The 461,373-nt window shown below is 45.4% G+C and carries 468 protein-coding genes, 1 tRNA gene, 1 other RNA gene, 10 pseudogenes, 4 riboswitches and 1 other annotated feature (2 of these 485 running past the window's edge); of the genes and pseudogenes, 390 read left to right on the top strand and 90 right to left on the bottom strand.

The genetic code is table 11. The annotated features are described in order from the left end of the window. Positions 1–345, top strand: the end of a protein-coding gene (locus R5H20_RS15865) for an NAD(P)/FAD-dependent oxidoreductase (RefSeq protein WP_006637699.1). Its footprint begins 705 nt before the window's first position; the window shows 345 of its 1,050 coding nt (coding positions 706–1,050); its start codon lies beyond the left edge, outside the window; it ends in the stop codon at positions 343–345. 429 nt (positions 346–774) lie between these two features. Here the strand turns inward: R5H20_RS15865 and brnQ are convergent, their stop codons facing one another. Beyond that, on the bottom strand, positions 775–2,124 hold the full coding sequence (brnQ, locus tag R5H20_RS15860) for a branched-chain amino acid transport system II carrier protein (protein WP_029419298.1): 1,350 nt from the start codon (positions 2,122–2,124) through the stop codon (positions 775–777). A gap of 101 nt (positions 2,125–2,225) precedes the next feature. Between brnQ and csn the strand changes: the two genes are divergently transcribed. After that, positions 2,226–3,062: a chitosanase gene (csn, locus tag R5H20_RS15855; protein WP_006637697.1), complete on the top strand. Its 837-nt coding sequence runs from the start codon at positions 2,226–2,228 to the stop codon at positions 3,060–3,062. Positions 3,063–3,296: 234 nt separating this feature from the next. Here csn and erm read toward each other — a convergent pair. From erm to R5H20_RS15840, 3 genes and pseudogenes are all read right to left on the bottom strand, one after another. After that, positions 3,297–4,168 (bottom strand): annotated as a pseudogene (gene erm / locus R5H20_RS15850) (23S ribosomal RNA methyltransferase Erm). Positions 4,169–4,681: 513 nt separating this feature from the next. Next, positions 4,682–5,014: a helix-turn-helix domain-containing protein gene (locus R5H20_RS15845; RefSeq protein WP_236835319.1), complete on the bottom strand. Its 333-nt coding sequence runs from the start codon at positions 5,012–5,014 to the stop codon at positions 4,682–4,684. Positions 5,015–5,052: 38 nt separating this feature from the next. Next, a complete protein-coding gene (locus tag R5H20_RS15840) occupies positions 5,053–5,154 on the bottom strand; it encodes a recombinase family protein (RefSeq protein WP_254726493.1) in 102 nt (33 codons plus the stop codon). Positions 5,155–5,244: 90 nt separating this feature from the next. On the opposite strand from R5H20_RS15840, the pseudogene R5H20_RS15835 reads away from it, so the two are divergent. After that, a pseudogene (locus tag R5H20_RS15835) lies at positions 5,245–5,562 on the top strand (GrpB family protein); the annotation flags it as partial. 275 nt (positions 5,563–5,837) lie between these two features. Here R5H20_RS15835 and desR read toward each other — a convergent pair. The 3 genes from desR to desE form a co-directional block, all read right to left on the bottom strand. Continuing rightward, positions 5,838–6,437, bottom strand: a complete 600-nt coding sequence (gene desR, locus R5H20_RS15830) for a two-component system response regulator DesR (RefSeq protein WP_006637695.1) — start codon at positions 6,435–6,437, stop codon at positions 5,838–5,840. 18 nt (positions 6,438–6,455) lie between these two features. Next, complete coding sequence (locus R5H20_RS15825; RefSeq protein WP_006637694.1) at positions 6,456–7,568, bottom strand: two-component sensor histidine kinase DesK; 1,113 nt, start codon at positions 7,566–7,568, stop codon at positions 6,456–6,458. Between the two features lie 120 nt (positions 7,569–7,688). Then, positions 7,689–8,747 carry a Delta(5) desaturase DesA gene (gene desE, locus R5H20_RS15820; RefSeq protein WP_006637693.1) on the bottom strand — a complete coding sequence of 353 codons (1,059 nt, stop codon included), beginning with the start codon at positions 8,745–8,747 and terminating at the stop codon, positions 7,689–7,691. Between the two features lie 288 nt (positions 8,748–9,035). Here desE and R5H20_RS15815 point away from each other — a divergent pair, with 288 nt between their 5' ends. The 5 genes from R5H20_RS15815 to R5H20_RS15795 all read left to right on the top strand — a co-directional run bounded on the left by R5H20_RS15815 (position 9,036) and on the right by R5H20_RS15795 (position 12,792). Next, entirely contained in the window at positions 9,036–9,383 is a 348-nt protein-coding gene (locus R5H20_RS15815) for a winged helix-turn-helix transcriptional regulator (protein ID WP_006637692.1), read from the top strand. A gap of 184 nt (positions 9,384–9,567) precedes the next feature. Continuing rightward, positions 9,568–10,200, top strand: coding sequence for a 3-hexulose-6-phosphate synthase (gene hxlA, locus R5H20_RS15810; protein ID WP_006637691.1), 633 nt, complete (start codon positions 9,568–9,570; stop codon positions 10,198–10,200). Then, the gene (hxlB, locus tag R5H20_RS15805) at positions 10,197–10,754 is read left to right on the top strand and encodes a 6-phospho-3-hexuloisomerase (protein WP_006637690.1); all 558 of its coding nucleotides are present in this window, start codon (positions 10,197–10,199) and stop codon (positions 10,752–10,754) included. Before hxlA ends, hxlB begins: the two co-directional genes overlap by 4 nt. Positions 10,755–11,443: 689 nt before the next feature. Continuing rightward, positions 11,444–12,151 (top strand): DNA alkylation repair protein, encoded by a 708-nt coding sequence (locus tag R5H20_RS15800; RefSeq protein ID WP_006637689.1) that lies wholly within the window; start codon positions 11,444–11,446, stop codon positions 12,149–12,151. Between the two features lie 44 nt (positions 12,152–12,195). Next, positions 12,196–12,792: a class I SAM-dependent methyltransferase gene (locus tag R5H20_RS15795; RefSeq protein WP_006637688.1), complete on the top strand. Its 597-nt coding sequence runs from the start codon at positions 12,196–12,198 to the stop codon at positions 12,790–12,792. Between the two features lie 11 nt (positions 12,793–12,803). Here R5H20_RS15795 and R5H20_RS15790 read toward each other — a convergent pair. Further along, a pseudogene (locus tag R5H20_RS15790) lies at positions 12,804–13,105 on the bottom strand (hypothetical protein); the annotation flags it as partial. Between the two features lie 105 nt (positions 13,106–13,210). Here R5H20_RS15790 and R5H20_RS15785 point away from each other — a divergent pair. After that, positions 13,211–13,951, top strand: coding sequence for a hypothetical protein (locus R5H20_RS15785; protein ID WP_224254424.1), 741 nt, complete (start codon positions 13,211–13,213; stop codon positions 13,949–13,951). 448 nt (positions 13,952–14,399) lie between these two features. Here R5H20_RS15785 and R5H20_RS15780 read toward each other — a convergent pair. Continuing rightward, positions 14,400–14,510, bottom strand: a pseudogene (locus R5H20_RS15780) (sigma factor-like helix-turn-helix DNA-binding protein); the annotation flags it as partial. A gap of 399 nt (positions 14,511–14,909) precedes the next feature. Here R5H20_RS15780 and R5H20_RS15775 point away from each other — a divergent pair. The 3 genes from R5H20_RS15775 to R5H20_RS15765 all read left to right on the top strand — a co-directional run bounded on the left by R5H20_RS15775 (position 14,910) and on the right by R5H20_RS15765 (position 16,893). After that, entirely contained in the window at positions 14,910–15,755 is an 846-nt protein-coding gene (locus R5H20_RS15775; RefSeq protein WP_040348239.1) for a MerR family transcriptional regulator, read from the top strand. A gap of 255 nt (positions 15,756–16,010) precedes the next feature. Next, positions 16,011–16,565 carry a flavin reductase family protein gene (locus tag R5H20_RS15770; RefSeq protein WP_006637684.1) on the top strand — a complete coding sequence of 185 codons (555 nt, stop codon included), beginning with the start codon at positions 16,011–16,013 and terminating at the stop codon, positions 16,563–16,565. 112 nt (positions 16,566–16,677) lie between these two features. Further along, positions 16,678–16,893, top strand: coding sequence for a MarR family winged helix-turn-helix transcriptional regulator (locus R5H20_RS15765; protein ID WP_006637683.1), 216 nt, complete (start codon positions 16,678–16,680; stop codon positions 16,891–16,893). Positions 16,894–17,205: 312 nt separating this feature from the next. Here the strand turns inward: R5H20_RS15765 and R5H20_RS15760 are convergent, their stop codons facing one another. Then, positions 17,206–17,448 (bottom strand): type 2 periplasmic-binding domain-containing protein, encoded by a 243-nt coding sequence (locus R5H20_RS15760; protein ID WP_224254548.1) that lies wholly within the window; start codon positions 17,446–17,448, stop codon positions 17,206–17,208. A gap of 752 nt (positions 17,449–18,200) precedes the next feature. On the opposite strand from R5H20_RS15760, the gene R5H20_RS15755 reads away from it, so the two are divergent. The 11 genes from R5H20_RS15755 to isdG all read left to right on the top strand — a co-directional run bounded on the left by R5H20_RS15755 (position 18,201) and on the right by isdG (position 27,771). Next, complete coding sequence (locus R5H20_RS15755; protein WP_006637682.1) at positions 18,201–18,659, top strand: NEAT domain-containing protein; 459 nt, start codon at positions 18,201–18,203, stop codon at positions 18,657–18,659. A 20-nt stretch (positions 18,660–18,679) separates the two neighbouring features. Continuing rightward, positions 18,680–19,351, top strand: coding sequence for a heme uptake protein IsdC (gene isdC / locus R5H20_RS15750; RefSeq protein ID WP_006637681.1), 672 nt, complete (start codon positions 18,680–18,682; stop codon positions 19,349–19,351). A gap of 21 nt (positions 19,352–19,372) precedes the next feature. Beyond that, positions 19,373–21,130 (top strand): NEAT domain-containing protein, encoded by a 1,758-nt coding sequence (locus R5H20_RS15745; RefSeq protein WP_006637680.1) that lies wholly within the window; start codon positions 19,373–19,375, stop codon positions 21,128–21,130. A 73-nt stretch (positions 21,131–21,203) separates the two neighbouring features. Continuing rightward, the gene (gene isdE, locus R5H20_RS15740; RefSeq protein WP_006637679.1) at positions 21,204–22,088 is read left to right on the top strand and encodes a heme ABC transporter substrate-binding protein IsdE; all 885 of its coding nucleotides are present in this window, start codon (positions 21,204–21,206) and stop codon (positions 22,086–22,088) included. Positions 22,089–22,125: 37 nt separating this feature from the next. Then, positions 22,126–23,112, top strand: coding sequence for a FecCD family ABC transporter permease (locus R5H20_RS15735; protein WP_006637678.1), 987 nt, complete (start codon positions 22,126–22,128; stop codon positions 23,110–23,112). Further along, positions 23,099–23,872: an ABC transporter ATP-binding protein gene (locus tag R5H20_RS15730; RefSeq protein WP_006637677.1), complete on the top strand. Its 774-nt coding sequence runs from the start codon at positions 23,099–23,101 to the stop codon at positions 23,870–23,872. Before R5H20_RS15735 ends, R5H20_RS15730 begins: the two co-directional genes overlap by 14 nt. Before the next feature lie 16 nt (positions 23,873–23,888). Further along, entirely contained in the window at positions 23,889–24,656 is a 768-nt protein-coding gene (gene srtB, locus R5H20_RS15725) for a class B sortase (RefSeq protein ID WP_006637676.1), read from the top strand. A gap of 74 nt (positions 24,657–24,730) precedes the next feature. After that, positions 24,731–25,642: an ABC transporter substrate-binding protein gene (locus R5H20_RS15720; RefSeq protein WP_034326494.1), complete on the top strand. Its 912-nt coding sequence runs from the start codon at positions 24,731–24,733 to the stop codon at positions 25,640–25,642. Continuing rightward, a complete protein-coding gene (locus tag R5H20_RS15715) occupies positions 25,639–26,652 on the top strand; it encodes a FecCD family ABC transporter permease (protein WP_006637674.1) in 1,014 nt (337 codons plus the stop codon). Before R5H20_RS15720 ends, R5H20_RS15715 begins: the two co-directional genes overlap by 4 nt. A 1-nt stretch (position 26,653) precedes the next feature. Beyond that, positions 26,654–27,451, top strand: a complete 798-nt coding sequence (locus R5H20_RS15710) for an ABC transporter ATP-binding protein (protein ID WP_006637673.1) — start codon at positions 26,654–26,656, stop codon at positions 27,449–27,451. Beyond that, positions 27,448–27,771 carry a heme oxygenase gene (gene isdG / locus R5H20_RS15705; RefSeq protein ID WP_006637672.1) on the top strand — a complete coding sequence of 108 codons (324 nt, stop codon included), beginning with the start codon at positions 27,448–27,450 and terminating at the stop codon, positions 27,769–27,771. The genes R5H20_RS15710 and isdG overlap by 4 nt, the downstream gene beginning before the upstream one ends. A gap of 266 nt (positions 27,772–28,037) precedes the next feature. Here the strand turns inward: isdG and R5H20_RS15700 are convergent. Then, positions 28,038–28,271 (bottom strand): annotated as a pseudogene (locus R5H20_RS15700) (RNA polymerase subunit sigma-70); the annotation flags it as partial. Positions 28,272–28,477: 206 nt separating this feature from the next. On the opposite strand from R5H20_RS15700, the gene R5H20_RS15695 reads away from it, so the two are divergent. The 3 genes from R5H20_RS15695 (at position 28,478) to R5H20_RS15685 (ending at position 29,366) form a co-directional block, all read left to right on the top strand. Then, positions 28,478–28,816 carry an SMI1/KNR4 family protein gene (locus R5H20_RS15695; protein WP_224254547.1) on the top strand — a complete coding sequence of 113 codons (339 nt, stop codon included), beginning with the start codon at positions 28,478–28,480 and terminating at the stop codon, positions 28,814–28,816. A 23-nt stretch (positions 28,817–28,839) separates the two neighbouring features. Further along, the gene (locus R5H20_RS15690) at positions 28,840–29,034 is read left to right on the top strand and encodes a bacteriocin immunity protein (RefSeq protein ID WP_034326497.1); all 195 of its coding nucleotides are present in this window, start codon (positions 28,840–28,842) and stop codon (positions 29,032–29,034) included. 140 nt (positions 29,035–29,174) lie between these two features. Next, a complete protein-coding gene (locus R5H20_RS15685) occupies positions 29,175–29,366 on the top strand; it encodes a hypothetical protein (RefSeq protein WP_152419320.1) in 192 nt (63 codons plus the stop codon). A 57-nt stretch (positions 29,367–29,423) separates the two neighbouring features. On the opposite strand, the gene R5H20_RS15680 is transcribed toward R5H20_RS15685, so the two are convergent. Further along, positions 29,424–30,410, bottom strand: coding sequence for a sugar-binding transcriptional regulator (locus R5H20_RS15680; RefSeq protein WP_006637668.1), 987 nt, complete (start codon positions 30,408–30,410; stop codon positions 29,424–29,426). A gap of 286 nt (positions 30,411–30,696) precedes the next feature. On the opposite strand from R5H20_RS15680, the gene trpB (R5H20_RS15675) reads away from it, so the two are divergent. The 7 genes from trpB (R5H20_RS15675) (at position 30,697) to R5H20_RS15645 (ending at position 37,204) form a co-directional block, all read left to right on the top strand. Further along, positions 30,697–31,887 carry a tryptophan synthase subunit beta gene (gene trpB / locus R5H20_RS15675; RefSeq protein WP_006637667.1) on the top strand — a complete coding sequence of 397 codons (1,191 nt, stop codon included), beginning with the start codon at positions 30,697–30,699 and terminating at the stop codon, positions 31,885–31,887. Further along, on the top strand, positions 31,884–32,693 hold the full coding sequence (gene trpA / locus R5H20_RS15670) for a tryptophan synthase subunit alpha (protein WP_006637666.1): 810 nt from the start codon (positions 31,884–31,886) through the stop codon (positions 32,691–32,693). Before trpB (R5H20_RS15675) ends, trpA (R5H20_RS15670) begins: the two co-directional genes overlap by 4 nt. 115 nt (positions 32,694–32,808) lie before the next feature. Further along, entirely contained in the window at positions 32,809–34,161 is a 1,353-nt protein-coding gene (locus R5H20_RS15665) for a radical SAM protein (protein ID WP_006637665.1), read from the top strand. Between the two features lie 527 nt (positions 34,162–34,688). Next, on the top strand, positions 34,689–35,009 hold the full coding sequence (locus R5H20_RS15660; protein WP_006637664.1) for a PadR family transcriptional regulator: 321 nt from the start codon (positions 34,689–34,691) through the stop codon (positions 35,007–35,009). 72 nt (positions 35,010–35,081) lie between these two features. Further along, on the top strand, positions 35,082–35,423 hold the full coding sequence (locus R5H20_RS15655; RefSeq protein WP_006637663.1) for a DUF1048 domain-containing protein: 342 nt from the start codon (positions 35,082–35,084) through the stop codon (positions 35,421–35,423). Positions 35,424–35,692: 269 nt separating this feature from the next. Then, on the top strand, positions 35,693–36,454 hold the full coding sequence (locus R5H20_RS15650; protein WP_006637662.1) for an ABC transporter ATP-binding protein: 762 nt from the start codon (positions 35,693–35,695) through the stop codon (positions 36,452–36,454). Further along, the gene (locus R5H20_RS15645; protein ID WP_006637661.1) at positions 36,455–37,204 is read left to right on the top strand and encodes an ABC transporter permease; all 750 of its coding nucleotides are present in this window, start codon (positions 36,455–36,457) and stop codon (positions 37,202–37,204) included. A 100-nt stretch (positions 37,205–37,304) separates the two neighbouring features. Here R5H20_RS15645 and R5H20_RS15640 read toward each other — a convergent pair whose 3' ends face one another. The 3 genes and pseudogenes from R5H20_RS15640 to R5H20_RS15630 form a co-directional block, all read right to left on the bottom strand. Then, the gene (locus R5H20_RS15640) at positions 37,305–38,348 is read right to left on the bottom strand and encodes a nitronate monooxygenase (RefSeq protein ID WP_006637660.1); all 1,044 of its coding nucleotides are present in this window, start codon (positions 38,346–38,348) and stop codon (positions 37,305–37,307) included. Between the two features lie 84 nt (positions 38,349–38,432). Next, a pseudogene (locus R5H20_RS15635) lies at positions 38,433–38,689 on the bottom strand (LysR substrate-binding domain-containing protein); the annotation flags it as partial. A 4-nt stretch (positions 38,690–38,693) separates the two neighbouring features. After that, a pseudogene (locus R5H20_RS15630) lies at positions 38,694–38,804 on the bottom strand (RNA polymerase subunit sigma-70); the annotation flags it as partial. Positions 38,805–38,989: 185 nt separating this feature from the next. Here R5H20_RS15630 and R5H20_RS15625 point away from each other — a divergent pair. Both R5H20_RS15625 and R5H20_RS15620 read left to right on the top strand, forming a co-directional pair. Continuing rightward, entirely contained in the window at positions 38,990–39,682 is a 693-nt protein-coding gene (locus tag R5H20_RS15625; protein ID WP_006637658.1) for a FadR/GntR family transcriptional regulator, read from the top strand. Further along, complete coding sequence (locus tag R5H20_RS15620; protein ID WP_006637657.1) at positions 39,679–40,887, top strand: CynX/NimT family MFS transporter; 1,209 nt, start codon at positions 39,679–39,681, stop codon at positions 40,885–40,887. Before R5H20_RS15625 ends, R5H20_RS15620 begins: the two co-directional genes overlap by 4 nt. A 177-nt stretch (positions 40,888–41,064) precedes the next feature. Here R5H20_RS15620 and R5H20_RS15615 read toward each other — a convergent pair. After that, positions 41,065–41,358, bottom strand: a pseudogene (locus R5H20_RS15615) (aspartate phosphatase); the annotation flags it as partial. 207 nt (positions 41,359–41,565) lie between these two features. Between R5H20_RS15615 and R5H20_RS15610 the strand changes: the two are divergent. Continuing rightward, a pseudogene (locus tag R5H20_RS15610) lies at positions 41,566–41,851 on the top strand (ArsR/SmtB family transcription factor). Positions 41,852–42,224: 373 nt separating this feature from the next. After that, positions 42,225–43,385, top strand: coding sequence for a 2-methylaconitate cis-trans isomerase PrpF (gene prpF, locus R5H20_RS15605; RefSeq protein WP_006637654.1), 1,161 nt, complete (start codon positions 42,225–42,227; stop codon positions 43,383–43,385). Positions 43,386–43,434: 49 nt separating this feature from the next. On the opposite strand, the gene R5H20_RS15600 is transcribed toward prpF, so the two are convergent. Continuing rightward, entirely contained in the window at positions 43,435–44,052 is a 618-nt protein-coding gene (locus tag R5H20_RS15600) for an RraA family protein (protein ID WP_006637653.1), read from the bottom strand. A gap of 127 nt (positions 44,053–44,179) precedes the next feature. Between R5H20_RS15600 and R5H20_RS15595 the strand changes: the two genes are divergently transcribed. Further along, the gene (locus R5H20_RS15595; RefSeq protein WP_006637652.1) at positions 44,180–45,043 is read left to right on the top strand and encodes a LysR family transcriptional regulator; all 864 of its coding nucleotides are present in this window, start codon (positions 44,180–44,182) and stop codon (positions 45,041–45,043) included. 195 nt (positions 45,044–45,238) lie between these two features. Here R5H20_RS15595 and R5H20_RS15590 read toward each other — a convergent pair. Then, positions 45,239–45,395: pseudogene (locus R5H20_RS15590) on the bottom strand (RNA polymerase subunit sigma-70); the annotation flags it as partial. A 140-nt stretch (positions 45,396–45,535) separates the two neighbouring features. Here R5H20_RS15590 and R5H20_RS15585 point away from each other — a divergent pair. Further along, a complete protein-coding gene (locus R5H20_RS15585; RefSeq protein ID WP_006637650.1) occupies positions 45,536–46,066 on the top strand; it encodes a GNAT family N-acetyltransferase in 531 nt (176 codons plus the stop codon). Positions 46,067–46,236: 170 nt separating this feature from the next. Here R5H20_RS15585 and sigK read toward each other — a convergent pair whose 3' ends face one another. Next, entirely contained in the window at positions 46,237–46,962 is a 726-nt protein-coding gene (sigK, locus tag R5H20_RS15580; RefSeq protein WP_006637649.1) for an RNA polymerase sporulation sigma factor SigK, read from the bottom strand. 256 nt (positions 46,963–47,218) lie between these two features. On the opposite strand from sigK, the gene R5H20_RS15575 reads away from it, so the two are divergent. Beyond that, positions 47,219–47,389 carry a hypothetical protein gene (locus R5H20_RS15575; RefSeq protein WP_006637648.1) on the top strand — a complete coding sequence of 57 codons (171 nt, stop codon included), beginning with the start codon at positions 47,219–47,221 and terminating at the stop codon, positions 47,387–47,389. Between the two features lie 60 nt (positions 47,390–47,449). On the opposite strand, the gene R5H20_RS15570 is transcribed toward R5H20_RS15575, so the two are convergent. Both R5H20_RS15570 and fdhF read right to left on the bottom strand, forming a co-directional pair. Beyond that, the gene (locus R5H20_RS15570) at positions 47,450–47,929 is read right to left on the bottom strand and encodes a helical membrane plugin domain-containing protein (RefSeq protein ID WP_006637647.1); all 480 of its coding nucleotides are present in this window, start codon (positions 47,927–47,929) and stop codon (positions 47,450–47,452) included. Between the two features lie 15 nt (positions 47,930–47,944). Continuing rightward, complete coding sequence (fdhF, locus tag R5H20_RS15565; protein WP_087962504.1) at positions 47,945–50,890, bottom strand: formate dehydrogenase subunit alpha; 2,946 nt, start codon at positions 50,888–50,890, stop codon at positions 47,945–47,947. A 303-nt stretch (positions 50,891–51,193) separates the two neighbouring features. Here fdhF and R5H20_RS15560 point away from each other — a divergent pair, with 303 nt between their 5' ends. The 6 genes from R5H20_RS15560 to R5H20_RS15535 all read left to right on the top strand — a co-directional run bounded on the left by R5H20_RS15560 (position 51,194) and on the right by R5H20_RS15535 (position 53,497). After that, entirely contained in the window at positions 51,194–51,562 is a 369-nt protein-coding gene (locus R5H20_RS15560) for a Na-translocating system protein MpsC family protein (protein WP_006637645.1), read from the top strand. 88 nt (positions 51,563–51,650) lie between these two features. Next, positions 51,651–51,938, top strand: a complete 288-nt coding sequence (locus tag R5H20_RS15555) for a hypothetical protein (protein ID WP_224254421.1) — start codon at positions 51,651–51,653, stop codon at positions 51,936–51,938. Between the two features lie 72 nt (positions 51,939–52,010). Further along, positions 52,011–52,277 carry a GNAT family N-acetyltransferase gene (locus tag R5H20_RS15550; RefSeq protein WP_238548697.1) on the top strand — a complete coding sequence of 89 codons (267 nt, stop codon included), beginning with the start codon at positions 52,011–52,013 and terminating at the stop codon, positions 52,275–52,277. Continuing rightward, positions 52,234–52,434: a GNAT family N-acetyltransferase gene (locus tag R5H20_RS15545; protein WP_238548696.1), complete on the top strand. Its 201-nt coding sequence runs from the start codon at positions 52,234–52,236 to the stop codon at positions 52,432–52,434. Before R5H20_RS15550 ends, R5H20_RS15545 begins: the two co-directional genes overlap by 44 nt. A 112-nt stretch (positions 52,435–52,546) precedes the next feature. Next, on the top strand, positions 52,547–53,278 hold the full coding sequence (locus tag R5H20_RS15540; protein WP_006637644.1) for an SGNH/GDSL hydrolase family protein: 732 nt from the start codon (positions 52,547–52,549) through the stop codon (positions 53,276–53,278). 78 nt (positions 53,279–53,356) lie between these two features. Next, positions 53,357–53,497, top strand: coding sequence for a hypothetical protein (locus tag R5H20_RS15535; RefSeq protein ID WP_006637643.1), 141 nt, complete (start codon positions 53,357–53,359; stop codon positions 53,495–53,497). A 110-nt stretch (positions 53,498–53,607) separates the two neighbouring features. Here R5H20_RS15535 and R5H20_RS15530 read toward each other — a convergent pair whose 3' ends face one another. Then, entirely contained in the window at positions 53,608–53,748 is a 141-nt protein-coding gene (locus R5H20_RS15530) for a sporulation histidine kinase inhibitor Sda (RefSeq protein WP_006637642.1), read from the bottom strand. A gap of 366 nt (positions 53,749–54,114) precedes the next feature. On the opposite strand from R5H20_RS15530, the gene R5H20_RS15525 reads away from it, so the two are divergent. Genes R5H20_RS15525 through R5H20_RS15490 form a run of 8 tightly spaced genes read left to right on the top strand, consistent with a single transcriptional unit; the run spans position 54,115 to position 59,137 of the window. After that, the gene (locus tag R5H20_RS15525) at positions 54,115–54,633 is read left to right on the top strand and encodes a YqeG family HAD IIIA-type phosphatase (RefSeq protein WP_006637641.1); all 519 of its coding nucleotides are present in this window, start codon (positions 54,115–54,117) and stop codon (positions 54,631–54,633) included. A gap of 3 nt (positions 54,634–54,636) precedes the next feature. Further along, positions 54,637–55,737 (top strand): ribosome biogenesis GTPase YqeH, encoded by a 1,101-nt coding sequence (yqeH, locus tag R5H20_RS15520; protein WP_006637640.1) that lies wholly within the window; start codon positions 54,637–54,639, stop codon positions 55,735–55,737. Between the two features lie 16 nt (positions 55,738–55,753). Then, entirely contained in the window at positions 55,754–56,590 is an 837-nt protein-coding gene (gene aroE, locus R5H20_RS15515) for a shikimate dehydrogenase (RefSeq protein ID WP_006637639.1), read from the top strand. Next, positions 56,584–56,874, top strand: coding sequence for a ribosome assembly RNA-binding protein YhbY (gene yhbY / locus R5H20_RS15510; RefSeq protein WP_006637638.1), 291 nt, complete (start codon positions 56,584–56,586; stop codon positions 56,872–56,874). Before aroE ends, yhbY begins: the two co-directional genes overlap by 7 nt. Before the next feature lie 18 nt (positions 56,875–56,892). After that, on the top strand, positions 56,893–57,462 hold the full coding sequence (locus R5H20_RS15505; RefSeq protein WP_006637637.1) for a nicotinate-nucleotide adenylyltransferase: 570 nt from the start codon (positions 56,893–56,895) through the stop codon (positions 57,460–57,462). Continuing rightward, complete coding sequence (gene yqeK, locus R5H20_RS15500) at positions 57,452–58,015, top strand: bis(5'-nucleosyl)-tetraphosphatase (symmetrical) YqeK (protein ID WP_006637636.1); 564 nt, start codon at positions 57,452–57,454, stop codon at positions 58,013–58,015. Before R5H20_RS15505 ends, yqeK begins: the two co-directional genes overlap by 11 nt. 13 nt (positions 58,016–58,028) lie before the next feature. Next, complete coding sequence (rsfS, locus tag R5H20_RS15495) at positions 58,029–58,382, top strand: ribosome silencing factor (protein WP_006637635.1); 354 nt, start codon at positions 58,029–58,031, stop codon at positions 58,380–58,382. After that, entirely contained in the window at positions 58,382–59,137 is a 756-nt protein-coding gene (locus tag R5H20_RS15490) for a class I SAM-dependent DNA methyltransferase (protein WP_006637634.1), read from the top strand. The genes rsfS and R5H20_RS15490 overlap by 1 nt, the downstream gene beginning before the upstream one ends. A gap of 67 nt (positions 59,138–59,204) precedes the next feature. Here the strand turns inward: R5H20_RS15490 and comER are convergent, their stop codons facing one another. Then, on the bottom strand, positions 59,205–60,026 hold the full coding sequence (gene comER, locus R5H20_RS15485; RefSeq protein ID WP_006637633.1) for a late competence protein ComER: 822 nt from the start codon (positions 60,024–60,026) through the stop codon (positions 59,205–59,207). 86 nt (positions 60,027–60,112) lie between these two features. Between comER and R5H20_RS15480 the strand changes: the two genes are divergently transcribed. The 3 genes from R5H20_RS15480 to R5H20_RS15470 all read left to right on the top strand — a co-directional run bounded on the left by R5H20_RS15480 (position 60,113) and on the right by R5H20_RS15470 (position 63,710). After that, on the top strand, positions 60,113–60,736 hold the full coding sequence (locus R5H20_RS15480; protein ID WP_373926326.1) for a helix-hairpin-helix domain-containing protein: 624 nt from the start codon (positions 60,113–60,115) through the stop codon (positions 60,734–60,736). Between the two features lie 67 nt (positions 60,737–60,803). Further along, positions 60,804–61,373, top strand: a complete 570-nt coding sequence (locus R5H20_RS15475; RefSeq protein WP_006637631.1) for a ComE operon protein 2 — start codon at positions 60,804–60,806, stop codon at positions 61,371–61,373. A gap of 6 nt (positions 61,374–61,379) precedes the next feature. Continuing rightward, a complete protein-coding gene (locus tag R5H20_RS15470) occupies positions 61,380–63,710 on the top strand; it encodes a DNA internalization-related competence protein ComEC/Rec2 (RefSeq protein WP_006637630.1) in 2,331 nt (776 codons plus the stop codon). Positions 63,711–63,800: 90 nt separating this feature from the next. Here R5H20_RS15470 and R5H20_RS15465 read toward each other — a convergent pair whose 3' ends face one another. Then, positions 63,801–63,932 (bottom strand): YqzM family protein, encoded by a 132-nt coding sequence (locus R5H20_RS15465; RefSeq protein WP_006637629.1) that lies wholly within the window; start codon positions 63,930–63,932, stop codon positions 63,801–63,803. Between the two features lie 232 nt (positions 63,933–64,164). On the opposite strand from R5H20_RS15465, the gene holA reads away from it, so the two are divergent. Continuing rightward, on the top strand, positions 64,165–65,205 hold the full coding sequence (gene holA / locus R5H20_RS15460; RefSeq protein ID WP_006637628.1) for a DNA polymerase III subunit delta: 1,041 nt from the start codon (positions 64,165–64,167) through the stop codon (positions 65,203–65,205). A gap of 47 nt (positions 65,206–65,252) precedes the next feature. Here the strand turns inward: holA and rpsT are convergent, their stop codons facing one another. Then, complete coding sequence (gene rpsT / locus R5H20_RS15455) at positions 65,253–65,519, bottom strand: 30S ribosomal protein S20 (RefSeq protein WP_006637627.1); 267 nt, start codon at positions 65,517–65,519, stop codon at positions 65,253–65,255. A 205-nt stretch (positions 65,520–65,724) separates the two neighbouring features. On the opposite strand from rpsT, the gene gpr reads away from it, so the two are divergent. From gpr to mtaB, 12 genes are all read left to right on the top strand, one after another. Continuing rightward, on the top strand, positions 65,725–66,831 hold the full coding sequence (gene gpr / locus R5H20_RS15450) for a GPR endopeptidase (RefSeq protein WP_006637626.1): 1,107 nt from the start codon (positions 65,725–65,727) through the stop codon (positions 66,829–66,831). Positions 66,832–66,965: 134 nt separating this feature from the next. After that, positions 66,966–68,168, top strand: coding sequence for a stage II sporulation protein P (gene spoIIP, locus R5H20_RS15445; protein ID WP_006637625.1), 1,203 nt, complete (start codon positions 66,966–66,968; stop codon positions 68,166–68,168). A 17-nt stretch (positions 68,169–68,185) separates the two neighbouring features. Continuing rightward, positions 68,186–68,509: a YqxA family protein gene (locus R5H20_RS15440; protein WP_006637624.1), complete on the top strand. Its 324-nt coding sequence runs from the start codon at positions 68,186–68,188 to the stop codon at positions 68,507–68,509. Positions 68,510–68,679: 170 nt separating this feature from the next. Next, a complete protein-coding gene (lepA, locus tag R5H20_RS15435; RefSeq protein ID WP_006637623.1) occupies positions 68,680–70,518 on the top strand; it encodes a translation elongation factor 4 in 1,839 nt (612 codons plus the stop codon). Between the two features lie 60 nt (positions 70,519–70,578). Further along, complete coding sequence (gene hemW, locus R5H20_RS15430; RefSeq protein WP_006637622.1) at positions 70,579–71,718, top strand: radical SAM family heme chaperone HemW; 1,140 nt, start codon at positions 70,579–70,581, stop codon at positions 71,716–71,718. An 80-nt stretch (positions 71,719–71,798) separates the two neighbouring features. Further along, a complete protein-coding gene (hrcA, locus tag R5H20_RS15425) occupies positions 71,799–72,830 on the top strand; it encodes a heat-inducible transcriptional repressor HrcA (protein ID WP_006637621.1) in 1,032 nt (343 codons plus the stop codon). 78 nt (positions 72,831–72,908) lie between these two features. Beyond that, positions 72,909–73,502: a nucleotide exchange factor GrpE gene (gene grpE / locus R5H20_RS15420; RefSeq protein WP_006637620.1), complete on the top strand. Its 594-nt coding sequence runs from the start codon at positions 72,909–72,911 to the stop codon at positions 73,500–73,502. A 23-nt stretch (positions 73,503–73,525) separates the two neighbouring features. Beyond that, positions 73,526–75,361 (top strand): molecular chaperone DnaK, encoded by a 1,836-nt coding sequence (gene dnaK / locus R5H20_RS15415; protein WP_006637619.1) that lies wholly within the window; start codon positions 73,526–73,528, stop codon positions 75,359–75,361. A gap of 178 nt (positions 75,362–75,539) precedes the next feature. Further along, positions 75,540–76,667, top strand: coding sequence for a molecular chaperone DnaJ (dnaJ, locus tag R5H20_RS15410; RefSeq protein WP_006637618.1), 1,128 nt, complete (start codon positions 75,540–75,542; stop codon positions 76,665–76,667). 23 nt (positions 76,668–76,690) lie between these two features. Further along, the gene (gene prmA, locus R5H20_RS15405) at positions 76,691–77,626 is read left to right on the top strand and encodes a 50S ribosomal protein L11 methyltransferase (protein ID WP_006637617.1); all 936 of its coding nucleotides are present in this window, start codon (positions 76,691–76,693) and stop codon (positions 77,624–77,626) included. Between the two features lie 24 nt (positions 77,627–77,650). After that, complete coding sequence (locus R5H20_RS15400; RefSeq protein ID WP_006637616.1) at positions 77,651–78,418, top strand: 16S rRNA (uracil(1498)-N(3))-methyltransferase; 768 nt, start codon at positions 77,651–77,653, stop codon at positions 78,416–78,418. 2 nt (positions 78,419–78,420) lie between these two features. Continuing rightward, positions 78,421–79,776, top strand: coding sequence for a tRNA (N(6)-L-threonylcarbamoyladenosine(37)-C(2))-methylthiotransferase MtaB (gene mtaB, locus R5H20_RS15395; protein WP_006637615.1), 1,356 nt, complete (start codon positions 78,421–78,423; stop codon positions 79,774–79,776). A gap of 72 nt (positions 79,777–79,848) precedes the next feature. On the opposite strand, the gene R5H20_RS15390 is transcribed toward mtaB, so the two are convergent. Together R5H20_RS15390 and R5H20_RS15385 are read right to left on the bottom strand one after the other, a co-directional pair. Further along, positions 79,849–80,370: a GNAT family N-acetyltransferase gene (locus R5H20_RS15390; RefSeq protein WP_006637614.1), complete on the bottom strand. Its 522-nt coding sequence runs from the start codon at positions 80,368–80,370 to the stop codon at positions 79,849–79,851. Positions 80,371–80,405: 35 nt separating this feature from the next. Continuing rightward, a complete protein-coding gene (locus R5H20_RS15385) occupies positions 80,406–81,335 on the bottom strand; it encodes a Na/Pi symporter (protein ID WP_006637613.1) in 930 nt (309 codons plus the stop codon). Positions 81,336–81,520: 185 nt separating this feature from the next. Here R5H20_RS15385 and rpsU point away from each other — a divergent pair, with 185 nt between their 5' ends. From rpsU to R5H20_RS15240, 29 genes are all read left to right on the top strand, one after another. Then, positions 81,521–81,694 (top strand): 30S ribosomal protein S21, encoded by a 174-nt coding sequence (gene rpsU / locus R5H20_RS15380; RefSeq protein WP_003183654.1) that lies wholly within the window; start codon positions 81,521–81,523, stop codon positions 81,692–81,694. Between the two features lie 14 nt (positions 81,695–81,708). After that, positions 81,709–82,155 (top strand): GatB/YqeY domain-containing protein, encoded by a 447-nt coding sequence (locus R5H20_RS15375; RefSeq protein WP_006637612.1) that lies wholly within the window; start codon positions 81,709–81,711, stop codon positions 82,153–82,155. 143 nt (positions 82,156–82,298) lie between these two features. Further along, positions 82,299–83,618, top strand: coding sequence for an NfeD family protein (locus R5H20_RS15370; protein ID WP_006637611.1), 1,320 nt, complete (start codon positions 82,299–82,301; stop codon positions 83,616–83,618). A gap of 23 nt (positions 83,619–83,641) precedes the next feature. Then, entirely contained in the window at positions 83,642–84,634 is a 993-nt protein-coding gene (gene floA, locus R5H20_RS15365; RefSeq protein WP_006637610.1) for a flotillin-like protein FloA, read from the top strand. Positions 84,635–84,665: 31 nt separating this feature from the next. Next, positions 84,666–85,100, top strand: coding sequence for a hypothetical protein (locus R5H20_RS15360; protein WP_006637609.1), 435 nt, complete (start codon positions 84,666–84,668; stop codon positions 85,098–85,100). A gap of 63 nt (positions 85,101–85,163) precedes the next feature. Continuing rightward, positions 85,164–85,445 (top strand): sporulation protein YqfC, encoded by a 282-nt coding sequence (gene yqfC, locus R5H20_RS15355; protein ID WP_006637608.1) that lies wholly within the window; start codon positions 85,164–85,166, stop codon positions 85,443–85,445. Between the two features lie 16 nt (positions 85,446–85,461). Further along, positions 85,462–86,658 (top strand): sporulation protein YqfD, encoded by a 1,197-nt coding sequence (yqfD, locus tag R5H20_RS15350; RefSeq protein ID WP_006637607.1) that lies wholly within the window; start codon positions 85,462–85,464, stop codon positions 86,656–86,658. Beyond that, positions 86,655–87,614, top strand: coding sequence for a PhoH family protein (locus R5H20_RS15345; RefSeq protein ID WP_006637606.1), 960 nt, complete (start codon positions 86,655–86,657; stop codon positions 87,612–87,614). Before yqfD ends, R5H20_RS15345 begins: the two co-directional genes overlap by 4 nt. A 109-nt stretch (positions 87,615–87,723) precedes the next feature. Then, complete coding sequence (locus R5H20_RS15340) at positions 87,724–89,814, top strand: HD family phosphohydrolase (protein WP_051056678.1); 2,091 nt, start codon at positions 87,724–87,726, stop codon at positions 89,812–89,814. Beyond that, entirely contained in the window at positions 89,811–90,287 is a 477-nt protein-coding gene (gene ybeY / locus R5H20_RS15335) for an rRNA maturation RNase YbeY (RefSeq protein ID WP_006637604.1), read from the top strand. Before R5H20_RS15340 ends, ybeY begins: the two co-directional genes overlap by 4 nt. Further along, positions 90,265–90,645 carry a diacylglycerol kinase family protein gene (locus R5H20_RS15330; protein ID WP_006637603.1) on the top strand — a complete coding sequence of 127 codons (381 nt, stop codon included), beginning with the start codon at positions 90,265–90,267 and terminating at the stop codon, positions 90,643–90,645. Before ybeY ends, R5H20_RS15330 begins: the two co-directional genes overlap by 23 nt. 97 nt (positions 90,646–90,742) lie before the next feature. Then, positions 90,743–91,195 (top strand): cytidine deaminase, encoded by a 453-nt coding sequence (locus R5H20_RS15325; protein WP_236835380.1) that lies wholly within the window; start codon positions 90,743–90,745, stop codon positions 91,193–91,195. Next, positions 91,176–92,081, top strand: coding sequence for a GTPase Era (gene era / locus R5H20_RS15320; protein WP_006637601.1), 906 nt, complete (start codon positions 91,176–91,178; stop codon positions 92,079–92,081). The genes R5H20_RS15325 and era overlap by 20 nt, the downstream gene beginning before the upstream one ends. 160 nt (positions 92,082–92,241) lie before the next feature. Then, positions 92,242–92,385 carry a YqzL family protein gene (locus R5H20_RS15315; RefSeq protein ID WP_006637600.1) on the top strand — a complete coding sequence of 48 codons (144 nt, stop codon included), beginning with the start codon at positions 92,242–92,244 and terminating at the stop codon, positions 92,383–92,385. A 38-nt stretch (positions 92,386–92,423) separates the two neighbouring features. Further along, on the top strand, positions 92,424–93,194 hold the full coding sequence (gene recO / locus R5H20_RS15310; RefSeq protein ID WP_006637599.1) for a DNA repair protein RecO: 771 nt from the start codon (positions 92,424–92,426) through the stop codon (positions 93,192–93,194). A 336-nt stretch (positions 93,195–93,530) separates the two neighbouring features. Beyond that, positions 93,531–94,418 (top strand): glycine--tRNA ligase subunit alpha, encoded by an 888-nt coding sequence (gene glyQ / locus R5H20_RS15305; RefSeq protein WP_006637598.1) that lies wholly within the window; start codon positions 93,531–93,533, stop codon positions 94,416–94,418. After that, entirely contained in the window at positions 94,411–96,450 is a 2,040-nt protein-coding gene (gene glyS / locus R5H20_RS15300) for a glycine--tRNA ligase subunit beta (protein WP_006637597.1), read from the top strand. Before glyQ ends, glyS begins: the two co-directional genes overlap by 8 nt. Positions 96,451–96,656: 206 nt before the next feature. Next, positions 96,657–97,295, top strand: coding sequence for a transcriptional regulator CcpN (locus tag R5H20_RS15295; RefSeq protein ID WP_006637596.1), 639 nt, complete (start codon positions 96,657–96,659; stop codon positions 97,293–97,295). A 23-nt stretch (positions 97,296–97,318) separates the two neighbouring features. Then, positions 97,319–98,131, top strand: a complete 813-nt coding sequence (locus R5H20_RS15290; protein ID WP_006637595.1) for a pyruvate, water dikinase regulatory protein — start codon at positions 97,319–97,321, stop codon at positions 98,129–98,131. Positions 98,132–98,392: 261 nt separating this feature from the next. Then, entirely contained in the window at positions 98,393–98,884 is a 492-nt protein-coding gene (locus R5H20_RS15285; protein WP_006637594.1) for a YaiI/YqxD family protein, read from the top strand. Positions 98,885–98,916: 32 nt separating this feature from the next. Then, positions 98,917–100,740 (top strand): DNA primase, encoded by a 1,824-nt coding sequence (gene dnaG / locus R5H20_RS15280; protein ID WP_006637593.1) that lies wholly within the window; start codon positions 98,917–98,919, stop codon positions 100,738–100,740. Between the two features lie 199 nt (positions 100,741–100,939). Further along, entirely contained in the window at positions 100,940–102,061 is a 1,122-nt protein-coding gene (gene rpoD, locus R5H20_RS15275) for an RNA polymerase sigma factor RpoD (protein ID WP_006637592.1), read from the top strand. A gap of 361 nt (positions 102,062–102,422) precedes the next feature. Beyond that, positions 102,423–102,782 (top strand): cytochrome c550, encoded by a 360-nt coding sequence (gene cccA, locus R5H20_RS15270; protein ID WP_006637591.1) that lies wholly within the window; start codon positions 102,423–102,425, stop codon positions 102,780–102,782. Positions 102,783–103,252: 470 nt separating this feature from the next. Further along, positions 103,253–103,915: a hypothetical protein gene (locus tag R5H20_RS15265; RefSeq protein WP_236835534.1), complete on the top strand. Its 663-nt coding sequence runs from the start codon at positions 103,253–103,255 to the stop codon at positions 103,913–103,915. Between the two features lie 202 nt (positions 103,916–104,117). Further along, positions 104,118–105,017, top strand: coding sequence for a hypothetical protein (locus tag R5H20_RS15260; protein WP_006637589.1), 900 nt, complete (start codon positions 104,118–104,120; stop codon positions 105,015–105,017). 118 nt (positions 105,018–105,135) lie between these two features. Continuing rightward, complete coding sequence (locus tag R5H20_RS15255; protein ID WP_006637588.1) at positions 105,136–105,528, top strand: immunity 50 family protein; 393 nt, start codon at positions 105,136–105,138, stop codon at positions 105,526–105,528. Positions 105,529–105,692: 164 nt separating this feature from the next. Then, entirely contained in the window at positions 105,693–106,418 is a 726-nt protein-coding gene (locus R5H20_RS15250) for an endonuclease V (RefSeq protein WP_006637587.1), read from the top strand. A 152-nt stretch (positions 106,419–106,570) separates the two neighbouring features. After that, entirely contained in the window at positions 106,571–107,221 is a 651-nt protein-coding gene (locus R5H20_RS15245) for a tRNA (adenine(22)-N(1))-methyltransferase (protein ID WP_236835382.1), read from the top strand. Continuing rightward, the gene (locus R5H20_RS15240; RefSeq protein ID WP_006637585.1) at positions 107,214–108,335 is read left to right on the top strand and encodes a Nif3-like dinuclear metal center hexameric protein; all 1,122 of its coding nucleotides are present in this window, start codon (positions 107,214–107,216) and stop codon (positions 108,333–108,335) included. The genes R5H20_RS15245 and R5H20_RS15240 overlap by 8 nt, the downstream gene beginning before the upstream one ends. 29 nt (positions 108,336–108,364) lie before the next feature. Here R5H20_RS15240 and R5H20_RS15235 read toward each other — a convergent pair whose 3' ends face one another. Both R5H20_RS15235 and vrrA read right to left on the bottom strand, forming a co-directional pair. Beyond that, complete coding sequence (locus R5H20_RS15235) at positions 108,365–109,309, bottom strand: 4-hydroxy-3-methylbut-2-enyl diphosphate reductase (protein ID WP_006637584.1); 945 nt, start codon at positions 109,307–109,309, stop codon at positions 108,365–108,367. A gap of 123 nt (positions 109,310–109,432) precedes the next feature. After that, on the bottom strand, positions 109,433–110,080 hold the full coding sequence (gene vrrA, locus R5H20_RS15230) for a VrrA/YqfQ family protein (protein ID WP_006637583.1): 648 nt from the start codon (positions 110,078–110,080) through the stop codon (positions 109,433–109,435). 259 nt (positions 110,081–110,339) lie between these two features. On the opposite strand from vrrA, the gene R5H20_RS15225 reads away from it, so the two are divergent. Beyond that, the gene (locus R5H20_RS15225) at positions 110,340–111,659 is read left to right on the top strand and encodes a DEAD/DEAH box helicase (protein ID WP_006637582.1); all 1,320 of its coding nucleotides are present in this window, start codon (positions 110,340–110,342) and stop codon (positions 111,657–111,659) included. 11 nt (positions 111,660–111,670) lie between these two features. After that, positions 111,671–112,564, top strand: a complete 894-nt coding sequence (locus R5H20_RS15220; RefSeq protein ID WP_006637581.1) for a deoxyribonuclease IV — start codon at positions 111,671–111,673, stop codon at positions 112,562–112,564. A gap of 13 nt (positions 112,565–112,577) precedes the next feature. Here the strand turns inward: R5H20_RS15220 and R5H20_RS15215 are convergent, their stop codons facing one another. After that, positions 112,578–112,838, bottom strand: coding sequence for a DUF2624 domain-containing protein (locus R5H20_RS15215; RefSeq protein WP_006637580.1), 261 nt, complete (start codon positions 112,836–112,838; stop codon positions 112,578–112,580). 132 nt (positions 112,839–112,970) lie between these two features. On the opposite strand from R5H20_RS15215, the gene R5H20_RS15210 reads away from it, so the two are divergent. The 4 genes from R5H20_RS15210 (at position 112,971) to R5H20_RS15195 (ending at position 116,036) form a co-directional block, all read left to right on the top strand. Further along, positions 112,971–113,852: a YitT family protein gene (locus tag R5H20_RS15210; RefSeq protein WP_006637579.1), complete on the top strand. Its 882-nt coding sequence runs from the start codon at positions 112,971–112,973 to the stop codon at positions 113,850–113,852. A 144-nt stretch (positions 113,853–113,996) separates the two neighbouring features. Further along, on the top strand, positions 113,997–114,770 hold the full coding sequence (locus R5H20_RS15205) for a metal ABC transporter ATP-binding protein (protein ID WP_029419366.1): 774 nt from the start codon (positions 113,997–113,999) through the stop codon (positions 114,768–114,770). Then, positions 114,770–115,630, top strand: a complete 861-nt coding sequence (locus R5H20_RS15200) for a metal ABC transporter permease (protein ID WP_006637577.1) — start codon at positions 114,770–114,772, stop codon at positions 115,628–115,630. The genes R5H20_RS15205 and R5H20_RS15200 overlap by 1 nt, the downstream gene beginning before the upstream one ends. Beyond that, complete coding sequence (locus R5H20_RS15195; RefSeq protein WP_006637576.1) at positions 115,608–116,036, top strand: zinc uptake transcriptional repressor Zur; 429 nt, start codon at positions 115,608–115,610, stop codon at positions 116,034–116,036. Before R5H20_RS15200 ends, R5H20_RS15195 begins: the two co-directional genes overlap by 23 nt. Positions 116,037–116,083: 47 nt before the next feature. Here R5H20_RS15195 and R5H20_RS15190 read toward each other — a convergent pair whose 3' ends face one another. Further along, positions 116,084–116,668 (bottom strand): 5' nucleotidase, NT5C type, encoded by a 585-nt coding sequence (locus tag R5H20_RS15190; protein ID WP_006637575.1) that lies wholly within the window; start codon positions 116,666–116,668, stop codon positions 116,084–116,086. Positions 116,669–116,806: 138 nt separating this feature from the next. Between R5H20_RS15190 and R5H20_RS15185 the strand changes: the two genes are divergently transcribed. Then, on the top strand, positions 116,807–117,181 hold the full coding sequence (locus R5H20_RS15185) for an MFS transporter (protein ID WP_006637574.1): 375 nt from the start codon (positions 116,807–116,809) through the stop codon (positions 117,179–117,181). Between the two features lie 42 nt (positions 117,182–117,223). Here R5H20_RS15185 and ispG read toward each other — a convergent pair whose 3' ends face one another. From ispG to R5H20_RS15170, 3 genes are all read right to left on the bottom strand, one after another. Then, complete coding sequence (gene ispG / locus R5H20_RS15180; RefSeq protein WP_087962503.1) at positions 117,224–118,342, bottom strand: flavodoxin-dependent (E)-4-hydroxy-3-methylbut-2-enyl-diphosphate synthase; 1,119 nt, start codon at positions 118,340–118,342, stop codon at positions 117,224–117,226. Between the two features lie 105 nt (positions 118,343–118,447). After that, the gene (locus R5H20_RS15175; RefSeq protein WP_006637572.1) at positions 118,448–118,753 is read right to left on the bottom strand and encodes a LysM peptidoglycan-binding domain-containing protein; all 306 of its coding nucleotides are present in this window, start codon (positions 118,751–118,753) and stop codon (positions 118,448–118,450) included. A 79-nt stretch (positions 118,754–118,832) separates the two neighbouring features. Further along, on the bottom strand, positions 118,833–119,591 hold the full coding sequence (locus R5H20_RS15170) for a DUF1189 domain-containing protein (RefSeq protein ID WP_006637571.1): 759 nt from the start codon (positions 119,589–119,591) through the stop codon (positions 118,833–118,835). A gap of 142 nt (positions 119,592–119,733) precedes the next feature. Between R5H20_RS15170 and R5H20_RS15165 the strand changes: the two genes are divergently transcribed. The 9 genes from R5H20_RS15165 to pstB (R5H20_RS15125) all read left to right on the top strand — a co-directional run bounded on the left by R5H20_RS15165 (position 119,734) and on the right by pstB (R5H20_RS15125) (position 129,291). Continuing rightward, on the top strand, positions 119,734–120,219 hold the full coding sequence (locus R5H20_RS15165) for a DUF456 domain-containing protein (RefSeq protein WP_006637570.1): 486 nt from the start codon (positions 119,734–119,736) through the stop codon (positions 120,217–120,219). A gap of 188 nt (positions 120,220–120,407) precedes the next feature. Beyond that, on the top strand, positions 120,408–121,016 hold the full coding sequence (gene sodA / locus R5H20_RS15160) for a superoxide dismutase SodA (protein ID WP_006637569.1): 609 nt from the start codon (positions 120,408–120,410) through the stop codon (positions 121,014–121,016). Between the two features lie 127 nt (positions 121,017–121,143). Continuing rightward, complete coding sequence (locus R5H20_RS15155) at positions 121,144–122,430, top strand: MFS transporter (protein WP_006637568.1); 1,287 nt, start codon at positions 121,144–121,146, stop codon at positions 122,428–122,430. Positions 122,431–122,524: 94 nt separating this feature from the next. Then, entirely contained in the window at positions 122,525–124,648 is a 2,124-nt protein-coding gene (locus R5H20_RS15150) for a peptidoglycan D,D-transpeptidase FtsI family protein (protein WP_029419368.1), read from the top strand. Between the two features lie 228 nt (positions 124,649–124,876). Continuing rightward, complete coding sequence (locus R5H20_RS15145; protein ID WP_040348228.1) at positions 124,877–125,767, top strand: phosphate ABC transporter substrate-binding protein; 891 nt, start codon at positions 124,877–124,879, stop codon at positions 125,765–125,767. A gap of 73 nt (positions 125,768–125,840) precedes the next feature. After that, entirely contained in the window at positions 125,841–126,770 is a 930-nt protein-coding gene (gene pstC / locus R5H20_RS15140; protein ID WP_006637565.1) for a phosphate ABC transporter permease subunit PstC, read from the top strand. Then, the gene (gene pstA / locus R5H20_RS15135) at positions 126,770–127,657 is read left to right on the top strand and encodes a phosphate ABC transporter permease PstA (protein ID WP_006637564.1); all 888 of its coding nucleotides are present in this window, start codon (positions 126,770–126,772) and stop codon (positions 127,655–127,657) included. Before pstC ends, pstA begins: the two co-directional genes overlap by 1 nt. 19 nt (positions 127,658–127,676) lie before the next feature. Then, entirely contained in the window at positions 127,677–128,498 is an 822-nt protein-coding gene (pstB, locus tag R5H20_RS15130; RefSeq protein ID WP_006637563.1) for a phosphate ABC transporter ATP-binding protein PstB, read from the top strand. A 13-nt stretch (positions 128,499–128,511) separates the two neighbouring features. Then, positions 128,512–129,291, top strand: a complete 780-nt coding sequence (gene pstB, locus R5H20_RS15125; protein WP_006637562.1) for a phosphate ABC transporter ATP-binding protein PstB — start codon at positions 128,512–128,514, stop codon at positions 129,289–129,291. A gap of 83 nt (positions 129,292–129,374) precedes the next feature. Here the strand turns inward: pstB (R5H20_RS15125) and R5H20_RS15120 are convergent, their stop codons facing one another. Continuing rightward, positions 129,375–129,857, bottom strand: a complete 483-nt coding sequence (locus R5H20_RS15120) for an endolytic transglycosylase MltG (RefSeq protein ID WP_006637561.1) — start codon at positions 129,855–129,857, stop codon at positions 129,375–129,377. Next, positions 129,854–130,204: a hypothetical protein gene (locus tag R5H20_RS15115; protein WP_006637560.1), complete on the bottom strand. Its 351-nt coding sequence runs from the start codon at positions 130,202–130,204 to the stop codon at positions 129,854–129,856. Before R5H20_RS15115 ends, R5H20_RS15120 begins: the two co-directional genes overlap by 4 nt. Positions 130,205–130,752: 548 nt before the next feature. On the opposite strand from R5H20_RS15115, the gene rpmG (R5H20_RS15110) reads away from it, so the two are divergent. The 12 genes from rpmG (R5H20_RS15110) to R5H20_RS15055 all read left to right on the top strand — a co-directional run bounded on the left by rpmG (R5H20_RS15110) (position 130,753) and on the right by R5H20_RS15055 (position 142,093). Next, entirely contained in the window at positions 130,753–130,902 is a 150-nt protein-coding gene (rpmG, locus tag R5H20_RS15110) for a 50S ribosomal protein L33 (RefSeq protein ID WP_006637557.1), read from the top strand. Positions 130,903–130,952: 50 nt separating this feature from the next. Then, a complete protein-coding gene (locus tag R5H20_RS15105; protein ID WP_006637556.1) occupies positions 130,953–131,513 on the top strand; it encodes a 5-formyltetrahydrofolate cyclo-ligase in 561 nt (186 codons plus the stop codon). Positions 131,514–131,559: 46 nt separating this feature from the next. Next, positions 131,560–131,733, top strand: a complete 174-nt coding sequence (locus tag R5H20_RS15100) for a hypothetical protein (protein ID WP_006637555.1) — start codon at positions 131,560–131,562, stop codon at positions 131,731–131,733. A gap of 103 nt (positions 131,734–131,836) precedes the next feature. Next, on the top strand, positions 131,837–133,375 hold the full coding sequence (locus R5H20_RS15095) for a rhomboid family intramembrane serine protease (RefSeq protein WP_006637554.1): 1,539 nt from the start codon (positions 131,837–131,839) through the stop codon (positions 133,373–133,375). A gap of 72 nt (positions 133,376–133,447) precedes the next feature. Continuing rightward, positions 133,448–134,902, top strand: a complete 1,455-nt coding sequence (locus tag R5H20_RS15090; protein WP_006637553.1) for a spore germination protein — start codon at positions 133,448–133,450, stop codon at positions 134,900–134,902. 97 nt (positions 134,903–134,999) lie between these two features. After that, positions 135,000–135,197 (top strand): YqgQ family protein, encoded by a 198-nt coding sequence (locus R5H20_RS15085; RefSeq protein ID WP_006637552.1) that lies wholly within the window; start codon positions 135,000–135,002, stop codon positions 135,195–135,197. A gap of 29 nt (positions 135,198–135,226) precedes the next feature. Then, the gene (locus R5H20_RS15080) at positions 135,227–136,198 is read left to right on the top strand and encodes an ROK family glucokinase (RefSeq protein ID WP_006637551.1); all 972 of its coding nucleotides are present in this window, start codon (positions 135,227–135,229) and stop codon (positions 136,196–136,198) included. A 140-nt stretch (positions 136,199–136,338) separates the two neighbouring features. After that, positions 136,339–138,249: an LTA synthase family protein gene (locus R5H20_RS15075; protein WP_006637550.1), complete on the top strand. Its 1,911-nt coding sequence runs from the start codon at positions 136,339–136,341 to the stop codon at positions 138,247–138,249. Between the two features lie 158 nt (positions 138,250–138,407). Continuing rightward, the gene (locus tag R5H20_RS15070) at positions 138,408–139,352 is read left to right on the top strand and encodes an iron-hydroxamate ABC transporter substrate-binding protein (RefSeq protein ID WP_006637549.1); all 945 of its coding nucleotides are present in this window, start codon (positions 138,408–138,410) and stop codon (positions 139,350–139,352) included. A gap of 118 nt (positions 139,353–139,470) precedes the next feature. Continuing rightward, complete coding sequence (locus R5H20_RS15065; protein WP_006637548.1) at positions 139,471–140,598, top strand: M14 family metallopeptidase; 1,128 nt, start codon at positions 139,471–139,473, stop codon at positions 140,596–140,598. Positions 140,599–140,654: 56 nt separating this feature from the next. After that, on the top strand, positions 140,655–141,764 hold the full coding sequence (locus R5H20_RS15060) for a YqgU-like beta propeller domain-containing protein (RefSeq protein ID WP_029419374.1): 1,110 nt from the start codon (positions 140,655–140,657) through the stop codon (positions 141,762–141,764). A 14-nt stretch (positions 141,765–141,778) separates the two neighbouring features. Beyond that, the gene (locus R5H20_RS15055) at positions 141,779–142,093 is read left to right on the top strand and encodes an MTH1187 family thiamine-binding protein (protein ID WP_006637546.1); all 315 of its coding nucleotides are present in this window, start codon (positions 141,779–141,781) and stop codon (positions 142,091–142,093) included. Between the two features lie 57 nt (positions 142,094–142,150). Here the strand turns inward: R5H20_RS15055 and R5H20_RS15050 are convergent, their stop codons facing one another. Continuing rightward, positions 142,151–142,324 (bottom strand): DUF2759 domain-containing protein, encoded by a 174-nt coding sequence (locus R5H20_RS15050; RefSeq protein ID WP_006637545.1) that lies wholly within the window; start codon positions 142,322–142,324, stop codon positions 142,151–142,153. A gap of 140 nt (positions 142,325–142,464) precedes the next feature. Between R5H20_RS15050 and R5H20_RS15045 the strand changes: the two genes are divergently transcribed. Continuing rightward, on the top strand, positions 142,465–143,103 hold the full coding sequence (locus R5H20_RS15045; RefSeq protein WP_006637544.1) for an MBL fold metallo-hydrolase: 639 nt from the start codon (positions 142,465–142,467) through the stop codon (positions 143,101–143,103). A gap of 49 nt (positions 143,104–143,152) precedes the next feature. Here R5H20_RS15045 and R5H20_RS15040 read toward each other — a convergent pair whose 3' ends face one another. Next, entirely contained in the window at positions 143,153–143,398 is a 246-nt protein-coding gene (locus R5H20_RS15040; protein ID WP_006637543.1) for a DUF2626 domain-containing protein, read from the bottom strand. Positions 143,399–143,610: 212 nt separating this feature from the next. On the opposite strand from R5H20_RS15040, the gene R5H20_RS15035 reads away from it, so the two are divergent. Then, on the top strand, positions 143,611–143,991 hold the full coding sequence (locus tag R5H20_RS15035) for a Spx/MgsR family RNA polymerase-binding regulatory protein (RefSeq protein WP_006637542.1): 381 nt from the start codon (positions 143,611–143,613) through the stop codon (positions 143,989–143,991). 63 nt (positions 143,992–144,054) lie between these two features. Here R5H20_RS15035 and R5H20_RS15030 read toward each other — a convergent pair. Further along, positions 144,055–144,126 (bottom strand) — tRNA-Gln (locus R5H20_RS15030). A gap of 83 nt (positions 144,127–144,209) precedes the next feature. Here R5H20_RS15030 and R5H20_RS15025 point away from each other — a divergent pair. From R5H20_RS15025 to R5H20_RS14985, 9 genes are all read left to right on the top strand, one after another. Next, on the top strand, positions 144,210–145,067 hold the full coding sequence (locus tag R5H20_RS15025; RefSeq protein ID WP_006637541.1) for an STAS domain-containing protein: 858 nt from the start codon (positions 144,210–144,212) through the stop codon (positions 145,065–145,067). Positions 145,068–145,205: 138 nt separating this feature from the next. Next, positions 145,206–146,273, top strand: coding sequence for a competence type IV pilus ATPase ComGA (gene comGA / locus R5H20_RS15020; RefSeq protein ID WP_006637540.1), 1,068 nt, complete (start codon positions 145,206–145,208; stop codon positions 146,271–146,273). Continuing rightward, positions 146,260–147,297, top strand: coding sequence for a competence type IV pilus assembly protein ComGB (gene comGB, locus R5H20_RS15015; RefSeq protein ID WP_006637539.1), 1,038 nt, complete (start codon positions 146,260–146,262; stop codon positions 147,295–147,297). Before comGA ends, comGB begins: the two co-directional genes overlap by 14 nt. A 14-nt stretch (positions 147,298–147,311) precedes the next feature. Next, the gene (gene comGC, locus R5H20_RS15010; protein WP_006637538.1) at positions 147,312–147,605 is read left to right on the top strand and encodes a competence type IV pilus major pilin ComGC; all 294 of its coding nucleotides are present in this window, start codon (positions 147,312–147,314) and stop codon (positions 147,603–147,605) included. Then, a complete protein-coding gene (gene comGD / locus R5H20_RS15005) occupies positions 147,605–148,048 on the top strand; it encodes a competence type IV pilus minor pilin ComGD (RefSeq protein ID WP_006637537.1) in 444 nt (147 codons plus the stop codon). Before comGC ends, comGD begins: the two co-directional genes overlap by 1 nt. Continuing rightward, entirely contained in the window at positions 148,032–148,379 is a 348-nt protein-coding gene (gene comGE / locus R5H20_RS15000) for a competence type IV pilus minor pilin ComGE (protein ID WP_006637536.1), read from the top strand. The genes comGD and comGE overlap by 17 nt, the downstream gene beginning before the upstream one ends. Then, positions 148,288–148,779 carry a competence type IV pilus minor pilin ComGF gene (gene comGF, locus R5H20_RS14995; protein ID WP_224254419.1) on the top strand — a complete coding sequence of 164 codons (492 nt, stop codon included), beginning with the start codon at positions 148,288–148,290 and terminating at the stop codon, positions 148,777–148,779. The genes comGE and comGF overlap by 92 nt, the downstream gene beginning before the upstream one ends. Before the next feature lie 54 nt (positions 148,780–148,833). Continuing rightward, entirely contained in the window at positions 148,834–149,157 is a 324-nt protein-coding gene (gene comGG / locus R5H20_RS14990) for a competence type IV pilus minor pilin ComGG (protein WP_224254418.1), read from the top strand. A gap of 79 nt (positions 149,158–149,236) precedes the next feature. Beyond that, positions 149,237–149,422, top strand: coding sequence for a YqzE family protein (locus R5H20_RS14985; protein ID WP_006637533.1), 186 nt, complete (start codon positions 149,237–149,239; stop codon positions 149,420–149,422). A 93-nt stretch (positions 149,423–149,515) separates the two neighbouring features. Here the strand turns inward: R5H20_RS14985 and R5H20_RS14980 are convergent, their stop codons facing one another. Further along, positions 149,516–149,836 (bottom strand): DUF3889 domain-containing protein, encoded by a 321-nt coding sequence (locus R5H20_RS14980; protein WP_006637532.1) that lies wholly within the window; start codon positions 149,834–149,836, stop codon positions 149,516–149,518. A 262-nt stretch (positions 149,837–150,098) separates the two neighbouring features. Between R5H20_RS14980 and tapA the strand changes: the two genes are divergently transcribed. The 3 genes from tapA to tasA all read left to right on the top strand — a co-directional run bounded on the left by tapA (position 150,099) and on the right by tasA (position 152,287). Further along, complete coding sequence (tapA, locus tag R5H20_RS14975; protein WP_006637531.1) at positions 150,099–150,845, top strand: amyloid fiber anchoring/assembly protein TapA; 747 nt, start codon at positions 150,099–150,101, stop codon at positions 150,843–150,845. Then, positions 150,842–151,423, top strand: a complete 582-nt coding sequence (sipW, locus tag R5H20_RS14970; RefSeq protein ID WP_006637530.1) for a signal peptidase I SipW — start codon at positions 150,842–150,844, stop codon at positions 151,421–151,423. The genes tapA and sipW overlap by 4 nt, the downstream gene beginning before the upstream one ends. Before the next feature lie 69 nt (positions 151,424–151,492). Then, positions 151,493–152,287 (top strand): biofilm matrix protein TasA, encoded by a 795-nt coding sequence (gene tasA / locus R5H20_RS14965; RefSeq protein WP_006637529.1) that lies wholly within the window; start codon positions 151,493–151,495, stop codon positions 152,285–152,287. Positions 152,288–152,394: 107 nt separating this feature from the next. Here tasA and sinR read toward each other — a convergent pair whose 3' ends face one another. From sinR to R5H20_RS14945, 4 genes are all read right to left on the bottom strand, one after another. Next, the gene (sinR, locus tag R5H20_RS14960) at positions 152,395–152,730 is read right to left on the bottom strand and encodes a transcriptional regulator SinR (protein ID WP_006637528.1); all 336 of its coding nucleotides are present in this window, start codon (positions 152,728–152,730) and stop codon (positions 152,395–152,397) included. A gap of 33 nt (positions 152,731–152,763) precedes the next feature. Next, positions 152,764–152,937 (bottom strand): anti-repressor SinI, encoded by a 174-nt coding sequence (gene sinI, locus R5H20_RS14955; RefSeq protein WP_006637527.1) that lies wholly within the window; start codon positions 152,935–152,937, stop codon positions 152,764–152,766. A 189-nt stretch (positions 152,938–153,126) separates the two neighbouring features. Then, a complete protein-coding gene (locus tag R5H20_RS14950; protein WP_006637526.1) occupies positions 153,127–153,921 on the bottom strand; it encodes a YqhG family protein in 795 nt (264 codons plus the stop codon). A gap of 3 nt (positions 153,922–153,924) precedes the next feature. Then, positions 153,925–155,604, bottom strand: a complete 1,680-nt coding sequence (locus R5H20_RS14945) for a DEAD/DEAH box helicase (RefSeq protein WP_006637525.1) — start codon at positions 155,602–155,604, stop codon at positions 153,925–153,927. Positions 155,605–155,852: 248 nt separating this feature from the next. Further along, positions 155,853–155,955, top strand: a riboswitch (glycine riboswitch). Between the two features lie 235 nt (positions 155,956–156,190). Here R5H20_RS14945 and gcvT point away from each other — a divergent pair. Genes gcvT through gcvPB form a run of 3 tightly spaced genes read left to right on the top strand, consistent with a single transcriptional unit; the run spans position 156,191 to position 160,115 of the window. Next, positions 156,191–157,285 (top strand): glycine cleavage system aminomethyltransferase GcvT, encoded by a 1,095-nt coding sequence (gcvT, locus tag R5H20_RS14940; RefSeq protein ID WP_006637524.1) that lies wholly within the window; start codon positions 156,191–156,193, stop codon positions 157,283–157,285. Between the two features lie 30 nt (positions 157,286–157,315). Beyond that, positions 157,316–158,662, top strand: a complete 1,347-nt coding sequence (gene gcvPA, locus R5H20_RS14935) for an aminomethyl-transferring glycine dehydrogenase subunit GcvPA (RefSeq protein WP_006637523.1) — start codon at positions 157,316–157,318, stop codon at positions 158,660–158,662. Continuing rightward, entirely contained in the window at positions 158,655–160,115 is a 1,461-nt protein-coding gene (gene gcvPB, locus R5H20_RS14930; RefSeq protein ID WP_006637522.1) for an aminomethyl-transferring glycine dehydrogenase subunit GcvPB, read from the top strand. The genes gcvPA and gcvPB overlap by 8 nt, the downstream gene beginning before the upstream one ends. A gap of 80 nt (positions 160,116–160,195) precedes the next feature. On the opposite strand, the gene R5H20_RS14925 is transcribed toward gcvPB, so the two are convergent. After that, entirely contained in the window at positions 160,196–160,582 is a 387-nt protein-coding gene (locus tag R5H20_RS14925; protein WP_006637521.1) for a rhodanese-like domain-containing protein, read from the bottom strand. Positions 160,583–160,760: 178 nt separating this feature from the next. Between R5H20_RS14925 and R5H20_RS14920 the strand changes: the two genes are divergently transcribed. The 3 genes from R5H20_RS14920 to R5H20_RS14910 all read left to right on the top strand — a co-directional run bounded on the left by R5H20_RS14920 (position 160,761) and on the right by R5H20_RS14910 (position 163,116). Further along, positions 160,761–161,597, top strand: coding sequence for a lipoate--protein ligase family protein (locus R5H20_RS14920; protein WP_006637520.1), 837 nt, complete (start codon positions 160,761–160,763; stop codon positions 161,595–161,597). A gap of 94 nt (positions 161,598–161,691) precedes the next feature. Next, complete coding sequence (gene mntR / locus R5H20_RS14915; RefSeq protein WP_006637519.1) at positions 161,692–162,120, top strand: transcriptional regulator MntR; 429 nt, start codon at positions 161,692–161,694, stop codon at positions 162,118–162,120. Between the two features lie 120 nt (positions 162,121–162,240). Continuing rightward, a complete protein-coding gene (locus R5H20_RS14910) occupies positions 162,241–163,116 on the top strand; it encodes a patatin-like phospholipase family protein (RefSeq protein WP_006637518.1) in 876 nt (291 codons plus the stop codon). On the opposite strand, the gene R5H20_RS14905 is transcribed toward R5H20_RS14910, so the two are convergent. Beyond that, complete coding sequence (locus R5H20_RS14905; RefSeq protein ID WP_317907647.1) at positions 163,113–163,484, bottom strand: SA1362 family protein; 372 nt, start codon at positions 163,482–163,484, stop codon at positions 163,113–163,115. The two genes, R5H20_RS14910 and R5H20_RS14905, sit on opposite strands and share 4 nt — an antisense overlap. Positions 163,485–163,524: 40 nt before the next feature. Beyond that, on the bottom strand, positions 163,525–164,475 hold the full coding sequence (locus R5H20_RS14900) for a DUF1385 domain-containing protein (protein WP_006637516.1): 951 nt from the start codon (positions 164,473–164,475) through the stop codon (positions 163,525–163,527). 248 nt (positions 164,476–164,723) lie between these two features. Between R5H20_RS14900 and R5H20_RS14895 the strand changes: the two genes are divergently transcribed. The 27 genes from R5H20_RS14895 to spo0A all read left to right on the top strand — a co-directional run bounded on the left by R5H20_RS14895 (position 164,724) and on the right by spo0A (position 187,728). Then, positions 164,724–165,260, top strand: coding sequence for a YqhR family membrane protein (locus R5H20_RS14895; protein WP_006637515.1), 537 nt, complete (start codon positions 164,724–164,726; stop codon positions 165,258–165,260). A 103-nt stretch (positions 165,261–165,363) separates the two neighbouring features. Further along, positions 165,364–165,795 (top strand): type II 3-dehydroquinate dehydratase, encoded by a 432-nt coding sequence (gene aroQ / locus R5H20_RS14890; RefSeq protein WP_006637514.1) that lies wholly within the window; start codon positions 165,364–165,366, stop codon positions 165,793–165,795. 21 nt (positions 165,796–165,816) lie between these two features. After that, the gene (locus tag R5H20_RS14885) at positions 165,817–166,878 is read left to right on the top strand and encodes a M24 family metallopeptidase (RefSeq protein ID WP_006637513.1); all 1,062 of its coding nucleotides are present in this window, start codon (positions 165,817–165,819) and stop codon (positions 166,876–166,878) included. Between the two features lie 31 nt (positions 166,879–166,909). Next, on the top strand, positions 166,910–167,467 hold the full coding sequence (gene efp / locus R5H20_RS14880; RefSeq protein WP_006637512.1) for an elongation factor P: 558 nt from the start codon (positions 166,910–166,912) through the stop codon (positions 167,465–167,467). A gap of 142 nt (positions 167,468–167,609) precedes the next feature. Next, on the top strand, positions 167,610–167,891 hold the full coding sequence (locus R5H20_RS14875) for a YqhV family protein (protein WP_006637511.1): 282 nt from the start codon (positions 167,610–167,612) through the stop codon (positions 167,889–167,891). Between the two features lie 90 nt (positions 167,892–167,981). Next, the gene (gene spoIIIAA, locus R5H20_RS14870) at positions 167,982–168,905 is read left to right on the top strand and encodes a stage III sporulation protein AA (RefSeq protein WP_006637510.1); all 924 of its coding nucleotides are present in this window, start codon (positions 167,982–167,984) and stop codon (positions 168,903–168,905) included. Then, positions 168,899–169,414, top strand: a complete 516-nt coding sequence (spoIIIAB, locus tag R5H20_RS14865) for a stage III sporulation protein SpoIIIAB (protein WP_006637509.1) — start codon at positions 168,899–168,901, stop codon at positions 169,412–169,414. Before spoIIIAA ends, spoIIIAB begins: the two co-directional genes overlap by 7 nt. Positions 169,415–169,436: 22 nt before the next feature. Continuing rightward, the gene (gene spoIIIAC / locus R5H20_RS14860) at positions 169,437–169,643 is read left to right on the top strand and encodes a stage III sporulation protein AC (RefSeq protein ID WP_003183409.1); all 207 of its coding nucleotides are present in this window, start codon (positions 169,437–169,439) and stop codon (positions 169,641–169,643) included. A gap of 42 nt (positions 169,644–169,685) precedes the next feature. Beyond that, positions 169,686–170,051: a stage III sporulation protein AD gene (gene spoIIIAD, locus R5H20_RS14855; RefSeq protein ID WP_006637508.1), complete on the top strand. Its 366-nt coding sequence runs from the start codon at positions 169,686–169,688 to the stop codon at positions 170,049–170,051. Positions 170,052–170,087: 36 nt separating this feature from the next. Beyond that, complete coding sequence (gene spoIIIAE / locus R5H20_RS14850) at positions 170,088–171,284, top strand: stage III sporulation protein AE (protein WP_087962509.1); 1,197 nt, start codon at positions 170,088–170,090, stop codon at positions 171,282–171,284. A gap of 13 nt (positions 171,285–171,297) precedes the next feature. Beyond that, positions 171,298–171,927 (top strand): stage III sporulation protein AF, encoded by a 630-nt coding sequence (spoIIIAF, locus tag R5H20_RS14845; protein WP_006637506.1) that lies wholly within the window; start codon positions 171,298–171,300, stop codon positions 171,925–171,927. Then, positions 171,920–172,609, top strand: coding sequence for a stage III sporulation protein AG (spoIIIAG, locus tag R5H20_RS14840; protein ID WP_006637505.1), 690 nt, complete (start codon positions 171,920–171,922; stop codon positions 172,607–172,609). The genes spoIIIAF and spoIIIAG overlap by 8 nt, the downstream gene beginning before the upstream one ends. Positions 172,610–172,612: 3 nt before the next feature. Continuing rightward, on the top strand, positions 172,613–173,263 hold the full coding sequence (locus tag R5H20_RS14835) for a SpoIIIAH-like family protein (protein ID WP_006637504.1): 651 nt from the start codon (positions 172,613–172,615) through the stop codon (positions 173,261–173,263). A gap of 175 nt (positions 173,264–173,438) precedes the next feature. Then, positions 173,439–173,924 (top strand): acetyl-CoA carboxylase biotin carboxyl carrier protein, encoded by a 486-nt coding sequence (gene accB, locus R5H20_RS14830; RefSeq protein ID WP_006637503.1) that lies wholly within the window; start codon positions 173,439–173,441, stop codon positions 173,922–173,924. Between the two features lie 11 nt (positions 173,925–173,935). Beyond that, a complete protein-coding gene (gene accC / locus R5H20_RS14825; RefSeq protein WP_006637502.1) occupies positions 173,936–175,288 on the top strand; it encodes an acetyl-CoA carboxylase biotin carboxylase subunit in 1,353 nt (450 codons plus the stop codon). Positions 175,289–175,335: 47 nt separating this feature from the next. Beyond that, positions 175,336–175,719, top strand: a complete 384-nt coding sequence (locus R5H20_RS14820) for an Asp23/Gls24 family envelope stress response protein (RefSeq protein WP_034326529.1) — start codon at positions 175,336–175,338, stop codon at positions 175,717–175,719. A 297-nt stretch (positions 175,720–176,016) separates the two neighbouring features. Further along, positions 176,017–176,406, top strand: coding sequence for a transcription antitermination factor NusB (gene nusB / locus R5H20_RS14815; RefSeq protein WP_006637500.1), 390 nt, complete (start codon positions 176,017–176,019; stop codon positions 176,404–176,406). A 16-nt stretch (positions 176,407–176,422) separates the two neighbouring features. Next, a complete protein-coding gene (gene folD, locus R5H20_RS14810; protein WP_006637499.1) occupies positions 176,423–177,271 on the top strand; it encodes a bifunctional methylenetetrahydrofolate dehydrogenase/methenyltetrahydrofolate cyclohydrolase FolD in 849 nt (282 codons plus the stop codon). A gap of 73 nt (positions 177,272–177,344) precedes the next feature. Then, entirely contained in the window at positions 177,345–178,694 is a 1,350-nt protein-coding gene (gene xseA, locus R5H20_RS14805; RefSeq protein WP_006637498.1) for an exodeoxyribonuclease VII large subunit, read from the top strand. After that, positions 178,687–178,947 carry an exodeoxyribonuclease VII small subunit gene (locus tag R5H20_RS14800; protein ID WP_006637497.1) on the top strand — a complete coding sequence of 87 codons (261 nt, stop codon included), beginning with the start codon at positions 178,687–178,689 and terminating at the stop codon, positions 178,945–178,947. Before xseA ends, R5H20_RS14800 begins: the two co-directional genes overlap by 8 nt. After that, positions 178,937–179,827: a polyprenyl synthetase family protein gene (locus R5H20_RS14795; RefSeq protein WP_006637496.1), complete on the top strand. Its 891-nt coding sequence runs from the start codon at positions 178,937–178,939 to the stop codon at positions 179,825–179,827. The genes R5H20_RS14800 and R5H20_RS14795 overlap by 11 nt, the downstream gene beginning before the upstream one ends. Positions 179,828–180,081: 254 nt before the next feature. Beyond that, positions 180,082–181,983, top strand: coding sequence for a 1-deoxy-D-xylulose-5-phosphate synthase (gene dxs, locus R5H20_RS14790; RefSeq protein ID WP_006637495.1), 1,902 nt, complete (start codon positions 180,082–180,084; stop codon positions 181,981–181,983). After that, on the top strand, positions 181,980–182,825 hold the full coding sequence (locus R5H20_RS14785; RefSeq protein ID WP_006637494.1) for a TlyA family RNA methyltransferase: 846 nt from the start codon (positions 181,980–181,982) through the stop codon (positions 182,823–182,825). Before dxs ends, R5H20_RS14785 begins: the two co-directional genes overlap by 4 nt. A 106-nt stretch (positions 182,826–182,931) precedes the next feature. Further along, a complete protein-coding gene (ahrC, locus tag R5H20_RS14780; protein ID WP_006637493.1) occupies positions 182,932–183,381 on the top strand; it encodes a transcriptional regulator AhrC/ArgR in 450 nt (149 codons plus the stop codon). 29 nt (positions 183,382–183,410) lie between these two features. Further along, positions 183,411–185,141 carry a DNA repair protein RecN gene (gene recN, locus R5H20_RS14775; protein ID WP_006637492.1) on the top strand — a complete coding sequence of 577 codons (1,731 nt, stop codon included), beginning with the start codon at positions 183,411–183,413 and terminating at the stop codon, positions 185,139–185,141. A 180-nt stretch (positions 185,142–185,321) separates the two neighbouring features. Continuing rightward, positions 185,322–186,638 carry a SpoIVB peptidase gene (spoIVB, locus tag R5H20_RS14770; protein ID WP_051056677.1) on the top strand — a complete coding sequence of 439 codons (1,317 nt, stop codon included), beginning with the start codon at positions 185,322–185,324 and terminating at the stop codon, positions 186,636–186,638. Positions 186,639–186,927: 289 nt separating this feature from the next. Beyond that, positions 186,928–187,728 carry a sporulation transcription factor Spo0A gene (gene spo0A / locus R5H20_RS14765; protein WP_006637490.1) on the top strand — a complete coding sequence of 267 codons (801 nt, stop codon included), beginning with the start codon at positions 186,928–186,930 and terminating at the stop codon, positions 187,726–187,728. Positions 187,729–187,811: 83 nt separating this feature from the next. Here spo0A and R5H20_RS14760 read toward each other — a convergent pair whose 3' ends face one another. Continuing rightward, complete coding sequence (locus R5H20_RS14760) at positions 187,812–188,123, bottom strand: hypothetical protein (protein WP_006637489.1); 312 nt, start codon at positions 188,121–188,123, stop codon at positions 187,812–187,814. A gap of 11 nt (positions 188,124–188,134) precedes the next feature. Beyond that, positions 188,135–189,574: a hypothetical protein gene (locus R5H20_RS14755; RefSeq protein WP_006637488.1), complete on the bottom strand. Its 1,440-nt coding sequence runs from the start codon at positions 189,572–189,574 to the stop codon at positions 188,135–188,137. 50 nt (positions 189,575–189,624) lie between these two features. Here R5H20_RS14755 and R5H20_RS14750 point away from each other — a divergent pair, with 50 nt between their 5' ends. The 6 genes from R5H20_RS14750 to R5H20_RS14725 all read left to right on the top strand — a co-directional run bounded on the left by R5H20_RS14750 (position 189,625) and on the right by R5H20_RS14725 (position 193,740). After that, positions 189,625–189,969, top strand: coding sequence for a DUF1433 domain-containing protein (locus tag R5H20_RS14750; protein ID WP_006637487.1), 345 nt, complete (start codon positions 189,625–189,627; stop codon positions 189,967–189,969). Between the two features lie 470 nt (positions 189,970–190,439). Next, positions 190,440–191,453 (top strand): S66 family peptidase, encoded by a 1,014-nt coding sequence (locus R5H20_RS14745; protein WP_006637486.1) that lies wholly within the window; start codon positions 190,440–190,442, stop codon positions 191,451–191,453. Between the two features lie 230 nt (positions 191,454–191,683). Then, on the top strand, positions 191,684–191,881 hold the full coding sequence (locus R5H20_RS14740) for a hypothetical protein (protein ID WP_006637485.1): 198 nt from the start codon (positions 191,684–191,686) through the stop codon (positions 191,879–191,881). Positions 191,882–191,908: 27 nt separating this feature from the next. Then, positions 191,909–192,232, top strand: a complete 324-nt coding sequence (locus R5H20_RS14735) for a membrane lipoprotein lipid attachment site-containing protein (protein ID WP_006637484.1) — start codon at positions 191,909–191,911, stop codon at positions 192,230–192,232. A gap of 27 nt (positions 192,233–192,259) precedes the next feature. Then, positions 192,260–192,880, top strand: coding sequence for an N-acetylmuramoyl-L-alanine amidase family protein (locus tag R5H20_RS14730; protein ID WP_006637483.1), 621 nt, complete (start codon positions 192,260–192,262; stop codon positions 192,878–192,880). Between the two features lie 131 nt (positions 192,881–193,011). Next, entirely contained in the window at positions 193,012–193,740 is a 729-nt protein-coding gene (locus R5H20_RS14725; RefSeq protein ID WP_006637482.1) for a glycerophosphodiester phosphodiesterase, read from the top strand. 55 nt (positions 193,741–193,795) lie between these two features. Here the strand turns inward: R5H20_RS14725 and R5H20_RS14720 are convergent, their stop codons facing one another. After that, entirely contained in the window at positions 193,796–194,050 is a 255-nt protein-coding gene (locus R5H20_RS14720; protein WP_006637481.1) for a DUF2627 domain-containing protein, read from the bottom strand. A 150-nt stretch (positions 194,051–194,200) separates the two neighbouring features. On the opposite strand from R5H20_RS14720, the gene R5H20_RS14715 reads away from it, so the two are divergent. The 8 genes from R5H20_RS14715 (at position 194,201) to R5H20_RS14680 (ending at position 204,263) form a co-directional block, all read left to right on the top strand. Then, the gene (locus R5H20_RS14715; protein WP_006637480.1) at positions 194,201–196,270 is read left to right on the top strand and encodes a sigma-54 interaction domain-containing protein; all 2,070 of its coding nucleotides are present in this window, start codon (positions 194,201–194,203) and stop codon (positions 196,268–196,270) included. A gap of 124 nt (positions 196,271–196,394) precedes the next feature. After that, the gene (gene yqiS / locus R5H20_RS14710; protein WP_006637479.1) at positions 196,395–197,306 is read left to right on the top strand and encodes a phosphate butyryltransferase; all 912 of its coding nucleotides are present in this window, start codon (positions 196,395–196,397) and stop codon (positions 197,304–197,306) included. A 3-nt stretch (positions 197,307–197,309) separates the two neighbouring features. Beyond that, the gene (bcd, locus tag R5H20_RS14705) at positions 197,310–198,404 is read left to right on the top strand and encodes a branched-chain amino acid dehydrogenase (RefSeq protein ID WP_006637478.1); all 1,095 of its coding nucleotides are present in this window, start codon (positions 197,310–197,312) and stop codon (positions 198,402–198,404) included. Between the two features lie 36 nt (positions 198,405–198,440). Further along, positions 198,441–199,532 carry a butyrate kinase gene (gene buk / locus R5H20_RS14700; protein WP_006637477.1) on the top strand — a complete coding sequence of 364 codons (1,092 nt, stop codon included), beginning with the start codon at positions 198,441–198,443 and terminating at the stop codon, positions 199,530–199,532. 12 nt (positions 199,533–199,544) lie between these two features. Continuing rightward, on the top strand, positions 199,545–200,966 hold the full coding sequence (gene lpdA / locus R5H20_RS14695) for a dihydrolipoyl dehydrogenase (RefSeq protein WP_006637476.1): 1,422 nt from the start codon (positions 199,545–199,547) through the stop codon (positions 200,964–200,966). A gap of 22 nt (positions 200,967–200,988) precedes the next feature. Beyond that, entirely contained in the window at positions 200,989–201,981 is a 993-nt protein-coding gene (locus tag R5H20_RS14690; RefSeq protein ID WP_006637475.1) for a thiamine pyrophosphate-dependent dehydrogenase E1 component subunit alpha, read from the top strand. Between the two features lie 12 nt (positions 201,982–201,993). After that, a complete protein-coding gene (locus R5H20_RS14685; RefSeq protein WP_006637474.1) occupies positions 201,994–202,977 on the top strand; it encodes an alpha-ketoacid dehydrogenase subunit beta in 984 nt (327 codons plus the stop codon). A 23-nt stretch (positions 202,978–203,000) separates the two neighbouring features. Further along, positions 203,001–204,263 (top strand): dihydrolipoamide acetyltransferase family protein, encoded by a 1,263-nt coding sequence (locus R5H20_RS14680; protein ID WP_006637473.1) that lies wholly within the window; start codon positions 203,001–203,003, stop codon positions 204,261–204,263. A 26-nt stretch (positions 204,264–204,289) separates the two neighbouring features. On the opposite strand, the gene R5H20_RS14675 is transcribed toward R5H20_RS14680, so the two are convergent. Beyond that, positions 204,290–205,192 (bottom strand): YegS/Rv2252/BmrU family lipid kinase, encoded by a 903-nt coding sequence (locus R5H20_RS14675; RefSeq protein WP_006637472.1) that lies wholly within the window; start codon positions 205,190–205,192, stop codon positions 204,290–204,292. 138 nt (positions 205,193–205,330) lie between these two features. On the opposite strand from R5H20_RS14675, the gene R5H20_RS14670 reads away from it, so the two are divergent. The 5 genes from R5H20_RS14670 to R5H20_RS14650 all read left to right on the top strand — a co-directional run bounded on the left by R5H20_RS14670 (position 205,331) and on the right by R5H20_RS14650 (position 209,256). After that, positions 205,331–205,768, top strand: coding sequence for a BrxA/BrxB family bacilliredoxin (locus tag R5H20_RS14670; protein ID WP_006637471.1), 438 nt, complete (start codon positions 205,331–205,333; stop codon positions 205,766–205,768). Positions 205,769–205,987: 219 nt separating this feature from the next. Beyond that, the gene (locus R5H20_RS14665; RefSeq protein WP_006637470.1) at positions 205,988–206,752 is read left to right on the top strand and encodes an arginine ABC transporter substrate-binding protein ArtP; all 765 of its coding nucleotides are present in this window, start codon (positions 205,988–205,990) and stop codon (positions 206,750–206,752) included. 87 nt (positions 206,753–206,839) lie between these two features. Continuing rightward, positions 206,840–207,502, top strand: a complete 663-nt coding sequence (locus R5H20_RS14660; protein ID WP_006637469.1) for an arginine ABC transporter permease ArtQ — start codon at positions 206,840–206,842, stop codon at positions 207,500–207,502. Beyond that, complete coding sequence (locus R5H20_RS14655; RefSeq protein ID WP_006637468.1) at positions 207,495–208,217, top strand: arginine ABC transporter ATP-binding protein ArtM; 723 nt, start codon at positions 207,495–207,497, stop codon at positions 208,215–208,217. Before R5H20_RS14660 ends, R5H20_RS14655 begins: the two co-directional genes overlap by 8 nt. Positions 208,218–208,296: 79 nt before the next feature. After that, positions 208,297–209,256, top strand: coding sequence for an aromatic acid exporter family protein (locus R5H20_RS14650; protein WP_006637467.1), 960 nt, complete (start codon positions 208,297–208,299; stop codon positions 209,254–209,256). Positions 209,257–209,416: 160 nt separating this feature from the next. Here R5H20_RS14650 and prli42 read toward each other — a convergent pair whose 3' ends face one another. Further along, on the bottom strand, positions 209,417–209,509 hold the full coding sequence (prli42, locus tag R5H20_RS14645; protein ID WP_152419319.1) for a stressosome-associated protein Prli42: 93 nt from the start codon (positions 209,507–209,509) through the stop codon (positions 209,417–209,419). A gap of 102 nt (positions 209,510–209,611) precedes the next feature. Here prli42 and R5H20_RS14640 point away from each other — a divergent pair, with 102 nt between their 5' ends. Genes R5H20_RS14640 through R5H20_RS14630 form a run of 3 tightly spaced genes read left to right on the top strand, consistent with a single transcriptional unit; the run spans position 209,612 to position 212,751 of the window. Next, positions 209,612–211,129 carry an acyl-CoA carboxylase subunit beta gene (locus R5H20_RS14640; RefSeq protein WP_006637466.1) on the top strand — a complete coding sequence of 506 codons (1,518 nt, stop codon included), beginning with the start codon at positions 209,612–209,614 and terminating at the stop codon, positions 211,127–211,129. Positions 211,130–211,149: 20 nt separating this feature from the next. Beyond that, entirely contained in the window at positions 211,150–212,268 is a 1,119-nt protein-coding gene (locus R5H20_RS14635; RefSeq protein WP_006637465.1) for a tripeptidase T, read from the top strand. An 18-nt stretch (positions 212,269–212,286) separates the two neighbouring features. After that, complete coding sequence (locus tag R5H20_RS14630) at positions 212,287–212,751, top strand: chemotaxis protein CheW (protein ID WP_006637464.1); 465 nt, start codon at positions 212,287–212,289, stop codon at positions 212,749–212,751. A gap of 41 nt (positions 212,752–212,792) precedes the next feature. Here the strand turns inward: R5H20_RS14630 and R5H20_RS14625 are convergent, their stop codons facing one another. Then, positions 212,793–213,593, bottom strand: a complete 801-nt coding sequence (locus R5H20_RS14625) for a membrane protein insertase YidC (protein WP_034326532.1) — start codon at positions 213,591–213,593, stop codon at positions 212,793–212,795. A 72-nt stretch (positions 213,594–213,665) separates the two neighbouring features. Continuing rightward, positions 213,666–213,953, bottom strand: coding sequence for a hypothetical protein (locus R5H20_RS14620; RefSeq protein WP_006637462.1), 288 nt, complete (start codon positions 213,951–213,953; stop codon positions 213,666–213,668). Positions 213,954–214,077: 124 nt separating this feature from the next. Here R5H20_RS14620 and R5H20_RS14615 point away from each other — a divergent pair, with 124 nt between their 5' ends. The 12 genes from R5H20_RS14615 to R5H20_RS14560 all read left to right on the top strand — a co-directional run bounded on the left by R5H20_RS14615 (position 214,078) and on the right by R5H20_RS14560 (position 227,779). Continuing rightward, complete coding sequence (locus R5H20_RS14615) at positions 214,078–215,289, top strand: DNA polymerase IV (RefSeq protein ID WP_236835538.1); 1,212 nt, start codon at positions 214,078–214,080, stop codon at positions 215,287–215,289. An 86-nt stretch (positions 215,290–215,375) separates the two neighbouring features. After that, on the top strand, positions 215,376–216,785 hold the full coding sequence (gene gndA, locus R5H20_RS14610; RefSeq protein ID WP_006637460.1) for an NADP-dependent phosphogluconate dehydrogenase: 1,410 nt from the start codon (positions 215,376–215,378) through the stop codon (positions 216,783–216,785). A 123-nt stretch (positions 216,786–216,908) separates the two neighbouring features. Beyond that, the gene (locus R5H20_RS14605; RefSeq protein WP_006637459.1) at positions 216,909–217,694 is read left to right on the top strand and encodes a glucose 1-dehydrogenase; all 786 of its coding nucleotides are present in this window, start codon (positions 216,909–216,911) and stop codon (positions 217,692–217,694) included. Positions 217,695–217,834: 140 nt separating this feature from the next. Then, the gene (locus R5H20_RS14600; RefSeq protein WP_006637458.1) at positions 217,835–219,496 is read left to right on the top strand and encodes an alkaline phosphatase; all 1,662 of its coding nucleotides are present in this window, start codon (positions 217,835–217,837) and stop codon (positions 219,494–219,496) included. Between the two features lie 158 nt (positions 219,497–219,654). Next, positions 219,655–219,963, top strand: a complete 309-nt coding sequence (locus tag R5H20_RS14595) for a PTS sugar transporter subunit IIB (protein ID WP_006637457.1) — start codon at positions 219,655–219,657, stop codon at positions 219,961–219,963. Between the two features lie 5 nt (positions 219,964–219,968). Next, complete coding sequence (locus R5H20_RS14590; RefSeq protein ID WP_006637456.1) at positions 219,969–220,328, top strand: PTS sugar transporter subunit IIA; 360 nt, start codon at positions 219,969–219,971, stop codon at positions 220,326–220,328. A gap of 4 nt (positions 220,329–220,332) precedes the next feature. Beyond that, a complete protein-coding gene (gene celB, locus R5H20_RS14585) occupies positions 220,333–221,646 on the top strand; it encodes a PTS cellobiose transporter subunit IIC (RefSeq protein WP_006637455.1) in 1,314 nt (437 codons plus the stop codon). Positions 221,647–221,661: 15 nt separating this feature from the next. Next, complete coding sequence (locus R5H20_RS14580; RefSeq protein WP_006637454.1) at positions 221,662–223,077, top strand: glycoside hydrolase family 1 protein; 1,416 nt, start codon at positions 221,662–221,664, stop codon at positions 223,075–223,077. A gap of 142 nt (positions 223,078–223,219) precedes the next feature. Next, positions 223,220–223,933 (top strand): GntR family transcriptional regulator, encoded by a 714-nt coding sequence (locus R5H20_RS14575; protein ID WP_006637453.1) that lies wholly within the window; start codon positions 223,220–223,222, stop codon positions 223,931–223,933. Positions 223,934–224,197: 264 nt separating this feature from the next. Then, positions 224,198–225,187 carry a TAXI family TRAP transporter solute-binding subunit gene (locus R5H20_RS14570; RefSeq protein WP_006637452.1) on the top strand — a complete coding sequence of 330 codons (990 nt, stop codon included), beginning with the start codon at positions 224,198–224,200 and terminating at the stop codon, positions 225,185–225,187. Between the two features lie 98 nt (positions 225,188–225,285). Continuing rightward, entirely contained in the window at positions 225,286–225,804 is a 519-nt protein-coding gene (locus R5H20_RS14565) for a DUF1850 domain-containing protein (protein ID WP_006637451.1), read from the top strand. Then, on the top strand, positions 225,797–227,779 hold the full coding sequence (locus R5H20_RS14560) for a TRAP transporter permease (RefSeq protein WP_006637450.1): 1,983 nt from the start codon (positions 225,797–225,799) through the stop codon (positions 227,777–227,779). The genes R5H20_RS14565 and R5H20_RS14560 overlap by 8 nt, the downstream gene beginning before the upstream one ends. Positions 227,780–228,021: 242 nt before the next feature. Here R5H20_RS14560 and zwf read toward each other — a convergent pair whose 3' ends face one another. Continuing rightward, positions 228,022–229,500 carry a glucose-6-phosphate dehydrogenase gene (zwf, locus tag R5H20_RS14555; RefSeq protein ID WP_006637449.1) on the bottom strand — a complete coding sequence of 493 codons (1,479 nt, stop codon included), beginning with the start codon at positions 229,498–229,500 and terminating at the stop codon, positions 228,022–228,024. A 229-nt stretch (positions 229,501–229,729) separates the two neighbouring features. Here zwf and rnz point away from each other — a divergent pair, with 229 nt between their 5' ends. Then, complete coding sequence (gene rnz / locus R5H20_RS14550) at positions 229,730–230,653, top strand: ribonuclease Z (protein WP_006637448.1); 924 nt, start codon at positions 229,730–229,732, stop codon at positions 230,651–230,653. A 103-nt stretch (positions 230,654–230,756) separates the two neighbouring features. Further along, a complete protein-coding gene (rpmG, locus tag R5H20_RS14545; RefSeq protein WP_006637447.1) occupies positions 230,757–230,906 on the top strand; it encodes a 50S ribosomal protein L33 in 150 nt (49 codons plus the stop codon). Between the two features lie 33 nt (positions 230,907–230,939). Here rpmG (R5H20_RS14545) and R5H20_RS14540 read toward each other — a convergent pair whose 3' ends face one another. Together R5H20_RS14540 and namA are read right to left on the bottom strand one after the other, a co-directional pair. Continuing rightward, complete coding sequence (locus R5H20_RS14540; protein ID WP_006637446.1) at positions 230,940–231,710, bottom strand: alpha/beta fold hydrolase; 771 nt, start codon at positions 231,708–231,710, stop codon at positions 230,940–230,942. A gap of 127 nt (positions 231,711–231,837) precedes the next feature. After that, positions 231,838–232,857 carry an NADPH dehydrogenase NamA gene (gene namA / locus R5H20_RS14535; RefSeq protein WP_006637445.1) on the bottom strand — a complete coding sequence of 340 codons (1,020 nt, stop codon included), beginning with the start codon at positions 232,855–232,857 and terminating at the stop codon, positions 231,838–231,840. A gap of 179 nt (positions 232,858–233,036) precedes the next feature. Between namA and R5H20_RS14530 the strand changes: the two genes are divergently transcribed. Next, complete coding sequence (locus R5H20_RS14530; protein ID WP_006637444.1) at positions 233,037–234,644, top strand: M20/M25/M40 family metallo-hydrolase; 1,608 nt, start codon at positions 233,037–233,039, stop codon at positions 234,642–234,644. A 91-nt stretch (positions 234,645–234,735) separates the two neighbouring features. Here R5H20_RS14530 and proC read toward each other — a convergent pair whose 3' ends face one another. Next, entirely contained in the window at positions 234,736–235,557 is an 822-nt protein-coding gene (gene proC / locus R5H20_RS14525; protein ID WP_006637443.1) for a pyrroline-5-carboxylate reductase, read from the bottom strand. A 46-nt stretch (positions 235,558–235,603) separates the two neighbouring features. Continuing rightward, positions 235,604–235,808, bottom strand: a binding site (T-box leader). Positions 235,809–235,961: 153 nt separating this feature from the next. Between proC and R5H20_RS14520 the strand changes: the two genes are divergently transcribed. The 14 genes from R5H20_RS14520 to R5H20_RS14455 all read left to right on the top strand — a co-directional run bounded on the left by R5H20_RS14520 (position 235,962) and on the right by R5H20_RS14455 (position 289,705). After that, on the top strand, positions 235,962–236,924 hold the full coding sequence (locus tag R5H20_RS14520) for an MBL fold metallo-hydrolase (protein ID WP_006637442.1): 963 nt from the start codon (positions 235,962–235,964) through the stop codon (positions 236,922–236,924). Continuing rightward, the gene (locus tag R5H20_RS14515; protein ID WP_006637441.1) at positions 236,921–237,703 is read left to right on the top strand and encodes an SDR family NAD(P)-dependent oxidoreductase; all 783 of its coding nucleotides are present in this window, start codon (positions 236,921–236,923) and stop codon (positions 237,701–237,703) included. The genes R5H20_RS14520 and R5H20_RS14515 overlap by 4 nt, the downstream gene beginning before the upstream one ends. Positions 237,704–238,163: 460 nt before the next feature. After that, positions 238,164–238,889, top strand: a complete 726-nt coding sequence (locus tag R5H20_RS14510; protein WP_006637440.1) for a poly-gamma-glutamate hydrolase family protein — start codon at positions 238,164–238,166, stop codon at positions 238,887–238,889. A gap of 54 nt (positions 238,890–238,943) precedes the next feature. Beyond that, complete coding sequence (locus tag R5H20_RS14505; RefSeq protein WP_006637439.1) at positions 238,944–239,450, top strand: DUF3189 family protein; 507 nt, start codon at positions 238,944–238,946, stop codon at positions 239,448–239,450. 483 nt (positions 239,451–239,933) lie between these two features. Continuing rightward, entirely contained in the window at positions 239,934–241,199 is a 1,266-nt protein-coding gene (locus R5H20_RS14500; protein ID WP_006637437.1) for an MFS transporter, read from the top strand. Between the two features lie 56 nt (positions 241,200–241,255). Next, entirely contained in the window at positions 241,256–241,972 is a 717-nt protein-coding gene (locus tag R5H20_RS14495; RefSeq protein WP_029419407.1) for a thioesterase II family protein, read from the top strand. A 319-nt stretch (positions 241,973–242,291) separates the two neighbouring features. Then, on the top strand, positions 242,292–258,059 hold the full coding sequence (locus tag R5H20_RS14490; protein WP_224254417.1) for a non-ribosomal peptide synthetase: 15,768 nt from the start codon (positions 242,292–242,294) through the stop codon (positions 258,057–258,059). 193 nt (positions 258,060–258,252) lie between these two features. Next, on the top strand, positions 258,253–266,073 hold the full coding sequence (gene bacB, locus R5H20_RS14485) for a bacitracin non-ribosomal peptide synthetase BacB (protein WP_224254416.1): 7,821 nt from the start codon (positions 258,253–258,255) through the stop codon (positions 266,071–266,073). A 144-nt stretch (positions 266,074–266,217) separates the two neighbouring features. After that, the gene (locus R5H20_RS14480; protein ID WP_317907646.1) at positions 266,218–285,309 is read left to right on the top strand and encodes a non-ribosomal peptide synthetase; all 19,092 of its coding nucleotides are present in this window, start codon (positions 266,218–266,220) and stop codon (positions 285,307–285,309) included. Positions 285,310–285,474: 165 nt separating this feature from the next. Then, positions 285,475–286,188 (top strand): response regulator transcription factor, encoded by a 714-nt coding sequence (locus R5H20_RS14475; RefSeq protein WP_006636542.1) that lies wholly within the window; start codon positions 285,475–285,477, stop codon positions 286,186–286,188. Continuing rightward, positions 286,178–287,212: a sensor histidine kinase gene (locus R5H20_RS14470; RefSeq protein WP_006636541.1), complete on the top strand. Its 1,035-nt coding sequence runs from the start codon at positions 286,178–286,180 to the stop codon at positions 287,210–287,212. The genes R5H20_RS14475 and R5H20_RS14470 overlap by 11 nt, the downstream gene beginning before the upstream one ends. Before the next feature lie 78 nt (positions 287,213–287,290). Next, positions 287,291–288,211, top strand: a complete 921-nt coding sequence (gene bcrA, locus R5H20_RS14465; RefSeq protein ID WP_081605345.1) for a bacitracin resistance ABC transporter ATP-binding subunit BcrA — start codon at positions 287,291–287,293, stop codon at positions 288,209–288,211. A gap of 40 nt (positions 288,212–288,251) precedes the next feature. Continuing rightward, on the top strand, positions 288,252–288,938 hold the full coding sequence (gene bcrB / locus R5H20_RS14460) for a bacitracin resistance ABC transporter permease subunit BcrB (protein WP_236835540.1): 687 nt from the start codon (positions 288,252–288,254) through the stop codon (positions 288,936–288,938). A gap of 155 nt (positions 288,939–289,093) precedes the next feature. Further along, entirely contained in the window at positions 289,094–289,705 is a 612-nt protein-coding gene (locus tag R5H20_RS14455; protein ID WP_006636538.1) for an undecaprenyl-diphosphatase, read from the top strand. Positions 289,706–289,767: 62 nt separating this feature from the next. Here R5H20_RS14455 and R5H20_RS14450 read toward each other — a convergent pair whose 3' ends face one another. Further along, positions 289,768–289,902, bottom strand: a complete 135-nt coding sequence (locus R5H20_RS14450; RefSeq protein WP_255130980.1) for a hypothetical protein — start codon at positions 289,900–289,902, stop codon at positions 289,768–289,770. A 12-nt stretch (positions 289,903–289,914) separates the two neighbouring features. Then, positions 289,915–290,082 (bottom strand): hypothetical protein, encoded by a 168-nt coding sequence (locus tag R5H20_RS14445; RefSeq protein ID WP_186819964.1) that lies wholly within the window; start codon positions 290,080–290,082, stop codon positions 289,915–289,917. Between the two features lie 334 nt (positions 290,083–290,416). Here R5H20_RS14445 and R5H20_RS14440 point away from each other — a divergent pair, with 334 nt between their 5' ends. The 5 genes from R5H20_RS14440 to R5H20_RS14420 all read left to right on the top strand — a co-directional run bounded on the left by R5H20_RS14440 (position 290,417) and on the right by R5H20_RS14420 (position 294,299). Then, a complete protein-coding gene (locus tag R5H20_RS14440) occupies positions 290,417–290,905 on the top strand; it encodes a hypothetical protein (protein ID WP_006636537.1) in 489 nt (162 codons plus the stop codon). 115 nt (positions 290,906–291,020) lie between these two features. Further along, positions 291,021–291,683 carry an ATP-binding cassette domain-containing protein gene (locus R5H20_RS14435; RefSeq protein WP_040347864.1) on the top strand — a complete coding sequence of 221 codons (663 nt, stop codon included), beginning with the start codon at positions 291,021–291,023 and terminating at the stop codon, positions 291,681–291,683. Further along, the gene (locus R5H20_RS14430) at positions 291,661–292,626 is read left to right on the top strand and encodes an ABC transporter permease (RefSeq protein ID WP_006636535.1); all 966 of its coding nucleotides are present in this window, start codon (positions 291,661–291,663) and stop codon (positions 292,624–292,626) included. Before R5H20_RS14435 ends, R5H20_RS14430 begins: the two co-directional genes overlap by 23 nt. 296 nt (positions 292,627–292,922) lie before the next feature. Then, positions 292,923–293,882: a type I pantothenate kinase gene (gene coaA / locus R5H20_RS14425; RefSeq protein ID WP_006636534.1), complete on the top strand. Its 960-nt coding sequence runs from the start codon at positions 292,923–292,925 to the stop codon at positions 293,880–293,882. A 24-nt stretch (positions 293,883–293,906) separates the two neighbouring features. After that, positions 293,907–294,299: a VOC family protein gene (locus tag R5H20_RS14420; protein WP_006636533.1), complete on the top strand. Its 393-nt coding sequence runs from the start codon at positions 293,907–293,909 to the stop codon at positions 294,297–294,299. A gap of 61 nt (positions 294,300–294,360) precedes the next feature. On the opposite strand, the gene R5H20_RS14415 is transcribed toward R5H20_RS14420, so the two are convergent. After that, positions 294,361–295,593 carry an MDR family MFS transporter gene (locus R5H20_RS14415; RefSeq protein WP_006636532.1) on the bottom strand — a complete coding sequence of 411 codons (1,233 nt, stop codon included), beginning with the start codon at positions 295,591–295,593 and terminating at the stop codon, positions 294,361–294,363. Between the two features lie 137 nt (positions 295,594–295,730). Then, positions 295,731–295,940, bottom strand: coding sequence for a YqzH family protein (locus R5H20_RS14410; RefSeq protein ID WP_006636531.1), 210 nt, complete (start codon positions 295,938–295,940; stop codon positions 295,731–295,733). A 585-nt stretch (positions 295,941–296,525) separates the two neighbouring features. Here R5H20_RS14410 and R5H20_RS14405 point away from each other — a divergent pair. The 4 genes from R5H20_RS14405 to R5H20_RS14390 all read left to right on the top strand — a co-directional run bounded on the left by R5H20_RS14405 (position 296,526) and on the right by R5H20_RS14390 (position 299,693). Beyond that, positions 296,526–296,972, top strand: coding sequence for a DUF6376 family protein (locus tag R5H20_RS14405; protein WP_006636529.1), 447 nt, complete (start codon positions 296,526–296,528; stop codon positions 296,970–296,972). A gap of 236 nt (positions 296,973–297,208) precedes the next feature. Further along, positions 297,209–298,474 carry a Y-family DNA polymerase gene (locus R5H20_RS14400; protein ID WP_029418306.1) on the top strand — a complete coding sequence of 422 codons (1,266 nt, stop codon included), beginning with the start codon at positions 297,209–297,211 and terminating at the stop codon, positions 298,472–298,474. Positions 298,475–298,489: 15 nt separating this feature from the next. After that, positions 298,490–298,828, top strand: coding sequence for a YolD-like family protein (locus R5H20_RS14395; RefSeq protein ID WP_006636527.1), 339 nt, complete (start codon positions 298,490–298,492; stop codon positions 298,826–298,828). A 202-nt stretch (positions 298,829–299,030) separates the two neighbouring features. Further along, positions 299,031–299,693, top strand: a complete 663-nt coding sequence (locus R5H20_RS14390) for a FusB/FusC family EF-G-binding protein (RefSeq protein WP_224254414.1) — start codon at positions 299,031–299,033, stop codon at positions 299,691–299,693. 20 nt (positions 299,694–299,713) lie between these two features. Here R5H20_RS14390 and R5H20_RS14385 read toward each other — a convergent pair whose 3' ends face one another. From R5H20_RS14385 to nikA, 6 genes are read right to left on the bottom strand one after another with little or no spacing between them, the layout of a single operon-like run. Continuing rightward, positions 299,714–301,066 (bottom strand): MATE family efflux transporter, encoded by a 1,353-nt coding sequence (locus R5H20_RS14385; protein WP_006636524.1) that lies wholly within the window; start codon positions 301,064–301,066, stop codon positions 299,714–299,716. A 12-nt stretch (positions 301,067–301,078) separates the two neighbouring features. Then, positions 301,079–301,864: an ABC transporter ATP-binding protein gene (locus R5H20_RS14380; RefSeq protein WP_006636523.1), complete on the bottom strand. Its 786-nt coding sequence runs from the start codon at positions 301,862–301,864 to the stop codon at positions 301,079–301,081. Then, complete coding sequence (locus R5H20_RS14375) at positions 301,861–302,694, bottom strand: ATP-binding cassette domain-containing protein (RefSeq protein WP_029418310.1); 834 nt, start codon at positions 302,692–302,694, stop codon at positions 301,861–301,863. Before R5H20_RS14375 ends, R5H20_RS14380 begins: the two co-directional genes overlap by 4 nt. Position 302,695: 1 nt before the next feature. Then, the gene (gene nikC / locus R5H20_RS14370; protein ID WP_051056656.1) at positions 302,696–303,511 is read right to left on the bottom strand and encodes a nickel transporter permease; all 816 of its coding nucleotides are present in this window, start codon (positions 303,509–303,511) and stop codon (positions 302,696–302,698) included. A gap of 17 nt (positions 303,512–303,528) precedes the next feature. After that, positions 303,529–304,470 carry a nickel ABC transporter permease gene (gene nikB, locus R5H20_RS14365; protein WP_006636520.1) on the bottom strand — a complete coding sequence of 314 codons (942 nt, stop codon included), beginning with the start codon at positions 304,468–304,470 and terminating at the stop codon, positions 303,529–303,531. After that, positions 304,467–306,005 (bottom strand): nickel ABC transporter substrate-binding protein, encoded by a 1,539-nt coding sequence (gene nikA / locus R5H20_RS14360; RefSeq protein WP_006636519.1) that lies wholly within the window; start codon positions 306,003–306,005, stop codon positions 304,467–304,469. Before nikA ends, nikB begins: the two co-directional genes overlap by 4 nt. 270 nt (positions 306,006–306,275) lie before the next feature. Here nikA and R5H20_RS14355 point away from each other — a divergent pair, with 270 nt between their 5' ends. Further along, positions 306,276–306,488, top strand: a complete 213-nt coding sequence (locus tag R5H20_RS14355) for a hypothetical protein (RefSeq protein WP_006636518.1) — start codon at positions 306,276–306,278, stop codon at positions 306,486–306,488. A 162-nt stretch (positions 306,489–306,650) separates the two neighbouring features. On the opposite strand, the gene R5H20_RS14350 is transcribed toward R5H20_RS14355, so the two are convergent. After that, complete coding sequence (locus R5H20_RS14350; protein ID WP_006636517.1) at positions 306,651–307,280, bottom strand: esterase/lipase family protein; 630 nt, start codon at positions 307,278–307,280, stop codon at positions 306,651–306,653. Positions 307,281–307,684: 404 nt separating this feature from the next. Between R5H20_RS14350 and bla the strand changes: the two genes are divergently transcribed. The 4 genes from bla (at position 307,685) to R5H20_RS14330 (ending at position 310,529) form a co-directional block, all read left to right on the top strand. After that, complete coding sequence (gene bla, locus R5H20_RS14345) at positions 307,685–308,617, top strand: class A beta-lactamase (protein ID WP_006636516.1); 933 nt, start codon at positions 307,685–307,687, stop codon at positions 308,615–308,617. A 104-nt stretch (positions 308,618–308,721) separates the two neighbouring features. Then, positions 308,722–309,192 carry a GNAT family N-acetyltransferase gene (locus R5H20_RS14340; RefSeq protein WP_006636515.1) on the top strand — a complete coding sequence of 157 codons (471 nt, stop codon included), beginning with the start codon at positions 308,722–308,724 and terminating at the stop codon, positions 309,190–309,192. Next, positions 309,193–309,558, top strand: a complete 366-nt coding sequence (locus tag R5H20_RS14335; protein WP_006636514.1) for an antibiotic biosynthesis monooxygenase family protein — start codon at positions 309,193–309,195, stop codon at positions 309,556–309,558. Further along, positions 309,558–310,529 carry a bifunctional GNAT family N-acetyltransferase/GrpB family protein gene (locus R5H20_RS14330; RefSeq protein WP_006636513.1) on the top strand — a complete coding sequence of 324 codons (972 nt, stop codon included), beginning with the start codon at positions 309,558–309,560 and terminating at the stop codon, positions 310,527–310,529. Before R5H20_RS14335 ends, R5H20_RS14330 begins: the two co-directional genes overlap by 1 nt. A gap of 13 nt (positions 310,530–310,542) precedes the next feature. On the opposite strand, the gene R5H20_RS14325 is transcribed toward R5H20_RS14330, so the two are convergent. Beyond that, on the bottom strand, positions 310,543–310,713 hold the full coding sequence (locus tag R5H20_RS14325; protein WP_034325574.1) for a CDGSH iron-sulfur domain-containing protein: 171 nt from the start codon (positions 310,711–310,713) through the stop codon (positions 310,543–310,545). A gap of 140 nt (positions 310,714–310,853) precedes the next feature. Here R5H20_RS14325 and R5H20_RS14320 point away from each other — a divergent pair, with 140 nt between their 5' ends. After that, on the top strand, positions 310,854–311,177 hold the full coding sequence (locus tag R5H20_RS14320; RefSeq protein ID WP_006636511.1) for an iron-sulfur cluster biosynthesis family protein: 324 nt from the start codon (positions 310,854–310,856) through the stop codon (positions 311,175–311,177). A gap of 13 nt (positions 311,178–311,190) precedes the next feature. After that, the gene (locus R5H20_RS14315) at positions 311,191–311,430 is read left to right on the top strand and encodes a DUF2552 family protein (protein ID WP_006636510.1); all 240 of its coding nucleotides are present in this window, start codon (positions 311,191–311,193) and stop codon (positions 311,428–311,430) included. A gap of 20 nt (positions 311,431–311,450) precedes the next feature. Here R5H20_RS14315 and R5H20_RS14310 read toward each other — a convergent pair whose 3' ends face one another. Continuing rightward, positions 311,451–312,386: an alpha/beta hydrolase gene (locus tag R5H20_RS14310; protein ID WP_006636509.1), complete on the bottom strand. Its 936-nt coding sequence runs from the start codon at positions 312,384–312,386 to the stop codon at positions 311,451–311,453. Positions 312,387–312,555: 169 nt separating this feature from the next. Here R5H20_RS14310 and R5H20_RS14305 point away from each other — a divergent pair, with 169 nt between their 5' ends. After that, the gene (locus R5H20_RS14305) at positions 312,556–312,786 is read left to right on the top strand and encodes a YqkE family protein (protein ID WP_006636508.1); all 231 of its coding nucleotides are present in this window, start codon (positions 312,556–312,558) and stop codon (positions 312,784–312,786) included. Between the two features lie 42 nt (positions 312,787–312,828). Here the strand turns inward: R5H20_RS14305 and R5H20_RS14300 are convergent, their stop codons facing one another. The 4 genes from R5H20_RS14300 to mciZ form a co-directional block, all read right to left on the bottom strand. Next, positions 312,829–313,749 carry an aldo/keto reductase gene (locus R5H20_RS14300; RefSeq protein ID WP_006636507.1) on the bottom strand — a complete coding sequence of 307 codons (921 nt, stop codon included), beginning with the start codon at positions 313,747–313,749 and terminating at the stop codon, positions 312,829–312,831. Between the two features lie 109 nt (positions 313,750–313,858). Continuing rightward, positions 313,859–314,185: a DoxX family protein gene (locus R5H20_RS14295; protein WP_040347859.1), complete on the bottom strand. Its 327-nt coding sequence runs from the start codon at positions 314,183–314,185 to the stop codon at positions 313,859–313,861. A gap of 5 nt (positions 314,186–314,190) precedes the next feature. After that, positions 314,191–314,808 carry a TetR/AcrR family transcriptional regulator gene (locus R5H20_RS14290; protein ID WP_006636505.1) on the bottom strand — a complete coding sequence of 206 codons (618 nt, stop codon included), beginning with the start codon at positions 314,806–314,808 and terminating at the stop codon, positions 314,191–314,193. 126 nt (positions 314,809–314,934) lie between these two features. Then, complete coding sequence (mciZ, locus tag R5H20_RS14285) at positions 314,935–315,063, bottom strand: Z-ring formation inhibitor MciZ (RefSeq protein WP_006636504.1); 129 nt, start codon at positions 315,061–315,063, stop codon at positions 314,935–314,937. Positions 315,064–315,140: 77 nt separating this feature from the next. Between mciZ and R5H20_RS14280 the strand changes: the two genes are divergently transcribed. The 4 genes from R5H20_RS14280 (at position 315,141) to R5H20_RS14265 (ending at position 318,345) form a co-directional block, all read left to right on the top strand. Continuing rightward, on the top strand, positions 315,141–315,698 hold the full coding sequence (locus R5H20_RS14280) for an NUDIX hydrolase (protein ID WP_087962486.1): 558 nt from the start codon (positions 315,141–315,143) through the stop codon (positions 315,696–315,698). Beyond that, on the top strand, positions 315,695–316,861 hold the full coding sequence (locus R5H20_RS14275) for a TIGR00375 family protein (RefSeq protein WP_006636502.1): 1,167 nt from the start codon (positions 315,695–315,697) through the stop codon (positions 316,859–316,861). Before R5H20_RS14280 ends, R5H20_RS14275 begins: the two co-directional genes overlap by 4 nt. A 4-nt stretch (positions 316,862–316,865) precedes the next feature. Continuing rightward, the gene (locus tag R5H20_RS14270) at positions 316,866–317,309 is read left to right on the top strand and encodes a GNAT family N-acetyltransferase (RefSeq protein WP_006636501.1); all 444 of its coding nucleotides are present in this window, start codon (positions 316,866–316,868) and stop codon (positions 317,307–317,309) included. Between the two features lie 223 nt (positions 317,310–317,532). Continuing rightward, positions 317,533–318,345: a TylF/MycF family methyltransferase gene (locus R5H20_RS14265; RefSeq protein WP_029418319.1), complete on the top strand. Its 813-nt coding sequence runs from the start codon at positions 317,533–317,535 to the stop codon at positions 318,343–318,345. A gap of 65 nt (positions 318,346–318,410) precedes the next feature. Here R5H20_RS14265 and R5H20_RS14260 read toward each other — a convergent pair whose 3' ends face one another. Then, positions 318,411–318,971, bottom strand: a complete 561-nt coding sequence (locus R5H20_RS14260; RefSeq protein WP_006636499.1) for a GNAT family N-acetyltransferase — start codon at positions 318,969–318,971, stop codon at positions 318,411–318,413. A 76-nt stretch (positions 318,972–319,047) separates the two neighbouring features. Next, positions 319,048–320,508: an NCS1 family nucleobase:cation symporter-1 gene (locus R5H20_RS14255; RefSeq protein WP_006636498.1), complete on the bottom strand. Its 1,461-nt coding sequence runs from the start codon at positions 320,506–320,508 to the stop codon at positions 319,048–319,050. A 268-nt stretch (positions 320,509–320,776) separates the two neighbouring features. On the opposite strand from R5H20_RS14255, the gene R5H20_RS14250 reads away from it, so the two are divergent. From R5H20_RS14250 to R5H20_RS14160, 19 genes are all read left to right on the top strand, one after another. Continuing rightward, positions 320,777–321,076 (top strand): PTS sugar transporter subunit IIB, encoded by a 300-nt coding sequence (locus tag R5H20_RS14250; RefSeq protein WP_006636497.1) that lies wholly within the window; start codon positions 320,777–320,779, stop codon positions 321,074–321,076. A gap of 28 nt (positions 321,077–321,104) precedes the next feature. Further along, positions 321,105–322,418, top strand: coding sequence for a PTS sugar transporter subunit IIC (locus R5H20_RS14245; RefSeq protein WP_034325580.1), 1,314 nt, complete (start codon positions 321,105–321,107; stop codon positions 322,416–322,418). Between the two features lie 158 nt (positions 322,419–322,576). Then, positions 322,577–323,233: a stage II sporulation protein M gene (gene spoIIM / locus R5H20_RS14240; protein WP_006636495.1), complete on the top strand. Its 657-nt coding sequence runs from the start codon at positions 322,577–322,579 to the stop codon at positions 323,231–323,233. A gap of 118 nt (positions 323,234–323,351) precedes the next feature. Beyond that, complete coding sequence (locus R5H20_RS14235) at positions 323,352–323,801, top strand: ferric iron uptake transcriptional regulator (protein WP_006636494.1); 450 nt, start codon at positions 323,352–323,354, stop codon at positions 323,799–323,801. Between the two features lie 121 nt (positions 323,802–323,922). Beyond that, the gene (locus R5H20_RS14230) at positions 323,923–324,150 is read left to right on the top strand and encodes a YqzK family protein (protein ID WP_029418322.1); all 228 of its coding nucleotides are present in this window, start codon (positions 323,923–323,925) and stop codon (positions 324,148–324,150) included. 6 nt (positions 324,151–324,156) lie between these two features. Continuing rightward, positions 324,157–325,047 carry a site-specific tyrosine recombinase XerD gene (gene xerD, locus R5H20_RS14225; protein WP_006636492.1) on the top strand — a complete coding sequence of 297 codons (891 nt, stop codon included), beginning with the start codon at positions 324,157–324,159 and terminating at the stop codon, positions 325,045–325,047. A 194-nt stretch (positions 325,048–325,241) separates the two neighbouring features. Continuing rightward, the gene (gene deoB / locus R5H20_RS14220) at positions 325,242–326,426 is read left to right on the top strand and encodes a phosphopentomutase (RefSeq protein ID WP_006636491.1); all 1,185 of its coding nucleotides are present in this window, start codon (positions 325,242–325,244) and stop codon (positions 326,424–326,426) included. A 22-nt stretch (positions 326,427–326,448) separates the two neighbouring features. Then, positions 326,449–327,264 carry a purine-nucleoside phosphorylase gene (locus R5H20_RS14215; protein WP_081605344.1) on the top strand — a complete coding sequence of 272 codons (816 nt, stop codon included), beginning with the start codon at positions 326,449–326,451 and terminating at the stop codon, positions 327,262–327,264. 149 nt (positions 327,265–327,413) lie between these two features. Beyond that, positions 327,414–328,586, top strand: a complete 1,173-nt coding sequence (locus R5H20_RS14210) for a D-alanyl-D-alanine carboxypeptidase family protein (protein WP_006636489.1) — start codon at positions 327,414–327,416, stop codon at positions 328,584–328,586. A gap of 93 nt (positions 328,587–328,679) precedes the next feature. After that, positions 328,680–329,033, top strand: coding sequence for an anti-sigma F factor antagonist (gene spoIIAA / locus R5H20_RS14205; RefSeq protein ID WP_006636488.1), 354 nt, complete (start codon positions 328,680–328,682; stop codon positions 329,031–329,033). Continuing rightward, positions 329,030–329,470, top strand: coding sequence for an anti-sigma F factor (gene spoIIAB / locus R5H20_RS14200; RefSeq protein ID WP_006636487.1), 441 nt, complete (start codon positions 329,030–329,032; stop codon positions 329,468–329,470). The genes spoIIAA and spoIIAB overlap by 4 nt, the downstream gene beginning before the upstream one ends. Before the next feature lie 12 nt (positions 329,471–329,482). Then, entirely contained in the window at positions 329,483–330,250 is a 768-nt protein-coding gene (sigF, locus tag R5H20_RS14195; protein ID WP_006636486.1) for an RNA polymerase sporulation sigma factor SigF, read from the top strand. Positions 330,251–330,406: 156 nt separating this feature from the next. Beyond that, positions 330,407–331,027 carry a stage V sporulation protein AA gene (locus tag R5H20_RS14190; RefSeq protein WP_006636485.1) on the top strand — a complete coding sequence of 207 codons (621 nt, stop codon included), beginning with the start codon at positions 330,407–330,409 and terminating at the stop codon, positions 331,025–331,027. Next, entirely contained in the window at positions 331,017–331,442 is a 426-nt protein-coding gene (locus tag R5H20_RS14185) for a stage V sporulation protein AB (RefSeq protein ID WP_006636484.1), read from the top strand. Before R5H20_RS14190 ends, R5H20_RS14185 begins: the two co-directional genes overlap by 11 nt. Positions 331,443–331,455: 13 nt before the next feature. Continuing rightward, positions 331,456–331,905, top strand: a complete 450-nt coding sequence (spoVAC, locus tag R5H20_RS14180) for a stage V sporulation protein AC (protein ID WP_006636483.1) — start codon at positions 331,456–331,458, stop codon at positions 331,903–331,905. Between the two features lie 12 nt (positions 331,906–331,917). Beyond that, positions 331,918–332,937 (top strand): stage V sporulation protein AD, encoded by a 1,020-nt coding sequence (spoVAD, locus tag R5H20_RS14175; RefSeq protein ID WP_006636482.1) that lies wholly within the window; start codon positions 331,918–331,920, stop codon positions 332,935–332,937. Then, positions 332,937–333,287 (top strand): stage V sporulation protein AE, encoded by a 351-nt coding sequence (gene spoVAE, locus R5H20_RS14170; protein WP_006636481.1) that lies wholly within the window; start codon positions 332,937–332,939, stop codon positions 333,285–333,287. The genes spoVAD and spoVAE overlap by 1 nt, the downstream gene beginning before the upstream one ends. 6 nt (positions 333,288–333,293) lie before the next feature. Continuing rightward, complete coding sequence (locus tag R5H20_RS14165) at positions 333,294–333,902, top strand: stage V sporulation protein SpoVABEA (protein ID WP_006636480.1); 609 nt, start codon at positions 333,294–333,296, stop codon at positions 333,900–333,902. Then, positions 333,856–335,331 (top strand): spore germination protein, encoded by a 1,476-nt coding sequence (locus R5H20_RS14160; RefSeq protein ID WP_006636479.1) that lies wholly within the window; start codon positions 333,856–333,858, stop codon positions 335,329–335,331. The genes R5H20_RS14165 and R5H20_RS14160 overlap by 47 nt, the downstream gene beginning before the upstream one ends. 43 nt (positions 335,332–335,374) lie before the next feature. Here the strand turns inward: R5H20_RS14160 and R5H20_RS14155 are convergent, their stop codons facing one another. Beyond that, on the bottom strand, positions 335,375–335,707 hold the full coding sequence (locus tag R5H20_RS14155) for a hypothetical protein (protein ID WP_006636478.1): 333 nt from the start codon (positions 335,705–335,707) through the stop codon (positions 335,375–335,377). Positions 335,708–336,104: 397 nt separating this feature from the next. Between R5H20_RS14155 and lysA the strand changes: the two genes are divergently transcribed. Both lysA and R5H20_RS14145 read left to right on the top strand, forming a co-directional pair. After that, positions 336,105–337,427 (top strand): diaminopimelate decarboxylase, encoded by a 1,323-nt coding sequence (gene lysA, locus R5H20_RS14150; protein WP_006636476.1) that lies wholly within the window; start codon positions 336,105–336,107, stop codon positions 337,425–337,427. Positions 337,428–337,663: 236 nt separating this feature from the next. Then, positions 337,664–338,455, top strand: a complete 792-nt coding sequence (locus R5H20_RS14145) for a poly-gamma-glutamate hydrolase family protein (RefSeq protein ID WP_006636475.1) — start codon at positions 337,664–337,666, stop codon at positions 338,453–338,455. A gap of 40 nt (positions 338,456–338,495) precedes the next feature. Here the strand turns inward: R5H20_RS14145 and R5H20_RS14140 are convergent, their stop codons facing one another. After that, positions 338,496–339,344, bottom strand: a complete 849-nt coding sequence (locus R5H20_RS14140; RefSeq protein WP_373870209.1) for a DUF1002 domain-containing protein — start codon at positions 339,342–339,344, stop codon at positions 338,496–338,498. A gap of 441 nt (positions 339,345–339,785) precedes the next feature. Between R5H20_RS14140 and R5H20_RS14135 the strand changes: the two genes are divergently transcribed. From R5H20_RS14135 to R5H20_RS14090, 10 genes are all read left to right on the top strand, one after another. Then, complete coding sequence (locus tag R5H20_RS14135; protein ID WP_006636473.1) at positions 339,786–340,223, top strand: peptidylprolyl isomerase; 438 nt, start codon at positions 339,786–339,788, stop codon at positions 340,221–340,223. Between the two features lie 223 nt (positions 340,224–340,446). Then, positions 340,447–341,577 (top strand): Rap family tetratricopeptide repeat protein, encoded by a 1,131-nt coding sequence (locus R5H20_RS14130; RefSeq protein WP_006636472.1) that lies wholly within the window; start codon positions 340,447–340,449, stop codon positions 341,575–341,577. Beyond that, positions 341,567–341,773, top strand: a complete 207-nt coding sequence (locus R5H20_RS14125; protein WP_006636471.1) for a hypothetical protein — start codon at positions 341,567–341,569, stop codon at positions 341,771–341,773. The genes R5H20_RS14130 and R5H20_RS14125 overlap by 11 nt, the downstream gene beginning before the upstream one ends. Positions 341,774–341,967: 194 nt before the next feature. Continuing rightward, positions 341,968–342,405 carry an Hsp20/alpha crystallin family protein gene (locus tag R5H20_RS14120; RefSeq protein WP_006636470.1) on the top strand — a complete coding sequence of 146 codons (438 nt, stop codon included), beginning with the start codon at positions 341,968–341,970 and terminating at the stop codon, positions 342,403–342,405. 572 nt (positions 342,406–342,977) lie between these two features. After that, positions 342,978–343,322, top strand: a complete 345-nt coding sequence (locus R5H20_RS14115; protein ID WP_006636469.1) for a hypothetical protein — start codon at positions 342,978–342,980, stop codon at positions 343,320–343,322. A gap of 97 nt (positions 343,323–343,419) precedes the next feature. Further along, a riboswitch (FMN riboswitch) is annotated at positions 343,420–343,567 on the top strand. 118 nt (positions 343,568–343,685) lie between these two features. After that, positions 343,686–344,774, top strand: a complete 1,089-nt coding sequence (ribD, locus tag R5H20_RS14110) for a bifunctional diaminohydroxyphosphoribosylaminopyrimidine deaminase/5-amino-6-(5-phosphoribosylamino)uracil reductase RibD (RefSeq protein WP_006636468.1) — start codon at positions 343,686–343,688, stop codon at positions 344,772–344,774. 11 nt (positions 344,775–344,785) lie between these two features. Continuing rightward, a complete protein-coding gene (gene ribE, locus R5H20_RS14105; RefSeq protein ID WP_006636467.1) occupies positions 344,786–345,433 on the top strand; it encodes a riboflavin synthase in 648 nt (215 codons plus the stop codon). 19 nt (positions 345,434–345,452) lie between these two features. Continuing rightward, on the top strand, positions 345,453–346,649 hold the full coding sequence (locus R5H20_RS14100; protein WP_006636466.1) for a bifunctional 3,4-dihydroxy-2-butanone-4-phosphate synthase/GTP cyclohydrolase II: 1,197 nt from the start codon (positions 345,453–345,455) through the stop codon (positions 346,647–346,649). A 34-nt stretch (positions 346,650–346,683) separates the two neighbouring features. Continuing rightward, positions 346,684–347,148, top strand: a complete 465-nt coding sequence (gene ribE / locus R5H20_RS14095) for a 6,7-dimethyl-8-ribityllumazine synthase (protein WP_006636465.1) — start codon at positions 346,684–346,686, stop codon at positions 347,146–347,148. 102 nt (positions 347,149–347,250) lie between these two features. Further along, the gene (locus R5H20_RS14090) at positions 347,251–347,625 is read left to right on the top strand and encodes a GNAT family N-acetyltransferase (protein WP_006636464.1); all 375 of its coding nucleotides are present in this window, start codon (positions 347,251–347,253) and stop codon (positions 347,623–347,625) included. Positions 347,626–347,636: 11 nt separating this feature from the next. On the opposite strand, the gene R5H20_RS14085 is transcribed toward R5H20_RS14090, so the two are convergent. Together R5H20_RS14085 and R5H20_RS14080 are read right to left on the bottom strand one after the other, a co-directional pair. Next, positions 347,637–348,161 (bottom strand): DUF309 domain-containing protein, encoded by a 525-nt coding sequence (locus tag R5H20_RS14085; protein ID WP_006636463.1) that lies wholly within the window; start codon positions 348,159–348,161, stop codon positions 347,637–347,639. A gap of 133 nt (positions 348,162–348,294) precedes the next feature. Next, a complete protein-coding gene (locus R5H20_RS14080; protein WP_081605343.1) occupies positions 348,295–348,390 on the bottom strand; it encodes a YjcZ family sporulation protein in 96 nt (31 codons plus the stop codon). A 183-nt stretch (positions 348,391–348,573) separates the two neighbouring features. Between R5H20_RS14080 and R5H20_RS14075 the strand changes: the two genes are divergently transcribed. The 20 genes from R5H20_RS14075 to R5H20_RS13980 all read left to right on the top strand — a co-directional run bounded on the left by R5H20_RS14075 (position 348,574) and on the right by R5H20_RS13980 (position 369,029). Next, a complete protein-coding gene (locus R5H20_RS14075) occupies positions 348,574–349,332 on the top strand; it encodes a segregation/condensation protein A (protein WP_029418329.1) in 759 nt (252 codons plus the stop codon). Next, the gene (gene scpB / locus R5H20_RS14070) at positions 349,322–349,915 is read left to right on the top strand and encodes an SMC-Scp complex subunit ScpB (RefSeq protein ID WP_006636461.1); all 594 of its coding nucleotides are present in this window, start codon (positions 349,322–349,324) and stop codon (positions 349,913–349,915) included. The genes R5H20_RS14075 and scpB overlap by 11 nt, the downstream gene beginning before the upstream one ends. Before the next feature lie 115 nt (positions 349,916–350,030). Next, entirely contained in the window at positions 350,031–350,519 is a 489-nt protein-coding gene (locus R5H20_RS14065) for a YpuI family protein (RefSeq protein ID WP_006636460.1), read from the top strand. Positions 350,520–350,678: 159 nt separating this feature from the next. Beyond that, entirely contained in the window at positions 350,679–351,830 is a 1,152-nt protein-coding gene (locus R5H20_RS14060) for a D-alanyl-D-alanine carboxypeptidase family protein (RefSeq protein ID WP_006636459.1), read from the top strand. Next, the gene (locus tag R5H20_RS14055) at positions 351,818–352,408 is read left to right on the top strand and encodes a nucleoside recognition domain-containing protein (RefSeq protein ID WP_006636458.1); all 591 of its coding nucleotides are present in this window, start codon (positions 351,818–351,820) and stop codon (positions 352,406–352,408) included. The genes R5H20_RS14060 and R5H20_RS14055 overlap by 13 nt, the downstream gene beginning before the upstream one ends. A 4-nt stretch (positions 352,409–352,412) precedes the next feature. Next, the gene (locus tag R5H20_RS14050; RefSeq protein ID WP_006636457.1) at positions 352,413–352,949 is read left to right on the top strand and encodes a spore maturation protein; all 537 of its coding nucleotides are present in this window, start codon (positions 352,413–352,415) and stop codon (positions 352,947–352,949) included. Positions 352,950–353,112: 163 nt separating this feature from the next. Then, positions 353,113–353,847, top strand: a complete 735-nt coding sequence (gene rluB / locus R5H20_RS14045) for a 23S rRNA pseudouridine(2605) synthase RluB (RefSeq protein ID WP_006636456.1) — start codon at positions 353,113–353,115, stop codon at positions 353,845–353,847. A gap of 75 nt (positions 353,848–353,922) precedes the next feature. Further along, positions 353,923–354,459, top strand: a complete 537-nt coding sequence (gene resA, locus R5H20_RS14040) for a thiol-disulfide oxidoreductase ResA (protein WP_029418331.1) — start codon at positions 353,923–353,925, stop codon at positions 354,457–354,459. After that, entirely contained in the window at positions 354,459–356,099 is a 1,641-nt protein-coding gene (locus tag R5H20_RS14035; RefSeq protein ID WP_006636454.1) for a cytochrome c biogenesis protein ResB, read from the top strand. The genes resA and R5H20_RS14035 overlap by 1 nt, the downstream gene beginning before the upstream one ends. 12 nt (positions 356,100–356,111) lie before the next feature. After that, positions 356,112–357,287, top strand: a complete 1,176-nt coding sequence (gene ccsB, locus R5H20_RS14030; protein WP_006636453.1) for a c-type cytochrome biogenesis protein CcsB — start codon at positions 356,112–356,114, stop codon at positions 357,285–357,287. 145 nt (positions 357,288–357,432) lie between these two features. Further along, positions 357,433–358,155: a response regulator transcription factor gene (locus R5H20_RS14025; RefSeq protein WP_006636452.1), complete on the top strand. Its 723-nt coding sequence runs from the start codon at positions 357,433–357,435 to the stop codon at positions 358,153–358,155. Next, complete coding sequence (locus R5H20_RS14020) at positions 358,152–359,933, top strand: ATP-binding protein (protein WP_006636451.1); 1,782 nt, start codon at positions 358,152–358,154, stop codon at positions 359,931–359,933. Before R5H20_RS14025 ends, R5H20_RS14020 begins: the two co-directional genes overlap by 4 nt. 662 nt (positions 359,934–360,595) lie before the next feature. Then, positions 360,596–361,297, top strand: a complete 702-nt coding sequence (locus R5H20_RS14015) for a response regulator transcription factor (protein WP_006636449.1) — start codon at positions 360,596–360,598, stop codon at positions 361,295–361,297. Between the two features lie 3 nt (positions 361,298–361,300). Beyond that, positions 361,301–362,758 (top strand): sensor histidine kinase, encoded by a 1,458-nt coding sequence (locus R5H20_RS14010; protein WP_006636448.1) that lies wholly within the window; start codon positions 361,301–361,303, stop codon positions 362,756–362,758. Next, complete coding sequence (locus tag R5H20_RS14005) at positions 362,755–363,888, top strand: PD40 domain-containing protein (RefSeq protein WP_006636447.1); 1,134 nt, start codon at positions 362,755–362,757, stop codon at positions 363,886–363,888. The genes R5H20_RS14010 and R5H20_RS14005 overlap by 4 nt, the downstream gene beginning before the upstream one ends. A 361-nt stretch (positions 363,889–364,249) precedes the next feature. Beyond that, positions 364,250–365,092, top strand: coding sequence for a polysaccharide deacetylase family protein (locus R5H20_RS14000; protein ID WP_006636446.1), 843 nt, complete (start codon positions 364,250–364,252; stop codon positions 365,090–365,092). A 56-nt stretch (positions 365,093–365,148) separates the two neighbouring features. Continuing rightward, positions 365,149–366,066, top strand: a complete 918-nt coding sequence (locus R5H20_RS13995; RefSeq protein ID WP_029418335.1) for an LCP family glycopolymer transferase — start codon at positions 365,149–365,151, stop codon at positions 366,064–366,066. 300 nt (positions 366,067–366,366) lie between these two features. Beyond that, a complete protein-coding gene (sigX, locus tag R5H20_RS13990) occupies positions 366,367–366,951 on the top strand; it encodes an RNA polymerase sigma factor SigX (protein WP_006636444.1) in 585 nt (194 codons plus the stop codon). After that, a complete protein-coding gene (locus R5H20_RS13985; protein ID WP_006636443.1) occupies positions 366,887–368,017 on the top strand; it encodes a GerMN domain-containing protein in 1,131 nt (376 codons plus the stop codon). The genes sigX and R5H20_RS13985 overlap by 65 nt, the downstream gene beginning before the upstream one ends. Before the next feature lie 166 nt (positions 368,018–368,183). Further along, complete coding sequence (locus R5H20_RS13980) at positions 368,184–369,029, top strand: M23 family metallopeptidase (RefSeq protein ID WP_006636442.1); 846 nt, start codon at positions 368,184–368,186, stop codon at positions 369,027–369,029. A 57-nt stretch (positions 369,030–369,086) separates the two neighbouring features. Here the strand turns inward: R5H20_RS13980 and serA are convergent, their stop codons facing one another. Next, entirely contained in the window at positions 369,087–370,664 is a 1,578-nt protein-coding gene (gene serA / locus R5H20_RS13975) for a phosphoglycerate dehydrogenase (protein WP_006636441.1), read from the bottom strand. A gap of 232 nt (positions 370,665–370,896) precedes the next feature. Next, a riboswitch (FMN riboswitch) is annotated at positions 370,897–371,029 on the top strand. Positions 371,030–371,183: 154 nt separating this feature from the next. On the opposite strand from serA, the gene R5H20_RS13970 reads away from it, so the two are divergent. Then, a complete protein-coding gene (locus tag R5H20_RS13970) occupies positions 371,184–371,768 on the top strand; it encodes an ECF transporter S component (RefSeq protein WP_006636440.1) in 585 nt (194 codons plus the stop codon). An 86-nt stretch (positions 371,769–371,854) separates the two neighbouring features. Here R5H20_RS13970 and R5H20_RS13965 read toward each other — a convergent pair whose 3' ends face one another. Further along, positions 371,855–372,103, bottom strand: coding sequence for a ferredoxin (locus tag R5H20_RS13965; protein ID WP_003183064.1), 249 nt, complete (start codon positions 372,101–372,103; stop codon positions 371,855–371,857). Positions 372,104–372,368: 265 nt separating this feature from the next. On the opposite strand from R5H20_RS13965, the gene R5H20_RS13960 reads away from it, so the two are divergent. From R5H20_RS13960 to fni, 17 genes are all read left to right on the top strand, one after another. Further along, positions 372,369–373,427, top strand: a complete 1,059-nt coding sequence (locus R5H20_RS13960; protein ID WP_006636439.1) for a YpbB family protein — start codon at positions 372,369–372,371, stop codon at positions 373,425–373,427. Further along, the gene (locus tag R5H20_RS13955) at positions 373,420–374,907 is read left to right on the top strand and encodes a RecQ family ATP-dependent DNA helicase (RefSeq protein ID WP_006636438.1); all 1,488 of its coding nucleotides are present in this window, start codon (positions 373,420–373,422) and stop codon (positions 374,905–374,907) included. The genes R5H20_RS13960 and R5H20_RS13955 overlap by 8 nt, the downstream gene beginning before the upstream one ends. After that, positions 374,901–375,545 carry a CPBP family intramembrane glutamic endopeptidase gene (locus tag R5H20_RS13950; protein WP_006636437.1) on the top strand — a complete coding sequence of 215 codons (645 nt, stop codon included), beginning with the start codon at positions 374,901–374,903 and terminating at the stop codon, positions 375,543–375,545. Before R5H20_RS13955 ends, R5H20_RS13950 begins: the two co-directional genes overlap by 7 nt. Then, complete coding sequence (locus R5H20_RS13945) at positions 375,487–376,248, top strand: LysM peptidoglycan-binding domain-containing protein (RefSeq protein ID WP_006636436.1); 762 nt, start codon at positions 375,487–375,489, stop codon at positions 376,246–376,248. Before R5H20_RS13950 ends, R5H20_RS13945 begins: the two co-directional genes overlap by 59 nt. 67 nt (positions 376,249–376,315) lie before the next feature. Beyond that, entirely contained in the window at positions 376,316–376,759 is a 444-nt protein-coding gene (locus R5H20_RS13940) for a YpbF family protein (protein WP_006636435.1), read from the top strand. A gap of 81 nt (positions 376,760–376,840) precedes the next feature. Next, complete coding sequence (locus R5H20_RS13935) at positions 376,841–377,620, top strand: metallophosphoesterase (protein WP_006636434.1); 780 nt, start codon at positions 376,841–376,843, stop codon at positions 377,618–377,620. 175 nt (positions 377,621–377,795) lie between these two features. Beyond that, the gene (locus tag R5H20_RS13930) at positions 377,796–378,380 is read left to right on the top strand and encodes a genetic competence negative regulator (RefSeq protein WP_006636433.1); all 585 of its coding nucleotides are present in this window, start codon (positions 377,796–377,798) and stop codon (positions 378,378–378,380) included. A 193-nt stretch (positions 378,381–378,573) separates the two neighbouring features. Then, on the top strand, positions 378,574–379,848 hold the full coding sequence (locus R5H20_RS13925) for a Glu/Leu/Phe/Val family dehydrogenase (RefSeq protein ID WP_006636432.1): 1,275 nt from the start codon (positions 378,574–378,576) through the stop codon (positions 379,846–379,848). A gap of 87 nt (positions 379,849–379,935) precedes the next feature. Beyond that, complete coding sequence (locus tag R5H20_RS13920; protein ID WP_006636431.1) at positions 379,936–380,904, top strand: YpdA family putative bacillithiol disulfide reductase; 969 nt, start codon at positions 379,936–379,938, stop codon at positions 380,902–380,904. A gap of 110 nt (positions 380,905–381,014) precedes the next feature. Further along, entirely contained in the window at positions 381,015–381,983 is a 969-nt protein-coding gene (locus R5H20_RS13915; protein ID WP_006636430.1) for an asparaginase, read from the top strand. Positions 381,984–382,068: 85 nt separating this feature from the next. Next, the gene (gene prsW, locus R5H20_RS13910) at positions 382,069–382,737 is read left to right on the top strand and encodes a glutamic-type intramembrane protease PrsW (protein ID WP_029418342.1); all 669 of its coding nucleotides are present in this window, start codon (positions 382,069–382,071) and stop codon (positions 382,735–382,737) included. A gap of 156 nt (positions 382,738–382,893) precedes the next feature. Beyond that, positions 382,894–383,862, top strand: coding sequence for a spore cortex-lytic enzyme (sleB, locus tag R5H20_RS13905; protein WP_006636428.1), 969 nt, complete (start codon positions 382,894–382,896; stop codon positions 383,860–383,862). A 16-nt stretch (positions 383,863–383,878) separates the two neighbouring features. Continuing rightward, positions 383,879–385,231 carry a germination protein YpeB gene (gene ypeB, locus R5H20_RS13900; protein ID WP_006636427.1) on the top strand — a complete coding sequence of 451 codons (1,353 nt, stop codon included), beginning with the start codon at positions 383,879–383,881 and terminating at the stop codon, positions 385,229–385,231. 162 nt (positions 385,232–385,393) lie between these two features. Continuing rightward, on the top strand, positions 385,394–385,570 hold the full coding sequence (locus R5H20_RS13895) for a YpfB family protein (protein WP_006636426.1): 177 nt from the start codon (positions 385,394–385,396) through the stop codon (positions 385,568–385,570). An 80-nt stretch (positions 385,571–385,650) separates the two neighbouring features. Next, a complete protein-coding gene (gene cmk, locus R5H20_RS13890; RefSeq protein ID WP_006636425.1) occupies positions 385,651–386,331 on the top strand; it encodes a (d)CMP kinase in 681 nt (226 codons plus the stop codon). A gap of 219 nt (positions 386,332–386,550) precedes the next feature. Next, the gene (gene rpsA / locus R5H20_RS13885; protein ID WP_006636424.1) at positions 386,551–387,696 is read left to right on the top strand and encodes a 30S ribosomal protein S1; all 1,146 of its coding nucleotides are present in this window, start codon (positions 386,551–386,553) and stop codon (positions 387,694–387,696) included. A gap of 13 nt (positions 387,697–387,709) precedes the next feature. Next, a complete protein-coding gene (fni, locus tag R5H20_RS13880; RefSeq protein WP_006636423.1) occupies positions 387,710–388,762 on the top strand; it encodes a type 2 isopentenyl-diphosphate Delta-isomerase in 1,053 nt (350 codons plus the stop codon). Between the two features lie 64 nt (positions 388,763–388,826). On the opposite strand, the gene R5H20_RS13875 is transcribed toward fni, so the two are convergent. Continuing rightward, complete coding sequence (locus R5H20_RS13875; protein WP_006636422.1) at positions 388,827–388,958, bottom strand: YpzI family protein; 132 nt, start codon at positions 388,956–388,958, stop codon at positions 388,827–388,829. A gap of 73 nt (positions 388,959–389,031) precedes the next feature. Here R5H20_RS13875 and R5H20_RS13870 point away from each other — a divergent pair, with 73 nt between their 5' ends. The 36 genes from R5H20_RS13870 to ypjB all read left to right on the top strand — a co-directional run bounded on the left by R5H20_RS13870 (position 389,032) and on the right by ypjB (position 420,869). Next, complete coding sequence (locus R5H20_RS13870) at positions 389,032–389,634, top strand: YphA family membrane protein (RefSeq protein ID WP_006636421.1); 603 nt, start codon at positions 389,032–389,034, stop codon at positions 389,632–389,634. Then, positions 389,631–390,530 carry a YIEGIA family protein gene (locus R5H20_RS13865; protein ID WP_006636420.1) on the top strand — a complete coding sequence of 300 codons (900 nt, stop codon included), beginning with the start codon at positions 389,631–389,633 and terminating at the stop codon, positions 390,528–390,530. Before R5H20_RS13870 ends, R5H20_RS13865 begins: the two co-directional genes overlap by 4 nt. Beyond that, complete coding sequence (locus tag R5H20_RS13860; RefSeq protein WP_006636419.1) at positions 390,527–390,727, top strand: capping complex subunit for YIEGIA; 201 nt, start codon at positions 390,527–390,529, stop codon at positions 390,725–390,727. The genes R5H20_RS13865 and R5H20_RS13860 overlap by 4 nt, the downstream gene beginning before the upstream one ends. Before the next feature lie 154 nt (positions 390,728–390,881). Continuing rightward, a complete protein-coding gene (der, locus tag R5H20_RS13855) occupies positions 390,882–392,192 on the top strand; it encodes a ribosome biogenesis GTPase Der (RefSeq protein ID WP_006636418.1) in 1,311 nt (436 codons plus the stop codon). A gap of 14 nt (positions 392,193–392,206) precedes the next feature. Then, entirely contained in the window at positions 392,207–393,247 is a 1,041-nt protein-coding gene (locus R5H20_RS13850; protein WP_006636417.1) for an NAD(P)H-dependent glycerol-3-phosphate dehydrogenase, read from the top strand. 342 nt (positions 393,248–393,589) lie between these two features. After that, positions 393,590–393,781 (top strand): DUF2768 domain-containing protein, encoded by a 192-nt coding sequence (locus tag R5H20_RS13845; protein ID WP_206702775.1) that lies wholly within the window; start codon positions 393,590–393,592, stop codon positions 393,779–393,781. 20 nt (positions 393,782–393,801) lie between these two features. Then, positions 393,802–394,518: a hypothetical protein gene (locus R5H20_RS13840; protein WP_006636415.1), complete on the top strand. Its 717-nt coding sequence runs from the start codon at positions 393,802–393,804 to the stop codon at positions 394,516–394,518. A 195-nt stretch (positions 394,519–394,713) separates the two neighbouring features. Beyond that, positions 394,714–396,192 carry a stage IV sporulation protein A gene (spoIVA, locus tag R5H20_RS13835; protein WP_006636414.1) on the top strand — a complete coding sequence of 493 codons (1,479 nt, stop codon included), beginning with the start codon at positions 394,714–394,716 and terminating at the stop codon, positions 396,190–396,192. 381 nt (positions 396,193–396,573) lie between these two features. Beyond that, positions 396,574–396,852, top strand: coding sequence for a non-specific DNA-binding protein Hbs (gene hbs, locus R5H20_RS13830; RefSeq protein ID WP_003183006.1), 279 nt, complete (start codon positions 396,574–396,576; stop codon positions 396,850–396,852). Between the two features lie 206 nt (positions 396,853–397,058). Further along, the gene (gene folE, locus R5H20_RS13825) at positions 397,059–397,631 is read left to right on the top strand and encodes a GTP cyclohydrolase I FolE (protein ID WP_006636413.1); all 573 of its coding nucleotides are present in this window, start codon (positions 397,059–397,061) and stop codon (positions 397,629–397,631) included. A gap of 23 nt (positions 397,632–397,654) precedes the next feature. Then, positions 397,655–397,885, top strand: a complete 231-nt coding sequence (gene mtrB / locus R5H20_RS13820) for a trp RNA-binding attenuation protein MtrB (RefSeq protein ID WP_006636412.1) — start codon at positions 397,655–397,657, stop codon at positions 397,883–397,885. A 133-nt stretch (positions 397,886–398,018) separates the two neighbouring features. After that, entirely contained in the window at positions 398,019–398,795 is a 777-nt protein-coding gene (locus R5H20_RS13815; protein WP_006636411.1) for a heptaprenyl diphosphate synthase component 1, read from the top strand. A 5-nt stretch (positions 398,796–398,800) separates the two neighbouring features. Beyond that, on the top strand, positions 398,801–399,499 hold the full coding sequence (locus R5H20_RS13810) for a demethylmenaquinone methyltransferase (protein WP_006636410.1): 699 nt from the start codon (positions 398,801–398,803) through the stop codon (positions 399,497–399,499). Positions 399,500–399,528: 29 nt separating this feature from the next. Further along, positions 399,529–400,491, top strand: a complete 963-nt coding sequence (hepT, locus tag R5H20_RS13805; RefSeq protein ID WP_006636409.1) for a heptaprenyl diphosphate synthase component II — start codon at positions 399,529–399,531, stop codon at positions 400,489–400,491. A gap of 115 nt (positions 400,492–400,606) precedes the next feature. Continuing rightward, the gene (gene ndk, locus R5H20_RS13800; protein WP_173400952.1) at positions 400,607–401,056 is read left to right on the top strand and encodes a nucleoside-diphosphate kinase; all 450 of its coding nucleotides are present in this window, start codon (positions 400,607–400,609) and stop codon (positions 401,054–401,056) included. Between the two features lie 151 nt (positions 401,057–401,207). Beyond that, positions 401,208–401,975: a CheR family methyltransferase gene (locus R5H20_RS13795; RefSeq protein ID WP_006636407.1), complete on the top strand. Its 768-nt coding sequence runs from the start codon at positions 401,208–401,210 to the stop codon at positions 401,973–401,975. 71 nt (positions 401,976–402,046) lie between these two features. Continuing rightward, positions 402,047–403,219: a chorismate synthase gene (gene aroC / locus R5H20_RS13790; protein ID WP_006636406.1), complete on the top strand. Its 1,173-nt coding sequence runs from the start codon at positions 402,047–402,049 to the stop codon at positions 403,217–403,219. Then, on the top strand, positions 403,219–404,307 hold the full coding sequence (gene aroB / locus R5H20_RS13785) for a 3-dehydroquinate synthase (protein ID WP_029418346.1): 1,089 nt from the start codon (positions 403,219–403,221) through the stop codon (positions 404,305–404,307). The genes aroC and aroB overlap by 1 nt, the downstream gene beginning before the upstream one ends. Beyond that, positions 404,304–404,687, top strand: a complete 384-nt coding sequence (aroH, locus tag R5H20_RS13780; RefSeq protein WP_006636404.1) for a chorismate mutase — start codon at positions 404,304–404,306, stop codon at positions 404,685–404,687. The genes aroB and aroH overlap by 4 nt, the downstream gene beginning before the upstream one ends. Positions 404,688–404,933: 246 nt before the next feature. Further along, positions 404,934–406,481 (top strand): anthranilate synthase component I, encoded by a 1,548-nt coding sequence (trpE, locus tag R5H20_RS13775; protein ID WP_006636403.1) that lies wholly within the window; start codon positions 404,934–404,936, stop codon positions 406,479–406,481. Then, on the top strand, positions 406,453–407,481 hold the full coding sequence (gene trpD / locus R5H20_RS13770) for an anthranilate phosphoribosyltransferase (RefSeq protein WP_006636402.1): 1,029 nt from the start codon (positions 406,453–406,455) through the stop codon (positions 407,479–407,481). Before trpE ends, trpD begins: the two co-directional genes overlap by 29 nt. Beyond that, on the top strand, positions 407,462–408,226 hold the full coding sequence (gene trpC, locus R5H20_RS13765) for an indole-3-glycerol phosphate synthase TrpC (RefSeq protein WP_006636401.1): 765 nt from the start codon (positions 407,462–407,464) through the stop codon (positions 408,224–408,226). The genes trpD and trpC overlap by 20 nt, the downstream gene beginning before the upstream one ends. Next, positions 408,219–408,875 carry a phosphoribosylanthranilate isomerase gene (locus tag R5H20_RS13760; protein ID WP_006636400.1) on the top strand — a complete coding sequence of 219 codons (657 nt, stop codon included), beginning with the start codon at positions 408,219–408,221 and terminating at the stop codon, positions 408,873–408,875. The genes trpC and R5H20_RS13760 overlap by 8 nt, the downstream gene beginning before the upstream one ends. Next, positions 408,856–410,082 carry a tryptophan synthase subunit beta gene (trpB, locus tag R5H20_RS13755; protein WP_006636399.1) on the top strand — a complete coding sequence of 409 codons (1,227 nt, stop codon included), beginning with the start codon at positions 408,856–408,858 and terminating at the stop codon, positions 410,080–410,082. Before R5H20_RS13760 ends, trpB (R5H20_RS13755) begins: the two co-directional genes overlap by 20 nt. Beyond that, the gene (gene trpA, locus R5H20_RS13750; protein ID WP_006636398.1) at positions 410,051–410,854 is read left to right on the top strand and encodes a tryptophan synthase subunit alpha; all 804 of its coding nucleotides are present in this window, start codon (positions 410,051–410,053) and stop codon (positions 410,852–410,854) included. The genes trpB (R5H20_RS13755) and trpA (R5H20_RS13750) overlap by 32 nt, the downstream gene beginning before the upstream one ends. 12 nt (positions 410,855–410,866) lie before the next feature. Then, the gene (gene hisC / locus R5H20_RS13745; RefSeq protein WP_006636397.1) at positions 410,867–411,949 is read left to right on the top strand and encodes a histidinol-phosphate transaminase; all 1,083 of its coding nucleotides are present in this window, start codon (positions 410,867–410,869) and stop codon (positions 411,947–411,949) included. Between the two features lie 47 nt (positions 411,950–411,996). Then, positions 411,997–413,112 carry a prephenate dehydrogenase gene (locus R5H20_RS13740; RefSeq protein WP_006636396.1) on the top strand — a complete coding sequence of 372 codons (1,116 nt, stop codon included), beginning with the start codon at positions 411,997–411,999 and terminating at the stop codon, positions 413,110–413,112. Positions 413,113–413,122: 10 nt separating this feature from the next. Beyond that, positions 413,123–414,409, top strand: a complete 1,287-nt coding sequence (gene aroA, locus R5H20_RS13735; RefSeq protein ID WP_006636395.1) for a 3-phosphoshikimate 1-carboxyvinyltransferase — start codon at positions 413,123–413,125, stop codon at positions 414,407–414,409. A 227-nt stretch (positions 414,410–414,636) separates the two neighbouring features. After that, entirely contained in the window at positions 414,637–415,911 is a 1,275-nt protein-coding gene (locus tag R5H20_RS13730) for a tetratricopeptide repeat protein (protein ID WP_006636394.1), read from the top strand. 68 nt (positions 415,912–415,979) lie between these two features. Then, positions 415,980–416,519 carry a ReoY family proteolytic degradation factor gene (locus R5H20_RS13725; protein ID WP_006636393.1) on the top strand — a complete coding sequence of 180 codons (540 nt, stop codon included), beginning with the start codon at positions 415,980–415,982 and terminating at the stop codon, positions 416,517–416,519. 76 nt (positions 416,520–416,595) lie between these two features. After that, positions 416,596–417,042 carry a YpiF family protein gene (locus tag R5H20_RS13720; RefSeq protein ID WP_006636392.1) on the top strand — a complete coding sequence of 149 codons (447 nt, stop codon included), beginning with the start codon at positions 416,596–416,598 and terminating at the stop codon, positions 417,040–417,042. Positions 417,043–417,185: 143 nt separating this feature from the next. After that, the gene (locus R5H20_RS13715) at positions 417,186–417,692 is read left to right on the top strand and encodes a QcrA and Rieske domain-containing protein (RefSeq protein ID WP_006636391.1); all 507 of its coding nucleotides are present in this window, start codon (positions 417,186–417,188) and stop codon (positions 417,690–417,692) included. Positions 417,693–417,694: 2 nt separating this feature from the next. Next, positions 417,695–418,369 (top strand): menaquinol-cytochrome c reductase cytochrome b subunit, encoded by a 675-nt coding sequence (qcrB, locus tag R5H20_RS13710; RefSeq protein WP_006636390.1) that lies wholly within the window; start codon positions 417,695–417,697, stop codon positions 418,367–418,369. 31 nt (positions 418,370–418,400) lie between these two features. After that, positions 418,401–419,168: a menaquinol-cytochrome c reductase cytochrome b/c subunit gene (locus R5H20_RS13705; protein WP_006636389.1), complete on the top strand. Its 768-nt coding sequence runs from the start codon at positions 418,401–418,403 to the stop codon at positions 419,166–419,168. Between the two features lie 236 nt (positions 419,169–419,404). Then, a complete protein-coding gene (locus R5H20_RS13700) occupies positions 419,405–419,989 on the top strand; it encodes a lipoprotein heptaprenylglyceryl N-acetyltransferase LhaT (protein ID WP_006636388.1) in 585 nt (194 codons plus the stop codon). 76 nt (positions 419,990–420,065) lie between these two features. Next, positions 420,066–420,869, top strand: a complete 804-nt coding sequence (gene ypjB, locus R5H20_RS13695) for a sporulation protein YpjB (RefSeq protein WP_006636387.1) — start codon at positions 420,066–420,068, stop codon at positions 420,867–420,869. A gap of 41 nt (positions 420,870–420,910) precedes the next feature. Here the strand turns inward: ypjB and R5H20_RS13690 are convergent, their stop codons facing one another. Beyond that, positions 420,911–421,783, bottom strand: a complete 873-nt coding sequence (locus R5H20_RS13690; RefSeq protein WP_006636386.1) for a YitT family protein — start codon at positions 421,781–421,783, stop codon at positions 420,911–420,913. A 136-nt stretch (positions 421,784–421,919) separates the two neighbouring features. Here R5H20_RS13690 and R5H20_RS13685 point away from each other — a divergent pair, with 136 nt between their 5' ends. The 18 genes from R5H20_RS13685 to R5H20_RS13600 all read left to right on the top strand — a co-directional run bounded on the left by R5H20_RS13685 (position 421,920) and on the right by R5H20_RS13600 (position 438,179). Continuing rightward, positions 421,920–422,258 (top strand): nucleotide pyrophosphohydrolase, encoded by a 339-nt coding sequence (locus tag R5H20_RS13685; RefSeq protein WP_006636385.1) that lies wholly within the window; start codon positions 421,920–421,922, stop codon positions 422,256–422,258. A gap of 11 nt (positions 422,259–422,269) precedes the next feature. Next, positions 422,270–423,073 (top strand): 4-hydroxy-tetrahydrodipicolinate reductase, encoded by an 804-nt coding sequence (gene dapB, locus R5H20_RS13680; RefSeq protein ID WP_006636384.1) that lies wholly within the window; start codon positions 422,270–422,272, stop codon positions 423,071–423,073. Between the two features lie 21 nt (positions 423,074–423,094). Continuing rightward, positions 423,095–423,508, top strand: a complete 414-nt coding sequence (gene mgsA / locus R5H20_RS13675) for a methylglyoxal synthase (RefSeq protein WP_006636383.1) — start codon at positions 423,095–423,097, stop codon at positions 423,506–423,508. Further along, positions 423,501–424,199 carry a bacillithiol biosynthesis deacetylase BshB1 gene (gene bshB1, locus R5H20_RS13670; protein WP_006636382.1) on the top strand — a complete coding sequence of 233 codons (699 nt, stop codon included), beginning with the start codon at positions 423,501–423,503 and terminating at the stop codon, positions 424,197–424,199. Before mgsA ends, bshB1 begins: the two co-directional genes overlap by 8 nt. Positions 424,200–424,201: 2 nt before the next feature. Beyond that, a complete protein-coding gene (gene bshA, locus R5H20_RS13665; protein ID WP_006636381.1) occupies positions 424,202–425,338 on the top strand; it encodes an N-acetyl-alpha-D-glucosaminyl L-malate synthase BshA in 1,137 nt (378 codons plus the stop codon). 2 nt (positions 425,339–425,340) lie between these two features. Then, entirely contained in the window at positions 425,341–426,534 is a 1,194-nt protein-coding gene (locus R5H20_RS13660; protein WP_006636380.1) for a CCA tRNA nucleotidyltransferase, read from the top strand. Next, positions 426,519–427,502 carry a bifunctional biotin--[acetyl-CoA-carboxylase] synthetase/biotin operon repressor gene (locus tag R5H20_RS13655; protein WP_006636379.1) on the top strand — a complete coding sequence of 328 codons (984 nt, stop codon included), beginning with the start codon at positions 426,519–426,521 and terminating at the stop codon, positions 427,500–427,502. Before R5H20_RS13660 ends, R5H20_RS13655 begins: the two co-directional genes overlap by 16 nt. A 234-nt stretch (positions 427,503–427,736) precedes the next feature. Next, positions 427,737–428,570: a 3-methyl-2-oxobutanoate hydroxymethyltransferase gene (gene panB / locus R5H20_RS13650; RefSeq protein ID WP_006636378.1), complete on the top strand. Its 834-nt coding sequence runs from the start codon at positions 427,737–427,739 to the stop codon at positions 428,568–428,570. Positions 428,571–428,572: 2 nt separating this feature from the next. After that, entirely contained in the window at positions 428,573–429,439 is an 867-nt protein-coding gene (gene panC, locus R5H20_RS13645; protein ID WP_006636377.1) for a pantoate--beta-alanine ligase, read from the top strand. Then, positions 429,439–429,822 (top strand): aspartate 1-decarboxylase, encoded by a 384-nt coding sequence (panD, locus tag R5H20_RS13640; RefSeq protein WP_006636376.1) that lies wholly within the window; start codon positions 429,439–429,441, stop codon positions 429,820–429,822. Before panC ends, panD begins: the two co-directional genes overlap by 1 nt. 141 nt (positions 429,823–429,963) lie before the next feature. Continuing rightward, positions 429,964–432,756: an ATP-dependent DNA helicase DinG gene (gene dinG, locus R5H20_RS13635; protein WP_006636375.1), complete on the top strand. Its 2,793-nt coding sequence runs from the start codon at positions 429,964–429,966 to the stop codon at positions 432,754–432,756. 152 nt (positions 432,757–432,908) lie between these two features. Then, positions 432,909–433,079, top strand: coding sequence for a YpmA family protein (locus R5H20_RS13630; protein WP_006636374.1), 171 nt, complete (start codon positions 432,909–432,911; stop codon positions 433,077–433,079). A 9-nt stretch (positions 433,080–433,088) separates the two neighbouring features. Next, positions 433,089–433,574, top strand: a complete 486-nt coding sequence (gene tseB / locus R5H20_RS13625) for a cell wall elongation/penicillin-binding protein regulator TseB (RefSeq protein WP_006636373.1) — start codon at positions 433,089–433,091, stop codon at positions 433,572–433,574. A 21-nt stretch (positions 433,575–433,595) separates the two neighbouring features. After that, positions 433,596–434,780, top strand: a complete 1,185-nt coding sequence (locus tag R5H20_RS13620) for a pyridoxal phosphate-dependent aminotransferase (RefSeq protein ID WP_006636372.1) — start codon at positions 433,596–433,598, stop codon at positions 434,778–434,780. Between the two features lie 171 nt (positions 434,781–434,951). Continuing rightward, positions 434,952–436,244 carry an asparagine--tRNA ligase gene (gene asnS, locus R5H20_RS13615; protein WP_006636371.1) on the top strand — a complete coding sequence of 431 codons (1,293 nt, stop codon included), beginning with the start codon at positions 434,952–434,954 and terminating at the stop codon, positions 436,242–436,244. Between the two features lie 74 nt (positions 436,245–436,318). Next, positions 436,319–437,014, top strand: a complete 696-nt coding sequence (locus R5H20_RS13610; protein ID WP_006636370.1) for a DnaD domain-containing protein — start codon at positions 436,319–436,321, stop codon at positions 437,012–437,014. A 17-nt stretch (positions 437,015–437,031) separates the two neighbouring features. Next, positions 437,032–437,694 carry an endonuclease III gene (gene nth, locus R5H20_RS13605; protein WP_006636369.1) on the top strand — a complete coding sequence of 221 codons (663 nt, stop codon included), beginning with the start codon at positions 437,032–437,034 and terminating at the stop codon, positions 437,692–437,694. Continuing rightward, complete coding sequence (locus R5H20_RS13600; protein ID WP_006636368.1) at positions 437,691–438,179, top strand: YpoC family protein; 489 nt, start codon at positions 437,691–437,693, stop codon at positions 438,177–438,179. The genes nth and R5H20_RS13600 overlap by 4 nt, the downstream gene beginning before the upstream one ends. A gap of 33 nt (positions 438,180–438,212) precedes the next feature. Here R5H20_RS13600 and R5H20_RS13595 read toward each other — a convergent pair whose 3' ends face one another. After that, positions 438,213–440,885, bottom strand: coding sequence for a PBP1A family penicillin-binding protein (locus R5H20_RS13595; RefSeq protein WP_029418358.1), 2,673 nt, complete (start codon positions 440,883–440,885; stop codon positions 438,213–438,215). A gap of 57 nt (positions 440,886–440,942) precedes the next feature. Further along, positions 440,943–441,539 carry a Holliday junction resolvase RecU gene (recU, locus tag R5H20_RS13590; protein WP_006636366.1) on the bottom strand — a complete coding sequence of 199 codons (597 nt, stop codon included), beginning with the start codon at positions 441,537–441,539 and terminating at the stop codon, positions 440,943–440,945. Positions 441,540–441,592: 53 nt separating this feature from the next. On the opposite strand from recU, the gene R5H20_RS13585 reads away from it, so the two are divergent. Then, positions 441,593–442,558, top strand: a complete 966-nt coding sequence (locus R5H20_RS13585) for a DUF2515 domain-containing protein (protein WP_006636365.1) — start codon at positions 441,593–441,595, stop codon at positions 442,556–442,558. Positions 442,559–442,582: 24 nt separating this feature from the next. On the opposite strand, the gene sspM is transcribed toward R5H20_RS13585, so the two are convergent. Further along, positions 442,583–442,687 (bottom strand): acid-soluble spore protein SspM, encoded by a 105-nt coding sequence (gene sspM / locus R5H20_RS13580; RefSeq protein WP_006636364.1) that lies wholly within the window; start codon positions 442,685–442,687, stop codon positions 442,583–442,585. Positions 442,688–442,884: 197 nt separating this feature from the next. Between sspM and R5H20_RS13575 the strand changes: the two genes are divergently transcribed. Together R5H20_RS13575 and R5H20_RS13570 are read left to right on the top strand one after the other, a co-directional pair. Then, a complete protein-coding gene (locus R5H20_RS13575) occupies positions 442,885–443,112 on the top strand; it encodes a DUF5446 family protein (RefSeq protein WP_006636363.1) in 228 nt (75 codons plus the stop codon). Positions 443,113–443,176: 64 nt separating this feature from the next. Continuing rightward, positions 443,177–443,551, top strand: coding sequence for a YppE family protein (locus tag R5H20_RS13570; RefSeq protein WP_006636362.1), 375 nt, complete (start codon positions 443,177–443,179; stop codon positions 443,549–443,551). Positions 443,552–443,568: 17 nt separating this feature from the next. Here the strand turns inward: R5H20_RS13570 and R5H20_RS13565 are convergent, their stop codons facing one another. Continuing rightward, positions 443,569–443,769, bottom strand: a complete 201-nt coding sequence (locus R5H20_RS13565; RefSeq protein WP_006636361.1) for a YppF family protein — start codon at positions 443,767–443,769, stop codon at positions 443,569–443,571. Between the two features lie 181 nt (positions 443,770–443,950). Between R5H20_RS13565 and R5H20_RS13560 the strand changes: the two genes are divergently transcribed. After that, the gene (locus R5H20_RS13560) at positions 443,951–444,394 is read left to right on the top strand and encodes a YppG family protein (RefSeq protein WP_006636360.1); all 444 of its coding nucleotides are present in this window, start codon (positions 443,951–443,953) and stop codon (positions 444,392–444,394) included. An 18-nt stretch (positions 444,395–444,412) separates the two neighbouring features. Here the strand turns inward: R5H20_RS13560 and R5H20_RS13555 are convergent, their stop codons facing one another. Further along, a complete protein-coding gene (locus R5H20_RS13555) occupies positions 444,413–444,832 on the bottom strand; it encodes an Hsp20/alpha crystallin family protein (protein ID WP_006636359.1) in 420 nt (139 codons plus the stop codon). A 173-nt stretch (positions 444,833–445,005) separates the two neighbouring features. On the opposite strand from R5H20_RS13555, the gene R5H20_RS13550 reads away from it, so the two are divergent. From R5H20_RS13550 to R5H20_RS13470, 17 genes are all read left to right on the top strand, one after another. Beyond that, positions 445,006–445,512, top strand: a complete 507-nt coding sequence (locus tag R5H20_RS13550; RefSeq protein WP_006636358.1) for a PTS sugar transporter subunit IIA — start codon at positions 445,006–445,008, stop codon at positions 445,510–445,512. A 126-nt stretch (positions 445,513–445,638) separates the two neighbouring features. Further along, the gene (locus tag R5H20_RS13545) at positions 445,639–447,882 is read left to right on the top strand and encodes a DEAD/DEAH box helicase (protein ID WP_051056655.1); all 2,244 of its coding nucleotides are present in this window, start codon (positions 445,639–445,641) and stop codon (positions 447,880–447,882) included. 6 nt (positions 447,883–447,888) lie between these two features. Further along, a complete protein-coding gene (locus tag R5H20_RS13540) occupies positions 447,889–449,178 on the top strand; it encodes a ribonuclease H-like domain-containing protein (protein WP_006636356.1) in 1,290 nt (429 codons plus the stop codon). A 267-nt stretch (positions 449,179–449,445) separates the two neighbouring features. Further along, complete coding sequence (locus R5H20_RS13535) at positions 449,446–449,691, top strand: CotD family spore coat protein (protein WP_006636354.1); 246 nt, start codon at positions 449,446–449,448, stop codon at positions 449,689–449,691. A 109-nt stretch (positions 449,692–449,800) separates the two neighbouring features. Further along, positions 449,801–450,352: an SLOG family protein gene (locus tag R5H20_RS13530; RefSeq protein WP_006636353.1), complete on the top strand. Its 552-nt coding sequence runs from the start codon at positions 449,801–449,803 to the stop codon at positions 450,350–450,352. A gap of 79 nt (positions 450,353–450,431) precedes the next feature. Then, a complete protein-coding gene (gpsB, locus tag R5H20_RS13525; protein ID WP_006636352.1) occupies positions 450,432–450,728 on the top strand; it encodes a cell division regulator GpsB in 297 nt (98 codons plus the stop codon). Positions 450,729–450,780: 52 nt separating this feature from the next. Further along, positions 450,781–451,166, top strand: an RNA gene (rnpB, locus tag R5H20_RS13520) — RNase P RNA component class B. 96 nt (positions 451,167–451,262) lie between these two features. Then, positions 451,263–452,411 (top strand): THUMP domain-containing class I SAM-dependent RNA methyltransferase, encoded by a 1,149-nt coding sequence (locus tag R5H20_RS13515; protein WP_006636351.1) that lies wholly within the window; start codon positions 451,263–451,265, stop codon positions 452,409–452,411. 118 nt (positions 452,412–452,529) lie between these two features. After that, complete coding sequence (locus tag R5H20_RS13510) at positions 452,530–453,111, top strand: hypothetical protein (protein ID WP_040347836.1); 582 nt, start codon at positions 452,530–452,532, stop codon at positions 453,109–453,111. 274 nt (positions 453,112–453,385) lie between these two features. After that, positions 453,386–453,562, top strand: a complete 177-nt coding sequence (locus tag R5H20_RS13505; RefSeq protein WP_006636349.1) for a hypothetical protein — start codon at positions 453,386–453,388, stop codon at positions 453,560–453,562. A 111-nt stretch (positions 453,563–453,673) separates the two neighbouring features. Continuing rightward, positions 453,674–455,593 (top strand): ATP-dependent DNA helicase, encoded by a 1,920-nt coding sequence (locus R5H20_RS13500; RefSeq protein ID WP_006636348.1) that lies wholly within the window; start codon positions 453,674–453,676, stop codon positions 455,591–455,593. A 125-nt stretch (positions 455,594–455,718) separates the two neighbouring features. Further along, complete coding sequence (locus R5H20_RS13495) at positions 455,719–457,221, top strand: carboxypeptidase M32 (protein ID WP_006636347.1); 1,503 nt, start codon at positions 455,719–455,721, stop codon at positions 457,219–457,221. Positions 457,222–457,360: 139 nt separating this feature from the next. Then, positions 457,361–457,460: riboswitch (purine riboswitch) on the top strand. A 126-nt stretch (positions 457,461–457,586) separates the two neighbouring features. Next, complete coding sequence (gene xpt, locus R5H20_RS13490; RefSeq protein ID WP_006636346.1) at positions 457,587–458,171, top strand: xanthine phosphoribosyltransferase; 585 nt, start codon at positions 457,587–457,589, stop codon at positions 458,169–458,171. Then, positions 458,168–459,490 carry a nucleobase:cation symporter-2 family protein gene (locus R5H20_RS13485; protein ID WP_006636345.1) on the top strand — a complete coding sequence of 441 codons (1,323 nt, stop codon included), beginning with the start codon at positions 458,168–458,170 and terminating at the stop codon, positions 459,488–459,490. Before xpt ends, R5H20_RS13485 begins: the two co-directional genes overlap by 4 nt. 89 nt (positions 459,491–459,579) lie before the next feature. Further along, on the top strand, positions 459,580–460,131 hold the full coding sequence (locus R5H20_RS13480) for a GNAT family N-acetyltransferase (protein ID WP_006636344.1): 552 nt from the start codon (positions 459,580–459,582) through the stop codon (positions 460,129–460,131). Between the two features lie 34 nt (positions 460,132–460,165). Next, a complete protein-coding gene (locus R5H20_RS13475; RefSeq protein ID WP_006636343.1) occupies positions 460,166–461,269 on the top strand; it encodes a type III polyketide synthase in 1,104 nt (367 codons plus the stop codon). 1 nt (position 461,270) lies between these two features. Then, positions 461,271–461,373, top strand: partial view of an isoprenylcysteine carboxyl methyltransferase family protein gene (locus tag R5H20_RS13470; protein ID WP_006636342.1) — the beginning only. It continues 407 nt past the right edge of the window; only the first 103 of its 510 coding nucleotides appear in the window; it begins with the start codon at positions 461,271–461,273; its stop codon lies beyond the right edge, outside the window.

The raw sequence follows: 461,373 nt of genomic DNA, 5'->3' as shown, positions 1-461,373 counted from the left end.
GTGATGGAGCTGCCTGTGGATGAGGTCATTATTAACCACGGATATGAACGTGACATATCGCTGCTGGAGAACAGCCGGCTGGATATTGCCCGGGTTGACGACTATTTTATCGCGGGTACCGCCAACTGCCAATCTTCCGTGCCAGGGCTGTATGCGGCGGGAGATATCCTGCATTACGAAGGCAAGCTGCACCTGATCGCCGGAGCGTTTCAGGATGCCGCAAACGCGGTGAACAGCGCCAAGCGCTTTATTGATCCCGAAGCGCACAAAAGCGCGATGGTGTCATCGCATAACGAGGTTTTCAAAGAACGCAACCGCGAGCTTGTGAAGAAGATGTTCGGGTAGCTAAAAAGAAACATTCAAATAAAAAACGCAAATCGAAAGGGCGTTCCCGGCTCTGATATTTCAGGCTGCGGAACGCTTTTTGTTGATAAGAAAATTCATTCAGCATTTAATATCCCGGATAATCTGTAAATAGAAAGAACATGGAACAGATGAAAAGCAGGCGGGGAAGTATGCCGTGCGAACTCGATGCCGTATCCTCATGAATGAGATGCGAAGAGGAAAGAAGTTTCATTTATCAGTGTAAAAATAAAAGACTTGCTATACTTGCTTATGTAACAAGTCTTTTTAAAGATTTAGTTTCAGTTCTGTGTAGTCTAAATGCATAAATTGCCCCAATAAAAAATGCTTATGAACTTGAACCTTCACGGGCTATTCACCTTGGAGACCCTATGATTGGTGTTTCTTCAAATACAAAACCCGGAGTGCTGCTTACATTTTATTGATCTCTTGTTCCGGCTTAATCAAAATGGCAGGTTCTCTTCTAACTTTAGCTGCCAGTAAACCTATTAAAAATCCAATTAAACCTGTAGTAATCCATCCTGCTCCATTTTCAAATAACGGGATAAACCTAAAAATGCTATTGATTGCTTTTGTTAAAACGTTCACTTCCTTCAGGGCATCGGGGATTGCGGCAAATCCTACACCAATTACGGTTGCTATATAAACTGATCTATGACCGTTAAACAAATTATTTATGAAGATTAATACAATCAAGGCAATCGCTATAGGATAGAGTAATAAAAGGATTGGAAATGTAAATGTCAGTATTGTATTGAGGCCAAAGTTTGTAATTACAACACCTATAATAGAAAATATGATCAGCCATTTCTTATACGAGACCGAAGGGACAACCCTTTCGAAATATTCAGATGCAGCTGCTAAACAGGCAACATTGGTTGTAATCCCCGTTAAAAAAATAACGGTTCCAATCATGTAGATTCCAAACGGACCAAATAGAGTAATCGCGCTTTGCGCTAACACTTCGCCGCCATTTTCTTTAAAACCAATCGCATCCACACTAGAAGCTCCTATCCATGCCATCGAGATTTGCAAAGCGACTAAACCAGTAATTGTAATCATCCCCGCCTTAATAAATAGCCTGGACACTTCCTTTTCACAACGAATACCTAAGGAATTGATACTTTTAATGAATATCCCTCCAAAAACAAAAGCTGCGAGAACATCCATTGTATAATATCCTTCAGTTACTCCTTTTAAAAATACTCCACTCATATATTCCTTTTGAGGATCACCAATATTCCCCAAGGGGGTCATGATCGATTTTGCAATTAAAATGATTAACAATGTTGAAAAAATGGGCGTGATAATCTTGCCTAGCCGGTCTACAAACTTTGTTGTATTCCACGAGAGAATAATGGTTAAAAAAATAAATACGAAAGAGAAAATAAACAAATAAATACTTGTATTCGTTTGTATTAACGGATTTATAGCGATTTCATATAAGACAGAGGTTGTCCGCGGAATCACGTAAATAGGACCAAGCATAAGGAAGAGCATGAATACGAATATTGATGCAAAAAGCGGATGTACTCTTCCTGCAAGTTTTTCGACGGTTCCTCCTGCACGGGTTAAAGCAATAATTGCCAGCAGAACCAGCCCAACCCCGGTGATTAAAAATCCACCCATTGCAATCCAGGTATTTGTTCCTGCCTGTTGACCTAACATCGGAGCAAATATGACATTTCCCGCACCTAAAAACATGGAAAAAAGCATCAACCCGATTGCAAGAACCTGTGAAAAAGGCAGGTTTTTCTTCATTTTAGATTCAAAATATTGACAAAATGATGTATTTTCAACAATAGGGCGCCCCTTCATGTATACTGAGTTCATAATGACAATATTTTGAAAGGGGTAATAAAATGAAAATCAGTTTGAAGAAAAATGCAGGTGGCTGGAAGAAGGCAGCGTTTTCATCACTTATTTTCACCATGTTTTTTACCCTGATGATGAGCGAAACGGTTCTTGCGGCGGGACTGAATAAGGAGCAAAAACGCCGGGCGGAACAGCTGACCAGCATCTTTGAAAACGGAACAACGGAAATCCAATACGGATATGTGGAACCATTGGATGATGGAAGAGGCTATACATGCGGACGGGCAGGTTTTACAACGGCTACAGGGGATGCATTGGAAGTAGTGGAAGTATACACAAAGGCAGTCCCGAATAACAAACTGAAAAAATACCTGCCTGAACTGCGCCGTCTGGCCAAAGAAGAAAGCGACGACATCAGCAACCTCAAGGGGTTTGCTTCCGCCTGGAAGTCGCTTGGAAATGATAAGGACTTCCGCGCTGCTCAAGACGCGGTAAATGACAGGCTGTATTATCAGCCTGCCATGAAACGATCCGATACTGCCGGACTGAAAACGGCACTGGCAAGAGCTGTGATGTACGATACAGTGATTCAGCATGGCGACGGTGATGATCCTGATTCCTTTTATTCCTTGATCAAACGCACGAACAAAAAAGCGGGCGGCTCACCTAAAGACGGAATAGATGAGAAGAAATGGTTAAATAAATTCTTGGACGTGCGCTATGATGACCTGATGAATCCGGCAGATCCCGACACCCGAGATGTGTGGAGAGAATCGGTTGCCCGTGTGGATGTGTTTCGCTCTATCGTCAAATCAAACAACTACAATCTAAACGGACCGATTCAAGTTCATTCAAAAGAATACGGTAATTTCGTCATCAAATAAGCAGCAAGTGAAAAGAAACCGGCTTCACCCTTTGCCGCTTTCAGCCGGAATACACTTAAACCCCGCCATGTTATTTTGGCGGGGTTTAAGGGCGTATGAACCGATGGAGCCTTCCATTTCGAATTTATTCAGCCTGTTGAACTTTAAAGGAGAGGTAATCAGTTGATTTTTTCTCTGTCATTTGTAAATGTGCGCGATCTCTATAGGCCGAATGTGAGATCAGGCCTTTCCCGCTCACTTCCCCTTTGCCCGCTTTCGCTTCCCCTTCTTTGCTCTTGGCCAGTTGTGACGCATAACATGTTGGGTCATTGTTTTAAAAATGACCGCCCATTGGTTTTCGTTGAGTGTTCCAATAGGTTTTTCATTGTTGATTTTTAGATTTTTTCTTAAATGCTTCATTTGAAGCGGAGTAAAAATCCCTCGCAAAGCAAAATCGAAGGGGGCTTGCGGCTTCTTTAGCGCATATTCGGCAAGCCCAAAAAAAGTAATGTAATGTTTATGTGATATAGGAGCTTCTTTTTTCCGTGTAATTCTGACCATTGCCGAATCCACTTTTGGAGGGGGAGAAAAATTATCTTTCGATATTTCTCTGACAATGCTAATATCAAACCACATTCTCCAAGCTAAAATAGGAGTTTTTAATAAATTTTGATGTGAATCGTTTTGCAGCCCCTTTTTCCATTACGATGATCCCTTTTTGAAATCCGCTTGCAGGATTGTTTAAGAGCATTTTCATTATGGGGGTTGTTATGGCATAAGGAATATTAGAGATAACAACAAATTTTTCGTTTGGTAAATGAATTTTCATAATATCTTGATGAATAATTTTAGTATTTGAATTCTGTGCTGTTTTACGTTTGAGTATCTCAACAAATGTAGAATCGTTTTCTACTGCCAATACCTTTCCAGCTTTTTGACTTAACGCGGTTGTCAAAGCACCTTATTCCAGCTCCTAACTCTAAAACCGTATCTTTAATATCTATATTTGCTTGATACACAATTTCACGAATCAACTTTTTATTATACATCAAATGTTGCCCGGAAAAATTGGGGGATTCCCCGCAGCTTAACTTTTTTCCACGGCACTTATAAACTTTTTTCGCCATGTTTTCTCTTCCTCCCAAAATAAAAAATCACAGGCGGCAGGCGGATCTGCCTGTGATTCAGAGTAAAGGGAAGAAGGTCCATCCTTAAGGAATACCCGGGGTATTTTCCATAACCAAATAAACCTTCCTTAGCCGTGAAAGGTAAATGATCAAATAAAAAAAGAAAGGCAGAACGATCCGCCTTTCTACAAGTTGCATACTCTTTCTATGCAAAAATGAAGATTATTAAAAAAGGACAGACTGATCCCGTTTACTCTGTATACACAAACAGAGCCTTTGAACGTATTGAATTACTGGTTCAAAGTTGGGAAACGAAGTCTCATCGAGTGTGTCATTTTTTAATAATCCTCCTGAAAAGTTCAAAATATAATATTAATATTAGGGTGTTATATGGAAAAAGTCAACGATTGCTTCTTCCTTGCTTTATTTTTAACAAAAAAGCTTGTCGATGAAGCCGTTTTTTACGGCTAATCGACAAGCAGAGAACAAGAACTGTTCAGGGCCCTGTTCTTTTTATGCTTTATCATCATCCATCCTATCCTCCAAATAACGATATAACGTTGTTTTGCTGATTCCTGTCTCTGCAGTAATTTGGGCAATGCTGTATTTTTTGCTTTGATACATGTCCAAGGCACGTCTGACATTATGATCCGGTTTTCTCGGCCTGCCCCCGGTCTTTCCCTTCAGTTTTGCTTCGTAGATCCCTGTTTTGGTACTTTCACTTAATACATCATGCTGGAAATCCCCAACCTTCTCCATTAGTTTAAAAAATATTTTTCCTTTGTCGGTTGAAGTATCTACCTGATCAATGATTGAGATAAAATCAACATTTTTTTGCTGCATCATCTGAACCAAGTCAATTAAATGCCGGGTTGAGTCAGCGATCACAGCTTGTAAACAATTACTTGATCTCCGCTGCGAAGGGTATGGAATAAATGTTCTAGTTCCGAGCGGTTTTTTGCTGAACTTGTCTGTTCTCTATAGATTTTGTCACATCCGTATTTTTCAAGGATATTTAATTGCAGTTTTAGGTCTCAAAGAAATGTGCTGTAAGTCATTATACTTAGAGGAAGCCGGGTTACACGCTGCGTATTCGAAAACCAGAGTGATTTGAACACCTCATGTTTAAGGGACCCGATACAGACATCAATCTGCACGTATTCAGTATGGGGGCGTCTGAGATTGATCGCATGTTACGCTTCCGTGATTGGCTACGGAACAACAATTCCGACCGGGATAACTACGCACGCGTCAAATGTGACTTGGCCAAGCGTAAATGGCGACACGTTCAACACTATGCAGATGCCAAAGACTCGATAGTCCGGGAAATCATGAAACGAGCAAACACAGAGAGTAAAAGCTTTAATTTACCGATTCGTATAATCAGGCTTTAAGCAAATAAAATAATTTAATAGAATAAAGGTCACGGAAATGATCAAACTTTTTCAGGGGACTTTTCAAGAATTGATCCATTTAGATGTACGCTATTTTCAATATCAATCAGAGATTTAAGCATTGAGCATGCTTTCGAATATGTCGAACTTTGGATCGAACAAGAGTGAAATCATTCATTTTGTCAGAGCCCTTATTCATAAATAGGGGGGAAGGGTAAGCCGATTAAAAAACAAACGAAGAAGAAAGAGGCCAGAATGCAGATCCGGCCCCTTTTTTATTTAAACCAGCCTTTTTCCTTTGAACGGGTAATGGCTTCTATTCGATTTTTCACTTCAAGCTTTTCAAGAATCATTGAGATATAATTTCGCACAGTCCCGCTTTTGATGCTGAGTTCCTGGGCGATTTCTTTTGTGTTTTTTCCGTCAGCCACAAGTTCGAGCACTTCTTTTTCTCTATCTGTGAGAGGGTTGGCCTCGCTGTACATATCCTCCATCAACTCAGGTGCGTAGATGCGCTTTCCGTTCATGACACTGCGGATGGCGCTTGCGAGCTCTTCGCTCGGGCTGTCCTTTAACAAATAGCCTTTAACGCCGGCTTTAATAGCTCGCTGAAAGTAGCCAGGGCGGGCAAAAGTGGTTAAGATGATGATGTTACAGCCTGTATCCTTTAATTCCTCAGCAGCTTCAAGCCCCGTCTTTCCCGGCATTTCAATATCCATAATGCATACATCAGGCTGATGTTTTTTTGTAAAATCAACGGCATCCTGTCCGGTTGTTCCTTTGCCGACGACTTCCATATCATCTTCTAAATTCAGAAGCGATCCTAAAGCGCCCAAGAGCATCTGCTGATCTTCCGCAATAAATATTCTAATCATGTAAGCCATCCTTTTTGTTTATTTTGAGTTATTAGGGATTGTCATGGTAAGTCTGGTGCCGTTTTTGGTATCGATGTGAAGGCTCCCGTTTGCAAATTCAAGCCGTTCTCTCATACCGAGCAAGCCATGTCCTTTTGAAAAGTACTTTTCTTCACCTTGAAACGTTCCATCGTCAGTCACTGTAATGACAACTTCCTTCCAAAGCTGCTGAATGTCAACACGGCAGGTTTTAGCCTGACTGTGTTTAACGACATTTGTAACAGCTTCCTTTAAGCACATGCTCAAAATGTTTTCATTAAGCAATGAGATATTTTCCGGCAATTTTTCTTCTTCATAGATAAACGCAATGTCAGCTGCTTCGAGAATTTGTTTGATGTTTATGATTTCATCCTTGAGCCGGATGCCTTTCATGGAGGATACGATTTTTCTGACTTCATTTAAAGAAGTTCTCGCAGTTTGCTGAACGCTTTTCAACTCACGCGCTGCTTGATCGGGATCTTTATAAATTAATTTTCTCGCCAAATCGCTTTTTAAACCGATAAGAGACAGCTTTTGCCCAAGTGTATCGTGGAGGTCGCGGGCAATCCGCTGCCGTTCTTCCAATTTCACCAAATTGGCAATCCGTTCATTTGCATACTCGAGTTTTTCTTCCAGCCGTTCGCGCTCTTTACGGCTTCTGATACTGAACGGCAATAAAATCGCGCTGATGAGCGTAATGACCACAAAAGGAATTTGTGTCAGAAAAAATTCTTTTTTTAATACGAGACTGAAATTCGCTGCGAGGGCTGCGCTTATTAAATGAACGTAATATAAAATGTGAAAAGGAACGCGTTCTCTAATGTTTCCTATAAAATATGCGATAAAAAAAGCAAAATAAATATAACTGAACAGCATAATCGAGGCGGTTGAAATGCCGATTAAAGTAAACGCCCACAAATAAACGGCCCAGCCTTTTGAGACAAAAGCAAATCTGTATACCGCAAAAAATAAAAGCGTCAAAATGATGCCGACGACGATGACAAGTGTAGATGATGATTGCATGATAAAGTAGAAGGGAAGGATGAAAAATATCGTCCATATATACGGCGAGATCCCGTTCAGTTTTTGAAATGTAAAATGTTTTTTGAGCATGATATAACCTCATTTTCAGCGTTTCATCTTTAGAGTAACTTTACCATTGCCGGAGCGGGATTGCATCATCGAACAACAAAAAGAAAGTCTTCTTGTTGATATAAGAAGACCTCCTCATCGTCAGGCGTTCTTCCGCAGCTTCTGTTTTTCTGTTAAATCAGGCGGAAGGTGGGCAGATATTTGTTTGATATCCCGAAATGTCACAAATTTCTTTTTTTCTTCATCCCAAAGGCGGAATGCAAGTGATTGCAGGCTTGTTTTTAAGGTGATGGTCGGGACGTTTTTTAATGGTTCGTGCTGCTCATGTGCGATTTCAAGCTTATAGTTAGGCACCTTTGGGCTCAGATGGTGAACGTGGTGGTACCCGATATTGCCTGTCAGCCATTGAAGCAGTTTCGGGAGTTTATAAAATGAACTTCCTTCCACTGCGGCCTGCACGTAGCTCCAGTTTTCATCCGCTTCAAAATAAGAATCTTCAAATGTATGCTGAACATAAAACAGCCAAACGCCCATTGAACCGGAGATCAGAAAGATCGGACCCTGTACAAGCAAAAACGATTGCCAGCCAAAGATCAGACAGCAGACAGCAGCCAATGCCGCGATTGCAATGTTGGTGAGGTATGTGTTCACACGCTCCTTCCGTCCTGCGCCTTTTTTGTTAAAGCGGTTTGTGATCAGAAAAACATAAATCGGGCCGAGAATAAACATGATAAACGGATTTCTGTAAAGTCTGTATACGATTTTTGTGCGTAGAGGTGCGGCTTTATATTCGTTTACCGTTAACAGCCAGATGTCGCCCGTTCCGCGTTTATCCAGGTTGCTGCTAGTCGCGTGATGAATCGAATGGCTGTGCTGCCATTGCAGGTAAGGGAATAAAGTCAGAACGCCTGTCAGAAAACCGAGAATATGGTTAAAGCGCTTTTGTTTGAAAAAAGATTGATGGCAGCAGTCGTGAAAAATAATGAAAATTCTCGTCAAAAACCCTGCGGCAATCACCGTTATTCCTAAAGTAAGGAGATAGGAGACATTGAGGCTGAAATAGGCAAGAAACCACAGTCCGAAAAAAGGAATAAACGTATTGAAGAGCTGAATCAGACTGTTTTTGGTATCAGGCTGGGCAAACGCAGCAACCTGTTTTGTCAACTGTTTTTGTTTATGTGCGATGGTTTGTTCAGTCATAGTAAAGTTATCCTCTCATAAATGGGTCTTAAGTTAAGTTTACGCCACAGAGAGATGTCTTTGTAGTAGCACACATCATGCTTCATATATGACACTTGTCATGTTTCCTTAACTCGAATTGATTGATCAAGCATAAGTGACAATGTCATGATGGGGCAAATCCGCATGATAAGATGGTAAAGAAGGGAAGTTGTAAAAGTACGATGATTGATTAATGAAACAAAGTTCTTTTACAATGATGTAATTGATTATTTATATTTTAGTCAATTAGATAAGGAGTGAATTCATATGTCACGAATGGAAAATAAAACATTTAATTGTGAAAAGGAGTTGACGCTCAACATTATCGGAGGAAAGTGGAAAATGCTGATTTTATGGTTTTTGGGAAAAGAAGGCACGAAAAGGTTCGGAGAATTAAAAGCCCTGATGCCCGGCATTACGCAAAGAATGCTGGTGAATCAGCTCCGTGAATTAGAAGAAGATCATATTGTACATAGGGAAGTATATCCGGTTGTTCCTCCCAAAGTTGAATATTCCCTTACAAAACAAGGAGAAAGTTTAATGCCTATATTAGAGGCGATGTATGAGTGGGGTAAAAATTATATAGAAACCAATTTTTCAAAAGATGATAAATAGAATGATTGACTTTGAGATACTGTTTTGGAGACAGTATCTTTTTCTATACCATATGAGGAAAAGTATAGTATGTAAAAAAAAAGTGCGTACTATTAAAGGCATTTTCCCCTTGTTATACTTTTGGTGTAACGAAATATCAAGAGAATAATCCGCGGAATTCTTAATTTAACAGGGGTGACTTTAAGTGGAATTACAGTTAGCATTAGATTTAGTAAATATACCGGAAGCCATCAAGGTGGTAAAAGAAGTAGAAGAATACATTGACATTGTAGAAATCGGTACGCCGGTTGTGATAAATGAAGGCCTCTGTGCAGTAAAAGAGATGAAAGATGCTTTCCCGAATTTAAAAGTGCTGGCAGACCTTAAAATTATGGATGCGGCCGGGTATGAAGTAATGAAAGCCTCAGAGGCAGGAGCCGATATCATCACCATTTTAGGAGCTGCTGAAGACATGTCTATTAAAGGCGCTGTAGAAGAGGCAAAAGCTCAAGGGAAAAAAATCCTGGTGGATATGATCGGGATTAAAGACATCAAATCACGCGCTACGGAATTGGATGAACTTGGTGTCGATTATATTTGTGTGCATACGGGTTATGATCTTCAAGCCATTGGCCAAAATTCATTTGAAGACTTAATGACCATTAAGAATGTAGTAAAAAACGCTAAAACGGCTATTGCAGGCGGAATTAAATTGGACACATTGCCCGAAGTCGTTAAATTAAAGCCCGATTTGATTATTGTTGGGGGCGGTATTGCAAATCAAGATGATAAAGCTGCAGCAGCCGCAAAAATGAAGCGGATGATCCAGCAATCATGAAGACCCATGATTATCTAAAAGCGATCATCGCAGAGCTTGATCATGCAACGTCTCAAACTCAAGCGGAAGGAATAGAGAACTTCATATCCAGTATCATTTCTTCTGAAAAAGTGTTTGTTACCGGTGCAGGTCGTTCTGGTTTAATGGGAAAGTCATTTGCTATGAGATTAATGCACATGGGTATTAATGCATTTGTAACAGGAGAAACCGTAACACCACCATTTACCGGAAAAGACTTGCTTATCGTGGGCACAGGTTCAGGGAAAACAGAAAGTTTGCTTCGTATGGCGGAAAAGGCAAAAGATATCGGAGGTACTGTAGCGACAGTTACTATCTCTTCAGATTCGCCAATAGCTGAAATAGCTGATCTGATCCTGCAGCTGCCGGGTTCACCTAAAGATCAAACGACGGGCGATAAACAGACGATACAACCGATGGGATCGCTTTTTGAACAGACTCTTTTATTGTTTTATGATGCTATCATATTGCGAATTATGGAAATAAAAGGGCTGAATACTCATCACATGTATGGAAATCATGCAAATCTTGAATAAATAGACCTTCATGTAAAGAAAATCACCATCCGCTATCTCGGATGGTGATTTTTTGTATAAAAACCGGTTTTTAACATATCATTTGCATCTTTATTATGATTTTAAAATGTGAATATCGTAAAATAAAAATCCGGTGGTGCTGGGAACTAAATTGGACATTGAAAAGGATACACGTTTCATCTACACAGTATTTTTTTGTCCATATCATTGCTCCTCATGTTTTTTTCGTACCATTCACCAAAGATAAAAAAGTCATTGAAAAGGAAGCAAAAAAATTAGGAAAAAAAGCTTCCTATGCAAATATCTGTGGCATTCGAATTTGACGCATGAAGAGGAAAGGCGGTCAAAAATAGACCCTTTCTGCATGTTAAAATGTTTCATATAATAAACATAAACGATATGAATGAAGTGCTAGGAAATTTAGTTTTCATTAGACTTAGGAAACAAAAGAAAAACCGCGAACGCAACATCCTAGCTGTCAGAGAGTAAAAGGACGGTTGATAAGACCGCAGCTAAAAAAGATGAGGATCAATTGTAAAGATACATGGCAACTGAACTTTTGATGCTGATGTAGCTGTTGATAGAGAGCATTCATAACAAATGAAGCTGATTGGAAATGATTAGATGAAGCAAAAAAGTATGATAATGGAAATGAAGAAATGAATTTAATTTATGAAGGAAGTGAAAGCGTGGATTTTGAAACGGTTATGAAGGAATTGGAAGCTTTGGGTACGGAAAACATGAAGAAAAGATACATAACGAATGGTGCACACGAACCGCTTTTTGGCGTTGCTACAGGCAAAATGAAGCCGCTGGCAAAGAAAATCAAGAAAAATCAGCCTTTGGCGGAGCAGCTTTACGCTACCGGGAACTACGATGCCATGTATTTTGCCGGCATTATTGCTGACCCAATGACAATGACTGAAGAGGATTTTGAGCGCTGGATCGATGCGGCGTATTTTTATATGCTATCTGATTATGTTGTTGCCGTAACTTTGGCAGAAACCGATTTTGCGCAAGCTGTTGCAGATAAATGGATCTCAAGCGGTGAAGAACTTAGAATGTCGGCAGGCTGGAGCTGTTACTGCTGGCTTTTGGGTAATCGATCAGACGATGAATTTAATGTGACCAAAATTGCCAGTATGCTTGATCAGGTGGAACATACGATTCATGATTCTCCAGATCGAACAAAATCGGCTATGAATAATTTTATCTACACAGTCGGGATTTCATATTTGCCGCTCCATGAAAAGGCGGTTGAAACCGCAAAAGCAGTAGGACCGGTTGAACTCAGGCGAGGCAAGAAAAAAAGCAGCACCCTGAATGCTTCCAAAAATATTCAAATGGATATTGATAGAGGCCGTCTTGGTTTCAAACGGAAATATGTAAGGTGTTAGCATAGTTTTCAGTAAACCATCTAAAAATAAATAGGAAGTGGAATATGGAAAATAACGTTTTTGAACAGATGGCAAAACGATATGATACAGAAGAAAGAATTGAATTAGCTAAAGTGATTGTGAATGAAGTAAGACCGGAATTACGAAACAGTCAATCAAAATCTTTAATTGACTATGGGAGTGGTACTGGTCTCATTAGTTTAGAATTATCAGATTTAGTAGATTGTATTTTGTTGGTAGATTCATCAAAACAAATGTTGGAGGTGGCGAAAGCTAAAATTTCCCGCAAAGGAATTGCCAACGCAAAAGTGCTTTATTCAGATTTTACCCAAGAAACCCCTGAACTGAAGGCAGACATCGTTTTAATGTCACTAGTCCTTCTTCATATTCCGGATACGAATAAAATTTTACAAGAATTGTTCGGCATTTTAAATGATGGTGGCAAGCTTATAATTATTGATTTTGACAAAAACGATAAAATACAACATCCGAACGTTCATAACGGTTTTTCGCACGAAGAATTGAAAAAAAGATTATCCGATGTTGGATTTAAAACAACTGAAATGAAGACATTTTATCATGGTCATCGTATTTTTATGAGTCAGGATGCCTCAATGTTTATATCGAGCAGCATAAAGTGATTTCTTGTTTTTTATAGAGAAAGCCGGAAAATGAGATCCGGCTTCTTCTGCTTTTCCGCCCGATAAAACTCATGAAACATCTTCATCAGCACCCGTTTTTCACAAGTCCGGACATGTGCTCCGCGAAAATCCCGAGCTCCTTCGTGATTTCGCGTTGCGTTTTTTCTTTAATCAATGCCGAAGCGGCCGACGATGATTTCTTTTCAATAACGTCCAAGATGATGGTTTATTTATTACCTTTTTCAAGTCCGCGCCTAAGCTTAGTGTCGATAAAATCTTCGTTTTCCGATTTTAAGGCATCGATAAGGCAGATTTAGATGCAACCCATAGGTTACCTGTTTGGAATTCAGTTATAAAAAGATCTTTCCAATAACCTGTGGCATACAAAAAGCGATTTATTGACTTTGGGAAATTGATATTGACAAAAGTATTGTGTAAAATAACCCCTTTTTATAAAATGAAAAGTAATTATTTGGATATGGAAGGGGAGAGAAGTGTGAAAAAGAAAATGTATTTTTTAATCGTACTGCTTTTTGCAGGTGCTTGTTTTGTGACTCCGTATGACTTTGTCTCGGCTGAAGGGTTTTTAGACCATAAAACTGCCATTGACGATCTATATTACTCAGGGAAAAAGACAAGGGAAATTGTAAAGGATGGGCAGATGCATTTTACGCTGGAAACAACATACCATGAAAATGGAATCGTTGAAGCCATCGTTACGGAAAATAAACATACGACTCATATTCAATATAACCCTGCAACGGGCATGACCTTATTAAACGGTGTAATATTAGAATCAAAGAAAGAATTTGAAATGGGCTTATCAGCATACAAAGAAGTATACATGGGGACTGTAACAAATAACGTTCCGGCAGGCACTTTGGTTGGAGCGGCAATTTCTTTGACAAGTATATGGACCAGGGTTCCGGCGAGCAGAGTAAAACAAACAGTTTTAACCCTAACTTCATTAGCTGTAGGAGAGACACTTGATAAATTAATAAAGGTAAAAATCAAGCAATACAGAACCTCGAAGCCTGTCAAAGATGGAAGCATGTGTTACAAACAATATAAATATAAGCATAAGTCCACATGGTATTATAAGAAAAAACAAAGCAAACAACAAAGCTCAAGCTGGTTTTTACAAAGTAAGCCCTGTTAAGGAGCGGGAAAATGAGCAAATGTCCGGTATGCAGGAAACCGTTTACTTTTAGAGAAAAATCTAAACTTATTAGAACAAAGAGGCCAACTTGTCCGAGATGTAAAAGTCCGCTAAAGGAAACAACAGCTTCAAAATTGCTTTTTAGTTTGATTTTTATTTTGCCAATACTTTATTTGATGTCTTTTTGGAGCGGATGGGATTCACTATTCAAGTGGTTTTCTCTTTTTATTTGGATTGTGTTTTGTTTATATATTTTGCAACCTGTACTTTATCGTTATGATAAGACAAAAAAGCTAAAGGGCTGAATCGAACAAATATTCAGCTCTTCGCCTGTCAGGGAACTATGAATGTGCAAAAAATCCTCAGCGTATTCTTTTTTCATGTAAGGTGCCAGGTTTATTTCATCCTGCCAGAGTCTCTTCACTGAATATCACTTCCTCTTCACCCATTTCTCAGATTCGGAGTCATAGCTTCGTGAGATCCCGAGCTCCTTCGCGATTTCGCGTTGCGTTTTCTCTTTCTTCAAATCAAGGCCGAAACGGCCGACGATGATTTCCTTTTAAAATACAGCTATTCATGCCATTATATACACTCTATCGACTGTGAAATTGCTATAATGTGGTTAATTCTCCTTCGCGTTTGGTGTCAGAAAAACCATGAACCCATCGCGAATTACTACATAAAGAAACAGAAGATGGAGCGAAAGCAATGAGACGATATATCATGTCAATTTAACATGCTCGAGTAAATCATCTGGGATATTTGGTGGATTCTCTAATCATCTTCTGGCAGATACTCACCCCTTTCATAACCATTTTTAAAGCTGCATAACAAATCATAAAACCTTGTAGTGGCTATAGGATCAATTCTTTTGTGCCTGCTTAACGAGCAATCGTTATGAGACAGGAAAAATCATTTCTTGATGGTTATGTTTAACAAAGAAGAAAGGACGAGATTGATGAAGGAATATTTTTCAATTGGGGAAACAGCCCGTCTAAATAACATTTCAATTCAAACATTGCGCTATTATGATAAGATCGGAATTTTCAAGCCTCAATGTACAGATCAGGATAATGGCTATCGATATTACCATGTTAAACAGTTCTTTTATTTGGATATTATTAAATATCTCAAATATATTAAAACGCCTTTGGAAGAAATTAAGCGCATTATCTCGCATACATGTACCCCTGAACTGATGCAAACTTTTCTTGAGGAGCAAGAAAGCGTGATTGAGCGTGAAATGGAAAGACTCGAACGTGCCAGGCAATTGCTTCAAAGAAGAAAAAATCAGCTTAATGAACAATTGGAGATACGCACTAAAAAAGAAGAAGGTCTGGTTTATGTTCGACATATAGAAGGCCAAACCATTTTAAAAGCAGCGACACCTCAAGTGAATCCTCATGACCAATCAGATTTGTATTACCGAAAATTGGCTGAAGTCCTTGAAGAAAGAGGAGATATGGTCGATAACTATTATGGACTTATTTATGATTTAAAGCCTTATAAAGATTCCGGTGATATTTATTGCAACAGTGTTTATACGACGATTTATGATGGAGTAAAGATAGATATAGGAGAACAAAATATTGGGATAGATACGATCCCATCCGGTGAATATGTGTGCATTGCATTTGATTGCTCTGCAACAAATTATTTTTCATACTATCAAAAACTGTACCATTTTATTGAATCTCACGGCATCCAAACGGATGGAAAAGTATATCAAGTTTCTCTTCCAAACAGCTATAACTCATTAAGAGAAGAAGACTTCCTCACAGAATTTAGAGTGCTGAAACAATAACGAACCCCTTGACCCTATAGTTGCTATAGGGTTTATCATTTATGCATCTTCTTATGAATATTGAAAGGAAGGATGTATAAGATGGCAGAAGATAAGACGATTGGGTTACTTATGCCGCAATGGCAAGGCGGAAACAACCTGCCGGGAGCCCATTTATTAAACTGGGAATGGTCCATTTGAAGAAGTATCTGTCGATTTAGATGTGAGCCTCTCAAATTCTAATAAAAAGTAAATGAAAACAAAGGAGCGATGAAGATGAGAGCACCGATAGATGAACCAATTTGGTACGCCTACCCTGGAATGGTAGCTGTAGTTACGGCTCAATATGAAGGCGAAAAAAACGCAATGGCTTCCGGGTGGCATACGTATATTGGATCTTCTCCTGGAATGTATGGGATATCAGTAAACAAAGAGACATTTACTTACAAAATGATTGAGAAAAGTGGTGTTTTCGGTGTGAATTTTCTTCCGGGGAGATGTTCGGAATTAATTCAAGCATTAGGCACTCATAGCGGTAGAGATATAAATAAGTTTGAAGCATTTCGTATTCAATACGAAGCAGGGCTAAAAGCTGAGATACCGATTTTAACTGATGCGTATTTTGCTTATGAGTGTAAAGTACACAGTATTTCCACCTTGGGCGATCAAGAGTGGATTGTGGGAGAAGTTTTACAGAGGTATCAAGATAAAGAGCTTTTCTTAAAAAATGGAATGCCAAATTTAGAAAAAGTGGATATTCCGCTTCATATTGGAGGATCCAGCTACCGAATATTAAATAGTAAAGCGGAGGAACATCAACACCCTTTTTAGCCCAAAACTGATTGAAACATTGATTATTACGTGGCATACATGCTCTTATTCCATCTCACACGGTCCAAATGAATCTATCTTGTCCGTTGCTAGCGGGAGCATCACTTATGTTGTGGATAAGCTTGAAAAAAAGGAATTCGTTAAAAGGGAGCCAAGTCCGACAGATCGGCGATCGTCAAACGACAAAGGGCAAAACTTATTTAAAGAAATTTTTCCTCAACACGTTGAAGTAATATCTGAAAATTTGTCTTTTGTAAGCACTGAGGAAAAGATACAGCTAACAGATCTTCTCAAAAGGATTGGACTTGGTGCCAGTCAGCTTAAATAACCTGAAAAGATATGCATTTATAAAGGCAGGGAATTTAAAGGTTCCCTGCCTTTTTGTATTCTAGCCGACCTGGTGTCAGTGACATGTACAGGATTGGAAAAAACAGAGCTTTAGATCATAACGAGACACTAGAACAGGCGGTGGAGCTGGGCGTGAAATGATGAATATTTCTGTATTGTCCGGATATGTCATTTGAAAGCAGAGAGCGTAATGAAAAATAACTTATGATTCGAAGAAATGAAGATTAGATCGCAGAAGCGGATATGTTTTAATGGCTGCAAGTATATCGAGTTCGTGGTATACGCCGGGGTGTTAATCATTCTTTTGATATAGTTGTTTAACTGTTTCTATGAATATTTTTGGTGCGTGAGATGTTTGCGGTGTTGTGCAAATTCCTATTGTACGATAAGTGTTTTCCTCCAACTCAATCGCCTTAATGTTGTTGCGCGAACCCTTAATTACCAACTCAGGTCGAATATTAATACCCAAATTAGCTACGACAAGCGCTAAAATGGATTGGTCATCCGAAACTTCATATCGAACCTTTTGTTGAATGTTATGATCTTTAAAAAATGCGGCGACCTCGTTATCCGGGCTGTTGTATGTTTATCTGAGTTGAATTCTTGCCAGTATGGAAGCAATAGATAGCTTTGCATGCCGTATTTTTCAAAGCAGGCTCTGCCCTTCAGAATAGAATAAGCGATTTTGTTTTGTTCACCATTAAAAAATGCTTGTTTAAGAAATATCTCTAAATACAACGTAGGGGGGAAGATATTATGAATAATTATACAAATTCTGTTTGTGGTTAAATCGTCATGGAAATTCAGTATGTTACTATTGTTTATTTCCGGGAAAGAAATTAATTATATTTATATAATCAATTGGTTAAATGAGATTTAAAAAATTCTTAAATTAAAGGGATTAAATAAAATGTTCCTATTATATAATTTTATGAAAATAATAAAAATAGCATATAAAGGGATTTTCATTAAGAAACATATTGACAAAAAATTTAAGGATAAGATAATATCAAGTTGCATAGGATGCATTTTCCTTTGCAAAGAATGGAGGTCATGCCATGATTTAGAATAATGGGACTTTTAGACTGTTTGTTGTTCGACAAGGGGATTCAATTTCACATGCGGGTAGACATCTTTGATTCGGCAGAGAACAAAGATTTATTTTTTTGAGTCAATTGAGAATGATTATCATAATCATCTGTAAATCTCTTTATACAATACACCGGAAGTTTATTTTTTTTCATCTCAATTGATAATAATTATCAATTTCATTTAGGGGGTTCGTTTATGAGAAAGCGCTTAGCTTCAAGTGTTTTGCTTGTTTTGAGTTTTGTTGTGCTGCTGGCGGGTGCTCCATTGCAAAGAGCTTCGGCGGCATCGCTCGAAAGCGGCACCTACACAGTGCAATATGTGGTGTGGAAAGCAAATAGCGATACGGCTTCAACAGCCAATACTTATTTTGAAAAACCGGCCACATTAATTGTGAAGGACGGAAAAATCAAAGCTCAGGTAACTTTGAATAACAGCTCCTGGATTACAAAGTTCCAAACTTTAGACAAAGGAACATATAAAGATGCTGCTGTCATCAGCACAAATTCAACTTTGAACAAAAGAACGGTGGAGTTCAATGTTTCTGATTTGAATCATGTCCTTCCTGCTAAAGTTAGCGTAAACGTTCCTTTGATCGGTTATAAAGGAAACTATGACATCAGGCTGAAATTTGATGCTGAGAGCATCCAATCTTAAATGGAAGGGTCTGTAGAACGATGAAAAAATGTCTTATCATCCTTGCTTCCAGCTGTATGGTTCTTCTGTCTATGCTGCTGTCGCCGCTTTCTGCAGCGCTTGCGGCCTCTGAGCTGAAAGACGGTACATATTCGGTGGGATATACAGTGATGAAAGCAGAAGGTAATGCGGTGTCAATGGCAAATGATTACTGGCTGAAGCCTGCAAAGCTTATTGTGAAGAACGGCAAAATAACTGTCCAAATGAAGATTAAAAACAGCGATTGGGTAACTGAATTTAAGGTTCCGGGAAACGGCGGCTATGTGGATACCCAGGTGATATCGAAAGATAAAGCGCAGAATACACGTACCGTACAGTTCGCAGTTTCAAGCTTAGCCAAACCGATCAAATCAAAAATTCATGTGACGGTTAAGTCTGCAGACTACGATCATGATTACACGATTCAGCTCAAGTTTGATACAGGAAGCATTCAACAGCTTGGCACCAGCGGCGATAACTCAAAAGATACAGAAGCTGCGGCAGCTGGTTCTTCTTCATCAAATAAAGAAAAGACCAACTCTTCTCAATCGGAGCAGGCGGAAGCTAATCCGCAAACAGGCGATTCAAATAAGGCAGGGTGGATGATCTTGCTGATTGTTGTCTCCGGAGGATTACTTGCCCGTCAATTCGCAATAAGAAATAAAAGAGTGTAATAGAAGAGGAGAGTGAGTAGATTGAAACGATTTCTGCATTTAACGGCCGGTTTTCTTCTTGTTTTATTCAGTTTTGCAACCGCGCTTCAACTTCCTGCAGATCGTGCATATGCAGCCCTTGCGGATGGCAAATATCAAACACAATTTAAGATATTAAAAGATGGTACTGATGAAGCATCAATGATGGACACTTACACAGAAAAGCCCGCCACGATAGAAGTGGAAAATGGGAAAATCTACGCTTCCTTCACACTGAAGCAAAGCGCGGAAATTACGAATTTTAAAGTTGAACAAAACGGTGTTTTAACTGAAACGAAAACAGTCAGTGAAGACAAGGATGCCAACACCCGTGTGGTTAAATTTGAAGTGGGTGATTTGTCAGCAAAGATCAACGGATGGGTTAAAATTTACTGGGATTTAGGCGGCTTTATTTACGATGAGTCATATAATGTGCAAATCGAATTTGACAATAACTTAAAGCCCGTCAATGTCCAGAATCCGGACGACAAAACAACAACCCCGGACGATAAAACAACAGATCCGGGAGATAAAACGACAACCCCGGACGATAAAACGACAGATCCGGGAGACAAAACAACAACTCCGGATGACAAAACAACAAAGCCGGGAGACTCAACCAATTCGAATAAATTGGAAGATGGCACCTATTCCATTCAGTACAGTGTGTTAAAAGGTGATACGGATGAAACTTCCAGAATGAGCGATTATTTCTCCCATCCCGCAACTTTGACGGTAAAAGACGGGAAGCAGCTCATTTCCTTTACGATCAAAGACAGTACATCTGTCAGATCGCTTCAAACAGAGGATAACGGAGCTTTGAAAGAAGTGAAGACCGTCAGAACAAATGAAGCTAAGAATACGAGAGATGTAGCCTTTAATGTATCAGATCTGTCAAAAACGGTAGACGGAAAAGTGAAAATTTCTGTACCTGCCGCCAATTATGAAGGCACATACGATATTCGTTTCAAATTTGATCAAAAGAGCATCGCCGCGATGAAGGACGGCGGAAGCGGAAATCATTCGACAGTGCCGTCAGCGAAAAAAACTGATCAAACTTCTGTTCCGCCGACTTCAAATTCCAAAACAAAGGGTGCAGAACTTGAAGACGGCATCTATCGCTTGCCATTTACCGTCTATTACCCTGACAAAAATGAAAAATCGCGGATGAATGATTATTTCGCCAGCCCTGCGACGCTTGTGGTGAAGAACGGGAAGAAATATGCCTCCTTTACGGTGAAAGACAGCTCTTCCATTACTAAGCTGAAAATTGGAGTAGGCGGAAAATACGTTGACACGCATGTCGCAGCTGTTGATAAAAAAGCAAATACCCGCATTGTTCAATATGAAATTGAAAATTTAAATGAAGATCAACATGCGCTTGTTAAAATTGATCTCCCTGAATTCAACTACCATGAACAGTACGAGGTGCGTTTTGTTTATGATGTGAAAAATATAGAAAAAGGACAGGGCAGCGGGGTTGCGAGTGTAATCGGTCAAAAGGGCTCCCTTACATTTGACAAAAAGCCAAGCACAAGCGTGCCGACAACGGTAGCGGATCTGATCAGCCCAGTTTCTGAGAAAAACGGAGCGGAACATCTAAAATTTGATCGCGATGCTGACAGTTCTGATCATTCAGCTGATAAGACGGACACCGCAAACCCGAAAACAGGTGATGCGGGACCGCTTTTCCTGTATTCCTTGCTTCTTTCAGCATCCCTGTTTGTGCTCATTAAAAAGTACAGAACACGAACGCTCTAATACATGTTTGGATTTCAACGATGTGCCTGTGCATACCCAGGCACATCCCCTTTTCTGAAAGGAGTATCGCTTTGTGAAAAAACTATCGTTTTCTCTGCTCATCAGTTTGTTCACTTTCGTGTTATTGGCCGGCTGTTCAGCCAAAGAATCAGAGCATGTAGACAATGGTTCGGCAAAAACGGAAAAACACCGGGTCGTAGCAACGACAGTCGCAGCTGCTGAGATTATGGATGCGCTGGATATTGATTTGGTGGGAGTTCCGACAACGAAAAAGGCGCTTCCTAAAAGATATAACGGCCTTCCTGAGGTGGGCAACCCGATGAAACCGGACATGGAAATCTTGAAGTCGCTCGAGCCGACTGAAGTGCTCTCTGTCACAACGCTCAAATATGATCTGAAGGACTCTTTTAAAGGAGCAGGCATTGCAGCGAATTATTTAAATCTTGAAAGTTTGGCAGATATGGAGAAAACCATTCGAAAGCTCGGTTCAGTCTATGATCGGAAGGAAGCGGCGGAAAAACTCGTGAAGCAGTTTGAAGATAAAAAGAAGTCGGTTCAGGCAAAAGTCAAAGGGAAAGAAAAACCGAAGGTGCTCATTTTGCTTGGTGTTCCCGGAAGCTATTTGGTAGCAACGGAAAACTCTTATATAGGCGACCTCGTCCGGATAGCAGGCGGTCAAAACATTGTCTGGGGAGAATCAATGGAATACTTGGCATCAAACACGGAGTATCTGAAAAAATCGAATCCTGACATTATATTACGCGCTGCTCACGGAATGCCTGATGAAGTCGTGGACATGTTTGATAAGGAATTTAAAACCAACGATATTTGGAAACATTTTGATGCTGTAAAACATAATCGTGTATATGACTTAGAGGAAAGCCTGTTTGGCACTACAGGAAATTTGAAAGCCAATGAAGCACTTGATGAGCTTGTGAACATGATATATCCGTCATGAATGGCTCAGCGATTTTGATGATAAAAGGACGTTCAAAATGAAAAAAACATGGATCAGTTTTCTTATTGTAATTTTTTTGATTGTCGCCGTTTTCATTTACTCCGCCGTCACCGGAAGCATTAAAGCCGGGCCGATTGAATTGATAAAAGGACTGATAACAGGGCGAAGCGAGCAGGTGGAGATCATTAAAGATTTGCGCTTTCCGCGTATGTTCGTCTCGCTGTTTTCAGGAGCGGCGCTGTCTGTATCAGGGGTTCTTCTGCAATCTGTCATGAGAAATCCTCTGGCTGATGCCGGTGTGATCGGAATATCGTCCGGTGCAAGTTTACTGTCTCTCATGGCTGTCACTGCACTTCCTCAATTTTACTTTTACACTCCCATTTTTGCTTTTTTAGGTGGGGCGTTGGCTTGCTTTCTCGTTTACTCATTGTCTTGGAAAGCGGGGCTCAGTCCGCTCAGGCTTATTTTGACCGGTATTGCCATTAATGCGATGTTCACAGGGCTGACGGAGGCCTTTGTATCAATTTGCAGCTATTTTAATATTACGATTAACCAGTCTGCCGTCTCTAATCTGACGATGAAGACGTGGAGTGATGTCCACCTGATTGCGGTATACGGAATCGTCTGTATTGCAGTGGCTTTGTGTCTCAGCTCATGGTGCAACATCCTTGCGTTGCAGGACAAAACGGCGAAAAATCTCGGTATCCAAGTCGCGAAAGCAAGGATCGTCATTTCGGTTATCGCCGTGCTGCTCGCGGCCGTAACGGCTGCCGTTGCCGGTGTGATATCCTTTGTCGGGCTGCTTATCCCTCATATCGCAAGGCGTGTGGTCGGTTCAGACCACCGGGTTTTGCTGCCCTTTTCTGCGCTTGCAGGCGCTTTGCTGATTTTAACGGCGGATACGATCGGCAGAACCCTTGTCGCACCGAATGAAATTCCCGCATCGACGATCATGGCCGTCATAGGCGGACCCTTTTTAATAGTTCTGCTGAGAAGGAGTGATCGGATCAATGGAAATGAATAATGTGACCTTTTCCTATGAGAAGAAAGGGATCAATCGGGTGAAGTCCTTGACAGCTTTCGTCGATATGGGAAAAATAACAACGATTATCGGACCGAACGGCTGCGGCAAATCGACGCTTCTTTCGCTGATGGCGAGAAATTATTTGCCGGATAGAGGGGAGATCGTCCTTGACGGCAAGTCTATCGAAACATTTAAACCAAAGGAATTTGCAAAAAAATTAGCAGTTGTTCATCAGCAGAACGAAGCTCCGTATGATATGACAGTCGAACGCCTGGCAAGCTTCGGTCGAATCCCTTATCAATCAATGCTTTCCCAGAAAAAAGAAGAAGATGAGGAAGCGGTTGAATGGGCTCTAACATGCACCAATCTGCTGGACAAAAGAAAGAAAACCATTGCTGCTTTGTCAGGCGGAGAACGACAAAGGGTATGGATCGCGATGGCACTTGCCCAAAAAACGCCCATTCTGTTTCTGGATGAACCGACGACATATCTTGATATTTATTATCAGTTTGAGATTTTGGAGCTGATTAAAAAATTAAATGAAAGACATGGTTTAACCATTGTTATGGTGCTGCATGACATTAATCAGGCCGTACGCTACAGTGACAGCATTTGGGCCATGAGAGAAGGCGAGCTGATCTTGAAGGGGAAGCCTGAAGAAATGATGACGGAACAGGTTATTAAACAGATTTACGGAGTGGAAGTCATGATCAAATCAGACGAAGAAGCGGGCATGTATATTGTGCCGATAGGGATTTGACAGAGCGGGTGAAAAAATGAAGCGAACGGGTACCGATCAAAAGAAAAAATCATCGCCATTTCAAAGGCTGCTGACAGTCATCTGTTTATGCGTTTTGATATACAGCGGGTGGCAACTTGCAGGTGAGCTGTTTGGATATTATCAAAACCGCAAAGTGCTGGCAGAAGCGCAAACGATGTTTGATAGGAATGCTGCAAAAGCGGAGAATAAGCGGGGGATCCGCCCCCAGTTTGATCAGCTTCGTAAGGTCAATAGAGACATCGTCGGCTGGATTGAATTGAAGGATACGATGATCAATTATCCAATTGTGCAGGCTGAGGACAACGATTTTTATTTGTTTCGCAACTACAAAAAGGCAGATACAAAAGCGGGCAGTATTTTTATGGATTACCGCAACAGCGTCAAAAACGAAAGCCCCAACACGGTTATATACGGACACCGGATGAAAGACGGCTCCATGTTTGCACAATTGACGAAGTACTTAAAAAAGGATTTTTTTGAAGCTCACCGGACGTTTCATTATGACACTCTGTACAAGAGCTATGAAGCAGAAATTTTTGCGGTGTATAACACAACTGTTGATTTTGACTACATTCAGACGGATTTTCAAGACCTTGGAGAATACGCGCAATTTCTTCATCAAGTTAAAAATAAGTCAATCTATCAAACAGATACAGATGTGTCTACAGATGATCTCATTCTTACGCTATCGACATGCGACTACTTTCTTTCATCGGAAACAGGCCGCCTTGTCGTTCAGGCAAAGCTGAAGGAAGTAACATGAGACATCCCGATAATCAGGAATAAAAAAAGAAAGGTGTGTTGAAGTTGAGACGCTGTCAGATTACAGCATTGGTGATGGTACTCATGATGATTGCGGCAGGCTGCGGGCAGACGGCATCCAAGTCAGCAAAGGAAACATCCGAAGGCAGCGTTCATATCCAAGATTTTGCGGGCAGGGATATCACCTTTGATAAGGTGCCTGAAAAGATCGTTGCGCTTTCAAACGGAGACATGAGCATCGTCTATGCATTGGGGGGAGAGGTTGTCGGGAGGCCGTCGGCTGAACTCCCTTCATCTTTGAAAAAAGCGGAACATGCAAAACAAATCGGAACGACTCATCAAATGGATTTGGAGCAAATCACAAGTTTAAAGCCTGATGTTGTTTTAGGGAATAAACAGCTGAATGAGAAAGACATCTCTTCAATTGAAGGAATTGGGTCAAAGCTTGTGCTTACACAAGCGAACTCAGTGAAAGATATTCAGAAGCAAATCACGCTTTTCGGGAAGATGCTCAATAAGCCGGCTCAAGCGAAAAAGCTTAATAATCAAATCGATCAAAAGATCGCTTCTCTAAAAGGTTCCTCAAAAGGGATTCGAACTTTGGTCGTATATGGTGCACCAGGAACATACATGGCTGCACTTCCGAATTCACTGAGCGGAAATTTGCTTGAATTGGTCGGCGGAAAAAATATTGCTGCTGACGCTCCTGCAATTGAACAGTTCCCGCAATATGCTCAAATTAATACTGAAAATGTTATCCGGTCTGATCCGGATCTCATTCTCCTCATGACTCACGGAAATGCAGAAGAGGTTAAAAAAGGCTTTTTAAATGAGATGGAGCAAAATCCCGCCTGGAATGACGTAAAAGCGGTCAAAGAAGGGAGAATCGAGATTCTGCCCAATGACTTATTTGGTACAAACCCAGGCGCAGCAGTTATTGATGCACTCGATTATCTTGAGAAAAAAATGAGGACGGCAGCCAAATGAGAATGCAGACTGTGCTTACTGAAGAAAAAAGAAATTTGAGAAGGAAATGGCTTTTTCCAGTTATGTTGGCAGCACTTCTTCTCGTCATGTTTTATGGGCTGACTCTTGGCTCTGTGCATATTTCACTGGCTGATATATGGGCCGTCTTTACGTCCCGGTCAGATCCTGTAAACGAAAAAATCGTCATGGATTTGCGCTTGCCCCGCGTATTGACCGGACTGCTTGTCGGTGCAAGTTTAGCCGCTTCAGGCTCACTGCTGCAAGGAGTCGTAAAAAATCCGCTTGCAGATCCGGGAATTATCGGCGTAACAGCAGGCGGAGGACTAGCGGCTGTGACTTGCATGATCCTGCTTCCTCAATATATCTATTTGCTGCCGGCAGCAGCATTTCTAGGCGCTTTTCTTGCGAGCCTTGTCGTATACGGACTGTCTTGGGATCAGGGAACATCTCCATTGAAGCTGATTTTGGCAGGGGTAGCCGTCAATGCGCTGCTGGGAGCAGTGATGAACGGTTTGATGGTGGTTTACAGTGATCGCGTTCAAGCGGTGCTTCCATGGCTTGCGGGCGGTTTGAACGGAAGAAGCTGGCATCACTTGGGCTTCATGGCGCCTTATGCCATTGGCGGACTCGTGCTCTGCTTGTTTGCAATAAAGCCTGCAAATATTTTGAGGCTCGGGGATGATTCAGCCAAGCTCCTGGGCCAGAATGTGGAGCTGACACGGTTCTTCTTAATTGTGCTGGCTGCGCTGCTTGCGGGTGCGGCTGTAAGTGTGGCGGGTCTGGTCGGTTTTGTCGGCTTGGTTGTTCCCCATGTGATCAGGCTGCTGATTGGTGATGACTATCGTTTTCTGCTGCCGTTGTCTGTGCTATGCGGAGGGATTCTTGTCGTACTGGCGGACACTGCTGCGCGTGTCTGGTTCTCGCCGGTTGAGCTGCCGGTCGGCATTTTGCTGGCTTGTCTCGGAGCACCTTTTTTCCTTTATTTGTTAAAAACGAAAGGAGGCATATGACGTGTCAGTCATTGATCTGCAGAACATCTGTCTCAAACAGGGGGATTTTTCATTTTCTTCAGTTTCTTTGTCGGTTCCAAAAGGGAAAATCACGGGGATTATCGGTCCGAACGGTTCGGGAAAATCGACTTTGGTTAAAATCATCGCCAAGTTGATCCAGCCTAGGGAAGGCACTGTATATATTCATGACGGCCTCCTTACAGCGATGAGCCGGAAAGAGCTCGCCAGGGAAATAGCGGTACTTATGCAATCCAAAGAAAGAGTGCCCCAAATGACAGTCCAAGAGCTTGTGACATATGGAAGAACGCCCCATCGCCCTTTCTACAAAGGTCTCAGCCCCCGTGATCATGAAGCTGTTCATTGGGCAATGGATGTCACCGGAATTGAGGAAAATGCAGACAGAATGGTGTATACACTATCGGGGGGAGAAAGGCAAAAAGTATATATCGCGATGGCGCTTGCCCAGAAAACGAAGACATTGATCCTTGATGAGCCGACCACATTCCTGGACATTGCCCACCAGCTTGACGTTATGGAGCTGCTGAAGGAGCTAAACGAAATTCACGATTTGACGGTTTTAATGGTGCTGCATGATTTGCAGCAGGCTGCTAAATATTGTGATTATCTGATTGCGATGAAAGGAGGCGATGTCTTTCAAACAGGTGCGCCAAATGAAGTTATGAACGAGTTTTTTTTTCAGGAGTTATACGGCATAGAGGCCGAAGTCGAGATAAGAGAGTACCCGCGTATTATGCCAATCGCAACAATTAAAAAGAAAAAAGGGGGAGAGTCAGTATGATTATCGTTAATAATCAAGTGCAAGTCAAAAAAGGCTGTGCCGATCAGTTGGTGCAGCGTTTCAATAAACAAGGGCAAGTCGAATATATGGAAGGCTTCCTCGGAATGGAAGTGTGGGTGACTCGACATACGACTGACTACGATGAAGTGATTATTACGACGCGCTGGAATCGAAAAGAAGACTTTACAAATTGGACGAAAAGCCAGGCGTTTCGGGATGCGCACTCACATGGAAAAGAAAAGCCCGATTTCATTATAAAAAATAAAATTGCTTACTACGATGTTCTTGTGACAAGACAGGCTTTGCGCAAAGATGCGTAATTATGAAAAATAAATCAGCTTGCCGGAGAAGCCTCAAAAATAGGCTTCCCCGAGAAGCTTTGTAGTTAAAATAAAAATAGAATCATCCTTAACGTCCAATCTCAAAAAAGGGAGTTAGATGTCTTCAAATTTACTATTAGTGGTGTCCCAAAAAGACCATCTTTCAATCTAGGTAATAAATAAAAAAAAGGCCAGTTTTCAATCATTCCGGCCTCTTTTTTATGTCACTTCCCCTTCGCCCGCTTCCTTTTCTCCTTCTCCGCCCGTTAAAACTCATGAAACATTTTCATCAGCGCGCGTTTCTCAGGGCTCTGCTAGATTTCGAGCTCCTTCGCGATTTCGCGCCTGCGTTTTCTCTTTCTTCAAATCAAGGCCGAAGCGGCCGGCGATGACTTCTTTGTCTCTCCCACCTGAGGATGTCGATGTGTTTTTTGACTTTTTCAAGCTCCATGGCTGAGCGGGATCGTGTCGATGGCGTCTTTGTTTTCCGATTTGATAAGCCTTCAGGTGTAGAAGGATGGATTAAGGGAAAATTCTTTGGACAATTAACACAATTGGCCAGGATACACTTATGAAGTTTGAGGTACATACGGTACTATAAATGTGGAGGTTAATTATGCAGATTATTAACTGGAGAAAACGCAGTACGTTTAAAGAGGAGAAATTCATAGTCTTGAACAAACTCTGAACATCGAGTTTCCGTTAGATTTCAGAGAGTACATTAAAAGAATTCAATGGCTGTTCTCCAGTAGATAAGCGTGTTGTTATTTTTGAGGGATTTAGAGAATCGATGAATAATCTACTAAGCATGGAGACCCAGAGAGACCAATTGGACTTTAATAACTTTAAGGATAGATTAGTTGACAACCTTATTCATTTTAAAACAGATGCAGGGGGCAACTTATTTTGTGTTGATTATAGAGATTCTGCTAGAAATCCCACTGTATTTTTTGGGGATAACGAAGAAGCATTTGAGAATCCAGAAGCTGCGGTAACCTATGTCTGTGATAATTTCACTGAATTTATTAATAGTTTGAGAGTATGATGAGGAGGAGTAAAGTGATCTCCATGTTAAAAATAGAGTTAGTGTCCCTTGTGGAGAGACTAATGGATCCTGAAACAGATGATGAAACTATAAGTGAATATATCGACATTTTAGAAAAAAACGTACCACATCCATCACCTAGTGACCTAATTTTTTGGAGTAATGAGGATTATTCGGCCGAGCAAATTGTTGACATAGCCCTTAACTACAAAGAATAGGGGGATTTTGAGGCGTCGTTTAATTTCGTTTTATTCCTTATTTTTAAAAGGAAAAAAGCATGTGACCAAAATAATCATTAAAAAAAGGACATACAGGAGCCCGAAAAATATGGAAGAGAGACTCATATAAAGGGGAATAGATGATGATTCAAGAAATAAATTGGCTTAGTCCATCGATGCGTACCGATAAAAACGTAGTTGAAATTAGAAGTTTTAAAGAGTCTTTTAATTTTCTTCTGACAATTGAAAGAGATAAGTATTTAGGGATACAAGAAGATTACGACTCTGATCTGACGGCGTTCGCCTGGTCCTCAAAGGAGCTGAAGCTTTAACAAACCTTACGGTGAAATCAAAAAAGAGGCTTGCCTGACAGCGCCTCTTTTTGATTTTTAAGGATGTGATGAACTATCGTTTTTGGCAGAGTGGTGCAGTGATAACACTTCCTTGGCAGTGGCCATATCTGTTATGAGGAAATCAATCCATCCCCCGCGCAATGCCGCCCCAATCGCCGCTGCTTTTTTTCGGCCGCTTGCGATGGCCATTACATTTTGGGCGTTTTTTAATTCATGTACCGATAAACCGATCATTCTGGATTCCTCTTCGCACTTGATCACGTTTCCGTTTTGATCTAAAAATGATGTGCACACGACCGCTTCAGCACCTTTGTCCCTTAATCGATGAAGATCCTCCTTGCTGAAATAACCCGAAGTGACAATTGTATCTTCTTCTGATACGGTTCCGATCCCCACCACAGATACAGCGGCTTGACGGGCAAGTTCAATCACGTCAGAGATTTCCCGTTCAGCCATGATAATATCCCTCGCCTGTTTTGACACGACAACGGCGGGTGCGTTGATCAAAAAGTATTTTGACTTTAATTTTTCGCCGAATAATCTTGTATTTGAGTTTGCGTGCCATGTCGCACCTTCGGCACCCCAACCGCCGACAAGGGGAACAAATTTCAGGTTTTTCCGCGAAAAAAAAGGCATTTCCTGGGCGAGGAGATTGACGCTCTTTCCAGCCATTATCCCAATAATGTCGTGATGTTTGATGATGGATTCCAGCAATACGGCACCGGCTCTTGCAAGGTGCAGGTCGATCATCTGCTGGTCGGCGTCCGGCACATTGATGACGACGGCGTTTTTTATACCGAATGTTTCCTTAAGCTGTCGTTCGTATTGCTGTTCATCACCATAAGGATTTTTAATTGTAATTTGGACGATTCCTTCCGATTTGGCCGTGCTCAGCATCCTGCTGACATGTGAACGGGAAACAGAAAGCTGCTCGGCGATTTCCTGCTGGCTCAATCCATCAAGATAGTAGAATGTGCTTATTTTGACAAGCTGACGAGTTTTTTCTTCATTGATGTCCGGCATTTTGACCTCTCTTTCTTTTGAACAAATGTTCAAATGTTCACCATTGAAATTATGTTCAGTGAGGAGATATAATAAATGTGCAAGAAAATTTTTCTAGTTGAGCAGAGTAGAGTGGAATTGAGCAGAGTAAGTCAATCAAGCAACAGAAAAGGCACCGATCGGTCGCGAAACACATCAGGCGGCACCTTCGGGTCGTTCGTTTTTCTGCTCTATTCCTCTACTTCATTGTAGAGGATTTCTTTTTTTTATCAAAGAAATTCTTTGCAGAAAGACGGGGGGATATATTATGAAAACTCAAGTTGCAGGAAAGTTTGGCAAGTACGGCGGCAGGTTTGTCCCTGAAACGCTCATGAGCGCGCTGGTTGAGCTCGAAGAAGCTTACTTACGGTTCAGGGAGGATCCCGATTTCGTAAATGAAGTCAGGCAGCTGCTGAAGGATTATTCCGGCAGGCCGACCCCGCTTTATTATGCGGAAAGGCTTACCCAGCATTTGGGCGGACCCAAGATTTATCTGAAACGGGAGGATCTCAATCACACGGGGGCTCACAAGATTAACAACGCGATTGCACAGGCCGTTTTGGCAAAGCGGATGGGAAAGAAAAAAATCATCGCCGAGACCGGAGCGGGGCAGCATGGGGTAGCCACCGCCACAGTTGCAGCGCTTTTAGGAATGGAATGCAAAATCTTTATGGGTGAGGAGGATATCCATCGTCAGCAGCTGAATGTCTACCGGATGCAGCTGCTTGGGGCCGAGGTCGTACCTGTTTATTCAGGCTCAAAAACGCTGAAGGATGCCGGCAATGAGACGCTTCGCTACTGGGTTGCCAATGTAGAAGATTCTTTTTTCCTGTTTGGAACAGCCGCAGGTCCGCACCCGTATCCCATGATGGTAAGGGATTTCCAAAGAATCATCGGCGATGAAACCCGGGAGCAGATTCTGGCGAAAGAAGGGCGTCTCCCCGATTCTATCATTGCGTGCGTAGGCGGAGGCAGCAATGCTATAGGGATTTTCTACCCATTCTTAAACGACTCGCAAGTTCGTTTAATCGGTGCCGAGGCGGGTGGAAAAGGATTGGATACGAATGAACACGCCGCCACATTATCCATGGGCTCTCCGGGTGTTTTTCAAGGATCGATGAGCTATCTTCTGCAAAGCAGTTCCGGTCAAGTACAGCCGGCGCATTCTGTTTCAGCAGGATTGGATTATCCGGCGGTCGGGCCTGAGCACGCTTATTTGAAGGACTCGGGCAGAGTTGAATATGCTGCTGTCACAGATAAAGAAGCACTTGAAGCCCTTCATGTACTGAGCCGGATTGAGGGAATTATTCCCGCTTTGGAAAGCTCGCATGCCTTGGCTCAATGTGTGAAGCTGTCATCAGAAATTTCCAAAGACCATTTGATGATCGTCAATATCTCGGGAAGAGGGGATAAAGACATGGATACGATCATGAAACATTCCGGAGGTGAGGTTCATTGAATCCGATTGATCAGACCTTTGCGCGATTAAAACGGGAAGGTAAGCCGGCCTTTATTCCGTATGTAACGGTCGGCGACCCCGATATTAGCACGTCATTAGACATTTTGAAAGAACTGCAAACCGCGGGTGCCAGCGTCATTGAATTGGGTGTGCCTTTTTCAGATCCTTTGGCAGACGGACCCGTTATTCAAAGAGCTGCCTTGAGAGCATTAAAAAACGATGTCAGCATATCGGATGTCATCAGCCTTGCGAAATTGGCCAGGCAGGAACAAATTCATACACCGCTCGTATTATTTACCTATTTTAATCCACTTTTGCAGCTTGGGATTGAAAATGCGTTTTCAATGATGGAGGACTCGGGCATAAACGGAATTATTGTTCCGGATCTTCCGGTAGAGGAGGGTGGGGAGATACGCCATATTTGTACGCAGAAGAACATCCATTACATTCCCTTGGTGGCCCCTACTTCCGAGGGACGGATTGAATCGATCGTCAATCACGCTTCCGGATTTGTTTACTGTGTTTCTTCTTTGGGAGTCACCGGTGAACGGCAAAACTTTCACAATGATATTGAAGGATTTTTAGCCGCCGTTAAAAAGGCGACTGCTTTACCTTTGGTCGTGGGCTTCGGCGTTTCCAATGCCAAGCAGTTCAAAAAGCTTTCATCTCATTGCGACGGGGTAGTGGTGGGCAGTGCGATCGTTCATACAATTGAAAAAAGCCTTCCTCTGCTTCAGCATTCAAACACCTACACCGACGGATTATTACGCATAAGGGGGTTTGTAGATGATTTAATTCCTGTGTGACAAAAGCCGGCTTGCTGCGAATTGGTTTTAGGTGATCCATCTAAAAGAGTTTAACATCCACTTCTTAGTTTTAGACTTTGCGACAAAGCTCTTAAAATCATTGGGAGTGAGAATAATGTTAGATGTAAAGAAATCCTATCAAGAGAGAAATACCGATTATTTTACGGATGACTACTACAAGTATGTTTCTATATTGCGGGATTACAAGGGGCCTGTGCGCAGAAAGGAATCTTACTACGCCGACAATTTTAGGGAGAAAGGCAACGCTTTATTTGAATGCTTAGGGATTGAAATCGTTCATCAGCTGCACTGTCAATTGAAATGTGAATACTGTTATGTAGCATTGGATACTAAAAGCGAGTCGATTAAACCGGTGCCGGTTGAAGAAATTATGAACATCATTGATCAAGCGGTAGAGGTTGATGAAGTCACAGGGAAAACGCTTTTTGGTCAAATTGCATTCATCGGCGGAGAACCGACTTTGCACCGCCATTTGCCAAGTCTCTTGGAATACACCTTAAGCAAAGGATTGACCCCGATACTGGTCACCAACGCAGTCAAGCTGGCAAAAATTGATTATGCAAGAAAGGTGTGCCTCCCCGGAACGGTTATTGTCACCCACCTGCCTTATCTTGATAAAGAAGGGGATAAGGAACATGATAGAATCACCAGATTTCCGGGTTACACCAAAACATTAGAGACGGCGATCCAAAATATTTTGACGATCAGAAAAGAGCTGAATGCCGTCGGCCAGGATTTTGAAATTGTCGGCGACTTTGTTTTAAGCAATCAAACACTTCAATATGCGTTTGGAGTACACAAATTTTGCAGAAAGAACGGCATTAACCCATTTTTTGAACGGATGAGGATTTCTGATGATCAAAGAAATCACCATCTTGTTCCCGGCAGGGACGATATGAAAGAACTGCTGAACAAAATCTTTGAATATGATAAGACCCATTATCCGCAGCTTATCTTTAAATCGGACGAGGTTCAGGAAAAGGACGTCTTGCTGAAGAAGATCGAATATTTGATTACTCCTGCTTTCGCCAACGCCTGTTCCATGACACAGACGGGAATTCATGTGAAATATAACCAAAATGGCTTTGGAGAGGCTTTGTCATGCGTCGGCCAGTCTATTCCGCATGGAAACCTCCGAAAGAACAGTTTGCAGGAAATCGTCAATCAGAAAATCAAATCGCGCATATTCAGCGAACAAGAAACATTTATAGTAGGTCCTTGCTCCGTTTGTGAATTATATCACTTAATCGGATGTGAGGGAGGATGCCGAGGCAATGCCAACAGCACGTTTCACTGCGGTCGGGCGTCTGATCCGGAGTGTTTGTTCCTTAAAGAAGAATACAGAATGAACAAATCGGTCATGGCTCCTGAAAATTGCGACGGGTGCCCGGTCAGCGATTGGGCTCCATGCAGCAGCTATGTTCAAAGCGAAAGTATATTGAAATGATGTTCGCAAAAACGGAGATGTCGATCCTGAATTCACAGCTTTTCAGAAAAGAATGGGAAGAGTTATGTGAACTCAAGGAGAGGTATAGGCAGACCGCTCTGAAGAAGGAGTAATCTGATTGGAACAGCTCTCCGTTCCGTTTTTGAGATAAACAAACTCGTTTTTTTGAATTTTTTGAATAGAATATGTACGAATTAAAAATTGTTCCAATTTCAAAAAAGCACCTTGAAAGGTGCTTTCAGCTTATCGACAAAGTCACAAAAAGTGGCTTCATCGACAAGCTTTTTTTGTTAAAAGGCAACACGTTTCAGTTGCAAAGGACACGCACACTATAAGCAGCTTACAAAAACTTCCGTGGAGTAATATTTTTAAGAAAAATAGTTGACACCCCCGCTACTCGTTGATACAATATACTCGTAGTAAGTAATGCTGAATAGCGTGATTTCCCAATAGCTATTCAGCAAAAATTTCCCTTAGTACTAAGTTATACTGAATATAAGTCGGACAAAATAGGGGAGGTTCTGAACATGGAAAATTTAACTGAAATGCTGAAGGGTTCGCTGGAAGGCTGCGTGCTGGAAATCATCAGCCGCCATGAAACCTATGGCTATGAGATTACCCGCCGCCTGAACGAGCTTGGGTTTACCGAAGTGGTGGAGGGGACGGTCTACACCATCCTCATGCGATTAGAAAAGAAAAAACTTGTGAACATAGAAAAGAAACCGTCAGATATGGGACCGCCCCGTAAGTTTTACTCACTTAATGAGGCTGGCCGCCAGGAGCTTGAATTGTTTTGGAAAAAGTGGGATTTTGTATCATCAAAAATCAACGTCTTGAAATCAACCTAGCTTCATAAGATATTCCGTCCAAAATTTTTTAGAGTGTCTTGTTCACCTTTATAAAAAAGGAGGAAAAACAACATGATGGAAATGTTCAAAAAAATGATTGGTGATAAAAAAGAGTACAAGATGATGATGGCACGGGTTAAAGCCCTGCCAGAGGACTACCAGTTCGTATTTAAGAAAATTCAAAACTACATGTGGAATTTCTCAGCGGGCAGCGGGATGGACATGTTGCATATTCAGTATGAATTAATCGAGTTGTTCGAAGCCGGTGCGGCGGAAGGCAGACAAGTGCTGGAAATCACTGGGGACGACGTGGCGTCCTTTGCCGACGAACTAGTGGCAAACGCTAAAACCTATGTTGCCAAGTATCGTGAAGATTTAAATCAGAGTATCATGAAGCGATTGGGAAAAAAATAAAGAATTCAACAGATAATACCGACTGAATAGCTGGTTACAAAGTGAATTGCCGCCTTCGCTATTCAGTTATATTTTCAACCTGGTACTAAGTTATACAGATTATCAGTCAGACTAAATAGAAGAGTATAGGCAATCTAGCTCAGTAAGGTGCTCGACCGGATAATTACTCCGCTTTGTCTGAACGCACCCGCTCGCTTATCAGACAAAGCCCCGTCATTTCCGGATTTCGCAAGCGGCCTTGCTGCGCTTTTTATAAGGAGGAAAAAAGTATGAGCAATGCAGCGATTTCTGTAAAAGGGTTAAAAAAAACCTTTAAAGACAAGGAAGTCTTAAAGGGGGTGGATTTTGAGGTGCGGCGTGGCGAAATTTTCGCACTGCTGGGCTCAAATGGAGCGGGCAAGACGACGACGGTCAACATCCTCTCGACGTTGATGAAGCTCGATGGCGGCGAAGTAGGCATTTGCGGCTTTGACGTTCAGCGTCAACCGGATCAAGTTCGCCAGAGCATCAGCCTGACAGGGCAGTTCGCAGCTTTAGACGGCATGCTCACCGGGCGGGAAAACCTGATGATGATCGCCAAGTTGCGGGGAGTTTCCAATCCCGCTCAAGTTGCCGACAATCTGCTTGCAAGATTCAGCCTGACCGATGCGGCAAACCGCCGGGCCGATAAGTATTCCGGCGGGATGAAGCGCCGGCTTGACATCGCCATGAGCCTAATCGGGACGCCAGCAGTCATTTTTCTCGACGAACCGACGACAGGGCTTGACCCCGAAGCGCGGATTGAAGTCTGGGATACTGTCAAGGAGCTTGCCGGCGGCGGCACGACCATCTTGCTGACGACCCAGTACCTGGAGGAAGCCGAACAACTGGCGGACCGTATCGCCATCCTGCATGGCGGAAAAATCATCACGACCGGCACCCTTGCCGAACTCAAAGAGATGTTCCCGCCAGCGAAAGTGGAGTACATCGAGAAGCAGCCGACATTGGAGGAAATTTTCCTCGCGATCATTGGCAAAAAGGAGGAAATGTAAATGAAAAGCAAAACAGGGGTACTACTAGGGCGTTTAATGCGCAACATTATGCGCAGCCCGGATACGATTATTACGGTGGCGATTACGCCGATTATGATGATGCTGCTGTTTGTCTACGTATTTGGCGGCGCCATAGAGACAGGCACGGACAACTACGTTAATTATTTATTGCCGGGAATCTTGCTGATGGCTATCGCATCCGGCGTCGCTTACACTTCCGTGCGGCTGTTTACAGATGTAAAGAGCGGACTGATGGCGCGTTTCATTACCATGCCCATCAAGCGCTCGTCGGTATTGTGGGCTCACGTGTTGACCTCGCTTGTTTCCAATGCGCTTACTGTCGTGGTGGTTATCCTCGTCGCGCTCTTGATGGGCTTCCGTTCCAGCGCTGATATCCTGGATTGGCTCACGGTAGCTGGGATACTCGGGCTGTTTACGCTGGCGCTGACATGGCTGGCGGTCATTCCCGGATTGACAGCGGGGTCTATGGAAGGGGCGACAGCCTACTCGTACCCGCTGATTTTCCTGCCGTTTATCAGTTCGGCCTTTGTCCCCACGGAAACCATGCCTAAAATTGTCCGTGCGTTCGCTGAGAACCAGCCCGTGACTTCAATCGTGAATGCGATTCGTGCCCTCTTGTATGAAGGGTCTGTTGGCAACGGTATCTGGATCGCGCTTGCCTGGTGCGTCGGCATCACGGTCATCGCTTACTTCTTCGCCAGTAAAGAATTTAAACGCAAGTTAGGGTAGTACACCATTATGTGATTAGCCATAGAAGCGACAGCGAAGATACACGCATCAATTGATAGCTGATGAGCACCTTGTTGCCGTTATCCTAGACCAGATGCGCCTATATTTTTATATCCTCTTGGCAAAGTTTATATAAAAGTTGTTTTACCGAAATTTCTTCAGTCAGTGATCGTATTCCTTGGCCTGCCCACAAAGACATCTGATCATGGTTGTTTTGAAGTGAAGCCTGCTGCCTCATTGCTTTAGTCAGTGTGTTTTGATAAGGATATGGAAGGGTTTGTGTCTCAAATCCTTCTTTTTCTTCCATCCATTTATTCACGATTCCTCTTGCCTCTTTACCTGAAAATAGTTTCGTAAGCTTTGTATCTGCTTCGTTCGCTTCGAGTACTTTCTGTTTATGTACCGCATGTGCGTTACTCTCATGGCAAATTAAAAAAGCAGACCCGATTTGTACTCCTTGTGCTCCAAGCGTTAAAGCTGCTTTTACTCCTCTGTGGTCTGTAATTCCGCCAGCGGCTATGACTGGAACACCCAGTGCATCTGCTGCTTGTGGAACCAGAGCCATTAAACCTACGGCAGATTCACCTTTGGAAGGTAAGAATGCTCCACGATGCCCACCTGCTTCACTGCCTTGAAGGACTACTATATCCATTCCCCGTTCTTCCATTAACACTGCTTCTTCTACAGTTGAAGCGGTTCCAATCAAACGGCATCCAGAGGCTTTTAGTTCTTTTACTGCGTCTTCAGGCGGCAGATCAAAAGTGAATGAGCAAGCCTTCACTTTGTATCTTAAGATAATATCAATTTTTTGATAGAAGTCATCCCACTCTTCTTGTACAGATTTGAATTGATTTACTTGATCAGCTAACGGGATGTTTTTTTTCCACTTTTCAACTTGTTCTTCTGATGGCGTTTCTGGATCTGACGGAACAAACACATTAATTTGAAAAGGAGCGTCTGTCAGCTCAAACATTTCCTTCGTTTGTTGTTCTAGTATTTCTGGCGTAAGATATCCCGATGCTAAACTCCCGAGAGCACCTTGATTCGAAACTGCAGATGCAAGTCGAGGCTTTGTAATACCACCAGCCATTGGAGCCTGAATAATAGGTTTTGTTAACGAAAACATCTTCATAAATTCATTCATACCGAATCCCCCCGCTAAGACATGGCTTTTTGAAAAAAAGTGTCATTTTCAATTTTACTCAAAGATCCGTATTCGCTTAAACATTTAGTTTTCCTTCTTTGTCAACTCATGTTTTTTTTGAAAATGAGTCCTCATATGAGTTAAAAAAACGGATAAAGCAGGTGTAATTAAAGTATCTTTTCGCCTAATAAACATAGTTGTTACTAAAGAATATTTGTCAGAGATAGTATGGCTGCGGATGCGGTCTTGTTTTTCATGGGCGGCAGTTGCAGCATTGAAATACCCAAGCCGGCGCTGACACAACCAATGATCGCCTCAAATATTCCGAATTCCATCAATCTGCCTGAGGATTTCGATGTATTTTTTGACTTTTTTAAGATCAATATTGAGCTGGATGGTATCGATGATGTCTTCGTTTTCCGATTTCAGGACATCGATGACCGAAATTTCAATGCCGCTCACAGGTTATCCGTTTTTGTAGTAATAAAGAATTGACTGTTCAAATCATCTTCCATTTGATGCAGCTTTGTTTCATTAATTCGTATTAAACTTATTTTGTTGTCTTAATTTTATAGATATGATAAAATGCCGATTAACCAAACATCCTATGTTTGATAAGTGAATTATGGGAGGATAGACATATGCTTCAGAAAACAAACCGGCAGACGCTGGTTGAGCAAGTCGCATTACAAATGGAAAGTTTGATCGAATCTGGTGAGTGGGGTGTCGGGATGCGCATTCCGGCCGAGCCGGAGTTGATGACCGAGTTGAATGTCAGCCGCAATACATTAAGGGAAGCAATTCGGGCATTGATACATGCGGGACTCTTGAAGACGAAACAAGGTGACGGAACTTATGTTTGCTCTTCAAGTGCTTTGGGGGTGGTATTGAAAAAACGCATTTTGCGCTCTGATACGCTGCAAACGTTAGAAGTCCGATATGCACTCGAACGTGAGGGAGCCCATCTAGCTGCACAACGAAGAACCGACGACGAGGCGCGCGAACTTCTTCTCCAGCTGGAACGCTGCGAGGAAGCAACGGAACTCGGTGACATTGATAGCTTTGTAATGGCGGATATTCATCTACATCAAAGCATCGTCAAGGCGTCTCATAATGAAATATTGATCGAAATATACAGCCATATCGCTGAAGCATTGCAAGATTCGATTACAAGCTTGACTCGTTATGAAGTCGATGCGGATTTCTTGAAAATGCACCGGCAACTGGTCGAAGCAATTGTCGCTAAGGACGCCGATTGTGCTGTGGAAGCGGTCCACCGCTATATCGAAGAATCGAAGGATGTTATCGCCGTCGAAGAGGGGGAGCGGCCATGAGCGTACAAAGTGGTACGAAGCCGGCTGTGTCAAAGCGTTCGCTCTCATTGAGTTGGCCGATCATCATAGGCATCGTCCTAATTTCATTGACGATGCGGTCACCGCTAACATCGGTAGGCCCGATGGCTGGATCGATTCGCGAGTCCCTTGGGTTATCGAACGCTGCGGCAGGCCTGCTTACGACATTGCCGTTGCTTGCTTTCTCGCTTCTTTCCCCCTTCGCGCCTATCTTGGCGCGCCGCTTCGGGGTGGAACGGATCATGCTTTATGCATTGGTGCTGCTCATGATAGGTATCGCTGTCCGCTCTCTGACCGCAACAGTTCCTTTGTTTGCAGGCACCGTTTTGCTTGGGCTCGCGATTGCGGTGTGCAACGTGCTAATTCCAAGTCTGGTTAAACGGGATTTTTCTCATAATGTCGGTTTTATGACAGGGCTGTATTCAGTATCGATGAATTTATGCGGTGCGATAGCATCCGGTGTAAGCGTCCCGCTCGCCCGCAATCTCGGTTTTGGCTGGAATGGCGCACTTGGAATCTGGGGCCTGCTCGCTCTGATAGCCGCACTATTCTGGTTTCCTCAAGCTCGGGCGAGTCACGCGTCAGCCGGGATAACAACTGGCGGTATGTCGACGCGGCGAAGTCTGTGGCGTTCACCGCTGGCATGGATGATTACACTTTTTATGGGATTGCAGTCTCTGCTTTTCTATGTTTTGATCGCTTGGTTACCTGAAATCATGACAAGCCGGGGCTTGGGTGAAGACAGCGCTGGTTGGATGCTATCGCTGTTTCAAATCGCTTCGCTCCCCGTATCATTTATCGTGTCGATCGTTGCGGGACGCATGAAGAACCAACGTGTACTGGTCATAATAATGACTGTCCTGTTTTTTGTTTCATTAGGCGGCCTTTATTTCGGCGGTAATGCACTTATTTCGTTATGGACCATTTTACTTGGAATTGCCGGGGGATGTGCGTTCAGTTTGGCTATGATCTTTTTGAGCTTGCGGACGAAAGATGCCTCCGAGGCGGCTTCTTTGTCCGGTATGTCGCAATCTGTTGGATATTTGCTGGCGGCAGCAGGACCAACCTTGTTTGGTTTGCTCCATGACGTCACGGCAAGCTGGAGCCTCCCGCTATTACTATTGCTTGTCGTCAGCGCTCTGCTGTTCATATGCGGCCTGGGTGCGTCAAAAAATCACACGGTATAGGGGGGCAGTAAAGCTCCTGCTGGAAGAGTCCATGAACTGTCCAGAATAAATAAAAATGACTTGAATTAGTGTAAGTCAAATAAATTGCAATAGAGATGGACTTTTTACTAGGTTTAGGGCCCAGTGGAATAAAAGAGAAGCCGGAATTTTTGGACCGGCTTCTTCTTCATCACTTTAGATGTTGTATGAAAGCTCGGCGTAATGCATCGAGATATGTGTCATTTTCATATGATAATAGACTTCGGATAACTTAAAATAAAACTCAGCTTTTTCAATCTTGTCGGAGATTGTAGGAATTTTACGTTCAGCTTTTTTGTAATATGTAATGGCTTTTGTGTATTCACCGTTTCTAAACTCATACATCCCATGGAAAAAGTTATAATAATATGCCCGCATATTGTCTCGCTTCTTCTTATACCCTTCGGTTTTATTCGAATATTCTGAAAGTTATATTCGGCTTTCATCAGTGTATTTTGATATTAATTTGTATAGAAGAAGACCCTCAAAAGAAGGGTCTTCTAAACATTGTTAATTTAAGAACTAGTCACACTTTAAGCTATTAATTAAAACTTAAGCATTATTGCCAAGTTGACGGGGAGCATCATGCATATCCACATGAAGTCTCTGTTCAATAATTTTACCGTCTTCAATACGCAAAAGAATCAGGGGGAGGGGATTTTGAACGGGAAAAATAAAAAACGTGATATTTATGTAGCCATCGCTGATCCAACAAGACGTAAATTGCTACGTTTGTTGGCGGAAGTGGAAGTATTGTCACTCAAAGAGTTGATCGTTCATTTTGACAAGGGTTGTACTGCGGTTTCAAAGCATTTAGCAATCCTTAAAGATGCAGGCCTCATAATCAGAAGAAAGGTCCGGCAGGGAAACTGGATATTGGCTGAATGCTGCACTATTGAGAGAAATTAAAGATCTGGTGATCGATTTGAAGGTAATTCTTTGGTGAAAGAAGGTGAAGAGTACTTAACAAAAAGAACTCGATGAGATGCCAGAGTTCTTTTTGTTTATGTGTTTATAAGTATGTTCATTTTGTAAAGCATCATTTTTACGTCGCAAATACTTGATTGATTCTACAATTCTGAGTAGTCATTTGTATTTAGGAATAGTTTCAACGGTTTGTGCCTTTTTATTGTGGAACCGTGGATTAAATTATTCTTGTTTTTATAAATCTGTTATTCACTTATTGAATAACTGGATATCAAATATAGTTATTTTTTTTATTTCAAACCCTGCAATAAAATATTTCTTAGAGAATGTTGTAGAGTGCTTTTGACTAGAGGCAATCCATTCTTTTTATGAACAATAAAATGGAGGGAACGATGGTGAGTAAATGGAGAAAACAAATCAAAATTCCGGCAATTTATATGCGAGGCGGAACAAGCAAGGGCGTCTTTTTTCTCAAAGAAGATTTACCAACTGATCCATCTGAACGTGATAAAGTTCTACTTCGTGTAATAGGCAGTCCAGATCCTTACGGCCAGCAGATCGATGGTATGGGTGGTGCCACATCGAGTACGAGCAAGGTGGTTATTGTTAGTAAGAGCAATCGTCCGGGATGTGATGTAGACTACCTATTCGGACAGGTGGCCATCGGACAGCCATTGGTTGACTGGAGTGGAAATTGCGGGAATCTTACTTCAGCTGTAGGTCCCTTTTCGATATATCGAGGTCTGGTAGATGCCCCGCTGGATGGCATGGCTGCCGTGAATATCTGGCAGGAAAATATCGGGAAGAAGATCATAACGCATGTCCCGATGAAGGATGGAGAGGTGCAAGAGCTTGGAGATTTCGTACTGGACGGAGTCACTTTCCCGGCAGCTGAAATAAAGCTTGAATTCCTTGATCCGGGTGCCGATGGGGGGACCATGTTTCCAACTGGGAATCCGATCGATATCATTCATGTCCCAAGTGTAGGAGAGGTGGAGGCTACCTTCATCAATGCTGGAAACCCTGCCATCTTTGTTTCGGCGTCTTCGATGGGATTAACGGGAGCGGAACTGCAAGGAGATATCAACGGCGATGTGGATCTATTGACCCGTTTTGAAGCGATTCGGGCGCATGGTGCGGTGATGATGGATCTGGCGGAAAGTGTGGAGTACGCAATGACCAAGCGTCAGCACACGCCGAAAATTGCGTTTTTTGGAAAAGCGGCAAGTTACACAACATCCGATGGAAAAGAAATACGTGGAGAGGATATCGATATCTTGGCACGCATCCTTTCCATGGGCAAGCTTCATCATGCCATGACCGGTACAGGCGCTGTAGCTATTGCTGCCGCAGCTGCGATACCAGGAACGATTGTCAGCAGGATTTTAGGAGATGCGAGGTCGGAGCTTCGCTTCGGTCATCCATCCGGTACTTTGAAAGTGGGTGCAGAAGCTGCTCATGATCAAGCAGGATTTGCAGTGAAGAAAGTTGTCATGAGTCGAAGCGCTCGAAGATTAATGGAGGGTTCGGTTTTGATACCGAATCAGGAATAGCAGTTCATAAAAGGGCTGCATGGATGGCAGCCCTTACGTTTACACTCAGTTATTTGGAAATCATTGAATCTAAGTATTTGATCGTCGCTTCTTTGTCACCAGAAATCGATGATTCCCGTTGTTGATCTTTAAGCAGCTTTTCCTTGGCTTTTTTTAGTGTTGCTTCTTCTAATTCCATTGGGACCACAACAACGCCGTCTGCATCTCCGACAATAATGTCACCGGGTTTCACTGAAACACCCCCGCAAGAAATTGGAACGTTTAATTCCCCAACACCTGCTTTACCGCTTGCAGCAACGGTTGTCCCTTTACAAAAAACAGGAAAATCCAATTCCTTTATTCCCTTCGAATCCCGGATGACTCCATCCACAACAATTCCGCCTATTTCCAGTGTTTTGGCCATGCCGACGACAAAATCTCCTGCAATTGCTCTATATTCATCGCCTTTGGCATCAATGACAAGAATATCTCCAGGTTTTGCTGTTCGAATGGCTTTAAGTACGGCTACATTATCACCTACGGGCATTTTTACCGTAAAAGCTCTTCCGCTAAGGACGTATTCTTCTTTTAGCGGCTTAATGCTCGGATGTAAGTTATTCAACCCGTCCAGAGCATCAGAAATGCAGGTAGTAGGAATGGAGCGAAACTGATCAATTATTTGATCCATGAATTCAAGCACCTCTTTTTTGAATTTTTTCACAACTATACTATACCGAAAAAATGAGCTGCATCAGTATTCAAAAATGTTATACTTAGCTATAACAAAAAACGATTTATATGATGGAGTGGCCAGGATGGATGATCGCGATTGGTTAATACTTAAAAACCTGTATATACATAACAACATTTCTAAAACTGCTCAGAATCTATACATATCCCAGCCTGCTTTAACAAAGCGTATTAAGCAAATCGAGAAAGAGTTTGAAGTACCTATCATTGAGCGCGGAACCAAAGGGGTTCGGTTTACCGCAGAGGGAGAGTATCTCGCTAAATGCGCTGATGAAATGATTGAAAGAATACGTCAAATGAAAGAAACCGTTTGGAACATGAATCAAGAGGTTGTGGGAACCATCCGGTTAGGCGTGTCTAATTTTTTCGCGAAAAATATGCTTCCAAAAATACTGAGGCTTTTCAAAGATCGATATCCAAGAGTAGACTATAAGGTTATCACCGGGTTGAGCAGCGAAGTGTTTAATCTTGTCTATAATAAAAAAGTTCATTTTGGAATTGTGCGTGGAGAATTCGCATGGGCGGAATCGAAATGCTTCCTCTTTGAAGAAAATATTTGTGTTGCATCAAAAGAAAAGATCGAACTCGAACAACTCCCCGAATTGCCGAGAATTGAATATAAAACGGATGCAAGTCTAAAAAGGCTGATCGATGATTGGTGGAGCGGGAAATTTTCACAACCTCCTCTCATAGAGATCGAAGTGGATAGTACGGATACATGTAAAGAAATGGTGAGAAATGGACTGGGATATGGCCTTCTCCCAAGCGTCCTTTTAAAAGAAGATGAAGATATTACACGTTTCACGATAAAAGATGAAAATGATGAACCCATTATTCGAAAAACATGGATGATCTATCATAACGAAACCATCAAGTTGAAAACGGCAAAAGAATTTGTCCGTTTTATTGAGAATTATACATTTGATTAAAACCGCGTGGTAAGCAATCACGCGGTTTTAATATTGCGGTTTGAAATTCTAATTTATTATAACTGGATATAACATTTAGATATTTTAATAAAACGATGATCAATTCTAAAATAATGTATAAATTGCCACGACATGTTCGCTCAGTTGGGAGGTGAATAAAATTGATTTAACCGGAGTTATCGATCTGCATGTACAATCAAGGCCGAAGCGGACGACGATGACTTCTTTTTCTGTGCCGTCGAGGATGTCGATGTATTTTTTCACTTTTTCAAGCTCTGTGCCTGAGCTGGATGGTATCGATGACATCTTCGTTTTCCGATTTGAGGATATCGATTAGGCTGATTTCAATGCCACTCACAGGTTATCCGTTTTTTACTGAGCCTTCTTTCATTAATAAAAGTAATTATTGTTCGTTTTTGTTATAATTTTGGAATATGAGAATGTGTTAGTTAAAGGTTTGATATATTAGGAAGACAGATAGGAGGAAGGTTGATGTTTCCTGCATTAGAAACAGAAAGACTAATTTTAAGAGAAATAACTTACGATGATGCAGAGGGGATTTTTGCTTGTTTTTCGAATCATAATGTCACACGTTTTTATGGCCAAGACTCGTTGGAAACTATTGATCAAGCAAGAGGTCTTGTGGGTTTTTTCGCTAAAAACTTTGAAGAGAAAAAAGGAATTCGTTGGGGAATTGAAAGAAAAGGCGAAAGAGGGTTGATTGGGACAATTGGATTAAACGCGTGGTCTCCAAAACACAAACGTGCAGAAATAGGTTATGAAATTCACCCGAATCACTGGAGAAAGGGATATATGTCAGAGGCATTATCCAAAATCCTTTCTTATGCCTCTGAAACTTTAGGTTTAACAAGAATAGGTGCGGTTGTGTTTACTGAAAATACAGCTTCAAACAACTTATTGACAAAGATGGGATTTCAAAAAGAGGGTATTTTAAAAAGATATATGTATCAAAACGGAAAGGTATATGATACATATGTTTATTCTTTTCTTCCACAAAAGTAATTAACATAGTTAAATAAGATAGTTTTTTGTATTGGTAATCGGATTTTCTCGAAGATAGTATCAAGTTTCCGTTTGCTACATTAGGTTTTTGAGGCTGCTTATAAAAGGTTTATTCACGTAAAGATCCATAAAAAGAGGCCGGATTTTATTCTCCGGCCTTTTCTTCGGCATCACTTCCCCTTCGCCTTCTTCCGCTTCTCCTTCTCAGCCCGGTAAAACTCATGAAACATCTTCATCAGCGCCCGCTTTTCAATCCGCGACACATAGCTCCGTGAAATCCCGAGCTCTTTCGCAATTTCGCGCTGTGTTTTCTCTTTCTTCAAATCAAGGCCGAAGCGGCCGACGATGACTTCTTTTTCTCTGCCGTCCAAGATATCGATGTATTTTTTGACTTTTTCAAGCTCCATGTTGAGCTGGATGGTGTCGATGACGTCTTCGTTTTCCGATTTGAGGATATCGATAAGGCTGATTTCGTTTCCTTCTTTATCCTGGCCGATCGGGTCGTGTAGGGAGACGTCTTTTTTCGTTTTTTTCAGGGCGCGCAGATGCATGAGAATCTCGTTTTCAATACAGCGCGCGGCATAAGTGGCGAGCTTTGTTCCTTTTCCGGCTGAATAGCTTTCGATCGCTTTGATTAAGCCGATGGTTCCGATGGAAATCAGGTCTTCCGAATCTTCGCCCGTGTTTTCGAATTTTTTGACGATGTGGGCGACCAGGCGAAGGTTGTGCTCAATCAGCATGTTTCTTGCGTGTTCATCTCCTTTGGCCATTAATTCTAAGTATTTTTTTTCGTCGCTGCTTGAGAGCGGTTGTGGAAAGGCATTGTTTTTCACGTATGATACTAAAAACACAAGTTCCTTGATGACATAACCGAGCGCTGCAAAAACACCTGTCATTATCGGCACCTCCACAAAATGTATGTAGGCAAAAGCCTATATGTAAATGTTATGTCAGAGGGGGGTCGTCTGTGTCTGTACGCGGTAAAATTACCGGAAGGGCGCTTTTTCCGCACAGAGACGCATATTTTTGAAAACGCTTCCAATATTTGATCCGTTTACAAAAGTTAACAGAGGCGTGATAATAAAAGCAAGGGGGTGGGAGTGCCGGACGAAAGGAAAGGGGTAAATCCATAAATGAAGTCTGGCGCAGCATATGAAGAACAAACGTCTGTTTATTCTTGCGCTGATTTGGCTGAGCGTCATTGCGATCGGAGTTCAAGAAATGTATGCGACCCCATTTACAACCAGTTTTATGATCGTCGTTCTCATCACGACGGTATCCAGCATTTTAAAAGAAGCGCTCGGCGGCAAATCGAATGGATGATGCGCGGGCGGATATATCAATAAAAAACCGGCTCAACTGGGGAGCCGGCTTTTTTCAGTTTTAGTCCTTCAGCGCTTTGCCCATTCCTTTTAAAAAGTGAAGGCCGAAGCCGACGGCGCGGTTGATGTCGGGATCGTTGATGGCTTTCAGCAGTTGAAAGATGGTGATTTTTTGATCCTCTTTTAAAAAGCTTTGTCCTTGTTCCGCGCCTGCCATGAGACTTGCGATAAGCTTTCCCGTTAATTCGGGATCTGATTTTGACAGGGCGCCGCCTGCGGCGATCGCCGAATTGAGCAGGTTCACGACAGGCTCGCGGGACAGCTGGCCGAGCGCGATTTTGGCGATATCTTCTTTCGCCTGCAGCATGCTGTCCGCGGCGTCAAATACGCCGAGACCGTTCAGCTCGCCGAGCAGCTTCATCGTTTTAGAGACGGCTTCATCATTTTCTGCCAAAAGTGCTTTCAGCTCATCCAGTTTTTCAAGCTTGATTTGCTCTTCAGATTTACTCTCCTTTTGAATGGCGGTAATGGGAGTGGCCATTGATTATTTCCTCCTTCATTCGTCTGTCAGATGGACGTATCCCGGGCGTCTCCATTTGCGTTTCACTTCAACCCCGTTTTGCGGATGCCGTTTTTTGTTGCGCGGATTCGTTTTCGGCAGCGGCGGCGCCGTGCAGCCTCCAAGCACTTCCATACGCACTTTTGTCTGCTTATAGGCGGGTGTGTTCGTGCGCGCATCAACCGCCGGACCCGTTAGAAAGTTAATCGCTGACTCTTTGCTTGTCGAGTTCATCGGCAGGTAGAGCTCATTCGCCCGTACCCGGTCTGTAATGAGCGCGGTCAATTTAACGGCGCCAAACGGAGAGACGAGCCTTACAAGAGATCCGTCACAGATTCCCCGTTCTTTTGCAAGCTCTGGAGAAACCTCAACAAAGACGTCAGGCACTTTCGCCTGTATCCCGGCTGATTTATTGGTCAGATTTCCTTCGTGGAAATGTTCAAGCATCCGGCCGTTGTTAATATGAAGATCGTACTCATCAGGGAATTCGGCCGGCTCTGTCCAATCGGCAGGGGCAAAACGCGCTTTTTTATCAGGAAAGTTAAAACCGTCTTCATAAAGGAGCGGTGTGCTTTCACCGGTTAAGCTGCCCCACAGAAAACTGTTCCAGCCCTTAAGCGTTTCATAGCTTGCTTGACTGAACAGGGGAGACAGGCTTGCCATTTCTGAGAAGATGTCCCCCGGATGATTGTAGTTCCAGTCTGCCCCCAGGCGGTTGGCGATGTCCTGGATAATGCGCCAGTCAGGCTTTGCGTCGCCAAGCACCGGAAGCGCCTGATACAGCCTTTGGACGCGGCGTTCTGTATTTGTGAAGGTTCCTTCTTTTTCGAGCGAAGGCGCCGCAGGCAAGACGACATCGGCGTACTGAGCCGTTCTCGAAAGAAATATATCCTGAACGACGAGAAAATCAAGTCCTGATAAAATGTCATGGACGCGGTTTGCGTTGGAATCGACAAGGGCCATGTCCTCACCGACGATATACATGGCTTTCATATCGCCTTTTTCAATTGAATGAAGCATTTCGATATTATCGAGTCCAGGTGTACTGTCGATCGCCACGCCGTATGCGTCTTCGAATTTTTTCCGCGCGTTGTCATCGGAAATGTGCTGGTATCCCGGAAGCCAGCCGGGGAGCGTTCCCATATCGCATGCTCCTTGGACATTGTTATGGCCTCTGAGCGGATATGCGCCGGCGCCTGGACGGCGGTAGTTTCCGCTTGCGAGCAGCAGATTTGAGATGGCGGCGGACGTATCAGAACCGCCGGTGTTTTGGGTCACGCCCATTCCCCACAGCACACAGGTGCCGTCTGCGTCCCGGATCATTTCCGCGATTTGGATCAGCGTCTCTTTTTTGATGCCTGTGACGCTCTCCGCATATTCAAGGGTATATGTTTCAAGGGATTTTTTGTAATCGTCAAAGAAATTCACGTTTTCATCAATGAACGCTTGATCATGCCAGCCTTGATCGATCATGTATTTCGTCACGGCCATGAGCCATACTTGATCCGTTCCTTGCCGCGGTCTGATGAACAGATCCGACCGTTCGGCCATTTCGTTTTTGCGAAGATCGGCAACGATCAGCTTTTGCCCGTGCAGCTTATGGGCGCGCTTTATGCGGGTTGCCAATACCGGATGGCCTTCGGCCGGGTTGGCGCCGACGATGATGACGAGTCCGGCTTTGGCGATATCTTTGATTGTTCCGGCATCTCCGCCCATGCCGACTGTCCGGAACAGCCCGTCTGTTGCCGGCGATTGACAGTAGCGGGAGCAGTTGTCAACATTGTTGGTTTCAAAGACTTGCCGCGCCAATTTTTGCATGAGGTAGTTTTCTTCATTCGTGATTTTGGAAGAAGAGATCAAGCCGACAGAGCCTTTGCCGTATTGCTTGCGGATTGCTCCTAAGCGGCGGGCGGCGAGATCAAGCGCTTCTTCCCAGGTGGACTCGACAAATGTGCCGTTTTTGCGGATTAAAGGCTTTGTAATCCGTTCTTCGGAATTGACGAAATCCCAGCCGAATTTTCCTTTTACACATGTCGAAATGGCATTGACGGGAGCGTCTGAGACGGGCTGGACTTTCAAAATATCCCGGCCTTTCGTCCAAACTTCAAAACTGCAGCCGACGCCGCAGAATGTACAGACGGTTTTTGTTTTTTTGATCCGTTTTTCCCGCATTGCCGCCTCTACTTCAGAAATGGCGAAAATGCTGCTGTATCCGGGTTCGACGTTTTTGACGAGGTCAATCATCGGTTCCATGACGTCCTTTTTGATGCCTGTCAAAAATCCGGCTTCCCCGAGCATCGATTTTTCCATCAGGGCGTTGCATGGACAGACAGTCACGCACTGTCCGCAGCTGACGCAGGAGGACTCATTGATAGAAACGCCGTCATCCCAGATCACCCGCGGACGTTCTCGTTCCCAGTCGATGGATAGCGTTTCATTGACCTGGAGGTTTTGACACACCTCAACACATTGTCCGCACGCGATGCACTGATTCGGATCATAGCGGTAAAAGGGGTGTGACATATCAACCGCGGTAGCGGGATCTTCCTTCGGCGTATAAGGGTATGTTTGCTGTTCAATGCCCATCATTTCCGCCGTATTATGGAGCTTGCAGTTGCCGTTGTTATTATCGCAGACCGTACAGTAGAGCAGATGGTTTTCGAGGAGGCGGTCCATCGCTTCTGTCTGCGCCTGTTTCACCCGCTCTCCCGACAGGCTGATCGACATCCCGTCTTCCGCTTTCAGCGAGCATGACCGCTTCAATTTGCCGTCCGCTTCCACAATGCAAGTATCGCACGTTTGAATGGGATCGACCTCGGGGACGTGGCAAATTTGAGGATGCTCAATCCCGTTTTCATTCAAAATGTCCAAAACTGTTGCCCCGGCCCGCGCTTTATATTCTGTGCCGTCTATTTTGATACTGATCGACTTTCCGTCCAACATCATGTCCCTCCATCATTCTTTAGAAATCAAAAAAGCCATGTACACATATACCGGTTCCCATTCGGGCAATCGGCATAAACATACATGGCGGAATAGTTTACTAGCAATCCTTACTAACAGACCAATCCAGATATGTAGAATCAGATAGACTCATAACACGTTCCCTATTATGAATCCATCAACTTTACTTTTATTATAAAGTGATATTTATTATAATTCAATAGAATAGGAAAATTTTAACCAAGTTAAGTGTCTAAAGGGACATCTAGATATTTTGTATGGTTTAGGGGAAGGGGTATAGGGATGTCTAAAAAAATCCACGAGTTTAATGATATCATTCGGAAGCTTCGAAAAGAGCTGTTTGGAAAAGGACCTGACCGGATTCACACCGTGTTTGTCGACAATATGGCGGTTTCGACGCTTTACGGCAATTTGACCGCAAGCGAGCAGTTTATCGCAAGCACGCCTGAAGGCAAGGAAATGGTGCACGCGGCCAGGACGAGCCTGATCCAGGAGCATTATTCGAACCGAACGCCTGAGGGCATGGAAGAGCTGATCGGCGCAAAACTGGAGCATCTGTTTTCAGACATCAAGATTCAAGAAGATATGGCCGTTTCCGTTTTTATCTTTGACCGGAACATCGCCGGCGGCCAAGAAGCGGCTGACAGATAACGAGCCGGTTGGCAATAAGGGGACCAACATGCAAGACGAAAATCCGGCGCTTTCTGCTTGAAAGGCGCCTTACATATGGGAGGAAAAGATGATAAAGCTGAAGGCGTGGGATATTTCGAGAGCGAAACGACTGTTAAAAGAGGAAAGTCCGACATTTGCTCATGCCATAGCAGATGGGATCATCGATGGGAACGTCTATGTTGACTATTCTGTCTCTCGGCGCACCGCCATTTTTCAAACATTGTCCGGGGTTTATCATCTTGCCGGCAGGCCCCCGGAAAGGGAGCGGAACGAATGGCTTCATCATCTGAAGAGCGGACGCATGGCAGGCGTTTTACCGTCTTTTCAGATTCACCGGAGTGGGACGCTTTTTTAACAGACGGTCTGCGAGATTCATTACAACAAATGATTAAAAGAACCTGAACACCTAGAAGAAGACGTTGCTACGGTGGTTGAGGCGTTCTCTGAAAACGTTCTGAAACACAGCCCGATTTTTAATGAAACATATGTCAATGAATATTGGGGAGGAATAGAGAATTTTTTAACGAACGGCTTCGGTTTTAAAGTCCTCAGCGAAAGACGTACGGTAAGTGAATGCGCCGCAATTTTCCGCTCTCAGCGTTTTGCCGAGATCGGCATCGCTGCACATTCTGCCTTCAGGGGACGCGGGTATGCCATGCTGTGCGCCCTGTGCTTTTATTTCGTATTGCCATGACCTTCGGATAAAACCTCGCTGGGATTGTGATCTTTACAACAAGGCTTCGATCCGTCTCGCAGAGAAATTGGGCTTTCCCCCGCTAAAAACCATATTCATTATTTGTCGAAAATCGCTAAGCCTATGCGAATGTTTTTTATTGGAGGGGACAGGTTAAAGGCTGTAGTAACGGTTTTGCTGTACTCGCCCGCATCAAGAGAGTTTTCCCATTGAAACGGTGCAGACTTCTGCTATATCATCGTATTATTGGGCTTTTGGAGGTGGAAACGATGAAAAAAAGCTTTGTGTTTGCCCTCGCTTTATTACTGCTTTTTTCGGGGTGCGGTGGGCAAAACACACGGAAAATCGTCGCATTTGGAGACAGCAATACACGCGGTTCAAATTGGCAGTTTCGTGATTATCCAAAAGCGGAAAAATGGGTCAATTTACTTCAAACTTCAGTTCGCGGGAAATATCAAATAGAAAATGCGGGTATCGGCGGAGAAACGACGGAGGATGCCAGGCTGAGGTTTAAGAGGGACGTGCTCGACAAGCGGCCGGCGTATCTTTTGATTATGTTTGGAACAAATGATGCAGCGATCCTCGGAAAAGGCGTTCCGCGGGTTTCCAAAAAAAGATTTAAAGAAAATCTCTATTATTTTGTCAAAGAAAGCAGGCGCCGCGGCATAGAACCGGTGTTGATGACGTGTCTCCCCCTTGTTGAAGGAAGCGGCAACAATATATTTTATTATGCAAGATACCGGGCTGGTTCGTTTGAAAAATACGGAGGAGCGAGAAAGTGGCATGATTCCTATAATGATGTGACAAGAGAAACGGCTCGAAAGCTGCATGTTCCATTGATTGACAATTGGAAAAACATCGTGAACAAGGCGGGTGGTGCCACTGATGAGAACTTGATCAAATCGGGGTTCATCGACCCATCGGGAAATCACCTGACCCCAAAAGGCGCGAGAATTATTTTTGAAGGCATTGACAAGAGCCAAGTCATAAAAACTTCCTGACATACGGTCAAAGGCCTAGCCATTTCTCTTTTTCAGTTCATAGGCTGTTACTATAACTGTCCAAAGGAGGGATGACATATGACCTGCGGATTTCCCTATCCGGCCTACACCGCGAATGCAGGTGCAGCATACGGTTACGCGTTCATCGTCGTACTCTTGGTCGTCCTGCTGGTGATTGGCGGTTTCTATTGGCTGAGTCCTTACGGGTTCTTCAAGTAGCACCTCTTTTAAGAGGTGTTTTTTTCGTTAAAACAGTAGTAAGCGTATTATTCAAGTGATATAATATCAACCTAAGTGAAAAAAGCCCAAGAACGCCCGGGAATGCTTAGCTACGAAGAGACGGAAAGCAGATGACCGAGCGACCTTCTTTTAATTTCAGTTTCAATCAGCTCGATGAATTCACGGTTTAAATTCATCTCATTTGCTTTAATGTATGATTCTATTAAAAGTTCATCAGACAGCTTTCTCATACTCGGTACCCATTTAATGGGGAAGACACCTCCTTTAAAAATGGAATAACCTGTTTGAAATCAACATATAGTGTTAAGTTATTTAATCTGTGGTTGAAGTACCTATAATCTATCATGAATAATGGGCGAGAACAATCGTTCTGTTATCCACACCAAAAAGTGGATAACTTGTGGGTATCATGTTTATAATTTAATAAAAGGTCGATGAAATAAGAGTGGATACTGTGTATAATTTTATCCACACCTGTTGAAGAATCCTATTATATGTCGAAAACTTTTCGGAGAGCCGATGTTTTAAGACACTTTTAGATTTGATTCGACACTTTCAAGAAGCAGCAGTTAAAGAGAAAGGAAAGGGTGCGGCTTGTGTTAAAAAAGTTTTTTTTGCCGGATGAATTTGTAAAAAATATTTTTCATATTACCCCTGAAAAACTAAAAGAGCGGAATGTAAAAGGAATTATTACGGATCTTGACAACACGCTTGTGGAATGGGACAGGCCAAGCGCAACACCGCGTCTTATTGAATGGTTTGAGGAGATGAAGGAGAACGGCATTAAAGTAACGATTGTCTCCAATAATAATGAAAAACGCGTCAAAATATTTTCTGAACCGCTTAACATCCCATTTATTTATAAAGCGAAAAAGCCGATGGGCAGAGCCTTTCGAAAAGCGGTTAAAAATATGGGCCTCAAAAAAGAAGAAGTCGTCGTCATCGGTGACCAGCTGATGACCGATGTGCTCGGCGGCAACCGCAACGGCTTCCACACGATTTTGGTTGTGCCCGTGGCCGCTTCAGATGGCTTTTTTACACGTTTTAACCGGCAGGTGGAACGCAGAATCCTGAGCGCATTAAAACGGAAAGGCCATATTCAGTGGGAGGAGTAAAGCATGGAAAAGATAGTTTGCATCGGATGCGGAGTCGCCATCCAAACCGAAAACAAAAATGAATTGGGCTATGCGCCTGAAGCTTCTTTATTAAAAGACGACGTCATCTGTCAGCGCTGTTTCAGGCTGAAAAACTACAACGAGATCCAGGATGTCTCCTTGACCGATGATGACTTTCTCAAAATCCTGCACGGCATCGGGGAAACCGATTCGCTCATCGTGAAAATCGTCGACATATTCGATTTTAACGGGAGCTGGATTAACGGATTAAACCGCTTTGTCGGCGGCAACCCGATCCTGTTAATAGGAAACAAAGCAGATATTCTGCCCAAATCAGTCAAACGCGAGCGCCTCGTTCATTGGATGAAGCGCGAAGCAAAAGAGCTCGGTTTAAAGCCTGTTGATGTATTGCTTGTCAGCGCAGGGCGCGGGCAGGGGATGAAAGAAGCAATCGAAGCGATTGAACATTACAGGCACGGCAAAGACGTTTATGTCGTCGGGTGCACGAATGTCGGAAAATCGACGTTTATCAACCGGATTATTAAAGAAGTATCAGGCGAAGGGGATATCATCACAACCTCCCAGTATCCGGGGACAACGCTTGATGCGATTGAAATTCCCCTTGATGACGGTTCATCGATGTATGACACCCCGGGCATTATCAACCATCATCAGATGGCGCATTATGTCGCCAAGCGCGATTTGAAAATATTGACGCCCAAAAAAGAACTAAAACCGCGCAATTTTCAGCTGAATGAGCAGCAAACGCTGTTTTTCGGCGGACTGTCCCGGTTTGACTATATATCCGGCGGCAGGTCTTCGTTTGTGTGCTATATGCCTAATGAACTAAACATTCACAGAACAAAGCTTGAAAATGCGGACGAGCTTTATGAAAAACACGCTGGGGAACTGCTGGCGCCTCCTGCAAAAGAGGAACTTGACACATTTCCCGAGCTTGTGAAACACACGTTTACGATAAAGGAGCCGAAGACAGACGTTGTATTTTCAGGACTTGGCTGGGTTACCGTTCAAGGGGCGAATCAAAGGATTGTCGCCCATGCGCCTAAAGGCGTTCACGTCTTTGTGCGCCGATCTTTAATATAAGCTGGGGGAGAGAGCGATGAAACCGATATATGGACTGATTGGAAATCCTGTGGCGCATTCCATGTCTCCCGACATCCATAATGCAGCCTTGAAAGATCTTTCTTTAGACGGATACTATCATGCTTTCCGCGTTGAAAACGATGATCTTGAAGATGCTGTGAAGGGAATGCGGGCCCTTGGCATTCAAGGATTTAACGTGACGGTTCCGCATAAAGTAGCGATCATGAAATATCTCGACCGGATTGATGAAAGCGCCAGAGTGCTTGGAGCGGTAAACACTGTCAGAAGAGAAAAAGAAGAGCTGGTCGGATATAATACAGATGGAGAAGGATTTTTAAAATCGCTGAAGCCGTCTCTTGATAAGCCGGTCAGCGAACTTTCGATTCTGATTATCGGGGCGGGCGGAGCGGCCCGCGCGATCTTTACAACCCTTGCATCTGAGCGGCCGAAACGGCTCGATGTAGCGAATCGCACGCCTGAAAAAGCAGAAGCGTTTATTCAGCTTTATAGCGGGCAAACGAAAGCCGTGTCTTTGGCGGAAGCAGAGGAGCATCTGGAGGCGTATGATGTACTGATACAGACCACCTCGGTCGGCATGCATCCGCATGTGGACGATGTTCCGCTTTCTTTAGCACGGGCAAAAGAAACATGCCTTGTATGCGATATTATTTACAACCCGCTGAAAACCGCTTTGTTAAAAGAGGCTGAGGCAAAGGGCTTACACACATTGAACGGTGTTGGAATGTTCATCGGCCAGGCCGCGCTTTCTTTTGGACTGTGGACAGGGCATGAGCCTGATATGGAAAAAATGAAATCAATCGTTTTGCGAAAATTAGGAGGAAAAGAATGTTAACTGGAAAACAAAAACGCTATCTGCGGAAGGAAGCGCATCATCTGTCACCGATTTTTCAAGTCGGAAAAGGCGGTGTCAATGATAATATGATAAAACAAATCAGTGAAGCGCTCGAAGCCAGAGAGCTCATTAAAGTAAGCGTGCTTCAAAACTGTGAGCAGCCTAAAGACGAGGTGGCTGAAGCTTTGACGAACGGCGCACGTGCCGAACTGGTGCAAACGATCGGCAATATCATTGTGCTCTATAAGGAGTCAAAAGAAAATAAACAGATCAAGCTTCCGTAAGATTTAAAGGTGGTAAACATGAAGAAAATCGGGGTTTTCGGAGGGACGTTTGATCCTCCGCACAACGGGCATTTATTAATGGCGAATGAAGTGCTTTACAAGATGGAGCTTGATGAAATCTGGTTTATGCCGAATCAAATTCCGCCGCATAAACTGGAAAATTCATTTTCGCTAAGCCGTCACCGCCTCGAAATGCTGAAGCTCGCGATTTCGGGGAAAGAGCGTTTTAAAGTGGAGACGATTGAGCTTGAAAGGGAAGGGCCTTCCTATACGTTTGATACGGTTCGGCTGTTAAAGAAACGGTATCCGGATCATCATTTCTATTTTATTATCGGTGCGGACATGATCGAATACTTGCCGAAGTGGTCGCATATTGACGAACTGGTTAAAGAGATCCAATTTGTCGGAGTCAAGCGCCCGGGCTTTCAGGTCGATACGCCTTATCCGCTTGTGTATGTGGATGTTCCGGCATTTGAGGTATCATCATCTTTACTTAGAGACCGCATCAAAAACCGTCAGCCGACTGATTACTTAATTCCTGACGAAGTGAAGGTCTACGTAAAGGAGAATCGTTTATATGAAACGTGATAAAGCATTAGCTTGTGTGAAAGAGCAGCTGACAGAGCAGAGGTATACGCATACGGTCGGCGTAATGGAAACGGCGGTAAAGCTTGCGGAACGGTTTGGGGCAGATGTGAAGAAGGCTGAAACCGCCGCGATTTTTCATGACTATGCCAAGTTTCGTCCGAAAGAGGAAATGAAGCAAATTATTTTAGATGAGAACAAGTCTCTTGAGGTGCTTGATTTTCACCATGAGCTTTGGCATGCGCCCGCAGGAGCATCGCTTGTGAAGACGGAAGTCGGCATTACGGATGAAGACGTTTTGTCTGCGATCAGATATCATACTTCCGGAAGGCCAGGTATGACACTGTTGGAAAAAATTATCTATGTCGCAGATTATATTGAGCCGGGCCGTCTTTTTCCGGGTGTTGATGAGGTTCGCGCCCTGGCCGAAGAGAATTTGGATCTTGCGCTCATCCAAGCGTTAAAAAATACGATCACCTTTTTACTGAAGAAAAACCAAGCCGTTTTTCCGGATACGATCGCGACATATAATGCTTTGCTAAAAGAAAGACAATAGGAGGAATTTGTGAATGGATCAAGCTTCAATTTTGAAAATTACCGCTGAAGCCTGTGATGATAAACGTGCAGAAGATATTATCGCCATGAATATGCAGGGAATCTCTCTTGTAGCCGATTATTTTCTGATATGCCACGGGAATTCTGATAAGCAGGTACAGGCAATTGCCCGGGAAATTAAGGATCGGGCTGAAGAAAATGGAATAGACGTCAAGAAAATGGAAGGGTTTGACGAAGCCAGATGGATTTTAATCGATTTGGGAGACGTCATTGCCCATGTTTTCCACAAGGAAGAAAGAGGCTATTACAACCTTGAAAAACTTTGGGGAGACGCCCCGATTGAAGATCTCACATTCGGAGTCAATTAATGATTTATAAAGGATTTTCAGGCGTATATGACACGCTGATGGCTCATGCCCCGTATGACCAGTGGGTCGAATGGATAGAGAATACGCTCAGTGCGTACGGGAAAGATGTTGTACGGATTCTCGATTTGGCGTGCGGGACAGGAGAAATGTCCGTACGCCTCGCAGAAAAGGGATATGATGTCACAGGCGTTGATATCAGCGAAGACATGCTGGCGCAGGCTCAGCAAAAAGCAGCCGGCCGGCAGCTGCCCATCCGTTTTTTTCAGCAGGATATGCGCGACTTATCCGGGCATGATCAAAAATTCGACGCGGTTGTGATTTGCTGTGATTCCTTAAATTATTTAAAAGATGAAAAAGATGTTTTAGATACGTTTAAAAGCGTTTTTTCATTATTGAAGGATGACGGTCTTCTGTTGTTTGATGTCCATTCCGTATACAAAATGGATGATGTCTTTCCCGGCAGTACGTATGCTGATCAAGATGAAGAGATCAGCGTGATCTGGCAAAGCTTTCCGGGAGAAGCCGTCCATTCGGTTGTGCACGATCTGACGTTCTTCGTAGAAAATGGAGGGGTGTATGAACGTTTTGATGAAACCCATGAACAGCGGACATTTGAAACTGAGGAATACACCCGTTTTTTGCGAGCATCGGGATTTGACGTACAGCAGATAACGGCCGATTTTTCAGATCGAAAACCTGCGCCAGATACAGAACGCCATTTTTATACAGCCAAAAAAGCTAAAACCATCGTTTAACATGACGATGGTTTTAAAAATGCCTTTTTTCGTTGTTGAGAAACCGCATCAGGTATGCAACAATGAATCAGACTTGGAATTGCTTCTTGACGGCGGCAATATCCTCTTCATACTTCAAATGGGTGTTGCGGAACATCTGGCGGAACATGTCTTGAACACCGCTTTCCAGCGCCTTGATCCCTTCACCGGTCACCCCGCCTTTTACACAAACCTTTTTCTGAAGCGTCGGCAGTGTATAAAGTTCGCTTTCAAGCAGCCTTCCCAAACCGACAAGCATTTCCTTTGACATCAAAATGGCATCCTCTTTCGACACAGATGTTTCTTCAACGGCCGCTTGGATAAACTCCTGGATTAAATAGCTGATAAAGGCGGGGCCGCAGCTGACAATATCTGAGGCAACCCTTGTAATGCCGTTTTCGATTTCCAGAGGAATCGATATCTTCTTCATCAGGTCTGTGATCTTTTCTCTTGTCTCCGGTTTGCAGCTTTCACCGAATGTTAAAAGCGAAACGCCTGACAAAGCCCTGTTTGTAATGCTTGGAATCACTCTCGCCGCCTGGCACGGAACAATGGTTTCAAGCTGTTCGACCTGAACCGGGCTCGTTATGGTAATCAAAATCTGATCCGGTGTGAAAACAGGTGCCAATCGTTTTAACAAAGGGTGTATATCATGCGGCTTTACACAAATAAACACGGCCTCGCTTTCGGAAACGGCTTCTTCCGGCCGCTCTGCGACCTGAATGCCCGGGTATCGCTTTTTTATGTTTAACGCTTTGTCGATCGTTCTGTTTGTGATTGTTAAAGATGAGGGAATGGCCGCTTTAGATTCAATTAGCGCCTCAATGAGTATGGTCCCCATATTTCCTGTGCCGATAAAGCCGATTTTCAATCGTTCTCCCCTCCTTTAAACCTGTATCTTTTAAACGATATGAAGGCCTTAGTCAAAATATGTATGGAAAGCAAGGTGAGTTGTTGGTGAATAGTCTGAAACGTTACAAATGGGCTGCGGCGGGAGTCTTTATTGCGGCGCTCTCTGTCATTTCGATCATGGTAATGCCAAAACTCCACCATGAATCAGCCGGAAGCGACTCTTTGCCGGCTGATGCCGCATCCGTTCAAGCGGCCGATCTAGCGGAGAAAAAGGAAAGCGAAGAACCGGACAGAATTGTCGTAGATCTGAAGGGGGCTGTTAAAAAACCGGGCGTTTATGAGATGAAGACGGGAGAAAGAGTGCACCAATTGCTGAAAAAAGCCGGGGGCACCGTGAAAAACGCAGAGGGAAAACAAATCAATCTGGCTGCTGTCCTTCAGGACGGCATGGTGATTTATATTCCGTTTGAAGGCGAAGAAACCGTTCAAGCCGGTACAGGAACGGCAGCACCATCAAGTGCTGAAGGCGGAACGGAAACGGTGAATATCAATACCGCTTCTCCCGAGGAGCTTCAAGCGATCCCCGGCGTCGGACCTTCAAAAGCGGAGGCGATCGCCGCATACCGTGAAGAGAACGGCCCTTTTCAGGGGATTGAAGACATTACAAACGTATCAGGGATTGGCGAAAAAACGTTTGAGAAAATAAAATCGTCAATATCAGTAAAGTAAATTGACGCCAAAGGATAAACATATGTAAACTTAGGGAAGCTTACATCGTATTTTGGAGGGAAATGAAGTGGAACGGATTTCTTGGGATCAATACTTTATGGCGCAAAGCCATTTGCTTGCGCTTCGCAGTACTTGTACAAGGCTTGCTGTGGGAGCAACGATAGTCAGGGATAAACGAATTATCGCCGGAGGCTACAATGGATCAATCGCTGGAGGAGTCCATTGTACAGATGAAGGCTGCTACGTCATCGACGGGCACTGTGTCAGGACGATTCACGCGGAAATGAATGCGATCCTTCAATGTGCAAAATTCGGCGTTCCGACTGAAGGCGCTGAAATATACGTGACTCACTTTCCGTGCATCCAATGCTGCAAATCCATTATTCAAGCGGGAATCAAAACGATATATTATGCAAAGGATTATAAAAATCATCCGTATGCAGCCGAACTGTTCGAGCAGGCTTCGGTCAGAGTGGAGCAGGTGGAGCTGGACGAAATGATCATTGACTTGAAAAATCAGGAGAAATTATCATTTGTGGCCGATCTGATCAGACAGCTGTCTGAGGCGGGACTGGAAGAAGCGGAAATCAGAAAAATCCATGAACAGGCCAATAAGTTGTTTACGAGCTACGTGTAATCTACAATGGGTCTTCTCTACCGCATCCTTCCCTGCGGAGCAATTTCAGCAGCAGCCGGAATTGCTTCCGCCCAATCTTCTTCTTTTCTCCCCCTCATCATCTTTTTAAGTCTGCTTTTCATCTTCAGTCAGATCAAGAAGCAATTTCTCCTTTTTTTCATTTGTACAGTCATCTGCGGTTTTTATATGATTTATTTTATGGCCATTGACAGTTCGAATACGACTCGCTACAAGGAAGGCGCTTTCCGTGCGTACATGTCTGTTCGCGATATTCCGAGAATAGACGGGGACCGTCTCGCTTTCACTGCCGAAATGGCTGAAGGAGAAGCGGTGAAAGCGAACTACATCCTTCAGTCTCCACAGGAAAAAGCGGCGCTTTCGAAGCTTGAGCCGGGCAGTACATGTTTCATGACAGGCGTATTAAAAACTCCTAAGAGAGCAACTGTACCCGGGACGTTTGATCGTAAAGAATATCTGCGCCAGCAGGGCATTCACTGGAATTTTGCGGTTCAGTCGATCAAAGGCTGTCAGTCAGGAGGCGGTCCGGCTTCATTTTTGCTGAAAATCCGAAAAGCCGGTCTTGGTTTTATAGAGAAACATGTGCCTGAAACATCTGCGGGTATTGTACAGGCGCTGGTTTTCGGCGACAGGTTTCTGATTGAGCAGGACGTGCTGGACGGATATCAAAGCCTCGGGATCATCCATCTTCTAGCCATTTCAGGTCTCCATGTAGGCATACTTTCGGCCGTTTTATTTTACATGCTGCTCCGGATCGGGATAACGAGGGAACATGCAAAATGGTGCTTGATCATGATGCTTCCAGCCGCGGTTATGCTGACAGGCGCAGCTCCCTCGGTGCTTAGAGCGGCGTTCATGTCTGAAATATATTTGCTTTCTTCATTGTTCAAGAATCGTTTAAGAGGCGCGCAGGTTCTCAGCATTGCCTGGCTCGGTCTATTGTTATTCAACCCCTATATGCTTTTCCAGGCAGGTTTTCAGCTTTCTTTTGCAGCATCCTTCGTGTTTATTCTTTCAAAAGAAATACTTTTAAAACCTAAACATCAAACCGTCAGGCTGCTGTTGGCTTCTTTTGTGGCCCAGCTCGGTTCACTTCCGATTCTTCTCTTTCACTTTCAAGAGGTTTCCTTCCTCAGTGTCCTCATGAATCTATGTTTTGTACCGTTTTATGTGTTCATCGTGATGCCGCTGTCATTTGGCGGGTTATTGATTTTGTTGGTTGCGCCTCCTCTTGGGAATCTTGCAATGGGCGTGCTTGACTGGCTGCTCGGATGGAGCCATTGGGCGGTAAAAGCGGCGTCTTCCCTTGAGATCTTCACGTTCTCCGCTGTTAAACCCGATGTCATCCATTTGCTTTTTTATATAGCTTCAATATGTGTCCTTCTGATGTCTATCGAAAAAGCAATCTCTTGCAAAACGCTCGCCATTCCGGCTTGTCTGCTTGCTTCCGCTTTTCTGTTTCACGCCGCTGCCCCGCATTTCATCGGTTCAGGAGAAGTGACAATGCTTGATGTCGGGCAGGGAGACAGCATATATATCAGCGCTCCGGGGCAAAAGGGAAATGTTTTAATTGATACCGGAGGGATTGTTTCCTTTAAAAAGGAGGCATGGCGGGAAAGAAAAAAAGATGTATCCTTGGGAGAAAGAGTATTAATCCCCTTTCTTGCTTCAAAAGGCGTTAAACAACTTGATGCTTTGATTTTGACGCATGCCGATCATGATCATATGGGAGAGGCTGAAATTCTGATCGGGAAAAATAAGGTGAAACAATTGATTGTGCCGAAAGGATATGCGGCAGAACCGGCAGATGAAAAGCTCCTCCGTTTTGCTCTGGAAAGGGGAGTGGATGTGAAAACGGCAAAGAGAGGGGACCGCTTGGTCATTGGTGATCTGGTGTTTTATGTTCTTTCGCCGGAAACGGCAGACAAAAACAGCAAAAACAACAGTTCCCTCGTTTTATGGATGAACGCTGGAGGCTTCAGCTGGCTTTTAACAGGCGATTTGGAAAAGGAAGGCGAGCGGGAGATGCTCAAAGCCTATCCAAGGCTGAAAGCCGACATTCTTAAAGTCGGCCACCATGGGAGCAAAGGATCGACAGGAGAGGAGCTGATCAACCGTATCGAACCGAAAGCGGCCCTCATATCGGCGGGGGAAAACAATCGCTACCGCCATCCCCACAAAGAGGTGCTGGAGATTTTAAAACGCCATCAGGTCAAGGTGTTCAGGACAGACCGGGACGGAGCGGTTCAGTACCTATTTGGAAGAGGGGACGGAACGTTTTTGCTCCATCCTCCATATGATAAAGTATATTCCCCGTAACAGAAAAAAGACTGCGGTTAAGCAGTCGGCAGTTTGGCTGGCGGAAGGCAAAAGTTTTTTCATATGTGATGCCGCGAAATCCGGCTGCGGTCATGCAGCCAAATGTATGACAGTAGCGATGATAAACATTGCAGCAAAAAATCCAAAAGCCACGACAAAACCGACACCTGAATCTACAAGATCATTACGTTTGCTTTGTACGTCTTTTTCAAATTCATTCACAATTTACCCCTCCTATTGATATTCAGTATAATTCAATTCCTTAGAAAAATCTAGAAGCTTCCTGCAACCGTTTTCTAACATTTATGAACATCGTCTTTTATAAACTGGCCCGGGGGTTTATAGAAGGCGTTTATTATAAATGAGAGAGCGGATGACTCCGCTTCTCTCTTTACTAATTGGAACACACACTTTAGGATAGAAGGGAAGGATGAAAGAGAGGAAAGTACAGATGATGGTATTTGATGTTTGGAAAAGCTTAAAAAAAGGCGATATTCATCCTGTTTACTGTTTATACGGAAAAGAGACATATCTGCTGCAGGAGACGGTTCAAATGATAAGACAAGCCGTCGTTGATGAAGAAACGAAAGACTTTAATCTTTCCGTGTTTGACTTGGAAGAAGATGCGCTCGATCTTGCCGTTGAAGATGCTGAAACCTTTCCTTTTATGGGAGAGAGGCGTCTCGTCGTTGCTAAAAACCCGTCTTTTTTAACGGCTGAAAAAAAGAAGGAAAAGCTGGAACACAACCTGGGCGCTCTTGAGGCTTACATCGCACAGCCGGCGCCTTACACCGTGTTTGTTTTGCTGGCTCCTTATGAAAAGCTCGATGAACGAAAAAAGCTGACCAAGCTGCTGAAAAAACACGCGCATATGGTCGAAGCGAAAGAGCTGAACGGGAAAGAAACAGCCGACTTCATGAAAAGCCTTGCCGCCTCAGAGGGGAAACAAATCGAAACAGAAGCGGCTGAGGAGCTTGTCATATTATGCAATGCGAGCCTGTCGGCCATCGCTCAAGAGGTCAAAAAGCTCAGTACATATATCGGCGACCGCGATCAGATTATGCTGGATGACGTTAGAAAGCTTGTTGCAAGGGGACTCGAGCAGAATATTTTTGAATTGATCAACAAGGTCGTCAACCGCAGGCGAACAGAAGCGCTCCAGATTTTTTACGACCTGTTGAAACAAAATGAAGAACCGATTAAAATGATGGCGCTGATCGCCAATCAATTCCGGCTGATCCTGCATACCAAATATTTTTCACAGCAGGGCTACGGACAAAAGCAAATTGCTTCAAATCTTAAAGTCCATCCGTTCAGAATAAAGCTGGCGAGCGATCAGGCGAGGCTGTTTTCAGAACAGGAGCTCAAAAGCATTATCGAACAGCTCGCCGTGATCGATTATGAAATGAAGACCGGAAAAAAGGACAAGCAGCTTCTGCTTGAACTGTTTCTGCTGCGGCTTTTGCAGCCGGATGAAAAAAGCGGCCCTCTATAGGAGAGAGGCCGCTTTTCGCATGGCAAGCAATTTCGCCAAGCTTTCTTTTATGCAGAAAGTCCGTTCACTTTTTTAGCAAGGTTTGATTTGTAACGAGCCGCAGTATTTTTGTGGACAAGACCTTTTTTCGCTGCTTTGTCAATTTTCTTAGCTGCAACGGATAGAGCTGCTTTTGCTTTGTCTGCTTCGTTGTTGCTTACAAGAGCTTCAACTTGTTTGATGGCAGTGCGCATTGCAGATTTGATCGTCGCATTGTGTGCGCGGCGCTCATTGTTTGTTTTTGTGCGTTTGATCGCTGATTTAATGTTTGGCAATGTGTTTCACCTCCTAAGAAATAACCTCTGTTCCTTTTTCTATAGGTTAGATCTCAACAATAGAACAAATTGTATTCTATCAAACACACCTTTAGATTGCAATATAAATGTAAAGTATTTTTATTTGAAAGAGGTCCTTTGGGGAATGTTTGCAGGACAGCAGGGAAACACTATCAACAGTTATGTTTTTGGAGGGAATGCAAACATGGAGAAAAAAAAGCTTGACTTAAGCCAGTATACCGTTCGGACGGATTTAGCCGTTGAAGCAAAGGATTTGGCCCATGAGAGGGAAACCTCTCCCCAACAAGAACTGAAAGGATTTACAATCAAAGAATATGAGAAGGACGGGATAAAAGTCCAGACGATGGATATTGACGAAGATGGGGCCAAACTGTCCGGCAAAAAAGCGGGGCGCTATCTAACCTTTGAAACGCAGGGAATCAGGCAGCAGGATTCCGAGCTTCAGGAAAAAGTGATTAATGTGTTTGCCAAGGAGTTTTCCGCTTTTCTTGAGTATTTGGGGATTGGAGAGGATGCCAGCTGTTTAATTGTTGGGCTGGGAAACTGGAATGTGACCCCTGATTCACTCGGACCGCTTGTAACTGAAAACCTTCTTGTCACAAGGCATCTGTTTCAACTTCAGCCGGAAAACGTGGAGGAAGGCTACCGTCCGGTCAGCGCGCTTTCACCGGGTGTGATGGGGCTGACGGGAATCGAGACGAGCGATATCATCCAGGGCGTGATCGACCGTTCAAAGCCCGATTTTGTCATCGCGATCGATGCTCTTGCATCACGGGCGATCGAACGCGTCAATTCAACCATCCAAATTTCCGACAGTGGCATACATCCCGGCTCAGGGGTGGGGAATAAACGAAAAGAATTGAGCAAGGAAACGCTCGGCATTCCCGTCATCGCCATCGGCGTTCCGACTGTAGTCGATGCGGTCACGATTACAAGCGATACGATCGATTATATTTTGAAGCATTTTGGAAGAGAAATGAGAGACAACAGCCCGTCCCGTTCCCTTGTTCCTGCGGGAATGAGCTTCGGGAAAAAGAAGGTGTTGACTGAGGAAGATCTTCCGGACGAGGAGCAGCGCAAATCGTTCCTCGGCATTGTCGGAGGGCTTCAGGAAGATGAAAAAAGGCAGCTGATTTATGAAGTGCTTGCCCCATTGGGCCATAATTTAATGGTGACGCCAAAAGAAGTCGACACGTTTATCGACGACATGGCAAACGTCATCGCAAACGGGCTGAACACCGCGCTGCATGAAAACGTATCGCAAGACAATAAAGGCATGTATAATCATTAAAGCATTGCAAGGAGGAGGCTGCAGCCCCTCCTTTATTTTGTATCCGGAGCAGGTGATTTTCGGGAAACTTACTTGTTCTACTTCCTCTAGCTTGTACATAGTCTATTTACTAGACAAGCTCTGGAGGGATTACGATGAAAAAAAGAGGCAGAAATCGTCAGTTTGTGCTGGCCGTAAACGGAAGAACGGCGGTCAAATCAGTTTTCTTGTTTATTGCCGGCCTGCTGCTTGTTTTTATTTTGTCAGGGGTGCTCACATCTCTCCGGCCTGAACTGAGACCGTCTTCTTCGTTTTACCGGGTGACGGATGAGCTGGCGGGTGAGGCGTTTGGACACATCCTGGGGATGGAAAACCATTATTTCGCATCTGCACTGCCTGATCCAAACAAAAGGATTGAGCTTTCGCCATTGGTTCTCAAATTGGCGACAAGCATTAATTTAAAAGACCCGCGGAGTTTTCTCGGACGCGAGCTTCCCGGCTTTTCGCATTTTGATTCAGACATTCTCGTCGCCGGGCAGGGGACCGATTATACCAATATGCCCTCAGAATCTCCGCCGCCGACTGAAGTGTTAAAAGAAGAAAGAGAAGCAAATCTTGCAGAGATTGAAGGAAAGAAAGAAGACGATGGAAACAAAAGACCTCCCGAGCAGTCGACGGGCGACCGGAAAGTGGTATTTATTTATAACACGCATAATACCGAATCGTATCTGCCGTTTTTAAAGGGTGAAACCGATCCAAACCTTGCCATGCATTCAAAAGCGAATGTCACGCTTGTCAGCGATATGCTTGCTGATGCTATGGAATCTCAAGGCGTCGGCGCAAAAGTGGATAAAACGGACATTCAGGCCAACCTGAAGAAGAAAGGCTGGAGCTATCCGCGCTCCTATGATGAATCAAGGCCGGTCGTGAAAGAAGCGATGGCCCGAAACAAGGATCTGCAGTACTTTATTGACATTCACCGGGATGCGCAGCGCAAAAAAGCGACCACGACGACGATAAACGGAAAAAGCTATGCGCGGGTCGCGTTTGTCATCGGCAAAAAAAGCTCTAATTTTGAAGCGAATTTAAAGCTGGCAAAAGAGCTGCATGAACGGATGGAAAAAAAATATCCGGGCTTGAGCCGCGGCGTTATATCGAAAGGCGCTTCTGGAGATAATGGCGTATACAACCAGGATTTAAACGAGCAATCGGTCTTGATGGAATTCGGAGGCGTCGATAATAACCGCGCAGAGCTGGAACGGGCCGCAGACGCAACGGCCGACGTGTTCAGCGAGATGTTCTGGGAGGCGGAAAAAGTCGATGCCCCTTCAGGTGAAGACGATAAGAAAAAACAATAGAAACTAGGTGATGAAAAGTGGCTTCTTTTATAGGGAAATGTATATTGGTTTCCGCCGTCATGTTTTTCGGCGTTCTGCTCGGCATGCAGCAGGCGAATAACGGGATGCTGGAAATGAAGGGCTACAAAGACCCCGATTTAAAAGGAGCGCTCAGCTTTTCTGAAGGTGAAGCAAAAGAGGCTTCAATTCTCGGCCATCAAATCGATTTGGAAGAAAAGCAGAAAGAGCTTGAACAATTGGAAGCATTCAACTTCTTTTCTTCCGCCGGCCGCGCCCTGGCCGACACGGTCACGAACTCGGCCCGGTCTTTGTATGATTGGATAAAAGAGAAAACGGATTAAGACGAAGAGAAAGGCGAGCTGCACCATCCAGCTTGTTTTTCTCTTTTTTGCCGCTTCCATGATGGGAAATCCGCTTTCCCCCGCGTTTATTTCTAAACATTGAATCTTCACATGCCTATTGATATAATCTAAGCTAGCGCATGTTGCGTTTCATAGTAGGAGTGATTAGTGTGACAGACAAAGAAAAACGATTACAAAGACAGTCGAGAATTCGCAATTTCTCTATTATCGCCCATATTGACCACGGAAAATCCACTTTGGCAGACCGGATATTGGAAAAAACGGCGGCAATCACTCAAAGGGAAATGAAAGAGCAGCTGCTCGACTCGATGGATTTGGAACGAGAAAGAGGAATCACCATTAAACTGAACTCCGTACAGCTGAAATATAAAGCGAAAGACGGAGAGGAATATATTTTTCACCTCATTGACACCCCGGGGCATGTAGACTTCACCTATGAGGTGTCGCGAAGCCTGGCGGCGTGTGAAGGCGCGATTCTCGTCGTTGACGCGGCACAGGGGATTGAGGCGCAGACGCTCGCAAACGTTTACCTTGCGCTTGATAATGACCTCGAAATTCTTCCGGTCATTAATAAAATCGACCTTCCGAGCGCAGAGCCTGAGCGCGTCCGCCAAGAGGTGGAAGATGTCATCGGACTCGATGCTTCAGAAGCCGTTTTGGCCTCTGCCAAAGCGGGTATCGGAATTGAGGAGATTCTCGAACAGATCGTCGAAAAAGTCCCGGCTCCAAGCGGCGATCCGGAAGCGCCTTTGCAAGCTTTGATCTTCGATTCCCTCTACGATGCTTACAGAGGCGTTGTCGCTTATATCAGGGTTGTTCAGGGGACCGTCAAAGCAGGCCAGAAAATTAAGATGATGGCGACTGGCAAGGAATTTGAAGTCACAGAAGTCGGTGTATTTACGCCGAAAGCCGTTCCTGTCGATGAATTGACCGTCGGTGATGTCGGATTCCTGACGGCGGCTATCAAAAACGTGGGGGACACCCGCGTCGGGGATACGATTACGAGCGCGGAAAACCCTGCTCCGGAAGCCCTGCCAGGCTACAGAAAACTGAATCCGATGGTGTATTGCGGACTGTATCCGATCGATACCGCGAAATACAATGATTTGCGGGAAGCGCTTGAAAAGCTGGAGCTGAACGACTCCTCTCTTCAATATGAGGCTGAAACGTCCCAGGCCCTCGGCTTCGGTTTCCGCTGCGGATTCCTGGGCATGCTCCACATGGAGATCATCCAGGAGCGGATTGAACGCGAATTTAAGATCGATCTGATCACGACGGCGCCGAGCGTTATTTACAACGTTTACATGACGGACGGCGAAAAAATCGTCGTCGACAACCCGTCAAATATGCCTGATCCGCAGAAGATCGAACGTGTTGAAGAGCCGTACGTCAAAGCGACGATGATGGTGCCGAACGACTTTGTCGGGGCGGTGATGGAATTATGCCAAGGCAAGCGCGGCCAGTTTATCGACATGCAGTATCTCGATGCCAACCGGGTCAGCATTATTTATGAAATCCCGCTCGCTGAAATCGTTTATGAATTTTTCGATCAGCTGAAATCGAACACAAAGGGCTATGCATCGTTTGATTATGAACTGATCGGCTATAAACCGTCCAAACTCGTGAAAATGGACATCATGCTGAACGGCGAAAAAATCGACGCCCTTTCTTTCATCGTTCACCGCGATTATGCGTATGAGCGCGGAAAGGTCATCGTTGAAAAGCTGAAAGAACTGATTCCGCGTCAGCAGTTCGAGGTGCCGGTTCAGGCTGCCATCGGCCAGAAGATCATCGCCCGGTCAACGATCAAGGCGATGCGCAAAAACGTTCTGGCGAAATGTTACGGCGGAGATATTTCCAGAAAGCGCAAACTGCTTGAAAAGCAAAAAGAAGGAAAGCGAAGAATGAAACAGGTCGGCTCTGTCGAAGTTCCGCAGGAAGCCTTTATGGCTGTACTGAAAATGGACGACAGCGGCCAGAAATCATAAGACCCTGCCGCCGCAGCTTAACCACTGCGGCTTCTTCCCGTAAAGAAGGTGAAAAAATAAATGAAATCCGCTTATATCCATATTCCGTTTTGCGAGCACATCTGCCATTATTGCGATTTTAATAAATTTTTTATTCAAAGCCAGCCTGTTGACGAGTACTTGCGCTCACTGGAAAAAGAAATGGTCCATTCCATGGAGGCGAACGGACACCCCGAGCTGAAGACGATTTTTATCGGCGGGGGCACGCCGACTTCATTATCGGCCGGTCAGCTTGAGCGATTGCTTGACTCCATCCACACGGTGTTAAAGCCGTCCGAAAGCTTGGTTGAATTTGCCGTCGAAGCCAATCCCGACGATCTCTCGTCCGAAAAGCTGAACGTGTTGAAAGCAGCCGGTGTAGACAGGCTGAGCTTCGGGGTTCAAACGTTTGAAGACGAGCTTCTGAAGAAGATCGGCAGAGTTCACGAGCAAAAAGATGTGTTCGCGTCCTTTGAGAGGGCGAGAGAAGCGGGGTTTGAAAACATCAGCCTCGACCTCATGTTCGGCCTCCCGGGGCAGACCGTCCATCATCTTGACGCATCGCTTGATACGGCGCTGTCTCTCGGCGCAGAGCATTATTCGGTGTATTCGCTCATTGTCGAGCCGAAAACCGTCTTTTACAACCTGATGAAAAAAGGCCGCCTTCACCTGCCCCAGCAGGAGCAGGAGGCTGAAATGTATGAGCTTGTCATGAACAAAATGACCGGGGCCGGCATCCACCAATATGAGATCAGCAACTTTGCGAAAAAAGGGTTTGAAAGCAGGCACAACCTCACATATTGGAGCAATGAAGAATACTTTGGCTTTGGAGCGGGCGCACACGGTTATATCAATGGCAAACGAACCGTGAACGCAGGCCCTGTCAAACATTACATCGACCTCATTGACAAGAGTGGGTGTCCTTACAAGGAGATTCATCAGGTGACAAGAAATGAGCAGATTGAAGAAGAGATGTTTCTCGGTCTTCGAAAAACAGCCGGCGTTTCTAAAGAGCGGTTTTTCGAGAAATACGGCACACCGCTTGACGATCTTTTCGCTGACGTCCTGCGCACGCTCGAAGAAAAAGGACTCGTGTTCAACACGGAAAAAAGCGTATGTTTGACACATGATGGAAAGCTATTGGGTAATGAAGTGTTTCAGGCGTTCTTGGGAGAGTTATAATTGACATTTTGATTGCGGTTTGGTAATTTTGATATACAATTAGCACTCATTCACCGAGAGTGCTAACAGGGGTGATATGAATGTTAACAAATCGTCAGCTGTTAATCTTGCAGGTTATCGTCAACGATTTTATTCGTTCAGCTCAGCCGGTGGGATCAAGAACACTTTCTAAAAAAGACGACATCACATTCAGCTCGGCTACGATCAGAAATGAAATGGCTGACTTGGAAGAGCTTGGATTTATTGAAAAAACCCACTCATCTTCAGGCCGGATTCCTTCTGAAAAAGGCTATCGCTATTATGTTGATCATTTGCTTTCTCCAGGAAAGCTGTCAAAGACGGATTTGAAATTAATTCATTCCATTTTCAAAGAAAAAATCTTTGAACTTGAAAAAGCCGTTCAGAAATCGGCTCAAGTCTTATCCGACCTGACAAATTATACATCGATCGTTCTCGGCCCCAGACTGAGTGAAAATCATTTGAAGCAAATTCAGATCGTACCGATCCAGCCGAAAAAGGCAATTGCGATTCTCGTGACAAACACGGGACATGTCGAACATAAAACGATTAATTTTCCGGCGGAGGTCGATCTCTCAGACCTTGAAAAGCTGGTCAATATATTAAATGAACGCCTTGTGGGCGTACCGATATCAGAGCTTAAAGACAGGATTTTTAAAGAAGTGGTCATCTTTTTGCGGTCTCACATTCAAAACTATGACCAGATTCTCAATGCGCTCGGCGCCACGCTGGATTCTTCGGCCCATACCGACCGGCTGTTTTTCGGCGGCAAGATTAATATGCTGAATCAGCCCGAATTTCACGATATCGAAAGGGTCAAATCCCTTTTGTCGCTTATTGAGAAAGAACAGGAGATTTTGCGGCTTTTTCAGTCGACAGAAGCCGGAATCACCATTAAAATCGGTAAAGAAAATGATTATGAAGAAATGGAAAACTGCAGCCTGATTACCGCCACATATACGCTCGGTTCGAAACAAATCGGCTCGATAGCGGTAATCGGACCGACGCGGATGGATTATTCCCGCGTTGTCAGCTTGCTCCAGCATGTATCGTCTGACTTGTCAAAAGCGCTGACAAGTTTGTATGATGGGTAAGGCAGTACAGAAAACAGGCAGAAGGGAGCTTTCCCTTCTCTTCATCATTGAACGAACCTTTAAGGGAGGTGAACACAGATGGCAGAAGAAAAACAAAACCAGGAACAAAAAGAGCAGGAAGAGCTGAACAAGACAGAAGCGGAAGCGGCTGAAACTGCTGAAGCAGAAGAAGCGGCTCCGAAAGCCGATGAGCAGACAGAAGAAAATCAAACTGAACTGCTTGAAAAGCAACTAAAAGAACTTCAAGAGCGTCTTGAAGAGAAAGAAAATAAACTTTTACGTGTTCAGGCGGATTTTGAAAATTACAAACGACGTGCCCGCCTTGATCTTGAAGCAGCGGAAAAATACCGTTCACAGCGCATCATCAGCGATTTGCTGCCGGCGCTCGACAATTTTGATCGCGCTCTCGGGATCGAGCCTGACAATGAGCAGACGAAAAGCCTGCTTCAAGGGATGGAAATGGTGCACCGCCAAATCCTTGAGGCTCTTAAAAATGAAGGTGTTGAAGAAATCCCTTCCGTCGGCCAGCAGTTTGACCCGAACCTTCACCAGGCCGTGATGCAGGTTGAGGATGAACAATATGAATCAAATGCAGTCGTTGAAGAGCTGCAAAAAGGCTATAAACTTAAGGACCGGGTGATCCGTCCTTCTATGGTGAAAGTAAATCAATAACTACATAGCAGGAGGTTATTTTCATGAGCAAAGTTATCGGAATTGACTTAGGGACAACGAACTCATGCGTTGCAGTGCTTGAAGGCGGAGAGCCGAAAGTCATCCCTAACCCAGAAGGAGCCCGCACGACTCCGTCAGTTGTTGCATTTAAAAGCGGAGAACGCCAAGTGGGCGAAGTGGCGAAACGCCAGTCCATCACGAACCCGAATACGATCATGTCGATCAAACGCCATATGGGCACAGACCATACAGTTGAAATCGAAGGCAAAAAGTACACGCCTCAAGAAGTATCTGCCATCATTCTTCAGCATTTGAAATCCTATGCTGAAAGCTATCTTGGCGAAACTGTATCAAAAGCCGTTATTACTGTTCCTGCATACTTCAACGATGCAGAGCGTCAAGCGACAAAAGATGCCGGTAAAATCGCCGGACTTGAAGTTGAACGGATCATCAACGAGCCGACTGCGGCTGCGCTTGCCTATGGTCTTGACAAAACGGATGAAGATCAAACGATCCTCGTATACGACCTTGGCGGCGGTACATTTGACGTTTCCATTCTTGAGCTTGGTGACGGCGTGTTTGAAGTCCGCTCTACAGCGGGTGACAACCGTCTTGGCGGAGACGACTTTGACCAAGTGATCATCGATCATCTCGTCTCAGAATTCAAAAAAGAAAACGGAATCGACCTTTCAAAAGATAAAATGGCGCTTCAGCGTTTGAAAGATGCAGCTGAAAAAGCGAAAAAAGACCTTTCCGGCGTGTCTTCTACGCAAATCTCCCTGCCGTTTATCACAGCGGGAGACGCGGGTCCGCTTCACCTTGAACTGACGCTGACACGTGCGAAATTTGAAGAGCTTTCTTCTCATCTAGTAGAGCGCACAATGGGTCCTGTCCGTCAAGCGCTTCAAGATGCGGGGCTTTCTGCGAGCGAGATTGACAAAGTCATCCTTGTCGGCGGATCAACACGTATTCCGGCTGTACAGGAAGCAATCAAAAAAGAGACTGGAAAAGAAGCTCATAAAGGCGTAAACCCTGATGAAGTGGTAGCGCTTGGCGCAGCGATCCAAGGCGGCGTCATCACTGGAGACGTCAAAGACGTAGTCCTTCTTGACGTGACACCTTTATCACTCGGTATCGAAACAATGGGCGGCGTATTCACAAAACTGATTGATCGGAACACAACAATTCCGACAAGCAAATCACAAGTGTTCTCAACAGCGGCTGACAACCAGACAGCTGTTGACATCCACGTTCTTCAAGGTGAACGCCCGATGGCTGCCGACAACAAAACGCTCGGACGTTTCCAGCTTACCGACATTCCGCCGGCACCACGCGGTGTTCCGCAAATCGAAGTGTCATTTGATATCGATAAAAACGGTATCGTAAACGTAAGCGCGAAGGATCTTGGTACAGGCAAAGAACAAAATATTACGATCAAATCTTCTTCAGGTCTTTCTGATGATGAGATCGAGCGCATGGTAAAAGAGGCTGAAGAAAATGCTGAAGCCGATGCGAAGAAAAAAGAAGAAATCGAGCTTCGCAACGAAGCTGACCAGCTTGTCTTCACCACTGAAAAAACGCTGAAAGACCTTGAAGGCAAAGTGGACGAAGCGCAAGTCAAAAAAGCAAATGAAGCAAAAGACGCGCTAAAAAGCGCGATCGAGAACAATAACCTTGATGACATCAAGGCGAAGAAAGAAGAACTGCAAACCATCGTTCAAGAGCTTTCAACGAAGCTTTACGAAGAAGCCGCAAAACAAGCACAAGCACAGCAAGCAGGCGGAGAAGCCAAAAAAGCGGATGACAATGTCGTAGACGCAGAATTTGAAGAAGTGAACGACGACCAGGACAAAAAGTAAGAAAATAAAAAGCTGTGCGGGCATGGCCCGCACAGTATATGACCTTACCGGCGATGAAAGTCAAAGTCAGGATCTCTTGACTTTGACTTTTTTCTTCCTTAGGGACAAAAGGAATTGAAAAAACATAATTTGAAATGATACAATCTAATTTATGTGAGAAAATCGGGAGTGTGAAGAGATGAGTAAGCGTGATTACTATGAGGTGCTTGGGGTAAGTAAGAGCGCTTCAAAAGATGAGATAAAAAAAGCTTACCGCAAGCTTTCCAAAAAATATCACCCGGACATCAACAAAGAAGCCGGAGCGGCTGATCAATTCAAAGAAGTGAAAGAAGCTTATGAAACACTTTCTGATGACCAAAAACGGGCCCATTACGACCAATTCGGCCATACCGATCCAAACCAGGGATTCGGCGGCGGCGGTTTTGGCGGCGGCGACTTCGGCGGTTTTGGTTTTGACGATATTTTCTCAAGCATTTTCGGCGGCGGCGCGAGACGGAGAGACCCAAATGCCCCGAGGCAGGGAGCCGATCTGCAATATACGATGACGCTGTCGTTTGAAGAAGCGGCTTTCGGAAAAGAGACAACAATCGAAATCCCGCGCGAGGAAACGTGTGATACATGCCATGGTTCAGGCGCAAAGCCGGGGACCAAACCTGATACATGTTCACACTGCGGAGGATCAGGCCAGCTGAACATGGAGCAGTCCACACCATTCGGCAAGGTCGTCAACCGGAGAGTTTGTCATTATTGTAACGGTACAGGCAAGCAAATTAAGCACAAATGCTCAACATGCGGCGGAGCAGGAACAGTGAAAAAACGCAAGAAAATCAATGTCACCATTCCGGCGGGTGTGGATGACGGCCAGCAGCTTCGGGTGGCCGGACAGGGCGAACCGGGTGTAAACGGTGGACCGTCAGGTGACTTATTCGTCGTTTTCCGCGTTCGTCCGCATGAATTTTTCGAGCGTGACGGAGACGACATTTACTGCGAAATGCCGTTGACTTTCGCACAGGCCGCGCTCGGAGATGAGATCGAAGTGCCGACACTTCACGGAAAAGTAAAATTAAAGATTCCTGCAGGAACGCAGACGGGTACGAAGTTCCGCTTAAAAGGGAAAGGCGTAGCAAATGTCCGCGGATATGGACAAGGCGACCAGCATATCGTCGTCCGCGTCGTCACACCGACCAATTTAACGGAAAGCCAGAAAAAAATTATCCGCGAGTTTGCTGAAGTGAGCGGAAATATGCCAGATGAACAGGAAATGAGTTTTTTCGATAAAGTAAAACGCGCCTTTAAAGGTGATTAATGATTGGATGAGGAGTTGGTAGTATGAAATGGTCCGAAATCTGCATTCACACGACAAATGAAGCGGTTGAGCCCATCTCAAATATTTTGCATGAAGCTGGTGCGAGTGGAGTGGTGATTGAAGATCCGCTTGATTTAACAAAAGAACGTGAGAATGTGTACGGAGAAATCTACCAGCTCGACCCCAATGATTACCCTGATGAAGGGGTCATCATCAAAGCGTATCTCCCGATCAACAGCTTTTTGGGAGAAACCGTGGAAGGCATCAAGGAAACCATTAACAATCTGTTGTTATATGATATTGACCTCGGAAGAAATAAAATCACCATCAGTGAGGTGAATGAAGAAGAATGGGCGACAGCTTGGAAAAAATATTATCATCCCGTGAAGATTTCCGAAAAATTTACGATCGTTCCGACTTGGGAAGAGTATACGCCGGTTCATACAGATGAGCTGATCATCGAGATGGATCCGGGAATGGCATTCGGAACAGGGACGCACCCGACCACAGTCCTTTGTATACAGGCGCTTGAAAGGTATGTGAAGAAAGGCGACTCAGTCGTGGACGTCGGAACGGGAACAGGCATTTTGAGCATCGCTTCAGCCATGCTCGCAGCCGACCGGGTAGAGGCGTACGACCTTGATCCGGTTGCCGTTGAAAGCGCCCGTTTGAATTCCAAGCTTAATAAAGTCGCAGATCGCATCGACATCAAGCAAAACAATCTGCTCGACGGGATTGCAGGAGAAAAAGATGTCATTGTCGCAAACATTTTGGCGGAAGTCATTCTTCGTTTTACAAAGCAGGCCTACGATCTGCTGAAAGAAGGAGGCTATTTTATCACGTCGGGGATCATTCAGCAGAAAAAACAGGAAGTCAAAGACGCTCTTGCAAAAGAGGGCTTCACGATCATTGAAGTGCTTTCCATGGAGGACTGGGTCAGCATCATCGCCCAAAAATAATCGTTAGTAGGTGTCTAAAAGCGTATGCAACGATATTTTATCGAACAAACAAAACAGGAGATCACTGCATTGCCCGCAGTCATCATTAAAGGAGAAGACGTCCACCACATCGTCAATGTGATGAGAATGTCGTCGGGCGATCATGTCATGTGCTGTGCGAAGGACGGCCATGAAGCCGAATGCCGGATTGAATCTTTGTCAAAGGAAGAGGTTGTGCTATCCGTTGTGGACTGGACCGGGAAAAATCGCGAGCTGCCGATCCGAGTCCACATCGCAAACGGCCTCCCGAAAGGTGATAAACTCGAATGGATCATTCAAAAAGGCACCGAGCTCGGGGCAAGCTCGTTTTTCCCCTTTGAGGCGTCGCGGTCGGTCGTGAAGCTCGATCATAAAAAGGCGAAGAAAAAACGGGAGAGATGGCTGAAAATCGCCAAGGAAGCTGCGGAGCAGTCCCACAGAAACAAGATTCCCGAAGTGGGGGGCGTCCTTACGTTTAAAGGCTTGCTTGAAAGCCTTCCAAGCTTCGATAAATGTGTCGTTGCATACGAAGAGTCATCGAAACAAGGAGAAAACAGCCAGTTTCAATCCGTGATCAAAGACCTGCCGGAAGGTTCTTCCCTGCTGATGGTGTTTGGTCCGGAAGGCGGGTTTTCAGAAAGCGAGATCGAAGCGCTCAAAGAAAAAGGCGCTCTCGCCTGCGGGCTCGGACCGCGCATATTAAGGGCGGAAACGGCGCCGCTTTACGCTTTGGCGGCAGTTTCCTATCATACAGAGTTATTAAGAGGTGAATAACAATGGCAACCGTTGCATTTCATACCCTTGGCTGCAAGGTCAACCATTATGAAACAGAAGCAATTTGGCAGCTCTTTAAAGAAGCCGGTTATGAACGAAAAGATTTTGAAAGCACAGCAGATGTTTATGTCATTAATACATGCACCGTCACTAACACAGGCGATAAAAAAAGCCGCCAGGTCATCAGACGGGCGATCCGGCAAAACCCTGATGCCGTCATTTGCGTGACAGGCTGCTATGCCCAGACGTCCCCTGCGGAAATCATGGCGATTCCAGGTGTTGACATCGTCGTCGGTACACAAGATCGTGAAAAAATGCTTGGATATATCAAGCAATACCAAGAGGAAAGACAACCGATCAACGGTGTCAGCAACATCATGAAAGCCCGGGTGTTTGAGGAGCTTGACGTGCCGGCGTTTACCGACCGGACGCGCGCTTCTTTGAAAATTCAGGAAGGCTGCAACAATTTTTGCACATTCTGCATTATTCCATGGGCCCGCGGCCTTCTCCGTTCCCGTGATCCGGAAGAAGTCATCCGCCAGGCGCAGCAGCTGGTCGATGCCGGCTATAAGGAAATCGTTCTGACAGGCATCCATACCGGCGGATATGGAGAGGACATGAAGGATTATAATTTTGCACAGCTCCTGAAAGAATTGGACAGCCGTGTAAAAGGCTTGAAACGAATCCGTATCTCTTCAATCGAGGCGAGCCAAATAACCGATGAGGTTATTGAAGTGCTCGACAAGTCAGACAAAATTGTCAGACACCTGCACATTCCGCTTCAATCAGGCTCAAACAGCGTCCTGAAACGGATGAGAAGAAAATACACAATGGAATTTTTCGCCGACCGATTGACAAAGCTTAAAAAAGCGCTCCCCGGTCTTGCGGTTACATCCGATGTCATCGTCGGCTTCCCGGGAGAGACGGAAGAAGAATTCATGGAGACCTATAACTTTATTCAAGAGCACAAGTTTTCAGAGCTCCACGTCTTCCCATACAGCAAACGGACGGGCACTCCGGCTGCACGCATGGACGATCAGGTCGATGAAAACGTGAAAAACGAACGGGTTCACAAACTGATTGCTCTATCAGACCAGCTGGCAAAAGAATATGCTTCAGATTATGAAGGAGACGTTCTCGAGATCATTCCTGAGGAGCAGTTTACAGAAACGGGCGAAGACAACCTGTATGTCGGCTATACGGACAACTATATGAAAGTGGTTTTCGAAGGATCAGAAGAGATGATCGGCCAGCTTGTCAAAGTGAAAATCACAGAAGCGGGCTATCCTTACAATAAAGGACAGTTCGTCCGCATCGCAGATGACAGCGTACCTGAAAGCATGCGTCTATCATCTTAAATGTTTTAAAAACCGGTTCACCAAAAGGTGCACCGGTTTTTTTATACATGGGAACTTTTTGGCGGCGTAAAGCTAGAGTGTTCGAATATCTTCCCAGCCATACACAAGTTCAGAAAGTTTTCTTCCCCCAATCTCGACTTCAATAGCATCTATTTTTTGACCCCCGAGCGCTTCATAAAATAGACGGGATACATTTTCTTTCAAGACAAGAACAATCATAGAGCGTAAGCCCATTCCTTTTATTTCATCAATAATTTGTTTAAAAAGTGCTTTTCCAATACCATGTCCTTGATACTCCTTTAAAATATATATGGCATATAATTCCCCGTCAAATCCGCTGTATTTGCCGCTTCTTTCGGCACCGCCGGAGGAAAAGCCGACGATTTCCCCTTCGTTGTTTTCTGCTGCGTATACGCCGCCGAGAGGGATGTTTTTTATCCATATCTGTTCCCGTTTTTCATATGTTAAACCTTGCAAGTAATCGTCTGGAACGATATTGGCATATGTCGTTTTCCAACTGTCGACATGCACCCGGGCGATTCCTTTTGCGTCTGCTAAAACAGCTTTTCGGATTTTCACATCCCTGTTGGACATTTTTTTCACCACCTTTTCACCAAATTATACCATCATTAGCGGTTTCGGTTTGGAACAAGAAACATAATAAATGAATGAAAAACATTGGTCAGGGGCAAAAAAAGAACGGCAGTGACAACGTTAAATAACAGGCTGAAATGGGCGATCTGCTGAGCCGGGCTGGCGGAAAGGCCGGCAACCAGTCCAGTGATGGATGATAGAGCAGGATAGACGGCAGCAGCGCCGATCAAATTAAACACAACATGGGCATACGCCGTTTGTCTGGCGGCGGCGCCTCCTTTAACAGAAGCCATCACGGCCGTGATGCATGTCCCGATGTTTGAGCCGAGAACAACGCTCATCGCCTCGGTCAGTCCGACAACCCCCTGATCCATGAAGCTCATCAGGATGCCGACACAGGCCGAACTCGAATGGATGATGGCGGTCAGAACCGTTCCAATGATCAAAGCATAAAATGATGAATGTTCGACAAGGTTCACGATATATGCTCCTGATTCGAGCCGTGACAACGGTACGGCAAGGCGGCTGAATCCGTTGATGCAGAAAAAGATCACGCCCAAACCGATCATGCTCAGACCTACATGCCGAAAAGGAGATTTTCTTGTAATCAACAGAAGCGCTCCTCCTGCCGCAAGGACGACAATCAATAACTCCAGCTTGACAGCTAAAAATTCCGTTGTAAACGTGGAACCGATGTTCGTCCCCAAAATGAGCGGGATCGAACGTTTAAACGAAAGAGCGCCCACGCTGACAAACCCGATGACAATCACCATAAACGCGGAGCTGCTTTGCAAAATTCCTGTGAAAACAATGCTGACGAGAAAAGCTTTTAGCGGATGATCCGTGAATAAAAGCAGCCGTTTTTCAATTTTTTCAAATGTCAGCGAAATCAGGCCTTTTCTCAGCATGTTCATGCCTGCCAGAAAAAGGACGATTAAAAACACGAATAAGATAAACATAATCATCAGATTTTCGAAATGAGCCTCCTTTGTATATGTATACAGACAAGCCGCCGAAATGATGACTAAACAATAAAACAATTCGTTTGGTTGACCTTACCGAAGGCTTATATTATAATGTCAAAGTACATGTTTCAATGTATGTCTTTTTTAAAGCAGTCGATTGGTGTATTCGGAGGGAGGGAAAGAGAATGTCAAAAACGGTCGTTAGAAAAAACGAATCGCTTGAAGATGCTCTTCGTCGCTTCAAACGCAGTGTATCAAAGACAGGTACTTTGCAAGAAGCAAGAAAGCGTGAATTTTATGAAAAACCTAGCGTAAGACGCAAGAAAAAGTCTGAAGCTGCCAGAAAGCGCAAATATTAAAAGAGGGTGGATTTATGAGTCTTCTTGAGCGTCTGAATCAAGATATGAAGCTCAGTATGAAAAACCGTGAGAAAGACAAACTGACCGTCATTCGCATGGTGAAGGCTTCGCTTCAAAACGAAGCAATCAAGCTTAAGAAAGACAGGCTGACCGAAGATGAAGAACTGACTGTTCTTTCTCGTGAATTAAAACAGCGTAAAGACTCCCTCCATGAATTTTCAAACGCTAATCGTTCAGATTTAGTAGATAAAGTTCAAAAAGAGTTAGACATTTTGGAAGCTTATATGCCCGAACAGCTGACGGAAGAAGAGCTGCTTGACATCGTCAATGCGACGATCGACGAGGTCGGCGCTTCTTCAAAAGCGGACATGGGCAAAGTCATGAGCGCCGTCATGCCCAAGGTTAAAGGAAAGGCAGACGGGGGCCTCGTCAACAAGCTTGTCAGCAAACAACTGTCTTAAAGAAAGAGGCACCTTTCATCATCTGAAAGGTGTCTTTTTTGCTGTGCGGTCATAAAATAGAAAAGTAATCAAATTTTGAAACCTTTGATACATTTGTAACGTATGTAAAGCTGATGATAAGAAGGAAGGAGGAAGCAAAGCCCTTGTTATTGAAAAAATCCCGAATTTTAGTTGCCCTTATATGCGGTTTTATTTTATCCTTATTTGTAGGGGTTCATTTGACCGTGAAAGCGGATGGTGATACGGTCTATGTCATCCCTGTCGAAGAAACGGTAGAAAAGGGACTTTCTAAATTTCTTGAGCGGTCGTTTCGGGAAGCCCAAGATATGAATGCCAAACATATTATCCTTGATATCAATACGCCGGGCGGAGCGGTTGATGCAGCCCTTGAAATGGCTGATACGATACATAACTCCGATATTCCGGTGACCGCTTATGTCAACAGGCGGGCTCTTTCGGCGGGCGCGTACCTCGCATTAAATGCGGACGATATCTACATGGCGCCCGGAGGAAAAATGGGAGCTGCCGCTATCATCGATTCAAAGGGAAACGCCGCGGATAAAAAATCCGAATCTTTGTGGCTGGCGGAAATGGAGGATGCGGCCAAAAAGAACGGGCGTGATCCGAAATACGCGCTTGCGATGGCCGATGCCGGCGTCGATGCCAAAGAAGCGGGAGCGCCAAAGGGAAAGCTCTTGACATTGAGTCCTGAGAAGGCGCTTGATGTCGGGTACTCGGAAGGCACCGCTGAAAGCCTTGAAGACCTTTTGAAAAAGCTGCACCTGGAAGATGCCAAGGTTGAACATGCTGAAGTCAGTTTTGCCGAAAAGGTGGCTCGGTTCCTCACCCATCCGATTGTCATTCCGATTCTGCTTTCGATCGGGAGCCTTGGACTGGTTGTCGAACTTTATTCACCCGGCTTTGGAATACCGGGTTTTATGGGGCTTTCGGCGCTGATGCTCTTTTTCTACGGCCATCTTGTGGCAGGGCTTGCCGGAATGGAAACACTCCTTCTTTTTATCGCCGGAATTGTTTTGATCATATTGGAACTTTTTCTGCCGGGCGGAATAGCAGGAATTATCGGATTGATCGCCGTTGTTGCGAGCCTCTTTTTAGCTTCTGGAAGCATTAAGGTAATGGCCCTCTCCATTTTGATTGCAACTGCTGTTTCGATAGCGGCATCCATTCTATTGACAAGGGTGTTGGGGAAGCGTATGAAGTTTTTCAAGAAATTCATATTAACCGATTCAACAAATACGGAAAGCGGATATGTCTCAAACGTAAGCCGCCACGATTTAGTCGGAAAGATCGGGGTCACGCATACACCGCTCAGGCCATCCGGAACGGTCATTATCGACGACGAACGGCTTGATGTCGTGTCAGAAGGCACGTTTACCGAAAAAGACAAGAAAGTCAAAGTGGTTAAAGTGGAAGGCTCACGGATTGTCGTGAGAGAAATATAAAACGATATTTAAGGAGGAACATTATGGATCCGTCAACTTTATTACTTTTAGCATTAATTGCAGCAGGGATTATTTTATTGGCCATCTTTTTTACATTTGTCCCTGTCATGCTGTGGATCTCGGCTTTAGCCGCGGGAGTAAAAATCAGCATATTCACGCTGATCGGGATGAGGCTTCGCCGCGTCATTCCGAGCCGTGTTGTCAACCCGCTGATCAAGGCGCACAAAGCAGGACTGGATGTCTCCAATAATCAGCTTGAAAGCCACTATCTTGCAGGGGGAAACGTTGACAGGGTCGTCAACGCGCTTATCGCCGCCCACCGCGCAAACATCGAACTGACATTTGCCAGATGTGCAGCAATCGATCTGGCGGGCCGCGACGTTCTTGAAGCTGTTCAAATGAGCGTCAACCCAAAAGTAATCGAAACCCCGTTTATCGCAGGTGTTGCGATGGACGGAATCGAGGTAAAAGCGAAAGCGAGAATTACGGTGCGGGCAAACATCGACCGCCTTGTCGGGGGAGCCGGCGAGGAAACGATCATCGCCCGTGTAGGTGAAGGGATCGTTTCGACAATCGGTTCGTCTGATAACCATAAAAAGGTGCTGGAAAATCCGGATATGATTTCACAGACGGTCTTGAGCAAAGGCTTGGATTCAGGTACGGCGTTTGAAATCCTTTCGATTGATATCGCCGACGTGGACATCGGCAAAAACATTGGAGCCATTCTCCAAACCGATCAGGCTGAAGCGGATAAAAACATCGCCCAGGCAAAAGCGGAAGAGCGCCGCGCAATGGCCGTCGCCCAAGAACAGGAAATGCGCGCCCGCGTCGAAGAAATGCGCGCCAAAGTGGTCGAAGCGGAAGCCGAAGTGCCGCTTGCCATGTCTGAAGCCCTCCGCGGCGGAAAGATCGGCGTCATGGATTATCTCAATATGAAAAACATTGATGCAGACACAGATATGCGCGATTCTTTCGGAAAGATGACGAAAGGCCAGTCTGAAGAGGATCATAAATAAACAAAGCCCCTGATAAAAAGGAGGGAGCGCCTTGCTTGACATACTTTTTGACAATCCGATCATCATGGCCGTCATCCTCGGAATCATTTCCGTCATCTTCAACCGTCTAGGTAAGAATGATGAAAGCGATGAGGCAAAACACAAGAAGAAACCTCAGCGGCCGAAAGCAGAAGCGCCAAAGAAGCAGGCAAAACCATTGGAATCATCCGGTAAAGCCGAGGTGCAGGCAGCGGCGCAAAAGGGCACTGACATGATCAAAGAGCTTGAGAGAGTCAAAACGAGCGTTGAACGGTCAATGCCTGCCATTGAACGGTCGATAAAAAGACAAATCGGCCATTCGCCGAAGCCTTTGCAAGACATGATCGAGCTGAATCAAAACACCGTTCTTCAAGGAATCGTCCTCAGCGAGGTAATGGGTCCTCCCCGTTCACGGAAGCCCCATTCCACCATGAGGCGCCGCCCATAAAATTAAAAGTGTTAGAACCTCTTTCTCACTCATACATATGAGATGAAAGGGGGTTCTTTTTTTATGGCGCAAAGAAAAAACCGCATCAAAGCGTGGCTGACAAGAACATTGGAAATCCCCCCCGACGTCATGATGGATCTTCCGCGGATTACAATGATCGGAAGACTTCACATATATATCGAGAACCACAGAGGACTCCTGCTTTTCAGCGACCGGGAAGTACGGCTGATGCTCAAGCAGGGGCAGTGCATCATTCAAGGCAAAGATTTCGTCATAAAAACGATTTTGCCTGAGGAGATTTTGCTTGAAGGCACGATCGAGCTTGTTCGCTATATTGATTCATAAGTCAGGGGGAAGAGGCGTGAAGAATAAATGGCTTTCTTTTTTTTCAGGGAAGATACAGCTTGAAGTCACGGGAATGGGAATCGAACGTTTATTAAATGAATGCACAAGGCGCGGCATCCCGCTGTTCGATGTGAAAAAAAGGAAAGACTCTGTCTTTCTTTATATTCTGCTTTCTGATGTACATGCCTTTCGGAGGGTCATCAGGCATTTTGACTGCAAATGCCGCTTCACAAAGCGGAAGGGCTTTCCCTTTATGCTTCAGAAATCAAAGCGGAATAGCGGATTTACACTGGGCATTGCCGCTTTTTTCGTTCTGATGTTCATCCTTTCCAATATGCTGTGGAAGATTGACATTTCCGGCGCCCAGCCGGAAACCGAACATCAAATCAGGCAGCAGCTTGATCAAATCGGGGTGAAAAAAGGACGTTTGCAATTTCTGATGGTGACGCCGGAGAAAATTCAGCAGTCGCTCACAAAGAGCATTGACAACATCACATGGGTCGGTATCGAGTTGAACGGGACAGCCCTCCATATGAAAGTGGTTGAAAAAAACGAGCCGGACAAGGAAAAATATATCGGCCCGCGGCATATCATCGCCAAGAAAAGAGCGACCATCTCCAAGATGTTCGTAGAAAAAGGCGAACCTCTCGTCACAGTCAATGAGCATGTCGACAAGGGGCAGATGCTTGTTTCGGGTCTGATCGGAAGCGAGGATGAAAAGCAAGAAGTCGGGGCAAAAGGGAAAATATACGGCGAAACCTGGTATAGGTCAACAGTAACGGTTCCCCTTGAGACATCATTTGATGTTTTTACGGGTAAAGTAAGGACAAGGCACAAGCTTTCCATCGGCTCTCTGTCGATTCCTTTTTGGGGGGTGACTCTTAAAGAAGAAGAGCTCTCTCGTCCGAAAACAGAGGTTGAAACGCATTCGCTTCATTTCATGAATGTTACGCTTCCCGTGGCTTATGAAAAGGAGCTGACGAGGGAAAGCGAACAAGTCAAAAGAGTATATACTAAAAAAGAAGCGGTCCGGGAAGGGATCAAAATGGGCAAAGAAGATGTCCAGAAAAAAATCGGTGAAGATGGAGATATTATCGGTGAAAAAGTTTTGCACGAAACGAGTGAGAATGGTAAAGTTAAATTGATCATCCTTTACCAAGTTATTGAAGACATTGTTCAAACAACACCAATTGTTCAGGAGACTAAAGAATGACAGAACACTTACTTGCGATTCATCAGCAACTGGAAAGTCCGAATGAAGCTCAGGCGCTGTTTGGAAATCAGGATTCGCATCTGAAGATGATGGAGGAAGAACTGAATGTTTCGATTGTGACACGGGGTGAAACGGTATATGTCGCAGGCGACGAGGAAACCTTTCAAATCGTGGACAGTCTGCTCGCTTCCCTCTTGAATCTGATCCGCAAAGGGATTGAAATATCTGAACGCGACGTCCTGTATGCGATCAAGATGGCCAAAAAGCATAAGCTTGAGTTTTTTGAAAGCATGTATGAAGAGGAAATTACGAAAAATGCCAAAGGGAAGCCGATACGGGTGAAAACGATCGGCCAAAGAGAATATATCGCCGCCATGAAACGGCACGATTTAATCTTTGGCATCGGGCCTGCCGGTACGGGGAAAACCTATTTGGCTGTCGTAAAAGCCGTCCATGAGCTGAAAAACGGACACATCAAAAAAATCATTCTGACAAGACCGGCTGTTGAAGCAGGAGAGAGCCTCGGCTTTTTGCCGGGTGATCTGAAAGAAAAGGTCGATCCTTATTTAAGACCTTTATATGACGCCCTTCACGATGTGCTCGGTTCAGATCATACGGCAAGGCTGCTTGAAAGAGGGACCATTGAAATTGCGCCGCTTGCCTATATGAGGGGAAGGACGCTTGATGACGCGTTTGTTATTTTGGACGAGGCGCAAAATACGACACCCGCACAAATGAAAATGTTTTTGACGAGATTGGGTTTTGGTTCTAAAATGGTGATTACAGGCGACATCACGCAAATCGACTTGCCGAAGGGAGTCACATCGGGTCTTGCCGTCGCGAAAAACATGCTTTATGATATCGACGGAATTTCATTCGTTGAATTGGATCAGACAGATGTGGTCAGACATCCGCTTGTCGCCCGAATTATTGAAGCATACGAAAAGACGAAATAACTAAAATGACCCGATCGCCCGCTATCGGGTCATTTTTTAGTTCCTTGCCGGAAAAGAGGTGCTTTTTTTGAAGAAGACAAAAAGAAACGGAAAGAACCGGCTCATCCGTATGAAAAATGGAAAAATTCTTCCTGTCATGCTTTATACGGCAATTTCCGCGCTTATGCTGGTCCTGCTTTTTTTGCATGTCAGACCACAGTCTCTAGACCTGGATTTGTTTTCGATCAGCGAAAATACCATTTATGCTCCGGCTACGGTTGAAGACCAAAAAGCAACGGCTGCTAAAAAGCAAGAAGCGCGGGAGGAAGTTCCCGATCAATACACCCTTAAAAAGGAATATTCCGACAACAGGGTGGACCTTGTCGCATCAATATTTGACATCATCAAGGAGGTCAAGAAGGAAAGCGCCGAAAAGGATAAAGGGGAAAAAGAACAAATCAAATCCGCGGAAGAAAAGCTGACTTCAGATGTCACGGATTTTCTTTCGCATGAGTCTGTCAAAAGCCTATTGAAGGCGAGCGACGGCGAGCTTTCCATGACTCAGGATTCTGTCATCACCGCAGTTAATGATGTGATGAGTGAAGAAATTCCCGCCGGAAAACTTGAGGAAGCAAAGGAAAAAGCCGCAAAAGAGCTGAAGGGCAACTCAGTCCCTTCAAAATTAAAGAATGCCGCCAATGAAATCGTCCGGTTTGCGATTATTCCCAATTATGTCTATGACCCTGACAAAACTGAGCAAAAGCGCCAGGAAGCGGCGGACAGCGTTCAGCAGGTGCAGATTAAACAGGGGCAGATCCTCGTTGAGGAGAATCAGCTGATCGACAGAGAAGTGTACCGAAAGCTTGAATTGACCGGATTGTTAAGCGGAGCCAACATTTATAAACCGGTCGGCGGACTGCTGCTTTTAATCGGGCTTTTTATCGCCGCTCTTGTATACTTTTTTGAAAAGCAGCATAAAAGCAGGCTGCCGAAGAACAAATCGCTGATGCTGTTTTCATTGATTACGGCGATCGTTTTGATCGTGATGGAAGTCATCAGCCTGTTTCAGGAGCTTGAAATCAGCCATATCGGCTATCTGGTTCCAATCGCCATGGGCGTCATGCTGATTAAACTGTTAATCAACGAACGGCTGGCGATCCTGGCAAGCATGATTCTTTCCATTTGCGGAAGCATGATGTTCAACCAAGGTGTCACAGGGACGTTCAATTACGAAATTGCAACCTACTTTTTGATTAGTTCGATCGCGGGTATACTGTTTTTAGGAAAGTATAATAGAAGATCAAAGATCCTTCAGGCGGGGCTGTTTGTCTCATTTGTCAACATTGTCGTCATGTTTACCCTGCAGCTGATTCAAAATACGGCGCAGTCGGGTTTGGAAATGGGCACTTATCTTATCATGGGAGCGGTGTCGGGCATCGGATCTTCCGTTCTTGTGCTGGGCTTAATGCCGTTTTTCGAAAGCGGATTTGGCATATTGTCGACAATGAAGCTGATCGAGCTTTCCAATCCGAACCACCCGCTGCTCCGCAAAATTCTGACGGAGACGCCAGGCACGTACCACCACAGCGTCATGGTCGCCAATTTATCCGAGGCGGCCTGTGAAGCGGTAGGGGCCAACGGACTGCTGGCGAGGGTCGGCGCTTATTATCACGATATCGGAAAGACGAAGCGGCCGCAGTATTTTATCGAAAACCAGATGAACATTGATAATCCGCATGACAAGCTTTCTCCGCAGCTGAGCAAAAACATTATCATCTCGCACGCGACAGACGGAGCGGAAATGCTGAAGGAACATAAAATGCCGAAAGAATTGGTCGATATCGCCGAACAGCACCACGGGACGTCATTGCTGAAGTTTTTCTATTATAAGGCGAAAGAAAAAGGAGACCAGACGACTGAAGAAGAATTCCGCTATCCCGGGCCAAAACCGCAATCGAAGGAAGCGGCGATCATTTCGGTGGCGGACAGCGTGGAAGCGGCCGTGCGGTCGATGCACAACCCGAACCCGGAAAGGATTGAAAAGCTTGTGCGAGGCATTATTTCCGACAAGCTTCAGGACGGGCAGTTCGATGAATGTGATCTGACCCTTAAAGAACTCAATATAATAGCCAAGACGCTGTGTGAAACGCTAAAAGGCATTTTCCATTCCCGGATCGAATATCCGGACGCTAATCCAAAACAGAAGGTGAAACACTCATGAGTTTAATTCTCGATATCTCAGATGAAACAGGCCGCCTCTCAGAGGGGCAGCTTGAGGAAATTGAAAAGCTTCTTCAATTTGCGGCGAAAGAAGAAAACGTCGCCGATCAGGCGGAAGTATCCGTTACGGTCGTGACAAATGAAGAAATACAACAAATCAATAAGGAATACCGGGGGAAAGACTACCCGACCGACGTCATCTCGTTTGCTCTTGAAGAAGACGGAGAAGGAGAAGTCGAGATCATCGGAGCCGATATGCCGCCCGTACTCGGCGATATTATCATCAGTGCCGATAAGGCGAAGGAACAGGCGGAGGAATACGGCCACTCTTTGATGAGAGAGCTCGGTTTTCTAAGCGTTCACGGGTTCCTGCATTTGCTCGGATATGACCACATGACAGAGGAAGAAGAAAAAGAAATGTTTACTAAACAGAAGGATCTTTTGAACAAATATGGGCTCTCAAGATCCTCATAAACCGAATGAATGGCGCCGGCTGAAAAAAAGTTTTTCGCACGCCTTCACAGGAATTTTCAAGACGTTCATTTCCGAGCGCAATTTTAAAATACACACCGGAGCCGCAATCATTGTGATTGTTTGCGGCTTCGTTTTCAGGCTGTCCGTTTTGGAATGGGCCGTCATCTTCATCCTCATTGGCGGAATGCTTGCTTTGGAGCTTATGAACACCGCCGTTGAGCACACAGTCGATTTAATCACGAAAGAGAGCCATCCGCTGGCGAAAGCCGCCAAAGATGCAGCGGCAGGGGCGGTTTGCGTCTTTGCCGCTGTTTCGTGTATCATTGGATTACTCATCTTTTTGTCAAAATTGTTGTAACCATTGTGTTCGTTTTCCGCCTGACGAAAGATTCTTACAAAAATTTTACATTTTCGATTTGGGCGTGAAAAAACAGCCATTTTTATGTAAAATAAAAGTGTTAGCGGTATCAAAACCGTTACAGGAAGGAATTAACACATTGACGAAACAAGAGCTGATTGCAGAAGCATTAAAAGCAAGGGAACTTGCATATGTTCCGTATTCAAAGTTCAAAGTCGGCGCTGCCCTCCTGACAGAGGACGGCAAGGTGTATAAAGGCTGCAACATTGAAAATGCTGCATACAGCCTGTGCAACTGTGCCGAGCGGACGGCGCTGTTCAAGGCTTACTCTGAAGGGGACAAAGCCTTTAAAATGCTTGCCGTTGCCGCAGATACGCCCCGCCCTGTATCACCATGCGGAGCGTGCAGACAGGTGATAGCCGAACTCTGTTCAAAAAACATGCCTGTTATTTTGACCAATCTAAAAGGCCAAATTGAAGAAACAACTGTTCAAGAATTACTGCCAGGAGCATTTTCATCGGAGGATTTACATGACAAAGGAAAGCTTTAAATCAGGATTCGTGTCCATTATCGGACGTCCCAACGTGGGAAAATCTACTTTTTTGAATCGCGTGATCGGCCAAAAAATTGCGATCATGAGCGATAAGCCGCAGACAACGAGAAACAAAGTGCAGGGCGTATTAACGACTGACACGTCTCAAACCATCTTTATCGATACGCCGGGCATCCATAAGCCGAAGCACAAGCTGGGCGACTTCATGATGAAGGTTGCCCAGAATACCCTGAAAGAGGTCGACATTATATTGTTCATGATTAATGCTGCGGAAGGATACGGCAAAGGCGATGAATTTATCATCGAACGCTTAAAGGGTTTAACGACCCCGGTGTTTTTGATCGTCAATAAAATCGATCAGATTCATCCGGATGAACTGCTTCTGCTCATTGATGAATACAGGGCCAGATACCCGTTTAAAGAAATCATTCCGATTTCTGCCCTTGAGGGAAATAATATTGACACTCTTTTAAACCAAATTGAACATTATTTGCCGGAAGGTCCGCAGTTTTACCCGAGTGACCAGGTGACGGATCATCCAGAACGCTTCATCATTTCTGAGCTGATTCGGGAAAAAGTGCTGCATCTGACAAGGGAAGAGATCCCTCACAGCATTGCGGTCAGCATCGATTCCATTAAAGAAAGGGAAAACGGTTCTGTTTATGTGAGCGCGACGATTGTCGTTGAGCGCGATTCGCAAAAAGGCATTGTCATTGGAAAACGAGGCAGTCTGCTGAAAGAAATAGGCAAACGGGCAAGGGCCGATATTGAAGCTTTGCTCGGCTCATCGGTTTACTTGGAGCTTTGGGTTAAAGTGCAGAAGGATTGGCGCAATAAGATGTCTCAGCTTCGTGATTTTGGATTTAAGGAAGACGAGTATTAACGAACCGAGCTTGACCGAGGATTAGTCGTTACAAAATCTCTCGAAATCAAAGTTATACTAGAAAAAATTGTTTAACATGAAATGGAGGATACAAGGTCAAGATAAGCTTAAGATTTGGATGTTTAAAAAGCTAGTTATAAACAGAAAGGTGGGGCTTTTTATGCTGAATTTTACTTGGAATGTATTTTCACAAACAGGAAACGTTGATACGTACCTCCTTTTTAAAGAACTTGAAAAGGAGAACCTGGAAAGACCCGATGAACTTGAAGAAGAGCTAGCGCAAATTGACTTTCCAATTTTGTGATCTTGCTTGAATCCTCCAATTTTTGGATGGTGCAACATATGCTGACGAAATGTGAAGGTATCGTCCTTCGTACGAACGATTATGGTGAAACCAATAAAATTTTGACAATTTTGACAAGGGAGCATGGGAAAATCGGTGTACTGGCAAGAGGCGCAAAAAAACCGAACAGCCGCTTGTCGGCTATTTCCCAGCCCTTTCTCTACGCTTCGTTTTTATTTCGGAAATCGTCCGGACTCGGTACGCTTGAGCAGGGCGAAATGCTTGAAAGCATGCGGAATATTCGCGAGGACCTTTTTTTAACGGCGCATGCCGCTTATATCGCCGAATTGGTTGACAAAGGCACGGATGAAAAGAAACCGAACCCGTTTTTATTCGAACTGCTTCTTCAATCGATGAGAAGGCTGAATGACGGGACTGATCCGGACATCATTACAAACCTGATCGAAGTCAAAATGCTCGGCGTAATCGGGCTTTATCCGGAATTAAATGAATGCGTCCATTGCAAGAGCAAAGACGGAACATTCCATTTTTCAATCCGCGACAACGGCTTTATATGCCATCGCTGCTTTGCGAAGGACCCTTATCGGGTGCCGATGTCTCCCGCTTCAGCCAGGCTTTTGAGACTGCTTTTTTATTTTGACCTGTCAAGGCTCGGGAATGTATCGGTAAAACGTGAAACAAAGGAAGAGCTGAAAAGAGTCATCCAGCTCTATTATGACGAGTACTCGGGAATTTTTCTGAAATCGCGGCGCTTTATGGAACAGATGGACAATATGAAAAAAATGCTCGGCAATGAAAACAAAAGTTGACAACCTCTTCATCTTTTTATAAGATCATGTCTATAGAGTGCGGGCCGTATGTCCGCTGTCAGATTCAATAATGATGCTGCGTTGACGGAAAGAAGTAGTTGCGCCGCCTCATACAAGCGACTCCGGGACGGTGGAAGCCGGAGATGAGAGCGTAATGAAAGGCATTCCCTGAGCAGCTTTTAAAAAAGAGGCTAAAGGCGATCTTTAGCAAATAGGGTGGAACCGCGGGAGAACTCTCGTCCCTATGTTTGTGAACAACAAGCATAGGGACGGGAGTTTTTTCTGCCCAGTTTCCCCTATGCATAACCTGAAAACGTATTGTGGAGGTGCTTCATTTTGAATATTCAAGAAATGATTTTAACGCTGCAAAAGCATTGGTCTAATGAAGGCTGCGTTCTTTTGCAGTCGTATGATGTGGAAAAGGGCGCGGGGACAATGAGCCCTTATACATTTTTGCGGAGCCTCGGACCTGAGCCGTGGAAGGTCGCGTATGTAGAACCGTCAAGACGGCCTGCAGATGGAAGATATGGCGAAAACCCAAACAGGCTTTATCAGCACCATCAGTTCCAGGTCATCATCAAGCCGTCTCCGGACAACATTCAAGAGCTGTATCTGGATTCATTAAAAGCGCTCGGAATCGATCCTTTGGAGCATGATATCCGGTTTGTCGAGGACAACTGGGAAAATCCGTCGCTCGGCTGTGCCGGCCTTGGCTGGGAAGTATGGCTTGATGGTATGGAAATCACGCAATTCACCTATTTTCAGCAGGTCGGCGGTCTAGAATGCAAGCCGGTATCTGTTGAAATCACATATGGCATCGAACGACTGGCGTCGTATATTCAAGACAAAGAGAATGTGTTTGATTTGGAATGGACCAAGGGCTACACGATAAGAGATTTATTTATGATGGCCGAATACGAGCATTCCGTTTATACGTTTGAAACGTCTGACGTGGATATGCTGTTTGACTTGTTCGCCACGTACGAAAAAGAAGCCAACCGCCAAATGGATCAGGGCCTTGTCCATCCGGCATATGACTATGTCCTGAAATGCTCCCACACCTTTAACTTGCTTGATGCAAAAGGAGCCATTTCCGTTACGGAACGGACCGGTTATATCGCAAGGGTCCGAAACCTGGCCAGAAAAGTGGCGAAAACATATTATAATGAGCGCGAAAAGCTGGGCTTTCCAATGCTGAAGGAGGAAGAGGCATCCCATGAGTAATCAAGATCTGCTGTTAGAAATCGGATTAGAAGAAATGCCGGCGCGGTTCATGCACGACAGCATGACGCAGTTGGGAGAAAAAATCGAAAGCTGGCTGAAAGAAAAAAATATTGCATACGGCAATATCCGGCTGTTCAATTCCCCAAGAAGGCTCGCGGTCCTTGTAGAAAACACCGCTGAAAAGCAGGACGATGTGAAGGAAGAAGCGAAAGGGCCGGCCAAAAAAATCGCCCTTGATGAAAACGGCGAATGGACGAAGGCGGCAATCGGCTTCTCGCGGGGGCAAGGGGCAAGCCCGGAAGATCTATATTTTAAAGACATAAAAGGGACGGAATATGCATTCGTCCAAAAATTTCAAAAGGGCCAGGAAACCATTTCGCTGCTGCCTGAACTGGGTGATTTGGTAACAAGCCTTCACTTTCCGAAAAATATGCGCTGGGGCAGCGAAGACCTTAAATATATCCGTCCGATTAAATGGATCGTCGCTTTATTCGGCAGCGAAGTCGTTCCTTTTTCTGTCGCGCATGTCGAAAGCGGCCGGATGACGCAGGGACACCGCTTCCTCGGAAAAGCTGTTGAATTAAGCAGCCCGTCCGAATACGAGGACAAATTGGCGGGCCAATTTGTCATAGCCGATCCGGCAAAACGCAAGCGGCTCATTACAGAGCAGCTAGACAAGCTGGCAGCGGAAAAATCGTGGAACATTCCTAGAGACGAAGAATTACTGGATGAAGTCAACCATCTTGTTGAATATCCAACCGTATTGTTCGGCTCATTTGAAGAGGAATTTCTGTCAATTCCTGAAGAGGTCCTCGTGACCACGATGAAAGAGCATCAGCGCTATTTTCCTGTCAAAGGCGAAAGCGGCAGTCTGCTTCCTTTCTTTGTGACGGTGCGCAACGGAAACAGCCGCGCCCTTGAAAACGTCGCCAGAGGAAATGAAAAGGTATTAAGAGCGCGCCTTTCAGACGCAGCCTTCTTCTACAAGGAAGATCAAAAATTAAATATCGAGGAAAATGTGAAAAAGCTCGAAAAGATCGTCTTCCATGAAGAGCTGGGTTCACTTGGCGACAAGGTGAAACGAACTGCGGCGATCGCTGGACGGATCGCACAGGAAATCGGTGCAGACGATGAAACGGCTAAGCTGATTGACCGTGCCGCAAACATATCCAAATTCGATTTGGTCACACATATGGTCTATGAATTCCCTGAACTTCAAGGAATCATGGGTGAAAAATACGCCCGGATGCTCGGCGAAGACGAAAGCGTTGCCCGTGCGGTCAATGAGCATTACATGCCGAGACAGGCCGGCGGTGAGACGCCTTCATCTGTTGTCGGTGCGGTGGTAGCATTAGCGGATAAGCTTGATACGGTCGCTTCCTTCTTCAAGATCGGTGTGACTCCGACAGGCTCCCAGGACCCGTACGGCTTGAGACGGCAGGCGAGCGGAATCGTCCAAATCCTGATTGACCGGAATTGGGGAATTTCGTTTGAAAAGCTGATTTCTTTTACAGAGCAAAAGGAAAACAGCGAGCTGCTCGATTTCTTTAAACAGCGTCTCAAATATGTACTGACAGCAGAAAACATTCGTTATGACGTGGTGGACGCCGTACTGGAAAGCACAGAGCTGGAGCCGTATTCGGCCCTCAAAAAAGCAGCCGTACTTGAGAAAGCGGCAGCCAAACCGGATTTCAAAGAAACGGCTGAGGCGCTGTCAAGGGTGATTTCGATCAGCAAAAAAAGCGAATCAACGGCCATTGACCCGTCACTGTTTGAAAACCCTCAAGAAGAGAAGCTCTATCAAGCGTATGAAGAGTGCAAACGGCAGATCGCGGGGCTTTATGAAGCAAAGGATTATGAAGGAGCCTTCCGTGAGCTTGGCAGACTGAAAGCGCCGATCGCAGCTTATTTCGACCATACGATGGTGCACGCCGAGGATGAAAGATTAAAAGAAAATCGTTTAGCGCAAATGGCAAGTTTGGCGGAGCTAATCAGGACTTTTGCAAACATCGATGACATCATTGTAAAATAAACAGGCAGATGACGGTTGCTAACCATTTGGGCAGCCGTCTTTTTGCCAAAAAACAGAAAGCGCATCTTCACATTTCTGACAAATTGCGCTTGTTCTTTTCATAGAATTCAAATGTAATTGCTGTTATTTTAGCCTTCAATTGCGTTATAATATGTTATCGACTTTTTATACATATTGAACGAATCGTGAGCTTCAGCTTAAAGGTGGTGAGTACGATCGAACTAAATAAACGTCAGGAGCATATTTTGCAGATTGTCAAAGAGAACGGACCGATAACCGGAGAGCATATAGCCGAAAAACTGAATTTAACAAGGGCTACGCTTCGGCCGGACTTAGCCATTTTAACGATGTCGGGCTTTTTGGAAGCGAGGCCGAGAGTCGGTTATTTTTATACAGGAAAGACAGGAACGCAGCTTTTGGCCGACAAGCTGAAAAAGCTGCAGGTGAAGGACTTCCAGTCGATTCCGGTGGTGATTCACGAAAACGTTTCCGTTTATGATGCGATCTGCACGATGTTCTTAGAGGACGTAGGAACGCTTTTTGTCGTTGATGATAATGCCATCTTAGTCGGTGTACTTTCACGGAAAGATTTGCTCAGAGCAAGCATCGGCAAACAGGAGCTCCCTTCTATACCCGTCCATATCATTATGACAAGAATGCCTAACATTACGATATGCAGGCGCGATGATTTCATTTTGGACGTTGCCAAAACGCTCATCGAAAAACAGATTGACGCGTTGCCCGTTGTAAAGGATACAGAAAAGGGCTTTGAAGTAGCGGGAAGAATCACGAAGACAAACATGACAAAAATCCTTGTCGGCTTATCTGAAAATGAAATCATGTAGAGTGAAAACAATGGGGGGATATCATGAATAATCGGACGATTTATGTTGTATCCGACTCTGTCGGCGAGACAGCTGAGCTGGTTGTCAAGGCGGCTGTCAGTCAATTCAACGGCTCATCAGAGCATACAAATATCAGGCGGATCCCTTATGTGGAGGACCGCGGAACAATTAAAGAAGTCATTTCACTGGCGGAAGCCGATGGCGGCATCATCTGTTTTACGCTCGTTGTCCCGGAAATTCGTGAATTTTTAATCGCAGAAGCTGAAAAAGCGAACGTGGTATACTACGATATCATCGGTCCGCTGATCGAGAAAATGGAGACGGTGTACGGGTTCAGCGCCAAATATGAACCGGGCCGGGTCCGGCAGCTTGATGAAGATTACTTCAAAAAAGTCGAGGCGATTGAATTCGCCGTAAAATACGACGATGGCAGGGATCCGCGGGGCATCTTAAAAGCGGATATCGTCTTGATCGGCGTGTCCAGAACGTCTAAAACCCCTTTATCACAATATTTGGCTCACAAGCGTCTGAAAGTGGCAAACGTGCCGATTGTTCCGGAAGTCGACCCTCCGGAAGAGCTCTTTACTGTTGATCCGGCCAAATGCATCGGTTTGAAAATCAGTCCCGATAAGCTGAACCATATCCGGAAAGAGCGCTTGAAATCCCTCGGCCTCAATGATAAAGCGATCTATGCCAATATCAACCGCATCAAAGAAGAACTGGAATACTTTGAAAAAATAGTGAACCGAATCGGCTGCGATGTCGTCGATGTATCCAATAAAGCGGTAGAAGAAACAGCCAACATTATCCATAACATGATGACAAAAAGGGTCTAACAAAAAACTCAGGACACCCCATCCTGGGTTTTTGCTTTGACGGTTTTGGGAAAAGTGAAAAAGATAGCATCTTTCACTCATTTGTATTATAATAAAAAATTGTGATAAAATGATTAATTTTAGGTTTAAGCTTAGTACAGAACGAATAAACTATTATGGGTATCGTGTCAAGAATTTCAAGAAAAAAGTTTTCGACAAATTCTTATAAATCGATTATTTTGAAACCTGTGTGATTTTGCCCGTATTTATAGCAGGAGTTTGATGGAGGGATGGAGAATTAGTTTTCTTGAAAAAGAAAGGACGATTTTTGTCGATGCAGACGCATGCCCAGTAAAAGACGAAGTGCTGAAGGTCGCCGCGGAATACGAAGTGAATGTTGTGTTCGTAGCTTCATTCGAGCATTATCAAGTGACAAGGAAAGCGGAAGAGAATTGGGCGTATGTTGATCCACATAAAGAAGCTGCGGATCTGTATATTGCCAATCATGTCCGCGCCGGTGATTTGGTCATTACGCAGGATATCGGGCTTGCTTCACTGCTGCTTGGCAAAAAGGTCTTTGTGATGTCGGAGAGAGGTTTTCTTTTCGAAGAGAAGTCCATCGACCTCGCTCTTTGCCGCCGTCACATCTCTCAAAAACTGAGAAGAAGCGGACACTACACAAAAGGCCCAAAAAAGCTTGTCAAAGAAGACAGGGAGCGATTTGTCAAAGAGCTGCAAAAAATCTTGTCGAAAATTGAAGGATTTACGTACTAAGCAGCGAATTATGTACGACGGAGTGTTGGAACATGGGCAATCGTATACCAGATGAAATCGTGGAACAAGTGCAAAACTCAGCTGATATCGTTGAAGTGATTGGAGAGTACGTCCAGTTAAGAAAACAGGGGCGTAATTATTTTGGGCTCTGTCCATTTCACGGCGAGAACACACCATCTTTTTCCGTTTCTGGAGAAAAACAGATTTTCCACTGCTTTGGATGCGGAGCGGGAGGAAATGTCTTTTCATTTTTAAGACAAATGGAAGGTTATTCTTTTAGTGAAGCAGTTTCTCATCTGGCGGATAAATATCACATCGATCTGCCGGATCATGTAACAGCTGTTTCTTCATACAGTGCGGGCAATTCAGATGAACAGAAGATGGCGGAAGCTCACGAGCTGTTAAAGAAATTTTACCATCATTTGCTGGTCAATACAAAGGAAGGCCAAGAAGCGCTCGACTATTTGCTCGAGAGAGGCTTCAGGATGGAAGAAATCGAGCAGTTTGAAATCGGCTGCGCTCTTGATTCATGGGATTTTATAACAAAGTTTTTGGAACGCAGAGGCTTTGACCTCGATTTGATGGAAAAAGCCGGACTGATTATCAGGCGGGAAAACGGAGGCGGCTATTTTGACCGCTTTCGGAGCCGGATTATGTTTCCGATTCATGATCATCACGGAACAACGGTCGCTTTTTCGGGAAGGACGTTTACCGGCGAGCATCCGAAATATATGAACAGTCCTGAAACCCCGCTTTTTCGGAAAAGCAAGCTGCTTTATCATTTTCACCAGGCGCGGCTTCATATCCGAAAAGAAGAAAGGGCTGTCCTCTTTGAAGGCTTCGCAGACGTCATTTCGGCCGTCCGGTCGGGGGTGAAAGAGGCCATCGCGACAATGGGAACGGCCCTTACCGAGGAGCATGCCAAAATCATCAGACGCAATGTCGGGGAAGTCATCCTTTGCTATGATTCGGATCAAGCCGGGTACGAAGCGACACTGAAAGCGGCTGACGTGCTTCAGAAAAGGGGCTGCAATGTGAAGGTTGCAATGATCCCCGACGGACTGGATCCCGATGACTACATCAAAACATTCGGCAGCGAAAAGTTTAAACACGATGTAATAGGGTCCAGCGTAACCTTAATGACATTTAAAATGCAATATTTCCGCAAGGGGAAAAACCTGTCTGATGAAGGTGACCGCTTAGCATACATCAATGATGTATTAAAAGAAGTCAGCCTGCTCAGCGGGCCTCTCGAACAGGAGATATACATCAAACAGCTGGCAAATGAATTTTCGCTCTCTCTCGATTCCCTGAAGGAACAGCTTTCCGTTTTTGAAAAACAGGCTGCCAGCCGCACAAGGGAAAGCGGACGGCAGGAATCGAAAGAGAGGCGCGCTTCCATTTCGCGGCCTCCGCGGAAGAAAACGGGGCTTCGCCCGGCTCATGAAAACGCAGAACGAATGCTGATCGCTCACATGATTCACGACCGCGATGTCATCCGAAAAGTTTTGGATCGGGTCGGCTTTGAATTTAACCTTGATCAGCACAGGGCGATCGCGGCATATCTATATGCCATGTACGAGGAAGGGGCCGACATTTCCATCCAGCAGCTTTTTAAACGAATTGACGATCAGGAGCTGAGCCAGCTCCTCACAGATATTTTGATGCTTCAAGTCAATCAGGAGCTTAGTGAAGCCGAATTATCTGATTATGTAAAAAAAGTGTTGAATTATCGAAATTGGTCAATGATAAAAGAAAAAGAGGCTGCAAGGGCGGAAGCCGAAAGACAAAAGGACTTTATTAAAGCGGCGACTTTGGCTCAAGAAATTATTAAGTTGAACCGTTCGCTAAAATAAACCGTTATATAATAGGAAGGGCTTTTGGCAATGAATCCTTACGGAGGAGCAAATGCTTGTCCTAATCACATATTGTCAATTTATGATTTGCTTTACGTTAAGCTCTAGATAGATATAAGGCTTAAAGCGTGAAATAGGAACAAATAAAGCGGGACGCTTTTAGAATTCGTCTGTAAGTTTTGGAAGGAGGGATCCATGAATGGCTGATAAACAAGCACACGAGACCGAAACTGAATTCACGTTTGAACAGGTAAGGGACCAATTAACTGAGGCCGGAAAAAAACGTGGAGTGCTCACATATGAAGAAATCGCAGAGCGCATGTCCAGTTTCGATATCGAATCAGACCAAATGGATGAGTATTATGAATTTTTAGGAGAGCAGGGCGTTGAATTAATTAGTGAAAACGAAGAAAATGAGGATCCTAATATTCAACAGCTTGCTAAGGCTGAAGAAGAATTTGACCTGAATGATTTAAGCGTGCCCCCGGGCGTTAAGATAAACGACCCTGTCCGGATGTACTTGAAAGAGATCGGACGGGTGAATCTCCTGTCTGCAAAAGAGGAAATTGAATACGCCAAAAAGATCGAAGAAGGCGATGAAGAATCCAAGCGGCGCTTGGCTGAAGCAAACTTGCGTCTTGTCGTCAGCATCGCAAAGCGGTACGTCGGCCGCGGCATGCTTTTCCTAGACCTGATCCAGGAAGGAAACATGGGTCTGATGAAGGCGGTTGAAAAGTTTGACTACCGTAAAGGATACAAATTCAGTACGTATGCAACATGGTGGATCAGACAGGCGATTACAAGAGCAATAGCCGACCAGGCAAGAACGATCCGGATTCCTGTGCATATGGTGGAAACGATCAATAAGCTGATCCGCGTCCAAAGACAGCTCCTTCAGGATCTCGGCCGGGAGCCAACTCCTGAAGAAATTGCAGAAGATATGGATTTGACGCCGGAAAAAGTCCGTGAAATTCTAAAGATTGCCCAAGAACCGGTTTCACTTGAAACCCCGATAGGAGAAGAGGATGATTCACATCTTGGAGATTTCATCGAAGACCAGGAAGCGACTTCTCCGTCAGATCACGCGGCATATGAACTTCTGAAAGAACAGCTTGAAGATGTATTAGATACACTGACAGACCGCGAAGAAAATGTATTGCGCCTTCGTTTCGGCCTCGATGACGGGCGGACAAGAACGTTGGAAGAAGTTGGTAAGGTGTTTGGGGTAACAAGAGAACGAATTCGTCAAATAGAAGCTAAAGCACTTCGTAAATTGAGACATCCAAGCAGAAGCAAACGTCTGAAAGATTTTCTCGAATAATGTGAACGGGTCCGCGGGATCCGTTCTTTTTTCACCCGTTTATGAAAGCGCTATTATTGGTAAACCCGATTATATTTTACTTAATTTCTTTTGATTTTGCAAATAGGCAAAAGTTGATTTTGAGACATTATAACCTTGAGATCACGGGAAAAGCCCTTTATAATGGTTGTTGAAACCGCATTCAAAATTTGGTTTGCCTGGAATCAATCACTCGGAATGATCGACATTTCCAGCCATCATTTGTCTAAAATGTGAACTTCATCAGCTTTTGTTTCATAACCGGTTTACTTTTTGTAAAATTAAAGTAGAATTAGAATTGTTTACATAAGGGGCTGGGGTAAATGAAAAAGGGGGATGTAAAATGAATCGCAATCCATTAATTCCATTTTTGTTGATCGCTATTATGGGTATAGGTCTGGTTTTTATTTTATCGATAAAGGGTTTATACGATGCAAAGGAAATTGCCGGAGAAGGGAATAAAACCGCTCAAGAAAACAAAGCGGACGCATCGCCGGAAGAAATTTACAAGGCGAACTGCGTGACCTGCCACGGTGAAAACTATGAAGGAGTATCAGGTCCGAAATTAAAAGGGGTCGGCGACCACCTTGACAAGGGACAAATCAAAGAAAAAATTGAAAAAGGCGGAAACGGTATGCCCGCCGGGCTTGTTCCAGCCGAAAAGCTTGACGATATGGCGAAATGGGTTTCCGAGCTGAAATAGCCGTTTTAAGTCGGTTTTTGATGACCAATGATATCATTTTTTGATTTGGAAATATAGAGGATTCGCAAATTGAAAGTCTGCGGCTTTCTTGCGAATCCTTTTTGATTTGCGGGGTTCTTGGGAACTATTCGCGGAGTCAGCCCGGGAAAAGCGCGTCCCCGGTTTATGTCACCTGAAAGTTTTTCGAAAAACCTTCAGGAGATATGGACAAGCATGGTATGTTTACCAAATATGATGATGAAAGAGCGAGCGACTGAAGGAAAAGTCCTTGGGCGTCCTGGAAATGACGGAAAACCGCCGCAAAAACGGGTTTAGCGAAACTGCCGTCGGGCGGCTGTGTTCGAGTACTGGATATGCCGGGTCTTGGCTATGCCTCGCTATGCTGATCTGAAAGGGGATGACAAAACAACCTGGGTGAGAGCAGATCATCTGATAAAATGATATCGGGAGAAGAATATTTAAAATCAGGAGTGAAGAATTTGCCGGATTCCATTACATTATTAGAGCCTTTGAATTTATCAAGCGGCTGGTTCGTTCAATACAATAATTTAACAGAAGCCTCGCGAGAAAAAAGCGCCCTAAATACTCAATTAATAAAATTAATAAATGCAAGACATCATTCTGCGGTAGAAATTATGAAAGGGCATGATGATTATTTTATCCATGTCTACGACATTCATGACTCCCAAAAACTGATCGACACGATCGAAGTCAAAGAGCGGGATCAGCTGGTAAAAGAATTGGAATGGATCGTCTGGAAAATAGGAACATTTGACAGCAGAATTTACAGCTTTGAAGGTCCTCATGACTTTTTGCGTCTTAGAATTCCGGAAGGATGGAAAGTCGCTTATAATAAGTTAATCAATATAGACCCTGATCAGTTAGAGGAAGACAGTGATGAATGGTTTCACTTTACATCGTCTTTATTGCTGTTAGAGCATAAAGAGAATCAATTGCTTTTAGACGTTGGCTGGTATGTAGATATCGAGCCCTCAGGAACCTTTTATATCCTATTAATCAAAAATCAAGACTGGGAAAACCCGCTAGAAGATGTAGAAATGAGAAGACCCGAAGAGTTAGTGTCACAAATAGAAGCCATTCTTCAAAAAGCAGCTGTACAACATTTTGAATAACTGAGCTGAAGTTTCCAGAATAAAAACAAAGAAGGCAATGGTCGGATTCCTGTTTATCGACTGAGGCGAAAAAACAGAAAAAGGCCGGCCGGAGCGCAGAACAATTCAAAAAGACTTTACAGATCGTCCTTTGCCTGACAAACTGATGATGGAAAGGCGAACCAAAACGTGTCACGTAAAAATTTTTATAGGTGGAGATGGAATGTTTTTTTTCAAAAAGAAAGCAAGAGTCACAGAACAAAAAGTACGAGAGCTTGTTCAGCAGCTGGAAAAGGCATATATAAACAAGGATATCGAGAAATTGACCAGCATATTCCATCCGGACAATCGGCATATATCGTTTTTAAATCATGCTGGGCTCATGATGACTTTTCAAATTTACGATATCCAATCAGACATCATGAATATAGATATTTTACATTTATCTGAGAAAGATGCTACGTTTACATACACACGAAAACATTTGTATACATGTTTAAACCAAAACGATGAAAATGGCGACAATCCAAATAATATCACCAGTTATTACGTCCAAATCGAAGCAGACGGCAATTCTATTTGGATCACAAGATATTCAAAGTACAGTGAATTATTTTTAAATACAGAAGGAGAGATCCTGCCGCAAGAGCAAGCGGTCGTACCCGCCGGCGCACAGTTCTTTGAACGTATGAAACGTTTTATTCATCAGTTTCAGCTGGATGGTTTCCAACCTGCGACGTATCTTTTATACAGCGACAGTGAATTTCTTGGCTATTATCCTGAGAAAGAGCGATTTTTGTATGTGACGACCGAGAAATTTACAATTGATTATTTTAAAGAAATGGCGGCTTCCTCGATTGCTGAACACACAGAAACCTATTTACATCAAAATAACTTGGAATTCGGTGAGATAGTAGAGAAAAAGGAGAATTATTCAATTATCGAAACTAAATTTTTAGAAGATTCTCGTTTGCAACATGAGCTTGTATTAAGTATATTGGCGCCTGACGGATTTTTTATGTTGCGCTATTTGAAAAATAATCATGGTCCGATTGAACAAGAGATGCGGCAAAGTTGGATTCATCAAATGCAGGGGGCCGCTACCCGAATCAATCAAGAATAAAATGGTTTATTAATGGGTTTTGGCGTCACGGTCTTGTTATATTGAGTGAACAATCCTTCTTACACTGCCAGACGTGAAAACTGACATCGTATAGAAGTAAGGTAAGGAGCTTAGACATATGATCAGCCAAGTAAAATTTATGAATCCTCAAGCTATTGTCAACATATTTGGCGGTATGCCTGAATTTATCGATTCGGAATTAATGAATGTGGAATTAAGGAGAGAAGGTCCTTGTTTATTTGTTAGATTGATGACAAAAGAGTCTGTTGAGAATAAACCGGAGCGTTGGGATAAGTGGGATGTCATTTATATAGAAATGTCCTTTATAGGTGTGCGAAATTTAAGCATAAAAGATTTCGGTACGGATCATATAATCAATCAATTTGAAATAAATGAAGTCGGGGAAGATGGATCATTAAAGATTACATGCAACAATCACATGCAGATTGAATGTATTTTTGAGTGGGCCAGAATCGAAAAAGTTTCACCTGGATTATTAGGTATTTCATAAACATACATACAATAAACAGCTATACGCGAAACCTCTTCAAATGTAGAATAATGGATTTTTAAGCTGGTTTGTCTGAAAGCAGATACAAAGGGTTTAGGGAAAGGCATTAATGATAGGGGGATGCTTCAGAAAATTGGATTGAGTGAGGGAGTTCGGTTAAAAAAATGAAGATTAATCATATCCACGATTTTAATTTGCATCATGAAGATGCTTTTTTAGCTTTGCAAATGGAGCTTAAAAGCCAAATCCAGTTAACAAAAACGATTAGTAACAATTCTTTGCAGAACTGCGCAGGGGTCGATTTAGCCTATTGGGAGGAGGATGGCGAATCAGTTGGCGTCTGCAGTATGGTAGTACTTGATGTAAACAGCAAAAATATCATTGAAAAAGTTCATAGCGTGGGGAAAATCAATGTGCCGTATGTACCGGGGTTTCTTGCGTTCAGGGAGCTTCCTCTTATCATAGAAGCGGCAAAAAAATTAACGGTTGACCCGGATGTTTTTTTATTCGACGGGAACGGTTATCTGCATTATCACCATATGGGGGTTGCGACACACGCATCGTTTTTTCTCAATAAACCAACAATCGGTATTGCAAAGACTTACTTGAGAATCAAACAAACTGACTTTGAGATGCCTGACGATGAAGTCGGCGCTTATACAGACATCGTGATTGACGGTGAAGTTTACGGACGTGCATTACGGACGAGACAGGGCGTGAAACCCGTATTTTTATCAAGCGGAAACTTCATTGATTTAGAAAGCAGCTATCAAATTGCGATGAACTTGATCAATCAAGAAAGCAGACTGCCGATCCCGGTTCGGTTGGCAGATCTTGAGACACACGCTTTAAGAAAATACTATCAGGAAAATAAAAAACTTGCCGAGTAAATTCGCAAGTTTTTTTCGGCTTGGAAACCAACCCGTTTTTTTATATGATAGTAAAGGAAAAATGAATCAGAAAAGTTGTGATGATTGTGAATGAAATGAAGTTATCAAAAAGGCTGCAGACTGTAGCCGAACACATACCAAAAGGGGCAGTGATGGCGGATATAGGGTCTGATCATGCCTATCTTCCCTGCTATTGTGTGCTGAATGACCTGGCAAGCGCCGCAATCGCCGGTGAAATTACGGATGGACCTTTTCTTTCTGCGAAACAGCAGGTTGAGAAATTAAATTTAAGTTCGCTCATCTCGGTAAGGAAAGGGGACGGGCTTGAAGTCATTCAAAAAGGCGAAGTGAATGCGATTACGATCGCCGGAATGGGGGGATCGCTCATTGCTCACATTCTAGAGTCGGGAAAGGGAAAACTGACGGGCAAGGAGCGCTTGATTTTGCAGCCGAATATTCACGCCCGCCATATAAGAGAGTGGCTGTACAAGGAAGGCTATGCGCTTATAAAAGAAGACATCCTTGAAGAAGACGGGAAATGCTATGAGGTTCTTGTGGCTGAAACCGGCGACAAGGACGCGGCCTACAAAGACATTTCTTTTAGAGCAGGCGTACTTGTCGGACCATTTTTAGCTAAAGAAAAAACGGATGTTTTTGTGAAAAAATGGTCCCAGGAGCTTGAACATCTGAAAAAAATCTATCAACAAATTAAAGTTGCTGCCCCAAGTATTGAAAATCAGCAAAAATTGAATGAGCTCTCAGAGAGGATTGAGATTTTAAAGGAGGTTTTAGAACGTGGGTAAATTGGTGAACGGTCAAGAAATCATCCGACTGTTTGAACAGTTCTCCCCGAAGGCTTTGGCCGTTGAAGGAGACAAAATCGGCCTCCAAATCGGGACGCTTAATAAAAAAATCAAAAACGTCATGGTGACCCTTGACGTGCTTGAAGAAACCGTAGATGAAGCGATTGCGAAAAACGTTGATTTAATCATCGCCCATCACCCTCCGGTTTTTCGGCCGCTGAAGAATATCGTGACAGATCAGCCGGGCGGGAGACTGATTGAAAAATGCATCAAACACGATATTGCCGTTTATGCGGCCCATACGAATCTTGATGTCGCCGACGGCGGTGTGAACGATATGCTAGCCGATGCATTGGGGCTCGAGGAAACAAAGGTTCTGGTCCCGACGTATGCAGAATCTTTGAAAAAGCTAGCGGTCTACGTTCCGAAAGAGTATGAAGAAAAGGTCCGGAAGGCTTTGGGAGATGCCGGAGCAGGCCATATCGGGGCATACAGCCATTGTGCCTTTTCGTCGGAGGGAATCGGCAGCTTCCGGCCGCTTGAGGATGCCAATCCGTTTATCGGCCAGGCGGGCGAGCTTGAGCGGGTTCAGGAAGTCAGAATTGAGACGGTATATCCGTCAGGCATTGAAAAGACGGTTTTAGCGGCGATGAAAAAGGCCCATCCATACGAAGAAGTCGCTTTTGATATTTATCCGGTTGAACAAAGCCCGCTTCAAAAAGGGCTTGGACGGATCGGTAAGCTGAAAGAAGAAATGACGCTCGCCGATTTTGCGCGGCATGTGAAAGAAAAGCTTCAGGCGAACGGAGCGCGGATGGTCGGAAATCCCGATGCCAAAGTCAAAAAAGTAGCCGTACTCGGCGGTGATGGGAACAAGTATATTTATGATGCGAAAAGAATGGGCGCAGATGTGTACGTGACAGGGGATCTTTATTTCCATACCGCCCACGATGCGCTGGCGATCGGGCTCAATGTCGTAGATCCCGGACATTACGCCGAACAAATCATGAAACAGGGCGTCACTAAAAAGCTGACGGAGATGTGTACAGAGAAAAAATATGATGTCAGCATTTTCCCTTCGGAAACCAATACAAATCCATTTGCTTTTTTATAAATCAAAAACCTGAGGCGGGTCACACAGCCTCAGGTTTTTGATTTTACTTTAGGCAATATTTTTTGCAGCGGAACTTCATGACTGGTCTTCCATGTGGATGGATCATCATGATCAAACTGCTCTAAAAAGCGGATGACTTCTTTCGTTATCGGCGTCGGGGTTGACGCTCCCGCTGTCACGGCGACCGTTTCAACGCCTTTAAGCCATTCAAGCTTTAATTCGCTTAAGTCTCCGATCCGGTATGCTTTCGTCCCGGCGATTTCTTCAGATACTTGTGCAAGACGGTTGGAGTTGTTGCTTTTCGGATCGCCGACGACGATCGTCAAGTCGGCCTTTTTCGCCTGTTCTGAGACCGCCTCCTGCCGAACCTGGGTTGCCAGGCAGATTTCCTGGTGGAATTCGACATGGGGATACTTTTCTTTCACCTTTTCCATAATGTCGTGGACATCCCATTGTGACATTGTCGTTTGATTTGTGACGATCAGTTTGTCTGAATCAACGGTCAGACGCTCCACATCCTCTTCAGTTTCGACAAGGTGAACGATATCGGGGGCAACGCCGACGGCGCCTTCCGGTTCCGGATGGCCTTTTTTGCCGATATAAATGACATGGTAGCCTTCCGCCTTCATTTTTTTGATTAAATCGTGGGTTTTCGTCACGTCAGGGCAGGTGGCGTCAATAGCGACCAGTCCTTTTTCCTCAGCAGCTTTGCGGACTTCGGGCGATACGCCGTGGGCGGTGAAAATAACGGTTCCTTTGTCAACCTTTTTTAAAATCTCGAGCCGGTTCGGGCCGTCAAGCGTATAAATGCCTTCTTTTTCAAATGCGTCTGTAACATGTTTATTATGAACAATCATTCCTAAAATATATATAGGTCTTGGCAGACTTTTATCAAGAGCCGCGTTTTTGGCGATGACCATGGCATCGACGACACCGTAGCAGTAGCCGCGCGGCGAGATTTTAATAACATTCATTCTTTAGTCCTCCTAAAAAGAAGTAAGAGCCGGACATGATAAAAAGCCGTAAAAAACGGCTTATATTCCTGAAGTCTCTTGTGACCTCATTATATCCGATCCTTAAGGAGATATCAAAGAATGTTATATATACAATTTAGGTTTTGAGTCTCCTCCGCCTGCTCTTTTTTTAGGAGAGGGCACAGACCGGCTTGATTGTTGCGGACTCTTTTCCGCTTGTGATTTTTCAGGTTTTGAAGAATCCTTTTCTTCCGGCTCTTCACCGGTTTTTCCGCTTTTTTCCGCTTCGTCTTTCCGCTCATCGTCTTTCTGTTCTTCGCTTTCACTTGTTTCACTGTCATCAGTGTTCAGCTGTCTTAACATTTTCACCATTCCAGGGAGATTGCGTACGAGAGGGCCGTATTGCTGAATCATCGGAGTCACTTGCTGGGCCACTCCGAGGGCCTTTTGCACATTGCCGAGCATGCTTGATATAGAAGCGGGATTTGCGAAGTTTTGAATTCCGCCGAGTCCGGTCCCCGCTCCGCCGAGACCTGTTCCGGTTCCTCCTGATGCGGCTGATCCTCCGGGAAGAAATTTGGAAAGGAATCCTTGTATTCCCCCTCCCCGAGCTGCGGCCTGCTGTGGTGCGCCCATCGGATTGAAAAACTGCTGAAATCCCTGCTGCTGGCCGGAAGGCGGCGCCATTCCCATACCCGGATTTCTCGGGGCTATCATTCTGCTCGGTCTTTGCAGGCCAGGGGGCCTTCTCATCGGCTGCTGTGGAAACATACTAGTACCTCCTTTCAAATCCTTCTCTTGATAAGGTATGCAGATCGTGTATAAAGTGCTTTTGCCCCGAAGCCCGATTGCGGCCGGAGATGATGGTTTTTTTCAGCGCAATCAGTTATAATTTAATGATGGACATGATACCAGCCTTTTTTTAGCCTCAAGCGGCATAAAAAAGGATACATAAGCGCACAATTCAGCCATATAGGATAAAGCTTGGAACGCTTTTAACAGAGGCGCTTTCCAAGAAGGAGTTGGAAAAATGAAGCAAACAAAATTCGACATGTATGATTTAAAGCCGTTTATTATAGAGGCCGTTCACCAATTGGGATTTTACGAGCCTACAGATATTCAAAAGAGGCTGATCCCTTCCGTGCTGAAAGGAGAGAGCGCCATCGGGCAGTCTCAGACGGGGACGGGGAAGACCCATGCGTATCTTCTCCCCATCTTGAGCCGGATCGATCCTGAAAAGAAATTTGTACAAGCCGTGATTACGGCGCCGACAAGAGAGCTGGCCAATCAGATTCATCAGGAAGTCCTGAAAATCACCAAATATTTAGGACCGGATGAAGCGATTCGTTCAAAATGCTTTATCGGCGGTACGGATAAACAAAAGTCAATTGATAAATTAAAAACACAGCCCCATCTCGCGGTCGGTACGCCCGGGAGAATCGCCGATTTAATCAGGGAACAGGCGCTGGACGTTCATAAAGCCGATTCGCTTGTGATTGATGAAGCCGATTTAATGCTGGATATGGGGTTTTTGGAGGATGTCGATTTTATCGGCTCCAATATGCCTGATAACCTGCAGATGCTCGTGTTTTCCGCGACGATCCCGGAAAAGCTGAAGCCGTTTTTGAAAAAATATATGGCTAATCCGAAATATGCCCACGTTGAACCGCGGCATATTACGGCGGAAAAAATCGAGCATGTGCTGATTCCGTCAAGGCACAGAGACAAACACCAGCTCTTATTTGAGGTCATGACCCACTTAAATCCGTATTTGGCGATCGTCTTCGCCAATACAAAAACTACGGCTGACGAGATCGCCGCTTTCCTTGCGGACAAGGGGATGAAAGTCGGGCTTCTTCACGGCGGGCTTACGCCAAGGGAGCGCAAAAAAGTCATGAAGCAAATCGGCGACCTTGAATTCACATATATCATCGCCACTGATTTAGCGGCAAGAGGCATCGATATAAAAGGCGTCAGCCATGTTATCAACTATGAGCTGCCGGAAGATCTCGATTTTTACGTGCACCGTGTCGGCCGGACCGCACGCGCCGGTACGTCCGGAACCGCGATGACGTTTTATGATACCTCTGATGAGGATGCACTCGTAAAGCTTGAGCAAATGGGGATTGTATTTGAAAATATGAGGCTTGAAAAGGGCGAGTGGAAAAAGATTGAGGATCGCAAGCGCCGCCAAAACCGCAAAAGGACTCCTGATGAAACGGATGAAATCGCCAAGCGGCTTGTAAAAAAACCGAAAAAAGTCAAGCCGGGCTATAAGAAAAAAATGAAAACAGAAATCAATAAAATCAAAAGACAGCAAAAACGGAAACAATTTAAAAAAGGAAAGTAGGGGAAACAGTTTTGTTGAAGATCGGTTCTCACGTCTCAATGAGCGGAAAGCATATGCTGCTTGCGGCAAGCATGGAAGCGAGCTCATACGGGGCCAATACATTTATGATTTATACGGGCGCTCCGCAAAATACGCGCAGAAAAAAGATCGAGGATTTGAATATTGAAGCCGGGCGGGCCCACATGGAAGAGCATGGCATTTCAGATATTGTCGTCCATGCGCCATATATCATCAATATCGCCAATACAACAAATCCGGCCACATTTGAGCTTGGCGTTGATTTTCTCCGTTCTGAGATTGAAAGGACGGCTGCAATCGGGGCCAAGCAAATCGTCCTCCATCCGGGGGCTCACGTCGGAGCAGGTGCCGAAACGGGCATCAAAAAAATCATTGAGGGGCTGAATGAAGTCATTGATCCTGATCAGGATGTCCAAATCGCTTTGGAAACGATGGCCGGCAAAGGATCGGAATGCGGCAGGTCATTTGAAGAGCTCGCCCAGATCATCGATGGCGTCACCCATAATGAACATTTGTCAGTCTGCTTTGATACATGCCATACCCATGATGCAGGCTATGATGTCGTCTCTGATTTTGACGGTGTATTAAACGAATTTGATAAAATCATCGGAATCGACCGATTAAAGGTGCTCCACATTAACGACAGCAAAAATGTCAGAGGAGCGAGAAAGGACCGTCACGAAAACATCGGCTTTGGAGAAATCGGTTTTGAGGCGCTTCAATACATCGTCCATCACGACCAGCTTCAAGATATACCGAAAATCCTTGAAACGCCTTATGTAGGAGAAGATAAAAAGAATAAAAAACCGCCGTACCGGTTTGAAATTGAAATGCTCAGAAACAAAGAATTTGACGGCGGGCTTTTAGAAAAAATCAAACAGCAATAAAATAAGGGGCTTTCTAGCCCCTTGATACATACTGTTCAAACAGCTGGTTTAACAGCAGGACGGCTTCTTTTGATGTAACGGCCTCTACTTGTCTGAGCAGCTTGTTCCTCTCTTCCTCATTAAAAATGTTGATGTTTTTTCCGTTCACAAGCTTTTCCACCTCAAGCGCTTGCTTTCTTGTCACATGTATCCCGTATTGTCCAGCGTATTTAAGCACCTCATCGGCAGTCACTTGATTTAAACGCTGCAATACGATTTTCTGAAATAAAATCACGTCCATTCCCCCCCTCTGAAATAATGTATGGCGGAAAATGAAAAATGTGTCTTTTTTTTATTTCACACTGTTAAATGTTATGATAGTAGAAGGGATAGATTTGGCCAGTTCAGATAAAAAAGGAGAGACAGCATGGCAACAAACAAACAGCATAAAAAAGAGTCGGTGGTCCGCCTGTCGTTTCGGATCATCATGATTCTCATCGGTGCTGCCTGCGCAGCCCTCAGCATTGAATTATTTTTAGTCCCAAATAACATTATCGACGGAGGCATCATCGGGATTTCACTTATTATGGATCACATATTCAAGGATAATCCTTATTTGAACTTCGCGCTTTTCGTCGTCATCCTCAACATTCCATTTATGATTTCCGGCTATAAACACATAGGAAAAACGTTTCTGATCTCCACCATCATTGGGATTGTCAGTTTATCAGTGATCGAAACTATGTTGCATCATGTAGAAGGGGTTACGACTCAGCCCATTTTGGCAGCCGTTTTCGGGGGACTTTTGCTCGGATTTGGCGTAGGGCTTGTTATTCGTAATGGCGGTTCTATGGATGGAACGGAAATCCTTGGGATTTTGTTTACGAAAAAACTTCCGTTTTCAGTAGGCGAATTTGTGATGTTCGTCAACATCTTTATTTTTGCGTGGGCCGCCTTTATATTCGGCCTTGAGCAGGCGATGTTTTCGGTCATGACATATTATATCGCGATGAAGACGATCGATGCCGTGATTCAGGGGCTTGACGAAACGAAAGCGGTCATCATTGTGTCAGACCAATACGAAGAGATTTCCGATGCCCTTCTCCACCGTCTCGGCCGGGGAACGACAAAGCTCAAGGGCAAAGGCGGGTATTCGGCTGAAGATACAGAAGTTATCTATGCCGTTGTGACACGACTTGAAGTGACAAAGCTAAAGTCAATCGTTTTTGAAATTGATAAAAATGCGTTCATTACCATCATGGATACGCATGAAACACGGGGTGGAAAGTTTAAAAACGCGATTCATTAGGCTTTCATTTACTTTTTTTAAGATTATATGTATAATTTAAAGATGAACTGGTCAAACAATGAAAATGGCTTGCTGCACTTCGGCTGCCATTTTCTTTTTGTGTGATAAATCGTAATGATTCTGGAGAATTTGAAGGTGAACGTATTGAAACAACCCATTATCGAAATGAAGCATGTATCATATTCATATGATCATCGAAATGTGATAGAAGATATCAACTTAACGATTGAAGAAGGGACTTTTCTCGGTTTGGTCGGTCCGAACGGCTCGGGAAAAACAACCTTGCTCAAATGCATACTCGGACTGATTAAGCCGCAAAAAGGCGAGCTGAAATTGTTCGGCGTCCCTCTTAAAAAGTTTAAGGACTGGAGTCAGATCGGCTTTGTTTCCCAAAAGGCAAACAGTTTCAACACCGGGTTTCCGGCTTCCGTGTATGAGGTGGTGGCAAGCGGTTTAACCGCCAAGCTCGGCCTGTTCAAACGAATGTCAAAAGAGGATCGGAAAAAGGTGGAAGAAGCGATAGAGGCCGTGGGAATCAGTTCCCTTAAAAACAAAAACATCGGCGAGCTTTCAGGCGGCCAGCAACAAAGAACGTTTATCGCAAGAGCGCTTGTCAGCGAACCAAAGCTGCTCATCCTCGACGAACCGACGGTCGGAGTTGATCAGCAGACGGTTGAAGGCTTTTATCAGCTCCTGGAAAAACTGAATCGGGAAAAGGGCATTACATTGATTCTCGTCACCCATGATGTAGGCACGGTTTCCGATAAAGTCACACATGTGGCCTGCATGAATAAGCATCTTCATTTTCATGGCAATACAGCCGAATTTGAATCGGTCACAGATGAAGATCTTTCGCAATTTTACGGGCATGATGTCCAGGCCATCAGCCACAATCATCATCATGGAGGACATGAATAATGCTGACACCTTTTTTTCATTATGAGTTTTTGCAAAACGCATTTATTTCAGGATTACTTATCGGTCTTATCGCTCCTTTGCTCGGCGTTTTTATTGTCGTCAGACGGCTGTCGTTAATCGCAGATGCCTTGAGCCACGTTTCTTTGGCGGGAATTGCCGCAAGCCTTTATGTAGGAAAGCAGTTTGCAATCTTTGCCGGAATAAGCCCGATTTATTTCGGAATGCTGTTTTCGGTCAGCGGTTCTTTAATCATCGAGAAGCTCAGAACGGTTTATAAGCATTATCAGGAGCTGGCGATTCCGATCATCATGTCGGGCGGCATCGGTGTTTCCGTTATTTTTATTTCGCTCGCGGACGGATTTAATACAGATTTGTTCAGCTATTTATTCGGCAGCGTCAGCGCTGTGTCCCGTGAGGATCTTATGGTGATCATCGGAATTTCGGCCGCCGTTCTCATCGTGATTTTTTCTCTTTTTAAAGAGCTGTTTCTGCTTTCGTTTGATGAAGAGCATGCAAAAGCATCAGGAATTTCGGCCAAATGGATTCATTTTATTTTTATTCTGATCGTCGCGCTCGTCATCGCCGCTTCTATGAGGATTGTCGGCACATTGCTCGTGTCCGCTTTAATGACGCTCCCGGTAGCGGCAAGCATGCGCATTGCCAAAGGATTTAAGCAGGCGATTTTCTTATCTGTTTTGTTTGGGGAACTGTCCGTTATCATCGGGCTGATCCTGGCCTATCATTTGGATCTGGCACCAGGGGGAACGATTGTGCTGCTATCCATTCTCATCCTGATATTGTGTATCAGCTTTAACAAAATTAAAAGGGGGATTCGCCGTGAACGTACAGGAAGCGCTTGATTTACTGAAAGAAAAAGGCTATAAATATACAAGCAAACGGGAGGATATGCTGCAGCTTTTTAGTGATTCTGATAAATATTTAACGGCGAAAAATGTGCTTTCAGCTTTACATGATGATTATCCGGGCTTGAGCTTTGACACGATTTACAGAAATCTGTCTTTATTTGAGGAGCTCGGGATTTTGGAAACGACCGAGCTTTCCGGGGAGAAGCTGTTCCGTTTTAAATGCTCTTCCGTTCATCACCACCACCATTTCATTTGCATGGCGTGCGGAAAGACGAAAGAGATTGAATTATGTCCGATGGAAAAGCTTACAGATGACCTGGACGGGTATCAGATCAGCGGACATAAATTTGAAATATACGGCACATGTCCGGGCTGTGAGGAAAAAAGCGCGGAAGCATAAGGAAAACCGGCATACGTGATATGCCGGTTTTTTTATCAATGCAAATTCTATAGCCCTTTCGCCGTTTCAAGGGCTTTTTTATTGGTTCTAAGCCAGTCCGCCGCTTCAAGCCAGCTGTTGACTCTGATGATGTTTGAGTCGGTCGGGAGCTGATTGTACGGGGTATTGAACAAAAGGACGGGAATATTGGCTTCCTTAGCGATCATTGTCGCATTTCCGTGGTGATCTTCAAAGAAAACGTCCACTCCGTGTCTCAATACCGCTTCCAGTTTATCATGGCCGCCGACAAGCTCAATATCGTCGTAATGAACGTCGTTTTTGCGGAACCAGTCAAATGTAATATCCTTTAAATGTCCTCTTCTTGCCGTGATATAGATCAGCCTGTGGTGATCTTTTAATTCATCAAGCGTCTGTTTTGCATACTCCGCAAGCAATGCTTCTTTATAGATGCGCGGCTCGTTTTCATTCATCCATTCCCAAAATGCCTCATCAGATATATTCAAGAGCTTTGTCAAGTCATATTCCTTTATATCTTCCAATGTGATGGAGAGGCTGAACGCTTCGTTTAAATAGGGGACAAATGTGTCTTGAGCTGTAACCGTGCCATCAATATCGATTCCTAAATGTAACATGTCCACACTCCTTATTCTCCATTCCTTCAGTCTATCATAAACTTTTAACAATTACAGTAAAGTTTAGCAAACATGAATCAGTCTAAATTGCTTAAACTATAAATGCTCCTTTATGGACTCTAAGAGGGGGGATAACAAATGGAAAAAGAGCGAAATGTCAATGATCAAAACAATGATCGTTATAATAATGACATAGTCGATGCAAGCTTGGATCGAGATGATTTTTTGGAAGAAACGGCAGCAGAAGTTGCTCCTAAACCGTACCGCGCGGAGAACCGCAATGGTGAGGCCGGGGGAAATGATGCAGGTGCTGCCGGCGGCCGGGTCACCGGATATATCGCGTTAGCACTGTCGATTATTTCTTTGTTTATGCTTCCTGTCCTGTTGGGAATCGCAGGGATTATAGTCGGTTATATAGCCAGAAGACAAGGAGCAGCTGGCTTGGGAGCATGGGCGATGGGTATCGGTGCTGTCTCATTGGTACTCGGCATATTTATAGCCCCGTTTTTCTAAATGAAAAAGCTTGGCGGATTTCCCGTCAAGCTTTTTTGCTGGTCATGTGTTTAATTTTTCTTTTTCCGCGGCTTGTTTAGCATAGTGCTCTTCCGCCAGTTTGTCGATTTCTTTTTTCAGTTCTTCCACCATTGTCTCCTCTGGAACTTTGCGGACGATTTCGCCCTTCCGGAAAAGAAGGCCTTCACCGCGTGCGCCGGCAATGCCGATATCCGCTTCCCGGGCTTCACCGGGACCGTTTACCGCACATCCGAGAACGGCCACTTTAATCGGCGCCTTGATTTTTGCGATATAGTCTTCGACTTCATTTGCGATCGAGATCAGATCGATTTCGATCCGTCCGCAGGTCGGGCAGGAAATCAATGTAGCGGCATTTGAAGCTAGTCCAAATGATTTCAGCAATTCCCTTGCCACTTTCACCTCTTCGACGGGATCTGCGCTTAATGAGATACGGAGGGTGTTGCCGATGCCTTTTGAAAGGATCGCGCCAAGCCCTGCAGCGCTTTTTACCGTTCCGGCAAACAATGTTCCGGATTCTGTGATACCCAGGTGAAGCGGATAGTCGAACGCTCTCGCCGCTTTTTCATATGCTTCAATGGCCAGGTTCACATCTGAGGCTTTCATGCTGACGATGATATCGTGAAAGTCAAGATCCTCAAGAATTTTGATGTGATGCAGCGCGCTTTCTACCATGCCGTCTGCGGTCGGATAACCGTATTTCTCAAGAATCCGTTTTTCTAAAGAACCTGCGTTGACACCGATGCGGATCGGAATCCCTTTTTCCTTTGCAGCGTTCACGACGGCTTCGACTTTTTCGCGGCGGCCGATGTTTCCGGGATTGATGCGGATTTTATCTGCTCCGCCTTCGATCGCTTTTAGAGCCAGTTTATAGTTGAAATGAATATCCACGACAAGCGGAATGGATATTCTTTTTTTAATTTCAGGAATGGCGTCTGCAGCCCGTTCATCCGGACAAGCGACACGGACGATTTGACAGCCGGCTTCAGCAAGCCGGTTGATTTCGGCGACGGTTGCTTCGACATCATGGGTTTTTGTCGTTGTCATGCTTTGAATGACGACTTCGTTATTGCCGCCTATTGTTAAAGGCCCCACTTTGACGGGGCGCGTTTTTGTACGATGTGTGATTTCACTCACTTTGATTCGCTCCTTAAGTATAATGCTAGAGGCCGATGCTCTTTTTTATACCATGTCGTTTACAAATCCTATTGTAACAGCCCGTTCATGAAACTGACAAGAAATTAACGCTTAATCCGGGTAAACCGGGAACTTGTACGTAGCCCCGGCTTGAATGCTTGCCGCCTTTACATTCGGGTTCAGCGCTTCGAAGTCCTCGGCCATTCGCTCGGCAGAAACGCGCTGCTGCCCGATGATGGAGAACACGGTATCACCGGGTTTAACGGTAACCGTTCTGTATTGAATGCCGTCAGCGGCAGCATCTGCTGTCGAGGCGGAAACAGGCATTGCTTGCTGGGGAATCGTACCTGATTTTATGTCATAATAAACAATGAACAAAGTCAGTAAAATAGAGAGGAGAACGATGATTCGCTTCATTGGGCTTGTCTCCATTTCATTGGTTTTTTACTATTTTATGCTTGTCCCATGTTCAGCATGACAACAATTTTTCAGCTTGTCAGGCAGCGCTTTTCGCAGGCGGTATTTCTTTGACGGCCAAAAACAGCATGATGAAATTAACGAACCAATACAATAACTGCTGGCTCGGGACGACGGCCTGCAGGCTGTCCATAATCACAAAGAATGCGGTTGCCAGCGTGATGGAATATGCCGACATGACCCAAAGCTGTTTGTATGAGAGTTTTTTCTTCAGGCTGTTTCTGATGAAAAGGCCGATAACGGCAAGAACCGTGACGTTAATAAACTTGCCCGCAGCCGTCGACAGAAACAAGAGCACGCATAGTACCGGAACGACCACCGCTTTATTCTGTTCAACAAGAGACAGAATATCCTGTTTTGCCATGGACTCGGGGAGCATCTTGTACGGCATCTCCTGGGCTTGTCCGTCCATTGCGATCACAAGCTTGTCTTTCAGGATGCCGACTGAATTGCGTTTGTCTTGGATCTGTTTTGTTCCGTAGGAGCCTGTCGGATCAAGGACAATTACAAATCCGAATGACTGGGATTCAATCGGTTCTTTGGCATCTGTATGTAATGAACCGTCCTTAATCGTAAAAGCGGGAAATTCTTTAAGCGCAGACTGAAAGCTGTTCATCGTTTGCACAACACCGCTCGAGATATGGTAAAGGTTCGGAAGAGCGGCGAGAATGCTGAGCAGAAATACGTATAAAATCGTTTTTCCCACTCCTTGAAACCGCGTTTTCGCAATTGCCGGAGGAGAATATGTGCTTTTAAAAAATAGCTGAACGATATTCATTCGGTTTTCACTTCCATTTCTATAATGTACCTGCATTATTGTATCGTCAGAAAAGAATGAACACAAGGAACTTACGTCCAAAAGAGTGCTTTCAGAAAAATAAGGTATAATAAAACCATCACAAAAAATGGAGGGAATATGGTTGGGCGTTTTATACTGGATCATTATCGCGGCAATGTTTGTAATTGCTTTTGCCGGCCTGGTTTTTCCGATTATTCCGAGCGTCGTTTTTATTGTGGCCGGGTTTCTCCTGTACGGATTTTTATTTACGTTTGAACATTATTCATACATGTTTTGGATTGTAGAAGGGATATTTACCGCTGTCTTATTTGCCGCAGATTACATTGCAAACCTGCTTGGAGTCAAGCGCTTCGGCGGGAGCAGGGCGGCCATTTGGGGCAGTACGGTCGGACTTTTAATCGGCCCCTTCGTCATTCCGGTGGCGGGCATTATCCTCGGGCCGTTTATCGGGGCGCTGGCCGGGGAAATGATCGTCCATAAAAAAGATATCAAGACAGCTGCCAAAATTGGCGTCGGTTCGCTGATTGGCTTTATTTCCGGGGTATTGGCGAAAAGCGTGATCCAGCTTATGATGATCGGGTACTTTTTATGGACGGTTCTTTATTAAAAAATTTGGAGAATGATGTTTAAAATGAAATGGGAACGGTTAAAGTTTAGTATGCCCCATTGAAATGCAAATTGTGATCAATTTGTGAGCATTTCCATTGAAACAAGCCTTTTCTTTTGTTACATTGAAAGAGGAAAGGCTTGCTAAATGCGGCATTTCAGTACATATATTTTAAGGAGGAATTGATAATGGCTTACAAACTTCCAGAATTACCTTATGCTTACGATGCGTTAGAACCGCACATCGACAAAGAAACGATGAACATTCACCATACGAAGCACCACAACACATATGTGACAAAATTAAACGAAGCGGTGGCCGGCAAACAAGATTTGGAAAGCAAATCTGTTGAAGAGCTTGTATCAAATCTTGACGCTGTTCCGGAAGACATCCGCACAGCGGTCCGCAACAATGGGGGCGGACATGCCAACCATTCACTTTTCTGGACGCTGCTTTCACCAAACGGAGGAGGCGCTCCTACAGGAGAATTGGCTGAAGCGATCGACAAGAAATTCGGCAGCTTTGATCAATTCAAAGAACAATTCGCGAATGCTGCAGCAGGACGCTTCGGTTCTGGCTGGGCATGGCTCGTTGTCAACAATGGAGAGCTGGAAATCACAAGCACGCCAAATCAAGATTCTCCTCTTTCAGAAGGCAAAACGCCGATTTTGGGGCTTGATGTTTGGGAGCACGCTTATTACCTGAACTACCAAAACCGCCGTCCTGATTACATCAAAGCATTCTGGAATGTTGTTAATTGGGATGAAGTTGCACGCCTGTACAGCGAAGCAAAATAATGTCAATCCATTATGAAAGGTCCGCTTAAAAAGCGGGCTTTTTTTATTTTTTTCCCGATTTTCTTATCCGTACATAACTGACTTTTGATGTGACAGACTAACAAGTATCAGTAAAGGGGAGTCAGTTATGAGCAAAATCAAAAACCTTATAGGCGATGTTGAAGTAAACAGGGATTTGCTGCTTTTGCTAACTGTCGGCGGCCTTTATTCACTAAGCATTGCTCTTTCAAATACGTTTGTCAATGTGTATCTGTGGAAGCAATCCGGCAAGTTTCTTGACTTGGCGGTTTACAATTTATCGATTGTCGTCATGCAGCCTTTGACATTTATGTTTGCTGGCCGATTGGCGAAAACCATCGACAGGGTGTTTATTTTACGGTTTGGCGTTTCGTTTTTGGCCGTTTTTTATTTAACGGTTCTGCTGGCGGGGGAAAATGCCGGATCGCGGCTGGTGCTGCTCGGCAGTGTGCTCGGAATCGGCTATGGCTTTTATTGGCTCGCTTTTAATGTGCTGACGTTTGAAATCACCGAGCCGGAAACAAGGGATTTTTTCAATGGCTTTCTCGGTGTGCTGACGTCGGGAGCGGGTATGATCGGCCCCATAGTCGCCGGCTATGTCATCTCAAAACTCGCTGATAATACCGGTTATACGGTTATTTTCAGCTTATCATTGGCTTTATTTACGATTGCCGTCGTGACGAGCTTCTTTCTCAAACGGAGAGAATCGCGCGGACGGTATATTCTGAAAAAAATCTGGACGGAGCGGAATGCGGATGCAAATTGGCGCGGTATTACCAATGCGCATTTTTTTCAGGGACTCAGAGAAGGGATTTTCGTTTTCTTAATTAATGTCTTTGTGTTTATCACAACAAAAAGCGAGCTGGCCTTGGGGAAATTCGGATTGGTGAATTCAGCTGTTTCTTTTTTTGCATACTACTTTGCCACAAGACTGATCAAAAAAAGAGCGCGCAAAAAAGCAATTTTATTGGGCGGCTTGATCTTATTCGGGGCACTGTTCCTCATTTTATTTCAGATGACATATGTGACCCTGCTTCTTTACGCGGTGGCCATTGCGATCGGTTATCCGATTTTGCTCGTCCCGTACTCATCGCTGACTTACGATGTGATTGGAAAAGCGAGATACGCCAGAAAAGCGCGGATTGAATATATTGTCGTCCGGGAGGTTTTTCTGAATATCGGCCGGGTTGCTTCCATTTTGGTTTTTTTATTGCTCGTACTTTTATTGAAAGAGGATCTTGGCATTACGGTGTCTCTGGTTTTGCTTGGGGCAGGACATACGCTGATTTATTATTTCGTTAAAGATATCCGCCTGACAGAGCCCGCCCGGGAAGCGGTCGGAAAGGATGCTCACAAACAAACGGCAGAACCGAATTTTTTAGAAGGAAAAAGATAAGGGAAAATAGTAGAAAAATGTCGCAAAACGCTTTACAATGTATATGGCACCTTTAAATAAGGTGTCTTTTCTTTCTTTAAAAAAGGTGATGTGAATGATGAAAAAAAAGCTGAAAACTGAAAAACGAAAATCGCTGCCGATCAGATTAAATATATTGTTTCTGTTGGCATTTCTCATTTTTACGGTTGTTATCGTCCGTCTCGGAATGGTGCAGATTGTATATGGTGAAGATTATACAAACGAAGTGCAAAAACAGGAGGAAGTCGACGTCTCTTCGAACGTTCCGAGAGGAAAAATTTATGACAGGAACTTAAATACGATTGTTAAGAATAAACCGCTTAATGCCATTACCTATACAAGGACAACGTCAACCTCGCAGAAGGAAAGGCTGAAAGTCGCAACAAAACTGGCGGACATGATTGATGTTGATACAGAGAAGGTAACGGAGCGGGATCAAAAGGATTATTGGATCCTGACGAGACCGAAAGAAGCGGAAAAGCTGATTACCGCCGCGGACCGCAAAAAAGTGAAGGACGGCAAACTGTCCGAGGACGATTTATATCAGCTTCAGCTCAAAAGGATTACAAAAGATCAGCTCAACGAATTGACCAAAAAGGACATGAAAATTCTGGCGATCAAACGGCAGATGGACTCAGGCTACGCGTTGACGCCTCAGTATATTAAAAACAAAGACGTCTCCGCAAAAGAAATGGCCTATGTCAGCGAGCACCTGGACGAGCTGCCGGGAGTGGATGTGACATCGGACTGGGAGCGCGATTATCCGTTCAATGGTCTGCTCAGAACGATGATTGGCAGCATTTCCAGCTCGAACGAAGGACTTCCGAAAAACATGCTTGACCATTATTTATCCCGGGGCTACAACCGGAATGACCGGGTCGGCAAAAGCTATCTTGAAGCCCAGTATGAAGATGTCTTACAGGGGCAAGAAGAAAAAGTGAAAAACATAACCGATAAATCCGGCAATGTAGTGGATACGAAAGTAATTTCCAAAGGGAAAAGCGGAAAAGATCTCGTGTTGACAATTGATGTCGAGATGCAAAAAGCGATTGAAAAGATTATTGGTGATGAGCTGAAATCGGCAAAAGTCCGGCACAGCGCTCCGCTTCTCGACCGCGCCTTTGTCGTGATGATGGACCCGAGAAACGGTGAAGTGCTATCGATCGCCGGCAAACAGCTGAAAAATGAAAACGGCAAATTAAAACTTGACGACTATGCTCTCGGAGCGATGACATCCTCGTATGCGATGGGCTCGGCTGTCAAAGGAGCGACCGTTTTAACAGGGCTGCAGACCGGTGCGATTAATTTAAATACGACTTTTCTTGATGAACCGCTGTGGATCGGTGACTCGCCGCGCGCGAAAAAGTCGTGGAGAGTTGGCTTGGGAACATTGGGGATCCAGGGAGCGCTCGAACAATCATCAAACGTCTTTATGTTTAAAACGGCAATCGCTGTCGGGAAAGGGCATTATAAACCGAAACAGCCGCTTGATCTTGACACGAAAGCATTCGATACATTCCGATATTATTTCAGCCAATTCGGCCTCGGCGTGAAGACGGGAATCGATCTGCCGAATGAAGCGACAGGATATCAGGGATCTGAAAGACTTCCGGGATTCCTGCTTGACTTTGCCATCGGCCAGTATGATACGTATACGCCGCTGCAGCTGGCACAATACGTGTCAACGATCGCCAATGGCGGCTATCGGATGAAACCGCAGATTGTCAAGGAAATCAGGGAGCCTGATTCGAAAAAAGGAATCGGAGCCGTCGCGCAATCCGTACAGCCTGAAGTATTGAACAGAGTGGATATGAGTGAAGCGTATATCAAAGAAGTTCAGCAGGGGTTCAGGCGGGTGATGACAAAAGGTACGGCAGCAAGCCAGTTTGCATCCGCCAAATATAAACCGGCCGGAAAAACGGGAACGGCCCAGTCATACTATGACGGCCCTGATAAGTCGAAAGCCGGGACCCAAACATATAATACAACGCTCGTTGCCTATGCACCTTATGATAATCCAGAAGTCGCGATTTCCGTCGTGGTTCCTTGGCCTTATAACGACTACAACAAGAGGTATTCGATCACAAACGAAATCGGCCGCAAAGTTCTTGATAAATATTTTGAACTGAAGTCTAAACAGGCGAAAGACAATACTGAAGAAAAAAATAAAGACAAAATTGAAAAAGAAGCAAGTGAATAAGTGTTTTTTCCTAAACGCCCGCGTTATGCGGGCGTTTTTTTATCACCTGTTTGTTCCTCCCGACTCCCCTAAGTCCGGCCTTTTATACAAACTTCAAGCTTCTTTTACAAAACCTTAATAATTCATTTAAACAAGATTAACACTGAAAAGTTACGCTATACACGTAGGACAAATTACACATTTACGCGGGAGGATTAAGAAGTGAAATCATTTAAAAAAATCACACTGATGTTCATCATGTCCGTTTTAGTTGTCTTCGCAGCAGCTTGCGGAAGCGGAAATACGAATGGAAACGCAGGAGAAGACAAACAAAACGATAAAGCAGAGAATAAGGCTTCAGGATCTTTGACGATTTCAGGTTCTTCGGCGATGCAGCCGCTAGTCACAGCTGCGGCTGAAAAATTCATGGATGAAAATCCAGATGCCGACATTCAAGTGCAGGCGGGAGGTTCTGGAACAGGCCTTTCTCAAGTGGCTGAAGGAACCGTCCAAATCGGAAACTCCGATGTCTTTGCAGAAGAAAAAGAAGGCATTCCTGCCAAGGAGCTGACCGACCATCAAGTAGCTGTAGTCGGCATGGCGGCAGCCGTCAATCCGGAAGTGGGCATCAAGGATATTTCGTTAGAGGATCTTAAAAAGGTGTTTACAGGAAAAATCAAAAACTGGAAAGAGCTTGGCGGTAAAGATCAAAAGATCACCCTTGTCAACCGTCCTGATTCTTCAGGAACCCGTGCGACATTTGTAAAATATGCGCTTGACGGAGAAACTCCGGCTGAAGGCATTACCGAGGATTCTTCCAACACCGTCAAAAAATTAATTGCTGAAACGCCTGGAGCGATCGGGTACCTTGCTTTTTCATATATCAAAGACGACTCGATCACCGCGCTTTCAATTGACGGAGTAAAGCCGACCGCGGAAAATGTGCAAAAAGGCAAATTCCCGATTTGGGCCTACCAGCATTCTTATACAAAAGGCGAGCCTAAAGGTTTGGCAAAAGAATTCCTTGATTATTTGATGAGCGATGAAATCCAAAAATCCATTGTCACGGATCAGGGCTATATTCCAGTCACAGACATGGAAGTAAAACGTGACGCAAAAGGAAAACAAACGGATAAATAATGAAGATAGCAGCCGGGAAAGTGTGCTCCTGACACTTTCCCTATTATGACTTGTTTTAATAGGAGTGTAAAAAATGATTCAAAAAATAGAGAAACTGTCCGCAAAAGAGCGGCTGATCAGCTCCAAACGAAATCGCAAAATGGATGAAGTCCGCGGAAAGATGCTGGTTGCAGCATGCGCGTTTATTATGATGGCGGCGGCAATTTCCATCACCATCTTTCTCGGAAACAAGGGGTTGCAATCTTTTCTGGCTAATGGTGTAAGTCCGATTGAGTTCTTAACCAGTCTAGATTGGAATCCAACGAATCAAAACCCTGAATTCGGAGCGCTTCCGTTTATACTCGGATCCTTTGCAGTGACCCTTCTTGCATCTTTGATTGCTGCACCTCTTGGCATCGGGGGCGCGATTTTCATGACCGAGATCGCACCTTCATGGGGAAGAAAGGTATTGCAGCCGGTTGTCGAATTGCTTGTTGGCATTCCTTCTGTCGTTTATGGATTCATAGGCCTTACAGTATTAGTGCCGTTTATCGGCCAGTTTAAAACAAGCGGGTCCGGGCACAGCCTTTTGGCAGGGACGATTGTCTTGGCGATCATGATTTTGCCGACGGTCACCTCGATTTCCACGGATGCGCTCAGCTCCCTTCCAAAAAATTTGCGGGAAGGATCATACGCATTGGGTGCGACCAGATGGCAGACGATCAGAAAGGTCCTGATCCCGGCCGCTTTGCCATCACTGCTTACGGCCGTCGTGCTCGGAATGGCGAGAGCCTTCGGTGAAGCGCTTGCCGTGCAGATGGTCATCGGAAACTCAAGGAACCTATTTGAGAGTCTTCTGGATCCGGCGGGAACATTAACAACGATCATTACGTTGAATATGGGACATACAACATATGGAAGCGTGGAAAACAATACGCTTTGGTCGATGGGACTCGTTCTGTTGATCATGTCGTTCTTGTTCATTCTGCTGATCCGATATCTGTCATCTAGGAGGAAACTGTAATGAACAGCAAAGTTACCGATCGCATAGCAACCGGTGTTTTCGGATTGATCGCCGCGGTCATTACGGCGATTCTCGTCGGTTTGTTTTCTTATATTATTATCAATGGCTTTTCACATATCAGCATCGATTTTCTGACATCGCGTTCCAGCGCGCTGACAAGCGGGGGAGGCATTCGTGATCAGCTGTTCAACTCGTTTTATATTTTGGTGCTGACCATGATCATTACCGTTCCGCTCGGAGTAGGCGGAGGTATCTATATGGCTGAGTACGCGCCTGACAATAAACTGACGGATTTTATCCGCATCTGTATAGAAGTTTTGTCATCTCTTCCTTCCATTGTCATGGGGATGTTCGGCATGCTGATGTTTGTCAACCTGACCGGCTGGGGATACAGCATCATCGGCGGTGCCCTGGCATTGACGGTCTTTAACCTGCCTGTGATGGTGCGGGTGACAGAGGATGCGATCCGGTCTGTTCCGAAAGAGCAAAAGGAAGCGTCTCTTGCCCTCGGCGTATCAAAATGGCATACGATTAAAACCGTTTTGATCCCCGGCGCCGTCCCATCCATTATTACGGGCGCAATCCTTGCGTCAGGACGTGTATTTGGAGAGGCTGCTGCATTATTATTTACAGCGGGACTTTCTACGCCGAGACTCAATTTTGCTGATTGGAATCCTTTATCGGAAACGTCTCCGCTCAATATTTTCAGACCGGCAGAAACGCTGGCCGTTCATATTTGGAACGTCAACACACAGGGTATCATTCCTGATGCGGAAGCGATCGCAAACGGCGCTTCAGCGGTTCTCGTTTTATCCGTCCTGCTGTTTAATCTGGCGGCGAGATGGTTTGGCTCCTTTATTCATAAGAAATTAACGGCAAATAAATAAAAAGGAAGGGTGACACCTGATGGTTCAAATTCCGACTTTAGAGATTGAACGCGGAAATATTGGAATTGCGCCGCTCCCTGAAACGAACGAGCACATTTTAAACGTAGGGAATTTAAATATTTATTATGGAGAAAAACAGGCTGTCAATGATATTTCTCTAGATATTGATAAGCATGCTGTTACAGCGCTGATCGGTCCGTCAGGCTGCGGAAAATCGACTTTTTTGAGAAGCATCAACCGAATGAATGACTTGATCGCATCCGCCAGAACGACGGGCAGCATCATGTATGAAGGGCTTAATATTCTTGATTCGAACATTAACGTTGTCAATCTGCGGAGAGAAATCGGAATGGTTTTTCAGAAGCCGAATCCTTTTCCAAAATCGATCTACCAGAACATTACCCATGCTCTAAAGTATGCAGGAGAACGCAGGAAGTCGGTTTTGGATGATATCGTCGAAGAAAGCTTAACAAAAGCCGCATTATGGGATGAAGTAAAAGACCGCCTCCACCAGTCGGCCCTGTCATTGTCAGGAGGCCAGCAGCAGCGCCTCTGCATCGCGCGGACGCTTGCCATGAAGCCTGAAGTGCTGCTGCTGGATGAGCCGGCTTCAGCGCTTGATCCGATTTCAAACGCGAAAATAGAGGAATTAATCGTTTCTTTAAAAAAGGAATATTCGATCATCATCGTTACGCATAATATGCAGCAGGCATTCAGAATTTCCGACAAAACGGCGTTTTTCCTAAACGGTGATTTGGTTGAATATGACCGGACGGAAAAAATCTTTACAAACCCGTCAGAAAAGAAGACAGAGGATTATATCAACGGCAGATTTGGATAAGGAGGACGCCATCATGAGCGGAGTCACAGCAGTAAAACCAAAAGAGGTGTACCTGATTCATGATTTGAATTTATGGTACGGCAGCCATCATGCTTTAAAAAATATTAATTTATCAATCCCGGAATATGAAATCACCGCGATTATTGGTCCGTCAGGCTGCGGAAAATCGACCTTCATTAAAACGCTGAATCTGATGATCAATATGGTTCCAAACGTCAAAATGACCGGTGAAATCAATTACAACGGCAAAAATGTGCTGAACAGCAAGGTTGATCTTGTTGAATTAAGAAAAAATGTCGGGATGGTGTTTCAAAAAGGGAATCCGTTTCCACAGTCGATTTTTGATAATGTCGCCTATGGACCGAGAATCCACGGGTTGAAAAATAAAAAAGAGCTGAATGAAAGAGTGGAAAAAGCATTGATTGATGTGGCTTTGTGGGATGAAGTGAAAGACCGCCTTCAGTCCCCGGCGCTCGGACTTTCAGGGGGCCAGCAGCAGCGTTTATGCATTGCGAGAGCGCTGGCGACGAATCCGGATGTGTTGCTGATGGATGAGCCCACATCTGCTCTGGATCCCGTTTCCACTTTGAAAATCGAGGAGCTGATGCTGAAGCTGAAAGAAAAGTATACGATTGCGATCGTAACTCATAATATGCAGCAGGCTTCCAGAATTTCCGATCAGACGGCTTTTTTCCTGATGGGTGAGCTGATCGAATGCAATGATACAATGAAAATGTTTTCGTCCCCTGATGATGCACGGACAAAAGATTATATAACAGGACGTTTTGGCTAACGCCAAAAGGCCGCCGATCAGATTCGGCGGCCTTTTATATTTGCGTTCAAAAAAAACAGGCTGGGATTGACACAGCCTGTTTTTTATCGGGACAGAGTTTTCAAAATGCTTTTTAAACTCGATCCGCGTTTTAATTCATATTTGCCTGCACGGATTTTAGATTCATAGCCGGCATCTTTGACATAGTCTTTAAAGTCATCAGCGGATGTGACGACTTTTTCTTTTTCAAGAATATCGGCAACTTCTTCCGTACTCATGCCTTTTTTGATTTCAAGCTTGTATTTGGAGCCTTTTTTCGCCTCGTCAGCGGCGCTGTTGTCATCTTGGCTGGCATCGTCATGCTTTAACGATTTTTCCTTATATTGAAGGAGTTCCTGGTAATCCGCCCGTTTCAGCGAAACCTGCTCATTGTCCTTCAAATATGCTTTGACATCGGCTTCACTGACTTTTTGGCCGTTTTTTGAAGCTTCTGCGTTGCCGCCGCCCGTCATGTAAAACGTCCCTGCCAGAACGGCGGTCGCCAAAATCATCCCCCCGGCGAAAGCCTGTACACTTTGTCTGGTCATACAAGCACCCTCTCATTATCTTTAATGATCGCCTTCACATCTTCAACTGAGACATGCTCTGCTTTGGCAATCGCTTCTTCAGACATGCCGTTTTGATATTTTGAAAGAATTTGCTTTGCGATATGCTGGCTGATGCCTGCGTTCGGCCTGCGAACGACAACATTTGAATCGAGAAGCTCTTCTTCAAGCACCGTCATTTTCTTTTTCAGCTTATAGATTTCCTGCATGGCAGACAGCTGAAGCGTTTCAAGCTCCTGTTCAACTTCTTTAATCGGTTCTCTCTGAAAATATGAGAATGCGATCAGCGCAATGCTGACAATGAGCAGCGCAATGATAGCAATTTCCACGTTCATCACCTTCAATTCTTATTTTCTCCTTCTTTTTTATACCATAAAAACGCTTGCTTCAAAAGGAATTAATAAAAAAAATAAAAATTTTGTCGAAAAAGTTAATGTTCATTGCGGCATAGGATTGGTTTTAAGAAAAAAAGCTTTCCGGGGAGGGGATGATGATCAAACGGCGCGCCTGGAAAACATCTTCTCAAGATAATATTCGAACCGAGTTTTCATTTTCTAGCGCTCATTTAAAAATTGCTTACTATAATCACTGCAGCTGACATAATTAGGTGACAGATTCCGCCTGTCAGCCGCCGAAGCATTGGGCATGGAGAAGCGGATCATATGTCCGCCCTTCCTTCGGGACAGGGAAGCATGGCGGCCGCCAGAGTTTTTCGTTTGGTCCGGCAAATATGAAAAAGCATGTTGAAGAGACATTTATCCGGAATCTTTTCGCCAAACCGCGACAAACTGAAAAAAACGCCTGGCATTCCGGCGCCATAAGTGGTATTATAGATAAGTCTGAACAGCAAATGATATATAGTTTGGAGGGAAAATAAATGCGCGTAAATATTACTTTGGCTTGCACAGAATGCGGCGAGCGTAACTATATTACTAAAAAGAACAAGCGTAATAACCCAGATCGCGTTGAATTCAAAAAGTATTGCCCACGTGACAAAAAATCAACTTTACACCGCGAAACAAAGTAAGCAGCAGGAATTTTCCTGCTGTTTTTTCAATATAAGAGGGGGTGAGCGAAGTGAAACGATTGTTGAGAAGCGATGTGAGAGAGAAACTTGCAAAGCTTACAGACGAAGAATTTCAGCAAAAAACGGAAGCGATCCATCATGCATTCTTTCAGTCAAGGCAATGGACAGAATCGTCTGTCATCGCCCTTACCATATCACGAAAGCCGGAAGTTCCGACAAGGCCGATTATTGAACGGGCCTGGCGCGAAGGAAAGACGGTATGTATACCAAAATGCCTTCCGGAAACAAAAGACATGCAATTCCGCCGTTTTAAAGATGACAGCGAGCTGGAGGTTGTCTACTTCGGACTCCAGGAACCGATCATACATAAAACAGACCTGATCATGCCTCAAGACATCGACCTCATCCTCGTTCCGGGCGTATGCTTTGATCGGCATGGCTATAGAATCGGCTATGGAGGCGGTTATTACGACAGATATTTAGCCGGTTTTCATCATGAGACGGCCTCACTTGCTTTCCACTGCCAAATGATTGAGCGGGTTCCCCGCGAAGAGCATGATATTCCGGTCAACCGGATTTTCACAGATAAAGCAACATGGGGTTGCAGCTGAATAAATATCGGAAAATGAGACACGATACGGTTATAGGAGGGATCATATGAGGAAAATGACTTTTATCGTATTAGGCACACTTGCCGCTCTCGTATTTTTTCAAAACCGCTATCGTGTGATCAATTTCATTCTTGGCCGCGACCGAATCCGCCACTACTTCATTCATTGGATCATGAGAATTCCGTTTTTCCGAAATAAGTTTATCCAGCAGGCTTTTTAAATCCCGTCTAGAACGGGATTTTTTCATGCCCGGACAGACAGGAGCCGCGCAATGAGGGCGGTTTCTTGTTATAATGAACAAAAACCAATTGTGGAGCGACGCTATGTATTCATTTGATTATATGTACTGGTATATCATCAAGCATCTATTACAGCGGGATTTTGAGCTTGTTCAGGCGCCGGCTTCGTTCGGAGAAGCCTGGCTTGAAGCCGGGGGAAACGCGCCATATGATTTGGTCCGCATCTTCCGGAAGGATGTTGATTTTAGACAGGAGCTTGTCCGCGATCTTGAATCTTTAATGGAGAGAACGGAGCGCTTGAGGGTCGTCTCAGGCAGACGGAAGCTCTCTGTATTAACCATTTATTTATCAGCGCAGGCGCCTGTCGATGAATGGGAAGATGTCGTCAGTCATCCGGTTGAGGCCAAGAGAGTCAGCATTGCGCCGATTTTTATCGATGAAACCTCGATCGAAGCCGGCTTCAATAAAATCGCGATTGCATTAAATACAAATTTCGGTGAAGTGCCGGAGCGCTTCAGACATGCAACTTATGAAGAAGTCGAATCCATCAGGGCCGAAGCGCTTGCTGCTGCCAGACGAAAAGAGGAAGAAAGAAAGCGGGAAGCCGCGGTTTTTGAAAAGGGCAAACCGGTGTTTACCTGGTTCTTCGCCGGCCTTCAGGTGATCATGTTTCTTTTATTAGAATTAGCCGGAGGAAGCCAAAATACTGAAACACTCATTCGTTTTGGCGCAAAAGAAAATAGTTTGATATTGGCGGGAGAATGGTGGAGGTTCGTCACTCCGATCATTCTTCATATCGGATTGATTCATCTCATGTTCAACACGTTTGCGTTATTATCAGTAGGAGCGGCGGCCGAGAGGGTTTTCGGTTCATTCCGTTTTCTTATCATTTACATAACAGCCGGTGTTTTCGGTTCGATCGGCAGCTTTTTGTTTAGTCCGTATCCTTCGGCGGGAGCATCGGGGGCGATCTTCGGCTGTCTGGGAGCTCTGTTGTTCCTTGCTTTTTCGAATCGGAAGGCCTTCTTAAAAACGATTGGAACCAATATTATGGTTATGATCATCCTCAACCTCGGGCTCGGCTTCGCCGTTTCAAACATTGACAATGCCGGGCATATCGGCGGATTGGTCGGGGGGTTACTTTCGGCAATGGCCGTCGGGCTTCCAGAGAAAAAAAGGCTGGCGCAGCGGGTGATTGGCTGGGTTCTCGTGCTGATCATAGGAGGGGGAGCCCTCTACTGGGGCTTTCATTCCACACCCGTTCAGGAAAGCGCCCTGCTGTATAAGGCAGGGAAGTTGTATCAAGAAGGCGAGTATAGAAAGGTGAAGGACGTCTTGCAGGAAGCTGCCGGGCGAAAGGACGCTTCAACCGACATTCTGAAAGTGCTCGCCACTGCTGAAATTCAGCTCGGTGAATACGATTCTGCTGAAAAAAGACTCGCGGCCGTCGTTGAAAAAGATCCAACTGATCACGCTTCCCTTTATAATTTAGCTTGGCTGTACAATAGAAAAGGCGAATTGGAGAAAGCCGAGCAGACCGTTGAAAAAGCGCTAAAAGAAAAACCTGATGAAGACATGTATAAAACGCTGAAAAAAGAAATTAACAATGAAATGGCGCAATAAAAAAGTATGAAAAGCTCCCGTTATGTTAAAAATGGTCTGATGAAGACAGATTGATTTGACGGGAGCTTTTGCATGGAAAAAAAACAGTATGTCCAAGAAAGTTTGGCTGAAAATATCGAATATTTGAATGAAAAGTTGGGGGTCGACAAAAGCTTTGACATGATCCGGCTTGATATGATCTATGCCGGAAGAAAGATGGCGTTATATTTGGTCGACGGGTTTGTAAAAGATGATATTATGCACCACCTGCTGAAAAATCTCTCAAAGCTTTCCCCTGAATGTTTGGAAGACGATCCGCTGGAAAAGCTGATCAAGACGTACATCCCCTATATTGAAATTGAGACAGAGGACGACCTCGACAAAGCAGCTGCACAGGTGCTGGCGGGCCCGGCCGTTTTGCTCGCCGACGGTATTGATCACGCCATTATGATAGATGCGAGAACTTACCCGGCGAGAAGCCCGGAAGAGCCTGATAATGAACGAGTCGTCAGAGGGTCGAGAGACGGTTTTGTTGAAACAATAGTGTTTAACACGGTATTGACAAGAAGGAGAATCCGCGACAGGTCATTAAGAATGGAGTTTCTGCAAGTCGGAAGAAGAAGCAAAACTGATGTCGTCATTTGCTATCTTGAAGACATCGCCGATTTGGAAAATGTGAAAAAGCTGAAGAAATCACTGGAAGCCATCGATACGGACGCGCTGACAATGGCTGAAAAAACGCTGGAAGAATACATCGGCGGCCGGCATTGGAATCCCTACCCGACGGTACGCTATACAGAAAGGCCCGATACGGCGGCCGTGCATTTGTATGAAGGCCACATTCTCGTTTTTGTTGACGGGTCACCCAGCGCTCTGATCACGCCCGTAACCTTTTGGCACCATATGCAGCATGCCGAAGAGTACAGAAATAAGCCGCTTGCAGGCGCTTATTTGAGGATGGTCCGCTTTATATCGGTGCTGGCGTCGATCTTTTTACTGCCGCTATGGTTTTTGGTTTCGATTCATCCCGAATTGCTCCCGGACGCCCTTCAATATATCGGGCCGGAAAAAAAAGGAGCGATTCCTTTGCTGGCTCAGTTCCTGATCATCGAAGTAGGGGTCGATATGATGAGAATGGCCGCGATTCACACCCCTTCATCCCTTGCTACAGCCCTCGGTCTTGTGGCGGCCTTAATGATAGGCGAAGTGGCGGTGCAGGTCGGACTTTTCTCTCATGAGGTCGTTCTGTACCTTGCAATCGCAGCGATCGGTACGTTCGCCACGCCGAGCTATGAGATGAGCATTGCAAACCGCCTTGTCAGACTCGTGCTTCTCCTCGCCGCAGGCGCTTTCGGTCCGATAGGCTTTATCGTCGGAATATTTTGTTGGATCATTTATTTGGCAAGGATGAAATCTTTTCATGTCCCTTATTTATGGCCGTTTATTCCCTTCAATTACAGAGCTTTCCGTGATATCGCGATCCGCACGCCAATGCCGCTGAAAAATAGAAGGCCCGTTTTTTTGGACCCGCAGGACCCTGACCGCTAAAGTCTGTTTTCAATCAGAAAGCAGGCTTTTTTTTGCTTGACGCAAAACCCGATTATTTATACGCTATTGTTAGGTCTTAAAAAGAATGGTGAATCAAATGAAAACAGCATATGATGTTCAGGTATTGCTGAAGCGATTCGGCTGCTATGTGTATTTCGGAGATCGGGAGCTGGAGCTCGAATATATGATGGACGAACTCAAAGAAATGCTTCTTTCAAACCTGATAGAAAAAGAAGAATGGGCACAAGCCATGACGATTTTGCAGAATGAACTGACAAATATAAAGAGAAAATAAAACAGTTGGGTTGTAAGGGGGACTAAAAGATGAATGAAAGCTGGCTGGTCGGGATCGACCTCGGGGGAACGACTGTAAAACTTGCTTTTGTAAGCGCTTATGGGGAAATCAAACACAAGTGGGAAATACCGACGGATAAATCGGGAAATACGGTGACGGTCAGCATAGCAAAGGCGATTGACAGCAAACTGAGGGAAATCGGCAAACCGAAGCACATATTAAAATATATCGGAATGGGCGCGCCGGGACCGGTCAATATTGAGACCGGAGTTGTCTACAAAACGACAAATATGGGCTGGGAAAACTATCCTTTAAAAGATCACTTGGAAGCGGAAACAGGCTTGCCTGCCGTCATCGAAAACGATGCAAACATCGCTGCCCTCGGGGAAATGTGGAAAGGTGCAGGAGACGGCGCCAAGGATTTGATTCTTGTTACGTTAGGTACAGGAGTCGGCGGGGGTATTATTGTAAACGGAGAAATTGTCCATGGAGTAAACGGAGCCGGCGGAGAAATCGGCCACATCTGTTCTGTTGCAGAAGGGGGAGCCCCATGCAACTGCGGGAAAACCGGCTGTATTGAAACCATCGCGTCCGCGACCGGCATTGTGAGAATCGCCAAGGAGAAAATGGCAGCGGGCGACTGTGAAACCGTTTTAAACAAATATGAGTCTTTAACATCCCGCGATATCTTTGAAGCCGCGGAGCAATGCGACCCTGTCGCAACAGATGTGATCGGTTATGTAACCAATCATTTGGGACTGGTTCTCGGCAATTTGGCAAGTTCCCTGAACCCTTCAAAAATCGTCATTGGCGGCGGTGTGTCAAAAGCGGGCGAAATCCTTCGCGCCAATGTTGAAAAATCCTTTAAAAAATACGTGTTTCCAAGAGCGGGAGAAGCTGCCGACATCGTCATCGCTACCCTCGGGAATGATGCTGGGGTCATCGGAGGGGCTTGGATCGCCAAGAACGCATGGCTGCAGAGCCAGGCTCAGCTTCAATGAAACCGTTTATAACACCTTGTTTAATGGATTGATTTTTTTGTACAGACAAGTTAAGATATAATTTAGTTATTTTTGGTATCTTTTCAAAAACGTACAATTGAAGGAATCTGCCCGAGTTTTGCTCTATAGGGAGGATTGGAATGCAAAAGTCATTTTTTTCGAAAATTTCATTTTTGTTCATTGCGACATTGCTGATGTGGCTGAAAACGTATGTCGTTTACAAAACAAGCTTCAATATTAAAATTGAAAACTTCATGCAGGAGTTTATATTGTTTATCAACCCATTAAGCTTTTTGCTGTTTGTATTTGGAATCGGGCTGTTTTTTAAAGAAAAAAACAGAAACCGCTTTATCATCGGGGCCAGCATCATTCTGACGCTCGTCCTCTTGGCAAATATGATTTTCTACCGTTTTTATAATGACTTTCTGACGATTCCTGTACTATTTCAGACGAATAACATGGGTGATTTGGGAAGCAGCATCAACTCGTTGTTCATGCCCGCCGATCTGCTTTTGGCCGTCGATATCGTAATTTTGATTTGGCTGTACAAGCGCCAGCCGGTGAAAGCAGGCGGTGCTGCGACAAGGAAAGAGCGGGCGGCTTATTTTCTTTTTGTCGCCGCCGTTTTCTTTTTCAATTTGGGCGTATCGGAAACAGAACGGCCGCAGCTCTTGACGAGATCGTTTGACAGGGAAGTGCTCGTCAAGAACATCAGTCTCTATAATTTCCATATCTACGACGCACTGATCCAGTCCAAGCAGTCCGCCCAGCGTGCGTTGGCTGACAGCAACAGCCTCACCGAAATTGAAAACTATGTCAGCGCAAACCGGACGGATCCGGACAAGGAACTGTTCGGCATTGCCAAAGGGCGCAACGTCATTTTAGTGTCCTTGGAATCCACACAAAGCTTTGTCGTGAACCGCAAATTGAACGGCAAAGAAATCACCCCTTATTTGAATGACCTGATCAAAAAAAGCTACAGCTTTGACAACTTTTACCATCAGACGGGGCAGGGAAAAACCGCCGATTCTGAATTCATCGTCGATAACTCTCTTTATCCTTTGGGAAGGGGAGCGGTCTTCTTTACAAATGCGGCAAATGAATATACGGCAATGCCTGAAATTTTGAAAAACCACGGCTACTATTCTTCTGTTTTTCATGCGAACAACAAAAGCTTCTGGAACCGCGACATCATGTATGATTCTTTAAAGTATGACAAGTTTTACGATATCAAATCATATGATGTGAATGATCAAAACTCTGTAGGGTGGGGATTGAAAGACAAAGAATTTTTTGAGCAGACAGCAGAGCTTATGAAAGGCATCCCGCAGCCGTTCTATACCCGTCTGATCACGTTGACGAATCATTTCCCATTTGAGCTGGATGAAGAAGATAAAATGATTGATGAATTTGATTCAAAAAGCGGCACATTGAACCGATATTTTCCGACCGTCCGCTATCAGGATGAGGCACTGAAAAGGTTTATTGAAAAACTGAAAGAGAATGGACTGTATGACAATTCGGTTATCGTTTTGTATGGCGACCATTATGGAATTTCAGAAAACCATAATGAAGCGATGGGACAATTCCTCGGCAAGGAAATTACGCCTTTTGAGGAAGTGCAGCTTCAAAGGGTTCCGCTCGTGATCCACATCCCGGGCGTCACCGATAAAAAGCCGAAAACGATTGATACGGTCGGCGGGCAGATTGATATCCGTCCGACTTTGCTCAACCTGCTCGGGATTGATTCAAGCGATCAGGTCCAGTTTGGGAACGACCTGTTTTCCGGAGATAAGATGGAATTCACTGTCCTCCGCGACGGAAGCGTCATTACGAAAGATAAAGTATACACGGATGGCGTATGCTATGATAAATCGACCGGCAAGCCTACGAAGAATAAAGATGGCTGTGAAGCGTTTGCTGAAAAAGCAAAACAGGAGCTTTCATACTCAGATCAAATCATTTACGGCGATTTGCTGAGATTTTATGACAGTGAACGATTAAAAAAACAGTCAGCTTCCATCAAAAAGAAAGGCGATAAAAAAGAATGAGAAAAGCTTCCGCTGTCATAGTGGAAGCTTTTTTTATGCTCTTTGGACGCGGTTTCATCGTTTCAAAAAAACAATGGTTTACGGATGAAAAGCTGTGGTATAATCGAATTGATAATGATTCTCTTTATCACTAATAGTTCGGAAGGAAGGTATGATATATGGCTTTTAGACGCAGGACATTCATTGCTGCATTCTTTGCCTTATTATTGATTACAGCACTGGCAGCATGCGGAAATAAAACAGAAAGCAAAGGTTCTTCTTCAGACTCAAATAAGGAAGAAACGATTACATACAAGGCTGAAAATGGAACGGTTAAAGTTCCTAAGCATCCTAAAAGAGTAGTTGTCCTGGCCGACGACTACTACGGATACTTGAAGACGCTTGGCATTCCAGTGGTCGGGGCATCTGAAAGGGTTTTCCAAAACCCGTATTTCAAAGGGAAAACCGATGGTGTGACAAACATTGGAGACGGTATGTCTGCTGAAAAAATCATTAATTTAAAACCGGATCTGATCGTTGTATGGACAACTCAAAAGGTGGATATCGAGAAGATGGAAAAAATCGCGCCGACTGTTGCTTTGAAGTATGGCAAGAGCAGCACGGAACAGCTGAGGGATTTCGGAAAAATGACGGGTACTGAAGATAAAGCGGAAAAGTGGCTGGCCGAGTGGGATAAAAAAGTTGCAGCGGCAAAATCTAAAGTGCAAAAAGCCGTGGGCGACAAAACGGTTTCCGTTATGCAGACAAATGGAAAAGAAATTTACGTATTCGGAGATAAATACGGACGGGGTGGAAGCATCATCTATCAAGATCTTGGTTTAAAGGCAACGAAGCTGACAAAAGAAAAAGCGATCAGCCAAGGCCCTGGATATACGAGCATTTCTTTAGAAAAGCTGCCTGACTTCGCCGGAGACTATATGTTTATCGGACCTTGGCAATCAGGAGGAGACGACGGCGGCGTGTTTGAAACATCCATCTGGAAAAATCTTGACGCTGTCAAACATGGACATGTCTATAAAATCGACCCGATCGGCTTCTATTTTTCTGATCCGATTTCTTTAGAAGGACAGCTGAAGTTCATTACAGACAGTTTGACGAAATAAAATAAAAGAAACGTTTTTTGCGGCGCTTCCGTCCTGTGGACGGAAGCTTTTTTCGCTTGCAAACGCGCGGAGTTTTTGAACAGGCATCCTACATATGCTATTGTGGGAGGGATCATTGATGGCATTCATCTACATCAAACCGGAGTTAAAACAAGACATGACAAGATTGTCAGACATCCTGAACATACCCGAACCGCTTTTAATCAGCGCAAACCTTCACGCGGACTTAGACGTATTTTATTTTCCCGGATTGCATGTTCAAGCAGGAAAAGAAGCGCCGGCAGCCGAAACATATGAAGAGATGAAAATATTGGTAAACAGGCAGCCGAAACTGGAACATGAAAAATGGCTGACAAATAGGGCGGTTCATGATTCACAAACATTGAAACAAGAAATGGAAAAAATTGCAGATTGTTTTCCGTTTGTCACATACCATATCATTGGCCGTTCTGTATTGGGCCAGCCTATTTATGAACTGAACATCGGAGAGGAGAACGCCGAAAAAAGAACGCATATCAATGCCTCTTTTCATGCGAACGAGTGGATCACCACATCGGTGCTCATGAAATGGATAAAAGAATATTGCCTGTCTTTATGCAAAGATGAGCAAGTGTTCGGGTTTTCCCCTGTGCAGCTTTTCCGCATGACAAAACTTTCAATTGTTCCGCTTGTAAATCCCGATGGCGTTGACCTTGTTTTGCACGGTCCCGGTCATCTCGGACTAGAGCGGAAGACACTGGATGAAATGAATGAATATCAGCCTGATTATAGAGAATGGAAAGCGAATATCAATGGAGTGGATTTGAACAATCAATTTCCGTCTTTTTGGGAAATCGAAAAACAGCGAAAGCCACCTAAAGCGCCTTCATACCGGGACTATCCCGGGGACGCTCCGCTTACAGAGCCTGAGGCGGCAGCCATGAGGAATTTGATCGTAAGGCGCCCGCCGGACCGCCTTGTCGCGCTTCATACACAAGGGGAAGAGATTTATTGGGGCTATAAAGGCTATGAGCCCCGGGAATCCGCGGACGTCATTCAAACGTTTGAGCGGTTCAGCGGCTATAAAGGCGTCAGATACATTGACAGCTACGCCGGTTTTAGGGACTGGTTCATCCATCATTTCGGCAAAGAGGGGTATACCGTTGAACTTGGAAAAGGGAAAAACCCTTTACCATTGGAACAATTTGACGATATATATTGTAAAAGCAGAGGAATTCTTTGGGCATCATGTTTTTTTGAGGGCTGAAACCTTTTGCGGCGCAAAACCGTAAAAGGAGGTAGCCGAACATTTATGGAAGGAGAATGGCTGGTTTGAGAGTTTCATTATTAATCATAGCCGCTGTGATGACAGTTTTAACAGCCGCCTGTACACCTTCGGAATCTAGCGGTTCAGAAGGTGACCATCATGCGGTGACCGACGGAAAGAAAAAAAGCGATGAAGCAAGCGGAGAAAAAAAGATTGTATCGCTGAAGGACCGGTATTTTGATGAGGCGGCAGGGTGGCTGGATAATGAAACCATTTTATATACCGCAACAGACCCGGTTGCAGGAAGTGAAGTAAAGTCATATGATATATTTACAGGGACGGAAAAAACGATATATAAAACCGATGAACGGCTGATCACAGCTGAACTTAACCGGGAAAAAAATATGATTCTCGTCCAAACTGCAGGAGACGGCTCCAAATTTAAATTGACGCTTATCAATACGCGGGGCGAAAAGCTGTTTGCAAAAGGATTCAACACCCATGAACTTCAAGTGGACTGGAATGAATTCGATCCTTATCTTTTATATGTAACGGCATTCACAAAAGATTGGGAGTATCGTTCGTTATTGATCAATGCAAAGGAAAATAAAACAGACCAAGACGTCGTCCAGGCCGCTTTCATTCATTGGACATCGCCCGATTCGTTCGATTATGTGAAGTGGGATAACAGGGACCGGGAAAAGCCGGCTCCTGTTTATTCCTATAACATATCGGCGGGAAGGGAAAAGAAGCTCGCGGATGACGCGCTGCATGCCGATGTATTTAAACATGTGCGGCTGATCGTGACATCATCTGAAAAAAGCGGGGAGGGAACCTACATATTTTCAGATGTACCATCATCGAAAAAACGGCTGTCTTTCACCCTTCCGCTGTTTTCCGATGATGCAAGCCTGTCTCCAATGGAATACAGCTATGATCAGAAAAATGAATGGTTCTATACGTATCAGCCGGGTGAATCTAGCTCCCTGTTTGATCTGATATCCATCAATCTTAAAACAGGAGACCGGCGGGTGGTTCAGGAAGGCATCGAAATGCTTCCGATCACTGTGTCTCCTGATGGTAAATACGCATTGTACGGCTATGCGCAGGATAAGGTCATGTCACTCGGTTCAAAAACAATAAAATCCCTTGTAGAGAAGGAATAGGAAGGAGCAGTACAATGGCGATAGCAGACGTAACCATCATTCCGATTGGAACAGAAACCCCGAGTGTAAGCGCGTATGTTGCGGAGATTCAAACGATTTTAGAAGAGTTTAAAAAAGAAGGCAAAATCAAATATCAGCTGACACCGATGAACACCTTAATTGAAGGTGAATTAAGCGATGTGTTTCAGGTGATTCAGACCATCCATGAGGCACCTTTTCAAAAGGGGATACACAGGGTGGCCACCAATATCAGAATTGATGACCGGCGCGATAAGAAAACGACAATGGAAGGCAAGCTGTCTAGCGTTCAAAAACATTTAAACCGATAAATAAAAAAGCCTTGTTCCGGCCGGAGCAAGGCTGTCCCATGCGCAGAAAAGGCAGCTTTAGTGTGCTGTCGGATACCCGCTGTGAATAATCGTCATGACCGTAAACCAGCCGAAGACCAAAAAAGCGGCTCCGCCGAACAATATTCCGAGAACGTTGATTTGTTTGAGCGAACGAAGAACCCCAATAGCAGATAATATCGAGACAAGGCCAAAAATGATTACGAGCAACATCAATATAAACCCCCTTCGTTTGGTTCCCCTGCAGTTTATTTCCAATTTTATTTTAACCGTTTTCATCAGCTTTGTCGAGGGTAACATGATTCATTGAAAGTTTCTCTCAAAACCTTCATAATGATATCGAGGTGAAAAAGATGAAATGGAGAAGAATGCCTTTAGGGCCCATTCAAACAAATGCATATATCTTATCAAATGATGACGGCACCTGCTTAATATTTGATCCAGGCAGTGAAGCCGGAAAACTGAACGCATACATAAAAGAAAAAGGGCTTACACCGCTTGCCGTCCTGCTGACGCATGCCCATTTTGACCATATCGGGGCTGTGGACAAGGTAAGAAAAGAGTGGAATATTCCCGTCTATGTCCATGAAAATGAAGCCGAATGGCTGACAGATCCTTCATTAAACGGATCGGCCCTGCTGACGGGGCAGCAGATTACCGCGGAAAAAGCCGACCGCCTGATCGATGAGGAGAACGAGCTCAAAATCGGCTCATTTAAGCTTCAGGTTCTCTTTACCCCAGGCCATTCTCCCGGAAGCGTCTCTTATTATGTACAAGAGGAAAACATGATCATCTCCGGAGATGTCCTGTTTAAAGGGAGCGTCGGCCGCACAGATCTTCCCGGCGGAAACCATGACGTTCTGATGGACAGCATTCATAAAAAACTGCTCTCTCTGCCTGAAGAGACGCTTGTATTAAGCGGACATGGACCAGAGACGGATTTGATGACGGAACAGGAACAAAATCCGTTCATCAACGGCTTTACGCTATAGACAGGAAAAAAGAGACGAAATCCAAGCGGATCGTCTCTTTTTTCTTGCCTTAATGGCCTCCTTGGCCGGGAACCATAATAAAAACCGAATAGTATGTAAATCCAGCAAAAAAGACCGTCAAATATGCGCCGAAAATATAAATGTACATTCGTTCTGTCAAGTTGAGATACGATAAGAAAACAAAGAAAACGGTTTGCCCGAAAAACAGCAATGACGCATCCTTCATATCTCCTAAATAAAACATGACCGCAAAAATACCTGTCCAGAAACCCAACACGCGGAACATGCGATTCATTGATATCCCTCCCAGAAAGCCCCTTTGTTTCTATTATAGATCAGTTCATCTTGAAATGTAAACATTTTCATTTTGAGAAAATCAATTCATTTTTTACAATTTTGTGATCGAATGGCCGGCATGAAATTTTCTTACCGTGTTTAATAAAAAAAGATCCCGGGTACGTATCATAACAAAGACAAGGCATAGCAATAAAAAAGGAGGAAACGGACATGGAAGAGCTGATTTTTTACTCTTATCCAAGCTGCACATCATGCCGCAAAACAAAACATTGGCTGAAAGCGAATCAGATTGATTTTAAAGAGCGCCACTTATTCAGGGAGACGCCGAATCAAGAAGAATTAAAGCATATTCTGTCTTTGACAACAGAAGGCTTCGATGAAATATTGGCGACGAGAAGCCAGGCGTTCAAACAGCTCAATTTGAATATTGAGGAGCTGACGGTTAGCGAAGTAGTGGACCTGCTCATTCAAAAACCGAAGCTCTTGAGGCGCCCGATTCTCGTGAGCGGAGACAAGCTTGTTGTCGGATATAATCCCGGCGAGTTATTAAAGCTATCGAAGAAAAACGCTTTGCAACGATCTGTGTCCTGAAAAAACCGAAGATTGCTGAAAACGGAATTTTTCAGCATATCTTCGGTTTTTACGCTTGGAAAACTGGGCTAGCTGGATTCGAACCAGCGCATCACGGAGTCAAAGTCCGTTGCCTTACCGCTTGGCTATAGCCCATCATACTACACGTTTAGTTTTAGCAAAAATTTTTGTTTTATACATATGGGATGTTCTAATGCAATTACTTAAGGAGGATGGATATGAAAAGCAAAAATTCAGCCCTTTATCAGCATTTCATGAAACGGTCGAGTCACATCACAGATGAATGGTTATCAAATACGCCGATTCAACAATCCGGTCTTTCTACGGCAAAGCAATATAAAGAATTTGTTCAGGCGGTCATCAATATATTAACAGAAAAAAAGCCGCAAAAGGAATGGAAGGCAGCCTTGGAGTGCGCGAGAAAATTAGCGCGGGACAAGGCTGTCATCCAAGCTCCCATTCATGAAAGCCTAAAAGGTTTTAAAATATTCCGGCGCATCTTTATGGATGAAATCGAAACATTTTCAAATGAAAGTGCACATGACATTTCCAAAAAAGAAGCTTTTGAGTGGAGTAAACGGCTTAACTTGATGTTGGATGAATTCATTGAGCAATTTATGGATGAGTATGACAGGACCACAATCAGACAATTGCATGCCCAAAAGGAAATGATCCGTGAATTAAGCGCTCCAGTGATTCCGATCTCAAATCATATAGGCGTTCTGCCCCTCATAGGAGAAATCGATACAAATAGAGCTAAAGTCATTTTGGAATCCGCCCTTGAACAATGTGCAGAGCTTCATCTGACTCATTTGTTCATTGATATTTCAGGTGTTCCGATTGTTGATACAATGGTTGCTTACCAGTTATTCAGGGTAGTTGACAGCACAAGGCTTCTAGGGATTGAGACGATTATTTCCGGCATTCGTCCCGAGATTGCCCAGACGGTCGTCAAGATCGGCATCGATTTTTCCAATATCAAAACAGAGCAAAGTCTCGCAGTGGCACTTTCTAAAAAAGGTTTTCGCATCTGGGAAGGAGACGTCTCCGTGCAAAATGATAAAAACATGGTATGAGGACCCGTTTTTTAAAAATAGATTTTCGTCTTTCATATTCTTTTTTTGCCTTCCGCAACCCGCTCATTTTCTTTTTTTGAGGATTTGAAGCTTCCGGCGCTTTTCGCTAAACTGCGGTTAGAAAGGAGGCGCAAGGATTTGCAAGCGATTGAACCATTAAGCGGGAGAGTAATCGAAGAGGCATGCAGAATGAGAGCATCTGACATTCATATTGTTCCGTGTAAAAAAGAGGCGATTATCCGTTTTAGAATCGACGGTGAATTGATTCAAAAGGACAGGCTGACGAGGCTTGAGTGCTCAAGGCTGATTTCCCACTTTAAATTTCTTTCTTCAATGGATATCGGAGAACGGAGACAGCCGCAAAGCGGTGCTTTAACCCTTCAAGTGAACAATAAGCCTGTTCATTTAAGAATGTCGACTTTGCCCACTGTATACGATGAAAGCTTGGTGATCCGCGTTTTGCCGCAAGCAAGTGCCCCGCCGCTCAGAAGCCTGTCATTGTTTCCGGATGCAACGTCGAAGCTGCTGTCTTTTCTGAAGCATTCACACGGCCTGATGATCTTCACCGGCCCTACAGGTTCGGGAAAAACGACAACTCTGTATTCGCTAATCGAATATGCAAAACAGCATTTTAACCGCAATATTATTACCCTGGAGGATCCGGTGGAATCCAGAAGCGAGCATGTTCTTCAAGTACAGGTAAATGAGAAGGCGGGTATGACATATTCTGCCGGCTTAAAGGCTGTTCTCCGCCATGATCCGGACATGATCATTCTGGGGGAAATCCGCGATGCAGAAACAGCCAAAACCGCGGTCAGAGCGGCGCTGACGGGTCATCTTGTATTATCGAGCATGCACGCGAAAAACGCAAAAGGCGCGATATACAGACTGCTTGAATTCGGCGTCACAATGACAGAAATTGAACAGACGCTGGTTGCTGTAAGCGCGCAACGACTCGTCAATCTTGTCTGTCCATTTTGCGGAGAGCAGTGTTCTTTTTATTGCAGAATGGCGAGGGAAGTCAGAAGAGCAAGCATTTTTGAGCTTCTGTATGGAAAGAGCCTGAATCTTTGTATAAAAGAAGCTAAAGGCGCATATGTAAACAACCGCTTCGACACATTGAGAAAATTGATCCGCAAAGGGATAGCGCTCGGTTATGTGCCGGCCGGATCTTATGAACGCTGGGTGCATCATGAAGCCGATTAAGAACAGATGGCCTGTCGGGGAACAGGCAGAGTTCCTTGAAAAGCTTGGCGAGATGATGATGAACGGTTATACGCTTCTTGATGCATTAAGCATGCTGGAACTGCAATTAAAGCGGCAGCAAAAAACGGATATTGCATTCGGGAGGAGAAAGCTTGCGGAAGGGTATCCTGTTTTTCAAGTTTTAAATATGATTTCATTTCATAAAGCTGCCGTCAGCATCGTTTATTTCGCCGAACGTCACGGTAATGTGCCATTTGCTTTTATGCAGAGCGGCGAATTGCTCCGCCGTAAAATCGAACAGGCCGAAAAAATCAAAAAAGCCGCACATTATCCGGCATTTTTGATTTTGACGGTTTGCCTCATTGTCTATATGATGAAAGCCGCCATTGTTCCGCAGTTTTCCGCGATCTATGACTCGATGAACATAGAAACGCCCTTTCTGACATCCTTCATCTTTTTATTTTTTGAAAGTTTCTCCTTGTTGTTTCTGTGCATACTAGCCGCCGCTGCTGTTTTTTGGGCGTATTATTTGTACGCTTTCCGCCAAAAGCCCCCTGAAGACAAAATGGCTCTTCTCATCAGAATTCCGCTGGCAGGCAGAATCCTCAAATTGTTTAACAGCTACTTTTTATCACTTCAGCTGAGCAATCTTCTTACATCCGGTTTGTCTATATATGACAGTTTAAAAGCGTTTGAAAGCCAGCCCTTTTTGCCGTTTTTCCAAAAGGAAGCTAAACGGCTGATCGAGAGGCTGAAACAGGGGGAAGCGATAGAACATATGTTAAACGGACACCCGTTTTATGAAAAGGACCTATCAAAGGTGGTGGCTCACGGCCAATTAAACGGCCAGCTTCACAGAGAGCTTTATTCATACAGCCAATTTCTGATCGACCGGTTTGAAAAGAAAGCGGAAAAGTGGACAGGCCTGCTGCAGCCGCTGATTTACGGTTTTACCGCGGCCATGATTTTAATACTCTATCTGTCCATGCTGTTGCCAATGTATCAAATGATGAATCAGTTATAAAGGAGGCCGTCCAAATGAATGAAAAGGGATTTACGCTGATTGAAATGCTAGTCGTCATGCTTGTCATATCAATTCTGCTTTTAATTACGATCCCGAATGTCACCAAGCACAACCAAAGTATTCAAAAGAAAGGCTGTGAGGGATTAAAAAGCATGATTCAGGCCCAAATTACGGCTTATGAGATCGATCATGACGGAAAAACGCCGAGTCTGGGCGATCTGGAATCAGAGGGATACATTAAGAAGAACTTGGCTTGTCCTAACGGAAAACCGATTGTGATTTCAAATGGCAGTGTACAAACCCGATAATGGCAAGGTATCAAAAAGGGTTTACTCTTCTTGAAAGCCTCACCGTTTTGCTGATCAGCTCGATTATGATGATATGTTTATTTGCCGGATTGCCATCCGCTTATGAAAAAAGGATTGTCCAGCATTTTGCTGCACAGCTTGAAGCAGATTTGCTTTTTGCCCAGCAGTCAGCTTTTGTTCAAAACAAGAAGGTGAAAGTACTGTTTGATACCGATCATTACAAATATACCATCAAGCCGGCTGATGAAAGCTTACCCCCTTATCTTGTCAGGGAGTATGATCACAAAATTGACATAAAAAAATCGACAATCGGACAACATTTCACCTATAGCCCGAGCGGGGCTCCGAATCAAGGAGGAAAACTGTTGATTAATGCAAATAAAACCTCGTTTGAATTGACGATTTATTTAGGAAGCGGCAGAATCAATGTTCAAAAAAAATAGAGGGTTTATGACACTTGAAACTGTTTCTGCATTTAGTATTTGGATGATGATAGCCGCTTTTTTAATTCCGGCATATCATCAGCTCGAATTGAAAGCTGACATGATGGGAAAAGAAGAAGAAGCATACCGCATCTTAGATGAGAAGATCAGCCGCTACATGCTGACCGGGCGTTATCAGGCGGCAGAAACCGTTTTTTATCAGGGAACCGCCTACTTTATTGAATGGGAGGAAAAAGGAGATGAATATAAAGTTTGCATCTCCATTGAAGACAGAAAAGACCGCCAGCATTGTTTCGGAATTCTCAAAACAAAAGGGCTTTACCCTTCTTAATACTTTAAGTTCATTAATGGTCTACATGTTCATTGCCGGAACGGCCGTCTCAATGTTTCATCTGTTTTTATCCCCGGCTGTCAACGAGGATGATATCCGTCCGGAAGAATGGACCATTACAGCTGAACAGATGCTCAAAGAATGCAAAGAAGCTGAGGACATTAAAGTAAAGAACAACGGCCGGGTACTTGAGTTGAAAAATTCTTTAGGTGATGCGGTCCGCTATGAACCGTATCGGACATTGATTCGCAAAAGAGTAAATTCAAAAGGCCATATGCCGATGCTGCAGCATGTCAAACGCGTAAAATTCAGACTTGAAGATCACCACGTTATCTTTGATGTCATCGGTCTTAACGGCAAAAAGTATCGCGCGGCATTTCCAATCTATCATTCTGGATGAAGGTGGTTAAATCTGTACAATTCCAAAGGCTATATTTATCCCGCAGCGCTTTTTATGGCGATGATCTGCATGCTGTGCGCCGGCCATTCCGCGGCGGTTTTTATCACGAAGCAAGCGTTTGCCAAACAAACGAAAGAGTTTTACACCCAGCAAAATCTCCTTCGAAATGGGGTTCTTTATTCCGTCCGGCATATCCAAGACGAACGGGAAAGAGAGGAAAAAAAGGCGTATGGTGCGGTCTCGTATTCCATTTTGCCAGCCGGTAAACAGACGAAGCTTGTGAGGATTAAGATAAAAACAGCAGCGAAAACCGTGAGAACTGCGGAATTTCAATATCATTTGAAGAAAAAGAAAATCAGCCGGTGGAAAGAGAAGTAGCGGTTAAGCCTGAAAAAGACGTATAAAAAAGTATGCGCCTGACAACACTTCATCATAAGAAGTGCGATGAGGTGAGCAGATGAAAACGAACGATTATGTGAAATATATGACAGAACAGCTTGTCAAGTATATGGATACACCAAAACAAGAAAGAAAAGAAATGAAAGAAAAGCGCAAAGAAAGCAGACCGCCGTCCCGCATATACCGCTGGTTCGGGATTCTTCCTATCGGCTGCATGATGTTTTTTAAACGTCATAAATCATAAGATAGAAAAGGCATCCCCATTCGGCGGGCCGCGGGCCAGGAGGTTCGAATTTCAATCAAGAAATAGGAAGCCGTTTTCCTAAAGGAAAGCGGCTTATTTATATTCTTCAACAACTACCACTTTATTAATTTTATGGGTTGAAGGCTCGTACGAAATGGTGACAAATACGCCAAAATCTTTATTTCCTTCACTAAGGGTCAGGTGGTACTGTTTAACAGCTTCATCAGTTCGTTTTCGGTCCCATACCTTTTGGGTGAGCCGGACTTCAGCTTCCGGGTATCTCTTTTTGGCTTCCTGAACAGCTTTTTCTTCCCATTTCGTCATAACGGCTGTTTGATAGCCTGCTCCTTGTACATACAGCGGTTTTGAACTTACAAGCAATAAAAGGACGCATAATATGATCTTTTTCAGCATGGGTCACCATCCTTTCCTCCCTATTTTTTTCCTTGTCGACACAGTTTATACAAAAAAATAAGAATAAATTGTGTACATTATAAAGAACTTCATTTTTTTCAAAAAGATGAGAATTTAAGAGTTTTTTTGAGGAATTGAATGAAAATGTTCTGTAAAACGAACTAAATCGACTATTTTGACAGTTTTCAATTGTGAGCTTTGTTCTTTATACTCTAACTGTTAGGTTCTTTAAAACGAACGAAAAGCTGCTAGGAGGGTAGTCATGATTAGATTATCTCGAACTAGGAGACGCCGAAAAAAAGACAAAAAGACGATCATCGGTTTTCAAATGATGTTGATCATTTACCTTTTGATTGGACTGGGGAGTCAGCTGAATCAAAATACGAACGCATCGTTCCATGATGTGGAAAAATACAGCATGTCAATGAAAGCGTCTGCAAAATTCAAGGACATAGATGATAGAGAGTGGGATGGAAGCGATTTGAAGCTTCAAAAACAGACAAAAACAAAAGGAAGCACTTGTGCGCCGTTGCCTTTATTTGCTGAATTTAAAAACCGCGGCAACAGCATAACCGCTTCAGAATGGAAATGGGAGCTGCACAAAATCGAGAGCTCTTCAAAGCCGCTGAAAGACGGGGCTGTCATAGACAAAGGCACGGTTGGCAAGGAAGTCCGCAGCCATCTATACAGGATTGAGTCAAATCGTGCGGTAAGTGGAGGAATTTACGTTTTTAAATTGATAAAACCTGAAGGTCATCCTGATATCAAACGGGGAAAGCCGTTTATTTGGTCAAAGGTGATGAAACTCAGCGACTGCAAAGAAAAGACGCCGAAGCCTCCAAAAAAAGCCGAATCCAAACCAGATCGTAAAGACAAGCCGGAAACATTCCGGGAGACTGAACGAACAGATAAAATCGAGCCAGAAAAACAAGGAACAGACGGCGGTCGGTCCGTCCGTGAGGAAAAAAATAAAGAGAAACATTCATTAGAAAGCGGGGATGCGTCATGAAAAAAATCATGAAATGGGTCAGCAATTTCTTATATGTGATTATTTTCACGCTGATCATTGCGGCGGTCATTGTTGTCATATCAACAAAATCGTCGGGCGGGGAGCCTCAGCTGTTCGGCTATCAATTGAAGACGGTTTTATCCGGTTCAATGGAGCCGGAGTTTAAAACGGGATCAATTATCGCCGTTCAAAAAGTTGCAAATCCCGAGTCCTTGAAAAAGGGCGATATTATTACATTCATGCAAGATCAGAACACAATGGTTACCCACCGGATTATCGGTATAACAAAACATAAATCAAATCTCGTATTTAAAACAAAAGGTGACAACAACCAAAATCCCGATTCCGATCCTGTTTTGGCGGAAAACGTTGTCGCAAAGTATTCGGGAATTACCGTTCCATATGCGGGGTATCTGCTGGATTTCGCCAGCAAACCCATCGGCACAGCCATCTTGTTGATCGTGCCGGGTCTCTTGTTAATTCTTTATGCGGTCATTACGATATCCGCGGCATTGCGTGAAATTGATCAAAAAACAAAAGCAATCGAAGCCGCCGGAAAAGACCGGGTTTCAATGTAACTTTCGTTGGTCACCTGTTATTCAGGTCTCCATATATAGCATTTTTCAATTATAAAAGGAGGAGTTATCATGGGTACAAAGAAAAAAATTGGATTAGGAGTTGCGTCCGCTGCTCTTGGGCTGGCATTAGTAGGAGGGGGAACTTGGGCCGCGTTTAACGATATCGAAACGACACAAGCTACGTATGCAGCAGGTACGCTTGACTTAAATGCGAAAGAAACGTCTGCGAGAGTGAACCTGTCAAACTTAAAACCGGGTGATAAATTCAAAAAAGAATTCACATTTAAAAATGACGGTTCATTGGCCATTAAAGAAGTGTTAATGCAGATGGGCTTCAGCAATTTCGTTGACGCCAACGCGAAAAACGGCGGGAAAAATTCTGCCGAAGACTTCCTGAAACAGTTTAAAGTCAGCGTATTGACTGTCGGCGTTGAAGGCGGAAACGGATATCCTAAAAACATCATTCTTGATTCCGCGAATCTCTATGATCTGTACAATATGTCTGCGAAAAAAGATAAAAGCTCAATGGAAAAAATCAAAAAGCTAATTGAGCCGGGCTTCCTGCATGACAACGGCAAAATCAATGTCGCGACAATCAAGGGCAAGACTGCGCCTCAATACGATGGTATTCCAAAAGATCCATACGATTTCGACAAAGTCGAAATGGTCATTGAATTTATCAATGACACAACAACAGACAGCAACGGCAACATGATACAGAACAAATATCAAGGAGATTCTGTACAGCTTGACTTCTCATTTGAGGGTACTCAATGGAACGGCTTAACCATCGATGGAAATAAACACGCCGATGAAAAAGGATATGTTAAAGAGAACGAAAGAGCACACAGTGAAGATAAATAATGCTATCCATTAAAAAAAAGCGGATCAACATGATCCGTTTTTTTTATGTAAATTTGATCGGCGTCGTTATATTTTTTAAATGCCAAAGGGAGTAAGATATGTGACACTTACTCCTTTTCCTGTCTTTTCTTCCATTTTTGATAATCCAAAAATTCGCGAAATTGTTTTTTAGAAACCCCTGATGCCATCGCGTCACGAACTAGATTTTCCCATTCACTATCTAATTGACCATCGTATTCGGTTTCATCTTTCTCATCAAGCAGGGTATGAACCGAGACGTCCAGAACAGCGGAGACTTTTTCTAGAAATTGAATGGAGGGGTTTGTTTGCAAATTTCTTTCTATTGAACTTAAATAAGACTTCGCTACCCCAGCCTTTTCAGCTAGTTCAGATAGTGAGTAGCCTTTTTCTTTTCGATATTGTTTAATACGCTGGCCAATCAATGTCATCACCTTCCTTTCGATATTATAGCACATTCAGAAAGGATTTATTGAATGACTTCTTTCAATTGGTGTGGAAGCTTCCGAAGGCTTATGACCCAAATTGAGAAAAATTCTTATTTCCTCTGGACTAATACCTGCTCTGAGAGCGCTTTTGATGAGATCTTCCCACTCCTTGTCCAATTCTTCCTTCTCACTTTTCGCTTTCATGATACATGTCCCCTCCCAAAATACTTGGTTATGTATTTCAGTCAACCTTGTTGTTGGCAACAAAGATAAATCGCTGGCCTCAGCATTTTTCCAAACTTGTCCAATTGTTGATGCGAAAGTTTATCGTCTTACTTCCATTATAATCCTAGGTTTCTGAATAAAAAGAAGAACCGTGTCGAATCGGAAAAATTATCCTGAGGTTTTTTTCTGCAGATAAAACAAACCGCCGTTTTCGATCTTCATTTCGATTTTTGGTTCGTACAGTGTTTGCAGGGCTTTTTTTTCAATTTCGTATTCCTCAGGCTTTTCTTCCGTCTCTTCATAAAACTGATTCAGAAGGGAAAGGTCGTTATTCCATCTTTTAAGAGAAGCTTCAGCCCAATCAAGAGGCTCGCTTCTGGCGGCTTGTTCGATATAGCGTTCAAGCCGTTTGATGCCGCTTTCCGGTTTGATTAAAGGCGACATGGTGTAGCAGTAGTCGGAAATGTGCGTAGAGAGCGCCCTTTCTTCCATTTGTTCTTGAAACCCTTCTATCAGCTGTCCGCTGATTAAATGGAGGCCGAGAGACAGAAGCTTGTCTTTTTTCATGTCGGACTGGAATGAGATCGTTACATTCAAGCCGAGCCACGGTTCAAGGGGCGTATGGCCTCCCATAAAGCGGACCTTTTCATAAAGACGGATAAATTTTCCGTTCTTTTTTACCGCCTGAAAAATTTGAAATAGCCTCGGTGAGCCGAAATGAATAAATTCCCCTTCAATATCCTCAGGCGCCGCTTCTTCATTTGTAATCAGCGTAATTTTCATCGGATTCGGCTGTCCGCCCGTTTTCTCGAGCCAGTGCCAATAAAAAGGCCTGTTCATAATTTGTTTATCGACTTCAGCGGTCAGCTGCACGGTGATATGGCCGGCGCTCTTGTCAATGATGTCGCATCGATTCGCGGTGAAAAAGCGTTCTAAAAACCGCTGTATTTCTTCCTGCCTCATCCTTCAGCCTCCAATCTGTTTGTGGTCTTGAACAGCGTCGTCCCCGCAGGAGATAAACGATGCCAAATTTTCCATTTTGATTTTCATTTCTTCGTCAGATGCTGAATAATAGAGGATATCATGAAGGTGCTCTTCAAAATGACCGACCTCTATTTTTGTCAAAATATCATCCAAGTCGCCAACAACTTTTTCGAATAAATGGATTTTTTCGTAGAGAAGCTTCAAGATATGTTCCTCTACGGTATGTTTTGTCGCCATATTGTAAATATAGACGTCCCGTTCCTGGCCGAGCCGGTGAATCCGTCCGATTCTTTGTTCAAGGCGCATCGGGTTCCAGGGGAGATCATAGTTGATGATTTTGTTGCAAAATTGAAGGTTGATCCCTTCACCGCCCGCTTCCGTGGCGATCAGCACCTGAACTTTGCCCCGGAACAAGTCCTTCATCCAGTCTTTCTTTCCTCGTTTAAAGCCGCCGCGAAACGGCACAGAGCTGATCCCATTTTGCTGAAGGAACCATTGCAGATAAATTTGCGTCGCCCTGTATTCCGTAAAAATGATGACTTTGTCGTTGAGTTCCTGAATCAGCTCGACGACTTTCATCGCTTTGGAGTTCTGTGTAACCTCGTTTACCCTGTTGATCAGCTGATGAATCGCGGCTTCTCCGATGACAGGGGCTTCACGGTCTTTCCTGTCGAGCATGTTTTTCAGCGTCATATAGACCGCTTCTCTGCTTGAACAGCATTCGCGCTCCAATGTCATAATCGAAAACATGCCGGCCGAATGGCGGTGATCTTTTTTCAGGTTTGTGATTTCGTCATATAAAGCCTGTTCGGTCGGAGAAAAAGAAATCGGCACGGTTTCGACATGGCGCTTCGTCCATGTGATTCCCGTATCCTGCCGCCTGTTTCTGATCATGACTTTATTGATGAGCGATTTCAATCGCTCGTGCGCCTCGGCGGAATTGATTTGTTTTGAATAATCTTTGTTAAAGTTGCTTTCATTGCCTAAATGGCCCGGCTTTAAAAGGGAGACGAGGTTGAAAATTTCGTCAATCTTGTTTTGAATCGGTGTCGCAGTCAGCATCAGGCAGTATTTTTTCTTTAAGTTGCGGACGAATTCGTAGTTTTTGGTTTTATTGTTTTTCAGTTTGTGAGCTTCATCAATAATCACCACATCATATTGAATGGATAATACCGTTTCCCGGTGAGGCGAACGTTTCGCTGTATCAAGGGAGGAGACGACAACGTCACACTGCTCCCATACATAGCTTTTTTTCTGCTCGACGGCCGGGATTAAAAATTTGTCGCGCAGTTCTTTTACCCACTGTGATACAAGTGAAGCGGGCACGAGAATTAAAATTTTTTTTGCCAGACCGCGAATCATGTATTCTTTTAATATCAAGCCGGCTTCAACCGTTTTTCCAAGACCTACTTCATCGGCTAAAATGGCTTTCCCGTTCATCTGTTCGACCACTTTTCGAGCGACCTCAAGCTGGTGGGGAAGCGGGGTGAAATCAGGCAGATGGTGTGGAGCCTGTAGCCCTTCAAAGGTTGGAATCGCCAGGCGTTTTTGCACCTCGCAGGAAAGCTGGTAAAGCTCCCAATTCGCCCAAGGACCGTCCTGTTCAAGGTGTTCCGCAAACTGTTCAGGCCACTCCTTGTCAAAATGAATCTCTGGAATCATCATATCGCCGCCTTTCCTCTCTTATCATTTAATGGAATGTTCTTTTTTAAAAGATAATCTTTTATGAATCAAGCTGATTTAATCAAGAAATGAATAAAACGCGAACAATTCAAATGAAAAATAATGAAATGTTAATGCTTTTTTCTGTTGCCCAAACGCTGTGATGATGGTAGGATATTTGTAGATCATCAGCGAAAAAATCGTACGCTTTATCTAGTATGTCCATGAAAAGAAATGAATATGAGCGAATGACAGCAAGGGGAGAGACCGATAAGGAATCCCTTATAACGGCGCCGAAGGAGCAAACTGTGAAATAGTGAATCTCTCAGGCAAAAGAACTCTTGCTTGACGCAACTCTGGAGAGAGTTTGTACCATAATCATGCTTAGCAAACCACCAAAGGGGACATCTTTGCGTTTATGCAAAGTAAACTTTCAGGTGCCAGGACAGAGAGCCTCCGAACTGACAAAGGGGGTTCTCTGTCCTTTTTTGTGCCGTGAATGCCGGCTGCATGAAGAGCTTTTGTTATTGAAATCTTTCGCGTTTTCTGATGATTGGCAAACTTAAAACACAAAGGGGGAAGCAGGATGCTGAAACGAACGCCTTTATTTGACCTGTATAAGGAATATGGCGGAAAGACGATTGATTTTGGCGGCTGGGAGCTGCCTGTTCAGTTTTCATCGATCAAAGAAGAGCATGAAGCGGTAAGGACGAAAGCCGGTTTGTTTGACGTTTCCCATATGGGGGAAGTCGAGGTCACAGGCGCTGACAGTCTGCCGTTTTTACAGAAGCTTTTAACCAATGATGTTGCCGCATTGAAGGAAGGCGGCGCACAGTATACAGCGATGTGCGATGAAAACGGCGGGACGATTGACGATCTTCTTGTCTATATGAAGGGAAGCGGGCGCTATCTGCTGGTCATCAACGCAGCCAACATCGGCAAGGACATCGATTGGCTGAATCGGCATGCGGAGGGGGATGTGAAGATCAAAAACATCTCAGATGAAATCTCTCTGCTTGCCCTTCAGGGACCGAAAGCCGAACAGATCTTACAACAAGTGACAGACATTGACCTTGCCGCGTTAAAGCCGTTTACCTTCCGGGATGAAACCGCGGTCGGCAGCGTGCGGGCGCTTGTCTCAAGAACGGGGTACACGGGAGAGGACGGTTTTGAAATCTACTGCCGAGGTGAAGATGCAGCCCGCATTTGGAAGCTTCTTTTAGAGACGGGCCGGGATGAAGGCCTCATTCCGTGCGGTCTTGGCGCCAGAGACACCTTGCGTTTTGAAGCGAAGCTCCCTCTATACGGACAGGAGCTTACAAAAGACATTACGCCGATTGAAGCAGGGATCGGGTTTGCTGTTAAAACGAAAAAAGAGGCGGATTTTTTCGGCAAGTCTGTTTTGGCAAAACAAAAAGAAGAGGGAGTCGACAGAAAACTCGTCGGGCTTGAAATGCTTGATAAAGGAATTCCGCGGCACGGGTATCCCGTTTACCATCAAGGCGTACAAGCGGGCGAAGTGACGACTGGAACACAATCGCCGACCTTGAAAAAAAACGTCGGTCTTGCTCTGCTCAAAAAAGAGGCTGCCGAACTCGGCACCATTGTCGAGGTTGAAATCAGGAAAAAGCGTCTGAAAGCGAAAATTGCGAAAACCCCATTTTATAAACGGCAGCCGTAAGTTTGCCATGATCATGAAAGGAGACTGAAGATGAAGCACCGCTACCTGCCTGCGACAGATCAGGATAAAAAAGAGATGCTAGAGGCGATCGGAGTCAGCCAGATTGACGACTTATTCTCCGATATTCCAGAGAGCGTCAGATTTAAAGGCGAATATCAAATTAAACAAGCAAAATCCGAGACGGAGCTCACGAAAGAACTGACAAAGCTGGCGGCAAAGAATAAAGACACGGCCGCGTACGCTTCATTTTTGGGAGCGGGCGTGTACGACCATTATCAGCCGGTCATTGTCGATCATGTGATTTCAAGATCTGAATTTTATACGGCCTACACCCCATATCAGCCGGAAATTTCGCAAGGGGAGCTGCAGGCGATCTTTGAATTTCAGACGATGATATGCGAATTGACGGGAATGGATATCAGCAACTCGTCCATGTATGACGGCGGAACGGCGCTGGCGGAAGCCGCGATGCTTGCATCAGGGCATACGAAAAAGAAAAAAATCGTCGTCTCGGAGACCGTTCATCCGGAATCACGCGAGGTGCTGAAAACTTATGCAAAAGGGCAGTACATCGAAGTCGTGGAAGTGCCTGCCAAGAACGGGACGGCTGATATCGAAGCCATTGACGCAGCGGTATGTGATGAAACCGCAGCCGTTATCGTCCAATATCCGAACTTTTTCGGACAGATCGAACCTCTGCACGAAATCGAGCCGATCGCCCATAAAGGAAAAAGCATGTTCATCGTGTCCGCCAACCCGCTGGCGCTCGGCATCTTAACGCCTCCGGGAGCATTCGGGGCCGATATCGTCGTCGGCGATGCCCAGCCATTCGGTATACCGGCCGCGTTTGGAGGCCCCCACTGCGGATTTTTCGCCGTCACTAAAAAGCTGATGCGGAAGGTTCCGGGGCGTCTTGTCGGGCAGACGGAAGATGAAAATGGAAAAAGAGGGTTCGTATTAACGCTGCAGGCAAGGGAGCAGCATATCAGGCGGGATAAAGCAACATCGAATATTTGCTCGAACCAGGCGCTCAATGCGCTCGCCGCTTCTGTTGCGATGACGGCTCTCGGCAAAAAAGGCGTCAGGGACATCGCCTGGCAGAATATGCAGAAAGCGTCTTATGCCAAAGAAGCCGCCAGGCGGGCGGGCCTTGAAGTCGCGTTTGACGGTCCTATGTTCAACGAATTCGTGATCAAGCTGAAGGAATCTGTCACCCAAGCCAATGAACGCCTGCTTGAAAAGGAGATCATCGGCGGCTATGATCTCGGCCTGTCATATCCGGATTTGAAAGACCATATGCTGATCGCAGTGACAGAACTCAGGACGAAGGAAGAAATAGATACATTCATCAAGGAATTGGGGGATCGCCATGCATAATCAGGATCAATCGCTTATTTTTGAGATATCAAAAGAAGGAAGGGTCGGCTACAGCCTGCCTGAGCTTGACGTCCCTGAAACAGATGAATCAGACCTTCTGGATGAGGCCTATATCAGGAAAGAGCCGGCAGAGCTTCCCGAGGTGTCTGAGCTTGATATTATGCGGCATTATACCGCTTTATCAAGGCGAAACCACGGCGTGGATTCCGGTTTTTATCCGCTTGGCTCCTGCACGATGAAATACAATCCGAAGCTCAATGAGAAAATCGCGAGGATTCCGGGGTTTTCAGCCATTCACCCGCTTCAGGACGAACATACGGTGCAGGGGGCGCTGGAGCTGCTTTACGACCTGAGCGAGCATTTGGAGGAAATTACGGGCATGGATCAGGTCACACTTCAGCCGGCGGCCGGCGCGCATGGCGAATGGACCGGGCTGATGATGATCCGCGCCTTCCATGAGGCTAACGGCGATCGGAAAAGAACGAAGGTGATTGTTCCGGATTCTGCGCACGGAACAAATCCGGCATCTGCGACGGTTGCCGGATTTGAAACGGTCACCGTCAAATCGAATGCCGATGGGCTTGTCGACCTGGAAGATTTAAAACGGGTCGTCAATGAAGAAACGGCTGCGCTGATGCTGACAAATCCGAACACGCTCGGCCTGTTTGAAGAGCATATTTTAGAAATGGCGGAGATCGTGCATCAGGCCGGAGGGAAGCTCTATTATGACGGCGCCAACCTCAACGCCGTGCTCAGTAAAGCGCGGCCGGGCGACATGGGATTTGATGTCGTGCATTTAAATCTTCATAAAACCTTTACGGGACCCCACGGGGGCGGCGGACCGGGCTCAGGTCCCGTCGGCGTCAAAGCCGATCTCATCCCGTATTTGCCAAAACCTGTGCTGGTCAAAAAAGACGGGCGCTTTACATTTGACAATGACCGCCCCCGATCCATCGGCAGGGTCAAGCCGTACTACGGCAACTTCGGCATAAACGTGAGAGCCTATACGTATATTCGTTCAATGGGTCCTGACGGGCTGAAAGAAGTGACGGAAAACGCCGTTTTAAATGCGAATTATATGATGAGGAAACTTGCGCCGTATTATGATCTGCCGTTTGACCGCCACTGCAAGCATGAATTTGTGCTGTCCGGCAGACGTCAGAAAAAGCTCGGCGTCAGAACGCTGGATATCGCCAAGCGTCTGCTTGATTTCGGCTTCCATCCGCCGACCATCTACTTTCCGCTTAATGTGGAGGAATGCATCATGATTGAGCCGACAGAAACAGAATCAAAAGAAACGCTTGACGCGTTTATCGAAACGATGATCCAGATTGCCAAAGAAGCGGAAGAAACGCCAGAGATGGTTCAAGAAGCACCGCATACTACAGTTGTTAAACGAATGGATGAAACAAAAGCGGCGCGCAAGCCTGTGCTTCGCTATGAAAGAGGCTGAATAAGATGAAAGCCGGCGGGTGTATGATTCCGCCGGCTTTTTTGTATGAAAAAAGCCGTCTCAGACGAGACAGCCGTTCATTATTTCTTCGTTTTAATTTTCCCGCTCCATTTTTTGAAGCCGCCTTTCAAGTTGTAAATCTCCTGGCAGCCGTATTTGCGGAGCGTTTGGGCTGCGCGCCCGCTTCTGACGCTGTTTTGGCAGTAAAGGTAGACGGGCTTGTCAGTGCGGATTTCCGTTTTTCTCTGTTTAAGCTGGGAAAGCGGAATGTTTCTTGCACCGAGAATGTGGCCGCCTTCATATTCATTCGGTTCACGCACATCGATGAGCTGGGCTTTGCGGTACCCTGCGCGGAACTCTTCTTCTGTCAAGGTTTTCATAATGCGCTGCTGATAAATGTATGAAACGACCGCGTAGATAATGAGTGCGGCGCAAATGATGAGAACAATAATGCTGCTGGTAGACAATCTGATCCGACTCCTTTTTACATCGTCCCGCCTTAAACGGGAAAGTTTTATCGATATGTTAAGACAAATACTATTATAGTAAAGGGCGGTAATTCTGTCATCTGATTAGCCGAATTTATTTTCAATTTTCAAAGGGAATGGTAGACTTATTTTATACCAAAGAAAAAGAGGGTAGGTTATGGAAAAGGAAACATGGCGTTTTATCGATTCGGGACGACGGGCGCCCGCTTTTAATATGGCACTTGACGAGGCGCTGCTTTACTGGCACAGCCAACGGCAGATCCCGCCTACCATCCGCTTTTACGGATGGAATCCTGCGACGCTTTCTGTCGGTTATTTTCAAAATGTTGAAAAGGAAATCGATCTGGAAGCCGTCAAAAACTATAATTTGGGCTTTGTAAGAAGGCCGACCGGCGGCAGAGGCGTTCTCCATGATCAAGAACTCACCTACAGTGTGATCGTATCTGAAGAGCATCCTGACATGCCGCAGACTGTGACGGAAGCGTACAGGGTGATTTCCGAAGGCATTCTTGAAGGCTTTAGAGAGCTTGGACTTGAGGCATATTTTGCAATACCGAGAACGGAGAAAGAAAAAGAAAGCCTGAAAAACCCGAGATCATCCGTCTGCTTTGACGCGCCTTCCTGGTATGAGCTCGTTGTCGAAGGCCGAAAAGTCGCAGGGAGCGCCCAGACGAGACAAAAAGGGGTCATCTTACAGCACGGCTCGATCCTCCTTGATTTGGATGAGGACAAGCTGTTTGATTTGTTTATCTATAAAAACGACCGCATCAGGGAGCGCATGCAGCGCAATTTTAAACAAAAGGCAGTTGCCATTAATCAGCTGGCCGCGGAAAAAGTGACGATCGAAGAAGCGAGCAAAGCGTTTAAAAAAGGCTTTGAAAAAGGGCTTAACATTCATCTTCAGCCGTATGAACTGACAGAAGAAGAAACGGCGTTTGTCGAGGAATTGGCCCGGACGAAATACGCGACAGATGAATGGAATTTTAAACGATAGAGCATAGATGTAAACGTTATCTGATTGCTTGTTTTTTACATGCACATAGTGTAAACTTGTAATGATTTTAATAGGTGTGATTTGGAGGGATTTGATGACAACACCGAGTATGGAAGATTACATAGAACAAATTTATATGCTGATAGAAGAAAAAGGATATGCGAGAGTCTCAGATATTGCAGAAGCTTTAGCCGTCCATCCCTCCTCGGTTACAAAAATGGTTCAAAAACTCGACAAAGATGAATATTTGATTTATGAAAAGTATCGCGGTCTCGTGCTGACGCCTAAAGGTAAAAAAATAGGCAAGCGTTTAGTATACAGACATGAATTACTGGAACAGTTTTTACGAATCATTGGTGTTGACGAAGAGAAAATTTATGATGATGTTGAAGGAATCGAACATCATTTAAGCTGGAACAGCATTGACCGGGTCGGAGACCTTGTGCAGTATTTTGAGGATGACCGCCAAAGGATCGACGATCTGAGAAGCGTCCAAAAAAGAAATGAACAGGACAATCAGTAGAAAAAGCTGCCGCGGCACGGCGGCTTTTTTATTTGTATGCGGCCGTTTTTCTAATGGTCTTTTTTTTCTGTCTTCTTCCTAAAATGGTGGTAGGGCCAATCTTTTAAGGGGGGAGAACGGATGTTCATAGACGGGGTTTTTTCAGGCGGAGGAATGAAAGGCATTGCGCTTGTAGGAGCATATGAAACGCTCGAGGAACGCGGTTTCCGTTTTAAAAGACTGGCCGGAACGAGCGCGGGGTCGATCATTGCGGCATTGATTGCGGCCGGATATACGAGTGCGGAGATGCGCAGCATGGTGGAGGAATTAGACGAAGGTGAGCTCCTTGATCCGAGATTTTCTTTTTTCCCTTTAAAAATGCTGCAATGGGCTTCGATCTATTGGCGCCTTGGTTTGTATAAGGGAGATCGGCTTGAAAACTGGATCTCTGAAAAATTAAGGAGGAAAGGTGTCTCCGTGTTCGGCGACTTTGAGAAAGGAAAGCTCAAGCTGATTGCTTCAGATTTAACGAATGGCAAGATGCTTGTCCTGCCTGACGACCTACCCCGCTACGGCTTACATCCGGAACGGTTTTCCGTCGCAAGGGCGGTTCGGATGAGCTGCAGCATTCCCTATTTTTTTGAGCCCGTCAAACTGAAATCTTCGGCCGGCATCTCAACGGTGGTGGACGGCGGGGTGCTGAGCAATTTTCCGATTTGGCTGTTTACCGCTGAAAAAAAGCGCCCGGTTCTAGGCGTTACATTGACGCCGTGCGAAAAAGAGAGGCCGAAGAAGGTCATCAACAATGCGTTTGAGCTGTTTGGAGCGCTTTTTGAGACGATGAAGGAAGCGCATGATGCCAGGCATATCGCCACAAAGCACGAACGGAACATTATTTTTCTACCTGTTGAAGAGGTGCTGTCAACGGAATTTGCGATTTCGGCAGAAAAAAAACTAGCTCTGATTGAGCTAGGAAAAAAACGAACAGAATTATTTTTGAAACAGTGGACGTATTAAAAGAAAGCTCTGTTTTTCTTTTTGCTTTTTTTGCCTTCAATCACTGTCAGCTGAGTCTGGCTTTTTTTCTTGACCAAGACGGGCTTGGTTTTGTTGATAGACGGCACGCTTCTAAGATGATTAACCCTGCCTCTGGCTGAGCGTTTTTTATGATCCTGAAAACGCTTGTGCGACTGTTTGGCCGCTTTCTTAAAAGCGGCTCCCTCGCCGCCCATATCGCGGTTGGAAATATATCTGACCACAAAATAAATGATTGCGCCGACCGCTGCGAAAACAATTTGGCCGGGGCTTGTGACAGCAAAATAAACGAAACCCAAAATTCCAAGCGCAATCACTAAAGCCGAGACTGGATGTACCCGTTGCTTCATAACTGTCCACCTCCCAAAAAATTAACAAATCGTTAAAGAGTTACATTACGATATGAGAAGGTTCCTTCTGTTCGTCCTCTGCTTTGGTCTCCATATGAAGAAGCTCGTTAAAGCTTGCGATTGCCACTTCCACCTGATCGTCAGACGGCTCTTTTGTCGTCAAGAGCTGCAGCCAAAGGCCGGGATAGCCCAATGCCTTGAGAACAGGTATGTTTCTCACTTTGTTTGTCAGCTGCAGCACCTCAAATGAGATGCCAAGAACGACTGGTATCAGTGCGATTCTATTTAAAATACGGACCCAGAGAGGGTCAGCAGGAACAAGCAAGTAAACAAACATGCCGACGATCACAGTGAATAAAATAAAACTGCTTCCGCATCGGTAGTGAAGCCTTGACTGGCGCTGAACATTTTCAACCGTAACCGGCAGGTTCTGTTCAAAACAGTTTATGACCTTGTGTTCTGCTCCGTGATATTGAAAAATCCTTTTGATAAAAGGGGTGCACGAGATCACGTAAATATAGCCTAAAAGCAGAATCAGCTTAAAAAAGCTTTCGATCATAATCTGCGCGACATCAGACTGGAATACCGGCCGGGTAAGCTCCGCCAAAAAGACGGGAACCAGCGTAAATATAAATTTGCTGAAAAGGAATGAAAGCACCCCGACAGCGGCAAGCCCGAAGATCATGGTCAGCTTTGACTTTTTCTCTTCCTTTAATTGATCGTCTAAGGAAGGATCAAGATCATATCTTTCACTTGAAAAATTCAAATGCTGGGTTCCGTTCGCGCTCGCTTCGATGATCGCGATGATTCCCCTGAGAAAAGGAATTTTCTTCAGCTTTTCAAGGGCCGGATTCGATTTGCGCGGCAGTTTAAAAAATTCAATGCTTTGATCCTTCCTGCGGATCGCCGTTACATAATGGCGCCTGCCGCCGAACATGACGCCTTCGACGACGGCCTGCCCTCCGTAAGCGGGCTTTTTTTGATTTGACATCTGCATCAACCTATCTGTATCAATCTATGATTACATTAACCATTTCCTTACACCTTATTGTACAGGAAAAGCGCTGAAACCTCTAGATTGATGGGCCTAAAAATTTAAGAAATTAGGGAACCGAATTGTCAAATCTAATTAAAGTATACCCGTTTTCTTGATTTTTACACTTTTGTTTAAAAAACTTGCAGAGATCATGTTGGCGCCTCCGTTTTTGGACATACTGGGAATGGAGGTGAACTGTCAGCATGAGCAATGAAGACAATGAAAAACAGCCTGAAGAACTGGAGCAAAATAAACGGGAAAATCCCGTATCGTTCACCGGGAGGGTCATCTCGACGGGATTTATCGGCGGCATTCTCTGGAGCGTTTTAGGAGAGCTGGCGTATTTGTTTAAGTTTTCCGAGGTGAATCCGAATATGATTCTTCAGCCCTTTATGCTCGGCGGCTGGAAAAATGGATTTCTCGGAACGGTGGTCAGCATTTTGCTGATCGGGGTGATCTCCATCGGCGCCGCTCTTCTTTACTACGGCTGTCTGAAACAAGCGAAGGGAATGTGGCCGGGCCTTTTATACGGAGCTGTTTTATGGTTTGTCGTGTTTTATCTGTTTAATCCGATGTTTCCGGATGTGCAAACGGTTGCCGAACTGAAAAGGAAAACAGTCGTCACGACGTTTTGCATCTATTTGCTGTACGGATTGTTTGTCGGCTATTCGATTTCATTTGAATATAATGAATTAAATTCCGAAAAGCTCTCCAGTGCGCTTGGAGAATCAAGAGAATAGTGTTGAGACTGGAAGCATTATGATAAAATGTTCACTGTAAGTGGACATTTTTTTGTGTGAAGCCAAATGGTGGCAAGTTTTACATCAAAAAGGGGGGAAAGAGTTGCCGCGTATATTCATTTTGAACGGTCCGAATTTAAACATGCTGGGAAAGCGTGAACCCGAAGTGTACGGAAAAGATACATTGACCGATTTAGAGCAAAAGCTTTTTCAATTTGCCGAAGGCGTTCAGGCCGAACTGACGTTTTTTCAGTCAAACCATGAAGGGGATATCATCGACGCGCTTCATGAAGCTTCAGATCAATATGATGGAGTCGTCTTAAATCCGGGCGCTTTCTCACATTACAGCTACGCCATTCGCGATGCGGTAGCCGCCATCAGCATACCGGTGATCGAAGTTCACATTTCAAATCCGCATGCGAGGGAAGAGTTTCGGCGGCAGTCGGTTATTTCACCCGTGGCGCGCGGCCAGATTACCGGGCTCGGTTTTGAAGGCTACAAGCTTGCTGTCTGTTATTTTTTGAACAACAAATAACAAATGGGGGGACGTTAAACAATGAAACTTAAAAAATTGAGAGAGCTTTTCGGCAGTCTGGGCATCGAAGGGCTCCTGGTGACGAGCAGCGTCAACTTGAGGTACATAACCGGATTTACCGGCACTGCAGGTCTTGCTGTCATTTCAGAGGACAAAGCGGTCTTTATCACTGATTTCCGCTACACAGAGCAGGCCAAACATCAAGTCAAAGGTTTTGACATCGTCCAGCATTCGGGCGGAATCATCCAAAAGGCGGCCGATGTGATTAAAGAAATGGGATTAAATAAAATCGGTTTTGAGCAGGATAAGATGACATACGGAACGTATGCTGCCTACAAGGATTTGCTCGGGGCGTCCGAGCTTGTTCCGGTTTCACAATCGGTGGAAAAGTTGCGCTTGATTAAGTCAAGTGAAGAGATTAAGATATTAAAGGAAGCTGCAAAGATTGCAGATGATGCATTCAGCCATATTCTGACGGTTATTAAGCCCGGCATGACAGAAATTTCAATCGCCAATGAGCTGGAATTTTACATGCGGAGCCAGGGGGCGGATCATTCTTCATTTGATATGATCGTTGCTTCGGGACTGCGTTCAAGTCTGCCGCACGGTGTGGCGAGTGACAAGGCTGTCGAGAAGGGTGACTTTGTGACCTTGGATTTCGGGGCTTATTATAAAGGGTACTGCTCGGATATTACGCGTACGATCGCGGTGGGAGAGCCGAGTGACGAGCTGAAAAGCATTTATCAAACCGTGTATGAAGCGCAGGCGATCGGCATGGATAATATCAAGCCGGGAATTACCGGCAAACAAGCTGACGCCTATACGAGGGACTATATCTCTTCCAAAGGCTACGGCGAATATTTCGGTCATTCGACAGGCCATGGGCTCGGCATGGAAGTTCATGAAGGTCCTGCGCTGTCAGCCCGTTCTGACCAGCAGCTTGAAAAAGGCATGGTTGTAACGGTTGAACCGGGAATCTACATACCGGGCACAGGCGGAGTCAGAATCGAGGACGATATTGTCCTTACTGACGGCGGGAACGAATCTCTCACCCATTCCGCAAAAGATTTAATTATTTTATAATCCGTTTGATTGGAGCTATAGGAGGAAAACCATGATTTCAGTAAACGATTTTCGCACAGGTTTAACGATTGAAGTGGACGGAGGCATTTGGCGCGTTGTTGATTTCCAGCACGTCAAACCTGGTAAAGGTGCAGCGTTTGTCCGTTCAAAACTGAGAAATCTCCGCACCGGCGCAATTCAAGAAAAAACCTTCCGCGCAGGCGAGAAAGTGGCCCGCGCCCAAATTGAGACAAAAACGATGCAATACCTGTATGCCAACGGCGATCAGCACGTTTTTATGGATACGAGCAGCTATGAGCAGCTCGAACTGAATACGTCTCAGATTGAACACGAGCTCAAGTTCCTGCTTGAAAACATGTCCGTTCAAATCGTGATGTATCAGGCAGAGACGCTTGGAATCGAACTTCCGAACACTGTTGAGCTGAAGGTTGTGGAAACAGAACCGGGCATCAAAGGCGATACAGCATCAGGCGGAACAAAACCGGCAAAAACAGAAACCGGTTTAGTTGTCAACGTTCCATTCTTCGTAAACGAAGGGGATACACTCGTTGTCAATACATCTGACGGATCTTACGTATCAAGAGCGTAGGCCAGCGGCTAAAGAGCCGGCTTCATATGAAGCCGGCTCTTTTTTTGTTTTGCAAGTTCGAAATAGAAAAATCAGAAGACTACTTTTTAAAGAGAGAGCATAGATTGTAAACAAGCCGGAAGTGTTAATGGAGGTTTATGATATGAAGTTTTTCTTTGGACAAGTCAATCCAACCGTTTTGACAATGGCGGCTTTAAGAGTTGTATCCTCGCTGATTGAGCTTACAGCGGCGGTCATCATGCTTCTTTTTAATGACGTCCGCAAGGCGGTTGTCGTAAACAGCGTGCTGGCAATGGTCGGGCCGCTTATTTTCATTATTACAATGACGATCGGAATATATCAGATCGCAGGGCAGCTATCGTATGCGAAACTCATCCTCATCTTCATGGGAGTTGTCTTCATTATTGCAGGAATCTATAAATAATGAAGGCCGGTAAGAGTCCTGACTTGTCATAAAGTCTTCCTTTGATCATACATTTTTATAGAAGACAAGCTAAAAGAGGAGGGAGCGTTTTTGCATTACATCACAGATATTCTCCCTGACACGGTGAAACGGGCGCTAGCCGGGCTTACTAAAGATGAAGTGGATCAGATAGAAGAAATTCGGATGAGGACAAGTCGTCCGCTGGAATTGGTGCGGAAAGGGCAGCCGCTTTTTTTGAATTATGCGCCGACACCGGGGGATTCAGCGATATTTTTGAACCGGCTGGGCGATTACAGCATGTATACGCTTGAAGAGGAATTGAAAAAAGGATATATCACGATCAAGGGCGGCCATCGCGTCGGCCTTGCCGGACGGGTCGTCGTCGAAAACGGGGCGGTCAAGGGTATCAGGGAGATTTCCTCCTTTAATATCCGGATCGCCAAAGAAAAAATCGGCATAGCAAAGCCGTATGTGCCGCATCTCTATCAAAACGGATGGCTGAACACGCTGATCATTGGTCCTCCTCAAACAGGCAAAACGACTTTGCTCAGGGATCTGGGAAGATTGATCAGCACGGGAAGCGGCAAAATCCCCGCGAAAAAGGCCGCGATCGTTGATGAAAGGTCAGAGATTGCCGGATGTGTAAACGGCATTCCGCAGTACAAGTTTGGAAACCGCATCGATATTCTTGACGCCTGTCCGAAGGCGGAAGGGCTGATGATGATGATCAGGTCGATGAGCCCCGAGGTGGTCATTGCGGACGAGATCGGCAGAATGGAGGATGCCGAAGCCCTTTTAGAAGCGGTGCATGCCGGGGTGTCGGTGATCGTGTCAGCCCACGGTTTTACGTATTCAGATGTCAGCAAACGGCCTTCTTTAAAACTGCTTCGGGAGCATGGCGTATTTCAGCGGATCGTGGAGCTATCTCGGAAAAACGGTCCTGGCACTGTCAGCCGGATCTGCGGCGGAGACGGGGAGCCGCTTGCTGCGAATCAGAGGGTTTTGCCATGCTGAAGCTTTTGGGGGCTGCGTTGATTTTGGGGGCTGCCACATGGACGGGTTTTGAAATGGCAAAACCCTTCAGTGAAAGACCGAAGCAAATCCGGCAGCTACTGGCCGCTCTGCAATCGCTGGAGGCTGAAATCATGTATGGGCATACTCCGCTCCGTCTGGCTTCAAAGCATATCGCGGAACAGCTTTCTGACCCTGTTTCCTCCCTGTTTGAAGCGTTCTCGGAAAAGCTTGAAGAAGGCAGCGCATCAGCCGGGGCAGCTTGGGAGGACAGTCTGAGGAAAGTATGGTCCAAAACGGCTCTCAAAACAAAGGAATTTGATATTTTAAGGCAATTTGGAGAAACGCTCGGCAGGCATGATCTGGTTTCGCAGCAGAAGCATATCAAACTGGCGCTGACCCATTTGGAAACGGAGGAAGCCGAAGCGAACCTCGCCCAGGCGAAAAACGAAAAAATGGTAAAAAGCCTTGGATTTTTGGCGGGACTGTTACTGGTTCTTCTATTGATGTAATGAAGAGGGGAGCACACATGAAATGGGAGTAGACGTAAATATCATTTTTCAAATAGCAGGCGTCGGGATCGTCGTCGCTTTTCTTCACACCATACTTGATCAAATGGGAAAGAAAGAATACGCCCAATGGGTCACTCTTTTAGGCTTTATTTATATTTTATTCATGGTTGCAACTGTCGTCGATGATCTTTTCCAAAAGATAAAAGCTGTCTTTCTATTCCAGGGATAGGGGGGCTTACTCATTGAAATCGTTCAAATCGTAGGATTGGGAATGATTGCAACCTTCCTCAGCTTGATTGTCAAAGAGCAAAAACCGACATTTGCTTTTATGATCGTCGTATTTACCGGCTGTACGATTTTTTTGTTCTTAGTGGATCAGGTGTACGAGATCATCCGCATGATCGAAAAGATAGCCGTCAATGCAAATATCAACATGATGTATGTCGAAACGATTTTGAAAATTATCGGGATCGCATATATAGCGGAGTTTGGCGCACAGCTGACAAAGGATGCCGGGCAGGGGGCGATCGCCTCGAAAATCGAGCTTGCAGGCAAAATCCTCATTTTAGTCATGGCCGTTCCGATTTTAACCGTCATTATCGAAACCATTATCGGGCTGATCCCATCCATGTCGTAGTCAGAAAGGGGGATTTTTGGTGTGAAACGTCATTTACTGTTCTGGCTCTTGGTCATCGGCCTCGTTTTCGCGGGGGCGAGGGAGGTGCAGGCTTCGGAAAAAGGCGGGGAACCGGCTGGAGAAGCGGGCGCTGCCGAAAAATCGGCGGAAGCGATGGCCGATCAGCAGGCCGAGTCGCTGGAGATGGACCGGGTCGGCGAGTTTTGGAACAACATCATGACGGAATACGGCGGCCATCTTCCGGAAAGCCAAAAAGGAAGCTTAATGGAATTCATTAAAGGCGAGAAGCATTTTTCGCCTGAAGAATGGGGTAAAGCGCTTTTTTCCTATTTGTTTCATGAAGTGCTGGCAAATGGGAAGCTTTTAGGAACCCTGATCCTTTTGACGATATTCTGTGTATTGCTCCAGCTGCTGCAAAACGCGTTCCAGCAAAGCACGGTCAGCAAAGTCGCCTATGCTATCGTTTATATGGTGCTGATCATTCTTGCGCTGAACAGCTTCCGGGTTGCCGTCACATACGCGAATGAAACGATCCAGACGATGACAAGCTTCATTCTATCGCTCGTCCCCCTGCTCCTCGCGCTGATGGCGACTTCGGGAGGAGCCGCATCAGCCGCTTTCTTCCATCCTGTCATTCTGTTTTTAATGAATACGAGCGGCCTTTTTATCCAGTATGTTGTGCTTCCGCTTTTATTTTTATCCGCGATATTAAGCATCGTCAGCACGATGACGGAACAGTACAAAGTCACACAGCTTGCCCAGCTGCTGAGGAATGTCGCAATCGGCACGCTGGCCGCTTTTTTGACGGTATTTCTCGGCGTCATCTCTGTCCAGGGGGCATCAGCCGCCGTTACGGACGGCATCACGTTACGGACGGCCAAATTTATCACGGGCAATTTTATTCCTGTTTTGGGCCGGATGTTCACTGAAGCGACAGATACGGTGATCAGCGCTTCGCTTCTGCTCAAAAACACCGTCGGAATTCTCGGTGTTGCCATTCTGATTTGCATCGCCGCCTTCCCGGCTGTCAAGATCCTCTCCCTTGCCCTGATATACAAAGTTGCCGCCGCTGTTTTGCAGCCCTTGGGAGGCGGACCCGTCATCAGCTGCCTTGATGTGATCAGCAAGAGCGTCATCTATATATTCGCGGCGATGGCCATCGTCTCACTGATGTTTTTCTTAAGCTTAACTGTGATTATTACGGCAGGGAACCTGACCATGATGATGAAATAGGGGAGGGGTTGATGTGAGCTTTCTCACAGAGTGGCTGACAAACATTATTTTATTTATTCTGCTCGCCATCATCATCGACATGCTTCTGCCGAACTCCAGCATGCAGAAATACGCAAAAATGGTGATCAGCCTTCTATTAATCGTTGTCATCCTGAATCCGATTTTTTCGCTGTTCCGCGCCGATCCTGACGTGATCTTCGAGCAGCTGACGAAAAATGGACAAGTTCAATCCGAAGAAATAAAAAATCAGCTGAATTCAGAAAAAAAAGAAATACAAGCCTCACAACAAGCATATATTTTAGAACAGATGGCTGCTCAATTAAAACAGAGTGCAGAGGAGAGGTTCAGTCATGACAAATATAAGATAGAACAAGTGAAAATCTCTTCAAACGGCCGCCTGCAATCTGAGGAAGACATCGCCCGGCATATGGAAGCCGCCGTCTATTTGGAAGCCGCTTCCGAAAAAACGGTCCAAGCCGTCTCGCCTGTGGACATCAATACTGATGAAGACTATCAGACCAATCGCGGCCGGGAGCATCAAGAAGCAGAAAACATCAAAAAACAGCTTGCAGGCATATGGGACATGAACCCCGACAAGATCACAGTCCATTTCGAAGGGGGAGAACAAAGCGGCAATGAATAAAAGAACCTGGATCGAGAAGCTGATCGGTCATCTGCTCCCGAAAGAAGACAAAGAAGGAAAAGCGAGACTGACGAAATACCACTATTTTCTGCTGTTATTTGTACTGGGCGTTTCCTTTATGCTGGCGAGCCAGATTTTTTCTTCCGGGCCATCTCAGCCAAAAATGGATCTTCCCGCCGCATCATCAAAAACGTCATCCGAAAACCAGAAAAAAGGCCGTGAACAAGAAGTGTTTAAGCCGGCCGGGGCTGACAAGCCGAAAGATTCTATCGAGGACTATGAACGGGATTACGAGAACCAGATGAAAGAGATTCTGGAAACGATCATCGGTGTTGAGGATGTGTCGATCGTCGTCAATGTTGATGCGACTTCCCTGAAGGTGTTTGAAAAAAATAAGAAAACACAAGAAACATCAACAGATGAAACAGACAAACAGGGCGGAAAAAGGACCGTTACCGAAACATCATCAGATGAAGAGATCGTCATGATCAAACATGGCCAGGAAGAGACGCCGGTTGTCGTCCAGACGAAAAAGCCCGAGATTAGAGGCGTTCTCGTTGTCGCTCAGGGAGTCGACAACGTTCAAATAAAACAAACAATCATTGAAGCAGTGACAAGGGTTCTTGACGTTCCAAGCCACCGCGTCGCTGTTGCCCCTAAAAAAATGAAGGAGGATTCATAAATGATGCTGAAAAAACAAACGGTCTGGCTTTTAACCATGTTAAGTCTCGTCGTTGTGCTGAGTGTCTATTATATCATGTCACCTGAAGGAGAAAATGTAGTGACTGTTGATGAGAAAGGACAAGTCGCCGCTGAAAAAGAAAAACCGATGGAAGAGCAGCCTGCAAAAGATAAAGGAACAGACTCCGAAAAAGGCAAAACCGAAGACAAACAAACCGAAGACAAACAAACTGAAGACAAAGAAACGTCGGCCAACGAACAGAGTGCAGGAGATGGCAGTGTGGTGACGGAAGAAACGTCTGAGGGAGACGACTTTACGACATACCGGATGGAAATGGATGATCAGCGCAGCAAAATGAGGGAAGAATTAAACGACATCGTCATGAGCGACAAAGCGACAGCAAAGGAAAAAAGCGAAGCCTATGATAAGATGACAGAGCTGAGCGATGCGGAAGGAACGGAAAAAACGCTGGAAACACTGATTAAAACCAAAGGATACAAAGATGCTCTAGTCAATGCTGAAGGAGATAAGGTCAACATTACGGTGAAAGCGAAAGAGCATTCAAAAGCCGCCGCGATAGATATTATTGACATCGTCGAAAAAGAAGTGAAAAACCTCAATGATGTGGCTGTTACATTTGAGCCTTCTGAATAAAAACGGTTCCCGCTTGGATAAAAGCGGGATTTTTTTATGTCTGAAGCCATGCCGCTGAGGGCGCACTTATGATAGGAGTTGAATTCAGCATCCCTCTCCTGTAAGATGAATATAGTATGTACTTTTAGTACTAACTGATAATCATGATAAATTTATTCATTAGGGGTGCGATAGCATGTTAAACATTGATGAAATAAAACAACTCATAAAACTAATTGATGAATCTTCGATAAATGAATTTACATATGAAAACGAAGGATCGAAGGTCGAACTTAAAAAGCATGTCGGCGGTTCTGTTCAAATGGTTCAACAGGTTCCTGCCGCACCTGCTCCGGCGCCGGCGGTACAAGCTGCCGTTCAGGAAAAGCAGGCGCCTGTTCAGGAAGAGCCGATCAAGGAAGCGGCGAAAGACAACGGAAATCTTCATCAAATCACGTCTCCGATGGTCGGAACGTTTTACGCGTCTTCTTCACCAGATGCCGATCCTTACGTAACCGAGGGATCAAAAGTCACCGAATCTTCCGTCGTCTGCATTGTGGAAGCGATGAAGCTCTTCAATGAGATCGAGGCCGAAGTGAAAGGTGAAATCGTTGAAGTTCTAGTTGAAAACGGTCAGCTGGTTGAATACGGACAACCTCTATTTTTAGTAAAAGCAGAGTAAGGAGCAATAAGATGATAAAAAAGCTATTAATTGCGAACCGGGGAGAAATTGCCGTCAGAATCATTCGAGCTTGTAAAGAAATGGGGATTGAAACGGTAGCCGTCTATTCGGAGGCCGATAAAGAGGCGCTCCACGTTCAGATGGCGGATGAAGCGTTCTGCATCGGGCCGAAGCTGTCAAAGGACAGCTACCTGAACATCACCAACATCGTCACCGTCGCCAAAATGACCGGCGCGGACGCGATTCACCCAGGCTACGGCTTTCTTGCGGAAAACGCGGATTTTGCCGAACTTTGCGAAGAAGTCAACGTCACATTCGTCGGCCCGACTGCCGCCGCGATTTCCAAGATGGGGACAAAAGACGTCGCAAGGGAAACGATGCAGCAGGCCGGTGTTCCGATTGTGCCCGGATCAAAAGGAATTATTGAAAATATCGAAGATGCGGTTTCATTGGCGCGCGATATCGGGTATCCTGTGATTATAAAGGCAACAGCCGGCGGAGGCGGTAAAGGAATCCGGATCGCCCGCACCGAAGAAGAATTGATCAACGGCATCAAGATCACCCAGCAGGAAGCCGCCACAGCATTTGGAAATCCCGGCGTGTATATTGAAAAGTACATCGAAGATTTCAGACACGTCGAAATTCAAGTGCTCGCCGACACGCATGGAAACACGATTCATTTGGGCGAGCGCGACTGTTCGATCCAAAGAAGGCTGCAAAAGCTTCTAGAAGAAACACCTTCACCGGCTCTTGATGAAGGCGTAAGGGAGAAAATGGGCCAAGCGGCCGTAAAAGCGGCGGAAGCCGTTCAATATACGGGCGCCGGAACAGTCGAGTTCATTTATGATTACCGCGAACAGAAATTTTACTTTATGGAAATGAACACGCGGATTCAAGTTGAACATCCCGTAACAGAAATGGTCACCGGCGTCGATTTAATCAAAGAGCAGATCAAAGTGGCGTCCGGCGAGAAACTAAGCCTTTCACAGGAAGATGTGACCTTTACCGGATGGGCGATCGAATGCCGGATCAATGCGGAAAATCCTGAGAAAAACTTCATGCCTTCACCTGGGAAAATTGAGATGTACCTGCCTCCGGGCGGTCTTGGCGTCAGAGTGGATTCAGCTGTCTATTCGGGATACTCGATTCCGCCTTACTATGACAGCATGATTGCCAAAGTCATTACGTATGGAAAGACGAGGGAAGAAGCCGTTTCAAGAATGAAGCGGGCCTTGAGTGAGTTTGTAATCGAAGGCATCCATACGACAATACCGTTCCATTTGAAATTATTGGACCATGAAACATTCGTAAGCGGAGAATTTAACACGAAGTTTTTAGAAATATATGATGTAATGGGATCGTAAATTTTACGGAGGTGAATATATTGAAAGACGACAACAGCTTATTGGAAATGAGCCATGAAGAACATCATTTGGGAAAAGTGGAAATCGCTCCGGAAGTCATTGAAGTGATTGCCGGAATCGCTGCTTCCGAAGTTGAAGGCGTCGCTGAAATGCGGGGCAATTTTGCAACAGGTGTTGTGGAACGCTTCGGAAAAAAGAATCATGGCAAGGGCGTCAAAGTCGACCTGTCTGATGACGGGATTACGATCGATGTATTCTGTGTGATGCTATTCGGCGTGTCGATTCCGAAGGTGGCACGCGCCGTCCAGGACAACATCCGCCAGACGCTCCTCAATATGACAGCTCTTTCGATCAATGAAATTAATATTCACATCGTCGGAATTCAATTTGATTCAAAAACACACGAAGTCGAAATTGATCAAGAGATGTAGTGCGATTGAATGGGAGAACCAAGGGGAATGACGGCCCTTTGGTTTTTTCATGTTCCACCCTTCTGAAAAATGGAATTTATGAGCATCATTCTAACGGTAACGATGAAAAATATAGAGGACGCAAGCGTCACAATGCCGATCGTTTTAAAAACGAATGATTTTCAGTGTTTCTTAATAAATATTCGGTTATAAGCGATAAAACCTTGATTTTTACATGCGGAAAGACTAAAAATATGATATGATCTCTTTGTGGCTTAAGGGCAAGCAGCAAAGAGGGTTAAAGGAGAAAAAGAAAGAATGAAAAGAAGAACAGCAAGAGAAAAGGCTTTGCAGTCACTATTCCAAATTGATGTCAGCAATATTGAACCGAAAGAAGCGATGGCGCATGCCCTGGACGGCCGGGAAAGCGACGCTTTTTTCGAACAGCTTGTATACGGGGTCTTAGAGAACAAGGAAAAAATCGATGAGATGATCACACGCCATCTCGTCAATTGGAAGCTTGACAGACTGGCCAATGTCGACCGCGCGATTTTGCGTTTATCGGTTTATGAGATGGCGTTTTCACACGATATACCTGTCAATGTCTCTATGAATGAAGCGATTGAACTGGCAAAGCAATTTGGAGATGACAAGTCGGCGAAGTTTGTAAACGGTGTTCTTTCTAACATTAAATCCGATTTAGAATAATTTAGGAGGAGAACAAATGACAGCAACCATCATCGACGGAAAAGAAACAGCGAAAGAAAAGCGCGGGCAGTTGGCCAAGGAAGTAGAAGAGCTGAAAAAACAGGGAGTTACCCCGGGGCTGGCCGTTATTTTAATCGGCGATGATCCGGCGTCTCTTTCATATGTTCGCGGCAAGAAAAAAGCGGCTGAGGCTATGGGGATTCGTTTTCAATTGGATCATTTCGACGCAAGCTTCTCTGAACAGGAACTGCTTGAGGTCATTGACCAGTACAACAATAATGACGACTTTCACGGAATTCTTGTCCAGCTGCCTCTTCCGGATCATATTTCCGAACAAGCGGTGATTGAAAGAATTTCCCCTGACAAAGATGTCGACGGGTTTCATCCGCTAAATGTCGGGAAAATGCTGCTTGGCGAAGATACATTCCTGCCTTGCACACCGGCTGGCATCGTCGAGTTATTAAGGAAAACCGGCATTGATCTGTCAGGAAAAGAGGTTGTTGTCGTCGGCAGAAGCAATATCGTCGGAAAGCCAGTAGGTCAGCTGCTTCTGAACGAAAATGCAACCGTCACATATTGCCATTCAAGAACAGCCGATCTTACGGCTCATACGAAAAAAGCCGATATTCTCATCGTGGCTGTGGGGAAAGCCAATTTTATCAAAGCGGATCAAATTAAAGACGGGGCCGTTGTCATCGATGTCGGCGTCAACCGTCTGGAAACCGGCAAACTGGCCGGAGATGTGGCGTTTGACGAGGCGAAAGAGAAAGCTTCCTATATCACGCCAGTACCGGGCGGAGTCGGTCCGATGACCATTACCATGCTTGCCCATAATACGGTTAAATCAGCAAAACGTTCTATCTAACGGACACCCGTTCATCCGCCGGACAGCCCGGCGGATGAATGTTCATTGTGCCGGCAGGAAAGGAGACTGTGCCATGAGCGAAGTATCATTTGTCACGGTCACGGCTTTGACAAAATATATTAAACGCAAATTTGACGTCGATCCCCATCTTGATGATCTTTGGATCAAGGGTGAGCTGTCAAATGTTAAAATACATAGCAGGGGCCATATTTATTTTACGCTGAAAGATGACAACGCCCGCATCCAGGCGGTCATGTTTGCCAGACAAAACAGAAGCCTCGGCTTCACTCCCGAAAACGGAATGAAAGTATTGGTGAGAGGCGGCATTTCGGTTTATGAACCGAGCGGCAATTATCAGCTTTATGCCAAAGAAATCCAGCCTGACGGAATCGGCGCGCTTCATTTGGCTTATGAAGAATTAAAGAAAAAGCTTTCACAAGAAGGGCTGTTCGACGAAAAATACAAAAAGCCCATCCCCGCTTTTCCATCAGTCATCGGTGTTGTCACGTCTCCTACAGGAGCAGCTGTACGGGATGTCATCACCACCATTAAAAGAAGATATCCTCTCGTTAAAGTGATTGTCCTCCCAACCCTTGTCCAAGGAATAAACGCGGGTGAGTCCATCGTCAGAAGCATAGAAGAGGCAAACCGCAGACAACTGTGCGATGTATTAATTGTCGGGCGCGGAGGGGGATCGATTGAAGAGCTGTGGGCTTTTAATGAAGAAATTGTCGCAAGAGCGATTTTTTCTTCCGGCATACCGATCATATCCGCTGTCGGACATGAGACTGATTTTACAATCAGCGATTTTACGGCTGATCTGCGCGCCGCCACCCCTACAGGAGCCGCAGAACTTGCCGTTCCGAATATGCTCGACCTGCTGGAACGTGTGAAAACGCTGGATGTCAGAATCACAAAAGCAATGCAGCAGGATTTGCGCAAACGGCAGGAGCGGGTGAAACATCTTCAATCCTCCTACGCTTTCCGTTATCCGAAAAGGCTTTACGCACAAAAGGAACAGGAGTTTGATCTTGTATTCGACCGTTTTCAAAAGCAGACCGCCATGGCGCTCGACCGGAAAAAGCAGAAGCTGAATGAACAGACCTATAAATTGGAAATGCGCCATCCGGAAGAGCAATTAAAGCAGGCGAGACTGCGGCATGGGGAACAGACGAACCGGCTGAAGCGAAATATGAATGTGCAGCTCAAGCAGATTCACTCGCAGTTTCAGACGGTTCTTGGTAAACTGAATGCATTAAGCCCTCTTCAAGTCATGGAAAGAGGGTACAGTCTGACATATAAAGAAGACGAATTGATTAAAAGTATTGAACAGGTTCAAGAACAAGACGAGATCCAAGTGAAATTGAAGGATGGGATCCTAACCTGTGACGTACGGCAAAAGAGAGGCGAAACAAATGGCTGAAGAAAAGAAAACAAAACAAAAAGACATGTCCTTTGAAGAGGCGATGAAAGGTCTTGAAGACATCGTATCAAAACTGGAGGAAGGGGATGTCCCTTTGGAAAAAGCGATCGATTATTTCCAGGAAGGCATGCTTCTTTCAAAGATGTGCCACGAAAAGCTGCAAAATGTTGAAAAGCAGATGGACTACATTTTGCGTGAAAATGGCGAATTAGCTCCTTTCAGTGTTCGGGAGGAGGACAAAGGTGACCAATAGGCTAGACGAATTTTTAAACACGAGAAAAGCGTTAATCGAACAGCGTCTTCCTTTATATATTCAAAAGCTGCAAGCGCCGTCAACTCTTAAACAATCCATGCTGTATTCTTTGGAAGCGGGAGGAAAAAGGCTGAGACCGATTTTGGTGCTTGCTCTTCTTCATGCATACGGAAAAAAAGAAGAGGACGGCATACCGGTCGGCTGCGCGGTTGAAATGATCCATACCTATTCGCTGATCCATGACGACCTTCCTTGCATGGATGATGATGATTTGCGAAGAGGAAAACCGACAAATCACAAGATCTATGGAGAAGCGACGGCTGTACTTGCCGGAGACGCCCTTCTGACCGAAAGCTTTAAAATGATCACCACCCATGTATCGGCTGAAGTGCCGGCGGAAAAACGTCTCAGACTTGTGAATGAGCTCATCTCCGCCGCGGGTGCGGAAGGCATGGTCGGCGGCCAGATTCTCGATATGGAAGCGGAGTCAAAGCCCGTCTCATTACAAGAGCTTCAATCGATCCATGAAGGAAAAACGGCCAAACTCCTCAGCTTCAGCGTAATCGCAGGTGCTATACTTGCCGATGCACCTGAAGAAGAAATAGAAAAGCTGCGCGAATTCAGCCATCATATCGGTATCGGTTTTCAAATCAGAGACGACATTTTGGATCTTGAAGGTTCAGAGGATAAAATCGGCAAACGGATCGGGTCTGATACGTCAAACGGAAAATCGACCTATCCGTCTCTTCTGTCGCTTGAGGGGGCCAAACAAAAGCTTGACGAGCACATTAAAAAAGCAAAGCAGCTGATTTCGGAACTTTCCCTCGAACAAGACCTGCTGTACGAATTGTGCGACATGATAGCAGACCGGGATCACTGATGCCGCGGTTTCCATTTGAGTATAAAAGACTTGTTATGATAAAATGTAAACAGTTGAACGAGAAAGGCCGCGCCGTTATCACGATGTGTTAGCGGCCGTTTTTTAGACTGAAGTGTCCGCATATGCAAGTTTGCGCATGAGGGTAGGTTCATCATATAATAATTCAAACTGGTAAAATGGGTGTTCATCCATTTTTAAATAAAACGTTAAGAATGCATACTTGCAGAAATCATGCTGAAAGTGAGTTGATCCGATTGGATCTGTTATCTATAAAAGACCCTGCGTTTTTAAAACATCTTTCCATTCAGGAACTTGAAGAACTGGGGGCCGAGATTCGCCGTTTTCTAATTGAAACGCTTTCTGAATCGGGAGGGCACATCGGCCCGAATCTTGGTGTGGTTGAGCTGACGATTGCTCTTCATAAAGAATTTAACAGCCCGAGAGATAAATTTTTATGGGATGTTGGGCATCAATCTTACGTCCACAAGCTTTTAACCGGCCGCGGAAAGGACTTTGCAACGCTGCGCCAGCATAAAGGCTTGTGCGGCTTTCCGAAACGGAATGAGAGCGAACACGATGTCTGGGAGACAGGCCACAGCTCAACTTCTCTTTCCGGAGCGATGGGAATGGCGGTCGCACGGGATTTAAAAGGGACAGACGAGTATATCATCCCGATCATCGGCGACGGCGCTCTCACGGGCGGGATGGCCCTTGAAGCGCTGAACCATATCGGCCATGAGCAAAAGGATATGATCGTCATTCTGAATGACAATGAGATGAGCATCGCTCCAAACGTCGGAGCGATTCATTCCATGCTCGGAAGGCTGCGCACGGCCGGAAAATACCAATGGGTCAAAGATGAGCTTGAATACCTGTTCAAGCGTATACCGGCTGTGGGGGGGAAGCTGGCCGCGACAGCTGAACGGGTTAAAGACAGCTTAAAATATCTTTTAGTATCCGGAATGTTTTTTGAAGAGCTCGGTTTTACGTATCTGGGGCCTGTGGACGGTCACTCCTATGAAGAGCTGTTTGAAAATATGCAGTATGCGAAGAAAACAAAAGGGCCTGTACTCCTTCACGTGATTACGAAAAAAGGGAAAGGCTACAAGCCCGCAGAAGCTGATAAAACTGGGACTTGGCACGGCACAGGACCATATAAAATCGATACGGGCGATTTTGTGAAGCCGAAAGCGGCGGCACCGTCATGGAGCGCCCTCGTGAGCGAAACGGTTCGGAGGCTTGCCAGGGAGGATGAACGGATCGTGGCCATTACCCCGGCTATGCCGGTCGGCTCCAAGCTTGAAGGATTTGCAAGCGAATTTCCCGACAGAATGTTTGACGTGGGGATAGCCGAACAGCATGCTGCAACGATGGCGGCCGGCCTTGCGACCCAGGATATGAAGCCGTTTCTGGCGATTTATTCAACGTTCCTGCAGCGCGCATATGACCAGGTTGTCCATGATATTTGCCGGCAAAACTTAAACGTATTTATCGGAATTGACAGGGCAGGCCTTGTCGGCGCCGATGGGGAAACCCATCAAGGCGTATTTGATATCGCTTTTTTAAGGCATATTCCCAATTTGGTGCTGATGATGCCTAAGGATGAAAATGAAGGGCAGCATATGGTCAACACGGCCGTCCAATACGATGACGGCCCGATCGCCATGCGCTTCCCGCGCGGAAACGGACTCGGCGTCAAATTGGATAAAGAACTGAAGACGATTCCGATCGGGACATGGGAAGTCCTGAGACCCGGGACCGACGCGGTGATTTTAACGTTCGGAACAACCATTCAAATGGCGCTCGATGCTGCGGAAGACCTCCAAAAAGAAGGCCGTTCCGTCAGAGTGGTGAATGCCCGCTTTATCAAGCCGCTTGATGAAGCCATGCTCAAGGGTATCCTGAAAGAAGGGCTTCCGATCTTAACGATAGAAGAGGCTGTTCTTCAGGGAGGATTCGGGAGCTCGATCCTTGAATTCGCCCATGACCATCAATCTTACAGTCCGATGATCGACAGAATGGGCATACCGGATCGTTTCATTGAGCACGGAAGCGTTGCGAAGCTTCTTGAAGAGATCGGCTTGACAAAGGAAGATGTCATCAGACGAATAAGAATGCTGACACCCGTAAAGACTCATAAAGGAATTGGATCATGACAGCAAAAAAAGAACGCCTTGATATTTTATTGGTAGAAAGAGGGTTGATGGAAACCCGGGAAAAAGCGAAAAGAGCCATTATGGCCGGCATTGTCTACACGAATGAAAACAGGCTGGACAAACCCGGCGAAAAAGTGGACCGCACCATCCCGCTGACCATCAAAGGAAACCCGTTAAAATACGTCAGCAGAGGCGGTTTGAAGCTTGAAAAAGCGCTGAATGAATTTCAGCTTTCCGTCCGCGGCAAAAAAATGATTGATATAGGCTCATCAACCGGAGGCTTCACAGACTGCGCCCTGCAAAACGGCGCCTCAAGCTCTTATGCCGTTGATGTGGGCTATAACCAGCTTGCCTGGAAGTTAAGGCAGGATGAACGGGTCATCGTCATGGAGCGCACCAATTTCCGGTACTGCACTCCTGCCGATTTCACAGCCGGCCTGCCGGAATTTGCAACAATTGATGTTTCATTTATATCGCTGAAAATCATACTGCCCGTTCTGAAAACCATTTTAGTTCCGGGAAGCGATTGCGTGGCCCTCGTCAAACCGCAATTCGAAGCCGGCCGTGAATCAGTGGGGAAAAAGGGAATTGTCCGCGATCCTCTCGTTCACAAAGCTGTGCTGAATGACATCAGCCAGTTTGCTGCGCGGGAAGGGTATGATTGCAAAAATGCATCGTTTTCTCCGATTACAGGAGGCGACGGCAATATCGAATTTCTCCTGCATTTGCAATGGACAGGACAGGACAACCCCGGAGCGCCGATTCCGGAGGATATGATCAATCACATTGTCGAAGAAGCTCACAAGACATTAAAAGCGAAAAAGTCGGATGTAAAGGAATAATAGTGAGCTATTATTCCTTTTTTACTGTAAAGATGTACTTTTTCATTAAAATCATATAACATGATTGTATAAACATACACAATATGTGTATATACAGAGGTGTAAAATGAACAAAGGTCAAAGGCATATTAAAATCAGGGAGATTATTACCGCACAAGAGATCGAGACACAGGACGAGCTCGTCGATATTTTAAAGAAAGACGGCTATAATGTGACACAAGCCACTGTATCACGCGATATTAAAGAGCTCCATTTGGTGAAGGTTCCGACAAACAACGGCACATACAAATACAGCCTGCCTGCTGATCAGCGGTTTAATCCGCTTTCAAAATTAAAAAGGTCATTAATGGATGCGTTTGTCAAAATCGATTCGGCAAGCCATATGATTATCCTTAAGACGATGCCGGGAAACGCCCAGGCCATCGGGGCGCTGATGGACAATTTGGACTGGGAGGAGATTCTGGGAACCATCTGCGGAGATGATACCATTTTGATCATCTGCCGGACGCCGGCCGATACGGAAACGGTACAGAAAAAAATATTGGAACTTTTATAATGAAGCCTGAAAAGAGGTGCGATAAAAGCTTGTTAGCTGAATTATCGATTAAGAACTTTGCGATTATCGAAGAACTAACCATTTCTTTTGAAAAAGGGCTGACGGTGTTAACCGGCGAAACCGGGGCCGGAAAATCGATCATCATCGATGCCATCTCTTTGCTTGTGGGCGGAAGAGGTTCATCCGAATATGTCAGATATGGAGAAAAAAGAGCCGAATTAGAAGGGCTTTTTCTGCTGGACAGCGGGCATCCGGTCTTCGATCTGTGCGGAGAGCTTGGCATCGACGCTTCTGACGAGATGATCGTCATGAGACGGGATATCAATGCAAACGGCAAAAGCATCTGCCGTGTAAATGGCAAGCTTGTGACGATTGCCGCTTTGCGGGAGGTCGGCAGGCTTCTGCTTGATATCCACGGTCAGCACGATAACCAGCTGCTAATGGAAGACGACCATCATCTTCAGCTTTTGGACCGGTACGCCGGCGAGGAAATCGAAAAAGCGCTGAAAGCCTACCAGGAAGTTTACAGCTGCTATATGAACGTCATGAAAAAGGTGAAACAGCTTTCTGAAAGCGAACAGGAAATGGCCCACAGACTTGATTTGATTCAGTTTCAGCTTGATGAAATCGAATCCGCAAACCTCGAGCCCAAAGAGGACGAGCTTTTGGAGGAAGAGCGCCGGCAGATTTCAAACTTTGAGAAAATATATGAAGCTTTGCAAAATGCCTATAACGCGCTTCGCAACGAACAGGCCGGACTCGATTGGGTCGGGATGGCATCAAGCGAGCTGGAGAATGTCTCCGGCATCAATGACGGACTGAAAAAGATATCTGAATCTGTTGCCAACGCTTACTATATTTTGGAGGATTCAACCTTTCAAATCAGAAACATGCTGGACGACTTGGAATACGATCCGGCACGGCTCGATTTCATTGAATCCAGATTGAACGAAATCAAACAATTGAAGCGAAAATACGGCGCCACTGTTGAAGATATACAGGCATATTCCGCGAAAATCGAGGAAGAAATCGATCGTATCCAAAACCGTGACAGCCATCTGCAGGCATTAAAAGAGGAGCTCGAATCAGTCGGCAAAGATGTCGCGATCGAAGCGATGAATGTGTCAGATATCCGAAAATCATGGGCGAAAAAACTTGCCAACCAGATTCAGCAGGAACTAAAAGAGCTCTATATGGGAAAATCGACGTTCGATACCGAATTCCAACTGAAAACGGCAGATGCCCGCGAAGAAGCACCTGTCGTGAACGGAACCCCTGTTCATCTGACAAAGCAGGGGATTGACAGCGTCCGCTTTTTAATTTCGACCAATACCGGCGAACCGCTGAAATCCTTGTCAAAAGTCGCTTCAGGCGGCGAATTGTCAAGAATTATGCTGGCGATGAAAAGCATTTTCTCCGCGCAGCAGGACGTCACATCGATCATTTTTGACGAAGTGGACACCGGGGTGAGCGGGAGAGTGGCGCAGGCGATCGCCGAGAAAATCCACCGCGTATCGATCGGCTCCCAAGTGCTGTGCATCACCCATTTGCCGCAAGTAGCGGCAATGGCGGACACGCATCTTTTAATTACAAAACAGTCCAAGGACGGACGAACGACAACAAGCGTCACACCATTGTCAAAACAGGAAAAAATATCGGAAATCGGCCGGATGATTGCCGGCGTCGAAGTGACAGATCTGACGAAGCGCCATGCAAAGGAGCTTTTGCATCAGGCCAAACTCGTCAAAACCACCGGATAAGCTGTTCAGTCTGAACAGCTTATTTTTTGTTTTTCCATTTTTGCCTGACTGGATCCGTCGAATTTATTATTTTCTTATGCAAACGTTTCTTTATCATTTTATCCAATGTTTTTCTTGCGTTCACAGTTATAAATCATTGTCAGGAAGGCAAAAGTAATGAATGTAGCGAAAGAATTTCTCATGGTGTGGGTTAGGTGCGAGGAGAGTGAAAAGGTGGATGTTGAAAAAATCAGAAAAGCTGTGGGTATAATTCTCCTTGTTTCTTTAATAAGTGTAGGATTTTACAAACCGGTCAAAGAATACATTGAAATACCAAAAAACATGAACATTTTTGAGACGGATTCACGCGCTGTCGAAACAAGCTTATCCGTCAGTACACCTCAAGACGATTCATCAGAAGCGTTCACATTAAAAGAAAATAAACATGAAGTGGAAATAAAAGGCGAAAAAAATGGAAAAGCGGAGCTCGTCTACGACTTTGCCGGATTTCCTGTCAAAAAAACAAAAGTAAATGTTCTTCCCGATTTAAAGGTTGTACCCGGCGGGCAGTCGATAGGCGTAAAGCTTCACTCTGTCGGGGTATTGGTTGTCGGTTTTCACCAAATCAATACAAATGACGGAAAGAAATCACCAGGTGAAGCAGCCGGAATCGCGGTAGGCGACATAATCACAGAAATCAACGGAACGAAAATCGAAAAAATGAATGATATCACCCCTTTTATTCAAAAGGCTGGGAAAACAGGAGAGACCTTAAATCTGCTCATCAAAAGGGATAAACAGGAGATCAAAACAAAGCTTGTCCCGGAAAAGGACCAGGCTGAAGACAAATACAGAATCGGCTTGTATATCAGGGACTCTGCCGCAGGAATCGGCACAATGACCTTTTTTGAACCGAAGTCGAAAAAATACGGGGCTTTGGGGCACGTCATTTCCGATATGGACACGAAAAAACCGATCGTCGTAGAAAACGGCCAGATCGTAAAATCAACTGTAACGTCAATCGAGAAAGGAACGGGCGGAAATCCCGGAGAAAAACTGGCCCGTTTTGCATCTGAACGAAAAGTAATCGGCGATATTAACCGAAACAGTCCTTTTGGAATATTCGGGACGCTTCATCAGCCCATCAAAAACCGTGTTTCAGACAAAGCCATTCCAATTGCATTTTCAAATGAAGTCAAAGAAGGACCGGCACAGATTTTGACGGTTATTGAAAACGATAAGGTCGAAAAGTTCGATATCCAAATCGTCAGCACAACTCCGCAAAAATTCCCGGCAACAAAGGGAATGGTGCTGAAAATTACAGACCCTAGGCTGCTTCATAAAACAGGGGGCATCGTTCAGGGGATGAGCGGCAGCCCGATTATTCAAAACGGAAAAATCATCGGAGCGGTCACACACGTTTTCGTCAATGATCCAACCAGCGGCTATGGCGTTCACATTGAATGGATGCTTTCTGAAGCGGGAATCGATATCTACAAAAAGGATAAAGCAAGCTAAACTGCCGGGATTCCCGGCAGTTTTCTCATACACCTTTCATTCTTCATCATCGTGCGTTAAAATAGAGGAGGAAAAGATTTTTCGACAAATTCACGTTCCTCTGTTTGTCAAGTTTCATTTTAAGTCGAAAAAACGAGAAAATCAGAAAAAAACCGAAAAAAAGCAAGATATACCACTAATATTGCAAAAATCAATTTTTTAAAAAGGGAATAATGTGACGCTGTCGAATTAAACATATTAGAAAAAGAATGATGAATTTTATCAACATACACATTGGGGAGGAAGAAACGTGGAGAAAATTAAAGTATGTGTTGCTGATGATAACAGGGAGCTTGTCGGCCTATTAAGCGAATATATCGAGGGTCAAAATGACATGGAAGTGATCGGCGTGGCTTACAATGGCCAAGAATGCCTTTCTTTGTTTAAAGACAAGGAGCCTGACGTTCTCGTGCTGGACATTATTATGCCCCATCTCGACGGTTTGGCCGTTTTGGAGAGACTGCGGGAATCCCAGCTCAAAAAACAGCCGAACGTCATCATGCTGACAGCTTTCGGCCAGGAAGACGTGACGAAAAAAGCCGTGGATTTGGGCGCATCTTATTTTATTCTAAAACCATTCGATATGGAGAACCTTGTCGGCCATATCCGCCAGGTCAGCGGAAACGGGTCACAAATGACACACCGCGCCCCTTCAGCCCAAAACAGCATTCTGCGTCCGCAGCCTGAATCACCAAAGAAAAACCTGGACGCCAGCATCACGAGCATCATCCACGAAATCGGAGTTCCCGCCCATATCAAAGGATATCTGTACTTGAGAGAAGCCATCTCGATGGTGTATAACGATATTGAACTGCTCGGCAGCATTACAAAAGTGCTGTATCCGGACATCGCCAAAAAATTCAACACAACCGCAAGCCGAGTCGAACGGGCGATCCGCCACGCCATCGAAGTCGCTTGGAGCAGAGGCAACATCGACTCCATCTCATCGCTGTTCGGCTACACCGTCAGCATGTCAAAAGCAAAGCCGACGAATTCTGAATTCATCGCGATGGTGGCTGATAAGCTGCGGCTTGAGCATAAGGCTTCATAAGGCTTATTTGAAGCGGGTTTTCCGATGATTTATGCGTATCTTTTCTAATAACTACACAAAAAAAGACGCCGTAATTGGCGTCTTTATCTCGTCTTAAACCCATTCACAAAGCTTTCTCCGTCCTGCTCTGTTTTGATCAGCTGCTGTGCGCTTTGGCTGATCCGTTGAGCGAGCGCCTGCTGCGCTTTTCCTTCGAAGCTGTAGAGAAGCGATGAATAGACGCTGTTCATTTCCCTTTGAATGTCGCCTGCTTTAAATTTCGGTCTGAGGGTATTGCAAACAGATTCGAGCTTTGTTCCGGCCGCACCTCTCATACCCGTTTTCAGCATAGCAAGCTGCCTGCGCTTCTCCATCGGGTCGTTCTGCTTTTTGATGAAGTTATCTAGCGTATCCATTTACTCAACTCCTATAATTTTAGCCAATTAGCGAGCATCTTGTCCTTTGATTTGAAATCTTTTGCGATTTGCCCGAGATAGCCGCTGATTTCCTCTAAATCTGAAATCGTGTCCTGCAGTGATGCGATATAGGCCGCTTCGGCATCAACATCGTAAAACAGCGGGTTTTCTTTTTTGTCAAACGACTGCGCCAAATCATTCAGCGTATTGTTCACATCCTCAAGTGAAAGCTGATCGTATAAGCCGCGGCCGACCTGGCGATAGGTATCGTATTTCAGATCGTTTATCGCGGCATCATGTTCCTGATAGGCGTTTTCCGCTTCTCGTTTCATCGTGCGAAGGTCGTTTATGATCGCATTTACTTTTTCAGCAAGCTGTTTAGCGACTTCGGGCGTAACTTTGATCGCACCGCTTCCGGAAGCAACCTCCGGCGGCAGCATCGCTTTTAAATTTTTATCGTAGACGAGCTTATCGCCTTCTATATTTTGAACGTTGCCGTCTTCATCGAATGCAAAGTTTCCTTTATTGAGACCGTGGGTGTCCGGCATTCCCATCGCAGTTGTAGTAATGTAGTCTGAAGCGACACCAAACACCATACCCAATATACCGCCGTTAAACTTGGGATCAAGTCGTATTTGTCGTTCCGCACGGGAAATCGAGGGATCTTTCGTATATATCGTTCGGCCTGCATGCCGCAGGTACTCATCCCACCACCCGGAGCCGGTCATATCGTCCGGGTTAACGATAGATTTTACATATGAGTCATATTTACCGCTGTTGATTTCCTTCTGTTTTTCCTCCGAATGCAATTTAACAACGGATGGATTATTGAACGCCACAGCATAAATATCATTGTTGACTGCGCTGTATTCCGCTTCTGCGCCGCCGAGCGAGTGTCCGGTGGTTGAAACAACTGTCGAAGTGCCTTTATATTTTTGTTTGATTTCTCTTACAAGATCGTCGGCTTGACCGATTTGGGATGTTTTCGTAATCAATTTATAGTTGCCGGAGCTGAGTATTGCGTCTTGTGAGGGGGTGGCGTTGTATTTTCCTAGTGTTTTGGATGTATCTTTCGCATCTTTTTCGATGATGTATTGCGATTTCTTTTTTGGATCAAGACCCATAACGACGTTACCGCCATCAGCATCGATAACATCTTGAAAGAATTGACTTTTCGGATCTGTCCCCGCGAAGGCTACGACGACGTTTTCTGGTTTATCAGGTTTAATCCATTTGTCGTTCTTTTTCTTAGCTTGAACAAAAATATACGCGTCGAGTCCAGTATCAGAGTCCCTCTTTATTTTATCAACGTAATAAGCTTTATTTGATTTGCTCTCTATAGGTGTTTTTTCCTTGAAAGCTTCTTTCATTTTCTCTGTACTATAAGTGTTTTGGCTAAGAAAATAATAATCTTTGTCCGTTAAATTAGGAATATCGCACTTTTTATTCATGTGCATAACCCCTTAAACTATGTAAAATGTAAGGAGGAAAGGATGGTTTTATGAGGAAATACATAATTATCCTTCTTGCTCTGGTTATTATAACATTTGGAGGAATTTTTATGAAGCAACAACATGATAACAGAGAAAAAGAAGAACTTTTTAATTTGGCTAAGGAAAGAATGACAGACTTTATTAAAACGAATTATAATGACATTCAGTCAATTGATTATTCTGATGACTACGAAGTGAATCCGATGGGCGGAGTTGATATAAAAGGGTATCTAAATGGTGATAAGCAAAAGAAAATATGGGGTATTTACGATAAGTCAAATGACGAAGTTGGCTCCTTCACAGTCGATGCCGAAAGAAAACCCGAATGTAAAGATAAAGTTTGCGATTATTAATAAAAAAGTCAGGCTCAGTTGAGCTGGCTTTTTTTGTTGTATATGTCCTTTTTCGTCATGGATTGTTTATTGTTTAAATAATATCAAAAGCTCCTCTTTCTTTAGAATGGATTAACCTTTATCTAAAAGTTTTCTTGCATTTTTAAAAAGTTTTAAATGGAACAATGCATCCTAAGCCTTTATAAAAATACATGGCTATGTTTGAGAGTTTTTCGGTATTGAATAAACTTACGATAAGATAGGTATGCTTTAGTGACGCAGAAGAGTGTCGAAATAAAGCCTATAAATAAATATAGCCCGTTTCTTAGAGCTGGGGCTTTTGCCATTTAATATTAGTGCAAATTTTCCGTTGATAGCGGTTTTGCCCACAACCATGTTTCAGTCGTAAATATTGAAGATGTAAAGGCTCTAAGAGTCGATCACATACAATGGTATTCATGTTAAAATAATGAAAAACACTGGAGGTCTCCATGATACGATATCCATTCCTGCAAAAAGGCGCAACCATTGGAGTAACTGCCCCATCATCGGGAGTGCCGCCTGAGTTGCATGGTGTATTGAAGGCTGCGTGCAGTCGCATGAAAAAGCTGGGTTATCATATCGTCTGCGGCGATACCGTTTGGACTCAGGACAAGGCGAGATCTGCTCCTGCCATAGAAAGGGCAGCGGAATTTAATCATATGATGCGCAATGATGAGATTGATTTCATTTTCCCTCCTTGGGGCGGGGAACTGCTTATTGAAGTCCTTGAGTATATTGACTTTGAAAATATGAAGAATAAATGGATGCTGGGATATTCGGATATTAGTCTGTTGCTTTTAGCTATTACTTTGAAAACCGGTATGGCTACTGCGCATGGAACAAATTTAGTTGATTTAAGAGGGGAGTTTTCAGATAATAGGACAGCAATGTGGGAGACTGTTTTATCGACAAAAGAAAATGAATCCGTCCGGCAATCTTCATCAGAACATTATCAGAAAGAATGGGAGTTTGATAGCCCTGCTCCCTGCGTATTCAATCTGACTGAAAAGACCTGTTGGAAAACAACGGTGAATAAAGAAGTAAACATACAAGGACGGCTGCTTGGCGGCTGTATTGATACAATTAGGCATTTAGTCGGTACATCGTATGGGTGCGTAAAACATTTTAAAGAACATGATATACAAGGTGATCCTGTTATTTGGTTTTTTGAAAATTGCGAGTTATCAACGACTGATCTGCGCAGATCTCTCGTACAAATGAAATTAGCCGGCTGGTTTGACGATTGCTCTGGGATTATGTTTGGGAGAAGTCCGGCGAATACTCCTGTCGCCAATTACACAATTGAAGAAGTTTACCGGGATCTTTCCGCTGAACTTCAAATCCCAATTATATTTGATATTGATTGTGGTCATGTTCCCCCGCAAATGACGTTTATAAATGGAGCATATGCAGAAATAGAATTGAGCGACGGGGAAGGGATCGTGTTGCAACACTTTAAATGATTTATTTATCAGAACAAACGGATGAGGAGGGAGCTCGTCAGGATCGGGATTCCTTTTTTATTGGTCGCTTTCAAATTCCGACGATTGTCTCACGAAATACCATACTTTATCATAAACTGAATCATATCAAGCGCCAAGCCGCATAAAACGTCTTTTTCCCAGTGGAAAAGACGTTTTTTTATGTAGAAAGAACGCTTCCCTTTTCCTTGAGAGCAGGGGGTGCTCGAAAAATGATGAAAAAGTTCTGCTTTTTCCCATTTTACAGTCAAATATCACTTCTGCTAGATCGTTTTTCATGGACGGTTGTGGGCGGAAGACTGCTAACAACCGGAAATGACCGAGACATTCGGCTGTGGATTTCGGGAGCGGTCCGCCGGGGAGGGCTGCTTTACAGGCAGGAAGTGTTAAAGATATTGTACGGGGTGTAGAAAAAACCAGCGGATGAGGTGATCGAGATGAAAAAGGGAGTCATCTTTGTGTTGTTTGCCATGCTGCTTTTGGCCGGCTGCGGGACAATCCAGCATGAAGAGCAGCAAAGCGGCGACGGGAGCCGGAAAGCAGAGGGAGGCGAATGGCTGAAAAAGGAAGGCACTTTTATTGGTTTGGCGGATCAGCATACGGTGGCTGTGAACATTGACGGCAAGGAGACGATGCTGCAGGTCCCTCCCGAAAAACGGGACAAATATAAAGGGATCAAAGAGTATACAAAGGTGGAAGTCAAGTATCGAAAAGCGAACGATGGAACATTTCAGCTGAAAGATTTGAAAAAGAAAGAATGATAGATTGAAAATGAGGAGGAAGAAACCGTGAATTTACTATGGAAGAGCTTGGCTTTGCTCCTGTTCTCGTTTGTCATGATTCTGCCCGGGGCGTTTGCGGCTGAGCCGCTTTCGGGAAAAACGATTTATGTGGATGCCGGGCATGGAGGGGATGACAGCGGTGCGGTCGGAAACGGACTATTGGAGAAGGATGTCAATCTTGATGTGTCCAATTTGCTGAATGAAAAGCTGGAAAAAGAAGGAGCCGACACGGTCGTGACAAGGACGGGTGATTCGTTTTTGAGTCTTGAAGAACGGGTGGCCAAAGCGAGTACAAATGGTTCAGACCTTTTCATCAGCATCCATGCCAATTCTGCCGCTCCTGAAGCGGCGGGAACAGAGACATATTTTGACGCCACATATAAAGCGGCTGACAGCGAACGGCTGGCGGCGGACATTCAGGAGCATCTTCCCGGCGCTCTCGGCACCGAGGACAGGGGAGTGAAGGAATCGGGATTTTATGTGATCAAACATTCGCAAATGCCGAGTGCTTTAGTTGAGCTTGGTTTTATCACCAATAAATCCGATGCGCAGAAACTCGGAAGCTCCGTCTATCAGGAAAAAGCCGCCGATGCGATTGCCGAGGCTGTCGTTTCGTATTATGATTAATCGCCAAGCCCCGTCCATTACCGGGGCTTAAAATGTAATCTTTATGTTAAAAAAAGGCCTATGTGTGGAAAGTAAATCATAAGACCGTCATAATGAGGATGGACTTTGAAATCATTTTGAGGTGAACTGACATGACAAAAGTTTTTGCACACAGAGGGGCTTCAGGGACTTATCCCGAGAACACGATGACTGCGTTTGAACATGCGGCTCAAGCGGGTGCCGACGGCATTGAGCTTGATGTACAAATGACGCGAGACGGCCGGCTTGTCGTGATTCATGATGAGAAGCTTGACAGGACGACTTCATTAAAGGGCTATATAAAAGATTTTACATATGAAGAGATCAAGCAGGGGGACGCAAGCTACCGTTTTTCTGAAAAGACCGGATTTGTCACAGTTCCCACCCTTGAAGAGGTGTTCGACTGGGCGGTGAAAGGCAGCTTTCTTATTAATGTAGAGCTGAAAAACAGCATCGTCCGCTATGAAGGAATGGAAGAAAAAGTGATGGCGCTGATTTCTGAATATAAACTTGAGGACCGCATCATCATCTCTTCTTTTAACCATGAGAGCCTCGCCTATTGCCGGAGGCTGAATCCCGATATTGAATTGGCCGCGCTTTATATGGATGTTCTTTATAAGCCTGAACAATACATTGACATGATTCCGGCGACCGGATTTCATCCGTATCTGCGCTCGATGTCGGCGGAAACGATCGCAAATGCCCACCGCAACAATAAAACGGTCAGACCGTTCACCGTGAATCGCGAAGAGGACATGAAAAAACTGATGGAAGCCGGTGTTGACGGGTTTTTCACCGATTTTCCCGAAAAAGCGATGAAGCTGAAGGAAAGCATTTTATAAAAAAATGCCGCGGATTTTGATCTGCGGCGTTTTTTAATGGACGGGAACAAAATGCTCAAGCCCTGCGGTTGTTTTGTTTTTTTTTGAAGCGTTCGCTTACCTGGTTCCGCTTTCTGTCTCTGTACAAAATAAATCCGCCTAAAAGGTAAAGCCCTGCCGCGAATAGAATCAGTCCCGCAAGCCCTTGCAGCCAGGGTATTTGAAACGGGCTGTTTAATACCCCGAATACAGTGTCGCGCATCAATTTAATGCCTGCGGCTGCCATGCATCCCGGTATTAGCAAAATAAGCAGTGCGATCAGTCTCCCCATACTCGAATCCCCTTGCCATTTATTTACCTTTATTGTCTATTTGAAAAAAAAGTTTGTCAAGAAAGGAAAACGTGATAACATAGATATTGTGCAAATTGTTGCAAATGAATATCTGAGTGTGCAAAATTTTTCATACAAAGGGGTAAAGGGATGAAGCAAAAAGTACTGATTGTAGGTGCTGGAAAAGGGGGGACCGCTCTCTTAGACTTGCTGCTGAAAACGAAAACAATGCATATTGAGGCGGTCATTGACAAAAATCCGAAGGCGCCGGGGATGTCCATTGCGGAAAAAAACGAGATTGAAACGGCTCTGGACTGGATGCCGTACATCAATAAACAGATCGATATCATCATTGAAACGACCGGCGATCCTGATGTGTTAAAACAGCTCGTCCGAAAGAAACCGGACAGAGCGATTGTCGTCCCGGGTTCGCTTGCGTATATCATCTCTCAGCTGATGAATGAAAAACAGCAGCTGATCCAAATGTTAAAAGAACAGACATATAAACATGACCGGATTTTTAATTCCATGAATGACGGCATGATTTTTATCGATATCAATGAAGAAATCATCCTGTTTAATAAAATGGCTGAGGAAATGACCGGTACAAAACGGGAGAAAGCGATCGGCCAGCATATTCAGAAGGTCATCCCGACGACGAAGCTTCCGCGCATTCTCAATACGAGAGAGCCTGAATACAACCAAAAGCAGTTTTTACATCCGAACAGGCAGATCGTGACGACGAGGATCCCGATTATTGATGACGGAGGAACGCTGTTAGGCGCGCTCAGCATTTTCAAAGACATCACAGATGCGGTTGAACTGGCTGAAGAAGTGACAAACCTGAAAGAAGTCAGAACAATGCTTGAAGCGATCATTCAGTCGTCTGATGAGGCGATATCCGTCGTCGATGAAAACGGGATCGGAATGATGATCAACAGGGCCTATACGAAGATGACCGGTCTGACAAAAGAGCAGGTGATTGGCAAACCGGCCAATACCGACATATCGGAAGGCGAAAGCATGCATTTGAAGGTGCTTGAAACAAGGCGGCCTGTGAGAGGCGCGAGAATGAAGGTCGGCCCGAACAAAAAAGAAGTGATCGTCAATGTTGCGCCGATCATCGTCGACGGCATTTTAAAAGGAAGTGTCGGCGTTATTCAGGATGTATCCGAAATTCAGTCGCTGACAAAGGAATTGAACAGGGCGCGCCAGATTATCCGCACGCTTGAAGCGAAATATACATTCGCCGATATCATCGGGTCAAGCGAGCAAATGCTTGTGGCCCTTGAGCAGGCGAAATTGGGGGCGAAAACGCCTGCCACAATTTTGCTGCGGGGCGAGTCCGGTACGGGGAAGGAGCTTTTTGCCCATGCCATACATAACGAAAGTGACCGAAAGTATAATAAGTTTGTCCGGGTGAACTGTGCGGCCATATCAGAATCTTTGCTTGAATCAGAGCTGTTCGGCTATGAGGAAGGCGCCTTTTCCGGAGCAAAGCGCGGCGGAAAAAAAGGATTCTTTGAAGAAGCCAATAACGGAAGCATTTTCTTGGATGAGATCGGTGAGCTTTCCCAGAATACACAGGCAAAGCTGCTCCGCGTCCTGCAGGAAAAAGAAATTGTCCGGGTCGGCGGTACAAAGCCGATTCCGGTGAACGTCAGAATTATTGCCGCGACCAACGTCAATATTGAAAAAGCGCTGGCCGAAGGCAGGTTTCGCGAAGACTTATACTACCGCATCAACCGCTATCCGATATCGATTCCGCCGCTGAGGCAGCGAAAAGAGGATATCGAGGCTTTAAGCCGCCATTTGATCGGAAAGATCAATCAAGAATACGGCCGCAATGTAAAGGGTCTGACGAAAAAAGCGCTCAAATCGCTGAAAGCGAGAAAGTGGCCGGGGAATGTCAGGGAGCTGGAAAACGTCCTTGAGCGGGCGATGATCTTTTTAAAGCCCCAGATGGAATGGATTGATTTGGAGCACCTTCCTGAAGCGGACGGCCCGAAGAAAAAAGCTGACACCAGCCTTGCTTTAGCTGAAATCGAAAATGAAAAGCTTTCAGACGCCGTTGAGCGTTTTGAAGCGCACGTGATTAAAGAAACGCTTGAAAAGCACCAATATAACAGGACTAAAACGGCAAAGGCGCTGGGCATCAGCATCCGGAATCTCTATTACAAAATGGATAAATACAACCTTGCAAAAGAAAGCATGCAATAAACTGCATAATCTAATGCAAAATTGTGCAGAAGTTTAAGCAGGTCTGCGTACTGATCCCTCTTTTTGGTCTGGCACGAAACTTGCATGATAATAGGGCGGATGTTTGCTTAGAAAGGTGGGTACTATGAAGCTGACACAATTATTTCAAAAAGCGGCGGAACTGGAAAATAAAACGGTCGCCGTCGCACATGCAGAAGATGATGAAGTCCTTCAAGCCGTCAAGCTTGCAGTCGACAAAGAGTTTGCCCGGTTTTTGCTGATCGGGCACAGAGAAAAAATCAGGCATATGATGGAAGAGCTTGATATGTCAAAACGGCACGTCGATATCATTCATTCGGAAACGCCGGAATCCTCCGCGAGAATCGCAGTTCAATCCGTCAAAAGCGGCAACGCGGATGTACTGATGAAAGGTCATCTTCCGACGGCCGTTCTTTTGAAAGCCGTTTTGAATAAAGAATACGGCCTGCGTTCCTCTCGTGTGCTGTCACATGTTGCGGCATTCGAAGTAAACGGATTTGACAGGCTGATTTATGTGACAGACGCGGCGATGAACATCAAGCCGGGGCTTGAAGAATTGAAGCAGATTTTAGAAAATGCAGTGCGTGTCGCGAGAGCTGTCGGTGTAAACATGCCGAAAGCCGCCTGCCTTGCCGCTGTTGAAACGGTGAATCCCGCGATGGAAGCTACATTACATGCGGCCAGTTTAACGCAGATGAATCACCGGGGGCAAATCCGGGACTGTATCGTCGACGGGCCTCTTGCTTTGGACAACGCGATCTCGGAGCTTGCCGCCAGGCATAAGAACATTTCCGGAATCGTGGCCGGTCAGGCCGACATTCTGCTTGTTCCGTCGATCGAAACCGGCAATGTCCTCTACAAATCACTGATTCATTTTGCGGATGCAAAAGTGGGAGCCATTTTGGCAGGAGCAAAAGCGCCCATTGCTTTAACAAGCAGGGCCGATTCCGCGGAAAACAAACTGTATTCGATTGCTTTGGCGCTCTGTACGTCTGAAGCACGACATGAGGAGGAATAAGAAATGGAACTATTTCGATATATGGAACAGTACGATTATGAACAATTGGTGTTTTGCCAAGATAAAGAGTCCGGTTTGAAAGCGATCATCGCGATTCATGACACAACTCTCGGTCCCGCTTTGGGCGGCACGAGAATGTGGACGTATGAAAATGAAGAAGCCGCGATAGAAGATGCGCTTCGTCTTGCAAGGGGAATGACATACAAAAACGCGGCTGCCGGATTGAATCTCGGCGGAGGCAAAACCGTCATTATCGGAGATCCGCGCAAAGATAAAAATGAAGAAATGTTCCGCGCCTTCGGCCGCTACATCCAAGGGTTGAACGGAAGGTACATTACCGCTGAAGATGTCGGCACGACGGTTGAAGATATGGATATCATCCATGATGAAACAGATTATGTAACGGGAATTTCCCCGGCTTTCGGTTCTTCGGGAAACCCTTCTCCAGTTACAGCCTATGGTGTATATAAAGGGATGAAAGCCGCGGCGAAGGAAGCCTTCGGGACAGACTCGCTTGAAGGCAAAACCATCGCTGTTCAAGGTGTCGGAAATGTAGCCTACAACCTATGCCGCCACCTTCATGAAGAAGGCGCAAACCTGATTGTGACGGATATTAATAAAGAAGCGGTCGAGAGAGCCGTCGCTGACTTCGGCGCCCGCGCTGTAGATCCTGATGATATTTATTCGCAGGATTGCGATATATATGCGCCGTGCGCACTCGGAGCGACCATCAACGATGATACGATTCCGCAGCTCAAAGCCAAAGTCATTGCCGGAGCGGCCAACAATCAGCTGAAAGAAACGCGCCACGGTGATCAGATTCACAATATGGGCATCGTCTATGCGCCGGATTATGTCATCAATGCCGGCGGCGTCATCAATGTTGCGGATGAGCTTTACGGCTATAATTCAGAGCGGGCGCTCAAAAAAGTCGAAGGCATTTACGGAAATATTGAGCGGGTCCTTGACATTTCTAAACGGGACGGCATTCCGACATACTTGGCGGCAGACCGGCTTGCTGAAGAGCGGATTGAACGGATGCGCCGTTCAAGAAGCCAATTTTTGCAAAACGGGCATCACATTTTAAGCAGACGTTAAAAAATCCCCCCTGTTCAAATTGGAGGTTTTAAATCAATGCACATACAGGAAAAACGTATTCTCGTCATTAATCCGGGATCAACATCTACAAAGATCGGCGTTTTTCACGATGACCGTTCAATTTTTGAAAAAGCAATCCGCCATGACGGGGCAAAGCTTCAGCAATATGAAACGATTATCGACCAGTATTCGTTCAGAAAGCAGGCTGTTTTAGAAACGCTGCACGAACAGGGCATCAATATTTCAAAATTGAATGCCGTTTGTGCAAGGGGAGGCCTGCTTCGGCCGATCGAAGGCGGAACATACGAAGTAAATGACGCGATGATCGAGGACTTGAAAAACGGCTATGCAGGACAGCATGCTTCAAACCTCGGAGGGATCATCGCCAGGGAAATTGCCGACGGCCTCAATATCCCGGCGTTCATCGTCGACCCTGTTGTCGTTGATGAAATGTCGGACATCGCAAAAATTTCCGGAACCCCCGCAATTGAAAGGAGGAGCATCTTTCATGCCCTCAACCAAAAGGCGGTGGCCCGGAAAGCGGCTTGGCAGTTCGGCAAGCGCTATGAAGATATGAAAATGATCATCACCCACATGGGAGGCGGCATTACGACAGGCGTCCACTGCAAAGGACGGGTCATCGACGTCAACAATGGCCTCCATGGGGAAGGTCCGCTCAGTCCTGAGCGGGCCGGCACCATTCCGGCAGGCGATCTCATCGATTTATGCTTTTCCGGCGAATATACGCGTGATGAGCTAATGAAATTGCTCATCGGCGGCGGAGGGCTTGCCGGCTACCTTGGCACGTCAGATGCGGTGAAGGTGGAAAAAATGATTCGGGAAGGCGATCAAAAAGCGGCGCTTATCTATGAAGCGATGGCATATCAAATTGCAAAAGAAATCGGAGCGGCCAGCGCCGTATTAAAAGGAGAAGTTGACGTCATCATTTTGACGGGCGGACTGGCTTACGGAAAAACATTTATTTCTTCAATCAGAAAATACATAGACTGGATTTCGGATGTCATCGTATACCCGGGCGAAAACGAGCTTCAGGCATTGGCTGAGGGCGCTTTTCGGGTGCTGAACGGCGAAGAAGAGGCAAAACAATATCCGAATCCGAACCGGTAGGAGGGAAAAGTCATGGCAACAGAATATGATCTCGTGATTCTTGGAGGCGGGACGGGCGGTTATGTAGCCGCGATCAGAGCCTCGCAGCTCGGATTGAAAACAGCCGTTGTTGAAAAACGGAAGCTTGGCGGCACATGTCTCCACAAAGGCTGCATTCCGTCCAAAGCGCTGCTGAGAAGCGCTGAGGTTTACCGAACGGCAAAACAAGCGGAAGAATTCGGAGTGAACGTTCCGGAAGTCGAGCTGCAATTTTCCAAGGTTCAAAGCCGAAAACAAAAGATTGTCGATCAGCTTTATAACGGTGTGAAGCATTTGATGAAAAAAGGAAAAATCGATGTATATGAAGGAATCGGGCGAATCCTCGGGCCGTCGATCTTTTCTCCGATGCCCGGGACGGTATCGGTTGAAATGGCCAGCGGCGCTGAAAATGAAATGCTCGTTCCGAAAAACGTCATTATTGCCACCGGTTCAAGACCGCGGTCGCTTCCAGGGCTCGAGCCTGACGGGGAAAACATTCTTTCCTCCGACGATGCCCTTGAACTCGAGCATCTGCCCGCATCGATCGTCATTGTCGGCGGCGGAGTCATCGGCATTGAATGGGCTTCAATGCTCAACGACTTCGGCGTTGACGTAACGGTTGTTGAATATGCCGGCAGAATTTTACCGACTGAGGATGCGGACATATCGAGAGAAATGCAAACCCGTTTGGCGAAAAAAGGAATCACGATCATAACCGGGGCAAAAGTGTTGCCTGACAGTTTGGAAAAAGGAAAAACGATCAGCATCCAAGCTGAAAAAGACGGTGAAACGCATACGTATTCCGCCGAAAAAATGCTGATTTCAGTCGGAAGGCAAGCCAATGTAGAAGGAATCGGCCTTGAAAACACCGATATTCAGATCGAAAACGGCTTCATCGCGACAAACAGCATGTATCAGACAAAGGAGTCCCATATTTACGCAATCGGCGATGTCATCGGCGGTCTGCAGCTTGCACACGTTGCTTCCCATGAAGGGATGACAGCTGTCGAACATATCGCAGATCAACATCCGCATTCAATGGATTACTCTCTCGTTCCAAAGTGCATCTACTCAAGCCCTGAAGCTGCATCTGTCGGTCTGACAGAAGAAGAGGCCAAGGCGGAAGGTCGAAACATCAAAGTCGGGAAATTTCCGTTTCAGGCAATTGGGAAGGCGCTCGTATACGGAGAAACGGATGGCTTCGTCAAAATCGTCGCAGATCAGGATTCAGATGATATTTTGGGTGTTCATATGATCGGCCCGCATGTGACAGACATGATTTCCGAAGCCGGACTTGCAAAAGTGCTTGATGCTACGCCGTGGGAGGTCGGTCAAACGATCCATCCGCACCCGACGCTTTCTGAGGCCATTGGAGAAGCCGCGCTTGCCGTTGATGGAAAAGCGATTCATTTTTAAAAAGCATGAAGGAGTGAAATAAATGAGCAATAATCGTCATGAAGCAGTGGGTTTAACAGATGAACAAGCAATCGACATGTATAAAACCATGCTTTTAGCAAGAAAGCTTGATGAGCGGATGTGGCTGCTGAACAGATCAGGAAAAGTTCCGTTTGTGATCTCTTGCCAAGGACAGGAAGCCGCACAAGTCGGCGCGGCTTTCGCTTTAGACCGTGAAAACGACTATGTTCTTCCGTACTACAGAGACATGGGCGTTGTGCTTGCCTTTGGCATGACGGCAAAGGAGCTTATGCTTTCCGCCTTCGCGAAAGCGGAGGACCCGAATTCAGGGGGCAAACAAATGCCGAGCCACTTCGGGCAAAAGAAAAACCGGATTGTCACAGGTTCTTCGCCGGTTACGACGCAAGTTCCGCATGCCGTCGGCGTAGCACTCGCGGGAAGGCTTGACAACAAGAATATCGCCACATTTGTAACATTTGGCGAAGGCTCTTCAAACCAGGGAGATTTTCATGAAGGGGCAAACTTTGCTGCGGTGCACAAACTTCCTGTCATTTTCATGTGCGAGAATAATAAATACGCCATTTCTGTTCCGTATGAAAAGCAGGTGGCCTGTGAAAAAATTTCCGATCGGGCTGTTGGCTACGGAATGCCTGGAGTCACCGTGGATGGAAATGATCCGCTTGAAGTGTACAAAGCGGTCAAAGAAGCGAGGGAGCGGGCTGGAAGAGGAGAAGGCCCGACATTGATCGAAACGATTTCATACAGGTTGACCCCTCACTCCAGTGATGATGATGACCGAAGCTACAGAGGCCGGGAAGAAGTGGACGAAGCGAAGAAAAACGATCCGATCATTACATTTGCCAACTACTTAAAAGAAGCCGGACTTCTCAGTGAAGAATCAGAAAAAGCGATTTCAGACGAGATCACCAACACCGTCAATGAAGCAACAGATTACGCTGAACATGCCCCGTATGCCGATCCTGAAGATGCGCTGCGGCATGTTTATGCAGAGTAGGGGGGAAAACCAATGCCTGTTATGTCATATATAGATGCTGTCACATTGGCTTTAAAAGAGGAAATGGAAAGAGATCCGCGCGTCTTTGTTCTAGGAGAGGATGTCGGTAAAAAGGGCGGAGTCTTCAAGGCGACAGCGGGCCTTTATGAGCAGTTTGGAGAAGAGCGGGTCATGGATACCCCATTGGCTGAATCCGCGATTGCCGGTGTCGGAATCGGCGCCGCTATGTATGGAATGAGGCCTGTCGCGGAGATGCAGTTTGCTGATTTTATCATGCCCGCGGTCAATCAAATTATTTCTGAGGCGGCGAAAATCCGCTATCGCTCAAACAATGACTGGAACTGTCCAATCGTCATCAGGGCTCCGTACGGCGGAGGCGTCCATGGGGCGCTGTACCACTCCCAGTCGGTTGAGGCCGTGTTCGCCAACCAGCCGGGGCTGAAAATCGTCATGCCTTCGACGCCTTATGATGTAAAGGGGCTTTTAAAGGCGGCCATCCGCGATGAAGACCCGGTGCTGTTTTTTGAACATAAAAGAGCCTACCGCCTCATAAAAGGAGAGGTCCCGAATGACGACTATGTGCTGCCCATCGGTAAAGCAGATGTCAAACGGGAAGGCGAAGACATTACTGTCATCACATACGGCTTATGCGTCCACTTTGCCCTTCAGGCGGCTGAACGGCTTGCAAAGGACGGCATCAGCACCCATATCCTCGATTTGAGAACGGTATATCCGCTCGACAAGGAAGCGATCATTGAGGCCGCTTCCAAAACGGGCAAAGTGCTTCTTATGACTGAGGATACGAAAGAAGGCAGTGTGATGAGCGAAGTAGCCGCGATCATTTCCGAGCATTGCTTATTTGATTTGGATGCGCCGATCAAGCGGCTGGCAGGACCTGATGTCCCGGCAATGCCGTATGCGCCGACAATGGAAAAATACTTTATGGTGAATCCGGATAAAGCAGAAGCGGCTATGAGAGAGCTGGCTGAGTTTTAAAAACACGTGAGGAGGATAATCGTATGGCAGTGGAACAGATGACAATGCCCCAGCTCGGAGAGAGCGTAACCGAGGGAACGATCAGCAAATGGCTCGTCAGCGTCGGTGATCATGTCAACAAATACGACCCGATCGCTGAAGTGATGACAGACAAAGTCAATGCTGAAGTGCCTTCCTCTTTTACGGGAACGATTACGGAGCTTGTCGGAGAAGAAGGAGAGACCTTGCAGGTCGGAGACGTCATGTGCAAGGTCGAAACAAAAGACGGATCAAAGCAGGAAACACCTTCTGCTTCAGAAGAACCTGAAGCAACAGAACAGCCGGCAGCGGAACCGGCGGACAAGTCGAATAAAAAGCGCTACTCGCCTGCTGTATTGCGTCTTGCGGGAGAGCATAGCATCGATTTGGAGCAGGTGGAAGGAACCGGAGCGGGCGGACGCATCACCCGGAAGGATCTTCAGCGCATCATTTCAGCAGGTGCCGCGCCGGTTCAGAGGGAGGCGGAGGAAAAACAGCCCGCCACTCAGAAAGCGGCAGCGGACCGTGTCCGGAAAGCTCCTGAAACGCCGGCGCCGAAAAGCGCGGCCGGCGACATTGAAATACCTGTCACAGGCATTCGCAATGCCATTGCTTCCAATATGGTCAGAAGCAAGCATGAAATCCCGCATGCCTGGACGATGATGGAGGTCGACGTCACAAACCTTGTCAGCTACCGCAATCACATCAAAGACGAATTTAAAAAGAAAGAAGGCTTCAATTTGACCTTTTTTGCTTTCTTCGTCAAAGCGGTCGCCCAGGCGCTGAAAGAATTCCCGCAAATGAACAGCATGTGGGCCGGCGATAAGATCATTCAGAAAAAGGATATCAACATCTCGATCGCAGTGGCGACAGAAGATGCCTTGTATGTGCCGGTCATCAAGTATGCCGATGAAAAAACAATTAAAGGCATTGCAAGAGAAATCAGCGACTTGGCACACAAGGTGCGCAGCGGCAAGCTGACAAGCGATGATATGAGCGGGGGAACGTTCACTGTTAACAATACCGGCTCATTCGGCTCTGTCCAGTCAATGGGCATCATCAATCATCCGCAGGCGGCCATTCTGCAAGTTGAATCGATCGTGAAGCGTCCCGTTGTGATGGAGCATGGAATGATCGCTGTCAGAGATATGGTGAATTTGTGCTTGTCGCTTGACCACAGGGTTCTTGACGGCCTGATTTGCGGAAGATTCCTGGCTCGTGTGAAAGAGATTTTAGAACATATCGATGAGAATACATCCGTTTATTAAACATCAAAAAGCTGGCCCGAAACGGGTCAGCTTTTTTCTCTATCTCCCGGGGCGAGCATGCGTACATGCCCGCTCAGCACTTCAATTGAAGCGGGGGTCTGCGTGTAAATTTCACCGTCAGTATCGGCATCCATCTTTTCAGCGGTCTCCACTTTGATTGTCTTTCCTTGATAATATGAAAGCTCCCCTCTCAAAGATTCAAGCTCAGGCTCTTCCATGGCAAAGAGCTCTTTTAATGCGGCCAGATTCGTGTTCCTGCACACGAGGACATCCGCTTTGCCGTCATGAATGCTTACTGTTGGAAGCGGAATCCGGCTGGTTCCGATAAACTGCCCGTTCAGCACCAAGATCATCACCGCTTCATCCGTCAAATCGTCTCCGTCAATCGACAGCTTGAAGGGAAACGGCTTGAGGTTCGAGATCATCCTCAACGCACTGGTAAAATAGCTGATTCTTCCCAATAGCGCTTTTTCCGTCTGATTGATATGGCTTGAAGCCTTTGCAATAAACCCGATGCCCCAGAAGTTTAAACAATAATGCTCCTCTGTTTTCAGGACATCGACAGAGACCGGCTCTCCGTTGACAAGCGCTTCCGCCGCCTTTTCAATGTTCTGCGGAATCTGAAGCGCCCGCGAAAAATCGTTGCATGTTCCGCCCGGCAGAATGCCGATCTGAGGCTTCGCTTTCTGCGGACTGATTCCGTTTATGCACTCGTGGACTGTTCCATCCCCGCCTAGTATGAATAATTGATCGATATCTTCCCCGACATCCCGGCAAAAGTGAAAAGCATCGTGCTTCTGCCTCGTCGGTTTAACGATCAATTCATCTATTTTTTGAGAAAGAATCGGTACAACGGCGCCCAGTGTTTTTTGGATATGTTTTTGACCGGCATTGCCGTTGTAAATCAGCATGGCTTTTCTTTTGTTCATATGGCTCACCTGTCCTCTTTTTTATGTTTCCCCGATCGTTCCCCGCGGTAAACCTTACAGGGGATGAAACAGCTGATTTGCGGTATCGGCGGTTTCAAAGTATCATTAAAAAAGATGATGAAAAAGGAGAGGACTTAAGTGAACATGGATTTTAATTTGTTTATGAATGATGTCGTCCGCCAGGCAAGACAGGAAATATCGGCCGCCGGCTACAAGGAATTAAAAACGGCCGAAGAGGTTGATGAAGCGCTGACGAAAAAAGGGACGACGCTTGTCATGGTGAACTCTGTCTGCGGCTGTGCCGGCGGAATTGCAAGACCTGCCGCTTATCATGCTGTCCACTATGATAAACGGCCTGATCATCTCGTAACGGTTTTTGCCGGCCAGGACAAGGAAGCAACGGCGAGAGCCCGGGAATATTTTGAAGGGTATCCGCCATCGTCTCCGTCGTTCGCTTTGCTAAAAGACGGCAAGATTTTAAAGATGGTTGAGCGCCATGAGATTGAAGGATATGAGCCGATGGCCGTCATCACGAAGCTTCAGGGACTGTTTGAGGAGTATTGTGAAGAAGTATAAAGAACACCGCCTGCCGATTTGTACGGCAGGCTTTTTTTGTATAAAAAATTCATATATATGCAATTGGACGGATAGAAGCGACAGGGGGGGATTCATTTATACAAGCCGCCGAAAAGGTTTTTTAGTTATTTTTTAAAATAGTATTGCAATAGACTCAGAAAATGTTTAAAATACATATCAACGAATAAATATTCAAAATGATTCAGGGGGATACACAACATGAAAAAATGGCTTTTACTGTTAGTGACAGCGTGTGTCACATTTGCTTTGGCCGCTTGCGGGACGAGCAGCTCAGACGATAAAAAAACATTGGTGATGGGAACGTCTGCTGACTATCCGCCTTTTGAATCGAAAGACGGAGACAAAATCGTCGGATTTGACGTCGATTTGGCCAAGGCGCTTGCGAAAAAAACAGGCCATGACATCGAAGTCGAAGATATGGATTTCAACGGATTGGTGACAGCCCTTAAAACAAACAAAGTGGACATCGTACTGTCCGGGATGACACCGACCCCTAAACGCAAAAAGCAAGTCGATTTTTCAAAGGTTTACTACACGGCTCACAACATGATCGTCACGAAAAAATCGAGCGGCATCAAATCGCTGGAAGACCTGAAAGGTAAGACGGTAGGCGTCCAGCTTGGTTCCATACAGGAAGAAAAAGCGAAGGAACTGACTTCAGACTACGATTTGAAAGTTGAAAACCGCAACCGCATTTCAGATTTAACTGAAGAAATCAAAGCGGGCCGTTTTGATGCAGCGATTATCGAAGACATTGTTGCCGAAAAATATATCAATAAAAATGCAGAACTCGTCGGTTTCAACCTTCCAAAAGAACCGGATGAAAAAGCCGGATCCGCGATTGCCTTTAAAAAAGGAAGCGATTTGACGGAGAAATTCAACAAAGCGCTTGATGAAATGGAGAAAAGCGGAGAATTGGATAAATTGAAAGAAAAATGGTTCAGCGGAGACACACAAAAGTAAGCATAAAAGTTCAACTCTTTTGTTGAACTTTTTTTGCTAAGGTGCGATTGTACGTCTCTGTATGGACGCGGGAGAAGGAGAGTCATTATGAATTTTCTTGATTTTTCAAGTACGATACCGGAAATGCCCTTTATATTGGAAGGGCTTGGCGTTACATTGAAAGTAGTCGCCGCTGCGGCGGTATTTGGATTTTTGCTCGGGGTTTTCATCACCCTTCTGAAAATCAGCTCGATAAAAGGCCTCGCTTGGATCGCTGATTTTTATACATCGATCTTCAGGGGGACGCCGCTCGTTCTCCAGCTGATGATTGTTTACTACGGCCTGCCTCAGGTTCTGGGATTTGATATCGATGCCTACTGGGCGGCGGTGATCGCGTTTGGTTTGAACTCTGCCGCCTATGTATCGGAAATCATCAGGGCCGGAATCAATGCGATCGACAAAGGCCAGAAAGAGGCAGCGATGGCACTTGGTGTGCCATATGCGAAAATGATGAAGGATCTCCTGCTGCCGCAGGCTTTTAAAAATATCATGCCCGCACTTGTCAACGAATCGATTACACTGACGAAGGAATCGGCGGTTGTGACGGTGATCGGCCTAGGCGATATTATGAGACGCAGCTATCAGGCGGGAGCGGCGATTTACAGTCCCCTTGAACCGATGCTGTTTGCAGGCCTCATCTACTATGTGCTCGTTCTGATTCTGACGTTTGCCGGCAAAGCGATTGAAAGGAAGCTGAATGTCAATGATTAACGTTAGCAATCTCTCAAAATCCTACGGAAAGCTCGAAGTGCTCAAAAATATTTCCGTTTCCTTTGAAAAAGGCGAAGTGGCCGCGGTGATCGGCCCGTCCGGTTCGGGAAAATCGACATTTTTGCGCTGTTTGAACCTGCTTGAAAAGCCGACGGAAGGAAGCATATTCATCAAGGATCAGGAGATTACGGACAAGAAAACAAATGTGTTGAAAATCAGAGAGAACATCGGAATGGTCTTTCAGCATTTTCATTTGTTCCCGCATAAAACCGTTCTTGAAAACATCATCTATGCGCCTGTCAATGTCAAAAAAGAAAGCAGGGAGACAGCGGTTAAAAAGGCGGAAGAGCTGCTCGAAAAAGTCGGGCTTCTCGATAAAAAAGACGCCTATCCAAACCGGTTGTCAGGCGGACAAAAGCAGCGGGTGGCCATCGCCCGGGCGCTGGCGATGAATCCGGACATCATGCTGTTTGACGAACCGACGTCAGCGCTTGATCCCGAGATGGTGAAGGAAGTGCTCCAGGTCATGCAGGATTTGGCGAAAACCGGAATGACGATGGTGATCGTCACGCACGAAATGGGTTTTGCAAAAGAAGTCGCCGACAGGGTGCTGTTTATGGATGGAGGAACCATTGTCGAAGACGGAGACCCGAAAACATTTTTTTCTTCTCCAAAATCGCAAAGAGCTCAAGACTTTTTGGAGAAAATACTATAAAATAATCGGAAGAAGACATAGTTCTTCTTCTTTTTTGATTTATTTTAGCAAACTATTGATTAAAAGATTGGGGTTTACGATGTTTAAAATAGGTTACCGCACGTTAAAAACAGCGCTTGGAACGGCACTTGCCATCTATATTGCCCAGCTCCTGGGCCTGCATAATTTTGTTTCAACAGGCATTATCACCATCCTTTGTATTCAAGTGACGAAAAAGCGCTCTCTTCAGGCGTCATGGGCTCGCTTTGCTGCATGCTGCCTGGCGATTGTTTTTTCATATATGTTCTTCGAACTGATCGGCTATCATCCGGCTGTCATCGGCCTCATGCTTTTATTTTTCATTCCGACAACCGTTATCCTGAAAATCAAAGAAGGGATCGTCACAAGCTCGGTTATCATTCTTCATCTCTATATGTCTGAAGGAATTACGCTTTCTCTCATCTGGAATGAATTCTTAATTATCATTACCGGGATCGGCGTTGCGCTTCTCATGAATTTGTACATGCCAAGCTTGGACAAGCAGCTCAAGCAGTACCAGCAAAAAATCGAAGACAATTTCGCGAAAATTTTTGAGGAAATCGAGCGCTATCTGCTGACAGGGGAACAGGACTGGACGGGAAAGGAAATACCTGAGACGCACCGGTTGATCAATACAGCGAAAACACTGGCATACCGCGATGTGGAAAATCACTTTATGCGCCACGAAAATTTGTATTACAACTATTTTAAAATGCGTGAAAAACAGTTTGAAATCATTGAAAGGGTGCTTCCGAAGATTACGTCGATCTCGATGACGGTTGAGCAGGGGCATATGATCGCAGAGTTTATTCATGACTTGAGAGGGGCCATCCATCCGGGAAATACGGCTCATAAATTTTTAAAGCGTCTCGTGAAGATGAGAGAGGAAATTGAGGAGATGGAGCTGCCGACGACGCGTGAAGAATTTGAAGCGCGCGCAGCCCTTTTCAATTTTCTCGGTGAAATGGAACAATATTTGGTGATCAAAAGTTATTTTAAAGGGATTAAATCTCCTGCCTGATCGCATGAGTTTCTCCTTCATTGGTCAATCTAATGAAGAAGGAGAAGCTCATGCTTTTTTTCTTTCTTTTGCCGACAATCCAGCCCCATATATCAGACGCGCTGTCAAAAAAACAGGCCGCTTTCCTGAGAAAGGGCCTGCTCCTTCCGCCGCTTCTGTATTAAAACATCATGCTGATTCCTGAAAGAAGGCTCGTCAGCACCATGATACCGATCATTACAAAAACCATGATTTTAATCATTTTTTGAGACAAGCTGTTCACCTCTGTTTTAGTTTTTCTTCTACCATTTTATCCTGCTTTTCTTCAGCGGACAAGTTTGTGAGGATGAGAAATTTTATGGGAAGGAGCGGAAGAATGAATATGTATGACAGGCTTGATGATTTAGATAAAATCCGCCAAACTGCTGCGCTTGGCGGAGGACCGGAAAAGATCGACAGACAGAAGCTGAAAGGGAAGCTCACTGCGAGGGAGCGGATCGAACTTTTGCTTGATAAGGGCAGTTTTGTCGAGCTGAACGCTTTTGTGCGAAGCAGGCAGCCCGGCGGCCCTTTAGGCGATGGCGTTGTAACGGGGGTTGGAAAAATTCATGGAAGGCCCGTCTCTTTATTTTCCCAGGACTTTACCGTCAGCGGAGGGGCGCTCGGAGAGATGCATGCCAAAAAAATAGCGGACGTCATGGATTTTGCCTTTAAAAATAAGACGCCTTTCATAGGTCTTAACGACTCAGGTGGTGCGAGAATTCAAGAGGGTGTGCTATCATTAAATGGATACGGTCATATTTTTCACCGAAATGTCCTTTGTTCTGGCGTCATTCCGCAAATCTCTGTCATCCTCGGTCCATGCGCCGGCGGTGCCGTTTATTCTCCGGCTTTGACCGATTTTGTTTTTATGAATGAAAAAACGGGGCGGATGTTCATCACAGGGCCAAAAGTCATCAAAACAGCTACAGGAGAGCATGTCAGCCCCGGTGAACTGGGCGGCGCATCCATACATAATTCAATCAGCGGCAATGCTCATTTTTCCGGGGATTCCGATGAGTCTGTCCTTCAAGAGGTGCGAAAGCTTTTATCCTATCTTCCGCAGAATCATGAAGAGAAGCCGCCGGTCCGGCCGCGGCCTGCAGAGGATGATGATTTGAGACCCGGCTTGATGACTTTATTGCCGGAAGACAGCCAGCGTCCGTATGACGTGAAACAGATCATACGGGAAATCGCTGACAACGGCACATTTTTTGAGGTGCAAAAGCATTTTGCGAAAAACGCGGTGATCGGTTTTGCAAGAATTGCAGGAGAAGCGGCGGGTATCGTCGCCAATCAGCCGAAGCATTTGGCAGGCAGTCTGAACATCGATGCAGCTGATAAAATATCCCGTTTTATTCGTTTTTGTGATTCTTTTCATATTCCCATTTTGACGCTTGTTGATGTTCCAGGCTTCCTGCCGGGAATTCGCGAAGAGCATGGCGGCGTGATCAGGCACGGAGCCAAAATCCTGTATGCATATGCCGAAGCTTCTGTAGCCAAGGTAACGGTGATTGTAAGAAAAGCGTACGGCGGTGCTTATGTGGCTTTAAACAGCAAGGCGCTTGGAGCGGATGCCGTATTTGCCTGGCCGAACGCCGAAATCGCCGTCATGGGAGCCGGGGAAGCCGCAGATATTTTGTTTGCGGGGGAAAAGGGTCCTGAAGCTGAGAAAGAGCGGCACATGAGGGCATTCGAGAAAGCTGCAAGTCCTTTTACTGCCGCCCGCCATGGGATGATCGACGATATCATCGATCCGAAAGAGACGCGGAAGAGGCTGATTCAAACATTTGACATGCTGAAAAACAAACGGGACATCCGGCCGGACAAAAAGCATGGAAACATACCGCTATAAAAATAGGAGGGGAAACGAATATGAATGAAAAACGCCTTTTGGAAGAGTTCTTAGAACTCGTGCAAATTGATTCTGAAACAAAACATGAAGCAGACATTTGTAAAGTGCTGAAAGAAAAATTTACGGCTCTCGGACTGGATGTTTTTGAGGATGACAGCGCGAAAGCGACAGGACACGGGGCGGGTAATCTCGTATGCACGCTTCCGGGAACAAAAGAAGCGGATACAATCTATTTTACGTCACATATGGATACCGTTGTCCCTGGCAATGGTGTGAAGCCGGTCGTGGAAAACGGCTACGTCAAAACGGACGGAACGACGATTTTGGGTGCCGATGATAAAGCCGGGCTTGCGGCAATGCTTGAAGCCATAAAGGTTTTACGGGAAAAGAATATTCCCCATGGAACGGTTCAATTTATCATTACGGTCGGTGAAGAGTCGGGACTTGTCGGAGCGAAAGCCTTGGACCGTTCGCTCATTCAAGCAAAATACGGATATGCCCTTGATTCCGACGGCAAGGTCGGAAATATCATTGTAGCCGCTCCGACCCAAGCGAAAATGAAGGCCTCAATTTACGGAAAAACAGCCCATGCGGGAGTTGAACCGGAAAAAGGCGTTTCCGCGATTACGATCGCTTCAAAAGCGATTGCCAAAATGCCGCTGGGCCGCATTGATGAGGAGACAACGGCAAATATCGGCCGCTTTGAAGGCGGAACACAAACCAATATCGTCTGCGATCAGGTTGAGATATTGGCAGAAGCCCGTTCGCTCGTTCCGGAAAAAATGGAAAAGCAAACCGAGAAAATGAAGCAGGCTTTTGAAGCGGCAGCCGCCGAAATGGGAGGCCGCGCCGAAGTGGAGATTGAAGTCATGTATCCCGGCTTTAAATACAAAGATGGAGACCTCGTGGTCGAGGTTGCGAAAAAAGCCGCCGAAAAAATCGGCCGCCCATACGAACTGCTGACGAGCGGAGGCGGCAGCGACGCCAATGTCATTGCGGGCCACGGTATTCCGACCGTCAACCTTGCTGTAGGATATGAACAAATTCATACGAAAAATGAAAAAATGCCGGTTGAAGAGCTTGTGAAAACAGCTGAAATGGTCATTGCGATTATTGAGGAAGTTGCAAATCCTTCATAATAAAGGCAGGGGTTCAACGTGGAAAATCAACATGCCATACTTTTTCAAGTGAATCAGGAAGACTATGGAGCGGACATCCGTCATATTCAGGCGATTGAACGGATGGGACATCTGAAAGAGATCAGCGGGCTTCCTCCCGAAGTCCGCGGGATCTCCAAGATTCGGGAAGAGATGATTCCGGTGATCGACGCCGGCGTCATCCTCCACCATAAGCCGCTTTCGATTGACGAAAAAAGCAAGCTGCTGATTTTTTCATCAAAGATAGGCCTGGCCGGCTTGCTTGTATCAGATGCAAAAGAGATGATTGCGATTCATGAGGGTGACATCAAACCCTTTCACTTACAGTCGGATTGCTTCAAAGGCGTTCTGGAACGAAACAGTCAGCTGATCATTCAATTGGATCTGGACGCCGTCACGGGAAGAATTGCCGGATTTGAGACGATTTCCGAACACATTGATCATGAACACACGACTGCCGGCTGACAGAAATCAAAAAAGGCTGCGCCCAATAGGCGCAGCCTTTTTTATTTCGTAGCTGTTTCAGCCGGCTGTATGCTTTTGTTCTTTTTATACATTTGATGAAAGACGAAGTTTTGAACGGTCAGAAACATTCCGCTTGTCATCCAGTAGAGCGGAAGGGCCGCCGGTACGTTGATTGAAAAGACCGTCATCATCACAGGGAAAAAGAAGCCCATGATTTTGGCTGACTGCTGTGCCGCCGGGTTTGACTGCGCCGCGTTCTGTGCATTTAATTTTTGCGATACATAAAACTGGATAAAATACATCAGGCCGGCGCATAAAGACATGATGATATCCGAATGTCCCAAGTTGAACCAAAGGAAAGTATGTGTGGCAATTTCAGGCGTCGAGCGGATGGCGTAATAAAAACCGATCAAAATCGGAAATTGAATCAGCATCGGCAGACAGCCGATCGCCAGCGGATTGATGTTGTGCTTTTGGTAAAGCTTCATCATTTCCTGCTGAATTTCCCTTTGTTTCACAGGGTCTTTCGTCTTTTTCAATTTGCTTTGAATGGCATCCATTTCAGGCTTGACGAGCGCCATTTTTTCCTGCATGGTCCGCTGTTTTTTGTACTGATTGGCAAACAGCGGCATCACGAGAAAACGGACGATGATCGTCACGACAATGATCGAAAGCCCGTAGCTGCCGTTGAAAAATCCGGCGATTCCTTTAATCAGCTCTGAGAAAGGAAGCACAATATAATGCTGGAAAAAGTTCCCGTCAGAACTCGGAGCTCCGGTTGCAGCTGAGGCATGCCCGCCTACAGCCAAAAACATCAATAAAGATATTGCGATTGTAAACATTTGCTTTAATTTTGTGGTCAACACATTTTCCTCCTTCTTATCCGGGGCCCGCAGCGAGCACCCGTACACCTGTTAAATTGAAAGAAGAAGGAAACGATGGTCTTCATCATCATTCGACGAAGCCTTCATGCGAATCACTTTACTAATCCATAAGGTAATGCGATGATATAGGATAACGAGAAAATCGATTCTATAAATAAAATGAATCGGTTTATTTTCTTCAATCCGTTTTGTTTTCCAATTTTCACCCGTATAGCAATTTCTTAAAATAAGGGCGATTCCGATCGCCGTCAGCGCGGGTAAAATGATTGTGAAAAACTCAAACAGAAAAAATGCATCATTAAAGGATTCGAGAATCACGATTATCACTTCCGTTTCAATAACATCTTACTATAAGTATGGTTGATATGTCTAATCAGAAGATAAGGAGGAAGCCGTTTTGACTGGCGGGAAACATAAAGGAAGAGTCATTTTTCATATTGATATGAACAGCTTCTACGCTTCCGTTGAAACGGCGTATGACCCTTCATTGAGCGGAAAGCCCCTCGCCATTGCAGGGAATGCGAAAGAAAGAAAAGGGATTGTCGTTACATGCAGCTATGAAGCGAGAGCCCGCGGCGTGAAACCCCCTATGCCGCTGTGGGAGGCAAAGCGCCTCTGTCCGGAGCTGATCGTAAAACCTCCGAACTTTGACCGCTACAGAAGCTCTTCAAGGGAAATGTTTCAAGTGCTGAGAGAATACACGGATCTTGTGGAGCCTGTATCGATCGATGAAGGATATATGGACCTGACGGACACGCCGTATCGGGAAAAAGCGTATAAAACAGCCCTGGAAATCCAGGAGCGTCTGCAAAAAGAGCTGCTTCTGCCGTCAAGCATCGGAATCGCGCCGAATAAATTTTTGGCGAAAATGGCTTCGGATATGAAAAAGCCGCTTGGCATTACCATTTTGAGAAAACGTGAGGTGCCTGACGTACTCTGGCCCCTTGATATAGCCGAGATGTACGGAATCGGTCAAAAGACCGCTGAAAAGCTGAGAACGCTGAACATTGAAAAGATCGCGGATCTGGCCCGCGCAGACGAAGTCGCTTTGAAGCAGCTTTTGGGCATCAACGGCCCGAGATTAAAAAGAAGGGCGAATGGAATCGATTTTGGCGAGGTAAACCCCGACAGAATTTATGAGTTTAAAAGCGTCGGCAATTCTTCGACGCTTCCGCATGACAGCACAGATGAAAAGGAACTCAACCGGCTTTTTGACAAGCTGTCCGCATCTGTCAGCAACAGGCTGAAGCGAAAGGAAGTCATGGCTTCGAAGCTCTTTATCATGATCCGCTACGCCGACTGGACGAACATGACGAGAAGCAAGACCCTTCAAAATCCGACCGATCAAGCGGATGAGATCGCAGAGGAAGCAAAAGCGCTGTTCAAACAGCATTGGCAAGGTGATGCGGTCAGGCTGCTGGGCGTTACGGGGACAGGGCTTGTCAAACGGACGGAGGCTTTCAAACAGCTCGATTTGTTTTCGTTCGAAGAGGATGCCAAGGATGAACCGATTCAAAAGCTGGTGGAAGAACTGAATGAAAAATTTGGAACAGCGCTGATCAAAAAAGGGGTCAAAGCCGTCGAAAAAGAAAGCAACACGAGCGGAACAAGCTTTAACAAAGATTTTTTCCAAGAAGGAAGAAAAGATCAATAGCTTGAAAATGTGGGTCAAAGTATGGTAATTTCAATTTAAATAAAAATTAAATTATTAATGCAAAGCGTTTAGAAGGGACGTTAGACATGGCAAAACAGCAAATAGGTGTAGTTGGTTTAGCAGTTATGGGAAAAAACTTGGCTTTGAATATTGAAAGCCGCGGATTTTCGGTTTCTGTCTACAACAGATCAAGCGAGAAAACGGAAGAGTTTTTGAAAGAGGCCGAAGGCAAAAACGTTGTCGGCACATACAGCATTGAAGAGTTTGTCGCATCTCTTGAAAAGCCCCGCAAAATCTTGCTGATGGTCAAAGCGGGAACGCCGACAGACGCTACAATCCAGTCGCTCCTGCCTCATCTTGAAAAAGGCGATATCCTGATTGACGGCGGAAATACATATTATAAAGATACGCAAAGACGCAATAGGGAGCTTGCCGAAAGCGGTATTCACTTTATCGGGACCGGGGTCTCCGGCGGTGAAGAAGGCGCGCTGAAAGGCCCGTCTATTATGCCTGGCGGGCAAAAAGAGGCTTACGAGCTTGTCAAGCCGATTCTTGAAGCGATTTCCGCAAAAGTGGATGGAGAACCTTGCACGACTTATATCGGGCCGGACGGTGCGGGCCACTACGTCAAAATGGTCCACAACGGCATTGAATACGGCGACATGCAGCTGATCTCCGAATCTTACTTCATTCTGAAGAATCTTCTCGGCTTATCATCTGATGAGCTTCATGAAGTGTTCGCAGAGTGGAACAAAGGAGAGCTTGACAGCTATCTGATCGAAATCACTGCTGATATCTTCACGAAAAAAGACGAAGAAACAGGCAAGCCGATGGTTGACGTGATTTTAGACAAAGCAGGCCAAAAAGGAACAGGAAAATGGACAAGCCAGAGCGCGCTTGACCTTGGCGTTCCGCTTCCGATTATTACGGAATCCGTGTTTGCACGTTTCATCTCGGCGATGAAAGAAGAGCGCGTCAAAGCGAGCAAGCTGCTTACAGGTCCTGAAGCGAAACCGGTAACGGAAAACAAAGAAGAACTAATTGAAGCGGTCAGAAAAGCCCTCTTCATGAGCAAAATCTGTTCTTATGCGCAAGGCTTCGCCCAAATGAAAGCCGCTTCAGAAGAATACGGCTGGGATTTAAAATACGGTGATATCGCGATGATTTTCCGCGGTGGATGCATCATCCGCGCAGCCTTCCTGCAAAAAATCAAAGATGCGTATGACCGCAATCCTGAACTTGACAACCTGCTGCTTGACCCTTATTTCAAAGACATTGTTGAAAGCTATCAAGGAGCACTTCGCAAGACGGTTTCCCTTGCGGTTGAACAAGGAATTCCGGTACCGTGCTTCTCAAGCGCTCTCGCTTATTTTGACAGCTACCGCACAGCGACGCTGCCGGCCAACTTGATTCAGGCACAGCGCGACTACTTTGGCGCCCATACGTATGAGCGTACAGACAAAGAAGGCATTTTCCACACTGAGTGGATGAAATAAATGATAGCGACAAACCGCAGCCATAACGGCTGCGGTTTTTTTGGTTCCTGCCGGATGCATGCTTTCCGCCGTTCTGTGGCAACCTATCAGAACAAATCGTTTTCATAAGGAGGAATCAAAGACATGTATCCAAGTTTACATGGAAAAACGGTTGTGATCACAGGGGCCGGCACGGGCCTTGGGAAAGCGATGGCATTGCGGTTCGGTGCGGAAAAGGCCAACGTCGTCATCAACTATTTTAAAGAAGAAGAAAACCCGGAAGAAACGGTAACAGAAATTGAAAAAAGCGGCGCCAAAGCGGTCGCTTTTCAGGGGGACGTCTCAAAAGAAGAAGACGTAAAAGCGCTTATCAATAAAGCGGTTGATTCGTTTGGCTCGGTTGACATCATGGTGAATAATGCCGGCGTTGAAAATGAAGTCCCTTCAGAGGATTTGTCGCTGGAAGATTGGAATCGCGTGATTTCAACCAATTTGACGGGAATGTTTTTAGGATGCCGGGAAGCGATCAGCTATATGATTGATAACGGAATCAAAGGGTCTGTCATCAATATGTCATCCGTTCACCAGCAGATTCCGTGGCCTCACTTTGTGCATTATGCAGCAAGCAAAGGGGGGGCGAAATTATTGACGGAAACGCTCGCTCTTGAATACGCTCCGAAAGGCATCCGTGTGAACGCCATCGGACCAGGTGCGATCGATACGCCGATTAACGCCGAAAAATTTGCAGATCCTGAATTGAAAAAAGGAGTTATCGAACTGATTCCGATCGGGTATATCGGAAAACCGGAAGAAGTGGCGGCCTGCGCGGTCTGGCTGGCGTCGGACGAAGCAAGCTATGTCACGGGGCTGACGCTTTATGTTGATGGCGGAATGACGAAATATCCGGGTTTTCAGGCTGGAAAAGGATAAGGCAAAAAGAAGGCGAAAGGCCTTCTTTTCATCATACTACATGAATATTTACATAAGATTAATAGAAAATAAAAGACCTGTTTACAAGGGAATGATAGTGTAGGCTTGTCAGTAAAAAAGCAGTTTTGGAGGGAGTACAGATGGGATTTTTCCGCAACAGAATTGTCGGCATCACATTAGCGGGTGCTGTAGCCTTAGGGTCGGCGGGAACAGGCAGCGCCGCAATGGAAACAGCGAAGAAAAAAGAAGATCGCAAAGCCAAAAACGTCATTATGATGGTAATGGATGGAACAAGCTCCACAGCTACAACTTTGGCGCGTTGGTATAAAGGCGAACCGCTTGCATTGGACAGCATTGTGACAGGCGGAGTCAGAACGTATTCGGCAGAATCGGCGATTACAGATTCAGCGCCTGCCGGAACGGCCATGGCCACGGGCAACAAGTCAAACTCCTCATATGTCGGAGTGAAGCCTTCAGTGGTGAATTCGCCGGGGGCCGAGCCTGTCAGTGAAAAAGATCATTATCGTCCTTTGGCAAATGTGCTGGAAGGAGCGAAAAAGACCGGCAGAGCAACCGGTATCATCGCGACATCAGAAATTCAGCACGCTACGCCAGCTTCCTATTCCGCCCACCATTTGAACCGTAATAACTTTGAAGTGCTCGGGGAACAACAGGTCTATCAAAACATGGACATTGTCCTAGGGGGAGGAAAGGATTCGCTTCAGCCGGGAACGAAGGAAAAAAACCGCAAAGACAATGAAGACCTCGTGAACGTGATTCAAGAGAAAAAGTATGATTTTGTGGAAACAAAGGATGAACTCCTCCGTTCCAAATCAAAAAAAATCTGGGGCGCCTTTTCCCAGCGCGACCTCGCTTATGACATGGACCGGGGCACTACACATCCCGAACAGCCGACGCTTGCCGAGATGACGAAAAAATCGATTCAGACGCTGTCAAAGGATAAAGACGGTTTCTTCTTATTTGTCGAAGGAAGCAAGCCGGACTGGGCGGCGCATCAAAATGATCCGATCGGCATGATCAGCGATGTGCTGGCATTTGATAACGCAGTCAAAGAAGCACTGGAGTTCGCCAAAAAGGATAAGAATACAATGGTCATCGCCGTCTCCGACCATGGAAACAGCGGGATTTCGATCGGCAACAGCAATACGACAAAAGGCTATGATCAAACACCTGTATCGGCATACATTGATCCGCTCAAAAAAGCGAAAATGACGCTTGAGGGCGCCACAGGCAAATTAAAAGATGATTTGTCAAACATTGAAGAAGTCGCCCGGCTGTACGGACTGGACAATTTAACAGCACCCGAAAAAGAACAGCTGAAAGGCGCGAAAGACAAAAAAGCTGTCGGCTCTGTTTTGGTTAAATTGCTCGCAAACCGTGCGAATCTCGGCTTTACAACTGGAGGCCACACAGGGGAAGACGTCTTCCTGTATTCGTATGGACCGGAAAAACCGCAGGGGCTTATCGAGAATACCGACATAGCCAAGACAATGGCCAAAGCGATGGGATTCAATTTAGACAAATTAACAAACGAAATCTTTATTGAAGCCGGCGAAGCGTTCAAAAAAGCAGGCGCCCGCGTCAAAGTTGATAAAAAAGACCCTGCAAACCCAGTGCTTACCGTATCGCGCAAAAAAGCAAAAGCAGAAATGCCGGTCAACAAAAACATCATCCGGATCAACGGAAAAGAATATGAATTAAACAGCGTCATCGTCGAAAGCAATGGATCGTTTTATGTGCCGAAAGAAGCGGTCCGCCTCTTTCAGAAAAAAGCGCGGTAAACGGGTTTGTACAAAAGTCCTCTCAATTGAGAGGGCTTTTTGTTTTGTATCAGCCAAAATAAATACAAACATTTATTTTTAAATGTATAGACATTTAAAAATAAAAAGTTATAATAATAGATATTGAAAGCGCTTTTAAATATAGAAAGGGGATCATTATGAAAAAAATATTATTGGCATGCAGTTCAGGAATGTCGACAAGCCTTCTCGTCACCAAAATGGAGGAATACGTAAAGTCAATCGGTGATGAAGCCAAAATTTGGGCGGTTGGGCAAGACCAGGCCAAAAAAGAAATGGAACAGGCGGATGTTGTGTTAATAGGGCCGCAAATGAGCTTTTTAAAAGATGAGCTGCAAAAAGAAGCGGACAAATACGGAATCCGGGTTGATGTGATTGATATGATGGCATATGGAATGGCAGATGGAAAAAAAGCGTATGAACAGGCGGTAAGCCTGATGGGAGATTGATTGAAATGGAAAAGACAAAACTTAATAAATTGACAGACGAACAAATTTGCTTTCAGTTGATTCTTCACAGTGGGAATGCCCGCAGCAAGGTTATCCAGTCCTTGAGGGAATACCGGGCAGGGAGCGTCGGGAAAGCGGAGAAGCTGCTCGTTCAGGCCGAAGAAGACCTGAGGCAGTCCCATGACATTCATTTTCAAATGGTTCAGCAAGAAGCCGGCGGCAAGAAACAGGATGTTTCTCTGCTTCTAATCCATGCGGAGGACCATTTGATGTCGAGTCTCACGATGAAGGAACTGGTTTATGAGCTTCTGGAAATTTTCAAAGACAAAATTCAAGATGCGCCAAATAGAATAGAAGGGAGATAAGTCCATGTTTGAGAAACTGAGCCGTTTTTTAGTTCCGATTGCCGGCAAGCTTAATAACAACCGGTATTTAGGCGTGCTTAGAGACGCGTTCATGCTGGCATTTCCACTCACGATTTTTGGGTCGATTATCGTTGTCATCACAAATTTGCCGTTTCTTGATAAAATGATGAGCAAATCAGCGCTTGAAGCGTTTCAAGCTGCTTTAAGCATCGCGCCGAGTGCGACGATCAATATCATGTCCGTTTTCGTCGTCTTCGGGATCGGCTATTATCTGTCAAGAAGTTATAAGGTTGAAGCTGTTTTTGGGGGAGTCGTCGCATTGGCAGCCTTTCTCATTTTGACGCCGTTTATGTTAAACGGCGAAGGCGGACAAACGATCGCCAATGTCATTCCGGTTGACAGGCTCGGTGCGAAAGGAATGTTTCTCGGAATGATCACCGCCTTCACAGCAGCCGAGATTTTCAGGTTCTTCGTCCAAAAGAATTATACGATCAAAATGCCCGCGGGCGTTCCGCCTGCAGTGTCGAAATCATTTGCGGCGCTGATTCCGGCCGTAATGACGCTGTCAGTCTATTTAATCATCAATATCATCATAACCCAGGCGTTCCATTCGAATTTGCACGATTTGATCTACAACCTTGTTCAAGCTCCGCTTGTCGGACTTGGAAGCGGTATTATCCCGACTTTGATCGCGATATTTTTTACCCAGCTGCTGTGGTTTTTCGGACTGCACGGCCAAATCATCATCAACGCGGTCATGGACCCGATTTGGAATACGCTTTCACTTGAAAATTTAAACAGCTATACGGCAACAGGGGAAGTGCCGCATATTATCAATAAGCAGTTCATGGAAGTGTATACCGTCGGCATGGGCGGTACCGGTATGACCTTGGCCGTCATTGTCGCGATTTTGTTGTTCATGAAAAGCAAGCAGCTCAAACAGGTAGCCAAGCTTGGAGCGGCTCCGGGCATCTTCAATGTCAATGAGCCGATTATTTTCGGACTGCCGATCGTCATGAATCCGCTGATTATCATACCGTGGGTATTGTCACCGATGATCGTCACGCTGATTACGTATTTTGCCATGGCATCAGGCCTCGTCCCGCCGCCTACCGGTGTGACGATTCCCTGGACGGTTCCGATTTTTATCAGCGGAATGATGGCGACCAACTCGCTTGCCGGGGGCATCCTGCAAATTGTCAATTTAGCCGTCGTCTTTGCAATATGGTTTCCGTTCCTTACATTCATCGACCGGATGAACGTGAAAAAAGAACAGGAAATCAATGTGCCTGACCAAAATAAGACGATAGGATTGTAAAAGGAGACTGATCACATGTCAAAAACAGAAGTAAAAACAGCACAGGCCCAATACCGGTTTCCAAAAGGCTTCTGGTGGGGATCGGCAGCCTCCGCCACCCAAATCGAAGGGGCGGCGAATGAAGGGGGAAAAGGGAAAAATATTTGGGACCACTGGTACGAAATAGAGCCGAACCGCTTTTTTGACGGTGTGGGTCCTGAGGAGACATCAAGATTTTACGAGACGTATAAGGAAGATATTCAGCTGATGAAGGAGCTTGGACACCATTCGTTCCGTTTTTCGATATCCTGGTCAAGGCTTTTCCCCGAAGGAAAAGGTGAGTTGAACCCGGAAGGCGCTTCCTTTTACAGCGATGTGATTGATGAACTGACGGCGGCAGGCATCGAGCCTTTTGTCAACCTTTATCATTTCGATATGCCGATGGCCCTTCAGGAAATCGGCGGCTGGGAAAACCGTGAAGTCGTCAGCCATTTCGTCTCCTATGCAGAAACATGTTTCCGCCTATACGGAGACCGGGTGAAAACATGGTTTACCCATAACGAACCGATTGTCCCCGTGGAAGGCGGCTATTTATACGATTTTCATTATCCGAACGAAATTGATTTTCAAAAAGCGGTTCAGGTCGCTTACCATGAAATTTTGTCAAACGCCAAAGCTGTAGAAGCATACCGGAAGCTTGGCGGAGACGGGAAAATCGGCATTATCTTAAATGTGACGCCGTCCTATCCGCGAAGCCGTCATCCCGAAGATGTGAAAGCATCAGAAATAGCCGACGCCTTTTTTAACAGATCATTCCTTGATCCAGCGGTTAAAGGGGAGTTTCCTCAGCTTTTGGCCGATATCATAAAAGAAGAAGGTTTTCTTCCCGATATGGAACCGGGGGATTTGGAGCTGATCAAAAACAATACGGTTGATCTGCTCGGAATCAACTATTATCAGCCGAGACGGGTCAAGGCAAAAGAACACCTGCCTCATCCGAACGCGCCTTTTACGCCTGAACGCTTCTTTGACCATTATGAAATGCCCGGAAGGAAAATGAACCGCCACCGCGGCTGGGAGATTTACGAGAAAGGAATTTACGACATTTTGATGAATCTCAAAAACAACTACGGGAATATTGAATGCTTTATTTCTGAGAATGGCATGGGGGTCGAAGGGGAAGAACGCTTCCGCGGGGAAGACGGGATGATTCAGGATGACTACCGGATTGAGTTTATAAAAGAGCACTTAAAATGGGTCCACAAGGCGATTCAGGAAGGTTCGAATGTGAAGGGCTACCATCTGTGGACGTTCATGGACAACTGGTCATGGACGAACGCTTATAAAAACCGCTACGGATTCGTATCCGTCAATCTTGATAAAAACGGAGAACGGACGGTGAAAAAAAGCGGGTATTGGTTTAAACGCGTGATAGATAACAACGGTTTTTAAATGTTACGGCTAAGGATTTTGGAGTCCATATGAATCAGAAAGAGATGGTCTTTTCGGCCATCTTTTTATTTCAACCGAGAAATCGATATAATAATAAAGAAGCTTGGTATAAAACAGAATCCTTAGTACTGGTGGTTAAAACATGAGAAAATACGAATATATTTCTAATGAAATGAGGAGAAGAATCCGGGAAGAGTACTACTCTGCCGACCAGCCGATACCTGATGAACTTTCTCTTGCCAAAGAATTTGACTGCAGCAGAATGACGATGAAAAGGGCTCTCGATATCCTCGTATCGGAAGGGATGCTTTACAGGAAACGGGGACACGGCACCTTTATTATCAAATCGTCCATTCATGATCTTCCCGTCAGTGTGACCGACCGCGAAAACCTCGGACTGACAAAGCTTCTTGCCAACAAGCAGATTGAAAGCAGCATCATTCAATTTGATGTCGAATTTCCGTCAAATGAAGTAGCAAAGCGACTATCAATCGAAAAAAACGTTCCGGTGTACCACATTATCAGGCTGCGGAAGGTGGAAGGCGAGCCGTATGTTATTGAAAAAACGTATATGCCTTCAAACCTGATTTCAGAATTGAATGAAGAGGTGCTTCACGGTTCTGTTTATCGGCATATTACCGAAACATTAAAACTGACAATCGCCGGCTCCCACCGGAAAATCAGGGCGGATAAGCCGACGGAGCTGGACCGGAAGTATTTGGAGTGCGCCTATGACGATCCGGTGCTGGAAGTCGAACAGGTCGCTTTTTTAAATACCGGCGAGCCTTTCGAATATTCGTTTGCACGGCATCGTTATGATAAATTTGTGTTTTCCAGCGTCCATATTCGAAAATAGCCAGAAAACCTGCAGCCTTTAGCAGGTTTTTGTTTTGTTTTGGAATACAACCTTCCATCATCCTTGCCCTTCGCCTGGCCAATGATTAAGATGTCCAGTAAGGCATCCTGATGTGGACGGGATTTTAGGATGACGCGGCATATTAAAAACTGCCCGCACATAAAATTAACTAAACAGTTGAAATTTAACGAATTTATTGACAACTAGTGCATTTTTTATGATCCATGAGATTGATATTTGTATAACAAAAAAGGGGGAAAATGCATGAAAAGGTGGAAAGCCATATCGTTGCCGGCGTTTTTGCTGACTCTTGTCATGGGGCTGGCCGCATGCGGAAGCAATGATTCCTCAAGTGACAAGGAAGGCGGATCTGCGTCTAAAGGGTCAGGAAGCTACAGCCTGCTGACGGGCGGTACAGGCGGTACATATTATCCGCTTGGAGGACAGTTTGCAAACCTTTGGGAAGAAGCGACAGGCGATAAATTTACGACACAGACAACAGGCGCCTCAGCTGAAAATATGGCCACTCTCCAAAAAGGTGAGGCTGAAGTCGCTTTTTCACAAACCGACATTGCCACATATGCCATTGAAGGAAAAGAGATGTTCAAGCAAAAAATTGACGGAATCAAAGCGATTGCCGCCCTTTATCCTGAAACCGTTCAAATCGTAACGACAGAAAAGAGCGGAATCAAATCTGTTGACGATTTAAAAGGCAAAACGGTCTCTGTAGGTGCCGCAGGTGCAGGGGTCAATATCAATGCGAAGCAGATTTTGGAGGTCCACGGGCTCACCTTTGACGATATTAAACCGCAAAATCTATCGTTCGAAGAATCAACCGACGGCATTCAATCCGGAGCGATCGATGCTGCATTTATTACGGCGGGAACGCCTACCGGGGCAGTTGAAGGGCTTTCCGCCCAAAATAAAATCAAGATTTTAAATATTGAAGAAGACAAGCAGAAAAAGCTGATCGAACAGTATCCGTTTTACGCCAAGGACACGATTAAACGCGGCACCTACGGCATTGGCCAAGATGTCAGCACCGTTGCCGTTAAAGCGATGCTCGTCGCCACCGACAAGCTTGATGAGGATACGGTCTATCAGATGACGAAAGCGCTGTTTGAAGCAGATAAAATCAATCATGCAAAGGGTGAGTTTATTAAGCCGGAGACAGCGCTCGAAGGGTTGGGCGATATCGAGATTCACCCGGGCGCCGCCAAATACTTTAAAGAAAAAGGGATCGAAAAATCGTAATCTGCGATTGTCTTTGATATGTAAATATCTGAAACGATAGACCGCCGCACCTGAAACCATGGTCTATCGTTTTTCTATCAGCGGAGGATATGCGGATCATGGGAAAACAGAAAAAGCTTGCATGGCTTGCGGCTGTATGCTGCGCCTGTATGGTGACGGCGGCCTGTATGATTCCGTATATGCCGGCCGTTGTATTCAAGAAAGAAGACAGCGATGATGTCATGGCTTTTCTTCCCCTGCAAAAGGAAAAAACGTTTGATATCATCTATACGCATTCCATCCACAAAACAAAAGTGGCAGAAACGTATGTGTGGGAAAACGGGGTGATCCGGCAGACTGCCCTGGTATATCATGATCCGGCGGTCGGCATGCCGGCAAATGCGGAACAGGGAGAAAAGCTTATCATTACAGACGGAACTTACACCCTTTCCAATATGAAGCGGACGTTTCCGTACATCGATATGCGGATCGGAAGGGTGAGGGCAAATCACAGGCTCAAGTACAAAGGCAAGGAATACGAATTAAAGCGCTATATTCCCCCGGGTTCGTGGACAAGGATGTCGGTTCAAAAAATCAATGTTTTGCAGCAATTGAAGGGAGTGGAGATAAATGGCTGAACAAAAGGAGCACGGGATGTCGCTTTCTGAAAAAGAGCAGCAGGAGCTGCTGGAAAAATACGATCCTGAGGCCGGGACGAGAAAGCTTGCGGGCTGGGCTGGGATCATCGCTTTCGCCGGCCTTCTCAGCTTTTCATTATTCCAATTATACACGGCCATTTTCGGGGTGTTTCCAGCGCAAATCCAAAGATCGGTTCATTTGGGATTTGCGCTCGGCCTGATCTTTTTGCTGTTTCCGGCGACAAAGAATCTCAAGGCAGCCGGAACATGTAAAGTGGCCTGGTATGACGCGGTTTTAGCCGTTTTAGGAGCAGGAGTCGGCGTCTATTGGGTCATCAATTATGAAACGATCGTCACAGGAATCGGCCTGATTACAACTGTTGACTTCTATGTCGGATTATTGGCTGTCCTGCTCGTATTGGAAGCGACGAGAAGAGCCGTCGGGCTGCCGATTACGATCATAGCCGGCTTGTTTCTGTTGTACGGCCTTTACGGCTCCAGTCTGCCCGGTTTTTTGTCCCACAACGGACTGACGCTGGAACGGCTTATTCAGACCATGTATTTTACAACGGAAGGCATCTTGGGGACACCGCTGGCCGTCTCCTCAACCTTCATTTTCCTGTTTATTTTATTCGGCGCCTTTCTCGTTCAAACGGGTGTGGGACAATATTTTAACGATCTCGCCGTGGCGGTTGCGGGAAGAAGCACGGGGGGACCCGCCAAAGTGGCAATCTTCTCAAGCGCCCTGCAGGGAACGATCAGCGGCAGCTCTGTTGCCAATGTCGTCACATCCGGATCGTTTACGATTCCGATGATGAAAAAGCTCGGCTACAAAAAAGAGTTTGCCGGTGCGGTGGAAGCGTCAGCTTCGACCGGCGGCCAGCTGATGCCTCCGATTATGGGAGCGGCTGCTTTTTTAATGGTGGAGTTTATCGGCGGCGGAATTACGTACTGGGACATCGCAAAGGCGGCCGCAATACCGGCTGTGCTTTATTTTACGGGAATTTGGATCATGACCCATTTTGAAGCGAAGCGGCTCGGTTTGAGGGGTTTGAGAAAAGAAGAGATGCCGAACCGCAAAGAGGTATTTAAAAAAATCTATCTCCTCCTTCCGATTGTTGCGGTCGTCTTTCTTTTAATGACCGGGATCACTGTCATGCATGCGGCATTGTATTCGATCGTCCTGGCTGTCATTGTCGGCTTTTTTAACAAGGATACAAGAATGGGCGTCAAAGGCATCATTCAGGCCCTTGCTGACGGGGCGAGAATGGCGCTTTCTGTCGCTGCCGCGACGGCGGCGGCCGGCATTATCGTCGGCGTGGTAACAAAGACAGGGCTCGGTTTGAAGCTTGCCAACGGGCTGCTTGATTTAGCCGGAGGAGCTTTGCTGCCATCTCTCTTTTTGACGATGATTGCCGCCCTCGTCCTTGGGATGGGATCGCCTACAACGGCTAACTATGTAATTACATCGACGATAGCGGCGCCGGCGCTTATTATGCTGAGCGTGCCTGATCTGTCGGCTCATTTGTTCGTCTTTTACTTTGGGATTGTCGCTGATATTACACCGCCGGTCGCCTTGGCTGCGTTTGCCGCGGCGGGTGTTGCGGGGGGCGAGCCGATCAGGACCGGTGTCATTTCCGCCAAATTGGCCGTTGCCGCCTTTATCATCCCGTATGTTTTCGTACTATCGCCTGAGCTGCTGCTGATTGATGCCCACTGGTATGAAATCATTTGGGTCATCTTTACGGCATTGGCAGGAATGATTGCTATCGGAGCGGGGATGATCGGGTATTGGATGAGGAAAGTGTTCTGGTTTGAAAGAATCCTTGCGGCGCTCAGCGGCCTTTTGCTGATTTATCCTGAAGGATACACAGATATGATAGGGCTCGGTATATTCCTTCTCTTATTCATCCTTCAGCTGATATGGAAACGCGATAGAAGCCGCCCTGAAGAAATACCGGCGCTGAAAGCGTAAAAAAACAGCCTTCAATTTTTGAAGGCTGTTTCAGCGTGTCGACAAACCCTCGCATTCGTTGTCAGGCCTGTGCGTCGGTGCTCACGAATTCCACATTCGCTCCGCTCCGATGCTCGGCCTTCCTAGACTGCAAGGGTTTTCAATCACGCTGAAAGGATGACAAAATCCTAAAACTGAAAACCGTTTTAGGATTTTGTCAACAATCTAAAACAGCCTTCATTTTTTGAAGGCTGTTTTTTAAATTAGATCGGCCACCAGTGAAAACCGTCTTTGGCGAGAAGGTCGTCAGCGGCTTTCGGCCCCATGGAGCCAGCTTCATAGTTTGGCGCCAATGTTTTGTTTTCTTCCCAGTATTGTGAAATCGCATCGACAAAGCTCCAGGAAAGGGCCACTTCATCCCAGTGGGCAAAGTTTGTCGCGTCGCCGTGCAGACAGTCGAGAATCAGCTTTTCATACGCTTCCGGCGTATTGATGCCGTCCCCGCAGTTATGGCAATAGTCGAGCTTAATCGGCTGCGCAAATGTGCCGCCGCCAAGCTTCCTCGCATTTAAATGGAGGGTGATGCCCTCATCAGGCTGAATATGGATCACCAAAAGGTTCGGATGCATCGTATTGCCGTTTCCGTAATACAGATTCATCGGAATATCCTTGAATTGCACGACGATCTGTGTTGATTTTTTCTTCATTCGTTTTCCCGTCCGGATATAAAACGGCACTCCGGCCCAGCGGAAGTTGTCAATCAGCAGTTTGCCGGCGACGAATGTTTCCGTGTTGGAATCTTCGGCGACATTTTGTTCATCGCGATAGGCCGGAACCTGTTTGTCATCAACCACACCGGCGTCATATTGGCCGCGGACAAAATACTGGTCGACTTCGTCTTTTTTAATTGGACGCATGGCTCTGAGCACTTTCACTTTTTCGCTGCGGATTTCTTGAGTGTTCAGCTTGATCGGCGGCTCCATCGCAAGCAATGCGACCATCTGCAGAATATGGTTTTGAACCATGTCTCTAAGCGCCCCTGATTTCTCGTAATATCTCGCGCGGTCTTCGACGCCTAATTCCTCGCTTGATGTAATTTGAATGTTTGAGATATAGCGGTTCGTCCAAAGCGGTTCAAATATTGCGTTCGCGAAACGGATGACCTCGATATTTTGGACCATTTGCTTGCCTAAATAGTGGTCAATCCGGTAGATTTGATCCTCAGAAAAGGCTTCGCGAATCTCTTGGTTGAGCGCTTTTGCACTCGGCAGATCGTGGCCGAACGGCTTTTCGATGATAAGGCGTGACCAGCCGTTTGTCGAAGTGACGCCCTCTGATTTTAAGAACTTGGCAATCGTTCCGAAAAATTCGGGTGCCATCGCCAAATAAAACATCCGGTTATTCGGAATATGATATGTATTTTCCAGCTGCTCGAGCAGTCCGTTTAATTCTTGATATGAGTCAGGATTTGTGACATCAAACGGGTGGTAATAGAAGTGGGATGTAAACTCGTCAACATCCTTCTCATTTAATGGAAACTTTGAAATTGACCGCTCCACGGTGCTGCGGAAGTCTTCGTTTGTCCAAGGACGTCTTCCCACACCGACGACAGCGAATTCATCGCCGATTTGACCGTTTTCGTAAAGCCTGTGAATAGACGGGTAAAGTTTTCGTTTTGCCAAATCCCCTGTTGCGCCAAATATAACGATTACAGCTTTTGGTTCAATGTGTTCTTTTTTCAACTAAACGTACCTCACTTTATTCGAAGCATAAGTTTATTTTCTTCATTTTAAAGCTATTAGTTCCTTAAAGCAAACATTTGAGACCATTTGATGCGAAAAGTTTACTGAAATCTTCTGGGGAATTTTTCTTACATTAGAATATAAACGTGATCAAAAGACCTGCATTTCTTTTTTTGCGGTCTTCCTGTATGCTTGTAGATATGATCAGCTTTACAGGAGGAACGGACAATTGGAATTATTATTTTTAGGAACGGGAGCGGGCATTCCGGCGAAAACGCGGAATGTCACATCTGTTGCGCTCAAGCTATTAGAGGAAAGACGGTCTGTGTGGCTGTTTGATTGCGGGGAGGCTACACAGCATCAAATTTTACATACATCGATTAAACCTAGAAAAATTGAAAAAATCTTTATTACCCATCTGCACGGAGACCATGTATACGGCCTTCCCGGGCTTGTCAGCAGCCGTTCTTTTCAAGGCGGAGAAAGCCTCTTGACCGTCTACGGGCCAAAAGGGATCAAAACATATCTTGAAACGGTGCTTGATGCGACCGGAACGCACTTGACCTATCCTTTAGTCATTGAAGAGATTGAGGAGGGGATCGTTTTTGAAGACGATCAATTCATCGTAACGGCCAAAAGCGTTGTTCACGGAATTCCGGCCTTCGGCTACCGGATCGAGGAAAAGGACATTCCGGGAGCGCTCGATGCTGAAGCATTAAAAGAGGCCGGAATTTCGCCGGGGCCGGTTTATCAAAAGCTGAAAAATGGCGAGACGGTGACATTGGAGGATGGCCGGACGGTGAATGGCGCGGATTTTATCGGTCCTCCGAAAAAGGGGCGGATCATTGCCATTTCCGGGGATACAAAGCAATGCGAGAACGTGAAGATACTTGCGGAAAATGCCGATGTGCTCGTCCATGAAGCGACATTTGCCAAAGGCGACCGGGAGCTTGCCGGTGATTATTATCACAGCACAACAGAACAAGCCGCCGAAACAGCCAAGGCGGCAGGGGCGGGGCAGCTGATTTTGACGCATATCAGCGCCCGTTATCAAGGTGAGAGCGTCAATGAATTGGTAAGTGAAGCAAAAGGCATCTTCCCAAACAGCACAGCTGCCTTTGATTTTTATGAATATGAAGTAAAGCGAAGATAAAAAACATCGAAAGCTTCCCGGAACCCGGGAAGCTTTTTGTTGACATGGCAGGATGATGGTGTATAATAAAACGTAATGATTTCGTTTTATGAGGAGGATCAACATGAGAGTGAAAATTACGCTGGCATGCACTGAAACAGGAGACCGAAACTATATTACAACAAAAAACAAACGGACGAATCCAGACCGGCTTGAATTGAAAAAATATTCTCCGCGTTTGAAAAGATACACGATTCACCGTGAAACAAAGTAACAAAACAAGCAGCCGGGCGGGCTGCTTGTTTTGTTAGTTCGCGGTTTGATAGACATACCCGTACTGCCTTTGCGCGGCGTACCATACGTCATAAATGGCGAGCTGGACGATATGTGGCTCATCATGATGGATCAAATGGGAGCTGTTTTTGGCTTTAATCCAGCCGCTTTGTTGTGATAGAGACAGCAGACTGCCGTGAAGCTTCAGCCATTCATGATGGGCTTTTTCGAGAGCAGGTGAGCACTTTCCCGAGGAGAGGACGAGCAAAGGAACCGTCCCCAGGTGCTTTTGCTCCTGTTTCATCATGTACAGGCTTTGGATAAACTCTTCATGGGAAGCCTCGGTTGAAAACTGTTTGAAATAGTCGGCCTGCGCTTCTTTTGGCAGAAGCGGAAGCACGGTTTGCTCCTGATGTTCACAAGCGGGATCCAGCAGTACAAGTCCGATAATGTCACCGCTGTACCGGCTGGCAAACAGCCTTGCGATGACGGCGCCGAACGAATGGGCGACAAATAGGTAAGGCGGTTTTACACCCGCTGCTTGAAGAAGCGCTTTTAATTCCTTCGCCATCTGGTCTGCCGTTCTTTTTTCCCTGGTTGGGCCGCTCTTTCCGAGACCGGCGCGGTCATATACAAAAAGGCCGAGCTCTTCGTCAATATCGGGCAGAATCTGCTGCCACGTATCTGAAGAAAAACCGTAGCCGGCTTCAAAAATAATCGTTGCGTCTTCTTTTCCTTTTCTATGTTTTGTATAAAACGTACACCCTTCAACTGTATATGTTCTCTCCGTTAAAGCTGGATTCATGGAGGTCATCCTCTCTCTGTATATGGTGTTCTATTAGGGAAGACGCATAAAGAAGGAGGAACGTTTCTCCATGAAGTAAAAAAATAAAAACCCCGAAAACATCGGGGTATTTCCAATCAAGATTCCATTACCAGGCTCTGTCGTACTGAACGGGGCCTTCGATCGTTGTATTGAGCTGTTTTGCCGCCGTTTTTGGCCAATAAGGATCTCTCAGCAGCTCTCTTGCAACAAATATTAAATCAGCACGTCCGTTTTGCAATATTTCTTCAGCCTGCAAGCCGTTTGTGATGAGTCCGACCGCGCCAGTCTGAATTTCGGCCTGGGCGCGGATCGTATCGGCGAAGCTGACCTGGTAGCCTGGAAAGACGTTGATGTCGGCTGGCACGACTGCACCTGAGCTGACGTCGATCAAGTCAACGCCCTGTTCTTTCATCCATTTGCCGAATCCCACATAATCGGCCACATCGAGTCCATTTGTCTGATAATCAGAAGCTGACACCCGTACGAATAAAGGACCGTCCCAGACTTCTTTTACCGCGTCAATCACTTCGCGGAGCAAGCGGTAGCGGTTTTCCGGCGATCCGCCGTATTCATCCTCGCGATGGTTGGAAAGCGGGGATAAAAATTCGTTAATGAGATAGCCGTGCGCTCCGTGTATTTCGATAATATCAAAGCCGGCCGCTTTCGCACGCTCAGCACCTTTTTTGAAGGCCTGGACGGTTTCTTTAATGTCTTCTTTTGTCATTTCAACAGGTGTTCGTGATTGTTCGTCAAAAGGAATCGCCGAAGGTCCGTAGATTGTGCCTTCTACTTCCGCTTTCCTCCCGGCATGCGCCAATTGAATCGCCGTTTTGCTGCCGTAAGGTTTTATTTGCGATGTTAAAGCTGCCAAGCCTTCAATGTGTGCATCATCCCAGATTCCCAAATCCTGATCGGAAATTCTTCCCTCCGGTGTAACAGCGGTGGCTTCAACCATAATCAGTCCGACCTGCCCGACAGCGCGGGATATGTAATGAGTCATGTGAAACGGCTGAACTTTTCCGTCCTTTTCATGGGAGGAATACATGCACATAGGCGACATGACGATCCGGTTTTTTAGTGTAACTCCTTTTAGGCTCCATGGTGAAAATAATTTTCGATTACTCATTTCTTTCGCCTCCCGTAAGTTTTCGAATTGATTATACCAATTCTGACCATTCTCGTCATATAAACTGCTCAAGTCGTTTTCAGACGTCAGCATCTTCTGTAAAATGAAATTGACGATATTCTATTTTTTGAAAAAAAATATTATAGGATACATCATGGGGAAAAAAGGGGGCCTTCTTTGTGAAATGGCAGACAGAGGAACAATTAAAACAGCTGTTAATTTCTCTCGTTCAATATGAAAGCATCTCAGGCACGAGCGGGGAAGCCGCACTCGCGGAGTATATGTACAATTTATTAAAAGACCGTTCGTATTTTCGAAAGCATTCCGATCATTTGAAGCTCCATCCGATGAAAGACGGCCGCAGTTTTTTGACGGCGCTCGTTCAAAAGCCCGCGAAAAAAAAGACGGTGCTGCTGCTCAGTCATTTTGATATCGTCGATACGGCGGACTATGGGGAATTTAAGCATATGGCATGCAAACCGCTTGAGCTGATGGATTCTTTGGCCGAGAAAAAAGACCTGCTCCCTGAACGGGTTAAAAAGGATTTAGAAAGCGGAGAGTGGCTGTTCGGCAGGGGCAGCATGGATATGAAAGCGGGTCTCGCTGTTCAATTTGCAATGCTTGAGCGGGCGATGAACGGCACTTTTGACGGAAATCTGCTTTTGATTGCTGTGCCTGATGAAGAAGTGAATTCACAGGGAATGATTGAGGCGGTCCCGGTTTTGAAAGCGCTGGAAAAGGAATATGACATACAGTTCACAGCCTGTTTAAATTGTGAGCCAATGTTTGAAAAACATCCGGGAGATTCGAACCTTTACGTCTATTCAGGAAGCATCGGCAAGGTGCTGGCCGGCTTTTTCTGCAAAGGGATTGAGACTCATGTCGGTGAACCGTTTTCAGGCTTGAACGCGAATCTGATGGTGTCTGAAATCAACCGGCTTCTCGAATTAAATGTCGGCTATTGTGAAGAAGCGGACGGTGAGGTAACACCTCCCCCGGCCAATCTGATGCAAAAGGATTTAAAAGAGGCGTACTCCGTGCAGACTCCGCACACTGCAGTTTCGCTGTTTAACGTGTTGATGATGAAGCGGTCGGCAAGCGAGCTGCATAGCATGCTGCTGGATACCGCTAAAAAAGCGGCAATCAATATCAAAACGAACATGGAACAAAAAGTTCTTGACTATCAGCGCTTTGATGCCTTTACCCCAATTGAACGGAATATCTCTGTCATGACCTTTGAGGAGCTTGTAGAAAGGGCGCGGGAAAAAGCGGGCGGAGCGGAAGCCGAACGCGTGCTCAACTTTGCGTTTGCCAACAGAGGGGAGCTCGGAGACCGCGATTTTTCTGCGAACATCGTATCTGAACTGATCTCCCTCTGTAAGGACGACGCGCCGATGATCGTGCTGTTTTACAGTCCGCCTTTTTATCCCGCCGTCTCTTCAAAGGACGATCCGCTCATTCAAGAGACGATCGGCGATGTCACAGCGTATGCTGCCGGCCGGTACGGCCTTTCGTTTGAACAAGTTCAATACTTCCCGGGCCTGTCGGATTTAAGCTATCTTCAGCTGCAAAAGCAGTCGGTCGATGCCTTTACAGACAATATGCCGCTTTTTCAGAGGGGCTACTTTCTGCCTGACGGTGAAGAAAACACACTGTTTGTCCCTGTCTTGAATATCGGACCTGTCGGAAAGGATCCTCATAAATGGACGGAGCGCCTGCATGTCCCTTTTTCGTTCAGCACGCTGCCCGACTTGATTCAGCTTGCGGTTGGCAGATTGCTGGCTTAACCTGAGCGAATCCTCCGGTGTGATCTAAAAGTGGCCGCCCCTGCTGCAGAAAACATTTAAAAAAGCCGAACCGCTATTGGTCCGGCTTTTTTTATACGTTGACGGCAAACTGGTCTCTGATCTCTCTGGACCGCTTCGCCGCTTCCTTCACACAGTCCGCCACCGCTTTTTCAAATTGGCGCGCTTCAAGAACGCGGAGACCTGCTTCCGTCGTTCCGCCCGGGCTTGTAATCTCTTTTCTCATGAGAGAAGGGTCCATTCCGGTTTCAAGCATTTTCGCCGCCCCTGACATCATATCGATAATCAGCTGTTTGGCCGTTGATTCATCGAGACCCAATTCCCCGGCTGATGATTGAAGCGCCTCGACAAAGCGGTAAACAAATGCAGGACCGCTTCCTGCAACTGCTGTAACCGCATCAAGGTCGGATTCTTCAACGGCTGTGACACTTCCGATCGTCTGAAAAAGACCGGTCACTTCGCGAATCTGCGCTTCGGTAACGAGCGGACTTGCCGCAAAGGCTGTCGCTGATTTTTGTATTGATGCCGATGTATTTGGCATCGCCCTGACCACCGGCAATTGCTGTCCGGCATAGTGCTGAATCGTATCAATCGGGATGCCGGCAAGTATCGAAACCACAAGCTGGTCTTTTCTTACATATGGCCTGATTTCGCTGATGCCCGCTTCCGCATCTTTCGGCTTCATCGCCAAAACGATCGTATCGGACATGTTCACGACTTTCCGGGTATCCGCTTCAGCACGAATCCCGTACGCCCCTTGAAGCTCCATAAGCCGGGCTCTGTTAGAGTGGTTGGTAACGACAATCTGACCCGGTTTAACTGCACCGCTTTTGACAAGTCCTTTTATCATGGCCTCGGCCATCGAACCAGCTCCGATAAAACCTATATGCTTCATATATTGATTCCTCCTTCTTGAAAAAACAAAAAACCTTTCCGTCATCTTATAGGACGAAAAGGTTTCGCGGTACCACCTACATTAGCATGTCATATGCTCAGCTCTTGCCCGTAACGCGGGAAACGTTTAGGTTTGCCTAAGCGCTCAGAGGGCAGGTTCAACAGGAAAGCGGGCTGTGAAATTTTTCAGCCGGGAATTTCACTCTCTTTTTCGCCATTTGCCTGTTTACTATTCCTCTTCATAGCGTCTTTATCATTCAAGTTGATCGCAGCATTTGTTTGTTGTTCATTATGCTACGGAGAACAAGCATGTGTCAACAGGCATTTTCAGCAAAAATGACATGCGGGGGAGAAAACGGTAAAATATGATCAATATGATTTCGCAGGACGAGGGAGAAGAACATAATGAAAGATGAACGCATCATTCCAATTTCGTTGCCGACTCCGTTTGCAATCGGGGACGTCAATATTTATTTGATAAAAGGAGAGGCGCTGACATTGATTGATGCCGGCCCGAAAACAGAGAAGGCTGCCGCTGTTTTAAAGAACAAGCTTGCTGAGCACGGGCTGACACTGGATGATATTGATCAGGTTGTGCTGACACATCATCATGCCGACCATGCCGGATTGCTGGATGAATGTCCCGGCGCAGCCGTGGTCGGACATCCGTTCAATGAGGCGTATATCAGTCAGAGCCCTGCTTTTATCGAAAAACAGCAATCGTTTTTTACATATTTATTTAAACAGTTTGGAGTTCCCGATACTATGGGGTCCCTGAGTCTTACGGTCAAGCGGTCCTATCGCTTTTCATGCAAGCGGTCTTTGACGAAAACCGTAACGGAAGGCAGCACGATTGACGGACTTGAAGGTTGGAGGGTGCTTGAGACGCCCGGGCATGCCTCTTCTCATATTGCGCTTTTTCATGAGAAAAGCGGCAGTATGCTTGGCGGAGATTTATTGTTAAAGCCATCCTCTTCAAATCCTTTATTAGAAACGCCGCAAAAAGAGGAAGAGCGATCAGCCCCGCTCTTGGATTATCTGGCATCAATCAAACGGCTGCTTGAGCTTCCGCTCTCGGTTGTTTATCCGGGGCACGGCGAAAACATTACCGCCATCCAAGAACTCATCGCAAGACGCCTGGAAAAACAGCGAAGCCGGGCGGATGAGGTGTACCGCATGCTTTCGGAAAAACCTCATACCGCATTTGAAATATGCCGGAAGCTGTTTCCCGCCGTATACGAAAAAGAGCTGTTTCTGACAATGTCTGAAACAGTCGGACAGCTTGATGATTTGCAATCACGCGGCCTCATCGCCAGCGGGGAAGCAGATGGCATCTTTTATTATCATATAAAGCGGGTGGAAAAATGAACAAAAGATTGAAAGGCAAAACCATCCTGATCACAGGAGCGTCAGGAGGGCTGGGCGAACGAATCGCCTATTTTTCGGCAGCAGAGGGGGCGGAAGTGATTCTTGCCGCCCGCAGCGACAGCCGTCTTAAAACAGTGCAAAAAAAAATCACGTCAGAGTTCGGCGCCGCATGCCGGACACTTGTTTTGGATGTCAGCCGGACAGAGGAAATAGAAGCGGCTTTCAAAACAGCCGGTCCGGTTGACATACTTGTCAATAATGCCGGTTTTGGCATTTTTGAAACCGCCATCGAAGCGTCTCTTGAGGACATGAAATCGATGTTTGAAGTCAACGTGTTTGGACTGATTGCCTGCACGAAGATGGCACTGCCGCATATGATTGCGCAAAACAGCGGTCATATTATCAATATCGCGTCGCAAGCAGGCAAAATTTCAACGCCGAAATCAGGCCTTTATGCTGCGACAAAGCATGCTGTGCTTGGGTTTTCAAACAGCCTGAGAATGGAGCTTGCCGATACCGGGGTGAACGTGACAACCGTAAATCCCGGTCCGATTAAAACTGATTTTTTCAAGACAGCCGACCAAAATGGAGATTATGAGGAAAGCATCGGCAAATGGATGCTTACCCCTGACAAAGTCGCACAGAAAGTCGTCTCCGCCATGATGACAAATAAGCGCGAAATCAATCTTCCTTCCTGGATGAACGGGGTAAGCAAGCTTTATCAGCTGTTTCCATCCATTGTTGAAAAAGTAGGCCGGGGCGCTTTTTATAAAAAATAGATGGATCATACCCCGACCGTACATTTCCGAAAAAAAGATTTGCCTTTAGGCAAGTCTTTTTTTGTTAGCGTTTCCTATTGATCGTCTTTTTCTCCGTTCAATCAATAGGAAGGCGTAAAAATTCATAAAAAAGCAGGAAGACTTTGTCCCCCTAGAGTTGCTGAACTGAGATTTCTGTTCATACTTTTGCCTCCCTGTGATCTGAAGGCACTTGGGCTGTGTAAGGCAATCGTTATACAAAGTGTGTTCCAAAAGAGTTTCTGTGCCTCTGGAAACACAAGCGGACATCCGACCAAAAATAAGGTAAAGGACGCTTTCATCTCGCTGTTCTAGTTATATAAAATAGCACATGGGCGAATAGGAAAAGTAATTTTTTACCATTTTTTTAGTATATCTCTGTTTCGAATAGAACATGTGGAGCAGACTCGGAACAAAATATCTCAGCGAAGGAGTTTCTAAGGTGCAGGAAGAATGGAACCAAGTGATGAAAAAAAGATGCATCATATGGTTGATCATGGGATTATGTACGGCTGTCATATGGCAGTGTCCTCAAGAAATCAAGGCTTCAGGCATTCAGGATAAGTACGCGAATTTTGCAGAGCTTGCTGAAAACGAAACAGAAGGTGTAGATTACAACATAGAATATACGGACAGGGGCACCGAATTGCTCGTCTTATCTCCGCACGGCGGCGGTATCGAAGGAGGGGTCAGCGAAATTGTGCGGGCCTTCAGCGATGAGTATTCAACATATTTGTTCGAAGGGATTAAATCTTCGCAAAATCTGGATTTGCATATTACGAGCAATCATTTTGATGAACCGACTGCGTTGGAAAAAGTCGCAGAGCACAGCTATGTTTTATCAGTTCATGGGTATAATGACACAGAGGAACATACACTTGTCGGGGGAACGGACAAGGAAGGCGGACAAGCGATCGTCGATGCGCTAGTGGAAAGCGGTTTTTCTGCTGAACTGGTGGATGAAAATCATCGATTGGCAGGCACCGATCCCGATAATTTGAATAACAAAAATAAGACAGGTCTGAGCATTCAATTGGAGATCAGCATTCCTCAACGGGAGGCTTTTTTTTCGCGATTTGGGCTGTGGACAAGGGAAAGCTCATGCAATAAAAAGTTTTTAGGCTATGTGACGGCTATTAAAAATGTGCTGAAGGAAAGATATAAATAACAATCGGATGTTTGTCGCACATTAAAAGAAAACAAAAAGTGAGGGGTGAATTTGTTGATCTTTATTTATAATTGCTATGGCGGAACACATTCATCTGCCCTTGCAGCCGCATATCATCTCAAAAAACTTCCATTCGGCAGAAAGCCGACGAAGCATGAAATCTTAAATACGGATTGTTTTAATCAATTAAGTCCAAAAGAAATGGGAAAATTAATCTTTCACGGTCTTGATGAAGAAGGCCATAAAGTATACACCATCGGCAGAGGGTCATCAAAGGCGGTGATTCCGGCGATGCGGGGCGTTCTTGAACTGTTTGAAAAAAACGGGACACTGCATGAAAAGGTCGTCTTTTCAAATACGTCCCCTACGGTGCCCTTGGCTATGACCTTTGGCGGCTTATTTTCAAGGAGGCTTAAAATCGATCCGATCGGCGTTCCATTATTGGTTTTAGGTTCTCGGCAGGCCAGCCAAAACATCATAAAACTCGTAGAGCGCACAAAAAAACACGCAAAAATGACTTCTTCGATGATTGAAGTGCTTGATAACGGCTTTGCTGGCTAGGGCCGCAATATAACAGTATCAAATTGAATCAGGTTCTCCGCTTCCCGTATGTGCAGGCATACAGGAAGCGTTTTTTATTTAAATTTCATTTTATACAAATATCAATTTTTGTGAGGAAAGGACATTTTCTAAAAAATTGAATATCGATAGAGGATATTGTTGAAATTGAACGAATCTATAACCTTAGAATTATTTTCATTTTTTTTAATACTTTGTAAATTAAAGGGGGGATGTGTAAAAATTCCGCTTTCATTTTGCTGAGAAATCAATGTTTGGAATAAAAATGGAAATCAGGCCGAGAAGCGCGGATTTATATGTATTATACATATTTGGTTTCATATTCAACGATAGAAGTAAAGCGCCGAAAATAAAAAACAAGACGATAGGAGATGAAAATCAGCACATGAAAGTTTATCGAAATAATAATCAAAGCCGTCTGTTTGAAAAACCTTCTGCTAAAATCGGACAAATTAGGGGGCCCCTATGAAAAAACTGTTTTCTATTTTTCAAAACAAAAATTATGCGCTGCTGTTTTTAGCATCTTTCGCCTCGCAAATGGGTGGAATCATTGGACTGACTGCACTTCTGTATTATCTCCTTGATCGCTTTTCGCAGCAGCCCGCATATGCCACCATAACCGAGCTTATGTTGTCTTTGCCTACATTGGCCGTATTTTTTCTTGTGGGCGTTTTCGCTGACCGGTTTGACCGGCAAAAAATCGCCAAGAATTGCGACTGGATTTGTGCCGGTTTATCGATTTTATTATTGTTATCCCTCTATATAGAATGGATGCCGTTTACATTTGCAGTCTTATTTTTTAGAAATGCTGTAAAAAGCTTTTTCAATCCCGCCCAAACCTCTCTCATACAAGGAATTTTATCTGAAAACGAGTATTCAGTAGCCGTCGGATTGAATCAAATGGTCGCCAGTTTATTTATGTTGTTCGGCAATGGACTTGGCGTATTTTGTTATTGGACGCTTGGAGTGGAAGGCGCCGTTCTTGTTGACGCAGCCAGTTTTGTAGTCAGCGGCCTGCTTATACAAGCCTGCCGGATATCCAAGGAGGTTCGTATGCCGAATGGAAAGCATTCCATTCGACAATTGAACATTGCCAGTGTATGGAATGAATTTAAGCTTGGCTTCAGCTATATACTGCAGCATAAATTGCTGCTCGCTCTCGTGTCCGGATTCAGCCTTTTCGGTGTTGTAAATGGAGGGCTTTCGGTCATGCAGGTATTTATTTTAAAATACAAGCTTGCCCCTGAAACCTATGAAGAAATGTCCATTGTGCTCGGCATTGTTTTCGGTGCAGGATTTTTGACAGGCAGCATCGCTGCATCGATTCTTTCTCAAAAATTGAAGCTCTATCACATATTGATTCTAGCGCTGATTGTCTCCGGAAGCGCCACGATTTCCGGCTCCCTGGTCAACAATATTTGGCTTTATATGGTCAGCTCCTTCTTCATCGCCCTTTCGCTTCCCGGCATCAACATCGCGATTGGCGGGTGGATACCAAGCATCGTCAACCCGAAAATGATGGGAAGAGTGCAAGGCTGGATTAATCCGGTCATGATGCTTTCACAGTCGCTGACCCTTCTTTTCATTGCAGCGCTTTATCCCGCATTTATAGCGCTTGAAAGCCTTTATTGGCTCGTCGGAGGAAGCCTTATTGCCGTCGGTATATTTTACATGCTCATCCTGCCGAAGTTTTTGGAACTGAATCAGGTAGCTGACGTCACGATAGATTAATGGTTGAACATGCAAATCTGATCAGCGAAAACGCCCGGAATGGAGTGAATCATAAGATGATACTATGTTGTTTGCCGTATGCCGGCGGATCGGAAGCAGTATTTTACCCGTGGAAGCGCCATGTAAATCCGGAAATCGAGATTTATCCGGTACAGTTAAAAGGAAGGGGAAAACGATTTGATGAGCCTTTTTACGAGAATATGGAAGAGGCGGTTCAAGACATTTTTGAACAGGTTCAAGGCGTTGTCAATGGCCGTGACTATGCTGTTTTTGGACACAGCATGGGAAGCCTTTTGGCATATGAACTTTATTACAAAATGGCTGAGGCCGATTCAACAAAGCCGGCACATATGTTTTTCTCGGGCTTTAAAGCGCCTAACCGGGCAGGGAATACAGAAAAACTGCATCTGCTAAACCATCATCTTTTTAAGGAAAAAATCATTGCGCTTGGGGGAACGCCTGAAGAGCTGATAAATCATGAAGAACTGTTTGACCTGTTTGTCCCCTTGCTAAAAAGCGATTTCAAATTGGTGGAAAATTATATTTATAAAGAAAGAACAGCCAAAATGGAATGCGATATAACCGTTCTAAACGGAAAGGGAGATTCAATGAATGCAAAAGATATATCAGATTGGCAAAACCATGCTGCAGGAAACTGTAAAACCCTTTATTTTGAGGGGAATCATTTCTTCTTACAGCACCATGTCGAACAGATCGTCCGGATGATCAACAAAACACTGACGGAAAGCCGCAGCTATCATCAGCTGTTTTAGTAAAAATTTTTAGATGAGCGCTGCTCTTCTATACGTGGGTTAAACAAAACAGTGCGGTTTTTAGGTCTTTTCACCCGAATATTTTTGACTCTGACTAATAAAAACATTTTTCATACATCTTTTATATAACACTTCGATTGTAAAATACCATATATCCAATTCATAAAAAATTAACCATTATTAAACAATATTCCCATGGAAAATAATGAATTTTTTTGATAATCTGTTTTCACAAGACGGAGGTTCACTAAAAAATCGTTAAAAGAGCAACTACAGACCAATATTAAGAAAATATTCTATCAAAAAAGGAGAATAATGTATGGTTGCTAATCAGTCATTAAAAAATGGGGTATTTCAGAAAATGACAGAGAATGAAAAAGAATTAATACTACATCATTTTAACAATACGAAAACCGATTATCCAAAAGACAAGACACTTCATCAGCTGTTTGAGGAACAGGCGGAGAAAACCCCTGATCATACAGCCGTCGTATTCGGCAGCCAGCGCATGACATACAGAGAGCTGAACGAAAAGTCAAATCAGACTGCCAGACTGCTCAGGGATAAAGGTGTGGGATCCGGCTCCACTGCTGCGATCATGACAGGGCGCTCCTTCGAGATGATCATCGGCATCATGGGGGTGTTAAAAGCGGGAGGAACATACCTGCCGATCGATCCGGAAACGCCGAAGGACAGAATCGCCTATATGCTGAAAGACACTGAAGCGACCGTACTACTGACGAAGGGCGATGCCGCCTGCGCCATGGATTGTGAGGCCGAAGTCATTCATTTGGACAAGGAGGCATTCGCCGGATTCAGCAGAGAGCCGCTGCGTCTTGCCAATGATTCCGGTGACGCCGCCTATATTATATATACATCAGGTTCTACGGGAATGCCGAAAGGCGTAGTTACCCCGCACTACAGCGCTGTCCGGGTCGTGAAGAACACCAATTATATTGATATCCGGCATAACGATGTCATTCTCCAGCTGTCGAACTATTCCTTCGACGGGTCGATATTCGATATTTTCGGAGCTCTTTTAAACGGCGCCACACTGGTTATGATCGAGAAAGAAACGCTTTTAAACATCAGTGAGCTTGGAAGCGTTATCAAAAAAGAGAAAGTAAGCGTGATGTTCATCACGACGGCGCTCTTCAATACGCTCGCCGACATCGATATCGATTGTCTGGCCCAACTGCGAAAAATTCTGTTCGGCGGGGAAAGGGTATCGGTTCCCCATGCGAAAAAAGTGCTGGACCGCATCGGGCCGGATAAGCTGATCCATGTATACGGGCCGACGGAAAGCACGGTTTATGCGACATATTACTTCATCAATGACATCGGTGAAGAAGCCGAAACGATCCCGATCGGCAGACCGCTGGCCAATACGTCGGCATTGATTATGGACGAACAAGGCTGTCTCCTGCCGATCGGCGTTCCCGGAGAGCTCTGCATTTCCGGAGACGGATTGAGCACAGGGTATTTAAACCGCAAGGAGCTGACGGCGGAAAAATTCATCCCTCACCCGTTCATCCCGGGGGAAAGGCTGTATAAGACGGGCGACTTGGCAAAATGGCTGCCTGACGGCAATATCGAATTTATCGGCCGGATCGACCACCAGGTGAAAATCCGCGGCTTCCGGATTGAGCTCGGCGAAATCGAAAGCCAATTGGAAAAACATGAAGACATCAAAGAGACGATTGTAACCGTCCGGGAAGACGGGGAAAATCGCCCGTACATCTGCGCCTACATGACGTCAAAACGCGAAATCACAGTCAAAGAGCTGAGAGAATTTTTGGGGAATAAGCTGCCTGACTACATGATACCCGCTTATTTTGTCAAGCTGGACAAGCTGCCGCTGACGAAAAACGGAAAAGTGGACAGAAAAGCATTGCCGGAGCCTGACAGAACTGCCGGCACGGAAACGGAGTATGAAGCGCCGCGAAATGATACGGAAGAGAAGCTGGCAGAGATTTGGTGTGATATCTTGCATGTGGAAAAAGCGGGAATCAATGATCATTTTACAATGATGGGCGGCCATTCATTGAATGCCATGGAGCTGATTGCCAAAATAAAAGAGGATATGAATGTTGACATTCCGTTACATTTATTTTTTAAGCTCGCTACCATAAAGGAGTTAAGTGCTTTTATTGAATCCAATCAAGAAGAGTTTTCAGACGACAATGTTGTGGAAAATACAGCAGATCCGGAACATATGCATGAAAGCTTTCCTCTTACAGGAATTCAATTGGCATATTTGGTCGGAAGGGATGAAACGTTCGAAATCGGCGGAGTGGCGACCAATCTGACTGTCGAATTTGAAGCCGATGTTGATTTGAATCGATTTCAAACGGCATTGCAAAAATTAATTAACAGGCATCCGATTCTCCGCACCATCGTCTTTGAAAATGGAACACAAAAAATACTTGAAGAAGATCTGTGCTATACGATCGAAACCCTGGATGTAAGACATGTAACCAAACAAGAAACAGAAGCAAGGATTTTGAAACAGCGGGAGAAAATGACCTCCAAAATCATCGATCCTAGTGTATGGCCGCTGTTTGAAATCAAAACGTTTATTTTGCCGGAAGGAAAAAAATATTTTTTCCTCAATGTAGACCCGTTAATTTGTGATGACAGCAGCATGAAAATTTTGATCAGGGAGTTTAAACAATTTTATGAAAATCCCGGTCTGCAGCTTCCCTCCTTAGATTACAGCTTCAGAGACTATGTTTTGGCTTCGCTTGAATTTAAGCAAACGAACAGATATAAAAAAGACAAACAATACTGGTTGGATAAACTGAACAATTTTCCTAGCGCACCTGAGCTGCCTCTGACATATGATCCCGCTAATGTGACGAAGCCTACATTCAAGAAATTTTCGACATTTTTAGAACAGCATACATGGACCGAATTAAAGAAAAAAGCAAGAACCAAAAATCTTACACCGACATCCGTCCTTTGTGCAGCTTACGCTTATATTTTAGCCTATTGGAGCCGGCAAAATCATTTTGCCATTAACTTAACCGTATTTAACAGAATGCCGTTTCATCCAGATGTGAAGAACATGGTCGGGGATTTCACGACTTTAATGCTGTTGGACATTAATGCAGAAGATGGAATGAATTCTTTTTGGAACTTCGCTTTAAACGTTCAGGATACACTTTTGGAAGCACTTGAACACAGACATTATGACGGTGTTGATGTCATAAGGAACATCGCGAAAAAGAATGGCATGAATAAAAAGGCTGTCATGCCCATCGTGTTTACGAGTGTGCTGAGTGAAAATCCCGAAGATTCCTTTGATCAGCTGGTCGATTTTGATAAGATTCATTTCTTTAGCACAAGAACGTCCCAGGTGTACATTGATAACCAGGTTTATGAAATCAACGGCGGCCTGTATATCACATGGGATTATGTTGAGCAGATATTTGACCATGACGTCATTACATCCATGTTTAACCAGTTTATTGACGTCATCAACCAAGTCGTTTCCTGTGAGGAAGTATCAAATATCCAAATTGATGAAAAGAGCCGCAAAATTATACAAGATTACAATGATACAGATCAAAATTTCAATACGCTGCCATTGCACGAACTCTTTATCAATCAGGTGAAACAAGGGCCTGACCGCATCGCGGTAAAGCATCATGAACAATCTATGACATATCGGCAGCTGGACGAAACATCCAATCAAGTCGCAAGATATTTAATCGAAAAAGGAGTAGAAAAAGGCGATTATATAGGCGTTATAGGCAAAAGAAGCATAGGCACGATGATCAATCTGCTTGCTGTATTAAAGTCGGGTGCAGCCTATATTCCTCTTGATCCCGATTATCCGGAGGAAAGGAAGGAGTATATTAAATCAAAAAGCAATTGCAGATTCTTTATCAGCCATGACATTTATGAATATGAAAATATTGAGCGCTTCTCGAAAGAACCGGTTGATCAAAAAGTCAATCTCGAGGATATGGCATATGTCATATTTACATCCGGAAGCACAGGCAAGCCAAAAGGCGTTCAGATTACTCATGGAGCCGCTGCGAATACCATTCTCGATATCAATGAAAAGTTCGGCGTCTCAGAAAACGATAAAATAATGGGCATTTCCTCGTTGTGCTTTGATTTGTCGGTTTATGACGTATTTGGCGCTTTAAGCAGCGGGGCCGCTCTAATCATCATTGATGATCAAAGAGATGTATTCCGCTTGAAAGAGACAGTGGAAAAAGAGGAAATCACAATATGGAACTCTGTTCCTGCGCTGATGGGAATGACGGCTGACTTATATCATGACAGCGAACACAACCATCATGTAAGGCTTGTGCTGCTCAGCGGAGACTGGATACCGCTTCAGCTGCCTGAAAACATAAAGAAAACGTTTAAAAAGGCAGAAGTGATCAGCCTGGGCGGAGCAACAGAAGGATCCATCTGGTCGATCTACTACCCTATTCGAAAAATCGAAGATAGCTGGAAAAGCATTCCTTATGGGAAACCGCTCGCCAATCAAAAAATATATGTACTCAACCAGCATAAGCAATTGTGTCCTGTCGGTGTGGAAGGAGAGCTGTATATAGGCGGATTGGGAGTGGCAAGCGGCTATATCCATGACAAAGAAAAAACGGACCGGTCATTTATATGGCATCAAGAACTGGGCTATATCTATAAAACGGGTGATTACGGCGTATTAAAAGAGGATGGCTATGTAGAATTTCTCGGAAGAAAAGACAGCCAGGTGAAGATCAGGGGGTACAGAGTGGAATTGGGGGAAATTGAAAACACCCTCCTTAGCCATGCCGACATCAGGAAGGCAACGGTCATTGACCATCAAAACCTGGATGGCATCAAGAATTTATATGCCTTTGTTGTTGCAGAAAAAGAGATTAGTCAAAAAGATGTAAAGGGATTTTTGCAAAATACTCTGCCTGATTATATGATTCCGGTGAAATTTGTGAACATTGACGAAATTCCGCTCACTGTCAACGGAAAAATCGATAAGCGCAAGTTGCATCAATTGGCTGAAGAGCAAACAGGAGATGAAGGCACCTCAGGCGCATGCATAGAGCCGGAAAATGAAACACAGGCCATGCTCCTGGAGATTTGGAAGGACATATTCGGCCTGGACAGCATCAATCTCAACGTCAGCTATTATGAAATAGGCGGGGACTCGCTCAAGGCCATTTCGATGATTTCTGAAATCAATAAAAAAATGAATGTTGAAATGCCGATAGGCGAAATCTTTAAAAATGACACGATTATCGCTTTAGATCGCTATTTAAAAAGCAGAAAAGACCAACATATTGAAAATACGATTAAGAAGGCGGCTGTTAAGGAATATTACCCGGCATCACCGGCCCAAAAAAGAATGTACATGCTTTCCATGATGGAGAATGAAAGGGGAGCCTACCATATTCCGATGGCGCTTCTTGTCGAAGGGCGGATCAACCCTGTCCAACTAGAGAATGCATTTCAAAAGTTTTTGCAAAGACACGAAATTTTGCGAACCGGGTTTGACATTCTAGACAATGAACTTATCCAAAATATATATGATGACGTCGAATTTAAGATGGAATATGAACGCCTGGACGATTCCATAGCGGATCAACATGCTTTAATGGAAGCAACAAGCGCTTACTGCAAAGAATCCACAAGGCCTTTTGATCTAAGCCGGCCTCCTCTCATGAGGGTGAAGCTGATTACAATCAGCGAAGACAGGCACATATTGGTGATTAATTTTCATCATATTGTTGCCGACGGCGTCTCCCAAGGCATACTGATGAACGAAATTCTGGAGCTGTACACTGGTGAACCACTGCCGGAAGCCGGCGTCCAGTATAAAGATTATGTGGAATGGCATCATACTTTTCATCAATCCGCAGCGATGAAAAAGCAAGAGAAATTCTGGCTGGATGTCTATCGCGATATACCTGCGAGGCTGGATTTTCCTTATGATGATAAAAGGGAAAACATCGAAACGTTCGAAGGAAGCAACATATATTTAAACATCGATCAAAAGCTGTCAGAACATATAAGAGACTTAGCGAAAAACACAGGAACAACCCTTTATATGGTGATGTTAAGCGCATATTATGTGCTTCTAAATAAATATACGGATAAAACGGATATAGTTGTGGGAACGGCGGCCGCAGGAAGACTGCATCAAGATCTGCAAGATGTTTTCGGCGTTTTTGTCAATACGCTCGCTTTACGAAACAAGCTCGACACTTCAAAACCATTTAGGGAATTTTTGAACGAGACGAAAAATCATACGATTGCGGCCTTTGAACATTCCGAATATCAATTTGATGATTTAATCCGCAAGCTCAACATCAAAAGAGAGCCTAATCGAAATCCTTTATTTGACACGATGTTTGTTCTGGAAGATGCAAGGATGTTCACCAAACAGAAAGGCGATGTGAAGCTCAGTCCGATCATCTTCGAATTAGACAATGCCAAATTCGACATGACGTTTAATGTTTTAGACTTTGAACAAGAGATCATGTTGAATATTGAATACTCGACGAATTTATTCAAGGAAGCAACCATCTCAAGAATAGCGGAAAATTACCTCGGTATTTTAAGAGAAATATCGGCGAATCCTGACCTGGCGCTGGATCAAATCGGGATGATGTCGCGCGGGGAAAGGCAGATGCTATTGCAGGAGTTTAACAATACAAAGGTCGATTATCCAAAAGGAAAGACAATCCATCAGCTGTTTGAGGAGCAGGCGCAGCGGACGCCGGACCAAACGGCAGTTGTTTTCGAACATCAAAAACTGACGTACCGGCAGCTAAATGAAAAAGCAAATCGACTGGCGGGACTGTTAAGGGAAAAAGGCGTGCGTCCGGATACGCTCGTCGGGATCATGATGGAGCGTTCGACTGATATGATCGCCGCGATGATGGGAATCTTAAAGTCCGGCGGAGCTTATTTGCCTATTGATCCTGAATACCCGCTTGAGCGGATCAAGTACATGATGGATGACAGCCGGGTCAAATTCATTCTGACTGATGATCCGCATCGAAAGGGCCTTGAGGCAGACACGATCGAGTTCATTGATATAGGGGATGAAAGAATTGATGATCAAGATCCTTTTGACATTGCCAATGTAAATCAATGCGGCGATCTTGCATATGTGATCTATACTTCCGGATCAACAGGGAAGCCAAAAGGAGTGATGGTCGAACATCATTCTTTAGCCAACTTGTGCCACTGGCATCAATCCCGTTATGACATCAGCGAAAATGATAATAGTTCGATTTATGCAAGCGTCAGCTTCGATGCTTTTGTCTGGGAGCTCTTCCCTTATATTACGGCGGGAGCATCCGTTCATGTTTTGAATCATGAAACGAGATTGGATGTTGAAAAATTAAACCGCTATTTTCATGAGCATCATATTTCGATTTGCTTTTTGCCGACGCAAGTCTGCGAACAATTTATAGCCCTTGACAATCATTCTTTAAGAATCCTGTTAACGGGCGGAGATAAATTAAACATATATAAAGAAAAGAACTATCAAATCGTAAACAATTATGGACCGACAGAAAATACAGTCGTTTCCACAAGCTTTACCATTGACAAGACCTATCAAAATATTCCGATCGGCAAACCGATCGATAATGTCCAAGCATTCATCTTGAATCAGGACAATAAGCTGTGCCCGCTGGGGGCTGTCGGCGAGCTTTGCATAGGCGGTGAAGGGTTGGCCCGCGGATATTTGCACAGACCCGAACTGACAGCGGAAAAATTCATCCCGCATCCGTTTACTCCCGGAGAAAGAATGTACCGGACAGGGGATCTTGCAAAAATATTGCCTGATGGAAACATTCAGTTTTTAGGGCGGGTTGACCAGCAAGTAAAGATACGCGGCTACCGGATTGAGCCCGGCGAGATCGAAAGCAGGCTCCTCGAGCATACGGATATTGATGAAGCGGCGGTCATCGCAAGAGAGGACGGAGACCATGACAGCTACCTTTGCGCATATGTAGCCGCCAAAAAAGAAATCAAGCCGGAAGAACTCAGAAGCTTTTTAAAGAAAGACCTTCCGGATTATATGGTCCCTGCGCACTTTGTCAAGCTTGACCGGCTGCCGCTTACCGTGAATGGAAAATTGGACAAGAATAGACTGCCTGCGCCTGACCGAAGCGGCGGAATGGATATAAGCTATGAAGCGCCGCGGGATGAGACGGAAGAAAAACTTGCTTCCATTTGGGGAGAAGCTTTAGGCATTGAAAGCATCGGGATCAACCATAATTTCTTTGAAGCCGGCGGACATTCGCTCAAAGCCGCCGCATTATTGTCAAACATTCACAAAGAACTGAAAGTAAAGGTGCCGTTAAGACAAATATTTGAAACGCCGACGATTAAAGGGCTTAGAGAAAGTATCGCTTCAACAAGGAAAAGTGCTTATCCATCGATCGCCAAAGCGGAAGAAAAACCTTATTACCGCCTGTCTTCAGCGCAAAAAAGGCTGTTTATCCTCAATCAAATCGAAGGCGGCGGAATCAGCTATAACATGCCTTTTGCCATGACGATTGAAGGCGATTTTGATATCCGGCGATTTGAGAATGCCTTGAAACACATGATTCAAAGACATGAATCTTTTAGAACCTCCTTTTTGATGATCGACGGAGAACCAGTGCAAAAGATTGAAAAAGAGCTTGATTTTCAAGTGGCATACAGTGAGATCGGTGCAGAAATGCCTGAAGACAAAATAAAAGATTTCATCAGACCGTTTCATTTGCAAAAAGCGCCGCTTGTCAGGGCGGAAGTCTTAAAAATGAATGAAAACAAACACCTGATGATGTTTGATATGCACCATATCATATCAGACGGCGTGTCAATGGACATTTTTATGAAAGAATTGTCGGCCTTATATGAAGGAAAAACGCTGCCGCCATTAAAGCTTCAGTATAAAGACTATTCTGAATGGGAAAAAGGCATTGTTCAGCATCATGAGCTGAAAAAACAGGAAGCGTATTGGCTGAATGTATTTAAAGGTGACATTCCGGTATTGAACATGCCGACAGATTATAAAAGGCCGCTCACCCAAAGCGCTGAAGGAGATACCGTAACATTGACGATCGAAAGAGAAACGCTCGCCAAGCTGCAAAACGTGGCGAAAGAAAACGGAGTTACGATGTACATGCTTCTTTTAGCGGGGTATACAGCGCTGCTTTCCAAATATACCGGACAAGAAGACGTCATCGTTGGGACGCCGGTCGCGGGAAGAAGACATGAGGATATCCATCATGTCATCGGAATGTTCGTCAATACCCTTGCGATCAGAAATCATCCTGAAGGGAACAAGACTTTCAGAAAGTACTTAAATGAAGTAAAAGAAAACACGCTGCTGGCTTATGAAAACCAGGATTATCAATTCGAAGAGCTTGTAGAAAAGGTCAATATCCAAAGAGATATGTCGCGCAACCCGCTGTTTGATACGATGCTTGTGTACCATAACACAGCTGTAAAGCCGTTTGAAGCAAATGGGCTGAGAAACAAAATGGTTGGGATCGAGCGCGGTATTTCCAAGTTTGATATAACGGTCAATGCAAGCGAATCTGCCAACGGCTTGATATTGGAAGTAGAATATTGCACGGCTTTATTTAAAAAAGAAAGAATAGAAAGATTAGCGGAACATCTGATCAATTTATTGCAAAAAGCAGCGGAAAATCCGGATATTGAACTAAATCAAATTGATGTCTTAAAAAAGGCTGAACGAAATAGGATTCTGCAAGGATTTAATCGCACAGACGGAGCGTTCTGCAAAGAGAAAACGATACCGCAGCTGTTTGAAGAACAGGCGGAAAAGACTCCAGATCACACGGCGGTCGTTTTTGCAGATGACAAGATCACTTACAGGGAACTAAATGAAAGGGCGAATCACCTCGCCTCCATTCTGCGTGAAAAGGGAGTAGGCCCGGACATCGTGGCGGGCATTATCACCGAAAGGTCAATCGAAATGATTGTCGGCATTATGGGCATATTGAAAGCGGGAGGAGCCTATTTGCCGATCGATCCCGAATACCCGGAGGAAAGAAAAAGGTACATGTTAAAGGACAGCCGGGCCAAGGCAGTATGTGTGAGCGGTGATGCCCATCCGGGTGAAGATTTTAACGGAGAAATCATCAGGCTTGATCAATTGCATACGAAAGACCATACAACCAGCATGAAGCATCTTATCAACCCGCAAAATCTGGCATATGTCATTTACACATCAGGATCTACCGGAAAACCGAAAGGCGTAATGATAGAGCATCATAGTGTGAATAATTTGGTTCAGGGGCTGAATGAAAGAATTTATCAGCATCTCAACTCCCATTTACACGTAGCATTGGTCGCGCCGTATATATTCGATGCCTCTGTCAAACAAATCTTTGCATCGCTCCTGCTTGGGCATACCCTCTACATCGTCCCGAGAGAAGCGAGCTTTGACGCCATGAGCTTAATTGACTTCTACGAGAAAAACAGAATCAATGTATCTGATATGACGCCTGCTCATGTAAACATGCTGACTTATATAAACAAAATGGAACGGGATTTGGCTCTCGATGAATTGATCGTAGGAGGGGATTCGTTAACGCCTGAGCTGGTCGAGGGGCTATTCGAAAAGCTTCCGGGCCTGAAGTGCAATATTACAAACGTATACGGTCCGACAGAGTGCTGCGTTGACGCAGCGTCATATCAAATCGAATTTGGACAACCGGCGCCAAGGCCGTCCATTCCGATCGGCAGGCCGCTTTTTAACACACAAATATATATCGTCGACAAGGAACATAATCCTCAGCCAATCGGAATTGCCGGAGAAATGTGCATATCCGGAGAGGGCGTGGCAAGGGGTTACCTAAACCAGCCTGAGCTTACGGCAGATCAATTTGTCGATCATCCATTTGAGCCTGGCAAAAAAATGTATAAAACCGGAGATTTGGCCATGTGGCATCCGGATGGGAATATTGAGTTTTTAGGAAGAGCCGACCATCAGGTGAAAATTCGCGGCTACAGAATAGAGCTCGGTGAAGTGGAAAATCAATTACTCAGACACGAGGACATAAAAGAAGCGGCAGTGCTTGCCAGAAAAGATCAAAATCAAAACCGTTATTTATGCGCCTATATTACAGCTGAGGAGGATTTGACGGCCGAGGCTGTTCGACAGTTCCTGGAAAAAGAAATTCCCGATTACATGCTCCCTTCATATATTGTCAAGCTCGATGAGCTGCCCTACACATCAAGCGGCAAAATAGACAGAAAGGCGCTGCCGGAACCTGGCGGCAATCTAAGCGCGGGAACGGAGCTTGAACCGCCGCGAAATGAAATCGAACGAAAGCTGGTGCAAATCTGGAGAGAGATTCTTGGTGCAGAGGATATCGGAATCAGCCACCATTTCTTTGCATCAGGGGGAGATTCAATTAAGGCGCTGCAAATTGTGTCAAGGCTGGCAAGACTGAACCTGAAGCTTGAGATGAGGGAACTGTTTGCCCATCCAAAAATAAAAGATCTCAGCAAATATATAAGGAAGGAAACAAAAGAGCAAAGCCATAACGAAGCCGTTACAGGTGAAACAGAGCTGCTTCCAATACAAAAAAGATATTTTGCGAAAAACAAAGAGGAGCTCGACCACTTTAACCAGTCATTTATGCTCTTTAGAAAAGACGGCTTTGACGAAAATGATGTAAGAAAGGCCTTCAATAAAATATTGGAGCACCACGACGCGCTGAGGATGATCTACAAAGAAAAAGACGGCGAAATCATTCAATTGAACAGGGGCTACCAGGACAACCTTTTCGGTTTGGATGTGCACAATATCAAAGGGATAGAGCATCAAGCGGAAAGGGTCCATGAACTGGCGGCCGATATACAAAAGAAATCATCTATAAAAGATGGAAAATTGGTGAACCTCGCTATCTTTCAAGCAGATGAGGGAGACCATCTTCTTATTGTGATCCATCACCTTGTCGTTGACGGGGTATCGTGGAGAATCATCCTTGAGGATTTCGAAACATTGTACACTCAGGCAGCAAAAGGCGAAAGGCTTGATATCGGATACAAAACGGATTCCTATCAGGCATTCGCCCGTCAATTGAAGGCGTATGCCGCCGGCCGGAAGCTGTTGAAGGAAAGAGAGTATTGGCGAGAGACGGCAAAAGCCCATGCTCCATTTATTCCTGAAAATAAAATGCTGGAAAGAGATACATTTGAAAACAGCACGACATTCAGCATCACACTCGACAAAGAGACAACCTCGGCTCTGTTGAGAAAAACAAACAGAGCGTACAACACGGAAATCAACGACATTTTGTTAACGGCGTTATTATCCGGAGTCAGGGATATGACCGGCGAAAACAAACTGAAGGTCATGATGGAAGGCCACGGCAGGGAAGACATTCTGGAAGGTGTTGATATCAGCAGAACGGTTGGCTGGTTCACAACGGTCTACCCGGTATTCCTGAACTTGGGTGAAGAAAAAGAGCTGTCCCGAAACATCAAAATGGTTAAAGAGTCGTTGAGAAAAATACCGAATAAAGGGATAGGCTACGGTGTCTTAAAATACCTGACCCGGGAGCTGGATGAATTAAACGAAGTCCGTGCGCCAATTTCTTTTAATTATTTTGGAGAAATGAACGAGCTGAACCGAAACGTATTTTCTCAATCGCCATTGCCATCCGGCGAAAGCGTCGGAGGCAAAGTCTTGCGGCACTGCCCGATCGAAATGAATGCTATCGTGACAAACGGCGAATTGACCATATATACAACATTTAATCAAGAACAATATCACCCAAGCACAATCCGTCAATTCAATCAAACATACAAGGAAAACCTTGAAAAGATAATTGCTCATTGCGCAGCCAAAGACATCATTGAGATGACACCTTCTGATTATGGCGACGCTTCGCTGAGTCTCGAGGAACTGGAGAACATCAAGAACAAGTACAGTTCATGTCACATCGAGAAGATTTACCCGCTTGCCAATATGCAAAAGGGGATGCTCTTCCACGCCATGGAGGATCACACGTCCGGCGCGTACTTCCAGCAAATCGTCTTTGATTTAAAAGGCAGTGTAAATGCGGCCATTTTAGAAGATAGCTTTAATGAGATTGTAAAGAGACATGAGATCCTGAGAGCATCATTTGAATACGAAATCGTCGAGGAACCGAGGCAGATCATTGCCGCCGAGCGGAAAATAGCTTTTACATCGATTGACCTGAAAGAAAAGAGCCGTGCTCAGAAGCAAATGCTAATCGAAAAATATCTAAAAGAAGATCAAGAAAAAGGATTTGACCTGAGCAGCGAATCTCTGATGAGAGTATGTTTGATCAGAATAGATGATGAATCATATCAACTCATTTGGAGCCATCATCACATATTGCTGGACGGCTGGTGTCTGGGGATCATGGTAAGCGAGCTGTTCAACATATATGGAAAAAGGATGACGGGTGACATCCTTCAATTAGAAGCTCCGAAACCGTACAGCGACTATATCAAATGGCTGGAAAAACAGGATCAAGATGAAGCGAAGGAATATTGGCAAACATATTTGGATGGATATGAGACCCGAATCGAACTTCCAAAACGGCATCATCGCAAAAATACTGAAGAATATTGTGGTGAAGAAAAAGTCATAGCATTGTCAAAAGATCTTACAAAGAAATTGACTCAAATCGCAAATCAAAACAATGTAACGATCAATACCGTCCTTCAGGGCATTTGGGGCATTGTTTTGGCCAAATACAACAAAGCAGAAGAAGTGGTGTTCGGAACCGTCGTATCGGGACGGGAAGCCAAGGTAGACGGTATCGGCGGAATGCTTGGACTGTTTATTAATACAATTCCAACCAGAATCAGGTTCGGCGGCAAGAGCTTCAAGGAAGTATTGAAAATAACCCAGGCCGAGTCCCTTGAAAGCAATCGATACAGCTATATGAATCTATCAGAGCTTCAAGAGCTGAGTGAGCTGAAAAGAGAGTTGATCAGCCATGTCATGGTATTTCAAAATTATGCATTTGATCGGCATCTGTTGAACAATATCGGCGACATCGGCTTTGAACTGAAGAGCGTACACGGAAAAGAGCGGACAAACTATGATTTTAATATGATCGGTGTTTTGGAAGAAGACAGGCTGACGCTGAAAATTGCGTATGATCAAAATGTCTATGATCAAATCATGATTGATAACATAGAAAAGCATGTGATAGCCGTCGCAGAACAAGTGGCTGAACATGAGGAGAAGACATTAAGCGAAATCGATCTTGTGTCAGACGAGGAAAGAAACAGGCTGTTATACGAATTCAACAATACGAAAACCGATTATCCAAAAGACAAAACGCTTCATCAGCTGTTTGAGGAACAGGCGGAGAAAACCCCTGATCATACAGCAATCGTATTCGGCAGCCAGCGGATGACGTACAGGGAGCTGAACGAAAAAGCAAACCAGGCAGCCAGACTGCTCAGGGATAAAGGCATTAGCGCCGGCTCTATTGCGGCGATCATCACAGAGCGCTCTTTCGAGATGATCATCGGCATCATGGGGGTGTTAAAAGCAGGAGGAATGTACCTGCCGATCGATCCGGAAACGCCGAAGGACAGAATCGATTATATTCTGGAGAATAGCGGTGCTGAATTGGTGCTGACCAAAGAACCGCTGCTTGAAAACGTTGCGATTGAGACGGTTGATCTGTGCGCAAATGATTTGCAGATACAAAGCGTGAAAAACCTTCGGCCAGTCAATCGTTCGAGTGATACAGCCTACATTGTCTATACATCAGGCTCAACCGGAACGCCAAAAGGCGTGGTCATCCCGCACTACAGCGCGGTCCGGGTCGTGAAGAACACCAATTATATTGATATCCGGCATGACGATGTCATCCTCCAGCTGTCCAACTATTCGTTCGACGGGTCGATATTCGATATTTTCGGTGCTCTTTTAAACGGCGCCACACTCGTCATGATCGAGAAAGACACGGTGCTGAATATCAGCGAACTCGCAGAAGTGATCAACAAACAACAGGTCAGCGTGATGTTCATCACGACGGCGCTCTTCAATACGCTCGCCGACATCGATATCGATTGTCTGGCCGGTCTGCGAAAAATCCTGTTCGGCGGAGAAAGGGTGTCAATGCCGCATGTAAAAAAAGTGCTGGACCGCATCGGGCCGGATAAGCTGATCCATGTGTACGGCCCGACGGAAAGCACGGTTTATGCGACATATTACTTCATCAATGACATCGATGAAGAAATGGAAACGATCCCGATCGGCAGACCGCTGGCCAATACGTCGGCATTGATTATGGACGAACAAGGCTGTCTCCTGCCGATCGGGGTTCCCGGAGAGCTCTGCATTTCCGGAGACGGATTAAGCACAGGGTATTTAAACCGCGAGGAGCTGACAGCGGAAAAATTCATCCCGCACCCGTTCATCCCGGGAGAAAGGCTGTATAAGACGGGCGACTTGGCAAAATGGCTGCCTGACGGCAACATCGAATTTATCGGCCGGATCGACCACCAGGTGAAAATCCGCGGCTTCCGGATTGAGCTCGGCGAAATTGAAAGCCAACTAGAGAAGCACGACGACATCAATGAAACGATCGTCACCGTCAGGGAGGACGGGGAAAATCGCCCGTACATCTGCGCCTACATGACGTCAAAACGCGAGCTCACGGTTGAAGAGCTGAGAGAATTTTTGGGGCATAAGCTGCCTGACTACATGATACCCGCTTATTTTGTCAAGCTGGACAAGCTGCCGCTGACGAAAAACGGAAAAGTGGACAGAAAAGCATTGCCGGAGCCGGACAGAAGCGCTGGAGCAGAAAGGGAATATGAGGAGCCAAGGAACTTTGTCGAAAAACAAATCCTTTCCATATTGGAAACAGTTCTCGGGACAGAGCGAATGGGGATTTCCTGCCACTTCTTTGAAAGGGGAGGCAATTCGCTGAAAGCGATGCAAGCCGTCCATTCTATTAATAAAGCTTTTGGCATCAATATGAGGATTAGTACGTTCTTTCAGAATCCGACTGTCAAAAGCTTAGCCGGTTTCGTATTTAACGGTGACGCTGAAACAGCCGTCATGATGGAATACGCAGAGGAAGAAATATAAGCCTTGAAAATGATGGGATAAGCAAATGATGGAGCTTGCTTATGGAGTCATTATATTCAGTTGGCCATAACGACATTTCCGAATTTACCCGCACTGTACAATCTATCCTTCAGGTGATAGATTGTACAGCTGCCTTTTGTTGCACAATCTATATATTAGCGCTGCTAGTCTGATGAATGGAGTGATGATTGATATGAGTATAATAGACTTCATAAATGATTTAAAAAAGAAACATATCTTCTTATATCATAACGAAGGAAAAATCAAAATCATTGGTCCGCAGGAATTATTGACGGCTGAGTTAAAACAAAAAATAAAGAGATATAAACAAGACATCATAGCCGTTCTTAAAAACGCCGAAGAAAAAAAGGAGCACAGCATTCCGAAAGCGGATCTAACCAAAAACGGGTGCTACCCCTTATCAAGGGAACAAAAGAGGATGTTTATTTTAAATAAGCTTGACGACAGCGGAACGGCATACAACATGCCTTTAGCTGTAAAAATAAAAGGCGATGTTCAAGTCGGTCAGTTTGAACTGGCATGGAGACAGTTAATCCGCAGACATGAAGCGTTCAGAACCTCTTTTGTCACATTTGATGGCGAACCGCTACAAAAAATAGAACAAGACGTTGAGTTTCATGTAGAATACGGCGAATTGGGACAAGAAAGCATTCAGGAGAGAATCGGGAGGTTTATCAAACCGTTTCATTTAGAAAAAGCACCGCTTTTAAGAGTCGAAATCGTAAAAATCAGTGAAGCTGAGCATATGATGATGGTTGACATGCACCATATTGTATCAGACGGCGTCTCTATCGGAATTTTAATGAAAGAACTCGCCGATTTTTGCGGAGGCAGAGAATTATCTCCTGTGACGCTGCAATATAAAGATTATTCTGAATGGCAGAGAGCAATCGAGAAGAAAGGCGGTTTGAAAAAGCAGGAGGAATATTGGCTGAATGTTTTTCAGGGGGAAATACCGGTTTTGAATATGCCGCTTGATTTCGCAAGGCCAAAAATCAGAAGCTTTGAAGGGGACAGGACCGTTTTTGAGCTGGATCAAGACATCACTGAAAAGCTTCAAAGCATAGCGGCAGAAAACGGAGCTACGATGTATATGGTCCTATTGGCGGCGTATACGATACTGCTTTCAAAATACACGGGACAAGAAGATATCATTGTAGGCTCTCCAATTGCGGGAAGATCGCATGCCGATTTGAAACATACGATCGGAATGTTTGTCAACACCCTTGCAATGAGAAATTGTCCAAAAGGCGACATGACATTCACTGAATACTTAAATCAAGTAAAAAACAATACATTAAACGCCTATGAAAATCAAGATTATCAATTCGATACACTGGTTGAAACATTAAACCTGAAAAAAGACATGAGCCGAAACCCGCTGTTTGACACGATGTTTGATCTGCAAAATCCTGATGATTTCACATGTGAAGCCGGCGGATTGAATCTGGAAACATACCATTTTCCATTTGATGTCGCGAAATTTGATATAAGCCTTACGGCGTTTCATCATGGGGATCATATCAAGCTGGATTTCCAATATTGCACGAAACTGTATAAAAAAGAAACGATCAAAAGAATGGCACGCCACCTATTGAATATTTTAAACGATGCTGTCTATCATCCCGCACGGAAGCTGAGCGAAATCAGGATGATTTCTGCAGAAGAAAAATACGCCGTATTACATACTTTCAATCTTGAGAAAGCGGACTATCCGCAGAATATGACAGTCAATAGACTGTTTGAAGAGCGGGCTGAAAAGACCCCTGATCATACCGCGGTCATATTTGAAGACGAACAGTTATCATACCGGGAGCTTAACGAAGCGTCCAATCAATTGGCCTGGCTGCTCAGAAAAAACGGAGTAAAGCCCGATACGATCGTGGGAATCATGGCCGGGCGCTCTCTTGAGATGATCATTGGGATTTTGGGGATCTTAAAAGCAGGGGGAGCTTATCTGCCGATCGATCCGGACTATCCGGCAGACAGAATCAAATATATGCTGGAAGACAGCGGGGCAGATGCTATCGTGGTGCAGGAGCATTTAAAATCCAAAATAGACGGGTTTCAGTTGGTGACCATTGAAGACAGCGCGCCTTTCAGCAAAGAAAACCCTCCAACTCTAAACCATGCTTCCGATTTAGCATATGTCATTTATACATCGGGTTCTTCCGGCAGACCAAAAGGCGTGATGACGACTCACCGTAATGTCATTAACTATATTCATTCATTTACAAAAAGGGTTCCTTTACATGAAAACGATACTGTGCTTCAAGTGGTATCATTTTCGTTTGATGCATTCTCAGAAGAACTGTATCCGATTTTGGCAAACTCCGGGCGGCTTGTGATCAGCAAAAAAATCGGCGATTTGAATATCGATGAACTGGTTGGAATGATCAGCAAGCATCGTGTGACACTTATTACCTGCTCTCCGCTTTTATTAAATGAAATCGATAAAAATAAACATCTAACCTTCCATCCGCATATGAAATTTATCAGCGGAGGAGACGTTTTAAAATATGAATATATAGAACATATCATAAAAAACGCCGATGTTTATAACTCCTACGGCCCGACGGAAGCAACGGTTTGTGCAACTTATTATAAATTGAGCGGTGATGATCGTAATAAAACAAGCATTCCAATCGGCAAACCATTAACCAATTATAAGGTGTATATCGCCGATCAATACGGCCGGCCGCAGCCGGTTGGAATACCGGGTGAACTGCTGATCGGAGGAGACGGTCTTGCCCGGGGGTACGTGAATAACAAAAAATTGACAGACGCGGCGTTTATATTGGACGCCTCAGGCGAGAGAGTGTACCGCACAGGAGATTTAGCGAGATGGCTCCCAGACGGAAACATCGAATTTTTAGGCAGAATCGATCATCAAGTTAAAATCCGCGGCTATCGGATCGAGCTCGAAGAAATTGAACACCGGTTACTAAAGAACGGCGATATAAATGAAGCGATCGTCATCGCCAGGGAAGACGATCAGAACGATAAATATTTGTGTGCTTACATGACATTAAAAAACAAAGACGCGTCGATCGATCAAATCAAACAATCTTTGGCGGAGGACCTTCCCGAGTACATGATTCCGTCATACTTCGTAAAGCTGGATAAGATTCCGCGTACCATCAATGGAAAAGCGGATGTCAAGGCATTGCCTGAGCCTGATTCCAGGGCGCTTGCAGAAGCGTTTTATGAAGCCCCACGAAATAAAACGGAAGAAAAGCTTTTATTGATCTGGCAGGATATACTGGGCCAAGAAAAGATCGGCATTAACGATCACTTCTTTCAAATCGGAGGACATTCATTAAAAGCTTTTTCATTGGCCGCTAAAATTCAAAAAGAATTGAATGCGGAAGTGACGTTGAAGGAAATATTCAGTTACCCGACAATTAAAGACATCGCGGCACATATCAGCCAAAAACATAAAAAGATTCATTCGCCAATCAAACAAGCCGAGAACAAAGAGTATTACCCTCTTTCATCGGCTCAAAAAAGATTGTATGTCCTGAACCAAATTGAAGACGGCCAAACGGCATACAACATGCCATTCGCCCTAAAGATAAAGGGCGGACTCCAGGCGGTAAAGCTTGAAAATGCCTTAAAAACAGTAATCGACAGACATGAAGGATTCAGAACATCCTTTGTTACATTAGACGGCGAGCCCGTCCAGAAAATAGAAGAGAATGTCAATTTTAAAATGAAATACGGAGATTTGGGAAATCAGAACCTCCGGGAACGAATGAATCAATTTATTCAGCCATTTGATCTGGAAAAAGCTCCCCTTCTTAGAGCAGAACTGCTTAGGGTGGCAGCGGATGAACATATCCTGCTGATTGATATGCATCATATCATTTCAGACGGGGTGTCGGTGGGGATATTCATGAAGGAATGGGCCGCTTTATATGAAGAAAAGCAATTGCCGCCATTAACCATTCAGTATAAAGATTATTCTGAGTGGCAAAGAGAAGCCTATCAAAAAGACAGTATAAAAAAACAGGAAGAATACTGGCTCCATGTATTTCAAGGCGACATCCCCGTTCTCAACATGCAGACCGACTATCAAAGGCCGCAATTGCAAAGCTATGAAGGCGACCGCATCGCATTTAACATCGGGGATAAGCTGACCGAAAAACTGAAGAGAATCGCTGAAGAACATGGCGTTACGATGTACATGCTCCTGTTAGCCGGTTATACTGTACTCCTTTCAAAATATACCGGACAGGAAGATGTGATCGTCGGTTCGCCGATTGCGGGAAGATCCCGCGATGAATTGGAAAACACGATTGGAATGTTTGTCAACACGCTTGCCATGCGGAACTATCCAAAAGGCCGCACCAGATTTGTTAAGTACTTACAAGAAGTGAAGGAACATACGCTAAATGCTTATGAAAATCAAGACTATCCATTCGATGAACTGGTAGAAACATTAGACTTGGAACGGGACATCAGCAGAAATGCGTTGTTTGACACGATGTTTGACATGCAGGCCTTGGAAAATGCAGAGCCGCAAATAGACGGACTCGATTTTGAAACATGCCACATGGAGTTTGATATTGCAAAATTCGATCTGTCTCTAGCAGCGGCGGAAACCGCAGACGGAATCACTTTTCATCTGGAATTTTGCACAAAACTGTTTAAAAAAGAGACTGTACAGACGTTGGCGGAGCATTTCGTTCATATCTTGGAGGATATTTCCAATCAGCCGGACAAGACATTAAACGAAATCAATATGCTTTCAGAAGAGGAACGAAACAAGATACTTTATCAATTCAATGATACGAAGACCGAACATCCGACAGGGATTTTGCCGACATTGTTTGAAGAACAGGCGGAACATTCGCCGAATCGGCCGGCAGTAGTCTTTAAAGATCAAACCTTAACCTACCGCGAATTAAATGAAAAAGCGAATCAATTGGCTAGAACGTTGCGGAAAAAAGGCGTGGGCCGGGAGTCCATCGTCGGAATAATGGCAGATCGGTCATTGGATATGGTAACAGGAATATTGGCGATCCTCAAGGCCGGAGGGGCATATCTCCCGCTGGATCCGGGGTATCCGAAAGAACGAATCGAATATATGCTTAAAGACAGCGCCGCTGATGTATTGCTTATTCAAAACCATCTTATCGGCAACATCAGCTTTACAGGCGAGATCCTCGATATCAGCCAATCGGATGCTTATGATTCCGATGGAAGCAATCTGAGGCCTGTCAATACTTCCGGTGATTTGGCATATGTCATCTATACATCGGGAACAACAGGCAATCCGAAAGGTGTTATGGTGGAGCATCGAAACTTGATTCATGCCCACTACACATGGAAAAAGCACTATGAATTGGCGGAATGTCAAGTGAATCTCCTTCAGCTGGCCAGCATTTCTTTTGATGTATTTGCCGGAGACTTATGCAGAAGTCTCTTCAATGGCGGCACGATGTATATTGTGCCGGATGATGCAAAGCTGGAAATGAATCTGTTATATGAAATGATAAAAAAACATAGCATTCATATGTTTGAATCGACACCAAGCTTTGTGATCCCTTTTATGAAATATATCCATCATCATCAGCTGGATATAAGCAGCATGAAACTTCTGATCATGGGGTCTGATAACTGTGCGATCAAAGATTATAAGTGGCTTGTGGAACAGTACGGAAAAAGCATGAGAATCATCAACAGCTATGGCGTCACTGAAGCTTCCGTTGATTCCGGCTATTATGAAGAACAATTGGACAACATCCCGGACATTGCGAATACGCCGATAGGAAAACCGCTTGACAATACAGCATTTTATATATTGGATTCTTCATTAAATCCACAGCCTGTTGGAGTCTATGGCGAGCTGTACATTGGAGGCGAAGGGGTTGCAAGAGGATATTTGAACAATCCTGAACTCACCAGGGAAAAGTTTGTTCCCAACCTTTTTGAAGCCGGGAGGAAGATGTACAAAACGGGAGACCTGGCGAGATGGCTGCCAGATGGAAATGTCGAATTCCTGGGCAGAATCGATCACCAGGTAAAGATTCGCGGTTTTAGAATAGAAATCGGTGAAATTGAAGCAAGACTCCTCGATAAGCAGGAGATAAGCGAAGCTGTCATCATTGATCGAGAAGACAGCAAGGGTTATAAATACCTGTGCGCTTATATTACCGCTCAAAAGAACATAAATACAAATGAACTAAGAGAATATTTGTCCAATCACTTGCCGGACTATATGATCCCTTCCTATTTTATTCAAATCAGCAAGATGCCTCTCACACCAAACGGAAAGGTCGATCGAAAAGCACTCCCTGAACCGGACGAAGACGTCAAAACAGCAAGCGAATATGAAGCGCCCCGAAATGAAACGGAAGAAAAGCTGATCGCCGTTTGGCAGGAAGTGCTGGACAGAGACAAAATCGGAATCAATGATAATTTCTTTGAAATCGGGGGAGATTCGATCAAGGCTCTGCAGATCGTTTCAAAATTATCAAGAGCCGATCTGAAGCTTCAGGTAAAAGATCTGTTTACCAATCCTGCCATTAAACAGCTCAGCAAATATGTGAAAAAAGAAGCGAAAACACGCAGAAACAACGAAATCATTCAAGGAGAAGTACCGCTGACCCCGATCCAACGGTCGTTTTTTGAAGCGAACAAAGAAGAGCAAGACCATTATAATCAGGCTTTTATGCTTTACAGAGAAACCGGCTTCGATGAAAAGATCGTCGAAAAGGTTCTCCATAAACTTGTCGAACAGCATGACGCATTAAGGATGATATATAAAGAGAAAAACGGTGAAATGGTTCAGCATAACCGGGGCTTGGAAGCCGGCATCTTCGATTTGTATGTCTATGATATGAAAACGGAAGCGAACCTGGAGGAAGCCGTATATCAGACAGCGACAAACATTCAAAAAGACATCTCGATTCAAGCGGGGAAAATGGTTAAAATATGTATTTTTAAAACGGGTCATGGTGACCATCTTCTCATGGTCATTCACCATCTTGCAGTGGATGGGGTGTCTTGGAGAATCCTGTTCGAGGATTTTGGAGCGGCATACAGTCAAGCATTGCAGGGCAAAGCCATTGAGCTTGGCTATAAAACCGATTCGTACAAAACGTTTTCAGAAAAACTCATCGAGTATGCCCATAGCAGAACGCTAGCGAAAGAAAAAGCGTATTGGCGAAAGATTTCAAAAGGAAAGATGGAGTTTATCCCTAAAAAACACGAGGCAGCAAACCATAACTATGAAAATAGCAAAACACTCAGAGTGTCCCTCAGCAGAACAGAGACTGAACGATTGCTGAAAGAGACGCATAAAGCATACAATACGCAAATTAACGACATCCTGATAACAGCTTTGTTGATTTCTATAAGGGAGCTGACGGGAGAAAACAAGCTTAAAATCCTTATGGAAGGGCATGGAAGGGAAGACGTTTTGCAGGGTGTCGATATCAGCAGAACAGTAGGCTGGTTTACCTCCATATATCCCGTATTCATCGATTTAGAAGAAGAAACCGGGCTGGCCATGACCATAAAGATGGTGAAAGAAGCATTAAGAAAAATACCAAATAACGGAATTGGCTACGGCATCCTCAAGTATTTGACAAAAGACGAAGAGCTATTGAAGGATGAGAGGCCGCCGATATTATTTAATTATCTTGGTGAAATCGATCATGATATGACAACTGAACAATTTTCATCATCAAAGCTTCCGGCAGGTCAAAGCATCGGGGAAAAAAGTGCAAGAGATGCCTCCGTTGAGATCGATTCAGTCGTTGTGAATCATCAACTCATCATCAGTACGACATTTAACGGATACGAGTACGCCGAACAGAGGATCAGGGATTTTAATCAAACATATAAAGAAAGTCTTCAAACGGTTATCAATCACTGCATAAACAAAAATGAAACCGAAAAAACGTCTTCTGACTACGGCTACGACAAAATCTCATTGAAAGATCTTGATGAATTATTGAATGAATATGAATCTGTAGACAGCTAATTTCTACTGAGGGTATGTTCCGATTCGCGGTGAAACATCCGGGACATGATCGAAAAGCGCTGCTGCCGGGTCCGTTTTTTCCGGCGGCAGCCCAGATGATATGGATCTAGAAAACTAAGGAATTCTAGGAGATGAGATTACAATATGAAAACCAAAGTTGAGAAAATATATCCGTTATCAAACATGCAAAAAGGAATGCTGTTTCATGCCATGGAGGATAAAGCTTCAAATGCCTATTTCGAGCAATTTATCATCGGTATAAAAGGCTATGTAGATGAACAGTTATTTGAGGACAGCCTGAATGAAGTGATGAAACGGCATGAGATATTAAGAGCGTCATTTACTTACAAATTGGAGGAGCCGCTGCACGTCATCATTCAAGATCGGAAAATAAAATTTGAATATCGTGATATTCGTAATCAACATGACCAAGACGGAATGTTGAACAGATATTTGCAAGAAGATAAACAAAAGGGGTTTGATCTAGCCAAAGAAACCCTGATGAGAGCCTGCCTCATCAGGGTGACTGAGGATTCATATCAATTTGTCTGGACATACCACCACATTTTGCTTGACGGCTGGTGTCTGGGAATCATATTGAATGAGCTGTTTGCGATTTATGAAGCCAAACGGAAAGGCCACGATCATCACTTGGAGGAACCGAGGCCATACAGCGACTATATCAAATGGCTTGAAAGCCAGGACATGGAACAAGCGCAGGAATATTGGGAAACATATTTAGAGGGCTATGATCAAAAAGCGCTGATTCCAAAACTGCGGACGCACTCTAAAGCTGGCGTATATAAAAGAAAAGAAAAAACGATTGAGTGCTCCAAAGAACTGACAAACCGCATCATGAAATTGGCAAATAGAAATCATGTGACCATCAATACCGTCTTGCAAAGCATTTGGGCCATTGTCTTGGCCAAATACAATAACAGCGAAGATGTCGTGTTTGGAACCGTCGTCTCGGGAAGGGATGCCGAGGTCGAAGGAATTGAAAAAATGGTCGGCGTCTTCATCAATACAATCCCGACCAGAGTCAGACTGGAAAGAGACAAGAGTTTTAAGGATGTTTTAAGAATCACCCAGGCCGACGCTTTAGAGAGCAATCGCTACAATTACTTGAATTTGGCGGAGGTTCAATCGCTGAGCGAATTAAAACATGATCTGATCGATCACGTGATGGTATTTGAAAACTATGCAGTAGATCAAAAAGCGTTTGAACAGAGAAATGATTTAGGATTTGAAATCAATAGCCTCGACGGAGAAGAACAAACAAATTATAGTTTCAGCATTTCCGCCGGGCTTGACGACCGCTTAAAGCTGCTGCTTATCTATGACGGAAATGTTTATGGCGAAGACATCATCAATAACATTGAAAAGCACTTGATTGCCGTCGCAGAACAGGTGGCTGAACACGAAGAAAAAACATTAAGCGAAATCGACCTTGTGTCAGACGAAGAAAAGAATATCCTTTTATATCAATTCAATGACACCAAAACTGATTATCCAAAAGACAAAACGCTTCATCAGCTGTTTGAGGAACAGGCGGAGAAAACCCCTGACCGTACAGCCCTCGTGTTCGGCAGCCGAAGGATGACGTACAGAGAGCTGAATGAAAAAGCAAATCAGACTGCGAGGCTGCTCAGGAAAAACGGCGTTTCCCCAGGATCTGTCGCGGCGATCATGACAGAGCGCTCCTTCGAGATGATCATCGGCATCATGGGGGTGTTAAAAGCGGGAGGAACATACCTGCCGATCGATCCGGAAACGCCGAAGGACAGAATCGTCTATATGCTGCAGGACGCTAGGGCCGCCGTCATGCTGACAAACAGCGATGCCGTCAGTGAAATAGACTGTGAGGCGGAAATCATTCATTTGGACAAGGAAGAAGCGGACGGATTCAGCAGTGAGCCGCTGCACATGGCCAATGACTCCGGCGATGCCGCCTATATCATATATACATCAGGTTCAACGGGAATGCCGAAAGGCGTGGCTGCCCCGCACTACAGCGCCGTACGCGTCGTCCGGAATACCAATTATATCGACATCAATCACGACGATGTCATCCTCCAGCTGTCCAACTATTCGTTTGACGGATCGGTGTTTGATATTTTCGGCGCTCTATTAAACGGTGCATCGCTTGTTATGATCGAGAAAGACACGGTGCTGAATATCAGCGAACTCGCAGAAGTGATCAACAAACAACAGGTCAGCGTGATGTTCATCACGACGGCGCTCTTCAATACGCTCGCCGACATCGATATCGATTGTCTGGCCGGTCTGCGAAAAATCCTGTTCGGCGGTGAAAGGGTGTCAATGCCGCATGTGAAAAAAGTGCTGGACCGCATCGGGCCGGATAAGCTGATCCATGTGTACGGCCCGACGGAAAGCACGGTTTATGCGACATATTACTTCATCAATGACATCGATGAAGAAGTGGAAACGATCCCGATCGGCAGACCGCTGGCCAATACGTCGGCATTGATTATGGACGAACAAAGCCGTCTCCTTCCGATCGGGGTTCCCGGAGAGCTCTGCATTTCCGGAGACGGATTAAGCACAGGGTATTTAAACCGCGAGGAGCTGACAGCGGAAAAATTCATCCCTCACCCGTTCATCCCGGGGGAAAGGCTGTATAAGACGGGCGACTTGGCAAAATGGCTGCCTGACGGCAACATCGAATTTATCGGCCGGATCGACCACCAGGTGAAAATCCGCGGCTTCCGGATTGAGCTCGGCGAAATTGAAAGCCAACTAGAGAAGCACGACGACATCAATGAAACGATCGTCACCGTCAGGGAGGACGGGGAAAATCGCCCGTACATCTGCGCCTACATGACGTCAAAACGCGAGCTCACGGTTAAAGAGCTGAGAGAATTTTTGGGGCATAAGCTGCCTGACTACATGATACCCGCTTATTTTGTCAAGCTGGACAAGCTGCCGCTGACGAAAAACGGAAAAGTGGACAGAAAAGCATTGCCGGAGCCTGACAGAACTGCCGGCACGGAAACGGAGTATGAAGCGCCGCGGAATAAGACGGAAGAAAAGCTGGCATCGATATGGCGGGATATTTTAGACGTCGAGAGGATCGGAATGAATGATCATTTCTTTGACATGGGAGGCCATTCTCTCAAAGCGGCGGCGATGGCATCTAAAATCCGGAAGGAGCTGAAGACGGAAGTTCCTTTAAGACAAATCTTCAAAACGCCTACAATCAAAGGACTCGGAGAATATATTCAATCAACGAAAGAAAGCGTTTATTCTTCGATCAAACAAGTCGAAGAAAAAGAATATTATCACCTTTCATCTGCCCAAAAAAGATTATATATTCTCAATCAAATCGAAGGCAGCGGCTTGTCTTATAACATACCGTTTACAATGAAAGTAAAGGGCGACTTTGATAAACGCCGCTTTGAGAATGCGCTGAAAAAAATAACGGAAAGACACGAAGCATTTAGAACTTCCTTCATCATAGCGGATGGAGGGCCTGTCCAAAAGATTGAAAAAGAAATTGATTTTCAGCTCGAATACAGCGAGTTGGGATCCAAAAGCATTTCACAAAAAATTAAAGAGTTTGTCAGACCATTTGATTTAGAAAAAGCGCCGCTTTTTAGAGCCGAAGTGGCAAAGATTGCTGAAAAAGAGCATGTCATCATGTTTGATATGCACCATATCGTTTCAGACGGTGCTTCTATGGGCGTTTTAACAAAAGAAATTTGCGATCTGTACGAAGGAAAAGAACTGCCGCCGCTCAACATTCAATATAAAGATTATTCTGAATGGCAAAAAGAGTTTTATCAAAAAGATGAGATCCAAAAACAAAAACAATATTGGCTGAATGTCTTTAAAGAAGACATCCCGGTTCTCAATATGCCGACAGACTTCCCGAGACCGCAAATCCAAAGTGTGGAAGGCGACAGAATCGGTTTTAAAATTGACAGCGAATTGGCGAAGAATCTCAATCGCACCGCCAAAGAAAACGGCGTGACCATGTACATGCTTCTTCTGGCGGCGTATACGGTATTGCTATCAAAATACACAGGACAAGACGATGTGATCGTCGGATCGCCGATTCAAGGAAGACAGCACCATGATTTGAAGCATGTCATCGGGATGTTTGTCAATACGCTTGCCATGAGAACATATCCGAAAGGCGAAAAGACATTTGCTGAATATATAAAAGAGGTAAAAGAAACTGCGCTGAAAGCGTATGAACATCAAGATTATCAATTTGATGACCTTGTTGAACAGCTTGATCTCAATAGAGACATGAGCAGAAATCCGCTGTTTGATACGATGTTCGTCCTGCAAAATCTTGATCATGCGGATGCTGATATAAAAGGATTGACGTTTGAAACATATGAAAGCGACATTCATATTTCAAAATTTGATTTCACATTATCGGCTGTAGAAAAAAACTCCGGCATAGAGTTTGATTTGGAATATTGCACGAAGCTCTTTAAAAAAGAGACGATTGAAAGAATGTCCGAGCATTTTGTCCGCGTGCTAAACGAGATTTCCAGTCATCCTGACATTCAGCTCAGTCAAATCGAGATCATGTCAGAGGATGAAAGGAACATGCTGTTTTATCAGTTTAATGATACAAAGACAGATTATCCAAAAGACAAAACAATATGTCAGCTGTTTGCGGAACGGGCTGCAAGAATACCGGACCATACAGCGCTCGTATTCGAAGATCAAAAGCTGACTTACCGGGAATTAGATGAAAGGTCAAATCAATTAGCGGGATTTTTAAGAGAAAAAGGTGTGGAACCGAACACAGCAGTTGGCATCATGGTGGAGCGCTCTCCTGAGATGATCATCGGAATCCTGGGAATCTTGAAGGCCGGCGCCGCATATTTGCCGCTGGATCCGGCATATCCGGAAGACAGGATCAAATATATCCTTGAAGACAGTCAAACGAAGATTCTCCTGACGCAAGATGCGCTCATGAAAGAACGGACTTTGATAAAAGATGCCGCTATTATGAAAATCGACATCCGCGACAACCAGATCGTGAGGCGGAATGCGGATCGTTTGCCTCATTTTCCTCACGCCGGGGATCTGGCATACATCATCTATACTTCAGGTTCTACGGGAAAACCGAAGGGTGTATTAATCGAACAAAAAGGATTGTGCAATCTCGTTCATGCAGTCATTGACCTGATGCAACTCAAGACGGACAGCAGAGTGATTCAATTTGCTTCCCTTTCATTTGATGCATCAGCATTTGAAATATTTTCAGCGCTTGCAGCCGGGGCCGCTTTGGTTCTGGGCCGCCAAGAGGATATGATGCCGGGACAGGCGTTAACAAGCTTTTTGCGCCATCATGAGATCACTCATGCGACTTTGCCTCCGACGGTTCTCAATGTTTTGGATGAATCTCAATTGGATCATCTCAAAGTCATCGTATCCGCAGGTTCTGCGTGCAGTGAAGAACTTGCAACCAGATGGTCCGGCAAACGGATGTTTATCAATGCTTATGGACCAACGGAAACGACGGTTTGTGCAACTGCGGGGGTATACAGAGGAACCGGGCGCCCTCATATCGGCAGTCCGATTGCAAATACAAACATATACATTATGGATCAAAACGTGCAGCCTGTCGCGACAGGCATTGTTGGAGAGGTTTGCGTCGGCGGAATCAGTCTGGCCCGCGGATATTTAAATAAACCGGAACTGACAGCCGAAAAGTTTATACCCCATCCATTCGTGCCAGGGGAGCGACTTTACCGGACAGGGGATCTGGCCAGATGGCTGCCTGACGGAAATCTCGAATTTTTAGGGAGGATCGATCATCAGGTGAAAATTCGCGGCTACCGGATTGAACTTGGTGAAATCGAAAATCAATTGCTCAAGCATGACAATATAGAAGAAGCAGCAGTCATAGCAAGAACGGGCAAAGACAATAACGATTATTTATGCGCTTATATCGTTTCTCAAAAACAATTGACGGCAACAGAGGTGAGTGAGTGGCTGGAAAAAGAGCTTCCTCATTACATGATTCCGGCGTATGTTGTCAAACTTGATAAGCTGCCGCTGACGTCAAATGATAAAGTTGATCGAAAAGCATTGCCTGAACCTGACATGAGCATCGGCACAGGAGCGGAATACGAAGCACCGCGAACTGATATAGAGGCGGCACTTGTGGAAATATGGCGGGATGTGCTCGGCGCAGGAGATATCGGCATCAGCCACCATTTCTTTGCGTCAGGAGGAGATTCGATTAAGGCGCTGCAAATTGTATCAAGGCTTTCAAGGCTGAATCTGAAGCTTGAGATAAAGGATTTGTTTGCCAACCCTAAAATTAAGGATCTCAGCAAATATGTCAAAAAAGAAAGCAAGCAGAAAAAAGCTTATGACATGGTTGAAGGAGAAACAGAATTAACACCGATCCAAAAATGGTATTTCACGAAAAACAAAGAGGAGCTTGACCACTTTAACCAGTCATTTGTCCTCTTTAGAAAAGACGGCTTTAACGTAAACTGCGTAAGAAAAGCCTTCAATAAAATATTGGAGCACCACGATGCACTGAGGATGATCTACAAAGAAAAAGCCGGAGAAATCATTCAATTGAACAGGGGCTATCAGGCCAACCTTTTCGATTTATATGTTCATAACCTGAAAGGCATAGAAAACAAAGCGGAAAGAGTCTATGAACTGGCGACCGGCATTCAAAAGAAATCGTCCATTAAAGACGGGAAATTGGTCAATCTCGGCATCTTTCAATCAGACGAGGGCGACCATCTTCTCATTGTAATCCATCACCTTGTCGTTGACGGGGTATCGTGGAGAATCCTGTTCGAAGACTTTGAAACATTATACAGTCAGGCATTAAAAGGTGAAACGCTCGACATTGGATACAAAACAGATTCCTATCAGGAATTTGCCCGACAATTAAAGGCGTATGCCGCAAACCGCAAATTATTGAATGAGGCAGAGTATTGGCGAGATATTGCAAAAGCGGAGGTCCGATCCATTCCTCAGCAGCAAACATTAACAAGAGACGCATTTGAAAACAGCACGACATTCAGCATCACACTAGACAAAGAGACGACCGCGGCTCTGCTGAAAAAAACAAACAGAGCCTACCACACGGAAATCAACGATATTTTATTAACGGCGTTATTAGCCGGAGTCAGGGACATCACCGGAGAAAACAAACTGAAGGTGATGATGGAAGGCCACGGCCGCGAAGACATTCTGGAAGGCGTTGATATCAGCAGAACGGTGGGCTGGTTTACGACGATGTACCCGGTGCTGATAGACTTGGGTGAAGAGACGGACATATCCCGGAACATCAAAATGGTCAAAGAGACGTTGAGAAAAATACCGAATAAAGGAATAGGCTATGGAATCTTAAAATATTTAGCAGATGACCCTGAGCTGATCCATGAAGAAAAGCCGCAGATTTCATTCAACTATTTAGGCGAAATCGATGCCGACATGAACCGGGGCGAATTTTCCGGATCGGATTTTTCTGAAGGCGAAAGCATCGGCGGAAAAATCGCCAGGAGCCATTCAATCGAAATCAATTCCATCGTCATCAATCATGAGCTGGTGATTCATACAACCTTTAATGAATGGGAATACGCAAAAGAAACGATCAGGCACCTGAATGAAGCATATAAAGAAAACCTCGAAAACATCGTCAGCCATTGCCTAAGCCGGACGGAAAGCGAAAGAACGCCGTTTGACTACGGAGATACAAACATCAGTTTAGACGAACTTGAACAAATAAAAGGCAAATACAAAGACGCCAACATTGAAAAAATCTATCCGCTGGCCAATATGCAAAAGGGAATGCTGTTTCATGCCATCGAGGATCAAACGTCAAACGCATATTTTCAGCAAACGATCATGCATCTTGAAGGATATGTTGATCCGGACATACTGGAGAAAAGCTTCAATGAGATCGTCAAAAGGCACGAAATCTTGAGGGCATCATTTGAATACGAAGTCGTTGAGGAGCCGAGACAAATCATTATTGAAAATCGGAAAATAGATTTCTACTATTACGATATCGCAAAGAACAGTCCGGCTCAAAAGGATAGATTAATCGAACGATATATCAATGAAGATCGGGAAAAAGGCTTTGATATAAGCAAAGATACGCTAATGAGGGTTTATTTGATCAAAACGGACGGCCAATCCTATCAATTGGTATGGAGCCATCATCATATCTTATTGGATGGCTGGTGCCTCGGCATTATCATGGGCGAGCTGTTCGCCATCTATGAAAACATCGTGAAAGGAGAAGCGCATCGATTAAAAGAACCGAAGCCGTACAGCGATTATATCAAGTGGCTGGAAAAGCAGGACAAAGATGAAGCCCGCCAATATTGGCATAAATATTTGCAAGGCTATGAAGAACAGGCGCAAATCCCTAAATTAAAGAACGGTAAAAACGGCAGCCGGTATGACAGGCAAGAAAAAGTTATCAGCTTTTCAAAACAGCTTACCAATCAAATCAAACAAGTGGCCAGCGGCAACAGCGTAACCGTTCATACGGTGCTGCAGACCATTTGGGGACTTGTTTTAGCAAAATACAACAATATAGAAGATGTTGTGTTTGGAACAGTCGTTTCGGGAAGGGAAGCAAAAGTAGACGGCATAGAAGACATGATCGGGCTGTTTATCAATACCATTCCGACCAGAATCAAATTTGATCAAAGCAAAGGAATGAACGACGTCCTTAAAACGGTGCAGGCGGAAGCGATCGAAAGCAATCGCTACAATTATATGAATCTTGCTGAAGTTCAGGCTTTAAGCGGCTTAAAAAAAGATCTGATCGATCATATTCTTGTGTTTGAGAATTATGAAGTTGAGGTTCAGCTTTTGGAACAAACCCAAATGGAGACAGGTTTTCAAGTGAAAGGGATAAGCGCGGCAGAACAAAGCAACTACAGCTTTAGCATGTCAGCCACTCCGGGCGAAAGGCTGACACTTGTTTTAACATATGACGGCAATGTCTATGACGCGGAAATCATCAACAATATCGAAAACCATATCAAAAGAGCCGTTGAGCAAGTGGCGGCAAATGAAAACAGGAAAATAAGCGAAATAGACATACTTTCGGAACAAGAAAAAAGAACGATATTATATGATTTCAACGATACTGCTGCTGATTATCCAAAAGACAGCACGATCCATCAATTGTTTGAAGAACAGGCGAAACGGACGCCTGAACAAATTGCCGTCGTGTTTGAAGAAGAGAAGCTCACTTACAGAGAACTGAATGAGAGGTCCAATCAGCTCGCGGGGCTGTTAAGGGAACTGGGCGTAACGCCTAACAAGATCGTCGGCGTAATGGCAGAACGGTCAGCAGAGATGATCATCGGCATCATGGCGGTGCTGAAGTCCGGTGGAGCCTACTTGCCAATCGATCCAGAGTATCCCGAAGACCGGATCAAATATATGCTCGAAGACAGCGGAATAGACATATTGCTGAAAAAGACAGGCAGACAAATAAACGTCGATCTCACCTGTATTGATATGGGCAAACAAGGGCTTACAGAAGGCAGATGCACAGACAATCTGCCGCATTTCGGCAACTCTTCTGATATGGCCTATGTCATCTATACATCAGGTTCGACCGGCAAACCAAAAGGTGTCATGGTCAATCACCAATCGATTGTAAACACGCTGTGCTGGAGAAAACAATCGTATCGATACACTCCAGCCGATGCAACGCTGCAAGTGCCGTCCTTTGCATTTGACAGCTCAGTCGAAGATATTTTCACCACGCTCCTGTCGGGAGCGAAGCTGGTTTTAATCAAAGATTTGAAAGTGAACGCCAGTGACATCATCAGCACGATTCGAGCACATCAAGTGACAAATTTTCTCGCTGTCCCAAGCTTTTATCAAACTTTGTTAAATACGATCGACCATCCTTTAGAGAACTTGAGATTTGTCACGATCGCGGGTGAAAGCTGTAATGACCATCTTTTACAGCAGCATTTTGAGAAACTTCCAGACGTTCAATTATTTAATGAATACGGACCGACGGAAAACAGCGTTTGTTCGACATGGAGGGAATTGCGGCCGGGTGACCAAAAGGTTCTGATCGGCAGACCGATCAGCAATCACAAGGTGTATATCCTTGATGGCGAACAGAGGTTAGTGCCGATCGGAACTCCAGGGGAACTTTGTTTAAGCGGGGAAGGCCTTGCTCGCGGATATATAAACAACCCCCGCCTTACCGCTGATAAATTTGTTTCAAACCCGTTTGTTCCGGGAGAAAACATGTATCGTACGGGAGATCTCGCAAGATTTCTGCCGGACGGGAATATCGAATATTTAGGAAGAATCGACCACCAAGTCAAGATACGCGGATACAGAATCGAACTTGGGGAAATCGAAAACCAATTGCTGAAGCATGAACAGATTCAGGCAGCGGCAGTCATTGCGAGAGAAGATCAGGACGGCGGCAAATACCTTTGTGCGTATATCGCATCAGAAAAGGCAGTCGCAACAGCAGACATCAGAAAAGGTTTGTTGAAAGAACTTCCGGATTACATGGTTCCGCCATACTTTGTAGCACTTGACCGGCTGCCGCTTACGGCAAATGGAAAAATAGACAGAAAGGCGCTTCCGGAACCGGCCGGCTATGTCAGCTCCGCAACGGAGTATGAAGCGCCGCGGAATGCAGTGGAAGAAAAGCTTGTCTCGCTTTGGCAGGACGTTTTGGGAATCGATAACATCGGAATCAGCCACAATTTCTTCGAGGCGGGCGGTCATTCTCTCAAAGCCGCGGCTTTAGCTGCCAAAATGCATAAAGAACTAAAGGTTGAAATCCCGTTAAGGCAAATATTCGAAACCCCGACAATCAAAGATCTGGCCGAATTGATCAAATCAGCAAAAGAAAGTCCTTATGCCTCCATCAAAAAAGCGGATGAAAAAGAGTATTACACTTTGTCATCGGCGCAAAGAAGGCTGTATATCCTCAATCAAATCGAAGGCGACGGCATTGCCTACAATATGCCTTTCGTGATGAAAATTGAAGGCCATTTTGATGTGCAGCGGTTTGAAGCGGCTTTTCAGCAATTGATTCAACGGCACGAGGCTTTGAGGACGTCGATATTGATGGTTGAAGGGGAACCAGTGCAGAAAATCGAAAAGGAAATCGATTTTAAACTGAAATACGGCCATTTGGGAACAGAGCGCATCGAAGAAAGAATCAAATCGTTCATCAGGCCGTTTGATCTGGAAAAAGCGCCGCTTTTAAGAGCGGAAGTATTAAAAGTAAGTGATGATGAACATATGATGATGTTCGATATGCATCATATTATTTCTGATGGCGTGTCTTTGACCGTTTTGACGAAAGATCTGGCCGAGTTATATGAGGGGAAACAATTGCCGCCGCTTGCGATTCAGTACAAAGATTTTTCAGAATGGCAAAAACAATTTTATCAGAAGGAAGAGATAAAGCGGCAGGAAGACTACTGGCTGAATGTCTTTCAAGATGAAGTGCCGGTTCTGAACTTGCCGACGGATTATAAGAGGCCGCAAAAACGCCATTTTGAAGGGGATGTCTTTCAATTTGAAATAGACGGCGAAACGTCGGCCAAGCTGAAGAAGCTGGCAAAAGACAATGGCGCTACGATGTATATGCTGCTGTTAGCAGGCTACACAACGCTGCTTTCAAAATATACGGGTCAAGAGGATATCGTCGTTGGCTCCCCAATTGCGGGAAGACACCACAGCGATTTGAAACATGTCATCGGAATGTTTATCAACACGCTTGCGATGAGGAATTATCCAAAAGGCGACATGACATTTACCGATTATATAAAACAGGTGAAAGAAACGGCGCTGAAAGCATATGAAAATCAGGACTATCAATTTGACGAACTGGTTGAAAAACTGGATCTGAGACGGGACATGAGCAGAAATGCGCTGTTTGATACAATGCTCGTTCTGCAAAACTTTGACAGTGGTGAATTTGACATTCAAGGCTTAACATTTAAACCGCTTCAAACGGACATGCGGGTATCAAAATTTGATTTGACGCTCACAGCTGCTGAAACAGATGATGGCGTACAATGCGTCCTCAATTACTGCACAAAACTATTTAAGAGGACAACGATTGAAAGGATGGCAGGGCACTTTGTCAATATTTTGAAGGAAGTAACAAACCGCCCGGACATTCAATTAAACGAAGTCAATATGTTGTCAAAAGAAGAAATCAGTACGCTTCTCTTTAAGCACCAGGGGAAACAAGCCGACTATCCAAAGGATCGGACGGTTCATGGGCTGTTTGAGAAACAGGCTGATAAAACGCCGGACAAAACGGCAGTGGTGTTTGAGGAGAGAAAGCTGACGTACAGGGAACTGAACGAAAAATCAAATCAATTGGCGCGACTGCTGAGGGAAAAAGGGGCAGGCGGAGACACCGCCGTTGCAATTATGGTTGAACCGTCGCTTGACATGGTCGTTGCCATCATGGCGGTGCTTAAAGCCGGATCCGCATATGTACCGGTCGATGCGGAGCAGCTTGTCAAAAGAACAAACGATATTCTAAAAGACAGCGGGGCATCCATCTTGCTGGTGAAGGGCTCTGTCATAGAAAACATCCAATTTGACGGAGAGGTCGTCAATATTGATGACGGCGCCATCTATACAAATGATGCCACAAACCTGCCGGCATGCAGCGCAGCCGAAAAGCACGCATACATCATTTACACGTCAGGCTCCACCGGAAAACCGAAAGGGGTTCTGGTCAGACATCATAATGTGGTGAACTATACAGCCTGGTTTATAAAGGAAGCGAATCTGAAAGAATACGATAAAGCAATGCTTGTGTCTTCTTACGCGTTTGATTTAGGCTATACAAGCATATTTTCATCCCTGTTGAGCGGAAGCGAGCTTCATATTGTTAGAAAAGAACGCTATACAAATGCACAGCAAGCCTTGAAGTATATAAAAGAAAATGGAATCACCTATATGAAGCTGACGCCGTCGCTATTTCACATTTTAGTCCATGATCCGTATTTTTCCGCTGAAAAGGCCTGTGAAAAACTCCGATTGGTCGTGTTGGGCGGAGAGATGATCAACACAAGAGATATAGAAGCGTTTTTCAAGCAATATCCGGATCATCTGATTATGAACCATTACGGACCTACCGAAACGACAATCGGCTCTGTTTTTCAAGTAATCGATGCAGACAGCCTTCATTCTTTCAAAGAATGTCCGGTTATCGGCACTCCGATCCATCATACAAAGGTATATGTATTGGACCAACACATGAAGCCCGTTCCGGAAGGTGTATTCGGAGAATTGTGTATTGCTGGAGACGGGGTGACAGACGGCTATATCAACAGACCTGATTTGACGGCTGAAAAATTCGTCAGACATCCTTTTGAACAAAATCAGAGAATGTACCGGACAGGAGATCTCGCCAGAAGATTAAGCGATGGAAGCATCGAGCTTTCAGGGCGGATGGACAGCCAAGTGAAGATAAGAGGCTACAGAATAGAAACGGAAGAAATCAAAAACAGGCTATTAAAACATGAACATATAAGGGAAGCCCTGATCGCTGTCAGAGAAGATAAGGATGGCGGCAGACAGCTTTGTGCATATGTGGTAGCAGAAGCGAAAGTGACTTTCCGGGACATCAGAACGTATCTGAAGGATGAGCTCCCTGAATACATGATTCCGTCCTATGTGGTCCAGGTTGAAAGCATGCCGCTGACAGCCAACGGAAAAGTCGATGCAGCCGCATTGCCTGAACCGGAAATCGCAGCGGAGGCTGCATATGAGGCACCGCGGAACGATATGGAAGAAAAGCTTGTCATGGTGTGGAAGGAAGTCCTGGGTGTTGACAATATAGGGATCACACATAACTTCTTTGCCGCAGGGGGAGACTCCATCAAAGCGCTGCAGATTATATCAAGATTATCAAGGGAAGGCATTGCGCTCGACATGAAGGATTTATTTGCCAACCCGGAAATCAAGTTTTTGAGCAAATATGCGAAAGCCGAATCAAACAAAACAGCATCATATGAAACGGTACAGGGAGAGGTTCTGTTAACGCCTATTCAGCAGGAATTCTTCGCACAGAACAAACAAAGCAGAAACCATTACAATCATGCGGTCATGCTGTATAGAAAAAGCGGCTTTAACGAGGACCTGATCAGACATCTATTTGAAAAACTAGTAAGGCACCACGATGCCCTGCGGATGGTATTTAAAGAAGAAAACGGAACGGTTATCCAGTATAACCAAGAGCCGGACAACCATCAGTTTGATTTATTTGTATATGATGTCTCCCGTGAAAAAGAACAGCGTCAAAAGGTTCATCAATTGGCAACGGCGCTTCAGCAAAGCATTGATATCAAAAATGGTCCGCTGGTGAAAGCGGCGATATTTAAAACGAATGAAGGGGACCACCTTTTGATCGCGATCCATCATCTGGTGATTGACGGCATTTCCTGGAGAATCTTATTCGAAGACTTAGCGCTTGGGTACAGTCAATTATTAAACGGAAGAGAAGTAGAGCTCTATCCAAAAACGGCCTCCTATCAGGAATATGCGCAGAAATTACTGGACTATTCAAAAACCGGGAAACTGCAGAAGGAAAAGGATTACTGGCGCCAGGCTTTACGTGAACACATACCATTTTTAGAAATGAAAGAAGACATCGGCATATTCAAATATGATGACAGCGAAACCGTAAGCGCGGAACTCGGAGAAGAGGAAACAAGACAGCTGTTAAGAGAAACAAACCAGGCTTATCATACGGAAATCAATGATATTTTGATCACAGGGCTCTTTGTGGCCGCAAGGGAATTGACAGGTCAAAACAAGCTGAGGATCACCATGGAAGGGCACGGAAGAGAACAGATGATGGACGGTATCGATGTCAGCCGGACGATAGGGTGGTTTACGTCTAAATACCCGGTATTCATCGATTTGGGAGAAGAAAAAGACATCTCCCAAAATATAAAAATGGTCAAAGAGCATTTGAGAAAAATACCGAACAAAGGAATAGGCTACGGGATATTAAAATATGTAGCAAAAGACGCAGACATCATAAAGGATGGCAAATCTCCAATTTTGTTTAATTATTTGGGACAGCTCGATGAAGACATCGATAATGAAGAATTTTCTTCGTCGCGGCTGTCGCCGGGAGAATCGATCGGACGCGGCATCATTAGAGAGCATCCGATCGAAATCAATGCCATCGTATTTAATGGGCGGTTAACCATTCAAACGACATACAATACGAAAGCATACAATGAAGACATTGTCAGAACCTTTACAGAGACATATAAAGAAGCCCTTAAAACCGTCATCTCTCACTGCTTATCTAAAGAAGCGGCAGAAAAAACGCCGTCTGATTACGGAGACAAGGACATCACCTTATATCAGCTCGAGGAAATCAAGCAGAAATATAAGGGAATGGAAATCGAAAAAATATATCCGCTCGCAAACATGCAAAGGGGCATGCTGTTCCATGCGCTCGAAGACAAGGAGTCCAAAGCGTATTTTGAACAAATGTCAATAAACATGAAAGGATATATTGATGAAAGATTGTTTGAAGAAAGCTTTAATGACATCATCAACAGACATGAAATCCTAAGGGCTTCGCTTGAATATGACATAACGGATGAACCAAGAAATGTGATCATCAAGGACAGAAAGATTCACCTGCTGTATCTTGATGTCAGACATCAAAGTCCTGGCGAACGCGAGCAGGCGATTCAAAAGTATCTCAAGGCAGACAGGGAAAAAGGTTTTCATTTAAGCAAAGAAGCACTGATCAGAGCGGCGCTGATCAGAACCTCAGAGGACAGCTATACATTCATATGGACAAACCACCACATTCTCCTCGATGGCTGGTGCCGGGGAATCATTTTGGGGGAGCTGTTCCATATCTACAACAAGAAAGCAGCCGGCCGACTGCCTCAGCTGCAAGAGGCAAGACCGTACAGCGATTATATTAGATGGCTCGGCGAACAGGATAAAGAAGCCGCAAAAGCGTATTGGAAAAACTATTTATCGGGTTTTGCCGAAAAATCGCCAATGTCGGTATTGGGCAGCCAATCCGGTCGTGGCGGGTATCAAAGAAAAGAAGCGGTGGTTGAATTCTCAACAGAGTTGACCCGCCGGCTTACAGAGCTTGCCAATCGAAACAGCGTAACCCTCCACACAGTATTGCAAAGCATTTGGGGTATTTTGCTGGCAAGATACAACAACACGAAAGATGTGGTATTCGGAACCGTCGTCTCGGGCCGGGATGCACATGTAGCCGGGATAGAGAAAATGGTCGGACTTTTCATCAACACCATACCGACTAGAATCAGGCTTGAAAAAAATAAAAGCTTTAGGGACATGTTAAAGAAAGTGCAGGAAGACGCTTTAGAAAGCGGCAAATACAATTACATGAACTTGTCGGAAGTGCAGTCGCTCAGTGAATTAAAAAGAGATCTGCTCGACCATGTGATGATTTTCGAGAATTATGCAATTGATCAAAGCGCCTTTGAGTCTGACGGCAAACAAGGTCCGGAATTTGTCTTTGAAGAAATCGATGCTGAAGAGCAAACCAATTACGGATTTAATATTGTGGCAGTTCCAGGCGACCGGTTAGTTATTAAATTCACGTATGACGGAAATGTGTATCATGATCAAATCATACACAATGTGAAAGGACACCTGCAGCATGTGACGGAACAGGTTGTGAAGAATGAAGACCGCGCAGTAGACGACATCAGGATCCTTTCGGATGAAGAAAGAAATCTGCTCTTGTACGAGCTGAATGATACAAAGGCGGACTATCCGAAAGATAAGACCATCCATCAGTTATTTGAAGAACAAGCCGAGAGAACCCCTGAACATGCAGCGGTTGTGTTTGGCAATGATAAGCTGACATACCGGGAGCTTGATGAAAAATCAAATCAGCTTGCAAGACATCTCAGAGAAAAAGGGGTAGGATCAGATACGATTGTCGCCATTATGGCGGAACGCTCAATTGGCATGATGGTCGGCATCATGGGGATTTTGAAGGCCGGCGGTGCCTATTTGCCAATTGACCCTGATTATCCGGAGGATCGAATCAATTATATGCTTGAAGACAGCGGAGCGGGCATCATCCTTTTGGATAAGAGCCGCAGCGGACATCACCAGGATGCCGTATATTTGGACGGCGACTTCAGCGGCTATCCGGCTGATCGCCTGGAACCGGTCAGCGATCCTGACAGTCTCGCTTATATCATCTACACATCAGGCTCGACGGGCAAACCGAAAGGGACGATGATCAGGCAAAGAGGATTGGTGAATTATATTACATGGGCAGACCAGGTCTATGTCCGGGGCGAAGCGCTCGATTTTGCCCTCTACTCATCAGTTGCGTTTGATCTGACGGTGACATCCATCTTCACGCCTCTCATCTCAGGCAATAAAGTGATTGTCTATCAGCATGGCGAAGATGGCGAACCGATTATCAGAACAGTGTTTAAGGACAATAAAGCCGGGATTGTCAAATTAACGCCGTCGCATTTAAGCCTTGTCAGAGACATCGATGGCCGCACATCAAGCATAAAACGGCTGATCGTAGGCGGAGAAGATTTAAAATCCGAATTGGCCAAAGACATTTCTGAAAGGTTCCAATACAAGCTTGATATTTACAATGAATACGGACCGACAGAAACGGTTGTCGGCTGCATGATTTATCAATATAAGGCCGACCGGGATCGCCATGTATCCGTTCCTATCGGCAAACCGGCCCACAATGTCCAGCTTTACATTTTGGACGATCGGAAAGAAGTGCAGCCGGTCGGAATTGCCGGTGAACTGTATATTAGCGGAGATGGAGTGGCGAAAGGCTATCTGAACAAGCCGAAGCTGACGGCAGAAAGATTTCTGCCAAATCCGTTCTCACCTGGTGAAAGAATGTACCGAACAGGAGACCTGGCAAAGATGAAGCCGGATGGGAATATTGAGTTTCTGGGAAGGATCGACCACCAGGTGAAGATTCGGGGGTATCGCATCGAGCTTGGCGAAATAGAGAATCAATTATTAAAACATACGGATATTAAAGAAACGGCAGTAGCCGCAAAAACAGACCGCAACAACAATCAGTACCTTTGTGCATACGTCGTTTTAGAAACAGAGAATGAAATCAACCAGGCGGAAATAAAAGGGTTTTTGTCAAAAGAGCTTCCGGACTATATGGTGCCGTCCTATGTGGTAACGCTTGATGAATTGCCGCTTACGCCAAATGGAAAAGTAGACGTGAAGGCACTTCCCGAGCCGGATGTAAAGGCGGCAGCAAAAGCGGAATACGAGCCCCCAGGCAATGAGCTAGAGGCGAAAATAGCCGCCATTTGGGAAGACATCTTGAGTATCAAACCGATCAGTGTGAACGCAAACTTATTTGATATCGGGGCAAACTCCCTGAACATCATGTCATTTGTGTCAAGACTGTATACTAAGCTCGGCTTTAGAGTCCCGTTTAAGGACATTTTTTCCAAGCCGACCATTCACCAGCTGGCAGGCTTCCTGCAGCACGCGCAAGATTTGTTAAAAGACTACACAGATGACTGCATCCAGCTGAGCAGTGCGGCGAAAGACGGCAAAAAATTGTTTTGTTTTCCGCCGGCGGCTTCGATGGGCATCGCCTATATGGGCCTGGCCAAACATCTGGATCAGTATTCGGTATACAGCTTCAACTTTATTCAATCTGAAAATCGGATTGAAAAATATGCCGACATCATGACCAATATTCAAGGAGAAGGGCCATATACGTTAATCGGATATTCGTCAGGAGGCGTGCTGGCGTTTGATGTTGCAAAAGAATTGAACCGGCGGGGATATGAGGTTGAAGATCTGATCATCATTGACTCAAAATACCGTACAGAAGCGGAGAAACACCAGTACACAGAGGAGGAATACAAGAAGGAGATCTATAAAACGTTTGAGCTTGAGAAATATAAAGATTTAGAAAAATTAATGAGCGACTATTTAGTGGAATTAATCACAAAGTCTTACGTATATGTGCACAATACGTTGACATCCGGCACAATTGACGGCAGTATCAGCTACATCAAGTCAGTGAAAAAACAGAACGTTGACAACATCATGCTGTGGGAAAAAGCGACGGCAAAGGCGTTTACAGTCGTACAAGGGGCTGGAGAACATATGCAGATGATTTCTAAAACCCACCCAGACATTCTCGCGCGAAACGCCAAACTGATTCATGACATCGTCAATAAGACTGTAAGGATTTAAGGAAAAAGGCATCCTGTTCGGATGCCTTTTTGGTATAGTTGCTTTCACGAAGAAATCAACTCTCTGCTATAATGAAAATCAAAGAAAAGAGAGGAAGCATTTCAAAAAACAAGCAAATTCCAGATAGGACTTGTGAGAAATCAAAACATTAAAGCGGGTGAAACGATGGAAGCCATTCGAGTGCTCATAGCTGATGATGAAAAAGAAATCAGAGATTTGCTGAAAACATATTTAGAAAGAGAGCGGTATGAGGTGGATGTGGCAGTAGATGGAGAGGACGCCCTTCGATTATTTGAAAAAAATCATTATCACCTGATTATATTGGATTTAATGATGCCCAGGATCGATGGGATGGAGGTATGCAGAAGAATAAGGAATCATACGAACGTTCCGATACTGATGCTGACCGCAAAGGACCTTGAAGGCGACAAGGTTTTAGGTCTGACAATGGGAGCTGATGATTATATTACAAAGCCTTTCAGCATAAATGAAGTGCTCGCGCGAATCAAAGCCCTGCTGAGGCGTTTCTTAATACTGGGGAGCGAAGCCGGCAAGAATGAACGAGCGCTGATTACATTCAAAGGATTAACCATTGATCTGAAAACATATACGGTCACGGCAGGGGGGCGGGAAGTCGCACTGACGGCGAAGGAATTTGAACTGCTGAAATTCTTCGTCTCCCACCCGGGGCAGGTGTTTACGAAGACGCAGCTGTTTCGGAACGTGTGGGGCGATCAATACATAGAAGATGATAATACCGTGATGGTTCACATCAGAAAGCTCAGAAAAAAAATCGAGGCCGATCCGTCGAATCCGCAATTGATTCAGACCGTATGGGGAATCGGCTATAAGTTTGCAGGTGAGAAAGATGCTGAATGATAAAAAAACGCTGCTTCTCATCCTGCAGCTTGCAGCGATTGCCGGGCTTTTATTCATCCATGTCAATGCCGGATCTTTAGGGACGTTCAGTATCATATTGTATATAGTGCTGTTTGGAATAACAGCTGTGTTGTTTATCACAAGGCTTCGTTTTATCAGCGATCTGCAGCTGATTGATACCGAGCTGAAACGCGTGGCGGGCGGGAATTTACGAAGACGGCTGCTTGCCAAAGATGACCGGTTGTTCAATGACATCATTTTTTCGATTAATGAATTGATTGAACAGCTCGAAAAAGTCCAAATCAACGCCGCACAATCAGAAGCGGCGAGAAAAAGGCTGTTATCCAACATCTCCCATGATATCCGGACGCCGCTTACATCGATCATCGGCTATATTGATGCTTTAAAAGACGGGGTCGCTTCTTCAGAACAAGAAAAACAGGAATACCTCCACATTCTTTCGAAAAAGTCCAGCGGCTTGAAGCAATTGATCGATGAAATCTTTAACATGGCAAAGCTTGATGCGAATGAAATTCCGCTCAATATCGAGTCTTTTGATTTTGCCGAGCTTGTCAGGGAGACGCTGATTGCCTTTTTGCCTGAGCTCAAAAAACACCATATTGAATTGCACGCTCAGATTCCCGATCAACAATGTTTGATCATGGCGGACCGGTTGAGCCTGGTTCGAGTGATCGAGAATCTCGTCAGAAACGGTGTTCATTACGGGAAAAAAGGAAAGGTGCTGGGAATCGAGCTGACAGAGACTGAGCGCGAATATCAGCTTCTGATTTGGGATCAGGGACCGGGTATTCCGGAAAGCGATATTGAACATGTGTTTGAAAGAATGTATCGAAGAGACCGGTCAAGAAAACTTGATGAAGGCAGCGGCTTAGGCCTTGCCATTGCCAAATCCCTCGTCGAAAAAAATCACGGAAGCATTTGGGCGGAAAGCATTCCTTGGGAAAAAACGACGTTTGGTTTTTCGCTTCCTAAACAAAAACATCTTCATTCATTTAAGAAATAATTAAGAAATCGTTAAGAAGGATTTAAATCCTTCTGTTTAAGATGTAGCTATAAGGTTAGGTGAAAGCGAGTGAACCAGTTGAGCACAATTATTAAAACGACGAACCTCACGAAAATGTACGGGACGCAAAAATCTGTAGACCACCTTAATATTCATGTCAAACAAGGAGATATATACGGCTTCTTGGGGCGCAACGGCGCCGGCAAAACAACGACGATCAGGATGCTGCTGGGATTGATCAAACCTACCCATGGGCAAATTGAGATATTTGGAGAAAACTTTTTCAAGAATAAAAAAGAGATTTTAAGGAGAATCGGCTCCATTGTCGAAGTCCCGGGGTTTTATGCAAATCTGACGGCGATGGAAAATCTCTTGATCAACGCGAAAATCATAGGCATTCACAAAAAAAATGCAATTGATGAAGTGCTGGAAATCGTCGGTCTGCAACATGAAACGAAAAAGCTCGTCGGCAAGTATTCCCTGGGAATGAAACAAAGGTTGGGGATTGCAAGAGCCCTGCTCCACTATCCGGAGCTGTTGATATTGGACGAACCGACAAACGGCTTGGACCCTATCGGCATCAAGGAGATGAGAAATCTCATCCATTCCCTTGCCAAGGAAAGAAACATTACCATCTTTATATCGAGCCACATTTTGTCGGAAATCGAGCAGCTCGTCGATCATGTTGGAATCATTCATGAGGGAAAGCTGCTTGAAGAAATCCCGTTCAGCCATCTTAGGGAAAGAAACCGCAAATATCTTGAGTTTCAGCTATCAGATCAAAATAAAGCGGCCGTTCTGATGGAACAGCATTTTGATATTCATGACTACGAAGTTTACCAGGACGGCATCATCCGGGTATATTCCCATCTGGGCCAGCAGGGAAAACTCAACAAAATGTTTGTGGAAAACGGTATCGATGTATTGAAAATTACGATGAGCGAAGACAGTCTTGAGGACTATTTCGTGAAATTGATAGGGGGCGGGACGATTGGTTAATCTGCTATACACGGAAATGCTGAAGCTTAAACGTTCACAGATGTTTCTCGTCAGCATCTTGGGAGCGGCGGCAGCCCCTTTCATCTGCTTCATATCGTCTTTGGCCAAGAAAGCCAAGTACCCTGATGTTCCCATTCGGTTCAGCGAGACCTTTTCCGACACAAACCTTTATATTGTGCTGCTGATCGGGGTCCCTTTATACGGCGTGATTACCTCGTATTTATTCAATCGGGAATATGCGGAAAGCACGCTGAAAAATTTATTAACGATTCCCGTCTCAAGAATCAGCCTGATTGTCAGCAAACTGGTTCTGCTGTTTATATGGATCGTCATGCTGACTTTGATCGCTTGGGTGCTGACCTTTTTATTCGGCTTGGTCGGACAGTTTGAAGGCTTGAGCTCAAAGGTTTTAGCAGAAGGGTTTACACAATTTTTAATAGGGGGAGTTCTTCTCTTTTTGCTTGTCACTCCTATTATTTTTGTCACGCTTCTGTTTAAGAACTACGTTCCCACTATTATATTCACGATCATTATTTCAATGGTGAGCGTTATGGTTTACGGGACGGAATACAGCGCTTTGTTCCCATGGTCGGCGGTATGGGTGATCGCTTCCGGAACGTTCTTTCCCGAGTATCCGCCGGAATATTCTTTCATCAGTGTTTTCGCTGCAACTGTTCTTGGGTTAATCGCGACCATCACTTACTTTAAGAAGATCGATATTCATTGACAGGGTGCCTGAGGAATTTGCAATGATTTGCAAATTTCTCTTCAAACCCGGCCGTGATGTCTTCGGATTTACATATAAACCGAATGCCGCCAGGCCCTTTTGTGCAATTTCGATGGATGTTTTTTCTATAAAAGTTTAAAAAAGGAGAATGTAAAATGTCTTTTTCGGAGTTAAATATTGATATTTTTCGTGCGATCAATGATTTAGGAAAAGAGTATACGATGTTCAACCCGGTTGTTCACTTTTTGGCCGAATATATGATATATGTTCTGGCGCTGGGGCTTTTAGTATATTGGTTTACGAGAACCACCAAAAACAGATTGATGGTCATTTATGCTGTGATATCTTTCGTGATTGCCAGAGTTCTCGGAAAAATCGCCGGCTCTCTTTATTCCAACTACCAGCCTTTTGCCGAGCTTCCCCATGTCAACAAACTGATTGAACATGAAATTGACAATTCGTTTCCGAGCGACCATACGATCCTGTTTTTTTCAATCGGTTTTCTAATCTTCCTGTTTCATAAAAAAACGGGATGGCTGTGGCTTGTGCTCGCGCTTGCTGTCGGGATTTCCCGCATTTGGGCAGGCGTTCACTATCCTTTTGACGTTGCGGCCGGAGCCCTGCTGGGAATGTTGACAGCTCTGTTCGTATTCTGGACGGCGCCGAAACTGTCATTTATCAATAAATTGCTCGCTTTTTATGAAAAGGGAGAACAGCGGATCCTTCCTTCCAAGCATAAATCAGACGACAAATCGAAAAACTTTTAAGTATCAGGGCTGCCCCAGTTGCTCAGGCAGCCTTTTCTTTTGTGGGCGGGCGCCACGCCGATTTAGCTTTCCTCTATATAGAGCTTAGCGATAAGCGCATCACATGAAGCGGCCAATCTGAAATCCTCTTCACCCTCCTGATCGAAGAAATAGACAGGCGGATTTTCTTCCACATCTCTGTAGTCAAGAGCGATCATGTATGCCCGTCCCTATGGAGGAGAATTAAGGCCGCGCGGCAGCTCCCACTCTTCAATCAAATCAGCGCTTTCCAGAGTTCCTTCTTCTCTCCCTATCCCCAGCAGATAGTCATCGTCTTTTGCCCAGGGTGTCGGCCGGTCATCGGAAAGGTACGGGTCTTCACTTTCGGTTTTCCACACTTTCTCTTATCATTACTTGTAAATCATCCCCATTATAAAGCGTCAGATTTTTTGGAATATACTTGTTTAAATGATATTTTTGAAAAAAATGGTAATGGAAAAACAAGAAAGTTAAATTGATAATAAGGGAAAATATGTTATAATATCAAAAAAAGAAAAGGAGGTTATAATTTCCAATAGTCAATGATAAAATGGTCTGATCTGCTAGGAGTTTATCTTTCAATTGATTACAATAAGAGCACGCGACCTTAAACCGTTTGTTTATATAGGCACAGGCTTATGGATACAAGCTTAGACATACATAAAAACAATATTGCAATACGGGGGGATCCAAATGAAAAAAGCTATTTTAGGATTTTCTTTGTCGGCCGCGCTCCTCATTCCAGCCTCATTTGCCGCGGCTGCAGAAGGCGCCCGGCCGACAGATGAACAGAAGGCGCTTCTTGAGGCCAAAACAGAATATGTTCAATCGCTTCCCGAGCAAATGAACATCAAAAGCGGTTTTACCGCTTATTCGGGGAAAAGGCTGACGGTCAAAAGAGGCAGTTTTCTCGCCTGGTCAAAAGATTATATAGACTGGTATTACAACGGCAAAAAAATCTCGAGCAGCAGCGGCTCGCAAGATGTGGGCTTCATCTTTCCCAACATCGTCAAAGCGAAAGGGATTAAAAGGTATTATAAATCTTCGGGCCTTCATAAATGGAGAGCCAAAAAAACGCACAGCATCGGGACCGTTACGCCATGGGGAGATGTCGTGCTCACAAGCACCACCTACACAGACAGAAAATGGGTCAATAAAAAAGGAAAATACGGAAGCGATTAAGCTGAAATAGGCAAATCAGATACAACGCTGCCAATGGACTATTTTGAAAATACTGGCAGCGTTGTATAATTGAAAATGCTGACATTATATCCTGAGATGAGAAAGGATTTTGCAAGTGATTACCATTCATAATTTAACAAAAACTTATAGAAAGAAGACGGTTTTCGACGGCTTGAATATGAAGATCGAAAAAAATAAAATCAACTTCCTGATGGGCGATAACGGCGCCGGAAAAACGACTTTGCTGAAATGCCTCCTGAACCTGGAGCCATTTCAAGGCGAAATCCTGTACGATAAAGAGCCTCTTGCAGCCGTCCGCCACAAAATCCATGTCATTTACGACGACTCTCCATTTTATCTCAACCTGACAGGATATCAAAACATCAACATCTTATTAAACAAACCTGTTGAAAAAGCAGAATTAGCCCAGGCATCCAAGAAGTTTCTCAGTTCCGAAGTGCTGAAAAAAAAGGTGAAGACATACTCATACGGTCAAAGGAAAAAGCTCAGCTTCATGCTTGCCGTTTTAAACAAACCTGAGTACTTATTTCTGGATGAAATATCCAACGGGCTTGATTATCGTTCGATGATGGAGCTTCAGGATATCGTAAAAAGCTGGGCAAATGAAATGACTGTTGTGGCTTGCGGCCACCATTTTGAATTTTACTCTGCAATTGTCGATCAATTATTTGTGCTGAAAGACGGTTCGGCTTTGCATGTGGACAATTATCAGACGAATGGAGCGGGATTAGGCGATGTTTATAAAGAATATTTATAGCATGTTGCAGAAAGAGCTTGCTTATCAATACTATGCAAAAATATTCTTGATTTTAGTCATCCCGCTGTTATTGGTTTCTTCAGGATACATATATGTTCAGTATCAAAATACGCAAAACGGCTATCAGCAGTTTTTAAAGACGAAAGCAGAATATGAAAAACTCGGAATCGATGTCAAAAAGGCATTGGAATCGCCTGTGAAAGTAACAGAAGGGGCTTTAAAGAGCAAGGATGGGGACGGGGAGATCGTGGAAAATATTTTACGGTATGATTATGAGCAGCTCATCCTTTCCGTTCATCTGATACAGCCAAAACAAACGGTCATCACCACAATGGAGTGGATGGGCTTCATTGCCTTTCCGTTGGCTTTTACGCTTTATGCCATTTATATATCCACATATGATATCAGATTCAAGACGGTGAAAGTGAAGGCGGCCAAGCGCGACTGGAAGGCTGTCCTGCTTGCCAAGCAATGTTCGGTCTACATCGTCATGTTTTTAGCCTCGGCGGCCGTTTTATGCGTCTCCTATTTAGCCGGTTTGATTTTTTACGCGCTGGCGGCAAAAACGGTACCGGTCGATCAGTTCGCGGTTTCGGCCCCTTCTAAAGGGAATATTCTGATTCAATTCATTGTCTTACTTGCGGTGAGCTTTGTTTTTGCGACGATCGGATTTTATTTAGGTATTCTGTTCAGAAGTTTTATCGCGCCGGCTTTGCTTTATATTATTTACGCCCTGCTGGTTCCCGTTCTCGGCAAATTTGATTTGAAAAATCTGCTGTCCAATCTGGGGCATGAGGTGTTCAATTTCAACGGCAGTTTCAAGCTGTTTACGCCTGAGAAAGTGGACACCATTCCGATCATGTTTATTCTGCTCCTGTTTTTCGCCCTGTTTTCGGCCGTCGCCTACTATGCGGCCCACAGGCAAAGCAAGTATGTCGTATAAACGGCTGTTTTTAAAAGAGTGCGGGCGCGCACTCTTTTTCTTTGGAAATTTGCCGGTTCATCATGTTTTCGGGAAAAGCGTGAACATTGAAAGCCGTTTTCAGCGATGAACGCCTCGATATTCGCCACATCGGCAGCAAGCCCGGGACATGTCCGCATGTTTCAATCATGTGCAAACATCAAAAATCTTGATCTCTCGTAAACATTCAAAAAATTCTATATAATATAATGGCGGTTTGGAATAGATTACAAAAAAATTAGTCAGATAGCATATGAACAGAGGGACAGGTGAGAAATGTGGCGAATCAAGATTTGAATTTACAAACGTTATATACGAGTCACACCCGTGACGCCTGGGCGAATCTGGGCGGGCATATGACAGTCCGGATCACCGAAGAGGAAGCGAAGGAGCTTGAAGGTTTGAACGACTATTTGTCCTTGGAGGAAGTCGAAACGATTTACGTTCCGCTGGCGCGGCTCCTTTACTTGCACAGGACTACCCAATATCAGCGCAATATCCAGGTGAACGGTTTTTTGAATCATCCCCATGCAGCCAAAATTCCGTTTATCATCGGGATTGCCGGAAGCGTGGCTGTCGGAAAAAGCACGACGGCGAGGATCATTCAGACGGTGCTGTCCCGCTTGCAGGAACACATGAACGTCAGCCTGATTACAACGGACGGCTTCCTTTATCCGAATGCCGTTCTGATGGAAAAAAACATCATGTCGAGGAAAGGCTTTCCCGAAAGCTATGATGTCAAGGCGCTGCTTGAGTTTTTAAACGACTTAAAATCAGGAAAAGAAACCGTCAAAGCGCCGGTCTATTCCCATTTAACGTACGATCGGCTGGAAGGCGTTTATGAAACCGTCGAGCGGGCTGATATTGTCATCATTGAAGGAGTGAATGTGCTGCAGACCCCTACGATTGAAGATGACCGGACAAAGCCGCGCGTGTTCGTGTCCGATTTTTTTGATTTTTCGATTTATGTGGATGCCGAGGAAGACCTCATTATCAAATGGTATCTTGAGCGCTTCCGGATGCTCAGGGAGACGGCATTTCAAGATCCGACTTCGTATTTTCATAAATTCAAGGATCTGACGGATGCTGAAGCCGATTACATGGCGAAATCGATATGGGAGACGGTCAACCGCCCGAATCTGTATGAAAACATTTTGCCTACGAAATACCGTTCAGATTTAATCCTGAAAAAAGGGAAGGATCACAAAGTTGAAGAGATTTTAGTCAGACGGGTATAGGCTCGGACATGAGAGGGGTTGCGTATGATTCATCATATTGAACTGTATGTATCACATATAGAAAAATCGAAGCGCTTTTGGGGATGGTTTCTCGGAGAACTCGGCTATGAGGTTTATCAGCAATGGGAACGCGGCATCAGCTGGAAAGCGGGCGGCGCTTACCTCGTCCTTGTCCAGGCGGAAGAGCGCTTTTTAGAAGCCGGCTATCATCGATGCCGGGTCGGTTTAAACCATCTCGCCTTTCAAGCGGCATCAAGGGCACAGGTAGACGAAATGGCAGAGCAGCTGGTCGAACGGGGCTACCGTCTCCTCTATGAAGACAGGCATCCGTTTGCGGGCGGAAGCGGACATTATGCGCTCTATGCGGAAGATCCCGACCGTATCAAGGTGGAGCTTGTGGCGCCCGACGTGCGCTGACCATTAATACGGAAGTCCTCTGCCGAATCTGAACGGAAGGGGGCGCATCCCTTCCGCTCTTTTAATGGTTCAATGTGTTTTCTGAATGTATGTTCGCTTTTTGCGCTTCCATCACTCTAAAGGCCGCAATGAGGAAAGGTACTCCGCAAAGGGTCGCGAGGGCAAGACTGGAAAAGATGAAAAAAGGCTTTTCTGCTCCGAAAGCATCCAGCAGCATGCCGCCTGCCCATGGACCGATGACGCTTCCGAGCTGGGTAAAGCCCATCGCCCCGAAATAAGTCCCTTTGAGCTCAGGGCGTGCAATGTGGTCGATCAATATATCCATCATGGAAAATAACAAAACTTCTCCAATTGTAAACAATACAACAATCAAGATAATCAATAAGAGATCATGGAAAAACGAGAGACTGAACAGGCTTATGCTGATCAAAACATTTCCCGCGATCAGCGACAAAACCGGTGAAAACCGTTTGGCGATATGGACGATCGGGTACTGGGTGACCAGCACGACCACGGCATTTAATGTCAGCATCATCCCGAATAGCTTTGTCCCATCTTCCATAAAAGGACTTGCCGACATGTACTGGGCAATCGTCGATGTGAAGTGGGAGTAGCCGAACAGACAAATCATCGAGCCGATCAGCGTGATCGAAAACACCCGGTCTGTTCTTGTTACCTGCAGGGCATCTTTCACTCTAATGCGCCTATTCGTCTCCGTTACCGGCACGATGCGGTTTCTAAATTGAAGCGCCAGCACCGCTCCGTAAATCAAATAAATAAAAGCCGCAATAACAAACGGCAGCGTTGTTTTGGAAGAGCCGAGGTACAGACCTAATAGCGGTCCGAAGACGACGCCGAGATTGATCGCCGTATATCTGAGGTTGAAGACAAAGAGGCGCGTCTCGGGTTTTGATACATCCGAAAGCAGCGCTCTTGAAGTCGGCTCAAAAAGAGCGCGGCACAATCCGTTTAAGGCATTCATCAAAAAGAAGGTCCAGACTCGGTCGGCGAGTGCAAAACCGGCAAACACAAGCACCCACCCAAAAATTGAGAGCAGCATGATCTTTTTCCGGCCGAACCGGTCTGATAAATACCCTCCATAAAAGCTCGCCGCAATTCCAATCAGGGAGCTCGCCGCGATCACAGCCCCCGCAAAAGCGGCGGAGGCCCCTTTGACCTGTGTTAAATAAATTGCTAAAAAAGGAATGCTCATCGTGGTTCCCATCCGCCCGAAAATCGTTCCGACAATAATGGTCCAGCTGAGCGGGTGGATATTCTGCCATTTTTGTTTCATGATAAACTCTCCAGACAATCATGTTTTATTGTATTATCATACCTGAAACAGATGGTGGTGAATAGAGAATTTTCCGAATCTAGGGGAGTGGGGGAAGCTTCCTGTTGCAGGAAGCTGCGGGAAAAGAATGAAGCAAATTATGAAAACAAGCCTTGATTTGTGACATAATCATAGATGACATCCTCAATATGAGCGTGCAGCCCCTCGTCCGGCTCTTCAATCCGCCTTTCTTTCAAAGCCAGCTTCAAGATTTGTTTTTCATGGGGGCTGAGGGGATCGATTGCGACATTTCGGCCGTATTGTCTGAGCGCCTGTCCCAGCATTTTTTCAATCAGTTTCTCATCCATTTGTCTTCTCCTTCAGGAGCGGTTTTCTTTTATCTTACTAAGAAAAAACACTGTTCTCAAGCGGACTTTTGCTCTGAAGCTTAAGCCTGTTGTGAATGTTCGCATAGTTGATTAAATAAAATCGACAAAAGAGCCGGAATGCGTGCTGGAATATTAACCTCGCCGTCTTCTTTTCCAATTTTTGCGTCCAGACCGCTTCTTTCGTAAGCCGGCCGGCAGAAATTTGACTGGATAAGCGCGGTGCTTTAAAATAAAAGCAATAAAAGTGAATACTCCAAAGGGGAGTAGCTGTCACAGTAAAGTCGTCATTACGGGATGTCTTAAATCCTCGGCTTTGCTGGCAATCTGATTGTTAGCGAGACCTTTGCCAAATCTGATTTGGTGAAGGTCTTTTTGTTTATCAACTTCACCAAATCGGTGGAGTTTTTTCATTTTTATCAAAAGGGAAAGGAGACTGACGATGTCCAAGCTAAAAAAATGGCTGAAGCGTGAATTGGTGAAGAAAGGTCTGCCTTTGGCGAAAGAAAGATTAATTCCGATTTTGAAAGAAAAAATGAAAAAGAAACGATAAGGAGGCAAACCGTGATGAAAAGGATTTTTACAGTTCTTGCCGGAATCGGCCTTTTGGGTGCGGGTGGATGCGGAATGCTTGATCAGGTGAATGACGGATTGAACTATACAAATGAAGCGGCCGGCTACATCCAAAAAGTGAAAACTTTTGCGGAGGAGGCGCCTTCCCTGGCTGAACAGGCTGTAAATGATGCGGATGCAAAAAAAAAGCTGGAAACACAGCTTGAATCTATTCAGCAGGCTGCGGCCGGCTTTAATGAATTAACCCCGCCCGATGCCGCAGCCCAGATTCATCAGACAATCGAGAAGCACAATGAAACACTGCAAAAAAGCGCCGAGGATGTTTTGCAAAGTGTTGAGGAAGGAAAATTCACAGTTGAGAAGCTGCAGCAGTCAGAATTGGTGCAAAGCGCTCAGCAGATCAGTGATGTAATGGGCCAGATTGAAAAATTGACCGAATAGAAAAAAAGCATCCCGGTTTGGGATGCTTTTCTCATGTTCAAAAACCGCAGCCGGGGACTTTCCGGGACTGCAATACGCGGCGCTGCCTAAGAATGGCAGGCCGTCATTGCATCATGAAATGTTTCAAAGGGAAGATTTTCTTTGGATAAATTTACACCTAGAAATCGAACGTATATTCGCAGTATAGTATTCATACACTAATCGTGCGAACGTCAGTTCTTTTTCTGGAGGATGAGATGATGGATTACAGTCAATATCCGGCGCGGTCGATTTTGTGCGTCGATATGCGGAGTTTTTATGCGAGCTGTGCCGCCGTTTTGCTTGGTCTTGATCCAATGACTTGTTTGCTGGCGGTGGTCGGAAACACAGAGCGGCAGGGAAGCATCGTTCTGGCCGCTTCTCCTGCTCTCAAAAGAGAGTTCGGTGTTCAAACAGGGACAAGGCTGTTTCAGCTTCCCGATGATCCGCGCATTCATTTGGTCAATCCCAAAATGGCGGTATTTGTCCGTGTGTCAAAAGAGCTGACCCGGCTGTTCGGCCGTTATGTGCCCCATGATGCCGTCCATACATACAGCATCGATGAGAGCTTCATTCAAGTGGACGGCGTTGAAAGCATGTGGGGGGACGCGCAAACGATCGCCATGAAAATACAAGACGACATGAAAAGAGAGTTCGGCCTGCCCTGCACCGTCGGAATCGGTCCAAACATGCTGCTGGCAAAGCTCTGCCTTGATCTTGAAGCGAAAAAAGCAGAAGGCGGAATTGCCGTTTGGGATTATCAGGATGTGAAGGCGAAGCTTTGGCCGTTGTCTCCTCTGCGGCGAATGTGGGGGATCGGCTCCAGGCTGGAAAGAACGTTAAACCGCATGGGGATTTTTACAGTCGGCCAGCTGGCGCAGTATGATCTCAAACGGCTTGAGAAAAGGTTTGGCCTGATGGGAAATCAGCTTTACTACCATGCATGGGGCATTGATCTTTCAGCGATCGGAGCGCCGATCATGAGCGGGCAGATCAGCTTTGGAAAAAGTCAGATTCTGCTTCGCGATTATCCGGATCCGAATGAGGTCAAGTGCGTCATCCTTGAAATGTGCGAAGAGGTTGCCAAAAGGGCCCGTGATCACCGGCAGGCGGGCCGGACCGTCAGCCTTGGGATTGAATACAGCCGTGATGAGCTTGGCGGAGGGTTTTACCGGTCGAAAACGATGGAAGCTCCTTCAAATATCACCCTCGATCTTTATCACACATGCCTTGCATTGTTTGATCGCTTTTATGAAGGGAAAACGGTTCGGAAAATTTCCGTCTCCCTATCGAATATTCAGGATGACATCCATATGCAGCTCGACCTTTTTCAGCCGGATCAGGAAAAAAAGCGAATGCTCGGGTATGTGATGGATGGCATCAGGGAACGGCATGGTTCAACAGCGCTTCTGCGGGCCGTTTCCTATACAAACGCCGGAACCGCCCGTCTGCGGTCAAAGCTTGTCGGCGGACATCGGGCATAGAAAGGAGAATCGCGCATGCTGCGGGACAGAGGCAGTATCAAATGGGTGTCCATGATGTTGCCGGAACACGTGGAATTGCTCAGGGAATATCATGAGAATCTTGATAAAGTGAAAAAACCGGTTTTAGATGAACAAAAATATGAAGAATTTAATGACATGATCTGTGAAGCCATGGAAGAGAACAGGCCTTTGCAATTCGCCTATTATCAGAAAGGGGAGGTCAGCATGCTTGCCGGCCGCGTCCACTATGTTGACGCCCTGAAACGGGAGCTGCGCATCGTGAGCCATACAGATGAAACGTACGTTTTGAAGCTGGATGACATTATTGAGATTGAATATGATTGTCATGTATAATAAAATCAGTATTTGGAGGTGTATAAAATGGTAAATGACATTCATTTGCCAGCTGCAGCGTCTCATGCAAAGCCTGTTATCTTGAAAGGCGATACTTTGCATGAGGTGGAACTTTAAACAAATCGCCGAAAGCAAGGTATCATTTCTGATCATCCGGCTTTGCGCCTTATTTCAAATATATATAAATAAGGAGCTGGCAGAAATGAAAAAAATCAATACAGTGAAGATGGACCCATTTATCAGAAATGATCAATATAATTTTATTAAGTTTCAAACGGGCAGCCTTGTCCGAGGACATGCGAACATCAAGGACGGAAACGTGCTTGACGCTTTGAAATCCAATGCTTTAGATCAAGTATTGAATCTGTTTCCTGATCTCGGCAATTGCCAAAAGACTTTGCTGTGCCAGATGGTTGAAGTGGAAGACGGCAGCGAAGCCACCCGCTTTTTGGCTGAATTAAAGCCCTATGTGATACCGTTTCAGCATGTAACGGCAGAGAAGGCTAAAAAGCTGTTTTCTAAAGTGAAAAAGCTGAAGACTCCCGATTTTGGGCAGATCGATTTCAGCGGATATTCCTACTTGGGGTGGAATGATGCAGGATCAGGCAGGAAATACATGATTGTAGATATCGAAGGAAAATTGACAGGAATACACGGCACGATCAAACCCGGCAATAAAAAAGGGATCTGCTCGATATGTAACAGGACCGAAGAGATCGGGCTATTCATGGCCCGGGTGAAAAGCGGTAAAGAAACCTATACTGACAGAGGCAATTACATTTGCTATGACAGTGAAAAATGCAACGAAAATATGATGACATTAGATCATCTGAACGATTTCGTCGAGCAATTAACGAAATATTGACCAAAGAACCCGGCTTTAGCTCAGCCGGGTTCTTTATGATTCAGCCCAAGTCTTCCACTGTGCTGCTCCCGCCTTCCAAAAAGCCGTCCGGCCAGCCCGGGCACGGCCATACATAGGAAGACAGAGCGGCCGAGGCTGAATAAAGTAAACGCGAGCCACAGTCCATGGTTTCCGAAAGCAGGCACAGCGGTGAAAAAGGCGGCCAGAAAGCCAAGGGCGGCCAAAAACATCGAATTTCTGACAGGGCCTATTACAGTAGCGCCGGTAAAGATTCCGTAGAAAATCAATCCAAAACTGGCGGTCACAGGATATAACAAGATCCAAACATCGTATGTTTTTGCAGCTTCCTGAACGCTTTCAAGCGGTGTAAATAAAGGAATGATCGAATCCTTCAAGAGAAAATAGCCTGCGGCAAGAACCGCTGACGAAATAAGCGACCACTGGAATGAGAGTGAGAGCGTCCGCGAATAAAGCTCCCGATCCATTTTCCCTACGGCTTTTCCTGTAAAAATGCTTGATGCATTGGCAAACCCGTCGAAAACGTAAGCCATCATATAGTGGATTTGAATCAAGATGGCATTAGCGGCCAAAATGTCAGAACCGAAACCGGCGCCTTTAGCTGTAAACAAATTGAAAACCGTCAGAAGGCACAATGTTCTGATCAATAAATCCCGGTTGACTGCCATCGTTTTTTTAAACGCCTTCGTATCGACTAAAAGCTTGACAGGCGGGAGTTTAACAGGCATAGCAGCATTTGTTTTGACAAGCCAGCAGCCGGCCAGACAGCCCGTTATTTCAGAAATCACGGTAGCTGCTGCGATGCCGTATACTTCCATATGAAAGACATAAACAAAGACGACATCAAGAACGATATTCAAGACATTCATCGATATTTGCAAAAACAATGTCACTTTGATAAGAGACATTCCCATCAGCCAGCCGAGAATGCAGTAGCTGATTAAAGCGAAAGGGGCTCCCCAAATCCGCATTGAAAAATATTGGGATGCGAATTCCGCCGTTTCCCGATCCGGCTGGATAAACAGAAGCGCCGAATATTCGAGCGGTTTTTGCAAGATGATGAAGAACAATCCGACAAACAGCGCGATACAGACCGGCCGGGCGAGCGCCAACATGCTGTCTGAGCCGTTTTGAGCGCCGAGCGACTGGGCGGCGAAGCCTGAAGTGCTCACCCGCAAAAATCCAAACAGCCAGTACATCGTGTTGAATATCATCGTTCCGATTGCAACGCCGCCAATATAGGCAGGGGAAGAAAGCTGTCCGGCCACCGCTGTATCGACCGCTCCGAGCAACGGGGTGGTAATGGTTGAAATGATCAGCGGAACGGCGACGGCAAGATAGTGCCGATGGTTCATATTTATACCCCCTTATGATTCAAACACCTGAAGCAGTTTTTTTGAATAAGGGTGTCTTTTTTCGGAAAACAGCTCTTCTTTTTCAAAGTGATCTGCAATCTGTCCGTCTTTCATGATCATGATGCGATGGCTCATAAAATGAACAGCGGCGAGATCATGTGAAATGAACAAGTAGGAAAGGCCCATTTCTTCCTGCAGATCTTTGAGAAGATCCAAAATATTCGCCTGGCTGGTGACATCCAGGCTCGCGGTTGGCTCGTCAAAAATAATGAAAGACGGCTCAGTGCTGATGGCTCTGGCGATCAGCACCCGCTGCTGCTGCCCGCCGCTTAATTCATGCGGATAGCGGTCAAGAAGGTGCGGCTGAAGGCCGACCATGGCAAACAAGCGTTCAGCGGCAAGGCGGCGGTTCGTACAAACATCCTGCAAAAATAAAGGGGCGTCATTTTTAGAGACATCCAAAGGCTCCATGACAGCGTCAATGATTTTTAGCTTTGGATTTAATGAAGCAGCCGGATTTTGAAAAACAGCCTGAAGCTTGCGGCGGAATGGGCGGGCTTCTTTTTTGTTTATGCGGCCGAGCGGTTGTTGATGAAGCCAAATGTCCCCCTGATCGATTTTTTCCAGCAGCAAAAGGCAGCGGGCAAGAGTGCTCTTTCCGCTGCCGCTCTCTCCAGCCAGTCCGAGGCATTCGCCTTTCCTGATGGAAAAAGACACATTGTCAACGGCTTTGTGCCCGCATGCATAATGTTTTGTCAGGTTGCTGACTGTAAGGACGGTCTCTTCTGTCTGGCTCATAAAGCTCCCCCTGTTCCTGTGAGCGCTGTTTGCTTTTTCGCCATCAGCCGCAAAGGAGGGTTTTTTAGCGGCGGAACGGCGGCAAATAAACGTTTTGTATACTCGTGCTGCGGACGCTTAATGATGGTCGCGGTTCTTCCGTTTTCAACAATTGCTCCGTTCTGCATGACGGCTGTCTGATCGGCGTATCTTTCGACAAGCCGTAAATCATGCGTGATAAAAAGGACAGCGCAGTTTGTTTTGTCGCGCAGCATGGCCAGCTGCTGCAAAACGTCAGCTGCCGTGATACTGTCTAAAGCGGTTGTGGGTTCGTCGGCGATTAAAAGCTGCGGCTTGAGCACCATTGCTTGAGCGATGGCCGCTCTTTGCAATTGCCCGCCGCTCAATTGAAACGGATAGCTTTCATATACTCTGTTTTCCGGCAGGCAGACTTCTTGAAAAGAGCGGAGAATCTCTGCTTTTCGTTTTTTTTCAGGCCAATCGGTATGTGCTTTGACCATCTCATCGATTTGTCTGCCGATGCGAATGAACGGGGTAAATGCAGCATGGCAGTTTTGGAAAATGAAGGCGATCTCTTTGCCGCGTATATGACGGAGCTCTCTGCGGTTTGCCTCAAGCATGCTATGCTCCCCAAATCGGACATGTCCGGCGGAAACCGTTAATCCGCCCGGAAGCAGCCCCGTAATAGCCGAAGCGGTCAGGCTTTTGCCGCTGCCGCTTTCGCCGAGCAAGGCAAACCATTCCCCTTTATGGATCGAAAAGGAGACGTTTTTGACAATCGCGTGCTGCCGGCGGCTGATCGTTAAGCCTTCAATAGACAAAATCGGCATGTTAAGAAACTCCTTTCTTGTTTTTGACATCAAACCGGTCTCTTAATAAATCGCCGTAAAGGTTTGATAATAAGACAACGAACATGATCGCAAGGCCGGGAATCACCATCAGCTGGGGAGCGTGCAAGAAATAATGTTTGCCGTCGTTCAGCATGGCGCCCCATTCCGGATGAGGCGGCTGTGCGCCCAGTCCGATATAGGAAAGAGCCGCGATCATTAACACTGTTTTTCCGATATCAAGTGTCGCAAGGACAAATACATTCCCAAGGATATGGGGGAGGAGATGTTTTTTTAAAATTGCCGCAGGATGCAGGCCGGTCAGCTCAGCGAGGGCAATATAATCTTTTTGTTTTTCTGAAAACACCGTGCTTCTGACAAGCCGCGCATATCCGACCCATTTGACGGCGACGACCGCCAGGATCAAATTCATAAGCCCCGGGCCAAGCAGTCCGCTTAAAACGATCGCGACAATATAGTCGGGAAAAGCCATGACCGCATCAACGATTCTCATCATGATCCGGTCCAGCCTCCCGCCGAAAAAGCCTGAGACGAGCCCGATGGGGACGCCTATACAGAGGGAGATCACGATTGCGGCGAAGGCTGTGCCGACTGTCGCTTTCGCCCCTGTCATGATTCTGGAAAAGATGTCTCTGCCCAGATGATCGGTCCCGAGCAAATGCTCAAGGCTGGCCGGCTGCAGCCGGTTTGCCATCTCCGTCCGAAGCGGATCATACGGTACAAATAAAGGGGCTAGGAACAAAAGCAAAACAAACAGTGCAAGCACAAGTCCGATCAGCCAGGTTTTTTTCTGAACCATTCGTGTAACGGCTTTTTTCAACGGCGCCCAGCCTCCTTTATGCGAATTTCCGGGTTTAGATATTGATAGGAAAGATCGATGAAAAGATTAATCAGTACGACGGCGATCCCCATGAATAGAATGTAGCCTTGAATGATCGGATAATCCCGCTGGATGATTGCATCAACGACGAGCTTGCCGACGCCGGGGTATGCAAAAAGAACTTCAATAATCACCGTTCCCCCAAGCAGGCTGCCCAAACTGACCCCGAATATCGTGATGACAGGGACAAGGCAGTGGCGAAACGCATGAAACCAAAAAATTCTCGTTTCACTGATGCCCCGCGCCCTGGCTGACCTGATAAAATCCTGACCCAGGCTTTCAATCAGGCTTGATCTCACGAGGCGGACATAAACGCCCGACATGGCGATGCCGAGCGTGAGAGAGGGGAGGATCAAATGCTTGAACGTTCCCGCACCCATAGACGGCAGCCAATTCAGCCTGACTGAAAAAAGATCGATCAGAATCAATCCGAGCCAAAAGCTTGGAAGCGCAGCTCCGATTAAAGCCAGAAGGCGGCCGGTATGGTCAAGCCACCGATCCCGATATAAAGCGGAAAGCGTTCCGATCGGCACCGAGATCAGCAGCATGACGAGAAGCGATGTGCCGGTCAAAAGCAATGTCGCCGGAAATGTTCGGCTGAGTTCAGTGATGACGGGCTGCCCGGTTGTATAGGAATGTCCGAAATCAAGCTGGAAAAACCGTTTGAACCAGTTCCAATATTGGATATAAATCGGCTTGTTGAACCCGAGCTCTTCCCTGAACTCTTCGATCTGTTCGTCTGTTACGGCTACATCGTCTACGCGAAGCATTTGTTTCACCGGATCGCCGGGAGCCGCTTTCATAAAAGCAAAGCTGATAAATGAAAGCAGGAATAAGAACAGGATCAGCTCAAACAGCCGCTTGGCGATCAGCTTCATTTTGTTTTCACATCCAAATCTTTTGTGAGCATGTAATACTCGCTTTTGCTCGTTTCCCAGTTCACAACATGGTCTCTGTATGCCGTTATGTTTTGCGGGATAACGATAAAGGAGTTCAACGTTTCCTTTTGGATCAGTTCAGCCGCTTTTTTGGCAAGGCTGTTTCGTTTTTCTTCATCAATGGTGCGATTGAATTCGTCGATCCATGTAACCAATGTTTGATTGTGTATGCCGCTGTAGTTCAGCGCGCCGTTCGGCATATAGGCAGTGTTCAGAAAATAGCCCGCGTCCCCCCGCGGAGCGGTCATTGCGCTGTATGTCGCCATATCCCAATCGCCGTTTTCAGACAGATACTCATCGATATTTTCCACCTGCTGAATCTTGATCGAAATTCCCAATTGTTTTGCATTCGACTCCAGCACTTGGGCGATTAAAGGCAATTCCGGACGTGATTGATAGGTTAATAAAGTAAAAGACAAAGGTTTCCCGTTTTTCACGGCCTTTCCGTCCTGAAGCTGATATCCTGCTTTTTTCAGCTCTGCTTTTGCCTCTTCCAATCCGCCAGGCTTTCGGGTGCTGCGGGGGGCAAACGGGAAGTCGGCCAAAAACGGACCGTCAGCAGGCTGTGCCTGTCCGCCTAAGATGCTGTCCGCAATCTCTTTCCGATCAAGTAAAGCATCAAGCGCACGCCGCAGATGGACATTAGCCAGACTGTCTTTTCCTGTATTGTAGAGAAGCTGGTGAACGCGCAGACTCGGAGCCGTGTCGACGATGATAGACGGATCCTTTTGAATATGCTCAATATTTTCAACGCTCGGCCGGTAAATAATATCGGCATCTTGGGACTGCAAAGCCATCACGCGGGCATTTGCATCTTCATTAAACGAGAACGTGACGTGTTTCAGCTTTGGTTTGCCGTCCCAATAGCCATCATATCGTTCTAGTTCAATCTTATGGCCGGGTTGGAATGAGGATACTTGAAAAGGCCCCGTTCCGATCGGCTTTTGCGAGACATTCTGTCCGCTGACATCAATGATGGCGGTATTCGGATGAACCAGTTCGGACGGAAACCCCGGAAAAGGTTCTTTTGTCTTAATCGTTAATGTCCGGCCTTTCGCTTGGATCTTTTGAATGTTCAAAGCGTTTTTCATGGCCTCGCTGTCTTTGATCGTCCTTTCCAAAGATGCTTTCACGGCGTTGGCGTCAGCCCGTTTGCCATTTTGAAATGTCAGATGATCTTTTATTGTGAACACCCATGTTTGCCCGTCTTTGCTTTTCCAATCCTCTGCGAGCCATGGCTCAATTGTGAGGCCGGGGCTGATTTTTACGAGCGTTTCGGCGATTCCCGCACGGACGGCGGTATAATTGACATCCAAGTTGGGATCGAGAGTCTGGCTCGGAATATTGAAAAGAAACGTCAGTTTTTTGTCATCGCCGCTCCGGGTTCCGCCGGCAGGCTCGCCTCCGGAAGAGCAGGACGTAAGGAATAACAGGAAAACAATCGGAATGATCAAACGTTTTGCTATGTATGTCAAGATGATGCCTCCTAAAAAGTAATGATTACGATTTATAATCATTATCATATGGGATATCCCGCCTCTTGTAAACAGAAATTTTTCCGGTTGTGGCAACAGGGGGATGAACACACATTTTTAATCGGCAAAACAGCTTTTCCAAATAAAATAGGTCTTTAAAAAAGAAAGCCCGAATAATTTGAAACGAAAGAGTTAATGGCACGATTTATACAGGAAAAAAATATGCTGTTAATAAGATGCTGAAACAGCAAGCGAAAGGAGTCATAAGTGATGCTGATTACAGTAAAGATACGCCACACTGCTGAAACCGAAGGCACCGACATAGGGGACTTCTCTCCGGCTGAAATTGAAAATATTGTGCAGACCATCAGAAAATATGGAGCATGGCTTTCACCTGATGCTGAAACAGATGACTATAAGTTTTCCTTCCAGGATGCCAAATATAATCTTGAACAAAGAGTCTTTGAAATTATTGTCGAATAATAAAATGATATCGGGGGGTTGCGGACACTGAATGAACGATTCGTTAAGCGTTTATTTAGAGTCCTTTTTATTTCCGGCGGCAAATGAACGGGGAGACAGGCTCTGGGCGGCTAAAAGTGAAACCTTGGAGAGCCTTGTCCAGTCCCCCCAAGGTTTTTGTTTTTAATGCTGCCCGCTGTCAGCAAGTCCTTCTTTGATCAGAGCGTCGACTTGGCCGCTAAATAAAAGCCCGACATGGCTGACGCCGGAGATTTGTATGTTTTTTGCACCGTCCAATTTAGACAGGCTGTTTAAGACGACCAAATCGCTGGTACTGTAGATCGAGGTATACGAAATTTTTTGGTTCGGATCGGTGCCCGCAGGGGCCGAGCTTGTGACCAAACGGTTGGCGCCGCCCAGTGTGACCACATGTTCCACCTTATCGCCGCCGTCAAGGTTTTTAATATAGTAAAGGGTATTGGCGCCGCCCATACTGTGGGCGATGATGTCGACCTTTTTTGCTCCCGTTTCTTGCAAAACGTTTTTTACATAAGCAGACAATTGTTGAGCATTGCGCCTGTTGTTGCCAGTTTTATCAAAAAAGTCGACGGCATAAAGGTTCCGGCCTGACCAACCTTGAGAGTGCAAATACGTTTTAATGCCGGTGAAATTATAAGCTGCACCGCCAATTCCGTGCACCATGACGACGGGATCGCGGGAAGCGGCGGAAACTTTTGTAGACTGAAAAGCGAAAATAGAGACGGCAGACAGCATGCAAATCAATAGAATGGATAAAAATCGATGATAACGCATTAGGTTCCTCCTGTAGGTAGTAAATTCACAACGATTATTCTATAAAAGGAAAATATTAAAACGAAGTGTAAATTTATCTATTTTTCTACCCGAAAAAAGAGCAGGATATGAAACAGCACGTGGCTGTCATGGCTTGATGGATCCTTATGGAAAAAGGGGTCCGAAAGCGATCTCCGGAATGGCAGAACATTTGGATCTATTGTATAAGAACTAGGTGTTTTGTCCTGTTCATTGGCTCGTATTTGCCCATGGTACAAGGGGGAGAAAAAAAGTATAATCATGAAGTAGTGTGCTGATCCGCCGCGACGAGGCGGGGGCAAATGAATGCTCTAGAAGGAAGGGGGAGCGGAGGGCTGCCAATATCAGACGATGAATAAAATAGTTTGAAAGAAGGTTAGATATGAATGAAATCATTACACAAGATGAGTCGTCTTTTTCAACTGAAAAAAATCGCACCGGTTTTGCTGCTGTCATGTGCCGCGCTTGCGGGTTGTTCAGGGGGGGAGGCCCATTCGGCTCAGCCTGAACAAAAACATCAAGAAACCGCATTGAATGATGCGTTTGCCAAACTTGAGGATCAATTTGATGCAAGGCTCGGCGTTTATGCTCTGGACACCGGCACAAACCAGACCATAGCTTATCGGGCGGATGAACGTTTCGCATACGCATCCACTCATAAAGCGCTGGCTGTCGGAGCCCTGTTGCAACAAAAGTCAATTACAGATCTGAATCAAAGAATCACCTATACCCGTGATGACCTTGTCAATTACAACCCGATCACAGAAAAGCATGTTGACACAGGAATGACGCTCAAAGAACTTTGCGATGCTTCTATCCGGTACAGCGACAATACGGCGGGAAATCTGATCTTAAAGCAGATTGGCGGGCCAGACGGGTTTAAAAAATCGCTCAGGAAGATTGGCGATAAGGTGACCAATCCAGAACGGTTTGAGCCGGAACTGAACGAAGTGAAACCGGGAGAAACTCATGATACGAGCACGCCAAAAGCGCTTGCCACAAGCCTTAAGGCTTTCACAATCGGGGACGCCCTGCCAAAAGAAAAACGCATGATGTTAATCGACTGGCTTAAACGAAACACCACTGGAGATGCATTAATCCGCGCCGGAGTGCCAAAAGGCTGGGAAGTGGGAGATAAAACAGGAGCAGGATCATATGGAACACGGAATGACATTGCTGTCATTTGGCCGCCGAAAGGGGATCCTATTGTGCTTGCGATCCTTTCGAGCCGTGATCAGAAGGACGCAGAATATGATGACAAGCTGATTGCGCAGGCGGCAAAGGAAGTCATTGACGCCCTTCAAAACAAAGATAAGTAAGAAGGTAAAGACAGAAAAGAACCGGGTTTGTATGGCCCGGTTTTTCTGAAGGACACCGGAATCAATGATGGCCCATGTCATTGATAAAAAGGAGTAGGAAGCATATGATGATTCGTCATGTCGAAGCTTCAGATTTTGAAAGAATCACGCCGGTTATCAACGACTGGTGGGGCGGAAGGCAAATGACAGACAAATTGCCGAGAATGTTTTTTGAACATTTCAACAATACAAGCTTTATCGCTGAAAAAGATGGAGAGCTGGCCGGTTTCCTCATCGGCTTTTTATCACAATCCAATCCAGTGGAATCGTATATTCATTTTGTCGGTGTCCACCCCGATTACAGAAAACTTCAAGTCGGCAAAACGCTTTATGAAGCCTTTTATCAGAAAGCGAAAAAAGCGGGTTGCAAGACGGTCCGCTGTATCACTTCGCCAGTGAACAAAGTGTCCATTGCCTACCATCGGAAAATGGGATTTTCAATAGAAACAGGAGACAAAACGTCAGACGGCGTCCAGGTATGTTCACATTACGACGGACCAAATCAAGATCGTGTGCTGTTCGTAAAAGAGCTGTAAATGAAAATGATCGCAAAAACGCCGGAGCCTCCGTGGCACTCTGTGATTTTTACATCAGTCAAAACAGGCGGGGATCACCGCTACAATGAGATAGCTGAAAACATGATCAAGCCCGCCGGGGAACGGGCAGGCTTTTTAGGAGCCGAAAGCGTAAGGGACCTGAACGGAATCACGGTTTCTTATTGGGAAAGCCTTGAAGCGATAGAGAAGTGGAAGTGTCACAGCGAACATCAGCGGGCGAAGGAAAGAGGCCGAGAGGAGTGGTATGCTGAGTTTGCCGTGCGTGTAGAAAAGGTGGAAGCGGCCCGTTTTTTGGAGCGGAAGGCCGCCTTCGCCGCTGAGGGCAAAATTGGGGAGGAACCGTGATGATTCAATTATTACATCAAAAAGATCCGTATACAGCCCGCCGGATTTTGCATATTCAAATCCCAGCCTATCAAAAAGAAGCGGACATCATCCAATTTGATGGCATTCCTCAAGCAAAGGAAACGATCTCGGACATCATGAATTGTGATGAAACATTTATCGGCTGGTTTGAAGGCGAAGAACTGGCAGGGGCTGTTTCTTACACATTGACGCCCCAAAAACTGACGATCTGCAGGCTGGCCGTCCATCCTGATCACTTTCGAAAAGGGATTGCCACGGCATTGCTTCACTATGTATTGATGAAGGAGGAAGCAGATTCCATTGAAGTGACGACTGGAGCGCGCAATGAACCGGCAAAGACGCTGTACCGGAAGCTGGGCTTCACTGAGATTGAGCAATTCGCGCCTGAAAAAGGGGTTGTTCTTTCAAGGTTTATGTTACAGGCACCGAGAAAGGTGGAAGTTGTCTCTTACCGGCCGGAGTGGAAAGACAAATTTTCAAATGAAAAACAGCAGCTTGAAGGGCTTTATGGAATTGAAGCTATTCACATTCATCATATTGGAAGCACGTCCATTCCCGGAATAAGCGCAAAGCCTATCATTGATATTTTGTTGGAAGTAAAAAATCTCAGCTCTGCCGGCCGGTATGAATATGGAATGAGAAATCTCGGCTATGAGCCGAAAGGGGAAAACGGCATTCCAGGGAGAAGATATTTTCAAAAGGGCGGCCGGAAGCGTACACACCATGTCCACATGTATGAAAGCGGGCATCCTGACATTAGGCGGCATTTGCTGTTTCGGGACTATCTCATCTCCCATCCAGACCGGGCGGAAGAATATGCGGAGTTGAAGATGACCTTAGCGAAGAGATTTCCCTTTCATATAAAAGGCTATGTCGAAGGCAAAGACAGCTGGATAAAAGAGACGGAACGCCTGGCTGAAGAATGGGCAAAGCAAAAGGAGGACGGATGAAGTCCTCCGCTCCTCAAGCCCTGACGCAGGAGTCGAATGCCCCTTTATGTTGTCCGTCACAGTAGGGCATCTTCTGCGATTTGCCGCATCTGCACAGAGAGAAAGCCGCTTTTTTCGGGAATGGATTTCCTTCCATATCGATCAGTTCAACGTCTCCCGTGACCCGAAATCCGCCATTGTCCATCACTTTAATCTGTACTTTTTCAGGCAAAGATCCCAACTCCGAATCTCTTCATATATATGTTCAATAGATAGAAACGATGCGTGTTTGGCTGATCATGTGGTACAATGTCCGTAAACGAAACTAAAGAAGGATATGATATGATGCAGCTTCACATAACTGAACAGGCAAAACAGTCCATTCAACAGGCAACAGAGGCTTATCCCGATAAAAAAATGCAGCTTCGCTATGATACCGAAGGCTGCGGTTGTGCGGTCAGCGGCATCCCCGTGATTTGGCTGACGGATGAATTGGCGGGGGAGTGCGAGCTGTTGGAGACAAACGGCGCGCCCGTTTATATCCAGTCTTCGCAGAAAGTCTTTTTCGATGAAAAGATGACGATCGATTATTATGAGAAAGCAGGTACGCTGATGCTGAAAAGTCCGGCACAGATGTTTTCTCCACGAATGAGCATATTAGTGAAATAGGGTGGCGTTCGTTTTGAATCAAAAAGTGAAATCGTTAAAGCAGACAGCTCAAAATAAAACATGGGTGTCGTTTTTACATCAAAATCATCCGTACAGCCTCCTTCATTGGTCGATTGGAGGAACGGAATCTGTCCAAAAGGATGTATGGCTTCTTCAAGATGAAATGACCTTTGAAACAAAGGAATTCGATAAGCTTGAGTCAGCCATTGTCTGGATCAGCGAGAATATGAACGATATTACGGATGTGCTGTAGTGCAAATAGGCGAACAGGGCTTATGCCTGTTCGCTTTTTTTATGCATATTTGCCGTGATGTCCCGGAGAAAATCCTGGACCGCCTTTTTGTAGCTGTCCCGGTTGTGCGTATAGGACATCGCGTGCGCTCCTTTTTTGGCGATATACAATTGTTTGTTTCCGGTTTTTTTCTCATACAGCATTTCACTCGATTGGACCGGGATATAATCATCGTCTTTGCTGTGGATGAACAAAACCGGCTGTTTGACCTGATCAATGACAGCCAAAGGAGAGACATCGCCGATACGGTAGCCGTCCCGCCATTTCAAAAAGAGATCGGCAAGCGGCAAAATAAACGTTCCGGGAAGTCGGAAATCTTCCTTCAGGCGGTACAGCAGCTGGTCCTCAAACGTGGCAAACGGGCAGTCCGCCACATAAAAATCGGCGCGGGCGTCAGCCATCCCCGCGTACAGAAGCGTTGTCACCGCACCCATTGATTCGCCGTGAATGCCGATAAGAGCCTGTTCTCCGTTCCTTTCCCTCAGCCAATCGACAACCGTTTTCAAATCCTCTTTCTCATAATATCCATAGCTCGTCGTCTTACCGCCGCTCATCCCGTGTCTTCTATGATCGTAAATGACCGCATTCCAGCCGAGTTCCAAAAACAGATTCATATATTTGACGGAGTTCAGCAGATTCATGGTGACCCCGTGGCAAATAATGACGGTGTTTTTCGTCCTGTGCGGATGGACATAGTACCCTTTAATGTCATAGCCGAAGGCGGAGGTAAGGGTGATCTCTTCCTTTGGCAGAGCCTCAAACTCTTCTTCGGCGTAATGGCCGTCTGCCGTTTCCCGCTCGATAATGAATTGATCCGTCCGTTTTTTGATATACATGATTTGATTTGTAAAATATAGTCCCAGTGCCAACACGAGCAGCGCCGCCACCGCCCCGAGCACAGCAAGCCAAATAAACATCCGTTGTTTTCTTCCTTTCTGTTCAATAAAGCTTCTGCAATCTATCTTAGCATAAATATGTAAAAAATCACGCGGGAAAGAGCCGCAAAACTACAAAATCTTCTGCTTGTGAAAAACCGTTTCTTCCTGATAAACTATCATCACAAACAGGGTGAACGGAGGGAATACAATGGGAAAGAAAAAGCAGGAAGCGCGGGACAAACAACAGCTGAAGGACGCGCTCGCCGACGATTTGAAGCAAAAGCTTCAACAAATGAAAACAGAATTAAAAGAAGAAGATGAAAAAAGAAAAGAGCGTGAGAAAGAGCGCCTCATCAAACAAAGAAAAGAGAAGGAAAAAAATAAAAGCTTCGAAGAGCTGCTGAACGAAAGCGGGCTAGATTGGAGGCAGTATAAATGAGCAAAGCACCGTCTGCTGATGGACGGTGCTTGTTTATTTTATTTAATTGCGATGGGCCGTATACACATCGCGTTTCGTATAAAAACGGAGCGCTTTGATTTCCTGCTCTGTCAGCGGGCGAGCGCTTGCGGCTTCGACGTTTTCCCGCAGCTGTTCGAGTTTGCTCGCACCGGGGATCACCGCGCCGACAGCCGGCTGGGCGAGGATGTATTTTATGGCGGTTTCGGTCGCGGTCAGATCCGGCGCCGTTTTTTCAATATCCGCTTTTGTTTTGACAAGCTCCTCATACGAATAGGATAAAAAGCCGTTTTTCTTTATATTGGTGTTCGCATGTGAGACGGGTTTTTCCGTGAGGAGTCCTTTAGCGAGCGGCCCTCTTGCGATCACGCTGATTCCGTTTTCTTCAAGGATAGGAAGCCATTCCTCAGGCCGGCGGTCCAATAAGCTGTACTGCATCATGACGGTGATGATGCTTGATTTTTTGACATATTCTTTAATGACATTCGGACGGATTGAAGAAATCCCGTAATAACGGATCGCGCCTTCCTGTTTTAATTCTTCAAATGCTTCGATCGTTTCATCGATATTGTCTTCGATCGTTCCGCCATGAAGCTGGTAAAGGTCGATGTAATCCGTTTGCAGGCGCTTTAAGCTGCGTTTGACCGCTTCCTTTATGTATGCTTTTGAAGGGTCCCAATACCAGCCCGGCTTTCCTTCTTCCCAGCGGTTGCCCGCTTTTGTGGCGAGGATGATGTCCTTTCGCCTCGACTTGATGGCTTCCCCGACGATTTCTTCGTTAAGCCCGAAATCGTATAAATCGGCAGTATCCAAATAATTGATGCCAAGCTCCAATGCTTCATCCAAAATGGATAAGGCGCGCTGTTTTTCCGTACCGAGAGACATGCAGCCGAGGCCGACTTCGCTCACCTGTAAATCAGACTGTCCAAGCGTCCGTTTTTTCATATGCTTCACTCCTCTTATCTTTATATTGACCGTAATATAAAGATGGGAAGTTTTCAACTGATCGGCTCTATGTTGGCTTGACCAAATTGCCGATGCTAAAGCCGGGGCTTCATCCCGAAATCACGATGATGACCGAGACGGCTAAGCAGATCATCGCAGGCATGGCCGTAAAAACAGATTGGCGCGCCCGAAACAAATGCGCATGAATCGCTCCTATCATAAGAATGGCGAACAACATTCCCGCTCCAACAGCGAAATACCGGCTCCACATTCCCCCTGCCATCATAAGCGCCCCGGCAATTTCGAGAAAACCGGTAACAGATAGAAACCATAATGGGTATTGATAATGCCGCCAATGCTCTACTTGAAAGGGAACACGCAAAATCTTGATGATTCCTCCCGCCAACATAAAAGCCGACAGAATTGCTTTCAACATAAATATCACCTGATGTCACCCCTTTTCTGAAGCGCCCCCTGATTTGGGAGCATCCCGTATATCAATAGATTGACAACTTGTGCCGCGAGGCTTGCCGGATCTTTGCTTCCCGGTAACAAATGTGAATCCGTCAGGTGTTCAATTATGCCGATCAAACATTCAGCAACGGTTTCCATGTCCAGGTCGGAGCGAAAGTATCCGAGTCGTTGTTCGGCTTCTAAGTTGTCTTTCAAAACCATCGCCAAATCTTTTTTCATTTGTTTGGCATCCGGATTGAGAAAAAAGCCGATACGGGTTAAATCAAGGTCTGCGGCCAGAAACTGAAAAACGGTTTCCACGGCAGACAACACCCGGTTTGAGACGTCTGTCTGTTTGATCCCGGATTCCAGGAGGAGTGACTCTGTCAGATGTCTTACACGAGAGTGAAAATCGGTGATTAACTCCTCAAAGATGGCTTGTTTGCTTGGAAAGTAGAGATAGAAGGAGGGCTGCGTCAGTCCGGCTCTTTTCACAATTGTACTGACCTTTGTGTCGTGAAATCCCCGGATCGAAAATTCATTTGCAGCAACTTTGAGCAACCGTTTCCGACTCTCCTCGCCTTTGCGTCCTTTTCTGTTTTTCAAATAGAATCAACTCCACGAAAAAAAATAATACTCAAAAGTAATGTTACTTGCGAGTATTATTTCATAATGCCCGATTTTTTGTCAATATTTTAAACGGGCATGCATAAAGGAAAACTTGATTCTGCTTTATCTCCTTTCATATGAAATCCAATCTTTCATATATCGATAAGTCCGGCCGTACTCCCTCAGTTTGGCGCGGATTTCCCACGCTTTCCCGGACATGACGATTCCGTTTGGCAAACGGTAGACCTTCATGGCAAAAGCCCCCTCACATGGTGTATGATAAAATGTATGGGATCAACAGCAGCAACAGAACTTAGGAGATGATCAAACTGAAACATTTAGAGGAGAAAACCATTTCAAAGGAAAAGCTTTTTGCAGGCAAGGTGATCGATCTTTATCTCGAAGATGTCGAACTGCCGAACGGCAAGACGAGCAAACGGGAAATCGTGAAGCATCCCGGTGCGGTGGCAGTGTTGGCGCTGACAGAAGAAGACAACATCATCCTCGTCAAACAGTACAGAAAAGCGCTTGAACGGACGATTGTCGAAATTCCGGCCGGGAAGCTTGAAAAAGGGGAAAAGCCCGAATACACCGCGCTGCGGGAGCTTGAGGAAGAAACGGGATATACGGCGGTATCGCTTGAAAAAATCACCGCGTTTTATACATCTCCGGGGTTTGCGGACGAATTGGTGCATCTGTATGTGGCTGAACAGCTAACCCCACTTGAAGAAAAACGCGAGCTTGATGAAGACGAATTTGTAGAAGTGATGGAGGTGCCGCTTGCCGAAGCGCGGAAGCTGATGGAAAGCCGGGATATTTATGATGCAAAAACGGCGTACGCCATCCAGTATTTAGAGCTGCGCGAAGCCCTGCAAGCTAAGAAATGAAAGAAATATTCGCAGACATGCATATCCATATCGGCCGGACAGAATCAGGACGGCCTGTTAAAATCACGGCAGCCAGAACATTGACGCTTGATGAAATTTTGATTGAAGCAAGCGAGCACAAAGGGATGGGGCTGATCGGCATTATTGACTGTCATTCGCCCGAAGTGCTTGCCGAAATCGAAAAAGGGGTGTCAGCCGGACGCTATACAGAGCTTGATGACGGCGGCATCCAATACAAAGAGACCGTGCTTCTGTGCGGGGCGGAGCTGGAAATCTATGACGACAGGTGCCGCGGTCCGATACACGTCTTGGCCTTTATGCCGACGATCGAAAAGATGAAAGAGTTCTCCGAATGGCTTTCACAAAGAGTGACGAACATTCACCTCAGCTCCCAGCGCATCTATGAGACAGGTGTCGGCCTTCAGCAAAAAGTGAAAGCGCTCGGCGGTTTATTTATTCCCGCACATATCTTCACGCCGCACAAAAGCCTGTACGGAAAAGGCGTCAAATCTTCGCTGAAAGAGGTTTTTGACGAACGTCTGATTGATGCAGTCGAACTTGGGTTGAGCAGTGATACGCACATGGCTTCGCATGTATCAGAGCTGAACGCATACGCGTTTCTGACCAATTCGGATGCCCATTCTTTAGGGAAAATCGGCCGGGAGTATAATAAATTGCTGATGAAGCATGCGAGCTTTACGGAATTTTCTCTTGCTTTAAAAGGAGAAGCGGGCCGCAAAATTGCCGCAAACTATGGGATGAATCCGCAATTGGGCAAGTATTATCAGACCGCCTGTGAAAAATGCGGCTCTCTGAAAGAGGCTCATGATGCAACATGCACATCATGCGGCAGCACGAAATTTACAAAAGGGGTCAGCACGCGCCTTGAGGAACTCTATGATCAGGACGAAAGCCCGGTCAAGCGGCCGCCATACGTTCACCAGGTGCCGCTTCAGATGATCCCCGGCATCGGACCGAAAACGATTCAGAAGCTCAAGCGGGCGTTTGGAACCGAGATGAATATTCTTCATCATGTGAAGAGGGAAGAGCTGCGCGACACGCTTCGCCCTGAGACGGCCGAGCTTGTGATCAAAGCGAGAACGGGAGAGATGCAGCTGCAGGCCGGAGGCGGCGGAACCTACGGAAAAGTGAAAAGGGGATAACAACATGGAATGGAAATTGAAATCATTCGGGGAATTAACAAAAGAAGAGCTGTATCAAATCATTAAACTGAGAATCGATGTTTTCATCGTCGAGCAAAATTGCCCTTACCCTGAGCTTGATGATATGGATCAAAAGGCGCATCACTTATTTTTAGCCGACGGAAGCGCGATTTTGGCGTATTGCAGACTTTTTGCAAGCGGGAATGTCTATGATGAAGCGTCGATCGGCCGGGTGATCGTCCGCAGACGGGACAGAGGAAACGGCTATGCGAAAGTCCTTCTGGAAAAAGCGCTCCGCTTTTTGGAAAGCGAATGGACAGAAACGGCGGTCAAGATTCAAGCTCAGGATTATTTGCGCTCTTTTTACGAAGCGTTCGGATTTAAGGCCGTTTCGGGCGTCTATCTTGAAGACGGCATCCCGCATGTCGACATGTTTAGGAAAAACTGACATCCGGCATAGCCTGTTACGGGATGGTGTTGGGGATACGGTGAAGCGGGAACTTTTACTGTTGCGTTGACATTGGAATATTACTACGAAAAAAAGCATTTCTTTTCACAAGGGATGCTCTTTTTTATGGTGAAAAAACGGCCTGATTTTCGGAACAAATATCTTAGAACTTGTCATCCGCATAAAACATAAGATGCTAAAGAGCATTCACAACATAGGAGGGATAGAAATGGAGCAGGCAAAACAAATGTATCTTGAACTGTTAAAAAAAGCGATATTGTTTGAAATTTGGCAAGAGCATGAGCGTTACATTCCGCTCTCCACCCCTGTACCCGAATCATTGCAAAAGCAGATCGGATTAAAGAATGTAAAAATCGTCCAATATGTCGTTCCGGACTACGAGCGCCGCAAAGCGGGAACGGATTGGCCGCCGATTGCACACAGCATGATCGGCCGGGTGCGGATGAATCATCTGCAAATGTGCATGGAAACGGTTTTAACAGAAAACATAGCGGGAGACTTTATTGAAACCGGCGTATGGCGGGGCGGAGCTTGTATTTTTATGAAAGGCTTTTTAAAAGTGCATGGAGAAGACGGCCGTACAGTATGGGTGGCGGATTCCTTCGAAGGCCTGCCGGCGCCGGATATCGAAAAATATCCGCAGGATAAAGGAGACCGCCATCATAAGGTTGATTTTTTGAGGGTGTCGCTTGAAGAAGTCAAACAAAATTTTGAAAAATACGACTTGCTTGAAGACAACGTTCGCTTTTTGAAAGGATGGTTTAAGGATACATTGCCTTCGGCGCCGATTGATCAGCTCGCCATATTGCGGCTTGATGGCGATATGTATGAATCGACAATGGATAGCCTCTCAAATTTATATGACAAAGTATCAAAGGGCGGCTTTGTGATTATTGACGATTTTACGTTAAAAGGGTGTCATGCGGCCGTTCTCGATTTTCTGAAAGAGCATGGACTGGATGAATCCATACTCGTTTCCATTGATCCTTATTCAGTATATTGGAGAAAACCATAAAAAGGAAAAAAGGCTCTGCATATGTCGAGCCTTTTCATTATGGAGCGGCCGATTTAGAGGCACACTCAGAATAAAGCCGCGTATAAGCACGTGTCTCTGTACTCAGTTTGATCGCTTGACAGATGATCACTCCGCAAAACCGCCTCAAGCTGAAAGCCGAGCCGCTCAGCCATGTTTCTGCTTTTGACATTGGTGCTGTCACAGTATATCTCCAGCCGTTTTGCCGCGAGATGGTGACGGGCAAAAGCGATGAGGCCATGAAGCGCTTCCGTCATATATCCTTGTCCGGCGAATGCGGTGCTGCACCAATAGCCGATCTCAAATCTTCGGGCATCCCAGTTCATGCGGTGAAGCCCGGTGCTTCCGACAAATTCACCGCTGTCCCGATGAAAAATATGCATTCTCAAGTCTTTTCGCAAAATAAAATCGGCCTGCGCCCGCCTGATATTGATTTCGGTCTCCTCCGCCTTCGGCAGTTCTCTGGCAAACGGCATCCATGGTTGAAGCTCAGGTAAAGATGTGCGGATCGCATCATGAACGGTCCTGCCGTCACCGGCCAGCGGCGCCCGGACAAGGAGGCGTTCGGTTTGAAAGCCGTCCGGAAAATCAAGCAAAATAGGATTCATAGGTACTCCCCTCCATATGTTTTGGCCTATTATCCTATTAAAGACCAAAAAAGTAAATGGATGGAGGAATAAATGTTTATAGGCTGCCGCCGGCGGTATATTCAGCCGTTTGAGTCTGAACAGCAGAGGGCGGATGAATGCGCATCAGAACGATATATGTTCCAAATGCGAGAATCACTCCCGAAAACCAAGATATATCGTAGATTGGCTTCAGCGCCGGAAGATAGGCGCCGATTAAAGAGATGAACGCTCCGAGCGCAACAGCGGCGAATGCGCGGTAATTATAGCCTTTGTAATACATATACCGACCGTTGACAGAATAAAGCTCTTCGACATTAAGGCGGCATTTTCGGATGACAAAATAATCGGCGATCATTACGCCAGCGACGGGGCCCAGCATTCCGCCGATCGTGCCGAGAAATGAAAACACGCTGGCTTCGTTTTCCATCAGCTTCCACGGAAACGTAAACAGGGCGAGAATGGCAGTGATATAGCTTCCCCGTTTAAAATTAATATATTTTGGTAGAAAATTAGCCAAATCATAGGCCGGCGAGACAATGTTGGCAGCCACATTTACCGAAACGGCGGCAATGCAAAGCGTAATGACGGAAAGGGCGATGATATACGGATTGTCAAAGTGGTCGAGAATATCGACGACATCCCACAGCGGCTTTCCGAATGCGGCTTGTGAACCAGAGGTTACGGTAATGCTGGCAAAGGCGAAGAGTACGAATGTTCCGGGAAGACCGTAAAACTGTCCTCTGATTTGTTCTTTTTGGGATGCTGCAAATCTTGTAAAATCGGGAATGTTTAATATCAATGTCGCCCAAATCCCGATAATTCCTGTCACCCCTGCAAGAAAAGGCCATATCCATTCGCCGAACGTATGAAATTTACCCGGTTGGGAATAGATGGGACCGAGCCCTCCCGCAATATCGACCGCCCACCAAACCATTCCGCCGAAAACGAGATAAACGAGGGGACCGGCCCAGACTTCGAATTTTTTGATCGAGTCCATTCCATGGTGAAGCACAAGCAGATGGATTCCCCAAAAGAAAATAAATGACAGCAGCCCCGATAAATGAAGTCCGAACAAGTTCCAATCTCCGCCTATGTCTTTCCAGCCGCCCCACAGGTTCAGAAGCAGAATGTTAATGGCCGTGCTTCCCGCAAAAGCTTGAATGCCGAACCACATGATTGCCACAAATCCCCTGAGCAGGGCCGGAATATTCGCGCCATAGATGCCGAAAGAAGATCTGATTAAAACGGGAAAAGGCACGCCGTACTTTGCTCCCGCGTGGCCGTTCAGTGCAAGTGCGGCATAGAGGACGAGCGAAGCGACAGCAATAATCCCCAATACCTGCCATGGCGAAAGTCCGATTGAAATTAATCCCCCCACAGTGGCATAAGTTGGGATGTTATGTATGCAGCCCATCCAAATCGAAGCAAAATTGACAGCCTTCCAATTTCGTTCTTCAGGCTGTAAAGGCAATAAATCTTTGTTGCTCAGCATGTTTTCGCTCATATTCGCTTTCATGTCATCCTCCTATTTTGAATATTCCTATGAAATATAACGCAATAATCTGAAAATTACATTAGGTAAACTAAACAATTGTTCGGGAAGCATTTATAGAAGCTGTCCAAAATATGACTGCAAAGGAAAATAAATATTTTGCTTTTTATGAAACAGTTGTCTATTTCGATCATAGGATAAAAGACCAGGTCAAAATGGTACCCAAAAGAAAATGGAAGCGTTTTCTCGGGCGGTAAAGCCCGGTAAATACAAAAGGAGGGACCTCTCAGCAATGAAAAAAATCTTATTGGTTTGCGCGGCAGGCATGTCGACAAGCCTGCTTGTCAACAAAATGAAAAAACACGCCGAACAGATGGAAGAAGATATTGAGATTATCGCGTTGCCCGTTTCAGAAGCCGGGACGATGATTGCCGAGTCCGACATCGTTCTGTTGGGGCCGCAAGTCCGTTATCAAAAATCCCAGGTTGAATCAATGGCAGGGGATACTCCCGTTGCCGTGATCGATATGAGGGACTACGGGACAATGAATGGCGAAGCCGTGCTGGAAAAAGCGCTGCAGCTGATCAAATAAAAGGAGGGGGTCAGTTTTGAGCGGATTCATGGAGAAATTTGAACAAACCGTCGAAAAGTATTTGGTTCCGGTCGCGGCCAGGCTGAATTCACAGCGGCATATTTGCGCGATCAGAGACGCATTTATTTTATCTTTTCCAATCATCATGGCGGGCTCTATCATCACGTTGCTCAATTTTGCGATTTTGTCTCCCGACGGTTTCATCGCTAAAATCCTATTTCTTGATAAAGCATTTCCCAATTTAGCAGATTACCAGACGATTTTTACGCCCGTTTTGCGGGGCTCTCTGGACATTATGTCCATATTTGTCGTCTTTCTTGTCGCCCGCAATCTCGCCATTTCATTGAAAGCGGATGAGCTTCTGGCGGGACTGACGGCTGTTTCATGCTACTTTATCATTTATCCGCCGTACCGTCTGGTCGACAGTGAGAGCTTTTTAACGATGAAATGGCTCGGCGCCCAAGGTCTGTTTGTCGCTTTAATCATCGGCATTATCGTCGGGGAAGTCTTCAGCAGGCTTGCGAATTCGAAGCGGCTGCAAATTCAGATGCCGCCCCAGGTGCCTCCGGCGGTCGCCAGGACGTTTAAAGTTCTGTTTCCGATTATAATGATTACCATCGGCTTTGCGATCTTAAGCTTTGCCCTCGCGTCCGCGACGAAAAACGGGCTTCATGAATTGGTATATACCGTTTTGCAGGCGCCTCTAAGAGATATGGGCACAAACATTTTCACGGTCGTCTTTCTCGGCGTCGTCGCCAACTTTCTGTGGCTGTTCGGGATTCATGGGCCGAATACGATAGCGGCGATCAGAGAAACGATTTTTGCCGAAGCCAACCTTGAAAATCTTGCTTATGCGGCAAAAACGGGATCTGCCTGGAATGCTCCGTTTCCGGAAACATGGGCGCTCAATGATGCTTTTGCGAACTACGGAGGCTCCGGGATGACGCTCGGTCTTTTAATTGCGATCTTTATCGCTTCAAAGCGAAGGGATTATCGGGACATCGGCAAGCTATCCATCGGTCCGGGACTCTTCAACATCAATGAACCCGTCATCTTCGGCCTGCCGGTTGTACTCAATCCGATCTTTATGATTCCGTTTATCATCGTGCCGGCCGTTAACACGGTTGTCGGGTATTTGTTTATCAAGCTTCACATCATTCCGCCGATCGCCTATTCTGTTCCGTGGACGACCCCCGGGCCATTGATTCCGTTTCTCGGAACGGGAGGGAATTGGCTCGCTCTCGGCGTCGGCTTTCTCTGCCTCGCCATTTCCACGATCATTTACCTGCCGTTTGTGATCGCCGCCAATAAGACGATGAAAACGGATGCCGGGCGGTCCTGAAGAAACATAAAAAAGCATGGTGCCGCTTTGCTCGGGAAGGCTGATCCTTTAAGCCTTCCTTTTTTAGATTTTCAGTCTGTTGATCAAAAAAAGTCATGCGTTTCTCTTTTCTCTCATACAATCTATTAAAATCAAAAGCGCGTCTGGGAGGAAGATACATGCGGAAGCACTCAATGAAAGAGCTTATATTTCAGCATATGAAAGACCATTTGTCGATCTATTTATTCGTCTCTGTGTTATTTTTAATGGGTGTGATTTTCGGTGCGGTCATCGTGAACAGTATGACGATCAGCCAAAAGGAAGATTTGTTCTATTATTTAAACCAATTTTTTGGACAGCTCTCAGAAGGGAAAGCGGCAAGTTCGAAAGAAATGTTTTTGCAGAGTCTTCTTCATAATATGAAATACCTTGGTCTGATGTGGATTCTCGGAATTTCCATTATCGGCCTGCCCGTGATTTTTATCATGGTCTTTTTAAAAGGGATCGTTGTCGGTTTTACGGTCGGTTTTTTAGTGAATCAAATGGGGATCAACGGCTTTTTCCTGTCTTTTGTAGCCGTGCTCCCGCAAAATGTTCTCCTGATCCCGGCCTACTTGATCATGGGAACGTGCGCCATCGCGTTTTCCCTGCGGCTGATCAGGCAGCTGTTTGTGAAAAGAAGCCTTACGGAAGCGCCTGTTCACTGGTTTGGAAGGTATGCGCTCGTACTTGTCCTGATTTTTGCCATGTCGCTCATCTCTTCATTCCTCGAAGCTTATCTTTCGCCGCTGTTCATGGGAAAATTGATGAATTATATTCAAGCAAAGCCGAATTAATTTATAATGATTATTAAGAGATATTCATTTTGTTTATCAATTTATAATAATTATAGTTGGCTCTCTGCGCTCGTTTTGTTATAATAAGCTAGGTAATGCGGCGTAGGAGGGAAAGTCAATGGAAACACGTATTGATCGGATTAAAAAGCAACTGCATTCTTCCAGCTATAAACTCACCCCTCAGCGCGAGGCGACTGTAAGGGTGCTGCTTGAGAATGAGGAAGACCATTTAAGCGCAGAAGATGTATACCTCCTCGTAAAAGAGAAATCTCCTGAGATTGGTCTTGCGACAGTATATCGGACTCTTGAATTGTTAACTGAATTAAAAGTAGTGGATAAAATCAACTTTGGCGACGGTGTGTCAAGATATGACCTCCGCAAAGAAGGGGCTGCCCATTTCCACCATCATCTCGTTTGCATGGAATGCGGGTCAGTCGTTGAAATTGAAGAGGATTTGCTTGAAGATGTTGAGGAAATTATTGAAAAGGACTGGAAGTTTAAAATAAAAGACCACAGGCTGACATTCCACGGAATTTGTCATGACTGTCAAGAAAAAGAAGCGAAATAGGACCGGATATGCTGGAACCCTTTCATTTTTGGAGCGGGTTCTTTTTTGATTCACACGTATAAAACTTGTCTCATTTGGCATACGTTTTAGTAATCGAATCAAAAGAAAGGACCTGAAAACCGTGATGAAAATGCTGAAAACGGCCGCTGATATGATCAAGGTGTTCGTGCTGTTTACCGGTTTTACCGTCTTGTTTTATTATGCTATGATATGGATAAATTCAGAGTATGAAAACTATCATCGGTACGATGAACCGAATGGAGCCGCCCTCAAGGTCTCCTCAATGGACGGGGGCGAACAGGACGGCTGGTTTAACCGGTTAATCTTTTTTTATTTAAACGGGGAGTAGGATAGCGTGAAAGTTCATATTAAAGATTTTATCCACTATGCCGTGGTTGAGCGGGGGCTTTCCCACAATACGGTTGTCAGCTATGAACGGGATTTGAACAGCTATAGAGCCTATTTGGAGGATACAGAGGGCCTGAGCTCGCTCGATCAGGTGACAAGGCTGCACATCATTCAGTTTTTGAAGCATTTGAAGGAAGCCGGGAAATCCGGGCGGACGATCGCCAGACATCTCGCTTCAATCCGGGCCTTTCACCAGTTTTTGCTGAGAGAAAAGGTGACGGCGCAGGACCCGTCCGTCCATATTGAAACGCAAAAAACAGAGCGCACGCTTCCAAAGGTGCTGTCATTGCAGGAAGTGGAAACCCTTCTGGACACCCCGAAGCTTACGAGCCCGTTCGGCTATCGGGATAAGGCGATGCTTGAATTGCTTTACGCGACGGGGATCCGCGTCAGCGAGATGATCGAATTGAAGCTTAGCGATGTTCACTTGTCGATGGGATTTATCCGCTGCTTCGGAAAAGGAAGAAAAGAGCGGATTGTTCCGCTTGGTGAAGCGGCATCTCATGCGGTCGGGGAATATCTTTCAAAGGCAAGAGGAAAGCTTCTTAAGAAAAACACCGAAGACGCCCTGTTTCTGAATCATCACGGCAGACAGATGAGCCGGCAGGGATTTTGGAAAAATTTAAAAAAGATCGCTTTGGAAGCGGGGATAAAAAAGGAACTGACGCCTCATACGCTGAGGCATTCATTTGCCACGCATCTGCTTGAAAACGGAGCGGATTTGCGGGCCGTCCAGGAAATGCTCGGACATGCCGATATCTCCACAACGCAAATCTATACCCATGTGACGAAAACAAGGCTGAAAGACGTTTATAAGCAGTATCATCCCCGTGCATAGCCGCGCAGGCCGAAGCGCGGTTTTTCATTTGCCGGCGAACGGCCGCGCCATGAGTGAATTGCGGGAAGTTTCTCACTATTTGCGTTCATATTGTCAACCGTTGTGTAAACGGTTTATACTTGGATAATAGCGGTATTTTGCTTTTTTATGCGTGACAGCCTAAAGATCATTAGAAAGAAAAAGGAGGCCATCAAATGCCTGCATATCAATATCACCGCGTTTTTTTAATCGTCATGGACTCCGTCGGAATCGGCGAAGCGCCTGACGCTGAAACATTTAATGACAAAGGTGCGGATACCTTGGGCCACATTGCCGAGCATATGGGAGGAATCAACCTGCCGAACATGGCGAAGCTCGGACTGGGCAATATCCGCGAGATCAAAGGAGTGCCGCGGGCCGAACAGCCGCTCGCCTACTACGGAAAGATGAAAGAAGCCTCAAATGGAAAGGATACAATGACCGGCCATTGGGAGATTATGGGGCTGTACATAGACAAACCATTCCGGGTATTCCCAGATGGATTTCCTAACGAATTGATCAATGAACTTGAAAAAAGATCAGGCAGAAAAGTAATCGGAAACAAGCCGGCTTCAGGGACGGCGATTTTAGATGAATTGGGCGCTGAACATATCGAAACGGGAGCGCTTATCGTCTATACATCTGCTGATTCAGTGTTGCAGATTGCCGCCCATGAAGAAGTGGTTCCGCTTGATGAGCTGTATCACATTTGCGAAATCGCGCGCGAGCTCACGCTTGATGAAAAATATATGGTCGGCCGCGTCATCGCACGGCCATTCGTCGGAAAGCCGGGCGAGTTTAAACGGACGCCGAACCGCCACGACTATGCGCTGAAACCGTTTGACAGAACCGTGATGAATGAAATGAAGGATGATAATTTCGATGTCATTGCAATCGGCAAAATTTCCGATATTTATGACGGCGAGGGAATCACCGAATCGCTCAGAACGACTTCAAATATGGACGGCATGGATAAGCTGGTTCAAACGCTTGACCAGGATTTCACAGGCATCAGTTTTGTCAACCTTGTGGACTTTGACGCGCTGTTCGGGCATCGGCGCGATCCCGAAGGATACGGAAAAGCGCTTGAAGAGTTCGATGCGCGCCTGCCGGAAGTATTCGAAAAAATGCGGGAAGATGATCTTTTGATCATTACCGCTGATCACGGAAATGATCCGATTCACCATGGAACGGACCATACGAGGGAATATGTTCCGCTGCTCGTATACAGCAAAAAGCACGAAAAAACGGCACAGCTCCCTCTCGCTGATACATTCGCAGATATCGGAGCGACGATCGCCGACAACTTTAAAACGAATATGCCAAAGTACGGAAAAAGCTTTTTATCCCTGCTTAAATAGGAGGAAACTGAACGTGAAACAGATGATTTCAAACGCCGCTCGATACATTAAAAGCAAAGCAAAACACAAACCGTCGATCGGCCTGATATTGGGATCAGGGCTCGGTGTGCTTGCCGATGAAATTGAAGAAGCCGTGAAAATAAAATATGAAGAGATCCCGGATTTTCCGGTTTCTACAGTGGAAGGCCACGCAGGGCAGCTTGTCATCGGAACGCTTGGGAATATTCAAGTCGTTGCGATGCAAGGGCGCTTTCATTTTTATGAAGGCTATTCGCTCGATAAGGTCACTTTCCCGGTAAGGGTCATGAAGGAGCTCGGCGTTGACACGCTCATCGTGACCAACGCCGCTGGCGGTGTCAATGAATCATTCCGTCCGGGCGACTTGATGATCATTTCCGATCATATTAACTATTTGGGCACAAACCCGCTGATCGGTCCGAATGATGCGGCGCTTGGCGTCAGATTTCCCGATATGTCGGCAGCCTATGACAAAGATCTCCGCCGGCTGGCGAAGCAAACGGCCGAAGAATTGAACATTTCGGTTCAGGAGGGCGTGTATACCGCAGTTTCAGGTCCATCATATGAAACGCCTGCCGAAGTTCGTTTTCTGCGGACGATCGGGTCTGATGCCGTCGGAATGTCAACCGTTCCAGAAGTCATTGTGGCAAGGCATTCCGGCCTTCGCGTCCTCGGTGTTTCCTGCATTTCAAATGCGGCGGCCGGAATTTTGGATCAGCCGCTGTCACATGATGAAGTCATGGAAGTAACCGAAAAAGTAAAAGCCGACTTTTTACGGCTGATCAAAACAGTTGTGGCCAAAATCGGCGATAAGCAATAAAGTGCTGCTCGGCACATTGAAAAGCCACCCCATGTCCAAAGCTTGGACATGGGGTGGCTTTTTTTGTTGAGAAATTTTTACCAGCATATCCGTATAAATCCACCTGAATTGGAAAAAATAGAAAGGATTACGAAATGGAGGTCTGGGTGATGAAACGTCATTTATCCAAATTGCTGATTTTTACGATAATCCTGATGACAACGCCATCCGCGTTTGCGAAAGAAAGTCAATCGAAAACCCCTGAGCTCGCTCATGAAGCGAAATCCGCCGTTTTGATCGAACGGGACACCGGAAAGATCTTATATGACAAAAACAGCCATGAGAAGCTTCCGCCGGCCAGCATGACAAAGGTGATGACCATGCTGCTGATCATGGAAGCCCTTGATGAGGGCAAGATGAAAATGACAGATAAAGTGAGAACAAGCGAATTTGCCGCATCAATGGGCGGTTCGCAGATCTTTCTTGAGCCCGGTGAAGAGATGACAGTGGAAGAGATGCTGAAAGGGATTGCGATCGGCTCTGGAAACGATGCATCTGTCGCGATGGCGGAGCATATTGCCGGGTCAGAGGAAGAATTTGTGAAAAGAATGAACGAAAAGGCTGCTGAGCTCGGTCTCAAAAATACGTCTTTTCAAAATACGACAGGCCTTCCTAAAGAAGGCCACTACAGCACGGCCTACGATATGGCCGTCATGGCGAAAGAGCTCTTAAAATATGATAAAATCACAAAGTTTACGGGAACGTATGAGGATTATTTAAGAGAAAACACCGATAAAAAGTTTTGGCTCGTCAATACAAACCGGCTGATCAAATTCTATCCGGGAGTCGACGGTGTCAAAACGGGGTTTACAAATGAAGCAAAATACTGTTTGACGGCCTCTGCGAAAAAAGGAAACATGCGTGTGATCGCCGTCGTATTTGGCGCCAGCACGCCGAAGGAACGAAATGCGCAGGTTACCAAAATGCTTGATTACGCGTTTAGCCAATATGAAACACATCCGATGTATAAGCGAAATGAAGTCATTTCCGAATTGAAGGTCAATAAAGGCCGCGAGCAAAAAATAAAACTTGTCACATCAGAACCGATTTCCCTTTTGACGAAAAAAGGCGAAGATATCAAAGCCGTCAAAAAGGAGATGATACAAAAGAAAGATATCCAGGCTCCGGTCAAAAAAGGCACCGAGCTTGGCACGCTCGTTTTGAAAAAGGATGGCAAGGTTTTGCATGAAAGCCCTCTTGTAGCGGAAAAAGACATGGATCAAGCGGGGTTTTGGACCATGTTTAAGCGGACGATGACAAACTGGACAAAGTGGAATGAATAATGCCGAACGGCCACTAGTTTTGTCATGGTGAAGGAATTTGTAAAGTGCGAATCGAAACACTCATTATCCGATTTATATCAAGGAGGAATGAGGATGAGCCTCGGAATCGACTTAAACGTCAAAGAATCCGTGCTTTGTATTCGGTTGACGGGTGAACTTGATCACCATACAGCAGAAACATTAAGAAGCCAAGTCAGTGATCATTTGCGTCAGCACGATGTTCGCCATATTGTCTTAAATCTTGAAGAACTTTCGTTTATGGACAGTTCGGGACTCGGCGTCGTTTTAGGCAGATACAAGGAAATTAAACAGCTGGGCGGAGAAATGATTGTCTGCGCGATTTCCCCGGCCGTCAAACGTTTATTTGATATGTCTGGGCTGTTTAAAATTATCCGCCTTGAACACTCTGAACAGCAGGCGCTTGAAACACTGGGGGTGGCGTCATGAAAAATGAGATGAATATTCAATTTTCAGCGCTCAGCCAGAATGAATCTTTCGCAAGGGTGACGGTCGCCGCCTTTATCGCCCAGCTTGACCCGACAATGGATGAATTAACCGAAATTAAAACAGTGGTGTCAGAAGCAGTCACAAACGCGATCATCCACGGGTATGAAAATTCGGGAGATGGAACCGTGTATATTTCCGTCACGCTTGAGGACCATATCGTCTATTTAACGATCCGGGATGAAGGCGTCGGGATCACGGATTTGGAAGAAGCCCGCCAGCCGCTGTTTACGACGAAGCCTGAACTTGAAAGATCGGGAATGGGCTTTACCATCATGGAGAATTTCATGGACGATATCACGATCGATTCCTCTCCTGAGATGGGAACCACAATACACTTAACAAAGCACTTATCAAAAAGCAAAGCGCTTTGCAATTAAGGGAGATTTGTTATGGATGTGGAGGTTAAAAAAGAAAACCAGAGCACTCAGCTTAAAGACCATGAGGTCAAAGAACTCATAAAAAACAGCCAGAACGGCGATCAAAGAGCAAGAGACCTCCTCATAGAAAAAAACATGCGTCTTGTTTGGTCAGTCGTTCAGCGTTTTTTGAACAGAGGCTACGAGCCGGATGACCTCTTCCAAATCGGCTGTATCGGCTTGCTGAAATCGGTGGACAAATTCGATCTTTCCTATGATGTGCGGTTTTCCACCTATGCCGTCCCGATGATCATCGGGGAAATTCAGCGGTTTATCAGGGATGACGGAACGGTAAAGGTAAGCCGTTCGCTAAAAGAGCTCGGCAACAAAATCAGGAGGGCGAAAGACGAGCTCTCCAAGAAAAATGGCCGAATACCAACCGTCCAGGAAATCGCCGAGCATCTCGGGATCTCCTCCGAAGAAGTCGTGATGGCGCAGGAAGCCGTCCGTTCGCCTTCGTCGATTCATGAAACGGTTTATGAAAACGACGGGGATCCGATTACACTTCTTGACCAGATTGCCGATCAGTCAGAAGAAAAATGGTTTGATAAAATCGCTTTGAAAGAAGCGATTAAGGATTTGGATGAAAGGGAAAAACTGATTGTCTATTTACGGTATTACAAAGACCAGACGCAATCAGAGGTTGCCGACCGCCTTGGGATATCCCAAGTCCAGGTATCCCGCCTTGAGAAGAAAATTTTAAAGCAAATCAAAAACCAGATGGACCATACTGAAACATAGACTGCCGTTTGACAAGGCAGTCCCGGACGAAAGCCGGCCGCTATGACGTGCCGGCTTTTTCGGCGTGGTAATTTATGGACTTTCACGGCTGAAGTGAATGATAAATGAGATGTACCTCATACTACAACTATAACCATCATATAGGAAGTGACCCAGATGGAACGTCAAGTTTTTATCAGGCTCCGCCACCGTCTAGAGGCTGATCCCGATGAATTCATCACACTAGGGCATATCGCACAGGTGGCGGGCGACCGTCGGTACAAAGAAAAGCTTGAACGGCTGCCTATCTACCAGGTAAGCAAAGCAGACCAAAACATGGTGGTATTGGATGTCATGAAGGTTATCGAGGCCATACATAAATCGTTTCCGGACCTTGATGTCCAAACCGTCGGCGGTGCTGAAACCATCGTGGAGGTCAAATATCCTAAACGGGGATTATCTCCTGTTTTATTTATCGCTGTCTGGCTGCTTTTGTTCGTCGGTGCGGGTCTTGCCGTGATGAACTTTCATGAAGATGTCAGCATGAGGGAAGTCCACATCCTGCTTTATGAAATGATAACGGGAAAAGAAAACCGATACCCCTATCTTTTGCAGGTACCGTACAGTATAGGCTTGGGTCTCGGCATGATTTTGTTTTTCAACCACCTATTTAAAAAACGATTTAATGAAGAACCCAGCCCGCTTGAAGTCGAGATATTCAAATATCAGCTCGATTTGGACCAATATGTGGCCATGAACGAAAATAAAGAAACGACAAAGGATATCCATGATCATTAACACGCTTTTTCTCATCTTTCTCGGTCTTGCGGGAGGGGTAGCGGTGGGTTCCGGTTTTGTCGCTTTCCTTACGGTGCTCGGCATTATCCCGAGGCTGACCCAGCTGACAAAAACAAGAGCATATATACAGGCATATGAATGGGCCGTCATCTTCGGGGCCGTTTTCGGAGGATGGGAATCATTGAATATGAACCGGTTTTTTTTATCGAAGTGGCTTTTGATTCCTATTGGGCTGCTTGCCGGCATTTTTATCGGAATGCTTGCGGCTGCTCTTACGGAAGTGCTTAACGTACTGCCGATTCTGTTCAAGAGAATCGGCATGGGCGACAGGATTATAATTCTGTTGATGGCCATTGTATTCGGAAAAATTTTGGGCTCCTTATTTCAATGGCTTATCTTTGTTCATTTGTCATAAAAGGAGGATTATCATGTCAAGCTTAAAAGATAATTATCAATCGAAAGTAAAAACTTATCAGCCCAGCCCGCCTTATGTTATGAATTGCTTAAAGGCTTTTGTCGTAGGGGGGCTGATCTGCATGATCGGACAGGCGTTTCAAAATTTTTATATGACCGTTTTTGATTTTGATGAAAAAACAGCGGGAAACCCGACGGTCGCCACCCTGATTTTAATATCCGCTCTATTAACAGGGCTCGGGGTTTACGACAGGATCGGACAGTTCGCAGGCGCCGGCTCGGCCGTTCCGGTTACGGGGTTTGCCAACAGCATGGCGAGCGCAGCTCTTGAACATAAAAGCGAAGGATATGTGCTCGGCGTCGGGACTAACATGTTTAAACTGGCCGGCAATGTCATCGTGTTCGGCGTTGTCGCCGCATACATTGTCGGCATCATCCGCTATGCTTTTGACAAGCTGTTTTAGGAGGAAGAAATAATGAAAACAAAGGGAAAGCAAACATGGGTATTCCAAAACCCGCTGTTTGTCAATTCAAGCGGCACAGCGGTCGGTCCAAAGGAGAAAGAAGGGCCTTTGGGGCATTTATTTGATAAAACATACGATGATATGCATTGCAATCAAAAAAATTGGGAAATGGCGGAGCGCAAGCTGATGGAGGATGCGATCGAATCGGCATTATCCAAGCAGAATCTGAAAAAGGAAGACATCGATATATTCCTGGCGGGAGATCTGCTTAATCAAAATGTAACCGCCAATTATGTGGCAAGGCATTTGAAGCTCCCGTTTCTTTGTTTGTTTGGAGCCTGCTCTACATCGATGGAATCGATCGCGATCGGTTCAGCGCTGATTGACGGCGGCTTTGCCCAAAGGGCTCTTGCCGCAACAAGCAGCCACAATGCAACGGCTGAAAGGCAATTTCGCTATCCGACAGAATACGGCGGGCAAAAGCCCGGCACCGCAACCTCGACCGTAACGGGGAGCGGAGCGGTGGTGCTGAGCCAGCAGCCAAGCGGGATTAAAATAACAAGCGCAACCGTCGGAAAAGTAATCGATCTGGGAATTACCGATTCACAGGATATGGGGTCAGCGATGGCTCCGGCCGCCGCCGATACGATCAAACAGCATCTCGATGACCTGGGGCGCACGCCGGATGACTATGATTTGATCCTTACCGGTGATCTTTCAGGCGTCGGCAGCCCGATTGTAAAGGATCTTTTGCAAGAGGAAGGGATCAATATCGGGACAAAGCATAATGACTGCGGGCTGATCATCTATACACCAGACCAGCAAGTGTTTGCAGGAGGAAGCGGATGTGCTTGTTCAGCGGTCGTCACTTTCGCCCATATTTTTAAAGAGATTGAAGCGGGCAGGTTAAACAGGGTGCTTGTCGTCGCAACGGGCGCCCTCCTGAGCCCGACGATTATTCAGCAAAAGGAGTCGATTCCGTGTATCGCACACGGCGTCGTATTCGAACGGGCTGAAGGGGGGAACGCGTGATGGACTATGTTATCGCGTTTATCGCAGGCGGCTTGATTTGCGTCGTTGGCCAGCTGCTGCTCGACGTTTTGAAAATGACGCCTGCGCATGTGATGTCAACTTTTGTTGTAGCAGGAGCAATTCTTGACGGCTTCGGCATCTATGATCGGTTTATCGAGTTTGCCGGAGCGGGCGCGACGGTGCCCATCGTCAGCTTCGGTCACTCCCTTTTGCACGGTGCGATGCATCAGGCTGAAGAGCACGGTTTTATCGGAATCGGGATGGGAATATTTGAACTGACCTCCGCCGGTATTTCCGCCGCGATTTTGTTCGCTTTTATCGTTGCCGTGATTTTTAAACCGAAAGGATAAAGAACAATGACAGCAAAACGCAAGGTCATTTTGGTCACAGACGGTGATATTTATGCGGCAAAAGCGATTGAATACGCGGCAAGGCGGATCGGCGGGCGCTGTATTTCCCAATCAATGGGGAATCCGAGCGTGAAAACGGGCCCTGAACTTGTATCAATGATTCTCAGAACGCCGTATGATCCCGTATTTGTGATGTTTGACGATTCAGGCCTGCAAGGAGAAGGACCGGGAGAGACTTCGATGAAATATGTGGCGTCACATCCCGAAATCGAAGTGCTCGGCGTCATCGCCGTCGCTTCCAAAACCCACTACGCGGAGTGGACAAAAGTGGATGTGTCCATTGATGCAGACGGCGAACTGACAGAATTCGGAGTCGACAAACACGGAGTAAGAGAATTTGATGTCAAACGGATGAGCGGAGACACGGTCTACTGTCTTGATCAGCTTGATGTGCCCATCATCGTCGGAATCGGCGATATCGGAAAAATGGACAGGAAAGACGATGCCAAAAAAGGTTCACCGATCACAATGAAGGCGGTCGAGCTCATTTTAGAAAGGAGCGGGTATTATGAGTGCTCAGGCAAAAGAGAAAGAGAAGACGAACGTATTCCTTGATCCTTCTAAGAATGAAGCGTTTTTTAAAAAGCGGGTCGGTATGGGAGAAAGCTTTGACCTCGGAGTCAGAAAGGTCTTCGTTCTTGACCGGGAAATCCAGCTTTATTATGTAAATGGATTATGTGATACACAATACATCATTCACCTGCTAAGGGAACTGGTTCATCTGGATGATGCTGAAAAAAAATCAGGCGAAGCAGAGGAAATTGTTGAAAACAGGCTGCTGAACCAGCAGGTATCCAAAGTCGAAACGCTTGATGAAGCGGCCGATCAAGTGCTGTCAGGACTGGTCGCCATCATTGTCGAGGATGCGGGCTTTGCTTTTATCGTCGATGTCAGAAGCTATCCTGGCAGAACGCCTGAAGAACCTGACACAGAGAAAGTCGTGCGCGGGGCGCGAGACGGACTTGTCGAGAACATTATCGTTAATAGCGCCCTGATCAGGCGTCGAATCAGGGATGAGCGGCTCCGGTATAAAATGCTTCATATCGGAGAACGCTCCAAAACCGATATTTGCCTTTGCTATTTGGAAGACGTGGCAGACCCCGATCTGGTCGCCGTATTAAAAAAAGAGATCGAAAATGTAAAAATCGACGGTTTGCCGATGTCTGACAAATCGGTTGAAGAATTTATCGTCGGACAAGGCTTCAATCCTTTTCCGCTTGTCAGGTTTACAGAAAGAGCCGATGTAGCGGCGAGCCACATTCTGGAGGGTCATGTCATTATCATCGTCGACACATCGCCAAGCGTCATCATTACGCCGACCACGCTGTTTCATCATGTCCAGCATGCTGAAGAATACAGGCAAACGCCGGCCGTGGGAACGTTTTTAAGATGGGTGCGTTTTTTCGGAATTCTTGCATCGACCTTTTTGCTGCCGCTATGGATGCTGTTTGTCATTGAACCATCCCTTCTGCCCGAAAACCTGAGGTATATCGGCTTAAACAAAGACTCACACATCCCGATTATCATGCAGATTTTTTTAGCGGATCTCGGAGTCGAATTTTTAAGGATGGCCGCCATCCATACGCCGACGCCGCTTTCGACCGCCATGGGCCTGATCGCGGCTGTCTTGATCGGGGACATTGCCATCAATGTCGGCCTGTTTTCACCGGAAGTCATTTTATACGTCTCTTTGTCCGCCATTGGAACGTATACAACACCCAGCTATGAGCTGAGCTTGGCGAATAAAATGGTGAAGCTTTTTATGCTGATATTGGTGGCTTTGTATAAAGTGGAAGGATTTGTGATTGGCCTGACGATATTAACGATTATCATGACCTCAATCCGATCACTGCGGACACCGTACCTTTGGCCGCTTCTCCCGTTTAACGGCAAAGCATTTTGGCACGTTCTTGTCCGCACTTCCGTCCCGGGAGGAAAAGTCAGGCCGAGTATCGTTCATCCGAGAAACAAAATGAGACAGTGAATCATTCCGGAGGCTTATCATGATTGAAAGCCTCTTTTTCTGTTTACAGATAAAATCCGTATCTCGGCATTTGGGTTTGCATGCCTCTGTATTCATTGGCTGAAATGGCGACGGCGCGCAGGCTGCATATGTTGTTCTGCCTTCTGATCGGATAGACGATATAGAGCATTTCCCGGCCGTACGGGTCAACGGTTGACGAATGAAGGAACACTTCAGTGCCTCTCCGCCAAAACCTTGTATTCGCCGGAGCTGTGATAATTTGACCCTCGAACGGCTCATAGATCCTGTATTCATGCTGGTTCATCTGATATGGGTGATGGACATCCTGTTCCGCATAGCTGTATGAAGGGGCGTACGGATCATAATGTTGATACATGTTATAACCTCTTTCCATCATCTTTTCTTGGCTTTATGCTTATGTATATATGCAGATGAATGCCTAATCGTATGGGCGCAGTCCTCGGGTTTTTCGTTTTTATGCGTTGCTTTTTTCAAACGGTTATGATCCATTCCATTTTTAGTGCCGCAGTTGTTGAGGATGCCTATTTCTATCAATTACAGTTTTCTGCTATGCTATATAAAAGTAGATTTAACGTGGAAAACATTATCAGCTTAAATCAAGAAAATTTGGACAAAATGATGGTTTAGATTTTTATATGAAATGTTATAATACAACGTAAGAAATTTTAATTCATTAAGCGGATAAAGATGTTGGGGGCGGCAATCCGGACTGTCCTTTTCACCTTTGTAGATAGAGAAAGAGGGAATGACAATTGTTTTTACACGGTACGAGCAGACAAAATGAAAGCGGGCATCTCGAAATCGGAGGTGTCGATGTTCTATCATTGGCAGAAAAATATGGAACTCCCCTTTATGTATACGACGTCGCTTTAATACGGGAGCGGGCGCGTAATTTCCAAAAAGCTTTCCGGGAAGCCGATTTGAAGGCGCAGGTCGCATATGCAAGCAAAGCGTTTTCGTCGATTGCGATGATTCAGCTTGCTGAAGAAGAAGGGCTGTCTTTGGACGTTGTGTCGGGAGGAGAGCTTTTTACAGCGATTAAAGCTGGATTCCCTCCTGAACGGATTCATTTTCACGGAAATAATAAAAGTCCGGAAGAGCTGCAGATGGCTCTTGAGCATAAAATCGGCTGCATTGTGCTGGATAATTTCCATGAGATTTCGATCACGGAGGAGCTCTGTAAACGCGCTGGACAAACTGTAGACGTTTTGCTCAGAATTACTCCCGGAGTTGAGGCGCACACACACGACTACATTACGACAGGCCAGGAGGATTCAAAATTTGGATTTGACCTGCACAACGGACAGGTCGAACAGGCGATTGAGCGGGTGCTTGAGTCGCCGGTGTTTCATTTGCTTGGCGTACACTGCCACATCGGTTCGCAAATCTTTGATACGGCAGGTTTTGTTCTTGCGGCCGATAAAATTTTTGAAAAGCTTGCGGAGTGGAGAGAGTCCTATTCCTATACGCCAAAGGTGCTGAATCTTGGGGGCGGATTCGGAATCCGCTATACAAAAGAGGATGAACCGCTGGCCGCAGATCGCTATGTTGAAAAAATTATTGAAGCGGTCAAAGCTAACGCCGAACACTTTGGCTTTGACGTCCCGGAAATTTGGATTGAACCAGGCAGATCGCTTGTCGGAGATGCCGGAACAACGCTTTACACGATCGGGTCCAAAAAAGAAGTGCCCGGCATTCGCAAGTATGTGGCGGTTGACGGGGGGATGAGCGACAATATCAGACCCGCGCTTTATGAAGCCAAGTACGAAGCAGCCGTTGCCAACAGAATGGGCGCCGCCTGTGATGACACGGTATCGATTGCGGGGAAATGCTGTGAAAGCGGCGATATGCTCATTTGGGATTTAGATATTCCGGAGGTTCGGGACGGTGACGTATTGGCGGTGTTTTGCACAGGAGCTTACGGCTACAGCATGGCCAACAATTACAACCGCATTCCGCGGCCGGCCGTCGTGTTTGTGGAAGACGGTGAAGCACAGCTTGTCATCCAAAGAGAGTCATATGAAGATATCGTCAAACTTGACTTGCCGCTGAAATCAAAAGTGAAACAATCATAAACAAAACGGGAGAGCCTTTAAAGGGCTCCCGTTTTGTTTTGCAGACAAAAAAGCGCTTTACGCATGCCGGAAGTGCTTTTTTTTTGAAAAAGAACGGGTAATAAATAGAACAGCATGCAGGTTAATTGTATATAATATTGGGAATTTAACAAAAATTTAACAAAGGGAGATGATTCGTATTGATCATTATCGAAAAGAAGAGTGCGGTTATTCATACCGATCTAGAGGCGGAGTAGATGGAACCGGCCAAAGTATCCCTACCCCGTCGCATGCTCCAATGCCTGAAGCAATGTGTTGATTGTAACACAGCAAACCGATTTACAGCAATAAACAGATATGTGAATATTTTATTAATTTCTTCTGTGATTTCCATCCCATCCTTCGCAATGGCTCATCATGAATATGCGGCAGGACAATCAGACGATCGATATGCAAGCTTTGAAGAGCTCAAACAAAACGAAGATCCGTCGGATTACCGAATCGCGACGAAACAAGCCGGCAGCACGATGCTGATTATGGCCATCCATGGGGGAGGAATCGAACCGGGAACAAGCGAAATCGCAAATGAATTGTCACACTCGTATTCTATGTATTTGTTTGAAGGATTGAAGTCATCTGGAAATTCGAGCCTGCATATTACGAGCACAAACTTTGATGAACCGTCGGCACTTGATATGGCAGCCGGGCATACGTATATCATTTCGCTTCACGGCTATTATGCAGAAGACCGTCTTATCAAAGTGGGCGGCACAGACCGCGGCAGGATCAAAATACTCGTTGAGGAACTAAATAAAGCCGGGTTTACTGCCGAAATGCTGAAGACGGACGATCGATATGCCGGAACTAGTCCGGATAATATCGCCAACAAATCGATATCAGGCCTAAGCATTCAGCTTGAAATGAGCACCGGTTTTCGAAGGTCTTTATTCGGCGTGTTTACGTTAAAAGACAGGGCTTCCACACAAAATGAGGATTTTTACCGTTTTACAAAGCTGCTGTCAAACTTTATCGAAAGCCATTATGAATAAACATAAAACACCTCCTTAAAAGAGGTGTTTTATGTTTTCATTAACCATTTGATTCCGATGCTCCGCCTCCGGTAAATACGGAAACGATGGCATTCCAGATCGAAACAAAGAAATCAATCAGCTTTTGAATGAAGTTTTTGCCTTCATCAGAGTTGATAAAATTCGTGATTTTGTCTTTTGCTTTGTCAAGCTGGTCTCCAACCTGCCCCCAGTCGATGTTGATGTCTTTCATGTTATTAAACAAAGACAAGAGGGAATTCTTTTGATCATCTGTCAGTGTAACACCTAAATCGGAGGCCGCCTGATCAATCTTTTTCCCCAGTTCTTCCTGGGATTGCGGGACGCCGTTTTTCGCGATGTCTTCTTTGACTTTTGCCATTAACGCAGATGCGTTATCATTACCGATTTTTTCGCCGAGCTTGGAAGTGGTGACAAGCTCTTCATTGGCGACCTTTTTCACATCATCGGAAATCTTCTGATCGGAAGATGTTTCATATGCTTTCATCAGTCCCGTCAATGCGGCCGTTCCGGATACTTCAAACGGAGCGGTTACATAAACTTTCGCATCCTTTACCCCGGCTGTCATCAGCGCGTTTAAATACATTTCATCCGTGATCTTGCTGATATTATTTGTTTTGACTTCAAGACCGCTTCCTTTTTTCGCAATCGTAATCGATGAAGAAGAGATTGCCCTTGTTCCGATGTCTGCTTTAGATATATAGTTTCCCAAATATTTATGCTCTTCAGCATTTGTGACCTCAATGATCGTCGCGTTTTCCGGAGCATTCATTTCGTTCAGCACTTTTTGCCTGTCTTGAGCCGACAGGTCCTTACCGAGTGTGATGATCACGTCTCCCTCTGCGGAGTCAGCATAACTGATCTGCGGCATGATAAGCAGAAACAATGCTGTGCAAATTCCAAGTATCGATTTTTTCAAGCTGTATGCCCTCCTTAAAAAATGCAGGCTTCAGGCAGATATTGCTGTTTATTTTGGGAGAAGCCTGCCGGAACAATATCTTTATCTCGTGATTCGTTCCGACAATATAGACGGATGAAAAGAGGGGGAGGTTTCATTTAAAAAATAGCAAATTCGTATTTGAACTTGCAAGACTGTCAGAATTGCAGTTTAGACGGAGAAGCATTGATTCTGTCTTTCCTGGCGGATAAAATACGCCATAATAAATCAAAATGCTGGTAAAACCAATAATACAGCTGCCGCTGTTCAAATTGCGGAGCGACTGAGGGGAATTTTGGGAGTGTTTTTGCAGTTGGCTCTGCTTATCCCTTCTATGATATAATGAGCCATGTGAAACGAAAGGAGAGAATCAACATGGCTAAAAAAGGATACATACAATTAACGAACGGCAAAAAAATCGAGTTTGAATTATATCCGGAGGCGGCGCCTGGCACTGTCGCCAACTTTGAAAAACTTGCAAACGAGGGCTTCTATGACGGCCTGAAATTCCACCGTGTCATCCCGGGCTTCGTCAGCCAGGGCGGCTGTCCGTACGGAAATGGAACAGGCGGACCGGGCTATACGATTAAATGTGAAACAGAAGGGAATCCCCATAAACATGAAGCTGGTTCTCTCTCTATGGCGCATGCCGGAAAAGATACAGGAGGCAGCCAATTCTTTATTGTCCATGAGCCTCAGCCGCACCTAAACGGCGTTCACACTGTATTTGGCAAAGTCACTTCAGGCCTTGACGCTGTCACATCAATGGAGCAGGGCCAAGGAATGGAAAAAGTCGAAGTATTTGATGCGTAAAATCGTATAGAAAAACAGCCCGGAGGCGGGCTGTTTTTTGTTTTATTCTTGATCTGAAACATCCTTAAACAAAAAGAAGGAGATGGATGAAGCAAATGTCCGTCCCAATAAATAAAAACAATTCTTATCAAAAAACAATTGTAAAAAAATGTCCCTTTATGTAAAATATATTCAACGAAGCGTAAGATAGAACGTCAATTTGATAAAGAAAGGGGCGGATAGATTGAGTGTGAAAATTCCATCGGCGTCAGTTGGGGTCAAAATTAACGAGTGGTATAATGCAATACGCAAATTCAATGTGACAGATGCGGAAATGCTTAAAGCTGAAATTGAGCGTGAATTGTCCAAAATGGAAGAAGATCAGGACTTGTTATTGTACTACGCTTTAATGGAATTCAGGCATCGCATCATGTTGGACTACATCAAGCCGCTGGAAGACGGTGAAGTTCCGCCAGACTTTTCTAAAATATTAAAAGATATTGAAGATAATCAAGATCAGCTGACAGGCTTGCTTGAATATTATTTTAATTTTTTCAGAGGGATGTATGAATATAGACATCATGATTACATTAAAGCGATTTCTTTTTACAGGCGGGCAGAAAAGAAACTGCTCCATGTAGAAGATGAAATAGAAAGAGCGGAATTCCATTTTAAAATGGCTGAAGTGTTTTATCAAATGAGACAGAGTCATGTGTCGATGAATTATGCGCTTCAAGCCATCCAAACTTATCAGGCGCATGAGACGTATACAGTCCGCAGAATTCAATGTGAATTTGTGATTGCAGGAAACTATGATGATTTGGAGTCTAATGAAAAAGCGCTGCCCCATCTTGAAAAAGCGCTGAAGCTTGCTCAAAAAGAAGATCAGCGCATTTTAGAAGGACACACTTTCTACAATTTGGGAAATTGTTATGAGAAGATGGGCCATGGAGGTAAAGCAGCTGAATATTTTCATCAGGCTATTGAGATATATAAAGAAGAAAAATCAGATATTCTTTCAAAAGCCATGTTTAGCCTTGCACATGTTTACTTTAAACAAAAACAATATAAACATGCCAATGACATATTTAACAAAGGCATAAAAACAGCTCAACAATTAAACGATATGATCTATATAGCAAAATTTCGTTTTTTAAAGGCTTTATATGTGGATGATGACGGGATGAATTCAATTTTGGAGACATTTCATCTGCTTGAATCCAAAAAAATGTATCCGGACATAGAAGACTTGGCTTTGGAGGCGGCTGAATACTATAATGAAATTGGGCGCTTGAGCGACTCGGTGTATTTCTATCAGATAGTATTCAGTGCCCGAAAAAAAATGAAAAAAGGGGACTGGTCGTATGAAGTCTAAGCTTTTGCTAACTGCCGCTGCTTCAGTCATTGGATTATCTTTGGCGAGTATTGCGTTAACAGCAAAGACAGAAGGTACAAGCATTGCAGAGCGAAACGTGACATCCGTTCCATCAAAATCGGTCCATATCGCAGAAAGAAACGTAACATCTGTCCCATCCGCACCAATCCAAATTGCAGAAAGAAATGTGATATAACCCTATCAAGTTGCGCATAAAAAATGGCAGTGCCTTATGTAAAAGCACTGCTTTTTTCATGTTTACCTTTTCCATATACACAGATCAGCCTTCCAAACGAGGAAGTTTTTACAGGATAAAAAACGGTTTTAATTACATAATCGGGAAAGAACGAGAAACCATAAGATAAACGAAACCATAATGGAGGTAAGTGAATGCCATTAGTACCTTATGAACCATTTAAACATTTGAATACCATCAGGAGAGAATTTGACCGGGTGTTTGCCGATTTTCCGGCGACTTTCGGAGGTGAACACGGCTTTGGAGGCATTCGCGTCGATGTCCATGAAACGGAAAATGAAATCGTGGCATCCTGCGATATTCCCGGCCTCGAAAGCAAAGAAGATGTTCATATCGATGTTGAAAACAATATGCTGCATATCAGCGGTTCAATCAACAAATCAAATGAAGTAAAAGAGGAAAACGTGCACCGGAAAGAGCGGTTTGTCGGGCGTTTTCACAGATCGGTCGCACTTCCCGGGCCCGTCTCGAATGAAGGGATCACGGCTGCATATAAAAACGGGGTGCTTGAAGTCAGAATGCCTAAAAACAGGCAAGAGCAGAAAAGAAGGATAGACGTAGAATTTCATTAACGGCTCAGTTGCTTCAAAAAAGATCCCAAAATTAAAAAGGGATCTTTTTTTGATGGTTTTGGAACAAATGGCAGAAACAGTTGTTTCTTCTTGGAAGAAGAAGAATTATTTTTTATAATAGATAGTAATCAACAAAATATGACAAGCTGATCACCGTTAGGACTTTCGTTCCGATGCTGAGCAGTAAATTTGTATCCCCCAGTGAATCTATTAAAGGAGGCGTGGCGCATGAAGTGATGAGGCCGTTTTTACGCTATTCGCAACCGGCAAGTGCAGTGCTTGAACTGGTTCAACCAACACGCAAAGTAAATCTGTCAGACGCTTTTTTCTTTTTTGGTAATTTTATCGTCTTATTGTCGCGATGTTCATCTTGTTCTACCATGCACCCCGAAACAGAATATATATTCGTAGGAAATATGGAGTATTTCGACGGAATATGAAACGATTTGACGCCGTTTTGCGTTATACTTAAAAACCACATATTTTCCGTCTGACGCGAATATGTTTTTATTTCATCATTTTAAGGGAAAAAACATATAGATAGTTCAGAACGTGTTCTGGAGGTTTTGTTCATGGGGAAAATAAGAGCCAAGCTCACAATCCTGTTTATATTGGCCGCCGTATTGGCAGGAGGCTTTTACTATTTAAAAAACGGGAGTATGCAAGATGTTTCGACGGCACTCAGTCAAACGGTTTCATCTGAAGAAAAGAACTATACCGTTTACCAATATAAGATCACCAAAGTCGACGGTACGGAGTATCAAGGCGTATCTGATAACGGAACAAAGATTATTTTTGATGCGAAAAATCTGGATCAGGATCTGTCCGACATTAAAGAAGGAGACAAAGTGAAGGCTTACTTCAGCAATGCCAACCGGATTGACGGATTGATCAAAGTTGTCAAAGTCACGAATTAACCCCCTTTTCGAGAGGGGTTTTTCTTTGCAAAACTGTTTTCATTGCAATTTCGACAATCGGCGGCTATAATACGCATAAGGACAAGAAAATATCGATTGTATCCTTCGGGGCTGGGTGAAAATCCCGACCGGCGGTAGTAAAGCGAAAAAGCTTTAGAGCCCGTGACCCGCTCTGCTTTATGCAGGCGGTGGATTCAGTGAAAAGCTGAAGCCGACAGTGAAAGTCTGGATGGGAGAAGGATGATGAGACTATGTGAAACAGGTGTAAAAGCATAGTTTTATTTCTCATGCATAAAAAACAGACCCCGGAACGAATATTCCGGGGTTTTTTGCGTGATGTTACAACAGAAGGGAGGGAAAAAGATGACAGACGAGCATTATATGAACCTCGCATTGGGGCTCGCAAAGCAGGGCGAGGGCCAGACCGGCGCGAATCCGCTTGTCGGAGCGGTCGTCGTCAAAGACGGACAGGTTGTCGGTATGGGGGCCCACTTAAAATACGGCGAAGCGCATGCTGAGGTGCACGCTATTCAAATGGCGGGGCGCCATGCAGAGGGAGCGGAGATATACGTGACGCTCGAACCTTGCAGCCATTACGGAAAAACGCCGCCATGTGCCGAGCTGGTCATTCGTTCAGGGCTCAAAAGAGTTGTTGTCGCCGCCGAAGACCCGAATCCCCTTGTGTCGGGGAGAGGAATCGGCATGTTAAAAGAAGCCGGAATTGAAGTGACGTCAGGCGTTCTCAAGGAACAGGCGGAAGAGCTGAATGAAAAATTCATGCACTTTATGCGGACGGGGCTTCCGTATGTCACGCTGAAAGCCGCGGTGAGCCTTGACGGCAAAACCGCCACAACCACCGGCGACAGCAAATGGATCACTTCAGAAGAAGCAAGGATGGATGCTCACAAGTACAGGCGAAATCACCAAAGTATTTTAGTCGGTGTGGGCACAATAAAAGCAGATGATCCAAGTTTGACATGCAGGCTGCCTGGTACGGCGAATCAGCCGGTTCGGGTCATTCTTGACACAAACCTGACGATCCCGCTTCACGCGAAAGTCATTCATGATAACGAAGCGCCCACCTGGATTTACACAACCTCAAAGGCCGATCCTGACACGATCCGATACTTGGAAGACAAAGGCGTTCAGGTAAACGTGCTGGATTCCGGATCGATTTCAGTAAAGGCTGTTCTTCAGCATCTGGCGGCAAACGGCATCACATCGGTCTATGTTGAAGGAGGCTCGACCATTCACGCAAGCTTTGTCAATGAAGGGCTTTATCAGCAAATCATCTTCTATCTTGCCCCAAAATTAATCGGAGGGCTGCATTCTCCCAGCGCCATCTCTGGTGAAGGCTTTCAATCGATGAAAGATGTCCCCTTACTGCAATTCACAACCATTTCCAAAATCGGCCGGGATTTAAAACTGGCGGCAAAACCTATAAAAGAATAGGGTGGTGACCCATGTTTACAGGCATCATTGAAGAAATCGGAACGATTTTAGACATGAAAAAGACGGGAAACGCCATGTCTTTAGTCATCAAATCAAACAAAGTGACAGAGGACGTCAAGCTGGGCGACAGCATTGCGGTCAACGGAGTCTGCCTGACCGTCAATGATTATCAAAATGACCGGTTCACGGCAGATGTGATGCTGGAAACGCTGAAAGCAACATCGCTCGGCACTTTGACAAAAGGAAGCTCCGTCAATCTGGAGAGAGCGATGGCTGCAAACGGCCGCTTCGGCGGGCATATGGTGTCCGGACACGTTGATGGCACGGCTGTCATCACACGGATAGAAAAAGCGGAAAACTCCATATACTATGATTTAAAACTGGATCATGAACTTGCGAAAATGCTCGTCTTGAAGGGATCAATCGCCGTCGACGGCGTAAGCCTGACGATATTCGGGTTGACGGAGGACCAGGTCACTGTCTCGCTTATACCCCATACGCTTGACGAAACGATTTTTCCGGAAAAAAAAGTCGGAAGCATCGTCAATATCGAGTGTGACATGATCGGCAAGTATATTTACCGGTTTCTCCATCAGCAGAAAGAAGCGAAGCAAACGAAAACCATCACTGAAGCATTTTTAAAGAATAACGGGTTTTGAACGAAAGGAGGAGCGGCTTTTGTTTCATACAATAGATGAAGCCATACACGATCTGAAACAGGGAAAAGTCATCATCGTCGTCGATGATGAAGACAGAGAGAACGAGGGCGACTTCGTCGCGCTCGCGGAGCATGCAACACCGGAAGTGATCAACTTTATGGCGTCTTACGGAAGAGGATTGATCTGTGCGCCGCTCAATGAAGAAATTGCGTCAAGGCTTAACTTGCATCCGATGGTGGATGAGAATACCGACTCCCACCATACCGCTTTTACGGTCAGTGTCGATCACCGGGATACAAAGACAGGAATCAGCGCTCAGGAGCGGTCATTGACCGTCAAGTCGCTCATCGATGAACAGGCGCTTCCCGGAGATTTTAAAAGACCGGGACACATTTTTCCGCTCATAGCGAAAAAGGGCGGAGTTTTAAAAAGAGCCGGACATACGGAAGCAGCTGTCGATCTCGCAGAGGCATGCGGTTCGGCACCTGCCGGCGTCATTTGTGAAATCATGAATGAAGACGGCACGATGGCGAGGGTGCCCGAGTTAAAAAAAATTGCCGACCAGCACGGCTTGAAAATGATTACGATTAAGGATTTAATCGAATACCGCTATAGCAAGGGAACGCTGATCAACCGCGAAGTCAGCATTATGCTTCCGTCAGATTTCGGTACGTTCAAGGTTTTTGGATACACAAACGAAATCGATCATAAAGAACATATCGCCCTTGTAAAAGGTGATGTTCCATTTGGCGATGAGCCGGTGCTTGTCCGCGTTCATTCGGAATGTCTGACAGGCGATGTGTTCGGCTCCCACCGCTGTGATTGCGGTCCGCAGCTTGCCGCAGCACTGTCGCAAATTGAGAAAGAAGGACGAGGGGTGCTGGTTTACTTAAGACAGGAAGGACGCGGCATCGGCTTAATCAATAAGCTGAAAGCCTATAAGCTTCAGGAAGAGGGGTATGACACGGTTCAGGCAAACGAACAGCTCGGTTTTCTTCCCGATTTGAGGAATTACGGAATCGGCGCGCAAATGCTGCGGGACCTCGGCGTCAAGAACATGAAGCTTTTGACGAACAACCCGAGAAAGATCGCGGGCCTTGAAGGCTATGGTTTGACGATCGCCGACAGGATTCCATTGCAAATGGAGCCGAATAAAGACAATGAACATTATTTAAAAACGAAAAAAGCGAAATTGGGACATTTGCTTCATTTTTAATCAAAAAACATTCACAAAAAAGGACGGGATTCATATGAATAAAATAGAAGGCCATGTAATTGGAACAGATTTGAAAATCGGTATTGTCGTATCAAGATTTAATGATTTTATCACAAGCAAATTGTTAAGCGGAGCGGAGGATACGCTGATAAGACATGGGGTCAAATCCGAGGATATTGATGTCGCTTGGGTTCCCGGCGCATTTGAAATTCCATTGATCGCGAAAAAAATGGCTGAAACCAAAAAGTACGATGCTGTGATCACGCTAGGAACGGTGATCAGAGGTGCTACAAGCCATTATGATTATGTATGCAATGAAGCGGCAAAGGGAATTGCAGGGAGCAGCATGTCAACGGGCGTTCCGGTCATCTTTGGCGTGTTGACGACCGACACGATCGAACAGGCCGTTGAACGGGCTGGGACGAAAGCCGGAAACAAAGGCGCCGAAGCCGCTGCTGCGGCGATTGAAATGGCGAACCTGACCCGGTCGCTTCATTAATTTCCGGAAAAAGAGTTTAAAATGATGATAAAAATGTTTATAATGTGATGTGAAGCGACTAGCCTTCGTTAGATCCACATTTTGATATATTGAGGGGTATTTATGTTAATTCGTTATAAGAAGTCATTCGAAAAGATTGCGATGGGTCTCCTTTCGTTCATGCCGAATGAGAAGGACGTCAAGCAGCTTCAGCAGACAATGAAAGACTATGAAACGGACACTGACAGACAGCTTTTCCTCTGGAAAGAAGGCGAGGATATTGTCGGCTGCGCAGGGGTTGAAAAAAAAGATGATGAAGTTGAAATCAAGCATATCAGTGTAAATCCGTCTCACCGTCACCAAGGAATCGGCAAAAAAATGGTCTCCGCCCTTTCACAAATGTTTGAACCAAAGCCGCTGGTTCCGAATGAATTAACTAAAGGATTTTTTGAACGCTGTCAGGATCACGAAAATGAAGACATCACATATAACAAATGAGCAGAGGTTGTTTAGCCTCTGCTCTTTTTTCGCCGCGCGATCTCCTTTTCTCTTTCTGTCAGGACTTCGGTCCGGTCCCTCAGCCGGTGTTTATGAACGAGAAAAGCGTCCGTCTCCGGGCTTTTTTGCCCCCAATGGTAGGATTTTTGCTCGCATACTTTTTGACAGGCGTGAATGAGCCTCGGATCTCTGATGGGGAGCATGATGCTTTCATATGGAGAATGCGCTTCGATTTTTTGACAGGTCCGCCGCATGAGGCTGACCAAGCGACCGTGATCCAAGCCGAGCGCCTCGACGGCGGCTTGTTCAGCTTCAAGAATCCGGAGGCTGTTTGCCATTAACCTTTTGGCTCCGGTGAAATTGCCTCTTCGCTGATGATAGAGTGCGACGGCAAGCTGGATCAGACCGACCCAATATAATTTCCGTTTTCCCGGAGGGTCTTTTTTCCAATGTTCTTCTAAAAGTTCGTGGCACTCAAAATAATCTCTTGAGCCATGAAATTCGGCCAGGTATTCGATATATGCTTCGGGATACATCCGACATCCTCCTTTATCCTTCCGTTAAAGTGTATCACAGGGAAGTAACAGAGGAAAAATGCCGCCGCATCCTCTCGATTTCCGGGGCGCATCATAAACATGAGCGGCTTGCTTTCGGCCGCTCATGATGTATTTAATAGATCCAGGCTGCTCCTACAATAATCAATAAAATAAACAGAACGACAATCAAAGCAAATCCTCCGCCGTGGCCGAATCCTTTACCTCCCATGGTGTCTCCTCCTGTTTCATTAAGAATTTTACACGATTATCCTATGTCTGTTTGCCGCAAACTGTATGGGCGGATGCCGGCACTTCTTAAATTATATTGGACTTCACATAGACGCGTAATTTATACTAAAGGATAGCCAGTTGTAAGCCGGCTTAGAAGCGATGTTGAAAATGGTGAGAAATGATCATGGAATATCAGGTGAAAATCGAGGCGTTTGAAGGACCTTTAGATCTGCTGTTGCACTTAATCAATCGGCTCGAAATAGACATTTATGACATACCTGTTGCGAAGATAACCGAGCAATATTTATTATATGTGCATACGATGCGCGAGCTTGAGCTTGATGTGGCAAGCGAGTATTTGGTGATGGCTGCCACCCTCCTCAGCATTAAAAGCCGGATGCTCCTTCCGAAGCAGGAGGAGGAACTGTTTGATGAGGAACTGCTTGAAGAAGAAGAGGATCCGAGAGACGAATTAATTGAAAAATTGATAGAGTATAGAAAATATAAAAGCGCGGCACAGGCTTTAAAAGAGCGCGAAGAAGAACGGCAAAAATCTTTTGCCAAGCCGCCAAGCGATTTAAGCGATTACGCCAAGGAAGTCAAATTAAGCGAACAGAAGCTCTCTGTCACGGTATACGATATGCTCGGCGCGTTTCAAAAGGTGCTGAACCGAAAAAAAATCAGCCGGCCTTCTGAAACGAGAATTTCCAGACAGGAGATTCCGATCGAAGAACGAATGACCCAGATCGTCGACCGTTTGAAATCGTCAGGGAAAAGAGTGCACTTTATGGAACTGTTCCCTTATAAGCAAAAGCAGCACTTGGTTGTGACGTTTATAGCGATTTTGGAGCTGATGAAAAATCAGCTGATCATCATTGAACAGGAACACAATTTTTCCGATATTTACATAACAGGGAGTGAAGCGATTCATGACGCTTGATATCGTGAATTGGAAGGCCATCGTTGAAGCCTTGCTGTATGCAGCAGGAGACGAGGGCCTCACCAAAAAACAGCTGCTATCCGTGTTGGAGGTCGATGAGACGGAGCTCCAGGACATTATGCTGGACGTCAAAGAAAGCTATGAGAACGAAAACAGAGGCATAGAGCTTGTCGAATACGCGGATACTTACATGCTATCAACCAAAAAAGACTTTGCCGTCTATTTAAAAAAATTGATTGAAGCTCCTTCAAAAGGACTTTCCCAGGCGGCCCTTGAAGTTTTGGCGATCGTCTCCTACAAACAGCCGATTACAAGAGCTGAAGTGGAAGATATTAGAGGAGTCAAATCCGAACGGATTCTCCAAAGCCTTGTGGCAAAAGCGCTTCTTTGCGAGGTCGGACGCGCGGAGGGGCCCGGGCGGGCGATTTTATACGGAACAACCGAGACCTTCCTTGAGCAGTTTGGCTTAAAGGCGCTTGAGGAGCTGCCGCCTCTGCCTGAAAACGTAGAAGAAGACGGGATGCAGGAGGAAGCCGATTTGTTCTTCGAGAATTTCAATCAGACGTTTGAAGATATAAAATAGATTCACCTTAAGGACTGAAGTATGATAATATATATTATCGTATTTTTTATGTTTATTTGCTGAAATCAAAGAATACGAATGTAACAACGCAATGAGGGGAAGGTTGCCGACACCAATGGGACATTCAATGGCAAGAGCCCAAACCGAGCAGGCGCGGGAATTTTTATCACAGTCTGTTCAGACGTTAAGCGATTATTTAAATGAAACAACGCTGGCATCACTGGAACAGGAAGAGTCAGGGCGAAAGGATTATTACCGCGAGATCCTCAGCAATTTAAGAAAGCTTGCGGTTTACTGTGAAGAAGGACTTGAAGCCTGCCGCATCAGGCTGCAGCAGGAGCCTTTTCAGGACGCTGCAGCCGAAAGGACGCTCTATCAGATTTATCATCGATGTATAGAAGAATTTTTTACTCCAAAAAAAGATACGTGGTACGAAGACAGCAGAGCAGCTTATACGGGAAGAAATGCCATTCGTTTTCACGAACCAGCACCAGCCTCATTAAAGAATTTGATGGCTTCTCTTGAAACCGGGTATCAATCGATGAGAGAAGAGTTGGAATACTATGCGAATGACTATCGGATGAAGATGGTTCAATCCAGATAAATACAGACGGCAAATGTGCCGGCCTGAGGCCGGCGCTGCAAAGCCAATGCGAAACTCCCCCTTTTTTGGGGGAGTTTTTTTATGAAATTGGACAATTGAAGTTCATAACCGTAAGACAAGCGCATAAACTTGTACAAACCACAACAAGGACGTGAGAAAATGCGCTTTCTAAAACAAGCTGCAGCAATGTTTATCACGTTTTCTCTTTTTTTCTCTTCAAACCAGATCAGCCAAGCAGAACCCTCCATCAGTGTCAGCGCAAAAAGCGCCATTGTCATGGATGGAAGCTCAGGAAGGGTTTTATTTGCTAAGGACGAACATGAAAAACGGCGCATTGCAAGCATCACGAAAATCATGACAGCCATTTTGGCCATAGAATCGGGAAAATTGGAGGAGACGGTAACGGTCAGCGACAGGGCGGTCAGGACTGAAGGGTCTTCTATCTATTTGAAAAGCGGACAAAAAGTGAAGCTGAAAGATCTTGTATACGGTTTGATGTTGAGATCGGGGAATGACGCGGCGGTGGCCATTGCCGAACATGTCGGCGGAAGCCGTGAAGGCTTCGTTTATATGATGAATCAAAAAGCGGCAGACCTCGGCATGGAAAACACCGTTTTTCATAACCCGCACGGACTTGATGATCATAAAGACCATTATTCAACCGCATATGACATGGCGCTTTTGACCAAATATGCGATGACAAATAAGACATACCAAAAGATCGCCGGGACAAAGCATTATAAAGCGGAAACCATGCAGGGCTTCTGGAAGAACAAAAATAAGCTCCTGACGGGTCTTTACCGGTACAGCACGGGAGGGAAGACGGGCTACACGAAGCTCGCCAAGCGGACGCTTGTATCCACCTCATCTAAAGACGGGACAAATCTGATCGCCGTCACCATAAACGCACCGGACGATTGGAACGATCATATCCAGATGTTCAACTATGTGTATGACCACTATAAAACCTATGTCATCGCCAAAAAAGGCGAAATCCCTAAACTGAAAGATACCTTTTATGGAACGAAGGCTTTCATCAAAAGGGATGTCACATACTTATTAAATGATGATGAGAAAGATCATGTGAGAATCGAAACAAAGCTGCTCAAGCCGAAGAAATCCTGGCGGAAAAACAAACAGGCGATTCCGGACATCATCGGTGAAATGAATGTGAAGCTCGACACAGAAACGATCGCGAAATTGCCCATTTATTATGAGAACGAGCAGAACAAAAAACCGAAACAGTCGTTTTTGGACACCTTTACATCAGTCTTTAAGAAAGCCGCAGGCGGTGCAGCATGGTCAATATAATCTGGGTGGGCTTAACCGTGATAGGCCTTGTTTTCGCGCTTTTTAACGGAACGGTTCAGGACGTCAACGAGGCTGTCTTTAACGGGGCGAAAGAAGCGGTTACGATAGCGATCGGATTAATGAGCGTTCTTGTGTTTTGGCTTGGATTGATGAAAATCGCCGAACAGTCCGGGCTTTTGGACAAATTCAGCCGCTTGTGCCGGCCGTTCATTTCGAAGCTTTTTCCGGAGATTCCCCCTGATCATCCGGCGATGGGTTATATTTTATCCAATCTCATGGCCAATTTTTTCGGGCTTGGAAACGCGGCGACACCGCTCGGCATTAAAGCGATGGAACAAATGAAGTCGCTCAATCAAAACCGGGCCGAGGCAAGCCGTTCAATGATTACCTTTTTAGCGGTCAATACGTCAAGCATCACGCTTATCCCGACAACGGTAATCGCCGTGAGGATGACGTATGATGCGAAATCGCCGACAGATATCGTCGGGCCGACGATTTTAGCTACGCTGATTTCAGGCATTTTCGCCATCATCATTGACAGATATTTTTATTACCGCAGAAAAAAGAAGAAGGGGTGAGCATTTGGAATTCATCAACTGGCTTTCTTTGGCCCTTATTCCGTTTATTATAGCCTCAATTCTTTTATACGGCACATTAAAAAAGGTTCCGACCTACGAGGCCTTTGTCGAGGGGGGAAAAGAAGGAATCCAGATTGCGTTTTCCATCATCCCTTATCTGGTCGGAATGCTTGTTGCGATCACGGTCTTCCGGGCATCCGGAGCGATGGATTTTTTTATGGATCAGCTGAAGCCCGTTTTTTCAGCCATCGGAATCCCGACGGAAGTCGTGCCCCTTGCGTTGATCAGGCCGATTTCAGGGACGGCCGCGCTCGGCATGACTACCGATTTGATTGCTGTTTACGGACCGGATTCCTTTATCGGCCGGCTTGCTGCCGTCATGCAGGGATCGACTGACACGACTCTTTACGTCCTGACCGTCTATTTTGGCGCGGTTGGAATCAAAAAAATGGGGGATGCTTTAAAAGTGGGACTGCTTGCCGATTTAGCGGGGATCATCGCATCTGTTATCATTGTGACATTACTGTTTGGAAGCGCCTGAAGGGCGCTTTTTTGCTTTTCATGCAAAACTGTTTTACTTTTTGCGTCAGAAAGGATACATTTAAGGGCGAAGTTCCGTTTTTTAAGACATGCTGCTGCCTGTACAAAAGGTATGCTTGTTTGTTCGTTTGGAAAAAAGTAAGATAATACATGAGGTGAAAGATATGGAACGACTTCAGAAAGTAATCGCTCACGCCGGAATCGCATCGAGAAGAAAGGCGGAGGAATTGATAAAAGAAGGGAAAGTCACCGTCAACGGCAAAACGGTCAGGGAGCTCGGCGTCAAAGTGACAGGCTCTGACCGGATCGAGGTGAACGGAATCCAGCTGGAAAGCGAAGAACCCGTTTATTTCCTCTTTTACAAGCCGAGAGGCGTTATTTCAGCTGTCAAAGATGATAAAGGGCGGAAAGCGGTGACCGACTTTTTTCAAGAGATCCCGCAGCGAATCTATCCGATCGGCCGGCTTGATTATGAAACGAGCGGGCTGCTCCTTTTAACGAATGACGGCGATTTTGCCAACAAGCTGATGCATCCGAAATATGAGATCGATAAAACATATGTGGCAAAGTTAAAAGGAATTCCTGCAAAGGAAAACCTCAAAAAACTGGAGCGCGGCATACGGCTTGAAGAAGGCAAAACCGCCCCTGCAAAGGTCAAGCTGCTGTCGCTCGACAAGAAAAAACAGACAAGCATCGTCCAAATCACGATTCATGAGGGGCGCAACCGCCAAGTGCGGAGAATGTTTGAAGCGATCGGCCATCAAGTGCTGAAATTGAAAAGGGAAAAATATGCTTTTTTAAACCTGCAAGGCTTAAAAACGGGGGAAAAGAGAGAGCTGACGCCGCATGAGGTGAAACGTCTGCGGGCGATGGCAGAACACGGGAAACACGCTTTCTAAATTTTCACACAACCTTCAAAAAAGGATGAGTTCGAAGATGCTATAATGATACTGAGTGTCTAAATGAGGGGGCGGATTATGAAGAAAAAGCGTTTTTACATTCGGACAGGCATTCTCCTTGTTTTGCTGGCTGCGCTCGGCTATACACTTTACAGCGCTGTATTCCAAGACAAAGAGCAAGTCGCGGAGGGAGATCAGGCTCCCAATTTTTCGCTTGAGGATGTTGGCGGCAACCGTCTCAAACTGGACGATTTAAAAGGCAAAGGGATATTTTTAAACTTTTGGGGCACATGGTGTGAACCGTGCAAAAAAGAATTTCCTTATATGGCGAACCAATATAAGAAATTCAAGAATCAAGGGGTGGAAATCGTTGCAGTAAACGTCGGGGAATCAAACCTCGCCGTCCGAAACTTTATGAAGGACTACGGCGTTAATTTTCCGGTCGTGCTTGATAAGGACAGGCAAGTGTTGGAAGCTTATGACGTCACACCGCTTCCGACTACGTTTCTGATTAACTCTGAAGGCAAGATTGTCAAGGTCGTGACAGGCACCATGACCGAGCGTATGATTCATGATTATATGAATATGATAAAACCTGAGGGGTCTTCATGATGAAAGAAATCAAATGCGAGTGCGGGCACGTAAATCCGCTAGGAACCGTCTTGTGCGAATCCTGCGGAAAGCCGCTGCAGGAACAGGGGGCAAAGCTCCTTGACATGCGGTATGACGGAAGCGCGAGGCGCTCACAAACATATAATAAAACGATTGTCGATAAAATCTGGAACTTCTTCTCGTCTGTGAAGGTAGGCGTCTGGCTGATCGTCATCACCTTGGCGGTTTCGGCTCTCGGGACAGTTTTTCCACAGGAAATGTTTTTGCCGCCAGGAGCGCAGGCTGATACATATTATAAAGAACAATACGGACTGATGGGACAAATCTATTATACTCTTGGTTTTCATAATCTTTACGGTTCCTGGTGGTTTATTATTTTGATCGCTTCAATCGGCGTGTCACTGGTGATTTGCAGCCTTGACCGGGTTGTGCCTTTATACAGGGCATTGAAAAAACAGGGGATCACCCGAAACCCGAATTTTATGGAGAGGCAGAGGCTGTTCAGCCGGACGGAAACAGAGCTTTCCGACAATGTGAGAATGCAAATCATCGAGAAATTGCAAAAAAAGCGGTACCGCGTAAAAGAAGAAAACGGCAATCTGTTTGCTGAAAAAGGCCGTTTTTCAAGATGGGGGCCATATGTCAACCATATCGGACTGATCATTTTCCTGATCGGCGTCATGCTCCGCTTCGTTCCCGGCATGTACGTTGATGAATCCCTTTGGATCAGGGATGGGGAAACAGTTCCGATCCCGGGGACGGACGGGCATTACTATTTAAAAAATAATCGGTTTACGAAGGAAATGTACGACAGTGAAAATGAGAAAAAGGTATTTTCAGAGGCCATCAACAAAGCGGGAAACGGGATGGTCGCCAAATCGTTTCAAACCGATGTCGAGCTGTATGAAAGAAAAGATAACAGCCTGCCGGGCGAATCACCTGAATTAAAAAAGGTGAAAGACGGCAAAATCAGAGTCAATGAGCCGATGAAATTCGGTTCCTATACCCTTTATCAGCTCACTTACAAGGAAGGCGAGCTCAGCAAAATGGTGTTTCAGCTAATCGAAAAGGACACGGGGAAATCGTTCGGGAAGGTGTCGATTGACCTTTTCGATCCGAAGCCGGACTATGATCTTGGCAACGGTTACAAGGTGCACCTTGCAAGCTATCTGCCGGATTTTTATTTTAATGAAGACGGAGAGCCGAGCACGAAAACAAGAAACCCGAACAATCCGGCTTTTGTCTTTCAGATTACCGCTCCTGACAAGCCAAAGGGGGAAAAAAGCTTTGTGGCGATTCAGGAAACGATTGAAGGCTCTGACGATAACAAATATAAAATGAAATTTGATCATGTTGAAACAAAGAATCTGTCGGGCCTGACGGTCAGAAAAGATTTGACGCTGTGGGTGCTGATGCTCGGCGGCGCCATCTTTATGATCGGAGTCATTCAAGGAATGTACTGGCACCACAGACGGATTTGGCTGCGGTCAGCTGACGGGCACGTGCTTGTCGCCGGCCATACGAATAAAAACTGGTACGGATTGAAAAAAGACCTGCAGGCCGTGCTTGAGGATACGGGGATATCCGAACCGGCCGATCAAAAAGAACTGTTCAAAGAAAAAAATAAACAGCCAGCATAGGGAGGGGTTTTCATGGCAGAGCTCAGCGGAAATTTATTGTACGCGGCTTTTCTTTTGTATCTGGCAGCGGTCTTCTTTTTTGGCGGCTCAATCAGAAGTAAGACATCGGCGCATAAAAAGAAGAACCGATGGGCGTCAATCGCCGTCTTTATTACGATCTGCGGATTTGTGTGCCAGCTCGGGTATTTTATCACGAGATGGATCGCGTCCGGACATGCTCCGGTCAGCAACCTCTTTGAATTTACAACGGCTTTCAGCATGATGCTCGTGCTGGCGTTCATCTTCATCTATTTTATTTACAGGCTGTCCGCTTTGGGGTTGTTTACGCTGCCTGTCGTGCTGCTATTAATCGCATACGCCAGCATGTTCCCGACCGATATCACACCGCTGATCCCGTCGCTGCAAAGCAATTGGCTGCATATCCACGTGATAACGGCAGCGCTCGGTCAGGCGATTCTCGCGATCAGCTTCGTCGCCGGCGTGATCTTTCTGCTCAAGCATGTGGATCAGTCGAAACCCGGCAAAAAAACGTTTTGGCTGGAAGTTGTGATGTTTATGCTTGTGACCACGCTGGCGTTTATCATTGTGACCACCGCATTCAGAATCGCCGGTTATGAAGCGGAATTTAAGTGGGTGAATAAAAGCAATCAGGAAGAGGTCATGGTCTATGAGCTTCCTGCTTTAATCGGGCCGAACAAAGGAGAGCTTTTGACAGAGGGGAAGATGGAGCCGGTTGTTGATGTTCCGCCGATATTCTCGGGCCGGAAGCTGAACACCGTGCTTTGGTCGTTCGCCGTGGGAGTCCTGCTGTACGGGGCCATCAGGCTGATCGTGCGAAAACGCATCAGCGCGCTCCTTCAGCCGCTGGCGAAAAACGTCAATCTCGATCTTGTCGATGAAATCGGCTATCGGTCCGTATCGATCGGCTTTCCGGTTTTCACGTTGGGGGCGCTTATTTTTGCGATGATATGGGCGCAGCTGGCCTGGACCAGATTCTGGGGCTGGGACCCGAAAGAGGTGTGGGCGCTGATTACGTTTCTGTTTTATGCCGCCTATTTGCATCTCAGGCTTTCGCGGGGCTGGCACGGAGAAAAATCGGCCTGGCTCGCCGTCATCGGTTTTGCCATCATTATGTTTAATCTTATCTTTGTAAACCTTGTGATCGCAGGACTGCATTCCTACGCCTGACCCCGGGGGAAGGAGGTTCAGGCCTTGCCTGGACCTGCCGGATCTCCAAGGATGGAAAAATAAGGGGAAGAGTAAATCTCACTTGGATTACAACAGCTTTTCTAATAAAATGAATGTAAGAAGATTCAATTTCAGGAGGTTTACGATGGAACAGACAAAAGAGACAAAAATATTAGTAGTAGATGACGAGGCAAGAATCAGACGTCTATTAAAAATGTATCTTGAAAGAGAAAATTACAAAATTGAAGAAGCCGAGAACGGAGATGAAGCCATCGATAAAGCTCTTGGCCATGACTATGATTTAATCTTGCTTGATTTGATGATGCCGGGAACTGATGGCATCGAAGTGTGCAGACAGATACGGGATAAAAAAGCAACGCCGATCATCATGCTGACGGCGAAAGGGGAAGAAGCGAACCGGGTGCAGGGATTTGAAGTCGGTACAGACGACTACATAGTGAAACCTTTCAGCCCACGGGAAGTCGTGCTAAGAGTCAAAGCGCTCTTAAGAAGATCATCGCAAACCTCTTATCTCAATACGGATACAACGGCAAAAAATGTACTTGTCTTTTCTCATTTATCAATTGATCACGACGCCCACCGGGTCATGGCGGACGGAACAGAAGTCAGCCTGACGCCGAAGGAATATGAACTTTTGTACTTTTTGGCTAAAACGCCTGACAAAGTATACGATCGCGAAAAGCTGTTGAAGGAAGTTTGGCAGTATGAGTTTTTCGGGGATTTAAGAACGGTCGACACTCATGTCAAACGTTTACGTGAAAAACTGAACAAAGTCTCTCCGAAAGCGGCGAAAAAAATCGTGACAGTGTGGGGTGTCGGTTACAAATTTGAGGTCGGAAACGAATGAAGTTTTGGAAGAGCGTCGTTGGTAAACTATGGTTTACCATTCTTCTCTTAGTTTCACTCGTCTTGATTATTTTAACGTTTTTTCTGCTTGAATTTATCGAGAACTATCATGTCCAGGAAGCAGAGGCTGATTTGACGAAGCTTGCCAACAAGGTGGCCGTCATTATTGACAACCATGAAGATCAAAAAGTGGCCAGGTCGATCACCTGGGAGCTGGCGGACGAGATGACCGCCATCGCAATCGTGAAAAATGAACAGGAATATTGGTATTCGCCGAATCAGGATAAAAAGCTGTCTTCCATTACCTTAAAAGAAATCAAGCGCGATTCCGATTTAAACCGCGCGCTCGCCAATCATGAAAAGGTGCAAAAAAGGATGTCCCTGAACAACCAGAAGAACGATCAGCTGATTGTCGGTGTTCCTTATGGAAACGGGAAGGATGAGGGAATGGTTTTTCTTTCCCAGTCGCTTCTCGCCGTCAAGGATACGACAGAGCATACGACAAGGTATATCCTTTTTGCTGCTGCGATCGCCATCGTTTTAACGACGATCTTCGCTTTCTTCCTGTCAAGCCGGATCACCTACCCGCTCAGAAAAATGCGGGAAGGGGCGCAGGACTTGGCGAAAGGCAAATTTGACACAAAAATCCCGATTTTAACACAGGATGAAATCGGGGAATTGGCCATCGCTTTTAACCAAATGGGGCGGCAGCTGAAATTCCACATTACAGCCCTTAATCAGGAAAAAGAGCATCTGTCGAATATTTTAAGCAGTATGGCGGACGGAGTGATCACCATCAATATCGATGGAACGATCCTGGTGACAAACCCTCCGGCGGAACGTTTTTTGCAGGCATGGTATTACGAGCAGAACATGAATGTCAAAGAGGGGAATGAACTGCCCCCGGAAGCGCGGGAGCTGTTCCAAAACACCGTCAGCACGGAAAAAGAGCAGATGATTGAAATGACGCTGCAGGGCAGATCCTGGGTGCTGTTAATGAGTCCGCTTTACAATCAGTCCCATGTACGCGGAGCGGTCGCCGTCTTGAGGGATATGACGGAGGAAAGGCGGCTTGATAAGCTGAGGAAAGATTTTATCGCCAATGTCAGCCATGAGCTGAGAACCCCGATTTCGATGCTTCAAGGCTACAGCGAAGCCATAGTGGATGATATCGCAAGTTCTGAGGAAGAGAAAAAGGAAATCGCCCAGGTGATTTATGACGAATCATTGAGAATGGGACGATTGGTCAACGATCTGCTCGATCTTGCCAGAATGGAAGCCGGACATATTTCATTAAATGTTGAAAGAGTCGAGCTCAAGGAGTTTTTCGAAAGGGTGTTCAGAAAGTTCTACGGAGTGGCCGGCGATAAAGATATCAGCCTTACCAACCATCTGGATCTACATGAAGACCAATTTGTGTTTGATTCGGATAAAATGGAGCAGGTGCTGACAAACTTAATTGACAACGCCATCCGCCATACCAATGCAAAAGGCACTGTCCATATCGATGTGCAGTCTGTCGAAAACGGCTTGAAAATCGCGGTGAAAGATTCGGGCAGCGGGATCCCCGAGGAAGATCTGCCGTTTATCTTTGAGCGCTTTTATAAAGCTGATAAAGCGAGAACGAGAGGGAAAGGCGGAACAGGCCTCGGCCTTGCCATCGTCAAGAATATTGTCGATGCCCATAACGGTTCGATTACGGTTCACAGCAGGCTGAACGAAGGTACGACCTTTACGTTTTATATTCCAAGAAAAAAGCAAGATGCTGGCCAAATTTGACGAAGAATATTGTTCCATAAGAAACAGAGAGCACCTGTTCATTTCGAACAGGTGCTCAGTCATTCGAACAGCAAAAGCAAGTCAATTCGATAGAAATTCCCTGCTTAACGTACTGCTTGCTGGAACGTTTAAACCTGAGCTGCTAATAAAAATGGAGACAGGTGTAAACCATCCTGCTAACAAGGGATTTTGTGGAAGGACAGAAAGAATACGGACATCAAAGAATTTTTCAGGAGCAAAAAACTTGAACCATTTGATTTGCCAATGGCAAATCATCATAGCGAAGGCGCCGCAATTCCCGGAAAACTACATGCGGAAATTGTCATTTCATTATAGGAAACTTATAGAAAGTACAGGGATTTTTCTAAACCTAAACGTTCCACTACGCTTTTAAAGTGATGATCCAATACGGACATATTTCCACGCTTGATCTCCATCTTTCATCATGCCATACAATAACGGCTTTTTAACGGGGGAAATGAATTGCTGGCAAGCCATCACACGAATGACTTTCGATGCAAGGTTATATTTGGTGCCGGGTGGTTGTGAGACCTGAATGGACAATAGTTTCTATAAGAAGGATGCTACAATCAATTCATATCGGAAAACCCAAGAGATATCTAGATAAATATAAGCATGAAATAGGGAATGAGTGATTTTATATGGATAAAACGAAAATACTGATTATTGAAGATGATGAACCAATTGCCGATTTGCTTTCATACGGGCTTACAGCGGAAGGATTTCAGACGTACACTGCGGCTAGCGGGGCTCTGGGGATGAGCAAATTAGAACAATTCAAACCCGATCTTCTGCTGCTCGATTGGATGCTGCCTGATTGCAGCGGATTGGATATTTGTAAAAAGGTGACCGAGAGCTATAATATTCCGATCCTGATGATCACCGCAAAGTCAGATATCACGGATAAAGTACTTGGATTGGAATTCGGGGCGGATGATTATATTACAAAGCCGTTTGATTTGCGCGAAGTTGTGGCCAGAATACGGACGATACTTCGGCGTCTGGAGCAAGCTCATCATTTGAACGAACGGGAAACGGCCAAAGCCCATAAAATTCGCTTTAAAAATATTGTGATTGTTCCAGAAGAAAGACTGGTAAAAAAAGACGGAAGAACGATCGAATTAACTCCTAAAGAATATGATCTGCTTATGACTTTGATTGACCATCGCGGGAAAATTTATACGCGTTCAGAGCTTTTGGAATTCATCTGGGGGTACGATTTTGCAGGAGATACACGTACGGTAGATACTCATATTCAAAGACTTCGAAAAAAGCTTGATGCAAGTGACTTGATTACAACTGTGTTTGGTATCGGATATAAATTCGAGAAACAGGAGGAATAGAGGGTGTTGCGGACCATCAAGGGTAAATTTATTATCGGCTTTTTTCTGATTTTTTTTCTCTCTTTCCTCGTGCTCAATCAAACGGTAAAGACCGTCATTTGGTCGAGCAATGAAAAGATTGTGACCTCGGATTTAGTCGATCTGAAAAAAAACAGTATCGTGTATGTAAATCAAGCATTTTTAATCAATCACTATAAAAACAATGAGCTTTATTTCGGCGATATGGCAGATGAAATAGCGGATAATTTAAATCACTCCACTGGAAGCAATGTAAGTGTATATACCGTCGATGGCACTCTGTTGTCTTCTACTGATAAGAAGGTGTTTTCCGGAGGGAATGATGAGGATCTTAAACAGGCTATCAAAGGAAAGACTGCCTATCATATCACCTATGATCGAAATAAAGCAGAGGTTTTTTTCTCATATCCAGTTGTCATTGATGGCACAAAAGTAGGCATATTACGCTTTTCTAAAGATTTTAACCTGCTGTACAAGCAAAGCGGAGAGATTTTGGATATTGTTTTTTATATCGCACTTGCCATATTTGTGGCGGCGTTCCTTTTCTCCTACATCCTTTCCAGACATATTACGATTCCGCTTGTCAAGCTGACAGAGGCCTCCTCACAAGTCAAAAAGGGCAAGTTGGATGTAGATATCCAGATTCGCAGAAAAGATGAGATCGGCCAGCTTGCCGTCAATTTTAATGATATGATCAACCGGATTAGAGATCAAATTTCAACCATTGAAAGGGATCGCGATCGGTTAAAGGAACTAAACGAACAGGAAAAGCGATTTTTTGACAATATGACGCATGAGCTAAAAACACCTCTGACTTCCATTCAAGGATATGCCGAAATCATAAAAGAAAAAGGGGCATCAGATCAGACATTTTTTGATAAAGGAATGGATCACATTGTTGAAGAAAGCCGGCGCCTGCACGAATTGGTGATCAAACTTCTTGAAGTATCCCGGGAAACGTCCAAGGATGATCGATTTGACAGGATCGACGCAGGAGACATTTTAAAAGATGTATGCGAATCCATGAAGTTTCGGGCAGAACGGTATAAGAAAAGGATCACCTGTGACATCGAAGAAGGTCTGTACGTTCACGGTCAGGCGAACAGGCTGCGCCAGCTTTTTATCAATCTGCTGGACAACGCGATCAAATACAGCTTATCTCATTCGGAAATCATCATTAAGGCCGGGATCGTTGGAGAAAAAGTTCTTTTTACGTTCAATAACCCAAGTGCTCCATTTGAAAATAACCACCACTCCAAAATGTTCCAGCCTTTTTATTCGGTAAACCAAAAGATCAAGGAAGAGGGAAGTGTCGGTTTGGGGTTAAGCATTGTTAAAACAATTGTTGACGAACACGGGGGAACAATCGAGATGTTCTACAAGGAAAACTATACAATGATTAATGTTGAAATAGCTTACGCGAAGGTTGAGAAATCATCATGAAGAACAAACAGTTTATCATCTGGTCAGGGCTGCTTTTATTTCTCGTCATTATCGTGTCCAGTTATAATGTGGGAAAACGGTCGGAAACCGTTATTATACCGAGCAAGGAAGAGAATGTTCAGAAGAACCGGCCATTTCAAGTGAAGACGATATATCGCCTTCCAAAAGCAGATCAGTTGCTTGGATGGTCGTCATCGGATTCCATAGTCGGTTTTTTCAAGGGAAATGAGACATCAGAACGTACAGCGCATCGTCTTCAGCGCCTTTCCTCTCCCTATGAAAAAGCTGAAAATCTGCAAGGGATTGAAAGCAATACATCCAATCTCAAGATATCTCCAGACGGAACGAGCATCGCCGGATTAACCATATCATCAAATAAGGCCTCAATGAAGCTGATTTCGTTGGCAAACGGGAAAAAAACGGAAATCGCCAGCTTCACCTCCAACAATGAGGTCTATCTCCAAGATGTTTCATGGTCAAATAATAGCAGATACGTTTGTTATCTAGTCATAGATGCTGCGAAAGACGGTCAGGCTACCATTTATGTTTTTGATACAGATTCCGGAACGCTCAAAACGTATCCATTGAAGGATTTTGCCGAGAAAGATTCGCTTACGGGAGTTAACATCTCTGATAATGGACGCGGATTGCTGCTTACCGTGTTACAGAAATCCGGGCAGAAAGAAAACATCATGATGGGAACCGTTAGCGGCAATCGCATCAATATTCAGGACAAGCGTCAGAACAGCCTTGGGAAGCCTGTTTGGTTAAACAATGATCAATTTGTATTCCTGGGCACCGGGGAAACCCTGTACGAATACGATCGCCGAAACAACGAGCTTTCTGTTCTGCTCGAAAAAGTAGCCACTTTCACATTGTCAAATGACCGAAAGAAAATCGCTTACTCTCTGCATCCTGATAAGGACAGTCTCTATGCAGGTAAGCTTCAAGGAAAAAATATCCTTTATGAAGAACCGGTATATCACGGCACCATACCGTCAGAAACAGAAATATATTGGAGTCCGGATGGCAACAGCCTGCTCGTTAATGTGCAAAACCAGTATTCTTCTATGGAGAGTGCTTCAGCGAGATTTTTAGATGATCAATCTTATATCATAACTTTTAAATAACCGACAGTTTTCAGTTTTAGCTAAAAACCTTATTTCAGTTATATACCGAAATAAGGTTTTTTTATTAACGATTATACCTCTTGATTTCTACCCATTTACTCCGATTACACTTTTCATTACAGGGTAATAAGTCCGGTTATTTGCTTTTTACGATCCCGAAAAAAATGATGTTTTCCTTGTTTTTGTGACATTTTGTTTACAAGTTGGTCGAACTTCTGCGATATCTTCCCCTTATATTAAAAGAGCATCCTTCTTATCGAACTTTGTCTTTAAACATCAAAACTAAAAAATTGTCATTTGTGTGTGACGAGTTTTTAAAAGAAACCTAGTGATGATATCTACAGTTGAGGAGTTGGAAAAAGTGTCAGATTCACCAAAAAAAGATCGTAAATTGAACGGACTAGGAAAAATAGTATTAGGTATGTTGATTGTACTGGGTGTAACTTTGTTATGCATTTCTTGGAATGCACTTGCCGGTTCAAAGCAGGAACCGCTAAAAGGAAGTGCCAACGCTTCAGAGCAGATGTCGGGGAGCAAACATTCAGGCAAACATTCAGTAGCGAAAAAGGAAAGCAAGCAAACATCGCTGGAAACCGGAAAGGTAGTCTATTTGACATTTGATGACGGGCCGAATCCGGCTGCTTCAAAAAAAATCTTAAGTTTGCTTGATAAGTATCATGCAAAAGCAACGTTTTTCATGTTAAAACCGAATATTGAGCAGAACCCTGATATTGTAAGGGAAATGGTCAAAAACGGTCATTCCGTTGGGTCTCACGGAGTGACGCACCAAGTAGCGAAAATCTATAAATCTCCTGAAAGCTTTGCGGCAGAAATGAACGATACGCTTAAAACGATCAAAGAAACGACCAACGTCAATACACATTTGATCAGGTCGCCTTATGGATCAAAGCCTTACATTACTGGTCCATTTCAAGAAGCCATTAAACGTGAGCATTTTAACATTTGGGATTGGACTGTTGATTCAGAGGACTGGAAGTCTGCAAATACAAATGGCCAATTCGTCAATAATGCGATTCAGCAAGTCAATAACCTTACCGGAGTAGAGCCGCTTGTCGTATTAATGCATGAAAAACCGACGACTGCGGCGCATTTGGAAAAGTTGCTAAAATACTTTCAAGAAAACGGTTATGAAATGAAGGCGGTTCATGATTCGATGAAGCCTCTTCATTTCAGATGGAATTAATAAACGATTTCGACTGCGAATCAGCATATTAGCTGCATCGACAAGGAAGGGATACTATAGTGAAAATGAGAAAAAGAAAATTAAAGATAAAAAATATAATATTATTGGTCCTGGCTCTATTGATGACTGTTGGCGGTTTGGTTTCTTACGGTGTTTACCGCAACGTAGCAAAATCAATAAGTAATATGTACGAACCCCTAAAGCGGGATTCCGAGCAGCAGAATGCAGCCGCTTCGCACGATCCTATATCCATTCTTTTATTGGGGATAGACGAGCGCCCAGGGGACAAAGGCCGCCCGGATTCTATGGTTGTCATGACTGTTAATCCGGAGACAAAAAAAACCACGATGACAAGTATTCCGCGTGATACGAGGGTATTTATACGATCAAAGAATACCTTTTCTAAAATGAATTCGGCATATACCTATGGCGGAATTGAAGGTACCGTTCAAACGGTAGAACAATTTTTGAACATTCCAATCAATTACTATATCAAAGTAAATATGGACGGGTTTAAAGATATTGTAGATGCGGTTGGCGGAGTCACGGTGAATAATCGTATTGACTTCACCCTTGAAGGAGTGCATCTATCAAAAGGGAAGCAACATCTTAATGGTAAGACCGCTCTTACATATGCGCGGATGAGAAAAGACGATCCTCGCGGTGATTTTGGACGTCAACAGCGGCAGCGTGAGATCATCAACCAAATTATTCATGAAGGTGCACAATTAAAATCATTAGCAAACTATCAAGAGATCTTAACGGCATTAGAAAAAAACGTAAAAACGAACTTGACGCTGGACAAAATGATCGATATTCAAAGTTCTTATAAAGAAGCTGCAAAGAATATTAAACAAATAGAAATTGAAGGTGAAGATAAAAAAATGGATGGCTTATGGTACCATATTGTGACTGACGAAAAGCGAAAGGAGATCTCAAAAAAGCTTCGCCGGCAATTGAACTTAAAATCATAACGAGCGAATTCAGTCAATTTCAAAGTATAAACCTTAATTGCCTGACAAGGTCAACAACGCTCCGGTCACAAGAACAAAAGCCTTTTTACAGGCACAGCTTGTAGAGAAAATGGGGGTTACTATAAGCTTAGCACCTGTTCATTTAGAACAGGTGCTTTTATGCTGTAGTTTAGTTAAAATTAAGCTTAACTTTAGCAAAATCCCCTTTCAATTTTCATATGTTCGTAATATAGTTGTAATAGTTGTAATGTAACTTTTTGAGATTGACAAACGACAATAAATTGAACGGAGGGGTTTCAGGTGGAAGAAACCTTTCAGAGAATATATGATACATATCACCAGGATTTATTTCAGTTTTTATTTTATATGGTAAAAGATAAAAGCCAAGCGGAAGACTTAGTCCAGGAAGTGTATATCCGCGTGTTGCACTCATATGAAACATTTGAAGGCAGAAGCAGCGAAAAAACCTGGCTTCTTTCGATTGCCCGGCATGTCGCCATCGACTGGTTCAGAAAACAGCAGACGATCCGCCAGCGGATTATGGGTACGTTTGATTGGGAAAAACAAGAGGTGAGAGACCAGCAGCCACTGCCTGAAGACATTTTGCTGCAAAATGAAAACCTAAATGACATCTTTAAAGCGCTTGATAAATGTACACTGGATCAAAGATCTGTGATTATTTTGCGCTTTATTCAAGGTTATTCGATTTCAGAAACGGCTCAGGCGCTGCAATTTTCTGAAAGCAAAGTGAAAACGACCCAGCATCGCGGCCTGAAGGTACTTCGCAAACAGATGGAGCTTTTGAAGGAGGATCAAAGGAATGAAGAAGTCAGAATGGAACGAAGAACGGCTAAAGATGTTACTAAGCCAACTTCCAACAGTTAAAGATGACCGTTCAGCAAAGCAAATTTATCAAAAGCTGCTTCTTGCGCAGCCGAAGATGAAATCCCCTAAAAATCGGGCAGGGGCATTTGCTGCGACAGTGATGGTTCTCTTTCTTCTCATGCTGATCACTCCTCAATTAGTCGATCAAATCAGATCGCAAAGCGGGGAAAAGGCTGACATCGCTTCAGGCAGCCAAAGCAACATAGAAGCGGGGCACGGGGAAGCGAAAACGGCTGATGCAGGCCAGTCGAAGCCTGCCACTACTTTTGTCGTTCCCAGCGATCAAAAAGACAATTATGTCACTTTGGCATTTTTAGATGATTCAGACTCGGTTATCGTACCGGTCAGCATACGAAAAGGCACCGGCGTGAAAAGCGTGGAAGATGCCCTTAACGAATACGGCCAGCTTGATGTTGATCAGTTCAAACCGTTTAACACATCTTTTTTGCAAAATATAAAATTTGATGAAGAGAAAGAAAGCAAAACTGTGACCATTCAAGTGGATGAAAACATTTCCGGCATTTCATCTGGTGATTTTCAGCTGATGAAAAAAGTGCTCAATGAAACATTTAAATGGAGTTCTTATAACTCCGTACAGTTCGTCTCAAACGGAGAACCGGGGATTGAAGTCGATTCATATGGTATGCTTATGGATTTGTCCATTGAGCAGCAGTCACAAAGAGGCTATTTACTGTATGATAGCGCTGACGGAAAGCAGTATCTTGTACCGTCGAATGACTCATATCGAGATATTAAGGAAGCAATCAGGAAGATGCAGCAAGGAGAAAGCGGCTCTCATTTAACATCCATTATACCGAGTGACCGGCTGATTCAATCGGTTGAAGAAAACGGCAAAGAGCTTATTATTCATTTTTCGTCCTCAGCGGACATTCAAAATCAAACCGATGATATTTTAATGCTGGAAGGCCTGCTCCTGACAGCAAAAGATTTCGGTTTCACAAAAGTGAAATTTATGAATGCAAATATAAACAGGGTCGGAAGCTATGACTTGTCAAAATCCATACCTGTCCCATATGCTCCAAACCCGATTACGATAAAAAAATAAAAAAAAGAGACTCCTGTCCCGGGGTCTCTTTTTCAATGGATAAAATGTATAAAATGTCCTTATTTGGAAGTATACTAAGCTGTCGCAAAAGAAAAATCTTCTTGCCGAACGGGCATACATCGGCGTGCAGGCTGTATCCTGCCATTGCATAGGAGGACTGGAACACTTGAAACCGCTTAGACATAAATACGTCATATTGCTGATCATATCGCTGTCGGGCTTCGCTTACACCATGGCCCCATCTGCTGCTGCATCTAAAGGAGCGAAAGCCTCACATTGGATCGAACCGATTAAAGGGGAAATTACGGATCAGTTTGGCACAAGGGGAGGCAAACATAAAGGACTTGATATCGCTGCTCCTGAAGGAGAGAGCGTGGTGGCTGCCGCAGGCGGAACCGTAAGTAAATCATACGCATCCGATTCATACGGCCAAGTCATTTTCATCAAACACGATAACGGATATGAAACAGTCTATGCCCATTTGAGCAAACGGCTGAAACAAAAGAACGACCGTGTGAGAAAAGGCGAGCAGATCGGAATCATCGGCAATACCGGAATCTCGACGGGAACGCATCTTCACTTTGAAATCCATCATGGACCATGGACAGAGAATAAGAAAAACGCGATTGATCCGCTGACAGTCTACAACGAGAAAGCGTTTCAGCAAAATTCTGTTCATGTCCATAAGGGGAGCAGTGACGCAAACGGAACGATCACCGTGCAAAAAGGAGACACGCTCTGGAAGATCAGCCGAAAGAGCGGAATATCTGTCAACCGCATCATGAAGATCAATGCTCTTGCCAATTCGCATATTAGCGTCGGACAAATCCTGCACCTTGATGAGCGGGAGGCGAAACGCCGCACTTATATTGTCCAAAAAGGGGATACGCTTTACCAAATTGCCGAAAAAATGGGTGTAACGGTTCAGCATATTCAACAATGGAATGATCTGAAAGGGGAGCAAATCTATCCGCGCCAGCCCTTGACTATCAGAGATGATCATTCATCATGAAAACGAAAAAACGGAACTCAGGAAAGAGAAAGTCTTCCTCCTGAGCTCCGCCGGCTGCTATGGCAGGTCGATGACCTTAACCGATACAATGTCGTCGATGTTTTTTAATTCATTGACAATGCTGTCTTCAAGGTGGCGGTCAAATGAGAGCATCATGATCGCTTCGCCGCCTTTTTCTTTCCGTCCCACCTGCATTGTCGCGATGTTGATGTCATGATCTCCGAGAATCCGGCCGACATGGCCGATCATGCCGGGTTTATCCTGATGGTGGATGTAGACAAGGTGACCGGTTGGATAAAAATCAATGTCAAATCCGTTCAAAGCGACAATCCGTCCGCCAAAGTGCGGAATATACGTCGCTGTTAACGAAAACGTTGACAGATCGCCGGTTACTTTAACGGAAATGCAGTTTTCATAGCCGGATTCATTGGAAGAAATCTTTTCACTGAAGCTGATGCCGCGCTCTTTCGCAACGGTGCCGGCGTTTACTTCATTGACGGTGGCAGCGACGCGCGGTTTCAGGAATCCGGCCAAAAGGCTTTTCGTAATAAATGATGTTTCAAGCTTTGCTATAGACCCTTCATAATGGATGGCCACATCTTTAACAGGCTCGTTCATACATTGTGATACAAGGTTTCCGATTGTATTGGCAAATTGATGATAAGGCTGGATCTTTTGGAAAGAGTCCTTCGTCATGGCCGGAAGATTGATCGCGGACATGACAGGGTTCCCCTGTGCATATTGCAGGACTTCCTCTGAAACCTGGGCCGCTACATTTAGCTGTGCTTCTTTTGTTGAAGCTCCCAAATGCGGAGTGGCGATCACGTTCTGGTGATCGATCAATTTTGAATCCACAGGAGGTTCGACTTCAAAAACGTCGAGGGCCGCCCCTGCGACATGACCGCTTTCAAGCGCCTCAAAAAGTGCCGCTTCATCAATGATTCCGCCTCTGGCGCAGTTGACAAGGCGGACGCCTTTTTTCGTTTTGGCGATGGTTTCCTTGTTTAAGAGCCCCTTCGTTTCTTTCGTCAGCGGAGTGTGAACGGTAATGATATCTGCGGAGGCGAGAACTTCTTCAAAGCTGTTGGCGTTGACTCCGAGCTTGTTTGCTCTCTCCTGGGTTAGAAACGGATCATATACATGGACCGTCATTCCAAACGCTTTGGCGCGGCTTGCAATTTCGCTTCCGATCCGCCCCATTCCGACGATGCCGAGCGTTTTTCCGTAAAGCTCTGAACCCACGTAAGCAGAACGGTTCCATTCGCGCGATTTAACGGATATGTTCGCCTGCGGAATATGTCTCATCAAAGCGGAAAACATCGCAAAAGTATGTTCAGCCGTTGAGATTGTGTTTCCGTTCGGCGCGTTAACGACAATCACGCCGTGCTTCGTCGCTTCATCAATATCGATGTTGTCCACGCCTACCCCTGCTCTGGCGACAATTTTTAATGATGTCATCTTGTTGAACAGTTCTTCCGTCACTTTTGTGGCGCTTCTCACCAAAAGAGCATCAAACGTATGAAGCTCATCTTCCGCTTCCGCGACATTTTTTTGAACAATTTCAATAAAATCAGCTTCCATTAATGGTTTAAGGCCATCGCTAGACATTTTATCTGAGACCAATACTCGAAACATGTAAGATTTCCTCCTAAATAAGCGTCATAAATATCTGATAATTTACCATATTCCATAAATGGTGTCAATGAGTTCCCGCGGAAAAGACGAAAATTAAAAATGAATAAACTGTGAATGTGCGGATTTTAGCTGGAGAGGGGAAATGTGTTTTGCTGATGGAAGAAGCTGAGCTTCGATCTGTACATTTCTTCACAATTACATTATAATAATATCAAAATTAAAAAATCATATGATCAATCTTCGGGGCAGGGTGAAATTCCCTACCGGCGGTGATGAGTTTTGACTCTAAGCCCGCGAGCCTTTTTTAGGCAGGATTCGGTGAGATTCCGGAGCCGACAGTATAGTCTGGATGGGAGAAGATGGAGGTTCCGCGTTTGAAATGCAACATTTTCAAGCGTTTATTTAACCTGTCTGAAAACAGCCCCGCTTTGTCAAAAAAGCGGGTTTTTTGTTTAATGGCGGGGGCAAGAACCATTCCTCTTTTCGTGAGATGTTGATCGAAAAGGAGAAAGTGACAAAATGAAACACAACAGAGTAAGACGTCTAGTGTCCATCAGTATGCTGAGCAGCATTGCATTTGTGTTAATGATGCTGAGTTTTCCGATTTTGGGGGCGTATCCGTATTTGAAAATTGATTTCAGCGATATTCCCGCACTGCTTGCCGTCATATTATACGGCCCGGGTGCCGGTATCGCCGTTGAAGCAGTGAAAAATGTGCTAAACTACTTTATTGCGGGCAGCGCGTCAGGCGTCCCGATCGATCAGACGGCGAACTTCATCGCAGGAACGCTGTTTATTCTGCCGGCCGCTTTGCTGCTGAAAAAATCAAGCTCTGCCAAAGGGTTTGCGGCGGCGCTCATTGCAGGAACGGTATTGATGGCTGTTTTAATGAGCATTTTAAATTATGTACTGTTTATGCCTGCATACACTTGGTTCCTACATGCTCCGGCATTATCGGCAGCCGCGCTGAAGACGACGATCGTGGCCGGAATCCTTCCTTTCAATATCATTAAAGGCCTTGTCGTGACATTGGTGTCCACACCGATTTTCCTTCAGCTGAGACCTTGGCTGAAAGAAAATGTCCGGATGGCTAAACAGCATTAACGCATAGAAAAAAAGCCCGGGCTCGAAAGCAGCCGGGCTTTTTGATTAAAAAATATCCGGCACACGCTGTGCCGGATATTGCTTTTTTATTCGTGCTTAAGCGGGTCGCCTTCAAACGGCTCATCCGCAACTTTAATCGAATCGGTAGGACATCCTTCAAACGCATCCATCATGTCTTCTTCTAAGACATCAGGCACTTCGACGACACCTTGGTTGTCATCGAGAGTGACAAACGCGATTCCTTCATCATCGTAGTCATAAATATCAGGAGCGGCTGCGCCGCAAGCGCCGCATGCGATGCACGTATCTTTGTCTACAATTGTATATTTTGGCATGAATAAAAAACCTCCCAGATTGTTCTTCGTTGGAACAAATGGTTTAACCCTCTATCTGTCCGATATGAAACCTATTCCCATTCCTTATTGTAATGCTGTTAATCCTACATTTCAACTCAAAAATATTGAGAATGCTTATCACACAAGGGTTCTACTGCTAACATGCCCCTTTTAAATGACTTTAAACGTCGATTTCTCTGCAAAATCTGTTAAAATAATAAGAAGAAAATGATCGAATGTTGTCCGGAAGAATGTAGGTGATGCTATGTCAGTTCATTTTTTTGACGCCGTCGTGCTGGACATCCTCTCTGCGATGAGGGGAGAACGGTCGCCGAGCGCCGTATATCATTTGTTAAAGGGGAAAAGGTCATCACAGACGATACAGGATGCCGGTTTATTTGCCGTCTCAAAGTATTTCGGCTTTTGTTCGTCCCTTTCAAGAGACCGGTTGAATGGCAGCTTTCAAAAATTGCTGCGGCAATCTTTCATCACCGAAAAGCGGGAAACAGGCGCTTATGTCGTGACTGAAAGCGGCGAAAAGGAACTTGCCCGCTGCTTCAGCCTGCATCCCTGGCCCCGCCATTTTCACGGCGCATATTATCAGGCGGCCGCAAACATCATGTGGGGAAGGATGTCCCTATTGATTCAGGTGTTGTCAAACAGACGTTGTGGGGAACGCGTTTATTTGCCGATCATAAAAGATTACCAGATTCAACATTGGGTCAGGCAGTACTTGAGAAACCGGAATGCAGACGAGCTGGCAGCGCGTTTTCATGCGGAATTGAAGGAAAAACTGTCGGCATTGGATCATGACCGGCAGGCCGCTGTGTTTGTACATTCCCTGACATCAGCCGCCAAAGTCGGTTTTACATGTAAACAGCTTGCAGAAAAAATGCGTGAGGATGAATGGTACATATATGCTCTGTTTTGGGATGTTCTGCACTATTTTATTCAATCCGTTCAAAAGGGTGAAAGCCCGCTTTTTCAAGCGCTGATCAAAGACATCCCATTTAAAGACGGACTGACACAGTCGACAAGGAAAACGCTGTTTTTGATTAAAGAAGGAAAATCGATTGACCGGATAGCGGAAATCCGCAATTTAAAAACGGCGACGATCGAGGACCATATCGTGGAAATCGCGATTCATGATCCGGCTTTTTCCATTGAAAAATACGTCACAAAAGAGGAACAAAAAATCATTGCCGATTATGCGAAAATCAATCAAACCAATAAAATCAGACAAATTAAAGAAGGGCTCGGCGGAAGATACAGCTATTTTAAAATCCGCCTGGCCCTGTCGAAAACGGTGACCCGGCATGGATAAACTTCATCAGGCCCTCTACCGCCATTTCGGCTACAGCTCTTTTAAAAAGGGACAAGAAGACATTATAAAAAGCGTCATCGAAGGACGGGACACGGTGGCCATGCTTCCGACAGGAGGAGGGAAATCATTGTGCTACCAGCTTCCCGGTCTTTTGACAGACGGAACGGTGCTGATAGTATCCCCGCTGCTGTCTTTAATGGAGGATCAGGTCCAGCAATTAAAAATGCGCGGTGAAAAAAGAGTCGCGGCTTACAACAGCGCCTTAACCTATCAGGAAAAAGAAGCGGTTTTAAAACAGCTTCACCGGCTCAAGTTTCTTTATATATCACCCGAGGCTCTCCAGTCGGAGCAGATGTTGAAGCGGCTTCAAGCGATTAATATCAGCTTTTTCGTCGTTGATGAAGCCCACTGCATCTCGCAATGGGGGCATGACTTCAGACCTGACTACTCGAAGCTCGGCGAGATCAAAAAACAGCTCGCCGGCCCCGTCACCCTGGCGCTGACAGCAACGGCAACAGAAGCGACATTAAAGGATATATCCCGGCTCCTCGGTTTGGAAGAAGCCCGTTATTTGATTCATTCCGTTGATCGGCCAAACATCGCCCTTCATATTGAGGAAGTGCAGGATACCGCCGAAAAAACGAAAAGGCTTACCGAACTGGTCCGTAAGCTTCAGGGGCCCGGCCTCGTCTATTGTCCGACAAGAAAATGGGCTGAAGAACTGGCTGATCGGATCACAGAGGGGACGAGGCTGAGAACGGGGTTTTATCACGGGGGAATGGAAGCCGGGGACAGGATGCTGATTCAGCAGCAGTTCATCCGTAACCAGCTCGACCTCGTCTGCTGCACAAATGCGTTTGGAATGGGTGTTGATAAGCCGGATGTCAGGTATGTAATCCACTTTAACCTTCCCCAGACAGCTGAGGCATTCATGCAGGAAATCGGGCGGGCAGGACGGGATGGAAACCGGAGCATCAGCATTCTGCTGAAGGCTCCCGGAGATAAGGAAATTCAAGAGCAGCTGATTCAGACAGAAGCCCTCAGCCGGCATGATATCGATTTTTTGTATGAAAAGCTTGCCGGCGTTCGGGATGAACGCGGCTTAAAAGAAACCCTTCAGCAATCGGGCTTAACGGAAACACAGGCCCGCCATTTTGCCCACTTGTATGTAAAGTTTCGCCATTTAGGGAATAAAGGCAGAGAGCACATTTATCAGGAAATGGACTTCAGAAAGCAGCAAAAATTAAGCAAGATGGAAGGCTTTGCCCACATCGCAGCGAACAAAGGATGTTTTCGCGAAGGGCTGCTTGCTTATTTTAATGAAAGGCGAAAACCGAGGAAAACGCCTTGCTGCACGCACTGCGGATTACATCTTAAAGATTATGAAGCTAAAGGAGACCACCCGATTATGAATCAATTAACAGCATGGGAAGAAGAATTGGATATGATTTTCGCTGTCAGCCGTGATCATGTATGCTGAAAAAACAATCGGACATCATCCGGCGGCTGTCAGACGGGGAAATGCTGAAGCAGCTCTATTTTTCCCAGCTTCTCATGCTCTGTACAGCGATTTTGATGGGCGTCTTTTTGTTTGATGATACCGGCAGTTTTTTCTCGCTGTGGAATGGATATGATCTGAGAATCCTGACATACGGCGTGCCGCTTGCTGTTTTCGTAATCATCATCGACCTGGCAGTGATGAAATGGGTTCCCGAGCATATGTATGACGATGAAGGGATTAATGAAAAGCTTTTTCGAAGCCGTTCTTATCCTCATATACTGGTGCTGACGCTTTTCATCGCATTTACAGAAGAAATATTGTTCAGGGGCGTGATCCAGACCCATTTCGGCATTTGGACGGCAAGCATCATTTTTGCGCTTTTGCATTTTCGTTATTTAAGAAAGTGGCTGCTCTTTGTCATGGTGGTTTCCATCAGCTTTTTGCTCGGAATCAGTTTTTTAGCGACAAACAATTTATTCATCCCTGTAACAGCGCATTTCCTGATTGATGCTGTATTTGCGTTTCAGATTCGTTTTCAACACGTTAGGAGGAGTTTACATGACGGAGATGTCAAGGATAGAGAGGAAGAAAAAGGAGCGGGAAAAGGCTCAGGCTGAGCTTGCCCGGCAAACAGCGCCAGAGCCGGAAATCCGCGAAGATGAGATCCCTTCCAGACAGTCTTATCATGAAAAGAAGAAAAACAGCAAAAAAAAGAATAAAAACAGGAATCCTTTATTTACATCGCTTGCTGTCATATTTTTATTCATTCCGATCATCGTCTTCCTGGTGTTTATGTATATGATGAATCAAGGCGGTACGAATCCTGAGCAATATGACGATGTGTTTTATGAAAAGTCAGGCGATACAGGCTTCCTCAATGAAAAAAACGGCGGCGATCAGGAGGCTGATCAAAAAGCGGACTCTGAGCAAAAAGCCGCCGCTCTTCAAGAAAAAAAGCAGGAAAACAGCGAAAAAACGGACGAGACCCCAAAAAAAGAAACAGCGCAAGAACAGCCTACAGAAGACAAAAAAACGGAGGACAAGCCTGCTGCGGCAGAGAACAAGCCTGCCGTAACTGCGAAAAAATCCGAAGACAAGTCCGCTTCCACAAAGAAAAATACCGCAAAAGCCCCCCCGGTCCGGCAAGCGCCGCAACCAAAAAAGGTGATTCAGCATACCGTCGCTGAAAAAGAAACCCTTTACCGGATCTCCATGAAATATTATAAAGACCGGTCAGGAGAGGAAAAAATCCGCAATTACAATCAATTATCCGGCAACAACGTGTACGCGGGGCAGGTGCTCGATATTCCTTTTTATTGAGGGCCTGCATGATTGTCCCGTCTTCCTCATATACATTGTACAAACATGAGGACAAGGTGTGAGGAATGTGGAAAGCGCACTTGATCAGCTTGATCGTTTTACTGACGAACCTACAAAACAAATGCTTCGCGGCTTAATTAAAAGAAAACGAAAATATGAAAATTATAAAAAGCAATCGTTCAGATGGCAGGCGGCCGCCCTGATCTGCGCCGCATCGTTTTGCTTGTTTGTAGCCTGGAAAGGGTATGGAAAAAACAGCATCCTGGGAGAATTGCTGAACGATTCCATGTACATGCTTTGGATATTGTCGGCGGCTTTCGCTTACAGCACAGCATATTTTTTTAAAAAGAAGGAAGAGAAAGCGGAAGCGGACTTTCATAAGCTCAGATGCGAGATTATTCAGAAAAGCACCGATTTGTGGCCCCAGCCCGAGGAATGGAAATCGAGGGAAACGGTTTATAAAGTCATGAAACAGCAGTATGACATCAATTTGTATTTTGAAAGCAAATAAAAAAAGGCGTTTTCTTGGCAAAAGAAACGTCTTTTTTCATCAGGCGTCTTATATGAAAGAAAACAAGAATGGGGAATCAATATGATCTATTTGCTCAGTCTTATTTCCGCTGCTTTCGTTTGCGCTATTGCATTCATTTGGAAAATGTCGGCCATCGCCAAAGAAAACCGTGTAAAGCGCGCTGATTTTCCGCTCAGACGACTGGGGGGAAAAGAGCCGCTGAACATCTTTTTTATATCTGACATTCATAGACGCACAGTCAGTGAAGAGATCATCCGCGGAGTGGAGGAGCACGGCGTGCATATGGTCGTCATCGGAGGCGATCTGGCAGAACAGGGCGTCCCGTTTACGAGGATTGAAGAAAATATCAAACGGCTGACAAGTTTGGGAAAAACGTATTTTGTATGGGGAAACAATGATTACGAGGTCAGTCAGGAAAGGCTTGTCCGTCTGTTCAAAACATATGGTGTGACCGCTCTTCGCAATGAATCGGTCATTTATGACCACTGCGGACAGATCATCAATATCAGCGGTGTTGACGATCTCAGGCTCGGGTTTGCCGATTATCCGGAGGCGGTCAGGAAGCTTTGCCCCGGAGCTCCGACTCTTTTAGTGTCGCACAATCCCGGTATTCATCATCAAATACATGAGGAAGACGGAATCGATCTGATTCTCAGCGGCCATACCCATGGAGGCCAGATTCGCATCGGCAGATTCGGCCTTTATGACATCGGCGGAACGGGAATGGTTCATCAAGCGCATTATCTGATCAGCAACGGCTATGGAACGACAAGGCTTCCATTAAGGTTCGGGGCGAGGCCGGAAACGCACCTCATCAGACTGATGCCCGGACAGGAATAAGGCGCTGCACGCATCCGTTCCCGGCTTTTTTCCCGGAAAAGAAGGAAAAGACAGCATAGTGCTTGTCTTCCGCCCAAACACAGTGTAAACTGGTATCAAAATTAAGAACCTATGACTCATCATCTCCATATAATAAGATAAATGATGTGTGCAAGAAGAGGCAGGAGGGAACGTTATGCGGCTTGAGCGTCTTAATTATAACAAGATCAAAATCTTTCTGACACTTGACGATCTGACAGACCGGGGGCTGACGAAAGAAGACCTTTGGAAAGACTCATTTAAAGTCCAGCAGCTGTTTAAGGACATGATGAACGAAGCGAATACAGAGCTCGGGTTTGAAGCAAATGGCCCAATCGCTGTAGAAGTGTATTCTCTCCAAGCACAGGGAATGGTCATCATTGTCACGAAAAACCAGGAAGCAGATGAAGACGATAATGAGTATGATGAGGATTATATAGAAATGCAGGTCAAACTTGGTGAAAGTGTTGACATTATATATGAGTTTCAAACGTTTGAACATCTGATCGAGCTTTCCAAAAATCTCGACCGGATCGGAATTCAAGGCGGAACGGTCTATCATTATGAAGGAAGGTATTTCCTGAGTCTTGACGATTTCGATTCCCATTCCGTCGATGGCGTGATCTCGATTTTAGCCGAGTATGGAAACCCGACGACGTTAACCATTTACAGGCTTCAGGAATACGGGAAGAAAATCATGGAAAACAATGCCGTCGAGACCATTCAAACGTACTTTAAATAGCCTAAAGCGCAAAAGATGTACTGCTGTGTTAAACAGCAGTTTTTTTTAGCCGAAAATAAGAATATACAAACATGATTTTTCCCGAATATTTTTGCGAAAAAAGGCTGTTTGTCCTTTGCATGATTAATGCAAGGGTGTATACTATTCTCTGAAAGGACAACATGCCAGAAAGACTTTAGGAGGTTAACTTATAATGGTAGCCGATCAAAACACCGGTCATACTGAGGAAAATACACATGATGTTTTGAAATCAACGCAAACGGTGATACATAAGGCGCTTGAAAAATTAGGGTATCCAGAAGAAGTGTATGAATTGTTAAAAGAGCCGATCCGTTTTTTAACGGTTAAAATTCCGGTTCGCATGGATGATGGATCTGTAAAAATTTTCACGGGATACCGCGCTCAGCACAATGATGCAGTAGGGCCGACAAAAGGCGGCATCCGTTTTCATCCGGGAGTTACAGAAAAAGAAGTTAAAGCGCTTTCTATTTGGATGAGTCTGAAATGCGGAATCATCGACCTTCCATATGGAGGCGGAAAGGGCGGGATCATCTGTGATCCGCGGGATATGTCCTTTCCTGAACTTGAACGTTTAAGCAGAGGCTACGTCAGAGCGATCAGCCAAATTGTCGGACCGACAAAGGACGTGCCTGCTCCCGATGTATTTACCAATTCTCAAATTATGGCATGGATGATGGACGAATATTCAAGAATCGATGAATTCAATTCTCCGGGTTTCATTACCGGAAAACCGCTCGTTTTAGGTGGTTCTCACGGCAGAGAATCTGCGACAGCAAAAGGGGTTACGATTTGTATTAAAGAAGCGGCGAAGAAGAAAAACATCGATATCGAAGGGGCTTCTGTCGTCGTGCAGGGGTTCGGAAATGCGGGAAGCTATCTTGCGAAATTTATGCATGACGCAGGCGCAAAGGTAGTCGGCATTTCTGATGCATACGGCGGCTTATACGACCCTGAAGGTCTTGATATCGATTATTTGCTTGACCGCCGAGACAGCTTCGGAACCGTCACAAAGCTCTTTAACGACACGATTACAAACCAGGAGCTGCTTGAACTGGAATGCGACATTTTAGTGCCGGCGGCGATTGAAAACCAAATCACCGCAGAAAACGCGCATAACATTAAAGCGAAAATCGTTGTTGAAGCCGCAAACGGCCCGACAACGCTTGAAGGGACGCAAATTCTTTCAGACCGCGGGGTCCTCCTGGTTCCCGATGTATTGGCGAGCGCCGGCGGTGTCACGGTATCCTATTTTGAATGGGTGCAAAACAACCAGGGCTTCTACTGGTCTGAAGAAGAAGTGGAAGAAAGACTGGAAAAAATGATGGTCAAATCGTTTAACAACATTTATGAAATGGCCCAAAACCGCAGAATCGACATGCGGCTTGCCGCCTACATGGTGGGCGTCAGGAAAATGGCGGAAGCATCACGGTTCAGAGGCTGGATATAAGCATAGCATTTGCAACAAGTCAAAAAATCTCCTATCCTAAAATAGGAGATTTTTTGTTTTTCGGATATGACAGGAGATGAACGGAACATGAAAGAAGAAAAAGTGATCATTATCGGCGGCGGCCCCTGCGGGCTTTCAGCAGGTATTGCATTGCAGCAAATCGGAATCGATGCACTCATCATTGAAAAGGGGAATATCGTAAACAGCATTTATCAATATCCTACCCATCAGACGTTTTTCAGCTCAAGTGAAAAGCTTGAGATCGGTGATGTTGCCTTTATCACGGAAAACCGCAAACCGGTCAGAAACCAGGCGCTCGCCTACTACAGGGAAGTGGCCAAACGGAAGAATTTAAGAATCAATGCTTTTGAAAAGGTCCACTCTGTAACGAAAACAGAAAAGAACCGCTTTTTAGTCGAGACGTCAAAAGATGTGTATTTGGCCTCGTTTTGCATCGTTGCGACGGGATACTATGACAACCCGAATTATATGAATGTACCGGGTGAGGATCTGCCCAAGGTCTTTCATTATTTTAAAGAAGCGCATCCTTATTTTGACAAAGATGTTGCGGTCATCGGCGGAAAGAACTCAAGTGTTGACGCTGCGCTGGAGCTTGTGAAAGCCGGAGCAAGAGTGACCGTTTTATACAGGGGAAAAGAATATTCCCCGAGCATTAAACCGTGGATTCTGCCTGAATTCGTGTCCCTCGTCAAACACGGGAAAATACGGATGGAGTTTCGTGCGGTCGTCAAGGAAATCACAGAGGATCAGCTGACCTTTACGATTGATTCCAAAGAGGAAGAGATGATTAAAAACGATTTTGTGTTTGCCATGACAGGCTACCATCCCGATCACAGCTTTCTTGAAAAAATGGGGGTTGAAATTGAGCCTGAGTCAGGCCGCCCGCTGTTTAATGAAGAAACGATGGAGACAAACGAAGAAGGCATTTTCATCGCCGGTGTGATCGCTGCCGGGAACAATGCAAATGAAATTTTCATCGAAAACGGGCGTTTCCATGGCGGAATGATAGCCGCTGAGATCGCAAAACGGATATAAATATTCTTTAGTTTGCGGTTTGTAACTCAAGAAAGAGAGCATATTCTATATATAGATGTGCTCTCTTTTTTTATAGCAGCACAGATTATGACGAAAAGGGGCATCCTACGATGAAAAATAAAGTGGCTCTCATCACGACGGGCGGAACGATCGCAAGCAGAAAGACAGAAAGCGGAAGGCTTGCGGCAGGCGCCATCAGCGGTACGGAATTGGCCGAAATCTGCAAGCTTCCGGAAGATGTGCAAGTCGATGTATATCCGACGTTTCAGCTTCCGAGCATGCACATTACCTTTCAAGACTTGCTCCAGCTGAAAAGCGCCATCGAAAAGGTCTTCGAAGATGACACGTATGACGGCGCTGTTGTAACGCACGGGACTGATTCGCTTGAGGAAACGGCCTACTTCCTCGATTTAACCATCCGGGACGACCGGCCGGTTGTCGTCACAGGCTCACAGCGCCCCCCGGAGGAGCAGGGGAGTGACGCATATACAAATATCAGGCACGCCGTTTATACCGCCTGCAGCAAGGAGATAAGAGGAGCCGGGACGGTTGTCGTTTTTAACGAAAGGATTTTCAATGCGCGCTACGTTAAAAAAGTTCATGCGTCAAATCTTCAGGGTTTCGACGTATTTGGTTTTGGATACTTCGGGATCATTGACAATGATAAAGTATACGTCTATCAGAAGCCGCTAAGACGGGACGTGCATCAGCTGAAAAAAAGCCTCCCTGTGGTCGATATTATTAAAAGCTATCTTGATGCGGACGGGAAGTTTATCCGCGCCGCTGTGCAGGAAGGAGCCGCCGGAATCGTGCTTGAAGGCGTCGGGAGGGGGCAGGTGACGCCGAAAATGGTGGCGGATATAGAGGCCGCTTTGCAAAAAGGCGTTCATATCGTGGTCACAACAAGCGCAGAAGAAGGCCAGGTCTATACAACTTATGACTACGCCGGCAGCAGCTATGACCTCGTCAAAAAAGGCGTCATTCTCGGAAAAGATTATGACAGCAAAAAAGCGCGGATCAAATTGGCGGTTCTGCTTGCAAGCTATGACGATGGAATAAAAGACAAGTTTTGCTATTAGCTGTTTTTTTCGCCTGCCTTTTTCAATTTCAAAACATTGTGAATCATGGTAGGATAGAATCAGATGGAAAGGAAAGAGGTTTCACATGTTCGGAATTATCTCCGCAGGCGTAGCTCCAGGAATCGCATTGTTGATGTATTTTTACTTGAAGGAAAAGTATGAAACAGAGCCCATCCGTATGGTTATCCGCCTTTTTATACTAGGAGTCTTGCTCGTCTTTCCGACGATGTTCATACAGTATGTTTTGGAAAAAGAAAACATATCTGAGAGCAACTTTGTCATCTCGTTTTTATCTTCCGGGTTTTTGGAAGAATTTTTAAAATGGTTTTTGCTCATGTTCAGCATTTACCAGCATGTCGATTTTGATGAACATTATGACGGAATCGTTTACGGGACAAGCATTTCGCTCGGATTTGCCACACTGGAAAACATTTTGTACTTGATCGGAAACGGGGTGGAGCACGCGTTTGCGCGGGCGCTTCTTCCTGTATCAAGCCATGCCTTGTTCGGCGTTATTATGGGCTTTTATATCGGTAAAGCACGTTTTTCGAAGCGCAAAAAGCAGCTGGAATGGCTTTTGCTGTCGTTTTTTGTGCCGGCTGTACTTCACGGCTTTTATGATTATATTCTCCTTGCTCTTAAAAATTGGATGTATTTTATGCTGCCCTTTATGGTGTTTCTATGGTGGTTCGGCCTGCGAAAAGCAAAAAAAGCCCGTTCCATCCATGCCGGGGAACAGCCGCTCGATCTGTAGCCGCCTTTATCAAGGCGGCTATTTTATTTTCCAAAATGCTCTTTTTGAAACAGCTGAGCCAAATGTTTATTGGATTGAAACAGAAAGGAAAGCGTGTATAAAATCTGCCTCGCTACAAAAGATATGGGTACAAAAATGCTGGAGGAGGCTTAAAACATGAAGTCGAAAGGTTCTTTTTGTTTGAATGTCATTCTTTGTACCCTTATGGCAACAAGTCTTTCACTTCCATTCAGTCAAACAAGCTCCGCCTTTACTGCGCAAGTGATACAGCGGGGGGCGACGGGGGACGATGTAATTGAACTTCAGGCAAGACTTCAATATAACGGCTATTATAATGGCAAGATTGACGGTGTTTATGGATGGGCGACATACTGGGCGGTCCGCAATTTTCAGCACCGGTTTGGATTGAAGGAAACAGACGGTCTTGTCGGACCGAAAACAAAACAACATTTAGTCAACACGACAAAATACTACAGTGCTTATGTGCACAAACAGCTTAGAAAAGGTAACCAATTTACCCATTACGGAGGCATGCCGCTGAAGTATCAGACAAAGCCTTCAAAAGAAGTGCAGCAGCAGGCGAGACAAAGAGCGGAGGCCAGACAGCGCCAGCAGGCCGCTCCAAAGCAGTACGCGGCGCAAAAGCAGCAACAGAAGCAGCAGGCGGCCCCAAAGCAGCAACAGAAACAGCAGGCGGCCCCAAAACAGCCGGAAAAACAAGCGGCACCGAGAAAATACGATGCGGTCGCTGCCAACATGCCGGGCGGCTTTTCAAACAATGACATCAACCTATTGGCCCAAGCGGTTTACGGTGAAGCCCGCGGTGAACCATACGACGGCCAAGTTGCGGTGGCGGCTGTAATTTTAAACAGGATTGACAGCCCGATTTTCCCGAATACGGTAGCCGGCGTTATTTTTGAGCCGCTCGCCTTCACGGCGGTGGCCGACGGCCAAATTTATATGACGCCGGATAAAACGGCGAAAAAAGCCGTGCTGGATGCCATCAACGGCTGGGACCCTTCAGAAAATGCCTTATACTATTTCAACCCTGACACAGCCACGAGCCCGTGGATATGGGGAAGACCTCAAATCAAAAGGATAGGCAAACACATTTTCTGTGAATAAAAGCGAGGTGTTATAAATGATCAGAGGAATTTTAATCGCCATTTTAGGAATCGCCATTGTCGGAACGAGCTACTGGGGTTATAAAGAACACCAGGAGAAAGACGCGGTCTTGCTGCATGCCGAAAACAATTATCAGCGGGCATTCCACGATTTAACGTATCAGGTGGACCAGCTTCACGATCAAATCGGCAGCACGCTTGCCATGAACAGCAAAAAAACGCTTTCCCCCGCCCTGGCAGAAGTCTGGAGAACAACGTCAGAAGCACACAACAATGTCAGCCAGCTTCCCCTTACACTTATGCCGTTTAATAAAACGGAAGAGTTTTTGGCAAACGTCGGGGATTTCAGTTATAAAACAGCCGTTCGCGACCTTGATAAAGAACCGCTGAATAAAAAAGAGTATTCATCTTTGAACAAGCTTTACGAAAAATCGAAAGATATACAAAATGAACTGCGCAATGTCCAGCACCTGATCATTGACAATAATTTAAGATGGATGGATGTCGAGCTTGCGCTTGCTTCCGGCCAGAAGCAAAGCGACAATACCATCATCGACGGCTTTAAAACGGTTGAAAATACAGCAAACGCGTTCTCGGATACCGATTTAGGCCCGGCGGCCATGACAAACAAGGTAAAAGAGGAAAAAGGATATAATCATTTAAAGGGCGATAAAATCACCCAGGCAGAAGCGAAAAAGATTGCCCAAAAATTTGCCCAAGACAAAAATTACAATATTAAAGTAGCGAAAAGCGGCAGGAAGACGAACAAAGATGTCTACTCCGTCAGCATGCAGGACCCCGACCAAAAATCCGATATTTATATGGACATCACCGAAAAAGGCGGGTATCCGGTCTACCTGATTCAAAACAAAAAAATCAAGGATGAAAAAATCAGCTTAAACGATGCCACAAACCGTGCGCTGCAATTTTTGAAAAAGAACGGTTATGACACAGATGACCTTAAAATGGACGAAAGCTCTCAATATGACGGTGTCGGCGTGTTTTCATTTGTTCCCGTTCAGGATGGCGTATGGCTTTACCCTGACAGCATCCGCATGAAGGTTGCCCTTGACGATGGGGAAATTGTCGGTTTTTCTGCAAAAGATTTTCTGACATCCCACAGGAAAAGGGACCTTCCAAAGCCTAAGCTGACGCCTGAGAAAGCGAAAGCGAGTCTGAATCATAATGTAAAAGTCCAGGAAACACGGCTTGCCCTGATTACAAACGAGGACTCTCAGGAGGTCCTCTGCTATGAAATGCTGGGGACGATCGAAAACGATACGTTCCGCATGTTCATCAACGCGAACGACGGCAGCGAAGAAAAAATAGAAAAAATGAAAAGTGCAGAACCGATATACAAGGGATTGTAAAAAGACAAAGGGAAAAGGCGGCCGATACGCCTTTTCCTTTTTGGCATCCGGAATAATTAGCGGTGAACATTTCCATACTGATGGTATGGGAGGCGGAGGCCAGCCCATATATTTCAATGAAAAGGCTTATCGGCGGTTCCGGTAAAGCACGGAGGAATTTTTATGAAAACATTTGAGCGGATATTAATCAAAATACTCGTCGTTCAGGGAATGATTTTATTATGTGTGCAGCTTCTCTACCATTTTTCTCAGACGGAGCCTTATCTGTCAAAGGTTGTGCAGTATGAAGGCGTGAATAAAATGAATATCGGCGAATGGATCGAGACATTTAAGCCGTAAATCGACGTGAAAATCTCCCCTTTTTCGCTGAGAACATGATACAATCCTATAAGGAGTACCAGAGAGCAAGGAGAGGAATTATGGAAAAGAAATTATGTATTGCAATCGACGGCCCTGCCGCAGCCGGAAAAAGCACTGTGGCGAAAATCGTGGCTCGAAAAAAAGCCTATGTTTACATTGATACCGGCGCCATGTACCGGGCCATTACGTATTTGGCGCTGAAAAAAGGCGTCGATTTGACGGATGAGGCCGGCTTGACCCAGCTCCTGAAAGACTCGGCCATCGATCTTACCGTTTCGGAAAATGGGGAACAGAAGGTATCTATTGCAGGCGAAGATGTAACAGAAGCGATCCGTACAGACGAAGTCAGCAATCAGGTATCGATTGTCGCCAAGCACAGAGGGATCCGCGAAGAAATGACAAGAAGGCAGCAGCAGCTTGCCGTGAAAGGCGGAGTCGTCATGGACGGCCGTGATATCGGCACCCATGTCCTCCCGGATGCGGAAGTGAAGATTTTCCTTTTGGCATCAGTCGAAGAACGGGCCAAACGCCGCTTTGAAGAAAATCTCAAAAAAGGGTACAATGTTAATTATGAAACGCTTGCAGAGGAGATCAGAAGGCGCGATAAGCTTGATTCCGAGCGGGAGATTTCGCCTCTGAAGAAAGCGGATGACGCGCTTGAAATCGACACGACTTCACTTTCCATCGCTGAAGTGGCCGAAAAAATCCTGCAGGTAGTAGACAAAAAGGCGCAAAATTAAAAAAATCGGACAAATTACGTTTTGTCCGCATGTTTTGACTTGACAAACACATGCTTTTATTAGAAGTTAGTAATAATAAATCATTTTATAGAACATTCAAATATCCATTTTGAATAGTTCTTTAGTACATATTCGGCTGTCCGGATTGATGTTTACGCTCAGTTCGGTATAACCGTTTTTACAAAAGCTGTGTAGGTTTGGACCAAGGAGGTTATTGAAATGACAGAGGAAATGAATCAAATTGATGTTCAAGTACCAGAGGTTGGAGATGTGGTCAAAGGGATTGTAACCAAAGTAGAGGACAAGCATGTCGATGTCGACATTCCCAACTGCAAGCAAACCGGTATTATTCCAATCAGTGAATTATCAAGTCTCCATGTAGAAAAAGCATCAGATGTCGTCAATGTTGACGATGAGCTTGAATTGAAAGTGACAAAAGTGGAAGACGACGCCTTGATTTTATCTAAACGTGCTGTTGATGCAGACCGCGCTTGGGAAGACCTAGAGAAAAAATTTGAGTCAAAAGAAATTTTTGAAGCCGAAGTTAAAGACGTTGTCAAAGGCGGTCTTGTCGTTGATATAGGCGTGCGCGGATTTATTCCGGCATCGCTTGTCGAGGCTCATTTCGTCGAAGACTTTACGGATTATAAAGGAAAGACGCTTACGCTGATGGTCGTTGAGCTTGACAGAGATAAAAACCGCGTGATTTTGTCCCACCGTGCGGTTGTCGAAAAAGAACAGTCCGAAAGAAAGCAGGAATTCCTGCAGACGCTTGAAGCCGGACAGGTTCTTGAAGGCAAGGTCCAGCGCTTGACTGATTTCGGGGCTTTCGTTGATATCGGCGGCATTGACGGACTTGTTCATATTTCACAACTTTCACATTCACATGTTGAGAAGCCGTCAGACGTTGTTGAAGAAGGCCAGGATGTAAAAGTGAAAGTGCTTTCCGTCGACCGCGACAATGAACGGATTTCATTATCCATTAAAGAAACGCTTCCGGGGCCATGGGCCAACATCGGTGAAAAAGTGAAACCGGGAGACGTCCTTGACGGAACAGTCCAGCGTCTGGTAAGCTTCGGAGCTTTCGTGGAAGTGCTTCCTGGTGTTGAAGGTCTTGTTCACATTTCCCAAATTTCAAATAAACACATCGGAACACCTCACGAAGTGCTTGAAGAAGGCCAGGACGTGAAAGTCAAGGTTCTTGATGTCAATGAAGCCGAAGAACGGATTTCTTTGAGCATGAAGGAGCTTGAAGAAAACGATAAAACAGAACAGGAAGACTACCGCCAGTATCAGGCGAAGGAAGAGTCTTCAGGATTCCAGCTCGGAGAAATGATTGGAGACAAACTGAATAAATTAAAATAATTTGGTGATGATGGTGACGCGAGCCGAGAGAAAAAAACAACACATTGAACATGCCCTGTCCACCGGACAAAAACGTTTGACAGGGTTCGATGATATTACGTTTGTTCACGTCAGCCTTCCGGAAACGGCATTGTCACAAGTTGATACTTCAACAAAAATAGGCGAACTGTTCTTAAGTTCGCCTATTTTTATCAATGCGATGACAGGCGGAGGCGGACAGACGACACTTGAGATTAACAGAGCATTGGCCAGAGCCGCCGCAGAAACGAACATACCGGTTGCCGTCGGTTCCCAAATGTCAGCTTTAAACGACCCGGCAGAACGGCCTTCTTATGAGGTTGTCAGACAGGAAAATCCAAAAGGCCTCGTGTTTGCCAATTTAGGGAGCGAAGCGACGGTTGATCAGGCCCAGCGGGCTGTAGATATGATTGAAGCAGATCTGCTTCAGATTCATCTCAATGTCATTCAGGAAATCGTCATGCCTGAAGGAGACCGCTGCTTTGAAGGACGTCTGCGACGCATCGAAGAGATTTGCCGCACGGTCAGCGTCCCCGTTTCCGTAAAGGAAGTCGGATTCGGAATGAGCAGAGAAACCGCTACAAAACTCTTTAACGCGGGAGCTGCGGCGGTGGATGTCGGCGGCTATGGCGGGACGAATTTCTCGGAAATCGAAAATTTGCGCAGAGATCAGGCGGTCGAGTTTTTCAATCAATGGGGCATATCAACAGCTGCCAGCATTGCCGAGGTGAGCACCGTATGCAGTGAACATGGGACGGTTATCGCCTCAGGAGGACTTCAAAACGCCCTCGATCTCGCCAAATCGATTGCTTTAGGAGCGTCTGCGGCAGGAATGGCCGGCTACTTCCTCAAAGTGCTGACAACGTCTGGAGAGGACGCATTAGTCGAAGAAATAACCGGTCTTATCAGTGACCTGAAAAGGATCATGACCGTGCTCGGCTGTAAAACAATAGATGAACTGAAAAAAGCCCCTCTCGTTTTAAAAGGGGATACATACCATTGGCTGAAAGCAAGAGGAATTGATTCTTCAGCTTACAGCATGCGCTAAAAGCCGCCGGTTAACCGGCGGCTTTTGCGAACCAGAGGCAGCTCTGCGGCAAGCTGCCTTTTACTTATGGGTTTCGTTTACGCGCTTCCTCCGCGCTTTCAAGAGAGGTAGCTCCGTTATGGGCGATGGACTGATCACGGTCCGATTCGGTGCGCCTTTGCTGCTTCAATTTCTTTTCCTGCCTGTCTTTTCCCAAATGCCTTTCCCTCCTTATTGCACGTTTAAAAATTCCTCAGTCACTCCATACTAAAATATGGAGGACGAAAACAATGGAAGAATTTTATTACTATTGGTCAATGTGGTTTTTATGGGTTTTAACCACATTTATTCTTGAGAAAAACAGAACCCGTTTTTTTGCCTCGGCATTTATTTTGCTCAACATCATATTAAGTATGTATCAAGTCCGCTTTATCCTGTTGTTGAACGGCGCTTATCTGCTGTTTTATGCGGGCGCTTATCTGCTTGGCGGCTATGCGGCGCTCCATAGAAGTATCAAGCGCTTGCTGCTTCATCTTTCAATGGTGTCTGCCTACGGATTTTTGTTTCTTTTTGCATTATATGATCCGGTTTGGTTTATCCTAAAGCCTGAGTGGCTGATCATCATCTTGTTTGTCATCATGACCTTGACATTTGAAAAAAGCTTCATAAACCGCCTGGCGCTTATGGTGCTCGGGATGTGCCATGGAGAGCTTTTATATTCGCTCATCATCAGAAAGTTTCATGAAGGCCTTGTTGCCGGAGGATATTCTTGGCTTTCGATGTGTTCGGCAGGCATCGTCCTGCTGTACGGAGTTTCCCAATATGAGCGGCTTGTACAGCAGATTCATCAAAAATGGAAGCGATTGAACAAAGGAGCAACAAAAATGTCATGAATCAATATACCTATCCGATTATCTTGGGCATTGTCGCCGGGATTATCGTCAGAGTGTACATGCTGCGGACCGATTACCGCCAGTATCCAACTTATCTTCACGGAAAAACAGTACATATAGCTCAGGCCATGATCGCAGCTTCAATCGGAGCGGTCATCATCCCGTCTATTTTGAAATCCGATTATACAGCGATTACGTTCTTGACGTTAGCAGCGACCCAATTCAGGGATGTCCGCAATATGGAAAGAGAAACATTGACACAGCTGGACGGCTATGAGCTCGTTTCAAGAGGAAGCACCTATATCGAAGGAATTGCGATCGCTTTTGAAAGCCGGAATTACATCGTCATTTTCACAGCGCTTTTGACGACGCTGACCTATATTCTCTTTTCATCCGTATGGGCCGGAATGGTGATGGCGCTGTTTTGTTTTATCATCGGCCGCATATTGATGTCCGGCAGTTTTATTAAGCATATTGCCGATATAGAGCATCAACCATTGCACTTTGAGGACCAGGGGCTTTATGTAGACGATATTTACATCATGAACATCGGGATCCCCGAAAAGCAAAAGCTGATTCTGGAGCATGGAATGGGCTTTGTCCTGAAGCCGAAAAATTTCAATTCGGCTGTCACCCTTGCAAATCTCGGCCAAAGGCAGGCGATTTTATTTGATGTCTCAAACGTTCTCGGGGTGTACCGCGATTCGGGTGAACCATCCCTGACACCTTTGGCCAAGAGGGATTTAAATGACGGCCGGGTGGCGATTTTCGTTCTTCCTGTCATTAAGGACAAGGAGACGGCCATCAGAGTGATCGGGGATGTCCCGACACTGGAAAATGCGATACGCGTGCCGATGGAGTTTATAAAAGAACAGCATGGTAAGGTGATTCGATGAGCGATTCAATCACAATTCAAAGTTATATTCTGGCGGTCGTGACGACAAGGCGGGACCGGGTCATCGGAGGGACTAGCGTGTTTTATTGTGATGATGCCGAGGAAATGAACAAGTATGCCAAAAATCTAGAAGCGATCCTTGACGGAATCGCCCATGGAATAGGAGATGACCTGTATTTGATCGTGAAACATTTTTAATTACAGTTGTGATCTCTTTAGAAATTGATATAATATATGAGTTAAGCCCTTCTGTACAAAAAAAGAAGGGTTTCTTTCTTCACGATGAATATTTGAATATGCGGATGATCATTCCTGAAAAGAATGCTGGAAGAGAATTGAAAGGAAGGGTACTATGGGAAAACCTGTCGTAGCCATAGTTGGAAGACCCAATGTTGGGAAGTCTACGATCTTTAACCGGATTGCGGGCGAAAGAATTTCGATTGTGGAAGATACACCCGGTGTGACACGGGATCGGATATACAGCTCAGCCGAATGGCTGAACCATGATTTTAATCTCATTGATACAGGCGGAATCGAAATCGGAGATGAACCGTTTTTGGCGCAGATTCGCCATCAGGCGGAAATCGCCATGGACGAAGCCGATGTGATTATCTTTATGACAAACGGGCGTGAGGGCGTTACAGCCGCTGATGAAGAGGTGGCAAAGATTTTATACCGGACAAAAAAACCGGTCGTTCTCGCGGTCAATAAAGTCGATAATCCGGAAATGAGGGCGAATATTTATGATTTTTATTCACTCGGTTTTGGCGAGCCGTACCCGATTTCCGGAACGCACGGCCTTGGTCTCGGTGATTTGCTTGATGCGGTCAGCGAGCATTTTAAAAACATACCTGACACGAAATACGATGATGAAGTGGTTCAATTTTGCCTGATCGGGCGGCCAAACGTCGGGAAATCGTCGCTTGTTAACGCCATGCTCGGAGAAGAGCGCGTCATCGTCAGCAATATTGCCGGAACAACGCGCGATGCCGTTGACACAAAATTTACGTATAATCAGCGCGAGTTTGTCATCGTTGACACCGCCGGAATGAGAAAAAAAGGAAAAGTATATGAATCAACTGAAAAGTACAGCGTCCTCAGAGCTTTAAAGGCAATCGACCGTTCGGAAGTGGTGGCCGTCGTCTTGGATGGCGAAGAAGGCATTATTGAGCAGGACAAGCGGATTGCCGGCTATGCCCATGAAGCAGGAAAAGCCGTTGTCATCGTGGTCAACAAATGGGATGCCGTAGAAAAAGATGAGCGTACAATGAAAGAATTTGAACAAAATATCAGGGAGCACTTTCAATTTTTAGATTATGCGCCTGTATTGTTCATGTCTGCGTTGACGAAAAAACGGATTCATACATTGATGCCCGCCATCGTAACGGCAAGTGAAAACCATTCGATGAGGGTGCAAACCAACATTCTTAATGATATTATTATGGATGCGGTGGCAATGAATCCGACGCCGACCCATAGCGGGCAGCGTTTAAAAATTTATTATGCGACGCAAGTGGCAGTGAAGCCGCCGACTTTTGTCGTCTTTGTCAATGATCCGGAGCTCATGCATTTTTCTTATGAACGGTTTTTGGAAAACCGGATCAGGGACGCATTCGGTTTTGAAGGAACACCCATCAAGATTTTCGCAAGAGCAAGAAAATAAAGAGGTGTAATGGAATGAGTAAAGTAGCAATTCTAGGAGCCGGAAGCTGGGGAACAGCATTGGCGCTCGTCTTGGCGGACAACCAGTACGATGTGTGCGTATGGGGGAATCGCGATGACCTGATACGGCAAATCAATGAACATCATGAAAACAACGACTACCTGCCCGGCGTCAAGCTGCCTGAGAAGGTTTATGCGACAACGGACTTGCAGGCTGCATTGGCAGATGTGAAAACGATTATTGTCGCTGTTCCGACAAAAGCGATCCGTGAAGTTCTCAGAAAGGCGATCTCCTTTATTAAACAAAAGTCGATCTTTGTCCATGTTTCTAAAGGAATTGAGCCTGATACACTGCTTAGAATTTCGGAGATGATGGAAGAGGAAATCCCAGAAGACATAAGGGAGGATATCGTCGTTCTTTCAGGCCCAAGCCATGCCGAAGAAGTTGGACTGAGACACCCGACCACGGTAACCGTTTCAGCGAAAAACAGCCTGGAATCCGCTCAGGAGATTCAGGATATGTTTATGAATCAGAATTTTCGCGTTTATACAAATCCAGACATCATCGGCGTCGAGATCGGAGGCGCTTTAAAAAACGTGATTGCGCTTGCCGCTGGAATTGCGGACGGCTTGGGCTACGGTGATAACGCAAAAGCCGCACTGATTACAAGAGGCCTGGCGGAAATCGCCCGATTGGGGACGAAAATGGGCGGAAATCCGCTGACGTTTTCGGGACTTACGGGAATCGGAGACCTGATCGTTACCTGCACAAGCGTCCATTCACGAAATTGGCGCGCCGGTAATATGCTGGGTAAAGGCTTCAAACTTGAAGAAGTTCTTAATGAAATGGGGATGGTCGTTGAGGGGGTCCGCACAACAAAAGCGGCGTATCAACTTTCGCAGAAGTATGATGTCAAGATGCCGATCACTGAAGCCTTGCACAAGGTTTTGTTTGACGGCAAAAAAGTTGACATAGCTGTCGAATCATTAATGGCAAGAGTCAAAACACACGAGATGGAAGATCTTGTGAATACATTTGAAAACCGAATAAAATGACCAGCCCATCACAGCTTTTTCCCGCTCTCCTGCAGTTTGCACAAAAAAACTGAAACATTTTGGAGACCTAGGCAAGAGAGGATACATTTGTCCGTAGACTTGCATAAAATAGAATCGAAGTCTGGAAGAGCTGTATCTTGTCAATTGGGTTTTTATAGTCATCGTGAGTAGGCCTGAAGCAAAGTCCCCCTCTTTGCTTCAGGCTTTTTTTTGTGCCGGTTCATATGCTACGAAAAATTGGAAAAGCTGTTGAACTTCTGGTTTTTCTTATATAAAATGAAATATAACGCTTACATCATAAGAGAATGATAGAGAAGGAGGGCTTTTAGTGTGAGTCTCGGTATGTTAAAAATGTGGTTTGCTTTGGGATCGATGGGTCTGATGTTTTTAGCGGTGATTGCTATATACATCAGCAGATATAAATTTAAAAACCGTTTTTTGAAAATCGCAACTTCGTTTCTGGCATATACTTGCATGCTCATTTCCGGCGTTATCGTCTTTATCGTTGTCTTCAGCGGTCCCGTCAATGACTAACGTTTAAAAGGAAGATTCGTATGAAAAAAATCAACGTACTGCTCACATTTATATTCACAGCCATGTTTCTAAGCGGATGTTTATACCCTGAAGAAAGAAAGGCGCAACACAGCGCACCGTATGAACAGCAGCTGAAAGAGGTGCAGGCGGCGGTTAATGAGTTCAGGAAAGCGACGGGAGGCCTTCTTCCGATTAAAACAAAAGATATGTCAGTCCCAATCTATCAAAAATATCCTATCGATTTTAACAGGCTGTCTCCCCGCTATTTGGCTGAACCGCCGGGCACTTCCTATGAAAACGGAGGCGAATACCTCTATGTTCTTGTGGATGTGGAGAACAAGCCGACCGTCAAGCTGATTGACGTCAAAATGTCGGAAGCGATCCGCGAGCTGAAGCTCCGGGTCGAGATGTACAAAGATCAGCACCGGTATCCGCCCTATCAGAAAGTCGTTTCTAAGAACTTATTTATGCTTGATTATAAAAAATTGGGGCTCAAGGATGCGCCTGCGGTCGCCAGTCCATTAACCGGCACCTCTCTTCCGCTTCTTGTCGATCAAAAGGGTGAAATTCAAGTAGATTACCGTGTGGATTTAGCCAAATTGATCAAAAAATCAGGAAAGACCGTCAAGCCAGGAGAGGAAATCCAGGACCTCATCTGGAAGGAGACCCCTTTTGTACCGGCATTTTCAGTCAAATATACAGTGAACGACAAGCAGGAGCCTGTTTTTTTGCAATAGAGCCGCCCTGCAAGAATTAGTCATGAACCTTTCTCCTCTGCATACAATAAGGAGAAAGGTTTTTTCATGCATGCCGAAAAAATTTCCCTGAGCTGTCATATTGAAATAGGACAACGTCATACAATGTAGTGTCCTGTTTTTGAATGATGAAGAAGTAAAAAATTGAAAAGGATTGGAAGTCCGGGAGGGGATCACTTGGAAAAGGTCGATATTTTCAAGGATATCGCTGAACGAACAGGAGGCGATATATACTTAGGTGTCGTAGGAGCTGTCCGTACAGGAAAATCTACGTTTATTAAAAAATTTATGGAGCTAGTGGTGCTCCCGAATATCAACAATGAAGCAGACCGGGCGCGCGCGCAGGATGAGCTCCCCCAAAGCGCCGCTGGCAAAACTATCATGACCACAGAACCGAAGTTTGTTCCCAATCAGGCGATGTCAGTTCATGTCAGTGACGGACTCGATGTGAATATAAGACTCGTAGACTGTGTCGGCTACACGGTGCCTGGCGCAAAAGGATACGAAGATGAAAACGGACCGAGGATGATCAACACCCCTTGGTATGAAGAGCCGATTCCGTTTCACGAAGCGGCCGAAATCGGCACGAGAAAAGTGATTCAGGAGCACTCGACAATCGGCGTCGTGATCACGACCGACGGAACCATCGGAGAGATTCCGAGGCAGGATTATATTGAGGCTGAAGAAAGAGTGATTGATGAATTAAAGGAAGTCGGAAAACCGTTCATCATGGTTATCAATTCAGTCCGCCCGTATCATCCGGAAACAGAAGCGCTCAGACACGAACTGATGGAAAAGTATGATATTCCCGTTCTCGCGATGAGCGTTGAGAGCATGAGGGAAGCCGATGTGCTCAGCGTTTTGAGAGAAGCGCTTTACGAATTTCCAGTGCTTGAAGTGAATGTCAATCTGCCGAGCTGGGTCATGGTGCTGAAAGAAAATCATTGGCTGCGCCAAAACTATCAGGATTCGGTGAAAGAAACCGTCAAAGATATTAAAAGATTAAGAGATGTCGATCGGGTCGTCGGCCACTTCAGCGAATTTGACTTTATCGAGCGGGCCAGCCTCGCCGGAATTGAGATGGGGCAGGGAATCGCGGAAATCGATCTGTACGCTCCCGATTATTTGTATGATGAAATTTTACGGGAAGTCGTCGGCGTAGAAATCAGAGGAAAGGATCATCTTTTGCAGCTGATGCAGGATTTCGCCCATGCGAAGACGGAATATGACCAAGTGTCCGATGCGTTGAAAATGGTGAAGCAAACCGGTTACGGGATCGCGGCTCCGGCATTGACCGACATGAGCCTTGATGAGCCTGAAATCATCAGGCAGGGATCAAGATTCGGAGTGCGCCTGAAAGCGGTGGCGCCATCGATTCATATGATTAAAGTCGATGTCGAAAGCGAATTCGCGCCGATCATCGGGACGGAAAAGCAAAGCGAAGAACTTGTCCGCTATTTAATGCAGGACTTTGAGGATGATCCGCTATCAATCTGGAATTCCGACATTTTCGGAAGAAGCCTCAGCTCAATCGTCAGAGAAGGCATTCAGGCAAAGCTGTCCCTCATGCCGGAAAACGCGAGATACAAGCTGAAGGAAACGCTGGAACGGATCATAAACGAAGGTTCTGGCGGCTTAATCGCGATTATCTTATAAAAAGGGAGACCTCTTATGATACGGGAGGTCTTTTTTTATTTTGGAAAAAAGAAGGGGAGAAAACTGGAAATATAGGAAAGAATATGAGTAAAAAAGGAAAAACAGGAATATTTGTTCGGATCATTCTGCTTAAACCTTGACGAATAAGGGATCATAGCTTTAAAATGCTTGATATGGCTTTTCATATGTGTTAATCTACATACAGAAAATCTTCACTTTATTGGACAATCGTTCCTCTGACGTGGGATTTTCGCTAAAGCCGTGAAACGCCTTTTCTATATTTATTTGAAATTTCTGTTCAAACAGGTATAGAAACAGGTTGAACTGTGAAGAAATGATGATAATCTATTGATTGATACCTTTTGGGAGGAGGTGAAAGGCATGAACAAGACAGAACTAATCAATGCGGTTGCAGAAGCAAGCGAATTATCTAAAAAAGACGCTACTAAAGCAGTTGATTCTGTTTTTGATACAATTTTAGATGCACTTAAAAACGGTGAAAAAATTCAATTGATCGGTTTTGGTAACTTTGAGGTTCGTGAGCGCTCAGCTCGTAAAGGACGCAATCCTCAAACTGGTGAAGAAATCGAAATCCCTGCAAGCAAAGTACCTGCTTTCAAACCAGGTAAAGCGCTTAAAGACGCTGTAGCAGGAAAATAATGTGTGTATAGACCGTATTTTTACGCTTTATACATACCATGTTGTTTCTTCACAGGAAAGCCCCTTTTAGAAGGGGCTTTTCATATTTAAAAACGTATTTCAGAGCGGCATTCTTTTTGCGGGTTAAAACCTTTCATTTTGCTTTTATAAGCTGAAATGTGCTAGAATCTGAATTAAATGTATGCGTTTCTGGAGGATATAAAACAATGAGTGAAATCAACAAAGAACAGATTGAACAAGCTGTACGGCTGATATTGGAAGCGATCGGCGAAGACCCAAACCGCGAAGGACTTCTTGATACGCCGAAAAGAGTTGCAAAAATGTATGCGGAAGTTTTTGCCGGGCTGAATGAAGACCCGAAGGAGCATTTTAAAACGATTTTTGGCGAAGACCATGAAGAGCTTGTTCTCGTAAAAGATATTCCTTTCTACTCGATGTGTGAACATCACCTCGTTCCTTTTTACGGAAAAGCGCATGTCGCATATATTCCGAAGGGCGGCAAGGTGACGGGTCTCAGCAAGCTGGCGAGAGCTGTCGAAGCGGTTGCCAAGCGTCCGCAGCTGCAGGAACGGATTACGGCGACGATTGCAGACAGCATTGTCGAATCATTGACGCCCCACGGCGTGATGGTGGTTGTAGAAGCCGAGCATATGTGCATGACGATGCGGGGCGTTAAAAAGCCTGGTGCAAAAACGGTTACTTCCGCTGTAAGAGGAACGTTCAGGGAAAGCGTAGCCGCTCGCTCCGAAGTGCTGGAGCTCATTAAACATCATGATTAAAAATGAGAAGGTGTGCGATGAAGATGACCAATAATCAATCAAATGATTTTGTGGTGATAAAAGCCGTCGAGGACGGCGTAAACGTGATTGGCCTGACAAGAGGAACGGATACGAGGTTTCACCATTCTGAAAAGCTCGATAAAGGGGAAGTCATGATCTGCCAGTTTACCGAGCATACCTCAGCCATAAAAGTCCGCGGGGAAGCACTCATTCAATCGGCCTACGGCGAGATGAGAAGCGAATCCAAAAAATAGTGCGGCCGTTTTCCGCCCCTGATTAGATGGCATAAGCCGCTGTTTTTTATCATATTATGATATAATTAAACTTTCTCAAGATACATAAACAATTGAGAGAAAAACTGCGAATTTTGGGACAAGGGTGATATCTTTGCAAGACATCTACGGACATTTATCTCATTTGAAAATCAAGCTGAATAAAAAGCTTTCACATCCTTATTTAGCCAAGCATTTAACAGCGCCAAAGGTTGATGAGGATAAGCTGTTTCTTTTTTATGCTCTGTTTGATGAAACAGATTTAAAAGAAGCCGACAAAGAAAATTACATTTTAACGGCGATGCTTGTTCAAACAGCCCTTGATACCCATGATGAAGTCACGACCGCAGCTTTAATTAAACAAGACGACTATAAAAACCGTCAGCTGACGGTTTTGGCCGGGGATTATTTCAGCGGGATGTACTATTCCCTGCTATCGGGTATGAAGGATATTTATATGATTCGTACACTGGCAGCGGCCATCAAAGAAATCAACGAACACAAAATAAGGCTGTATGATCATTCCGCCAAAGACTTAAACAGCCTTGAAAAAAGCGTCAGCATAGTGGAAGCTGCACTTTTTCATCATCTTGCCGACCACTTTTATCTGCCTCACTGGAAGACCGCAGCCAATGATTTTCTAGTCTATAAGCGGCTTGCTGCCGAAGAAAAGGGAACGGATTCCCGTCTGCTGGAAACGATTTTGAAAGAGGAGTTTCCGGAAGATCAGGCTTCATGTGAACAATTGACTGTCGCGGCTTATGAAAAAGCAAAGCTTCAGATTAACCAGTGCCTTGCAAAAAAGCCTGCCGTTCAGAAATGGCTTTTGGAGCGCCTAAAGGCCATTAAGCCAGAAAAACGGACCTATCATCAGAAAGTGGAAGAAGGGTAACAGTCATGGAGCAGTCAAAAGAACAGCGCGTGCACGGCGTGTTTGAAAAAATCTACAAAAATTATGACCAGATGAATTCCGTCATCAGCTTTAAGCAGCATAAAAAATGGCGCAATAAAACGATGCAGCTCATGAACGTTCCGAAAGGGGCAAAAGCGCTGGATGTCTGCTGCGGCACGGCGGACTGGACGATCGCCCTTGCGGAGGCCGCCGGAGAAACGGGCGAGATCAAAGGTCTTGACTTCAGCAAAAATATGCTGAGCATCGCCGAGCAAAAGACCAAATCATACAGCCAGATCGAATTGATTCACGGCAATGCAATGGAGCTGCCTTTCCCGGACAATACATTCGACTATGTCACCATCGGGTTCGGGCTCCGCAATGTCCCTGACTATCTAGCCGTTTTAAAAGAGATGAAGCGCGTGGTGAAGCCCGGCGGACAGGTTGTCTGCCTTGAAACGTCCCAGCCGGAAATGATCGGTTTCAAGCAGCTGTATTATTTGTATTTCCGGTTTATTATGCCTGCATTCGGAAAGCTCTTTGCCAAAAGCTTCAAAGAATATTCCTGGCTCCAGGAATCCGCCAGGGAATTTCCGGGTATGAAAGAGCTTGCTTCTTTATTTGAACAGGCCGGATTAGAAAATGTTCAATATCATCCGTTCACTGGCGGTGTAGCAGCTACACATGTCGGCTGGAAGCGATGATGACTACAGAAATACTCGGGTGAATCGATATGAAATTAACAACGTTATATTCATTTTTGAATGAGGATATTGATTTAATAGAAAAAGAGTTGGAAAAGACCGTACACTCCGACTACCCTTTGCTGAGCGAAGCCAGCCTGCATTTATTGCAGGCCGGGGGCAAACGGATCAGGCCGGTGTTTGTCCTGCTCAGCGGCATGTTCGGAGAATACGACATCAACAAAATTAAAAATGTCGCCGTTTCATTGGAATTGATGCATATGGCTTCGCTCGTTCATGATGATGTCATTGACGATGCAGAGCTGAGAAGGGGAAAGCCGACAATTAAGGCGAAATGGGATAATCGCATTGCGATGTACACGGGCGATTATTTGTTTGCCCGCTCGCTTGAATCCATGACCAAAATAAACGAACCGAAGGCGCACGAAATTTTGTCCCAGGCGCTCGTTGAAGTTTGTCTTGGAGAAATTGAACAAATCAAAGATAAATATAATATGGAGCAAAACCTCAGAACTTATTTAAGACGGATCAAGCGGAAAACGGCGCTTTTGATCGCGGCGAGCTGCCAGCTCGGAGCCATCGCCGCCGGAGCAGGCGAAAACATTCATCAAACACTGTATTGGTTTGGCTATTATGTCGGAATGTCTTATCAAATCATCGACGACATTCTGGATTTTACGTCAAGCGAAAAAGAACTCGGCAAACCGGTCGGAGGGGATTTGCTGCAGGGAAACGTGACGCTTCCTGTGCTGTATGCGCTGAAATCTCCTGAATTAAAGGCGCGGCTTAAGCTGATCAACAGTGAAACCACTCCCGAACAGATCAAACCGGTAATCGAAGAGCTGAAAAAAACCGATGCCATTGAACAATCGTTTAAAGTCAGTGAAATGTATTTGGACAAAGCGTTCCGCCTGCTTGAAACCCTCCCGAAAAACCGCGCAAGAACAGCTTTGGGACAAATTGCGAAGTACATTGGGAAGCGAAAATTTTAGACAAATGAGTCAAAAGTATGAATATTCTCCACCCTTTATTGATTAATTGTTTGAAAAATGTTATATTTCCGATGTAGTGTTGAAAGCCTATACATAACAGTGGGGTGGAGAATCGATTATGGAAAAAACCTTTGTAATGGTAAAACCTGATGGCGTTCAGCGCCAGCTAATCGGCGATATTTTGGCTAGATTTGAACGTAAGGGCTTACAATTGATCGGAGCCAAGCTGATGAACGTCTCGGAGGAGACAGCCGGTGAGCATTATAAAGAGCATAAAGAAAAACCGTTTTTTGGTGAGCTTGTTGACTTTATTACGTCAGGCCCTGTTTTTGCAATGGTATGGAAGGGCGAAGACGCAATTGCGGTAAGCAGGCAGCTGATCGGCAAGACGAACCCTAAAGATGCGCTGCCCGGCACGATTCGCGGGGACTACGGCATGATTGTCGGCAAAAACATCATTCACGGTTCAGATTCTCCTGAAAGCGCAGCACGTGAAATCAGTTTGTTTTTTAATGAAAATGAACTGATTGAAGAAGAAAAATTAATGAATCAATGGATCTACTAAAATCAGCTGAAAAGCTGATTTTTTTTACATGGAAAAAAACGCCTTTCTCCTTACCGGGAAGCGGGCGTTTTTTGATTTAAAACATACAAATTGTGATGAAAACAAGCTATAATGATACACATATCAGCATGAATGGATTAGGAGAGAAAAAATGGATAATTACAGCTTCTTCGTCGATAAATGGAAAAAAATAACAGGTGTAGATTTAGCTTTGTATAAAGAGGCTCAAATGAAACGGAGACTGACATCTCTTTACGAAAAAAAAGGATATAGCGATTTTCGCGAATTTGCGATTGCGCTAGAAAAAGATGATCATCTTCTTCAAGAGACGTTAGACAGAATGACGATCAATGTTTCTGAATTTTACAGAAACTATAAAAGATGGGATGTGCTTGAAAAAACGATTCTTCCGTTATTAAAGCCGTCCAAAACACTGAAGGTCTGGAGCGCGGCTTGTTCAACGGGGGAGGAGCCGTACACGCTGTCAATGATTTTGAGCCGTCAAACATATCTGACAGACTATGAAATTATCGCCACAGACATCGATGACAAAGTGCTGGCAAAAGCCAAGGAAGGCATCTATCAGGAAAGGTCGCTTCAGGAAGTGCCAAAAGAGATGAAAGATCAATATTTTATACAAAACGGCAGCCGCTTTACCGTAAAAGATGAAATCCGGAAGAACATCCGCTTTCAAAAGCACAATTTATTGGCGGACTCCTATGAAAAAGATTTTGATATTATCGTATGCCGCAATGTACTGATCTACTTTACAGAGGAGGCGAAAGAAACGATTTACCGCAAGTTCGGCCAAAGCTTAAAGAAGAACGGGGTTTTGTTCGTCGGAAGCACAGAGCAAATCTTTAATCCCGACAAATATGGCTTTCAATCAACAGATACATTCTTTTATCAAAAAAGTTAGCTGACTTTTTACGAAAAAATGTGTTATAGTTTTACTTAAAAGCGTTAATGTGATGAAGGGAGAACGAAAGCATGAGGTATTTAACAGCCGGTGAATCTCACGGTCCGCAGCTTACGACAATTATTGAAGGAGTCCCAGCAGGGCTTCATATCACAAAAGAAGACATTGATTACGAGCTTCAGAGACGGCAAAAAGGCTACGGCCGCGGACGCCGGATGCAAATTGAAAAAGATCAGGCCCGGATCACAAGCGGCGTAAGGCACGGCCGTTCTTTAGGGTCTCCGATCGCCCTTGTCGTTGAAAACAAAGATTGGACCCACTGGACGAAAATCATGGGATCAGAACCGATCACAGAGGAAGAACAAAGCGAAATGAAACGCCAGATTTCACGGCCAAGACCCGGACACGCCGATTTAAACGGCGCGATTAAGTACGGGCACAGGGATATGAGAAACGTGCTTGAACGTTCTTCTGCAAGGGAAACAACCGTCCGGGTGGCGGCGGGAGCAGTGGCGAAAAAGATCTTGTCACAGCTTGGCATTCGAGTGGCCGGACATGTCTTGGAAATCGGCGGGGTAAAGGCCGAGCATACAAATTACACATCAATTGAAGATTTGAAAAAAGTGACGGAACAGTCGCCTGTCAGATGCTATGACGAAGAGGCGGGCAAAAAAATGATGGCTGCGATTGATGAAGCAAAAGCAAACGGTGATTCCATCGGCGGGATTGTCGAAGTCATCGTCGAAGGGGTTCCCGTTGGCGTCGGCAGCTATGTTCATTACGACCGTAAGCTTGACAGCAAGCTGGCTGCCGCTGTTTTAAGCATCAATGCCTTTAAAGGTGTTGAATTCGGCATCGGCTTTGAAGCCGCGCGAAAAAACGGCAGCGAAGTCCATGACGAAATCATTTGGGATGAAGAAAAAGGATACACGCGGGCAACGAACCGCCTCGGCGGACTCGAAGGCGGAATGACGACAGGGATGCCGATTGTCGTCAGAGGCGTCATGAAACCGATCCCGACTTTATATAAGCCGCTGAAAAGCGTCGATATTGAAACAAAAGAACCTTTCAGCGCCAGCATCGAGCGCTCTGACTCATGCGCCGTCCCGGCTGCGAGCGTCGTTGCTGAAGCAGTCGTGGCATGGGAAATCGCCAATGCGATCGTCGAGCAATTCGGGGTCGACCAAATGGACCGCATCGCTGAAAACATTGAAAAGATGAGAAAACTTGCGAGGGATTTTTAATGAAATCACTTCAAATCGAAACAGCTTCACTGTCTTATCCGGTTTTTATCGGCGGAGGCATTAGGAAAAACGCGGATGAGCTTCTGTCATCCTTGGACCTGCCGATGACAAAACTGCTTCTGATTACCGACGAAGAAGTAGATAAACGCTATGGAGAAGAGCTGCTCAATCTTCTCGAAAGCAAATGGCCCGTTAAAAAAGTGGCTGTGCCAAGCGGGGAACAAGCCAAGTCGATCGATATGTTCATGAAGTTGCAGACGGAAGCGATCGAGTTTCATCTTGACCGGTCTTCCTGCATCCTCGCCCTCGGCGGAGGAGTTGTCGGCGATCTTGCGGGATTTGTGGCTTCGACTTTTATGCGGGGCATTGATTATGTTCAATTTCCGACGACTCTGCTTGCTCATGACAGTGCAGTCGGCGGAAAGGTGGCCATCAATCATCCGCTCGGCAAAAATTTAATCGGCGCTTTTCATCAGCCAAAAGCGGTGGTCTATGATACGGAATGCCTTGGGACGCTGCCTGAAAAAGAAATGAGATCAGGGCTGGCGGAAGTCATCAAACACGCGTTTATCCATGACGAAGCGTTTTTACATGAGCTTCTCAAGATCAAATCAATAGATGCGATCACAAATGAACAGCTGAATGATATGGTGTATAAGGGCATTTCGATCAAGTCTGCGATCGTTTCACAAGATGAACGGGAGGCAGGAATCAGGGCCTATTTAAACTTCGGCCACACGCTGGGTCATGCTGTTGAAGCAGAATACGGATATGGTAAAATCACCCACGGTGATGCCGTTGCATTGGGGATGCAGTTTGCCCTGTTTGTCAGCGAAAAAGTTCTGAATTGCCCGCTTGACCGCAGGCAGATTACAAGCTGGCTGAAACAGCTCGGCTATCCGGGAGAGGTGAAGCTGGATACGTCAACAGAAGCGCTCATCAGCCGGATGCTGAACGATAAAAAAACGCGCGGAGGCATCATTCAATTTGTCCTGCTTGACCGGATAGGCAGTGTGAGACTGCATTCCTTTACGGCAAAAGAGATCGAACGATGGCTGAATATGTGGAGATTGGAGGGAGGCGAATGATGATTCGCGGTATTCGGGGAGCGACTACAGTAGAGCAGGACACGGACAAGGACATTACGACAAAAACAAAACAGCTGATTGAAAAAATGATCATCGAAAACAAGATCAAACCTGAACAAGTAGTCCAGATCTTGATATCCGCCACTTCCGATATTCATGCGGCCTTTCCTGCCAAAGTCGTCAGAACCTTTGACGGCTGGCAGCACGTCCCGGTCATGTGCATGCAGGAAATGGATGTGGAACACGGCCTTAAACAGTGCATCAGGGTCATGATGACCGTGCAGACTGAAATGCGCCAGGATGAAGTCCGCCACGTGTATTTGGAAAATGCAGTAACTTTGAGACCTGATTTATCATTGACAAAAAAGACTGAATTGTAATACGATTGTAGCAACCTTAGAAATACACAGGAGTGTGTATATAGGTTTTACAACTAAAGCTGAGATTGAGATTAGGGTAGTTTGAGAATGAGTGTAGATGAGCTGAGACAAAACGTTTATGAATTCTACCCAAAAGACTGATGTTCTTTTGGGTTTGTTTATTTTTACCGCAAATTTTACATCTGAATTTTTACCTCTCAAGCTTTCCCTCATTCTCCTCCGCCTGTTCAAAAGGAGTGAGAAACGATGAGTGTTCAACACGATTTTTCCTCGTTTATGGAGGATGCTTCGCATTTTAAAACAATTCCCATTATCGAAAGTTTTTCCGTTGATACGCTGACGCCCATTCAAATGGTCGAGAAGCTGAAAGACGACATTGTGTATTTGCTGGAAAGCAAAGATGATTCCTCCGCATGGTCGAGATATTCTTTTATCGGGCTCGATCCGTTTTTGACCATCAAGGAGGAATCCGGACAGTTCCACGCCTGCGGAAAAGGCATGAAAAAGCTTTTCACCGCGCCGCAGTTGAAAGAAGTCCTGGAATGGATGTCTGGCACATGCCTTATTAAGACGCCTGAGCTTGAGATCCCGTTTTCAGGAGGGGCGGTTGGATATTTAAGCTATGATGCCATGCCTCTGATCGAACCATCAATCCCCGCGCACCAAGGGGAAACAAACATGGATAAATGTCTGCTGTTTGTCTGCCGGACAATGATCGCCTATGACCACGAACAGAAAAAGCTGCATTTTATTCATTATGTCAGGCTGAACGGCGGGGAAACGGAGAGCGAAAAAGCAGAGGCCTATCATGCCGCCAAAGAAGAGCTGAAAGAGCTCATACACAGGCTGTCAGACCGAAAAACGGCAAAGGAGCTTTTTCTCCCGCAGGGCCGTCATGACGAGCCAAGCTTTGAACATGTCCGGTCCACATATGAGAAGCCGCAGTTTTTGCAAGATGTCGAACGTCTGAAAGAATACATCAAAGCGGGTGATATCTTTCAGGGTGTGCTTTCCCAAAGGTTCGATATTCCTGTAAAGGTCAGTTCCTTTGAATTATACAGAGTGCTGAGAATGGTCAACCCGTCTCCTTACATGTACTATATCAGGCTGCCGGACCGGGAGCTTGTCGGAAGTTCGCCGGAACGGCTGATCCATGTGCAAAACGGACACCTTGAAATCCATCCGATCGCCGGAACGAGAAAAAGAGGCATTGATCAAGCTGAAGATGAGCGTCTGCAGAAAGAGCTTTTGGCAGATGAAAAAGAAAAAGCGGAACACTATATGCTTGTCGATTTGGCGAGAAATGATATCGGCAGGGTGGCCGAATACGGGTCTGTCAATGTGCCGGAGTTCACAAAAATCGTGTCATTTTCCCATGTCATGCACATTATTTCGATCGTGACAGGGACTTTAAAAGCCGGCGTACATCCGGTCGATGCCTTAATGAGTGCATTTCCGGCCGGTACATTGACGGGCGCTCCCAAAATCAGGGCGATGCAGCTTTTAAACGAGATGGAGCCCGAGCCGAGGGAAACATATGGGGGCTGTATCGCCTATATCGGATTTGACGGCAATATTGACTCCTGTATTACGATCCGGACGATGAGCGTCAAGGACGGGGTCGCTTCAATCCAGGCGGGCGCCGGAATCGTCGCCGACTCCGTACCCGAAAAGGAATGGGAAGAGACGTGCAATAAAGCGGGGGCTTTGCTCAAAACGATCCAAATCGCCGAAGAGATGTTTCTTGAAAAGGGGGAGGACGGCTATGAACGAACTGCTGAAATCTTGCGTTAACGGAAGGACGATGAACGAAGCAGAAGCGTACGAGATCATGCATTTGATGATGAACGGCTCTTTGAGCGACGCGGAAATCGGCGGACTGCTCTCCATTCTTGCCCACCGCGGAGAAACGGTTGAGGAAGTAACAGGCTTTGTCAGGGCGATGCGGGAGAAGGCTTTTGCAATAGAGGGCCCAGAACATGTCGTCGATACGTGCGGAACGGGAGGAGACGGAATATCCTCCTTCAATATTTCAACTGCAGCCGCGATTATTGCCTCGGCGGCAGGTGCCAAAATCGCCAAACACGGCAACCGTTCAGTATCCTCGAAAAGCGGCAGCGCCGATGTGCTGGAATATCTCGGGGTTTCCATCCAGACGACGCCCGAGGAAACAAAACGAAGCATTGAGCGGCTGAACATGGGGTTTTTATATGCGCCAAGCTATCACTCTTCAATGAAGCATGTGGCTGGGGTAAGGAAAGATCTCGCCTTTCGGACGGTGTTTAACTTGCTCGGTCCGCTCAGCAATCCGATGAAGACCAAGCGCCAGGTCATCGGCGTATACTCAATCGAAAAGGCGAAGCTGATGGCCGGCGCTCTGGAATCATTTGAACCGGAGCATGTGCTATTTGTTTCAAGCCGCGACGGCCTTGATGAGCTTTCGATCACATCGCCCACAGACGTCATAGAGCTGAAAGACGGCCAAAGATTTGAATATACCGTTGAGCCGGCCGACGTCGGGCTGCCGCCGGGCGCGCTAAGAGACATTCAAGTTGGGACGCCTGAAGAAAGCGGCCGTCTCATCCTGAACATTTTGCGAAACAACAGCTCTGATTCCGCCCTTCACATCGCCGCCTTAAACGCGGGCGCGGCATTGTATGTTTCAGGCCGGGCATCCGGCCTGAAAGAAGGCGCAGCCGCAGCTCTGGAAACGATCAAAAGCGGAGAAGCGCTCAAACAGCTGGAGCGATTAAAACAGGAAGAGGAAGAGATATATGCTGAATCAAATCATTGAAAGAAAGCGGGAAGACCTTTTGGATATCGTGCTGCCGGAGGACGCGAATCTGCCAAAGCGCTCATTCAAGGATGCGCTTCTTTCGCCGAATCGCTTTATCGCCTTGATTGCCGAAGTGAAAAAAGCTTCACCTTCAAAAGGGGTGATCCAAGAACATTTTCAGCCGGAAGAGATCGCTAAAGCGTACGAGCGGGCAAAAGCCGATTGTCTGTCCGTTCTGACGGATGGACCGTTTTTTCAAGGGAAAAATGCCTATTTGACATCAATCAAACACAAGGTTTCCCTGCCTGTTTTGCGGAAAGACTTTATCATCGATTCCATTCAGGTCGAAGAATCAAGGCGCATCGGAGCGGATGCAATCCTGCTGATTGGCGAGGCGCTTGAGCCGTCAAAGCTTTATGAACTGTATGAAGAGGCCGTTCAAAAAGGCATGGATGTGCTTGTTGAAGTTCATGAAGAAAAGACGCTTGAAGGTATTTTGAACATGTTTACGCCTGAGATCATCGGCGTGAACAATCGAAATCTGAAAACCTTTGAAACTTCCGTCAGGCAGACGGAGCGGATCGCTGCGATGATCCCCGAAGGAGCCGTTCTTGTCAGCGAGAGCGGGATCGGCAAAACCGAAGATCTGTCGTTTGTGAAAAACTGCGGGGCCAAAGCTGTTCTCGTCGGGGAATCCCTGATGAAAGAACCGTCGCAGCAGCAGGCGGTCCATGCCTTGTTTGGAGAAGAAAACGATGAATAAACCGAGCTTAAAATATTGCGGGATTCATTCTTTCGCAGATTTGAAGGTGACAGCCCGTTCCAAAGCGGACTATCTTGGTTTTATTTTTGCGGAAAGCAAGCGGGCCGTGAATCCAGCTGACGTAAAAAGCTGGTGCGGGCAAATCGCTACCGCAGGAAAAAAGCTTGTCGGCGTTTTCGTCAATGAGAATGCCGGCCGCATTGCTGAGATTGCCGAAGCTCTACCATTGGATGTGATCCAGTTGCACGGCGATGAGCAGGTAGAAGACATCAAACGGCTGAAATGCATAACAGATTGTGAGATTTGGAAGGCGCTTCATCACGAAAGAGGAACTGTCGAAACTATGGAAGCCTTCGCCCCATATGCAGACGGGTTTGTGATCGACTCATCTGTCAAAGGGATGAGGGGAGGAACCGGCGTGTCATTTTCATGGGAAAGCGTCCCTTTATACAAAGAGGCTGCGGCCAAAGAAGGGAAGCGCTTGTTTATCGCAGGAGGCGTCAATCCTGATAGCATAGCAGCGCTCTTAAACTGGCAGCCTCCGGGAATTGATCTCGCAAGCGGAATCGAAGATAAAGGTCAAAAAAGCGAAAAGCTCATCAACCTTTTAGAAGAGAGGATGTACAATCATGTATTCATATCCGAATGAACAAGGCAGATTTGGCGACTTTGGAGGGAAATTCGTTCCCGAAACATTGATGCAGCCTTTGGAAGAAATAGAAAAAGCGTTTCATAAACTAAAGGATGACCCTTCATTTAAAGACGAATATAAAAAACTATTGTTTGATTATTCCGGACGTCCGACAGCCCTGACTTTCGCCGATCAGCTGACAAAGCAATTGGGCGGAGCCAAAATATATTTGAAGCGCGAGGATTTAAACCATACCGGCGCCCATAAAATCAACAATGCACTCGGGCAGGCCCTGCTTGCTGCGAAAATGGGGAAAACGAAGCTCATCGCTGAAACAGGCGCCGGCCAGCACGGAGTCGCCGCGGCAACCGTTGCTGCAAAGTTCGGCATGTCATGCATCGTTTTTATGGGAGAGGAAGATGTTGCAAGACAGTCGCTGAACGTTTTCCGCATGAAGCTTTTGGGGGCAGAAGTCGTTCCGGTCTCAAGCGGAAACGGAACATTAAAAGACGCGACAAATGAAGCGATTCGATACTGGGTCCAGCACTGCGAGGATCACTTTTATATGATCGGATCAGTTGTCGGTCCCCATCCATATCCTTATATTGTCCGTGAGTTTCAGCGCATGATCGGCGATGAAGCGAAAGCGCAGTTTTACGAAGCGGAACAAAAGCTTCCCGACAAAGTGATGGCCTGTGTCGGAGGAGGAAGCAATGCGATCGGGATGTTCAGCTCATTTATTGAAGAGCCTGTTGAGCTGATCGGCGTTGAAGCCGCGGGAAAAGGCGCCGGCACTGCGCTTCATGCGGCGACCATTACAAAAGGAACGAAAGGGGTCATCCACGGCTCCTTGACGTATTTGCTTCAAGATGAGTACGGCCAGATTATCGAACCATATTCTATATCAGCCGGACTCGATTATCCGGGAGTCGGACCGGAACACGCCCATCTCCATCAGATCGGCCGCGTCCGGTACGAAGCGGTGACAGACGATGAAGCGGTAGCGGCTTTAAAGCGTCTGGCGGAGACGGAAGGAATACTGCCGGCGATCGAGTCGGCGCATGCTTTGGCCAAAGCGTTCGAACTCGCAAAGGATATGGATAAAGAGAAAAGTATTCTGGTTTGCCTTTCAGGCAGGGGAGACAAAGATGTCCATACCTTAATGAAGGTATTGGAAGAAGAGGTGGATAAAGATGTTCAATCTGAAAAATCAGCCGTCCGATAAGTTATTTGTTCCATTTATTACAGCAGGCGATCCGCTGCCTGAGGTGTCGGTCGAATTGGCAAAATCCCTTCAGGAGGCCGGGGCCTCAGCTCTTGAAATCGGAGTGCCGTATTCTGATCCGCTGGCCGACGGTCCCGTCATCCAGCGGGCTTCGAAGCGCGCTCTCAACAATGACATGAATATCGTAAAAGCGATCACGCTTGGCGGGGAAATGAAAAAAAACGGCGTCCAGATTCCGATTATCCTCTTTACGTATTACAATCCTGTGTTACAATTAGATACAAATCACTTTTTCGCTTTACTGCGACAAAATAACATAGACGGACTTCTGATACCGGATCTGCCTTTTGAAGAAAGCGTATATTTGCAGCAGGAATGCAAAAGACAAGGGATCACGTATATTTCCCTCGTTGCACCGACAAGCGAAAGCCGCATCAAGAAAATCACACAGCAGGCCGAAGGGTTTGTGTATTGTGTATCTTCGCTCGGGGTGACAGGTGTGCGCAATGAATTCGCTGATTCTGTTTCTTCATTTGTCCGATCTGTGAAAGGGATGAGTTCCGTCCCTGTCGCTGTCGGCTTTGGGATTTCCAGCTCTAAACAAGTGGAGATGATGAATGAACTGTGCGACGGCGTTGTCGTAGGGAGCGCTCTTGTCAGAAAGATCGAGGAGCTGAAAGACGATCTCATCTGTCCTGAGACAAGAGAGCAGGCCTTAAAAACATTTGAAGAATACGCGAAAACGTTCAGCGTATCGTACATGGTAAAATGAGGTGACAGAAAGTTGCAAATCAAAGAACAGTTAAAGCAGTTGAAGCCTTACCAGCCCGGCAAACCGATTGAAGAAGTCAAAAAAGAATTTAATCTGGATACGGTTGTAAAGCTCGCTTCAAACGAAAACCCGTTCGGCTGTTCAGAAGCGGCAAAAGAAGCCCTCCAGACTGAAATTCAGCAAATGCAGCTTTATCCCGACGGCTACAGCGCAGCTTTAAGAACAAAGCTTGCCGGACATCTCGGTGTAAATGAAACAAACATCATTTTAGGAAACGGCACAGACGAAGTCATTCAAATCATTTCCCGTTCTTTGCTGGACCCCGGCACAAACACGGTGATGGCCAATCCGACATTTTCGCAATACAAACACAATGCGGTCATCGAAGGCGCAGAGGTACGGGAGGTCGGCCTGCTTGAAAACGGCTGCCATGACCTTGATGCCATGCTTGAGGCAATCGATGATAAGACTAAGGTCGTCTGGGTCTGCAGCCCGAATAATCCGACAGGGACATATGAGCCGGAGCAGAAACTGATCCGTTTTATTGAAAGGGTCCCTGAGCACGTCCTTGTGGTTGTCGATGAAGCCTATTATGAATATGTAAGCGCAGAAGACTATCATGAAACCATCCCGCTGTTGAAGCGCTACCCGAATCTGATGATCCTCAGAACGTTTTCAAAAGCGTACGGTCTGGCGGCCTTAAGGGTCGGCTACGGCATCGCTTCAGAACAGCTGATCCGGTCAATCGAGCCGGCAAGACAGCCGTTTAACACAAACCGGCTTGGCCAGGCTGCCGCGCTTGCCGCGCTGGGCGATCAGGCGTTCATTGAAGAATGCGTCAGAAAAAACGGAGAAGGGCTTAAGCAGTATTACGATTTCTGCGCTGAGCACGGGCTGGATTATTATCCTTCACAAACAAACTTTGTCCTGATCGATCTTAAACGAAATGCAGACGAATTGTTCCAGGCGCTGCTCGAAAAAGGCTATATCGTCAGATCAGGGAACGCTCTCGGCTTTCCTACCTGTCTCAGGATATCAGTCGGAACGAAAGAGCAAAACGAAGGATTTTTAAAAACTTTAGCTGGCATGTTGTAAGAGGTGATGTGAGATCACCTCTTTAGTCTATTGAATAGGTGATAAAGATGACTCAACCGAATGAAACGATATTATTGGCCGGATTAGGCTTAATCGGCGGTTCCATTGCTCTCGCCATTAAAAAAGAGCATCCCGGAAAGCGGATCATCGGGTTTGACGTATCTGAAGAGCAGGTGAAAGCCGCACAGAAGCTTGGCGTCATCGACGAGCCGGCCGCTTCTTTTGCGGAAGGCATTGAAAAAGCGACAACGGTTATTTTAGCGGCTCCAGTAGAGCAGACGCTGCATATGCTTGATGAAATTGCCGCGTCCGGCCTGAAGAAAAAAATGCTGATTACCGATGTCGGCAGCACGAAACAGAAGGTTGTCGCCCATGCGGAAAACGTCCTGCCCGAAGAGTATCAGTTTGTAGGCGGCCATCCGATGGCAGGCTCCCATAAATCGGGCGTGGCCGCTGCAAAAGAGCTGTTATTTGAGAATGCATTTTATATATTGACTCCGGCCAGGTCTGTTAAAAAAGAAGCGGTTGCGGCTTTAAAGGAACTGTTAAAAGGGACGAACGCAAAATTTGTGGAGATGTCTCCCGACGAGCACGACGCCGTCACGAGCGTGATCAGCCATTTTCCGCATATTGTGGCCGCCAGCCTCGTTCACCAAACGGTCAAATTCGAGGACCAGTACCCGCTTGTCAAACGTTTTGCGGCCGGAGGATTCCGCGATATCACGAGAATCGCTTCCAGCAGTCCGGCGATGTGGCGGGATATTCTTTTGCATAATAAAGAAAAAATTTTAGAACGGTTTGACGAATGGACGCTTGAACTGGACAGAATCCGGTCTTTTGTTAAAAATGAAGATGCAGACGGGTTATTTGAATTTTTTCGGGAAGCAAAGGAATACCGGGATGGGCTGCCATTGCGGCAGAAAGGAGCGATTCCTTCCTTTTACGATCTTTATGTCGATGTCCCCGACCATCCGGGGGTCATTTCGGAAATTACGGCGATTCTCGCCGACGAACAGATCAGCATTACGAACATCCGGATTATCGAAACAAGAGAAGAGATAAACGGGGTTCTCAGAATCAGCTTTCAATCTGACCAAGATCGCAAACGTGCTGAAAAATGCATTCAAACCCGCGCCAAATATGAGACATTTTACGCTGATTGAGGTGGAACACATGAAAAGAGGAAAAGTCAATTCATTACAAGGAGAACTTCATATTCCGGGAGACAAATCCATCTCCCATCGATCTGTGATGTTCGGCGCCATTGCCGAAGGGAAAACGGTGATTAAAAACTTTTTGCCTGGAGCAGACTGCTTGAGCACGATCGACTGCTTCAAAAAAATGGGTGTTGAAATCGAACAGGACAACAGCAATGTGACGGTTTACGGGAATGGCCTGGATCAGCTGTCTGAGCCAAGCGAACTCTTGGATGTCGGAAATTCCGGAACTACAATCAGACTGATGCTCGGCATTTTGGCCGGACGTCCGTTTCACACCACGGTAGCGGGAGACGACAGCATCGCCAAACGCCCGATGAAGCGCGTAACAGATCCGCTTCGGCAAATGGGCGCGAAAATTGACGGCCGTGCCGGAGGCGAATTTACGCCGCTTTCCGTCCGGGGCGGAAATTTGACCGCGATCGATTTTCAATCGCCTGTTGCCAGCGCGCAAATCAAGTCAGCCGTCCTCCTCGCCGGGCTCCAGGCCAGCGGCACCACGACGGTGACAGAGCCCCATAAATCAAGAGACCACACAGAACGGATGCTGTCCATGTTCGGCGTTACGCTTGAGGAAAGCGAAACCTCTGTTTCGATTGCCGGAGGGCAGACGTTAAAGGCGGCCGATGTATTCGTCCCCGGAGATATTTCTTCAGCGGCATTTTTCCTTGCGGCAGGATCGCTTGTGCCAAACAGTGAAATCGTTCTGAAAAATGTCGGCTTAAATCCGACAAGAACGGGAATCATCGACGTCCTTGAAAAAATGGGCGCAAATCTCGAAATTGAACCGAAAGACGCTGGAAGCGGTGAGCCTTACGGCGACTTGAAAATCAAGACCACGTCCTTAAAAGCTGCGGAAATTTCGGGCGATTTGATTCCGCGGCTCATCGATGAGATTCCGATTATCGCCCTTCTTGCGACCCAGGCGGAAGGTACGACAGTGATCAAAGACGCAGCAGAATTGAAAGTAAAGGAAACAAACCGCATCGATACCGTTGCATCAGAACTGAAAAAGCTCGGCGCGCATATCGAACCGACTGAAGACGGCATGAAGATTCACGGAAAGACACCTTTGACAGGCGGAGTGGCTGTATCAAGCCACGGTGACCACCGTATCGGCATGATGCTCGGGATTGCCGCTTGCATCTGTGAATATCCGATCGATATATCCCGTCCGGAAGCTGTCAGCGTATCATACCCGACGTTTTTTGACCATATCGAAAAGCTGGCCCAAAAAGCCTGAAGCTGCTCTGCTTCAGGCTTTTTCGCCCCTTAAAAAGCGGGCACATAAAACGAAGGTTTCCGGCATAGCTTGTCTTAAAGAAGCAAATCCGCTTTTATTTGCGGCTATATGAAGGCAACATATTTGCCGGAAGACGCCCGGGTGAATTATGATAATAACTAACTAAAATCATTTTGCCGGATCAGAATCACCGGCAATGATTTGACGAAAGAAAGGGACGTTCAGAATTGAATACTTCGATCCAAGAAGCCATAAAATTAGTTGAAGCAGGCCACACTGAAAGCGGATTGAAAAAGCTTGCCGATATCGAGCCTGCCCTTCATGATGAAGACAAAGCGATAGCAGCGCAGCTGTATTACGAATGGGGGATTGTCGACAGAGCCATCGCCATCGTCAGCGACTTACACGAGCTTTATCCGGGAGAAACAGATCTGACATGCTTTTATGCCGAGCTCCTCATCGAAACCGATCAAGAAGAAAAAGCGCTCCGCATATTGGAAACGATTCCGGAGACAGACAAGGCATTTCCGGAAAGCCTGCTTTTGATGGCTGATCTGTACCAGATGCAAGGGCTGTTTGAAGTCAGTGAGCAGAAACTCCTGAAAGCGAAAGCCCTTTTGCCGGAAGAGCCAGTGATCGATTTTGCTTTGGGAGAGCTTTACTTTACCCAGGGAGCCTACGGCAAAGCGGTAAGCCAGTTCAAAAAAGCGGTCCGTGCAGAGGCTGTCATCGGGGGCGTCAATGTTTACCAGAGGCTCGCCGAGTCATTGAGCACGTCGGGAGAGTTTGAAGAAGCGCTGGAATGGTATGAAAAAGCCGTCCAGGAGAATCCGGAACCCAATACATTGTTTGGCTTTGGTTTTACCGCTTTGAAAGCGGGGTATCCTAAAACTGCGATCAAACAATTGACAGAGCTCAAACAACTCGATCCGGCCTACTCCTCGCTTTATAAGCCTTTGGCAAACAGCTATGAAGAAGAAGGGCTTTATGAAGAAGCATTTGAAACAGCAAAAGAAGGAATCCGCGTAGACGAATACAATAAAGAACTGTATCTCTCCGCCGCAAAAATGGCTTTAAAAACAAAAAGGCCTTCTGAAGCGAAGGATCTGCTTCAAGAGGCGCTCGCCCTTGACCCCGGCTATATTGAAGCCGTTCACACCCTGCTTTCTCTTTATCTTGAAGAAGAAGATTTTGAGAGTATCATCGATCTCGTCGAAGAGGTCCGCAAATACGGTGAAGATGACCCGAAATTCAGCTGGTTTCTTGCTTCGGCATTTGCCGGTCTGGAAGAATATGAAAAGGCACGCGGGGAATATGAGGCCGCATGTTTGAATTATCAGGAAGACGGGGATTTTCTTTACGAATACGCGCTTTTCTTGCTTGAAGAAGGAAGGCGGAAGGAAGCTTTGCCGCTATTGAAAAAAATCGTTGAGCTTTACCCCGCAAATGAGGAAGTCCATGAGATGATTTTCAGAATCGAAGATGAAAATTCCTTTGAATAAGCAGGATATGCTCGGTTTGTGTGGAATTATTAAAGTAATACACAAGATGCGATAGAGGAGGGAATAACATGCAGACCCCTGTTTCTGTCAATGAAAAAAAAGATTTTATCCGCTGGTTTTTAAACCATTATCAGCTAAAACGTAGAGAGTGTGTATGGATTCTAAATTATTTAATGAGCCATGACTCGTTGATGGAAAAAGTACATTTTGTCGAGCAGGCCGAATTTTGCCCGAGGGGCATTATCATGTCCACCCACTGCGTCGAAGAAGTGCCTTTTCGTTTTTATAAAGAAAATGTGATGACGACAGATGCAGAAAAATCATTTCATGATATCAGGCTGAATAAGCAGCAGGATCTGTTTATCCAGCTGAATTTCCGCTCAGCCTACAATTCGCCGGAATACGCGGCAGTGCTTGAAGCCAACCCTCATATTCCGAAAGACCTATACGAAAATGAAAAAGACAAAATGATCGCCGAGCAGATTTTGGAGCACTCCATTTCGACTTTTCAGAGACAAAAACTGCTTCGCGAAATAGATGAAGCGCTTGATCGCCAAGATAAAGAAAGCTTCGAAAAACTGGCAAAACAACTGAGTCAGTTGCAATAATCCCGCCGCCACAAGCCTTGCCAACCGCAAGGCTTGTTCAGCGAGGGAAGCGCTGTCATATAAAGGGGGCCTCCATGTGAAATGGAATACGCATGATGCAGATGTTTACTTGAATGCCAAGGAGTATATCGACACGGCGGTCATTCCGCTGATATCGGTCCAGCTGGGAGATCAGTTTAAATCGGCCGTCTCAAAAGGGGAATTTACGGTCCTGCTTGCCGAAGAGCTTGAAAGGCAGCTGAAGGGCCGCGTCTATTTGTTTCCTCCTTATACATATCTGGAAGCTGATGAAAAATCGGCGCGGGATCTCGCTGCAGTGAAAGAAATGGCTGAAAAGCATTTTCGGCACACCGTGTTCCTGACGACGGATGAGCGCTGGAAGCAAACGCTCAAAGATGAGCAAAAACTGCTGTGGATTCCCGCGCTGCCCCTCGAACACATGAAAGATTCACTGAAGCAGAAGCTCCTTGATGACCAAATTGAGCAAATATTGAACATTTTGTTACAATATTGGAACTCTTAATAAAAACACTTACATTTCCTTAGTTTAATGATTTTGGCAATGTTGACCTTCCTAAAATATTGATATATTATGAGGGTGTCCTAGTTTCATGATTTTTCTATTTCAGTTATATTGTAGCTGGGGACTTGAGGGGGGATATGAAGATGAGCGAAAACAGACATCGGGTATCCAGACGTCAGTTTCTAAACTATACGCTGACAGGCGTCGGCGGTTTTATGGCGGCGGGAATGCTCATGCCTATGGTTCGCTTCGCGCTCGATCCGGTTTTAAGACCGACTGAGGATCAGGACATGGTTCAGGTTGTAAGCGTTGACGAGCTGACAAATGAACCGCAGCGCTTTGACTTCAAGATCAAACAAGTGGATGCCTGGTACGAATCAGAAGAATCGCGGTCGGCGTGGGTTTTCAAACATGGGGGAGAAATCGTAGCTTTATCTCCGGTTTGCAAGCATTTGGGGTGCACGGTTAACTGGAACAGCGATCCAAAAAATCCGAACAGGTTTTTTTGTCCGTGCCATTACGGGCTTTATGAAAAGGATGGTACCAATGTACCCGGAACTCCGCCGCTTGCTCCTCTGGATCACTATGAGCAAGAGGTTAAAAACGGCTATCTTTACTTAGGAAAAGCCAAGCCGAGGAAGGATGGGTGATCATGCTAAACAAAATTTACGACTGGGTGGATGAACGGCTGGACATCACGCCGCTTTGGAGAGATATTGCCGACCACGAAGTTCCTGAACACGTGAATCCCGCTCACCATTTTTCGGCATTCGTGTACTGTTTCGGGGGATTGACGTTTTTTGTAACAGTCATACAGGTGCTTTCCGGCATGTTTTTAACAATGTATTATGTTCCCGACATTAAAAATGCCTGGGAATCGGTTTATTATCTGCAAAACGAAGTAGCATTCGGGCAAATCGTAAGGGGCATGCACCACTGGGGAGCAAGCCTGGTCATCGTGATGATGTTCCTTCACACGCTGAGAGTCTTCTTCCAGGGGGCATATAAAAAGCCGAGGGAGCTCAACTGGATTGTCGGCGTGCTGATCTTCTTTGTCATGCTCGGCTTAGGGTTTACAGGCTACCTGCTGCCATGGGATATGAAAGCCCTGTTTGCGACAAAGGTAGGTCTGCAGATTGCTGAGGCGACGCCGCTCATAGGTCCGGAAATTAAAACGCTGCTCGCCGGTCATCCGGATATCGTCGGCGCTCAGACGTTGACGCGCTTCTTTGCCATACACGTCTTTTTCCTGCCAGCCGCTCTGTTCGGACTCATGGCCGCACACTTTATTATGATTCGCAAGCAAGGAATTTCAGGGCCGCTGTAAGCGAGTGACATAAAAAGAAGGAGGGGATGGCATGAAAAGGGGAAAAGGAATGAAGTTTGTCGGAGATTCGAGGATACCGGCGGAGAGAAAACCGAATATTCCAAAAGATTATTCGGAATTTCCGGGAAAAACGGAAGCGTTCTGGCCGAACTTCCTGTTGAAAGAGTGGATGGTCGGGGCGGTTTTCCTGATCGGTTTTCTTGTGCTGACCGTCGTTCACGAGCCTCCGCTTGAGCGGATGGCTGATCCGACAGATACCGGTTACATACCTTTGCCGGACTGGTATTTTCTATTTTTGTACCAATTGCTAAAATACGAATATGCCGCTGGGCCATATACGGTGGTCGGAGCCATTGTCATACCGGCCATCGCGTTCGGATCGCTTTTATTGGCGCCGTTTCTCGACAGGGGCCCAGACAGAAGGCCGTTTAAACGTCCTGTTACCGTCGGGCTGATGCTTCTCGCGCTGTCAGCTACGGTTTTCTTAACATGGCAGTCCGTCGTCACCCACGATTGGGCCGCTGCCGAAGAACAGGGGAAAATCAAGGAAGAAGCCGATATTGATACAAGCTCTAAAGGCTATAAAATCTATCAGGAGCAAGGCTGTATTTCCTGCCATGGCGACAACATGCAGGGCGGGGCAGCCGGACCGTCTCTCGTCGATAGCGGCTTATCTCCGGAAGAGATCGCGAAAATCGCCAAGGAAGGAAAGGGGCAGATGCCTGCCGGCGTGTTTAAAGGAAACGATAAACAGCTGAAAGAACTGTCCAAATTCATTTCGGAAACGACTGCAAAGTAAAAGATATTGTCAAGATGCCCAAGGAAAGATATACTCTTGATGAGAGCTGAAGCTGGCGCTGGGTCAGCCTTTGAGGCTGTCGACAAAGTCGACGGCCTCTTAAAATTGCAGCGCTCGTTTTTCCGCGCTGCATGAGGGCTTAAAAACACGTTCTCATCAGGCCGTTCCCGGGGCAATGGTGGGAAGCTGACAAGGCGCCAGCCTTTTGTATTTAAAGAGACTGTGAGTTGATAGCGGTGAAATGGATTTTGTACATACTCGGGCAAAGATCGGTACTCGTCTTGCTTCTGGCCGTGAATTTTTTAGGGACGGTGTATGGATACTACTGGTATCTGCCTCAGCTGATGGACACGCCCGCAAAATTTTTGATCTTTGTTCCAGACAGCCCGACGGCGACTTTGTTTTTTTTATTTGTTCTTTTGGGTTTTTTTCTAAAGCGAAATTCTGCTTTATTTGAAGCGCTCGCCCTCGTTACGCTCGTCAAATACGGGCTCTGGGCGGTCGTCATGAATATTCTCGTGCTTGTGACGGCGGGAAGTCTGCATTGGACGGGCTATATGCTGATTGCGTCGCACTTTGCCATGGCAGTGCAGGGTGTGCTGTATGCGCCGTATTACCGTTTTAAGGTTTGGCATTTGGCGGCAGCCGCGATTTGGACGCTTCATAACGACGTCATCGATTACCTGTTTCAAATGATGCCGAATTATTCGATGCTTGATCAATATATGCCGCAGATCGGCTATTTTACGTTTTGGCTGAGCATCGCTTCGATCGGGCTAGCGTATTATCTTGTCCTGTCCCGGAAGGCGTTTAAGCTGTAAGCTTTGGACAACAATCTTGGTCTAACCTTGTCCTTCCCTTCATACTCTGTAATAGAAGGAGTGGGAGGGACCGTAAATGATACGAAAGGTGATCCTTTGCATGCTGATCGGACTTGCTTTTCCTGCAGGCGCATTGAAAGCCGGCGGTGACTCGGCAGCCTTGCAGGAATTGAACGAGCTGTCCGATACGGTATTCCAATTAACAAGGCAGGCACAATACGAAGAAGCTGTCCAGATTCTTCATTATTTCGAAGACAGGCTGAAAGCCGCTGAACACGGCGGAGCGGAAGACGTGATGACCGGGGCGCAAATCCGCCAGGTCGATCTTGGCTATCGCGATGTCCTGAAAAGCCTTGAAAGCGAAGGGACGGAGCAAAAAGACAAGCTGAAGGCAGCCGCACAATTCAGGATGCTGATGGACGCCATTGAATCAGATCATGACCCGCTTTGGGGTTCGCTGAAAAAGCCGATCATGAATTCGTTTAAAGCGTTGAAAGCCGATGTTCAAAAGGATGACAGCTTGACATTTCAAGAAGAATGGAATCATTTCTTATCATTGTATGATACGATATATCCAAGTTTAATGATCGATGTTTCGCCAAAGCAATTAAAAAGCGTTTCAAGCCATATTGAAGTGGTCGAAGACGGGGGCTTTCAGCAAATGACGGAAAGCAGCAAGCTTGAAAGGCTGACGATGCTGGAAAAGGATTTGGAAGATGTATTTAATCAAGTGGAAGAAGATGACGCAGACCCCTCGCTTTTATGGGTCATCCTGACAACGGGAAGCATCATCCTTTCCACACTGACATATGTCGGATTCAGAAAGTATAAAGCAGAAGGGGACAGGCGCAGGAAAAGGGAAAATGATTGGCCGAAATAAAAAAGAAGCTCTGCGTGCCGCGGGCTTCTTTTTCTTCTGAATCAGCGTGAAATAGGGTTCTTATTTTCGTCTAGTGTAAAGCCTTCTCCCAATACATCGTGAACATCGCTTACCGCAACAAATGCATGGGGATCGACTGAGGTGATCACATTTTTTAAAAGGACTACTTCATTTTTCGGGACGACGCAGTACAGCACATCGCGCTCAGCTTTTGTATATGACCCCTGGCCTTTTAATATCGTAACCCCGCGCTCCATTTCTTCGATGATTTTGCGCTGAATCTGTTCGTTTTTATCGGAAATGATAGTGGCTCCTTTTGCCGCGTATCCGCCTTCCTGCATAAAGTCTATTACTTTCGAGGCGACAAATACGGCTACGAGCGTGTACATAGCTTCTTTATAGGAAAGGTAAAAAATAAGCGATAATGTAATGACACAGGCATCAAATACGAACATCGCTTTGCCCATAGGCACATGAAAATATTTGTTGATCAGCCGCACGATAATATCGACGCCTCCGGTTGTGCCGCCGTATTTGAAGATGATTCCCAGCCCCGTGCCGATAAAAACCCCGGCGAACAGCGCTGCGAGCGCAAGGTCATGCTGAAGCGGCATGTGGATCTGAAAGCGCTGGAATATCCATAAAAACACGGACAAGCTGACAGTTCCGAGAATGGTATACAAAAAAACCGTTCTGCCGAGCAGCTTCCAGCCGATAATAAAAACCGGAATGTTTAAAACCAGGTTGGATATGGAAGGATCGATATGAAACAGGAAATAAAGCAGCAGGGTGATTCCCGTAAAACCGCCTTCCGATAAATTGTTTTGCATATTAAAATGAACAAGTCCAAAAGAAAAAATAGCGGCGCCTGCCAATATAAACAAGACGTTTTTCATTCTGATGTCTCCGGCCATAAAAAAACCCCTTTCCTTCCATAAGCTGGCGTTAATATTATAGTGTATCCCATTTTAAACAGCAAACCCGTTTTAAACATTTGTCAAACTTGTTTGAATTCGCTAACATGTAAGAGATGACAGGAGGTTTTGCCGAATGACGAAGGAAAAAACGATGAAAGATATACAGCGCGAGGTTGATGAATATATCGGCCAGTTTAAAGAAGGGTATTTCAGCCCGCTTGCGATGATGGCCAGGCTGACAGAGGAACTCGGCGAACTGGCGAGGGAAATCAATCACCACTATGGAGAAAAACCCAAGAAAAAAACGGAAGCGGAAAAAAAGATCGAAGAGGAACTCGGCGACGTGTTATTTGTTTTAGTTTGTTTAGCCAATTCACTTCATATATCATTAGATGAAGCGCACGATATGGTCATGGAGAAATTCAGCACCCGTGACAAAGACCGCTGGACACGAAAAGAACAAGGAAAGTAGAGGAGATTCATATGTCAAAAGAAACGATCAAAATTGTCATAGCCGGACCCCGGGGGAGAATGGGAAGCGAAGCGGTCAAGCTTGTAGAGGACACCGCTCATTTTGAACTCGTGGGGGCGATTGACCGTACATATAACAGGAAGAAACTATCAGAGGTTTTAGCCTGCCGCTCTGAAGCGGCCGTATATACAGACATACACGAATGCTTTTCAGAAACAGATCCGGATGTCCTGATTGATTTGACAACACCTGAAATCGGCAAAGTCCACACGAAAATCGCGCTGGAGCACGGAGTCCGTCCTGTAGTCGGAACGACCGGATTTTCGGAAAGCGATCTGAACGAACTGATGGAGCTGACGGACGAAAAAGGAATCGGTGCGATCATTGCGCCAAACTTTGCTCTTGGAGCCGTCTTGATGATGAAATTTTCACAGATGGCGGCCAACTATTTTACCGATGTCGAAATCATTGAACAGCACCATGATCAAAAGCTTGACGCCCCGAGCGGAACAGCCTTGAAAACGGCGGAAATGATCTCGGCTGTACGGGAAGCAAAACAGCAGGGGCATCCCGATGAAAAGGAAATTCTGCCGGGAGCGAGAGGGGCCGAACAAAACGGAATCCGTCTCCACAGCGTCCGCTTGCCGGGATTAATCGCCCATCAGGAAGTGATGTTCGGAGGAGACGGGCAAACGCTGAAAATCCGCCATGATTCTTATAACCGCGCATCTTTCATGTCAGGTGTGAAACTGGCTGTTGAACAAGTGATGAAAATTGATCAGCTTGTCTACGGCCTGGAAAATATAATCGCTTAATACAAAAAGGGGGAAACCGCTTTGAAAATCGCTTTAATCGCCCATGACCGAAAAAAACAGGATATGATTCAGCTGGCGACGGCCTATCAAGACATTTTAAAAAAGCATGAATTGTTTGCAACGGGAACGACCGGACTGAAAATCATGGAAGCGACTGATTTGTCCATCGTGCGCCTTCAATCGGGGCCGCTCGGCGGAGATCAGCAGATCGGCGCATTGATTGCGAAAAATGAAATCGATCTTGTCATCTTTTTGAGAGACCCGTTAACGGCTCAGCCGCATGAGCCTGATGTTTCAGCATTGATCCGCTTATCTGACGTATATTCAATCCCGCTTGCGACCAATATGGGGACCGCAGAAATTTTAATCAGGTCTCTTGAAGAAGGCGCTTTTGAGTTTAGAAAGCTTGTGCATGGCAGGGATCAAGATGCTTGATATACTGGCGTTCGGTGCACATAGCGATGATGTGGAAATCGGCATGGGAGGAACCATTGCGAAATATAGTAAAAAAGGGTTCCGAATTGGCATTTGCGATTTAACAGAGGCTGAACTGTCATCAAACGGAACAGTCGACACGAGAAAAAGCGAAGCGGCGCTGGCGGCCGAAATCTTGGGCGCCAGCCCGCGCGTATCCCTCGCGCTTCCCGACCGCGGCCTGTTTGTAAATCAAGCGGCGGTCAGAGAAGCTGTCACCGTTATCCGGAAGTATAAACCGAAGCTTGTGTTTGTACCGTATCAAAAAGATCGGCACCCGGATCACGGACACGCGGCGGAGATCGTCGAAGAAGCGGTTTTTTCCGCCGGAATACATAAATATCAAGATGCAGAAGATCTGCCGGCTCATAAAGTGCAAAACATGTATTACTATATGATCAACGGCTTTCATAAACCTGAATTTGTCATCGATATTTCCGATACGATGGAGCAAAAAACAGCCGCTCTCAGAGCATACAAAAGCCAGTTCAGCCGCTCGGAGCATTCGGTGGAAACACCGCTGACAAACGGATATATCGAAACTGTCGAAGCCAGGGAAAAACTTCTCGGAAAAGAAGCGGGCGTCACATATGCTGAAGGTTTTTTTTCAAAACGGACGCTTCTGTTAAACAATGATCTATTTGGGGGCTGATGATGAAAAAATTAAAAATCGGAATCACATGTTATCCGAGTGTCGGCGGATCGGGAATCATCGCGACCGAACTCGGCAAACTGCTTGCGGAAAGAGGACATGAAATTCATTTTATTACGTCCAGTGTCCCGTACAAGCTGAATAAAGTATATTGCAACATTTATTTTCATGAGGTTGAAGTCAACCAATATGCCGTGTTTAAATATCCGCCCTATGATTTGGCATTGGCCAGCAAAATGGCGGAAGTGGCCAAACGGGAACAGCTTGATATTCTTCATGCCCATTATGCTGTGCCTCATGCGGTTTCTGCGTTTTTAGCGAAGCAAATGCTGGGGGGAGATATCAAAACCGTTACGACGCTGCATGGCACAGATATCACGGTGCTCGGCTATGATCCGTCTTTAAAGGATTTAATTAAGTTCGCGATAGAATCATCCGACCGCGTGACGGCCGTATCATCGGCTCTCGCTGCTCAGACGTATGATTTAATTAAACCGAACAAAAAAATAGACACGATCTACAATTTCGTCGACGAGCGGGTTTACATCAAGCAGGACCGGCATGTATTAAAAGAACAGTACGGCATTTCCGCTGATGAAAAAGTGATCATCCATGTGTCGAATTTCAGGCGGGTCAAACGTGTGCAGGATGTCATTCATGTCTTCAGCCGGATTGTCAGCCAAATGAAAGCAAAGCTTCTTCTCGTCGGCGACGGTCCGGAAATGTCCGTCATCTGCCAGCTTGTCAGACAGCTTGGCCTGGAAGATAACGTCCTTTTTTTAGGAAAGCAGGACAGCGTGGAGGAGCTTTATGCGATCAGCGATTTGAAGCTTCTTTTATCTGAAAAGGAAAGCTTCGGCCTTGTTCTGCTCGAAGCCATGGCCTGCGGCGTTCCCTGCATCGGAACGAACATCGGAGGCATCCCCGAAGTCATCAAAGACGGAATCAGCGGTTTTTTGGTCAATGTAGGCGATGTGGATGATGCTGCTGAAAAGTCGCTTCAACTGTTGACGGATGACGCACTGCACCGCCGCTTTACAGATGCGGCGCTGAAAAACATCATGGAACAGTTTTCTTCCAGCAGCATTATCGGACAATATGAGGATATTTATCATCAATTAATAGAACTGGGAGTGTGACAATGGAGGATCTCTTTCTTAAGGCTCTTCCCCTCCTTCATGAGCTGAAAAAACACGGCTGGCAGGCCTACTTTGTCGGCGGCGCCGTCAGGGACGTACATATGAACCGCGCTGTCGGGGACATTGACATCGCAACAGACGCACCGCCTGAGGAAATCGAGAATATCTTTCCAAAGACAATCGATGTCGGCAAGGAACACGGTACGATCATCGTTCTCTTTGATGGCGAGTCTTATGAAGTGACCACGTTCCGGGCTGAACTCGAATATGAGGACCATAGAAGGCCGAGCGGGGTTCATTTCATCAAATCGCTGAAAGAGGATTTAAAACGCCGCGATTTAACGATCAACGCCATGGCGATGGATGCTGACGGCAAGCTGATCGATTATTTCGGCGGTCTGCAGGATATTAAAGAAAAGGTGATTCAAACGGTCGGCGACCCGGCGGAACGCTTCCATGAAGACGCCCTCCGCATGCTGCGGGCGCTCCGTTTTATGAGCCAGCTTGAATTTGCGCTTTCCGGGAAGACAAAAACAGCGATTTGTGAAAATCGCCAACTTTTGGCGCATATTTCAACAGAGCGCAAAACAGTTGAATTTGAAAAGCTTTTAAAAGGAAAAGCGGCTGACCGGGCGCTTGCCATGGCGGCGGATACCGGGCTGTACAAAGAACTGCCCGGCCTGGCCGGCAAAAAGGACGGCGTCCGGTCTGCCGGCGTTTTTCCTTTTTATAAGCTTGAAAAAAGAGCAGACATCTGGGCGGCCTTCATCTCCATGGTGTCCATTGATGCAGCCGATGCCCCCGCTTTTTTGAAATCATGGAAACTCCCGGGGAAAATCATCAAACAAGCGGTTCACGTCGCCGAATCCATCGAAAAAAAATGGGACAGGCTGTCGATGTATGAGGCCGGTGAAGAAACGCTTCTTTCAGCATGCAAGATTCACATGCTGAAGGAAAAGGGCGAAATCGACGATCGGCGGTTGGCGGAAATCAGACAAGCTTACATGGAGCTGCCGATTAAAAGTCTGAAAGACCTCGCCGTGACGGGCGGTGACCTTCTCAATCTGAGAAACAAGCCGCCGGGCAAATGGGTCTCAGAAGATTTAAAACAGATTGAACTGGCCGTTTTAAAGGGCGAGCTCGCCAATCAAAAAAAAGCCATAGAGGAGTGGCTGGACGCATGCAGTCAAACTTAAGAAAAAAACTCATTCAATTGTTTACAGAGGCCGACGGAGAATTCATCTCAGGCCAGAAAATCAGTGAAGAGCTCGGCTGCTCCAGAACGGCGGTCTGGAAGCACATTGAAGAGCTGAGGAAATCAGGGTATGAGTTAGAAGCGGTCAGGAAGCTCGGCTATAAAATGAAAAAAAAGCCTGATAAGATCAGCGAAGATGAAATCAGGCTCGGCTTGAAAACGGAAAAAATGGGCCAAACCATTCATTTTCAGGATGTCGTGGCTTCTACGCAGAAAATCGCTCATGAACTGGCCAATAACGGCGCTCCGGAAGGAACGATCGTCGTAGCTGATAAACAGACGGAAGGACGGGGGAGAATGTCGAGGGCATGGCACTCCCCTGAGGGAACGGGAATCTGGATGAGCCTGATACTAAGACCTGAGATTCCCGTGCAAAAAACACCGCAGCTGACGCTTTTGGCCGCTGTGGCGATCGTCCAGGCGATCGAAGAGCAAACGGGCATCGTCGCCGAAATTAAATGGCCGAACGATATTTTAATCAACGGCAAAAAAGCGGTCGGAATTTTAACCGAATTGCAGGCTGAGGCAGATCAGGTTCACTCTGTCATTGTCGGCACAGGTATTAACGTCAACCAGCATGCTGACGATTTCCCGGGGGAGTTGCAGGAAACGGCGACAAGTCTGCGCATCGAAAGCGGCGAAAAAATCGACAGGGCGGCCCTCATTCAGACGATACTGTTAACCTTTGAAAAACGATACAGCGATTATCTGACACACGGTTTCAAGCCGATTAAACTTTTATGGGAAAGCTATGCGATCACATTGCATCGTCAATTGACCGCGCGGACGCTGTCTGGAACATTTCACGGCAAGGCGCTCGGGATCGATGATGAAGGCGTTCTCCTCTTGGAAACAAGCGACGGGATCAAAAAAATCTATTCCGCCGATATCGAAATCAATCCGTCATAGTTGGAACGGACGCGGCGTTTTTGGTATACTTCGATTGGGCAGTATCCGACGGAACTGCACCTGCAAAACGATTTTATTTTTCAATACAGTCTGCCTTGATCCAAAAAGGACTGGGACAGAGGGATGATTCTTGCCGATGATGGACGATTGAAATCTTCTTCGCGGAAGATTTTTTTACTGTCCGAAAAAAATAACGGCAGCTCATCTCCTCTAAAACAAGAGGAGGAGAAACACATGAAGACAAAACTGGATTTTTTAAACATGAAACAGAACGGAGAGCCGATCGTCATGCTGACGGCCTATGACTATCCGGGGGCAAAGCTTGCCGAACAAGCAGAAGTCGACATGATTCTAGTCGGCGATTCTCTCGGAATGGTCGTGCTCGGCCTTGACTCGACTGTATCGGTTACGGTGGCGGACATGATCCACCACACAAAAGCCGTAAAACGGGGAGCAAAGGATACATTTATCGTCACAGACATGCCGTTTATGTCCTATCACTGCTCACAGGAAGACGCACTCAAAAACGCCATGAAGATCGTTCAGGAGAGCGGGGCGGATGCTTTGAAGCTTGAGGGCGGAGACGGCGTGTTTGAAACGATTACAGCTTTAACAAGAGGCGGCATACCTGTGGTCAGCCATTTAGGCTTGACCCCTCAATCTGTCGGTGTCTTGGGAGGCTATAAAGTACAGGGAAAAGATGAAGAAAGCGCCAAAAAGCTGATTGAAGACAGCAGGCGCTGTGAAGAAGCGGGCGCGATGGCACTTGTGCTCGAATGCGTTCCAGCGAGACTGGCGGAACGGATTTCCAAAGAATTGACGATTCCGGTCATCGGCATCGGCGCCGGGGTCTACACAGACGGACAGGTGCTCGTTTACCATGATGTCGTCGGACACGGCGTCAGCAGGACGCCAAAGTTTGTCAAACAATATGCCCAGATTGATCCGCCGATCAAAGCGGCGCTTTCCGGCTATGCCAACGATGTCAGAACCCGGGCCTTTCCTGAAGATTCTCATTCATTCCATATTGATCAAGAAGTGCTGGAAGGCTTATACGGAGGAAAATAAGCATGATTGAAATCAAAACAGCAAAAGACATGCAGTGTGTAACAAAAACATATCGAAAAGAAGGAAAAACAATCGGGTTCGTGCCGACGATGGGATTTCTTCATGAAGGGCATATGGCGCTTGCAGAAAAAGCGCGAAAAGAAAACGATATTGTCGTCATGAGCATTTTTGTCAATCCCCTTCAATTTGGTCCGGGTGAAGACTTTGAATCATATCCTAGGGATATCGAAAGAGACCGGAAGCTTGCGGAAGGAGGCGGAGTGGACGTTCTGTTCACTCCAGCCCCGGAAGACATGTACCAGCAGGAATCTACGGTTATCGTCAATGTCAAAAAAAGGACGGATGTCCTGTGCGGCCGTTCAAGGGTTGGGCATTTTGACGGTGTCGCGACAGTGCTGACCAAATTGTTCAACCTCACGTCTCCGACAAGGGTTTATTTTGGGATGAAGGATGCGCAGCAGGTCGCTGTGGTCGACGGTTTGATCAATGATTTCTTCATGGATATCAAGCTGGTTCCCGTTGATACGGTGCGGGAAGAGGACGGTCTTGCCAAAAGCTCGCGGAATGTGTATCTTTCAAAAAGCGAGCGCGAGGAAGCGGCCGCTCTCTATCAGTCGCTTCAGCACGGCGCCCGGCTAATAGCCGATGGAGAGCGGAATCCGGACGTCATTATGGAAGAAGTGCGCGGTATGTTGAATAAAACGAGCGGTGTCATTGATTACGCTGAGATTTATTCATATCCCGACCTCAAGAGCAGGGAAATGCTGAGCGGGAAAATCATTATAGCGGTGGCCGTCAAATTTTCCAAAGCCCGCTTAATTGATAATATAATTATCGATATTCCCGATGATCGAAAGGAGGACCTATGATGTACCGGACGTTAATGAGCGCAAAGCTGCATAGAGCGAGAGTCACCGAGGCCAACTTAAACTATGTCGGCAGCGTGACAATTGATGAAGATTTATTGGATGCCGTCGGAATGATGGCAAATGAAAAAGTGCAAATTGTAAATAATAATAACGGCGCCCGGCTGGAAACGTATATCATTCCCGGTGAAAGGGGGAGCGGCGTCATTTGTCTCAATGGAGCGGCCGCCCGGCTCGTTCAAAAAGGAGATGTCGTCATTATTGTGTCCTACGCGATGATGACGGAGGAAGAGGCGAAGCATCACAAGCCGAAAGTAGCCGTTTTGAACGAGAAGAACGAAATCGAGCAAATGCTTGGGTTTGAGCCGGCCCGTACCATTCTGTAGAGCCCCCACCGCTGGGGGCTTTCATGTCGTTTTGGGAAGAACTTTTGAAAAGAGGCCTGTTTTTTCAGCCGCTGTCCTCATGTACTTTCTAAAAACGTGTTACACTTTTGTTGAACGTATCAAAATTGAGGTGTCCATTGAATGAACAATCAACGGTATGTAGTTATTGATGTGGAAACGACAGGGAATTCGCCGAAAAAAGGCGACAAAATTATTCAAATTGCAGCGGTTGTGATTGAAAATGGACAAATTACCGAACGTTTCTCCAAATATGTGAACCCGAACCAGCCTATTCCCCCATTTATTGAACAGCTGACGGGAATCACAAATGAGATGGTTGAACATGAAGAGCCGTTTTCGGCGATTGCAGAAGATATATTTGAGCTCCTCAATGAAAGCTGCTTTATCGCCCATAATATCCATTTTGATCTCGGGTTTGTCAAACACGAACTGAAGCGCGCGGGCTTCGACGGACTTGAGTGCAATGTGCTCGACACGGTGGAATTGGCCAGAATCGTTTATCCCCGTTTTGATGGCTACAAGCTGACAGAGCTGAGCGAAGAACTGAAGCTCAAGCATGACAATCCGCATAGAGCAGACAGCGATGCGGAAGTGACCGCAATGATTTTCCTACATATCTTGGACAGATTGAAGCGCCTGCCGCTTCCCGTCCTGAAAGCGATCAGGCGTCTGTCATGGCATCTGATCAGCGATGCGCAGGAGCTCTTTGACAGCCTGATCATCCAAAAAGACGGCCGTTCAGAGCTTGAAGCAGGGTATATAAAAATCGGTTCATTTGTCATGAAAGCGCCCGATACTCAGGCGGAAGACTTTGAAGAGTCCCGTTCCGAAGCTTTGCCTGAAACGCTTATTTGGGAGGAAGAAGGGGGCCTTTCTTCCCTGAACCATTTTAAAAAAAGGGACGGACAGACAAAAATGATGAAAGAAGTCTGGACGGCTTTTTCGAATCATGAACATGCCCTGATCGAAGCGGCAACGGGAATCGGCAAAACACTCGGTTACCTCGTGCCTGCGGCCGTTCATGCGAAAAAAACCGAAAAACCCGTCGTGATCAGCACGTTTACAACCTTGCTTCAGCAGCAGATTTTAAATCAGGATATCCCGCTTATAAAACAGATCTTTCCATTCCCGATCAAAGCGGCGGTGCTGAAAGGCCGGTCCCATTATTTATGCATCCACAAATTCGAGCATATTCTGCACGAAGATGATGATAACTATGACGCCGTCCTGGCCAAGGCGCAAATTCTCGTCTGGCTGACGGATACGGAGACTGGCGACTTATCCGAAATCAACCTGCCATCCGGCGGAAAGCTGCTTTGGGAACGAATCGTGCATGATGACCGTTCTTACGAGAGAAACCGTCCGTATAAAGAGCTGTGTTTTTATGAAAGAGCAAAAGCGAAGGCAAATAAGGCCGATCTGATCATTACCAATCATGCGCTTCTGTTGACAGACGAAATTAATCAAAGAAGCCGCACCGCCGATGCGGATACATTGATTATCGATGAAGCCCACCACTTTGAACGGGCAGCGGCGGAACAGTTTGGAACAAGGGCGGACTATGTTTCGCTTCATAAGAAATTGATGCAGCTCGGCACCTTGAAACAAAGGGGGCTGCTCAAAAAAGCTGAACGGCTGTTCCGTTCTTTCGGCATCTCTTCAGAATCTTTTTTCCAGATGGATGAATGGCTCAGCCAGCTCATTGAAGAAAGCGATGTGTTTTTCACATCGGTTCATGCGTTTGTGAAACGGAGGAAACCAAAAAAGGATGTAAACCGTCTGCTTTATAAGGTAGCTCAAACCGGTGAAAACAGAGCTTGGAGCCGCCTTGAAGAAGGTGCAAGAAGGCTGTGCGCCATGCTGTTTTACATGCATCAGCTGTTTTTGGATCAAAAAGAGCAATTAACAGGAAAAACCGTCTCTTTCACAAGCCGGCAGTCGTTTCTTCTTGAAGAATATCAATCCTGTCTGGCATATCTCGAAGAGTACGGCAAAAAGCTCGGCCGTCTATTTTTTGAACCTGCTGAAGATGAGGTCGTCTGGATTGAAATCGATGCAAAAGGAGCGAAAAACGCGGCTTCCGTATATGCCCAGCCGCTGGATGCGGGCGAAATGCTGGCAGATCGCTTTTTTACCGAGAAAAAAAGCGTTGTTCTCACATCCGCAACGCTTGTCGTTGAAAACTCATTCAACTATATGATCAAAAAGCTCGGTCTAAGCGATTTTTATCCCAGAACCTTGCAAATCGAGTCGCCTTTTTCTTATGATAAGCGTATGAAAATCATGATTCCGACAGACATCAGCCCGATCCAAAATGATCATTCCGAAGACTATATCCAAGATGTTTGCCGGTATATCAAGGCGCTTTCAAAGCAGCGGAATGCCAAGGTACTCGTTTTGTTTACATCACATGACATGCTGCGCGACGTGCACCAGCTGTTGAGAGACGATATCGACTTTCCGTGCCAGCTATTGGCTCAGGGCGTGTCAGGGGGAAGCCCCGTGAAGATCATGAAGGCCTTTAAATCGTGCCAGCATGCCGTCCTGCTCGGAACAAACCATTTTTGGGAAGGCGTCGACTTTCCGGGGGATGAGCTGACAACGCTGATCATTGCGAGGCTCCCTTTCAAGCCGCCCGATCATCCCGTCGAGTCGGCTAAGTGTGAAAGGGCGAAGAAAATGGGGGAAAGCCCGTTTCAGGCTGTTTCGCTTCCAGAAGCCGTTTTGACCTTTAGACAGGGAATCGGAAGGCTGCTGCGTTCTGAAGAGGATAGCGGTATGGTCGTGATCCTTGACCGACGGATCCGCACTTCTTCCTATGGCAGGGTGTTTATGAAAGCTTTGCCTCCCGCTTTAGTAGAAGAGCCGGATTTCCTTGAACTCGAAGCCTATATTTCAGGGCTGAATGCATAAAAGCCGCTTCAAGCGGCTCTTGGCATGGTGTGGATTAAGGTTTTATTTTTTGGCTGTTTATATAAACGGTTTAATCCGTTGTAACAACTATTATGGCTTATGGCAGACAGAGTATGAATAACAATTATTGTTTTGTGCGGAGGTATTTGATAATGGATAGCAAAATTGAAATTCTTTCTACAGTGACTGTTCAGCATTCAGAAGATCTGTATAAAATCGTCGATTTATTAAACAGGACGCTGAAACGCGATGATTTAATGTTCGGTCTCGCTCTTGATGAAGACGATCAAAAACAGGCGATTTTTACTATTTATCGGACGTAGGGGAGAAAAATGGGCAAAAAAACGTTAATTTTCATTCTGATATTTGGTATTATCTTTGTAACAGCAATTCTTGCCGGGGCGAATGTATACCAGACGGCAATGGATCAGAAAGAGAGCGGCCACCAGGAAGCTGCTGAAACAGCGAAGAAGAAAGCGGATTTAAAAGAGGTTGGCACCGTTGAAACGTTTGTCGGCAAGGAAAAACAGTACATTGTCGAAGGCAAGAACAAAAAGGGCGAAAAAATGTATGTATGGGTGCCGGCTGACAAAAAGCAGAAAACGATGTTTAAAAAAGCGGCGGACGGCATTTCAAGCCGTCAGGCAGCCAAAGCGGTTCAGGAAGAGGGCCTTTTGTCTGAATTAAAGGAGGTTCATCTGGCAAGGGAAGGCAATGTTCTATTGTGGGAAGTGACATACTTAAATAAAGATGGGCAATACAGTTTAAGTTATGTTGACTTTATAAATGGCAAAATTCACAAAAATATTACGCCTTAAGACGAAACAGGGGGAATCAAGTTGAATCTAGCTAAAAGAGTATCAGCATTAACACCGTCTGCGACATTGGCAATCACTGCAAAAGCAAAAGAATTAAAAGCGGCAGGGCATGATGTCATCGGCCTTGGTGCGGGAGAGCCGGATTTTAACACGCCGGAGCATATCATTGAGGCGGCTGTCCGCTCAATGAATGAGGGGCATACGAAATATACGCCTTCCGGAGGTCTTGCGCCGCTTAAAGACAGCATTGCAGACAAGTTCAAACGTGATCAGGGCATTGAATACAGCCAGTCGGAAATTATTGTATGTACAGGTGCGAAGCACGCTCTTTACACCCTTTTTCAAGTATTGCTGGATGAGGGGGACGAAGTCATTATTCCGACTCCATATTGGGTCAGCTACCCTGAACAGGTTAAGCTTGCAGGAGGACGTCCCGTATTTGTGGAAGGGCTTGAGGAAAACAGCTTTAAGATTTCTCCGGAGCAGCTCCAAAATGCAGTAACGAAAAAAACGAAAGCCGTGATCATCAATTCTCCAAGCAATCCGACAGGGATGATGTATACGGAAGAGGAGCTTAAAGCGATCGGCGACGTGTGCCTTCGCAACAATATCTTGATCGTATCTGATGAAATTTATGAAAAGCTGATTTACGGCGGAGGAAAACATGTGTCAATCGCACAGCTTTCCCCTGAACTGAAGGAACAGACGATCATCATTAACGGGGTTTCAAAATCGCACAGCATGACCGGCTGGAGAATCGGATATGCAGCTGGAAATCAAACCATCATCAAAGCGATGACAAACCTTGCCAGCCACAGCACGTCAAACCCGACTTCTGTCGCTCAATACGGCGCCATCGCCGCCTATAACGGGCCGCAGGAGCCGGTTGAAGAAATGAGAAAGGCCTTTGAAGAACGTCTGAACAAAGTATATGAACTGCTTTTGGATATTCCGGGATTCACCTGCCTGAAGCCTGAGGGCGCTTTTTATCTGTTCCCGAATGCAAAAAAAGCAGCCGAAGCATGCGGCTTTGCAACCGTTGACCAATTTGCTGAAGCGCTTCTCGAGGAGGAAAAAGTCGCGATAGTGCCGGGTTCCGGATTTGGCGCACCGGACAATATCCGCCTGTCATATGCGACATCCCTGCCGCTGTTGGAAGAAGCGGTGAAACGCATCCGCCGCTTTGTAGTCAATCACAGCAAATAAGTTTTAAAAGCGCCCGGTTCAAGGGCGCTTTTTTATGCTGCTGAAGATCTGTCCGGAATTCAAGGGTGGAACGGATTGACCGCATCCGTTTAAAAAAGGTATAATATACGTTATGGACTGCAGAGAGAAAACGGGTCAAGACCCTTTTCTTTGTTTTGGAGGGAAACGATAGTGAAAACAACAATCAACCAAGTGTACAAGCATGTTGGTGAAGAAGTGACAATCGGCGCCTGGGTCGCCAATAAACGCTCAAGCGGCAAAATCGCATTTTTGCAGCTTAGAGACGGGACAGGCTTTATCCAGGGAGTGGTCGTCAAAGCGGAAGTGGCTGAAGAGGTTTTCCAGACCGCTAAAACGGTCACACAGGAAACGTCTTTGTATGTAAAAGGCGTCGTCAAAAAGGATGAGCGTTCGCCTCTCGGATTTGAGCTTGCCGTGACTTCGCTTGATATCATCCATGAAGCGAAAGATTATCCGATTACGCCTAAAGAGCACGGAACAGAGTTTTTAATGGATCACAGACATCTGTGGCTTCGTTCCAAGCGGCAGCATGCAACGATGAAAATCCGAAACGAAATCATTCGGGCTACATACGAATTTTTCAATAAAGAAGGCTTTGTCAAAGTCGATCCTCCGATTTTGACAGGCAGCGCTCCAGAAGGAACGACAGAGCTTTTTGCGACGAAGTATTTTGATGAAGACGCCTATTTGTCCCAAAGCGGCCAGCTCTATATGGAAGCGGCTGCGATGGCTTTAGGAAAAGTCTTTTCATTCGGACCGACCTTTAGAGCGGAAAAATCAAAAACAAAACGCCATTTGATTGAGTTTTGGATGATTGAGCCTGAAATGGCTTTCGTTGAATTCAATGAAAACCTTGAAGTGCAGGAAAACTACGTATCATTTGTCGTCCAAAGCGTTCTTGAAAACTGCAAAATCGAATTGGAGACGCTTGGAAGAGACACATCCAAACTCGAGCAGATCAAAGCGCCGTTCCCGCGGATTACTTATGATGAAGCGATTCAGTTCTTAAAAGATAAAGGCTTTGATGATATTGAATGGGGCGATGATTTTGGGGCGCCTCATGAAACGGCGATTGCCGAAAGCTATGACAAGCCTGTGTTCATTACACATTACCCGACATCTTTAAAGCCGTTTTACATGCAGCCTGCGCCTGACAGGGAAGACGTCGTGCTGTGCGCGGACTTGATTGCTCCTGAAGGCTACGGCGAGATCATCGGCGGCTCAGAACGCATCCATGATCTTGAGCTTTTGGAATCACGGCTGAAAGAGCACGGATTGGAATCAGATGCTTACAAATGGTATGCCGAGCTGAGAAAATACGGTTCAGTACCGCATTCAGGTTTTGGACTCGGTTTGGAGCGGACGGTTGCCTGGATCTGCGGCTCGCCGCATGTCCGTGAAACGATTCCGTTCCCAAGACTGCTAAATCGTTTATATCCTTAATAAAAAGTCTCCTGCTGCGACAGGAGACTTTTTCACAGTCATCCTGATATACTGAAAGGTAAGAGGTGTATCAAATGAAAAAACAGCAATTTATTAAGATGCAGGAAATGGGGTCAGTCAGCGTTCCAAATCTGCTTTTTATGAACTACCGGGAGCTTGGCCTGAATGAAACAGAGTTCATGCTGCTGCTCAACATCAAAATGCATGTGGAAAAAGGATCTTTTTTTCCCACGCCCGAAGAATTAAGCAAAACGATGTCGATAGCGACTGAACAATGTATGGATATGTTGAGGATTTTTATCCAAAAAGGCTTCCTCTATATAGAAGAATGCGAAGACCAGCACGGCATCAAGTCAGAAAAATATTCACTCGAACCTTTGTGGAGCAAACTATTTGATCATCTCGAGATGGCTGAGAAGAAAAAACGGGAGGAGCAGCATGAAGGCGAGCAAAAAAGTCTTTATACGATATTTGAAGAAGAGTTTGCAAGACCTTTGTCGCCGTTGGAATGCGAGACGCTCAACGTTTGGCTTGACCAGGACCACCACGATGTGCAGATGATCAAGCAGGCGCTAAAAGAAGCCGTCATGTCAGGAAAATTGAATTTCCGCTATATTGACCGTATTCTTTTTGAATGGAAGAAAAACGGAATCAAAACAGTCGAACAAGCCGTAAGCTACAGCCAAAAATTCAGGCGCAAGACGCCCCGGCAGAGCGAGCAAAAGGAGTATACAAGGCAGGTTCCTTTTTACAATTGGCTTGAACATTAAAGTGAAAAGGTGAAGAGATGTTAACGAAAAAACAAATCGAATTTTGCTTAGAAACGATTGGCGACATGTTTCCCGATGCGGAATGCGAATTAGTTCACGACAACCCGTTTGAACTCGTCATCGCTGTCGCGCTTTCCGCTCAATGCACAGATGCCTTGGTCAACAAAGTGACAAAAACGCTGTTTCAAAAATATAAAAAGCCGGAGGATTATCTCGCGGTTCCGCTGGAAGAGCTTCAGCAGGACATCAAGTCGATCGGTCTGTACCGCAACAAAGCGAAAAACATTCAAAAGCTGTGCAAAATGCTGATCGAAGAATATGGGGGAGAAGTCCCAAGAGACAGAGATGAATTGGTCAAGCTTCCTGGCGTAGGGAGAAAAACGGCCAATGTCGTCGTCTCCGTCGCGTTCGGCGTACCGGCGATTGCCGTAGACACTCATGTAGAAAGGGTGTCGAAAAGGCTCGGCTTTTGCCGCTGGAAAGATTCAGTTACAGAAGTCGAAAAAACGCTGATGAAAAAAATACCTGAGTCAGAGTGGTCAGCCACACACCATAGACTCATCTTTTTCGGACGCTACCACTGCAAAGCGCAAAGGCCGAAATGTGAAGAATGTCCGCTGTTTTCTTTGTGCCGGGAAGGGCAGAAGCGCTATAAAAAAGGACTGGTGAAGCTGCCGTGACAAGCGTTTCCCTTTTATATGAATATGAACAATCGCTCAGAAAGGTCAAGCCTGAACATGATGACAGGCTTGCCATTCTGTCTGAGAATCCACTGTTTTTTGATCTGTTGATGGAGGAGGGGGCGGCAAAACCATGGGAAAATGCCCAAGAATGGGTGCCGCTTCTTTTTCAAATCTGGGAGAATACGAAAGAAGGGCTTCTTCCCGTCTTTCAAACGAGAAAATCAAGGTGCAGCCGGGACGAGATGCTAAAAGGGGTCTGCTGTTTGATCACAAGCTTCCATTGGACGATGAGAGAGCCCGTCACAACGCTGAGATGGGAGACGATCATTCAGAAAAACTTTCCCGTTAAGCCGATCAATTGGACGGAACGTCTTGAATTCATCTTGTTAAAGCCGACCCAGTACCATTGTTTTATCCAGCTTGATGAACTGTTTACGGAAATGAAAAAACAATTTTATAAATATGCCGCGATGAATAAATAAAGACCACTCACAATTTGTGAGTGGTCTTTATTTTTAATTGCCGGATTGAGTTTCTGTCTGGTTTCCGGAATTGTTTGTTTGATCTTTGTCATTGCCTGGTTTTTGGCTGCCGGAATCTGAAGAATCATCTTGATCTTCATCTTTTCTGCCATTGTTGTTGTCCGTATTGCCCGGGTTTTGATTTTGGTTATTATTGTCCGTATCGCCAGGGTTTTGTTTTTGGTCATCCGGCTGATCAGTGTTTCCGTTGTTTTGCTTATCTTTGTCTTCATCTTCGTCTTTGTTCTTCTGATCGTCATCTTGATTTTGCTGATCTTCATCTGTTTTTGACTCGTCGTCACTGGCAGCATTGACTTGAAGCGTCACAGAAGCCGGATCGCTTTCATTGTCATCGGTGACGGCCGTGACTTGGAATCTGTAGACAGATCCTTCTTTGGCATTCGGTATGACGGCCTCTTTGGCGCTGCTGTTTTGGATCTCGCTGTATCCTCCTCCGTCGACCGACTGTTTGACTTTAAATGTAGCATCATCATCACCTGAATATGACCACTTCAGTTTAATGCTCTTCGATGCTTCATCATACTCGGCGCTCAAGCCGGATGGTTTTGTTACATCTTCTTTTTCTTCATACTGCTTTGAAACGGTTGTCGGCTGTGTGCCTTTCACGAAATACTCGGTCGTCTTTTTATCGCTTGGCGTACCGCTGCTTGCCAGCGCCGGCGGATTTGATCCTTTCAGTACGGTCGCTTCCACGACGCTGTCAGGCTTATTGAATGATCCGCTGCCATCGTCAACCTTGGCAATGACCTGTTTAAACAAGATCTTGGCGATTTGCTGTTCGCTCGCACTCAGCGAATTATGGCCTTTTTTGCCGGTCCAGACGGCTGCTGTATATTGCGGCGTATAGCCGACAAACCACGAATCTTTCGCACCGTTCGGATTGATGCCGTATTTTTTAATGTCGGCTTCTTCAAAGTTCGTTGTTCCGGTTTTTCCGGCTACGGTAACGCCAGGGACCTGTGCGGCTGTTCCCGTTCCTGATTGAACAGCGGTTTTCAGCATATCCGTCATCATAAACGCGGTGTAATCGCTCATTGCAGCTTTCGACTCAGGCTTTAGGTCAAGTTTTGTGCCGTCATTGAATTCAACTTTTGTAACGAAATGCGGCTCATTATAGTAGCCATTGTTACCGAACGCGCTGTATGCGCCCGCCATTTGAACAGTGGAGACACCGTTTCCGAAGCCTCCGATTGCATATGCCTCAGACATCTCATCTGAATCAAGCGAAAGACCGAGACCTTTTGCGAACTTGGCGACGTTTTCCTTGCCGGCAGCCTGGAACGCTTTTAAAGCCGGAATGTTACGTGAATCGGCAAGCGCCTCTCTCATTGATATCCAATCTCTATACCTGTGGTCGTAGTTATGAATTTCCTGTCCTGTGGAATACTTATATGGTTCATCTTTTATTTGCTCATATGTCGACCACTTTTCGTTTTCGATGACAGGGCCGTAGTCAAGGATCGGCTTGATCGTTGAACCCGGCTGACGTTTTTCATTAACCGCATAGTTCCAATCGCCGGCATTTCGATTGCGTCCGCCGCCGATCGCTCGGATTTCGCCGGTTTTTGTATCAAGCAGTGTTATACCGGCCTGCATTTTCTCGGTGTACGGAATTGAATCGCTTTCCATAAGATCATCAACATAATTCTGTGCATCTGTATCAAGCGTCGTGTAAATTTTCAGTCCGTCTGTACTTGGTGTGACATGTGCTTTAGATTCGACTTCTTTTACAGCTTCTTCGACAAAGTCACTGTATTTATTAGAGTTTGTTTTTGCATACTGTTTAGGCGACACAAGCCCTTTTTTCACAGACACTTTTTTCGCTTTGTTGTATTCTGCATCTGACAGGAAGCCGTGTTTGTTCATCAGGCTTAAGACGATATTCCGCCTTTTTTCGGCTTGTTCAGGGTGTTTCACCGGGTTGTAGTTGTTCGGGCTTTGCGGCATTCCGGCAAGCGTCGCGGCCTGCTCCACCGTCAAGTCCTTCAAATTGGTGATTCCGTAGAACTGCTCTGCCGCTTTGCCGACACCATAAGCCTGCGGTGAGAAATAAATCCGGTTTAGATACATTTCAAGAATTTCGTCTTTTGAATATTTTCGTTCAAGCTGAAGGGACAGCCATACTTCCTGGACTTTTCGCTTCAGCGTTTTTTCATGTGACAGAAGGGAGTTTTTAACGACCTGCTGTGTGATCGTACTTCCGCCTTCTGAACCGAATCCGCCCTCAAAGTTTGCGAGAAGCGCTCCCCCGATACGGATCGGGTCAACCCCGTGGTGATCGTAGAAACGGGCATCCTCTGTCGCGAGGAAAGCGTTTTTGACATTATCCGGTATATCTTTAATCGACACATACTTCCGTTTTTCCGAGCCGAGCTCCGCGATTTTTTTCCCGTTTTTATCATAGATGGTGGACGAATACGGCGTTTTCAGCTTGGCTTCGTCAAGGGACGGTGCGTCGGCCACCATGACTGCAAATGTGACGCCTCCGGCAATTAAGCCGATGACGCCGATGATCAAAATAGATAAAAGAATCTTTTTAAATAGTCCGGCTTTCTTCTTTTTCTTGGGTTTAGAATGAGTATTAGACCTGCTTTTGCCCTGTTGGGCTCTTCGCCGTTCCTGGCGGCTGTTAAATTGATCTGACATAACATCTCAACCTTTCGTAGTTAAACCTTTCCGCTCACATGACTTTAAAATCATAATTTATGATGGCGAAAAATACAACTGGTCAATAACTTTAATATAATCAATTCTTGGCGCATATCCAAGCGAAATGGAGTGAGCGGCTTCTTCAAGCTCATCTTTTCTGATCGATTTTCTGCCGTTTTGCTGTTTCCTTTCCCAGAAACCAAACAATTTTTCAGCTTCCAGAAAATAAATTTCTCCAAATGCGGATATAATAACAAAGCAAATGCCGCCTTGCGCCACGACCTGTTTCATATGCTTAATCTGATGGTCGTGGAAATTCTGCAAGGGGAAGGATGTACGGCTTTTTGTTTCTTTCGCTTCAAAATCGATGTAGCGCCCTTTATAAACCCCATTGTAATCAGTCGTTGACGATTGTTTGAAATACGCTTCTTTTATGACAGCGGCGCTTCGCTTCGGATAATCGACTTGTACGATCTGCACAGGGGTCGGTTTTTTATGGATGACCGCAATGGAATGATTTAGATAATATATATTCGTTTCATTCAAATCATCTTCGAGGGTCATTCCGCGATTGCTGTACGACGTCTTTTTATTTAAGGATGAGGCAGTTGGTTTCGGCTGATAGGTTTTACCGTTCGGATAGCGAATCACTTTCTTCATCCTCCTTTTTAAAAAAATCTGGAAACAAACGGAAGTGACCTGACTTGGGCAACACAATCTCCTGGAAGGAGCTGACGCGCTATATTCAAGAGCTGACCGGAAAACTGAATAAAGATAATATCTCGCGGACCAATGCCTACAAAAAATACTTCGACCGTCATCCGGAGATCAAGTGGGCGCTTCTGGCATCGTTTGTTTCCCGGAATGCCGGCTGGTCGATGACTGATTTAAAAGGGAGCCTGTTTGGGCCCGGGTTATCAGATGCCCAGCAGAAATGGCTGTTTCTGACGTATGAAAGGGCAAACTGGCTTATTTTTTCCGACGCATATCCGCAGCTTCTTTTATATCAGTTGTCCAAGCAGTTCGAAAAGCCTCTTTTTCATTTGCTTCCCGCTTTAGGCGTTTCTTCGTTTATGGAAGCGGAATGGGAGCGGTTTTGGCATGAGCGGGATCAGAAGCGGCTCATGTATGCTCTTATTATCAATGAACAAAACACTATCCAAACTCCTATTATACAAAATCCTCTGTTTAAAAAGAATGTTTTTCACACGATTCCTTTTCAGGTATGTGAATGGTTTCATTTCAATACCGTGATTTTTCCGACGGTTGAAGGCGTTTTTTACGGCGTGTCGGTCAAACGGTTTACAAGTCTAAAAGAAAGAATCAAGCTTGGCAAACAATTAAGCCAGCTGTTGTTCAGGCCTGAGCTGTTTCCTTTCTTCTTCCATTTCACAACCTATGTTCCGCATACCGGTTCGCGCTTTGATATGGAGCGCTGGGCCGGGGCTATGAGCAGGTCCTCGCCATTTTTGAGAACATGCTTTCCCGTCATTGCCCATTCATTAGACGGAGTAAAAACCGATTGGTTTCACGGGGAAAATATGGAGGGGTTGTTTGAAGACGAAAAGCTGCCGGAAACGATTGAATTAACGGAATGGTATTTTCATAAAAGGCGGCAGCTGCGGGCTGTGTTCTCGCTGGAAAACTGGCTGAAAAAGAGCTGGAAATGAAAAAAAGCAAGGAGCCCTTGCTTTTTAAGTGGACGGACGGTTTGGTCCGCCTAATTTTTTATCCAATTGATCTGCCTGTTTTGCATCCGGTTTTGATTTAGCCGGGGATTTCTTTTTATTGTTTTCCACAGCAGGCACCTCCTTGACCTTTAGATTTTGCATAAACAGCCCCGTTCATACAATTTTTCGGGAGGCGCTGTCGAAACGGCGCCGATCGGAGGGAAATTCACTTTCTTTGACGGTTTCCTTCTAGTTTTGTCAGCCGTAAAGGAATGGACGGCTGAAAGGAAGAAAGCATAGAAAGCGATCAAAAAGGAGGTAGGCAAATGAGCGGATTTGTAAAAAAAGAGGTTGTCCTTCAAATGCTTTTGGAAACGGAAACAGAGCTGAAATCAGCGGAAATCAAGCTGACCGGAGCCATCATAAGGGAAAAAGCCGAAAAAGGCGCTGTATGGAAGGAACGGCTTGACCTCATTGAACGAGAACTGAATGAGCTGTCATCCTGCTTAAACAGTACGATGATGGGGATGAATCGCCACGGGGAATCCGCTTAGCCTTACGGAGCTCGAATTCGTTGTGTTTACCCGGTCTGTCTGGTACGATAAACCCGAGGTGAACATGTTGGATACACAATCTCTTCTTGTTCAGACACGGGAACTCATCCGCCTGGCAAATGAAGCTTATAAACGATATCAAAAGGGCAGGGAGGAAGGTGCAGAGCATGATTTCTTCAAGGTTGTCAAACCGGCTGCCGACCAATGCGAACAGGCTGTGAAAAGCTGGCTGAGCGACAGTCTGGCCTATGTAAAGGAATATCATCCAAAATATATTTATGAAGAGCAGCTCCGTTCAGTCGAGGAAAACCTGAATGAAATCGTGATGCAGTCCTATTTCTGTAAAATTCATAAAAAGCGTTTTAAAGATTTGACGGAATCTGTGCTTTACACGCTGAAAAACATGGAAGACGACATACAAAAAGGAGACCGGGATTAGCCCGCGTCTCCTTTTGGTCAATTGGCGTCCGCATGTAAATCGTAAGCAGGATGCTGTGCTCCATTCGCTTCAAGAACTTTCATACTTGTGCGAAATTCGTTTAATGTCAGATGCCCCTGAATGTATAAAAACTTAGCAAAATCCATCAGCTTATTCATACAGTCTGTCTCGTACTGCTTCATCTCGGCAAAACAATTTCTTAAGTATGATACGTTCAAATGTCGCATCCCCTCTCATCTATAGTAATAATATAGTACCATAACAATTCGACTTTTTTCTGTTTTTCAAAAATTAAATCTTTCGACACTTTTTGACAAATTTGTGACAGTTGCTTTGGAACGGGATAGGCATACATGTCATACGATGATAGAAAAAGGGCGCCAGAAGGAGAGATGAAAGATGGAAGAAAGGAGAGCCGCCACCAGATTTCCTTATTCCGATCAGCATTTATATTATCCGGGTTACCCGTATTCCCATGGGCACCCGTCTTATCAGCCTGCTCCTCATGACTACGGCCATGAACAGGCCCAGTATGCCCAGCCGGGAGGCAGCGGGTTTCAATCTTCGCCAGCTTTTTTTCAGCCGGTGCAGCAACAGATCGCCCCATTTTCAGCCTATCAGCAGCCTGTCCAGCAAGTTCAGCCATTTCCTTATCCGAATCCGTATCCGCTGCCAAGGCCCAACCTCCATCAGCCTTCCCAATTTCAGGGCTTCCTGTCACAGTTTAAGAAAAAGAACGGCCAGTTTGACTTTAATAAGATGATGGATACAGCCGGCCAAATGGTGAGCGCCGTCAACCAGGTGGGATCGCTTGCTAAAGGTTTTATAGGGTTTTTTAAATAAAAAAAGCATGGATGATCGTCATTCATGCTTTTTTTGCGCCGGAAAAGAAACGGTCAGAACGTTCCGGTTCCATGATGTCTTCATCGTTTCTTCACGCACGGGGTATGGGAGCAGGATTGTTCTTGACAGGCTTGAAAATGATTGTGAATTTCCGCCTTTTGTTTCTTCTTTTAAGGCGATGTGCAAATACCGCGACTTGGCTTCAATCATAATATCGCCATTTTGAAACGATTCGGGGACGGTAATGTCGATTTGAAGCTCTCCGTTTTTTTCTGTGAGGTTCATCGAAATGCTTGAATGCTGCAGCTGATCAGATATGATTTTTTGAAATGAATTTAAGATTTCATGAAAAGGAGAGGCATAAAATAATTGTTCAACCGCTTCTTGAAATTCGTCTTTTTTGCTGAGAGAGTGATCATCATGCTCTTTTGGATCCATTCACTGTCACCTCGGATTTTTTACTTTCAGCTTATGCAGGGGCAATTGATATGGTTATCGATTGATGGGAATTTGAAAGTATGGTTAAATAGTGGGGAATCCGTAGTTTTGATTAAAATTGTTCCTCTTTTAAAGCTACATAAAGAGGCGTATTTGAAAGGAGCCCAATTGCTTTGCTGAAAAAATTGTTCGGTATTGGTCATAAACAGGATGAAGTGAAAGAAGAAACCGTTTTTTCACCGGTTGACGGACAAGTAATCGATCTATCAAAAGTGCCGGATCCCGTTTTTTCTCAAAAAATGATGGGTGACGGAATGGCTGTAGAGCCTTCCAGCGGCGAAATCGTATCACCTGTAGACGGGGAAGTGATTCAGCTGTTCCATACGAAGCATGCCATCGGCATCCGTTCATTGTCCGGAGTGGAGCTTTTAATCCATATCGGGCTGGAAACGGTGAGCATGGAAGGGGAAGGCTTTACCGCCCATGTCAAAGAAGGCGACAAAGTAAAAGTCGGAGACCCTTTAATTACATGCGATCTAGAGCTGATCAAAGAAAAAGCGAGCAGCACGGTTACTCCGATCGTCATTATGAACGGCGATGCGGTGGAGCGGGTCACAAAGCATGAAGAGGGAGCGGCGAAAAAAAGCCAGACAAAGCTTATGGAGCTGAAAGTCAAGTGATGAAAAAGCAGGGAGCCGTTCTCTGCTTTTTTTGATGATATTCACCTCTTTCAGAACGAACGGACATTCGCTAAAATAGGTAGTGGAGAGGTGACAGTGTTGTTTCAAAAACGAAATTTGACAGAGATGATTCAGTTTCTGAAAGAAGACCAGACTTTCAGCAAACAAATCGTTCATTGGCATACAATCGAAAAAAAAGATGCGGACTACCGAGATTTTCCGGAACGGTTGAACGAAAAACTCGTTCAGGCGCTGCGGCGCAGAGGGATTGAAAAGCTCTACTCCCACCAGGCTGAAGCGTTTCTGCACAGCGCAAACGGCAGAAATGTAACACTTGTGACGCCGACTGCATCGGGAAAAACGCTTTGCTACAACCTGCCCGTTATTCAGCGGATTACCGAGGACTCTGATGCAAGGGCATTATATCTTTTTCCGACAAAGGCATTATCACAGGATCAAAAAAGCGAGCTTAATGAACTGATCGAGGAGATTGGCGCATCGATCAATTGCTATACATATGACGGCGATACATCGCCGGCCATCAGGCAGAAGGTCAGAAAAGCGGGCCATATTGTGATCACAAATCCGGATATGCTTCATTCGGCCATTCTGCCTCATCATACAAAATGGGTTTCCCTGTTTGAAAACTTGAAGTACATCGTTATCGACGAGCTTCACGTTTACAGGGGCGTTTTCGGCAGCCATGTTGCAAATGTCATCAGACGTCTGCTGCGCATATGTGAATTTTACGGCAGCAGGCCGCAGTTCATCTGCACTTCGGCGACGATCGCCAATCCTTTGGAGCTTGCAGAGACGCTGACGGGACAGCCGATGCATTTAATTTCAAATAATGGCGCGCCTTCGGGGAGAAAGCACTTTTTATTTTATAATCCTCCGATTGTCAACCATGCGCTTAATATAAGAAAAAGCGCTACGCTTGAGGTCAGGAAGCTGGCTTCCGAATTTTTGAAAAATCAGATTCAAACGATTGTCTTTGCGAGAAGCAGGGTGAGGGTTGAAATTATTTTAACGTACCTTCAAGACGTGATGAAGCCGATTGTCGGCGCCCATGCGATTCAAGGCTACAGAGGCGGATATTTGCCGACTGAACGGCGGATGATTGAAAAAGGGCTTCGCAGCGGGGAGATCAAAGGAGTCGTCAGCACAAACGCGCTTGAACTCGGCGTTGACATCGGCCAGCTGCAAACGTGCATTATGACCGGATATCCGGGAACGATCTCAAGCGCGTGGCAGCAGGCTGGACGGGCCGGGAGACGGCACAATGAAGCGCTGATCGTCATGGTGGCAAGCTCTGCGCCGCTCGATCAGTATATTGTCCAAAATCCAGACTATTTCTTTAAGCAAAATCCCGAAACCGCTGTGATCAACCCGGATAACCTTGTCATTCTGGTCGATCATATTAAATGTGCCGCTTTTGAGCTTCCTTTTAAGCGGACCGATTCATTTGGCGGTGTGGAGATAGAAGATATTCTGGAATATTTGGCGGAGGAAAGGGTTCTTCATTTAAGCGGAGAGACGTACCATTGGATGAACGACGCTTTTCCGGCCCACGGCATCAGTCTCAGGTCAGCTTCACAGGAGAATGTCGTCATCATTGACCAGTCAAAACGTGAGAAAGCAAAGGTCATCGGCGAGATGGACAGGTTCAGCGCGATGACGCTTTTGCATGATGAAGCGATTTATTTGCACCAGGGAATTCAGTACCAGGTTGAAAAGCTGGACTGGGAAGAGAAAAAAGCGTTTGTCCGCGAGGTCAAGGTCGATTACTATACAGACGCAAACCTAGCCGTTTTGTTGAAAGTGCTTGAAATTGACCAAACAAAGGAAACAGATGCCGCACAATTCGGATTCGGTGATGTGACGGTCCAGGCAAAAGCGACCATTTTCAAAAAAATAAAATTTGAAACACATGAAAATATCGGCTCAGGTCCGATCCACCTTCCGGAAGAAGAGCTTCATACAAATGCGGCCTGGGTTCAAGTCAATGATGAAGAAAGACAGCATTGGAATGACATCAAATTAGAAGAAGCTTTATTAGGCGCTGCAAACGTACTCGGCTATGTCGCCGCTCTGAAGGTCATGTGCGATCCGTCTGACTTGCATGTCTTCCCGCAAATCAAAGCGGTCCATAATGAAAAGCCGACGATCTTTTTGTATGACCGCTATCCGGGCGGCGTCGGTTTATCGCAAAAAGTTTATGAGCAGATGCCCGAGATTATCGGTGAAGCCTATCAGCTCATTGCAAATTGTCCGTGCCGTTCAGGCTGTCCGTCATGCATCGGAGTCGACGGTGAAAGCAATCAGACAAAGGACAATGCGCTTCGCCTTTTAAATGGCTGGAAAGGTTGAGATCACATGTCTTTAAAAAGAAAGCTGAACCGCTATAAACATCACCTGGGAAATAAAGAAAAAAGAAGCGGCGCTGAAGGCGGCGCCCCTTCCCAAGCCCTACAGGCCCCGTCATTTGAAAAAGAATGGTCAGCGTTCGGAGTCAAACCATATGTGTTCGAAGAATGCTACTGTTTGATCCGCGAAGTGGTCTACCCGCTGACGCATGTCCATGGGAAGTATTCGTTTTCCGAGCTTCATGACGTTGTCGGCGCATGGAATAACAGCGGTATAACCCATTCCTTGTCCAGCAAAGGCTATCAGCCTAGCCAGCTTTTTTTCTTTGATACTGAAACGACCGGGCTTGGAGGCGGTGCCGGCAACACGATCTTTTTACTCGGCCATGCAAGGGTTTACGATGATAAAGTTGTCGTCAAACAGCATCTGCTCCCCAAACCGGGAAATGAGGTCGCGCTTTACCACAGTTTTTTAAGCGAGGTTGATATTAAATCGCTTTGCACCTACAACGGCAAAGCTTTCGATTGGCCTCAGGTGAAAACGAGACATACGCTGATTCGCGACAGGCTTCCGGAACTTCCTGATTTTGGACATTTCGACTTGCTGCATGGCGCGCGGCGGCTGTGGAAACATAAATTCGAACGCGTCTCTTTGAGCACGGTTGAAAAAGAGGAGCTGGGCATTGAGAGAGCCGAAGATACCCCGGGCTATTTGGCGCCGATGATCTATTTCCATTTTTTAAAGGAGGAACGTCCTGACATAATTGAAGGCGTTCTTCGCCATAACGAGCTTGACGTCCTCTCATTGATCACGCTTTATATCCATCTGTCAAAGAAAATCCTTTCGCCCGGAAAAACGGCGGAAGCAAATGAAAAATATGCAATGGCCAAATGGCTCCTCGCAAACCGGGAGGCGGAACTTGCGACTGCTCAATTAAAAGAGCTTGAGTCTAAAACCTTTGAACAGTCCGACCGGGCGTCATTTGATTTATCGCTTCAATATAAAAAACAGGGCATGCTTGAAAAAGCAGCTGCACTGTGGCAAAAGCTGCGGGACGCTGCAGATGAAAAAACAGCCTGGCGGGCAAGCATCGAGCTTGCTAAATATTACGAACATCAAAAGCGTGATATTCCGGCCGCGCTCCACATCACAGAAGATCTCCTCAGCCAGTGCAGCTCCAAAAAGCTTGTGCCGACGGAAAGGGAGGCGGCCCAGCTTGACATCCGCCATCAGCGGCTGTTGAGGAAATGCGGGAAAAATATTCCCCGGGCAAGCGCAAAAACCGACGGTATTTTTTAATAATAACAATGGAACATGTTATGAATTGTAGAAACATCAAAATTCTTGTAAAATAACGCTAGACTGTGGTGAAGGGAGCGTTGATATGTATAAGGGGCTGTTTTATTTGTTTTTTGTCGTTGTTTTATTTATCATTTTTGTTTTGACCAATTTCAAGGAAAGCTTTATGGCTTACTTTTAAAATAGGTTTTTATATTAGTACATGTTCATCCCCTGCTTCATAGTTTAATAGTGTATATATAAGCTTTTAGGAAAGGGGATCAGATCATGCACTGCAGACCAAACATGGTGGGGCCGATTGTTCATCCTACACAATGCTGTTATACTCACACGCACGGCAAAACGTTCGTACCGCATATTCATCCGCAGCATACTACGAATATCAACCATCAACATTTTGCACACGTTCATTACTACCCGCAAACTCAATCAAATGTGAGTCAGGCGACACATCAGCATTTCGTCAGTCCCGGACCGGGCCCGTACACAGGATCAGGATTTGGCGGCTACTAAAAGGCGGACTGCGGAGGTTTTGTGAGGATGAATCAAGCCGGTTTTGACGGAAAGAGAATATTTTAAAAAATGGGGCGGAGCACGGCCCCATTTTTTAGCAGGTGATCAAGTGAAAGTATTGGCTGTTACAGGCTACAAACCATTTGAAATCGGAATATTTAAACAGGATGACCCGGCGCTTTTTTACATAAAAAAAGCGATTGAAAGCAGGATTCTCGCTTTGCTTGATGAAGGATTGGAATGGATACTCATTTCTGGGCAGCTGGGGACCGAAATCTGGGCGGCGGAAGTGGCGTTTTCCCTTCAGGAAGAATATCCGGAGCTGAAAGTGGCGGTCATTACCCCGTTTTTTGATCAGGAGAAGAATTGGAATGAGAAAAACAAAGAACAGTATGAGGCGGTGCTGGCCCAAAGCGATTACACGGAAAGCCTGACCCACAGGCCTTATGAAAGCCCGGCGCAATTTAAGCAGAAAAACCGGTTTTTCATTGAAAAAGCCGATGCTTTGCTGATTCTTTATGATGAAGAAACGGAAGGATCGCCTGTTTACATGCTGAATGAAGCGAAAAAAGCCCAGGAAAAACGCGATTTCCCGATCTACATGATCACGATGGATGATCTTAGATGGACCGTTGAGGAGCACAGTTTTTTTGAAGAGTGACATACACATGAGAAATTTGACATTGTACACGTTTTCTGAAAAAATATAAGATGATGATTCACGATATGAGGTGAAAAAGATGCTTGCTGATAAAGTGAAGCTTTCTGCTAAAGAAATTTTAGAAAAAGAGTTCAAAACAGGAGTCAGAGGCTACAAACAGGAAGATGTTGACAAGTTTCTGGACATGGTGATTAAAGACTACGAAGCCTTCCATGAGGAAATTGAGGAATTGCAGCAGGAAAACCTGAACTTGAAAAAACAGCTGGAAGAAGCCAGCAAAAGACAGCCTGCTCAATCAAATACGACCAACTTTGATATTTTGAAAAGACTGTCCAATTTAGAAAAACATGTATTTGGAAGCAAATTATACGATTGATGAAAAAACCTTGCCCTTTAGAAGAAAATAGGCTATAATAGTGGATGTCTTAACGTTCGGGTAATCGCTGCAGATGTTTGCATCTGTAGAGGAAAGTCCATGCTCGCACGGTGCTGAGATGCCCGTAGTGTTCGTGCCTAGCGAAGTCATAAGCTAGGGCAGCCTGTTTTCAGGCTGACGGCAGGAAAAAAGCCTACGTCCTTTTCGGATATGGCTGAGTATCCTTGAAAGTGCCACAGTGACGAAGTCTCACTAGAAATGGTGAGAGTGGAACGAGGTAAACCCCTCGAGCGAGAAACCCAAATTTTGGTAGGGGAACCTTCTGAACGGAAATGAACGGAAGGAAGGACAGAGATATCTCTGTAGATAGATGATTACCACCTGAGTACGAGGTGAAAGCCGATTGCAGTACGAGGGAACAAAACATGGCTTACAGAACGTTATGAACCATTTATTATGATGACAATGCATAAGCTCTCCGTCAAAAGGAGAGCTTTTATCATGAAAAGACATACATAAAAAACAGGTGATATGATGAAAACCTTCAAATTAATTGCAACAGCCCCGATGGGAATCGAAGCGATCGTCGCCAAAGAGGTTCGCGCCCTTGGCTATGACTGTACCGTTGACAATGGAAAAGTGGTGTTCGAAGGGGACGCCCTTGCCATTTGCAGGGCAAACCTTTGGCTGAGAACGGCTGACAGGGTGAAAATTCAGGCCGCTGAATTTACCGCGAAAACATTTGATGAATTATTTGAAAAAACAAAAGCCATTGACTGGAGCGCCTTCCTCCCCGAGAATGCGAAATTTCCCGTTACGGGGAAATCGGTAAAGTCGGTTCTCGCGAGCGTTCCCGACTGCCAGCGGATCGTGAAAAAAGCGATTGCCGAAAAGCTGAAAACACAATATCAAAAACAAAACGAATGGCTTGAGGAAACAGGTCCGGAATATAAACTTGAAATCTCGCTTTTAAAAGACAAGGCAGTCATCACGCTCGATTCATCAGGCGCAGGACTGCACAAAAGGGGATACCGGGCAGGCCAGGGGGAAGCGCCGCTAAAAGAAACACTTGCCGCCGCTCTCATTCTGCTGACGAACTGGACGCCTGACAGGCCGTTTGTTGATCCGTTTTGCGGTTCAGGCACGATTCCGATTGAAGCGGCCCTCATTGGACAAAACATCGCTCCCGGATTTAACAGGGAGTTCGCTTCTGAAAAATGGGAATGGATCGGAAAAGAACTCTGGAATAAAGCCCGGATGGAAGTTGAAGAAAAAGCGAATTATGATCAGCCGTTGTCCATCTACGGCTATGACATCGACCACCGTATGGTCGAAATCGCAAAGGCAAATGCCGAAGAAGCGGGGCTGGCCGATTTAATCGAATTTAAGCAGATGCAGGTTAAAGATTTTACGACCAAAGAGGAATACGGCGTCATTGTCGGGAATCCGCCGTACGGCGAACGACTCGGAGAAAAAGAGGAAGTCGAAAATATGTACAAGGATATGGGCCATGCGTTTGCCGAACTTGATACATGGTCCGTGTATATGCTGACATCAAACGAACGCTTTGAAGAATGCTACGGCAAAAAAGCGACGAAGAAACGAAAGCTCTTTAACGGCTTTATTAAAACAGACTATTATCAGTATTGGGGGAAAAGGCCGCCGAAAGCGAAAAAAGATTAAAACATTTAGGCCGATCAAAAGGGCTGTCACCAACATCGACAGTCCTTTTTGTGATGGGGGAAATTTTTATATCGCATCAACTGCTGTGATATGGAACCCCGCTTGTTGAAGCGGGGTCTTGCCTGTCGGGGACAAGCAGAAAACATATGGGAATCCAAGGCTGTTAGCCGCGCGTCAAAATATCGATTCTCTAGAAGATCCAGGAATCATTTTTCTTTTTATAAGAGTACTCATCGTACTTTTTAGGCGATTCATAGTAATAGTATTCTTTTTTGCATGGCTCATCATGTCTCTTGCAAGGATCGCAGTAGTAGTAATAATCCTTCTTATACTCGTGGTGCTTCTTGCAAGGCTCATGGTAGTAATAGTCCTTCTTATACTCGTGATGCTTCTTGCAAGGCTCATGGTAGTAGTAGTCCTTCTTATACTCGTGATGCTTCTTGTAAGGCTCATGGTAGTAGAAATCCTTCTTATACTCGCGATCCTTCTTGCAAGGCTCGTAGTAATAGTGCTCCTTTTTAGGCTCGCAATAGTAGTAGTACTCCTTTTTACAGCGCTCATCGTGCTTTTTGTAAGGCTCGTAGTAGTCCTTCTTGTAAGGATCATAATCATGCTCATACTTGCCGTAATGATCCCAATCGTGTTTTTTAAAAGGTACATAATAGTACATAAACTTTCCACCTCTGTATATAATTTTTAATTCCATACAACATATGATGAAATAATGGAATAGACTGGGTATGTGTGTTGGATAAAACGCACATTGTCTGTATCGTGTTCTCAGAGGAAAAGCCCAATTGCAGGGATGAAAGGGATTCTAGTATACCGTGGCATCCTCTTCAAGAAGGAAAAATAGGCAGATGTCCAAGCCTTCGTCTTACAATTCGCCGGGTTGCAACTTGAAAATCAGCCTGTATAAAAACGGAAAACTTTGCATATACTCGGGATTATTCCATTTGTAAAGAGGTGATGTCATGTTAAGCAGCGAACATATCCAAATGATTCAAAAAGCCCTTGAGATGTCATCCAGCGAGCTGGAAAGCGATGGCGGAGAGCAGCTTACATATGCGAAACAAGAGCTTAAAAACGCGATCAGCCATATGGAATCGACAGACCACCCGTTTTTGACGTATTCGATTTACCGGAAATGATGGCCCGCCCTGCCCCTTTTTACGTTTCACAAATCTTTCTTGTTGAATTTCTAAACCCATAGTGATAGGATAAAAGTTCTGAAAAACTCGATAGTTGGGGGTTGGAGCAGGGTGACAGCATCTCGTCTGCCTTTTTCATTAACAAAAACAAAAAACTTTTATGAAGAACTGAACAATTGGATCGGTGATGTATTTTACGATATTCTTCCTGAAAAGGGCTTTGATCTGCGGGATGAGCAAATATTCATGGCTTTTCAATTAGAGCGGGCATTTAAAGAAAAAAAGGTCATGTTTGCCGAAGCCGGTGTAGGAACGGGAAAGACGCTTGTATATCTGCTGTTTGCGCTCAGCTATGCCAGATATACGGGTAAACCGGCGGTCATCGCTTGTGCGGATGAGACGCTGATTGAACAGCTGGTCAAAAAAGAAGGGGATATTCATAAAATATCCGAACACCTGGGCCTGACCATTGATGCAAGGCTCAGCAAATCGCATGATCAATATTTGTGCCTGAAAAAGCTAGAAAAAACGATGCAGCGTTCTGATGATGAAAAATGGCTTGACCTTTATGAGGAGCTTCCGGGCTTTGTCCATGAATCACAAGGGATGCAGTCATTTTCTCCGTATGGAGACAGAAAGGAATACCCTTCACTGTCGAACGCGGAATGGGCTGACATCGGGTATGATTCATTTCAGGACTGCCTCACTTGCGATATGAGACACCGCTGCGGCTTGACGCTGTCAAGGGACCATTATCGGAAATCGACGGATTTCATCATCTGCTCCCATGATTTCTATATGGAGCATATCTGGACAGAGGAAGCGAGAAAACGGGAAGGGCAGCTCCCGCTGTTGCCCGAACACAGCGCTGTTGTCTTTGATGAAGGGCATCTGCTTGAATTTGCCGCGCAAAAAGCGCTGACATACAGAGTGAAGCAATCGACCCTGGAAATGTTTCTTGAACGGCTGCTGGGAAATGATATCAGAGAAGAGTTTGCCGAACTGGTGGAAGAAGCGCTGCGCGTCAATGATGAATTTTTTCATTTGCTTTCCGCCAATGCCGAAAAAGCCGAAGGTTCGGACCGCTTGCGCATCAAGGATGATGCCGGAGTGAAAAAAGCAGCCGGAGAACTATATGATCTGCTTGAAAAAATCGGCGAGGCGCTTGTTTTCGAAGGCGAATTGTATACACTTGACCAGTATGCTTTAACAGTGGTTGAAGAATATCTTGAACAAATGGCCTACTCTCTTTCGCTTTATAGAAAAAATGCGATCAGCTGGCTCGAGCAGAAAGAGCTTGAATCGACATTTGTGGTGATGCCGCGGACGGTCTCGGAAGTCCTTGGAGAGAAAGTGTTTTCCAAACCGATCCCATTTATCTTTTCTTCAGCGACATTATCGGAAAAGGGTTCTTTTGATTATTTGGCGAAAAGCCTCGGCATTCGCGACTATTTATCGCTAACGGTTGATTCGCCTTACGATTATGAAGAGCAGATGAATGTGTACATTCACCGAATCGCTGATGCGGAGAAGAAGGGGAGCGCGGCGGTCGGCAGCATGAGAGAAGAGGGGGGAAGAACCCTCGTCCTGTTCCCGTCATTTGAAGAACTGGAGGCGTTTAAACAGCAGCTCGCCGGGAAGAACCTTCCGTTCCCCGTATATTTTGAAGGAGACGAAGAAATCAGTACGATCGTCGAAAAATTTCAGAACATAGAAGATTCTGTTCTTTGCTCCGTACATCTTTGGGAAGGGCTTGACATCCCGGGCAGCTCGCTGCAAAATGTCATCATTTGGTCGCTTCCTTTTCCGCCGTACGATCCGGTGTTTGAAGCGAAGCGGAGCGGTGTAAAGGACGCATTCCGCGAAGTCGATCTGCCTTATATGCTGCTGAGGCTCCGTCAGGGCATCGGTCGTTTGATCCGTTCCAACGAAGACAGGGGCAAGATCCATATTTACGCTGTGTCTGATCAAGAGTGGAATGTGATGAAAGAGGTCGAGGCGGTGCTTCCTGTTGATCCGGTCTATGTTTAAATGAAAAGCGGGTTTTCCGCTTTTCTTTTTTTATACGGTTGCAACGGCATAAAAGTTGACTTTCGTAAATATTTCCATTAGTCTGATTACAATTCGCATCATTATCAGGAAGAGGGGGATCGATGTTGAGTGTGAATACATATGAAAAAGAATTTTTGCAATTGTTAAAGAAAATCAGCCAATATGAACAAGCAATCAACGTGATGTATTGGGATATGAGAACGGGCGCTCCGAAAAAAGGGGAAGAATACCGTTCAGAAGCGATCGGACAATTATCGGCAGACGTTTTTCAGATGAGGACGTCAAAGCGGATGAAAGAGCTGCTTGATGCTTTGTCCGAACAAAAAGAGAACTTGCCGCATGATACGCAAAAAGCGGTCGAAGAAGCAAAAAAAGAATACGAATTAAACAGTAAAATCCCTGAGGATGAATTCAAAGAATATACGACGCTGACATCCAAAGCGGAATCGGTCTGGGAAGAAGCAAAAACATCATCAGATTTTTCTCTGTTTTCCCCTTACTTGGAAAAAATCATCGATTTCAAAAAGCGTTTTATTACATACTGGGGATATGAGGGCCATCCTTACAATGCGCTTTTGGATTTATATGAACCGGGTGTTACGGTCAAAACGCTTGACGCGCTTTTCTCCGAATTGAGGGAGTCGATCGTTCCGCTCGTGCAAAAAATCGCCGACAGCCCACAGAAGCCTGACACGAGTTTTGTGAATAAGCATTTTCCAAAAGAGAGGCAGCGCGAATTATGCCATTTCTTTTTAGCCGAGCTCGGCTATGATTTTCATGCAGGCCGCCTGGATGAGACGGTTCATCCGTTCCAGATCACGATCAGTCCGGGAGATGCGCGGGTGACCACCGCATATAACGAGTCCGATTTCCGTTCGGCTGTGTTCGGGACGATTCATGAGTGCGGACACGCGATATACGAGCAAAACATTGATGAAGCTTTGAGCGGAACCAATTTATCAGAAGGCGCTTCAATGGGAGTTCATGAATCACAATCTTTGTTTTATGAAAACTTTATCGGCAGGCACCCCGGTTTCTGGAAGCGGTATTTTTATAAAATAAAAGAAGCAAGTCCGGAACAGTTTCAAGGTGTTACGGCTGAAGCATTTTACAGGGCCGTGAATGAATCGAAGCCGTCTTTGATCCGGATTGATGCGGATGAATTGACATATCCGCTGCATATCATGATCCGCTATGAAATCGAAAAAGCGATATTCAGCGGCGAAGTCTCGGTTGAGGACCTGCCGAAGCTGTGGAATGAAAAATATGAAGCTTATCTTGGTATTACGCCTCCAGACGATGCAAAAGGAATATTGCAGGATGTCCACTGGTCAGGCGGTGATTTTGGCTACTTTCCTTCATATGCACTCGGATATATGTACGCCGCACAGCTGAGGGCAAACATGCTTGAAGATCTTCCCGCATTCGACCAGCTGATAGAAAACGGAGAGTTTCAGCCGATCAAAAAATGGCTCACAGATCACGTCCATGTTCACGGCAAACGAAAAAAACCGCTCGAGATCATGAAAGCCGCGACAGGAGAGGAATTGAACGTCCGTTATTTGATCAGCTATTTGGAAGAAAAGTACACGAATTTGTATTTGTAATCGAAACCCCTTTCCATAACACGGGAAGGGGTTTTTGCCATCTGAATTTTCAGTCAAATACGAACGTTTGGACGGAAATTTGTCAGGGAGTTCGTTGTTTTTTGATTTTAGTCTTTCCAATTCGCCGGAAAGTTGCTATAATTTGATACAATATATCACTCATATAATCGCGTGGATATGGCACGCAAGTTTCTACCGGGCACCGTAAATGTCCGACTATGAGTGGGCGCTAACGATACGAATGTCTGCCGTCTTGTAAGCAGGCGGTTTTCGTCTTTTTCAGCATTGCCCGCTCGACTGTTATTACGAGCCGGCAATGCTTTTTTATTTTTAATAAGGGGCATTTCAAAAACGGAGGGTTATACATGGAACAGCTAAAACGAAAAATTGAAGAAGAAGGCACTGTGCTGTCTGAAGAAGTGCTGAAGGTCGATTCTTTTTTGAACCATCAAATTGATCCGGAGCTTATGCTGGCTGTCGGTGAAGAGTTTTCTTCTCTTTTTCAGGGCGAAGGGGTTACAAAGATTGTAACGATTGAGTCTTCCGGAATCGCGCCGGCCGTTATGGCAGGATTAAAGCTTGGCGTACCTGTTGTTTTTGCAAGAAAGCGCCAATCTCTCACATTGACCGACAATTTGCTGACGGCATCTGTTTACTCATTTACGAAAAAAACGGAAAGTACGATTGCCATTTCAGCCGGCCATCTTTCAGAGGATGACAACGTGCTTGTCATTGATGACTTTTTAGCGAACGGACAAGCTGCAAAAGGCCTTGTCTCCATCGTTGAACAGGCTGGAGCTAAGGTCTGCGGGATCGGGATCGTGATTGAAAAATCGTTTCAGCACGGCAGGAAAGAGCTTGACGAGCTCGGAATCAGAGTCGAATCCCTGGCGAGAATCGCATCTCTTAAAGGCGGCAAAGTGACCTTTTTACAGGAGGTGCGGTCATGAAGCTGACAGCCGGAAAAACCGTTTCATTAAGTATTCAGCACGTGTTGGCCATGTATGCGGGGGCCGTCATGGTTCCTCTTATCGTGGGGGACGCTCTGGGGCTGACGCCTGAGCAGCTTACGTACCTTGTATCAGCCGATATCTTGATGTGCGGGATCGCCACATTGCTGCAAGTATGGAAAAACCGCTTTTTCGGCATCGGTTTGCCGGTTGTCTTGGGATGTACCTTCACAGCCGTTTCTCCGATGATTGCGATCGCTTCGAAATACGGCATACCGGCGATTTACGGAAGCATTATCGCCGGCGGGCTGATCATTGTATTGATCTCGTTTTTCTTCGGGAAACTTGTCCGGTTTTTCCCTCCGGTGGTCACCGGTTCCGTTGTGACGATCATCGGAATTACGCTGATCCCAACAGCGATGAATAATATGGCTGGCGGTGAGAACAGCGAGGATTTCGGCGCGCTGTCCAACCTTGCTTTAGCGTTTTCGGTTCTTTTGGTTATCGTTCTGTTGAACCGCTTTACAAAAGGATTTTTAAAATCTATTTCCATTTTGATCGGGCTTTTGGCCGGAACGGCTGCCGCCGGCCTGGTGGGAAAAGTGGATTTTACAGAAGTGGAGCAGGCGGGCTGGATGCAGATGATTCATCCTTTTTATTTCGGAACCCCGGTATTTGAAGTCACTCCGATCATCACGATGACCCTTGTCTTGATCGTCAGTTTGGTAGAGTCTACAGGCGTTTACTTTGCGTTGGGCGATTTGACGGACAGACAGCTGACGGAGAAGGATTTAGCCAAAGGGTACAGGGCGGAAGGACTTGCCGTTTTATTCGGCGGAATTTTCAATGCTTTTCCGTATACAGCTTATTCGCAAAACGTCGGCCTTGTTCAATTGACAGGTGTCAAAAAAAACAGCGTCATCGCAGCTGCGGGAGCATTTCTTATTTTGTTGGGGCTGTTTCCAAAAGCGGCCGCACTGACAACAATCATTCCAAAACCTGTATTGGGCGGCGCCATGGTAGCGATGTTCGGCATGGTGATCGCCTACGGCATCAAAATGCTCAGCCGTGTTGATTTCGGAAAACAGGAAAACCTTTTAATAGTTGCATGTTCAGTCGGCATCGGACTCGGTGTAACGGTCGTTCCGCAGATGTTTCAGCATCTGCCTGAAAGCATCAAGCTATTGACTGAGAACGGGATTGTTGCGGGAAGCTTTACCGCAATTATATTGAACGCGATTTTTCATATCCATCCATTTTCACGGCCTGTGCCGGTGGAACATGCGGAAGCCGTACCAAGCGAAAAATCAGCTGTTTAAAACCTCACAATCGTGGGGTTTTTCTTTTTTGAACGTGTTTTCTGTTTTGTAATCAGACATACTATCCGTAAGAAGAGGAGGCTAATCTGATGAAAACAGAGCATGGGCTTGTTGAACACATCCGCACAAAAGACGGCGGACAGGCCGTGATTAGACCTGTCAGCCTGGCGGATGCCGGAGACATCATCGAAGCGGTGAAAGATGTGATCGACACCGGCGTGTACATCCAAAAGGAAAGGCCGCGCACGCTTGAGGAAGAACGCGCCTTTATCAAGGATATGAATGAAAAGGACAATATGTATGCAGCCGTTGAAATCGATGGAAAGGTCTGCGGCATCGCCAGGGTGATCAGAGGCGAGCTCCAGATGAAGCGGCATACCGGATTGTTCAGGACATGGCTTCACAGCAAGGCGCAGGGGCTCGGCATCGGCAAAGAAATCATGTCCTACACACTGAAATGGTGCAGACTTCATCAGCTTCATAAACTGTGCCTGACTGTATTTTCTTCAAATGAACCGGCTCTTGTTCTCTATAAGAAAAACGGATTTATCGTTGAAGGAATTCAAAAAGAACAAATATATGCGAATGGTGTGTATGACGATGAAGTGCTGATGGCATTCTTTTTTGGGCGCTCCACATGAGCATTGAGTACGCTTTTTGAGAAGAGGTGGTGCTTTGGCTTTTCTCTTATCGGCAGGAACGAGCATCCCCCGTTGCCATGTCAGTCAAGAACAGGCTGCCGGGTTTGCGAGAGACATGTTCAAAGATTCTTTTAGAGACATTGACCGACTGCTGGCTTCATTCAAAAATGGAGAGATTCAATCAAGGCAGTTTGTCATGCCTATAGAATGGTATAAAAAAGCAAAAAGTTTTCAGGAGAAAAATCAAATATACGTTGAAATGGCAGTACGGCATAGCGCAGAAGCCGCATCAAAATGTCTGGCGGATCAGCGGTTTTTAAAAAGAGAGATTCCATTTGAAAAAATTGATGCGATTTTCTTTGTGTCGTCAACAGGCATCTCGACCCCAAGCATTGAAGCGAAGCTGATAAACATTCTTCCTTTCAGACGAGAGACGAAGCGTATCCCGATCTGGGGCCTCGGCTGTGCTGGAGGCGCTTCGGGAATCGCGCGGGCGTTTGAATACTGCACCGCTTTTCCGAAAGCTTATGTTCTGGTGATTGCGGCAGAGCTTTGCAGTTTAACTTTTCAAAAGGATGATCAAACGAAAAGCAATTTGATTGGAACGTCTTTATTCGGCGACGGGATTGCCGCCGTTTTAATGTGCGGAAGGGAAGCCGACTTGCAGGACTCGCGGTTTGGCATCCTGCCGGAGGTGTTAAGCTCCAGGTCGTCTACTTTACCAGATTCGGAAGATGTCATGGGATGGAACATCAATGACAACGGTTTTCAAGTCGTGTTTTCCCGGGACATCCCGTCTTTGATCAGGACAAATTTAAAGAAAGACGTTGAAGCCTTTCTCAATGCACAAAACGTCGGACTGGACGACATTCAAGTGTTTCTTGCCCATCCGGGCGGCAAAAAAGTACTTGATGCTTATATGGAGAGCCTCGGTTTCTCAGAAGAACATCTTGCATGTTCAAGACGGATCTTGACGAAGCACGGCAATATGTCTTCAGCGACCATTATGTACGTCATCAAAGAGTGCTTGTTGACCGTCACTCCTGAACCGGAAAAGCATGGCCTTTTAGGGGCGCTGGGCCCCGGTTTTTCATCAGAGCTTCTCATCATGAAATGGACGAAAAAAGCAGGTGGATAACATGTTTTGGATCATTCTATTTGTTTTTATCTTTCAACGGCTTGTTGAACTGGCTGTCGCCAAACGGAATGAAATATACGCCAAAAAACGCGGAGCGATCGAAT

It is taken from the genome of Bacillus sp. KICET-3 (assembly GCF_033261025.1).
Taxonomy (GTDB): Bacteria; Bacillota; Bacilli; order Bacillales; family Bacillaceae; genus Bacillus; species Bacillus sonorensis.
This window is presented reverse-complemented; position numbering and strand designations above follow the sequence as displayed.

Excerpts from the sequence above, each read along its gene's own strand:
- R5H20_RS15755 (WP_006637682.1), top strand. The coding sequence starts at position 18,201 with ATGAGAAAGCGCTTAGCTTCAAGTGTTTTGCTTGTTTTGAGTTTTGTT.
- R5H20_RS14575 (WP_006637453.1), top strand. The coding sequence starts at position 223,220 with ATGAGAAAATACGAATATATTTCTAATGAAATGAGGAGAAGAATCCGG.
- R5H20_RS14145 (WP_006636475.1), top strand. The coding sequence starts at position 337,664 with ATGGAACCGGCCAAAGTATCCCTACCCCGTCGCATGCTCCAATGCCTG.
- R5H20_RS13715 (WP_006636391.1), top strand. The coding sequence starts at position 417,186 with ATGAGCGAAAACAGACATCGGGTATCCAGACGTCAGTTTCTAAACTAT.
- R5H20_RS14020 (WP_006636451.1), top strand. The coding sequence starts at position 358,152 with ATGAAGTTTTGGAAGAGCGTCGTTGGTAAACTATGGTTTACCATTCTT.
- R5H20_RS15470 (WP_006637630.1), top strand. The coding sequence starts at position 61,380 with ATGGGTCTTCTCTACCGCATCCTTCCCTGCGGAGCAATTTCAGCAGCA.
- R5H20_RS13955 (WP_006636438.1), top strand. The coding sequence starts at position 373,420 with ATGGATAAACTTCATCAGGCCCTCTACCGCCATTTCGGCTACAGCTCT.
- R5H20_RS14165 (WP_006636480.1), top strand. The coding sequence starts at position 333,294 with ATGACAGCAAAACGCAAGGTCATTTTGGTCACAGACGGTGATATTTAT.
- R5H20_RS14260 (WP_006636499.1), bottom strand. The coding sequence starts at position 318,971 with ATGAATCCTATTTTGCTTGATTTTCCGGACGGCTTTCAAACCGAACGC.
- yqeK (WP_006637636.1), top strand. The coding sequence starts at position 57,452 with ATGAAACGTGATAAAGCATTAGCTTGTGTGAAAGAGCAGCTGACAGAG.
- buk (WP_006637477.1), top strand. The coding sequence starts at position 198,441 with ATGCACATACAGGAAAAACGTATTCTCGTCATTAATCCGGGATCAACA.
- rpmG (WP_006637557.1), top strand. The coding sequence starts at position 130,753 with ATGCGCGTAAATATTACTTTGGCTTGCACAGAATGCGGCGAGCGTAAC.
- R5H20_RS13945 (WP_006636436.1), top strand. The coding sequence starts at position 375,487 with ATGACGGAGATGTCAAGGATAGAGAGGAAGAAAAAGGAGCGGGAAAAG.
- comGB (WP_006637539.1), top strand. The coding sequence starts at position 146,260 with ATGAAGCCGATTAAGAACAGATGGCCTGTCGGGGAACAGGCAGAGTTC.
- R5H20_RS13545 (WP_051056655.1), top strand. The coding sequence starts at position 445,639 with ATGATTCAGTTTCTGAAAGAAGACCAGACTTTCAGCAAACAAATCGTT.
- R5H20_RS14350 (WP_006636517.1), bottom strand. The coding sequence starts at position 307,280 with ATGCGTTATCATCGATTTTTATCCATTCTATTGATTTGCATGCTGTCT.
- R5H20_RS14895 (WP_006637515.1), top strand. The coding sequence starts at position 164,724 with ATGAGCAATGAAGACAATGAAAAACAGCCTGAAGAACTGGAGCAAAAT.
- R5H20_RS14950 (WP_006637526.1), bottom strand. The coding sequence starts at position 153,921 with ATGAGGCAGGAAGAAATACAGCGGTTTTTAGAACGCTTTTTCACCGCG.
- R5H20_RS14475 (WP_006636542.1), top strand. The coding sequence starts at position 285,475 with ATGGAAGCCATTCGAGTGCTCATAGCTGATGATGAAAAAGAAATCAGA.
- R5H20_RS14835 (WP_006637504.1), top strand. The coding sequence starts at position 172,613 with ATGCTGAAAAAACAAACGGTCTGGCTTTTAACCATGTTAAGTCTCGTC.
- R5H20_RS15390 (WP_006637614.1), bottom strand. The coding sequence starts at position 80,370 with ATGTCCAACAGGGATGTGAAAATCCGAAAAGCTGTTTTAGCAGACGCA.
- R5H20_RS14060 (WP_006636459.1), top strand. The coding sequence starts at position 350,679 with ATGCGCTTTCTAAAACAAGCTGCAGCAATGTTTATCACGTTTTCTCTT.
- R5H20_RS15825 (WP_006637694.1), bottom strand. The coding sequence starts at position 7,568 with ATGCTCAAAAAACATTTTACATTTCAAAAACTGAACGGGATCTCGCCG.
- yhbY (WP_006637638.1), top strand. The coding sequence starts at position 56,584 with ATGTTAACTGGAAAACAAAAACGCTATCTGCGGAAGGAAGCGCATCAT.
- trpE (WP_006636403.1), top strand. The coding sequence starts at position 404,934 with ATGAGTGTTCAACACGATTTTTCCTCGTTTATGGAGGATGCTTCGCAT.
- R5H20_RS14665 (WP_006637470.1), top strand. The coding sequence starts at position 205,988 with ATGAAAAAATGGCTTTTACTGTTAGTGACAGCGTGTGTCACATTTGCT.
- cccA (WP_006637591.1), top strand. The coding sequence starts at position 102,423 with ATGAATCGCAATCCATTAATTCCATTTTTGTTGATCGCTATTATGGGT.
- R5H20_RS14945 (WP_006637525.1), bottom strand. The coding sequence starts at position 155,604 with ATGATTCCAGAGATTCATTTTGACAAGGAGTGGCCTGAACAGTTTGCG.
- comGE (WP_006637536.1), top strand. The coding sequence starts at position 148,032 with ATGTTCAAAAAAAATAGAGGGTTTATGACACTTGAAACTGTTTCTGCA.
- R5H20_RS14320 (WP_006636511.1), top strand. The coding sequence starts at position 310,854 with ATGCAGCTTCACATAACTGAACAGGCAAAACAGTCCATTCAACAGGCA.
- R5H20_RS15155 (WP_006637568.1), top strand. The coding sequence starts at position 121,144 with ATGAGCAAAATCAAAAACCTTATAGGCGATGTTGAAGTAAACAGGGAT.
- R5H20_RS14270 (WP_006636501.1), top strand. The coding sequence starts at position 316,866 with ATGGAATGGAAATTGAAATCATTCGGGGAATTAACAAAAGAAGAGCTG.
- csn (WP_006637697.1), top strand. The coding sequence starts at position 2,226 with ATGAAAATCAGTTTGAAGAAAAATGCAGGTGGCTGGAAGAAGGCAGCG.
- ypjB (WP_006636387.1), top strand. The coding sequence starts at position 420,066 with ATGATACGAAAGGTGATCCTTTGCATGCTGATCGGACTTGCTTTTCCT.
- R5H20_RS13760 (WP_006636400.1), top strand. The coding sequence starts at position 408,219 with ATGAATAAACCGAGCTTAAAATATTGCGGGATTCATTCTTTCGCAGAT.
- R5H20_RS14160 (WP_006636479.1), top strand. The coding sequence starts at position 333,856 with ATGAGTGCTCAGGCAAAAGAGAAAGAGAAGACGAACGTATTCCTTGAT.
- R5H20_RS14005 (WP_006636447.1), top strand. The coding sequence starts at position 362,755 with ATGAAGAACAAACAGTTTATCATCTGGTCAGGGCTGCTTTTATTTCTC.
- R5H20_RS15595 (WP_006637652.1), top strand. The coding sequence starts at position 44,180 with ATGGATGATCGCGATTGGTTAATACTTAAAAACCTGTATATACATAAC.
- ribE (WP_006636467.1), top strand. The coding sequence starts at position 344,786 with ATGTTTACAGGCATCATTGAAGAAATCGGAACGATTTTAGACATGAAA.
- sigK (WP_006637649.1), bottom strand. The coding sequence starts at position 46,962 with ATGACAGGTGTTTTTGCAGCGCTCGGTTATGTCATCAAGGAACTTGTG.
- yqfC (WP_006637608.1), top strand. The coding sequence starts at position 85,164 with ATGGCGCAAAGAAAAAACCGCATCAAAGCGTGGCTGACAAGAACATTG.
- R5H20_RS14725 (WP_006637482.1), top strand. The coding sequence starts at position 193,012 with ATGACAAAAGTTTTTGCACACAGAGGGGCTTCAGGGACTTATCCCGAG.
- isdG (WP_006637672.1), top strand. The coding sequence starts at position 27,448 with ATGATTATCGTTAATAATCAAGTGCAAGTCAAAAAAGGCTGTGCCGAT.
- R5H20_RS13895 (WP_006636426.1), top strand. The coding sequence starts at position 385,394 with ATGAAAACATTTGAGCGGATATTAATCAAAATACTCGTCGTTCAGGGA.
- R5H20_RS15555 (WP_224254421.1), top strand. The coding sequence starts at position 51,651 with ATGATAAAGCTGAAGGCGTGGGATATTTCGAGAGCGAAACGACTGTTA.
- R5H20_RS15210 (WP_006637579.1), top strand. The coding sequence starts at position 112,971 with ATGGCAACAAACAAACAGCATAAAAAAGAGTCGGTGGTCCGCCTGTCG.
- rsfS (WP_006637635.1), top strand. The coding sequence starts at position 58,029 with ATGGATCAAGCTTCAATTTTGAAAATTACCGCTGAAGCCTGTGATGAT.
- R5H20_RS14080 (WP_081605343.1), bottom strand. The coding sequence starts at position 348,390 with ATGGGAGGTAAAGGATTCGGCCACGGCGGAGGATTTGCTTTGATTGTC.
- R5H20_RS15400 (WP_006637616.1), top strand. The coding sequence starts at position 77,651 with ATGCAACGATATTTTATCGAACAAACAAAACAGGAGATCACTGCATTG.
- aroC (WP_006636406.1), top strand. The coding sequence starts at position 402,047 with ATGAGGTATTTAACAGCCGGTGAATCTCACGGTCCGCAGCTTACGACA.
- R5H20_RS13515 (WP_006636351.1), top strand. The coding sequence starts at position 451,263 with ATGAAAACCTTCAAATTAATTGCAACAGCCCCGATGGGAATCGAAGCG.
- R5H20_RS13560 (WP_006636360.1), top strand. The coding sequence starts at position 443,951 with ATGGAAGAAAGGAGAGCCGCCACCAGATTTCCTTATTCCGATCAGCAT.
- R5H20_RS14185 (WP_006636484.1), top strand. The coding sequence starts at position 331,017 with ATGATCATTAACACGCTTTTTCTCATCTTTCTCGGTCTTGCGGGAGGG.
- R5H20_RS15600 (WP_006637653.1), bottom strand. The coding sequence starts at position 44,052 with ATGGATCAAATAATTGATCAGTTTCGCTCCATTCCTACTACCTGCATT.
- dnaK (WP_006637619.1), top strand. The coding sequence starts at position 73,526 with ATGAGCAAAGTTATCGGAATTGACTTAGGGACAACGAACTCATGCGTT.
- serA (WP_006636441.1), bottom strand. The coding sequence starts at position 370,664 with ATGTTTCGAGTATTGGTCTCAGATAAAATGTCTAGCGATGGCCTTAAA.
- hepT (WP_006636409.1), top strand. The coding sequence starts at position 399,529 with ATGAAATTAACAACGTTATATTCATTTTTGAATGAGGATATTGATTTA.
- R5H20_RS14210 (WP_006636489.1), top strand. The coding sequence starts at position 327,414 with ATGAAACGTCATTTATCCAAATTGCTGATTTTTACGATAATCCTGATG.
- R5H20_RS15665 (WP_006637665.1), top strand. The coding sequence starts at position 32,809 with ATGTTAGATGTAAAGAAATCCTATCAAGAGAGAAATACCGATTATTTT.
- R5H20_RS14520 (WP_006637442.1), top strand. The coding sequence starts at position 235,962 with ATGAAAGATGAACGCATCATTCCAATTTCGTTGCCGACTCCGTTTGCA.
- R5H20_RS14115 (WP_006636469.1), top strand. The coding sequence starts at position 342,978 with ATGGGGAAAATAAGAGCCAAGCTCACAATCCTGTTTATATTGGCCGCC.
- bcd (WP_006637478.1), top strand. The coding sequence starts at position 197,310 with ATGGAACTATTTCGATATATGGAACAGTACGATTATGAACAATTGGTG.
- R5H20_RS15055 (WP_006637546.1), top strand. The coding sequence starts at position 141,779 with ATGGCGATAGCAGACGTAACCATCATTCCGATTGGAACAGAAACCCCG.
- holA (WP_006637628.1), top strand. The coding sequence starts at position 64,165 with ATGGTATTTGATGTTTGGAAAAGCTTAAAAAAAGGCGATATTCATCCT.
- R5H20_RS15090 (WP_006637553.1), top strand. The coding sequence starts at position 133,448 with ATGGAAAAAAAACAGTATGTCCAAGAAAGTTTGGCTGAAAATATCGAA.
- comGF (WP_224254419.1), top strand. The coding sequence starts at position 148,288 with ATGAATATAAAGTTTGCATCTCCATTGAAGACAGAAAAGACCGCCAGC.
- R5H20_RS14035 (WP_006636454.1), top strand. The coding sequence starts at position 354,459 with ATGAAAGAAATCAAATGCGAGTGCGGGCACGTAAATCCGCTAGGAACC.
- gpsB (WP_006636352.1), top strand. The coding sequence starts at position 450,432 with ATGCTTGCTGATAAAGTGAAGCTTTCTGCTAAAGAAATTTTAGAAAAA.
- R5H20_RS15680 (WP_006637668.1), bottom strand. The coding sequence starts at position 30,410 with ATGCCGGACATCAATGAAGAAAAAACTCGTCAGCTTGTCAAAATAAGC.
- aroA (WP_006636395.1), top strand. The coding sequence starts at position 413,123 with ATGAAAAGAGGAAAAGTCAATTCATTACAAGGAGAACTTCATATTCCG.
- R5H20_RS15035 (WP_006637542.1), top strand. The coding sequence starts at position 143,611 with ATGGAAGAGCTGATTTTTTACTCTTATCCAAGCTGCACATCATGCCGC.
- desE (WP_006637693.1), bottom strand. The coding sequence starts at position 8,747 with ATGACTGAACAAACCATCGCACATAAACAAAAACAGTTGACAAAACAG.
- spoIVB (WP_051056677.1), top strand. The coding sequence starts at position 185,322 with ATGGTGTGGGTTAGGTGCGAGGAGAGTGAAAAGGTGGATGTTGAAAAA.
- R5H20_RS14655 (WP_006637468.1), top strand. The coding sequence starts at position 207,495 with ATGATTAACGTTAGCAATCTCTCAAAATCCTACGGAAAGCTCGAAGTG.
- R5H20_RS14740 (WP_006637485.1), top strand. The coding sequence starts at position 191,684 with ATGATGAAAAAGTTCTGCTTTTTCCCATTTTACAGTCAAATATCACTT.
- R5H20_RS15715 (WP_006637674.1), top strand. The coding sequence starts at position 25,639 with ATGAGAATGCAGACTGTGCTTACTGAAGAAAAAAGAAATTTGAGAAGG.
- spoVAC (WP_006636483.1), top strand. The coding sequence starts at position 331,456 with ATGTCAAGCTTAAAAGATAATTATCAATCGAAAGTAAAAACTTATCAG.
- trpB (WP_006636399.1), top strand. The coding sequence starts at position 408,856 with ATGTATTCATATCCGAATGAACAAGGCAGATTTGGCGACTTTGGAGGG.
- R5H20_RS13810 (WP_006636410.1), top strand. The coding sequence starts at position 398,801 with ATGGAGCAGTCAAAAGAACAGCGCGTGCACGGCGTGTTTGAAAAAATC.
- lpdA (WP_006637476.1), top strand. The coding sequence starts at position 199,545 with ATGGCAACAGAATATGATCTCGTGATTCTTGGAGGCGGGACGGGCGGT.
- rluB (WP_006636456.1), top strand. The coding sequence starts at position 353,113 with ATGGAACGACTTCAGAAAGTAATCGCTCACGCCGGAATCGCATCGAGA.
- hxlB (WP_006637690.1), top strand. The coding sequence starts at position 10,197 with ATGAAGACCCATGATTATCTAAAAGCGATCATCGCAGAGCTTGATCAT.
- R5H20_RS15085 (WP_006637552.1), top strand. The coding sequence starts at position 135,000 with ATGAAAACAGCATATGATGTTCAGGTATTGCTGAAGCGATTCGGCTGC.
- R5H20_RS15260 (WP_006637589.1), top strand. The coding sequence starts at position 104,118 with ATGTTTTTTTTCAAAAAGAAAGCAAGAGTCACAGAACAAAAAGTACGA.
- R5H20_RS15775 (WP_040348239.1), top strand. The coding sequence starts at position 14,910 with ATGAAGGAATATTTTTCAATTGGGGAAACAGCCCGTCTAAATAACATT.
- R5H20_RS13985 (WP_006636443.1), top strand. The coding sequence starts at position 366,887 with ATGAAGAAGTCAGAATGGAACGAAGAACGGCTAAAGATGTTACTAAGC.
- R5H20_RS13725 (WP_006636393.1), top strand. The coding sequence starts at position 415,980 with ATGCAGACCCCTGTTTCTGTCAATGAAAAAAAAGATTTTATCCGCTGG.
- R5H20_RS15235 (WP_006637584.1), bottom strand. The coding sequence starts at position 109,309 with ATGAATGTTATTAAAATCTCGCCGCGCGGCTACTGCTACGGTGTCGTC.
- R5H20_RS14385 (WP_006636524.1), bottom strand. The coding sequence starts at position 301,066 with ATGAACCATCGGCACTATCTTGCCGTCGCCGTTCCGCTGATCATTTCA.
- R5H20_RS14905 (WP_317907647.1), bottom strand. The coding sequence starts at position 163,484 with ATGAAGCAACGGGTACATCCAGTCTCGGCTTTAGTGATTGCGCTTGGA.
- spoIIAB (WP_006636487.1), top strand. The coding sequence starts at position 329,030 with ATGAAAAATGAGATGAATATTCAATTTTCAGCGCTCAGCCAGAATGAA.
- R5H20_RS14470 (WP_006636541.1), top strand. The coding sequence starts at position 286,178 with ATGCTGAATGATAAAAAAACGCTGCTTCTCATCCTGCAGCTTGCAGCG.
- R5H20_RS14235 (WP_006636494.1), top strand. The coding sequence starts at position 323,352 with ATGGAAACACGTATTGATCGGATTAAAAAGCAACTGCATTCTTCCAGC.
- R5H20_RS14595 (WP_006637457.1), top strand. The coding sequence starts at position 219,655 with ATGAAAAAAATATTATTGGCATGCAGTTCAGGAATGTCGACAAGCCTT.
- R5H20_RS14255 (WP_006636498.1), bottom strand. The coding sequence starts at position 320,508 with ATGAAAGCGAATATGAGCGAAAACATGCTGAGCAACAAAGATTTATTG.
- isdC (WP_006637681.1), top strand. The coding sequence starts at position 18,680 with ATGAAAAAATGTCTTATCATCCTTGCTTCCAGCTGTATGGTTCTTCTG.
- gcvPB (WP_006637522.1), top strand. The coding sequence starts at position 158,655 with ATGCATAATCAGGATCAATCGCTTATTTTTGAGATATCAAAAGAAGGA.
- R5H20_RS13660 (WP_006636380.1), top strand. The coding sequence starts at position 425,341 with ATGGAGGATCTCTTTCTTAAGGCTCTTCCCCTCCTTCATGAGCTGAAA.
- gcvPA (WP_006637523.1), top strand. The coding sequence starts at position 157,316 with ATGAAGCACCGCTACCTGCCTGCGACAGATCAGGATAAAAAAGAGATG.
- fdhF (WP_087962504.1), bottom strand. The coding sequence starts at position 50,890 with ATGTTGGACGGAAAGTCGATCAGTATCAAAATAGACGGCACAGAATAT.
- celB (WP_006637455.1), top strand. The coding sequence starts at position 220,333 with ATGTTTGAGAAACTGAGCCGTTTTTTAGTTCCGATTGCCGGCAAGCTT.
- R5H20_RS15185 (WP_006637574.1), top strand. The coding sequence starts at position 116,807 with ATGGAAAAAGAGCGAAATGTCAATGATCAAAACAATGATCGTTATAAT.
- R5H20_RS14245 (WP_034325580.1), top strand. The coding sequence starts at position 321,105 with ATGGAGAAATTTGAACAAACCGTCGAAAAGTATTTGGTTCCGGTCGCG.
- R5H20_RS13850 (WP_006636417.1), top strand. The coding sequence starts at position 392,207 with ATGAGTAAAGTAGCAATTCTAGGAGCCGGAAGCTGGGGAACAGCATTG.
- R5H20_RS15490 (WP_006637634.1), top strand. The coding sequence starts at position 58,382 with ATGATTTATAAAGGATTTTCAGGCGTATATGACACGCTGATGGCTCAT.
- R5H20_RS14500 (WP_006637437.1), top strand. The coding sequence starts at position 239,934 with ATGAAAAAACTGTTTTCTATTTTTCAAAACAAAAATTATGCGCTGCTG.
- trpD (WP_006636402.1), top strand. The coding sequence starts at position 406,453 with ATGAACGAACTGCTGAAATCTTGCGTTAACGGAAGGACGATGAACGAA.
- cmk (WP_006636425.1), top strand. The coding sequence starts at position 385,651 with ATGGAAAAGAAATTATGTATTGCAATCGACGGCCCTGCCGCAGCCGGA.
- R5H20_RS15545 (WP_238548696.1), top strand. The coding sequence starts at position 52,234 with ATGCCATGCTGTGCGCCCTGTGCTTTTATTTCGTATTGCCATGACCTT.
- R5H20_RS13575 (WP_006636363.1), top strand. The coding sequence starts at position 442,885 with ATGAGCGGATTTGTAAAAAAAGAGGTTGTCCTTCAAATGCTTTTGGAA.
- trpA (WP_006636398.1), top strand. The coding sequence starts at position 410,051 with ATGTTCAATCTGAAAAATCAGCCGTCCGATAAGTTATTTGTTCCATTT.
- spoIIIAG (WP_006637505.1), top strand. The coding sequence starts at position 171,920 with ATGAATAAAAGAACCTGGATCGAGAAGCTGATCGGTCATCTGCTCCCG.
- R5H20_RS15200 (WP_006637577.1), top strand. The coding sequence starts at position 114,770 with ATGCTGACACCTTTTTTTCATTATGAGTTTTTGCAAAACGCATTTATT.
- spoIIIAD (WP_006637508.1), top strand. The coding sequence starts at position 169,686 with ATGATTGCAACCTTCCTCAGCTTGATTGTCAAAGAGCAAAAACCGACA.
- panB (WP_006636378.1), top strand. The coding sequence starts at position 427,737 with ATGAAGACAAAACTGGATTTTTTAAACATGAAACAGAACGGAGAGCCG.
- spoIIP (WP_006637625.1), top strand. The coding sequence starts at position 66,966 with ATGAAAAAAAGAGGCAGAAATCGTCAGTTTGTGCTGGCCGTAAACGGA.
- R5H20_RS14295 (WP_040347859.1), bottom strand. The coding sequence starts at position 314,185 with ATGTTGAAAGCAATTCTGTCGGCTTTTATGTTGGCGGGAGGAATCATC.
- R5H20_RS15075 (WP_006637550.1), top strand. The coding sequence starts at position 136,339 with ATGCAAAAGTCATTTTTTTCGAAAATTTCATTTTTGTTCATTGCGACA.
- R5H20_RS13655 (WP_006636379.1), top strand. The coding sequence starts at position 426,519 with ATGCAGTCAAACTTAAGAAAAAAACTCATTCAATTGTTTACAGAGGCC.
- R5H20_RS15535 (WP_006637643.1), top strand. The coding sequence starts at position 53,357 with ATGACCTGCGGATTTCCCTATCCGGCCTACACCGCGAATGCAGGTGCA.
- R5H20_RS15345 (WP_006637606.1), top strand. The coding sequence starts at position 86,655 with ATGACAGAACACTTACTTGCGATTCATCAGCAACTGGAAAGTCCGAAT.
- R5H20_RS14735 (WP_006637484.1), top strand. The coding sequence starts at position 191,909 with ATGAAAAAGGGAGTCATCTTTGTGTTGTTTGCCATGCTGCTTTTGGCC.
- prsW (WP_029418342.1), top strand. The coding sequence starts at position 382,069 with ATGTTCGGAATTATCTCCGCAGGCGTAGCTCCAGGAATCGCATTGTTG.
- comGD (WP_006637537.1), top strand. The coding sequence starts at position 147,605 with ATGGCAAGGTATCAAAAAGGGTTTACTCTTCTTGAAAGCCTCACCGTT.
- R5H20_RS15175 (WP_006637572.1), bottom strand. The coding sequence starts at position 118,753 with ATGAAGCGAATCATCGTTCTCCTCTCTATTTTACTGACTTTGTTCATT.
- R5H20_RS14715 (WP_006637480.1), top strand. The coding sequence starts at position 194,201 with ATGAAGCAAAAAGTACTGATTGTAGGTGCTGGAAAAGGGGGGACCGCT.
- R5H20_RS14985 (WP_006637533.1), top strand. The coding sequence starts at position 149,237 with ATGAAAACGAACGATTATGTGAAATATATGACAGAACAGCTTGTCAAG.
- R5H20_RS14055 (WP_006636458.1), top strand. The coding sequence starts at position 351,818 with ATGGTCAATATAATCTGGGTGGGCTTAACCGTGATAGGCCTTGTTTTC.
- R5H20_RS13915 (WP_006636430.1), top strand. The coding sequence starts at position 381,015 with ATGAAAAATAAAGTGGCTCTCATCACGACGGGCGGAACGATCGCAAGC.
- nusB (WP_006637500.1), top strand. The coding sequence starts at position 176,017 with ATGAAAAGAAGAACAGCAAGAGAAAAGGCTTTGCAGTCACTATTCCAA.
- R5H20_RS15795 (WP_006637688.1), top strand. The coding sequence starts at position 12,196 with ATGGAAAATAACGTTTTTGAACAGATGGCAAAACGATATGATACAGAA.
- bshB1 (WP_006636382.1), top strand. The coding sequence starts at position 423,501 with ATGCTTGATATACTGGCGTTCGGTGCACATAGCGATGATGTGGAAATC.
- R5H20_RS14615 (WP_236835538.1), top strand. The coding sequence starts at position 214,078 with ATGAACAGCTTCTACGCTTCCGTTGAAACGGCGTATGACCCTTCATTG.
- R5H20_RS13925 (WP_006636432.1), top strand. The coding sequence starts at position 378,574 with ATGGTAGCCGATCAAAACACCGGTCATACTGAGGAAAATACACATGAT.
- gcvT (WP_006637524.1), top strand. The coding sequence starts at position 156,191 with ATGCTGAAACGAACGCCTTTATTTGACCTGTATAAGGAATATGGCGGA.
- R5H20_RS14085 (WP_006636463.1), bottom strand. The coding sequence starts at position 348,161 with ATGTATCCCGAAGCATATATCGAATACCTGGCCGAATTTCATGGCTCA.
- R5H20_RS15340 (WP_051056678.1), top strand. The coding sequence starts at position 87,724 with ATGAAAAATGGAAAAATTCTTCCTGTCATGCTTTATACGGCAATTTCC.
- yqeH (WP_006637640.1), top strand. The coding sequence starts at position 54,637 with ATGGAAAAGATAGTTTGCATCGGATGCGGAGTCGCCATCCAAACCGAA.
- R5H20_RS13505 (WP_006636349.1), top strand. The coding sequence starts at position 453,386 with ATGTTAAGCAGCGAACATATCCAAATGATTCAAAAAGCCCTTGAGATG.
- R5H20_RS14120 (WP_006636470.1), top strand. The coding sequence starts at position 341,968 with ATGCCATTAGTACCTTATGAACCATTTAAACATTTGAATACCATCAGG.
- R5H20_RS15100 (WP_006637555.1), top strand. The coding sequence starts at position 131,560 with ATGAGGAAAATGACTTTTATCGTATTAGGCACACTTGCCGCTCTCGTA.
- pstA (WP_006637564.1), top strand. The coding sequence starts at position 126,770 with ATGAACAGCAAAGTTACCGATCGCATAGCAACCGGTGTTTTCGGATTG.
- trpB (WP_006637667.1), top strand. The coding sequence starts at position 30,697 with ATGAAAACTCAAGTTGCAGGAAAGTTTGGCAAGTACGGCGGCAGGTTT.
- R5H20_RS15150 (WP_029419368.1), top strand. The coding sequence starts at position 122,525 with ATGATGAAAAAAAAGCTGAAAACTGAAAAACGAAAATCGCTGCCGATC.
- R5H20_RS13930 (WP_006636433.1), top strand. The coding sequence starts at position 377,796 with ATGCGGCTTGAGCGTCTTAATTATAACAAGATCAAAATCTTTCTGACA.
- ribE (WP_006636465.1), top strand. The coding sequence starts at position 346,684 with ATGAATAAAATAGAAGGCCATGTAATTGGAACAGATTTGAAAATCGGT.
- R5H20_RS14125 (WP_006636471.1), top strand. The coding sequence starts at position 341,567 with ATGAAGTCTAAGCTTTTGCTAACTGCCGCTGCTTCAGTCATTGGATTA.
- R5H20_RS15375 (WP_006637612.1), top strand. The coding sequence starts at position 81,709 with ATGAGTCTTCTTGAGCGTCTGAATCAAGATATGAAGCTCAGTATGAAA.
- nikB (WP_006636520.1), bottom strand. The coding sequence starts at position 304,470 with ATGAAGCTGATCGCCAAGCGGCTGTTTGAGCTGATCCTGTTCTTATTC.
- R5H20_RS13690 (WP_006636386.1), bottom strand. The coding sequence starts at position 421,783 with ATGGCCGGAGACATCAGAATGAAAAACGTCTTGTTTATATTGGCAGGC.
- R5H20_RS13630 (WP_006636374.1), top strand. The coding sequence starts at position 432,909 with ATGGATAGCAAAATTGAAATTCTTTCTACAGTGACTGTTCAGCATTCA.
- R5H20_RS14015 (WP_006636449.1), top strand. The coding sequence starts at position 360,596 with ATGGATAAAACGAAAATACTGATTATTGAAGATGATGAACCAATTGCC.
- ypeB (WP_006636427.1), top strand. The coding sequence starts at position 383,879 with ATGATCAGAGGAATTTTAATCGCCATTTTAGGAATCGCCATTGTCGGA.
- floA (WP_006637610.1), top strand. The coding sequence starts at position 83,642 with ATGGATCCGTCAACTTTATTACTTTTAGCATTAATTGCAGCAGGGATT.
- spoVAD (WP_006636482.1), top strand. The coding sequence starts at position 331,918 with ATGAAAACAAAGGGAAAGCAAACATGGGTATTCCAAAACCCGCTGTTT.
- R5H20_RS14635 (WP_006637465.1), top strand. The coding sequence starts at position 211,150 with ATGAATGAAAAACGCCTTTTGGAAGAGTTCTTAGAACTCGTGCAAATT.
- R5H20_RS14135 (WP_006636473.1), top strand. The coding sequence starts at position 339,786 with ATGGCTAAAAAAGGATACATACAATTAACGAACGGCAAAAAAATCGAG.
- bshA (WP_006636381.1), top strand. The coding sequence starts at position 424,202 with ATGAAAAAATTAAAAATCGGAATCACATGTTATCCGAGTGTCGGCGGA.
- R5H20_RS14355 (WP_006636518.1), top strand. The coding sequence starts at position 306,276 with ATGCTGATTACAGTAAAGATACGCCACACTGCTGAAACCGAAGGCACC.
- R5H20_RS14515 (WP_006637441.1), top strand. The coding sequence starts at position 236,921 with ATGAACAAAAGATTGAAAGGCAAAACCATCCTGATCACAGGAGCGTCA.
- R5H20_RS14090 (WP_006636464.1), top strand. The coding sequence starts at position 347,251 with ATGTTAATTCGTTATAAGAAGTCATTCGAAAAGATTGCGATGGGTCTC.
- R5H20_RS14660 (WP_006637469.1), top strand. The coding sequence starts at position 206,840 with ATGAATTTTCTTGATTTTTCAAGTACGATACCGGAAATGCCCTTTATA.
- R5H20_RS14760 (WP_006637489.1), bottom strand. The coding sequence starts at position 188,123 with ATGGATACGCTAGATAACTTCATCAAAAAGCAGAACGACCCGATGGAG.
- hrcA (WP_006637621.1), top strand. The coding sequence starts at position 71,799 with ATGTTAACAAATCGTCAGCTGTTAATCTTGCAGGTTATCGTCAACGAT.
- R5H20_RS15245 (WP_236835382.1), top strand. The coding sequence starts at position 106,571 with ATGGCGGATATAGGGTCTGATCATGCCTATCTTCCCTGCTATTGTGTG.
- R5H20_RS14430 (WP_006636535.1), top strand. The coding sequence starts at position 291,661 with ATGTTTATAAAGAATATTTATAGCATGTTGCAGAAAGAGCTTGCTTAT.
- R5H20_RS14570 (WP_006637452.1), top strand. The coding sequence starts at position 224,198 with ATGAAAAGGTGGAAAGCCATATCGTTGCCGGCGTTTTTGCTGACTCTT.
- R5H20_RS14495 (WP_029419407.1), top strand. The coding sequence starts at position 241,256 with ATGATACTATGTTGTTTGCCGTATGCCGGCGGATCGGAAGCAGTATTT.
- R5H20_RS13795 (WP_006636407.1), top strand. The coding sequence starts at position 401,208 with ATGGATAATTACAGCTTCTTCGTCGATAAATGGAAAAAAATAACAGGT.
- R5H20_RS13485 (WP_006636345.1), top strand. The coding sequence starts at position 458,168 with ATGAAGCTGACAGCCGGAAAAACCGTTTCATTAAGTATTCAGCACGTG.
- R5H20_RS14600 (WP_006637458.1), top strand. The coding sequence starts at position 217,835 with ATGGGATTTTTCCGCAACAGAATTGTCGGCATCACATTAGCGGGTGCT.
- R5H20_RS14490 (WP_224254417.1), top strand. The coding sequence starts at position 242,292 with ATGGTTGCTAATCAGTCATTAAAAAATGGGGTATTTCAGAAAATGACA.
- R5H20_RS15815 (WP_006637692.1), top strand. The coding sequence starts at position 9,036 with ATGTCACGAATGGAAAATAAAACATTTAATTGTGAAAAGGAGTTGACG.
- deoB (WP_006636491.1), top strand. The coding sequence starts at position 325,242 with ATGCCTGCATATCAATATCACCGCGTTTTTTTAATCGTCATGGACTCC.
- R5H20_RS14685 (WP_006637474.1), top strand. The coding sequence starts at position 201,994 with ATGCCTGTTATGTCATATATAGATGCTGTCACATTGGCTTTAAAAGAG.
- R5H20_RS14755 (WP_006637488.1), bottom strand. The coding sequence starts at position 189,574 with ATGAATAAAAAGTGCGATATTCCTAATTTAACGGACAAAGATTATTAT.
- R5H20_RS13935 (WP_006636434.1), top strand. The coding sequence starts at position 376,841 with ATGATCTATTTGCTCAGTCTTATTTCCGCTGCTTTCGTTTGCGCTATT.
- R5H20_RS15025 (WP_006637541.1), top strand. The coding sequence starts at position 144,210 with ATGAAAAGCAAAAATTCAGCCCTTTATCAGCATTTCATGAAACGGTCG.
- R5H20_RS14625 (WP_034326532.1), bottom strand. The coding sequence starts at position 213,593 with ATGTTTACAATCGCAATATCTTTATTGATGTTTTTGGCTGTAGGCGGG.
- R5H20_RS15330 (WP_006637603.1), top strand. The coding sequence starts at position 90,265 with ATGGGCTCTCAAGATCCTCATAAACCGAATGAATGGCGCCGGCTGAAA.
- R5H20_RS15655 (WP_006637663.1), top strand. The coding sequence starts at position 35,082 with ATGATGGAAATGTTCAAAAAAATGATTGGTGATAAAAAAGAGTACAAG.
- R5H20_RS14440 (WP_006636537.1), top strand. The coding sequence starts at position 290,417 with ATGAAAAAAGCTATTTTAGGATTTTCTTTGTCGGCCGCGCTCCTCATT.
- scpB (WP_006636461.1), top strand. The coding sequence starts at position 349,322 with ATGACGCTTGATATCGTGAATTGGAAGGCCATCGTTGAAGCCTTGCTG.
- R5H20_RS14720 (WP_006637481.1), bottom strand. The coding sequence starts at position 194,050 with ATGGGGAGACTGATCGCACTGCTTATTTTGCTAATACCGGGATGCATG.
- R5H20_RS13970 (WP_006636440.1), top strand. The coding sequence starts at position 371,184 with ATGAAACACAACAGAGTAAGACGTCTAGTGTCCATCAGTATGCTGAGC.
- R5H20_RS14900 (WP_006637516.1), bottom strand. The coding sequence starts at position 164,475 with ATGTCAAATCAAAAAAAGCCCGCTTACGGAGGGCAGGCCGTCGTCGAA.
- proC (WP_006637443.1), bottom strand. The coding sequence starts at position 235,557 with ATGAAGCATATAGGTTTTATCGGAGCTGGTTCGATGGCCGAGGCCATG.
- R5H20_RS13570 (WP_006636362.1), top strand. The coding sequence starts at position 443,177 with ATGTTGGATACACAATCTCTTCTTGTTCAGACACGGGAACTCATCCGC.
- R5H20_RS15530 (WP_006637642.1), bottom strand. The coding sequence starts at position 53,748 with ATGAGAAAGCTGTCTGATGAACTTTTAATAGAATCATACATTAAAGCA.
- R5H20_RS14800 (WP_006637497.1), top strand. The coding sequence starts at position 178,687 with ATGGCTGAAGAAAAGAAAACAAAACAAAAAGACATGTCCTTTGAAGAG.
- R5H20_RS13965 (WP_003183064.1), bottom strand. The coding sequence starts at position 372,103 with ATGCCAAAATATACAATTGTAGACAAAGATACGTGCATCGCATGCGGC.
- gndA (WP_006637460.1), top strand. The coding sequence starts at position 215,376 with ATGGCAAAACAGCAAATAGGTGTAGTTGGTTTAGCAGTTATGGGAAAA.
- prpF (WP_006637654.1), top strand. The coding sequence starts at position 42,225 with ATGGTGAGTAAATGGAGAAAACAAATCAAAATTCCGGCAATTTATATG.
- R5H20_RS14980 (WP_006637532.1), bottom strand. The coding sequence starts at position 149,836 with ATGCTGAAAAAGATCATATTATGCGTCCTTTTATTGCTTGTAAGTTCA.
- R5H20_RS15770 (WP_006637684.1), top strand. The coding sequence starts at position 16,011 with ATGAGAGCACCGATAGATGAACCAATTTGGTACGCCTACCCTGGAATG.
- R5H20_RS14450 (WP_255130980.1), bottom strand. The coding sequence starts at position 289,902 with ATGATCGCTCTTGACTACAGAGATGTGGAAGAAAATCCGCCTGTCTAT.
- R5H20_RS15070 (WP_006637549.1), top strand. The coding sequence starts at position 138,408 with ATGGCTTTTAGACGCAGGACATTCATTGCTGCATTCTTTGCCTTATTA.
- desR (WP_006637695.1), bottom strand. The coding sequence starts at position 6,437 with ATGATTAGAATATTTATTGCGGAAGATCAGCAGATGCTCTTGGGCGCT.
- R5H20_RS14325 (WP_034325574.1), bottom strand. The coding sequence starts at position 310,713 with ATGGACAATGGCGGATTTCGGGTCACGGGAGACGTTGAACTGATCGAT.
- R5H20_RS14300 (WP_006636507.1), bottom strand. The coding sequence starts at position 313,749 with ATGAAAAAACGGACGCTTGGACAGTCTGATTTACAGGTGAGCGAAGTC.
- R5H20_RS13845 (WP_206702775.1), top strand. The coding sequence starts at position 393,590 with ATGTTAAAAATGTGGTTTGCTTTGGGATCGATGGGTCTGATGTTTTTA.
- R5H20_RS15170 (WP_006637571.1), bottom strand. The coding sequence starts at position 119,591 with ATGAATATCGTTCAGCTATTTTTTAAAAGCACATATTCTCCTCCGGCA.
- comGC (WP_006637538.1), top strand. The coding sequence starts at position 147,312 with ATGAATGAAAAGGGATTTACGCTGATTGAAATGCTAGTCGTCATGCTT.
- R5H20_RS15050 (WP_006637545.1), bottom strand. The coding sequence starts at position 142,324 with ATGTTGCTCGTAATCATTTTTGGCCTTGTCTCGATATTATCTGCTATT.
- bcrB (WP_236835540.1), top strand. The coding sequence starts at position 288,252 with ATGTTTCTCGTCAGCATCTTGGGAGCGGCGGCAGCCCCTTTCATCTGC.
- R5H20_RS13870 (WP_006636421.1), top strand. The coding sequence starts at position 389,032 with ATGGAAGAATTTTATTACTATTGGTCAATGTGGTTTTTATGGGTTTTA.
- yqiS (WP_006637479.1), top strand. The coding sequence starts at position 196,395 with ATGAAGCTGACACAATTATTTCAAAAAGCGGCGGAACTGGAAAATAAA.
- R5H20_RS14745 (WP_006637486.1), top strand. The coding sequence starts at position 190,440 with ATGATACGATATCCATTCCTGCAAAAAGGCGCAACCATTGGAGTAACT.
- rpmG (WP_006637447.1), top strand. The coding sequence starts at position 230,757 with ATGAGAGTGAAAATTACGCTGGCATGCACTGAAACAGGAGACCGAAAC.
- accC (WP_006637502.1), top strand. The coding sequence starts at position 173,936 with ATGATAAAAAAGCTATTAATTGCGAACCGGGGAGAAATTGCCGTCAGA.
- R5H20_RS15315 (WP_006637600.1), top strand. The coding sequence starts at position 92,242 with ATGCTGAATTTTACTTGGAATGTATTTTCACAAACAGGAAACGTTGAT.
- R5H20_RS15285 (WP_006637594.1), top strand. The coding sequence starts at position 98,393 with ATGGAGGGATGGAGAATTAGTTTTCTTGAAAAAGAAAGGACGATTTTT.
- R5H20_RS15225 (WP_006637582.1), top strand. The coding sequence starts at position 110,340 with ATGAAGCAAACAAAATTCGACATGTATGATTTAAAGCCGTTTATTATA.
- R5H20_RS15560 (WP_006637645.1), top strand. The coding sequence starts at position 51,194 with ATGTCTAAAAAAATCCACGAGTTTAATGATATCATTCGGAAGCTTCGA.
- hbs (WP_003183006.1), top strand. The coding sequence starts at position 396,574 with ATGAACAAGACAGAACTAATCAATGCGGTTGCAGAAGCAAGCGAATTA.
- R5H20_RS15505 (WP_006637637.1), top strand. The coding sequence starts at position 56,893 with ATGAAGAAAATCGGGGTTTTCGGAGGGACGTTTGATCCTCCGCACAAC.
- R5H20_RS15290 (WP_006637595.1), top strand. The coding sequence starts at position 97,319 with ATGAATAATCGGACGATTTATGTTGTATCCGACTCTGTCGGCGAGACA.
- ahrC (WP_006637493.1), top strand. The coding sequence starts at position 182,932 with ATGAACAAAGGTCAAAGGCATATTAAAATCAGGGAGATTATTACCGCA.
- R5H20_RS15690 (WP_034326497.1), top strand. The coding sequence starts at position 28,840 with ATGTTAAAAATAGAGTTAGTGTCCCTTGTGGAGAGACTAATGGATCCT.
- R5H20_RS14400 (WP_029418306.1), top strand. The coding sequence starts at position 297,209 with ATGATGGATTACAGTCAATATCCGGCGCGGTCGATTTTGTGCGTCGAT.
- R5H20_RS14305 (WP_006636508.1), top strand. The coding sequence starts at position 312,556 with ATGGGAAAGAAAAAGCAGGAAGCGCGGGACAAACAACAGCTGAAGGAC.
- sinI (WP_006637527.1), bottom strand. The coding sequence starts at position 152,937 with ATGAAAGCGAAAAGTGAGAAGGAAGAATTGGACAAGGAGTGGGAAGAT.
- R5H20_RS14920 (WP_006637520.1), top strand. The coding sequence starts at position 160,761 with ATGGAAAAGGAAACATGGCGTTTTATCGATTCGGGACGACGGGCGCCC.
- R5H20_RS15735 (WP_006637678.1), top strand. The coding sequence starts at position 22,126 with ATGAAAAAAACATGGATCAGTTTTCTTATTGTAATTTTTTTGATTGTC.
- trpC (WP_006636401.1), top strand. The coding sequence starts at position 407,462 with ATGCTGAATCAAATCATTGAAAGAAAGCGGGAAGACCTTTTGGATATC.
- mtrB (WP_006636412.1), top strand. The coding sequence starts at position 397,655 with ATGACCAATAATCAATCAAATGATTTTGTGGTGATAAAAGCCGTCGAG.
- spoIIIAC (WP_003183409.1), top strand. The coding sequence starts at position 169,437 with ATGGGAGTAGACGTAAATATCATTTTTCAAATAGCAGGCGTCGGGATC.
- namA (WP_006637445.1), bottom strand. The coding sequence starts at position 232,857 with ATGAGTAATCGAAAATTATTTTCACCATGGAGCCTAAAAGGAGTTACA.
- R5H20_RS13860 (WP_006636419.1), top strand. The coding sequence starts at position 390,527 with ATGAGCGATTCAATCACAATTCAAAGTTATATTCTGGCGGTCGTGACG.
- pstC (WP_006637565.1), top strand. The coding sequence starts at position 125,841 with ATGATTCAAAAAATAGAGAAACTGTCCGCAAAAGAGCGGCTGATCAGC.
- R5H20_RS13685 (WP_006636385.1), top strand. The coding sequence starts at position 421,920 with ATGACGAAGGAAAAAACGATGAAAGATATACAGCGCGAGGTTGATGAA.
- tapA (WP_006637531.1), top strand. The coding sequence starts at position 150,099 with ATGATTAGATTATCTCGAACTAGGAGACGCCGAAAAAAAGACAAAAAG.
- aroB (WP_029418346.1), top strand. The coding sequence starts at position 403,219 with ATGAAATCACTTCAAATCGAAACAGCTTCACTGTCTTATCCGGTTTTT.
- R5H20_RS15040 (WP_006637543.1), bottom strand. The coding sequence starts at position 143,398 with ATGAATCGCATGTTCCGCGTGTTGGGTTTCTGGACAGGTATTTTTGCG.
- bacB (WP_224254416.1), top strand. The coding sequence starts at position 258,253 with ATGAGTATAATAGACTTCATAAATGATTTAAAAAAGAAACATATCTTC.
- prmA (WP_006637617.1), top strand. The coding sequence starts at position 76,691 with ATGAAATGGTCCGAAATCTGCATTCACACGACAAATGAAGCGGTTGAG.
- R5H20_RS15585 (WP_006637650.1), top strand. The coding sequence starts at position 45,536 with ATGTTTCCTGCATTAGAAACAGAAAGACTAATTTTAAGAGAAATAACT.
- der (WP_006636418.1), top strand. The coding sequence starts at position 390,882 with ATGGGAAAACCTGTCGTAGCCATAGTTGGAAGACCCAATGTTGGGAAG.
- brnQ (WP_029419298.1), bottom strand. The coding sequence starts at position 2,124 with ATGAAGAAAAACCTGCCTTTTTCACAGGTTCTTGCAATCGGGTTGATG.
- R5H20_RS15645 (WP_006637661.1), top strand. The coding sequence starts at position 36,455 with ATGAAAAGCAAAACAGGGGTACTACTAGGGCGTTTAATGCGCAACATT.
- ribD (WP_006636468.1), top strand. The coding sequence starts at position 343,686 with ATGACAGACGAGCATTATATGAACCTCGCATTGGGGCTCGCAAAGCAG.
- R5H20_RS14565 (WP_006637451.1), top strand. The coding sequence starts at position 225,286 with ATGGGAAAACAGAAAAAGCTTGCATGGCTTGCGGCTGTATGCTGCGCC.
- aroE (WP_006637639.1), top strand. The coding sequence starts at position 55,754 with ATGAAACCGATATATGGACTGATTGGAAATCCTGTGGCGCATTCCATG.
- qcrB (WP_006636390.1), top strand. The coding sequence starts at position 417,695 with ATGCTAAACAAAATTTACGACTGGGTGGATGAACGGCTGGACATCACG.
- sodA (WP_006637569.1), top strand. The coding sequence starts at position 120,408 with ATGGCTTACAAACTTCCAGAATTACCTTATGCTTACGATGCGTTAGAA.
- R5H20_RS14380 (WP_006636523.1), bottom strand. The coding sequence starts at position 301,864 with ATGAGCCAGACAGAAGAGACCGTCCTTACAGTCAGCAACCTGACAAAA.
- R5H20_RS13920 (WP_006636431.1), top strand. The coding sequence starts at position 379,936 with ATGAAAGAAGAAAAAGTGATCATTATCGGCGGCGGCCCCTGCGGGCTT.
- mtaB (WP_006637615.1), top strand. The coding sequence starts at position 78,421 with ATGGCAACCGTTGCATTTCATACCCTTGGCTGCAAGGTCAACCATTAT.
- R5H20_RS14415 (WP_006636532.1), bottom strand. The coding sequence starts at position 295,593 with ATGAAACAAAAATGGCAGAATATCCACCCGCTCAGCTGGACCATTATT.
- R5H20_RS14310 (WP_006636509.1), bottom strand. The coding sequence starts at position 312,386 with ATGTTTATTTGGCTTGCTGTGCTCGGGGCGGTGGCGGCGCTGCTCGTG.
- hemW (WP_006637622.1), top strand. The coding sequence starts at position 70,579 with ATGAAATCCGCTTATATCCATATTCCGTTTTGCGAGCACATCTGCCAT.
- R5H20_RS14190 (WP_006636485.1), top strand. The coding sequence starts at position 330,407 with ATGGAACGTCAAGTTTTTATCAGGCTCCGCCACCGTCTAGAGGCTGAT.
- ybeY (WP_006637604.1), top strand. The coding sequence starts at position 89,811 with ATGAGTTTAATTCTCGATATCTCAGATGAAACAGGCCGCCTCTCAGAG.
- R5H20_RS14590 (WP_006637456.1), top strand. The coding sequence starts at position 219,969 with ATGGAAAAGACAAAACTTAATAAATTGACAGACGAACAAATTTGCTTT.
- R5H20_RS14680 (WP_006637473.1), top strand. The coding sequence starts at position 203,001 with ATGGCAGTGGAACAGATGACAATGCCCCAGCTCGGAGAGAGCGTAACC.
- R5H20_RS13480 (WP_006636344.1), top strand. The coding sequence starts at position 459,580 with ATGAAAACAGAGCATGGGCTTGTTGAACACATCCGCACAAAAGACGGC.
- R5H20_RS14480 (WP_317907646.1), top strand. The coding sequence starts at position 266,218 with ATGAAAACCAAAGTTGAGAAAATATATCCGTTATCAAACATGCAAAAA.
- R5H20_RS15045 (WP_006637544.1), top strand. The coding sequence starts at position 142,465 with ATGAAATGGAGAAGAATGCCTTTAGGGCCCATTCAAACAAATGCATAT.
- spoIIM (WP_006636495.1), top strand. The coding sequence starts at position 322,577 with ATGCGGAAGCACTCAATGAAAGAGCTTATATTTCAGCATATGAAAGAC.
- sleB (WP_006636428.1), top strand. The coding sequence starts at position 382,894 with ATGAAGTCGAAAGGTTCTTTTTGTTTGAATGTCATTCTTTGTACCCTT.
- R5H20_RS13535 (WP_006636354.1), top strand. The coding sequence starts at position 449,446 with ATGCACTGCAGACCAAACATGGTGGGGCCGATTGTTCATCCTACACAA.
- srtB (WP_006637676.1), top strand. The coding sequence starts at position 23,889 with ATGAAGCGAACGGGTACCGATCAAAAGAAAAAATCATCGCCATTTCAA.
- ccsB (WP_006636453.1), top strand. The coding sequence starts at position 356,112 with ATGGCAGAGCTCAGCGGAAATTTATTGTACGCGGCTTTTCTTTTGTAT.
- R5H20_RS14885 (WP_006637513.1), top strand. The coding sequence starts at position 165,817 with ATGAAACTTAAAAAATTGAGAGAGCTTTTCGGCAGTCTGGGCATCGAA.
- era (WP_006637601.1), top strand. The coding sequence starts at position 91,176 with ATGACAAAGGAAAGCTTTAAATCAGGATTCGTGTCCATTATCGGACGT.
- R5H20_RS15065 (WP_006637548.1), top strand. The coding sequence starts at position 139,471 with ATGGCATTCATCTACATCAAACCGGAGTTAAAACAAGACATGACAAGA.
- R5H20_RS15640 (WP_006637660.1), bottom strand. The coding sequence starts at position 38,348 with ATGAATGAATTTATGAAGATGTTTTCGTTAACAAAACCTATTATTCAG.
- R5H20_RS14395 (WP_006636527.1), top strand. The coding sequence starts at position 298,490 with ATGCTGCGGGACAGAGGCAGTATCAAATGGGTGTCCATGATGTTGCCG.
- R5H20_RS15685 (WP_152419320.1), top strand. The coding sequence starts at position 29,175 with ATGATGATTCAAGAAATAAATTGGCTTAGTCCATCGATGCGTACCGAT.
- R5H20_RS15540 (WP_006637644.1), top strand. The coding sequence starts at position 52,547 with ATGAAAAAAAGCTTTGTGTTTGCCCTCGCTTTATTACTGCTTTTTTCG.
- R5H20_RS14690 (WP_006637475.1), top strand. The coding sequence starts at position 200,989 with ATGAGCAATAATCGTCATGAAGCAGTGGGTTTAACAGATGAACAAGCA.
- efp (WP_006637512.1), top strand. The coding sequence starts at position 166,910 with ATGATTTCAGTAAACGATTTTCGCACAGGTTTAACGATTGAAGTGGAC.
- R5H20_RS15660 (WP_006637664.1), top strand. The coding sequence starts at position 34,689 with ATGGAAAATTTAACTGAAATGCTGAAGGGTTCGCTGGAAGGCTGCGTG.
- R5H20_RS13865 (WP_006636420.1), top strand. The coding sequence starts at position 389,631 with ATGAATCAATATACCTATCCGATTATCTTGGGCATTGTCGCCGGGATT.
- sigF (WP_006636486.1), top strand. The coding sequence starts at position 329,483 with ATGGATGTGGAGGTTAAAAAAGAAAACCAGAGCACTCAGCTTAAAGAC.
- panC (WP_006636377.1), top strand. The coding sequence starts at position 428,573 with ATGATTGAAATCAAAACAGCAAAAGACATGCAGTGTGTAACAAAAACA.
- tasA (WP_006637529.1), top strand. The coding sequence starts at position 151,493 with ATGGGTACAAAGAAAAAAATTGGATTAGGAGTTGCGTCCGCTGCTCTT.
- R5H20_RS13840 (WP_006636415.1), top strand. The coding sequence starts at position 393,802 with ATGAAAAAAATCAACGTACTGCTCACATTTATATTCACAGCCATGTTT.
- sipW (WP_006637530.1), top strand. The coding sequence starts at position 150,842 with ATGAAAAAAATCATGAAATGGGTCAGCAATTTCTTATATGTGATTATT.
- spoVAE (WP_006636481.1), top strand. The coding sequence starts at position 332,937 with ATGGACTATGTTATCGCGTTTATCGCAGGCGGCTTGATTTGCGTCGTT.
- tseB (WP_006636373.1), top strand. The coding sequence starts at position 433,089 with ATGGGCAAAAAAACGTTAATTTTCATTCTGATATTTGGTATTATCTTT.
- dnaG (WP_006637593.1), top strand. The coding sequence starts at position 98,917 with ATGGGCAATCGTATACCAGATGAAATCGTGGAACAAGTGCAAAACTCA.
- gpr (WP_006637626.1), top strand. The coding sequence starts at position 65,725 with ATGGAGAAAAAAAAGCTTGACTTAAGCCAGTATACCGTTCGGACGGAT.
- xpt (WP_006636346.1), top strand. The coding sequence starts at position 457,587 with ATGGAACAGCTAAAACGAAAAATTGAAGAAGAAGGCACTGTGCTGTCT.
- R5H20_RS15730 (WP_006637677.1), top strand. The coding sequence starts at position 23,099 with ATGGAAATGAATAATGTGACCTTTTCCTATGAGAAGAAAGGGATCAAT.
- rpoD (WP_006637592.1), top strand. The coding sequence starts at position 100,940 with ATGGCTGATAAACAAGCACACGAGACCGAAACTGAATTCACGTTTGAA.
- spoIIIAB (WP_006637509.1), top strand. The coding sequence starts at position 168,899 with ATGCTGAAGCTTTTGGGGGCTGCGTTGATTTTGGGGGCTGCCACATGG.
- spoIIAA (WP_006636488.1), top strand. The coding sequence starts at position 328,680 with ATGAGCCTCGGAATCGACTTAAACGTCAAAGAATCCGTGCTTTGTATT.
- R5H20_RS14065 (WP_006636460.1), top strand. The coding sequence starts at position 350,031 with ATGGGACATTCAATGGCAAGAGCCCAAACCGAGCAGGCGCGGGAATTT.
- R5H20_RS15190 (WP_006637575.1), bottom strand. The coding sequence starts at position 116,668 with ATGTTACATTTAGGAATCGATATTGATGGCACGGTTACAGCTCAAGAC.
- dapB (WP_006636384.1), top strand. The coding sequence starts at position 422,270 with ATGTCAAAAGAAACGATCAAAATTGTCATAGCCGGACCCCGGGGGAGA.
- R5H20_RS14675 (WP_006637472.1), bottom strand. The coding sequence starts at position 205,192 with ATGAACAAAAGAAAAGCCATGCTGATTTACAACGGCAATGCCGGTCAA.
- R5H20_RS14580 (WP_006637454.1), top strand. The coding sequence starts at position 221,662 with ATGTCAAAAACAGAAGTAAAAACAGCACAGGCCCAATACCGGTTTCCA.
- R5H20_RS14340 (WP_006636515.1), top strand. The coding sequence starts at position 308,722 with ATGATGATTCGTCATGTCGAAGCTTCAGATTTTGAAAGAATCACGCCG.
- R5H20_RS14140 (WP_373870209.1), bottom strand. The coding sequence starts at position 339,344 with ATGCCGCAGATCAGTTATGCTGACTCCGCAGAGGGAGACGTGATCATC.
- R5H20_RS14025 (WP_006636452.1), top strand. The coding sequence starts at position 357,433 with ATGGAACAGACAAAAGAGACAAAAATATTAGTAGTAGATGACGAGGCA.
- R5H20_RS13595 (WP_029418358.1), bottom strand. The coding sequence starts at position 440,885 with ATGTCAGATCAATTTAACAGCCGCCAGGAACGGCGAAGAGCCCAACAG.
- R5H20_RS14605 (WP_006637459.1), top strand. The coding sequence starts at position 216,909 with ATGTATCCAAGTTTACATGGAAAAACGGTTGTGATCACAGGGGCCGGC.
- R5H20_RS14250 (WP_006636497.1), top strand. The coding sequence starts at position 320,777 with ATGAAAAAAATCTTATTGGTTTGCGCGGCAGGCATGTCGACAAGCCTG.
- R5H20_RS13950 (WP_006636437.1), top strand. The coding sequence starts at position 374,901 with ATGCTGAAAAAACAATCGGACATCATCCGGCGGCTGTCAGACGGGGAA.
- folE (WP_006636413.1), top strand. The coding sequence starts at position 397,059 with ATGAGTGAAATCAACAAAGAACAGATTGAACAAGCTGTACGGCTGATA.
- R5H20_RS15095 (WP_006637554.1), top strand. The coding sequence starts at position 131,837 with ATGTATTCATTTGATTATATGTACTGGTATATCATCAAGCATCTATTA.
- pstB (WP_006637562.1), top strand. The coding sequence starts at position 128,512 with ATGAGCGGAGTCACAGCAGTAAAACCAAAAGAGGTGTACCTGATTCAT.
- mntR (WP_006637519.1), top strand. The coding sequence starts at position 161,692 with ATGACAACACCGAGTATGGAAGATTACATAGAACAAATTTATATGCTG.
- rpsA (WP_006636424.1), top strand. The coding sequence starts at position 386,551 with ATGACAGAGGAAATGAATCAAATTGATGTTCAAGTACCAGAGGTTGGA.
- R5H20_RS14420 (WP_006636533.1), top strand. The coding sequence starts at position 293,907 with ATGATTCATCATATTGAACTGTATGTATCACATATAGAAAAATCGAAG.
- R5H20_RS13705 (WP_006636389.1), top strand. The coding sequence starts at position 418,401 with ATGAAAAGGGGAAAAGGAATGAAGTTTGTCGGAGATTCGAGGATACCG.
- R5H20_RS14560 (WP_006637450.1), top strand. The coding sequence starts at position 225,797 with ATGGCTGAACAAAAGGAGCACGGGATGTCGCTTTCTGAAAAAGAGCAG.
- R5H20_RS15650 (WP_006637662.1), top strand. The coding sequence starts at position 35,693 with ATGAGCAATGCAGCGATTTCTGTAAAAGGGTTAAAAAAAACCTTTAAA.
- glyS (WP_006637597.1), top strand. The coding sequence starts at position 94,411 with ATGAGTAATCAAGATCTGCTGTTAGAAATCGGATTAGAAGAAATGCCG.
- R5H20_RS14750 (WP_006637487.1), top strand. The coding sequence starts at position 189,625 with ATGAGGAAATACATAATTATCCTTCTTGCTCTGGTTATTATAACATTT.
- accB (WP_006637503.1), top strand. The coding sequence starts at position 173,439 with ATGTTAAACATTGATGAAATAAAACAACTCATAAAACTAATTGATGAA.
- R5H20_RS15060 (WP_029419374.1), top strand. The coding sequence starts at position 140,655 with ATGGCTGGTTTGAGAGTTTCATTATTAATCATAGCCGCTGTGATGACA.
- R5H20_RS14405 (WP_006636529.1), top strand. The coding sequence starts at position 296,526 with ATGAAAAGGATTTTTACAGTTCTTGCCGGAATCGGCCTTTTGGGTGCG.
- dnaJ (WP_006637618.1), top strand. The coding sequence starts at position 75,540 with ATGAGTAAGCGTGATTACTATGAGGTGCTTGGGGTAAGTAAGAGCGCT.
- R5H20_RS14640 (WP_006637466.1), top strand. The coding sequence starts at position 209,612 with ATGAATATGTATGACAGGCTTGATGATTTAGATAAAATCCGCCAAACT.
- R5H20_RS14335 (WP_006636514.1), top strand. The coding sequence starts at position 309,193 with ATGAAAATGATCGCAAAAACGCCGGAGCCTCCGTGGCACTCTGTGATT.
- R5H20_RS14785 (WP_006637494.1), top strand. The coding sequence starts at position 181,980 with ATGACAGCAAAAAAAGAACGCCTTGATATTTTATTGGTAGAAAGAGGG.
- xseA (WP_006637498.1), top strand. The coding sequence starts at position 177,345 with ATGAGCGAAGTATCATTTGTCACGGTCACGGCTTTGACAAAATATATT.
- dinG (WP_006636375.1), top strand. The coding sequence starts at position 429,964 with ATGAACAATCAACGGTATGTAGTTATTGATGTGGAAACGACAGGGAAT.
- grpE (WP_006637620.1), top strand. The coding sequence starts at position 72,909 with ATGGCAGAAGAAAAACAAAACCAGGAACAAAAAGAGCAGGAAGAGCTG.
- R5H20_RS13960 (WP_006636439.1), top strand. The coding sequence starts at position 372,369 with ATGTCAGTTCATTTTTTTGACGCCGTCGTGCTGGACATCCTCTCTGCG.
- panD (WP_006636376.1), top strand. The coding sequence starts at position 429,439 with ATGTACCGGACGTTAATGAGCGCAAAGCTGCATAGAGCGAGAGTCACC.
- R5H20_RS14820 (WP_034326529.1), top strand. The coding sequence starts at position 175,336 with ATGAGCCATGAAGAACATCATTTGGGAAAAGTGGAAATCGCTCCGGAA.
- R5H20_RS14650 (WP_006637467.1), top strand. The coding sequence starts at position 208,297 with ATGTTTAAAATAGGTTACCGCACGTTAAAAACAGCGCTTGGAACGGCA.
- R5H20_RS14410 (WP_006636531.1), bottom strand. The coding sequence starts at position 295,940 with ATGGATGAGAAACTGATTGAAAAAATGCTGGGACAGGCGCTCAGACAA.
- comGG (WP_224254418.1), top strand. The coding sequence starts at position 148,834 with ATGGCGATGATCTGCATGCTGTGCGCCGGCCATTCCGCGGCGGTTTTT.
- R5H20_RS14455 (WP_006636538.1), top strand. The coding sequence starts at position 289,094 with ATGTCTTTTTCGGAGTTAAATATTGATATTTTTCGTGCGATCAATGAT.
- R5H20_RS14875 (WP_006637511.1), top strand. The coding sequence starts at position 167,610 with ATGAAGTTTTTCTTTGGACAAGTCAATCCAACCGTTTTGACAATGGCG.
- R5H20_RS15250 (WP_006637587.1), top strand. The coding sequence starts at position 105,693 with ATGAAGATTAATCATATCCACGATTTTAATTTGCATCATGAAGATGCT.
- R5H20_RS13740 (WP_006636396.1), top strand. The coding sequence starts at position 411,997 with ATGACTCAACCGAATGAAACGATATTATTGGCCGGATTAGGCTTAATC.
- nikC (WP_051056656.1), bottom strand. The coding sequence starts at position 303,511 with ATGGTTCAGAAAAAAACCTGGCTGATCGGACTTGTGCTTGCACTGTTT.
- R5H20_RS13555 (WP_006636359.1), bottom strand. The coding sequence starts at position 444,832 with ATGGATCCAAAAGAGCATGATGATCACTCTCTCAGCAAAAAAGACGAA.
- R5H20_RS14155 (WP_006636478.1), bottom strand. The coding sequence starts at position 335,707 with ATGTATCAACATTATGATCCGTACGCCCCTTCATACAGCTATGCGGAA.
- vrrA (WP_006637583.1), bottom strand. The coding sequence starts at position 110,080 with ATGTTTCCACAGCAGCCGATGAGAAGGCCCCCTGGCCTGCAAAGACCG.
- mciZ (WP_006636504.1), bottom strand. The coding sequence starts at position 315,063 with ATGAAGGTCTACCGTTTGCCAAACGGAATCGTCATGTCCGGGAAAGCG.
- nth (WP_006636369.1), top strand. The coding sequence starts at position 437,032 with ATGTTAACGAAAAAACAAATCGAATTTTGCTTAGAAACGATTGGCGAC.
- folD (WP_006637499.1), top strand. The coding sequence starts at position 176,423 with ATGACAGCAACCATCATCGACGGAAAAGAAACAGCGAAAGAAAAGCGC.
- R5H20_RS15255 (WP_006637588.1), top strand. The coding sequence starts at position 105,136 with ATGATCAGCCAAGTAAAATTTATGAATCCTCAAGCTATTGTCAACATA.
- R5H20_RS13610 (WP_006636370.1), top strand. The coding sequence starts at position 436,319 with ATGAAAAAACAGCAATTTATTAAGATGCAGGAAATGGGGTCAGTCAGC.
- R5H20_RS14910 (WP_006637518.1), top strand. The coding sequence starts at position 162,241 with ATGTTCATAGACGGGGTTTTTTCAGGCGGAGGAATGAAAGGCATTGCG.
- pstB (WP_006637563.1), top strand. The coding sequence starts at position 127,677 with ATGGTTCAAATTCCGACTTTAGAGATTGAACGCGGAAATATTGGAATT.
- R5H20_RS14275 (WP_006636502.1), top strand. The coding sequence starts at position 315,695 with ATGAAAGAAATATTCGCAGACATGCATATCCATATCGGCCGGACAGAA.
- R5H20_RS15145 (WP_040348228.1), top strand. The coding sequence starts at position 124,877 with ATGTTCATCATGTCCGTTTTAGTTGTCTTCGCAGCAGCTTGCGGAAGC.
- recO (WP_006637599.1), top strand. The coding sequence starts at position 92,424 with ATGCTGACGAAATGTGAAGGTATCGTCCTTCGTACGAACGATTATGGT.
- R5H20_RS15385 (WP_006637613.1), bottom strand. The coding sequence starts at position 81,335 with ATGATTATGTTTATCTTATTCGTGTTTTTAATCGTCCTTTTTCTGGCA.
- R5H20_RS15845 (WP_236835319.1), bottom strand. The coding sequence starts at position 5,014 with ATGATGCAGCAAAAAAATGTTGATTTTATCTCAATCATTGATCAGGTA.
- R5H20_RS14330 (WP_006636513.1), top strand. The coding sequence starts at position 309,558 with ATGATTCAATTATTACATCAAAAAGATCCGTATACAGCCCGCCGGATT.
- bla (WP_006636516.1), top strand. The coding sequence starts at position 307,685 with ATGAAATCATTACACAAGATGAGTCGTCTTTTTCAACTGAAAAAAATC.
- R5H20_RS14390 (WP_224254414.1), top strand. The coding sequence starts at position 299,031 with ATGAAAAAAATCAATACAGTGAAGATGGACCCATTTATCAGAAATGAT.
- R5H20_RS14215 (WP_081605344.1), top strand. The coding sequence starts at position 326,449 with ATGATTTCAAACGCCGCTCGATACATTAAAAGCAAAGCAAAACACAAA.
- R5H20_RS13540 (WP_006636356.1), top strand. The coding sequence starts at position 447,889 with ATGTCTTTAAAAAGAAAGCTGAACCGCTATAAACATCACCTGGGAAAT.
- R5H20_RS15620 (WP_006637657.1), top strand. The coding sequence starts at position 39,679 with ATGAGCGTACAAAGTGGTACGAAGCCGGCTGTGTCAAAGCGTTCGCTC.
- R5H20_RS14375 (WP_029418310.1), bottom strand. The coding sequence starts at position 302,694 with ATGCCGATTTTGTCTATTGAAGGCTTAACGATCAGCCGCCGGCAGCAC.
- R5H20_RS15625 (WP_006637658.1), top strand. The coding sequence starts at position 38,990 with ATGCTTCAGAAAACAAACCGGCAGACGCTGGTTGAGCAAGTCGCATTA.
- aroH (WP_006636404.1), top strand. The coding sequence starts at position 404,304 with ATGATGATTCGCGGTATTCGGGGAGCGACTACAGTAGAGCAGGACACG.
- R5H20_RS15720 (WP_034326494.1), top strand. The coding sequence starts at position 24,731 with ATGGTACTCATGATGATTGCGGCAGGCTGCGGGCAGACGGCATCCAAG.
- R5H20_RS15120 (WP_006637561.1), bottom strand. The coding sequence starts at position 129,857 with ATGACCAGACAAAGTGTACAGGCTTTCGCCGGGGGGATGATTTTGGCG.
- R5H20_RS15575 (WP_006637648.1), top strand. The coding sequence starts at position 47,219 with ATGAAGAACAAACGTCTGTTTATTCTTGCGCTGATTTGGCTGAGCGTC.
- R5H20_RS14540 (WP_006637446.1), bottom strand. The coding sequence starts at position 231,710 with ATGAATCCAGCTTTAACGGAGAGAACATATACAGTTGAAGGGTGTACG.
- R5H20_RS15080 (WP_006637551.1), top strand. The coding sequence starts at position 135,227 with ATGAATGAAAGCTGGCTGGTCGGGATCGACCTCGGGGGAACGACTGTA.
- rpsU (WP_003183654.1), top strand. The coding sequence starts at position 81,521 with ATGTCAAAAACGGTCGTTAGAAAAAACGAATCGCTTGAAGATGCTCTT.
- R5H20_RS15570 (WP_006637647.1), bottom strand. The coding sequence starts at position 47,929 with ATGGCCACTCCCATTACCGCCATTCAAAAGGAGAGTAAATCTGAAGAG.